The 457889-nt window shown below is 72.4% G+C and carries 377 protein-coding genes, 6 tRNA genes, 14 pseudogenes and 2 riboswitches (2 of these 399 only partly in view); of the genes and pseudogenes, 143 read left to right on the top strand and 254 right to left on the bottom strand.

Translation table 11 applies throughout. The features are described from left to right. Together R4Z62_RS24930 and R4Z62_RS24925 are read left to right on the top strand one after the other, a co-directional pair. Positions 1-907: the 3' portion of an ABC transporter ATP-binding protein gene (locus R4Z62_RS24930; protein ID WP_491520924.1), read on the top strand. Its footprint begins 113 nt before the window's first position; the window shows 907 of its 1020 coding nt (coding positions 114-1020); the start codon falls outside the window, past its left edge; it ends in the stop codon at positions 905-907. Continuing rightward, entirely contained in the window at positions 904-1941 is a 1038-nt protein-coding gene (locus R4Z62_RS24925; RefSeq protein ID WP_064535550.1) for an ABC transporter ATP-binding protein, read from the top strand. The genes R4Z62_RS24930 and R4Z62_RS24925 overlap by 4 nt, the downstream gene beginning before the upstream one ends. 43 nt (positions 1942-1984) lie before the next feature. Here the strand turns inward: R4Z62_RS24925 and R4Z62_RS24920 are convergent, their stop codons facing one another. From R4Z62_RS24920 to rimP, 9 genes are all read right to left on the bottom strand, one after another. Then, entirely contained in the window at positions 1985-2941 is a 957-nt protein-coding gene (locus R4Z62_RS24920; RefSeq protein WP_491520923.1) for a bifunctional riboflavin kinase/FAD synthetase, read from the bottom strand. A 205-nt stretch (positions 2942-3146) separates the two neighbouring features. Next, positions 3147-7157, bottom strand: coding sequence for a trypsin-like peptidase domain-containing protein (locus R4Z62_RS24915; protein ID WP_491520922.1), 4011 nt, complete (start codon positions 7155-7157; stop codon positions 3147-3149). Between the two features lie 320 nt (positions 7158-7477). After that, positions 7478-8383 carry a tRNA pseudouridine(55) synthase TruB gene (gene truB, locus R4Z62_RS24910; RefSeq protein WP_491520921.1) on the bottom strand — a complete coding sequence of 302 codons (906 nt, stop codon included), beginning with the start codon at positions 8381-8383 and terminating at the stop codon, positions 7478-7480. Continuing rightward, the gene (gene rbfA / locus R4Z62_RS24905; RefSeq protein WP_064535546.1) at positions 8380-8841 is read right to left on the bottom strand and encodes a 30S ribosome-binding factor RbfA; all 462 of its coding nucleotides are present in this window, start codon (positions 8839-8841) and stop codon (positions 8380-8382) included. The genes truB and rbfA overlap by 4 nt, the downstream gene beginning before the upstream one ends. 132 nt (positions 8842-8973) lie before the next feature. Beyond that, positions 8974-9270 carry a DUF503 domain-containing protein gene (locus R4Z62_RS24900; protein WP_064535545.1) on the bottom strand — a complete coding sequence of 99 codons (297 nt, stop codon included), beginning with the start codon at positions 9268-9270 and terminating at the stop codon, positions 8974-8976. A 247-nt stretch (positions 9271-9517) separates the two neighbouring features. After that, positions 9518-12604, bottom strand: coding sequence for a translation initiation factor IF-2 (gene infB / locus R4Z62_RS24895; RefSeq protein WP_382847499.1), 3087 nt, complete (start codon positions 12602-12604; stop codon positions 9518-9520). Positions 12605-12754: 150 nt separating this feature from the next. Continuing rightward, a complete protein-coding gene (locus R4Z62_RS24890; RefSeq protein WP_355485244.1) occupies positions 12755-13051 on the bottom strand; it encodes a YlxR family protein in 297 nt (98 codons plus the stop codon). 90 nt (positions 13052-13141) lie between these two features. Continuing rightward, positions 13142-14143: a transcription termination factor NusA gene (nusA, locus tag R4Z62_RS24885; RefSeq protein WP_064535543.1), complete on the bottom strand. Its 1002-nt coding sequence runs from the start codon at positions 14141-14143 to the stop codon at positions 13142-13144. 2 nt (positions 14144-14145) lie between these two features. After that, positions 14146-14700 carry a ribosome maturation factor RimP gene (gene rimP / locus R4Z62_RS24880; RefSeq protein ID WP_491520920.1) on the bottom strand — a complete coding sequence of 185 codons (555 nt, stop codon included), beginning with the start codon at positions 14698-14700 and terminating at the stop codon, positions 14146-14148. A gap of 224 nt (positions 14701-14924) precedes the next feature. On the opposite strand from rimP, the gene R4Z62_RS24875 reads away from it, so the two are divergent. The 4 genes from R4Z62_RS24875 to R4Z62_RS24860 all read left to right on the top strand — a co-directional run bounded on the left by R4Z62_RS24875 (position 14925) and on the right by R4Z62_RS24860 (position 18696). Next, positions 14925-15608 (top strand): hypothetical protein, encoded by a 684-nt coding sequence (locus R4Z62_RS24875; protein ID WP_491520919.1) that lies wholly within the window; start codon positions 14925-14927, stop codon positions 15606-15608. Next, a complete protein-coding gene (locus R4Z62_RS24870; protein WP_491520918.1) occupies positions 15605-16081 on the top strand; it encodes a DUF4439 domain-containing protein in 477 nt (158 codons plus the stop codon). Before R4Z62_RS24875 ends, R4Z62_RS24870 begins: the two co-directional genes overlap by 4 nt. A gap of 141 nt (positions 16082-16222) precedes the next feature. Beyond that, positions 16223-17137 (top strand): aminoglycoside phosphotransferase family protein, encoded by a 915-nt coding sequence (locus tag R4Z62_RS24865; protein WP_491520917.1) that lies wholly within the window; start codon positions 16223-16225, stop codon positions 17135-17137. Between the two features lie 347 nt (positions 17138-17484). Continuing rightward, positions 17485-18696 carry a chloride channel protein gene (locus tag R4Z62_RS24860; RefSeq protein ID WP_491520916.1) on the top strand — a complete coding sequence of 404 codons (1212 nt, stop codon included), beginning with the start codon at positions 17485-17487 and terminating at the stop codon, positions 18694-18696. Between the two features lie 97 nt (positions 18697-18793). Here the strand turns inward: R4Z62_RS24860 and R4Z62_RS24855 are convergent, their stop codons facing one another. From R4Z62_RS24855 to R4Z62_RS24845, 3 genes are all read right to left on the bottom strand, one after another. After that, positions 18794-20497 carry a proline--tRNA ligase gene (locus R4Z62_RS24855; RefSeq protein WP_064535537.1) on the bottom strand — a complete coding sequence of 568 codons (1704 nt, stop codon included), beginning with the start codon at positions 20495-20497 and terminating at the stop codon, positions 18794-18796. A 73-nt stretch (positions 20498-20570) separates the two neighbouring features. Then, complete coding sequence (locus R4Z62_RS24850) at positions 20571-21161, bottom strand: GNAT family N-acetyltransferase (RefSeq protein ID WP_064535536.1); 591 nt, start codon at positions 21159-21161, stop codon at positions 20571-20573. Positions 21162-21288: 127 nt separating this feature from the next. After that, positions 21289-22137 (bottom strand): GNAT family N-acetyltransferase, encoded by an 849-nt coding sequence (locus tag R4Z62_RS24845; RefSeq protein ID WP_064535535.1) that lies wholly within the window; start codon positions 22135-22137, stop codon positions 21289-21291. A gap of 220 nt (positions 22138-22357) precedes the next feature. Between R4Z62_RS24845 and R4Z62_RS24840 the strand changes: the two genes are divergently transcribed. Continuing rightward, the gene (locus tag R4Z62_RS24840) at positions 22358-24220 is read left to right on the top strand and encodes a SpoIIE family protein phosphatase (RefSeq protein WP_382847489.1); all 1863 of its coding nucleotides are present in this window, start codon (positions 22358-22360) and stop codon (positions 24218-24220) included. Positions 24221-24362: 142 nt separating this feature from the next. Here R4Z62_RS24840 and ispG read toward each other — a convergent pair. From ispG to R4Z62_RS24805, 7 genes and pseudogenes are all read right to left on the bottom strand, one after another. After that, positions 24363-25521 (bottom strand): annotated as a pseudogene (gene ispG / locus R4Z62_RS24835) (flavodoxin-dependent (E)-4-hydroxy-3-methylbut-2-enyl-diphosphate synthase). Positions 25522-25691: 170 nt separating this feature from the next. Then, the gene (locus R4Z62_RS24830; RefSeq protein WP_382852595.1) at positions 25692-26984 is read right to left on the bottom strand and encodes a M50 family metallopeptidase; all 1293 of its coding nucleotides are present in this window, start codon (positions 26982-26984) and stop codon (positions 25692-25694) included. Positions 26985-26992: 8 nt separating this feature from the next. Next, the gene (dxr, locus tag R4Z62_RS24825; protein WP_491520915.1) at positions 26993-28252 is read right to left on the bottom strand and encodes a 1-deoxy-D-xylulose-5-phosphate reductoisomerase; all 1260 of its coding nucleotides are present in this window, start codon (positions 28250-28252) and stop codon (positions 26993-26995) included. A gap of 148 nt (positions 28253-28400) precedes the next feature. Then, the gene (locus R4Z62_RS24820) at positions 28401-30341 is read right to left on the bottom strand and encodes an acyl-CoA dehydrogenase family protein (protein ID WP_491520914.1); all 1941 of its coding nucleotides are present in this window, start codon (positions 30339-30341) and stop codon (positions 28401-28403) included. 307 nt (positions 30342-30648) lie between these two features. Then, positions 30649-32094 carry an aldehyde dehydrogenase family protein gene (locus tag R4Z62_RS24815; protein WP_491520913.1) on the bottom strand — a complete coding sequence of 482 codons (1446 nt, stop codon included), beginning with the start codon at positions 32092-32094 and terminating at the stop codon, positions 30649-30651. Between the two features lie 668 nt (positions 32095-32762). Then, positions 32763-34430 (bottom strand): PucR family transcriptional regulator, encoded by a 1668-nt coding sequence (locus R4Z62_RS24810; protein WP_491520912.1) that lies wholly within the window; start codon positions 34428-34430, stop codon positions 32763-32765. A gap of 122 nt (positions 34431-34552) precedes the next feature. Beyond that, on the bottom strand, positions 34553-37141 hold the full coding sequence (locus R4Z62_RS24805; RefSeq protein ID WP_491520911.1) for an ATP/GTP-binding protein: 2589 nt from the start codon (positions 37139-37141) through the stop codon (positions 34553-34555). A gap of 388 nt (positions 37142-37529) precedes the next feature. On the opposite strand from R4Z62_RS24805, the gene gabT reads away from it, so the two are divergent. Together gabT and R4Z62_RS24795 are read left to right on the top strand one after the other, a co-directional pair. Beyond that, positions 37530-38864 (top strand): 4-aminobutyrate--2-oxoglutarate transaminase, encoded by a 1335-nt coding sequence (gabT, locus tag R4Z62_RS24800; RefSeq protein ID WP_064535526.1) that lies wholly within the window; start codon positions 37530-37532, stop codon positions 38862-38864. A gap of 421 nt (positions 38865-39285) precedes the next feature. Further along, the gene (locus R4Z62_RS24795) at positions 39286-39918 is read left to right on the top strand and encodes a phosphatase PAP2 family protein (protein WP_491520910.1); all 633 of its coding nucleotides are present in this window, start codon (positions 39286-39288) and stop codon (positions 39916-39918) included. Here R4Z62_RS24795 and R4Z62_RS24790 read toward each other — a convergent pair. From R4Z62_RS24790 to R4Z62_RS24755, 8 genes are all read right to left on the bottom strand, one after another. Beyond that, entirely contained in the window at positions 39872-41704 is a 1833-nt protein-coding gene (locus tag R4Z62_RS24790; RefSeq protein WP_389473281.1) for a chitinase, read from the bottom strand. The genes R4Z62_RS24795 and R4Z62_RS24790 overlap by 47 nt on opposite strands. 175 nt (positions 41705-41879) lie before the next feature. Continuing rightward, on the bottom strand, positions 41880-42335 hold the full coding sequence (locus R4Z62_RS24785; protein WP_491520909.1) for a bifunctional DNA primase/polymerase: 456 nt from the start codon (positions 42333-42335) through the stop codon (positions 41880-41882). A gap of 145 nt (positions 42336-42480) precedes the next feature. Continuing rightward, positions 42481-43899: an NAD(P)/FAD-dependent oxidoreductase gene (locus tag R4Z62_RS24780; RefSeq protein ID WP_491520908.1), complete on the bottom strand. Its 1419-nt coding sequence runs from the start codon at positions 43897-43899 to the stop codon at positions 42481-42483. 107 nt (positions 43900-44006) lie between these two features. Next, the gene (locus R4Z62_RS24775) at positions 44007-44807 is read right to left on the bottom strand and encodes an ABC transporter permease (protein WP_064535522.1); all 801 of its coding nucleotides are present in this window, start codon (positions 44805-44807) and stop codon (positions 44007-44009) included. Continuing rightward, positions 44808-45737: an ABC transporter permease gene (locus R4Z62_RS24770; protein WP_064535521.1), complete on the bottom strand. Its 930-nt coding sequence runs from the start codon at positions 45735-45737 to the stop codon at positions 44808-44810. After that, the gene (locus tag R4Z62_RS24765; RefSeq protein ID WP_382849171.1) at positions 45737-46903 is read right to left on the bottom strand and encodes an ABC transporter ATP-binding protein; all 1167 of its coding nucleotides are present in this window, start codon (positions 46901-46903) and stop codon (positions 45737-45739) included. Before R4Z62_RS24765 ends, R4Z62_RS24770 begins: the two co-directional genes overlap by 1 nt. A gap of 5 nt (positions 46904-46908) precedes the next feature. Next, positions 46909-48156 carry a polyamine ABC transporter substrate-binding protein gene (locus R4Z62_RS24760; RefSeq protein WP_064535519.1) on the bottom strand — a complete coding sequence of 416 codons (1248 nt, stop codon included), beginning with the start codon at positions 48154-48156 and terminating at the stop codon, positions 46909-46911. A 51-nt stretch (positions 48157-48207) separates the two neighbouring features. Next, entirely contained in the window at positions 48208-49743 is a 1536-nt protein-coding gene (locus R4Z62_RS24755; protein ID WP_491520907.1) for a gamma-aminobutyraldehyde dehydrogenase, read from the bottom strand. Positions 49744-49950: 207 nt separating this feature from the next. On the opposite strand from R4Z62_RS24755, the gene ybiA reads away from it, so the two are divergent. Continuing rightward, positions 49951-50517, top strand: a complete 567-nt coding sequence (gene ybiA / locus R4Z62_RS24750; protein ID WP_491521922.1) for a riboflavin biosynthesis intermediates N-glycosidase — start codon at positions 49951-49953, stop codon at positions 50515-50517. A gap of 124 nt (positions 50518-50641) precedes the next feature. Here the strand turns inward: ybiA and R4Z62_RS24745 are convergent, their stop codons facing one another. Beyond that, entirely contained in the window at positions 50642-51151 is a 510-nt protein-coding gene (locus R4Z62_RS24745; protein ID WP_064535516.1) for a DUF4190 domain-containing protein, read from the bottom strand. Between the two features lie 156 nt (positions 51152-51307). After that, entirely contained in the window at positions 51308-52051 is a 744-nt protein-coding gene (locus R4Z62_RS24740) for a DUF4190 domain-containing protein (protein WP_064535515.1), read from the bottom strand. A 385-nt stretch (positions 52052-52436) separates the two neighbouring features. Here R4Z62_RS24740 and R4Z62_RS24735 point away from each other — a divergent pair, with 385 nt between their 5' ends. Continuing rightward, positions 52437-53486, top strand: a complete 1050-nt coding sequence (locus R4Z62_RS24735; RefSeq protein ID WP_382849179.1) for an adenosine deaminase — start codon at positions 52437-52439, stop codon at positions 53484-53486. 17 nt (positions 53487-53503) lie between these two features. Next, entirely contained in the window at positions 53504-54187 is a 684-nt protein-coding gene (locus R4Z62_RS24730) for a glycerophosphodiester phosphodiesterase (protein ID WP_064535513.1), read from the top strand. A 24-nt stretch (positions 54188-54211) separates the two neighbouring features. On the opposite strand, the gene R4Z62_RS24725 is transcribed toward R4Z62_RS24730, so the two are convergent. The 4 genes from R4Z62_RS24725 to R4Z62_RS24710 all read right to left on the bottom strand — a co-directional run bounded on the left by R4Z62_RS24725 (position 54212) and on the right by R4Z62_RS24710 (position 59936). Further along, the gene (locus R4Z62_RS24725; RefSeq protein ID WP_382849182.1) at positions 54212-55261 is read right to left on the bottom strand and encodes a cytochrome P450; all 1050 of its coding nucleotides are present in this window, start codon (positions 55259-55261) and stop codon (positions 54212-54214) included. Between the two features lie 197 nt (positions 55262-55458). Then, entirely contained in the window at positions 55459-55569 is a 111-nt protein-coding gene (locus R4Z62_RS24720) for a tryptorubin family RiPP precursor (RefSeq protein WP_216826779.1), read from the bottom strand. Between the two features lie 133 nt (positions 55570-55702). Continuing rightward, a complete protein-coding gene (locus R4Z62_RS24715; protein WP_491520906.1) occupies positions 55703-56224 on the bottom strand; it encodes a hypothetical protein in 522 nt (173 codons plus the stop codon). A gap of 112 nt (positions 56225-56336) precedes the next feature. Next, positions 56337-59936, bottom strand: a complete 3600-nt coding sequence (locus tag R4Z62_RS24710; protein ID WP_491521921.1) for an AAA family ATPase — start codon at positions 59934-59936, stop codon at positions 56337-56339. Positions 59937-60214: 278 nt separating this feature from the next. On the opposite strand from R4Z62_RS24710, the gene R4Z62_RS24705 reads away from it, so the two are divergent. The 3 genes from R4Z62_RS24705 to R4Z62_RS24695 all read left to right on the top strand — a co-directional run bounded on the left by R4Z62_RS24705 (position 60215) and on the right by R4Z62_RS24695 (position 63938). Beyond that, positions 60215-60883 (top strand): response regulator transcription factor, encoded by a 669-nt coding sequence (locus tag R4Z62_RS24705; RefSeq protein WP_018568014.1) that lies wholly within the window; start codon positions 60215-60217, stop codon positions 60881-60883. A gap of 221 nt (positions 60884-61104) precedes the next feature. Next, positions 61105-61788, top strand: a complete 684-nt coding sequence (locus tag R4Z62_RS24700) for a Pvc16 family protein (RefSeq protein WP_064535510.1) — start codon at positions 61105-61107, stop codon at positions 61786-61788. Beyond that, entirely contained in the window at positions 61785-63938 is a 2154-nt protein-coding gene (locus R4Z62_RS24695; protein ID WP_491520905.1) for an ATP-binding protein, read from the top strand. The genes R4Z62_RS24700 and R4Z62_RS24695 overlap by 4 nt, the downstream gene beginning before the upstream one ends. A 67-nt stretch (positions 63939-64005) precedes the next feature. Here R4Z62_RS24695 and R4Z62_RS24690 read toward each other — a convergent pair whose 3' ends face one another. Beyond that, the gene (locus R4Z62_RS24690) at positions 64006-65436 is read right to left on the bottom strand and encodes an RICIN domain-containing protein (protein WP_491520904.1); all 1431 of its coding nucleotides are present in this window, start codon (positions 65434-65436) and stop codon (positions 64006-64008) included. Between the two features lie 500 nt (positions 65437-65936). Between R4Z62_RS24690 and R4Z62_RS24685 the strand changes: the two genes are divergently transcribed. The 4 genes from R4Z62_RS24685 (at position 65937) to R4Z62_RS24670 (ending at position 68735) form a co-directional block, all read left to right on the top strand. After that, a complete protein-coding gene (locus tag R4Z62_RS24685; RefSeq protein WP_064535506.1) occupies positions 65937-67550 on the top strand; it encodes a phage tail sheath family protein in 1614 nt (537 codons plus the stop codon). A 65-nt stretch (positions 67551-67615) separates the two neighbouring features. Next, positions 67616-68059, top strand: coding sequence for a phage tail protein (locus R4Z62_RS24680; protein ID WP_064535505.1), 444 nt, complete (start codon positions 67616-67618; stop codon positions 68057-68059). After that, complete coding sequence (locus R4Z62_RS24675; RefSeq protein WP_064535504.1) at positions 68059-68580, top strand: hypothetical protein; 522 nt, start codon at positions 68059-68061, stop codon at positions 68578-68580. The genes R4Z62_RS24680 and R4Z62_RS24675 overlap by 1 nt, the downstream gene beginning before the upstream one ends. Next, the gene (locus R4Z62_RS24670; RefSeq protein WP_018568006.1) at positions 68577-68735 is read left to right on the top strand and encodes a DUF6760 family protein; all 159 of its coding nucleotides are present in this window, start codon (positions 68577-68579) and stop codon (positions 68733-68735) included. The genes R4Z62_RS24675 and R4Z62_RS24670 overlap by 4 nt, the downstream gene beginning before the upstream one ends. Positions 68736-71050: 2315 nt before the next feature. Here R4Z62_RS24670 and R4Z62_RS24665 read toward each other — a convergent pair. Beyond that, a complete protein-coding gene (locus R4Z62_RS24665) occupies positions 71051-71893 on the bottom strand; it encodes a hypothetical protein (RefSeq protein WP_491520903.1) in 843 nt (280 codons plus the stop codon). Positions 71894-72314: 421 nt separating this feature from the next. On the opposite strand from R4Z62_RS24665, the gene R4Z62_RS24660 reads away from it, so the two are divergent. From R4Z62_RS24660 to R4Z62_RS24620, 9 genes are all read left to right on the top strand, one after another. Continuing rightward, positions 72315-72500 (top strand): hypothetical protein, encoded by a 186-nt coding sequence (locus R4Z62_RS24660; protein ID WP_051115867.1) that lies wholly within the window; start codon positions 72315-72317, stop codon positions 72498-72500. 78 nt (positions 72501-72578) lie between these two features. Beyond that, on the top strand, positions 72579-73001 hold the full coding sequence (locus R4Z62_RS24655) for a phage tail protein (RefSeq protein ID WP_064535502.1): 423 nt from the start codon (positions 72579-72581) through the stop codon (positions 72999-73001). 24 nt (positions 73002-73025) lie between these two features. After that, positions 73026-73748: a CIS tube protein gene (locus tag R4Z62_RS24650; protein WP_491520902.1), complete on the top strand. Its 723-nt coding sequence runs from the start codon at positions 73026-73028 to the stop codon at positions 73746-73748. Further along, on the top strand, positions 73748-75652 hold the full coding sequence (locus R4Z62_RS24645; RefSeq protein ID WP_064535500.1) for a VgrG-related protein: 1905 nt from the start codon (positions 73748-73750) through the stop codon (positions 75650-75652). The genes R4Z62_RS24650 and R4Z62_RS24645 overlap by 1 nt, the downstream gene beginning before the upstream one ends. Before the next feature lie 67 nt (positions 75653-75719). Next, entirely contained in the window at positions 75720-76154 is a 435-nt protein-coding gene (locus R4Z62_RS24640) for a GPW/gp25 family protein (RefSeq protein ID WP_026252564.1), read from the top strand. Continuing rightward, positions 76154-78115, top strand: a complete 1962-nt coding sequence (locus R4Z62_RS24635; RefSeq protein WP_381741259.1) for a putative baseplate assembly protein — start codon at positions 76154-76156, stop codon at positions 78113-78115. The genes R4Z62_RS24640 and R4Z62_RS24635 overlap by 1 nt, the downstream gene beginning before the upstream one ends. Continuing rightward, positions 78115-78699 (top strand): phage tail protein, encoded by a 585-nt coding sequence (locus R4Z62_RS24630; protein ID WP_491520901.1) that lies wholly within the window; start codon positions 78115-78117, stop codon positions 78697-78699. The genes R4Z62_RS24635 and R4Z62_RS24630 overlap by 1 nt, the downstream gene beginning before the upstream one ends. Beyond that, positions 78696-80186 (top strand): NADase-type glycan-binding domain-containing protein, encoded by a 1491-nt coding sequence (locus R4Z62_RS24625; protein WP_491520900.1) that lies wholly within the window; start codon positions 78696-78698, stop codon positions 80184-80186. The genes R4Z62_RS24630 and R4Z62_RS24625 overlap by 4 nt, the downstream gene beginning before the upstream one ends. Before the next feature lie 182 nt (positions 80187-80368). Further along, positions 80369-81544, top strand: coding sequence for a hypothetical protein (locus R4Z62_RS24620; RefSeq protein WP_491520899.1), 1176 nt, complete (start codon positions 80369-80371; stop codon positions 81542-81544). 193 nt (positions 81545-81737) lie between these two features. On the opposite strand, the gene R4Z62_RS24615 is transcribed toward R4Z62_RS24620, so the two are convergent. From R4Z62_RS24615 to R4Z62_RS24595, 5 genes and pseudogenes are all read right to left on the bottom strand, one after another. Next, positions 81738-82292, bottom strand: coding sequence for an SMI1/KNR4 family protein (locus R4Z62_RS24615; protein ID WP_491520898.1), 555 nt, complete (start codon positions 82290-82292; stop codon positions 81738-81740). Positions 82293-82531: 239 nt separating this feature from the next. Then, a pseudogene (locus tag R4Z62_RS24610) lies at positions 82532-82935 on the bottom strand (transposase family protein); the annotation flags it as partial. Positions 82936-83149: 214 nt separating this feature from the next. Continuing rightward, positions 83150-83629, bottom strand: a complete 480-nt coding sequence (locus tag R4Z62_RS24605) for an SMI1/KNR4 family protein (protein WP_491520897.1) — start codon at positions 83627-83629, stop codon at positions 83150-83152. 314 nt (positions 83630-83943) lie between these two features. Beyond that, positions 83944-85164 carry an ABC transporter substrate-binding protein gene (locus R4Z62_RS24600; protein WP_064535494.1) on the bottom strand — a complete coding sequence of 407 codons (1221 nt, stop codon included), beginning with the start codon at positions 85162-85164 and terminating at the stop codon, positions 83944-83946. 314 nt (positions 85165-85478) lie between these two features. Beyond that, positions 85479-86918 carry a gamma-aminobutyraldehyde dehydrogenase gene (locus tag R4Z62_RS24595; RefSeq protein WP_064535493.1) on the bottom strand — a complete coding sequence of 480 codons (1440 nt, stop codon included), beginning with the start codon at positions 86916-86918 and terminating at the stop codon, positions 85479-85481. 170 nt (positions 86919-87088) lie between these two features. On the opposite strand from R4Z62_RS24595, the gene R4Z62_RS24590 reads away from it, so the two are divergent. From R4Z62_RS24590 to R4Z62_RS24570, 5 genes are all read left to right on the top strand, one after another. Then, entirely contained in the window at positions 87089-87613 is a 525-nt protein-coding gene (locus R4Z62_RS24590) for an Lrp/AsnC family transcriptional regulator (RefSeq protein ID WP_018567992.1), read from the top strand. Then, a complete protein-coding gene (locus tag R4Z62_RS24585; protein ID WP_064535492.1) occupies positions 87598-88977 on the top strand; it encodes an aspartate aminotransferase family protein in 1380 nt (459 codons plus the stop codon). Before R4Z62_RS24590 ends, R4Z62_RS24585 begins: the two co-directional genes overlap by 16 nt. Positions 88978-89253: 276 nt before the next feature. Continuing rightward, positions 89254-89997 (top strand): ABC transporter ATP-binding protein, encoded by a 744-nt coding sequence (locus tag R4Z62_RS24580; RefSeq protein ID WP_064535491.1) that lies wholly within the window; start codon positions 89254-89256, stop codon positions 89995-89997. Beyond that, positions 89979-91490 carry a hypothetical protein gene (locus R4Z62_RS24575; RefSeq protein WP_491520896.1) on the top strand — a complete coding sequence of 504 codons (1512 nt, stop codon included), beginning with the start codon at positions 89979-89981 and terminating at the stop codon, positions 91488-91490. The genes R4Z62_RS24580 and R4Z62_RS24575 overlap by 19 nt, the downstream gene beginning before the upstream one ends. 154 nt (positions 91491-91644) lie before the next feature. Next, positions 91645-92061: a VOC family protein gene (locus R4Z62_RS24570; RefSeq protein ID WP_355481235.1), complete on the top strand. Its 417-nt coding sequence runs from the start codon at positions 91645-91647 to the stop codon at positions 92059-92061. A gap of 388 nt (positions 92062-92449) precedes the next feature. Here R4Z62_RS24570 and R4Z62_RS24565 read toward each other — a convergent pair whose 3' ends face one another. The 9 genes from R4Z62_RS24565 to rpsB all read right to left on the bottom strand — a co-directional run bounded on the left by R4Z62_RS24565 (position 92450) and on the right by rpsB (position 102755). Then, the gene (locus tag R4Z62_RS24565; protein WP_491520895.1) at positions 92450-93469 is read right to left on the bottom strand and encodes an ABC transporter ATP-binding protein; all 1020 of its coding nucleotides are present in this window, start codon (positions 93467-93469) and stop codon (positions 92450-92452) included. Then, on the bottom strand, positions 93469-95073 hold the full coding sequence (locus tag R4Z62_RS24560; RefSeq protein ID WP_491520894.1) for an ABC transporter permease: 1605 nt from the start codon (positions 95071-95073) through the stop codon (positions 93469-93471). The genes R4Z62_RS24565 and R4Z62_RS24560 overlap by 1 nt, the downstream gene beginning before the upstream one ends. A 71-nt stretch (positions 95074-95144) precedes the next feature. Then, complete coding sequence (locus R4Z62_RS24555; protein ID WP_491520893.1) at positions 95145-96215, bottom strand: thiamine ABC transporter substrate-binding protein; 1071 nt, start codon at positions 96213-96215, stop codon at positions 95145-95147. A 262-nt stretch (positions 96216-96477) separates the two neighbouring features. After that, positions 96478-97584 carry a dual-specificity RNA methyltransferase RlmN gene (gene rlmN, locus R4Z62_RS24550; protein ID WP_382850924.1) on the bottom strand — a complete coding sequence of 369 codons (1107 nt, stop codon included), beginning with the start codon at positions 97582-97584 and terminating at the stop codon, positions 96478-96480. A gap of 145 nt (positions 97585-97729) precedes the next feature. Beyond that, entirely contained in the window at positions 97730-99070 is a 1341-nt protein-coding gene (locus tag R4Z62_RS24545) for a phosphatidate cytidylyltransferase (protein WP_491520892.1), read from the bottom strand. Beyond that, complete coding sequence (gene frr, locus R4Z62_RS24540) at positions 99070-99627, bottom strand: ribosome recycling factor (RefSeq protein ID WP_064537659.1); 558 nt, start codon at positions 99625-99627, stop codon at positions 99070-99072. Before frr ends, R4Z62_RS24545 begins: the two co-directional genes overlap by 1 nt. 232 nt (positions 99628-99859) lie before the next feature. After that, entirely contained in the window at positions 99860-100618 is a 759-nt protein-coding gene (gene pyrH / locus R4Z62_RS24535) for a UMP kinase (protein WP_018567963.1), read from the bottom strand. Positions 100619-100816: 198 nt separating this feature from the next. Then, positions 100817-101653, bottom strand: coding sequence for a translation elongation factor Ts (gene tsf, locus R4Z62_RS24530; RefSeq protein WP_018567962.1), 837 nt, complete (start codon positions 101651-101653; stop codon positions 100817-100819). A 187-nt stretch (positions 101654-101840) separates the two neighbouring features. Further along, a complete protein-coding gene (gene rpsB / locus R4Z62_RS24525; RefSeq protein ID WP_491520891.1) occupies positions 101841-102755 on the bottom strand; it encodes a 30S ribosomal protein S2 in 915 nt (304 codons plus the stop codon). 430 nt (positions 102756-103185) lie between these two features. Here rpsB and R4Z62_RS24520 point away from each other — a divergent pair, with 430 nt between their 5' ends. Continuing rightward, a complete protein-coding gene (locus R4Z62_RS24520) occupies positions 103186-103719 on the top strand; it encodes a peptidoglycan DD-metalloendopeptidase family protein (RefSeq protein WP_491520890.1) in 534 nt (177 codons plus the stop codon). A 111-nt stretch (positions 103720-103830) separates the two neighbouring features. On the opposite strand, the gene R4Z62_RS24515 is transcribed toward R4Z62_RS24520, so the two are convergent. The 17 genes from R4Z62_RS24515 to R4Z62_RS24435 all read right to left on the bottom strand — a co-directional run bounded on the left by R4Z62_RS24515 (position 103831) and on the right by R4Z62_RS24435 (position 117763). Next, a complete protein-coding gene (locus R4Z62_RS24515) occupies positions 103831-104385 on the bottom strand; it encodes a TetR/AcrR family transcriptional regulator (RefSeq protein WP_064535481.1) in 555 nt (184 codons plus the stop codon). A 107-nt stretch (positions 104386-104492) separates the two neighbouring features. Continuing rightward, the gene (gene whiG, locus R4Z62_RS24510; protein WP_355481223.1) at positions 104493-105335 is read right to left on the bottom strand and encodes an RNA polymerase sigma factor WhiG; all 843 of its coding nucleotides are present in this window, start codon (positions 105333-105335) and stop codon (positions 104493-104495) included. Positions 105336-105606: 271 nt separating this feature from the next. After that, positions 105607-106710 (bottom strand): DNA-processing protein DprA, encoded by a 1104-nt coding sequence (dprA, locus tag R4Z62_RS24505; protein ID WP_382850911.1) that lies wholly within the window; start codon positions 106708-106710, stop codon positions 105607-105609. A 638-nt stretch (positions 106711-107348) separates the two neighbouring features. Continuing rightward, positions 107349-108974 carry a YifB family Mg chelatase-like AAA ATPase gene (locus R4Z62_RS24500; protein WP_491520889.1) on the bottom strand — a complete coding sequence of 542 codons (1626 nt, stop codon included), beginning with the start codon at positions 108972-108974 and terminating at the stop codon, positions 107349-107351. Next, positions 108974-109375, bottom strand: a complete 402-nt coding sequence (locus R4Z62_RS24495; protein ID WP_064535477.1) for a YraN family protein — start codon at positions 109373-109375, stop codon at positions 108974-108976. The genes R4Z62_RS24500 and R4Z62_RS24495 overlap by 1 nt, the downstream gene beginning before the upstream one ends. A gap of 168 nt (positions 109376-109543) precedes the next feature. Beyond that, complete coding sequence (locus tag R4Z62_RS24490; RefSeq protein WP_003965949.1) at positions 109544-109852, bottom strand: DUF2469 domain-containing protein; 309 nt, start codon at positions 109850-109852, stop codon at positions 109544-109546. Between the two features lie 56 nt (positions 109853-109908). Then, positions 109909-110454, bottom strand: a complete 546-nt coding sequence (locus R4Z62_RS24485) for an NUDIX hydrolase (RefSeq protein ID WP_382852684.1) — start codon at positions 110452-110454, stop codon at positions 109909-109911. Further along, positions 110444-111220, bottom strand: a complete 777-nt coding sequence (gene lepB / locus R4Z62_RS24480; protein ID WP_064535475.1) for a signal peptidase I — start codon at positions 111218-111220, stop codon at positions 110444-110446. Before lepB (R4Z62_RS24480) ends, R4Z62_RS24485 begins: the two co-directional genes overlap by 11 nt. Before the next feature lie 151 nt (positions 111221-111371). Continuing rightward, on the bottom strand, positions 111372-112247 hold the full coding sequence (gene lepB / locus R4Z62_RS24475) for a signal peptidase I (RefSeq protein ID WP_491520888.1): 876 nt from the start codon (positions 112245-112247) through the stop codon (positions 111372-111374). After that, positions 112222-113376 (bottom strand): signal peptidase I, encoded by a 1155-nt coding sequence (gene lepB, locus R4Z62_RS24470; RefSeq protein ID WP_491520887.1) that lies wholly within the window; start codon positions 113374-113376, stop codon positions 112222-112224. The genes lepB (R4Z62_RS24475) and lepB (R4Z62_RS24470) overlap by 26 nt, the downstream gene beginning before the upstream one ends. After that, on the bottom strand, positions 113369-114100 hold the full coding sequence (lepB, locus tag R4Z62_RS24465; RefSeq protein ID WP_355481214.1) for a signal peptidase I: 732 nt from the start codon (positions 114098-114100) through the stop codon (positions 113369-113371). Before lepB (R4Z62_RS24465) ends, lepB (R4Z62_RS24470) begins: the two co-directional genes overlap by 8 nt. A gap of 45 nt (positions 114101-114145) precedes the next feature. Continuing rightward, complete coding sequence (gene rplS / locus R4Z62_RS24460) at positions 114146-114496, bottom strand: 50S ribosomal protein L19 (protein ID WP_064535471.1); 351 nt, start codon at positions 114494-114496, stop codon at positions 114146-114148. A gap of 134 nt (positions 114497-114630) precedes the next feature. Further along, on the bottom strand, positions 114631-115464 hold the full coding sequence (gene trmD / locus R4Z62_RS24455) for a tRNA (guanosine(37)-N1)-methyltransferase TrmD (protein ID WP_064535470.1): 834 nt from the start codon (positions 115462-115464) through the stop codon (positions 114631-114633). Beyond that, entirely contained in the window at positions 115464-116135 is a 672-nt protein-coding gene (rimM, locus tag R4Z62_RS24450; protein WP_491520886.1) for a ribosome maturation factor RimM, read from the bottom strand. The genes trmD and rimM overlap by 1 nt, the downstream gene beginning before the upstream one ends. 87 nt (positions 116136-116222) lie before the next feature. After that, entirely contained in the window at positions 116223-116462 is a 240-nt protein-coding gene (locus R4Z62_RS24445) for an RNA-binding protein (protein ID WP_003973401.1), read from the bottom strand. Positions 116463-116467: 5 nt separating this feature from the next. Further along, positions 116468-116887, bottom strand: a complete 420-nt coding sequence (gene rpsP, locus R4Z62_RS24440) for a 30S ribosomal protein S16 (RefSeq protein ID WP_064535468.1) — start codon at positions 116885-116887, stop codon at positions 116468-116470. A 276-nt stretch (positions 116888-117163) separates the two neighbouring features. Continuing rightward, positions 117164-117763 (bottom strand): hypothetical protein, encoded by a 600-nt coding sequence (locus tag R4Z62_RS24435; RefSeq protein ID WP_018567945.1) that lies wholly within the window; start codon positions 117761-117763, stop codon positions 117164-117166. A gap of 535 nt (positions 117764-118298) precedes the next feature. Here R4Z62_RS24435 and R4Z62_RS24430 point away from each other — a divergent pair. Next, a complete protein-coding gene (locus R4Z62_RS24430) occupies positions 118299-119168 on the top strand; it encodes a methyltransferase domain-containing protein (RefSeq protein WP_491520885.1) in 870 nt (289 codons plus the stop codon). A gap of 39 nt (positions 119169-119207) precedes the next feature. Here the strand turns inward: R4Z62_RS24430 and ftsH are convergent, their stop codons facing one another. The 6 genes from ftsH to nsdA form a co-directional block, all read right to left on the bottom strand. Further along, the gene (gene ftsH / locus R4Z62_RS24425) at positions 119208-121154 is read right to left on the bottom strand and encodes an ATP-dependent zinc metalloprotease FtsH (protein ID WP_107440689.1); all 1947 of its coding nucleotides are present in this window, start codon (positions 121152-121154) and stop codon (positions 119208-119210) included. A 160-nt stretch (positions 121155-121314) separates the two neighbouring features. Further along, entirely contained in the window at positions 121315-122862 is a 1548-nt protein-coding gene (ffh, locus tag R4Z62_RS24420) for a signal recognition particle protein (protein WP_064535466.1), read from the bottom strand. Positions 122863-122937: 75 nt separating this feature from the next. Further along, positions 122938-125556, bottom strand: coding sequence for a [protein-PII] uridylyltransferase (locus tag R4Z62_RS24415; protein WP_491520884.1), 2619 nt, complete (start codon positions 125554-125556; stop codon positions 122938-122940). A gap of 86 nt (positions 125557-125642) precedes the next feature. Next, on the bottom strand, positions 125643-125981 hold the full coding sequence (locus R4Z62_RS24410) for a P-II family nitrogen regulator (RefSeq protein WP_018567940.1): 339 nt from the start codon (positions 125979-125981) through the stop codon (positions 125643-125645). Further along, positions 125978-127333, bottom strand: coding sequence for an ammonium transporter (locus R4Z62_RS24405; RefSeq protein ID WP_064535464.1), 1356 nt, complete (start codon positions 127331-127333; stop codon positions 125978-125980). The genes R4Z62_RS24410 and R4Z62_RS24405 overlap by 4 nt, the downstream gene beginning before the upstream one ends. Positions 127334-127721: 388 nt before the next feature. Next, a complete protein-coding gene (gene nsdA / locus R4Z62_RS24400; RefSeq protein ID WP_064535463.1) occupies positions 127722-129206 on the bottom strand; it encodes a transcriptional repressor NsdA in 1485 nt (494 codons plus the stop codon). A gap of 447 nt (positions 129207-129653) precedes the next feature. Here nsdA and R4Z62_RS24395 point away from each other — a divergent pair, with 447 nt between their 5' ends. Both R4Z62_RS24395 and R4Z62_RS24390 read left to right on the top strand, forming a co-directional pair. After that, entirely contained in the window at positions 129654-130316 is a 663-nt protein-coding gene (locus R4Z62_RS24395; RefSeq protein ID WP_385499281.1) for a bifunctional DNA primase/polymerase, read from the top strand. A 59-nt stretch (positions 130317-130375) separates the two neighbouring features. Further along, on the top strand, positions 130376-130786 hold the full coding sequence (locus R4Z62_RS24390; RefSeq protein ID WP_064535461.1) for a GNAT family N-acetyltransferase: 411 nt from the start codon (positions 130376-130378) through the stop codon (positions 130784-130786). 113 nt (positions 130787-130899) lie between these two features. Here the strand turns inward: R4Z62_RS24390 and ftsY are convergent, their stop codons facing one another. Further along, complete coding sequence (gene ftsY, locus R4Z62_RS24385) at positions 130900-132114, bottom strand: signal recognition particle-docking protein FtsY (RefSeq protein ID WP_064535460.1); 1215 nt, start codon at positions 132112-132114, stop codon at positions 130900-130902. A 247-nt stretch (positions 132115-132361) separates the two neighbouring features. Here ftsY and R4Z62_RS24380 point away from each other — a divergent pair, with 247 nt between their 5' ends. Then, the gene (locus R4Z62_RS24380) at positions 132362-133828 is read left to right on the top strand and encodes a cytosine permease (protein ID WP_064535459.1); all 1467 of its coding nucleotides are present in this window, start codon (positions 132362-132364) and stop codon (positions 133826-133828) included. Positions 133829-134239: 411 nt separating this feature from the next. On the opposite strand, the pseudogene R4Z62_RS24375 reads toward R4Z62_RS24380, so the two are convergent. From R4Z62_RS24375 to R4Z62_RS24360, 4 genes and pseudogenes are all read right to left on the bottom strand, one after another. Next, positions 134240-135660: pseudogene (locus tag R4Z62_RS24375) on the bottom strand (sugar porter family MFS transporter). A 267-nt stretch (positions 135661-135927) separates the two neighbouring features. Continuing rightward, positions 135928-139500, bottom strand: a complete 3573-nt coding sequence (gene smc / locus R4Z62_RS24370; RefSeq protein WP_491520883.1) for a chromosome segregation protein SMC — start codon at positions 139498-139500, stop codon at positions 135928-135930. A gap of 268 nt (positions 139501-139768) precedes the next feature. Beyond that, on the bottom strand, positions 139769-139972 hold the full coding sequence (locus R4Z62_RS24365) for a hypothetical protein (protein ID WP_018567931.1): 204 nt from the start codon (positions 139970-139972) through the stop codon (positions 139769-139771). Positions 139973-140351: 379 nt separating this feature from the next. Beyond that, positions 140352-140633, bottom strand: a complete 282-nt coding sequence (locus R4Z62_RS24360) for an acylphosphatase (protein ID WP_037888800.1) — start codon at positions 140631-140633, stop codon at positions 140352-140354. Between the two features lie 170 nt (positions 140634-140803). On the opposite strand from R4Z62_RS24360, the gene R4Z62_RS24355 reads away from it, so the two are divergent. Together R4Z62_RS24355 and R4Z62_RS24350 are read left to right on the top strand one after the other, a co-directional pair. Continuing rightward, positions 140804-142015 carry a CAP domain-containing protein gene (locus R4Z62_RS24355; protein WP_491520882.1) on the top strand — a complete coding sequence of 404 codons (1212 nt, stop codon included), beginning with the start codon at positions 140804-140806 and terminating at the stop codon, positions 142013-142015. A 409-nt stretch (positions 142016-142424) separates the two neighbouring features. Then, positions 142425-142820 carry a winged helix-turn-helix transcriptional regulator gene (locus R4Z62_RS24350; protein ID WP_064537657.1) on the top strand — a complete coding sequence of 132 codons (396 nt, stop codon included), beginning with the start codon at positions 142425-142427 and terminating at the stop codon, positions 142818-142820. A gap of 21 nt (positions 142821-142841) precedes the next feature. Here R4Z62_RS24350 and mutM read toward each other — a convergent pair whose 3' ends face one another. The 9 genes from mutM to R4Z62_RS24305 form a co-directional block, all read right to left on the bottom strand. Next, positions 142842-143702 carry a bifunctional DNA-formamidopyrimidine glycosylase/DNA-(apurinic or apyrimidinic site) lyase gene (gene mutM / locus R4Z62_RS24345; protein WP_491520881.1) on the bottom strand — a complete coding sequence of 287 codons (861 nt, stop codon included), beginning with the start codon at positions 143700-143702 and terminating at the stop codon, positions 142842-142844. A 110-nt stretch (positions 143703-143812) separates the two neighbouring features. Then, the gene (gene rnc / locus R4Z62_RS24340; protein ID WP_107440688.1) at positions 143813-144637 is read right to left on the bottom strand and encodes a ribonuclease III; all 825 of its coding nucleotides are present in this window, start codon (positions 144635-144637) and stop codon (positions 143813-143815) included. A 7-nt stretch (positions 144638-144644) separates the two neighbouring features. After that, a complete protein-coding gene (gene rpmF, locus R4Z62_RS24335) occupies positions 144645-144818 on the bottom strand; it encodes a 50S ribosomal protein L32 (RefSeq protein ID WP_003951102.1) in 174 nt (57 codons plus the stop codon). Positions 144819-144820: 2 nt separating this feature from the next. Then, positions 144821-145474 (bottom strand): YceD family protein, encoded by a 654-nt coding sequence (locus R4Z62_RS24330; RefSeq protein ID WP_381741160.1) that lies wholly within the window; start codon positions 145472-145474, stop codon positions 144821-144823. Between the two features lie 158 nt (positions 145475-145632). Next, positions 145633-146754 carry a cell division initiation protein gene (locus R4Z62_RS24325; protein WP_491520880.1) on the bottom strand — a complete coding sequence of 374 codons (1122 nt, stop codon included), beginning with the start codon at positions 146752-146754 and terminating at the stop codon, positions 145633-145635. A gap of 98 nt (positions 146755-146852) precedes the next feature. Further along, complete coding sequence (coaD, locus tag R4Z62_RS24320) at positions 146853-147332, bottom strand: pantetheine-phosphate adenylyltransferase (RefSeq protein ID WP_064535451.1); 480 nt, start codon at positions 147330-147332, stop codon at positions 146853-146855. A gap of 26 nt (positions 147333-147358) precedes the next feature. After that, a complete protein-coding gene (gene rsmD, locus R4Z62_RS24315) occupies positions 147359-147946 on the bottom strand; it encodes a 16S rRNA (guanine(966)-N(2))-methyltransferase RsmD (protein ID WP_491520879.1) in 588 nt (195 codons plus the stop codon). 146 nt (positions 147947-148092) lie between these two features. Continuing rightward, entirely contained in the window at positions 148093-150363 is a 2271-nt protein-coding gene (recG, locus tag R4Z62_RS24310; protein ID WP_491520878.1) for an ATP-dependent DNA helicase RecG, read from the bottom strand. A 106-nt stretch (positions 150364-150469) separates the two neighbouring features. Next, on the bottom strand, positions 150470-152383 hold the full coding sequence (locus R4Z62_RS24305; protein WP_491520877.1) for a DAK2 domain-containing protein: 1914 nt from the start codon (positions 152381-152383) through the stop codon (positions 150470-150472). Positions 152384-152649: 266 nt separating this feature from the next. Here R4Z62_RS24305 and rpmB point away from each other — a divergent pair, with 266 nt between their 5' ends. The 3 genes from rpmB (at position 152650) to R4Z62_RS24290 (ending at position 157255) form a co-directional block, all read left to right on the top strand. After that, complete coding sequence (gene rpmB, locus R4Z62_RS24300) at positions 152650-152835, top strand: 50S ribosomal protein L28 (protein ID WP_003993230.1); 186 nt, start codon at positions 152650-152652, stop codon at positions 152833-152835. 132 nt (positions 152836-152967) lie between these two features. Then, positions 152968-156006, top strand: coding sequence for an AfsR/SARP family transcriptional regulator (locus R4Z62_RS24295; RefSeq protein ID WP_491520876.1), 3039 nt, complete (start codon positions 152968-152970; stop codon positions 156004-156006). A 34-nt stretch (positions 156007-156040) separates the two neighbouring features. After that, complete coding sequence (locus R4Z62_RS24290; RefSeq protein WP_491520875.1) at positions 156041-157255, top strand: FAD-dependent monooxygenase; 1215 nt, start codon at positions 156041-156043, stop codon at positions 157253-157255. Here R4Z62_RS24290 and thiD read toward each other — a convergent pair. Both thiD and R4Z62_RS24280 read right to left on the bottom strand, forming a co-directional pair. Then, a complete protein-coding gene (thiD, locus tag R4Z62_RS24285) occupies positions 157240-158121 on the bottom strand; it encodes a bifunctional hydroxymethylpyrimidine kinase/phosphomethylpyrimidine kinase (RefSeq protein ID WP_491520874.1) in 882 nt (293 codons plus the stop codon). The genes R4Z62_RS24290 and thiD overlap by 16 nt on opposite strands. Then, positions 158118-159083, bottom strand: coding sequence for a thiamine-phosphate kinase (locus R4Z62_RS24280; RefSeq protein ID WP_018567915.1), 966 nt, complete (start codon positions 159081-159083; stop codon positions 158118-158120). The genes thiD and R4Z62_RS24280 overlap by 4 nt, the downstream gene beginning before the upstream one ends. A gap of 218 nt (positions 159084-159301) precedes the next feature. On the opposite strand from R4Z62_RS24280, the gene R4Z62_RS24275 reads away from it, so the two are divergent. Then, a complete protein-coding gene (locus R4Z62_RS24275) occupies positions 159302-159535 on the top strand; it encodes an Lrp/AsnC family transcriptional regulator (RefSeq protein ID WP_018567914.1) in 234 nt (77 codons plus the stop codon). Between the two features lie 20 nt (positions 159536-159555). Beyond that, positions 159556-160041 carry a DUF3515 domain-containing protein gene (locus tag R4Z62_RS24270; protein WP_064535446.1) on the top strand — a complete coding sequence of 162 codons (486 nt, stop codon included), beginning with the start codon at positions 159556-159558 and terminating at the stop codon, positions 160039-160041. A 43-nt stretch (positions 160042-160084) separates the two neighbouring features. Here the strand turns inward: R4Z62_RS24270 and R4Z62_RS24265 are convergent, their stop codons facing one another. Genes R4Z62_RS24265 through R4Z62_RS24255 form a run of 3 tightly spaced genes read right to left on the bottom strand, consistent with a single transcriptional unit; the run spans position 160085 to position 163204 of the window. Continuing rightward, a complete protein-coding gene (locus tag R4Z62_RS24265; RefSeq protein WP_064535445.1) occupies positions 160085-161242 on the bottom strand; it encodes a D-alanine--D-alanine ligase family protein in 1158 nt (385 codons plus the stop codon). A 58-nt stretch (positions 161243-161300) separates the two neighbouring features. Next, the gene (locus tag R4Z62_RS24260) at positions 161301-162320 is read right to left on the bottom strand and encodes an NAD(P)H-dependent glycerol-3-phosphate dehydrogenase (protein WP_491520873.1); all 1020 of its coding nucleotides are present in this window, start codon (positions 162318-162320) and stop codon (positions 161301-161303) included. Continuing rightward, complete coding sequence (locus R4Z62_RS24255) at positions 162317-163204, bottom strand: lysophospholipid acyltransferase family protein (protein WP_491520872.1); 888 nt, start codon at positions 163202-163204, stop codon at positions 162317-162319. The genes R4Z62_RS24260 and R4Z62_RS24255 overlap by 4 nt, the downstream gene beginning before the upstream one ends. A 165-nt stretch (positions 163205-163369) precedes the next feature. Between R4Z62_RS24255 and cofC the strand changes: the two genes are divergently transcribed. Together cofC and R4Z62_RS24245 are read left to right on the top strand one after the other, a co-directional pair. Beyond that, the gene (gene cofC / locus R4Z62_RS24250; RefSeq protein WP_355484409.1) at positions 163370-164005 is read left to right on the top strand and encodes a 2-phospho-L-lactate guanylyltransferase; all 636 of its coding nucleotides are present in this window, start codon (positions 163370-163372) and stop codon (positions 164003-164005) included. A gap of 43 nt (positions 164006-164048) precedes the next feature. Continuing rightward, positions 164049-164252, top strand: coding sequence for a hypothetical protein (locus R4Z62_RS24245; protein ID WP_491520871.1), 204 nt, complete (start codon positions 164049-164051; stop codon positions 164250-164252). A gap of 115 nt (positions 164253-164367) precedes the next feature. On the opposite strand, the gene R4Z62_RS24240 is transcribed toward R4Z62_RS24245, so the two are convergent. From R4Z62_RS24240 to leuC, 4 genes are all read right to left on the bottom strand, one after another. Continuing rightward, the gene (locus tag R4Z62_RS24240; protein ID WP_491520870.1) at positions 164368-165000 is read right to left on the bottom strand and encodes an HU family DNA-binding protein; all 633 of its coding nucleotides are present in this window, start codon (positions 164998-165000) and stop codon (positions 164368-164370) included. Between the two features lie 136 nt (positions 165001-165136). Next, on the bottom strand, positions 165137-165367 hold the full coding sequence (locus R4Z62_RS24235; protein WP_064535439.1) for an SCO5555 family protein: 231 nt from the start codon (positions 165365-165367) through the stop codon (positions 165137-165139). A 254-nt stretch (positions 165368-165621) separates the two neighbouring features. Continuing rightward, complete coding sequence (gene leuD / locus R4Z62_RS24230) at positions 165622-166215, bottom strand: 3-isopropylmalate dehydratase small subunit (protein WP_491520869.1); 594 nt, start codon at positions 166213-166215, stop codon at positions 165622-165624. 6 nt (positions 166216-166221) lie between these two features. Beyond that, positions 166222-167652 (bottom strand): 3-isopropylmalate dehydratase large subunit, encoded by a 1431-nt coding sequence (leuC, locus tag R4Z62_RS24225; protein ID WP_064535437.1) that lies wholly within the window; start codon positions 167650-167652, stop codon positions 166222-166224. A 186-nt stretch (positions 167653-167838) separates the two neighbouring features. On the opposite strand from leuC, the gene ndgR reads away from it, so the two are divergent. Beyond that, a complete protein-coding gene (gene ndgR / locus R4Z62_RS24220) occupies positions 167839-168555 on the top strand; it encodes an IclR family transcriptional regulator NdgR (RefSeq protein WP_018567903.1) in 717 nt (238 codons plus the stop codon). 401 nt (positions 168556-168956) lie between these two features. Here ndgR and R4Z62_RS24215 read toward each other — a convergent pair whose 3' ends face one another. After that, positions 168957-169442, bottom strand: coding sequence for a DUF4188 domain-containing protein (locus tag R4Z62_RS24215; protein WP_173860894.1), 486 nt, complete (start codon positions 169440-169442; stop codon positions 168957-168959). Between the two features lie 108 nt (positions 169443-169550). Between R4Z62_RS24215 and R4Z62_RS24210 the strand changes: the two genes are divergently transcribed. Further along, on the top strand, positions 169551-170213 hold the full coding sequence (locus R4Z62_RS24210; RefSeq protein ID WP_064535436.1) for a MerR family transcriptional regulator: 663 nt from the start codon (positions 169551-169553) through the stop codon (positions 170211-170213). A gap of 59 nt (positions 170214-170272) precedes the next feature. Here the strand turns inward: R4Z62_RS24210 and R4Z62_RS24205 are convergent. The 9 genes from R4Z62_RS24205 to R4Z62_RS24165 form a co-directional block, all read right to left on the bottom strand. After that, a tRNA-Glu gene (locus tag R4Z62_RS24205) sits at positions 170273-170345 on the bottom strand. 44 nt (positions 170346-170389) lie between these two features. Next, a tRNA-Gln gene (locus R4Z62_RS24200) sits at positions 170390-170461 on the bottom strand. Positions 170462-170482: 21 nt separating this feature from the next. Further along, positions 170483-170555: transfer RNA gene (locus R4Z62_RS24195), tRNA-Glu, on the bottom strand. Between the two features lie 62 nt (positions 170556-170617). Continuing rightward, a tRNA-Glu gene (locus tag R4Z62_RS24190) sits at positions 170618-170690 on the bottom strand. Between the two features lie 42 nt (positions 170691-170732). Next, positions 170733-170804, bottom strand: a tRNA-Gln gene (locus R4Z62_RS24185). 91 nt (positions 170805-170895) lie between these two features. Next, on the bottom strand, positions 170896-171630 hold the full coding sequence (locus tag R4Z62_RS24180; protein ID WP_385499334.1) for an HAD family hydrolase: 735 nt from the start codon (positions 171628-171630) through the stop codon (positions 170896-170898). Positions 171631-171721: 91 nt separating this feature from the next. Next, on the bottom strand, positions 171722-173209 hold the full coding sequence (gltX, locus tag R4Z62_RS24175) for a glutamate--tRNA ligase (protein ID WP_079159079.1): 1488 nt from the start codon (positions 173207-173209) through the stop codon (positions 171722-171724). Beyond that, complete coding sequence (locus R4Z62_RS24170; protein WP_064535434.1) at positions 173202-173987, bottom strand: fumarylacetoacetate hydrolase family protein; 786 nt, start codon at positions 173985-173987, stop codon at positions 173202-173204. Before R4Z62_RS24170 ends, gltX begins: the two co-directional genes overlap by 8 nt. A gap of 176 nt (positions 173988-174163) precedes the next feature. Beyond that, positions 174164-174352: a hypothetical protein gene (locus tag R4Z62_RS24165; RefSeq protein ID WP_037888769.1), complete on the bottom strand. Its 189-nt coding sequence runs from the start codon at positions 174350-174352 to the stop codon at positions 174164-174166. A gap of 601 nt (positions 174353-174953) precedes the next feature. Here R4Z62_RS24165 and R4Z62_RS24160 point away from each other — a divergent pair. The 8 genes from R4Z62_RS24160 (at position 174954) to R4Z62_RS24125 (ending at position 185972) form a co-directional block, all read left to right on the top strand. Next, positions 174954-179150 carry a sensor histidine kinase gene (locus R4Z62_RS24160; protein ID WP_491520868.1) on the top strand — a complete coding sequence of 1399 codons (4197 nt, stop codon included), beginning with the start codon at positions 174954-174956 and terminating at the stop codon, positions 179148-179150. A gap of 9 nt (positions 179151-179159) precedes the next feature. After that, a complete protein-coding gene (locus tag R4Z62_RS24155; RefSeq protein WP_003993189.1) occupies positions 179160-179573 on the top strand; it encodes a roadblock/LC7 domain-containing protein in 414 nt (137 codons plus the stop codon). 111 nt (positions 179574-179684) lie between these two features. Continuing rightward, positions 179685-180083 (top strand): DUF742 domain-containing protein, encoded by a 399-nt coding sequence (locus R4Z62_RS24150; RefSeq protein ID WP_009190816.1) that lies wholly within the window; start codon positions 179685-179687, stop codon positions 180081-180083. Beyond that, positions 180064-180639, top strand: a complete 576-nt coding sequence (locus tag R4Z62_RS24145) for a GTP-binding protein (protein WP_037858010.1) — start codon at positions 180064-180066, stop codon at positions 180637-180639. Before R4Z62_RS24150 ends, R4Z62_RS24145 begins: the two co-directional genes overlap by 20 nt. A 440-nt stretch (positions 180640-181079) precedes the next feature. Next, the gene (locus R4Z62_RS24140; RefSeq protein WP_385499343.1) at positions 181080-184304 is read left to right on the top strand and encodes a nitrate- and nitrite sensing domain-containing protein; all 3225 of its coding nucleotides are present in this window, start codon (positions 181080-181082) and stop codon (positions 184302-184304) included. A 10-nt stretch (positions 184305-184314) separates the two neighbouring features. Next, complete coding sequence (locus R4Z62_RS24135) at positions 184315-184728, top strand: roadblock/LC7 domain-containing protein (protein WP_033321188.1); 414 nt, start codon at positions 184315-184317, stop codon at positions 184726-184728. Between the two features lie 97 nt (positions 184729-184825). Continuing rightward, the gene (locus R4Z62_RS24130; RefSeq protein WP_064535431.1) at positions 184826-185401 is read left to right on the top strand and encodes a DUF742 domain-containing protein; all 576 of its coding nucleotides are present in this window, start codon (positions 184826-184828) and stop codon (positions 185399-185401) included. Further along, on the top strand, positions 185382-185972 hold the full coding sequence (locus R4Z62_RS24125) for a GTP-binding protein (RefSeq protein ID WP_026252548.1): 591 nt from the start codon (positions 185382-185384) through the stop codon (positions 185970-185972). The genes R4Z62_RS24130 and R4Z62_RS24125 overlap by 20 nt, the downstream gene beginning before the upstream one ends. 107 nt (positions 185973-186079) lie before the next feature. Here the strand turns inward: R4Z62_RS24125 and R4Z62_RS24120 are convergent, their stop codons facing one another. The 3 genes and pseudogenes from R4Z62_RS24120 to R4Z62_RS24110 form a co-directional block, all read right to left on the bottom strand. Beyond that, positions 186080-186277 carry an acyl-CoA carboxylase epsilon subunit gene (locus R4Z62_RS24120; protein ID WP_018567890.1) on the bottom strand — a complete coding sequence of 66 codons (198 nt, stop codon included), beginning with the start codon at positions 186275-186277 and terminating at the stop codon, positions 186080-186082. Between the two features lie 75 nt (positions 186278-186352). Beyond that, positions 186353-187951: pseudogene (locus tag R4Z62_RS24115) on the bottom strand (acyl-CoA carboxylase subunit beta). Between the two features lie 151 nt (positions 187952-188102). Beyond that, entirely contained in the window at positions 188103-190607 is a 2505-nt protein-coding gene (locus R4Z62_RS24110) for a polysaccharide lyase 8 family protein (RefSeq protein WP_491520867.1), read from the bottom strand. 168 nt (positions 190608-190775) lie between these two features. Here R4Z62_RS24110 and R4Z62_RS24105 point away from each other — a divergent pair, with 168 nt between their 5' ends. Then, positions 190776-191399 carry a YceI family protein gene (locus R4Z62_RS24105; RefSeq protein ID WP_382848210.1) on the top strand — a complete coding sequence of 208 codons (624 nt, stop codon included), beginning with the start codon at positions 190776-190778 and terminating at the stop codon, positions 191397-191399. A gap of 46 nt (positions 191400-191445) precedes the next feature. On the opposite strand, the gene R4Z62_RS24100 is transcribed toward R4Z62_RS24105, so the two are convergent. Next, positions 191446-192990 (bottom strand): hypothetical protein, encoded by a 1545-nt coding sequence (locus R4Z62_RS24100; RefSeq protein ID WP_491520866.1) that lies wholly within the window; start codon positions 192988-192990, stop codon positions 191446-191448. Positions 192991-193122: 132 nt separating this feature from the next. On the opposite strand from R4Z62_RS24100, the gene R4Z62_RS24095 reads away from it, so the two are divergent. Next, complete coding sequence (locus R4Z62_RS24095) at positions 193123-194823, top strand: sigma-70 family RNA polymerase sigma factor (protein WP_491520865.1); 1701 nt, start codon at positions 193123-193125, stop codon at positions 194821-194823. Positions 194824-194833: 10 nt separating this feature from the next. Here R4Z62_RS24095 and R4Z62_RS24090 read toward each other — a convergent pair whose 3' ends face one another. Further along, on the bottom strand, positions 194834-195241 hold the full coding sequence (locus R4Z62_RS24090; protein ID WP_491520864.1) for an ATP-binding protein: 408 nt from the start codon (positions 195239-195241) through the stop codon (positions 194834-194836). 112 nt (positions 195242-195353) lie between these two features. Here R4Z62_RS24090 and R4Z62_RS24085 point away from each other — a divergent pair, with 112 nt between their 5' ends. Together R4Z62_RS24085 and R4Z62_RS24080 are read left to right on the top strand one after the other, a co-directional pair. Next, entirely contained in the window at positions 195354-196175 is an 822-nt protein-coding gene (locus R4Z62_RS24085) for a helix-turn-helix domain-containing protein (protein ID WP_064535424.1), read from the top strand. Beyond that, positions 196172-196411, top strand: a complete 240-nt coding sequence (locus R4Z62_RS24080; RefSeq protein WP_064535423.1) for a DUF397 domain-containing protein — start codon at positions 196172-196174, stop codon at positions 196409-196411. Before R4Z62_RS24085 ends, R4Z62_RS24080 begins: the two co-directional genes overlap by 4 nt. A 1-nt stretch (position 196412) precedes the next feature. Here the strand turns inward: R4Z62_RS24080 and R4Z62_RS24075 are convergent, their stop codons facing one another. Together R4Z62_RS24075 and R4Z62_RS24070 are read right to left on the bottom strand one after the other, a co-directional pair. Further along, a complete protein-coding gene (locus tag R4Z62_RS24075; protein ID WP_491520863.1) occupies positions 196413-197759 on the bottom strand; it encodes a hypothetical protein in 1347 nt (448 codons plus the stop codon). Between the two features lie 90 nt (positions 197760-197849). Beyond that, a complete protein-coding gene (locus R4Z62_RS24070) occupies positions 197850-200873 on the bottom strand; it encodes a glycoside hydrolase family 3 protein (protein WP_491520862.1) in 3024 nt (1007 codons plus the stop codon). 318 nt (positions 200874-201191) lie between these two features. Between R4Z62_RS24070 and R4Z62_RS24065 the strand changes: the two genes are divergently transcribed. Then, on the top strand, positions 201192-201812 hold the full coding sequence (locus tag R4Z62_RS24065; protein ID WP_064535420.1) for a GOLPH3/VPS74 family protein: 621 nt from the start codon (positions 201192-201194) through the stop codon (positions 201810-201812). Positions 201813-201840: 28 nt separating this feature from the next. On the opposite strand, the gene cimA is transcribed toward R4Z62_RS24065, so the two are convergent. The 13 genes from cimA to R4Z62_RS24000 form a co-directional block, all read right to left on the bottom strand. Further along, positions 201841-203445 carry a citramalate synthase gene (cimA, locus tag R4Z62_RS24060; protein WP_491520861.1) on the bottom strand — a complete coding sequence of 535 codons (1605 nt, stop codon included), beginning with the start codon at positions 203443-203445 and terminating at the stop codon, positions 201841-201843. A gap of 282 nt (positions 203446-203727) precedes the next feature. Next, positions 203728-205029, bottom strand: a complete 1302-nt coding sequence (locus R4Z62_RS24055) for an MFS transporter (RefSeq protein WP_064535418.1) — start codon at positions 205027-205029, stop codon at positions 203728-203730. Positions 205030-205091: 62 nt separating this feature from the next. Beyond that, a complete protein-coding gene (locus tag R4Z62_RS24050; protein ID WP_078531239.1) occupies positions 205092-205631 on the bottom strand; it encodes a TetR/AcrR family transcriptional regulator in 540 nt (179 codons plus the stop codon). Between the two features lie 259 nt (positions 205632-205890). After that, a complete protein-coding gene (locus R4Z62_RS24045) occupies positions 205891-206928 on the bottom strand; it encodes an agmatine deiminase family protein (protein ID WP_355479528.1) in 1038 nt (345 codons plus the stop codon). 16 nt (positions 206929-206944) lie between these two features. Then, positions 206945-208669, bottom strand: coding sequence for an urease subunit alpha (locus R4Z62_RS24040; RefSeq protein ID WP_385499389.1), 1725 nt, complete (start codon positions 208667-208669; stop codon positions 206945-206947). Next, complete coding sequence (gene ureA / locus R4Z62_RS24035) at positions 208666-209460, bottom strand: urease subunit gamma (protein ID WP_064535410.1); 795 nt, start codon at positions 209458-209460, stop codon at positions 208666-208668. The genes R4Z62_RS24040 and ureA overlap by 4 nt, the downstream gene beginning before the upstream one ends. 207 nt (positions 209461-209667) lie before the next feature. Further along, the gene (locus R4Z62_RS24030) at positions 209668-210756 is read right to left on the bottom strand and encodes a branched-chain amino acid aminotransferase (RefSeq protein ID WP_064535409.1); all 1089 of its coding nucleotides are present in this window, start codon (positions 210754-210756) and stop codon (positions 209668-209670) included. Between the two features lie 284 nt (positions 210757-211040). Continuing rightward, positions 211041-212084 carry a 3-isopropylmalate dehydrogenase gene (locus R4Z62_RS24025; RefSeq protein ID WP_064535408.1) on the bottom strand — a complete coding sequence of 348 codons (1044 nt, stop codon included), beginning with the start codon at positions 212082-212084 and terminating at the stop codon, positions 211041-211043. An 81-nt stretch (positions 212085-212165) separates the two neighbouring features. Then, positions 212166-212297, bottom strand: coding sequence for a hypothetical protein (locus R4Z62_RS24020; RefSeq protein ID WP_018569343.1), 132 nt, complete (start codon positions 212295-212297; stop codon positions 212166-212168). 327 nt (positions 212298-212624) lie between these two features. Beyond that, entirely contained in the window at positions 212625-213188 is a 564-nt protein-coding gene (locus tag R4Z62_RS24015; protein WP_064535407.1) for a GNAT family N-acetyltransferase, read from the bottom strand. After that, the gene (locus R4Z62_RS24010; RefSeq protein ID WP_237305442.1) at positions 213185-214114 is read right to left on the bottom strand and encodes an alpha/beta fold hydrolase; all 930 of its coding nucleotides are present in this window, start codon (positions 214112-214114) and stop codon (positions 213185-213187) included. Before R4Z62_RS24010 ends, R4Z62_RS24015 begins: the two co-directional genes overlap by 4 nt. Before the next feature lie 94 nt (positions 214115-214208). Next, on the bottom strand, positions 214209-215840 hold the full coding sequence (pruA, locus tag R4Z62_RS24005) for an L-glutamate gamma-semialdehyde dehydrogenase (protein WP_064535405.1): 1632 nt from the start codon (positions 215838-215840) through the stop codon (positions 214209-214211). Positions 215841-216037: 197 nt separating this feature from the next. Beyond that, a complete protein-coding gene (locus R4Z62_RS24000; RefSeq protein WP_064535404.1) occupies positions 216038-216964 on the bottom strand; it encodes a proline dehydrogenase family protein in 927 nt (308 codons plus the stop codon). 162 nt (positions 216965-217126) lie between these two features. Between R4Z62_RS24000 and R4Z62_RS23995 the strand changes: the two genes are divergently transcribed. Beyond that, entirely contained in the window at positions 217127-218347 is a 1221-nt protein-coding gene (locus R4Z62_RS23995) for a PucR family transcriptional regulator (RefSeq protein WP_079159077.1), read from the top strand. A 28-nt stretch (positions 218348-218375) separates the two neighbouring features. Here R4Z62_RS23995 and R4Z62_RS23990 read toward each other — a convergent pair whose 3' ends face one another. Further along, complete coding sequence (locus tag R4Z62_RS23990; RefSeq protein ID WP_064535402.1) at positions 218376-218975, bottom strand: TetR/AcrR family transcriptional regulator; 600 nt, start codon at positions 218973-218975, stop codon at positions 218376-218378. A 111-nt stretch (positions 218976-219086) separates the two neighbouring features. Here R4Z62_RS23990 and R4Z62_RS23985 point away from each other — a divergent pair, with 111 nt between their 5' ends. Continuing rightward, entirely contained in the window at positions 219087-220646 is a 1560-nt protein-coding gene (locus R4Z62_RS23985; RefSeq protein WP_064537653.1) for an MFS transporter, read from the top strand. 119 nt (positions 220647-220765) lie between these two features. Here the strand turns inward: R4Z62_RS23985 and serA are convergent, their stop codons facing one another. The 6 genes from serA to R4Z62_RS23955 form a co-directional block, all read right to left on the bottom strand. Beyond that, positions 220766-222355 (bottom strand): phosphoglycerate dehydrogenase, encoded by a 1590-nt coding sequence (serA, locus tag R4Z62_RS23980; protein ID WP_018569351.1) that lies wholly within the window; start codon positions 222353-222355, stop codon positions 220766-220768. A 286-nt stretch (positions 222356-222641) separates the two neighbouring features. Then, positions 222642-223640, bottom strand: coding sequence for a ketol-acid reductoisomerase (gene ilvC, locus R4Z62_RS23975; protein WP_064535401.1), 999 nt, complete (start codon positions 223638-223640; stop codon positions 222642-222644). Between the two features lie 126 nt (positions 223641-223766). After that, positions 223767-224294 carry an acetolactate synthase small subunit gene (ilvN, locus tag R4Z62_RS23970; protein ID WP_018568644.1) on the bottom strand — a complete coding sequence of 176 codons (528 nt, stop codon included), beginning with the start codon at positions 224292-224294 and terminating at the stop codon, positions 223767-223769. 34 nt (positions 224295-224328) lie between these two features. Beyond that, on the bottom strand, positions 224329-226176 hold the full coding sequence (locus R4Z62_RS23965; protein WP_385499410.1) for an acetolactate synthase large subunit: 1848 nt from the start codon (positions 226174-226176) through the stop codon (positions 224329-224331). Positions 226177-226440: 264 nt separating this feature from the next. Continuing rightward, on the bottom strand, positions 226441-229728 hold the full coding sequence (locus R4Z62_RS23960; protein WP_491520860.1) for a putative bifunctional diguanylate cyclase/phosphodiesterase: 3288 nt from the start codon (positions 229726-229728) through the stop codon (positions 226441-226443). 498 nt (positions 229729-230226) lie between these two features. Further along, entirely contained in the window at positions 230227-231189 is a 963-nt protein-coding gene (locus tag R4Z62_RS23955) for a 2-hydroxyacid dehydrogenase (protein WP_173860892.1), read from the bottom strand. A 77-nt stretch (positions 231190-231266) separates the two neighbouring features. On the opposite strand from R4Z62_RS23955, the gene R4Z62_RS23950 reads away from it, so the two are divergent. Further along, complete coding sequence (locus tag R4Z62_RS23950) at positions 231267-232265, top strand: aldo/keto reductase (RefSeq protein ID WP_079159076.1); 999 nt, start codon at positions 231267-231269, stop codon at positions 232263-232265. Between the two features lie 168 nt (positions 232266-232433). Next, the gene (locus R4Z62_RS23945; RefSeq protein WP_491520859.1) at positions 232434-233594 is read left to right on the top strand and encodes a PQQ-dependent sugar dehydrogenase; all 1161 of its coding nucleotides are present in this window, start codon (positions 232434-232436) and stop codon (positions 233592-233594) included. Between the two features lie 59 nt (positions 233595-233653). Here R4Z62_RS23945 and R4Z62_RS23940 read toward each other — a convergent pair whose 3' ends face one another. The 12 genes from R4Z62_RS23940 to R4Z62_RS23885 all read right to left on the bottom strand — a co-directional run bounded on the left by R4Z62_RS23940 (position 233654) and on the right by R4Z62_RS23885 (position 246025). Further along, positions 233654-233935, bottom strand: a complete 282-nt coding sequence (locus R4Z62_RS23940) for a DUF6191 domain-containing protein (protein WP_491520858.1) — start codon at positions 233933-233935, stop codon at positions 233654-233656. Between the two features lie 34 nt (positions 233936-233969). Further along, positions 233970-237017, bottom strand: a complete 3048-nt coding sequence (locus R4Z62_RS23935) for a helix-turn-helix transcriptional regulator (protein ID WP_491520857.1) — start codon at positions 237015-237017, stop codon at positions 233970-233972. Positions 237018-237151: 134 nt separating this feature from the next. Then, entirely contained in the window at positions 237152-237337 is a 186-nt protein-coding gene (locus R4Z62_RS23930; protein WP_381741060.1) for a hypothetical protein, read from the bottom strand. Between the two features lie 210 nt (positions 237338-237547). Beyond that, entirely contained in the window at positions 237548-238189 is a 642-nt protein-coding gene (locus tag R4Z62_RS23925) for a hypothetical protein (RefSeq protein WP_491520856.1), read from the bottom strand. A gap of 34 nt (positions 238190-238223) precedes the next feature. After that, on the bottom strand, positions 238224-238799 hold the full coding sequence (locus R4Z62_RS23920; protein ID WP_064535392.1) for a GNAT family N-acetyltransferase: 576 nt from the start codon (positions 238797-238799) through the stop codon (positions 238224-238226). After that, positions 238777-241077: an MMPL family transporter gene (locus tag R4Z62_RS23915; RefSeq protein WP_491520855.1), complete on the bottom strand. Its 2301-nt coding sequence runs from the start codon at positions 241075-241077 to the stop codon at positions 238777-238779. Before R4Z62_RS23915 ends, R4Z62_RS23920 begins: the two co-directional genes overlap by 23 nt. A gap of 278 nt (positions 241078-241355) precedes the next feature. Then, complete coding sequence (locus tag R4Z62_RS23910) at positions 241356-241781, bottom strand: hypothetical protein (protein ID WP_491520854.1); 426 nt, start codon at positions 241779-241781, stop codon at positions 241356-241358. Positions 241782-241947: 166 nt separating this feature from the next. Next, the gene (gene gatB, locus R4Z62_RS23905) at positions 241948-243462 is read right to left on the bottom strand and encodes an Asp-tRNA(Asn)/Glu-tRNA(Gln) amidotransferase subunit GatB (protein WP_491520853.1); all 1515 of its coding nucleotides are present in this window, start codon (positions 243460-243462) and stop codon (positions 241948-241950) included. Between the two features lie 16 nt (positions 243463-243478). Beyond that, on the bottom strand, positions 243479-243721 hold the full coding sequence (locus tag R4Z62_RS23900) for a hypothetical protein (protein WP_018568630.1): 243 nt from the start codon (positions 243719-243721) through the stop codon (positions 243479-243481). Next, positions 243718-245211, bottom strand: a complete 1494-nt coding sequence (gatA, locus tag R4Z62_RS23895; RefSeq protein ID WP_491520852.1) for an Asp-tRNA(Asn)/Glu-tRNA(Gln) amidotransferase subunit GatA — start codon at positions 245209-245211, stop codon at positions 243718-243720. Before gatA ends, R4Z62_RS23900 begins: the two co-directional genes overlap by 4 nt. Positions 245212-245217: 6 nt before the next feature. After that, the gene (gene gatC / locus R4Z62_RS23890; RefSeq protein ID WP_006130840.1) at positions 245218-245514 is read right to left on the bottom strand and encodes an Asp-tRNA(Asn)/Glu-tRNA(Gln) amidotransferase subunit GatC; all 297 of its coding nucleotides are present in this window, start codon (positions 245512-245514) and stop codon (positions 245218-245220) included. A gap of 139 nt (positions 245515-245653) precedes the next feature. Further along, the gene (locus tag R4Z62_RS23885; protein ID WP_018568628.1) at positions 245654-246025 is read right to left on the bottom strand and encodes a DUF4267 domain-containing protein; all 372 of its coding nucleotides are present in this window, start codon (positions 246023-246025) and stop codon (positions 245654-245656) included. A gap of 104 nt (positions 246026-246129) precedes the next feature. On the opposite strand from R4Z62_RS23885, the gene R4Z62_RS23880 reads away from it, so the two are divergent. Then, on the top strand, positions 246130-246717 hold the full coding sequence (locus R4Z62_RS23880) for a TetR/AcrR family transcriptional regulator (RefSeq protein WP_491520851.1): 588 nt from the start codon (positions 246130-246132) through the stop codon (positions 246715-246717). A 433-nt stretch (positions 246718-247150) separates the two neighbouring features. Here the strand turns inward: R4Z62_RS23880 and R4Z62_RS23875 are convergent. The 5 genes and pseudogenes from R4Z62_RS23875 to R4Z62_RS23855 form a co-directional block, all read right to left on the bottom strand. Beyond that, positions 247151-249414 (bottom strand): annotated as a pseudogene (locus R4Z62_RS23875) (putative bifunctional diguanylate cyclase/phosphodiesterase). Between the two features lie 260 nt (positions 249415-249674). Continuing rightward, complete coding sequence (ligA, locus tag R4Z62_RS23870) at positions 249675-251870, bottom strand: NAD-dependent DNA ligase LigA (protein ID WP_491520850.1); 2196 nt, start codon at positions 251868-251870, stop codon at positions 249675-249677. 16 nt (positions 251871-251886) lie between these two features. Beyond that, complete coding sequence (locus R4Z62_RS23865) at positions 251887-252894, bottom strand: methionine synthase (protein WP_382847343.1); 1008 nt, start codon at positions 252892-252894, stop codon at positions 251887-251889. Positions 252895-252924: 30 nt separating this feature from the next. After that, positions 252925-253623 carry an SDR family oxidoreductase gene (locus R4Z62_RS23860; RefSeq protein WP_079159075.1) on the bottom strand — a complete coding sequence of 233 codons (699 nt, stop codon included), beginning with the start codon at positions 253621-253623 and terminating at the stop codon, positions 252925-252927. A 15-nt stretch (positions 253624-253638) separates the two neighbouring features. Then, positions 253639-254178 carry an LOG family protein gene (locus tag R4Z62_RS23855; RefSeq protein ID WP_064535382.1) on the bottom strand — a complete coding sequence of 180 codons (540 nt, stop codon included), beginning with the start codon at positions 254176-254178 and terminating at the stop codon, positions 253639-253641. A gap of 76 nt (positions 254179-254254) precedes the next feature. Here R4Z62_RS23855 and R4Z62_RS23850 point away from each other — a divergent pair, with 76 nt between their 5' ends. Together R4Z62_RS23850 and R4Z62_RS23845 are read left to right on the top strand one after the other, a co-directional pair. Further along, on the top strand, positions 254255-254578 hold the full coding sequence (locus R4Z62_RS23850) for a DUF427 domain-containing protein (protein ID WP_355479564.1): 324 nt from the start codon (positions 254255-254257) through the stop codon (positions 254576-254578). A gap of 38 nt (positions 254579-254616) precedes the next feature. Continuing rightward, on the top strand, positions 254617-255396 hold the full coding sequence (locus tag R4Z62_RS23845; protein WP_491520849.1) for an alpha/beta fold hydrolase: 780 nt from the start codon (positions 254617-254619) through the stop codon (positions 255394-255396). A gap of 55 nt (positions 255397-255451) precedes the next feature. On the opposite strand, the gene mnmA is transcribed toward R4Z62_RS23845, so the two are convergent. Further along, positions 255452-256582 carry a tRNA 2-thiouridine(34) synthase MnmA gene (gene mnmA, locus R4Z62_RS23840; protein ID WP_064535379.1) on the bottom strand — a complete coding sequence of 377 codons (1131 nt, stop codon included), beginning with the start codon at positions 256580-256582 and terminating at the stop codon, positions 255452-255454. Positions 256583-256642: 60 nt separating this feature from the next. Between mnmA and R4Z62_RS23835 the strand changes: the two genes are divergently transcribed. Beyond that, on the top strand, positions 256643-257323 hold the full coding sequence (locus R4Z62_RS23835) for an N-acetylmuramoyl-L-alanine amidase (RefSeq protein ID WP_385499444.1): 681 nt from the start codon (positions 256643-256645) through the stop codon (positions 257321-257323). An 18-nt stretch (positions 257324-257341) separates the two neighbouring features. Here the strand turns inward: R4Z62_RS23835 and R4Z62_RS23830 are convergent, their stop codons facing one another. From R4Z62_RS23830 to R4Z62_RS23820, 3 genes are all read right to left on the bottom strand, one after another. Then, positions 257342-258511 carry a cysteine desulfurase family protein gene (locus tag R4Z62_RS23830; protein ID WP_064535377.1) on the bottom strand — a complete coding sequence of 390 codons (1170 nt, stop codon included), beginning with the start codon at positions 258509-258511 and terminating at the stop codon, positions 257342-257344. 92 nt (positions 258512-258603) lie between these two features. After that, entirely contained in the window at positions 258604-258870 is a 267-nt protein-coding gene (locus tag R4Z62_RS23825; protein WP_064535376.1) for a hypothetical protein, read from the bottom strand. Positions 258871-258915: 45 nt separating this feature from the next. Continuing rightward, the gene (locus tag R4Z62_RS23820; protein WP_491520848.1) at positions 258916-259080 is read right to left on the bottom strand and encodes a hypothetical protein; all 165 of its coding nucleotides are present in this window, start codon (positions 259078-259080) and stop codon (positions 258916-258918) included. A 131-nt stretch (positions 259081-259211) separates the two neighbouring features. Here R4Z62_RS23820 and R4Z62_RS23815 point away from each other — a divergent pair, with 131 nt between their 5' ends. After that, entirely contained in the window at positions 259212-259835 is a 624-nt protein-coding gene (locus R4Z62_RS23815; RefSeq protein ID WP_381742780.1) for a TetR family transcriptional regulator, read from the top strand. 163 nt (positions 259836-259998) lie between these two features. Beyond that, positions 259999-260586, top strand: coding sequence for a TIGR03086 family metal-binding protein (locus R4Z62_RS23810; protein WP_381742778.1), 588 nt, complete (start codon positions 259999-260001; stop codon positions 260584-260586). On the opposite strand, the gene R4Z62_RS23805 is transcribed toward R4Z62_RS23810, so the two are convergent. Continuing rightward, positions 260573-261433 carry a thioesterase family protein gene (locus R4Z62_RS23805; protein WP_491520847.1) on the bottom strand — a complete coding sequence of 287 codons (861 nt, stop codon included), beginning with the start codon at positions 261431-261433 and terminating at the stop codon, positions 260573-260575. The two genes, R4Z62_RS23810 and R4Z62_RS23805, sit on opposite strands and share 14 nt — an antisense overlap. A 164-nt stretch (positions 261434-261597) precedes the next feature. Between R4Z62_RS23805 and R4Z62_RS23800 the strand changes: the two genes are divergently transcribed. Further along, positions 261598-262845 (top strand): alpha/beta hydrolase, encoded by a 1248-nt coding sequence (locus R4Z62_RS23800; protein WP_491520846.1) that lies wholly within the window; start codon positions 261598-261600, stop codon positions 262843-262845. Here the strand turns inward: R4Z62_RS23800 and R4Z62_RS23795 are convergent. The 10 genes from R4Z62_RS23795 to R4Z62_RS23750 all read right to left on the bottom strand — a co-directional run bounded on the left by R4Z62_RS23795 (position 262754) and on the right by R4Z62_RS23750 (position 274405). Then, on the bottom strand, positions 262754-263410 hold the full coding sequence (locus R4Z62_RS23795) for a trimeric intracellular cation channel family protein (protein ID WP_064535372.1): 657 nt from the start codon (positions 263408-263410) through the stop codon (positions 262754-262756). The two genes, R4Z62_RS23800 and R4Z62_RS23795, sit on opposite strands and share 92 nt — an antisense overlap. 49 nt (positions 263411-263459) lie before the next feature. Beyond that, complete coding sequence (locus R4Z62_RS23790; RefSeq protein ID WP_064535371.1) at positions 263460-264851, bottom strand: M1 family metallopeptidase; 1392 nt, start codon at positions 264849-264851, stop codon at positions 263460-263462. Positions 264852-264958: 107 nt separating this feature from the next. Beyond that, positions 264959-266368 carry an ABC transporter ATP-binding protein gene (locus tag R4Z62_RS23785; RefSeq protein WP_491520845.1) on the bottom strand — a complete coding sequence of 470 codons (1410 nt, stop codon included), beginning with the start codon at positions 266366-266368 and terminating at the stop codon, positions 264959-264961. Then, a complete protein-coding gene (locus R4Z62_RS23780; protein WP_064535369.1) occupies positions 266365-267462 on the bottom strand; it encodes an ABC transporter ATP-binding protein in 1098 nt (365 codons plus the stop codon). Before R4Z62_RS23780 ends, R4Z62_RS23785 begins: the two co-directional genes overlap by 4 nt. Then, positions 267459-268457, bottom strand: a complete 999-nt coding sequence (locus R4Z62_RS23775) for an ABC transporter permease (protein ID WP_064535368.1) — start codon at positions 268455-268457, stop codon at positions 267459-267461. The genes R4Z62_RS23780 and R4Z62_RS23775 overlap by 4 nt, the downstream gene beginning before the upstream one ends. Before the next feature lie 107 nt (positions 268458-268564). Further along, the gene (locus R4Z62_RS23770) at positions 268565-270352 is read right to left on the bottom strand and encodes an ABC transporter substrate-binding protein (protein ID WP_382847328.1); all 1788 of its coding nucleotides are present in this window, start codon (positions 270350-270352) and stop codon (positions 268565-268567) included. Between the two features lie 68 nt (positions 270353-270420). Continuing rightward, positions 270421-271428: an ABC transporter permease gene (locus tag R4Z62_RS23765; RefSeq protein ID WP_064535366.1), complete on the bottom strand. Its 1008-nt coding sequence runs from the start codon at positions 271426-271428 to the stop codon at positions 270421-270423. A gap of 414 nt (positions 271429-271842) precedes the next feature. Continuing rightward, complete coding sequence (locus R4Z62_RS23760; protein WP_491521920.1) at positions 271843-272634, bottom strand: enhanced serine sensitivity protein SseB C-terminal domain-containing protein; 792 nt, start codon at positions 272632-272634, stop codon at positions 271843-271845. A 227-nt stretch (positions 272635-272861) separates the two neighbouring features. Continuing rightward, a complete protein-coding gene (locus R4Z62_RS23755) occupies positions 272862-273665 on the bottom strand; it encodes an enhanced serine sensitivity protein SseB (RefSeq protein ID WP_382847326.1) in 804 nt (267 codons plus the stop codon). A gap of 41 nt (positions 273666-273706) precedes the next feature. Then, positions 273707-274405 (bottom strand): AAA family ATPase, encoded by a 699-nt coding sequence (locus tag R4Z62_RS23750; RefSeq protein WP_385499467.1) that lies wholly within the window; start codon positions 274403-274405, stop codon positions 273707-273709. Between the two features lie 170 nt (positions 274406-274575). Next, positions 274576-274676, top strand: a riboswitch (glycine riboswitch). Next, positions 274677-274798, top strand: a riboswitch (glycine riboswitch). A gap of 40 nt (positions 274799-274838) precedes the next feature. Between R4Z62_RS23750 and gcvT the strand changes: the two genes are divergently transcribed. The 4 genes from gcvT to R4Z62_RS23730 all read left to right on the top strand — a co-directional run bounded on the left by gcvT (position 274839) and on the right by R4Z62_RS23730 (position 279199). Continuing rightward, positions 274839-275966: a glycine cleavage system aminomethyltransferase GcvT gene (gene gcvT, locus R4Z62_RS23745; RefSeq protein WP_355479584.1), complete on the top strand. Its 1128-nt coding sequence runs from the start codon at positions 274839-274841 to the stop codon at positions 275964-275966. 109 nt (positions 275967-276075) lie between these two features. Beyond that, positions 276076-276453 carry a glycine cleavage system protein GcvH gene (gcvH, locus tag R4Z62_RS23740; RefSeq protein WP_064535362.1) on the top strand — a complete coding sequence of 126 codons (378 nt, stop codon included), beginning with the start codon at positions 276076-276078 and terminating at the stop codon, positions 276451-276453. Positions 276454-276470: 17 nt separating this feature from the next. Next, positions 276471-277733: a serine hydroxymethyltransferase gene (glyA, locus tag R4Z62_RS23735; RefSeq protein ID WP_381742757.1), complete on the top strand. Its 1263-nt coding sequence runs from the start codon at positions 276471-276473 to the stop codon at positions 277731-277733. Between the two features lie 98 nt (positions 277734-277831). Beyond that, positions 277832-279199, top strand: coding sequence for an L-serine ammonia-lyase (locus R4Z62_RS23730; protein WP_385499473.1), 1368 nt, complete (start codon positions 277832-277834; stop codon positions 279197-279199). Between the two features lie 728 nt (positions 279200-279927). On the opposite strand, the gene R4Z62_RS23725 is transcribed toward R4Z62_RS23730, so the two are convergent. Together R4Z62_RS23725 and R4Z62_RS23720 are read right to left on the bottom strand one after the other, a co-directional pair. Further along, entirely contained in the window at positions 279928-280050 is a 123-nt protein-coding gene (locus R4Z62_RS23725) for a hypothetical protein (protein WP_491520844.1), read from the bottom strand. 585 nt (positions 280051-280635) lie between these two features. Beyond that, positions 280636-280953 carry a hypothetical protein gene (locus R4Z62_RS23720; RefSeq protein WP_491520843.1) on the bottom strand — a complete coding sequence of 106 codons (318 nt, stop codon included), beginning with the start codon at positions 280951-280953 and terminating at the stop codon, positions 280636-280638. 150 nt (positions 280954-281103) lie between these two features. Here R4Z62_RS23720 and R4Z62_RS23715 point away from each other — a divergent pair. The 3 genes and pseudogenes from R4Z62_RS23715 to R4Z62_RS23705 form a co-directional block, all read left to right on the top strand. Beyond that, positions 281104-281585 (top strand): annotated as a pseudogene (locus tag R4Z62_RS23715) (transposase); the annotation flags it as partial. Between the two features lie 63 nt (positions 281586-281648). Then, entirely contained in the window at positions 281649-281957 is a 309-nt protein-coding gene (locus R4Z62_RS23710; protein ID WP_491521919.1) for a DUF6112 family protein, read from the top strand. Positions 281958-282229: 272 nt separating this feature from the next. Further along, complete coding sequence (locus tag R4Z62_RS23705) at positions 282230-282493, top strand: hypothetical protein (protein ID WP_491520842.1); 264 nt, start codon at positions 282230-282232, stop codon at positions 282491-282493. Here the strand turns inward: R4Z62_RS23705 and R4Z62_RS23700 are convergent. The 3 genes from R4Z62_RS23700 to R4Z62_RS23690 form a co-directional block, all read right to left on the bottom strand. Then, positions 282485-285994: an NACHT domain-containing protein gene (locus R4Z62_RS23700; protein ID WP_491520841.1), complete on the bottom strand. Its 3510-nt coding sequence runs from the start codon at positions 285992-285994 to the stop codon at positions 282485-282487. The genes R4Z62_RS23705 and R4Z62_RS23700 overlap by 9 nt on opposite strands. A 299-nt stretch (positions 285995-286293) precedes the next feature. Next, positions 286294-287187, bottom strand: coding sequence for a helix-turn-helix domain-containing protein (locus R4Z62_RS23695; protein WP_491520840.1), 894 nt, complete (start codon positions 287185-287187; stop codon positions 286294-286296). Positions 287188-287199: 12 nt separating this feature from the next. Next, a complete protein-coding gene (locus tag R4Z62_RS23690) occupies positions 287200-287382 on the bottom strand; it encodes a hypothetical protein (RefSeq protein WP_491520839.1) in 183 nt (60 codons plus the stop codon). A gap of 670 nt (positions 287383-288052) precedes the next feature. On the opposite strand from R4Z62_RS23690, the gene R4Z62_RS23685 reads away from it, so the two are divergent. Continuing rightward, positions 288053-288988, top strand: coding sequence for a DUF5655 domain-containing protein (locus R4Z62_RS23685; protein ID WP_491520838.1), 936 nt, complete (start codon positions 288053-288055; stop codon positions 288986-288988). Positions 288989-289052: 64 nt separating this feature from the next. Here the strand turns inward: R4Z62_RS23685 and R4Z62_RS23680 are convergent. After that, positions 289053-290118: pseudogene (locus tag R4Z62_RS23680) on the bottom strand (IS630 family transposase). Positions 290119-290420: 302 nt separating this feature from the next. Here R4Z62_RS23680 and R4Z62_RS23675 point away from each other — a divergent pair. From R4Z62_RS23675 to R4Z62_RS23655, 5 genes are all read left to right on the top strand, one after another. After that, on the top strand, positions 290421-291152 hold the full coding sequence (locus R4Z62_RS23675; RefSeq protein ID WP_491520837.1) for a tyrosine-type recombinase/integrase: 732 nt from the start codon (positions 290421-290423) through the stop codon (positions 291150-291152). Between the two features lie 385 nt (positions 291153-291537). Next, on the top strand, positions 291538-291663 hold the full coding sequence (locus R4Z62_RS23670; protein WP_491521970.1) for a hypothetical protein: 126 nt from the start codon (positions 291538-291540) through the stop codon (positions 291661-291663). A gap of 85 nt (positions 291664-291748) precedes the next feature. Beyond that, positions 291749-292003 carry a type II toxin-antitoxin system VapB family antitoxin gene (locus tag R4Z62_RS23665; RefSeq protein WP_491520836.1) on the top strand — a complete coding sequence of 85 codons (255 nt, stop codon included), beginning with the start codon at positions 291749-291751 and terminating at the stop codon, positions 292001-292003. Beyond that, complete coding sequence (locus tag R4Z62_RS23660) at positions 292003-292422, top strand: PIN domain nuclease (protein ID WP_491520835.1); 420 nt, start codon at positions 292003-292005, stop codon at positions 292420-292422. The genes R4Z62_RS23665 and R4Z62_RS23660 overlap by 1 nt, the downstream gene beginning before the upstream one ends. A 208-nt stretch (positions 292423-292630) precedes the next feature. Next, complete coding sequence (locus tag R4Z62_RS23655; RefSeq protein ID WP_064537650.1) at positions 292631-293185, top strand: GH25 family lysozyme; 555 nt, start codon at positions 292631-292633, stop codon at positions 293183-293185. Positions 293186-293194: 9 nt separating this feature from the next. On the opposite strand, the gene R4Z62_RS23650 is transcribed toward R4Z62_RS23655, so the two are convergent. Both R4Z62_RS23650 and R4Z62_RS23645 read right to left on the bottom strand, forming a co-directional pair. After that, entirely contained in the window at positions 293195-293854 is a 660-nt protein-coding gene (locus tag R4Z62_RS23650) for an NADPH-dependent F420 reductase (RefSeq protein ID WP_018568592.1), read from the bottom strand. A gap of 91 nt (positions 293855-293945) precedes the next feature. Beyond that, entirely contained in the window at positions 293946-294698 is a 753-nt protein-coding gene (locus tag R4Z62_RS23645) for a FadR/GntR family transcriptional regulator (RefSeq protein ID WP_491520834.1), read from the bottom strand. A 227-nt stretch (positions 294699-294925) separates the two neighbouring features. Here R4Z62_RS23645 and leuA point away from each other — a divergent pair, with 227 nt between their 5' ends. Further along, positions 294926-296713 carry a 2-isopropylmalate synthase gene (gene leuA, locus R4Z62_RS23640; protein ID WP_491520833.1) on the top strand — a complete coding sequence of 596 codons (1788 nt, stop codon included), beginning with the start codon at positions 294926-294928 and terminating at the stop codon, positions 296711-296713. A gap of 97 nt (positions 296714-296810) precedes the next feature. Here the strand turns inward: leuA and R4Z62_RS23635 are convergent, their stop codons facing one another. The 7 genes from R4Z62_RS23635 to R4Z62_RS23605 all read right to left on the bottom strand — a co-directional run bounded on the left by R4Z62_RS23635 (position 296811) and on the right by R4Z62_RS23605 (position 303860). After that, positions 296811-297023, bottom strand: a complete 213-nt coding sequence (locus tag R4Z62_RS23635) for an EF-hand domain-containing protein (RefSeq protein WP_491520832.1) — start codon at positions 297021-297023, stop codon at positions 296811-296813. A gap of 151 nt (positions 297024-297174) precedes the next feature. Continuing rightward, complete coding sequence (locus R4Z62_RS23630; protein WP_491520831.1) at positions 297175-298452, bottom strand: YncE family protein; 1278 nt, start codon at positions 298450-298452, stop codon at positions 297175-297177. After that, complete coding sequence (locus R4Z62_RS23625) at positions 298452-299267, bottom strand: polysaccharide deacetylase family protein (protein WP_491520830.1); 816 nt, start codon at positions 299265-299267, stop codon at positions 298452-298454. Before R4Z62_RS23625 ends, R4Z62_RS23630 begins: the two co-directional genes overlap by 1 nt. Before the next feature lie 247 nt (positions 299268-299514). Continuing rightward, the gene (locus R4Z62_RS23620) at positions 299515-300018 is read right to left on the bottom strand and encodes an ATP-binding protein (protein WP_382848504.1); all 504 of its coding nucleotides are present in this window, start codon (positions 300016-300018) and stop codon (positions 299515-299517) included. Between the two features lie 259 nt (positions 300019-300277). Further along, positions 300278-301045, bottom strand: coding sequence for an enoyl-CoA hydratase/isomerase family protein (locus R4Z62_RS23615; RefSeq protein WP_491520829.1), 768 nt, complete (start codon positions 301043-301045; stop codon positions 300278-300280). Between the two features lie 112 nt (positions 301046-301157). Next, a complete protein-coding gene (locus tag R4Z62_RS23610; protein WP_491521918.1) occupies positions 301158-302414 on the bottom strand; it encodes a L,D-transpeptidase in 1257 nt (418 codons plus the stop codon). A gap of 222 nt (positions 302415-302636) precedes the next feature. Next, the gene (locus R4Z62_RS23605; protein ID WP_491520828.1) at positions 302637-303860 is read right to left on the bottom strand and encodes a L,D-transpeptidase; all 1224 of its coding nucleotides are present in this window, start codon (positions 303858-303860) and stop codon (positions 302637-302639) included. A gap of 225 nt (positions 303861-304085) precedes the next feature. On the opposite strand from R4Z62_RS23605, the gene glgX reads away from it, so the two are divergent. Beyond that, entirely contained in the window at positions 304086-306491 is a 2406-nt protein-coding gene (glgX, locus tag R4Z62_RS23600; protein ID WP_491520827.1) for a glycogen debranching protein GlgX, read from the top strand. Between the two features lie 42 nt (positions 306492-306533). Here the strand turns inward: glgX and R4Z62_RS23595 are convergent, their stop codons facing one another. From R4Z62_RS23595 to R4Z62_RS23580, 4 genes are read right to left on the bottom strand one after another with little or no spacing between them, the layout of a single operon-like run. After that, positions 306534-307175 (bottom strand): response regulator, encoded by a 642-nt coding sequence (locus tag R4Z62_RS23595; RefSeq protein ID WP_382848500.1) that lies wholly within the window; start codon positions 307173-307175, stop codon positions 306534-306536. Beyond that, positions 307165-308415 carry a sensor histidine kinase gene (locus tag R4Z62_RS23590; protein ID WP_491520826.1) on the bottom strand — a complete coding sequence of 417 codons (1251 nt, stop codon included), beginning with the start codon at positions 308413-308415 and terminating at the stop codon, positions 307165-307167. The genes R4Z62_RS23595 and R4Z62_RS23590 overlap by 11 nt, the downstream gene beginning before the upstream one ends. A gap of 44 nt (positions 308416-308459) precedes the next feature. Then, a complete protein-coding gene (locus tag R4Z62_RS23585) occupies positions 308460-309209 on the bottom strand; it encodes an ABC transporter permease (RefSeq protein ID WP_382848497.1) in 750 nt (249 codons plus the stop codon). Then, positions 309206-310108, bottom strand: coding sequence for an ABC transporter ATP-binding protein (locus R4Z62_RS23580; protein ID WP_491520825.1), 903 nt, complete (start codon positions 310106-310108; stop codon positions 309206-309208). The genes R4Z62_RS23585 and R4Z62_RS23580 overlap by 4 nt, the downstream gene beginning before the upstream one ends. Before the next feature lie 609 nt (positions 310109-310717). Between R4Z62_RS23580 and R4Z62_RS23575 the strand changes: the two genes are divergently transcribed. Both R4Z62_RS23575 and R4Z62_RS23570 read left to right on the top strand, forming a co-directional pair. Next, complete coding sequence (locus tag R4Z62_RS23575; RefSeq protein ID WP_491520824.1) at positions 310718-312736, top strand: ABC transporter ATP-binding protein; 2019 nt, start codon at positions 310718-310720, stop codon at positions 312734-312736. Further along, positions 312733-314634, top strand: a complete 1902-nt coding sequence (locus R4Z62_RS23570; RefSeq protein ID WP_491520823.1) for an ABC transporter ATP-binding protein — start codon at positions 312733-312735, stop codon at positions 314632-314634. The genes R4Z62_RS23575 and R4Z62_RS23570 overlap by 4 nt, the downstream gene beginning before the upstream one ends. A gap of 63 nt (positions 314635-314697) precedes the next feature. Here R4Z62_RS23570 and R4Z62_RS23565 read toward each other — a convergent pair whose 3' ends face one another. Both R4Z62_RS23565 and R4Z62_RS23560 read right to left on the bottom strand, forming a co-directional pair. Beyond that, positions 314698-316254, bottom strand: coding sequence for an alpha/beta hydrolase (locus R4Z62_RS23565; protein ID WP_491520822.1), 1557 nt, complete (start codon positions 316252-316254; stop codon positions 314698-314700). 82 nt (positions 316255-316336) lie between these two features. Then, positions 316337-316729 carry a DUF4190 domain-containing protein gene (locus R4Z62_RS23560; protein WP_355479613.1) on the bottom strand — a complete coding sequence of 131 codons (393 nt, stop codon included), beginning with the start codon at positions 316727-316729 and terminating at the stop codon, positions 316337-316339. 139 nt (positions 316730-316868) lie between these two features. Here R4Z62_RS23560 and R4Z62_RS23555 point away from each other — a divergent pair, with 139 nt between their 5' ends. The 4 genes from R4Z62_RS23555 to R4Z62_RS23540 all read left to right on the top strand — a co-directional run bounded on the left by R4Z62_RS23555 (position 316869) and on the right by R4Z62_RS23540 (position 322563). Next, positions 316869-318152 carry a sensor histidine kinase gene (locus R4Z62_RS23555; protein WP_491520821.1) on the top strand — a complete coding sequence of 428 codons (1284 nt, stop codon included), beginning with the start codon at positions 316869-316871 and terminating at the stop codon, positions 318150-318152. After that, positions 318149-318862 carry a response regulator transcription factor gene (locus R4Z62_RS23550; protein WP_491520820.1) on the top strand — a complete coding sequence of 238 codons (714 nt, stop codon included), beginning with the start codon at positions 318149-318151 and terminating at the stop codon, positions 318860-318862. Before R4Z62_RS23555 ends, R4Z62_RS23550 begins: the two co-directional genes overlap by 4 nt. 84 nt (positions 318863-318946) lie before the next feature. After that, a complete protein-coding gene (locus R4Z62_RS23545) occupies positions 318947-320749 on the top strand; it encodes an ABC transporter transmembrane domain-containing protein (RefSeq protein WP_491520819.1) in 1803 nt (600 codons plus the stop codon). Beyond that, positions 320746-322563 carry an ABC transporter ATP-binding protein gene (locus R4Z62_RS23540; RefSeq protein WP_491520818.1) on the top strand — a complete coding sequence of 606 codons (1818 nt, stop codon included), beginning with the start codon at positions 320746-320748 and terminating at the stop codon, positions 322561-322563. The genes R4Z62_RS23545 and R4Z62_RS23540 overlap by 4 nt, the downstream gene beginning before the upstream one ends. Positions 322564-322698: 135 nt before the next feature. Here the strand turns inward: R4Z62_RS23540 and R4Z62_RS23535 are convergent, their stop codons facing one another. Next, positions 322699-323892, bottom strand: a complete 1194-nt coding sequence (locus tag R4Z62_RS23535) for an FAD-dependent monooxygenase (RefSeq protein ID WP_491520817.1) — start codon at positions 323890-323892, stop codon at positions 322699-322701. A 203-nt stretch (positions 323893-324095) separates the two neighbouring features. On the opposite strand from R4Z62_RS23535, the gene R4Z62_RS23530 reads away from it, so the two are divergent. After that, positions 324096-324641 carry a TetR/AcrR family transcriptional regulator gene (locus tag R4Z62_RS23530; protein ID WP_355479643.1) on the top strand — a complete coding sequence of 182 codons (546 nt, stop codon included), beginning with the start codon at positions 324096-324098 and terminating at the stop codon, positions 324639-324641. A gap of 67 nt (positions 324642-324708) precedes the next feature. After that, on the top strand, positions 324709-325368 hold the full coding sequence (locus R4Z62_RS23525; protein WP_491520816.1) for a maltokinase N-terminal cap-like domain-containing protein: 660 nt from the start codon (positions 324709-324711) through the stop codon (positions 325366-325368). A gap of 83 nt (positions 325369-325451) precedes the next feature. Here the strand turns inward: R4Z62_RS23525 and R4Z62_RS23520 are convergent, their stop codons facing one another. Beyond that, the gene (locus tag R4Z62_RS23520; RefSeq protein ID WP_064535340.1) at positions 325452-325679 is read right to left on the bottom strand and encodes a hypothetical protein; all 228 of its coding nucleotides are present in this window, start codon (positions 325677-325679) and stop codon (positions 325452-325454) included. Positions 325680-325894: 215 nt separating this feature from the next. On the opposite strand from R4Z62_RS23520, the gene R4Z62_RS23515 reads away from it, so the two are divergent. The 4 genes from R4Z62_RS23515 to R4Z62_RS23500 all read left to right on the top strand — a co-directional run bounded on the left by R4Z62_RS23515 (position 325895) and on the right by R4Z62_RS23500 (position 332131). Continuing rightward, positions 325895-327220, top strand: coding sequence for a WD40 repeat domain-containing protein (locus tag R4Z62_RS23515; RefSeq protein WP_491520815.1), 1326 nt, complete (start codon positions 325895-325897; stop codon positions 327218-327220). Between the two features lie 346 nt (positions 327221-327566). Next, entirely contained in the window at positions 327567-329609 is a 2043-nt protein-coding gene (locus tag R4Z62_RS23510; RefSeq protein WP_491520814.1) for a M4 family metallopeptidase, read from the top strand. Positions 329610-329894: 285 nt separating this feature from the next. After that, entirely contained in the window at positions 329895-331535 is a 1641-nt protein-coding gene (locus R4Z62_RS23505; protein ID WP_491520813.1) for a M4 family metallopeptidase, read from the top strand. A 74-nt stretch (positions 331536-331609) separates the two neighbouring features. Next, positions 331610-332131, top strand: coding sequence for a DUF1990 domain-containing protein (locus tag R4Z62_RS23500; RefSeq protein ID WP_355479630.1), 522 nt, complete (start codon positions 331610-331612; stop codon positions 332129-332131). 47 nt (positions 332132-332178) lie between these two features. On the opposite strand, the gene R4Z62_RS23495 is transcribed toward R4Z62_RS23500, so the two are convergent. Further along, positions 332179-334851, bottom strand: a complete 2673-nt coding sequence (locus R4Z62_RS23495) for a glycosyltransferase family 1 protein (protein ID WP_491520812.1) — start codon at positions 334849-334851, stop codon at positions 332179-332181. A 335-nt stretch (positions 334852-335186) separates the two neighbouring features. Here R4Z62_RS23495 and R4Z62_RS23490 point away from each other — a divergent pair, with 335 nt between their 5' ends. From R4Z62_RS23490 to glgB, 4 genes and pseudogenes are all read left to right on the top strand, one after another. After that, positions 335187-337418, top strand: coding sequence for an alpha-1,4-glucan--maltose-1-phosphate maltosyltransferase (locus R4Z62_RS23490; RefSeq protein ID WP_491520811.1), 2232 nt, complete (start codon positions 335187-335189; stop codon positions 337416-337418). Next, positions 337415-339117, top strand: a pseudogene (gene treS, locus R4Z62_RS23485) (maltose alpha-D-glucosyltransferase). The gene R4Z62_RS23490 and the pseudogene treS overlap by 4 nt, the downstream one beginning before the upstream one ends. A 95-nt stretch (positions 339118-339212) precedes the next feature. After that, entirely contained in the window at positions 339213-340613 is a 1401-nt protein-coding gene (locus tag R4Z62_RS23480) for a maltokinase N-terminal cap-like domain-containing protein (RefSeq protein WP_491520810.1), read from the top strand. Between the two features lie 125 nt (positions 340614-340738). Continuing rightward, positions 340739-342924 (top strand): annotated as a pseudogene (gene glgB, locus R4Z62_RS23475) (1,4-alpha-glucan branching enzyme). A gap of 4 nt (positions 342925-342928) precedes the next feature. On the opposite strand, the gene R4Z62_RS23470 reads toward glgB, so the two are convergent. The 5 genes from R4Z62_RS23470 to R4Z62_RS23450 form a co-directional block, all read right to left on the bottom strand. Then, positions 342929-345199, bottom strand: a complete 2271-nt coding sequence (locus tag R4Z62_RS23470; protein ID WP_491520809.1) for a HelD family protein — start codon at positions 345197-345199, stop codon at positions 342929-342931. Between the two features lie 124 nt (positions 345200-345323). After that, a complete protein-coding gene (locus R4Z62_RS23465; RefSeq protein ID WP_389466629.1) occupies positions 345324-345656 on the bottom strand; it encodes a thioredoxin family protein in 333 nt (110 codons plus the stop codon). After that, positions 345656-346084: a MerR family transcriptional regulator gene (locus R4Z62_RS23460; protein ID WP_037891113.1), complete on the bottom strand. Its 429-nt coding sequence runs from the start codon at positions 346082-346084 to the stop codon at positions 345656-345658. The genes R4Z62_RS23465 and R4Z62_RS23460 overlap by 1 nt, the downstream gene beginning before the upstream one ends. Before the next feature lie 93 nt (positions 346085-346177). Continuing rightward, entirely contained in the window at positions 346178-346615 is a 438-nt protein-coding gene (locus R4Z62_RS23455) for an ATP-binding protein (RefSeq protein ID WP_491520808.1), read from the bottom strand. Between the two features lie 203 nt (positions 346616-346818). After that, positions 346819-347559: a GntR family transcriptional regulator gene (locus R4Z62_RS23450; protein WP_491520807.1), complete on the bottom strand. Its 741-nt coding sequence runs from the start codon at positions 347557-347559 to the stop codon at positions 346819-346821. Between the two features lie 79 nt (positions 347560-347638). Between R4Z62_RS23450 and R4Z62_RS23445 the strand changes: the two genes are divergently transcribed. Together R4Z62_RS23445 and R4Z62_RS23440 are read left to right on the top strand one after the other, a co-directional pair. Further along, the gene (locus tag R4Z62_RS23445) at positions 347639-348751 is read left to right on the top strand and encodes a DUF1152 domain-containing protein (RefSeq protein ID WP_491520806.1); all 1113 of its coding nucleotides are present in this window, start codon (positions 347639-347641) and stop codon (positions 348749-348751) included. Beyond that, complete coding sequence (locus R4Z62_RS23440) at positions 348748-349005, top strand: hypothetical protein (RefSeq protein WP_491520805.1); 258 nt, start codon at positions 348748-348750, stop codon at positions 349003-349005. The genes R4Z62_RS23445 and R4Z62_RS23440 overlap by 4 nt, the downstream gene beginning before the upstream one ends. A 25-nt stretch (positions 349006-349030) precedes the next feature. Here the strand turns inward: R4Z62_RS23440 and R4Z62_RS23435 are convergent, their stop codons facing one another. The 4 genes from R4Z62_RS23435 to R4Z62_RS23420 all read right to left on the bottom strand — a co-directional run bounded on the left by R4Z62_RS23435 (position 349031) and on the right by R4Z62_RS23420 (position 352920). Next, a complete protein-coding gene (locus R4Z62_RS23435) occupies positions 349031-349396 on the bottom strand; it encodes a DUF6086 family protein (protein ID WP_491520804.1) in 366 nt (121 codons plus the stop codon). A gap of 37 nt (positions 349397-349433) precedes the next feature. After that, positions 349434-350264, bottom strand: coding sequence for a M55 family metallopeptidase (locus R4Z62_RS23430; RefSeq protein ID WP_491520803.1), 831 nt, complete (start codon positions 350262-350264; stop codon positions 349434-349436). Positions 350265-350301: 37 nt separating this feature from the next. Beyond that, entirely contained in the window at positions 350302-351066 is a 765-nt protein-coding gene (locus R4Z62_RS23425) for a DUF2127 domain-containing protein (RefSeq protein WP_381742700.1), read from the bottom strand. Between the two features lie 168 nt (positions 351067-351234). Continuing rightward, positions 351235-352920, bottom strand: coding sequence for an MFS transporter (locus R4Z62_RS23420; protein WP_491520802.1), 1686 nt, complete (start codon positions 352918-352920; stop codon positions 351235-351237). Between the two features lie 144 nt (positions 352921-353064). On the opposite strand from R4Z62_RS23420, the gene R4Z62_RS23415 reads away from it, so the two are divergent. Beyond that, positions 353065-353682 (top strand): TetR/AcrR family transcriptional regulator, encoded by a 618-nt coding sequence (locus R4Z62_RS23415; RefSeq protein WP_355476713.1) that lies wholly within the window; start codon positions 353065-353067, stop codon positions 353680-353682. 225 nt (positions 353683-353907) lie between these two features. On the opposite strand, the gene R4Z62_RS23410 is transcribed toward R4Z62_RS23415, so the two are convergent. Next, positions 353908-355362 carry a cation:dicarboxylate symporter family transporter gene (locus tag R4Z62_RS23410; RefSeq protein WP_491520801.1) on the bottom strand — a complete coding sequence of 485 codons (1455 nt, stop codon included), beginning with the start codon at positions 355360-355362 and terminating at the stop codon, positions 353908-353910. Between the two features lie 152 nt (positions 355363-355514). Between R4Z62_RS23410 and R4Z62_RS23405 the strand changes: the two genes are divergently transcribed. From R4Z62_RS23405 to R4Z62_RS23395, 3 genes are all read left to right on the top strand, one after another. Then, the gene (locus R4Z62_RS23405) at positions 355515-357299 is read left to right on the top strand and encodes an ATP-binding protein (RefSeq protein ID WP_491520800.1); all 1785 of its coding nucleotides are present in this window, start codon (positions 355515-355517) and stop codon (positions 357297-357299) included. Positions 357300-357433: 134 nt separating this feature from the next. Then, positions 357434-358096, top strand: coding sequence for a response regulator (locus R4Z62_RS23400; RefSeq protein ID WP_064535324.1), 663 nt, complete (start codon positions 357434-357436; stop codon positions 358094-358096). A gap of 127 nt (positions 358097-358223) precedes the next feature. Continuing rightward, complete coding sequence (locus tag R4Z62_RS23395; RefSeq protein WP_491520799.1) at positions 358224-358919, top strand: XRE family transcriptional regulator; 696 nt, start codon at positions 358224-358226, stop codon at positions 358917-358919. Positions 358920-358947: 28 nt separating this feature from the next. On the opposite strand, the gene R4Z62_RS23390 is transcribed toward R4Z62_RS23395, so the two are convergent. Next, positions 358948-359973 (bottom strand): ATP-dependent 6-phosphofructokinase, encoded by a 1026-nt coding sequence (locus R4Z62_RS23390; protein ID WP_064535323.1) that lies wholly within the window; start codon positions 359971-359973, stop codon positions 358948-358950. Between the two features lie 291 nt (positions 359974-360264). Between R4Z62_RS23390 and pta the strand changes: the two genes are divergently transcribed. The 3 genes from pta (at position 360265) to pyk (ending at position 365276) form a co-directional block, all read left to right on the top strand. Next, on the top strand, positions 360265-362382 hold the full coding sequence (gene pta, locus R4Z62_RS23385; protein ID WP_491520798.1) for a phosphate acetyltransferase: 2118 nt from the start codon (positions 360265-360267) through the stop codon (positions 362380-362382). 24 nt (positions 362383-362406) lie between these two features. Continuing rightward, positions 362407-363615, top strand: a complete 1209-nt coding sequence (locus R4Z62_RS23380) for an acetate kinase (RefSeq protein ID WP_355476724.1) — start codon at positions 362407-362409, stop codon at positions 363613-363615. Positions 363616-363845: 230 nt separating this feature from the next. After that, positions 363846-365276, top strand: coding sequence for a pyruvate kinase (gene pyk, locus R4Z62_RS23375; RefSeq protein WP_355476726.1), 1431 nt, complete (start codon positions 363846-363848; stop codon positions 365274-365276). A 105-nt stretch (positions 365277-365381) separates the two neighbouring features. On the opposite strand, the gene R4Z62_RS23370 is transcribed toward pyk, so the two are convergent. The 4 genes from R4Z62_RS23370 to R4Z62_RS23355 all read right to left on the bottom strand — a co-directional run bounded on the left by R4Z62_RS23370 (position 365382) and on the right by R4Z62_RS23355 (position 369790). Further along, entirely contained in the window at positions 365382-366737 is a 1356-nt protein-coding gene (locus R4Z62_RS23370; protein ID WP_491520797.1) for a hypothetical protein, read from the bottom strand. Between the two features lie 94 nt (positions 366738-366831). Beyond that, positions 366832-367359 carry a DUF6114 domain-containing protein gene (locus tag R4Z62_RS23365; RefSeq protein WP_491520796.1) on the bottom strand — a complete coding sequence of 176 codons (528 nt, stop codon included), beginning with the start codon at positions 367357-367359 and terminating at the stop codon, positions 366832-366834. Between the two features lie 111 nt (positions 367360-367470). Then, entirely contained in the window at positions 367471-368142 is a 672-nt protein-coding gene (locus tag R4Z62_RS23360; RefSeq protein ID WP_491520795.1) for a DUF6230 family protein, read from the bottom strand. Between the two features lie 673 nt (positions 368143-368815). Further along, on the bottom strand, positions 368816-369790 hold the full coding sequence (locus R4Z62_RS23355) for a tetratricopeptide repeat protein (RefSeq protein ID WP_491520794.1): 975 nt from the start codon (positions 369788-369790) through the stop codon (positions 368816-368818). 325 nt (positions 369791-370115) lie between these two features. Between R4Z62_RS23355 and R4Z62_RS23350 the strand changes: the two genes are divergently transcribed. Further along, complete coding sequence (locus R4Z62_RS23350) at positions 370116-370754, top strand: TetR/AcrR family transcriptional regulator (RefSeq protein WP_491520793.1); 639 nt, start codon at positions 370116-370118, stop codon at positions 370752-370754. A 49-nt stretch (positions 370755-370803) separates the two neighbouring features. Here R4Z62_RS23350 and icmA read toward each other — a convergent pair whose 3' ends face one another. The 4 genes from icmA to R4Z62_RS23330 form a co-directional block, all read right to left on the bottom strand. Further along, on the bottom strand, positions 370804-372504 hold the full coding sequence (gene icmA, locus R4Z62_RS23345) for a coenzyme B12-dependent isobutyryl-CoA mutase large subunit (RefSeq protein ID WP_491520792.1): 1701 nt from the start codon (positions 372502-372504) through the stop codon (positions 370804-370806). Positions 372505-372585: 81 nt separating this feature from the next. Continuing rightward, positions 372586-372924, bottom strand: a complete 339-nt coding sequence (locus tag R4Z62_RS23340) for a DUF3817 domain-containing protein (protein ID WP_491520791.1) — start codon at positions 372922-372924, stop codon at positions 372586-372588. An 82-nt stretch (positions 372925-373006) separates the two neighbouring features. Then, positions 373007-373480 carry a hypothetical protein gene (locus R4Z62_RS23335; protein WP_491520790.1) on the bottom strand — a complete coding sequence of 158 codons (474 nt, stop codon included), beginning with the start codon at positions 373478-373480 and terminating at the stop codon, positions 373007-373009. A 10-nt stretch (positions 373481-373490) separates the two neighbouring features. Continuing rightward, positions 373491-374591 carry an NsdA family TPR-like regulatory protein gene (locus tag R4Z62_RS23330; protein ID WP_491521917.1) on the bottom strand — a complete coding sequence of 367 codons (1101 nt, stop codon included), beginning with the start codon at positions 374589-374591 and terminating at the stop codon, positions 373491-373493. A gap of 280 nt (positions 374592-374871) precedes the next feature. Between R4Z62_RS23330 and R4Z62_RS23325 the strand changes: the two genes are divergently transcribed. After that, positions 374872-375375 (top strand): ATP-binding protein, encoded by a 504-nt coding sequence (locus tag R4Z62_RS23325; protein ID WP_491520789.1) that lies wholly within the window; start codon positions 374872-374874, stop codon positions 375373-375375. A 28-nt stretch (positions 375376-375403) separates the two neighbouring features. Here the strand turns inward: R4Z62_RS23325 and R4Z62_RS23320 are convergent, their stop codons facing one another. Both R4Z62_RS23320 and R4Z62_RS23315 read right to left on the bottom strand, forming a co-directional pair. Further along, positions 375404-375913 carry a MarR family winged helix-turn-helix transcriptional regulator gene (locus tag R4Z62_RS23320; RefSeq protein WP_018571495.1) on the bottom strand — a complete coding sequence of 170 codons (510 nt, stop codon included), beginning with the start codon at positions 375911-375913 and terminating at the stop codon, positions 375404-375406. A gap of 33 nt (positions 375914-375946) precedes the next feature. Next, a complete protein-coding gene (locus R4Z62_RS23315) occupies positions 375947-377203 on the bottom strand; it encodes an MFS transporter (RefSeq protein ID WP_491520788.1) in 1257 nt (418 codons plus the stop codon). A gap of 85 nt (positions 377204-377288) precedes the next feature. On the opposite strand from R4Z62_RS23315, the gene R4Z62_RS23310 reads away from it, so the two are divergent. Next, positions 377289-378272, top strand: a complete 984-nt coding sequence (locus tag R4Z62_RS23310) for an ArsR/SmtB family transcription factor (protein WP_491520787.1) — start codon at positions 377289-377291, stop codon at positions 378270-378272. A gap of 147 nt (positions 378273-378419) precedes the next feature. On the opposite strand, the gene R4Z62_RS23305 is transcribed toward R4Z62_RS23310, so the two are convergent. After that, the gene (locus tag R4Z62_RS23305; RefSeq protein WP_064535311.1) at positions 378420-378716 is read right to left on the bottom strand and encodes an MTH1187 family thiamine-binding protein; all 297 of its coding nucleotides are present in this window, start codon (positions 378714-378716) and stop codon (positions 378420-378422) included. Further along, positions 378713-379057, bottom strand: a complete 345-nt coding sequence (locus R4Z62_RS23300; RefSeq protein ID WP_018571492.1) for a DUF3817 domain-containing protein — start codon at positions 379055-379057, stop codon at positions 378713-378715. The genes R4Z62_RS23305 and R4Z62_RS23300 overlap by 4 nt, the downstream gene beginning before the upstream one ends. A 225-nt stretch (positions 379058-379282) precedes the next feature. Between R4Z62_RS23300 and R4Z62_RS23295 the strand changes: the two genes are divergently transcribed. The 4 genes from R4Z62_RS23295 to R4Z62_RS23280 all read left to right on the top strand — a co-directional run bounded on the left by R4Z62_RS23295 (position 379283) and on the right by R4Z62_RS23280 (position 381945). Further along, on the top strand, positions 379283-379915 hold the full coding sequence (locus R4Z62_RS23295; protein WP_491521916.1) for an AIM24 family protein: 633 nt from the start codon (positions 379283-379285) through the stop codon (positions 379913-379915). Between the two features lies 1 nt (position 379916). Beyond that, positions 379917-380567 carry an AIM24 family protein gene (locus tag R4Z62_RS23290; RefSeq protein ID WP_491520786.1) on the top strand — a complete coding sequence of 217 codons (651 nt, stop codon included), beginning with the start codon at positions 379917-379919 and terminating at the stop codon, positions 380565-380567. Beyond that, positions 380564-381373 (top strand): AIM24 family protein, encoded by an 810-nt coding sequence (locus R4Z62_RS23285; protein ID WP_037888547.1) that lies wholly within the window; start codon positions 380564-380566, stop codon positions 381371-381373. Before R4Z62_RS23290 ends, R4Z62_RS23285 begins: the two co-directional genes overlap by 4 nt. A 95-nt stretch (positions 381374-381468) precedes the next feature. Beyond that, complete coding sequence (locus tag R4Z62_RS23280; protein WP_018571488.1) at positions 381469-381945, top strand: MarR family winged helix-turn-helix transcriptional regulator; 477 nt, start codon at positions 381469-381471, stop codon at positions 381943-381945. A 668-nt stretch (positions 381946-382613) separates the two neighbouring features. On the opposite strand, the gene meaB is transcribed toward R4Z62_RS23280, so the two are convergent. Together meaB and R4Z62_RS23270 are read right to left on the bottom strand one after the other, a co-directional pair. Continuing rightward, positions 382614-383570 (bottom strand): methylmalonyl Co-A mutase-associated GTPase MeaB, encoded by a 957-nt coding sequence (gene meaB / locus R4Z62_RS23275; RefSeq protein ID WP_491520785.1) that lies wholly within the window; start codon positions 383568-383570, stop codon positions 382614-382616. 144 nt (positions 383571-383714) lie between these two features. Next, a complete protein-coding gene (locus R4Z62_RS23270) occupies positions 383715-384923 on the bottom strand; it encodes an acetyl-CoA C-acetyltransferase (protein WP_107440684.1) in 1209 nt (402 codons plus the stop codon). Positions 384924-385073: 150 nt separating this feature from the next. On the opposite strand from R4Z62_RS23270, the gene mce reads away from it, so the two are divergent. The 7 genes from mce (at position 385074) to R4Z62_RS23235 (ending at position 395031) form a co-directional block, all read left to right on the top strand. Beyond that, positions 385074-385514: a methylmalonyl-CoA epimerase gene (gene mce, locus R4Z62_RS23265; RefSeq protein WP_018571485.1), complete on the top strand. Its 441-nt coding sequence runs from the start codon at positions 385074-385076 to the stop codon at positions 385512-385514. A 209-nt stretch (positions 385515-385723) separates the two neighbouring features. Continuing rightward, positions 385724-389704 (top strand): polarized growth protein Scy, encoded by a 3981-nt coding sequence (scy, locus tag R4Z62_RS23260; protein WP_491520784.1) that lies wholly within the window; start codon positions 385724-385726, stop codon positions 389702-389704. A 206-nt stretch (positions 389705-389910) separates the two neighbouring features. Then, positions 389911-390846 carry a coiled-coil domain-containing protein gene (locus R4Z62_RS23255; RefSeq protein WP_018571483.1) on the top strand — a complete coding sequence of 312 codons (936 nt, stop codon included), beginning with the start codon at positions 389911-389913 and terminating at the stop codon, positions 390844-390846. A gap of 125 nt (positions 390847-390971) precedes the next feature. After that, a complete protein-coding gene (locus tag R4Z62_RS23250; RefSeq protein ID WP_491520783.1) occupies positions 390972-391976 on the top strand; it encodes an ABC transporter ATP-binding protein in 1005 nt (334 codons plus the stop codon). Between the two features lie 3 nt (positions 391977-391979). Next, on the top strand, positions 391980-392750 hold the full coding sequence (locus R4Z62_RS23245; protein ID WP_064535305.1) for an ABC transporter permease: 771 nt from the start codon (positions 391980-391982) through the stop codon (positions 392748-392750). A 155-nt stretch (positions 392751-392905) separates the two neighbouring features. Further along, entirely contained in the window at positions 392906-394150 is a 1245-nt protein-coding gene (locus tag R4Z62_RS23240; protein WP_491520782.1) for an ABC transporter ATP-binding protein, read from the top strand. After that, positions 394147-395031, top strand: a complete 885-nt coding sequence (locus tag R4Z62_RS23235) for an ABC transporter permease (protein WP_064535303.1) — start codon at positions 394147-394149, stop codon at positions 395029-395031. Before R4Z62_RS23240 ends, R4Z62_RS23235 begins: the two co-directional genes overlap by 4 nt. A 27-nt stretch (positions 395032-395058) precedes the next feature. Here R4Z62_RS23235 and R4Z62_RS23230 read toward each other — a convergent pair whose 3' ends face one another. After that, positions 395059-395391 (bottom strand): Rv1322 family protein, encoded by a 333-nt coding sequence (locus R4Z62_RS23230; protein WP_064535302.1) that lies wholly within the window; start codon positions 395389-395391, stop codon positions 395059-395061. Between the two features lie 234 nt (positions 395392-395625). Between R4Z62_RS23230 and R4Z62_RS23225 the strand changes: the two genes are divergently transcribed. Further along, complete coding sequence (locus R4Z62_RS23225; RefSeq protein ID WP_064535301.1) at positions 395626-396654, top strand: LLM class flavin-dependent oxidoreductase; 1029 nt, start codon at positions 395626-395628, stop codon at positions 396652-396654. 182 nt (positions 396655-396836) lie between these two features. On the opposite strand, the gene R4Z62_RS23220 is transcribed toward R4Z62_RS23225, so the two are convergent. After that, positions 396837-397229 (bottom strand): SCO5389 family protein, encoded by a 393-nt coding sequence (locus R4Z62_RS23220; RefSeq protein ID WP_018571476.1) that lies wholly within the window; start codon positions 397227-397229, stop codon positions 396837-396839. 299 nt (positions 397230-397528) lie between these two features. On the opposite strand from R4Z62_RS23220, the gene nucS reads away from it, so the two are divergent. Beyond that, on the top strand, positions 397529-398200 hold the full coding sequence (gene nucS, locus R4Z62_RS23215; RefSeq protein WP_064535300.1) for an endonuclease NucS: 672 nt from the start codon (positions 397529-397531) through the stop codon (positions 398198-398200). A 52-nt stretch (positions 398201-398252) separates the two neighbouring features. Here the strand turns inward: nucS and R4Z62_RS23210 are convergent, their stop codons facing one another. From R4Z62_RS23210 to R4Z62_RS23195, 4 genes are all read right to left on the bottom strand, one after another. Next, positions 398253-400874: an ATP-binding protein gene (locus R4Z62_RS23210; protein WP_355476955.1), complete on the bottom strand. Its 2622-nt coding sequence runs from the start codon at positions 400872-400874 to the stop codon at positions 398253-398255. Positions 400875-401150: 276 nt separating this feature from the next. Next, complete coding sequence (locus R4Z62_RS23205) at positions 401151-401474, bottom strand: STAS domain-containing protein (protein ID WP_018571473.1); 324 nt, start codon at positions 401472-401474, stop codon at positions 401151-401153. Between the two features lie 147 nt (positions 401475-401621). Beyond that, positions 401622-402470: a 3-hydroxyacyl-CoA dehydrogenase family protein gene (locus R4Z62_RS23200; protein ID WP_385494881.1), complete on the bottom strand. Its 849-nt coding sequence runs from the start codon at positions 402468-402470 to the stop codon at positions 401622-401624. A gap of 169 nt (positions 402471-402639) precedes the next feature. Next, complete coding sequence (locus R4Z62_RS23195; protein ID WP_389597675.1) at positions 402640-403281, bottom strand: TetR/AcrR family transcriptional regulator; 642 nt, start codon at positions 403279-403281, stop codon at positions 402640-402642. Between the two features lie 91 nt (positions 403282-403372). On the opposite strand from R4Z62_RS23195, the gene R4Z62_RS23190 reads away from it, so the two are divergent. The 3 genes from R4Z62_RS23190 to R4Z62_RS23180 are packed head-to-tail and all read left to right on the top strand — an operon-like array spanning position 403373 to position 405545. Continuing rightward, positions 403373-404164 (top strand): ABC transporter ATP-binding protein, encoded by a 792-nt coding sequence (locus R4Z62_RS23190; RefSeq protein WP_355476755.1) that lies wholly within the window; start codon positions 403373-403375, stop codon positions 404162-404164. 45 nt (positions 404165-404209) lie between these two features. Continuing rightward, positions 404210-404959 (top strand): ABC transporter permease, encoded by a 750-nt coding sequence (locus R4Z62_RS23185; protein ID WP_064535296.1) that lies wholly within the window; start codon positions 404210-404212, stop codon positions 404957-404959. A gap of 13 nt (positions 404960-404972) precedes the next feature. After that, a complete protein-coding gene (locus R4Z62_RS23180) occupies positions 404973-405545 on the top strand; it encodes a cob(I)yrinic acid a,c-diamide adenosyltransferase (RefSeq protein WP_355476758.1) in 573 nt (190 codons plus the stop codon). On the opposite strand, the gene R4Z62_RS23175 is transcribed toward R4Z62_RS23180, so the two are convergent. Then, positions 405478-406188 carry a hypothetical protein gene (locus R4Z62_RS23175; protein WP_491520781.1) on the bottom strand — a complete coding sequence of 237 codons (711 nt, stop codon included), beginning with the start codon at positions 406186-406188 and terminating at the stop codon, positions 405478-405480. The genes R4Z62_RS23180 and R4Z62_RS23175 overlap by 68 nt on opposite strands. A 149-nt stretch (positions 406189-406337) precedes the next feature. Between R4Z62_RS23175 and R4Z62_RS23170 the strand changes: the two genes are divergently transcribed. From R4Z62_RS23170 to R4Z62_RS23160, 3 genes are all read left to right on the top strand, one after another. Beyond that, positions 406338-407516 carry a sensor histidine kinase gene (locus tag R4Z62_RS23170; RefSeq protein ID WP_491520780.1) on the top strand — a complete coding sequence of 393 codons (1179 nt, stop codon included), beginning with the start codon at positions 406338-406340 and terminating at the stop codon, positions 407514-407516. After that, complete coding sequence (locus tag R4Z62_RS23165; RefSeq protein ID WP_491520779.1) at positions 407513-408154, top strand: response regulator; 642 nt, start codon at positions 407513-407515, stop codon at positions 408152-408154. Before R4Z62_RS23170 ends, R4Z62_RS23165 begins: the two co-directional genes overlap by 4 nt. A 126-nt stretch (positions 408155-408280) precedes the next feature. Next, a complete protein-coding gene (locus R4Z62_RS23160; protein WP_355476764.1) occupies positions 408281-410113 on the top strand; it encodes a glycosyl hydrolase family 18 protein in 1833 nt (610 codons plus the stop codon). A gap of 120 nt (positions 410114-410233) precedes the next feature. Here R4Z62_RS23160 and R4Z62_RS23155 read toward each other — a convergent pair whose 3' ends face one another. The 25 genes and pseudogenes from R4Z62_RS23155 to R4Z62_RS23035 all read right to left on the bottom strand — a co-directional run bounded on the left by R4Z62_RS23155 (position 410234) and on the right by R4Z62_RS23035 (position 437478). Then, positions 410234-410680 carry a DUF2550 domain-containing protein gene (locus R4Z62_RS23155; protein ID WP_018571463.1) on the bottom strand — a complete coding sequence of 149 codons (447 nt, stop codon included), beginning with the start codon at positions 410678-410680 and terminating at the stop codon, positions 410234-410236. 130 nt (positions 410681-410810) lie between these two features. Further along, complete coding sequence (locus R4Z62_RS23150) at positions 410811-411188, bottom strand: F0F1 ATP synthase subunit epsilon (protein WP_018571462.1); 378 nt, start codon at positions 411186-411188, stop codon at positions 410811-410813. Between the two features lie 112 nt (positions 411189-411300). Next, the gene (atpD, locus tag R4Z62_RS23145) at positions 411301-412749 is read right to left on the bottom strand and encodes a F0F1 ATP synthase subunit beta (protein WP_382852061.1); all 1449 of its coding nucleotides are present in this window, start codon (positions 412747-412749) and stop codon (positions 411301-411303) included. After that, complete coding sequence (locus R4Z62_RS23140; protein WP_064535288.1) at positions 412749-413666, bottom strand: F0F1 ATP synthase subunit gamma; 918 nt, start codon at positions 413664-413666, stop codon at positions 412749-412751. Before R4Z62_RS23140 ends, atpD begins: the two co-directional genes overlap by 1 nt. A gap of 21 nt (positions 413667-413687) precedes the next feature. Next, positions 413688-415280 (bottom strand): F0F1 ATP synthase subunit alpha, encoded by a 1593-nt coding sequence (gene atpA, locus R4Z62_RS23135; RefSeq protein WP_064535287.1) that lies wholly within the window; start codon positions 415278-415280, stop codon positions 413688-413690. Positions 415281-415421: 141 nt separating this feature from the next. Beyond that, positions 415422-416243, bottom strand: a complete 822-nt coding sequence (locus R4Z62_RS23130) for a F0F1 ATP synthase subunit delta (protein WP_064535286.1) — start codon at positions 416241-416243, stop codon at positions 415422-415424. Continuing rightward, positions 416240-416803: a F0F1 ATP synthase subunit B gene (locus R4Z62_RS23125; RefSeq protein WP_018571457.1), complete on the bottom strand. Its 564-nt coding sequence runs from the start codon at positions 416801-416803 to the stop codon at positions 416240-416242. Before R4Z62_RS23125 ends, R4Z62_RS23130 begins: the two co-directional genes overlap by 4 nt. A gap of 44 nt (positions 416804-416847) precedes the next feature. Further along, positions 416848-417087, bottom strand: coding sequence for an ATP synthase F0 subunit C (atpE, locus tag R4Z62_RS23120; RefSeq protein WP_018571456.1), 240 nt, complete (start codon positions 417085-417087; stop codon positions 416848-416850). Positions 417088-417164: 77 nt separating this feature from the next. Further along, positions 417165-417983, bottom strand: coding sequence for a F0F1 ATP synthase subunit A (atpB, locus tag R4Z62_RS23115; RefSeq protein ID WP_064535285.1), 819 nt, complete (start codon positions 417981-417983; stop codon positions 417165-417167). Between the two features lie 225 nt (positions 417984-418208). Continuing rightward, the gene (locus R4Z62_RS23110; protein ID WP_064535284.1) at positions 418209-418646 is read right to left on the bottom strand and encodes a Cg1360 family ATP-synthase-associated protein; all 438 of its coding nucleotides are present in this window, start codon (positions 418644-418646) and stop codon (positions 418209-418211) included. Positions 418647-418947: 301 nt separating this feature from the next. Then, positions 418948-420333, bottom strand: a complete 1386-nt coding sequence (locus R4Z62_RS23105; protein WP_491520778.1) for an MraY family glycosyltransferase — start codon at positions 420331-420333, stop codon at positions 418948-418950. Positions 420334-420504: 171 nt separating this feature from the next. Beyond that, entirely contained in the window at positions 420505-421743 is a 1239-nt protein-coding gene (glyA, locus tag R4Z62_RS23100; RefSeq protein WP_491520777.1) for a serine hydroxymethyltransferase, read from the bottom strand. Between the two features lie 151 nt (positions 421744-421894). Then, positions 421895-422556, bottom strand: a pseudogene (locus tag R4Z62_RS23095) (arsenate reductase/protein-tyrosine-phosphatase family protein). An 88-nt stretch (positions 422557-422644) separates the two neighbouring features. Beyond that, positions 422645-423293, bottom strand: a pseudogene (locus tag R4Z62_RS23090) (L-threonylcarbamoyladenylate synthase). A gap of 64 nt (positions 423294-423357) precedes the next feature. Then, positions 423358-424197, bottom strand: coding sequence for a peptide chain release factor N(5)-glutamine methyltransferase (prmC, locus tag R4Z62_RS23085; RefSeq protein ID WP_064535281.1), 840 nt, complete (start codon positions 424195-424197; stop codon positions 423358-423360). A gap of 127 nt (positions 424198-424324) precedes the next feature. Continuing rightward, positions 424325-425401 (bottom strand): peptide chain release factor 1, encoded by a 1077-nt coding sequence (prfA, locus tag R4Z62_RS23080; protein WP_064535280.1) that lies wholly within the window; start codon positions 425399-425401, stop codon positions 424325-424327. 110 nt (positions 425402-425511) lie between these two features. Continuing rightward, entirely contained in the window at positions 425512-425736 is a 225-nt protein-coding gene (gene rpmE, locus R4Z62_RS23075; protein ID WP_018571447.1) for a 50S ribosomal protein L31, read from the bottom strand. Positions 425737-425907: 171 nt separating this feature from the next. Then, a complete protein-coding gene (locus tag R4Z62_RS23070) occupies positions 425908-427053 on the bottom strand; it encodes an LCP family protein (protein WP_491520776.1) in 1146 nt (381 codons plus the stop codon). Positions 427054-427862: 809 nt separating this feature from the next. Then, positions 427863-429890: a transcription termination factor Rho gene (rho, locus tag R4Z62_RS23065; RefSeq protein ID WP_491520775.1), complete on the bottom strand. Its 2028-nt coding sequence runs from the start codon at positions 429888-429890 to the stop codon at positions 427863-427865. Between the two features lie 414 nt (positions 429891-430304). Then, positions 430305-431222 (bottom strand): homoserine kinase, encoded by a 918-nt coding sequence (gene thrB / locus R4Z62_RS23060; protein WP_018571444.1) that lies wholly within the window; start codon positions 431220-431222, stop codon positions 430305-430307. A 468-nt stretch (positions 431223-431690) separates the two neighbouring features. Then, on the bottom strand, positions 431691-432749 hold the full coding sequence (thrC, locus tag R4Z62_RS23055; RefSeq protein WP_064535277.1) for a threonine synthase: 1059 nt from the start codon (positions 432747-432749) through the stop codon (positions 431691-431693). 6 nt (positions 432750-432755) lie between these two features. Continuing rightward, positions 432756-434105, bottom strand: coding sequence for a homoserine dehydrogenase (locus tag R4Z62_RS23050; RefSeq protein WP_355476777.1), 1350 nt, complete (start codon positions 434103-434105; stop codon positions 432756-432758). 173 nt (positions 434106-434278) lie between these two features. Continuing rightward, complete coding sequence (gene lysA, locus R4Z62_RS23045; protein ID WP_491520774.1) at positions 434279-435670, bottom strand: diaminopimelate decarboxylase; 1392 nt, start codon at positions 435668-435670, stop codon at positions 434279-434281. A 36-nt stretch (positions 435671-435706) separates the two neighbouring features. Further along, a complete protein-coding gene (gene nrtL / locus R4Z62_RS23040; protein WP_491520773.1) occupies positions 435707-436813 on the bottom strand; it encodes an ArgS-related anticodon-binding protein NrtL in 1107 nt (368 codons plus the stop codon). 192 nt (positions 436814-437005) lie between these two features. Further along, a pseudogene (locus R4Z62_RS23035) lies at positions 437006-437478 on the bottom strand (response regulator). A 174-nt stretch (positions 437479-437652) separates the two neighbouring features. On the opposite strand from R4Z62_RS23035, the gene R4Z62_RS23030 reads away from it, so the two are divergent. From R4Z62_RS23030 to R4Z62_RS23010, 5 genes and pseudogenes are all read left to right on the top strand, one after another. Next, positions 437653-437724, top strand: a tRNA-Arg gene (locus R4Z62_RS23030). Positions 437725-437914: 190 nt separating this feature from the next. Further along, positions 437915-438229: pseudogene (locus R4Z62_RS23025) on the top strand (ATP-binding protein); the annotation flags it as partial. Next, a complete protein-coding gene (locus tag R4Z62_RS23020; protein ID WP_491521915.1) occupies positions 438229-438606 on the top strand; it encodes a hypothetical protein in 378 nt (125 codons plus the stop codon). The pseudogene R4Z62_RS23025 and the gene R4Z62_RS23020, both read left to right, overlap by 1 nt. A gap of 625 nt (positions 438607-439231) precedes the next feature. After that, positions 439232-441616, top strand: coding sequence for a coiled-coil domain-containing protein (locus R4Z62_RS23015; protein ID WP_491520772.1), 2385 nt, complete (start codon positions 439232-439234; stop codon positions 441614-441616). Between the two features lie 8 nt (positions 441617-441624). Beyond that, entirely contained in the window at positions 441625-442611 is a 987-nt protein-coding gene (locus R4Z62_RS23010; RefSeq protein ID WP_491520771.1) for a hypothetical protein, read from the top strand. A gap of 88 nt (positions 442612-442699) precedes the next feature. Here the strand turns inward: R4Z62_RS23010 and R4Z62_RS23005 are convergent, their stop codons facing one another. From R4Z62_RS23005 to R4Z62_RS22975, 7 genes and pseudogenes are all read right to left on the bottom strand, one after another. Next, positions 442700-443977: a hypothetical protein gene (locus R4Z62_RS23005; RefSeq protein WP_491520770.1), complete on the bottom strand. Its 1278-nt coding sequence runs from the start codon at positions 443975-443977 to the stop codon at positions 442700-442702. A gap of 118 nt (positions 443978-444095) precedes the next feature. Further along, a complete protein-coding gene (locus R4Z62_RS23000) occupies positions 444096-445424 on the bottom strand; it encodes a protein kinase domain-containing protein (RefSeq protein WP_491520769.1) in 1329 nt (442 codons plus the stop codon). A gap of 725 nt (positions 445425-446149) precedes the next feature. Further along, positions 446150-446722, bottom strand: a complete 573-nt coding sequence (locus tag R4Z62_RS22995; RefSeq protein ID WP_491520768.1) for a hypothetical protein — start codon at positions 446720-446722, stop codon at positions 446150-446152. Between the two features lie 77 nt (positions 446723-446799). Next, complete coding sequence (locus tag R4Z62_RS22990) at positions 446800-448035, bottom strand: AAA family ATPase (protein ID WP_491520767.1); 1236 nt, start codon at positions 448033-448035, stop codon at positions 446800-446802. Positions 448036-448162: 127 nt separating this feature from the next. Continuing rightward, positions 448163-448606, bottom strand: coding sequence for an ATP-binding protein (locus tag R4Z62_RS22985; protein ID WP_491520766.1), 444 nt, complete (start codon positions 448604-448606; stop codon positions 448163-448165). Further along, a pseudogene (locus R4Z62_RS22980) lies at positions 448587-450388 on the bottom strand (reverse transcriptase/maturase family protein). The gene R4Z62_RS22985 and the pseudogene R4Z62_RS22980 overlap by 20 nt, the downstream one beginning before the upstream one ends. 524 nt (positions 450389-450912) lie before the next feature. Then, complete coding sequence (locus tag R4Z62_RS22975; RefSeq protein ID WP_491520765.1) at positions 450913-451107, bottom strand: hypothetical protein; 195 nt, start codon at positions 451105-451107, stop codon at positions 450913-450915. A 169-nt stretch (positions 451108-451276) separates the two neighbouring features. Between R4Z62_RS22975 and R4Z62_RS22970 the strand changes: the two genes are divergently transcribed. Both R4Z62_RS22970 and R4Z62_RS22965 read left to right on the top strand, forming a co-directional pair. Next, on the top strand, positions 451277-452164 hold the full coding sequence (locus tag R4Z62_RS22970) for a helix-turn-helix domain-containing protein (protein WP_381742601.1): 888 nt from the start codon (positions 451277-451279) through the stop codon (positions 452162-452164). Further along, the gene (locus R4Z62_RS22965) at positions 452161-452361 is read left to right on the top strand and encodes a DUF397 domain-containing protein (RefSeq protein ID WP_491520764.1); all 201 of its coding nucleotides are present in this window, start codon (positions 452161-452163) and stop codon (positions 452359-452361) included. Before R4Z62_RS22970 ends, R4Z62_RS22965 begins: the two co-directional genes overlap by 4 nt. Positions 452362-452400: 39 nt before the next feature. On the opposite strand, the gene R4Z62_RS22960 is transcribed toward R4Z62_RS22965, so the two are convergent. After that, positions 452401-453654, bottom strand: coding sequence for a hypothetical protein (locus tag R4Z62_RS22960; protein ID WP_491520763.1), 1254 nt, complete (start codon positions 453652-453654; stop codon positions 452401-452403). Between the two features lie 388 nt (positions 453655-454042). Here R4Z62_RS22960 and R4Z62_RS22955 point away from each other — a divergent pair, with 388 nt between their 5' ends. After that, the gene (locus R4Z62_RS22955; RefSeq protein ID WP_491520762.1) at positions 454043-455701 is read left to right on the top strand and encodes a hypothetical protein; all 1659 of its coding nucleotides are present in this window, start codon (positions 454043-454045) and stop codon (positions 455699-455701) included. Positions 455702-455769: 68 nt separating this feature from the next. On the opposite strand, the gene R4Z62_RS22950 is transcribed toward R4Z62_RS22955, so the two are convergent. Next, positions 455770-457889 carry the 3' portion of an ATP-binding protein gene (locus R4Z62_RS22950; RefSeq protein WP_491520761.1) on the bottom strand. It continues 343 nt past the right edge of the window, so only the last 2120 of its 2463 coding nucleotides appear in the window; its start codon lies beyond the right edge, outside the window; the stop codon is at positions 455770-455772.

Below are 457889 nucleotides of genomic sequence, written 5' to 3'. Positions count from 1 at the left end.
GTCGGGCTGCGGCAAGTCCACGCTGGCGCTGGCCCTGCTGCGGCTGCTGCCGGCCGGGGCCCGCACCGGCGGGCGGATCCTGCTGGACGGCGAGGACGTCCTCGCCATGAAGTGGGGCCGGGTACGGGCGGTGCGCTGGGCGGGGGCGTCGATCGTCTTCCAGGGCGCGATGCACTCCCTGAACGCGGTGCACCGCGTCGGCGACCAGATCGCCGAACCGATCCTGCTGCACCGCGGGGCGACCGCGGCCGGTGCCCGCAAGCGGGCCGGTGAGCTGCTGGAACAGGTGGGGCTTCCGGCGGCGCGGGCGTCCGCCTATCCGCACGAGCTGTCCGGCGGGCAGCGCCAGCGCGTCATGATCGCGATGGCGCTCGCCTGCGACCCGCGGCTGATCATCGCCGACGAGCCCACCACCGCGCTGGACGTGATGATCCAGGCCCAGATCCTGCGCCTGATCGAGGAGCTGGTCAGCGAGCAGGACGTGGGCCTGATCATGATCAGTCACGATCTCGCCGTGCTCGCCGACACCTGCGACCGGCTCGCCGTGATGTACGCGGGCCGGGTCGTCGAGGAGGGCCCGGCCCGCCAGGTCTACGAGGACGCCCGGCACCCCTACGGCAAGGCGCTGTCGGGGGCGTTCCCGAGGATCGGCGACCCGGCCTCGCGGTTCGCGCCGCGCGGGCTGCCCGGCGATCCGCCCGACCCGGCGGCCGTGCCGCCCGGGTGCGCGTTCCGCCCGCGCTGCACGGTCGCCCTGGACCGCTGCGCGGCCGAGGACCAGACGCTGCGGGAGGCGGGCGCGGGACGGCGGGCGGCGTGTGTGCACGTGGGGCCGGAGGCGGACACCGGGACGGCCGGGAGCGGGGCGTCCGCGCAGGACGAGGGACTGAGGAGCGGCACCGCATGACGACCACCACATCCCCGCTGCTGAGCGTCGAGGGGCTGCGTGTCGCCTTCCCCGGACGGCACGGCGCGCCGACCGCGCGGGCCGTGGACGGGGTGGACCTCGACATCCGGCGGGGCGAGATCGTGGCGCTGGTCGGCGAGTCCGGCTGCGGCAAGACGACGCTGGCCCGCTCCCTGCTCGGGCTGGTCCAGCCGACCGCGGGCCGGGTCACCTTCGACGGGGCCCCGCTGGCGTACTCCTCGCGCGCCCTGAAGGCGTACCGCAAGCGGGCGCAGCTGGTCCTCCAGGACCCGAGCGGCTCGCTCAACCCGCGGCACACGGTGTACGACGCCGTCGCCGAGGGCCTGCGCATCCACGGACACGCGGGTGACGAGCGGGCCGCGGTCGCCGGGGCCCTGGCCCGCGCCGGGCTGCGGCCTCCCGAGCGCTTCTTCCTGCGCTATCCGCACGAGCTGTCCGGCGGGCAGCGCCAGCGGGTCGTCATCGCGGGCGCGCTGGTCCTGGAGCCGGAACTGCTCGTCGCCGACGAACCGGTGGCCTCCCTCGACGCGTCCGTGCGCGGCGAGATCCTCGCGCTGCTGCTGCGGCTGCGCACCGAACTCGGGCTCTCCGCGCTGGTGGTGACGCACGATCTGGGGCTGGCCTGGAACATCGCCGACCGGGTCGCGGTGATGTACCTCGGCCGGATCGTGGAGACGGGCGCGGTGGAGCAGGTGCTGACGGCGCCCCGGCATCCGTACACCCAGGCGCTGCTGTCCGTCCTGCCGGAGGCGCCGGGCGCCCCGGTCGTCCTCACCGGCGAGCCGCCCGACCCCTCGCGGATCCCCGCGGGCTGCCGGTTCCACGCGCGCTGCCAGATCCTGGCCGGCGGCGAGGCCGAACGCGCGGGGGTCGCCGACGCCTGCCGCGGCCAGGACCTGGAGATCCTGCACGGCGGCGGCACGAACCAGGTCGCCTGCCACTGGGCCCGGACCCGGCCGCAGCAGCAGACGGCGGCGGAAGCCGGGACCGGGACGGCCGTGCCTCCCGGGTGAGGGCTCCGGCGCGCGAGCGCCTGCCGCCCGGGTGCGGAACGGCTCAGACCTGCCGGTCGTCCGCCGCGATGATCTCGCGGCACTTCTTGACGTCCTCGGCCATCGTCTCCAGGAGGGCGTCCAGGGAGTCGAACTTGGCCTGGCCGCGCACGAAGGCGAGGAAGTCCACGGCGACGTGCAGGCCGTACAGGTCGAGGCCGACGCGGTCGATCGCGTACGCCTCGACGGTGCGCTCGGTGCCGTCGAACTGCGGGTTGGTGCCGACGGAGACGGCGGCCGGCATCACCTCGCCCTGGGCGTGCAGATAACCGGCGTAGACGCCGTCGGCGGGGATCGCGGTGTGCGGGAGCGTCTCCACGTTGGCCGTGGGGAAGCCCAGCTCTCGGCCGCGCTGGGCGCCGCGTACGACCACGCCCTCCACGCGGTGCGGGCGGCCGAGGATCTCGCGGGCGCCGCCCACGTCCCCCTCGGCGACCAGGCCCCGGGTCAGGGTGGAGGAGAACGGCTCGCCGCCGCCCGCAGCCCCGGTGACGTACAGGTCGACGACCTCGACCTCGAAGTCGTGGAGCTTGCCCTGCTCGGCGAGGAAGTCCACGGTGCCCGCGGCACGGTGGCCGAAGCGGAAGTTGGGGCCCTCGACGACCGCCTTGGCGTGCAGCTTGTCGACCAGCACCCTGACGACGAAGTCGGCCGCGGACAGCTGCGAGAACGCCGTGGTGAACGGCAGGACGAGCACCGCGTCCACGCCCAGCTCCGCCATCAGCTCGGCGCGGCGGTGGTGGGGGGCGAGCAGCGGCGGGTGGCTGCCGGGGCGCACCACCTCGCTGGGGTGCGGGTCGAAGGTGACGACGACGGAGGGCACGCCCAGCTCGCGGGCGCGGTTCACGGCGTGCTCGATGATGAGCTGATGGCCGCGGTGGACCCCGTCGTAGGACCCGATGGTGACGACGCTGCGCCCCCAGTCCTGGGGGATGTCCTCCAAGCCACGCCAGCGCTGCACTGTGACCGCTCCTCGTCGAACCCGTGTCCTTGTTGGCCGGATGCCGCCCGGATTGCCGTCATCCGGGTCGCCCTGCCGCCTTGTCCGCAGGTCTAAGGGTGCCATGCCCGGCCCGCGCCGCCCGCATCGGCATGGGCCCTGTGACCGGGTGCACGTGAGCGGCGGGCGTGCGCGGCGGCGTGCGCGGCGGCGTGCGCGGCGGCGGTCAGACGGGGACCGGCGGGACGGCCGTCGGCGGCGGGACGGGGGCCGCTGCCCCGGCCGGCTGCTTCTCACGGGTCCTGCGGGCGCCGGGGCCCACCAGGACGGCCCAGTCGTACGGCGCGCCGGTGAGCCAGCCGGCCAGCCGCGCGGCGAAGCCGGGGACCTCGCGGCCCAGCTCCGCGAGGGCCCGGTCGAAGACGGCCGCGCCCTGCGGGGTGCGGACGAGCAGCAGCCCGACCCGGTGGACGAGGAGCCGCAGATCCTCCTCGGCGCCGGGCGCGGCGGCGCGCAGCACCGTGTCCAGCACGCCCGGGTCCGTCTCGCGGGTCAGCAGCAGATCGAGCAGTTCCCGGCGCGGCACGCGGGACGCCGGGGAGCCGGGCGTGGCGAGGACCGCGCCCAGGGCCGAGCGCAGCACGGCGGGGCCGCCCGCGGGGCTGTCCGGACAGTGGGGGCTGTCGGGGCAGTCGGGGCCGCTGGTCTCCAGGAGGGCGGTGAGCAGCGGGAACAGCATCGCGCGGGCGCCCGGCCCCTGGTCGAGGCGCCGGTCGACGTACTCCGCGACGGCGGCGGCGGTGTCCGGCGCCCGCGTCACCGCGTCCCGGACGACGGCGGCGACGCGCCGGGCGAGCACGGGTGTGGTGGCGTCGGCGAGGGTGCGCAGCGCCTGCGCCGCGCCGGGGCCGTGCCGCAGCCGTTCGCCGAAGGCGGCGAGGACCGCCTCGGGGTGGGTCGCCAGCGCGGGGGTGAGCGCGTCGGGCGGCAGGTGGGCGTCACCGGCGGCGAAGTGCCGCAGCGCCTGCGGGAGGTGCCGGGCACGGGTCGCCGGGTCGGCCACGAGCAGGGCCAGGGCGCCGCCGTGCAGGGCGGTGTCGGCGGGACGGGCGAGCACGGCGCGGGCGGCGCCGCTCAGCAGCGCGCGGTCCGAGTCGGCGCGGACGTGGGGCGCGCTGCGCAGTGCCTGTGCCACCGCCGTGGCGCGGCGGTCCGGCTGTTCGTCGTGCGCCCATCGGGCGACGGCCCGGCACAGGAGGGCCGGTTCCTCCTCGGCGAGCGCGGTCAGCAGTTCGGCGGCGCGCGGGTGCGGGCAGTCGGCGAGTGTCTCGGTGAGGTCGTCCGGGTCCGGGTCGCGGTGGGCGTAGAGCAGCGCTTGTGCGGCCGTGGCCACGGTGGCGTGCGGCGCGGCGGGCAGGGGCCGCTCGTCGTCGAACCAGCGGGTCAGATGCGGTCGCACCGTGGCCGGTTCGGCGACGAGGAGCCGGGCGACGGCGTCCAGATAGCGGAGCGGACGAGGGCCGCCCGGGGCGGCAGCGGTACCGGCGCCCTGCGGGGTACCGGACGCCTGCGGGGAACCGGCCGCCGGCCCGGGGCCGGGTGCGGACACCTGAGCCGCCGGGTCGGCGGCGGGCGCCTGCGCGGGGTGGGCGGTGGGGGGCGTCCGCGCCGGGCCGGTGGCGGCTTCCGCCGGTCGGCCGCCGGTGCCCTCCCGCCGTGCGGGATCTTCGCCGGGCCGCCGCGCGGGGTCTGTGGCCGCTTCCCACGCGGGACCGCTGCCGGTCGGGACGGTCCCCCACGCGGGACCGTCGGCGGGGCCGGAGCCGGAGCCGGGCTCCCGCGCCGGGCTGTCGCTCAGGAGGAGGCGGCGGAGCAGGTCGCAGCGGTCGGTGGCCGGCAGATGCAGCGCCGCCCAGAAGCCGGGTCCGAAACCGCTCGGCACCGGGAGGCCGCATTGCCGCCAGACGCCGATCCGGTCGGCGAGCAGCCGCAGCACACCGGCGTACGGCGTGGCGTCCGTGACGCGCCGGAGGACGCCGGCGAGCAGCCGGGACGCCCACCACGAGTGCGGGTCGCCGTCCAGGGCGCACAGCAGCTCCTCCAGCCGGACGGCGAGGCGGCGCGGGCCGTGCTGGCGGGCGAGCAGGAGCAGGGCCTGGACGACCGGGCCGATGCGGTGGTGCGGCACGGGCAGCGGGCGGCGCGGCTCGCCGGGGATGTGCCGCCGGTGCACCAGGACCCGCAGAGCCTCGTCCAGGTCGAGGTGGCCGCCCTGGATCCAGTCGGCCAGCTCCTCGTGGGCGAAGCAGTAGCCGTCACCGGCCGGGACGATCAGGCCCTCGGTGAGGACGGCCGACGCCCAGCCGGTACCGCCGCCGAGGCGCGCGGGGGCGGGCCCCCAGGGGAACACCTCCTCGAACGTGGCCCGGTCCAGTTCCCCCCGGCCGGGGCCGAGGCTGCGCCGGGCGGCCTCGTGCACCTGGCCGGAGACCCGGGCCGCGAGGCGGCGGACGGCGGTGCCGCGCAGGTCGTTCTCGGCGGCCAGCCGGACGGCGACGCGCAGGCACATCAGGTCCAGGTGGGCCGCGAGCACGTCGGCACGGTCGAGGCGGGGGTGGCCGCCGGTGCCGGGCAGCGCCGCCCGTACCTCGGCCAGCAGCCGGAGCGTGAGGGGGTGGCGGGCGTCGGCGTCGGCCAGGGCGCCGTCCGGGATCCGGTGCCGGGCGCGGGCCGTACGCGCCTCCTCGGGGCGCAGGTCCCCGAGCCGCAGGCAGGCCGCGGAGGGATCCGCGGGGCCGTCCGCCGCCGTGACGGCCGCCGCCTCCCAGTACTCGTCCCGGCAGGCGACCACCAGCCGCGCCCCCGTGCCGTGCAGCCAGCGGGCGGTGCTCTCGGTCCACTCGGCGAGCCGGTCCGCCAGGGCGGACGGCATCTCCTCGGGGCCGTCCAGGAGGAGCAGCAGCGGCCGCCCGTGGGCGCGGGCGAGCTGGGCGAGCCGCTCCGGGGTGAGACCGGCGAGACCGGTCGGCAGCGGTGCCCGCGCGGCCGAGACGATGCGGGCCGCCCGCTCCAGCGCCCGGCCGGCCGCGTCCGCCACCGAGGTGTCGGCGCCGTGCAGGTCGGCGCCGCGCAGCCACAGGGTGGGCGCGGGGGCGTCCCCGCGGGCGCGGTGCCCGGCCAGCGCCGCGAGTTCGGTCGTACGGCCGCTGCCGGGCGGCCCCACCAGGCCGAGCACCGCCGGTCCGGTCGCCGGGCCGCGCCCGAACGCGTCCAGCTCCCGGGCCACCGCGGGCCGCTCGACCGGCGGCCCGTACGGGGCGGGCGCCGGGGCGGACGGATGGTCCGGGAGGGCGCCTCGCGGGGCCTCCTGGGCGACGGAGGTGGCCGTCAGTTCCAGCACGCCCGCCAGGTTCAGATCAGGGCCGTAGGCGGGGACGGTGGCCGCGTTGCGGGCGAGCAGTCCGGACAGGGGGCCGTCCGGGCCGTCGCCGGGCGACAGCGGTACCGCGAGGCCGGTGACGCGGGGGCCGGAGCAGAGGGCCGTGCCGAGCACGGCGGCGACGGCGCCGGTCTCCGGGTCCAGCACCGGTCCCCCGGCGGCTCCGCCGCCCGGCCGCAGGGCGTCGCGGCCCGCGGTGCCGATGGCGAGCTCCAGGACGCCGTCCAGGCGGTGGGAGCGGCCGTCGGCGGGGTAGGTGGCGGTGGCCGTGTCCAGGACGCGGGCCTCGCGCCAGCCGCCGGCCGCGATCCGCACATAGCCGCCGGCCCGCACCCGGCCGGGTGCCGCCACCGGCAGCGGCGCGAGGTCCAGGCCCTCGGTCCGGACGAGCGCGAGGTCCAGGCCGGGCAGTTCGGTCACGGCGTCGGCGCCCACGACGTGGGAGCGGCCGTCCGTGCCGTGCGGGTGCAGTACGAGCGCGCTGAGGCCGGCCACGGTCTCGTGGCTGGTGATCACGGTGCCGTGGTGGTCGGCGGCGAAGCCGGTGCCGCGCGGGCGTCCCGCCAGGTCCCTGACGTACACCAGGGAGGCGTCCAGGACGCGGTCGCGCGCCCCGGCGGTGGCCGAGGGCCCGGGAGGGGGCTTCGGAGCGGCGGTCACGGCGGGAGCGGCCCCGGCAGCGGCCCCCGCCACCGGTCCGCGGCGCGGCGCGGGCCGCAGGGCGTGCCTGCCGCCGCGGTGTCCGCCGGGCGCGCCGCCGGACACGGCCTCCGGCCGCGGCTCCCGTGCTGCCGCCATGGTCCGACCTCCCCCGCCCGTGCCGCCGTTCCGCCGTGCAGCCGCGCCCAGTGCCTGTCGCGTCCCCGTCGACATGTCGATCTCGTCCCGGTTCCGCCCTGTCCCCGACGGTAGGCGCGAAACGATCAGCGGGAAAGATCGTGAGGCGAACGCGCCCCCCTGCGCCCCCGCGGTTCACTCCGAGCGCCTGCACGGTCGGGTGAATATCCGGGGGTCGCCGGATACCGGCCGGGAGCGGGGGAAGCGAGCGCCCCCGTGGAGCGGCGGCCGGGGGGACACCCCGTGTCCACCGCTCCACGGGGGCGGAGGCGGGCGGCCGGTCAGGCGAAGACGGCCAGGCTCTTGGCCTTGCCGCGCTCCTCCTCGACCAGCGCGAGGAAGCGTCCCTCGGGGTCGAAGACGGCGACGGGCCCGCCGCCCGCGTACTCCTCGGGCATCTCCAGGCGCACGCCGTTGCCGAGCAGCCGGGCGCGCCGGGCGTCGATGTCCCAGCGCCGGAAGGCGGCGGTGGCCGCGTCGGCGACCGGCATCACGGTCAGCTCCTGCTGGAGCTGGTCGAGCGTCCGGGCGCTGTCCAGCTTGTACGGCCCGACGCGGGTGCGCCGCAGCGCGGTGAGGTGGCCGCCGACCCCGAGGTCGGCGCCCAGGTCGCGGGCGAGGGCGCGGATGTAGGTGCCCGAGGAGCAGACCACCGAGACCACCAGGTCGAGCACCGGGGTGCCGTCCTCGGCGACGGCCTCGCGGACGTCGTACACCGTGAAGGAGGAGACGGTCACCGGCCGGGCGGGGATCTCGAACTCCTCGCCGTCGCGGGCCCGCTTGTAGGACCGCACGCCGTTGATCTTGATGGCGCTGACCTTCGACGGCACCTGCATGATGTCGCCGGTCAGCTTGGCGACGGCGGTGTCGACGGCCTCCCGGGTGACGCGGGAGGCGTCCGCGCAGGAGGTGATCTCCCCCTCGGCGTCGTCGGTGACCGTGTTCTGGCCGAGCCGGACCGTACCCAGGTACTCCTTCTCGGTCAGCGCGAGGTGGCCGAGGAGCTTGGTGGCCCGCTCCACCCCGAGGACGAGGACCCCGGTCGCCATGGGGTCGAGGGTGCCGGCGTGGCCGACGCGGCGGGTCCTGGCGATGCCGCGCATCTTGGCCACGACGTCGTGCGACGTGAAGCCCGACGGCTTGTCGACGATGACAAGGCCGTCGGGCGGGGTGGGCTTGCTGGTCATTCGGTGCTGTCGTCCGTCTCGTCGGTCGCGTCCTCGGACCCGGGCTTGCGGTACGGGTCCGCCTCACCGGCGTAGGCGGCGCCCGCGGAGGCCTCGCGCACCTTCTCGTCGGACTGGCGGGCCCGGTCGAGGAGGCTCTCGATGGTCCGGGCGTTGTCCGGGAGGGCGTCGGCGACGAAGGCCAGGGTCGGGGTGAACTTCACCCCGGCGGCGCGGCCGACCTCGGAGCGCAGGATGCCCTTGGCGCTCTCCAGTCCGGCCGCTGCGGCCTTGCGCTCCTCGTCGTCCCCGTAGACCGTGTAGAAGACCGTCGCCTCCCGCAGGTCGCCCGTGACCCTGGTGTCCGTGATGGTGACGTGCGAGCCGAGCCGCGGGTCCTTGATCCCGCGCTGGAGCTTCTGGGCCACCACCTCTCGGATGAGGTCCGCCAGCCTTTTCGCCCGCGCGTTGTCGGCCACTGGTCCGTCTCCCGTTCCTCTTGTTGCTTCTTGGTGCTTCTTGGTGCTTCTTGCTGCTGCGTTCTGCGGTGTGGTGCGGTGGGGGCGGTCGAGCCCGCCGCCCGCCGGTCCGGACCGGACCGGACCGATCTTCTAGTCGTCGTCCTCGCCGTGGTAGCGCCGTCTGGCGGACAGCAGCTCCACTTCGGGGTGCCCGGCGACCAGCCGCTCGCACCGGTCGAGTACGTCGGTCAGGTGCGCCGCGTCCCCCGAGACCACGGCGAGGCCGATGACGGCCCGCCGGTGGAGGTTCAGGTGGTCCACCTCGGCCGCGCTCACCGCGAACTTCCGCTGGAGCTCGGCGACGATCGGGCGGACGACGGAGCGCTTCTCCTTCAGCGAGTGGACGTCGCCGAGGAGGAGGTCGAAGGACAGAGTCCCCACGTACATGTGTGTCCGGGTTGCCCGCCGGTACGGGATCGATGGTCCTGCCTTCGATACGGGCAGGGACATCAAGAACGGTACCGCGATCCGGCCGGTGGCTCGACGGGGTTTCCCGTCCGCCCCCGCGCCGGGGCCGCGGCCCGGGGCCGCACGGAGCAGGGGCGCACCCCCATGACGGCGGTGCGCCCCTGGCGCGCCGCACCGGCCGGCGGGAACCAGGTCCCGTCGGCCGGTGCGGTGATGCCGTGGGGTGTTACACCCGCGGCTTCTCGCGCATCTCGTACGTCGCGATGACGTCGTCGATCTTGATGTCGTTGAAGTTTCCGAGGTTGATACCGCCCTCGAAGCCTTCGCGGATCTCGGTGACGTCGTCCTTGAAGCGGCGCAGGCCCTCGATGTTGAGGTTCTCCGCGATGACCTTGCCGTCGCGCAGGAGCCGGGCCTTGGTGTTGCGCTTGACCTCGCCGGAACGGATGAGGACACCCGCGATGTTGCCCAGCTTGGAGGAGCGGAAGACCTCGCGGATCTCCGCCGTGCCCAGCTGGACCTCTTCGTACTCCGGCTTGAGCATGCCCTTGAGGGCCGCCTCGATCTCCTCGATCGCCTGGTAGATGACCGAGTAGTACCGGACGTCCACGCCTTCGCGCTCGGCCATCTGCTGCGCACGGCCGACCGCGCGCACGTTGAAGCCGATCACGATGGCGTCGGAGCCCATCGCCAGGTCGATGTCGGACTCCGTGACCGCACCGACGCCGCGGTGCAGGACGCGGATGTCGACCTCTTCGCCGACGTCCAGCTGGAGCAGGGAGGACTCCAGGGCCTCGACCGATCCGGACGCGTCGCCCTTGATGATCAGGTTCAGCTGCTGGACCTCGCCGGCCTTGAGCACCTTGTCCAGGTCCTCCAGGGACACGCGGCGCGTGCGCTTGGCGAACGCGGCGTTGCGCTCGCGGGCGGCGCGCTTCTCCGCGATCTGGCGGGCCGTACGGTCCTCCTCGACCACGATGAAGTTGTCGCCCGCACCCGGGACGTTGGTCAGGCCGAGGACCTGGACCGGCGTCGAGGGACCGGCCTCGGCGACGTTGTTGCCGTTGTCGTCGAGCATGGCGCGCACGCGGCCGTAGGCGTCGCCCACCACCATCGTGTCGCCGACCCGCAGGGTGCCTCGCTGGACGAGGACCGTCGCCACGGCACCGCGGCCGCGGTCGAGACGGGACTCGATCGAGATGCCCTGCGCGTCCTGGTCCGGGTTGGCCCGCAGGTCGAGCGAGGCGTCGGCGGTCAGGATGACCGCTTCCAGCAGGGAGTCGATGTGCAGACCCTGCTTGGCGGAGATGTCGACGAACATGGTGTCGCCGCCGTACTCCTCGGCCACCAGGCCGTACTCGGTCAGCTGACCGCGCACCTTGGTCGGGTCCGCGCCCTCGACGTCGATCTTGTTGACCGCGACGACGATCGGGACGTCGGCCGCCTTGGCGTGGTTGAGCGCCTCGACCGTCTGCGGCATGACGCCGTCGTTGGCCGCGACGACCAGGATCGCGATGTCGGTCGACTTCGCACCACGGGCACGCATGGCGGTGAACGCCTCGTGACCCGGGGTGTCGATGAAGGTGATCGCGCGGTCCTCGCCGTTGACCTCGGTCGCGACCTGGTAGGCACCGATGTGCTGGGTGATGCCGCCGGCCTCGCCCGCGATGACGTTCGTCTTGCGGATGGCGTCGAGCAGCCGGGTCTTGCCGTGGTCGACGTGACCCATGACGGTGACGACCGGCGGACGGACGACCAGGTCCTCCTCGGTGCCCTCGTCCTCGCCGAACTCCAGGTCGAAGGACTCGAGCAGCTCGCGGTCCTCCTCCTCGGGGCTGACGATCTGAACGGTGTAGTTCATCTCGCCGGCGAGGAGCTGCAGCGTCTCGTCCGAGACGGACTGCGTGGCCGTGACCATCTCGCCCAGGTTCATCATGACCGCGACGAGCGACGCCGGGTTGGCGTTGATCTTCTCGGCGAAGTCGGTGAGCGACGCACCGCGCGACAGGCGAATGGACTCGCCGTTGCCGCGAGGCAGCATCACGCCGCCGACCGACGGGGCCTGCATGGCCTCGTACTCCTGGCGCCGCTGCCGCTTCGACTTGCGGCCACGACGCGCCGGACCGCCGGGACGGCCGAAGGCACCCTGTGTGCCACCGCGGCCACCGGGACCGCCGGGACGGCCGCCGAAGCCGGGACGGCCACCGCCGCCGCCGAAGCCGCCGCCACCACCGGGGCCACCGCCACCGGGACGACCGGCGAAGCCGCCGCCGCCACCGGGACGACCGCCGCCGCCACCGCCGGGACGGCCGGCGAAGCCGCCGCCACCGGGACGGCCGGCGCCGCCGGGACGACCCGCACCGCCCGGACCGCGGCCGCCGGGGCCACCGCCGGGACGCGGGCCGGCAGCGGGACGCTGCGGCATCATGCCGGGGTTGGGACGCGGGCCGCCGGGACGGGGACCGCCGGGACCGCCCTGCGGACGCGGCATCGCGCCCGGGGTCGGACGCGGACCGCCCGGGGACTGCGGACGCGGACCGCCGCCCTGGGCGCCGGGCGCCTGCGGACGGGGGCCGCCGCCGGGAGCACCGGGGCCGCCGGGACGCTGGCCCTGCGGCCGGGGCGCCTGCGGGCGCGCCATGCCGGTGGAGCCACCGGAGGTGAAGGGGTTGTTGCCCGGACGCGGACCGGCCGGACGGGCACCGGGGCGTGCGCCCTGGCCGCCGGGGCGCGGGGCGCCCTGGCCGGGACGGGCCTGGCCCTGCCCGGCACCGCCGGGACGGCCGCCACCGGGCTTGGGAGCACCGGGACGCGCGCCACCGGGGCGCGGGCCCTGCGCGGCGGCCGGGGACGGCGCCGGAGCCGACGGCGGAGCGGTGAACTCCGGAGCGGCGGGCGCGGCCGGGGCCGGACGCGGGGCGGGCTTGGGACCCGGCACCGGACGCGGGCCGGGGGCCGGCGCGGGGGCCGAGGGGGCCGCGGGCGTCTGCGCCGCGGCGGGCTTGGGCGCGGCCGGCGGCCTGGGGGCGGCCGGGCGCTCTCCCGCGGGCCTGGCGCCCTGGGAGGTGCCCCCTGCCGGCGCCGGCGAGGGCGCCGCGGGCCTGGGGGCGGCCTTCTTCGGGGCACCCGGCTTGGCGGACCTGCCGCCGCCGCTGCCCTGCTGGAAGGCGTCGGTCAGTTTGCGTACTACGGGCGCCTCGATCGTCGAGGATGCCGATCGGACGAATTCACCGAGTTCCTGGAGCTTGGCCATGACGACCTTGCTCTCCACACCGAACTCCTTGGCGAGTTCGTATACCCGGACCTTAGCCACTTCGCTCCTTTGAGGTCCGGGTTGCGGCCGGACCGTCGCTAGTTCATGGGCGTACTCATCGCGTACTCATCGAGTGCTCATCGCAATCTCGACCTGCTTTCGACTCGCGAGGTACCAGGCCGCACGGCGGGTTCCGTGCGGCTCGTCTTCCTACCGTGTTGCCTGCTCGGCAACTGTTGTCCGCTCGACGTGGTGGCGCAACGCCTTTGTGTCGAGCGCTCCCGGGGCACGCAACGCCCGCGTGAACGCCCGGCGGCGTACCGCCTGGTCGAGACAGACCGGGGCGGGGTGTACGTACGCACCCCGGCCGGGCAGCGTACCGCGAGGATCGGGGACGCACTCGCCCTCGATCGCCACGATGCGCAGCAGATCCGTCTTGGCCGCTCGCTCCCGGCACCCCACACAGGTGCGTTCAGGGCATACTCGGGCCTGCGTCCGGCCAGACACCGCTAAGTCTACCTCCCCGCACGCACCTCACCCCTCGGGGGGAGGATTCGAACGGTTGTTGTCGTGATCCCAGCGCTGTGCGGCCTGGATCTATTCCCCGGCGGTCTGTTCCCCGGCCTGCTCGGTGTCCGGGCGGATGTCGATGCGCCAGCCGGTGAGGCGGGCGGCCAGCCGGGCGTTCTGCCCCTCCTTGCCGATCGCCAGGGACAGCTGGTAGTCCGGCACGGTCACCCGGGCGGAGCGGGCCGCCAGGTCGACGACCTCCACCTTGGAGACCCGGGCCGGGGAGAGCGCGTTCGCCACCATCTCGGCCGGGTCGTCCGACCAGTCGACGATGTCGATCTTCTCGCCGTTCAGCTCGCCCATCACATTGCGCACCCGGCCGCCCATGGGGCCGATGCAGGCGCCCTTGGCGTTCAGACCCGAACGGGTGGACCGCACCGCGATCTTCGTACGGTGGCCGGCCTCGCGGGCGATCGCCGAGATCTCGACCGAGCCGTCCGCGATCTCGGGCACCTCCAGGGCGAAGAGCTTCTTCACCAGATTGGGATGCGTGCGTGAGAGAGTGACGGACGGACCGCGCACGCCCTTGGCCACCCGGACGACGTACGAGCGAAGCCGCATGCCGTGCGGGTACGTCTCGCCGGGTACCTGCTCCTGCACCGGCAGGATGGCCTCCAGCTTGCCGATGTCCACGAGCACGTTCTTCGGGTCGCGGCCCTGCTGGACGACACCGGTGACGATGTCGCCCTCGCGGCCGGCGTACTCGCCGAGCGTCGCGTCGTCCTCGGCGTCGCGCAGCCGCTGGAGGATGACCTGCTTCGCGGTGGTGGCGGCGATCCGGCCGAAGCCGGACGGGGTGTCGTCGAACTCGCGGGCCCGCTGGCCCTCTTCGAGGTCCTCCGGGTCCTCCTTCGCCCACACGGTCACATGCCCGGTCTCCCGGTTGAGCTCCACGCGCGCGTGGCGGCGGCTTCCCTCGGTGCGGTGGTAGGCGATGAGGAGGGCCGACTCGATCGCCTCGACCAGCAGGTCGAAGGAGATCTCCTTCTCCCGCACCAAGCCCCGCAGGGCGCTCATGTCGATGTCCACGGCTACGCCTCCTCCTCTTCCTTCATGTCCTTCTCGGTCCTGCTGTCCGTGCTGCCCGCGCTGTCGCTGCCGCCGGTGCTGTCCTTGCGGTTGAACTCGACCTGCACGCGGGCCCTGGCCACGTCGGCCAGGGCGACCCGGCGGGCCGTGGGCCTGCGGCCCTTGACTCCGGGCACTTCGAGGTCGAGTCCTTCGTCGTCGACGGCGATGATCCGGGCCACCAGCTCGCCGCCCTCGGCCAGCTGGAACTTCACCAGCCGGCCCGTGGCGCGCACATAGTGCCGGGGCTGGGTGAGGAGGCGCTCCGCGCCCGGGGTGCCGACCTCGAGGGTGTACTCCCCCTCGCCCATCACGTCGCTCTCGTCGAGCTTCGCCGAGAGCGCGCGGCTCACATCGGCGATCGCGTCCAGGTCGGCACCGGTCTCGGAGTCGACGACGACGCGCAGCACCCGCTTGCGTCCCACGGAGTCCACGGCGATCTCTTCGAGATCCAGCCCCTGGGAGGTGACGAGCGGTTCCAGCAGCTCCCGCAGCCTCTCGCTCTGGGTGGTGCTCATCCGGGTGACTCCTCGGCCGCGTGTGCTGTTGTGGGACGGTTCGCGTGTCTGGTCAAAGGGTATCCGGTCCCAAGGGGTGTTGCCGTCCACCTGGGCGAGGGTGGTGGCGCTGAGCCGCGCCCGGGACGCGCGCGGGTACGGTGATCACGGGCAGGGCCTGTCCGTCCGCCTGTCCGTCTGTTCGCCCTTCCCGCTTCGTACGTACGCACCCGAGGACGTCTGCCGTGCCGTTCCCCTCACCCTCGCAGGCCCCCTCGGGCCCGCGCAGAAGGAGCCTGCTCGCCTCGGCGGCGGGGGTCGCCCTGCTCGCGGGCTGCTCCGCCGGAGGCGACTCCTCCGGTGACAGCGGCGGCGGTCCGTCGCTCGCCGACCGGGTGCGCGCGGGCGCGGTCCGGGACAGCGAGGACCTGGCACGGCGCTACGACGCCGTGCTCGCCGCGCATCCGGCGCTGGCCGGGCGGCTGGCGCCGCTGCGGGCCGAAGTGGCGCGCCACGCCGCCGCGTTCGGCGGCGCGGGAGCGTCCGCGGCGGCGCCAGCCCCCTCCTCGACGGCGACGGCAGGATCCGGCGACGGCGCGACCCCGCCCGCGTCACCGGCCGCGACGGACGCGGTGCGGGCAGCGGTGGGCGGGGGCGGCGCGGCGGGTACGGCGGGGCCTTCCGGTTCCGCGGGTGCGCCCGCCTCCGGCGGTGCGGCGGCGTCCGGCGGTGCGGCGGCCTCCGCTTCGGCGGGGGTTCCGGCCCGTCCCGGGGACGCGCTCGCCTCGCTCGCCGCGGCGGAGCGCTCGCTCGCCGACCGCCGGACGGACGCGCTGCTCCAGGTGCCCGGCGAGCTGGCGCGGCTGCTGGCCTCGGTGGCGGCGGCCGGGGCGGCGCACGCGTACCTGCTGACCGAGGGGGGCGAGTGAGCAAGGCGACCGAGCAGGAACTGCGGGCGCTCCAGGCGGCGCTGGCCGCGGAGCACGCCGCCGTGTACGGGTACGGCGTGGTGGGCGGCCGGGTCGGCAAGGACCGGCGGGCGGCGGCGCGGGCGGCGTACGACGCCCATCGGGCGCGCCGGGACGCGCTGGTGCGCGAGGTCCGCGGCCTGGGCGGGCAGCCGGTGGCCGCTGCGGCCGCCTACGCGCTGCCGTTCCCGGTGCCCGACGCGGCCACCGCGCTGCGTTTCGCGGCCGAGCTGGAGGACCGGGTGGCCGGGGTCTACGCCGATGCCGTGCGGGCCGCCACCGGGCAGCGGCGGCGGGAGGCGGCGGGTGCGCTGCGCGAGGCGGCGGTCCGGGCGGTGGGCTGGCGCGGGGGGAGCGTAGCCTTCCCTGGTCTCGCCGAACGCGCCGGTGCCGACGGTACGTCGGCGACACCGCCTCCGGCAGCGACGCCGTAGCGCGGCGAGCGGCGGACGGCCGCGTCCGCCCGGGGTACGCGGTGCACGAGGTGCACGAGGTGCACGCGGTGCATGAGCGGGGCGACCCCGTCCGGCCCCGGCACCCGGGCGTCCAGGTCTCCAGGAAGGGAACACTCGCGCATGGCTTTCGAACCGCCTCGGCGTCTGGTCCGGGCGCTCGGCGAGACGTCGCCGGACGGTGACGACTGGCTGGAGCGGCTGCCCGTACTGGCCGAGCGGGCCGCCGCTCTACGCGGGTCGACCGTCGAGCGGGTGCAGGTGCCCGGCGGGCGCAGCAGCCTGGTCGTGCTGGTGCGGCTGGCGGACGGGACGCCCGCCGTGCTGAAGCTGGCCCCGCCCCGGGCCCGGCCCGGCGCCGAGCGGGCCGCGCTCGCGCACTGGGACGGCCGGGGCGCGGTACGGCTGCTGGAGCCGGAGTCGGCCGGGGCGGACGAGGAGGCCGGTGTGCTGCTGCTGGAACGGCTGCACCCGGAGGTGTCGGTGCGGTCGCTGCCGGAGGCGCGGGCCCTGCTGGAGGCGGCGGGCACACTGCGGCGGCTGTGGGTGGAGCCGCCGCGGGGGCATCCCTTCGAGACGGTCGCCGAGCGGACCGGGCGGCAGGCGGACGCGATGCGGGCGAGCGCGGAGCGCGACCCGGACGTGGCGCCGCTGGTCGAGAGCGCGCTCACGGCCCGTACGGAGCTGCTGGCCGCGCCGCCCGGACCGCGGCTGCTGCACGGCACGTTCCGGCAGAGCAAGGTGCTCGCCGGGGACCGGGTGCCGTGGCTGGCCGTGGGGCCCGACCCGGTGGTCGGCGAGCCCGCCTTCGACCTCGCGCGCCTCGTCCGCGACCGGGTGGAGGACCTGATCGCCTCCCCGTCCGGGCCGGCCATCACCCGGCGCCGGATCAAACGCCTGGCGGAGTCCCTGGAGGTGGACCGCGAGCGGCTCACCGGCTGGACCTTGTTCCGCGCCGTGGAGTCCGGCGTCCGGGCCCGCCGCGTCGGCCGCCCCCGGGACGCCGAACTCCTGCTGGAATTCGCCGGCTGGCTCTGATCCCCGGGCACCGCGCCCGTCCCCGGTCGCGGGACGAGGGCCCGGCGCCGCCGATTCCGGCCCGGTGGAGCCGGGAGCGGTACGAGCCCCGGCCCGAGTGCTGGTGGCCGGTTCGCGCGGGCGGCGCGACACACGCGCCAGGCGGCCCTTCGGCCCGCCGGGACGGGAGACGATGCCCGGACAGGGTGCGGCAGCGGCCGGCTGCCCGGGAAGGGCGGGCGATGGACGGCGGACGGGACGACGGCCCAGGTCAAATCAGGTCCGGCGGCGCGGAGACGGCGGGGCAGCCGAACCTTGTCGCGCCCTCGGACGTTCCGGCGCTGTCCGCGCGGTTCTGGGTTCTGGTGGTGGCCACGGGTGTGCTCGCGGGCTTCGCGGGCGCCGCGCTGATGGTGGTGCTGCATGCGGCGGCCCACCTCACGTACTCCTACCGTTCGGGGAGTTTCCTGACCGCGGTCGAGGAGGCCGGCGCGCTGCGTCGTGTGGTGGCGCCGGCCGCCGCGGGGGCGGTGGCCGGGATCGGCTGGTGGCTCCTGCGGTGGTGGACGGGCCCCGGCGGCTCGGAGGTGAGTACGGCGCTGTGGCGGGACGAGGGGCGGCTGCCGCTGCGGCGGAGTCTGGGCACCGCGGTCCTGTCCGTGGTGACCGTCGGCATGGGTGCCTCGCTGGGGCGCGAGGGGGCGCCGCGGCTGGCCGGTGCGGCGCTGGCCTCCCGGCTGTCCGACTGGGCCCGTCTGGACGTCGCGCACCGCCGACTGCTCGCCGCCTGCGGCGCCGGGGCCGGCATGGCGTGTGTGTACGACGTCCCGCTGGGCGGGGCGCTGCTGACGCTGGAGGTGATGCTCGGTGTCCTGTCGCTGCGCCTGGCCCTGCCCGCCCTGGCCACCTGCGGTATCGCCACCGCGGTCTCCTGGACGGTCCTGCCCGCCGGGCCCACCTACCGGCTGCCCGAGGTGAGGCTGTCCACGTCCCTGACCGTGTTCGCCGTGCTGATCGGGCCGCTCGCCGGACTGGTCGCGGTCGGCTGGGTGCGGATGATCCGGATCGCGCACGAGCACCGGCCCGCCGGGTGGGGACCGCTCATCGCGCCGCTGCTGGTCTTCACCGTGGTCGGGGTGCTGGCCGTGCCCTGTCCCGAACTGCTCGGCAACGGCAAGGACATCGTCCAGCTCACGCTCTCGGCGCAGGTCGCCGCGCCCCTTCTCGTGGCCCTGCTCCTCCTCAAACCGCTCGCCACGGCCGGGAGCCTGGGCAGTGGCGCCAGCGGCGGACTGTTCACCCCCACCATCGCCACCGGTGCCCTGCTCGGCTCCCTGGCGGGGCAGGGCTGGGCACACGCATGGCCCGCCCCGGCGGCCGGTTTCGCCCTCATCGGCGCCGCCGCTGTCCTCGCCGCCGCCATGCAGGCTCCGGTCGCCGCCGTCGTCCTGATGCTGGAACTCACCCGCACCGTCGACGCCCTGATGGTCCCCCTGCTCTTCGCCGTCACCGGCGCGATGCTCGTCTCCCGCCGGCTCGACACCCCGTCCATCTACTCCGTACGCCTGCCCGCCCAATGACAGCCCGATGACACCCGCCGCACACCGCTTCGGGCGCGGCCGCCGCCACCACGTCCACGGCCCGCGCCCCGGGGACGGGGCTTGGGCCGTGCGCGGGTCAGGCGGTGAGGCGGGCGAGGGCCTCGTCGACGGTCAGTTCCTCGCGTTCGCCGGTGCGGCGGTCCTTCAGCTCGACGACGCCCTCGGCGGAGCGGCGGCCGGCGACGAGGATCTTGGGGACACCGATCAGTTCCGCGTCGGTGAACTTGACGCCCGGGGAGACCCCGGCGCGGTCGTCCACGAGGACGCGCAGTCCGGCGGCGGCCAGCTTGGCGGAGACGTCCAGGGCCAGGTCGATCTGGAGGGCCTTGCCCGCGGCGACCACGTGCACATCGGCCGGGGCCACCTCGGCGGGCCAGACCAGGCCGTGCTCGTCGGCGTGCTGCTCGGCGAGGGCGGCGACGGCGCGGGAGACGCCGATGCCGTAGGAGCCCATGGTGACGCGGACCGGCTTGCCGTTCTGGCCGAGGACGTCGAGCTTGAGGGCGTCGGTGTACTTGCGGCCGAGCTGGAAGATGTGGCCGATCTCGATGGCGCGGTCCAGCTTCAGGCCGGTGCCGCACCGGGGGCAGGGGTCGCCCTCCTGCACGACGACCACGTCGACGTAGGCGTCGACCTCGAAGTCACGGCCCGCGACGACGTTCTTCGCGTGCGTGTGCTCCTTGTTGGCGCCGGTGATCCAGGCGGTGCCGGGGGCCACGCGCGGGTCGGCGATGTAGGTGGTCTTCTCGCCCAGGCCCTGCGGGCCGACATAGCCGCGCACCAGGTCGGGACGGCCGGTGAAGTCCTCGGCGGTGACCAGTTCGACGGCGGCCGGGGCGAAGTGCGCCTCGACCTTGCCGAGGTCGACCTCGCGGTCCCCGGGCACGCCGACGGCGACGATCTCGCCGTCCACCTTGACCAGCAGGTTCTTCAGGGTGGCGGAGGCGGGGACGCCGAGGGAGGCGGCCAGCGTCTCGATGGTGGGGGTGTCCGGGGTGGGGATCTCCTCCAGCGCGGGCACGCCGGAGCCGTCCACCGGCTTCAGCTCGTACGTGATCGCCTCGGTGTTGGCGGCGAAGTCGCAGTTCGGGCAGTCGGCGAAGGTGTCCTCGCCGGCCTCGGCCGGGGCGAGGAACTCCTCGGACCGGGAGCCGCCCATGGCGCCCGCGGTGGCCGCGCAGATGCGGTAGTCCAGGCCGAGGCGCTCGAAGATGCGCTGGTAGGCCTGGCGGTGCAGGGCGTAGGACTCGGCGAGGCCCTCGTCGGCCGTGTCGAAGGAGTAGGAGTCCTTCATCAGGAACTCGCGCCCGCGCAGGATGCCCGCGCGCGGCCGGGCCTCGTCGCGGTACTTGCTCTGGATCTGGTAGAGGATGACCGGCAGGTCCTTGTAGGAGGACGCCTGGTCCTTCACCAGCAGGGTGAAGATCTCCTCGTGGGTGGGGCCGAGCAGATAGTCGCCGCCCCGGCGGTCCTGGAGGCGGAACAGCTCGGCGCCGTACTCGTCCCAGCGGCCGGTCGCCTCGTACGGCTCCCTCGGCAGCAGCGCGGGCAGCAGCACCTCCTGGGCGCCGATGGCGTCCATCTCCTCACGGACGATCCGCTCGACGTTCGCGAGGACCTTCTTGCCCAGCGGCAGCCAGCTCCAGACGCCCGCGGCGGTGCGGCGGACGTAGCCGGCGCGGACCAGCAGCTTGTGGCTGAGGACCTCGGCGTCGGCCGGGTCGTCGCGCAGCGTCTTGGCCATCAACTGGGACATGCGCTGGACCGGTGCGTTCGCCATCGTTCTCGTACTCCTGCCGGATATCGGTGATGGCTAGGAGGTTAGCCGGGCGGACGGCGGCGGTGGAAATCGGTCAGCGGCCCTGGGGGGTGCGGCGGCGCAGCGGAAGCGGGGCGCCCATCACGGCGTACGGCCGCGGCGCGCTGGGGAAGAGGACCTGGCGGGCCAGGTCGGTGTAGCCGAGGGAGTGGTAGAGGCCGCGGGCCGGGCTGTCGGTGTCGATGGCGGAGAGGATGGAGCGCGGCTCGGCGGCGGTGTCGGTGACGGCGGTGATCAGGGCGCGGCCGACGCCCCGGTTCTGGTGGGCCGGGTGGACGTGCAGTTCGGTGATGACGAAGGAGCCGTCCAGCCAGTCCTCGTGCCCGCGGGCGCGCAGATACGGTTCGACGACGGTGGACCACCAGTGGGTGCGGTCGTTGGGCATGCCGTAGACGAATCCGGCGAGCCGGCCGTCCGCGGTGGTGGCGCCCAGTGCGCGGGCCCCCGGGCAGGTCATGTGGCGCAGCACGATCTGGCGGCGTACGGCGACCTCCTCGGCGCCGAGTCCGAAGGCGACGGCCTGGACGGCGAGCGCCTCGTCGACACGGGCCGCCAGATCGAGGGGGCCGATCACGATGTCGTCTCGGCGGCCGGGGCCGGGGCCGTGACCGGGAATGTGCGCCATGCCGGGGAGACTACCCGGCCGCCGTCCGCCGCCGGAGCCGCGCGGGCGGCTGGGCGGACGGGCGGACGGGCGGACGGGCGGACGGGCGGACGGGCGGACGGGCGGACGGGCGGACGGGCGGACGGGCTCAGAAGAGCACGCTGGTGAACGCGCCGACCTCCTGGAAGCCGACGCGCCGGTAGGTGCGCCGGGCCGGGGCGTTGAAGTCGTTGACGTAGAGGCTCACCACGGGGGCGACGTCCGCCAGCGCGTAGCGCAGCACCGCGGCCATGCCGGGGGCGGCCAGGCCCCGGCCGCGGTACTCGGGGGCGACCCAGACGCCCTGGATCTGGCAGGCCCGGTCGGTGGCGGCGCCGATCTCGGCCTTGAACATGACCTTGCCGTGCTCGTCGAGGCGGGCGAAGGAGCGGCCCGAGCCGACGAGTTCGGCGACCCTGGCCTGGTAGAGGAGTCCGCCGTCGCCGGCCAGCGGGGAGACGCCGACCTCCTCGGTGAACATCGCCACGCAGGCCGGCATGATCGTCTCCATCTCGTCCTTGCGGACGCGGCGGACGTAGGGGTCGGCGGCGATGTCGTCCGGCATCCGGTCGGTGATCATGAGGGGCTGGCGAGCGCGGACCTCGCGGGCCGGGCCCCAGCTCGGTTCGAGGAGCCGCCACAGCTCGGTGGTGGGCTCGCTGGGGCCGACGATGGAGGAGCAGCGGCGGCCGGCCCGCCGGGCGCGGTCGGCGAAGGCGCGCACGGCGCGCGGGGTGGCGCAGATCGGGACCAGGTTGGCGCCCGCGTAACACAGGGACGTGAGCATGCCGTCCTCGTACCAGCCCCACATCTCGCCGCCGAGCCGCCACGGGTCGAGGCCCGCGATCCGCACCCGGGAGGTCACGAAGGCGTTCGCGACCGGCTCGCGGTCGAGGACGGCGAGCGCCGCGTCCAGGTCGCTCGGTTCGAGCACCCGTGAGGTGGTCTGGGTCAACACGTACGGGGCCTCACGCTGGGGTTCCGCTGATCTCCGCACTGTACCTGCCGAATCCTGGCGGCGCCGCCCTCCCGGAAGGGCCGGGCACCGGGCTGTCTGATATGTGGCAGTGTGGGCGGTTATGGGTACCCCTCATGTCGAGCCGGGTTCGGAAAGCGGTGATCACGGTGGCACCACCTCGGACGGCGGTCCGGAGCGGCGAGGGCGAGGGGCTGAGGCCATGAACACGGCGGACGTCGCCCTGGAACCGGACTTCGCGCGCGCGGTCCTGCACGACCTGGGCACCGGCGTCTTCACCATCGACGCCGCGGGGTGCATCACGTCGGTCAACCCGTGGGCGGAGCGGCTGCTGGGCCGCTCGGAGGCGGAACTGCTCGGCCGGGACGCGCACGACGTGCTGCACCGCCGCGCCGACGGCACCGAGATGCCGCGCGGGGAGTGCCGGATGCAGACGCCGCTGGAGGGCGCCCGGCCCGTCGAGGAGGGCTGCGAGGAGTACTTCCTGCGGGCCGACGGCTCGGTCCTGCCGATCATCTGGACCACCACGTCACTGCTGGTGGCGGGCCGCCCCGCGGGTCTTGTGGTGTGCTTCGACGACTTCGGCGCGCACCGGGCGGCCGAGGAGCGGATGGCCGCGCACGCCGCCGCGCTGGAGGCGCTGACCGCCCGGCTGAACCTGCTGGCGGACGTCTCCTCGGTGCTGATGTCCGCTCTGGAGGCGTCCGGGCGGATGCGCCGGCTGCTGCAACTGCTGGTGCCGGAACTGGGCGACTGGGCGGAGGTGGCGCTGTGCTCGGAGCGGTCCGGGCTGCTGGAGCGGGTCGCCGTGCGGTGCCCGGCGCATCCGCGGCGGGCGCGGCGGCTGGAGGGCGCGCTGCCGCCGCTGCCGGTGGACGCGCGGGCGGCGGTGGAGCGGGTGATGAGCGCCGACGAGCCGGTGCTGCTGACCGCCGCCGAACTGCGGGACCCGGGCTCCCCGCTGGCCGCGCTGGCCGTGACGCACGGAAGGCTCTTCGAGCGGCTGGGCGGCCACACGGCCGTCGTGATGCCGCTGTCCGCGCGCCGCAACCACTACGGGATGCTGACGGTGGGCCGCTCCGGTGACTCGCCCGCGCCCACCGCGGCGGAGGTGCGGCTGCTCGCCGACATCGCCCGCCGGCTGGGTCTGGTGCTGGACAACGCCCGGCTCTACCAGGAGCAGCGCAGTGTCTCGGAGACCATGCAGCGCCAGTTGCTCGCCCCGCTCCCCCAGGTGGACCACCTGCGGATGGCCGCGCGCTATCTGCCGGCGCAGAGCGCGATGGAGGTCGGCGGCGACTGGTACGACGCCTTCCTGCTCACCGACGGGGTGATGGCCCTGGTGATCGGGGACGTGGTCGGTCACGACCTCCAGGCCGCCGCGCACATGGCCGAGGTCCGCAACATGCTGCGCGCGCTGGCCTGGGACCATCAGAAGCCGCCCAGTCTGATCATGTGCCGGCTGGACGAGGCGGTCACCAACACCAGTGACGCGCCGATGGCCACGCTGATCTTCGCCCGGATAGAGGGGCCCGAGGGCGGGCCGTGGCGGCTGAACTGGGTCAACGCCGGGCATCCGCCGCCGCTGCTGATCACCCGGGACGGCGAGGCGCGGTTCCTGACGGCGGGGCACGGCCCGCTGATCGGGATGAGCGCCGTCCTGCACCTGGGGCTGAACTGGCCCGACGCGTACGAGGAACTGCCGCCCGAGTCCCTGCTCCTGCTCTACACCGACGGTCTGGTGGAGAGCCGGGACCGGCCGATCGATCTGGGGATGGCCAAGCTCCGCCATCACGCGCAGGTCCTGGCCCGGAGGATGGCCGGGGAGACGGTGGACGACTTCTGCGACGCGCTGCTGGACCGGATCAGGCCCAGCGGCGACGACGCCGCGCTGCTCGCGCTGCATCTGCCGCCGCGCGGTGCGGGAGCCCCGGGCGACCGGGACCCGGCGCCTCCCCCGCAGTCGCCGTACAGCAGTCCGGCGGCGCCGAACCGGGCCGCGCCCGGGTCCCTCCAGGAGGACTCACCGGTGGCGGACCCGACGAGCTGGCTGCGCGAGGAGTGAGCCACTGCGAGGAGTGAGCCACTGCGGGATGTGAGGCCCTACGAGGTGTGCGGCGCCGCGGGGCGCGAGGCCCCGCGCGGTGGGGGATCCGGCGGGGCGTGCGGCCCGGCGGCGTGCCGGGCCGGGTGTCGTCGGCGGCGGGTCAGCCCGCGACGGAGATCTCGGGTTCGCCGGAGGCCACGCCGTCGGCCTCCATCTGCTCGGCCAGCTTCATGGCCTCCTCGATCAGGGTCTCCACGATCTTCGACTCGGGCACCGTCTTGATGACCTCGCCCTTCACGAAGATCTGCCCCTTCCCATTGCCCGACGCCACACCCAGATCCGCCTCACGCGCCTCACCAGGACCGTTCACCACACAGCCCATCACCGCGACCCGCAACGGCACCTCCATACCCGTCAGACCCGCCGTGACCTCCTCCGCCAGCTTGTACACATCCACCTGCGCCCGCCCGCACGACGGACACGACACGATCTCCAGACCCCGCTGCCTCAGATTCAGCGACTCCAGGATCTGGATACCGACCTTCACCTCCTCGGCCGGCGGCGCCGACAGCGACACCCGGATCGTGTCCCCGATCCCCTGCGACAGCAGCGCACCGAACGCCACCGCCGACTTGACCGTCCCCTGGAACGCCGGACCCGCCTCCGTCACCCCCAGATGCAGCGGATAGTCGCACTGCTGCGCCAAACTGCCGGTACGCCTCGATCATCACGACCGGATCGTTGTGCTTCACCGAGATCTTGATGTCCCGGAAACCATGCTCCTCGAACAGCGACGCCTCCCACAGCGCCGACTCCACCAGCGCCTCCGGCGTCGCCTTCCCGTACTTCTGCAGCAACCGCCGGTCCAAAGACCCCGCGTTCACCCCGATCCGGACCGGCGTGCCGTGGTCCTTCGCCGCCTTCGCGATCTCCCGCACCTGATCGTCGAACTTCTTGATGTTCCCCGGATTCACCCGCACCGCCGCACACCCCGCCTCGATCGCGGCGAACACATACTTCGGCTGGAAATGAATGTCCGCGATCACCGGGATCTGCGACTTCCGCGCGATCACCGCCAGCGCGTCCGCGTCATCCTGCGTCGGACACGCCACCCGCACGATCTGGCACCCCGACGCCGTCAGCTCCGCGATCTGCTGCAACGTCGCACCGATGTCCGACGTACGCGTCGTCGTCATCGACTGCACCGACACCGGCGCGTCTCCGCCGACCGCCACGGACCCGACCTGGATCTGCCGGCTCCGGCGGCGCTCGGCGAGCTTGGTCGGAACGGACGGCATGCCGAGAGAAATCGCAGTCATCTGCTGTGCAACCCCAAGTCGTGGATCAAGGTCCGGCCCCGTTCAGCGGCGGGCTCCAGGCTTCGAGATTACGGCACCGCCCCGATCATCGGCACATCCCACCCGGCAAACCCACTCGATGGAAGGCGGCCGGACAGGGTGCCTGCCCGGCCGCCGCGAACAGCGGGTGCCTAGGTGATTTTGACGGGGTTAACGACGTCGGCGATCAGCACCAGGATCGTGAAGCAGATGAAGACGCTGGCCACCACGTAGGCGACCGGCATCAGCTTCGCCACGTCGAACGGGCCCGGGTCCGGGCGGCGCAGCACCTTGGCGAGGTTGCGGCGCAGCGACTCCCACAGGGCACCGGCGATATGGCCGCCGTCCAGCGGGAGCAGCGGGAGCATGTTGAAGAGGAACAGGGAGAGGTTGAAGCCGGCGACCAGCATCATGGCCATGGCCAGCTGCTGGGTGGGCGGGATGTCGAGGGTGAAGATGTCGCCGCCGACGCGGGCCGCGCCGACCACGCCCATCGGGGAGTCGGGCTGGCGGGGGGCGCCGTCGAAGGCCGCGTCCCACAGCGCGGGGATCTTGCCGGGCAGGCTCGCGATGGAGTCGACGGCCTCGCCGAGCCGGTCGCCCATCCAGGTCACGGACTCGCCGAAGTCCTGGCGGACGACGCCGGTGGCGGCGCTGAAGCCGAGGAAGCCCGCGGTGACGTACTTGCCCTGGACGATCTGGCCGTGGGAGTCCTTCTCGGCGACCTGGTTGCTGGCGATCTTCGCGTGCAGGGTGAGGTCCCGGCCGTCGCGGTGGACGACGATCGGCACGTCCTTGCCGGGGGTGGCGCGGATCAGGTCGGAGAGCCGGTCCCAGTCGTCGGTCTTCACGCCGTCGAAGGAGACGATCCGGTCACCGGCCTTCAGGCCCGCCGCCGCGGCCGGCGAGGGGGCGTCGGCCTTGGTGCAGGTGTCGCGGTTCTCGCTCTGCGCGATGACGCACTGCGAGACCGAGCTGACGGCGGTGGTCTGCTGCGAGATGCCGAAGCCCATCAGCACGACGAGGAACAGCGCGACCGCCAGGACGAGGTTCATGAAGGGGCCGGCGAACATGACGATGACCCGCTTCCACGGGGCGCGCGTGTAGAACATGCGCTTCTCGTCGCCGGGCTGAAGCTCCTCGAAGGCGGCCGAGCGGGCGTCCTCGATCATGCCGCGCCAGGGCGAGGTCGAGCGGGCGGTGACCCGGCCGTCGTCGCCCGGCGGGAACATGCCGATCATGCGGATGTAGCCGCCGAACGGGATGGCCTTGATGCCGTACTCCGTCTCGCCCTTCTTGCGCGAGAAGATCGTCGGTCCGAAGCCGACCATGTACTGCGGCACCCGGATGCCGAAGAGCTTGGCCGTGGACAGATGCCCCAGCTCGTGCCACGCGATGGAGACCAGCAGGCCGATCACGAAGACGACTATGCCGAGGATCATCATCAGGGACGTCATGCACGCGCCTCCGCGGTCGCCGATTGCGCTGTCAGTTCCCGGGCGCGGGAGCGGGCCCAGGTCTCCGCTTCGAGGACGTCCGGCACGGTCAGAGTAGTTCCCGTGGCGGGGGTGCCGTGTTCCTCGACCACCTGTGTCACGGTCTCCATGATCCCGTTGAACGGCAGCGCGCCGCGCAGGAACGCGTCGACGCACTCCTCGTTGGCCGCATTGAACACGGCCGGGGCGGTGCCCGCGAGCCGGCCGACGTGCCGGGCGAGGCCGACCGAGGGGAAGGCTTCGGTGTCGAGCGGGAAGAACTCCCAGGTGGAAGCCTTGCTCCAGTCGAAGGCGGGCGCCGCGTCGGGCACCCGTTCGGGCCAGCCGAGGCCGATGGCGATGGGCCCGCGCATGTCGGGGGGCGTCGCCTGGGCGAGCGTGGAGCCGTCGGTGAACTCGACCATCGAGTGGACGTACGACTGCGGGTGCACGACGACCTCGATGTGTTCGAAGGGGATGTCGTACAGCAGATGGGCCTCGATGACCTCCAGACCCTTGTTGACGAGGGTGGCGGAGTTCACCGTGATCACCGGGCCCATCGCCCAGGTGGGGTGGGCGAGGGCGTCCTCGACGGTGACGTGGGCCAGGTCCTCCTTGGTGCGGCCGCGGAAGGGGCCGCCGGACGCGGTGACCACGAGCTTGCGCACCTCGGCCCTGGTGCCGGCCCCGAGGGCCTGGAAGAGGGCGGCGTGCTCGGAGTCCACCGGGATGATCTGCCCCGGCGCGGCGAGCGCCTTGACCAGCGGGCCGCCGACGATGAGCGACTCCTTGTTGGCGAGCGCGAGGGTGCGGCCCGCCTTCAGGGCGGCGAGGGTCGGGGCGAGGCCGATGGAGCCGGTGATGCCGTTGAGGACCGTGTGGCAGTCGGAGGCGGCGAGCTGGGTGGCCGCGTCGGGCCCGGCGAGGATCTCGGGAAGCGGTTCGCCGCCGCCGTACTGCGCGGCCAGCGCCTCGCGCAGGGCCGGTACGACGTCCTCGCGGGCCACGGTCACGGTCCGCGCCCGCAGCCGGAACGCCTGCTCGGCGAGGAGACCGACCCGGCCGCCGTTGGCGGACAGGGCGGTGACCCGGAAGCGGTCCGGGTGGCGCAGCACGAGGTCGATGGCCTGGGTACCGATGGATCCGGTGGACCCGAGGACGACCACGTCCCTGGGTCCGTCGCCTGCGGGGTCGAAGACGAGATGCGGATCGGCGAGAGGGGCTGGACTGTCGCTCATCCCCCCATTGTGGCCGCAACGGCTCCGGCTCAGGACAGCGCGGTCCCGGACACGGCCGGGGGTGGCGGGGAGACGCCCCCGGCGGGGCGGGAGAGCGCCTCGGTGGGCGGGGGACGCGGGGTGCCGGGGAGGGCGGCGGCCGGTGGGGCTAGTGGATCGGCCGGTGGACGTTCTCCCGTCCGCTGGGGCCGGGTTCCGGCTCCGCGATCCAGGGGCCGTCGTCCGAGGGGTCGACGATGCCCTGCTCCAGCCACTCGTAGACACCGCCGAGGACGCCCCTGACGACCGTGCGGTCGATGTCGTCGGTGTTGGTCCACAGCCGGTCGAAGAGTTCGCCGACGCGGACGCGGGACTGGCGGCAGAAGGCGTCGGCGAGCTGGTACGCCTCACGGCCGTGCTCGCCGCGGGTGCGCAGGAGTTCGGCGCGCACGCAGGCGGCGCTCATCGCGAACAGTTCGGCGCCGATGTCGACGACCCGGCCGAGGAAGCCCTGCCTGCTCTCCATCCGGCCCTGCCAGCGGGACATGGCGTAGAAGGTCGCGCGGGCGAGCTTGCGGGCGTGGCGTTCGACGTAGCGCAGATGGCCGGAGAGGTCGATGTGCCCGCGCGGATGGAACTCGGCGTACGAGCCCGGGAGTTGGCCGGGGCCCGCGACGAGCTTCGGCAGCCACCTGGCGTAGAAGACACCGGCGCGCCCGCCCGCGCGCGCCTTGTCCGGCAGGGATTTGGCGGGGTCGATGAGGTCGCCGGCGACCGCGAGGTGCGCGTCGACGGCCTCGCGTGCGATCAGCAGGTGCATGATCTCGGTGGAGCCCTCGAAGATGCGGTTGATGCGCAGGTCGCGCAGCATCTGCTCGGCGGGGACGGCGCGTTCGCCGCGGGCGGCGAGGGAGTCGGCCGTCTCGAAGCCGCGGCCGCCGCGGATCTGCACCAGTTCGTCGGCCATCCGCCAGGCCATCTCGGAGCCGTAGAGCTTGGCGAGGGCGGCCTCGATGCGGATGTCGTTGCGGTCCTCGTCGGCCATCTGGGAGGACAGTTCGAGGACGGCCTCCAGGGCGAAGGTGGTGGCGGCGATGAAGGAGATCTTGGAGCCGACCGCCTCGTGCAGCGCGACCGGCTTGCCCCACTGCTCGCGCACCCCCGACCACTCGCGGGCGATCTTCAGACACCACTTGCCCGCGCCCACGCACATCGCGGGCAGGGAGAGCCGCCCGGTGTTGAGGGTGGTCAGGGCGATCTTCAGGCCCTGGCCTTCCTCGCCGATGCGGTGCGCGGCCGGGACGCGGACCCGGTGGAAGCGGGTGACGCCGTTCTCGATGCCGCGCAGGCCCATGAACGCGTTGCGGTGCTCGACCGTGACGCCCTCGGCGGCGGCCTCGACGACGAAGGCGGTGATGCCGCCCCGGTGGCCCTCGGACCTCGGCACCCGCGCCATGACGACGAGGAGGTCGGCGACGACCCCGTTGGTCGTCCACAGCTTCACGCCGTCCAGCACGTACGCGTCCCCGTCCGGCACGGCCGTGGTCGCCAGCCGGGCCGGGTCGGAGCCGACGTCCGGCTCGGTGAGGAGGAAGGCGGAGATGTCGGTACGGGCGCAGCGCGGCAGGAAGGCGTCCTTCTGCTCCTGGGTGCCGAAGAGTTTCAGCGGCTGCGGTACGCCGATCGACTGATGCGCGGACAGCAGCGCGCCGAGCGCGGAGCTGGCGGAACCGGCCAGGGCGAGCGCCCGGTTGTAGTACACCTGGGTGAGGCCGAGGCCGCCGTACCTGGTGTCGATCTTCATGCCGAGGGCGCCCAGCTCCTTGAGCCCGGTGACGACCTCGTCGGGGATGCGCGCCTCGCGCTCGATGCGGGCGGAGTCGACCCGGGTCTCGCAGAAGTCGCGGAGCCGGGCCAGGAACGCCTCGCCGCGCCGGACGTCGTCGTCGGCCGGGAGCGGGTGCGGGTGGACGAGGTCGAGCCGCAGGCGGCCGAGGAAGAGTTCCTTGGCGAAGCTGGGCTTGCGCCAGTGCTGCTCCCGGGCGGCCTCCGCCACCTGCCGGGCCTCGCGCTCGCTCACGGTGGGGCTGCTGGTCGCTGGTGCGGTCATGGGGCTCACCTCACCGCGAGGACGGGCCTCGCGAACAGGGATCTCGGGGGCGTTCGCCACCGACCGGTACTCCTGGTTCGTGTGTACCCGATGGCGGGCGGGGCCACCACCTCGTGCGGCTGTTCGCGGGGGTGGGCGTGCGGGCGGCTGATCGCGGGGGCGGGCGGGGTGCCGGGCGTCGTCCCGGTACAGGACGACGACGGCCGGAGCCCCCGCACAGTGGGCTCCGGCCGTCGTCGCCGGTGACCGGCCCGGACGGTGTGACCGGTCCGGCCGGTTCGATCTGTTCGACCGCTCCTGACAGGTCCTAGAGGGCCAGGCCGGTCAGGACGAGGACGCGCTCGTAGGTGTAGTCGTCCATGGCGTAGCGCACGCCCTCGCGGCCGACGCCGGACTGCTTGGCGCCGCCGTAGGGCATCTGGTCGGCGCGGTAGGACGGCACGTCGCCGACGACCACGCCGCCCACCTCCAGGGCGCGGTGGGCGCGGAAGGCGGTCTGCACGTCGTGCGTGAACACACCTGCCTGGAGGCCGTACTTGGAGTCGTTGACCGCGGCGAACGCCTCCGCCTCGCCGTGCACCTTCTGCACGGTCAGGACCGGGCCGAAGACCTCCTCGCGGGCGAGGGTGGTATCGGCGGGCACGTCGGTGAGCACGGTCGGCGCGTAGGAGGCGCCGTCGCGCTTGCCGCCGGTGAGCACGGTGGCGCCGGCGTCGGCGGCCTCCCGCACCCAGGACTCCACGCGGCGCGCGGCGTCCTCGCTGACCAGCGGGCCGACGTCCGTCTTCGGGTCGGACGGGTCGCCGGTGACCTGGGCCTCGACGGCGGCGACGACCCGCGGCAGCAGCCGGTCGTAGACGGCGGCGTCGGCGATCACGCGCTGCACCGAGATGCAGGACTGGCCGCCCTGGTAGTTGGAGAAGGTGGCGATGCGGGTCGCCGCCCAGTCCAGGTCCTCGTCGCTCGCCCAGTCGGCGAGGACGACGGCCGCGCCGTTGCCGCCCAGCTCCAGGGTGCAGTGCTTGCGCGGCACCGAGTCCATGATCGCGTAGCCGACCTTCTCGGAGCCGGTGAAGGAGATGACCGGCAGCCGCTCGTCCTGGACCAGGGCGGGCATCCGGTCGTTGGAGACCGGCAGGACCGACCAGGAACCGGCGGGCAGCTCGGTCTCGGCCAGCAGCTCACCGAGGATCAGACCGGACAGCGGGGTGGCCGGGGCCGGCTTGAGGATGATCGGGACACCGGCGGCGATCGCGGGGGCGACCTTGTGGGCGCACAGGTTCAGCGGGAAGTTGAATGGCGCGATGCCGAGGACGACACCCTTGGGGAAGCGGCGGGTGAGCGCGAGGCGGCCCTGACCGCCGCCGTCGGTGTCCAGGCGCTGGGCCTCCCCGCCGTTGAACCGGCGGGCCTCCTCCGCGGCGAACCGGAACACCGACACCGCACGCCCGACCTCGCCGCGCGCCCACTTGACCGGCTTGCCGTTCTCGGCGGAGATCAGCTGCGCGATCTCCTCGGTGCGCTCGGTCAGCCGCTTGCCGACATGGTCGAGCGCGGCGGCGCGTACGTGGGCCGGGGTGCCGGCGAACTCCTCCAGCACGGCGTGCGCGGCGGCCACGGCCTCCTCGACCTGGGCGTCGGTCGGCACGCTGACCTGCCCGACGGTCCGGCCGTCCCACGGGGAGGTGACGTCGAAGGTGTCCTCGCCGGTGGCCTGGCGGCCGGCGAGCCAGAAGGCGGTGGTGGATGTCATTGAACGAATCCCGGCCCTTCCGCGTAGGAGGTGAGTGGTGATGACTGCTTGCGACGACAACGGTAGGGCGGCACCGGCCCGGCGGCGCTTGTCCGGGGTGGAGCAGTGCGCGCGGGGCGTACGCCGGTTTGGCGCAGGTGGTGGGGTGGTGGGAGGTGGCGTGGGCTGGGGGATGGTGGTGAGTCTGGGGGTGCGGGCTTGGGGCGGTGACGGGTGCGGGATGCGGGGCTCGGGAGCGGGCGCCGGGCGCGGGGTGCCGGGAGGGGCAGGGCGGGTGCCGGGTCGAGGGCCGGCGCTCGGCGTCGGGCGCCGGGGACGGGGCGGGGTCCTCGGACGGATGCCGCAGCGCGGGCAGGCGCCACGGGCAGGCAGGCGCACCGGCGCCGACGAGGTGGCCGGGATTCGGGGCTCAGGCGTCGCGCCGAGGCCGGGACGGAGCCTCGGGACGGACGCTGCGCCATGGGCAGGCGCCGCTCCCAGGCTCGTACGCCCGCCCGGAAGGCGGACCGGGGCTCGGCGCCGGCCCCGGGGCGGGGTCTTCGAGGAGCGGCACCGAGCCGTGGGCGAGTGACGGGCTCAGGGGCCCGCGCCCGGCTCAGGTGGCGTCGAGGGCCCGGAACAGTGGCCTCCGGGCAGGTGCCGCGCCCAGGCACATACGCCCAGCGGGGCTATTCCGGGGCTGTTGCCTTGAGGGCGAGCCAGAGTTCCATGCGGACGTCCGGGTCGTCCAGGGAGCGGCCGAGGATCTCCTCGACGCGGCGCATGCGGTAGCGAAGGGTGTGGCGGTGAACGCCGAGGTCGGCGGCGGCCGCGTCCCACTGGCCGTGCCGGGAGAGCCAGGCGCGCAGGCTGGCCACCAGGTCGCCGCGGCCGGTCGCGTCGTGCTCGTACAGCGCGCGCAGCAGCCCGTCCGCGAACGCCCGTACCGCGTCGTCGGCGAGCAGCGGCAGCACGGAGCCCGAGGCCAGTTGCTCGTGCTCGACCAGGACCCGGCCGCGCCGCCGCGCCACGGACAGTGCCTGCTCGGCCTGTTTGAAGGCGGCGGCAGCGGCGATCGGTCCGGCCGGGGCGGACAGGCCCACGACCGGTTCGGCCGCCCCGCCGGCCGGCTGCTCGGGGACCGCGGCGGCCCGCGCCGCCTCCAGCACGCCCGCGTACTCCCCGCAGGCGGTGACGGCCGCGCCGCCGTCGGCGGCCAGCACCACCAGCCGCTCCCCGTCGGGCACCACGAGCACCGCCTCGCCGGAGCGCGCGGCGGCGGCCTCCACCACCTCGGCGAGGGCCGCGAGCGAGTCGCCGCCGGTGCCCAGGGCGGTGGGCACGGCGGCCGGGGCGGCCTTGGCGGGCTGCACGCGCGCGTGCGCGTCGGCGTGCGCCCGCGCGGCGGACGCCGACGCCGCCTCGGCGACGATCGCCCGGAACGGCGCGTCCAGCAGATCGCCGTACAGGTCACCGGCGACGGCCCGCGCGTGGTCGGGCTGCCCGGCGAGCAGCATCCGCAGCACGGCCGCGCCGACGCGCTGCTCGGCGGCGTACAGGGAGCGGGAGCGTTCCGTGGTGAGGGTCAGCAGGGCGATGGCGGAGTGCACGGCGTACCGCTCGGCGGTGCCCAGGGTGGCGGCGGTGCCCACGGCGAGGGCGGCGCGCGGGCGGCGTCCGGTGCCCAGGGAGTGCAGTTCCACGCGGTCCTCGGTCTCGGGCACACCGGCCACGGCGGAGGCGGGCGCGGGCCTGTCGCGCAGCCGTTCGACGTCGGCGGTGAGCCGGGCGGCCCGGCGGACCGCCCACTCGGGTGCGGCGGCGACGACGGCGCCCGAGGCGTCGTAGAGCGCCGCCCAGCCGTCGACCTGGGCGGCCAGCGCGGCGAGCAGCCCCTCGGGGCCGGAGCCGAGCGCCTGCCGCGTCAGTTCGCGCTGGGCGGCGAAGCCCGCCGTGACCGCGCGGTACTGGTCGGCGGCGATGGCCGCGGAGACCGCCTTGCTGATCGCGAGGAAGGGCGTGCGCCGGGGCACCTCCAGCAGGGGCAGCCCCTCCTCCGCGGCGGCCGTCACGAGCGCCTCGGGGATCTCCTCGTAGTTCACACCCACGGCGAAGCCGAGCCCGACCACCCCCGCCTGGACGAGCCGCTTCACGTAGCGGCGCATGGCCTCGGGGTTCTCCGCGTCCAGCTTGAGCGCGGTGATCAGCAGCAGCTCGCCGCCCTCCATGTACGGCACGGGGTCGGCCAGCTCGCTGACGTGCGCCCAGCGGACGGGCACGTCCAGGCCGTCCCCGCCCGCGCGCACGGTCAGCTTGAGCGCGGAGTGGTGGACGAGCGAGGCGAGCGTGGGAGGCATGGGACGACCTTCAGGTCTGCGGAGATCCGGTGAGCGGAACGGCCCAGGGGCCGTCGCCCATGACCTTTTGGCCGCCGCGTATGAACGGCCACTGTCGATTCTGCCTCACCGTACGAGCCGCGTCAGCCGCGCAGGTCCACCAGGAGCGGCGGCGCGTGCTCGCCGGACACCCCGGTCAGCGACAGCACCGCGTGGCCCGGCGGCACCTCGTGGGCCAGCTGCGAGGCGGACCAGCGTTCCCGCTCGACCTGCTTGGTGGTGACCGCGTCGGTGGTCACCGCCCGCCCGGTGACCAGCTTGCGCAGGGCGTGGATGGCCCGGGTCATCGGCTGGTCGGCGAAGACGGTGTGCTTGGCGACCTCCTTCGTCTCCACCCACTCGGTGCCCCAGGCGTGCGCGAACCGGCTGCCGTCCCAGGTGGTGACCCCGGACAGCGCCATCCGGCAGCCCACCGCGCCCAGCAGCGGCCCGTGCAGGGCCTCGGGCACGTCCGCGACCGAGCGGAGCGCGAGGACGACCCCGGCGTTCTGCGAGCGCAGCCTGCCGATGCGGCGCACCGACTCGGGGGTCACGGCGCCGGTCGCGTCGTCGAGGACCAGGCAGGCGAAGTGGGGGCGCCGGGTGTCCCGTACGAGCGCGTGGAACTGGGCCAGGACCAGTCGGGTGATGATCCGGGACGCCTCCTCGTGCCCGCGTTCGGGCAGGTCGATGCGGACCCGCAGCGGATGGTGGGCGACGGCGCGCAGCGAGAACGGCCGGGCTCCGGCGCCCGTTCCGGTGCCCGCTCCCCCGTGGCCGCCGCCGAAGAAGTCGGCGAAGACCGGCCGGTCGAGCAGGGCGAGCCGGTCGGCGAGGGCCGGGCCCGCGTCCGCCGCGCCGCCCGACTGCCGCATCCGGGCGTCCAGCTCGCGGCGCATCACCGCGTGCCGGTCGTCGGCGGCGAGTCCCGCCCGCAGGGCGGCCAGCGCCCCCGGGTCGCCCTCCAGCAGTTCGCGCAGCACCGGCAGGGAGGGGAAGCGGCCGTGCACCGCGCGGTAGGGGCCGAGGAGCTGGGCGAGCGCGGTGGCGGCGCTCTGGGTGCCCACGGCGGCGACGTCGCCGACCAGGGCCTCGGCGAGGAGGGTGGCGGCCTCGTCGGGGTCGTCGGACTCGGCGTACGGGTCGAGGTCGTGCGCGGAGGCGGGGTCGCCGATCCGGACCACCACGTCGTACGCGCCGTCGCGGCCGAGCGGCGTACCGGCGGCGCAGACGGCGACGACCGCGCACCGGCCGGTCAGTGCCCGCAGCGCCAGCCCCTCGGTGAGCGGCTCGACGACGTGCCGGGTCTTGCCGGAGCCGGACGGTCCCACGAGCAGCAGGGAGGTGGCGAGCTGCTCGGCTCCGACGGCGGCGCCGGCTCCGTGGTAGGCGCGCGGGGTCCGCTCCCCGGGCACCCACCGGCCGAGCCGCACCTGTCCCGTGAGCAGGTCGTGGGCGGCGGCGCGGCCCGGCAGGTCGCGCGCGCCGGACGGGTGGGTCCAGGCGGCGGCCCCCTGCCGCAGCACGGTGTCGGTGAAGGCCGCGAGCCCCGCTTCGCGCCGCGCCTCGGCCCAGGCCCTCTCCACCCGGGCGCAGTCGACGTCGTTCATCCGGTCCGCGGCCACCTCGGCGGTGAGCAGCTCGGCGGCCTGGTACTGGCCCGCGTGGCGCAGTTCGGGCCACTGCGAGCGGGGCAGGTCGGCGGGCGGCGGGGCGGTGGGGTCGGCCGCGGCGCGCCGGCGCGCGAGGAGTTCCCGGCCGTACGCCGGCCAGCCGCCGAGGCGGGCGAAGGGCCAGAGGACGAGCAGGGTGATGAGTACGTTCAGCCCGTCCTTGACGACGTCGTGGGTGAACAGTTCGTAGCCGCCGGAGACCAGGGCGACGAGCGAGATCACCGGGTCGACGACCGGCACCCGGTCCCAGCCGACCAGCGGGAAGGCGCCCGGGAAGACCAGGCTCAGCGCGCCGAGCGCGCCCACCGCGGCGTACAGGGCACGCACGGGCTGCGGGCGGCGGCCGATGTAGTGCCGCGCCACCTCGGGCCAGCCGCCGAGCCGGGCCACGGCGTAGACGAGGATGCCGAAGAAGAGACCGTCGTACAGGATCCTGGCCTCCTGCCCCTGCCACCCCTTCGGGGAGACCGTGCCCCCCCACCACCAGTCTTCGGGTGTGAAGAGCTTCAGCGGCGCCGACTCATAGGGCACCGCGCCCTGCCGCCACAGCGACCACACGAGCAGGGCCACGACCAGCGGGATCAGCAGTCCCACGGCGGTGATCGCGGGGAGCCGGCCCCCGGCGGGCTCGCTGCCCTTGGGCGGCCGGTGTCCGAACCGCCAGATGCCGGGCGCGGCGGCGGGCCGGGGGGTGTCGAGCCAGGCGGCGACCGCGGAGCGGGGGCCGGTACCGGGCGCCGCCGCCGCACCCGACACACCGCCCGTAACCGCCGCACCCGGCGCGTACGCCCCTTGCGCGCCCGGCCCCGCCTGCGCGCCCGACCCTGCCTGCGCGCCCGGCCTCGCCTGCGCGCCCGGCGCCGCCGGTGGGCGGGGCGGCATCGGCGGCGCCTGCCGGGGCATGGCCGGGCGCGGTACCGCGCCGGGATGCCGCTGGGGTGCCGGGGCGCCCGGCCCGGGTACCGGGTCCGACCGCTTCGGATGCGTGCCCCGCGCGTCCTGCGTCCCGCCGTCGTCCATCGCCGTCGCTCCCCGACCAGCCGTTCCGTGTGCCGTCACATCAGCGAGTCAATCTAACCCCCGGACAAGGGAGTTCACCGTCCGCACGGCGCGACGCGCGCATCCGGCGCCGACGCCCGCCCCGGCGCCCGCGCCGACACCCTCGCCGGACCCTTTCCCTCCCCGCCCCCTCCTCTATGTCCACCACGGACAACCGCGACCGCCGACAACGCCCACATGGAGCATGCCCGCCCCTCTTCTGCCGTCTTAACCTGCGAGAAAAGAGGGAAAGGCGTCCACGGAACGCCACCCTCGACCAAGCCCGAAGCACAGCACCGAAGCAGAGCTTCAAGCAGAGCTTCGAGCACAGCCCAAGCCCCCAACGCATGATCTCTTCAGGGAGCCCTCTATGACCGCACTTGAGCAGGAGCGCCGCGTCGTCACCGCCATCCCCGGCCCGAAGTCGCAGGAGCTGCAGGCCCGCCGTACCGCCGCGGTCGCGCAGGGCGTGGGCTCCACGCTGCCGGTCTTCGTCACGCGCGCCGGCGGCGGCATCATCGAGGACGTCGACGGCAACCGCATCATCGACTTCGGCTCCGGTATCGCCGTGACCAGCGTCGGCGCCTCCGCCGAGGCCGTCGTACGCCGGGCCTCCGCGCAGCTCGCCGACTTCACCCACACCTGTTTCATGGTCACGCCGTACGAGAGCTACGTGGCCGTGGCCGAGGCGCTGGCCGAGCTGACGCCGGGCGACCACGCGAAGAAGTCGGCCCTGTTCAACAGCGGCGCCGAGGCCGTCGAGAACGCGGTGAAGATCGCCCGCGCCTACACCAGGCGCCAGGCGGTCGTCGTGTTCGACCACGGCTACCACGGCCGGACCAACCTGACCATGGCGCTGACCGCGAAGAACATGCCGTACAAGCACGGCTTCGGTCCCTTCGCGCCCGAGGTCTACCGCGTCCCGGTCGCCTACGGCTACCGCTGGCCGACCGGCCCGGAGAACGCGGGCCCGGAGGCCGCCGCGCAGGCCATCGACCAGATCAGCAAGCAGGTCGGCGCGGACAACGTGGCCGCCATCATCATCGAGCCGGTGCTCGGTGAGGGCGGCTTCATCGAGCCGGCCAAGGGCTTCCTCCCGGCGATCCGCGAGTTCGCCGCCGCCAACGGCATCGTGTTCGTCGCGGACGAGATCCAGTCCGGCTTCTGCCGCACCGGCCAGTGGTTCGCGTGCGAGGACGAGGGCATCGTGCCGGACCTGATCACGACCGCGAAGGGCATCGCGGGCGGCCTTCCGCTGGCCGCCGTCACCGGCCGCGCCGAGATCATGGACGCCGCGCACGCGGGAGGCCTGGGGGGCACCTACGGCGGCAACCCGGTGGCCTGCGCCGGTGCGCTCGGCGCGATCGAGACGATGAAGGAGCTGGACCTCAACGCGCGCGCGCAGCGCATCGAGGAGGTCATGAAGGCCCGGCTCGGCGCGATGCAGGAGAAGTTCGACGTGATCGGCGACGTCCGTGGCCGCGGCGCCATGATCGCCGTCGAGCTGGTCAAGGACCGCGCCACCAAGGAGCCCGCGGCGGAGGTGGCCGCGGCCGTCGCCAAGGCCTGCCACGCCGAGGGCCTGCTGGTCCTGACCTGTGGCACCTACGGCAACGTGCTGCGCTTCCTGCCCCCGCTGGTGATCGGCGAGGACCTGCTGAACGAGGGCCTCGACATCATCGAGCAGGCGTTCGCGCGCATCTGAGCGGCGCATCCGCACAGGTGGGACGGCGGGCGGCAGACCGTGTGAAGAAGGTGTGCGAGGTGGATGGCAGCTCACCGATCCGGCTGTCCCCGGTCCCCGCGCTGCCGTAGGTTCTCTTCCAGATGAGAGATACACCCCGCCCACAGGGGACTGTGGGCGACATCAGGCCGTAGCCTCCCCAGCTTCGACCTGGTCCGTGCCTCGCGCACACCACCGGGGCCCTCGGGCTCCGGGTCTCCTCACCGGTCGGACGGTCGCTCGCCCCAAACCCCCCGGGGCGCGCGACGTTCCGGTCGGACGGCCGCACTCGCATGGACGGCCGTCTTCGAAGGGCCGACGCGGAACCCCCCCTCCGCGCCGGCCCTTCGGCATGTCACGGGTCTGGGAGGCTGTCCCCGTGAGTACGGGTCGAGGGGATCGAGTGAGTCGGACGGCCGGAGTTCCGGTCGCCTGGTGCACGGTGTTCGCGGTGTTCGCGGTGATCACCTGGCAGGTCGTGGCGCACGGCCCCCTGCTGCGGGTGGACCGGTGGGCCAGCCGGGGGCTGGTGCACCCGGACCGGGCCTCGGAGCTGCTCTCGGACCTCGGGAACGTGCAGGTGGCGGTGCCGGTGCTGCTGGTGGTCGCCGGGTACGCGGCGTGGCGGGGGCGCGCCGCCGGGCTGGGGCGCTGGTGGTGGGCGCCGCTGCTGGCGCTGCTGGTGCTGGCCGCGGTCCCGGCGCTGCTGGTGCCGCTCAAGGAGTGGACCGCGCGGCCGGGCACCCCCGCCGTGCCGCCGGGGACGGGGTACTTCCCCTCGGGGCACACGGCGACGGCGGTCGTCGCCTACGGGGGTGCGGTGGTGGTGCTGCGGCCGTGGCTGCGGACCGCGCGGGCCCGGCGACTGGCGGTCGCCGGGGGCGTCGTGCTGGTGCTCGCCGTCTCCTACGGACTGGTCAGGCGCGGCTACCACTGGCCGCTGGACGTGGTCGCCGCCTGGTGCCTGGGGACGGTGCTGCTGGCGGTGCTCAGCCGAAGTACGCGTCGAAGTTCTTCTGGAACTGATAGCCGTTGAAGCGGTCCCAGTTGATCGACCAGGTCATCAGGCCGCGCAGGGCGGGCCAGGTGCCGTGGGTGGCGTAGGAGCCGCAGTTGGTCTTCTTGGTCAGGCAGTCGAGGGTCTTGGTGACCTCGGCGGGGGCGACGTAGCCGTTGCCCGCCTGGGTGGAGGCCGGCATGCCGATGCCGATCTGGTCGGGGCGCAGCGCCGGGAACATGTTGCCGGTGTCGCCGGCGACCGGGAAGCCGGTGAGCAGCATGTCGGTCATGGCGATGTGGAAGTCGGCGCCGCCCATGGAGTGGTACTGGTTGTCCAGGCCCATGATGGAGCCGGAGTTGTAGTCCTGAACGTGCAGCAGGGTCAGGTCGTTGCGCAGGGCGTAGATCACCGGGAGGTAGGCGCCGCAGCGCGGGTCCTGGCCGCCCCACTTGCCGGTGCCGTAGTACTGGTAGCCCATCTGCACGAAGAAGGTCTCCGGGGCCATGGTGAGGACGAACTTGGCGCCGTACTTGGCCTTCAGGGTCTTCACCGCGGAGATCAGGTTGACGATGACCGGCGTCGTCGGGTTCTTGAAGTCGGTGTCACCCGTGTTCAGGGACAGGGAGTGGCCCTCGAAGTCGATGTCGAGGCCGTCGAGGCCGTACTCGTCGATGATCTTCGAGACGGAGGAGACGAAGGTGTCCCGGGCGGCGGCGGTGGTCAGCTGGACCTGGCCGTTCTGGCCGCCGATGGAGATGAGGACCTTCTTGCCGGCGGCCTGCTTGGCCTTGATGGCGGCCTTGAAGTCGGCGTCGCTCTCGACGCCGGGGCACTCGGTGACCGGGCAGCGGTTGAAGCGGATGTCGCCGGAGGTGACCGAGGTGGGTTCGCCGAAGGCCAGGTCGATGATGTCCCAGCTGTCGGGGACGTCGGCCATGCGGGTGTAGCCGGAGCCGTTGGCGAAGCTGGCGTGCAGATAGCCGACGAGGGCGTGGGTGGGCAGGCCGGGGTCGCCGTTGCCGGGGCCGCCCGGGTCGGCGGCGGTGGTCGCGGCGACCGCGGCCGACTTCGTCGACTCGCCCGCGTCGTTCACGGCCGCGACCTGGAAGCTGTACGCGGTGGACGGGTTCAGGCCGGTGACGGTCGCCGTGGTGCCGGTGGCCGTCTGGACCTTGGTGCCGTCGCGGTAGACGGCGTAGCCCGTCGCGCCCGTGGCGGGTGACCAGGACAGGGCCACGCTGGTGGCGGTGACGGCGGTGGTCTTCAGGCCCGCGGGGGTGGCGGGCGGCTGCTGGCCGGGGGTGCCGCCGGGGCCGGTGAGGGAGATGTCGTCGGCGTTGTAGGCGCCGGTGCCGTACCAGCCGTGGGTGTAGATGGTGACCTTGGTGGTGTCGGCGCCGGTGCGGAAGCTCGTGGTGAGCTGCTGCCAGTCGGCGGCGGACTGGGTCCAGGCGTAGGTGTCGGTGGTGCCGGTGCCGCTCGCGCCGAGGTAGACGTAGGAGCCCCGGACGTAACCGGACAGCGTGTACTGGGAGTTCGGCTGGACGGACACCGTCTGGGCGCACTGGGCGTTGTCGCTGCCGGCCGGGGTCGCCTGCAGCGCGGCCGTGCCGCCGTGGACGGGGGTGGCCACCGTCTTGCCGGTGGCCGTACAGGTCCAGCCGTCGAGGCCGGATTCGAAGCCGCCGTTGCGCGCGAGGTCCGCGTCGGCCGCACGGGCGGCCGACGAGAGCGCGGTGACGCCGGGCACGGCCAGGAGGGTGGCCGTGAGTCCGGCGAGCAGCCGGCGCGTCGCTGGTCGGTGTCGTCTGTCGCGTTCCACAAGTGCCTCCGGGCAGGGGGAGTTTGGAGGGTGGAGGAGCGCGCCCAATTTGGTCCAGACCAATTGGGTTGTCAAGACCTCTGACGGCCCGCGGCACTCCGGCGCGCGTGCGCGGGCCCGGCGCGCACCGCTCGCGGCGCCGCGGCGGACCCGGCCGCGCCCGCGCCGCGCCGCCTCACCGGGTGTCGTCCCCCGTCGCCAGATACGCGGCGGCCTCGTGCATCGCCAGCTCCAGCAGCGCCGGGTCGGTGAGGGTGCCCGAGCCGTCCGGCGGGACCAGCCAGCGCAGCGTCCCGGCGGTCCGGCCGGGGTACGGCACGACGATCCAGGTGCCGGCCCCGGCGCTGCGGACGCCGGTGCCGATCCAGCGCGCCGCGGTGCCGGGCGGCACGAGGAAGCCCAGGCGCTGGTCGCCGAAGTCGGCCAGCACCGGGCCGAGCTGGTCGAGCACCCGGCTCAGCACGTCGAGCGTCGGATAGCCGAGTTCACCGGGCAGGAACAGCACGTCCCACGCCTTGCCCGCGGGCAGCAGCGCGACGCCGCGCGGGTTGCGCTCCCACTCCCTGCGGCAGGCCCGGGGGTCCGGTGCGGCCGATGCCAGCCACTCGACCGCCGTCTTCGTCCCGGTCATGGAAAGACCTCCCTCTTCGCCGTGGACGCGGGAAGTCGCGTCCACGAGGGAGAGGGAGGTCCCCATCAGGCATTACGCGGGTTCGGGTCCCTCGTTGGAGTGAACCCGGTCACATTCCCGGAAGGGGGGTCCCGCGGCCGGTGCGTCAGCTGTCGAAGCCGAGGCCCAGCCGGTCCATCGTGCGCAGCCACAGATTGCGGCGGCCGTCGTGGGCGTCCGCGCGCGCCAGCGACCACTTGGTGAGCGCGATACCGGTCCAGGCCAGCGGTTCGGGCGGGAACGGCAGCGGCTTCCTGCGGACCATCTCCAGTTCGGTGCGCTCGGTGCGCTCGCCGGAGAGCAGGTCGAGCATCACCTCGGCGCCGAACCGGGTCGCGCCCACGCCCAGGCCGGTGTACCCGGCCGCGTACGCCACCTTGCCCTGGTGGGCGGTGCCGAAGAACGCCGAGAAGCGCGAGCAGGTGTCGATGGCCCCGCCCCAGGCGTGGGTGAAGCGGACGCCCTCCAGCTGCGGGAAGCAGGTGAAGAAGTGCCCGGCGAGGCGCGCGTAGGTCTCCGGCCGGTCGTCGTACTCGGCGCGCACCCGGCCGCCGTAGGGGTAGACGGCGTCGTAGCCGCCCCACAGGATCCGGTTGTCGGCGGAGAGCCGGAAGTAGTGGAACTGGTTGGCGGAGTCGCCGAGGCCCTGGCGGTTCTTCCAGCCGAGGGGGTCGAGCCGGTCGGCGCTCAGCGGCTCGGTCATCAGGGCGTAGTCGTAGACCGGGACGGTGTACGGGCGCACCCGCCGGACCAGGCTCGGGAACACGTTGGTGCCGAGGGCCACCCGGCGGGCCCGGATCCGGCCGTAGGGGGTGGTGACGCTCATGCCGGCGCCGTAGGGCCTGAGGGTGAGCGCCGGGGTGTGCTCGTGGACGCGGACGCCGAGCCGCAGGCACGCCTGCTTGAGGCCCCAGGCCAGTTTGGCGGGGTGCAGCATGGCGACGCCCCGGCGGTCCCACAGGCCCGCCTCGAAGGTGGGCGAGGCGACCTCGGCGCGCACCGCGTCCCGGTCGAGCAGTTCGATGCCCTCGGCGAGGCCCTTGTCGGTCAGCTCCGCGTGCCAGTCGCGCAGTTCGCGGGCCTGGTACGGCTCGGTGGCCACGTCGATCTCGCCGGTGCGCTCGAACTCGCAGTCGATGCCGTGGCGGGCGATCGTCTCCTCGATGGCGTCGAGGTTGCGCGCGCCCAGCCGCTCCAGCTCGTGGATCTCGTCGGGCCAGCGGGTGAGGCCGTTGGACAGGCCGTGGGTGAGGGAGGCGGCGCAGAAGCCGCCGTTGCGGCCGGAGGCGGCCCAGCCCACCTCGCGGCCCTCCACGAGCACCACGTCGGCGCCGGGGTCGCGCTCCTTGGCGATCAGCGCGGTCCACAGTCCGCTGTAGCCGCCGCCGACGACCAGCAGGTCGCAGGTGGCCGTGCCGGTCAGGGCGGGCTCGGGGCGGGGGCGGCCGGGGTCGTCCAGCCAGTACGGCGCGGGCTGCGCCTCACGGAGCGAATCGGTCCAGCGGGTCATGGCGCTCGGGGCCATGATTTCAACTCCCTACAGAGTCGTTCGGTGGTGCGGGAAAAGCGGGTGGTGCGGTTCTCCCGGGGAATTCAGGAGAGACAGAGAGACAGAGAAACCCCGGGCGGATGTCACGCCTTGCTCCGGGCACGGCGGTTTCCGATGACCATGGAGACCAGCACGAACAGTACGGCGAGGACGAACATGGCCGTGCCGATGACATTGATCTGAACGGGTGTGCCGCGCTGCGCCGAGCCCCAGACGAACATGGGGAAGGTGACGGTGGAGCCCGCGTTGAAATTGGTGATGATGAAATCGTCGAAGGAGAGCGCGAAGGCGAGCAGCGCGCCCGCGGCGATCCCGGGTGCCGCGATGGGCAGGGTGACCCGCCAGAACGTCTGGAACGGACCGGCGTAGAGGTCCTGCGCGGCCTGCTCCAGTCTCGGGTCCATCGACATCACACGGGCCTTGACGGCGGTGACGACGAAGCTGAGGCAGAACATGATGTGGGCGATCAGAATGGTCCAGAAGCCCAGCTGGGCGCCCATGTTGAGGAAGAGGGTGAGCAGCGAGGCGGCCATGACGACCTCGGGCATCGCCATCGGCAGGAAGATCAGCGAGTTGACGGCGCCGCGGGCGCGGAAGCGGTAGCGGACCAGGGCGAAGGCGATCATCGTGCCGAGCGCGGTGGCGCCCAGGGTGGCCCAGACGGCGATCTGGAGGCTGAGCGAGAGCGAGCCGCACATTCCGGCGACGCCGCACGGGTCCTTCCAGGCGTCGGTGGAGAAACGCTGCCATTCGTAGTTGAAGCGGCCCTTGGGTTTGTTGAAGGAGAAGACCGTGACGACGACGTTGGGCAGCAGCAGATAGCCGAGGGTCAGCAGTCCGGCGATGACGACGAGATGGCGCTTGAGCCAGGTGACGAAGGGCATTTAGACGAGATCCTCCGTCCCGGACCTGCGGATGTAGACGGTGACCATGACGAGAATCGCGGCCATGAGGATGAAGGAGAGCGCGGCGGCCGTCGGATAGTCCAGGATCCGCAGGAACTGCGACTGGATGACGTTGCCGACCATCCGGGTGTCGGTCGAGCCGAGCAGGTCGGCGTTGACGTAGTCGCCCGCGGCCGGGATGAAGGTCAGCAGGGTGCCGGAGACCACGCCGGGCATGGAGAGCGGGAAGGTGACCTTGCGGAAGGTGGTGAAGGGCCGCGCGTACAGGTCGCCGGCCGCCTCGTGCAGCCGTCCGTCGATCCGCTCCAGCGAGGTGTACAGCGGCAGGATCATGAACGGCAGGAAGTTGTACGTCAGTCCGCACACCACCGCGAGCGGGGTGGCGAGCACCCGGTCGCCCGAGGTCCAGCCGAGCCAGTTGGTGACGTCCAGGACGTGCAGCGCGTTGAGGGCGCCGACCACCGGGCCGCCGTCGGCGAGGATGGTCTTCCAGGCCAGGGTGCGGATCAGGAAGCTGGTGAAGAACGGCGCGATCACCAGGATCATGATCAGATTGCGCCAGCGGCCCGCGCGGAACGCGATCAGATAGGCCAGCGGATAACCGAGCAGCAGGCACAGGACGGTCGCGGCGGCCGCGTAGAGCACCGAGCGCAGGAACTGCGGCCAGTACTCGGACAGGGCGTCCCAGTAGGTCACGAAGTGCCAGGTGACCTTGTAGCCCTGCTCCAGGGAGCCGGTCTGCACCGAGGTGGACGCCTGGTAGATCATCGGCAGGGCGAAGAAGACGACCAGCCACAGGATGCCGGGCAGCAGCAGCCAGTACGGGGTGAGGCGGCCCCTTCTGCGCGGCGGCTTCGCCTCGGGGGCGGTGGGCGCGAGCGGGGGCGGCGCCTCGGTGACGGCGGTCATCAGGCGGCCTCCTCCTCGACCGGTCCGGCGCCCGCGTCGATGTCCTGGGCGGCGTCGAGACCGAAGGTGTGCGCCGGGTTCCAGTGCAGGACGACCTCGGCGCCGGGGGTCAGGCGCGGGTCGCGGTCGATGTTCTGGGCGTAGACCTCGAAGCCGGAGCAGACCGGGCTGTCGATGACGTACTGCGTGGAGACGCCGATGAAGCTGGAGTCGGCTATGCGGCCGGTGATGCGGTTGCGGCCCTCGGGCACGGCGTCCGCGTCGTCGGCGTGGGTGAGGGAGATCTTCTCCGGGCGGACGCCGGCCAGTACCTTGCCGCCGGGGGCGGCCGGGACCGGGCAGCGCGTGCCGGGCAGGGTGAGCCGCCCGCCGCCGGCCCGGAGGACGATCTCGTCGCCGCTCCTGGAGTCGACCTCGGCCTCGATGAAGTTGGAGGTGCCCAGGAAGTTGGCGACGAACGTGGTGCGCGGGTTCTCGTAGAGGTCGGTGGGCGAGCCGAGCTGTTCGACGCGTCCGGCGTTCATCACGGCGACCGTGTCGGCCATGGTCATGGCCTCCTCCTGGTCGTGGGTGACGTGCACGAAGGTGATGCCGACCTCGGTCTGGATGCGTTTGAGCTCCAACTGCATCTGGCGGCGCAGCTTCAGGTCGAGGGCGCCGAGCGGTTCGTCGAGCAGCAGCACCTTGGGGTGGTTGATCAGCGCGCGGGCCACGGCGACGCGCTGCTGCTGGCCGCCGGAGAGCTGGTGCGGCTTCTTGCGGGCCTGTTCGCCGAGCTGGACCAGGTCGAGCATCTCCTCGACCTGCTTCTTGACGCTCTTGATGCCGCGCCGGCGCAGCCCGAAGGCGACGTTCTCGAAGATGTCCAGGTGCGGGAAGAGGGCGTAGGACTGGAAGACCGTGTTCACCGGGCGTTTGTAGGGCGGCAGATGCGTGACGTCCTGGTCGCCGAGGTGGACGGTGCCCCCGGTGGGCTCCTCCAGGCCGGCGATCATGCGCAGGGTGGTGGTCTTGCCGCAGCCCGAGGCGCCGAGCAGGGCGAAGAAGGAGCCCTGCGGGACAGTCAGGTCGAGCGGCTGCACGGCGGTGAAGGAGCCGTAGCGCTTGCTGATCCGGGTCAGCCGGACGTCCCCGCTGGGGTCCGTCGTCTCTGGTGTCGTCTTCATGGTGGTCACGCCCCTGTGAGCTTCGCGAACTTCTCTTCGTAGGCCGCCTCTTCCTTCTCGCCGAGCGCGCGGAAGGCGTGGGACCTGGCCGCCGTGGCCTTGTCGGGAATGATCAGCGGGTTGTCCGCCGCCGCCTCGTCGATCCTGGCGAGGTAGGGCTTCACGCCGTCGACCGGGGTGACGTAGTTGGCGTAGGCGGCGAGCGCGGCGGCCTGTTCGGGCTCGTAGAAGAAGTCGATCAGGCGCTCGGCGTTGGTCTTGTGGCGGGCCTTGGCGGGGATCAGCATGCAGTCGGTGGAGGTCATGTAGCCGGCCTCGGGGATGAGGTAGCCGACGTCGGGGTTGTCCGCCTTGAGCTGGACGACGTCGCCGCCCCAGGCGAGGCAGGCGGCGAGGTCGCCCTTGGTGAGGTCGGAGGTGTAGTCGTTGCCGGTGAAGCGGCGGATCTGGCCCTTGTCGACGGCCTTCTGGAGGCGGGCGACCGCCGCGTCGTAGTCGTCGGCGGTGACCTTGGCCGGGTCCTTGCCCATGTCCAGCAGCGTCATGCCCATGCTGTCGCGCATCTCTGACAGGAGGCCGACCCGCCCCTTGAGCCCGGCGTTGTCGAGCAGGTCGGAGACCGAGCGGACCTCGATGCCGTCCAGGGCCTTCTTGTTGTAGGCGATGACGGTGGACACGCCCTGCCAGGGGTAGGAGTAGGCGTGCCCCGGGTCCCACTCCGGGCTGCGGAACTGCTCGGCGAGGCGGGCGAAGGCGTGCGGCAGGTTGGCCGGGTCCAGCTTCTGCACCCAGCCCAGGCGGATCACCCGGGCGGCCAGCCAGTCGGTGAGCACGATGATGTCCCGGCCGGTGTCCTGGCCCGCGGCGAGCTGCGGTTTGATCTTGCCGAAGAACTCGTTGTTGTCGTTGATGTCCTCGGTGTACGTGACCTGGATGCCGGTCCGCCGGGTGAACGCCTCCAGCGTCGGATGGTGCTTGCCGCTGTCGTCGACGTCGATGTACTCGGGCCAGTTGGAGAAGTTCACGCTCTTCTCCCGCGCCGAGTGGTCCTCGGTCGCGGTGCCGCCCTGGGTCTTGCCTGCCGCGGGGATCCCGCAGGCGCTCAGCGCCCCGAGTGCGCCGGCCGCGAACACACCGCCCGCGCCGGCGCGCAGCAGCGAACGGCGGCCGAGGACGGCCCCGCCGCCCCGCCGGCCGCGCCCCGCGGGCTCCGGCCGGGCCGGTGTCGGGCGGTCGGGCTCGTACTGCTCCATGCGCGTATGCCCTTTCCGGAGGATCCGGCCCGCTGGCGGGCCGGGGTTCGGCTATCGGTCCCCGAACACGGTGCGGTGCCAGTCCTTGCGCGCCACCGCGGTGTTGTCGAACATGACGTGCTTGAGCTGGGTGTACTCCTCGAAGGAGTAGGCGGACATGTCCTTGCCGAAGCCGGAGGACTTGTAGCCGCCGTGCGGCATCTCGCTGATGATCGGGATGTGGTCGTTGACCCACACGCAGCCCGCCTTGATCTCGCGGGTGGCGCGGTTGGCGCGGTAGACGTCCCGGCTCCAGGCGGAGGCCGCCAGGCCGTACGGGGTGTCGTTGGCCAGCGCGATGCCCTCGTCGTCGGTGTCGAAGGGCAGTACGGCCAGGACCGGGCCGAAGATCTCCGACTGGACGATCTCGCTGTCCTGCGGGGCGTCCGCGATCAGCGTGGGCCGGTAGTAGGCGCCGTCCTTCAGCTCGCCCTGCGGTGCCTCGCCGCCGGTGACCACGCGCGCGTAGGCACGCGCCCGGTCGACGAAACCGGCGACCCGGTCGCGCTGGGCGTGCGAGATCAGCGGGCCCAGGTCGGTCCCGGCGGCGAACGGGTCGCCGAGCCGCACGGTCTCCATGAGGGCGGCCGTGCGCGCCACGAACTCCTCGTAGTGGGCGCGCTGCACGTACGCGCGCGTGGCGGCCGTGCAGTCCTGGCCGGTGTTGATGAGCGCACCGGCGACGGCGCCGTTGACCGCGGCGTCCAGGTCGGCGTCGTCGAAGACGACGAAGGGGGCCTTGCCGCCCAGTTCGAGGTGGAGGCGCTTGACGGTGGCGGTGGCGATCTCGGCGACCCGCCTGCCGACGCCCGTGGAGCCGGTGAAGGAGGTCATGACCACGTCGGGGTGGCCGACCAGGTGCTCGCCGGCCTCCTTGCCGGTGCCGGTGACGATGTTGATGACACCGTCCGGGATGCCCGCGTCGGTGGCGGCCCGCGCGAACATCAGCGAGGTCAGCGGGGTCAGCTCGGCGGGCTTCAGGACGATGGTGTTGCCCGCGGCGACCGCCGGGAGGATCTTCCAGGCGGCCATCTGGAGGGGGTAGTTCCAGGGCGCGATGGAGCCGACGACACCGATGGGCTCGCGGCGCACGTAGGAGGTGTGGTCGCCGGAGTACTCGCCCGCCGACCGGCCCTCCAGGTGCCGGGCGGCGCCCGCGAAGAACGCGGTGTTGTCGATGGTGCCCGGCACGTCGAACTCGCGGGTCAGCTTCAGCGGCTTGCCGCACTGGAGGGACTCGGCGCGGGCGAAGTCCTCGGCGCGCTCGGCGAGCACGGCCGCGAAGCGGTGCAGCGCGTCCGCACGCTCGCCGGGTGCGGCGCCCGCCCAGCGGGGGAAGGCGTCGCGGGCCGCGGCGACCGCGGCGTCGACGTCCTCGGTCCCGGCCAGTGCGTAGGTGAGGACCGCGCCGCCGGTGGCCGGATCCAGCACGGTGTGGGTGCGGCCGGACGTGCCGTGCGCCGGCCGTCCGGCGATGTACTGGGCGCCGTCGGCGAAACGGTCCTGAGCAGGGAATCTGTCCTGCGTGGCGGGGTCCGGGTGGTGCATGTCGCTCTCCTCCGCCGGCGCCGCTGTTCAGCGGCGGACGGCGTAGCTCCGGCTCGATTTGAGTGCCGATCCTGACAGAGCACCGGGTCGCCAACAAGTGATTCCGTAGTTGCCTTTTGGTTACGCGACGGAATCTGTCGACCAGGTGTCGAGTCGGCACGGAAAAGGCGGGACGGAGTGTCAGTGGTGCGTGCCACACTCGCGTGCATGGTGGAGATCGGTTCGCGGGAAGCCCTGGTCAGCGCGGTCCGGACGGGGGCGGGAATCAACTACCTGCACTTCTGGGGACACGGTCCGCGTCCGGACGGCCGTGTCGGTGCGAGCTGCCTCAGCCAGTGGTGGCCGTCGCCGTTCACCGTGGACGGCGTGGCCTACGCGAGCGCCGAGCACTGGATGATGGCGGGCAAGGCGCGGCTCTTCGGTGACGCGGAGGGCGAGCGGCGGGTGCTGGCCGCCGGGCATCCCTCGCAGGCGAAGAAGGCCGGGCGGCTGGTGCGCGGCTTCGACGACGCGATATGGGCGCGGGAGCGCTTCGGGATCGTGGTGGAGGGCAGCGTCCACAAGTTCGCCGCCCATCCCGCGCTGCGGGACTTCCTGCTCGCGACGGGCGACCGGGTGCTGGTGGAGGCGTCCCCGGTGGACCGGGTGTGGGGCATCGGTCTCGCCGCGGGCGACGAGGCGGCGTCCGACCCTGAGCGCTGGCGCGGGCCGAACCTGCTGGGCTTCGCGCTGATGGAGGCGCGGGAGAGGCTGCGGGCGGGGGCCGGCGCCTAGCGCTTCTCGTTCGGATCATGCCGGGCGCGCGCGCAGCGGGCGCCCGGCAGGGCGCGGGCGGGGGCCGGGGCGGGGCGGGGCCGGCCGGTCGTGGCGGCCAGCCCGCGCCGTGCGGCGGATGCCGTCAGAAGGTGCTGGCGCTGCCCATGATGCTGGCGAAGATCAGCAGGCCCAGCAGCGGCAGGACCACCGTGGCGATGATGCCGCAGACCAGGCCGCCCGTGGCGGCGCCCTTGTTGGTGGCCTCCCCGCGGTTGGCCTTGCCCCGCCCGATGGCGCCGAAGATGATCCCGAGGATGCCCAGGATGATCCCGAAGAACCACAGGAAGAACGTCAGGCTGCACACCACGCCGATGATGCCCAGGACCAGACCCGTGGTGCCCATGCCGTTGCTCGGCTGCATGGGCATGCCGTAACCGGGGGCCTGCGGATAGGCCTGCGGGTAGCCCACCGGCGGCGCGGCCGGGTAGCCCGGGGCCGACTGCGGGTAGCCGTAGTTCGGGTTCGACTGCGGGTAGCCGTAGCCCGGCGCGGGCTGCTGCGGGGGCTGGGGCGGCACCACCGGCTGCTGCGGGGGCTGCGGGGGCTGCTGCGGCGGCCCGAAACCATCTGGTGCGGGCTGGGTGTTGGACATGGCTGGATTCCCCTCCGTTGACAGTCAAGGCATCGTAATGCCCTTGATCCACGCGGTGGGCGGGGTCGGCGAAGACCGTCCCGCGCCGGTGCCGGACCCGTCCGGGCGTTCCGACGCGGCCCGGGACCGGGCCGCGTCGTGGCCGGGGATCAGCGGTCAGCGGTCGGCGAGGACCGTAGCGGCCGGCCGGAGGGCGCCGTCGTAGTAGTACGGGTCCGAGTCGTCGGAGTCGTGGACGGCGACCGAGATGCCGATGATCAGCAGGACGATCACCGCGACGCCGAGGACGATGCCGATGACGCCGGTGACGAACCCGGCCTGGGCCTGCCCGCGGTTGTCCGCCTCGCCCCGGTCGGCCCGGCGGCGGCCCTTGACGCCGAAGACCACGGCGAGGATGCCGAGCACCAGCGAGACCACGCCGTAGAGGCAGAACAGGCAGCAGGACAGGATGCCCAGCACCAGGGCCGCGACCCCCATGCCGTTCTGCGGGGCCGGGTGCACACCGGGCCAGCCGTAGCCCGGGTAGCCGGGGTAGGCGGGCTGGGCCGGGTAGCCGGGGTAGCCGCCGGGACCGGCGGCGGGCGCGGGACCGGTGGGCGCGACGGGCGGCGGCGGCACGGGGAAGTCACCGGCGGGCGCGGGCGGCATGTCCGCCGGGCCGCCGTGGCCGGGCGGCGGGAAGGCGGGCGGAACGGCGTCCGCCGGAGCGGGCGGCGTGGGTGGCGGGAAGGCGGGCGGCGGTATCGCCGCCACGGTGGCCTGGTCGTGCACGGGCGGCGCGGGCGCCGGGGGCTGCTCGGCCGCGGGCGGGCGCTTCTCCAGGGAAGGGCCGCTCTCGGGCGGCGCCCACGGGTTGTCGCCGGATCCGGCGTCGCCGCCCGCCCGTCTCGCGTCCGTCATGCTGTCGAGTCCCCCTCGGTCGATCGTCCCGCCATGCTACGGCCTGCCACCGACAGCCGGTCCGGCGGATCATGGCCGCCCCCGCGCGGCACGCACCACACGGCTCCGCAGGTCGGCCCCGCGCCGCGCCCCGGACCTCACACCCCACGCCGCACGCCCCGAGCCCGGCCCCCGGCACGGCCCGCACGGACCACGGCGCGGACCGCCTCCCCCACCGCCTGCCCCACCGCCCCCTCCGCCGGAACCGCGGAACCGCCCCCCGCCCGGGACCGCGGGGCACGCCGTCCGCGCGTCCGCCTACGATGGCCGTGCTCATCGATCAGCCGATCACCCGCACCGCGCCCCGCACCGGAGGCCGCCGGTGCCGTTCCCGGGGAGGGACACCTTGACCGACCAGCGCGCACCCCGCGATCCGCACGCGTTCATCGCCGGACTGCCCAAGGCCGAACTGCATGTGCACCACGTCGGCTCCGCCTCCCCGCGGATCGTCTCGGAACTGGCCGCCCGCCACCCCGACTCCGAGGTGCCCACCGACCCCGAGGCGCTGGCCGACTACTTCACGTTCACGGACTTCGCCCACTTCATCCAGGTCTATCTGTCGGTCGTCGACCTGATCCGCACCCCGGAGGACGTCCGGCTGCTCACCTACGAGGTGGCCCGGGACATGGCCCGCCAGCAGGTGCGGTACGCGGAGCTGACCATCACGCCGTACTCGTCCACCCGTCGGGGCATCGACGAGCGCGCCTTCATGGACGCGATCGAGGACGCCCGCAAGGCGGCCGAGGCCGACTTCGGGACCGTGCTGCGCTGGTGCTTCGACATTCCCGGCGAGGCCGGCCTGGTCTCCGCCGACGAGACGCTGCGCCTGGCCACCGACGACCGGCTGCGGCCCGAGGGGCTGGTGTCGTTCGGTCTCGGCGGGCCGGAGATCGGGGTGCCGCGGCCGCAGTTCAAGCCGTACTTCGACCGGGCCGTCGCCGCCGGGCTGCACTCCGTGCCGCACGCCGGGGAGACCACCGGGCCCGGGACGGTGTGGGACGCGCTGACCGAGCTGCGGGCCGAGCGGATCGGCCACGGCACCAGCGCGGCCCAGGACCCGAAGCTGCTCGCGCATCTGGCCGAGCACCGGATCCCGCTGGAGGTGTGCCCGACCTCCAACATCGCCACCCGGGCGGTGCGCACCCTGGACGAGCACCCGATCAAGGAGTTCGTGCGGGCCGGTGTCCTGGTCACGGTCAACTCCGACGACCCGCCGATGTTCGGCACCGACCTCAACTCCGAGTACGCGGTGGCGGCCCGGCTCCTCGGCCTGGACGAGCGCGGCATCGCGGAGCTGGCCAAGAACGCGGTGCGCGCCTCCTTCCTGGACGAGGCGGGCAAGGCGCGGATCGCCGAGGAGATCGACGCCTACACCGCGCGGTGGCTCGCGCCCTGACCGGGGACAATGGGCCCATGCAGACCGTGACCGCCGTGGCGCACCGCGGCGACCCCTACCGCTTCCGTGAGAACACCCTCGACTCGCTCCGCTCCGCGCTCGCCCGGGGCGCGGACGCGGTCGAGATCGACGTACGGCTGACCCGGGACGGCGTACCCGTGCTGCTGCACGACGAGACGCTCGGACGGCTGTGGGGGCACGACCGCCCGCTGCGGTCGCTGACCGCGGACGAGGTGCGCGACCTGACCGGCGGCGGAGTGCCGCCGCTCGCCGACGCGCTCGCGGCGACGGAGGGCGGCCGGGTGATGATCGACCTGCCGGGCGGCCCGAGCGCGCGGGCGGTGGCGCGGATCGTCGGCGCGGTCCGCGACTGCGGGGCCGAGGACCGGGTGTACTACTGCGCGGGCGCCGAGGCGATGCTCGCGGTGCGCGCGGCCGACCCGTCCGCCGAGATCGCCCTGACCTGGACGTCGCTCGCCCCGCCGCGGGCCGGGGTGCTGGAGGCGGTGCGGCCCAGGTGGCTGAACTACCGCTTCGGTCTGGTGGACCGCGAGCTGGTGGAGCGGGTGCACCGGGACGGCCGCCTGGTGTCCGTGTGGACCCCCGACACCCGCCGCAGCCAGCGCAGACTGCTCGGTGTCGGCGTCGACTCGATCACGACCAACCGCGTCGACCTGCTGTGCGGGCCGCGCGGCCGGTGAGGGGCGCGGCCCGGCCGCGGCGGGTCAGGACGGCTTGACCAGGCGTACGTCCGCCACGCCCAGCAGCCCCAGCAGCGGTACGTGGCCGGTGTGCTGGGCGGGGTCGACGACCAGGCCGGCGCCGCGCACGAGGTCCAGGAGGAGTTCGGCGAGGGGCATGACCATGTGCCGGCCCCAGCAGCGTTCGGAGGAGTGGCCGAAGGGCAGGTAGCCCGGCGTGCTGTCCGGGTCGAGGGTGTCCCAGCGCTCCGGGCGGAAGGCGTCGGGCTCGTCCCACAGGGCGGGGTCGCGGTGCGAGAGCAGCGGCAGCAGCAGGACGTCGTCGCCCGCGCCGATCCGGTCGTCCAGGGCGGGGTACTCCGGTGAGGCGTTGCGCAGGATGTTCCACGAGGGCGGCAGCAGGCGCAGGGACTCGTGGATGATGTTGCGGTTGGACATGCCCTCGGCGAAGGGGAAGCCGAGCCAGAGGGCGTTGGCCACCAGCGTGGAGATGGTGAAGCAGACCGGGGCGGCGGCCCTGCGGTACATGCCCATCGCGTACCGGCGTTCCTGGTAGCCGGCGGCGCCCGCGGCCCGCTCCCCCAGCGCCGTGAGCCGGCCGGTGCCGGGGCGGGGCCAGCCGGGGAGCGCGGCGCCGAGCGCGATGACGGACCAGGTGAGCTTGGTGGTCAGTTCGAGGTTGCGGCTCATCAGCACGCGCAGCCGGTACGGGTCCTGGCCGAGGATCAGGTCGCGCAGGAAGAGGTGACCGGTCAGGGGCCAGGGGCCGGACAGGTCGACGTGCTCGGGCAGCGGCCGCTTCAGGGCCTCGCGCACGTCGCTGCCGATGGTGCGGGTCACCGAGGACGCCTCGGTGCGGGAGATCGACCGGCCGTGCAGCGGCTTGAACGTGGGGCGTTCGGTCTCCGTGGCGCGCCGGGCCGCGAGGATCCGGTCCGCGACCTCGGGTCCGGCGACGCCGACCGTGTCGGGTTCGAGCCGGAAGACGTCCTGGCCCAGGTGGTCGTCGAGGAGGGCGGCCAGCCGGGGGGCGAAGACGGTGGTGCGGGTGCGCGGCACGGACGACAGGGGCATGGGGGTTCTCCGGCGGGAGGGGCGCGGCGGCGGTGCGGACGGAGCAGAAGTGAAGGGGCAGACGAAGGGACCGGCAGGGGCGGGGGCGGGGGTCGCCCCCGCCGGGCGGTGGGGCAGCGCGGTCCGGGCGCGCGGGCACAGGCCGCGCGCGGGACAACGATGTCCCGGTGCCGTCCGGCGGGGACGGGCGGGGCCGGTCAGTACCAGATGTACCAGGCGCTCGCCTTGAGGCTCTTGCGGGCCGAGACCTTGTTGCGGACGGCGAAGAGCAGCTTCATGGCTGACTCCTTCCTGTTGGGGGCTGGCACGTGGTGCTCCGTGGCCGGGATCCGGAGAGCCCGTGAAGATCACGTGCGATGGCTTGGAGAGCATTGCCCAGGATCAGTTACGGATAATCACTCCTGTGGCCACAGGTTCTTCCGCCGCCCTGTCGAGGGGCCGTCAAACAGCCGGAAGCACCGCCGGGTTCGCGCTCAGCGACTCCAGGCGCCGGATGCGCCGGCGCACGTCGTACAGCGGGAGGATCCCGAACACGCCGAAGGACATGTCGATCACCGACCACCACAGCGGGATGCCGCGCAGCGGCCCGCAGACCAGTGCCAGCGGGACGATGCCCACGCACGCGATCATCCCGAACTCCACCACCCAGACGTTGCGCACCGGATCGCGGTAGGGGCCGTAGAAGGCGACCGCGATGACCAGGTGCGCGAAGGCCAGCCAGTCCGTGCCGTACAGCAGGAACGGGTAGTCGGCGTCGGCGGCGTCGAGACCGCGCCGCACCCGCTCGGTCCAGTCCATGAGGGCGGGCAGGTGCTCGGGCACGGACAGCGCGCGCAACAGGCTCTCCAGCCCGTGCAGTTCGTGGACGAGCGGGAAGGCCGTGGCCCCGCTGAGGACCAGGCAGACGACGAAGAGAACCAGCCGGACGCGGATGCCCTTGAGCAGGGCGGCTCTGTCGCTCATGGCAGGAGCGTACGCCGCTGTTGAACGTGTTCAAAAGGAGGGTCGCGCAGAGCCCGGACCCAGGCCGTGGGACGTACCTCCCCGGGCCGCGGCGCGGGACCGCGGCCCGGGGTCACTCCCCCGCCATCGCCTCCCGCAGTTCGCCGCGCCGCCTGATGCCCAGCTTCTTGTAGGTGCTGGTCAGATGGGTCTCCACGGTGCGCCGGGCCAGATGCAGCAGGGCCGCGATCTCCGTGTTCGTCCGTCCGTCGGCGGCCAGTTGGGCGATGCGGCGCTCGCTGCCGGTGAGCGAACCGGAGCCGGTGCGGGCCCCGGCGGTGCGCCGGGCGCCGCCCGCGCGCAGCGCCTGCTCGGTGAGCGTCCACAGCCGGGGCGCGCCCAGGCGTTCGGCGCGTTCGGCGGCCTCGCGCAGACAGGCGCGGGCGCGGACGAGTTCCCCGGCGGCGGTCAGCTGCCGCCCCTGGGCGAGGAGCGCGGAGACCAGTTCCGGCGCGGCGCCGGGCGGCGCCTGCCGCAGCAGATGTACGGCCTCCTCGGCCAGCTCCAGGCCCCGGCGTCCGCCGGTGACCGCGCCCAGCACGCGCAGCGACCGGCCGACCGTGCGCGGGGTGCCCCAGATGCGGGCCAGCCGCAGCTCCTCCTCGGCCAGTTCGAGCGCCTCCAGCGGACTGCCGAGGGCCAGCCTGCACTCGGCGGCGGCCGAGCGCCACGGGGTGACGACGGGACTGATCACCTCGCGGGCCGACTGGCGGCGGCCGCACTCCAGGAAGTCGTGCAGCGCCCCGGCGCTGTCCCCGGCGGCGGCGCGCTGCACGCCCCGGGCGTACAGGAACCGGTTCAGCTCCCAGGAGCCGGGTACGGTCCGCAGGTCGAAGCCGTCCGCCAGGCGGCGTGCCTCGGCCGTGCGGCCCTGCTCGACCAGGGCGAGCAGGATGTGCGCGTGGATGTTGCCGGGCCCGGTGACGTGCACGCCGGGCGGCTCGGCCGGGAGCCGCCCGTGGGTGCCGCGCGCCGCCGCGATGTCGGCGCGGGTGTTGAGCAGCGCCTCGTGCATGGGGTGCAGCAGTCCGGGCCGCTGCCCGGCCAGGCCGCGGTCCACCAGCCGGTCCGCCTCGTCGAGTTCGTCGGCCCACTGGGCGACCGCGGCGGTCGTGCCCAGCAGGAACGGCTCGGTCAGCGGATCGGCGGGCTCGGCGAGCAGTTCGCGCACCCGCCGCATGGCGTCGGCGGCCGAGGTGCGCCCGGCGGTGGCCGCGTGCCGCACGAACAGCGCCCGTACGACGGTGCCGACCGGCTCGGACGAGCGCTCGGCGGTGTCCCGCAGCAGCCGGTACACCTCGCGGCGGACCGTCTGGTCCCGGTCGGACAGCAGCGCGGAGGCGCTGTGCAGGGCGGCCACCAGCTCCGGCCGGTCCGGGAGTTGGCCGACCGCCGTGCAGAGCACCTCCACGGCGGCCCGGGGACGGCCGCTCCCGGCGAGCGCGGTGCCCAGGGCCACGGCGGCGCGCACCCGGTCCTGCGGGCCGCCCGGCAGACCGAACGCCTCGGTGAGCCGGGGGATCCCGGCGGCGGGCTCGTGCGCGGCGCACTCCAGGGAGCCCAGCTCGGTCAGCAGCCGCTGCCGCCGCGCGCCGGGCAGGGGCTCGTCCAGGGCCCGGCGCAGGAACGCCATGGCGTCCTGCGGCCGGCCCTCGCGCAGCGCCAGCGACGCCGCGTCCTGGAGCACCCCCGCCGTCCAGGAGGCGCCGACCGGCCCGGACAGGAGCAGATGCCGGGCCACCGTCTCGGCGGACGCGCCGCGGTGCAGCATGGCCTGGGCCGCCGCCAGGTGGGTGGCCCGCCGCCGTGACTCGGGCACGCCGGTGAGCACCGCGTCCCGCAGCAGGGGATGCGCGTAGCGGGGCCGCCCGCCGGGGCCGGTGCGCAGCAGGCCGAGGCCGGTCATGGCGGTGAGCCAGCCCGTCACCCGGACCGGGTCGGCGCCCGCCAGCTCGGCGAGCAGCGCGGCCGGGCCGTCGGCGGCCCGCGGTCCGGGCACGGCGGCGGGCCGGACACCGGACGCGGCGGCCCCCGGGCCCGGCCGGTCCGCGCCGCCCGCCGCCCCCGGGCGGCTCCGGCCGTCGTCGAGGACGGCGAGGGTCCGCGCCACCTCGGCGGTGCCGGGCCCGGCGCTGTCCAGCCACCACGAGACGGCCGCCTGGTAGGCGCCCGGGTAGAGCGCCGCCGCCGTCTCGGGCACCCACGGGTGCCGCGCCGGGTCGCCGAGGTCGTCCAGGAGGGCGCGCAGCAGCAGCGGGCTGCCCGCGCCCGCCCGTACGCAGCTGTCCACCCAGGTCCGGGTGGCCGCCGGGAACCGGGCACGCACCAGCGCACCCGCCGCCCCGGGCGTGAGCGGGGCGAGGGTGTGGGTGCGGGTCAGCGCGGGCGAGAGGGTGTGGGTGAAGCCCGGCCCGGGGGTGCCGACGTCGTACTGGCTGCGTTCGGTGACGGCCAGCAGGACCGGCAGGGCTAACCGGTCCAGGTGCCGGGCGGTCTCCACCAGCCAGCGGTGGGAGTGGCCGTCCGCGAGGTGGACGTCGTCCACGGCGATCAGCACCGGCGACCGGGCGGCGTACGCGTGCAGGGCGCGGCGCAGCAGTTCGGCCGGCTCGCGCTCGTCCCCGGACGCGCCGGGGCCGCCGGGCGTCCCCGGTCCGCCGGGACCGCCGAGTCCCGGTACGGGGCCGAGGAGTTGGAGCGCGGTGGCGTACGGGACGGTGCTGTCACCGGGGGCGCAGCGGGCGCGCAGCACCCGCATGCCGTGCGCGGCGGCGTCCCGGGCGGCGGCCTCCAGGACCGTGGTGCGGCCGGTGCCGGTGGCGCCGCGCAGCAGCACCAGGCCGCCCGCGCCGGACCGGGCCCGCTCGGCGCCGTTGGCCAGCAGCGCGGCGGCCTCCCGGTGCTCCGGCGGCAGTTCGCACCCCGGCCGGACGGGCTGATCGGCGAAGAGGCGCCCCGAGGGGCGTACGGACGGGCCGTCGGCGGGCCGGTCGGCCGGGTGCCCGGAGGGCGCCGCGCACGGGTGTTCCCCGCCCCGGTCCCCCGTCCGGGCGGCAGGGCGGCCGGGCGGCTGCTCGGACCCGCGGCCGGGGGAGAACTGGTCGGGCACCCGCGCGGAGAGCAGGGCGAACAGGTGCTCCGTCGACTGCGCCGCCGCCCGGTCGGCGGCCCGTCCCGGCACATGACCGGGGGCCGGATCGGACGCGGGCCCGGGAGCACGGCCGGACGCCCGGCCCGAGGCGGGGCCCGAGGCGGGGCCCGACAGGTCGTCAGCCGCCCGGTACCGCGCGCCGTCGCCGGACGTCTGCTCGGGTACGCGGTCGAAGGCGTCGAAGGGACGGCCGGACGGCTGCGCCGGGGACCGGCCGGGCAGCTCCGTCGGGCGGTGGCCGGGCAGCTCCGTGAGGGGTTGGCCGGGCAACTCGGCCGGGGGACGGCCGGGCAGGTTCTCCAGGGTCTTTTCGGGCAGGTGCGCGGGGGGCTGTTCGGGCAGCCGGGCGGACGGGAGGTCAGCCACCCTCGCGGCCGTCCGGTCGGCCGGAGTCCCGCCGCCACCGGTCGCGGGGTCCGCCGGAAGACCGGCGGGGCGGTCGCGCTCCACGAGGCGATCGGTCGGGCGTGCGCGCAGCCGGCCGCACGGACGGTCCCGCCCCGGTCCCGGCACCCCTGCCATCCCTGTCATTCCTGCCTCCTCGCTCGGACATGACGACCTCCGCACACGAGGACGGTCCCCAGGGGCCCTCGGTGACGTGACAAGTCCCACCAAGGCCGACCGGCGGGCCGACGGAACCGGACGGACGGTCACCCTCGTGGTGTACACAAGGCTGTTCTCGTGGTCCGGCTCGTGGTGCTCCACGATTGCGCGGGGCACTCCCCCGGCAGGAGTGTGAACAGCACACGCCCGCCACCGCCCCCACAGAGGTGACGGGCCCGTGCACATAGGGGAAACCGTTGCTCAGCTCATCGCGGACCACGCGCCCCGGCTCGGCCGGTACCGCAGACCGCATCCCGGTCGCCGTGCACGCCACCGACCCGATCCTGCGCGAGGGGGTGCTGAGCCAGCTGCGCCGGTTCCCCGAGGTCGAGTTGCGGGACGAGGCCGGTTCGGGTCCCGGCACGGTGGCCCTGCTCGTGGACGACATGCTCGACGAGGCCGCGCTGACCCGGCTGCGCCGGGTGGTGCGCAGCGAGGGCGCGCGGGCGGTGCTCGTCGTCAGCACGCTGCGCGAGGCCGAACTGCTCGATGTGATCGAGTGCGGAGTGGGCGCCATCGTGTGGCGCCACGAGGCCGGAGCGCACCGACTGGTGCAGGCCGTGCTGGCGGCGGCCCGCGGCGAGGGCGACCTGCCCGCCGATCTGCTCGGCCGGCTCATCGACCAGGTGGGCACCTTGCACCGCAACGCGGCCGGCCGGCCGGGCGCGCCCGGCTCCGGGCTCACACCGCGCGAGGTCGACGTACTGCGCCTGGTCGCCGAGGGGCTCGACACCGGGGAGATCGCCGGCAAGTTGTCCTACTCCGAACGGACCGTCAAGAACGTCATCCACGGGCTGACCACCCGGTTGCATCTGCGCAATCGCGCGCATGCCGTGGCCCATGCCCTGCGGGAAGGCTACATCTGACCGAACAGGCATCCGGGACCGGCCCCCGGGGCAGTCCGCTCTGCCCCGGCCCCGGCCCCGGCACGCCTGCGCCGCGCCCCGCGATGCACGGCAGGATCGGACCCCGGCCGCCGCCGGACCGGGCCGGACCCGGACGGGCCGGAGAACAGGCCCCGGGCGGGACCCGGTGGCGAGGACGCGCGACCGAGCACGAGCGAGCACGGCAGGGCAGGAGCACGACGGTGATCCACGAGGTGGACGAGGTCCTCAAATCCCTGCTCGGAGGCGGCGCGCTGGCCGGTTCCGGCATCGACGTGGTGCTCGACGCGCCCACCCGGGACTGGGCCGCCCGGCGCAACGCGCCCACCATCAACGCGTATCTGTACGACATCCGGGAGGACGTGAACCGCCGTCAGCGCGGCCACGTCCCCGTGTACGACGACCGGGACGTGGTCGTCAAACGGCGTCAGCCGCCGCGCTGGTTCCGGCTGTCGTACCTGGTGACGGCGTGGACCCGGCAGCCGCAGGACGAACACCGGCTGCTGTCGGCGGCGCTGGCCACGCTGATCCCGCGCGAGATGCTCACGCCCGACGAACTCCCCGGCGCGCTGGGCGCCCTCGGCATGTCGGTCCCCGTGTCGGTGGCCGGCACCCAGACCGAGTCCCGCTCGCTGGCCGAGATCTGGTCCGCGCTCGGCGGTGAACTCAAGCCGTCCCTGGACGTGGTGATCACCGCGCCGTTCCCCGCGTACCCCGAGTACGACGCCGGGCCGCCGGTCACCGAGGGCGCCGCCGTCCGCGTCCGCACCCTGGACGACACCCCGACCGGGCCCGAGGAACGCGCCCACCGGCCGCGGCAGGTCGCCGCCGTCCGTGACGCGCGCCGGGCCGCCCGGCGCGCCCGCGGGACGGGCGGCGCGGTATGACCGTGACGGACCCGGCGAACGCGCTCACGGCCGTGGCCCCCGCCGACGCGCTCCTCACCCGGCTGGCAGCGCTGCGCGACCGGGTCGCCCTGCTGGTGGGCCGGCGCTCCGCCGACGACCCCACGGCCGACGACCCGCTGCGCGGCCTGTACCTGTCGCAGGACGCGGTACGGCACCTGCTGCACCCGGCTCCACCGGCGCCGGAGCCCGTGGACGCCCACGGCGACGCCTCCGCCTCGGCGGTCACGGACGGCGTCCCGGACAGCCCCAACAGGCCGAACAGCCCCGGTGTTCTCGGCGGCTGGGACGGCCCCGGGGACCGGGGCGACCGGCTGGCCCGGCTGGCCGCGCGGCTCGGGCTGGGTGAACTGGACACCGCCCTGCTCCTCGTCGCCCTCGCCCCCGACCTGGACCGCTCCTTCGAACCGCTCTACGGCTACCTCAACGACGACGTGAGCCGCCGCCGCGCCACCGTCGCCCTCGCCCTCGACCTGTGCGGTGTCCCCGTCCACTCGGCGTCCGCGCGGGCCCGGCTGCACTCCGGGGCCCCGCTGTCCGCGCTCGGACTGCTCACCGTGGAGGAGCCGGAACGCCCCTTCCTCAGCCGGTCGTTGCGCGTCCCGGACCGGCTGGTGGCCCATCTCCTGGGCGACGACACCCCGGACGCCGCGCTCGCCGGCCATCTGCGCGCGCTGCCCCCGGCGGCACCGGACGCCACCGACAAGGACGACCGGGACGACCGGGACGACAAGGCCGAAGAGGGCGGCGAGGGCACGGAGTTCACCGGCTTCGCCCGGCGGCTGGCCGCCCGCCTGAGCGCCGGTGCGCCGCCCACCGTGTATCTGCGCGAGGGCCGCGAGGGCGAGGCGCTCACCTGCGTCGCCACCGCCCTGCGTACGGCGGGCCTGGCCGCCCTGCACTTCGCCGGGCCCGAGGACCTGGTGCCCGCCCTGCTGCGCGAGGCCCGGCTGAGCGGCTCCGCCGTCGTGATCTCCGCGCTGCCCGAGCACCCCGCCCATTTGGTACGGGAGCTGACCTCGGCCGCCGACGTCCCCGTACTGATCACCGGCGCCCAGCCGTACGACCCGCACTGGTCGGAGCACGGCGCCGCCGACCCGCTCGTCCTGGACGTGCCCGGACACCGGGCCGGGGCGGTGCGCGCCTGGGCGGCGGCGCTGGGCGAGGAGCCCGGCTTCGACCTGGCCGCGACCGTGGCGCCGTACCACCTGGCGGACGACCGGATCGCCCGTGCGGCCCGCGCGGCGAAGGCCCTCGCCGTCTTCGACGGGACGCCGCTGACCGCCGCCCATCTGCGGGTCGCCGCGCGCCGCCAGTCGGCGTCCGGTCTGGAGCGGCACGCGCGCCGGATCCGGCCCGCCGTCGACTGGACCGACCTGGTGCTGCCCGAGCGCCCGCTGACCCAGCTGCACGAACTGGCCCTGCGCGCCCGGCACCGCGACCGGGTCCTCGGAGACTGGCGGCTCAGCGCGGGCGGGGGGCGCGGGCGGGGCGTGCTCGGTCTGTTCGCGGGCGAGTCCGGCACCGGCAAGACGCTCTCGGCGGAGGTCGTCGCCGCCGAACTGGGCCTGGACCTCTATGTCGTCCAGCTGTCCTCGGTGGTCGACAAGTACGTCGGCGAGACGGAGAAGAACCTGGAGCGGATCTTCGCCGAGGCCGACCGCACCGACGCGGTACTGCTCTTCGACGAGGCCGACGCGGTGTTCGGCAAGCGGTCCGAGGTGAAGGACTCGCACGACCGGTACGCCAACATGGAGAGCGCCTATCTGCTCCAGCGCCTCGAATCCTTCGACGGCATCGCCCTGCTCACCACGAACCTGCGCGCCAACATCGACGAGGCGTTCACGCGCCGCCTGGACCTGGTCGTCGACTTCCCGTTCCCCGACCCGCGCCAGCGTCTGGCCCTGTGGCGGCACAGCCTGTCCCACGTGCCGTGCGCCGAGGGCGTGGAACTCGACCGGGTGGCGGGCGACTTCGAGCTGGCGGGCGGTTCGATCCGCAGCGCGGTGGTGACCGCCGCCTATCTCGCCGCCGGCCGGGACGGCCTGGTCACCTCGGCCGACGTTCTGGAGGGCGCCCGCCGCGAGTACCGCAAGGCGGGCCGGCTGCTGCCGGACGAGGGCTCCTGGTAGCTACGCACGGGGAAGGGGGGTGGACCCGCGGGTCCACCCCCCTTCCCCGTATCTGGCTGCCTCTTCGTCACTCGCCGTCCGGCTTCTGCGGCTTGATCAGCCACAGGTGGTCGTCGGTCAGGGAGCAGCGGAAGATCGAGAGCGGGGTGTCGTCGCCGCCGTCACCGCTGCCGAACACGTCGAGGCACATGTTGTCGCTGGCGAAGTTGCGGATCCAGTAGGCCCCGTTGTCCTGCTTGTCCAGCCAGAACAGCTGGTTGTCGGACGTGGTGCCGTCGCAGGTGTACTCCATCATCGGGGACCGCTCCTCGGCGGCCCCGTATCCGGTCAGGTCCATGCAGAACCTGTCCTTGACGTTGCGGATCTGGTAGAGGGGCACGCCGCCGGGACCGCCCTTGGGGTACCGCACCTCGAAGTCCCACAGCTGGTTGTCGTTCGAGGTCCCGTCGCAGCTGTACTCACGCACCGGGCCGGCCGACTCGCCCTTGTCGTAGCCCGGGATGTCCGCGCACTTCTTCGTCGTGGTGTTGTACAGCAGGACGTTCTTGAGAACCGGTCCCTTCGGCTTCTTCTTCTGCGGCGCGCCGCCGCCACCGCCGCTGTCGCCGCTCTTGGCGCCACCGGTCTCCTGGGGCTGGGTCGGCTGCTGCGGCACCGTGGGCTGCGCGGGCGGCGGCGCGGGCGACAGGGCCGGGGCCGCCGTCGGGCTGGGCGCCAGGGTGGTGCCCGCCTCGGCAACCTTCTCCGTGGCCCCGCTGCGCACCGCCGGCTTGTAGGCGATCCAGAGCATCACGAAGGTGACGCTCAGCGCGAGCAGCACCCCGAAGAAGGTGGCGAGCCAGCGGGGCAGGAAGCCGCGCTGGAGGTAGATGCCCTCCACGGGCACCGGCGTCGCCCCGGACCGCTGCACGGCCAGGGTGTAGGGCCGCCGCTCCTTGGGACCGAACCAGATGATCTTCCGCGGCTTGAGGGTGGCCTTGACGAACGCGGCCCGGCCCGGCTCGATCTGCACATTGCTGGGGTGCAGGTCGTAGGAGAGCTGATCGCCGGTGTCGCTGCCGCTGACGGAGGCGGTGACCTTGGTGTTGCCGAGGTTGTCGACGGCGAGGCGGGGGCGGCCGCGGAAGCGGCCCTTGACGGTGGCCGGGACCAGTTCGGCCCGCACCTCCGTGAAGGGCGTGATGGTCAGATTGCCCTCGGGGACGGTGACGGCCTCGGGGTGCTCGGTGGGCGTGATGCGCACCGCGTACGGGTTGGGTCCCGCGGTGGCGTCGGGGGTGCGGGGCGGCGAGAAGGTCAGCTCCACCGTGCCGGTCGTGCCCGGGTAGAGCCGGAGCGTCTGCGGCTCCACGACCGTCCAGGGCGAGAGATCGCCGACGGGCTCGAAGCGGTACTCGTCGACGACGTCACCGGTGTTGCGCAACCGCAGCCGCACGCGTGTGCTGCCACCCGGGTCGACGGTCGCGGAGGCGGGTTCCAGAGAGGTCCAAAGGCTCATCTGTCAGGTCACTGCTCCGGGATCTCGGTGGCGTGGTACTCGACGAGGGCGCCGTCGGCGGACGACACGGCTGCCGCCGGTCTGCGGGAAGGCTCGGTGGGTTCCGGATCCGGGCCGGAGCCCGTGTCCGTGTCCGTGTCCGTGTCCGTGTCCGGGAGAGGCTGGCCCGGCGGTCCGCCGCGCCGTCGCGTCCCGCCGTACGTCTCGCGTCCGTACGGCGACCGCCGTACTCGCACGTCTCGCACGTCACGCACGCGCACCGCGCGCTCCCCTCCGCCGTCGGCGGACACCAGCGTCGCCCGCGCGCGCGGGAGGCCGGAAGGGACATGGGGGCAGTCGCGCGGGCAGCGGGCCGGGCCGTGCGGGCACGCGGGGAAGCCGGGCTGCCCGTCGGGGCAACCGGGGTGCCCGCGAAGAGGTACCCCAGGACGTTTCGGCCGCCGCGCCTCGCGCGTGAGGCTGGATCCCGTTCCTGTCTCGTACCCCGAGGAGAGCAGAGCATGCCGTCCTACCTGTCGCCCGGCGTCTACGTCGAGGAGGTGGCCAGCGGTTCCCGTCCGATCGAAGGGGTGGGCACCTCGGTGGCGGCCTTCGTGGGCCTCGCGCCGGCCGGGCCGCTGAACGAGCCGACCCTGGTGACCAACTGGAGTCAGTACGTCGCGTCCTTCGGCGAGTTCACCGACGGGTACTACCTCGCCCACTCGGTCTACGGGTTCTTCCAGAACGGCGGCACCGCCGCCTACGTCGTGCGGGTCGGCGGTTCCGCCGAGGACGCCTCCGGCGGTGCCGTGAGCCGCAACGGCGCGGTGCCCGCCGCGGTGAGCGGTTCCGCCGCTCCGGCCGCGCTGACCGCCGGTGAGCCGCGCCAGCTCGGCACGTTCACCGTGACCGCCATCGCCTCCGGCGGCAAGGGCGGACTGAGCGTCGAGGTCGCCGACCCCGAGGGCGAGGGCCCCGCCGAGCGCTTCCGGCTCGTCGTCAAGGACGGCGACAAGGCCGTGGAGACCTTCGACGTGACCGCCAAGAAGGGCGGCCGCAACTACGTGGTCACCCAGGTGAAGGAGCGCTCCAAGCTCATCACCGTGGCCGAGGCCGCGCCGGCCGCGCAGCTGGTCCGCCCGGAGAACCAGACGGTGGCCCTCCCGGCTCCGCCGGCCGCTCCGGCCCCGGTCGTGCCCGAGGCCCAGGAGGCCGTCGCGCCCCACCCGGGCCCGGCCCAGTACCTCGGCGACTCGGCCGACCGCACCGGCTTCGGCGGCCTGGAGGCCGTCGACGAGATCTCCATGGTCGCGGTGCCCGACCTGATGGCCGCCTACCAGCGCGGCGCGATCGACCTGGAGGCCGTCAAGGCGGTCCAGCTCGGTCTGATCGCGCACTGCGAGCTGATGGGCGACCGCGTCGCCGTCATCGACCCGCCGCCCGGCCTGAACGCCCGCCAGATCCGGGTGTGGCGCCAGGAGACGGCCGGTTACGACTCCAAGTACGCGGCCCTGTACTACCCGTGGATCAAGACGTTCGACCCGGCCAGCGGCCAGACCCGGCTGATCCCGCCGAGCGGCCACGTCTCCGGTGTCTGGGCGCGCAACGACTCCGAGCGCGGTGTGCACAAGGCGCCCGCCAACGAGGTCGTGCGCGGTGCGGTGGACCTGGAGACCCAGATCACCCGCGGTGAGCAGGACCTGCTCAACCCGATCGGCGTCAACTGCATCCGCGCGTTCCCCGGCCGGGGCATCCGCGTCTGGGGCGCCCGCACCCTCTCCTCCGACCCGGCGTGGCGCTACCTCAACATCCGCAGGTACTTCAACTACCTGGAGGAGTCCATCCTCATCGGCACCCAGTGGGTGGTGTTCGAACCGAACGACCACGCGCTGTGGGCCCGGATCCGGCGGAACATCTCGGCGTTCCTGGTCAACGAGTGGCGCAACGGTGCCCTGTTCGGCCAGCGCCCCGAGGAGGCCTACTACGTCAAGTGTGACGAGGAGACCAACCCTCCGGAGTCGGTGGACGTCGGCCGTGTCATCTGCGAGATCGGCATCGCGCCGGTCAAGCCCGCCGAGTTCGTGATCTTCCGGCTGGCGCAGTTCTCCAGCGGCAGCGGGGAGCTGGAGGAGTAGGACGCGGCACCGCCCGCGCCCCGCCGCCAGCCCGTCTTCCACACCCTTCCAAGGACAGCGAACACATGAGTCTCCAGCCGGGTGACGCCCTCACCTCACATAATTTCGGCCTCCAGATCGACGGCGTCATGGTCGAGTACCTGGCCGAGGTCAGCGGCCTGAGCATCGAGCAGGACGTCATCACCTACCAGCAGAACACGCCCAACGGCCAGAACGTGGTCAAGAACCTGCCGGGTGTGAAGAAGAACGGCACCTGCACGGTCGTCCGCGGTATGACCCAGTCGGCCTCGTTCACCCAGTGGATCAACGAGTCCATCAACGGCCAGATGACCACGGCACGCAAGAACGCCTCGATCATCATGATGGACTTCCAGAACAACCCGGTGAAGCGCTACCACCTGCGCAACGCCTGGTGCAACAAGATCGACGCGAGCACGGTCAAGGCGGGCGAGGCCGCCGCGCTGACCGAGACCGTGACGATCGCGTTCGAAGAACTGGTCATCGAATAATGCGGCGTACGGCCGGCCGGACCGGCGGTGCCGTCGCGTGGGCCGGCCAGGACGCGGCGGAGCCCGCGCCGGAGCCGGCGGCCCAGCAGCCGCCGGACCGGCAGTCCGCCCCGCAGCAGTCCGCCCCGCAGCAGCCCCTGCTCCAGGAGCCGCTGCGCACCGAGTTCCCCTTCCAGTTGCCCCGCGGGTACGTCGACGAGTCCGGCACCGTCCACCGTGACGGTGTGATGCGGCTGTCGACGGCCCGGGACGAACTCGTCCCGCTGCGGGACGTGCGCGTGCAGGAGAACCCGGCGTATCTGTCGGTGGTGCTGCTGGGCCGGGTCATCACCCGGCTCGGCACGCTGCCGCTGGTGCACGACGGGATCGTGGAGAACATGTTCGCCTCGGACCTGGCGTTCCTCCAGGACTTCTACCGGCAGATCAACGCCGAGGGCCACACCAGGGCGGGCGTGCGGTGCCCGCACTGCTCGGAGCCCTTCGAGGTGGAACTCGGCGGGAGCCGCCTGGGGGAATCGTGACGTACGCGACCGACCGGCTTCAGGAGGAGATCGCGTACGTGGCCTACCACTTCCACTGGAGCCTGGAGGAGATCCTGGATCTGGAACACCACGACCGCCGCCGGTACACGGAGGCCATCGCGTCCCTGGTGACGCGGGCCGGAGCGGAGGGCTGACACGTGGGATTCCTGGACCGGCTCGACCGGCGGGACCGGCTGCGCGGCCGGCGTTCCGCCGCGGGCGGCGACGGCGCGGGCAAGGGCGTGCCGAGCGTCACCGCCGCGGCGGACACGGTGGCGCAGGCGGCACCGTCCGCGCCACCGCCGGCCGACAAGGCCCCGGCCGCGCCGGACGCGCGGCCGGCGGTGGCGCCCTCCTGGATCGGACTGCCTGCGATCCAGCGAGCCCTTGGCCCGAACCCGGGCGGCGTGGCCGACTCCGGGTTCGGCGGGCGGCTGCCCACCTGGCAGAACCCGTCGTTCACGGCGACGGTGTCCCACGCCGTCCTGGACGGCCGCACCAGCGCCGTCCTCGGCGGCGGCCCGGCGGCGCACCCGGTCCCGGCCTCTCCGGTGACCGGCCTGGAACGCCCCGCGCCCGCCCTGCCGTCCGCCTCCGCCCCGGGTTCGTCACCCGTGGCACAGCGGGCGCCCGCGGTACCGCTGCGGTTCCTTCCGCCGCGGACGCCGGGCGGGAGGGGCGGGCCGGGTGGACCCGGTACGCCCGGTACGACCGGCGCGTCCGTCGCTTCGCCGGTCGCGTCCGGTGGTGCGGTGCGTGCGGCGGCCGGTTCGCCCGCGCGCGCCACGCCGGGGGGCGTGGCGCGCGGCGGGTCCATGACGGGCGGCGCGGGGCGGCCTGCGGGGGTGCCTGTCGCCACCTCGTCCGCCCGTTCTGCCTCGTCCGCCCCGTCCGCGCTGTCTTCTGGGTCTGCCCCGTCTTCTTTGCCTTCTCCGTCTTCTCCGTCTTCCCCGGCCGGTGGTCCGGTCGTCTCGCCGGCCGTGCCGCCGGTGGGTGCTTCGGGCGCCGGCCCGAGCGCTGCTCCGGTCGGCAACGCGGCCGGTACTCCGACCGGTGCGTCGGTCGGCTCCTCGCCGGGGACACCCGGCGCGTCTCCCGGTGCGGCTTCGGCCGTCCGGGGTGCTCCTGTGCCGGGGCGGTCCGGCAGGTCTCCTTCCCCCTCGGCCGGGGCCTCCACGCCGGGGGGCTCCGGTGCGTCCGCCTCCGGCCCGGCTCCTTCCGCCGCCGTGCCCGCGCCTGCGACTCCCGCCGCCCCGGCGCCCGCCGTGCAGCGGGCCGGTTCGGGCCGTCGGCGGCGGCGCGGCGCGGCGTCCGGACCGGCCGCCGCGAAGGCACCGGCGGCTTCCGGCGCTTCCGCCGCTTCCGCTGCTGCCTCCGGTTCCGCTTCCGCCTCCTCCGGTACGTCCCCGACGCCGTCGGCCGGCGGTGCTACGGCGGTGCAGCGGGCGGGCGACCAGGGAGGACCGGCGGCCACCGCCCCGGCCTCAGCCGCAGCCTCGGTTCCGGCATCCGCGCCCGCCGCTGCCGCGTCCACGCACTCCATTCCCGCCGCCGTGCCCGTGGTGTCGCCGCTGGCTCCGTCCTCCGGACCCGCCACGGCACCGCCCCCCCTGCCCGTCTCCGGTCCCGGGCTGCGTCCCGTCTCCTCGAACGCACCGGCCGGGCCCGGTTCGCTGACCCGGGCGCAGCGGAGCGGCCCGGCGGTCCAGCGGCGCTCGCTCCCCGTCGCCCGGCAGGACCCCGCCCCTTCGGGCAGCGGTGCCCCCGAGGCCCGCAAGGCACCCGCCGGGAACGGTTCGACGGTGTCCGCCCCGCACCCGACCGCGCCCACCGCCGCGCCGAGCCTGAGCGGCGACACGGCACCGGCGGCCGTGCAGCGTTCCGTGTCCTCGTCCTCCCCCGGCGGTACGCCCTCCAGCACCACCGTCCGCGACGCGGCCGGGGCTTCCGCAGGGGCGGCCGGACAGGCTCCCGCGGTGCAGAAGTCGACCGCCTCCCCCGCGCTCCCGCCCGCCACCGGCAGCACCCCCGCCTCCGCACCGGCCCCGAACGGGCCGGGCCGGACCTCGGCGAACGCGGCGCCGAGCACGGCGAACGCCCCGGCCCCGGCGGCGACTCCGTCCACCGGCACGGGCGCGGTCCGGTCACCGGGTTCGGCGCCGGCCTCGGGCCCCGGTCCGGTTTCGGTCGCGCGCAAGGCCACGCCTCCGGGACAGGCTGCGACGCCGTCTCCGAGCCCGGCACCGGCCCCCGGCCCGGCGTCCGCACCGACTCCGGGCCCGGCAGCGGCTTCTGGTTCCGCTTCCACTCACACTCCTGGTTCCGGGCCGCCTTCGGCCGCGGGTGCGCGAACGGCATCCGGCCCGGCATCGGGCTCGTCCTCACCGGTAGCCCCCGCCCCCGCCCAGCAGTCGGCCACCTCCTCGGCGCCGGCCACCCGCGTGTCCCCTCCCCCGCGTCAGGGAGGAACTCAGGGCGTCCAGGGCGCCGTACAGCGCCGCACGTCGCCGTCCCAGAGCGGTCGTACGCCACTGCCGGGTGCCCCCGCGACGGCACCCGCCGCCCCGCAGCGCCCCACCACCGCCTCGCCCGCGACCGCGTCCGCACCGGCACCCACCCGGACCGCCGACACCCCGGCGCCGCACCGGGCGAACGAGACCCGCCCCGCCACCGCTCCCACCCGGAGCAGCGGCACCCCGCACACCCCGTCCGCCGACACCCCCGTACAGCGGAGCGCGACGAGTTCGACGCCGCCGGCCGCCACCGGCCCCACGGCCGCCCCGCAGCCCACCGCGTCCGCCACCGCCCCGCGCCCGGCGGCCACCTCGGGCCAGAACGCCCCGGCGCCCGCGCCGGTCGTCCAGCGGCGCGGCGACAACCGCCGTGCGCCCCGCCCGGGTCTGGGTGCGCCCGTGTCCTCGCGGTCCGCCACTCCGCCGGGCCCACGGCCCCGGACGGACGCACCGGCCGGTACCGAGGCGACGACCCCGGCGCCCCAGGCCCCGGCCGCACCGGCACGGCGTTCACCGCTCGGCGCGCCCATGAGCGCGCTCCCCACGGACTCCGCGCCCGTCAGCAGCGTCCCGAGCGCCCCGCGCACGCCCGCACCGCCCTCGGCCGCCCTCCCCTTCCCGCCCGTACCGCTGCCGACAGCGGAATCACCCCTTCCGGCCTCCGTACCGCCCGCCGTCCAGCGCAGCGTCCGGCACCCGGCCCCGGCCCCGGCCGCGCTGCCGACACCACCGGCCGCCCCCATGCCCGGCCCCGCGTTCGCCGCCGGGCCCGCGCCCGCGGCCCCCGCGGGTGCCCCCACCGGCCGCCCCCTCCCGGTGGCACGCCTCGCGTCCCGCCCCTTCCCGTCTCCCGTACCGGCGCCCGGCGCCACACCTCCCGCCCCGGCATCCGGCCCCGTACCGGCACCGGCACTCGGGCCGATATCCGCACCGATGCCCCCCGCCGCGTCCGCCCCCACCTCCACCACCACGTCCGACCCCGCCCTCCCCCCGCGCTCCCCGTCGTCCAGCGCTTCTGGAAGAAACCCTCGAAGCCGTCGAAGCCACCGACAATGTCGGCCCCCGGCAACTCGGTCACGAGCGCCCATTCCGCCCCGGCGGCTGCCGCCGCCGTCGCGAACACGCTGCCGCACAGGCCGCCGCCGCACCGCGCCGACGGCCCGCCGCCCCCCGTACGCGCCCCCCGCCACCACCGCGGCCGCCGCCTCCGCACCGGAACCGGTGTCGCAGTCGGCGCCCCCGGAGTACAGCGGGGTCCCGGCGGGCGCGTTCGACCCGAGGGAGCTGACCGACTTCCAGCTGGACGAGCTGGTGCACCGGATCATCGGCCGGATCACCCGGCTGATCCGCACCGAACTCCGCATGGACCGCGAACGGATCGGCAGACTCCGCGACCCCCGCCACTGACCGGCGACCGGCGCGCCTCGCGCGGCCACCGGCCGGGAGCGTCCGGCACGACAGCAACGAAAGAAAGGCCCACCCTCGATGTCCCGCCAGGACCCGGGCTCCACCATCTGGTTCACCCTCAGCATCGACGGCGAGAGCCTCGGCTACTTCAACGGCTGCGAGGGGCTGTCGTCCCAGGTGGAGGTCGAGCACCGCCAGGAGGGCGGCAACAACGGCTTCGTCTGGCAGCTGCCGACCCGTGTCACGTTCTCCACGATCCGGCTGACCCGTCCGCTCACCCCCGACACCACCAAGGTCGCCAAGTGGATCTCGTCCGTGCAGACGGGCATCAAGCGGCCCACCGCGCACATCGCGGCGCTGCGCGCGGACGGTTCGGTGGTGGCGCGCTGGGGACTGCTGGAGGTGCTGCCGGTGAGCTGGACCGGTCCGACGCTCGACCCGGCGAGCCCGTCCGTGGCGACGGAGGTCCTGGAGATCGCCCACCACGGATTCACGGACTGAACGGACTGAAGGGCACAGGACGACATGGCCAAAGGCAAGAGCGGCGCGGGCAAGAGCCTGGTGCGGGCCACGCTCGCGATCCACGAGCCCCCCGTGGGTGACAGCACGTCACCCGGTGGCATCATCAAGACGTTCGACTTCGACTTCAACCCCGCGCAGCTGTCGCTGACCCGGCGCGCCGAGTGGAAGGCCACCCCCGCGCAGATCGAACGGGACGGCCCGCTCCCGGAGTTCATGGGCGCGCTGCCGCGGGAGATGAATGTGGAGATCTTCCTGGACTCCTCCGACGAGCCGACGAGCAACACGGTGCTGAAGAAGGTGGAGTCGCTGCTCGACTGCTGCGAGGTGACCAGCGCCAGCCGGGCCGCGAAGAAGCCGTCGCCGCCGTGGGTGGTGTTCGGCTGGGGGTCGTTCTCGACGGCCCGGTTCGCGGCGTACGTCAGCTCGGTGGAGGCCAACTACACGCTGTTCGGGACGACCGGTGTGCCCATCCGGGCCACCTGCCGGCTGCATCTGCACGAGATCCCGAACGCGACGATGGGGCAGAACCCGACCTCCGGCGCGCTCACCGCGCAGCGCGTGCACCGGGTCGTGGCGGGCGACTCGCTCCAGTCGCTGGCCTGGCGCGAGTACGGCAACGCGTCCGCCTGGCGGGCCATCGCCGAGGCCAACGGCATCGACGACCCGGGCATGCTGCCCAACGGCGTGGAACTCGTGCTGCCCGCCGCCGAGGAGGTGCGTTCCTGATGGTGCGTCCCGCGCTCTCCAGTGTCGTCGACGTCAAGATCGGCGGCGCCAAACTGCCCATCGAGTTCTCCCGTGCCCTGGTGGACTGCTCGGTCGACCAGGGCGTCGGGGTGCCGGCCGCGTTCCGGCTGACCTTCCGCGACCCGTACCGCAAGCTGCTCGGCAAGCTGGGCATCACCTTCGGCACCAAGGTGGTGCTGGCGCCGGTCTCCGACGGCAAGGGCGCCGGGGATCCGCTGCTGACCGGCGAGGTCACCGGTCTGGAGGCCGACTACGACGGCACCGGCACCTTCACCGTGATCCGCGGCTACGACCTCGGGCACCGCCTGCTGCGCCAGCGCCGGGTGGCCGCGTACCGCAACCAGAGCGCCTCCGACATCGCCCGCAAGCTGGCCGCCCAGGACGGCGTGCCCGTCGGACGGATCGAGTCGACGCGGACGGTGTACGAGTTCATCAGCCAGTCCAACGTCACCGACTGGGACTTCCTCGCCCGGCTGGCCGACGAGAACGAGATGGTGATGTCGGTCGACGCGGACGGGAAGTTCCAGTTCGCCAAGCCGAAGCCGTCCTCCGGGGCGCCCTCGCCGCACACGGAGGGCGACAAGAGCCCGTTCGTGCTCCAGGCGGGCCACGACATCCTGCGGCTGCGGGCCGCGGTGACCGCCGCCGACCAGGTCGGCAAGGTCGAGTCGCGCGGCTGGGACGTGACGACGAAGAAGAAGCTCACCTCGACCGCGCCCGCGGTCGACAACCCGGCCGTCAGCATCGGCACCACCCCGGGCGCGGCCGCCGGGAAGTTCAAGACGGCCAAGCTGGTCGAGACGGGCACGCCCTACGACAAGCAGAACGAGGTGAAGTTCGCGGCCGACGCGCTGGCCGACGACGTGACCGGGGCGTTCGCCGAGCTGGAGGTCGTCGCGCGCGGAAATCCCAAGCTGCGGCCGGGAGTTCCGGTGGCGCTCTCCGACGTCGGGGTGCCCTTCGAGGGCAAGTACACGGTGACGTCGGTGCGGCACGTGTTCGGCGACGGCAAGCACTACGAGGTGTGGGTGACGGTCAGCGGCCGGCAGTGGCGTTCGCTGTACGGGCTCGCCTCGGGCGGCACGGAGACCGCGCCCCGGCTGCCCAGCGTGGCCAACGCGCTGGTCACCGACGTCAACGACCCGCTGAAGCAGGGCCGGGTGCGGTTGCAGTTCCCGTGGCTGGACGACAGTTACGTCAGCGACTGGACGCGTACGGTGCAGATGGGCGGACTCGGCGGCGGCGGGGTGTTCCCGATGGACGTCAACGACGAGGTGCTGGTCGCCTTCGACCGGGGCGCGCTGGACCATCCGTTCGTCATCGGCGGGCTCTACAACGGGCGGGACAAGCCGACGGCGGTCGGTGACGTGCCGCTGCACGACACCGTGCGCAAGAAGGCCAGCCGGCACACCGTCTCCGACCGGGACGGCAACCGCATGGACCTGCTCAGCCAGAAGACGAGCGGGCGCAAGCAGGGCGTGCGGCTGGTGACCGGCGACAAGCAGCTCACCGTGAACCTGGACCGGACGAACACCGAGATCGTGGTGGACAGCAAGGGCTCGGTCAGCATCAAGGGCAGCCGCTCGGTGAGCGTGGAGGCGGGCACCGATCTGAGGCTGAGCGCCCGGCGCAACCTGTCCATCCACAGCGGCGGCACCCTCGACATCCGCGGCGGCGCCGTGGTCGGCATCAAGGCGGCGGGCGTGCTGTCGGTGGACGCGGGCGCCGCCCTGAACATGAAGGCCGCGGCCGCCGTGAACCTGAGCGCGCTCGCCAGCGTGCAGATCAACGCCGTGGCCAACGTGGGCATCCGGGCCGTCACCGTGCCCATCATGGGCGTCCTGACCTCCAACGGCATGCCGGTGATGGTGATTCCGGCGTGATCGGTGTAAGCGACGCGAAGGGCGCCGAGGGCGCGGGCAGTGTGCGGGGAACGCGGGGGTGGTGGTGATGGCGGAGCAGTTCGTCGGGTCCGGCTGGTCGTTCCCGTTGCGCATCGGGCCCACCGGCGGGATCGCGCTGGTCAGCGGGGAACGCGAGATCGAGGAGGCGATCCGCCTGGTGCTGTCCACGTCACCGGGCGAGCGGCCGATGCGCCCCGACTTCGGCTGCGCCATCCACGACCTGGTGTTCGCCCCGGTCAACGAGCAGACCGCGGGCCGCATCCAGCACGAGGTGTACATCAGCCTGGACCGCTGGGAGCCGCGGATCGAGGTCACCGACGTCGAGGTGACCGCGGGCGGCGACCAGGGCGTCCTCTACATCGACGTGCGCTACGCGATCCGCGGCACCAACAACCCGCGCAGCCTCGTCTTCCCGTTCTACGTCATTCCGTCCCACGACGAGCCGGGGGACACCGCCCCGGCTCCGGAAAGCGATCGCTGATGGCCCTGCCCTCCCCCAACCTCGACGACCGCCGCTTCCAGCAGTTCGTCGACGACGCCAAGCGCTACATCCAGCAGCGCGCCCCGGAGTGGACCGACCACAACGTCTCCGACCCGGGCGTCACCCTGGTCGAGACGGTCGCCCACATGGCCGACCAGATCGTCTACCGGCTCAACCGGGTGCCGGAGAAGAACCACCTGGCCTTCCTCGACCTGGTCGGGATCACCCTGTTCCCGCCGTCGGCGGCCCGGACGGACGTCACGTTCTGGCTGTCCGCGCCGCAGGAGGAGCCGGTGGCGGTGCCGGTCGGCACCGAGGTGGCGACCGTGCGCACCGAGAGCGAGGAGGCGGTGGTCTTCGCCACCGAGCGCGAACTGTCCGTCGTGCCCTGCTCGTTGCGGCACATCCTGGTGCAGCACCAGGGCGAGGCGGCGGTCGACCGCACCCATGACCTGGCCGCCGAGGACAAGGACCTGCTCTGCTTCGCGGAGTCCCCGGACCCGGGCGACTGCATGCTGCTGGGCCTGTCGGCCGCGGTGCCGCACAACGCGCTCGCCCTGGACCTGGACAGCCGGGTCGACGGTGTCGGCGTGGACCCGCGGCAGCCGCCGCTGGTGTGGGAGGCGTGGACGGCGGACGGCTGGCAGCCGTGCGAGGTCGACCGGGACGGCACCGGTGGTCTGAACCGGCCCGGCGAGGTGGTGCTGCACATCCCCGGCGGGCACGTGCTGTCCCGCAACGCCGGCCAGGAGGCGGGCTGGCTGCGCTGCCGGGTCACCGAGCCGCAGCCCGGACAGCCCTTCTACACCACGTCCCCCACGGTGCGCGCCGCCGAGGCGTTCACCATCGGCGGGACCACCGCCACCGTGCACGCCGAGACGGTCTACGACGAGGCGCTCGGCGAGTCCACCGGGCTGCCCGGACAGCGGCTGCGGCTCGCGCACGCGCCGGTCGTCGGGGACGATCCGCCGGTGCTGCTCCAGACCGCCGAGCACGACGGCTGGACGGACTGGCGGGTGGTGCCGAACTTCGCGGCCTCCGGCCCCGGCGACCGGCACATCACCCTGGACGCCGCGACCGGCGAGATCTCCTTCGGCCCGGCGGTGCGCGAACCGGACGGCTCGCTGCGCCAGTACGGGACGGTCGCGCCCAAGGGCTCCCCGATCCGCGCCCGCCGCTACCGCACCGGCGGCGGCCGGGCGGGCAACGTGGCGCGCGGCGCGGTGCAGATCCTGCGCACCTCCATCCCGTACGTCTCCGAGGTCGTCAACCGCGAGGCGGCGCGCGGCGGTGTGGACGGGGAGACCGTGGAGGAGGCGAAGGTCAGGGCGCCGATCACGCTGCGCGCCCAGGAGCGCGCGGTGACGCTGCGGGACTACGAGGAGCTGGCCCGCCGCGCCGCCCCGGAAACGGCGCGGATCACCTGCCTGGAGGGCGAGGAGGGCGAGCACGGGGCGTACGCGGTACGGGTGCTGGTGGTGCCGCAGGCGGTGCCCGACCCGGGCGGCCGGCTGCGCTTCGAGCAGCTCGTGCCCGGCGACGCGCTGCTGGACCGGATCACCCGGCACCTGGACGAACGGCGCCTGATCGGGACCCGGCTGGCGGTCGGTCCGCCGTACTACCAGGGGGTGACCGTGGTGGCCACGGTGCACGCGTTCCGCGGGGTGGACACCGACCGGGTGCGGCGCGAGACGCACGACGCCCTGTACCGGCACCTGGATCCGCTGACCGGCGGGGCGAACGGCACGGGCTGGCCGTTCGGGCGTCCCGTGCAGTCCGGCGAGGTGTTCGCCGTGCTCCAGCGGGTGCCGGGCGTGGAGCTGGTCGACCAGGTGGTCCTGCACGCGGCCGACCCGCTGACCGGCAAGCGCGGCGAGGCCACCGACCGCATCGACCTGTCCGCGCCGTCCCTCGTCTTCTCCTTCGACCACCGGGTGCGTGTGATCGGGGACGGTGCCTGATGCGCGGTTCCATCGACGGTCTGGGGTCGTCGGCGCCGATCGGCATGATGCTGCCCGCGGTCTTCGCCGACGACGATCTCGCGCAGCGGTTCGTCGGCGGTCTCGACGAGGTGATCGCGCCGATCCTGAGCGTCCTCGACTGCCTGGACTCCTACTTCCGGCCGTCGCTCGCCCCGCAGGACTTCACCCAGTGGCTGGCCGGCTGGGTGGGCGCGGAGACGGACGGCACCGAAGCCGAGCCGCTGCTGCGGGCCGCGGTCGCCGCCGCCGCGCATCTGCACCGCATCCGCGGCACCCGGCGCGGTCTCGCCCAGGCGGTACGGCTCGCCTTCGGCGTGGAACCGGAGATCACCGAGAGCGGGGCCGCCGACTGGAGCGCCCGCCCGCTGGGCCCGGTCCCCGGCGAGGTGCGCCCCCGGCTGCACGTGCACGTGCGGCTGCCCGACCCGACCCCCGCGGACCGGCACCGCCTGGACTCCCTGGTCGCCGCCGCCCGCCCCGCCCACATGCCGTACACGGTGCAGGTGTCCGCGGCCGAGTCCGCCGTACCCGCCGAACCCGCCGAAAGGATCCCCGAGAGATGACGACCCCCCAGAACTGCGCCGAATGCGGCACCCGCGCGGAGCCGGGCCAGTCGTTCTGCGACGCCTGCGGGGCGGTCCTGAGCTGGACGGGTCCGGCGGCGTCCCGCGTGCCCGCGCCGGCCGGGCCGGCGGACGCGTTGCGGGGCCGCGCCGAGGACGCGTCCGACGCGGCACCGGCGGCGGCGTCCTCCGGCGGCTCCGGAAGCTCCGGCGGCTCCGGTCACGCTCCGGCGGACACCTCCGTCCGCGACCCCGCTCCGTCCGGACCGTCCGCGGCCCCCGCCGCCCCGGCCCCGGAGGGTGCCGTGGGCACCGCGCCGGAGCCGCGGCCGCTGCCCGCCCAGGGCGCCGCTCCCGGTCCCGAACGGTCCGAGGAGGACGACACGCTCCCGGGTCTGCGCATCATCCCGGACCCGGCGGCAGCGCCGCCCCCGCACGACCCGTACCGCCAGCCGGCCGCGCCCCACGCGCCCCAGGGCGCCCCCTTCGCGGGCGACCCGGAGGCGACCGTCCCGCAGCCGCCGGCCGCGCAGTTCCCCGACGGTGCTCCCATGCCCGGCACCCCCGCGCCCGGTGGCCCCGAGGACCCGGCGGAGCGGGCCCGCCGCCTGCTCATCCCGGTCTCCGACCCGCAGGCCCCACCCGCCCCGGAACCCGCCGTGGCGCCGGTGCTGCCCGGCCGCCCCGTCCCGCAGCGCCCGCAGGCCGTACGCGCCCCGGGCGAGGAACTCGGCCTGGACGGCGGTCTCCCCTGCCCCTGGTGCGGCACCCGGAACCGGCCCGAACGGCACTACTGCACGCGCTGCGCGATGCCCATGGCCGGTGACCGGCAGACCCCGGGGCGGCTGCCCTGGTGGCGGCGGCTGACGCGGGCCGGCGACCGCGAGGCGCCGTGGGCGGGCGACCGTCCCCGGCTGCGCCGCGCCTTCGACCGCGTACTGGCCTGGGTGGGCGCGGCGATCGTGGTGACCCTGCTGATCGTGGCAGCCGTGAACATCCCCAGCGGTGTCCAGGCGACCCGCGACCACTTCGCCAAGCGCGCCCCGGTCGCCCCCGACACCTACCGCGCCTCCCGCTCGTACCCGGGCCACAAGCCCGACCTGGCCTTCGACAAGATCAACAACACCTGGTGGGGTCCGGGCGTCGCCGACTCGGGCAAGGGCCAGTGGGTCGAGGCCCACTTCAACGAGCCGACGCGGCTGCTGAACATCATCATCACGCCGGGCCAGTCCGTCCGCGCCGACCAGCTCTCCAAGTCCGCGCTCCCGCACCGCGTCCAGGCCCTGATCACCACGGCCGACGGCAAGACCACCACCCGCGACCTCGTCCTCGACCAGGGTCCGGGCCCCCAGCCCCGCGCCTTCCGCTTCGGCAAGGTCATCGCCGTCCGCTTCACCATCGAATCCGCCTACCAGCCCAGCCCCGACAAGCAGGTCTCCATCGCCGAGATCGAGTTCCTCGGCCCGTCCCACTCGAACGGAAGCTGACCCGCACCAAGCCCCCGGCCACAACGCACCACACCGCGAACACGGGACCGCCGCTCTTCCCCCGGAGCGGCGGTCCCGGCATGAGCGGCCGACGATCCGCTTTCCTGTGCAACACGATGGACCCGGCCCTCCGGATCAATGTCTAATGACGGCAGTTGTGCACGGGGAGGGGGACGTCTCGGGTGGATACGCCGGAATTAGTCTCGAAAGTCCTGGACATTCTGGCCCAGGGCGCCGGAAGTGCCGCGTCGGCGGCGGGCAGCAGCGCGGCGCAGGCGTTGATCGCGGCACTCCGCGAACGGCTGAGCGGCACAGAGGACGGCCTCGCCGCGCTGGACGCGTTCCTGGGGGACCCGGACGATACGGCGGGCGCGACGGCGGCACGGGCGGTCCTGGAACGGCAGGTGGCCGCCGACCCCGGCTTCGGTCGGCTTCTGGCGGACCTGACACAGGCGGCCGAGCCGTCATCGCAGACGATCACGCACAGCGTGGTGATCAGCGACAGGGCCAGGGTCACCCGCAGCCAGATCTCACTGGGACCGCTGACCGTCAACAACAACGCGCAGGGCCGACTGCTCCTCGCCGTGCTCGCCGTCGCCCTCGTGGCCCTGATCGCCCTGGCCGGATACGGCGGCGCCCGAGTGTTCACCGACAAGGACGAGGGGTCGGGCCCGGTGACCGGCGGCCACGGAGCCTCGAAACCGCCCGCCGCCACATCCACCGCATCCGCCACCACACCCACCGCCCGCCCCTTGCCCCCCACCCAGGCGACAGCCGACGCGATCCTCCCCGACCGAGCAGCCCTGGAGGGAACGGAATTCGAAAGCTCCCCCGACGCCTACTTCCCCGACGGCGAGCGGAGCGACTACCAGGGAACGATCTGCGGCGACTACCCCGAACTGTGCGCGCATCGGGTACATGCCGGGGCCGCGGGCGGCTACGCCCCCAACGACCTCTCGGAACAATCAGGGTGGCACGCCGAACTCCAGGTCCTGGCCCACGAATCCGAGGCGGACGCCGAACGCACCTTTGCCGCCCTGGCGGACACAACCAGGAACGGCACCTCGACCAAGATCAAGCCCGACCCCTCGGCGTACACACCGCCGGAAAACTCCCGCCTCGGCGACGAATTCGCCAGCTACAGGACCCTCTGGGAAGGACAGGACCTAGGGATCATGTGCGTGATCCGCCGCGGACCGTACATCGCCCTGATCACCCAGGAGAAGGACGGCGGCGCAGCGGTCCTGGACAACACCACGCAGACCCGGCTCAACACCCTGATGCTGCGCCGCATGGACGAGGCCCTCTCCGGCACCACACCGCACACGGCGCTGCGCGAGGTCCAGAGCACCTACTGACGTCCACACCACCGCACTCGTCACCCGCGCCGGCCCCTCACGCACGCCATACGGAAGGCCGAGCAGGAACGGTCCATGCCACTTTGGACCCGCAGGCGGATACAGCCGATGTATCGAAGGAGGCCATTTTTTCCTCTTCCAAATATTCGGCGCCGCGCACACTCATCGATTGCCCGACGAATTACGCCGTCGATCAATCGGTGCGGTCACCCAGGCCCAGCACCTGTGGAGAGTCGCTGGGAAAGTTCCTGGGCATGCCCGGTACATCGATGACCCGCCCATAGACGCGAGCCAGGAACTCTACGGCACCGACCGGGAACTCGAACCACTCACCGTTGTCCGTGCGGATGACTACCGGCCATTTCTCCGGGTCCGCAGGGCTCGTCTTCCAGTAGAAGGCGTCCCCCGAATTGGACTCCGCCCAACTGACCAGCCCTCCCGGCCCGGGATAAGGGACGTATTCTTCGGCGTCGCCCATCTCGTACAGATCCTGGAGGATGTCGTCCTCAGTGCGCCCGGATGCCCATAGTGCCTCCTCGCCGGGTACGGGAAGGGACACCATGAGGAAGTCATCGATGACGAGCGCCGGGTACGCCTCCGAGAACGAACGGAAGTCGGAGGGCAAGGCCACCCCCAGGGCCGCCTCAAGGGCAGCCCAGTCCACCTCACGCCTCCCAGACACACGCCACCGCGTCATCGCCGGGAGCGCGGCCTCCAGTTCTTCGAGCCTCAGCATGTCGTCTGCCAATCCGGACTGTTCCGTATCACAACGTTACTGATCCGGTGAACAGGTTCTCGTTCACCCAATCACCGCCCACCCTGTCACCGATGATATGCGTGCGGTCGAAGATGGCCCCTCTACCGCTATCGTCCCTCTTAGCTCCTACGGGCTTGTAGTCGTGCGGGCAGACCAACGCGGTCACCCCTTGGGCACGGCCTACCCCATCCAGCGACTGATACCGGAACCGCGCCGCCTCAGACGTCATCTCACTTGGTGAGCCTGTGGTGGCAGATGAGAGTGCAGTCGATACTGGTGAAGGCCAGGAAGTGCTCGGCTTTGCGCTCGTAGCCTCGGTGCAGGCGGCGGCATCCGGCGAGCCAGGACATCGTGCGCGCAGCGGTCCCGCGATGACGGCCCAGACGGGTCGGGGAATCGATGCCCCTTGCGGGGCGATTCGGCGCCTGATGCTGCGGCTGCGTATCCATCGCCGCAGGTGGTCGTAGTCGTATCCCGCGGCCCGCATGTTCACCGAGTCGATCGCGCAGCGGGACCGGTCCAGCTCGCCACGGGCACCGAGCTCATCGAGAACCAGGCGGTGGAGTTTCGCCCAGACTCTGGCCTTCGACCACTCCGTGAACCGCCGGTGGGCGGTGGCACCCGAGGGCCCGAACGAGCCAAATGAGATGACGTCTGAGGCAGCCGACGCCGTCATAGCGGTGGTCGCTCCTGCCGGCAGTTGTCGTGCGGGCGGTCATGCAGCCGTCGCTGTCTTAGGTGTAGCCGGAGGCGCCGCCGGGGCCGTCAGCGGTGAGGAGGGCGTCGGCCGCGGTGTTCAACGAGCACCTAATGTTGCGCCAACAAGCCGGTGCTGCAACGACGTTCGTTCATGCCACGTACTCGCGGGGTGACATCGAGAGAGGATCGATTGCGTACTTGAGAAGGTCGGCGAAGGTCTCAAAGAAGGAACTGCTGCCTTCGCCGACCCACCACCAGCGCTCCGGCAGGCCGAGCATGAACACTCCCTGCGACACGTCCCTGTTCACCGACACCGGGAAGAGCGTTACGTCCTCGGGTAGACCGACATCCGCCGGGATACCGGTGTCCCTGAGACCGTCCAGGAAACGGAGCGATGCCGCGCCCATGCCGTCTTCTTCCCTCCAGTCCTTGCAGCCGAAGAGAGGCATGGTGAGGTGGAAGCCGTCCAGGCCGTCGGAGAGGGAGAGAAACGTACGATACCCGGCCTCCAGCTGCTGCCCAGCCCTCACCTCCAGCGCGCGCACCTGCTGTGGGCCCGCAGGCGGATACAGGCGAGGTATCGGAAAGAGGCCGACGGGGTCCTCCTCCAAGTATTCAACGACGCGCACACTCATCAATTGACCGATCAACCGAGGGATACCCATGATGTGCTCCTTTCTACGGGCGGCTAATTCGGCAGATGTTGTGAGGACCCTTCGTGACTGTTCCGGTCACGCGCTCCGTGGTGTAGGTGCTGGGGTCCTTGTCCACGCCCGGATAGTAGAAGCCGTTCGGGCGATATCCCACGGCGTATTTCTGGGCGTATGAGCCGACCGCATGTGGAGTGATGATGATCACGGGATATTCGACAGGAAATGCCGGCATCACCGAATCGTGATCGCTCAACCTCAGAACCGCACCGCCCCCGCCCCCGCCTCGCGCCCTACAACCCCACCAGCGTGTTCCACCGCTTGGCGAACTCGACGCGTTCCGTGGAGGTGATGTCGCGGGCGATGGCCAGGCGGCGGCGCATGGTGGTGTCGGGGAAGATGAGGGGGTTCTCGGCGAGGGCGGCGGTGTCCTCGTCGTCGGAGGCGGCGAGGATGTCCTGGGCGGCGGGGACCGGGCAGACATAGTTCACCCAGGCGGCCAGTTCGGCGGCGACCTCGGGCTGGTAGTAGTAGTCGATCAGGCGCTCGGCGTTGGCCTTGTGGTCGGCCAGGTTGGGGATCATCAGGGAGTCCGACCAGAGTTCGGCGCCCTCCTCGGGGACGACGAAGCGGATGTCGGGGTTGTCGGCCTGGAGCTGGATCACGTCGCCGGAGTACGCCTGGCAGGCCAGGACGTCGCCGCTGACGAGGTCCTTGGTGTAGTCGTTGCCGGTGAAGCGGCGTATCTGGCCGCGGGCGAGCTGCCGCTCCACCTGGTCGCAGACCCGGTGGAAGTCGTCCGCCGTCCACGTGCGGATGTCGACGCCGTCGGCCTGCATCAGCAGGGCGAACGCCTCGTCGAGGCCGGAGAGCAGGGTCACCCGGCCCTTGAGGTCGCGCGCCCACAGGTCGGCGACGCGGTGGATGTCCCGGCCGAGCTTGCGGCGGTTGTAGGCGATGCCGGTGATGCCGGACTGGTAGGGCACGGTGAACTTGCGCCCGGGGTCGAAGGCGGGTGAGCGCAGCAGCGGGTCGAGGTGGCGGGCGACGTTCGGCTGCCGGGCGCGGTCCATCTCCTGCACCCAGCCCAGGCGTACGAAGCGCGCGCACATCCAGTCGCTGATGACGACGAGGTCGCGGCCGGGCTTCTGATGGTTCATCAGGGACGGGCTGATCTTGCCGAAGAACTCGTCGTTGTCGTTGATGTCCTCGGCGTAGTGGACGGAGATCCCGGTGCGCTTCTGGAAGGCTTCCAGGGTGGGCCGCCGGTTGGGGTTCTTGTCGTCGGTGTCGATGTAGAGCGGCCAGTTCGACCAGCTCAGCCGCTTGTCGGTGGCGGAGGTGTCGGTGGCGGCGCGGTCGCCGGGGCTGACGTAGGCGGCGGGGACCCCGCATCCGGCGAGCGCCCCGAGCACGGCGGTGCCGCCGAGGGCGCGCAGCAGCGAGCGGCGGGAGGGCGGGGCCGGTGTGCGCGGCGGGGTGCGGAACGGGGGCGTCAGCGGTGTCCGGGGCATCCCCGCAGCATGCCGCCCGCTTCCCCGCCGGACAATCGACGCTCCGTCGAGCCCGGCGGGGGCTTCCCGACACCTTGTCGATCCCGGCGGCGTACGGGAGCACGGCGACGCCGAGGCCGTACGGCCGCACCCCCGCACGAGAGCGCACCGCGGCCCCGGACGGTCCGTCCTCCGTCCGGGGCCGCGGTGCGGGCCAGGGCTACCGGCTGCCGGCTGCCGGCTGCCGGCTGCCGGCTGCCGGCTGCCGGCTGTACGAGTCGTAAGGTCGCGTACGGGTTGTACGGTCGTACGGGTCGTGTACGCGTCGTACGGGCTCAGCCGTCCAGCGACGTCATCACGTGCTTGATGCGCGTGTAGTCCTCGAAGCCGTACGCGGACAGGTCCTTGCCGTAGCCGGACTTCTTGAAGCCGCCGTGCGGCATCTCGGCGACCAGCGGGATGTGGGTGTTGATCCACACACAGCCGAAGTCGAGCTTCTTGGACATCCGCATGGCGCGGCCGTGGTCCTTGGTCCACACGGAGGAGGCGAGCGCGTACTCGACGCCGTTGGCCCACTCGACGGCCTGGTCCTCGTCGGTGAAGGACTGGACGGTGATGACCGGGCCGAAGACCTCCCTCTGGATGATCTCGTCGTCCTGCTTGAGGCCGGAGACGACGGTCGCGGCGTAGAAGTAGCCCTTGTCGCCGACCTGGTGGCCGCCGGCCTCGACCTTGGCGTGGGCGGGCAGCCGCTCGATGAAGCCGGCCACCTGCTTGAGCTGGTTCGGGTTGTTCAGCGGGCCGTACGCCACGTCCTCGTCGTCGGGCCGGCCCGTCTTCGTGTCCTCGGCGGCCTTGGCGAGCGCGGCGACGAACGCGTCGTGGACCGACTCCTGGACCAGCACGCGGGTGGCGGCGGTGCAGTCCTGGCCGGCGTTGAAGTAGCCGGCCTCCGAGATCCCCGCGACGGCCTTGTCGATGTCGACGTCCTCGAAGACCACGACGGGGGCCTTGCCGCCCAGCTCCAGGTGGACGCGCTTGAGGTCCTTGGAGGCGGACTCGGCGACCGACATGCCGGCGCGCACGGAGCCGGTGATGGAGGCCATCGCCGGGGTGTCGTGCTCGACCATGAGGCGGCCGGTGTCGCGGTCGCCGCAGACGACGTTGAAGACGCCCTTGGGCAGGACCGAGCCGATGATGTCGGCGATCAGGACGGTGGAGGCGGGGGTGGTGTCCGACGGCTTGAGCACGACGGTGTTGCCGGCCGCGAGGGCGGGAGCGAACTTCCAGACGGCCATCATCATCGGGTAGTTCCACGGCGCGACCTGCGCGCAGACGCCGATCGGCTCGCGCCGGACGATGGAGGTCAGCCCCTCCATGTACTCGCCGGCCGAGCGGCCCTCCAGCATCCGCGCCGCGCCCGCGAAGAAGCGGATCTGGTCGACCATCGGCGGGATCTCCTCGGAGCGGGTCAGCCCGATGGGCTTGCCCGTGTTCTCCACCTCGGCCGCGATCAGTTCCTCGGCGCGCTCCTCGAAGGCGTCCGCGATCTTCAGCAGCGCCTTCTGCCGCTCGGCCGGGGTGGTGTCGCGCCAGGCCGGGAAGGCCGCGGCGGCGGCCGCCATGGCGGCGTCGACGTCCGCCTGACCGGACAGCGGCGCGGTCGCGTACGCCTCTCCGGTCGCGGGGTTGACCACCTCGGTGGTCCGTCCGTCGGCGGCGTCCCGGAACTCACCGTCGATGTAGTTGCGCAGACGACGCAGCTCGGTGCTCACTGCCGGCCCTCCTGGTGGGGTCAAGGTGTCCATTGGCTGAGACACCCACCCTAGTCCGCCTGCTGACGTTTTCAACACCCCCAACCCGACGACTTCTGCGAAATCCGTATGTCTCGACGTTCCAAACAACGAATTTCATCGATTCGGGCTTGCGGAACTGTCGAGACGTCGTGCACAGTGAGGACGTGGCCAGTCGAAGCGCAGAGCAGAGGGACTCGTCCCGCGAGTCCCGCACCGGGAACGGCACCCCCCAGCTGGACGCCGTCTCCCTCGCCATCATCCAGCAGCTCCAGGAGGACGGCCGCCGTCCCTACGCGGCGATCGGCAAGGCCGTCGGCCTCTCCGAGGCGGCCGTGCGCCAGCGCGTGCAGAAGCTGCTGGACCAGGGCGTCATGCAGATCGTCGCCGTCACGGACCCGCTCACCGTGGGCTTCCGCCGGCAGGCGATGGTCGGTGTCAACGTCGAGGGTGATGTCGAGGCCATCGCGGACGCGCTGACTGACATGTCGGAAGTCGAGTACGTGGTGATGACCGCGGGCTCGTTCGACATCCTCGCCGAGATCGTCTGCGAGGACGACGACCACCTGCTGGACGTCATCAACAAACGCATCCGGGCGCTGCCCGGCGTGCGCTCCACCGAGAGCTTCGTTTATCTGAAGCTCAAGAAGCAGACCTACATGTGGGGAACCCGATAACCGTGAGCAAGGACCTCAGCCGAACCGCGTACGACCACCTGTGGATGCACTTCACCCGCATGTCCTCGTACGAGAACGCCCCCGTGCCGACCATCGTGCGCGGTGAGGGCACCTACATCTACGACGACCAGGGCAAGCGCTACCTGGACGGCCTCGCGGGCCTGTTCGTGGTCCAGGCCGGACACGGCCGCACCGAGCTGGCCGAGACCGCGTTCAAGCAGGCGCAGGAGCTGGCCTTCTTCCCCGTGTGGTCGTACGCCCACCCCAAGGCCGTGGAGCTGGCCGAGCGCCTGGCCGACTACGCGCCGGGCGACCTGAACAAGGTCTTCTTCACCACCGGCGGCGGCGAGGCCGTGGAGACCGCCTGGAAGCTCGCCAAGCAGTACTTCAAGCTGACCGGCAAGCCCACCAAGTACAAGGTCATCTCCCGCGCGGTCGCCTACCACGGCACCCCGCAGGGCGCCCTGTCCATCACCGGCCTGCCGGGCCTGAAGGCCCCCTTCGAGCCGCTGGTGCCGGGCGCGCACAAGGTCCCCAACACCAACATCTACCGCGCCCCGATCTTCGGCGACGACCCGGAGGCGTTCGGCCGCTGGGCCGCCGACCAGATCGAGCAGCAGATCCTCTTCGAGGGCCCGGAGACGGTCGCCGCCGTCTTCCTGGAGCCGGTGCAGAACGCGGGCGGCTGCTTCCCGCCGCCGCCCGGGTACTTCCAGCGGGTGCGCGAGATCTGCGACCAGTACGACGTGCTGCTCGTCTCCGACGAGGTCATCTGCGCCTTCGGCCGCCTGGGCACGATGTTCGCCTGCGACAAGTTCGGCTATGTCCCTGACATGATCACCTGCGCCAAGGGCATGACCTCGGGCTACTCCCCGATCGGCGCCTGCATCATCTCCGACCGCCTGGCCGAGCCGTTCTACAAGGGTGACAACACCTTCCTGCACGGCTACACCTTCGGCGGCCACCCGGTCTCCGCCGCGGTCGGCCTCGCCAACCTCGACCTGTTCGAGCGCGAGGGCCTCAACCAGCACGTGCTGGACAACGAGGGCGCGTTCCTGTCCACCCTCCAGAAGCTGCACGACCTGCCGATCGTCGGCGACGTCCGCGGCAACGGCTTCTTCTACGGCATCGAGCTGGTGAAGGACAAGAACACCAAGGAGTCCTTCAACGACGAGGAGACCGAGCGCGTCCTGTACGGCTTCCTCTCCAAGGCGTTGTACGACAACGGCCTGTACTGCCGGGCCGACGACCGCGGCGACCCGGTCGTCCAGCTCGCACCGCCGCTGATCTCCGATCAGGAGACCTTCGACGAGATCGAGCAGATCCTGCGCGCGGTGCTGACGGAGGCATGGACCAAGCTGTGACCCACGGGTCACGGGTCACCGTGAGCGCCCACTGAGGCGCGTACCTCCGATCAGATGATCATCACAGGCCCCGGTGCCGTCCGTTCGAGTGGGAAACGGCGGCCCGGGGCCGTGTGCTGTCCGGCCTCCCGGCCTCGGCTGCCTAGCGTGACGTGACCGATCGGCTCCGCCTTCGTTCCCCCGTACGGAGGATTCGTACGGAGAACGGGCACGAGGGATCCCCGGACCCGCACGGCACCCCGCGCGGCATTCCTGATCCGAACCGAGGTGTACGCCATGGTGGCCCCGCCGGACAACGACGTGCTCTGGGCACGCGCCCTGCACTACACCCACAAGGACGGCTCCCCCGCCCTCTGCGGCGTCTCGCTCGGCGTGCGCCAGGGCGAGATCCTCGCGGTCGCCGGACCGAGCGGCAGCGGCAAGACCACCCTGCTGCGCTGCCTGTCCGGCACGGTGCGGGTCCGCGAGGGCGAGGTCTGGTTCAACAGCGCCCCCGTGCACACCCTCGGCCCGCTCGCCCGGGAGCGGCTGCGCCGCGACCGCTTCGCCTGGGTCGACCCCGCCCCCGCCCTCGTGCCCGAGCTGAACGTCTGGGAGAACACGGCGCTGCCGCTGATGCTGCGCGGCGGCGGGCGGCGCCGCGCCAAGGTGGCCGCCCTGGAGTGGCTGGAGCGCCTGGACGTCGGCGAGCTGGCCCGGCGGCGCCCGCACCAGCTGCGCCAGGCCGAACGCCAGCGCGTGTGCATCGCCCGCGCCCTCGCCACCGCGCCCACCGTGCTCTTCGCCGACGAGCCGACCGCCCCGCTGCACCGCGCCGACCGCGCCCATGTGCTGCGCACCCTCACCACGGCGGCCCGCTCGCACGGCATCACCGTGGTGCTGGCCACCCACGACGCGGAGACCGCCGCCCTCGCCGACCGCACGGTGGCCCTGCTCGACGGGCGGTGCGTGAAGACCGTGCACCTGCCTCCCGCGGGCGACGCGACGGAAGGCCGGGCGGCGTGCTCGCTCTCCGTCTGACCCGAGTCGCCCGGCCCGCCGTCCAGCTGCGCCGCCTGGCGGTGGTGGCCGCGTCGGCGGGCACCGGCTTCCTGCTGCTGTCGAGCCTGGCCTACGCGCTGGCCCACCCGGAGCACTCCGGCGCCGCGCTGCTGCGGCTCTCCTGGTGCGCGGCACCGCTGGCCGCCACCGTCTACCTGACCGTCGCCGTGGCCCGCACCGACCCGGGCACCCGGCCGCGCACCGCGCTGTCCGCGCTGGGTCTTGGGCCGGGCCGCCTGATGGCCGTCTCGGCGGTCACCAGCGCCGTGTGCTGCACGGTCGGCTGCCTGCTCGCGCTGCTGGCCTTCCTGCATCTGCGCGGCGACCTGACCGGCCTGCCCCTGGACGGCGCCGCCTCCCGCTTCCTGGCCGCGCGCAAGCGGCTGCCGGTGCCGGGGACGCTGACGCTGCTGGCGACCGTCCCGGCCCTGGCGTCGGCGGCGGTGGCCTGGTCCCTGCGCCCGCACGAACCCCGGCCCGCGCCGCGGCCGGAGCGAGCCTCGGCCGCCGGCCCCACGGCCACCGGTTCCACGGCCACCGGTTCCACGGCCACCGGTTCCACGGCCGACGGGACCGCGGCCGACGGTTCCGCGACCGGGAGCGCCGCGACCGGCGGATCGACGGCTGGGGACGCCGCGACCGCCGGGCCGACGGTCGGCGGCCTCGTGTCCAGCGGGTCGACGGTCGGCGGCCTCGCGTCCAGCGGATCGACGGCCGGCGGCCTCGCCTCCAGCGGATCGACGGTCGGCGGCCTCGCGTCCGGCGGGTCGACGGCCGGCGGCCTCGCCTCCAGGGCGGAGCCCGGAGCGGCCCCCGCCCCGGACGCGCCCGAGGACGACAGCGACCCGCACCGGCCGCTCCCGCCGCACCGGCCCCCCACCGGCCTGCCCTGGGGCGTCGCCGTCCTGGCCGTGGGCCTGACGGTCGAGGCCTACGCCGGCCGGAGCCCCTCCTCCCGCACGGCACTGCCCGGCGGACTGAGCGCCGACTCCGCGCCCGTCCTCGTCGGCTGGCTGCTGACCGCGCTCGGCCTCGCCCTGGCCGGACCCGCCCTCACCCACCTGTGCGGGCTGCTCCTCCAGGCGGTGCGCCCCGGCGCCGTACGCCTGCTCGCCGGGCGGGTGCTGATGGAGGAGGCGGGGCGCATCGGGCGCCCGCTGGGCGTCGTGTGCGCCGTGGCCTCCGGCGCGTACGCCGTGAGCGCGCTGTCCGGCGGCGCCGCGCCCTCCCCGGGCCCGCTGACCGCCCTCGGCGCTGCCCTCGTGGCCGGCTGCGCGGTGGCCGTGCTGCTCACCGCCGCCGTGGAGGCCCGGCAGTCGCGGGCCGCCACCATCGCGGCCCTGCGCAGGCTCGGCGCCCCCGGCGCCACGCTCCGCTCCGCCGCCGCGCTGCGCGCCGGGGCGCTGCTGGCCCTGTTCGTGCCCCTGACCCTGCTGATCGCCGCGCTCGCCGCCCTGCCGCTGACCCGCTGACCGGCGGGCGGCAGCGGGCGGGGGGCGGGCCCGGAGGGTTCCACCGAGGAGTCGGGCCCGGAGGGTTCCACCGATGAGTTCCGTGGCGCGCCCCGGTCCACCCTTCCGAACGGCACACACGCAGCGAACACACCCGAGCGGGGAGAGACCCACCATGTCGCACGCCTACCAGCAGATGATCTTCGTGAACCTGGCGACCGAGGACGTGGCCGCGTCCCGGAAGTTCTTCACCGAGCTGGGCTACACCATCAACCCGCGGTTCTCCGGCGACGACTGCGCCTGCGTCGTCATCAGCGACACCATCGTCACCATGCTGCTCGGCAAGAAGCGCTACGCGGACTTCACCGGGAAGGAGATCGCGGACTCCACCCGGACCAGCGAGGTGCTGCTCTGCCTGAGCGCCGAGAGCCGCGAGAAGGTCGACGAGATGATCGACAGGGCGGTCGCCGCCGGCGGCACGGTGAGCGGCGAGACGCAGGACCACGGGCACATGTACGGCCGTTCCTTCGACGATCTGGACGGCCACTCCTGGGAGATCGTGTGGATGGACCCGGCGGCGGTGGAGAGCTGAACCTGCCTGCGGAGCAACGGAGTTAAGGAACAAGCGAAGTAAACATCCTTCCTCCGCTTATCCGTTGACACCCCCAGCGGGGCACTTGCAGACCTGCGCCCCCCTGGGGGTTCCGGGGGCGCTCCCCGCCTCGCCCGGCCGCCCCAACCTCTTGGCCGTCGTCACCGTGTACCGGCAGGACAGCGACGCCGGTGCACAGAAGAGCGGCGAGCAGCCGGTCAAGGGCTCGGCGCGGGGCACCGAGATCACGTTCACCGAGGACTGGCGGCCCGGCTCCGACTCCCCCGCAGACGCAGTCCACCGCACCGGCCCCGGCGCCGACCGCCTCGCTGAGCGCCACCCGCTCCCGTACGCCGCCGCACCGGAGGGGGAAGGCGTCGGCGTACGGTCAGCCCAGCACCACCACGTCGTCCGGGTCGAACGCCACGCCCGTCTCCTCCCCGGTCCCGGGGGCCGCGCGCAGCGGGCAGGCGGCTTCCAGCGGCGGCGCGTCGCGCGGCTGGAGGCGCAGGGCGACATGGGTGCCCTTGAAGGTGCGGGCGGCCACCGTGCAGCGCAGGCCCTCCTCCGCCGGGACGAGGCGGACACCGGCGGGGCGTACGAGGAGGGTCCGGGTGCCCTGGGGCGCGTCCTCGGAGACCGGGACCTTGCCCCACGGGGTGAGGGCGACCGTGCCGTCGACCTTCGCCTCGATCACGTTCTCGAAGCCGAGGAAGCGGGCGACGAAGGCGTCCGCGGGACGCTGCCACACCTCAAGTGGCGTACCGGACTGGGCGATCCGGCCGTCCCGCATCACCACCACCCGGTCGGCGAGCGCGAACGCCTCGCCCTGGTCGTGGGTGACGGCGAGCACGGTGGTGCCCAACCGCCCGAACAGTTCCCGCAGTTCGACGACGAGCCGTTCGCGCAGCGAGCGGTCGAGCTGCCCGAGGGGTTCGTCGAGCATGAGCAGCCGGGGCCGGGGCGCGAGGGCGCGGGCGAGGGCCACGCGCTGCTGCTCACCGCCGGACAGGGCGGCCACCGGACGCGCGCCCGCGCCCGGCAGGCCGACGAGTTCGAGGAGTTCGGCCACCCGGACGGCCTGCTCCTGCCGGGTGGCGCCGTGCATCCGCGGCCCAAAGGCGACGTTCTGGGCCACGTCCCGCTGCGGGAAGAGCTGGTGGTCCTGGAACATCAGGCCGACCTCGCGCCGGTGCACCGGCACCCGCGCCTGGTCGCGGCCGTCGAGCAGCACCTGCCCCGAGTCCAGCGCCTGGAGTCCGGCCACCGCCCGCAGCAGCGTCGACTTGCCGCTGCCGCTGGGGCCGAGCACGCACACGGTCTCGTGCTCCGCGACCGCCAGGTCGACCGCGTCCAGCGCGGCCCGGCCGCCGAAGCGCACGGTGGCACCGCGCAGGTCGAGCAGCATCAGAACTCCCCCGTCCGCTCGCCGCCGCGCAGTCTCTCCAGTACCAGCAACGCCACCGCGCACACCACCATGAGGATCGTCGACAGGGCCATGGCCTGGCCGTAGTTGAGGTCGCCGGGCCGGGAGAGCAGCCGGGCCACGGCCACCGGCAGGGTCGGGTTGTCGGGCCGGGCGATGAACACGGTCGCCCCGAACTCCCCGAGGGAGACCGCGAAGGCGAACCCGGCGGCGATCAGCAGTGCCCGCCGCACCAGCGGCAGGTCCACCTCCCGCCACACCCGCCACGGCGACGCCCCCAGCACGGCCGCCGCCTCGCGCAGCCGTACGTCGACCGCGCGCAGCACCGGCAGCATGGTCCGTACGACGAAGGGCACGCCGACCAGGGCCTGCGCGAGCGGGACCAGGATCCAGGACTGCCTGAGGTCCAGCGGCGGCTTGTCCAGGGCGATCAGGAATCCGAAGCCCACGGTCACCGCCGACACGCCGAGCGGCACCATCAGCAGCGCGTCGAAGCCGCGGACGAGCCGGCCGGCGTCCCGCCGAGTGAGCGCGGCGGCGGCGAGGGAGCCGACGGCGACGGCGATGGCGGTCGCGGCGGCGGCGTAGGACAGGGAGGCGCCGACCGCGTGGACCGGCGCGACCAGGAAGGTGCCGCCGTCCGGGTCGGCCAGCGCGCGGTAGTAGCCGAAGCCGGGTGCGGTGAGCGAGCGCTGCACCAGCACGGCGAGCGGCAGCAGCACGAGCAGCGCGATGCTCGCGAGGACGGCGGCCAGCAGCGTCCACTGCCCGGCACCGCGCGGGCGGCGGGCGGTGCGGGCGGCGTCCACCAGCCGCAGCGCGCTCTCCCGGCGGCGTACGGTCCAGGCGTGCACGGCGAGGATGGCGCCCATGGCGGCGAACTGCACGAGCGTGAGGACGGCGGCCGTGGACAGGTCGAACATCTGCGAGGTCTGCCGGTAGATCTCCACTTCGAGGGTGGAGAAGCCGGGGCCGCCGAGGATCTGCACCACGCCGAAGGAGGTGAAGGTGAACAGGAAGACCATCAGCGCGGCGGCGGCGACGGCGGGTGCCAGGGCGGGCAGGGTGACCTTGCGCCAGGCGGTCAGCGGCGAGGCGCCGAGCATCCGCGCGGCCTCCTCCTGCCGCGGGTCGAGCTGGGCCCACAGGCCGCCCACGGTCCGTACGACGACGGCGTAGTTGAAGAAGACATGGGCGAGGAGGATCGCCCACACGGTGGTGTCCAGGCGCACCCCCCACAGGTCGTCGAGGAGTCCGCCGCGTCCGACGAGGGCGAGGAAGGCGGTGCCGACGACGACCGTGGGCAGCACGAACGGCACGGTGACCACGGCCCGCAGTACATTCCGTCCCGGGAAGTCGTAGCGGGCGAACACATAGGCGCCGGGCAGGGCGATCAGCAGGGTGAGCGCGGTGGAGGCGAGCGCCTGCCAGGTGGTGAACCACAGCACGTGCCGGATGTCGGACCGGCCCAGCACCTCGCCGAACGGGCCCCACTGCCAGGCGCCGCCGGAGTACAGGCCGCGCCGGACGATCGCGGCCACCGGATAGGCGAAGAACAGCGCGAAGAACGCGACGGGCACGGCCATCAGGCCGAGCCGCGCCGCGTTCGCCCGGCGGCGCCGCGCCCGGTCCCCCGCGGCGGGGCCTGCCGCGCGGGCTACTTCACTACGAGGGAGGACCACGTCTTGACCCACTGGTCGCGGTTGGCGGCGATGCGGTCGGGGGCCATGGTCCGGGGGTCCTTGGCCTGCGGACCGTACGCCGTGAAGTCGGCGGGCACGGCGGCTCCCGCGCGCACCGGGTAGACGAACATGTTCAGCGGCATGTCCTGCTGGAACTCCTTGCTGAGCAGGAAGTCGAGGAACGCCTTGCCGCCCTTGGTGTTCCCGGCGTTGCTGAGCAGCCCGGCGTACTCGACCTGCCGGAAGCAGGTGGCGTCCACGACGCCGGTCGGCGCGGTCTTGGGCCTGGGGTCGGCGTAGATGACCTCGGCGGGCGGCGAGGAGGCGTAGGAGACGGCGAGCGGCCGGTCGCCCTTGGCCTTGCGGCCGCCCGCGGAGCCGGAGAACTCCTGGTTGTACGCCTGCTCCCAGCCGTCGACGACCTTGACGCCGTTGTCCTTCAGCTTCTTCCAGTAGTCCTGCCAGCCCTTGTCGCCGTACTGGGCGGCGGTGCCGAGCAGGAAGCCGAGGCCGGGCGAGGAGGTCGCCGCGTTCTCGGTGACCAGGAGGTTCTTGTACTGCGGCTTCAGGAGGTCGTCGAAGGAGGCGGGCGGCGCCAGCTTGTGGTCGGCGAAGTACTTCTTGTCGTAGTTGACGCAGATGTCGCCGGTGTCGACGGGCGTGACGCGGTGCTTGGCCTGGTCGACGCGGTAGCGCCGGTCGACCGTGCCGGAGTCCTTCGGCTCGTACGGCTGGAAGAGGCCGTTGTCGAGGGCGCGGGACAGCAGCGTGTTGTCGACGCCGAAGAAGACGTCGCCCTGCGGGTTGTCCTTGGTGAGGATGGCCTTGTTGACGGCCTGTCCGGCATCGCCGTCCTTGAGGATGCGGACCTTGTACCCGGAGCGCTTCTCGAAGTCCGCGATGACGCTCTTGGACGCGGCCCACGAGTCGTGGCTGACCACGGTCACGGTCGTGGAGTCGGCCGCCTCGCCCCCGGAGGACCCGCACGCGCAGAGGGCGACGAGGCCGAGACCGGCCGCCGCGGCGGCGAACGTCTTGTGGTGCACTGGATTTTCCTCCTGGATGGTGGCCAGGAAGAGACGCGGCCCTGCCCGGTGTCCGCGCGGGACGCGGGACACCGGGCAGGGCGCAACAGCTCGAGTGATGACCGAACTTCCTACCCAGAATGACCTGGGCGAGGTTCAGAGGGTCTGCGGCCGGTGCCGCACTCTCAGCGCTGTGGCGCTCCCCTGTCGGAATATGAAGATGTGTTGTACGGCCTCAGACTACCGCTCGGCTCCCACCCGGCGACCACCCGGCGACGCCCGGCTACCGCTCCGTGGCGGCCAGCTGTCCGCAGGCCCCGTCGATCTCCTGGCCGCGGGTGTCCCGGACCGTCACCGGCACTCCGTGCGCGGCGATGGCCTCGACGAACGCCTTCTCGTCCTCGGGCCGCGAGGCGGTCCACTTGGAGCCCGGCGTCGGGTTGAGCGGGATGAGGTTGACGTGCACCGGCTTGCCCCGGAGCAGCCGGCCGAGCCGGTCGCCGCGCCACGCCTGGTCGTTGATGTCCCGGATCAGCGCGTACTCGATGGACAGCCGGCGGCCGGAACGGGCGGTGTACTCGAACCCGGCGTCCAGCACCTCCCGCACCTTCCACCGCGTGTTGACCGGCACGAGGGTGTCGCGCAGCTCGTCGTCGGGGGCGTGCAGGGAGATCGCGAGCCGGCACTTGAGGCCTTCGTCGGTGAACCGGTTGATCGCCGGGACCAGGCCCACCGTGGACACGGTGATGCCGCGCTGCGACAGCCCGAGCCCGTCCGGCTCCGGGTCGGTCAGGGCGCGGATGGCACCGATCACCCGCTTGTAGTTGGCCAGCGGCTCGCCCATGCCCATGAACACGATGTTGGACAGCCGCGCCGGTCCGCCCGGCACCTCGCCGTCGCGCAGCGCCCGCATGCCGTCCACGATCTGGTGCACGATCTCGGCGGTCGACAGATTGCGGTCGAGACCGGCCTGCCCGGTCGCGCAGAACGGGCAGTTCATCCCGCACCCGGCCTGCGAACTGATGCACATCGTCACCCGGTCCGGGTAGCGCATCAGCACCGACTCGACGAGCGTCCCGTCGAACATCCGCCACAGCGTCTTGCGCGTCGTCCCCTCGTCGGTCGACAGATGCCGCACGACCGTCATCAGCTCCGGCAGCAGCGCCTCGCGCAGCTTCTCCCGCGAGCCGGCCGGGATGTCCGTCCACTGCTCGGGGTCGTGCGCGTACCGCGCGAAGTAGTGCTGCGAGAGCTGCTTGGCACGGAACGGCTTCTCACCGATCGCGGCCACAGCCTCCTTGCGCTCGGCGGGCGAGAGATCGGCAAGATGCCGCGGCGGCTTCTGGGCTCCGCGCGGCGCGACGAAAGTGAGTTCTCCGGGCTTGGGCATGGTGGTACCAGTGTCGCAGATCGACTCGGGTGGGCCGGCCGGTGAGGCGAGCGGAGGGGCGGGAGCGGGCGAGGCCCCTCCCCGGCGGGGAGGGGCCTCGTTCGGGCTGTGCGGCGGCGCGGGGGCCGGGGTCCTGCGTCGTGGGTCAGGTGGAGCCGACGAAGAGGACCATCAGGAGCCAGACCACCGGGGCGGTGGGGAGGAGGGAGTCGAGGCGGTCCATGATGCCGCCGTGGCCCGGCAGGAGGGTGCCCATGTCCTTGATGCCGAGGTCGCGCTTGATCATGGACTCGCCGAGGTCGCCGAGGGTGGCGCTGGCGGCGACCGCGAGGCCCAGGAGCAGGCCCTGCCACCAGGCTCCGTCGTCGATCAGGAACTGCATGCACAGCGCGCCCGCCACCATCGCGAAGGCGACCGCGCCGAGCAGGCCCTCGCGGGTCTTGCCGGGGCTGATGCGCGGGGCGAGCTTGTGCCTGCCGAAGCGCCAGCCGACGGCGTAGGCGCCGGTGTCGCTGACCACGGTGAGGATCAGGAAGGTCAGGACGCGGTACGGCCCGTCGTGCGCGGTGAGCAGCATCGCCACGAAGGTGGCCAGGAACGGTACGTAGAACGCGGCGAAGACGCCCGCCGTGACGTCCTTGAGGTAGCCCTCCGGCGGCTGGGTCATCCGCCACACCAGGACGGCGAGCGCGGTGAGCGCCATCGCCACCCAGGCGCCCTCGGCGTCCCGGACGTACCCGGCGACCACCATCGCGGCGCCGCCGACCGCCAGCGGCACGAGCGGCGCCCTGATGTCCTTGCGCTCCTGGAGCCGTGAGGTCAGCTCCCACAGGCCGACCACGACGGCGACCGCGATGACGCCCACGAAGACGGCCTTGACGACGAACAGCGACGCGACGATCACCACGCCGAGTCCGAGACCGACGCCTATGGCCGCGCCGAGGTCCCGTCCCGCGCTCTTCTTCTGCGGTGCCTGCGGGGCGGGCGCCGGCTGCGGGGCGTCGGGCATGGGCTCCGGATTCTGCGGCGCCGACCCGTGGGCGGGCGGCGTCCGCGGCGTGTCGTAGGGCCGCGGCTGCGGCGCCTCGTACGGCTGCGGATGCGGATGCGGCTGCGGGTGGGACTGCGGCCTGTCGTACGACTGCGGGTGTGCCTGCGGCGGCCGGGCCGGGTCGTACGACTGCGGCTGCTGCGGCTGCTGCTGCTGCGGCTGCGGCTGCGACGGGTCGTACGGCTGCTGCCGCGGCGCCTCGTCGCGGAACAAGGGGCCGCCCGGCATGCGCGCGGCCCCCCGGTCGTCATCCTGGTTTCCGCCGTGTGCGGGCACCTCGGGCACGATGGGCAGGGGGCGGGTGTGCTGAGCGCCCGGCGCATCGTACGCGGGGCCCGCGGGGGTGGCCCCCGGGACGGGGACCTGGCCGGGTGCCCCGTCGGCGGGCCCCCAATACCCGGCTTGCTGCGGCGCTCCCCAGGAAGAGTCGTTCATCAGACCTCGAGCAGCTCCGCTTCCTTGTGCTTGAGCAGCTCGTCCACCTGTGCGACGTACTTCGCGGTGGTGTCGTCGAGCTCCTTCTCCGCACGGCGGCCCTCGTCCTCGCCGACCTCGCCGTCCTTGATCAGCTTGTCGATGGCGTCCTTGGCCTTGCGGCGCACGGAGCGGATGGACACCTTGGCGTCCTCGCCCTTGCCCTTGGCGACCTTGATGTACTCGCGGCGGCGCTCCTCGGTCAGCTCTGGGAACACCACTCGGATGATGTTGCCGTCGTTGCTCGGGTTGACGCCCAGGTCGGAGTCGCGGATCGCCTGCTCGATGTTGCGCAGCGCGGTCTTGTCGAACGGGGTCACGACGGCCATGCGCGGCTCCGGCACGGAGAACGAGGCCAGCTGGTTGATCGGCGTCGGCGCGCCGTAGTAGTCGGCCACGATCTTGTTGAACATCGCCGGGTGCGCACGGCCGGTGCGGATCGCGGCGAAGTCCTCCTTGGCGACCACGACGGCCTTCTCCATCTTCTCCTCGGCCTCGAGGAGGGTCTCTTCGATCACCACTTGCTCCTGCGTGTCTTGAGTAGGCCCGGCTGCGGATCCCGGTCGGGGCCGTCGGCCGGCTGCGTCGCGTCTTCTTCCTGCACGGTTCCCGACCGGCAGGACATTGTCCATCCCCCGGTCCGGCTCCGTCCCGTCCGTCCCCCGGACAGGTGCCGCGCCCCGGACCGTTGCCGGAGGGGGACGAGCGCCGGGGCGGGACGGGCCGCCGGTCCGGGACGGGTGGGCCCGGTCACTCCCGGCCGGGCTGGTCACCCACAAGCGTGCCGATCTTCTCACCCTTGACGGCGCGGGCGATATTGCCCTCCTTCAGGAGCTCGAAGACGACGATCGGGAGCCGGTTGTCGCGGCACAGCGTGATCGCGGTGGCGTCGGCGACCTTCAGGTCCCGGGTGATGACCTCGCCGTAGCCGAGGGCGTCGAACTTCACGGCGTCCGGGTTGGTCTTCGGGTCGGAGTCGTACACCCCGTCCACGCCGTTCTTGCCCATGAGCAGCGCCTCGGCGTCGATCTCCAGGGCGCGCTGGGCGGCGGTGGTGTCGGTGGAGAAGTACGGCATGCCCATACCGGCGCCGAAGATGACCACGCGGCCCTTCTCCAGGTGGCGCACGGCGCGCAGCGGGATGTAGGGCTCGGCGACCTGGCCCATGGTGATGGCGGTCTGGACCCGGGTGTCGATGCCCTCCTTCTCGATGAAGTCCTGGAGGGCGAGGCAGTTCATCACGGTGCCGAGCATGCCCATGTAGTCGGAGCGGGCGCGGTCCATGCCGCGCTGCTGGAGCTCGGCGCCGCGGAAGAAGTTGCCGCCGCCGATGACGACCGCGACCTGCGCGCCGTCCCGGACGACGGCGGCGATCTCACGGGCGATGGCGTGCACCACGTCCGGGTCGACCCCCAGGCCCCCGCCGCCGGAGAAGGCCTCTCCGGACAGCTTCAGCAGAAACCGGCCGGTCACTTTGCCGTCATCGCTCTTCTGGGCCTTGGTGGTCATGAGATCCCGCCTCTGTTACGTGGTGCACATGCGAAGAAGGCCATTGCCGGTGGGGTGGTTCGCATCCCATGCGGCGGCAATGGCCTCCTCGTCAGTTCTGCTGTCGTCCGCCGCGCGCGCGTGCGCGGTGGCAGGCACGCGCGGCGTGGACGACTGCTGTCGACCCTATCCGGGTCCGGCGTCCGGCGCGGTGCGGACTCAGATGCCGACCTTGATGCGCGTGAAGCGCTTCAGGGTGACACCGGCCTCGTCCAGAACCTTCTGGACGGACTTCTTGTTGTCCAGCGCGTAGGGCTGGCCGAGCAGGGTGGCGTCCTTGAAGAAGCCGTTCACCCGACCCTCGACGATCTTGGCGATCGCGGCCTCGGGCTTGCCCTCGGCGCGGGTGGTCTCCTCGGCGATGCGGCGCTCCGACTCGACGACCTCGGCCGGCACGTCCTCCTTGGAGAGGTACTTCGGCGCGAAGGCGGCGATGTGCTGGGCGATGCCCTTGGCGACCTCGGCACTCGGCTTGTCCAGCTCGACGAGGACACCGATCTGCGGGGGCAGGTCGGGCATCGTGCGGTGCATGTACGCGGTCACGAAGCCGTCGGAGAACTGCGCGAAGCGGTCCAGGACGATCTTCTCGCCGAGGTTGGCGTTGGCCTCGTCGACGTACGCCTGGACGGTCTTGCCGGCCTCGATCTCGGAGGCGAGCAGGGCCTCCAGGTCGGCCGGGGAGGTCTTGGCGACGTGCTCGGCGATGGTCGTGGCCACGGCCTGGAACTTGTCACCCTTGGCGACGAAGTCCGTCTCGCACTTCAGCTCGACGAGGACACCGGAGGAGTTGTCGTCGGCGAGGATCGAGACCACGGCGCCGTTCTCGGCGGAGCGGCCCTCGCGCTTGGCGACGCCCTTCTGGCCCTTGATGCGCAGTGCCTCGACGGCCTTCTCGACGTTGCCCTCGGCCTCGTCCAGCGCCTTCTTGCAGTCCATCATGCCGGCGCCCGTGAGCTCACGGAGCTTCTTGACGTCGGCGGCGGTGTAGTTCGCCATGAGTCTGTGAATCTTTCTCGAAGTCTGGAAGATCGAAGATCAGGGGGTCGCGGCCCTTGTACCAGAGTCCACCGACACGCCACCGATCCACGGGTGAACGGCGGGGGCTGCGGGCGCCCCTCCCGTGCCTGCGCGGCACGGGAGGGATATGCCGTCGGCCCCCGCCGTCAACTCTGACGTCGGCAGGTCAGGCCTGCTCGCCCTCGGCCTTGACCTCGGTCTCGGCCTTGACCTCGGCGGCGGCCTCCTCGACGGCCTCGGCGACCGGGGCGTCGGGGGCCGGAGCCTCGGCGGCGGCCTCGACGGCCTCAGCGGACTCGTCCGCCTTCTTCTCGCCCTCGAGCAGGTCGCGCTCCCACTCGGCGAGCGGCTCGCCCGCGGCCTTCTCGCCCTTGTCACCGGCGTTGACGCCGGAACGGGAGATGAGGCCCTCGGCGACGGCGTCGGCGATCACACGGGTCAGCAGGGTGACGGAGCGGATCGCGTCGTCGTTGCCCGGGATCTTGTAGTCGACCTCGTCGGGGTCGCAGTTGGTGTCGAGGATGGCGACGACCGGGATGTTGAGCTTGCGGGCCTCGCCGACCGCGATGTGCTCCTTCTTGGTGTCCACGATCCAGACGGCGCTGGGCACCTTCTGCATCTCGCGGATACCGCCGAGGGTCTTCTCCAGCTTGGCCTTCTCGCGGGAGAGGACCAGCAGCTCCTTCTTGGTGAGGCCGGAGGCGGCCACGTCCTCGAAGTCGATCTGCTCGAGCTCCTTCAGGCGCTGAAGGCGCTTGTAGACGGTCGAGAAGTTGGTGAGCATGCCGCCCAGCCAGCGCTGGTTGACGTAGGGCATGCCGACGCGGGTGGCCTGCTCGGCGATGGCCTCCTGCGCCTGCTTCTTCGTGCCGACGAACATGACCGTGCCGCCGTGGGCCACGGTCTCCTTGACGAACTCGTAGGCGCGGTCGATGTACGACAGCGACTGGAGCAGGTCGATGATGTAGATGCCGTTGCGCTCGGTGAAGATGAAGCGCTTCATCTTCGGGTTCCAGCGACGGGTCTGGTGACCGAAGTGGACGCCGCTCTCCAGCAGCTCCCGCATCGTGACGACGGCCATGGCCGTATCTCCTTGAATTTCTCGGTTGTGCCGCGGGTGCCGGACGGCTCCCGCGCCTGACGCCCGCGGCGCGCCGTGCCACGAAGGACCGAGGGGCGCTGACACCGACCGTTGCCGGCCGGAGTGTCGGGGCGTGCGAAGTCGACCCGGTGACCCGGATCGCCACCAGAAGTGTACGGGACCCGGAAGGTGCCGGGTGACGCCGCTGTCCACAACCGGTGCGTCGTCCACAGACTCCGGCCGGTTCCGGCCGTTCGCGGCAGTGTGGAGGCACCCGGATACGGGCGTGGATGCGGATGCGGATGCGGAGGGCGGTGCGGGTGTGGAGCGGTGGGTGGGCCGGTGGCTCGCGGGGCTGTGTCTGGGGGCGACGGCGGTGCTGTCGGTTCCGGTGGCCTGGGGCGCGGGAAGCACGAGGGACGCGGGGGGCATGAGCGGCGCGGCGGGCGCGGGCACGGGCGCGGGCGCGGGCGCGGAGGCTTCGGCCGATGCGCCGGTGCCCGCGGTGGGCCGGGCGTGGCCGGTGGGGTCACGCCCGCCGGTCCTGCGCGGCTGGGATCCTCCGGCCACGCCCTACGGCCCCGGCCATCGCGGCGTGGACCTGGGCGCGCCGCCGGGCACCGCGGTACACGCGGTGGCGGCCGGTCGCGCCTCCTTCGCCGGGACCGTGGCCGGGCGGGGGGTGGTCTCCGTGGAACTGGCGGGGACGGGCTCCCCTGCCCTGCGCACGACGTACGAGCCGGTACGGGCGTCCGTGCCCGAGGGCGCGGAGGTGGCGGCCGGTGAGGTCATCGGGACGGTGGAGGCGGCGGGGACGGCTTCCCACTGCGGCTCCGGCTGTCTGCACTGGGGCCTGCTCCGGGGCGAGACCTACCTCGATCCCCTGCTGCTCCTGCCGCCCCGGCTGCTGAACGGCGGTCCCGCGCGTCTGCTGCCGGTCCTCGGGGTGCCGCTGCCTCCGTGACGGGCGCGGGAGGGGCGGGAGCTCTTGGGAGGGGCGAGGGGTGGGGTGGGGGGAGGGGGAGGGGGAGGCCCCCCAGGGGAAGAGGGCGGGGGCGGCGAGGCGGTGTGCGGGTCAGCCCCGGACGCCCCGGAGAGCCATCGCCACGGCCGCCTCCGCGACGGCCGAGGGCTCCTCGACCCCCAGCTCGATCCGGCGCACGGCCGCGTCGACCACGCCCTGGAGCAGCATCGCGGCCAGCCGGGGCTGCTCGTGGCCCAGCTCGGCCAGCGCCTCGACGATCATGGCGACCAGTCCGCCGTGCGCGGCCCGGATCTTCTCCCGGGCGCCGGCGTCCAGCTCGCTCGCCGAGATCGCCACGACGGCACGGTGCCGCTGGTCGCCGACGAGGTCCAGCTGGGCGCGGACGTACGCCTCGACCTTGGGCCCGGGGCCGTCCGCGGCGTCCATCGCCGCCGACACCTCCGCGGCCCAGACCGGGAAGTCGGCCTCGCACAGCTCCTCGACCACGGCGGCCCGCGACCGGAAGTACTCGTACACCGACGAGCGCGCGAGCCCCGTCCGCTCGGCCAGCGCGGGGAAGGTCAGCGCCTCCGTACCGCCCTGGGACAGCAGGGTGCGCGCCGCGTCCAGCAGGGCGGCACGCTGCATCGACCGGTGCTCGGCCACGGAGGCCGCTCGAATCCTTGGCACGTCGTCCACTCTACGGACGCGGCGCCCGCGGCGGGAGTCGCACCGGGCGCACACCGCGTCCCGCGCGGTGCGCGCCTACGCGCTCACCGGCCGAAACCCGCCAGTTTCGCGCGCAGCTGGAGGACGGACTTGGTGTGGATCTGGCTGACCCTGCTCTCGGTGACGCCGAGCACATTGCCGATCTCGGCGAGCGTGAGTCCCTCGTAGTAGTACAGGGTGACGACGGTCTTCTCCCGCTCGGGCAGTGTGTTGATCGCGCGGGCCAGGAACCGGCGCAGCTCCCGGTCCTCGGCGACCTCCACCGGGTTGTCGGCGGCGGTGTCCTCCAGCGTGTCCATCAGGCTCAGCCGGTCCCCGCCGTCGCCGCCCACGTGCAGCAGCTCTTCCAGCGCCACCACGTTGGCCAGCGACAACTGACTGAAGACCGCGTGGAGTTCATCGACCGCGATGCCCATCTCGCTGGCCACCTCGCCCTCCGAGGGGGTGCGCCGCAGCCGGGCCTCCAGCGTCGCGTACGCCCGCTCGACGTTGCGTGCCTTCTGCCGCACGGACCGGGGGATCCAGTCCAGTGCCCGCAGTTCGTCGATCATGGCGCCGCGGATCCGGGTGATCGCGTACGTCTCGAACTTGATCTCCCGGTCGATGTCGAACTTCTCGATCGCGTCGATGAGCCCGAACACGCCCGAGGACACGAAGTCGGCCTGTTCCACATTGGGCGGCAGGCCGACGCTCACCCGTCCCGCGACGTACTTCACCAGCGGCGAGTAGTGCAGGATCAGTTGCTCCCGCAGCCTGTCGTCCCCCGTCGCCTTGTACGACCGCCACAGCTCGTCGAGCGTCGAGGGAGCGGGCGGCCGCACGTTGCCACCGTCGCGGGCGGCTGGGGGGATCGCCGCCCGGTCGGACCCGGAGGTGTGCTGGGGCATTCGTCGCCTTGTGCCGTTCTGCCGTGGGATGCGGCTTTCTGGGTGAGCTGTCGGTCTGGGTTCGGTATCGGGTTGTCCGCGTCGGAACCACGTGAGCGTAGCGTGACTGAAGTGTCGCGGTGCGCGAACGACGGGGCACAGCGCGTGCGCAGATACGTTCCGCAAGGCGCTCCACCGGGTCACGCGCGTCACCCTGGGTGATATGGGGAACGCCCAACTGCGGGAATTTACGCAGGCGTAGGCGTTCCCCCGGACGGCCGAACACGCTCGGTCAACAAGGCTCCGGATCTCGTCGTCCGGAGATCACCGCCTGGCGTGTCAACTTCCATCCGTCGCCATGTCGTTCGACGTAACCGAGCGAGCGGAGTTCGTAGAGTCCGGCGACCGCGTCGTCCGGTGTCGTGCGGGCGCCGCGGGCGATCTCGGCCGCGGTCGGTGCGCCGCTCGCGGGCAGTGCGGCGAGGATCTGCCGTGTCTCCGGTGGCAGCAGGTCGCGCGGGAGGACGGGGCCGCGCCGCTCGGGGGCGAGTTCGCCGATGTCGCCGATCAGCTCGGCGACCTCCGCCGCGTCGGTGACCAGCGTCGCGCCGCCGCGCAGCAGTTCGTGGACACCTGCCGACAGGGCACTGGTGGCCGGTCCTGGCACGCCCATGGTGTGCCGGCCCAGGCGCTGTGCGGCCCGTGCGGTGACCAGGGAGCCACTGCGGTAGGCCGCCTCGACGACCACCGTGCCGCGGGTGAGGGCCGCGATGACCCGGTTGCGGACGATGAATCTGCTGGGTGTGGGGTGCTCGCCCGGCGGCAGCTCGCCGATCACCAGGCCCTGCTGGGCGATCCTGGTGAGGAGACCGGTGTGGCCGCGCGGGTAGGGGCGGTCGACGCCGCAGGCCAGCACGGCGACGGTGGCGCCCGCGCCGGCGAGCGTGCCGCGGTGGGCCGCGCCGTCGATTCCGTAGGCTCCGCCGGACACCACCACCCAACCGCGTTCGGTGAGTCCCGCGGCGAGCGTGGCCGCCATGTGCGCGCCGTAGTCGGTGCAGGCGCGGGCGCCGACCAGTGCCACCGACCGCAGCGCCCACATGCGCAGGCTGGGCCGGCCGCGCACCCACAGGCCGGTGGGCCGGGCGTCCCCCAGGTCGTCGAGCTGGGCCGGCCACTCGGTGCCTCCGGGGTGCACGAACCGCACTCCGGTCTCCCGGGCGACGGCGAGGTCCCGCTCGGGGTCGGCCCGGACGGCGCGGGCGCACAGGCCGGCCCAGCGTTTGCCGGACACCCCGGGCAGCGGTGTCGTGCCGTCCCGCAGCCGCCGTGCCACGGTCTGGGCGCCCAGTTCCCGCACCCACCGCCCTCCGGTCGCGTCTCCGGGCTCCAGCACCCGGCTGAGGAAGACCCGTGCGAGGAGTTCCGCGTCTGGCCCTTCCGGTCGGCCCTCTTCCGGTCGGCCGGGGCCCCCGGGCGGAGCCGCCCCGTCCGGCGGCCCCGGCCGATTCGGTGGGTGAGAGTCCTCGTCCTCGGGGGGTGAGTCCCCCGGCGGGCGCGAGCCGCCGGGCGGGGCTGCCTGAGCGGAAGGTCGCGGGTGGGCGGAGGGGCACGGATGAGCGGACGCGGAGGCGTCCGCCGCCGGGACCGATCCGCCGGGCGAGGCCGGGCCACCGTCCGGGGCCGAGCCGTCGGACGGGTCCCGGCCACCGCCCGGGGCCGGACCGCCGGATGAGTCCCTGGCACCGATCGACGCCACTCCCCCGGCCCGAAGCCGGTCCCCCGCCGGCGACCGGTCCCCGGCCGGGGCCGAGCCGTCAGCGGGAGTCGAACGTTCCGGCGAAGGCCGGGCGCCCGCCGGTCCCCCGCGCCGCCCCGGGGCGGTCGTCCGGTGGCCCGGGACGGCCGTCCGATGGCCCGGGACGGCCGTCCGATGGCCCGGGACGGCCGTCCGATGGCCCGGGACGGCCGTCCGATGGCCTGGGGAAGCCGTGCGGTGGTGGCCTGGAGCGGTCACGCGGTGGTCCGGGGTGGTCATGCTGTCGCTCCGAGGGCCATGGGGACGCCGCGGGGTACTCCGGTGCGCAGTTGGAGGGCGAGGGCGACGTCCGTGGCGTCGGGGCGGGCGTGGCCGACGAGGTCGGCGACCGTCCAGGCGACGCGGAGCACGCGGTCGAGTCCGCGTGCCGTGAGGAGGCCGCGCTCCAGGCCGCGTTCGGCCTCGTCCATCGCTCCGGGGGCGGCCTGCCAGCGGCTGCGCAGCTCGCGCCCCGGGACCTCGCTGTTGGTGCGCCAAGGGGTGCCGGTGAGCCGGGCGGCCGTGCGCTCGCGGGCGGCGCGCACCCGGTCGGCCACGGTCGCCGTGGACTCGCCCCGGGCGTCCGGGCGGGCCAGTTCGGCGCGGGTGACCGGGTCCACCTCGACGCGCAGGTCGACCCGGTCGAGCAGGGGTCCGGAGAGTCTGGCCTGGTAGCGGCGGATCGCCGCCGGTGAGCATTCGCAGAGGGTGTCGCGCTGGGAGAAGCGTCCGCAGGGGCACGGGTTGGCGGCGAGGACCATGAGGAACTTCGCCGGGAACCGTACGACACCGGCGCTGCGGGCGATCACCACGTGGCCCGCTTCCAGGGGCTGGCGCAGGGCGTCGAGGGCGTGACCGCTGAACTCGGGGGTCTCGTCCAGAAAGAGCACGCCCCGGTGGGCGAGGGAGACGGCCCCGGGGCGTGCGATGCCGGGACCGCCGCCGACGAGGGCCTGCATGGTGGCGGAGTGGTGCGGGGCGCAGTAGGGGGCGAGGTCGACCAGCGGTTTGCCCGGTGGCAGCAGTCCGGCCACCGAGTGGACGGCGGTGACCTCCAGGGACTCCTGGCGCTGGAGCGGGGGCAGGACGGCGGGCAGGCGCTCGGCGAGCATGGTCTTTCCCGCGCCCGGCGGTCCTTCCAGGAAGAGGTGGTGTCCGCCGGCCGCGGCGACCTCCACGGCCGTGCGGGCGGAGCGCTGGCCGACGACGTCGGCGAGGTCGTGTCCCTGGTCGTGCTGGGCGGCTCCCATGCTGTGCATCCCGGTGGCCGCGCCGGTGCCGGGCATGCGCAGTCGGGCCAGCAGCGGGTCCGGGCGGCCCTGCTCGTCGGGTTCCTCCTGCGGTACGGGTTCGTCGGTGAGGACGGCGATCAGCTGGCGCAGGCTGCGGATGCCGAGCACGGAGATGCCGGGCACGAGGGTGGCCTCGGCGGCGGCGCACTCGGGGACGACCACCTGTTCGTATCCGGCGTCGGCGGCGGCCAGGACCGCGGGGAGGATGCCGCGCACCGGGCGTACCCGGCCGTCCAGGCCCAGTTCGCCGATCATGACGATGTCGGCCAGTACCCGGGGGTCGATCCGCTCGGCGGCGCCGAGCACCGCGCAGGCCACGGCGAGGTCGAAGCCGCTGCCGGCCTTGGGCACCGAGGCGGGGCTGAGTCCCACGGTGAGTTTCTTCTGGGGCCATTCGGCGCCGGAGTTGACGACCGCGGCGCGGACCCGGTCGCGGCTCTCGGTGAGGCTCTTGTCGGGCAGTCCCACCAGGGTGAAGGCGGCGACGCCCGGTTCGAGGTCGGCCTGGACCTCGACGACGACGCCCTCGACCCCGACGAGGGCCACGGAGCACGTACGGGCGAATCCCATCAGGCGGCCCCCCGTACGTGCTCGACGGCGGGTGCGCCGCGCGGGGGCAGCCGGACGCCGACCAGGTCGATGCGGACGCCGCCGGGCGGGGCTCCGCCGTGGGTCTGGATCCAGCGTTCGGCGAGGCCGCGCAGTCGTTCGGCCTTCTCGGGGGTGATCGCGGCCATCGGGTGCTGGAAGGCTCCGGACCTGCGGGTCTTCACCTCGCAGACGACCAGGGTGTCGCCGTCGAGGGCCACGATGTCGATCTCGCCGGTCCTGCCGCAGCGCCAGTTGCGCTCCAGGACCGTCATGCCCGCCTGGGCCAGCCTGCGGGCGGCCAGCCCCTCTCCGTACCTGCCGAGCGCGCTGCGCGCCTGTTGTGTGGTCATGTCGGCACCACCTCCGGCGCCAACGGTCACGGATCAGGACCCACAGAGTGGATCTTGGTGCGCTACTCGCGGATTGTGGACAACTCCGTCACTCCTGCGAGTGAAATCCGGGCGCGTGACACCCGAACCGCGGCGCCCGCCCCCCCCTCGTGGCACCCGCCCGCCGTGTCCTCTCTGGCGACCGCGACCGCGTCCGGCTCAGCCGCCCGGCAGTTCCAGGTCGCTCTTGTTCAGCTCCTCGATGTTCACGTCCTTGAACGTGAGGACGCGCACCTGCTTGACGAACCGGGCCGGCCTGTACATGTCCCACACCCAGGCGTCGGCCATCGACACCTCGAAGAACACCTCGCCCTGGACCGAGTGCACCTGCATCTCGTAGTCGTTCGTGAGGTAGAAGCGCCGCTCGGTCTCGATCACGTATTTGAACAGACCGACGACATCGCGGTACTCCCGGTAGAGCTTCAGCTCCATCTCGGTCTCGTACTTCTCGAGGTCCTCGGCGCTCATGGCATGTTCCCCTTCAGCCGTGCGGTCCCCCCATTGTGCGCCAGTCCCGGGGGCCCCTAGACGATTTCGGTGTCCAGGGTCACGGGCGCGGCCGGGGGACCTTCGTCGAGCAGTGCGCGCAGCAGCCCGGCGAGTCTGGTCGGGTACACGGTCTCATGCGTCCGCTCCAGTTCCCGACACGTCCACCAGCGCGCTCCGGCGACGCTCAGCCGCTCCAGTTCGGTCAGGGCCGTGGCCGCGGTCTCCGTCTGCGTCGTACGGGCCAGGAAGTACCACTCGTCCTGGTCCCAGCGGCGGCCGGCGAACGGGAAGGAGCAGCGGCGGCGCCAGAGCACCGGGCCGAGCCGTACGTCGGTGATGCCGGTCTCCTCGGCGAGTTCGCGCAGGGCGGCCTGTTCGCGGGTCTCGTCGCCCTCCAGGCCGCCGCCGGGCGTGAACCACCAGTCGTCGCTCTCGTCGTCCGGCTCATGGCCGTGCAGGAGCAGGACGCGGTCGTCGGGGTCCAGCAGGACCACCCGCGCCACCTTGCGCAGCCCGCCGTCGTACCCGTCCGCGCCGTGCCCGTCCGCGCCGTGCCCGGTGTCCGTGGTGTCAGCGGGCACGGGCCGGCTCCGTCCGGGTCCGGCCGCGGCCGCCGCCCAGCAGCCTGGCGACCGGGCCGTACGCGCCGCCGGCCAGGACCAGCACGGCACCCGCGACGATCAGGGCGATGATCGTGCGCAGCGGTCCGGGCTGCGAGAGCGCGCCCAGCGCGGCGAACCCGGTGGGGCGTTCCAGCATGCCCTTCATGGGCCAGATCACGGAGTCGACGCGGGCGGTGACGTCGGCGCGGGCGACGGTGCCCTGGGCGGCGTCGGTGAGGTGGGCGGTGGAGTCCAGCGAGCCCTGGCGTTCGTCGCCGAGCAGGAACAGCCGTCCCTCGGGCACCTTCACGGTGGTGAAGCCCGTCAGCTCGGCGGGGCCGCCCTTCAGGTACGGCTCGTCGATCTGCTTGCCGTTGACGGTGAGCCTGCCCCGGGTGCAGCAGGAGACCGTGTCGCCGCCGACGGCGACCACGCGCTTGACCACGGGTGCGTCCGCCACCCAGGTCCTGTCGTGGAAGACGACGACGTCGCCGCGGCGCACCTCGTCGCCGTCGACGCGCTGGGCGAGCACCCGGTCGCCGATGCCGATGGTCGGGGACATCGAGCTGGTGGGCACGGTGTAGGGCCGGTAGACGACGGCCGCCCACGCGAAGCCGCCGAGGAACAGCACCATGCCGAGCGCCACGGCCAGTCCGGACAGCCGCTGTCCGGTCCTGCCGCCCGCCGGTGCCTTGCCGGTGCCGCCGCCGCGCGGGGCCGTACGTGTCGTGCTCTCGCCACCCATGGATCCGCACCCTACCCGGCGGTACCGGCCGCGGGCAGCCCCCTTCGGGGCCCCCGGCAGCGGCTCCACGGGGGCTTCACGCACGGGGTCTTCACGGAAGGACGGCGCGGACGGAACATGTCCGTCCGCGCCGTCTCGGGCCTGTGCGGGTTCAGCGGGCGCCGGTGGCCGTGGTGGGCGTGCCGGTGCCGTTCTCCGCCTTCAGGACGCGCCTGCGGCGCCACACCACCAGCGGCACGGCCGCGGTGAGGGCCACGCCGCCGGGTGCCACGGTCAGCGCGCCGGCCGCCGAGGACTGCTGGCCGATGCCCTTCTGGTCGAAGGTGTCGGGGACGGGCAGGGTGCCCCAGCGGTTGATCGGCCAGGCCCGCACGATGGCGCGGCCCACGACCTCCTTGACCGGGACCATGCCGTGGTTCTTGTCGGCCTGGTTGTAGCGCGAGTCGCGGGAGTTCTGCCGGTGGTCGCCCATGACCCAGATGAAGCCCTTGGGGACCTTGACCTTGAACTGGCCGCCCTGGTCGTCCTGGCTGCACGGCGTGTTGCCGGGGTAGACGTACGACGACTCGTTCAGCGCCTTGCCGTTGACGATCAGGGGGCCGGTGCCGTGGCACTCGACGGTGTCGCCGCCGACGCCGACGACCCGCTTGATCAGGTCCTTCTCCTCGGCCGACGGCATCAGGCCGATCCAGCTGAGCACCGTCTGGAGGGCGTTGGGGCTGGCGGTGGGCTCGCCGGCCAGCCAGTCGTCCGGGTCGTGGAAGACGACGACCTCGCCCCGCTCGGGCTCGGAGCCGAACCACGGGGTGAGCTTGTCGACCAGGACCCGGTCGCCGCGCTGGAGGGTGTCCTGCATCGAGTCCGACGGGATGGAGAACGCCTGGACGAGGAACGTCTTGATCAGGAGCGCCAGCACCAGGGCGATGACGATCAGGATCGGCAGCTCCTTCCAGAAGGAGCGGGGTTTCTTCGCCTCCCCGGTGCCGCCGTCCGCTGTCTGGTCATCGCTCTGGCTGTGCTCCGTCACCGTGCCGTCCTCGGCTGTCGTGCTCTTGTTCCCGGAGGTCACGGTGCCGTCCGCGGCAGGACCCGCCGCGTCCACGGGGTGTCCGCGGTGCTCCTCGCCGTCGCTGCCGGACCGTGCGCCAACCGCCACATCCCCCACGCCAACTCCTCACTCCTCGCCGCAGCCCGCCCCGTGCACGGTGCAGGCCCACCACTCCCATAACGAGCGGGAGTTCCGCAGGGCTCGGGAGTTGAACCGATCTGTTGGGATCGTAGCGGGCAACCCTATGCGAAGGCGGCCCGGCGGCGTCCGACCCGGCCGCCGCGTCGGAGCCCGCGCCGGTCACCTCCGAGAACGTCTCCGGCTCCCTGAGCGTGCGCCAGTGGCCGAACGGCCAGCCGATGACGAGGGCCCTGCCCACCACGGACTTCTCCGAGACCGTACCGCCGTACGCTGTGTCCCGGTGGGCACGCGAGTCGGCCGAGTTGCCCCGGTGGTCGCCCATCACCCACAGGCGTCCCTCGGGGACCGTGATGTCGAAGGGGGTGTCGGAGGGGGCGTTGCCCGGATAGAGGTAGTCGCCCTCGTCCAGGGGAACGCCGTTGACGGTCACCCGGCCCTGCTTGTCGCAGCACTTGACGTGGTCGCCGCCGACCCCGACGACCCGCTTGATCAGGTCCTTCTCGTTGTCGGAGGGCAGCAGGCCGATGAAGGTCAGGGCCTCCTTGACCTGCTTGACGACCACGGGGTCGTGCTTCTTCGCCGTCTCCTCCCCGTCCAGCCAGCCGCCCGGGTCGCGGAAGACGACGACGTCCCCGCGCGCGGGCTTCGCGCCGAACCACGGGGTGAACTTGTCGACCAGGACGCGGTCGCCGATGCGGATCGTCTGCTCCATGGAGCCCGACGGGATCACGAAGGCCTGCACCAGGAAGGTCTTCAGCACCAGCGCTATGAGCACGGCCACGCCGACCAGCAGCGGTATCTCCTGGACCGCGGAACGCCGGCGCCTGCGTCTGACCTTGCGCTGGAGCTTGCGCCGCTCGGCGCGGGTGCGTCCGCCGGCCGGGCCGGAGGGCCGCCGGGTCCCGGCGGGCGGCGGCTCCTCCTCGGCGGCGGCCTGGGCGCCGCGCGGCCTGCCGCGGCTACCCATGGGCCCCGCCCGCGGAGCCGGCGGCGCCCACGCGCGCGTACGCGTCCGGACGGGTGATGCGGGTCCAGTGGCCGAAGGGCCACACGATCCAGTCGGCCCGGCCGATCACGTCCCCGACCGGCACCATGCCGCCGCCCGGGGAACCCAGGTGGTCGCGTGAGTCGCTGGAGTCGTCGCGGTGGTCGCCGAGCAGGAACAGCCTGCCGCCGGGGACCAGGACGTCGAAGGGGACCGTGGAGGGACTGTCACCCGGACGGAGGAAGGCCGACTCGTCGACCGGTGTGCCGTTCACCTCGATCCTGCCCTCCTTGTCACAGCAGACCACATGGTCTCCCCCCACACCCACAACGCGCTTGATGTAGTCGGCGTCACCGAAATAGCCGGAGCCGTCGAACACGACGACATCGCCGCGCCGCGGCTCGGCACCGAACCGGTACGCCACCTTGTTCACGAGGACCCGGTCCCCGACGCCCAGTCCCGGCTCCATCGAGCGGCTGGGGATCTGGAAGGGCTGCGCCACGAACGTGTTGAGGAGCAGCAGGAGGACCAGGCCGAGCAGCGCGGCCAGGGTGAGCCGCCCGCCGGGGACGGCGCCGGTGAACCGCGCCGCCAACGACGAACGCGACCGCTCCTCCGGTCCCTGTGCTTCCGGGGTCCCTTCGGATCCGGCGGCAGTGGGGCGGGAGGAGCGGTCGCGCTCGCTCGGCTGTGCTTCGGTGTCCATCGGGGCGGAATGCTATCCCGCCCGGCCGTGAACCCCGGAAGGCACTCAGTTCTCGCGCTTCTCCTTGATCTTCGCGGCCTTGCCGCGCAGCTCACGGAGGTAGTACAGCTTGGCGCGGCGCACGTCGCCACGGGTGACCAGCTCGATCTTCTCGACGATCGGGGTGTGCACCGGGAAGGTGCGCTCGACGCCGACGGAGAACGAGACCTTGCGGACCGTGAAGGTCTCGCGCACGCCGGAACCCTGGCGGCGGATCACCACACCCTTGAACTGCTGCACACGGGAGCGGTTGCCCTCGATGACGCGGACGTGGACGTTGACGGTGTCACCCGGCCGGAAGGCGGGGATGTCGTCGCGGATCGACGCGGCGTCGACGGTGTCGAGCAGGTGAGACATGTCTCTGCTTTCTTCGCTGATGCCACAGGTCATCAACGGCAACTAGGATTTTCCGAAAGGTCTGCCGGGCGGTCGGGGCGGTCGTCGTGTCCCCCCGTGGCAGGGGCGGCCGCCGGACGGCGCACAGCAGCGGCCTATTCTTCCACGTCGTCGGCCCTGCGCCAAAATCGGCCGTACCGCTCGCCCTCCGGGTCCGGGGCCCAGCCCAGGATGGAGAGCATCTCGCGGTCCTTCTTATCGAACGCCGCGGGCGCGCAGCGTTCGATGAGGTCGGGCCGGTTGGCGGTGGTGCGCCGCAGCGCCTCGTCGCGGCGCCAGCGGGCGATCTTCCCGTGGTGCCCGCTGAGCAGCACGTCGGGGATGTCCCGCCCGCGCCACAGCGGGGGCTTGGTGTAGACGGGCCCCTCCAGGAGGCTCGCCATGGCGCCGGGCGCGAAGGAGTCGTCGCGGTGGGACTCGGCGTTGCCGAGGACGCCCGGCAGCAGACGGGCCACGGCCTCGGTGACGACCAGGACGGCCGCCTCGCCGCCGGCCAGGACGTAGTCGCCGATGGAGACCTCGTAGACGGGTATCCGGGTGGCGTACTCGTCCATGACGCGGCGGTCGATGCCCTCGTAGCGGGCCGGGGTGAAGACCAGCCAGGGGCGCTCGGACAGTTCCACGGCGAGTTCCTGGGTGAACGGCCGTCCGCTGGGGGTCGGCACGATCAGCGCCGGGGCGTGCGCCCCCGACTCGTAGCCGTCGGCGAGGACGGTGTCCAGGGCGTCGCCCCAGGGGTCGGTCTTCATGACCATGCCGGGGCCGCCGCCGTAGGGCGTGTCGTCGACGGTGTTGTGCCGGTCGTACGTCCAGGCGCGCAGGTCGTGCACGTGCACGTTCAGCTGTCCGCGCGCGCGTGCCTTGCCGACCAGGGAGACGTTCAGCGGTTCGAGGTACTCGGGGAAGATCGTGACGACGTCGAGGCGCATCACGAGGCGTCCCCCGGCTTCGCCGGGTCACCGGATCCGTCCGAGCCCTCGGCGGGCTCGGCGGACTCGCCGGACCCGGCGGGCTCGGCGGGCTCGGCGGACTCGCCGGACCCGGCGGGCTCGGCGGGCTCGGCGGCGTCCCGGGCGGAGGCGATCTCGGCGCGGTCGTCGATCAGGCCGGGCGGCGGGGTGATGACGGCCCGCTGCTCCTCCAGGTCGATCTCGGCGACGATCTCCGCCACGAAGGGGATCATGACCTCGGTGCCGTCCGGGCGCTCCACGATGAACAGGTCCTGCGAGGGCAGGTGCGAGATCTCGGTGATCCGGCCGACCTCGGTGCCGTCCTCGGTGACCACGTCCAGGTCGATGAGCTGATGGTCGTAGAACTCGTCCTCGTCCTCGGGCAGCTCGTCCGGGTCCACGTCGGCGATCAGAAGGGTGTTGCGCAGGGCCTCGGCGCCGTCGCGGCCGGTGACGCCGTCGAAGCGCAGGAGCAGCCGTCCGCTGTGGACACGGCCGGCGGCGATGGTCAGCGGTCCGGCGGAGGCGGGGTCGGTGGCGAGTACGGCACCGGGGGCGAGTCTCAGTTCCGGCTCGTCCGTGCGTACCTCCACGGTCACCTCGCCCTTGATGCCGTGGGCACGGCCGATCCGTGCGACTACCAGCTGCACTGTGCTCGATCTCCTGTCATACGACTGCGGGCCGGGGACGGCCCAGTGGCCCTCCCCGGCCCGAGCCGGTTGCGATGCGGTGAAGCGTCAGCGGACGTGGTCCACGTCGACGAGGTCGACCCGGACGCCCCGGCCGCCGATGGCGCCCACGACGGTGCGCAGGGCGCGTGCGGTGCGGCCGTTGCGGCCGATCACCTTGCCGAGGTCGTCGGGGTGGACCCGGACCTCGAGCACACGTCCGCGGCGCAGGTTGCGCGAGGCCACCTGCACATCGTCAGGGTTGTCGACGATGCCCTTCACGAGGTGCTCAAGCGCCTCTTCGAGCATGCTGCTCAGGCCTCGGAGGACTCGGACTCGGCAGCCGCCTCGTCCTTCTTCTCAGCCTTCTTCTTCTGGGTGATGGCCTCACCCTTGCCCGCGTCCTCGCCGCCGAGCGACTCGAACGACGGACGGGCGGCCTTCTCCTGCGGCTGGAGCAGCGGAGCCGGGGCGGGCTCGCCCTTGAACTTCTGCCAGTCGCCGGTCTTCTTCAGGATGGCGAGCACGGGCTCGGTCGGCTGGGCGCCGACGGAGAGCCAGTACGCCACGCGGTCCGCGTCGACCTCGATGCGCGAGGGGTTCTGCACCGGGTGGTACAGACCGATCTCCTCGATGGCCCGGCCGTCACGGCGGGTACGGGAGTCGGCGACGACGATGCGGTAGTGAGGCGAACGGATCTTGCCCAGACGCTTCAGCTTGATCTTGACTGCCACGGGAGTGGGTTCTCCTGATTTTGACGTGGTGGGGCACGGCGGGACGCCGCGTGGGGTTGCGGTACCCGAGTGCCCGACGGACGCGTCAGCCGGAGGAGAGAGGGTTCCTGTGCGGCTGTCGAGTACAGCTAGCCATTGTGCCACACCCCGAGGTGCCCTTCCGGCGCGGGGTGAGCCGCACCGGGGCAGGCCTCAGGGGCACCCGGCGGACGGGTGCCGTGGCGCCGGGGACGCCGGACGGCGGCCGGAGCGCGGCTGCCACGAGCAGCCGCGGTCTCAGCCCGCCGCGCCGACGACCTCCGGGATCCGGAACGGCTTGCCGCAGCCGCCGCACACGATCGGGGCCTGGGCCAGGACCGAGGGGACGACGCGCACATTGCGCCCGCAGTCGCAGACCGCCTTGACGCGGACCCCTCCCCCGGAGGAACCGTGCCGGGCGGCCGGACCGCGGAAGCTGCGGCCGGTGTCGGCGGAGGTGGCCGCCGTGTGCGCCTTCAGGGCGCGCTGGAGGCGCTCGATCGTCGGGCGGTAGCGGCGCTTGGCCTCGGGGCTGAGCGTGACCAGGGAGAAGCCGCTGCTCGGGTGCGGCTCGTCGGGGTGGTCGAGGCCCAGCTCCTCGGCGATCGCCAGGAACCGGCGGTTGTGGTATCGGCCGGCGCGGGAGGTGTCGCGCACCCCGCGCGCCGCGGCGATGCCGTGGACTGCCTCGTGCAGCAGTCGCTCGAAGGAGAGTTCGTGCCCGCACGCGGACGACGACTCCCCGATCAGGGACTCGGGTGCGGCGAGATCGGGCAGCTCGGGGTGGTACCGCTGAATGTCGGCCCACGCCTGTGCCAGCTCCGCGGCGAGAACAGGTGGTGTCTGTGTCGTGCTCACGTAATGACAACGAGCGGGAGGGCCACTGTGTTCCTATTCCGGGGCATCCCAAATAATTTGCACGTACCCGTCAGTTGGCACCGATGCGCCCTGACGAGGGCGGGTGCGCTGATCTGCGGAGAAGCCTCACAGCTCATACCAAGGTGGTGCGTAGCCCCGCGTACGCACCGGGCGCGCGGATCTCCACGCGCGCCGGTGTACAGGTGTTCCCGCGGTGTACAAGAGACGTTTCGGCCGCTTCCGGGACGGGAGCCGTACCTCACTCAGCGTCTGTGACATCGGTGACGTTACCGGGCACGCCGCCACCGCACCGCACCGCCCCACCCCCGGCGCCCGTCACGCCCGGGTGAGCCCCCGGTTTCCGGGATGTGAAATCTCCGGACCCGACCCCCGGAACGGACGAACAGTCCCACCCGACCCCTGGACGCCGTGCGGAGCGGGGAGTTACCTGGCATACGGGAAACGCGGCCGCGCGCCGCACGGGGGCCACGGAACCGGCACAGCGGCAAAGCTCGGCGGATTGGGGCACTCATCCATGACACCTACGCTCGTGCGCCAGCACCCGTCCCGCACGGGGCCCGCGCTCCGGGTGGACCAGCGGGCACGCGCGCGTGACTGGTCCGAGATCCAGGAGCGGATGCTCGTACCGCTCTATGAAGCCGTCCACGAACGACTCGGCGTGGGCCCCGGCACCCGCCTGCTGGCCCTCGGCTGCGGCACCGGGCTCGCCCTGCTCCTGGCGGCGGCCCGGGGCGCGGCAGTCACCGGCACCGACACCCGCCCCGAACACCTGGCCCTGGCCCGCGAACGGCTGCTGCCCGCGGCGCCCGGCGCAGCCGGGGCGGCGGGCACGCGCGCGTGCCCGGACGCCGCCTCCCCCGCGCGGACGACGCCACGGCTCGTCGACGGCCCGCTCGGCGCCCGCGACCACCGGGCCCGGTACACCCTCGTGACCGCCTTCGAACCCCTGGGCTGCCCGGCGGGCGACCCGCCGGAGCCCGCCGCGCCGCTCACCGCGGCCGTCCCGCTCGCCGGGCGCGGCACGCCGGTGGTGCTGGCCGGCTGGGGCCCGCCCGAGCGCTGCGCGGCCACCGACGTCCTGCGCGTGGCCACCCGGCCCGCCGATCCGCTCCCCGTCGTCCGCGACCGCCTGGAGGACGTCGCCCGCGACGCCGGACTGCGCCCGGACGGCTCCGGACGCGTCGCCTGCCCCTTCGGCTACGCCGACCTGGACAGCGCGGTGCGCGGCATGCTCTCCACCGGATGGTTCGACACGGCGATCGCCACGGCCGGGCACGACCAGGTCGGCAAGGAACTCACCGAGGCGCTCCACGCCCACCGGCGGCGGGACGGCACGGTGTGGATGCCCAACGTGTTCCGCTATCTCATCGCCCGGACCCCCTGAGCGATCGTCCGGGCCTGAGTGCCGCCCGGCCCGCCGCCCTCACTCCACCTCCGCCTCCAGGTCCTTCTTCAGACGGGTGACACCGGCCACCCGGTAGGCGTCGGCCTCCTCCAGCGTCTCGTTCTCCAGCAGCGCCGCGGCCAGCGCGTCCAGCTGCGGCCGGTGCTCGCGCAGCTTGCGGCACGCCTCCTCGTAGCACTCGTCGACGATCCGCCGCATCTCCGTGTCGATGGCGTCCAGGGTCTGCGGGGCGGCGGAGAGTCCGTACGCCTGCTGGGCGTCGTTCGGCAGCGCGGACAGTCGGCCCAGGTGCTCGCTCATGCCCCAGCGGGCCACCATCCCGCGCGCGATGTTCGTGACCTGCTCCAGATCGCTCTCCGAGCCGGTCGTGATGACGCCGTACACCACCTGCTCGGCCGCCATGCCCCCGAGCGCGCCGATGATCCGGCCGCGGAGATACTCCTCCGTGTACGCGTACTTGTCCGACTCCGGTGTGGACAGGGTCACGCCCAGCGCACGCCCGCGCGGCACGATGGTGATCTTGCGGACCGGGTCGGCGCCCGGCTGGAGCATGCCCAGCAGCGCGTGCCCGCTCTCGTGGTACGCGGTGCGCCGCCGCTCCTCCTCCGGCATCACCAGGGCGCGTTCCGCGCCGAGCTGCACCTTCTCCAGCGCCTCCGAGAAATCGGCCTGCGTCACCTCGCTCTGCCGCCGCTTCACCGCCAGCAGCGCGGCCTCGTTGGCGAGGTTGGCCAGTTCCGCACCCGTCATGCCCGGCGTCGTGCGCGCCACCCGCGCCAGGTCCACACCGGCGGCCAGCGGGATCTCCCGGGTGTGGATGCGCAGGATGGCCTCCCGGCCTCCGCGGTCCGGCGGCGCGACGCTCACCACCCGGTCGAAGCGGCCCGGCCGGGTCAGCGCCGGGTCCAGGACGTCCGCGCGGTTGGTCGCGGCCAGCACGATCACACCCTCGGAGCCGGAGAAGCCGTCCATCTCGGTCAGGATCTGGTTCAGTGTCTGCTCGCGCTCGTCGTGTCCGCCCATCGACGCGCCGCCGCCGCGCGCCCGGCCGATGGTGTCGATCTCGTCGATGAACACGATGGACGGGGCCACCTTGCGCGCCTCCGCGAACAGCTCCCGCACCCGGGAGGCGCCCACGCCCACGATCATCTCGATGAACTCCGACGCGGACGCGGAGAAGAACGGCACGCCCGCCTCCCCGGCCACCGCCCGCGCCAGCAGCGTCTTGCCCGTGCCCGGCGGCCCGGTCAGCAGCACGCCGCGCGGCATCTTCGCACCCATCCGCCGGTAGTCGTCGGGGTGCTTGAGGAAGTCGACGACGTCGTCCAGCTCACCCTTGACCTCGTCGATGCCCGCCACATCGGCGAACGTCGTGCGCTGGGTGCCCGGCTGGAGCTCCACCGGGCGCGGCGGCGCCTTGCGGCCCAGCAGTCCGCCCGGCCCGCCGAGACCCGAGCCGATCCGCCGCGCGAAGAACACCCACAGCGCGACGATGATCACGATCGGGGCCAGCGACAGCAGCAGATTGGACAGCAGACCGCGCTCCTGCACCACCGGCTGCGCGGTCACCGTCACCTGGTGGCTGCTCAGGCTCTGCCACAGCTTGTCGTCCGCGAAGGCCGGTCGCTGCGTCTTGAACTTCGTGTACGTGCCGCTGCCGTTCGGCTTCGCACGGGCGCTCTTCAACTGCCCCTGGATGGCGTCGCCCTTGGAGTAGATCTTGCTGACATTGCCGGCGTCCACCTGCCGGCTGAACTCCGTGTACGAGATCGTCGGCTCGTTGCCCGTGCTGTAGTAGCTCAGCGCGCCGTAGGCCACCAGGAAGACGACCACCGCGGTGACCAGCAGCCCCCACCACCGGCCGCGCATCCGCCTGCCGCCGGGCCGCCGGGGCGGCTCGTCCGGCGTGCCCTCGGTGCGCCACGGCTGGTCTGGGGCCTTGCGTGGTGGCGCGGCATTGCTCATATCTGGACGTTACGGCACATGGCGGGGCCCGGCACGCGCTGAGGGCGCCCCCGCCGAACGGGAGCGCCCTAGAACGTCGTACAGACCGACCGTCATACGGAAGTGCAGCGCTCCAGCACTCCCGAACGACCGTCGTACGGAATCTCAGCCCATGAACCGCTCAGCCCATGAACTTCTTGAACTCGTCCGGCAGCTCGAAGTCCTGGCCGCCCTGCTGCGGCAGCCCGAGGGCACCGCCCTGGGCCCCGGCGGCACGCCGCGCGGCCTCCTCCTGCTCCTGCTGCCTGCGCTTCATCGGGTTGCCCGAACGCTGCTTGCCCTTGGCCTTCTTCGGCTGCTTCTTGCTGCGGCCGGGGCCGCCGCCCATGCCCGGGATCCCCGGCATGCCCGGCATCCCGCCGCCCTGTGCCATGCGCGACATCATCTTGCGGGCCTCGAAGAACCGCTCCACCAGGTTCTTCACCGCGCTGACCTCGACACCGGAACCCTTGGCGATACGGGCCCGGCGGGAGCCGTTGATGATCGTCGGGTCCTGGCGCTCGCCCGGGGTCATCGACTTGATGATCGCGCCGACGCGGTCGACCTCGCGGTCGTCCAGGTTGTTGATCTGGTCCTTGATCTGCCCCATGCCGGGCAGCATCCCGAGCAGCTTCGAGATGGAGCCCATCTTCCTGACCTGCTCCATCTGGGACAGGAAGTCGTCCAGGGTGAAGTCCTGGCCCTTCTTCGACGCCAGCTTGGAGGCCATCTTCTCGGCCTCTTCCTGACTGAACGTCTTCTCCGCCTGCTCGATCAGGGTGAGCAGGTCACCCATGTCGAGGATGCGGGAGGCCATCCGGTCCGGGTGGAAGGCGTCGAAGTCGTCGAGCTTTTCCCCGTTGGACGCGAACATGATCGGCTTGCCGGTGATCTGCCGGATCGACAGGGCCGCGCCACCGCGGGCGTCGCCGTCGAGCTTGGAGAGCACCACACCGTCGAAGCCGACGCCGTCGCGGAACGCCTCCGCGGTGTTCACGGCGTCCTGGCCGATCATCGCGTCGACGACGAAGAGGATCTCGTCGGGCCGGACCGCGTCCCGGATGTCCGCGGCCTGCTGCATCATCTCCTGGTCGATGCCGAGGCGGCCGGCGGTGTCCACGATCACGATGTCGTGGACCTTGGCCTTGGCGAACTCGATGGAGTCCTCGGCGACCTTGACAGGGTCACCGACGCCGTTGCCCGGCTCGGGCGCGTAGACGGCGACACCGGCGCGCTCGGCGACGATGCTCAGCTGGTTGACCGCGTTGGGCCGCTGGAGGTCGCAGGCGACCAGCAGCGGGGAGTGCCCCTGCTCCTTGAGCCACCGGCCGAGCTTGCCCGCCAGGGTGGTCTTGCCCGCACCCTGGAGACCGGCCAGCATGATCACGGTCGGCGGCTGCTTGGCGAAGCGGAGGCGGCGGGTCTCGCCGCCCAGCACGGTCACCAGCTCGTCGTTGACGATCTTGAGGACCTGCTGGGCCGGGTTCAGCGCCTTGGAGACGTCGGCGCCGAGGGCCCGCTCCTTGACGTTCTTGATGAACGTCCGGACGACGGGCAGGGCCACGTCGGCTTCGAGGAGCGCGATGCGGATCTCGCGCGCGGTGGCGTCGATGTCCGCCTCGGAGAGCCGTCCCTTGCCGCGCAGGTTCTTGAAAGTCGCTGACAGGCGATCGGAGAGAGTGTCGAACACGGCGCTCGCGGTCCTCGGGGTCGGGGATGGCTGAAGGAATCGCCCTCCAGGGTATCCCGGCCGGGCAGAACCGGGTCACGGTCGTGCCCGCAACGCCTCCTCCACCGTCCGTACCGCCGCGGCCGCCTCCTCGTCCGGCAGCGGGGTGCCGGACGGGCCGGTGACGTAGAAGGCGTCCACGGCGTTGGCGCCCAGGGTGCCGGCGTGGGCGCTGCGGACGTGGACCTTCGCGTCCTCCAGGGCACGGCCGATGCGGAAGAGCAGGCCGGGGGCGTCCTGGGCGCGGACCTCGATCACCGTGGCGTGCCGGGAGGCGGCCGGGGCGAGGGTCACCCGGGGCGGGGGTGCCAGCAGGCCCTTGCGGCGCGGCTGGGCGGCGTCCCGTTCGGCGAGGCGCGCCGCGATGTCGAGCGAGCCGTCCAGGGCCCGGACCAGGTCGGCGCGGAGCCGGGCGGCCTGGGGCAGGGAGCCGTACTCGGCGGCGACCCGCCAGTCCAGCAGCAGCACGGCGCGGTCGCCGACGGCGCCGGGCAGGTCGACGGTGCGCAGCTCGGCGGTGCGGACGGTGAGGCGGTGCACGGCGAGCACCCCGGCGGCGGCGGGCAGGACGCCGGGCTGGTCGGGGACGGCGATGAGCAGTTCCACGCCCAGTGGGCCGGCCCCGGCCGGGTCCCCGCCGGTCCCCTCCGAGAGAGGTTCGGTCCGGGCGCGCAGGGCGAGGACGGGGCCGCCGGTGCGCAGGGCCTCGACGGCGAGCCGTTCCTGCTCGGCGGTGGGTTCGGCGGCGGCGGGCCCGGGGGCCTCGGGGGTGTGCCCGGCGAGGTGCGCCGCGGCCCGGCGGACCAGGTCGGCGACGAGGGAACCGCGCCAGGAGGACCAAGCGGCCGGGCCGGTGGCGAGGGCGTCCGCCTCGGTCAGGGCGTGCAGCAGTTCGAGTGTGCCCGGGGTGCCGACGGCGTCGGCGACCGCGCGGATGGTGGCCGGGTCGTCGAGGTCGCGCCGGGTGGCGGTCTCGGCGAGGAGCAGGTGGTGGCGTACGAGGGTGGTGAGGACGGCGGCGTCGGCGGGGTCGAAGCCGATGCGGGCGGCGACGTCGGCGGCGATGGTGGCGCCCGCGGTCGCGTGGTCGCCGGGCCAGCCCTTGCCGATGTCGTGCAGCAGCGCGGCGACGAGGAGGAGGTCGGGGCGGCCGACGCGGCGGGTGAGCGCCGAGGCGCGGACGGCGGTCTCGATCAGATGGCGGTCGACGGTCCAGAGGTGGACGGCGTTGCGCTGCGGGCGGCAGCGCACACGTTCCCAGTCGGGCAGGAGCCGGGTGACTAGCCCTTCCGCCTCCAGTGCCTCCCAGACCCGCACCAGGGGGCGGCCGGAGCCGAGCAGGGTGACGAGCTGCTCGCGGGCCTCGGCGGGCCAGGGCGTGGGCAGGGGGCGCGTGGTGGTGGCGAGACGGCGTGCGGCGTGCGGGGAGAGCGGGAGTCCGGCCTGTGCGGCGGCGGCCGCGGCGCGCAGCGGGAGGACGGGGTCGCGTTCGGGGCGCGCGGTGCGGGCGAGCACCACCTCGCCCTCCTGTTCCACCACCCCTTCGGCGAGCGGGGACCGTTCCGCGGCCGGTCTGCCGCCGCCCAGCAGGGCGCGCAGCCGCGGCCGTACGGCGCGCGCCCTGAGCACGCGCCCCACTTCGCGCCAGGTGACCTCGCTCGCGTACGCGACGACCCCCGCGGCCTCGTACACCTGGCGCAGCAGGGTGTCCGCGTCGAGCAGGCCCAGTTCCGCGGCGACCTGGTCCTGTTCCTGGAGGTCGAGCCGGTCGGTGGCGCGGCCGGTGGTGAGGTGGAGCGCGTCCCGTACGTCGAGGAGGCGGCGGCGGGCGTCGGCGAGGCCCTCGCGCGGGGCGTCGGCGAGCCAGGAGGCGGCGACGGCGCGCAGCGCGGTGGTGTCGCGCAGGCCGCCGTGCGCCTCCTTCAGGTCGGGTTCGAGCAGGTAGCGCAGTTCGCCGTGGCGTTCGGCGCGCGCGGCGCACAGCTCCCGGAGTTCGGGCAGGCGCGCGGGGGCCTGGTTGCGCCAGTCGGCGAGGACGGTGGTGCGCAGCGCCGTGGTGAGGCCGCGGTCGCCCGCGAGGTGGCGGGCGTCCAGGAGGCCGAGGTGGGCCTTGAGGTCGGCGTTCGCGGTGCGGCGGGCCTCGGCGGGGGTGCGTACGGAGTGGTCGAGGGCCAGGCCGAGGTCCCACACCGGGTACCAGAGGCGGTCGGCGAGGGCGGCGACGGCCGCGGGGTCGCGGCCGTCGTGCAGCAGGAGCAGATCGAGGTCGCTGCGCGGGGACAGTTCGCCGCGGCCGTAGCCGCCGACGGCGACGAGGGCCGCGCCCGTGCGGACCCCGGCGGCGGTGAACAGGGAGGTGAGCCAGTCGTCGGTGAGCCGGGCGAGGGCCGTGCGGCGCGGCGGCCCGGACCGTGTCTCCTCCTGGAGGAGGCGCAGCCGGGCCGCCGCGTAGCCGCCGGGGTGCGGGGGCCCGCCTGGTCCGGCAGTCGTGCCCTCTCCCTCGGATTTCCCCCTTCCGTCGGTTCCGGTCGTCCGGCCGGTCGCGCCGCTGGGGCCGCTGAGGCCGCTGAGGCCGCTGAGGCCGCTGAGGCCGCTGGGGTCGCTGGGTTCGCTGGGTTCGCTGGGTTCGCTGGGTTCGCTGCTGCTGCTCGTCACCGGTGACTCCTGTCTCGATCGCCCGCCGGTGCGGCCGGTCCGGAGTGTTCTGCGGAGCGGCCGCACCGGCGGGTCTGCCGAAGCCGTCAGAGCGCGTCGGGGCCGCGTTCGCCGGTGCGGACCCGCACGACGGTGTCGACGGGCAGGGACCAGACCTTCCCGTCGCCGATCTTGCCGGTACGGGCCGCCTTGACGACGGCTTCGATCAGCTGGTCGGCCTCGTCGTCCTCGGCGAGCACCTCGATCCGGATCTTGGGGACCAGGTCGACGGTGTACTCGGCGCCGCGGTAGACCTCGGTGTGCCCGCGCTGGCGGCCGTAGCCGCTGGCCTCGGTGACGGTGAGCCCGTGGACGCCGAAGGACTGGAGGGCTTCCTTGATCTCGTCGAGGCGGTGCGGTTTGACGACGGCGGTGATGAGCTTCATGCGTCCACCTTCTTGTTCGGGGTGCCCGGTCTGCCCTGCGCGGCGGCGGCCAGGGCGGTGACGGCGCCGGCCACACCGCCGCCCGCGCCGCTGAAGTCGTAGGCGGTCTCGGCGTGCTGGGCCTGGTCGATGCCGGAGATCTCCTCGTCCTCGGTGACGCGCATCCCGATCGTCCGGTCGATGAGGAAGGCGAGGACCGCGGAGGCGACCAGAGAATAGGCGAGGACGGCGAAGACTCCGGCGCACTGCTTCCAGAACTGGTCCAGACCGCCGCCGTAGAAGAGGCCCTTGACGTCGGACTGGCCGGTGCCGCTGGCGAAGAGGCCGACCAGGAGGGAGCCGATGATGCCGCCGACCATGTGGACGCCGACGACGTCGAGGGAGTCGTCGTAGCCGAAGCGGTACTTCAGTCCGACCGCCATGGCGCACAGGACACCGGCGATCGCGCCGACGGCGATGGCGCCGAGCGGGGAGACCGCGCCGCCGGAGGGGGTGATGGCGACGAGTCCGGCGACCGCGCCGGAGGCGGCGCCGAGGGTGGTGCAGGCGCCGTGGCGGATCTTCTCGTAGGCCAGCCAGGCGAGCATGGCGGCGGCGGTGGCGATCTGGGTGTTGACGAACATCAGCGGGCCGACGCCGTCGTCGTTGCCGAGCCAGGAGCCCGCGTTGAAGCCGAACCAGCCGAACCACAGCAGTCCCGCGCCCAGCATGACCAGGGGCAGGCTGTGCGGGCGCATCGGGTCCTTCTTGAAGCCGGTCCGCCTGCCGATGACGAGGATCACGCCGAGAGCGGCGGCGCCCGCGTTGATGTGGACGGCGGTGCCGCCGGCGAAGTCGATGACGCCGAGGTCGAAGGCCCAGCCGCCGCTGCCCCAGACCCAGTGGGCGACGGGGAAGTAGACGATCGTCGCCCACAGCACCACGAACAGCGACCAGGCGGTGAACTTCACCCGGTCGGCCAGGGCGCCGCTGATCAGGGCCGGGGTGATGACGGCGAACATCAGCTGGAAGACGGCGAAGACGAAGACCGGGACGGTGTATCCGGGCCACAGGTCCGTCTTGCCGATGCCGCTGAAGCCGACGAAGCCGGAGCTCCAGCCGATGAGGGAGCCCTTGTCGGTGCCGAAGGCGAGGGAGAAGCCGTAGAGCACCCACAGGAGGGTGACGATGCCGAGGCTGACGAAGCTCATCATCAGCATGTTCAGGGTGCTCTTGACGCGGACCATGCCTCCGTAGAAGAAGGCGAGGCCCGGGGTCATCAGCATGACCAGGGCGGAGCAGATCAGCATGAAGCCGGTGTTGGCGGACGACAGCCGGGGTGCGTCCGCCGCAAGCATGATGGCTGGTGCCATCGGCGTCTCCTCGTCGGTTGTACGGCCCCGTGCGGGCGAAGCCTGGAGCGGTCCCGGCAGCGAGTCCGGGGGTGAGGGGTGGGCCGGTTCTGCGCCATGAGATTCGCGCAGCGCGGTTTCGGCGGGTGCCCCTCGTTGTTTCGCCGGGGTGACGAAGGCGCCTGGAGTGTTACGCGTCGGTGAACCGCGGGCGGACGCCGGACCGGCCGCGGACGGCCTTCCGATGACCTGGCTTGGGGGAGCCGAGTCGGGCGGTTCGGGAGGGCCGGCCGCGGCCGGGGTTCCGGGGGCCTCCGGCGCGGTGCCGGGGTCGTCCGAGGTGGTGCGGGGGGGCCGAGTGGTGCGGGGGGACCGTCCGGGGGTGCGAGAGGGGTCCTGCGGGCCGGGCTCAGACCGCCTCGGCGGTCTCGGGCAGTTCGGCGGCGAGCTGCTCGGTCAGGTCGATGACCTCGCCGAGGTCGCCGAAGTCGCGTACGGCGTTGGCGACGGTCTTGCGGATACGGGTGTTGACGCGCTCGGAGCGGACCTTCTTGGCCACGTCCATCGCGTGCGCGGCGTAGCGGGTGCTCTGCTCCGGTTCGCGCTGGAGGAGGTGGACGGTGGCCATGCCGATCAGGTTGAGGGCGTAGGAGCGCTGGTGCTCGTCGTCCGCGGCGAACAACTGGACGGCCTTGTCCATGAGCGGTTCGGCCAGGGACGCGTAGGTGGGGCTGCGGCCGGCGACATAGGCGAGGTCGCGGAAGGAGTGGGAGTTCTCGCCGTACAGCTCGGCCTCGGAGAAGAAGCGGATCCAGTCGGGGTCGGGCTCGTCCCAGTCCTCGACGTCGGCGAAGGTGTCCTCGGCCATCCGCACCGCCCGCTTGCACTTGCCGGGCTGGCCCATGTTGGCGTAGGCGCGGGCCTCCATCGCATACAGCATGGACTGGGTGCGCGGCCCGGCGCAGTCCCGGCTGCCGTACTGGGCGAGGTGGATCAGCTCCAGGGCGTCGTCGGGGCGGCCCAGGTGGATCATCTGGCGGCTCATGCTGGACAGCACGTAGGAGCCGAGCGGTTTGTCGCCGGCCTCCTTGGCGGCGTGCAGGGCGAGCACGAAGTACTTCTGGGCGGTGGGCTGGAGCCCGACGTCGTAGCTCATCCAGCCGGCCAGCTCGGCCAGTTCGGCGGCGACCCGGAACAGCCGCCGGGCGGTGTCCTCCTGCTGGGGCTCCTGGAGGAGGTCCGTCACCTCGTGGAGCTGGCCGACGACGGCCTTGCGGCGCAGGCCGCCGCCGCACTGGGCGTCCCACTTGCGGAACATCACGGTGGTGCTCTCCAGCAGCTCCAGCTCGGGGCGGGAGAGGCGGCCGGGGCGGCGGGCGGCGGCGGCCTGCTCGGGCGGCGCGAGCGGGGCCGGGGGCGCGGGGACCAGCCAGCGCTGGAGCGGCTCGATGAGGGAGGGGCCCGCGCAGAGCGCCAGCGCGCTGCCGAGGAAGCCGCGCCGGGCCAGCATCAGGTCGCTGCGGGAGAACTCGCTGAGCAGGGCGACGGTCTGCGGGCCCGTCCAGGGCAGGTCGACGCCGGTGGCGGAGGGGGTCTGGCGGGCCGTGCGCAGGCCGAGGTCCTCGACGGGGACGACGCAGCCGAAGCGCTCGGAGAAGAGCTCGGACAGGATCCGCGGGATCGGTTCGCGCGGGTTCTCCCCGTCGAGCCAGCGGCGCACCCGCGAGGTGTCGGTGGAGATGTGGTTCGCCCCGAGCTGGCGGGCGCGGCGGTTGACCTGGCGGGCCAGTTCGCCCTTGGACCAGCCGCTGCGCACGAACCACGAGGCGAGCAGCTCGTTGGGGCGCTTGTCCGCGCCCGCCGAGTTCGTCCCGCCACCGCCGTTGCCGCTCACTGGAACGCCCCCAATCCTGAGACCACTTGCCGCCGGGTGCGCCAAGCCCTATCAGAATGCCGGTCGGCGTCGGCCGCCGTCCGGTGCTTGCCACCCTTCGAACGGAATACCGACTTGCCTCCGGCATACCCACGAGCGTGTGTACCCCCAGGACTCGCACACTCACAGTAATCCTACGATCACGGGCGCGGCCATGGGGATTCCAGAAACGCCACCATTCGCCACCCCTTCGAATGAACTCTCGGTGGCCGCGTCGCGATTCACTTGACACGGGACCACCGCGTGCGGGTGGAGCGATGCACCGCCAGGCGCATGCCGCCCCACGCACCACCTCCGTCACATCCGGGCGCCGCCCGGTCCGGGCGCGGCCGGGGAACCGGTGGGAACAGAACGTCACGTTCCGCATCCACTCGTAACCATCGAGGGGACGGGCCCGTTGGAGGGGGTATGGGGTTCACGATCGGCGGCATTCGCGAGATCCGCTCCGGCGCGCGGCGGCGCGGCCGGTCGTTCCGCTCGTCCGAGTGCACCGCGGTGGCCGAGTACACCGGGCTGTGGGGCTGGGACGTGGTGCGGGGCGCGCGGGCCGCGGGCGGCGCCTGCTCGTGCGGCCGGCTCGACTGCCCGGCCCCGGGCGCGCATCCCCTGGAGTTCGCGCCGCCGATCCCGGCCGGGGCGACCCTGGACGAGGTGAGCGCGGCGTGGGCCGAGCTGCCGGGCGCAGCGGTGATGCTGGCGGTCGGGCGCGCGTTCGACGCGATCGAGGTCGCCGAGCCCGTCGGGCGGCGGGCGCTGGCCCGGATGGAGCGCATGGGGCTGCCCCTCGGCCCGGTGACGGCGGCCCCGGACGGCCGGGTCCACTTCTTCGTGGCCCCCGGCGCCGCCGCCGAGCTGCCCGGCCTGCTCTACCGCATGGGCTGGGACGATCCCGCCGGCCTCGACCTGCGTGGCCTGGGTCCGGGTACGTACCTCACGGCCCCGCCCTCCGACCGCGCGGGCCTCGGTCCGGTCCGCTGGCTGCGCTCCCCCGCCCTGGACACGGCCGACCCGCCGGAGGCCCGGCTGCTGCTCGGCACGCTGGCGTACGTGGCGCACCGCTTCCGGGGGTAGCCCGGGGCGGGGCCGCGCTCGCCCGGAGGAGCGGGCGGGCGCGCTCGTACGATCGCGGCATGCCGATCACGGACGAGACAATCACGTACGAGTGGCGCGGTGAGTTCGAGGACGCCGCGCTCGAAGCGCTGCACGCGGAGGGGTTCGGGCATCCCGTCGGGCGGACCGGGTGGCGGGCGCGGCTGCTGCGGCACAGTCTCGGCTGGGTGTGCGCCCGGTCGGAGGGCCGGCTGATCGGTTTCGTCAATGTCGCCTGGGACGGCGGCGAGCACGCGTTCGTGCTGGACACGGTGGTGGCCCGGGAGCACCGGTCGCACGGGGTCGGGGCGGAGCTGGTGGCGACGGCGGCCCGGCGGGCGCGTGCCGCCGGGTGCGCGTGGCTGCATGTCGACTACGAGGCCCGGCTGCGCCCCTTCTACCTCGACGCCTGCGGCTTCCGGGAGACGGCGGCCGGTCTGCTGGCGCTGTGATCCGCGCCGGGCGGCCCCTCCGGTACGGCGGCGGCGCCCGTCCCCACCGGAGTCCGGGGGCGGGCGCCGCTGCCGGGCGCGGGGCGGTCGGCCGACCGCGGTCGCGTCGCCCGTCAGTCGCCGATCAGGGCGTCGACGAACGCCTCCGGCTCGAAGGGCGCCAGGTCGTCCGCGCCCTCACCGAGACCGATCAGCTTGACCGGGACGCCCAGCTCGCGCTGGACCGCGACCACGATGCCGCCCTTGGCGGTGCCGTCGAGCTTGGTGAGCACGATGCCGCTGATGTCGACGACCTCGGCGAAGACCCGGGCCTGGACCAGGCCGTTCTGGCCGGTCGTGGCGTCGAGCACGAGCAGCACCTCGTCCAGCGGGGCGTGCTTCTCGACGACCCGCTTGACCTTGCCCAGCTCGTCCATGAGGCCGGTCTTGGTGTGCAGGCGGCCGGCGGTGTCGATGAGCACCACGTCGGCGCCCAGCTCCTTGCCCTCCTTGACCGCGTCGAAGGCCACGGAGGCGGGGTCGCCGGCCTCCGGGCCGCGCACGGTGTGCGCGCCGACCCGCTCGCCCCAGGTCTGGAGCTGGTCCGCGGCGGCGGCGCGGAAGGTGTCGGCGGCGCCGAGCACCACGCTGCGGCCGTCGGCGACCAGGACGCGGGCGAGCTTGCCGGTGGTGGTGGTCTTGCCGGTGCCGTTGACGCCGACGACCATCACGATGCCGGGGCCGCCGGCGGGCGGCTCGGTCCGCACGGCGCGGTCCAGGTCGCGGCCGACCAGGGTGAGCAGCTCCTCGCGCAGCAGGGCGCGCAGCTCCTCGGGGGTGCGGGTGCCGAGCACGCGGACGCGCTCGCGCAGCCGCTCGACCAGCTCCTGGGTGGGCTGGACGCCGACGTCGGCGGTCAGCAGGGTGTCCTCGATCTCCTCCCAGGTGTCCTCGTCCAGGTGCTCGCGGGACAGCAGGGTGAGCAGGCCCTTGCCCAGGGCGTTCTGCGACCGGGAGAGGCGGGCGCGCAGCCGGACCAGACGGCCGGCGGTGGGCTCCGGGACCTCGATCTCGGGAGCCGGCAGCTCCTCGACGACGGGCGGCTCCTCCACGGCGGTGGGGGCCGAGCCGCCCGGAAGGTCCACCTCCTCGATGGTCCGCCGCGGCTCCTCGCGCGGCGTCTCGGCCTCCTCGCCGACGTGGGGTTCGGCCGGCGGGGCGGCGGTGATGTCGGGCGGGCCGGGCGGTGGCGGGGGCAGCGGTTTGCGGCGCCGGCTTCCGACGACGAGCCCGCCGAGCGCGCCGAGCACCACCACGGCGATGACTACAGCAAGGATGATGGTTTCCATAACGCGTCCAGTATCGGCCATGGGTCCCGGCCACAGGCCGTTTGTGGGTTCCCCCAAGAGACAAACGCCACCTAAAGACGCGAGTAGTATCAAAGTACGATGGTGGAGCGCGGGTCAACACGCGTAGAGTCCCGGACGTCGCCGCCTGCGGACGGCACCCGCCACTCCCCTCCCGAGCACGGAGTGCGCCCCTCCCCCCACACGCACACACAGACACTCCCCCACGAACGAGGCACGGACCTTCCCCATGAGCAAGACCGCCGAGGTCGAAGGCGCCCTGGAAACCCGCGGCATCGAACAGGTGCCCGATCACGAGCGCACCGGCAGGACCCGCGAGCTGTTCCCCACCTGGGTCGGCGCCAACATCAGCGTGCTGCTGCTCACGATGGGCGCGAGCCTCGTCGTGGCGTACCACCTCAATCTGTGGCAGGCGCTCGTCGTGGCCGTCGCCGCGCCCGTCGTCTCCTACGGTCTGGTCGGACTGATCGGCATCTCCGGCAAGCGCGGCGGAGCGCCCGGCATGGCGCTGTCCCGCGCGGTCTTCGGGCAGCGCGGCAACCTGCTGCCCGGTTCGCTGATCTGGGTCGCCCGCTGGGGCTGGGAGACGATCAACGCGGTGACCGGCGCCTACGCGATGCTCAGCATCCTGGACATCGTGTTCGGCCTGACGGCCGACAGCGTGCTGGACCTGGTGACGCTGCTGGCCTTCGTCGTCGCCACCTTCGCGATCTCCGGGCTCGGCATCGGCGCCGTGCAGAAGTGCAACAAGTACGCGACCTACCTCTTCGGCCTCTTCTCCGTGCTGGTGCTGGTCTATCTGATCGTGGACACCGACTGGTCGAAGGTGTTCGCGCACTCCGCGGGCTCCACGGCCGCGGTGATCACCGGCATCGGCATGATCGCGGCGGGCGGCGTCAGCTGGATCCCGACCGCGCCGGACTTCACCCGCTATCTGCCGCGCACCGCCTCCTCCAGGGCGATCGTCGGCACCTCGGTGGGCGGTGCCGGGATCGTCGTCCTGCCGATGGTGCTCATGGGCGCGGTGATGGCGGTCTCCACGCCCGACCTGGCCTCGGCCTCCGACCCGGTCTCCTTCCTCGGCGAGATCCTGCCGACCTGGATCGCGGTGCCGTATCTGCTGATCGCGCTGATCGGCATGCTGCTGATCAACTCGATGTCGATGTACTCGGCGGGCTTCACCGCGCAGACCCTCGGCTTCAAGGTGCCGCGGCACTGGGCGGTCTCGGTCAACGCCGTGATCTCGCTGGCCTTCGGCGGGGTGCTGATGCTGGTGGCGACGAGCTTCATGGGCTCCTTCATCGCCTTCCTGTCGCTGCTCGCGGTGGCCTTCTCCGCGTGGGTGGGCGTCTTCGGCGCGGACATGCTGCGGCGCACCGAGTACGACGGCGCGGCCATGGCCGACACCACGCGCACCAGCGCCTACTGGTACAGGGGCGGCTTCTCCCCCGCCGCTGTCGCCTCCTGGGCGATCGGCCTGGCCGCCGGCCTGATGTTCACCACCTCCGACTGGTTCACCGGCCCGCTGGCCCACAACAACGTCGTCGGCGAGTACGGCCTCGGCTGGGTCGCCACCATCGTGATCTCCGGTCTGCTGTACCTGGCCCTGCCCAAGCCGGCGGTGGTCCCGGCGGCCCAGGCCCCGGCCCCGGCGGGCGCGGAGTCCGCCGGCCGGCGGGAGCGGCAGTCCGCCTAGACCCTTCGGCCGTCAGCCGTCAGCCGTCAGCCAGGTCATGCCCCGCATCGGCTCGTCCCGTCCCCTTCACCGTCCGGAATCGGTGGAGGGGACGTTGTCTTCCCGTCGGCGTCTTCCCGTCGGCCCGGGGGCATCCCGGTGGGGTGGCGTGCACGCGGGGCGGCGGTGTGACGGTCACGGAAGCGTCGTGCGCGCTCCGTGCCCGGAGCCGGGCGCCGCACCCTCCGTACGTCCCGGCCCGTACGCCCCGACGCCCCGCCACCGGCGAAGGCACCGAGCCCCCCGGCCCAGGACGCGACACCGCCGCCCCGGTCCGGCGGAAAGCTGACCGGGGCGGCGGACGGTACGAGGAGACGGCAGCGGGGACTTGGCCCGTCTCCTCGGGATCGGGGGCCTGTCGGGCGGGGCGGCTCAGCCCATCTCCTCCAGGGACTTGCCCTTGGTCTCCTTGACGAACTTCAGCACGAACGGGATGGAGAGCGCGGCGAAGACCGTGTAGATCACGTACGTGCCGGAGAGGTTCCAGTCGGCCAGCGACGGGAAGCTCGCGGTGATGGCCCAGTTGGCGATCCACTGGGCGGAGGCGGCCACGCCCAGGGCGGCGGCGCGGATCCGGTTCGGGAACATCTCGCCGAGGAAGACCCACACGACCACGCCCCAGGACAGGGCGAAGAAGAGGACGAAGACGTGGGCGGCGACCAGGGCCACCCAGCCCTGGGTGGCGGGCAGCTTGCCGTCGACCAGGTGGTAGGAGAAGGCCCATGCCTCCAGGGCGAGTCCGACGACCATGCCGGCCGAGCCGATGAGCGCGAGCGGCTTGCGGCCGATGCGGTCGACGAAGATCATCGCGATCACGGTGCCGATGATGTTGATGATCGACGTGGTGAAGGAGTAGAAGAACGACTGCGTCGGGTCGACGCCGACCGACTGCCACAGCGTCGAGGAGTAGTAGAACGCGACGTTGATGCCGACGAACTGCTGGAAGACCGACAGGCCGATGCCGATCCAGACGATCGGCTTGAAGAAGAAACCGCCGCCGAGCAGGTCCTTGAAGGACGACTTCTCCTCGCGGTGCATGGCGTGCTCGATCTCGGCGATGCGCGCGTCGAAGTCCACGTCCTTGCCCTCGACCTCTTCGAGGATCTCCTTGGCGCGCTCGCGCTTGCCCACGGAGACCAGGAAGCGCGGGGACTCGGGGATGGCGAAGGAGAGCAGGCCGTACAGGACGGCCGGGATCACCCATCACACCGAGCATGACCTGCCATGCCTCCAGGCCCATCAGCTTGCCGCGCTGGTCGCCGCCGGCGGCGTTCAGCAGGCCCCAGTTGACCAGCTGCGAGATGGCGATGCCGACGACGATCGCGGCCTGCTGGAAGGAGCCGAGCCGGCCGCGGTAGGCGGGCGGGGCCACCTCGGCGATGTAGGCGGGGCCGATGACGGAGGCCATGCCGATGGCGAAGCCGCCGATGATGCGCCACAGGGCCAGGTCCCACAGGGCGAAGGGCAGGGCCGAGCCGACGGCGCTGACGGTGAAGAGCCCCGCGGCGATCTGCATGCAGCGGATACGGCCGATGCGGTCGGCGATCCGGCCCGCGGTGGCGGCGCCGATGGCGCAGCCGATCAGCGCGATGGCGATGACCTGGGCCAGCGCGGCGGAGCCGATGTCGTAGCGGCCCCCGGATGGCCTCGACGGCGCCGTTGATCACGGAGCTGTCGTAGCCGAACAGGAACCCGCCCATGGCGGCCGCCGCCGCGATGAAGATGACATGCCCGAGATGATCGGGGTGGGCCGTACCGGCTCCTGGCGTCGGCGCCTGCGCTGTGCTGGTCACGTGTACTCCTCGGGCACACCGGCAACGCTGCCGGGGTGGGGTCAGCCCCTCCAGGTCTTGAGACCTGGAGGCGAAAGCAACGTTGCAGAGACTATGCCTTCAACTCTCGAAGTCAATAGTCGGTCTGTTGTGAAATTGACCGGCCCGCCGGACGATCTGTGTTCAAGCTTTGAAATCAACTGGCGGGACATGCTCCGACTACCCCGAAGTCGCGGCGGCACGCGGCCGCCCGTCCGGGGCCGGACAGCCCGCCGGGGCCGGACAGCTCTAACGCAGCCGCTGGCTGATCACCTTGGAGACGCCGTCGCCCTGCATGGAGACGCCGTAGAGGGCGTCGGCCACCTCCATCGTGCGCTTCTGGTGCGTGATCACGATGAGCTGGGACGCCTCCTGGAGCTCCTGCATGATGCGGATGAGCCGCTGGAGGTTGGTGTCGTCGAGGGCCGCCTCGACCTCGTCCATCACATAGAAGGGGCTGGGCCGGGCCTTGAAGATGGACACCAGCAGCGCCACCGCCGTCAGCGACCGCTCGCCGCCGGAGAGCAGGGAGAGCCGCTTGACCTTCTTGCCCGGCGGGCGCGCCTCGACGTCCACGCCCGTGGTGAGCATGTTGTCCGGGTCGGTCAGCACGAGCCGGCCCTCGCCGCCCGGGAAGAGCCGCCCGAAGACGCCCTCGAACTCGCGTGCGGTGTCCCGGTACGCCTCGGTGAAGACCTGCTCGACCCGCTCGTCGACCTCCTTGACCACCTGGAGCAGGTCGGCGCGGGTCTTCTTCAGGTCCTCCAGCTGCTCGCTGAGGAACTTGTGCCGCTCCTCCAGCGCCGCGAACTCCTCCAGGGCCAGCGGATTGACCTTGCCGAGCTGCTGGTAGGCGCGCTCCGCCGCGCGCAGCCGCTTCTCCTGCTCGGCGCGGACGAAGGGGCGGGGCCGGTTGCGCGGGTGCGCGGGGTCCTCGGGCAGCTCCTCCCCCTCGGCGGGCGGCGAGGGCGGCACCGGCTGGTGCGGCCCGTACTCCGCCGCCAGGCCCGCCGGTTCCACGCCCAGCTCCTCCAGCGCCCTGGCCTCCAGCTGCTCGATGCGCAGCCGCTTCTCGGCGCCGAGCACCTCGCCGCGGTGGACCGAGTCGGTCAGCTTGTCGAGTTCGGCCTTCAGGTCGCGGCCGGCGGCGCGGGCGGCGGTCAGCTCCTGCTCCCGCAGGGCCTTGGCGGCCTCGGCCGCGCTCCGCTCCCGCTCCGCGCGGGTCAGCGAGACCTCGACGTGCGCCAGCAACTGGCGGGCACCGGCCGCGACGGCGGCGGCGACGGCCGCCTCGTGGCGCAGCCGGGCCTGCCGCCGCTCGGCACGCGCGCGTGCCTCGCGTTCGGCGCGGGCGGCCCGGTCCAGGGAGTCGGCCCGGCCGGACAGGGACTTGACGCGTTCCTCGTGCGTACGGACCTGGAGGCGGGCCTCCATCTCGGTCTGCCGGGCGTTGGCGCCGTCCGCGGCGAGGCGGTCGCGCGTGTAGGTGTCGGGTTCCTCCTCGACCGGCCCCTCCTCGGCCACGGCGAGCCGTTCGGCGAGTTCCTCCGCCTCCTGGCGGGCCCGGTCCAGGGCCTCCTGGGCGCGGGCGGCGGCGGCCGTGGACCGCTCGGCCTCCCCGGCGGCCCCGCGTGCCTGGCCGGCGAGCCGGCCGAGCCGCTGGGCGACGGCGGACTTCTCGCGGTCGGCGGCGCGGCGGCGTTCGCCCAGTTCCTCGACGAGCGCGGCGCACTCCTCGCGCCGCTCACCGGCCAGCCGCTCGGCCTCGGCCGACCCGGCGCAGCGCAGTTCGAGGTCGGCGAGGTCGGCCGCGGCCTCGTCCACGGACGCCTGGACTTCGAGCAGGCTGGGCGCCCCGGCCGAGCCTCCCTGCGCGAAGTGCGCCCCGAGCAGATCGCCCTCCGCGGTGACGGCGGTGAGGTGGGGGCGGGCGTGGACGAGGTCCTCGGCGTCCTCCAGGGTGCCGACCACGACGACGCCGCGCAGCAGTCTGCGGACGGCGGGCATGAGGTCGGCAGGGCCGCGCACGAGATCGGCGGCGCGGCGCTGCCCGGCGGGCAGGCCGTCCGTGCCGGGGCCGGGGGCGGTGCCGGGCTCCTCGGGTGCGCCGGTGAGCAGGAGGGCGGCGCGGCCCGCGTCCTGTTTGCGCAGCAGGCGCAGGGCTTCCGCGGCGGCGGCGGGGTTCGTGACCGCGAGGGCGTCGGCGGCGGCGCCGAGGGCCGCCGCGAGCGGGATCTCGTGGCCGGGGGTGATGGTGAGGAGTTCCGCGGCCGGGCCGAGCAGCCCGGTGAGCCGGTCGCGGGCGTCGAGCAGGGCGCCGGTGCCGTCCTTGCGGCGCAGGCCGAGCGCGAGGGCGTCGTGCCGGGCCCGGGTCGCGGCCCGTTCGCGTTCGGCGGCGGTGGCGACCTGGCGGGCGGCCGCGAGCGCGGCGTCGGCGTCGGCCAGCGCGGCCTTCGCGCTGTCGTGGCGGTCGGCGAGTTCGTGGTCCTCGGCGTCGAGGCCGTCGACCTCGGCCTTGAGCGCCTCGTACTCCTCCTGGGCGTGCACGGCGCGTTCCCGGGCCTCGTCGCGGGCGGTGGCCAGGCGGTCGATCTCGGCCTGGGCGGAGGCGGCGCGGGAGCGGGCGGCGTTCACCTGGCCGCTGAGCCGGGCCAGGCCCTCGCGGCGGTCGGCGATGGCGCGGGCGGCGTCCTTCAGGCGGCGTTCCTCGGCGGCGAGTTCGCGTTCGAGCTCGGAGCGGTGGGCGACGGTGTCGTCGAGGGCCCGTTCGGCGGCCTCCAGGGCCGCTTCCAGTTCGGCTTCCTGCTCGCGGACGCGGGCGGCCTCGCGCTCCAGGTCCTCGGGGTCGCGTCCGCGCCGTTCCTCGACGGGCGCGGAGGTCGCGCTCTTGACGCGGGCGTCGGCGAGGGAGACGGTGCCGCGGACGCGTTCGGCGAGCTGGGACAGCTCGTACCAGGTCTGCTGGGCGCGGGTCAGGCGCGGGGTGAGGCGGCGGACCTCGTCCTCCAGGAGCGCTTCGCGCTGGAGGGCCCGGCGGAGTTCGGCCTCGGCGTGCTCCTTGCGCTCCTTCAGCGCGGCCTCGTCGGCGACCTCGGCCCTCAGTGCCTCCTGGAGGCGTACGAGGTCGTCGGCGAGCAGGCGCAGGCGGGCGTCGCGCAGGTCGGCCTGGATGACGGCGGCGCGGCGGGCGACGGCCGCCTGGCGGCCCAGCGGTTTGAGCTGGCGGCGCAGTTCGTCGGTGAGGTCCTGGACGCGGGCGAGGTTGGCCTGCATCGCGTCCAGTTTCCGCAGCGCCTTCTCCTTGCGCTTGCGGTGCTTGAGGACGCCCGCCGCCTCCTCGATGAAGGCCCGGCGGCCCATCGGGTCGGCGTGCAGGACGGAGTCGAGCTGGCCCTGGCCGACGATGACGTGCATCTCGCGGCCGATGCCGGAGTCGGACAGCAGTTCCTGGATGTCCAGCAGCCGGCAGGTGTCGCCGTTGATCTGGTACTCGCTGCCGCCGTTGCGGAACATGATCCGCGTGATGGTGACCTCGGCGTACTCGATCGGCAGGGCGCCGTCGGAGTTGTCGATGGTCAGGGACACCTCGGCGCGGCCCAGCGGCGGGCGGCCGGTGGTGCCGGCGAAGATGACGTCCTCCATCTTGCCGCCGCGCAGCGACTTGGCGCCCTGCTCGCCCATCACCCAGCTGAGCGCGTCCACGACATTGGACTTGCCCGAGCCGTTCGGACCGACGACGCAGGTGATGCCCGGTTCGAACCGGAGCGTGGTCGCCGAGGCGAACGACTTGAAGCCTCGCAGGGTCAGGGCTTTGAGGTGCACGCCGTCGCACTCTACCCGCCGCCGCTATCTCACTTCGTGAACCCTCGCAACCGCGCGGTTTCGCCTCTGTACATCAAGGGCACACCAGACGTTGAAGAGCCTGAAAGGGTGTGTGGGGGCAACGAAAGCGGGGGCTCGGAGCGGGGGCTCGGGGGGAAGGGCGGGGCCGGAAAGAAAGAAGGGACGCCGAAGCGTCCCTTGCAACTTCTGACAACTGAGCGGTTGACACGGGCAGCCCAACCACTGTGTCGCGGTGTCGATGCAGTGATCAGGTGAGCGCAGGCTCCGCCTGGTGTGCGTCGACGCGCTCCATGATCCTGTCGTGAGAAGCGGCAGCCGCCAGCGCGTCGTTCTCCGCCTGGATCCTTACGAGCTCGGATTCCAGGTCCTGGACGCGCTGCTGGAGCCGTCGCATCTCGGCGAGGAGTCGAGGGTCGGAGCCGCCGACGTAACCGAGAAGCGCCTTTGCCATGATGGATGGTCCTCCACACTGAGTGACCGACCGAATCGGTGTGGGTCGTGAGGGATTCGCACCCTTGGTGCTTGGCACTGTTGAGTTTTCACTGCCGTTCTTCCATGCCAAACAGCTGAGGTGCGCGGGCTTTCAGCGTCTCACCAAAAAGTTTGACGGTCAACACGATCACACCCCGTATCGACGGGCGTCCCGGGGGCGCGCGACCGGGGATCGGTGGCGCTGCGGCTCCTGCGGGCCCCGGGGGGCATGGCCGTCATCCTGCCCTGCGCGGCAGGTCACGGCAAGCCTCTCTCGGCAGTCACCTGCCCTTTTCCGCGCGGGCAGATGCCGGTGGCAGTTTCGGGCCGGGCCGGGCGGCGGGCCCGGACGGACCGGCTCAGCGGATCGCGAAGCCGTCGTAGCCCCCGCGCGGTGTGTCCCAGATCTCGGTGACACCGTCGACGCGGCCGGGCGTGTCGCTGCCCTCCAGCCAGTCGAGGAGCTTCTGACAGGCGGTACGGGGCCCCTCGGCGACCACCTGCACCCGCCCGTCGGCGAGATTGAGAGCAAAACCACTCAGTCCGCCGATCTCCAGGGCCGCGGCCCGGGTGAACCAGCGGAACCCGACACCCTGGACATGGCCCCGCACCCAGGCGACCAGCCGTGCTTCCTCACTCATGCCTGCAACCTAGCCGGGCGCCATCCCCCCGGGCAGGCCGGGCCCCCGGACCCATGAGGTACCGTCCCGACCCGATGCATTTCATATGAAACTCACTCGATCGAGTGAGATGGGTTGACCGCGACGGCTCAGGGCGCGCGGCGGCCGCAGGGACGAGGAAGGCCAGCACCATGGGACGGCACCGACACTCGGACGCCGGCCGCTCCGCCACGCACCGCGCCACGCGGGACGGGGGTACGGCGGGGACCGGCAACGCGCCCGGCCCCGAGCGGCCTCCGGTCCCGGACCCGTACGCCGCCGTCGACGCCAGGGCCGAGCGGTACCTCTACGCGACGGACGACGACTACGCACGAGCCACGGGCACCGTGCCGCTCCCGCCCGGCCTTGACGGCACTGCCCCCGCCCCGGCTCCGGACCCGCGGCGCGGCCGCCGCCGTCGCGGGCGGCCCTGGGTCCCGGTGCGGGCCGGGCTGCTCGGGGTCACGGCGGCCCTCGCCCTGGGCACGGTCGCGGTCGCGGCGGGTGTGGTGCCGGGGCTGCACGAGTACCGGCTCGGCGGCGGCAGCACCTCCGGGGCGGACAGGGCGCCCTCGGCGGGAGCCCCGTCCAACGGCGCGAGCGAGCAGGGCGGCACCTGGGGCGGCGCCCTCCCCGGCACCCGCCCGGCGGCCCCCGGACCGGGCCCGGCCCCGAGCCGCGGCACCGACGGCCCGCCCCCGCCGTCCCCGTCCGCTGCCGCACCTTCCTCCCCCGCCACGCCTGCCGCGCCCGCTTCAGCTCCCGCTACCGCCCCCGTCTCCCCCTCCGTCTCGGCCCCGGACACGGCGGCCGCCCCTTCGCGGGCGACCCCGCCGCAGAGGGCCGCCGCACCGCCCGCCACCGCCCCGACGAGCGCCCCCGCCCCCGCCGGGACCACCACCGCTCCCGTCCCGCGCCCGAGCACCCCGCCGCGCGCGGCGGCTCCGGCGCCGCGTCCCACCGAGGTTCCGGTGAAGGTGTCCGCCGAGGCGGCGGCCGAGGCCGAGGTGGTGCGTCTGGTCAACCTGGAGCGGTCGAAGGCGGGATGCGGCGCGGTGGCCGCGAACAGCGCGCTGACCGCGCTGGCCGAGACGTACAGCAGGGCCATGGCCGGCCAGGGCTTCTTCGCCCACACCGACCCCGGCGGCGCGACCCCGTGGGACCGCGCGGCGAAGGCCGGGATCACCGGACTCGGCGCCGAGAACATAGCCCGCGGCCAGTCCGGCCCGGCGGCCGTCATGTCCGCCTGGATGAACAGCCCCGAGCACCGCGCCAACATCCTGAACTGCCGCTTCACCACCCTGGGCGTCGGCGCGCACTTCGGCGCGGGCGGCCCTTGGTGGACGCAGGACTTCGGCTACTGAGCGGTACCCCGCGCGCGAGGGGCGGCCGGGGCCGTCCGTGTTGGAAGGGCGGGGGCTCCGTCGGCGGAGAAGCGGGGCGGCGCGGCGGTGGCGGAGCGAGAGCCCGGTCTGGCGACGGTGCTCGAGGTGTTCGTCGTGCCGGCCGCGATACGGAGCGCGGTCTGACGCTGCTCGACGGCTCTTCGACGACGTACATGCTCCGCGACGACGTCCCCGGGCTGTCCGGGGAGTACGACCGGGCCGGACGCCCTCGCCGCGCGGATCCGGGTGGCCCAGACCTGCGAGGAACCCCCGATCCTCCACAGCGTCTCCCGGGGCTGGTTCGACCGGAGTCCGCTCGGTCCGTGATCCGTGATCCGTGGTGGTCCGCGGGCCGTGGCCGCGTGGGCCGGTCGCGTACGCTCGTGTCATGGGCATCACGCAGGAGCGCACCGCGGAGCAGGACCTGCCGTACGACGTGTTCGCCAAGGCGTGCCCCTCGCGCGGCACGCTGGAGCATGTGACGGGGCGGTGGGGGGCGCTCACCGTGGGGGCGCTGTCCGAGGGGTCGCTGCGGTTCAACGAGTTGCGCCGCCGGGTGGACGGTGTGAGCGAGAAGATGCTGTCGCAGACGCTGCACGCGCTGGAGCGGGACGGGCTGGTGCACCGGGAGGCGCAGCCGACGAGCCCGCCGCGCGTGGACTACGAGCTGACCCCGCTCGGCCGGGAGGTCGCGGGGCGGCTGCTCGCCCTCATCCACTGTGTGGAGGACCGGATGGACGAGGTGCTCGCGGCGCGCGCCGCCTACGACTCCCGCGGCGCCTGACCGTCCGGGATCAGGTGCGGCTCAGGCCCGGCTCCGGGGCGCGGGCTGGCACTTGGGGCAGTAGTAGCTGGAGCGGTTCATCCAGGGGCGCCGGCGCATCGGGGTGGCGCAGCGGCGGCAGGGCAGGCCCTCGCGCCCGTAGGCGTCCAGGGAGCGGTCGAAGTAGCCGGACTCGCCGTTGACGTTGACGTACAGGCTGTCGAAGCTGGTGCCGCCGACGGAGAGGGCCGCGTTCATCACGTCCCGGATGTGGGCGAGGAGTTCCGCTGTGCGGGGGCGGGTGAAGGCGGCGGTGGGGCGCTCGTAGTGGACGCGCGCCCGCCAGAGCGCCTCGTCGGCGTAGATGTTGCCGACTCCGCTGATCAGCGACTGGTCGAGCAGGGCGCGCTTGATGGTGGTGCGCTTGCGGCGCAGCGCCTGGTGGAACGCCTCGTCGTCGAACAGCGGGTCGAGGGGGTCGCGGGCGATGTGCGCGATGACGTCGGGCAGTCCGTCGCTCGTGTTGTCGTGCAGCGAGAGGCCGCCGAAGGTGCGCTGGTCCACGAAGCGCAGTTCGGTGCCGAGGGAGTCGGCGAACCGGACCCGGACGCGCAGGTGCTTCTCGTCGGGCGCCTCTTGCGGCTGTACGAGCAGTTGGCCGCTCATGCCGAGGTGGGCCAGGACGGACTGGTTGGTCTCCTCCAGCGGCAGCCACAGGTACTTGCCGCGCCGGCGGGGCACGGCGATGTGGTGGCCCCTGAGCCGGTGCGCGAAGTCGTCGGCGCCCGCGAGATGGCGGCGTACGGCGCGCGGGTGCAGCACCTCGACGTCGGCCGCGGTGCGGTGGGCGACCCAGCGCTCCAGTCCGCGGCGGACGACCTCGACCTCGGGCAACTCGGGCATCGGGACCCCCGTGCAGGACCGTGGGGACCGTACGGTCCGCTCCGGTGGACGGTCCGAGCGCCCGCCCCGCCGGGGAACCGGTGGGGCGGGCGCTCGGGTGCTGTGCTCTGTCAGGCGGAGGCGGAGGACGCGTCGGCGTCCTGTGCGGCGGCGGCCTCCTCGGCCGCCTTGGCGCGCTCGTCCGCCGCGGCCCGGATGGACCGCCAGGCGGACTCGGCGGCCTGCTGCTCCGCCTCCTTCTTGCTGCGGCCGGTGCCGGTGCCGTACGAGACGCCTCCGACGCGGGCGGCAGCAGTGAAGGTCTTCTCGTGGTCGGGGCCGGTCTCCGTGACCAGGTACTCGGGTACACCGAGCCCTTCGGTCGCGGTCAGCTCCTGGAGCGACGTCTTCCAGTCCAGGCCAGCGCCCAGATTGGAGGACTTCTCGATCAGCGGGTCGAACAGGCGGTGCACCAGTTCGGAGGCCGCTTCGAGGCCCTGGTCGAGATAGACCGCGCCGATCACCGCTTCGAGGGTGTCGGCGAGAATCGACGCCTTGTCCCGGCCGCCCGTGCCCTCTTCACCGCGGCCGAGCCGGATGAAGGAACCCAGGTCGAGCCCGCGGCCCACTTCCGCCAGCGCACGCGAGTTGACCACCGCGGCCCGCAACTTGGCCAGCTGGCCTTCGGGCAGGTCGGGGTGGGTGCGGTACAGCGTGTCCGTGACGACGAGACCGAGGACGGAGTCACCGAGGAACTCCAGCCGCTCGTTCGTCGGCAGGCCGCCGTTCTCGTACGCGTAGGAACGGTGGGTCAGCGCGCGCACCAGAAGGGCGGACTCGAGCCGGTAGCCGAGCCGCCCTTCCAGAAGCGTGTGGGACGAGGCGGTGTTGTCCGATGGGCCACTCCCGCCTGCGCGGGAAGCGTTCTTCTTAGCCGTGGACACGGTGCCTCTCACCAGCCGCTCAGACCTCGAGGACCTGGCGCTTGTTGTAGGTGCCGCAAGACGGGCACGCGATGTGCTGCTGCTTGGGCTCGTGGCAGCGCTCGCACGCAACCAGGGTGGGGACCGCAGCCTTCCACTGCGACCGGCGGTGGCGCGTGTTGCTGCGCGACATCTTCCGCTTCGGAACAGCCACGGCTACTTCTCCTGCTTCTCGTCGGCGCGTGCTGACTGAGGCGCGCCGCCGCTCATCTCGTCCTTCTCGCCGTCCGACGTGGTGCCGGCGAGTCCCTGCAAAGCCGCCCAACGGATGTCGACGGCGTCATGGTGGTGGTCCGGGTCGTCCGCGAGCCGCGCTCCGCACTGGGAGCACAGACCCGGGCAGTCTTCCTGGCACACCGGCTGCATCGGCAGTGCGAGCACCACCGCATCGCGCAGCAGAGGTTCGAGGTCGAAGAGTCCGTCCTCGAGAAGGAGCCTGTCCTCGTCGTCCTCGGCGTCGTCGCCCGGTTCCGCGATCACGCGGCCCCGGTCGTCGGCGTCAGGGTACGAGAACATCTCCTGGAAGTCCGCTTCGAGCTCCAGCCCGACCGGCTCCAGACACCTTACGCACTCCCCCTCGGCCTGTGCACGGGCGGTGCCTGTGACGAGCACACCTTCCATGACCGACTCGAGGCGGAGTTCGAGGGCGACCGGGGCGCCTTCCGGCACTCCGATCACTCCGTGGATACCGAGGTCCCGGGGGGCCGGGATCTCGCGGGTCTGGCGTTGCAGCGCACCAGGACGCCGCCCCAGCTCATGTGTGTCGAACACGAGAGGGTTGCGGTGGTCGAGGCGGGCGTTGTGAGCCATTCCTGCTTTCGGTTTCCGAACTCGGAGGGACGCCGCCCCGGTGGTGCTCCCGGGCAGCGCTGACCGCGCACTTACGCGCGACCGAAGAGCCAGGATACTGGACCTTTCGCTCACGGCCCAATCCGGCCTCCTGGCCGGTCCGCGGACCGGCCGCTCCCTCAGAGGCCGCGGCCCTGCTCGTACGCCCGCAGCTGCTCGGCGCTGATCATGCCGGTGTCGAAGAGGCTGGTCTCGTCGAGCGCGTAGCCCTGCTGCGCGTGGCCCTGCTGCGGCTGCTGGCCTTGGTGGGGCTGCTGGGTCTGGTGGGGCTCGTGCGGCTGCTGGGGCTGGTTCAGGTCGTAGCCGCCGGCCTGCTGCGCGTCGTAGCCCTGGTAGCCGTAGGGGTCGGCCTGCTGCTGGTAGCCGTACGGGTCCTGCTGGGCGGCGTAGGCCGGCTGGTAGCCGCCGTACGGGTCGGGCTGCGCGGTCTGCGGGTAGCCGTAGGCCGGCTGCGGCTCGTAGACCGGCTGCGGCGGCGCGGCCGGGGCCTCGGCGGGCGCGGCGGCGGGGGCGGCCGGGGCCGGGCTGGTCTCCGCGAGACCGGCCAGGTAGTCGGCGTCGCTGGAGTGCTGCACGGTGCCGGTGTCGTCGGCGAGCGCGCCGAGGTCGTCGGTGGCGATCCGGCCGTGCAGCTTCTGCCGGCCGCGGCCGACGGCCTCCAGCGTCTTGGCGAGCACGGCCTCGAAGGCGCCCAGCTTGAGGTCGACGTAGGCGTCGGCGTCCCGGCGCAGGGTCTCCGGGTCGTGGCTGCGCTCGGGGGCGTCCTCGTCCTCGTAGCCGTCCTCGGTCAGGCCGGGGCCGGTGCCGAGCAGCTTCTCCCGGCCGCGGCCGACCGAGCCTAGGGTCTTGGTGAGGACCACCTCGAAGTTGGCGAGCTTGGAGTCGACGTAGTCGTCGGCCTCGGCGCGCACCTCCTCGGCCTCCTGGCGGGCCTCGGTGAGGATCCGGTCGGCCTCGGCCTGGGAGCGGCGGGCCACCTCGGTGTCGGAGATCAGCGAGCCGCGCTCGGCGTGCGCGGACTCGATGATCCGCTCGGCCTCGCGCCGCGCCTCCTCGACCATCTGGTCCCGGTCGCCGATCAGCTCCTGGGCCTGCGCGAGCGAGCCGGGCAGGGCCTGGCGCACCTCTTCGAGCAGGGCGAGCAGGGCGGCGCGGTTGACCACGCAGGACGCCGACATGGGCATGGACCGGGCGCCGGAGACCGTGCTCACGATCTCGTCGAGCTTCTTCTGCACGTCCACGGTGTGCTCGCCACTCTCTACCGATGTGCGGGTAAGGACGGGACGACTGTACGACCACGCGGCGGCCGCCGGACACCGGGTGACGGGACGTCAGGCGCTCAGTCGCGCCGCAGCCGTGCGGTGAGCTGCTCCAAGACCACGTCGGGCACCAGGTGGGCGACGTCGCCGCCCCAGGCCGCGACCTCCTTGACCAGGGAGGACGACAGGAAGCTGTACGTCGGGTTGGTGGGCACGAAGAGGGTCTCGACGCCGGAGAGGCCGTTGTTCATCTGGGCCATCTGGAGTTCGTAGTCGAAGTCGCTGACCGCGCGCAGGCCCTTGACGATGGCCGGGATGTCGCGCTGCTTGCAGAAGTCGACGAGAAGGCCGTGGAAGGACTCGACGCGGACGTTGCCGTAGTCGGCGGTGACCTGGCGGATGAGGTCGATGCGCTCCTCGATCCCGAACAGGCCCTTCTTGGACTGGTTGATCATCACCGCCACGTAGACCTCGTCGTACAGGCGGGAGGCGCGGGCAATGATGTCGAGATGTCCGTTGGTGATCGGGTCGAACGACCCGGGACAGACGGCGCGGCGCACTTGAGATCCCTCGCTCTCCGGTCCGGTCATCGTGCGTCTTCGCACGTAGCGGCGGCGCGACCGTACCAAAACGTTCCCTCGCCGTAACGGCGGGCCCGGATCGCGTCGAAGCCGGGCGGCCAGCCGAACTCGCCGCCCCTGGTGCTGCGCTCCACGGTGACGAGCGCCCGCTCGGCGAGCCACCCCTGCGAACGGAGTGTGAGCAGGATCTCGCGAAGATCGTCGTCGGAGACGGCGTACGGCGGGTCGAGGAAGACCAGGTCGTACGGTCCGGCGGCGGGCGGTGCCTGGACGATCTGCTCCGCCCGGCCCGCGCGCACCTCGGCGCCGGGCAGGCCCAGGGACTTGGCGTTCTCCCGGACGGTGCGCACGGCGCGGGCGTCGGCCTCGACGAGGAGGGCGTGCCCGGCGCCCCGGGACAGCGCCTCCAGGCCGACGGCGCCCGAGCCGGCGTACAGGTCGAGGACCCGCTCGCCGTCGAGGGGGCCGCCCAGGAGGGACTGCCAGGTCGAGAAGAGGCCCTCGCGCGCGCGGTCCGAGGTGGGCCGGGTGCCCTGGCCCGGGGGTACGGCGAGACGGCGTCCACCGGCCCGGCCGGCGATCACGCGGGTCATGTCCTTGGGTCCTTGTCGGTGCTCGGCGGTGCGGGAGGGGCCCGGCGGTGCCGTGCCGGGTGCTGCTTGCTGCTTGCTGCTTGCTGCTTGCTGCTTGCTGCTTGCTGCCCGGTGGTACGGCTCGGACGCGGGCCGTACCCAGTCTGTCAGCCCTTCTCCAGGTACTGCTCCCGCTCGTCGTCCAGCAGGGCGTCCAGGGCCGTGCGCAGTCCGGGCAGCGACTCCAGGGCGGGGTCGGCGGCGACCAGGGCGGCGGCCTCCTCGCGGGCCTCGGCGATGATCTCCTCGTCCTCGATGACGGCGAGCACCCGCAGGCTGGTGCGGGCCCCGGACTGGGCCTGGCCGAGGACGTCGCCCTCGCGGCGCTGTTCGAGGTCGATGCGGGAGAGCTCGAAGCCGTCCAGGGTGGCGGCGACCGCGTTCAGCCGCTGGCGGGCGGGGCTCGCCTCGGGCATCTCGGTGACCAGCAGGCACAGGCCCGGGGCCGAGCCGCGGCCGACCCGGCCGCGCAGCTGGTGCAGCTGGGAGACGCCGAAGCGGTCGGCGTCGGTGATCACCATCACGGTGGCGTTGGGGACGTTGACCCCGACCTCGATGACGGTGGTGGCGACCAGGACGTCGGTATCGCCCGCGGCGAAGCGGCGCATCACCGCGTCCTTGTCGTCGGGCTGCATCCTGCCGTGCAGCACCTCCACCCGCAGCCCCTTCAGGGGGCCCTCGGCGAGCGTGGCGGCCACGTCCAGGACCGCGAGCGGCGGGCGCTTGTCGGCGCCCTCCGGGGTCTCCGCGCCCTCCGCGCCCTCCGCCGTCTTCCCGGCCTTCGCGGACTTCTTCCCGGACCCCTTCCTCGGGTCGTCCTCCTCGTCGCCGATGCGCGGGCAGACGACGTACGCCTGGTGGCCCTCAGCCGCTTCCTCGCGCACCCGCTCCCAGGCGCGCGCGAGGAAGTGCGGTTTGTCGGCGGCCGGGACGACATGGCTGGCGATGGGCGAGCGGCCGGCCGGGAGCTGGTCCAGGACGGAGGTCTCCAGATCGCCGAAGACCGTCATCGCCACCGTGCGCGGAATGGGGGTGGCGGTCATGACCAGCAGGTGCGGGGGCTGCTTGCCCTTGCCGCGCAGGGCGTCGCGCTGCTCGACGCCGAAGCGGTGCTGCTCGTCGACGACCACGAGTCCGAGGTCGTGGAAGCGCACCTTGTCCTCGATCAGCGCATGGGTGCCGATGACCACGCCTGCCTCGCCGGTGGCCAGGTCGAGCAGGGCCCGGCGGCGGGCGGCGGCGCCCATGGAGCCGGTGAGCAGCACCACCTTGGTGGCGTGCTCGGGTCCGCCGAGGGTGCCGCCCTCGGCCAGCTCGCCCATCATCTCGGTGATCGACCGGTGGTGCTGCTGGGCCAGCACCTCGGTGGGGGCGAGCAGGGCGGCCTGCCCGCCCGCGTCGACCACGGCGAGCATGGCGCGCAGCGCCACCATGGTCTTGCCGGAGCCCACCTCGCCCTGGAGCAGGCGGTGCATCGGGTGCTCGGTGGCCAGGTCGGCGAAGATCTCCCCGGAGACCTTGCGCTGGCCCTCGGTGAGGGTGAAGGGCAGCCGGTCGTCGAAGGCGTCGAGGATGCCGCCGGGGCGCGGGCGGCGGGCGACGGCGGGCAACTGGGCGTCGGCGTGGCGGCGGCGGGCCAGGGCGACCTGGAGGACGAACGCCTCGTCCCACTTCAGGCGGGCGCGGGCGTCGGCGATGTCCGCCTTGGTGTGCGGGCGGTGGATCTTGAGCAGGGCCTCGGGGAGGGTGACCAGGCCGCGGCCCGCGCGCAGGGTGTCGGGCAGCGGGTCGACGGCCTCCCGGGCGGTGGGCAGGACGGTCTGGACGGCCTTGCCGATCTTCCAGGACTCCAGCTTGGCGGTGGCCGGGTAGATCGGGATGAGGGCGCCCGCCCAGGACTCGACGGTCTCCTCGGGGTCGTCGGTGTCGCCGGTGAGCAGTTCGTAGGCGGGGTGGGCGAGCTGGAGCCGCCGGTTGAAGACGGAGACCTTGCCCGCGAACAGCGCGCGCGTGCCCGGCAGCAGCTCCTTGTGCGGCTTGTGCACGCCGTTGCCGAAGAAGACGAGCTGGAGGCGGCCGCTGCCGTCGGTGATCGTCACCTCCAGGCGCTGGCCCTTGCCGCGCGGCGCCCGGGAGGAGGCGAAGGAGTGCAGGCGGGCGTCGGCGACCTGGGCGACCACGGTGACGTGCTCGTCCATGGGCAGGTCGGCGAGGTGGGTGAGCTGGCCGCGCTCCTCGTATCTGCGGGGGTAGTGGTGGAGGAGGTCGCCGACGGTGTGCAGGCCGAGGTGCTCGGCCATCACCTTCGCGGTGGCGGGGCCGAGCACCGACTTGAGCGGTTGGCGCAGTGGTTCTGGCAGTGCGGGCACGGGATCCATTGCACACCACGGCACTGACAATCCGCGGACGCGGTGCGGACCGGCGGGTGGCCGGGCGCGCTGTTCCACGCCGGTGAGGCGGCCTGCTTCACGCCGGTGAGGCGGCCTACTCCACGCCGATGAGCAGCAGCGCGCCCTGCCGGCCGCCGCGCAGGACGACCGTGTCGACGGCGAGGTAGGACTCGCGGACGCGGGCCTCCAGGCCGTCGGCGACGGAGTCGGGCAGTTCCTCGCCGAGGACGAGGGTGACCAGTTCGCCGCCGCCCGCGAGCATCCGGTCCAGGACCGCGCGCGCGGTGTCCGCGACGTCCGGGCCGATCACGGCGACGTCGCCGTCGATGAGACCGAGAACGTCGCCGGCCTGGCAGATCCCGGCACTGGTCCAGGAGCGGTGCTCGGCGACCGTGACCTCGCCGTGGCGGGTGGCGCCGGCCGCCGACGTCATGGCGACGACGTCCTCGTCGAAGCGGCGCCCGGGTTCGTGCACCGCGAGGGCGGCGATGCCCTGGACCGCCGAGCGGGTGGGGATGAGGGCGACCCGGACGCCCTCGCCGCGGGCCTGCTCGGCCGCCGCGGCGGCGGTGTCGCGCAGTTCGGCGTCGTTGGGCAGCAGGACCACCTCGCGCGCGTGCGCCCGCCGCACGGCCTCCACCAGTTCGCCGCTGGCGGGCGGCTCACCGGGCCGGGCGAGGACCGTGGTGGCCCCGGCCTCGGTGCACAGCGCGGCCAGGCCCTCGCCGGGCACGACGGCCACCACGGCGCGCTGGGCGCGCTCACGCGGCGGACGTGCGGCGGCCCCGGTGTGCGCGTCTCCGGCGCCGAAGTGGGTGATGCGGATCCGGTGCGGCCGGCCGGCCTCGACGCCCGCCTCCACGGCGGCACCGGCGTCGTCCACGTGCACATGGACGTTCCACAGTCCGTCGCCGCCGACCACCACCAGGGAGTCCCCGAGCGCGTCGAGCCGCCGCCGCAGCCGGGCGACGGACGGGTCGTCGGCCTCCAGAAGGTAGATCACCTCGAAGGCGGGGCCCTGGCCCGGTGCGGCGGCGGGCGCGGAGGACGGCACCGGCGGGGTGTGCGCGCAGGCCGGGGGCGGGGCGGCGGGCGCGGGGACCGCAGGAGGTGCGGGCGTCGCGGGAGCCTCACGGTCCATCGCGTCCGCCACGTCTGACATGTCTGACATGTCTGCTGTATCTGATACGCCCGCCGTGTCCGGCCCGCCCTCGTCCGGCTCATCACGGCCGCACGCGCGCGCGTGCGGCCCGGCCGGACGGTCCCCGGCCCCCTGTGCCTGCCGCCGGGCACCCGCCGGACCCGTGCCCGCCTCCGTCCCCGTCCCCCGGCTCGGCGCGGCGGCGGGTGCCTGCCCGGTGAACGTCTCGACCAGGGCCGCCAGCACGGCCACCAGGCCGCGTCCGCCCGCGTCGACCACCCCGGCGCGTTCCAGGGCGGCGAGCTGGCCCGGGGTCGCCGCCAGGGCCGTACGCGCTCCCTCGTGGGCGGCCCGCGCGACCGCGCCGCAGTCGCCCTCGGTGCCGCAGGCCGCGTCGGCGGCGGCCGAGGCGACCGTCAGGACGGTGCCCTCGACGGGGTGTGCCACGGCCTGGCGGGCCGAGTCGGCGGCGCGGCGCAGGGCGCGGCGCAGTCCGTGGCCGTCGGCGCGCGCCTCCGCGCCGTCGGCGGCCAGCACCTCGGCCATGCCGCGCAGCAGCTGGGCGAGGATCGTCCCGGAGTTGCCGCGCGCCCCGATGAGCGCGCCGTGCGCCATCGCCCGCGCGGCCTCGGCCAGGGAGGGGCCGCCGGGGCCGGCGCCGCCCGCCTCGTGGCCCGCGAACACGGCTTCGACGGCGGCGGCGGCGGACTCCACGGTCAGGTAGAGGTTGGTGCCGGTGTCGCCGTCCGCCACGGGATAGACGTTGATCGCGTCGATCTCCTCGCGCGCCCGTCCCAGGGCACGCAGCGCCAGTCCGCACCAGGTGCGCACCGCCGGCGCGTCGAACGTCTGCGCCACCTGCGCCACCTGCGCCTCCTCAGAGCTGCCGGACCGGACGGCAGCGTAGACCCAGGGGCGGTGTGGACCGGAAGAGGGCCGGGCCGGGCCCCTGGGCAGCCATGGTAGTTTCGTTGTACGGGAGCAGGCGTTGTATGCTGCTCCGGTTGCCCGACCTGGTCGGGCTCTTCCCCCTGGCACCGCCACTCAGATTCAGCGCGCTCACCGAGCCTCCGGACCTGATCCCGGCATGCCGGGATCAACCGTAAGTGCATCTGAAGTCTTTGGAGTGACCCGTGGCTGCCAACTGCGACGTCTGCGGCAAGGGGCCGGGCTTCGGCAACAACATCTCGCACTCGCACCGCCGTACGTCCCGTCGCTGGAACCCGAACATCCAGCGTGTGCGTACCGTGGTCGGCGGGACGCCGAAGCGCGTGAACGCTTGCACCTCGTGCATCAAGGCCGGCAAGGTCTCGCGCTGACGCTCAGCTGAGCGCGCGGCCACTGCCGGTTCGCTGCACTGAGCCGGTCCACCTCTGGTGGGCCGGCTTTTTGCCGTACCCGTTCACCGGTGCCGCCCCCTCGCGCGCCCGCCACCTGCCAGAATCCGGGGAATGCGCTTCGGCATCCTGGGTCCGCTGGACATCCGCACCGACGACGGCACCCCCGTCGACCCCGGCGGCCCGCGCCCCCGGGCGCTGCTCACCCTGCTGCTCCTGGCGGCCGGGCGCACGGTCGGCACGGACCGGCTGACCGACGGGCTCTACGGCGCCGAGCCGCCCGCCGGGGCGGCCAACGCCCTCCAGTCGCAGATCTCGCGGCTGCGCAGGCGCCTGGGCCCGCACCCGCCCGTGGAGGCGACGGCGGCCGGTTACCGGATCGCCGCCGACCCCGACTCCGTCGACGCGCACCGCTTCGCGCGGCTGGCCGAGGAGGGCCGGGCGGCCCTCGCCGCGGGTGATCCCGCTCACGCCGCCGCCGTGCTGCGCGAGGCGCTGGACCTGTGGCGCGGCCCGGCCCTGCCCGATCTGCCGGACGCGCACGCCGAGACGGCCCGCCTCGAAGAACTGCGGGCGGCCGCCGCGCAGGACCGGATCGAGGCGGAACTCGCGCTCGGCGGCGGCTCCGCGCTCGTGCCCGAGCTGCGCGCGCTGCTGGCCCGGCACCCGCTGAGCGAACGGCTGCACGCCCTGCTGATGCGGGCCCTGCACGCGGCCGGGCGGCCCGCCGAGGCCCTCACCGTGTACGAGGAGGCCCGGCGCGCCCTCGCCGACGAGCTGGGCGCCGACCCGTCGCCGGAGCTGGCCGCGCTCCACCTGGAGCTGCTGCGGGGCCGGGAGCCGGGCTCCCGGCCGCCCGCGCTGCCCGCGCAGCTGACCCGGTTCGTCGGCCGGGACGCCGAACTGGCCGCCATCGCCGCGCACCTCGCCGACCCCGGATCCCGCCTGGTCACGCTCACCGGGCCCGGCGGGGCGGGCAAGACCCGGCTCGCCGTCGAGGCGGCCCGGACCCACGGCGGGGCCTGTCTGGTCGAGCTGGCGCCGCTGGCCGACGGCGCCCGGATCCCGTACGCCGTGCTGACGGCCCTCGGGATACGCGAGGGGTTCCGCGCCCCGGCCGCCGATGTCACCGACCGGCTGCTGAGCGCCCTGGAGGACCGGGAACTGCTGCTGGTCCTGGACAACTGCGAGCACCTGGTGGAGGACGCGGCCCGGATCGCCGGGCTGCTGCTGGGCCACTGCCCGGGTGTGCGGATCCTCGCCACCGGCCGGGAGGCGCTCGGCATCACCGGTGAGGTGCTGGTCACGGTGGCGGCGCTGCCGCCGGGACCGGCCGAGCGCCTGTTCCTGGACCGGGCGCGGGCCGTACGGCCGGGCTTCACCGGGCACGCGCGCGTGCCGGACGTCTGCCGCGCCCTGGACGGGCTGCCGCTGGCCATCGAGCTGGCGGCGGCGCGGCTGCGGACGCTGGAACCGGAGGAGCTGGCCGACCGCCTGGACGACCGGTTCGGGCTGCTCTCCCGCGGCGACCGCACCAAGGCACCGCGCCACCGCACGCTGCGGGCCGTCGTGGAGTGGAGCTGGGACCTGCTGGACGCCGGGGAACGGCAGCTGGCCGCGCGGCTCAGCGTGTTCTGCGGCGGCGCCACGGAGGAGGCCGTACGGGCGGTGTGCGCGGTGCCGCACCCGCAGGACCTGCTGGCCTCGCTGGTGGAGAAGTCGTTCCTCGACGTGTCCGGCGGGCGCTACCGGATGCTGGAGACGATCCGCGCGTTCGCCGCCGAGCACGCCGCGGCGGGCGGGGAGCACACCGGGCCGGCCGGGCTGCGGGACGCGCACGCCGCGTACTTCCTGGAGCTGGCCGAGCGGGCGGAGCCCTGTCTGCGCGGCGCCGGGCAGTTGCCCTGGCTGGAGCGGCTGGCGGCCGAGCACGCCGACCTGGACGCGGCGCTGCGGCATCTGACCGGCCGGGACCCGGCGGGCGCGCTGCGTCTGATGGCGCTGCTGTCGTGGTTCTGGCGGCTGCGCGGGCTGCACGGCGAGCAGGTGCCGGCGGCCCGCGCGCTGCTGGCCGCGGTGGGCGGGACGCCGCCGCCGGGCCTGACGGAGGAGTACGTCGTCTGCGCGCTGAACGCGCTCTCCGGTGACGGCGGCGACCCGGTGGCCGACGAGCGGCTGCACGCGCGCGTGGACGGCCTTCTGGACGGCTGCGCGGGTCCGCTCAGGCTGCCGTACCTGCTCGTCCTGTGGTCGGTGGTGGCCGGGCCCCGGCCGGCCGCCACCGAGCGGGCCCTGGCCCACGCGGGCGAGGACCCGTGGACGCGCGCCCTGCTGGACATGGGGCTCGCCTATCAGAAGCAGTTCGCGGGAGAGGCCGACGGGTCGCGGGAGCTGGTCTCCCGGGCGCTGAAGGGCTTCCGGGCGGCGGGCGACCGCTGGGGCATGGCCAACTGCCTGGACCTGCTGGGCCTGCACGCCCAACTGCGCGGGCAGGGCGCACACGCGCTGGAGCTGCTGGACGAGGGTCTCGTGCACGTACGGGAGCTGGCCGCGCCCGAGGAGACCTCCGATCTGCTGCGCAGCCGGGCCACCGTGCTGCTGGGTCTGGATCCGGGCCGCGCGGACGAGGCGGCGGCCGGGTTCGGGCAGGCGCTGGAACTGGCCCGCGGTGCCGGGGCCGCCGACAAGGTGGCGGGCGCGCGGCGCGGCCTGGGCGACGCGGCCCGGCTGTCCGGGGCCACGGCACGCGCGCGCGTGCACTACGAGCAGGCCCTCCAGGAGTGCGCCGCGACCTGGTTCAGCGTCGGCGAAGTCGTGCGGATCCTCATCGGGCTGGGGCGCACGGCCGCCGCCGAGGGACGGGAGGAGGAGGCCCGCGACTGGTTCCGGCAGGCCGCCTCCGCCGCCGCGGACGGTCCCGGCGTCCTCGAACTCGCCGAGGCCGCCGAGGCGCTGGCCCAGGTCGCGCCCTGCCCGGAGCGGGCCGCCGAACTGCTCGGCGCCGGGGCGGGGCTGCGGGGCGCCCGCCCCGAGGGGGACCCCGATGTCGTACGGACCGTGCGGGCGGTGCGGGAGCGGCTGACGCCCGAGGCGTACGCGGCGGCCTTCGAGCGGGGCCTGCGGCTGCGGGCGGCGGCGGTCAGCGGACGGTAGGCGGACGGTCAGCGCCGCCGCCGAGGCTGTGGCCATGACGAACCCGAAGAACGCTCCCGCCCTCGCCCACCTGCACGTGCTCGTCTCCGGTGCCGGTGTCGCCGGTCCGGCCCTCGCCCTGAACCTGCTGCGCCACGGCGCCCGGGTCACCGTCGTGGAGAAGGCGCCCGCCCTGCGCGGCGGCGGCTTCCCCGTGGACTTCCGCGGCCATGTGCACCGCCGGGTGCTCACCGAGATGGGCATCTGGGACGAGATCCACGCCCGCCAGACGCACATGGGCCGGCAGACCGTCGTCGACGCCGACGGCACCGCGCGCGTGGACCTGCCCGCCGAGATGATGAGCGGCGACGTGGAGATCTTCCGCGGCGAGCTGGCGCAGATCATGTACGAGCGCACCCGGGACCGCGCCGAGTACGTCTTCGGCGACTCGATCGCCGCGCTCACCGAGACCGCGGACGGTGTCGAGGCCGCCTTCGAGCAGGGCCCGCCGCGCCGCTTCGACCTGGTCGTCGGCGCGGACGGACTGCACTCGCACACCCGTCGGCTGGTGTTCGGCGACGAGTCGCGCCATCTGCGCTTCCACGACCACTACGTGGCCGGTTTCCCGGTCCCCAACGACCTGGGGCTGTGCCGCCGCGGCCTCGTCTACAGCGAGCCGGGCCGCGCGGTCGCCGTCGGCAACTACGACGGGGACCCGGAGCGCGCCGGTGCCCTGCTGGTCTTCCGGTCCGAGGAGCTGGAGTACGACCGGCGGGACGTGGCCGCGCAGAAGCGGATCCTGGCCGAGCGGTTCGCGGGCATGGGCTGGCGGACTCCGCAGGTGCTGGCGGCGCTCCAGGACACCGACGAGCTGTACTTCGACGCCATCGCCCAGATCCACGTGGACCGGCTGACCCGGGGGCGGGTGGCGCTGATCGGGGACGCCGGGTACGGCGCCACCATGGGCGGCATGGGGACGGGCGTGGCGGTGGTCGGCGCGTATGTGCTGGCCGGTGAACTGGCCCTGGCGGGCGGCGACCACCGGGTGGCGTTTCCCGCGTACGAGCGCCGGATCGAGGGCTTCGCCAAGGGCTGCCAGAAGACTTCCGCCAACGCGGGCCCGTTCTTCGCCCCGCCGACCGAGCGGCGCATCCGCAGCCGGGACCGGATGTACCGGCTGCTCGGCTCGCGGCTGCTGGCCGGCTTCTTCAAGCGGCTCTCGGAGAAGGCGGCCACCGCGATCGACCTGCCCGGCTACCCGGCGGCGTGAGGCTCCCGGAAGGTCCAGGCGTGGTCCACCGGGCCGATCCCGCCGCCGAGCGCGAACCCGGCGGCGATCGCCCCGGTGACATAGGTCTTGGCGGCCGTCACCGCCTCGGGCACGGACCGGCCGAGCGCCAGGTACGAGGCGATGGCGGAGGCGAGGGTGCAGCCGGTGCCGTGGGTGTGCCGGTTGTCGAGGCGCGGGGCGCGCAGCCAGTGCTCGGCGGAGCCGTCGGTGAGCAGGTCCACGGCGTCCCCGGCCAGGTGGCCGCCCTTGATCAGCACCCAGGCGGGGCCGTACTCCAGGACGGCGTGCGCGGCCTCGCGCAGACCGTCCTCGGACGTGACCTCGACGCCGGTCAGTTGGGCCACCTCGTCGAGGTTGGGGGTGGCGACGGTGGCGGTGGGCAGCAGCGCGGTGCGCACCGACTCCAGGGCGGAGGCGGCCAGCAGCGGGTCGCCGTGCTTGGAGACGCCCACCGGGTCGACGACCACCGGGGCAGCGGTCCCGGCGAGCAACGCGGCGACCGCCTCCACCAGTTCCGCCGAGGCCAGCATGCCGGTCTTGACGGCCTGGACGCCGATGTCGTCGACGACGCTGCGGTACTGGGCGCGGACCGCCTCCACGGGCAGTTCCCAGGCGCCCTGCACACCGAGCGAGTTCTGCGCGGTCACCGCGGTGAGCACGCTCATGCCGTGCACGCCGAGGGCGAGCATCGTCTTCAGGTCGGCCTGGATGCCGGCGCCGCCGCCGGAGTCGGACCCGGCGACGGTGAGGACGCGGGGCGGGGCGGGGCGCGGACCGGGCGCGGATGCGGTGCCGGGTGCGGGTGCGGGTGCGGAGCCGGGCGCGGGCGCGGGTGCGGTGCTCATGACTCGATGTCCCCGAAGTGGTCCCAGCCGCCCTTCCTGGTCCAGGGGGCGCCGTCGACCGTGACCTGGGGCAGGGCCGAGGGGTTGAGCACCTCGCCGATCACCTTCCAGCGGGCCGGCAGCTTCACGTCCGGGGGGAAGGTCGCCACGATCGCGTGGTCCTCTCCCCCGGTCAGCACCCACTGGAGCGGGTCGACACCGACGGCCTGCCCGATGTCGTTCATCTGCGAGGGGATGTCGATGGCGCCGGACCGGACGTCGATGCGGACCTTGCTGGCCTCCGCGATGTGCCCGAGGTCGGCGATGAGTCCGTCGCTGACGTCGCACATCGCGGTGGCGCCGAGCCCGGCCGCCGCGGGGCCCGCGTGGTAGGGCGGTTCGGGCCTGCGGTGGGCCTCGACGAAGGCGCGCGGGGAGCGGAAACCGCGGGAGAGCACGGCGAATCCGGCGGCGGACCAGCCCAGCCAGCCGGTGACGGCGACGCGGTCGCCGGGCTGGGCGCCGGCCCGGGTCACCGGTTCGTGGTTGCGCAGATCGCCGAGGGCCGTGATGGACACCATGATCGTGTCGCCGCGGACCACGTCGCCGCCGACCACGGAGGCGCCCGCGACCTGGCACTCGTCGCGCAGCCCGTCCATCATCTCGGTGGGCCAGGTGACCGGCAGTTCGGCGGGGACGACCAGGCCGAGCAGCAGGGCGGTCGGCACGGCGCCCATGGCGGCGATGTCGGCGAGGTTCTGGGCGGCCGCCTTGCGGCCCACGTCGTAGGCCGTGGACCAGTCCCGGCGGAAGTGCCGGCCCTCCAGGAGTATGTCGGTGCTCGCCACGACCCTGCGGTCGGGGGCGGCGACCACCGCGGCGTCGTCGCCGGGTCCGACCCGGACCGCCGGGGTGGTGGTGAGACGGGAGGTGAGCTCCCTGATGAGCCCGAACTCCCCGAGCTCACCAACAGTGCCCTTCATGGCCCTTACGCCCCTTCTGTCCCTGTGCGTTCCTGGTCGCGTCCCCGCTCGCGCGTCCGCGCGGGTCTCGCTACGGTCGAGGTGACCGTCAACCTCAGTCCTACCCGCACCCCGGCGCGCGGGCCACGTCGGTCCCGGGTCTCCCCGCGGCGTTCGGCGACGCGATACCGTGGCGTTCCTTTTCCCCACATGATCCTCGTGGTCGCCCTGGAGGTTCCGTGGTACAGGCGTACATCCTGATCCAGACCGAGGTCGGCAAGGCGTCGACCGTCGCCGAGACGATCGGCCGGCTGCCCGGTGTGATCCAGGCCGAGGACGTGACCGGTCCGTACGACGTCATCGTGCGCGCACAGGCCGACACCGTCGACGCCCTGGGCCGCATGGTGGTCGCCAAGGTGCAGCAAGTGGAGGGCATCACGCGCACCCTGACCTGCCCGGTCGTGCATCTGTAGCCCCCGTCTACCCTGGGCCGGTGAGTTCCTTCCGCCACCGGCACACCGGTCTGCCCGTCGTCCTCGCCGCGTTGATCGCCGCGGCGGGCTGTTCCTCAAGCGACGACAGTGCCACCGCTGCGGTTCCCAGCCCGGACCCGGCGGTCGCGAAGCTGTGCGGGGACCTGGACAGAGCACTGCCGCAGAAGGTGGACGGGCTGAGCCGCACGGACCCCCGGCCCGCGTCGGCGCTCACCGCGGGCTGGGGAAGCCCGGCGATCATACTGCGCTGCGGGGTGCCCCGGCCCGCCGCGATGAACGACCCCGACGCCGACGGCGCCGAGGTCGACGGGGTCGGCTGGCTCCTGGAGAAGCAGGCCGACGGCTCCTTCCGCTTCACCACCACGCTGCGCAGGGCGTACGTGGAGGTCAGCCTGCCCGCGAGCCGCACCGGCCACGGGGCGGCGCCCCTGGTGCACCTCGCCCCGGCCGTGAAGAAGGCGATCCCCGAAGGGATCGCCGACTAGCACCTGTCCTGGGTTCGGCCGCTTGCGGACGCTCCCGCCGCGCTCAGCGCAGGCCGGTGGAGCGGTCCAGGGCCGCCTGGATCAGGCGGTCCACCAGTTCCTCGTAGGAGACGCCGGTGGCCTGCCACATCTTCGGGTACATCGAGATCGGCGTGAAGCCGGGCATGGTGTTGATCTCGTTGATCACGAACTCGCCGTCCTCGCCGAGGAAGAAGTCCGCGCGGACCAGTCCCTCGCAGGAGGCCGCCTCGAACGCCTCGACCGCGAGCCGCCGCACCTCGGCGGTCTGCTCCTCGGTGAGCGGGGCCGGCACGACGCCGGGCGTGGAGTCGATGTACTTGGCCTCGAAGTCGTAGTACGCGTGCTCCTGCGGCGGCGGGATCTCGGCGGGCACGGAGGCGCGCGGGCCGTCCTCGAACTCCAGCACCCCGCACTCGATCTCCCGGCCGCGCACCGCGGCCTCCACGAGCACCTTCGGGTCGTGGCGCCGGGCCTCCTCGACGGCCTCGTCCAGGCCGGAGAGGTCGTCGACCTTGGTGATGCCGATGGAGGAACCGGCGCGGGCGGGCTTCACGAACAGCGGCCAGCCGTGCTCGCCCGCGAAGTCCACGATCTTCTTCCGGGCCGCCGGGGCGTCCCGCTCCCACTCGCGCGGCCGGATCACCACGTACGGGCCGACCTTGAGCCCGAACGAGGTGAACACCCGCTTCATGTACTCCTTGTCCTGGCCGACGGCCGAGGCGAGCACGCCCGAGCCGACATAGGGCACACCGGACAGCTCCAGCAGGCCCTGGAGGGTGCCGTCCTCGCCGTAGGGGCCGTGCAGCACCGGGAAGACGACGTCGACCTCGCCGAGCGCCTTGGGCACCGAACCGGGCTCGCTGTAGACGACTTCGCGGTTGCCGGGGTCGACCGGGAGCACCACACCGCCCTCGCCGGACTCGGCCAGGTCGTCGACGCTGGGCGTACGCCGCTCGGTGATCGCCATGCGGTCCGGGTCGTCCGCGGTCAGGGCCCAGCGGCCGTCGCGGGTGATGCCGATCGGCAGGACCTCGTACTTGCTCCGGTCGATGGCGCGCAGCACCGCACCGGCGGTGACCACGGAGATCCCGTGTTCGGAGCTGCGACCACCGCAGACGACGGCCACCCGCGGCTTGCGCGGCGGCTGCTCAGGGCTCTGGGGGAGGTTCTCGGTGCTCATATCGCGATGAGCGTACCCGCTGGCAGAGCCCCGGGGCAGCGTGGGAAACGCGGGTCGCTCAGCGTCGTTCCGGCTTCGCGCTGCGCGACATCAGCTCCTTGAGGGCGGTCAGCGGGGATTTGCCTTCGTGCACGATGCCGACGACGGTCTCGGTGAGCGGCATGTCGACGCCGTGCCGCCGGGCCAGATCGAGCACCGACCGGCACGACTTGACGCCCTCGGCGGTCTGCCGGGTGACCGCGACGGTCTCCTGGAGCGTCATGCCCTTGCCGAGGTTGGTGCCGAAGGTGTGGTTGCGCGACAGCGGCGAGGAGCAGGTGGCGACCAGGTCGCCGAGCCCGGCGAGACCGGAGAAGGTCAGCGGGTCGGCGCCCAGGGCCATGCCCAGGCGGGTGGTCTCGGCGAGGCCGCGCGTGATGAGCGAGCCCTTGGCGTTGTCGCCGAGCCCCATGCCGTCCGCGATGCCCACGGCCAGGCCGATCACGTTCTTGACGGCGCCGCCCAGTTCGCAGCCGATCACGTCGGTGTTGGTGTACGGCCGGAAGTAGGGCGTGTGGCAGGCGGCCTGGAGGCGCCGGGCGACGGCGTCGTCGGTGCAGGCCACCACGGCGGCGGCGGGCCTGCGGGCGGCGATCTCCCGGGCGAGGTTGGGGCCGGTGACCACGGCGATCCGGTCCGGGCCGACCTTGGTGACGTCCTCGACGACCTCGCTCATGCGCATCGCCGAGCCCAGTTCGATCCCCTTCATCAGGGAGACCAGGACGGTGTCCGGGGCGAGCAGCGGCAGCCACTCGGCGAGATTGGCGCGCAGGGTCTGGGAGGGGATGGCGAGCACGGTGAAGTCGGCGTCGCGGACGGCCTCGGCGGGGTCCGTGGTGGCCCGTACGGCGGCCGGGAGTTCGATGCCGGGCAGGTAGTCCGGATTGGTCCGGGTGGAGTTGACCGCCTCGGCCACCTCGGCGCGGCGGGCCCACAGGGTGACCTCGCAGCCGGCGTCGGCGAGGACCACGGCGAAGGCGGTCCCCCACGATCCGGTGCCGAGGACGGCCGCCCTGACCGGCCGGTCCGGCTTGCTCACGTGCCCTGCCCCTCTTCCTGCACCTGCCGGTGCGCCTCGCCGGACCGGCCGCCGCGCTCGTCCCGGCCGTTCCGGTCGCTCCGGTCGTTCTGGTCGCTCCGGCCGATCCGGTCGCTGCGTTCGCTCCGGGAGCGGGTCCGCTCCTGTGTCTGCCGCTGGGTCCTGCGGCGCTGCTCGATCCGCTCGCGGCGCGGGTCGTAGGGCACGGCGGGGGCCTTCTCGCCGCGGACCAGCTCCAGCTGGCGGGTGACGGCGGCCATGATGACCGCGGTCGCCTCCTTCAGCACCTCCGGGGTCATCTCCCGGTCGTAGAACTCCGAGAGGTCCACCGGCGGTCCGGCCAGCACGCGGTGCGTCTTGCGCGGCAGGATGTCCGGCTTCTTGGCGTAGGGCGGCAGGAGTTCGTTCACGCCCCACTGGGCCACGGGGATCACCGGGCACCTGGTCTGGAGGGCGACCCGGGCGGCGCCGGTCTTGCCGGTCATCGGCCAGCCGTCGGGGTCGCGGGTGAGGGTGCCCTCGGGGTAGAAGGCGACGCACTCGCCGCGCTCCACGGCGTCGATCGCGGCGCGGAAGGCGCTCAGCGCGTCCGTGCTCTCCCGGTACACGGGGATCTGCCCGGTACCGCGCATGGCGGCGCCGATGAATCCCTTCTTGAAAAGCCCGCTCTTGGCGAGGAATCGCGGGACGCGTCCGGTGTTGTACTGGAAGTGGGCGTAGGCGAAGGGGTCGACGTAGGAATTGTGGTTCACCGCCGTGATGAATCCACCCTCGGCCGGCATGTTCTCCATTCCGCGCCAGTCCCGCTTGATCAGAACCATCAGTGGCGGTTTGCAGATCACCGCTGCGAAGCGGTACCAGAAGCCGATTCTGCGGCGGGGCACACGAACACCTTCCTCTTGGTCCCTCTTGGGCTGACATGTGGGCCGGGGGGCCGCACAAGTGTCGCCCCAGGCCGCCGGTCTGTCGAGGGACACCGTACGCCCCGGCCTGCGCGGCACCCGAGGGGCCGGAGAGAATGTCCGCGACGAAGAGAGGGACGAACGCCCGTGCAGTGGACCCTGGTGATCCCCCTGAAACCCCTGGCGCGGGCCAAGAGCAGGCTCTCGGACACCGCTCACGACGGGGTGCGCCCGCAGCTGGCCCTCGCCTTCGCCCAGGACACCGTGGCGGCGGCGCTGGCCTGCGCCGAGGTCGCGGGTGTGGCGGTCGTCACGGACGACGCGCTGGCCGCGCGGGAGCTGGCCGCGCTGGGTGCGCGGATCGTCCCCGACACCCCGCGGGCCGGTCTGAACGCCGCGCTGGCGCACGGTGCGGCGGCCGTACGGGCGGCGGGCGGCGGGCCGGTGGCCGCCCTGAACGCGGATCTCCCGGCGCTGCGGCCGGCGGAACTCGCCCGGGTGCTGAGCGCCGCGGCCCGATTCCCGCGCGCATTCCTCGCGGACGCGGCCGGTATCGGCACCACACTGCTCGCCGTCGGGGCCGACCGGGAATTGCGTCCGGCTTTCGGCACCGGTTCGCGGCTGCGCCACCGGGAATCCGGTGCGGTGGAACTCGGGCCGGACGCGGTGGATTCCGTACGCCAGGACGTGGACACCGGCGACGACCTGCGCGCGGCCCTGGCCCTCGGCGTGGGCCCCCGGACGGCCCGTGCGGCGGCACGGCTGCTGATCCCCGGGCCGTGAGACCGCCGGGCGGGCGCCGGGACCGGGCAGTAGGCTGCTCCCCATGCAGGCCACCGCATACACGTACGACCCCGTGAGCCGCAGCGGGCAGGTGCTCCTGGACGACGGCACACCGGTGCCGTTCGGCGCCCCGGCCTTCGACGCGGGCGGGCTGCGGCTGCTGCGCCCGGGGCAGCGGGTGCGGATCGAGACCGAGGGCGAGGGCGACGCGCGCCGGATCACCCTCGTGACGCTTCAGACGTTCTGACCTCGCCGCACACGCGGACGGCACGCCGCGGGCCGGGCTCCCGTGGGAGCCCGGCCCGGCGCGTGAATACCCGTGGTGCCCGTGATGCCTGCGGTACCTGTGATGCCTGCGGCGCCTACTTGCTGCGGGCGGTCTTCTTCGCGGCGGTCTTGCGGGCGGTCGACTTCTTGGCCGGGGCCTTCTTCGCGGTCGCCTTCTTCGCCGGGGCCTTCTTGGCGGCGGTCTTCTTGGCGGTGCTCGCGGCCGTGGCCTTCTTGGCGGCCGCCGTGGTCTTCTTCGTCGCGGCGGTCGTCGTCTTCTTGGCCGCGGTCGTCTTCGCCGTCGTGGCCTTCTTCGCGGCGGCCTTCTTCGCCGCCGTGGTGGTCTTCTTCGCCGCGGCCTTCTTGCCGACCGCCTTGGCGATGGTGGCGGGCGGGCCGGACAGGCTGCCCTTGGGGGCCTTCTTCACCGCGATGTCGTTCTTCGGCAGCTTCTTGGAGCCGCTCACCAGGTCCTTGAAGCCCTGACCGGCCCGGAAGCGGGGCACGGAGGTCTTCTTGACCCGCACCCGCTCACCCGTCTGCGGGTTGCGGGCGTAGCGGGCCGGGCGGTCCACCTTCTCGAAGGACCCGAAGCCGGTGACCGAGACCCGGTCTCCCGCGACGACCGCGCGGACGATGGCGTCCAGTACCGCGTCGACGGCGTCGGCGGCCTGCTGCCGGCCACCCATCTTGTCGGCAATCGCTTCTACGAGCTGCGCCTTGTTCACGTCTTCCCCTTCGGAGACCTGGCCGGAACGAAAGTGTTCAAGCTTTTTCGCACGTTAGGCAGATATATACCGCAAATCAAACACGAAACGGGCTAATCACCCTTGTGCCGCAACGGACTCGGCGGTCTCGGGCTGTTCAGCCTTCCCCGCCGGGGATTCGGCCCGCGTCGAGATCGGCGGTGAACCGCTCCAGACGCCTTGCCGCACCGGCGAGATCGTGCTTGGCCGCGGCCGTAATGACCAGCAGCTTCCGGGTCAGCGCCATCCGTACGCCCTCCGGGACTTGCAGTGCGCGCACTCTTGCGTGCGCTTCCTTGAGTTGGACCGCGACCGCCGTATAGAGCTCGAGTTGGCCGTCGTTGTCCATGCACAGATTGTGCCATCTGGGGCGAGTTGTCGCCTGCGCAGGGGGCAACTGCCGCCTCCGGAGGGCCTTCTGGCGTGCCGGCCGGTCGGCTTTGTGACTGGCGAGTACCCCGGCAACAACCGTCCTAACCTGGGAAGTTGGCCTCACGCACGGCGGCCCGCCGGGCGGGAAGGATCCGGAAACAGCTGTACCCCCGATCGTGGCGATCGGGGGTACAGCGGCGTTTCGTGGTGGCCGAAACTCGACTTGTCAGGTCACACCTGGAGGGTCCGCGGCTTGAACGACGGACGCTTCGCCTCGTACGCGGCGATGTCGTCCTCGTTCTGGAGGGTGATCGAGATGTCGTCCAGGCCGTTCAGCAGCCGCCAGCGGGAGTTCTCGTCCAGCTCGAAGGAGGCGGTGATCCCCTCGGCGCGCACCTCGCGGGCCTGGAGGTCGACGGTGATCTCGGCGGTGGGGTCCTGCTCCGTGAGCTCCCACAGCGCGTCCACGGTCTGCTGCTCCAGGACCACGGTGAGCAGCCCGTTCTTCAGCGAGTTGCCCCGGAAGATGTCGGCGAAACGGGAGGAGATCACGGTCTTGAAGCCGTAGTTCTGGAGCGCCCAGACGGCGTGCTCGCGGGAGGAGCCGGTGCCGAAGTCCGGGCCGGCGACCAGGACCGTGGCGCCCTGCCGCTCGGGGCGGTTGAGCACGAACTCGGGGTCCTTGCGCCAGGCCTCGAAGAGCCCGTCCTCGAAGCCGTCCCGGGTCACCTTCTTGAGCCAGTGGGCGGGGATGATCTGGTCGGTGTCGACGTTGCCGCGGCGCAGCGGGACGGCCCGGCCGGTGTGCGTGGTGAATGCTTCCATGGCTGATCAGACTCCAGCGGGCGTGCGGACGTCGGCGTCGGACAGGTCGGCCGGGGAGGCCAGGTGGCCCAGGACCGCGGTGGCGGCGGCGACCTGCGGCGACACCAGATGGGTGCGGCCGCCCTTGCCCTGCCTGCCCTCGAAGTTGCGGTTGGAGGTGGAGGCGGAGCGCTCGCCGGGGGCCAGCTGGTCCGGGTTCATGCCCAGGCACATGGAGCAGCCCGCGTGCCGCCATTCGGCGCCGGCCTCCTTGAAGACCACGTCCAGACCCTCGGAGACGGCCTGGAGGCCCACCCGGGCCGAGCCCGGCACGACCAGCATCCGTACGCCCTCGGCGACTTTGCGGCCCCGGACGATGCCGGCGGCGGCGCGCAGGTCCTCGATGCGGCCGTTGGTGCAGGAACCTACGAAGACGGTGTCCACGGCGATGGAGCGCAGCGGCTGCCCGGCGTCCAACCCCATGTACTCCAGGGCCTTTTCGGCGGCCAGGCGCTCCGAGGCGTCTTCGTACGAGGCCGGGTCGGGGACGGCCGCCGAAAGCGGGGCGCCCTGGCCCGGGTTGGTGCCCCAGGTGACGAACGGCGACAGCTCGGCGGCGTCGATGACGACCTCGGCGTCGAACTCGGCGTCGTCGTCCGTGCGCAGCGTCTTCCAGTAGGCGACCGCCGCGTCCCAGTCCGCGCCCTCGGGGGCGTGCGGGCGGCCCTCCAGGTAGGCGAAGGTGGTCTCGTCGGGGGCGATCATGCCCGCGCGGGCGCCGGCCTCGATCGACATGTTGCAGATGGTCATGCGGGCCTCCATCGAGAGCTTCTCGATGGCGGAGCCGCGGTACTCCAGGATGTAGCCCTGGCCGCCGCCGGTGCCGATGCGGGCGATGATCGCCAGAATCAGGTCCTTGGCGGTGACGCCCTCGGGCAGTTCGCCCTCGACGGTGATCGCCATGGTTCTGGGGCGGGCCAGCGGCAGCGTCTGGGTGGCCAGCACGTGCTCCACCTGGGAGGTGCCGATGCCGAACGCGAGGGCGCCGAAGGCGCCGTGCGTGGAGGTGTGCGAGTCGCCGCAGACCACGGTGGTGCCGGGCTGGGTCAGGCCGAGCTGGGGGCCGACCACGTGCACGACGCCCTGCTCGACGTCGCCCAGCGGGTGCAGGCGGACGCCGAAGTCGGCGCAGTTCTTGCGCAGGGTCTCCAGCTGGGCGCGGGAGACCGGGTCCGCGATGGGCTTGTCGATGTCGAGGGTCGGGGTGTTGTGGTCCTCGGTGGCGATGGTCAGGTCGAGCCGGCGCACCCCGCGGCCGCTCTTGCGGAGGCCGTCGAAGGCCTGCGGGCTGGTCACCTCGTGCAGCAGGTGCAGATCGATGAAGAGGAGGTCGGGCTCGCCCTCGGCGCGCCGGACGACGTGGTCGTCCCAGACCTTCTCCGCCAGTGTCCTACCCATCGCTTTCCCTTCGGCCTGGCGCACGGCGCCGGCCCAACTAGAGATCCGAGGTGGCGGCCCCCGCTTTCCCCCTCAGGGCAGCCGCCGCCGGGCCCGCCGGTCCACGGGCCGCTGTGTCTTCCAGGGTGGCGTGTTCCACGGAAAATTGAACTTGCGTTTCACAGAGTGAGACGGGAGTATCGTTTCATGGACAACAGTAGCGGCGTCGGCGTCCTGGACAAGGCAGCCCTTGTCCTTGGCGCCCTGGAGTCCGGTCCGGCCACCCTCGCGGGTCTGGTCGCGGCGACCGGACTGGCACGACCCACGGCCCACCGGCTGGCCGTGGCCCTGGAGCACCACCGCATGGTGGCCCGTGACATGCAGGGCCGTTTCATTCTCGGCCCCCGCCTCGCGGAGCTGGCGGCGGCGGCCGGCGAGGACCGCCTCCTCGCCACCGCGGGCCCGGTCCTCACGCATCTGCGCGACGTCACGGGCGAGAGCGCGCAGCTCTACCGCCGCCAGGGCGACATGCGGATCTGCGTGGCGGCCGCCGAGCGGCTGTCCGGACTGCGGGACACGGTCCCGGTCGGTTCCACGCTGACCATGAAGGCGGGCTCGTCGGCCCAGGTCCTGATGGCCTGGGAGGAGCCGGAGCGGCTGCACCGCGGGCTCCAGGGCGCCCGCTTCACCGCGACCGCCCTCTCGGGTGTACGGCGCCGGGGCTGGGCCCAGTCCATCGGCGAGCGCGAGCCGGGCGTCGCCTCGGTCTCCGCGCCGGTGCGCGGCCCGTCCAACCGCGTGGTCGCCGCGGTCTCCGTCTCCGGTCCCATCGAGCGTCTGACGCGCCACCCGGGCCGGATGCACGCCCAGGCCGTCATCGACGCCGCCGGCCGCCTCTCCGAGGCGCTGCGCCGCACCGGCTGACACCTCCCGCTTTCCGGGTCCCTCGGGCAGGGCCGGCCTCAACGCCGCGGCAGGCCCTCCCCCGGACCCCGCACGACCCGCTCCCGGGCCCGCCCCCGCGGCCCCGGACGCCCCACCAGCCCCACCAGCCCACGGGCCGGTCGGCCCTTCGCCGACCGGCCCTCTCGCTGTCCTCGTCCGGCGCCCCCCGTCCGCGCCCGGCTCCCCTGCCCGGCCACCCCCGTCCCACCGGTCACGGCAGCCTCACCGGCCCCCTCCCGCACCAGCCCCCCTCGGGCCCGGCTCCGGCACCCCGCGACCCGCCCAAGAGCGTCCCGCGACCCGCCCGTGAGCGCCCCGCGACCGCCCCCAAGGGCCGCGCGAGCACCCTCCGGCGTCCTGCGAGCGCCCACGGGCACGCCTCAGACGGTCCGCAGGCGGTCGCCCGCGCGCTCGCCCCGGCGGCCGACCGGGATGACCCCGGTGGCCCGGCCCAGGCCGTACGCGGGCATGTTGATGTAGATCGCCTCGTGGGCGCCCGCCGGGACGACGAAGGTCTCGTGCCAGAAGCCGACCTTGCCGTTCCCCTCGCGCAGCCGGCGGTTGAAGGCGGCCCAGGCCGGGTGGTGGTTGCGGTCCGGCGCCGCGGCGTAGGCGAGGAGCTTCTCCTTGGACTCCCAGTACTGCACGAGGTAGATCTCGCGCGGCCCGCCCATCATGGTCTTGCTGCCGAGGAGCCCGGCCGCCCGGTCCTCCCGCAGCTCCTGGAGCATCGGCCGCATGGCACGGGCCACCGGCCACCAACTGCGCACCGCGGAGAAGTCGTTGATCCTCATCCCGATGAGGAAGACCACCACCTCGTCCTCGCCCTCGGCGGTCATGCGCCCTTCGATCGGCTTGTCGCTCATGAGCGGTTCCCCACTTCCTTCCACCGACCCACTGGATAGCAATGCTATCTATGATTGGATCGTGGCACTCTCCAATATGCAACACCAGCAGGGAAGGTCACGGCACGCATGCGACTGGCGGAGCTGAGCGCACGTAGCGGGGTCTCCCGGGCGACGATCAAGTACTACCTGCGCGAAGGACTGCTGCCGCCCGGCCGCCGGGTCACGGCCACCGAGGCGGAGTACGACGAGGAGCACCTGCGCAAGCTGCGGCTGGTCCGCGCCCTGATCCAGGTGGGGCGGATCCCGGTGAAGTCGGCCCGCGACGTCCTCGCCGTCCTGGCCGACGAGGACCTGGACCGCAACCAGCGCCTGGGCACCGCCGTGTGGGCGCTGCCGCACGGCCCGGCGCCCGACGAGGACGACCCGGCCACCGAGACGGCCCGGCGGACCGCCGGCGCGCTCATGGAGCGGATGGGCTGGGGCTACGCCGACGCGTCCGGCCAGACGCCCGCCGAGGCGCCGGCCGCCCCGGCGTACGCGATGCTGGTCACCGCCATCGCCACGCTCTCCCGCCTCGGCTACCCCTGCGACACCGACGACTTGGAGCCCTACGCCCGCTCGATGGATCGGATCGCCGTGGCGGACCTGGATCTGGTGGAGCGGTACGGGACGCCGGACGAGCAGGTGGAGGCCGCGGTGGCGCTGACCGTGCTGTACGAGCCGGTGGTGCTGAGCCTGCGGCGGCTGGCGGAGAACGAGGAGTCGCGCCGCCGGTTCGACGGCAAGTGAGCCGGGACGGCGCGGACACGACGAAGGGCCCTCCCGAGGGAGGGCCCTTGCCGATCTTGTACCCCCGACCGGATTCGAACCGGCGCTACCGCCTTGAGAGGGCGGCGTGCTAGGCCGCTACACAACGGGGGCCTGGACACTGCAAGCGTTTCATACTGAGCCGCCGCAGGTCCGAGCTGGTCTACCTGGACTCGAACCAAGACTAACTGAACCAGAATCAGTCGTGCTGCCAATTACACCATAGACCAATGATGGTTTAGACCAGTCAGTACCCCCGACCGGATTCGAACCGGCGCTACCGCCTTGAGAGGGCGGCGTGCTAGGCCGCTACACAACGGGGGCCCTAGCGATCCTGCATCGAAGTCGGTGGGAGCTACCCTGGCCGTCCTCGCGGGAAGGATCTGTACCCCCGACCGGATTCGAACCGGCGCTACTGCCTTGAGAGGGCAGCGTGCTAGGCCGCTACACAACGGGGGCTCGCGGATGAGATCCGCGGGTGCAGATTGAAGCATCTGCGAGCTGGCCTACCTGGACTCGAACCAAGACTAACTGAACCAGAATCAGTCGTGCTGCCAATTACACCATAGGCCACTGGAACGCAAGCCCCGATGGGGTTCTTGTTCTAGTAGTGCGCCTCGGGCTTCCGGCCTTCCGGCCCGCTCCCCGCGGCGCAGGAAGAACATTACCTGAAGGTGGACGGGGCTCCAAAACGGGTATCCGCGCCGAGCACCGCGGGGAGTTCGGACAGGGAGGCGATCCGGTGCGCGCCCGGCTGCGCCGGGGCGCCGCCGGGCGCGCCGACGCGGTCGATCCACACGGCCGGCAGCCCGGCGTCGACGGCGCCCCGCGCGTCGATCTCCGGGTGGTCGCCGACGTAGACGACCTGGTGCGGCGGGAGGTCCAGCGCCTCGCAGGCCGCGTGGAAGGCGCCGGCGGCCGGTTTGGACAGCCCCAGCTCGGCCGCGCACAGCACCGCCTCGAAGCGGTCGCGCACCCCGAGGACCCGCAGCTTGCGCTCCTGCACGTGCAGACTGGAGTTGGAGAGCACCGCGTGCCGGTGGCTGGCGGCGAGGGCGTCCAGGGCGGGCAGCACGTCCGGGAAGAGGGCCCAGGCGCCCTCGTAGTGCCCCAGGTAGCGCGCGAACCACGCCTCGGCCTCGGGGTCGGTCAGCTCCGGGCGGTCCAGGAAGACCCGCACCCGGTCCCGGCGCTGCCCCTCGAAGGTCGTCTCCCCCGCCGCGAAGCGCGCCCACTGCGCGTCGGTGATCCGCCGCCAGTGCGCCAGCGCCGCGTCCACGGTGCCGTACCCGTCCATCAGCCGTTCGGCGACCAGGTGCGCCCGCATCCCGGCCCGGTCGGCCGAGGTGTAGTCGAAGAGGGTGTCGTCGACGTCCCACAGGACCGCTCTGATCGCCATGGGACCGACGGTACCGCCGCCGGGCAGCACGCGGGAGGGCAGCACGAAGGGGCGGCACCCGGTCGCTCCGGGTGCCGCCCCTCACACGGGTCTACCGGGCGGCCAGCCGGGCCAGCGCCGCGTCGACGCGGGCCAGCGTCTTCTCCTTGCCCAGGACCTCGAGGGACTCGAAGAGGGGCAGGCCGACCGTGCGGCCGGTCACGGCGACGCGGACGGGCGCCTGGGCCTTGCCGAGCTTGAGGCCGTGCGCCTCGCCGGCGGCCAGGACGGCCTCCTTGAGGGACTCCGCGGAGGACCAGTCGGCCGCGTCCAGCTTCTCGCGGGCCGTGCGCAGCAGGGCGTCCGAGCCCTCCTTCATGGCCTTGGCCCAGCTCGCCTCGTCCAGGACCGGCTCCGGCAGGAAGAGGAAGTCGACGTTGTCGGTGATCTCGGAGAGGACCTTCAGCCGGGTCTGCGCGTGCGGCGCGATCGCCTGCCACTTGTCCTCGTCGAAGTCCTCGGGCGCCCAGGGGGCGACCGGGGCCTTCAGCCAGGGGGCGCAGCGCTCGGTGAAGTCCTTCACGTCGAGCAGGCGGATGTGGTCGGCGTTGATCGCCTCGCACTTCTTGAGGTCGAAGCGCGCCGGGTTGGGGTTGACGTCCTTGACGTCGAAGGCGGCGACCATCTCCTCGATGCCGAAGATGTCCTGGTCGGCGGAGAGCGACCAGCCCAGCAGGGAGAGGTAGTTGAGCAGGCCCTCGGGCAGGAAGCCGCGCTCGCGGTAGAGGTTCAGCGAGGACTGCGGGTCGCGCTTGGAGAGCTTCTTGTTGCCCTCGCCCATGACGTAGGGCAGGTGGCCGAACTCGGGGGTGGTCTTCGCGATGCCCAGCTCGGTGAGCGCCTTGTACAGGGCGATCTGGCGCGGGGTGGAGGAGAGCAGGTCCTCGCCGCGCAGGACGTGGGTGATCTCCATCAGGGCGTCGTCGACCGGGTTGACGAGCGTGTAGAGCGGGGCGCCGTTGGCGCGGACGATGCCGTAGTCCGGGACGTTCTCCGGCAGGTAGGTGATCTCGCCGCGGACCAGGTCGTCGAAGGTGATCGGCTCGTCGGGCATGCGGAAGCGGACGATCGGGGCGCGGCCCTCGGCCTCGTACGCCCGGACCTGCTCGGCGCTCAGGTCGCGGCAGTGGCCGTCGTAGCCGGAGGGCTTGCCGGCGGCGCGGGCGGCCTCGCGGCGGCTGTCCAGCTCCTCCTGGGAGCAGTAGCAGCGGTAGGCGTGGCCGGCGTCCAGGAGCCTGGCGGCGACGTCGGCGTAGATGTCCATGCGCTGCGACTGGCGGTAGGGCGCGTGCGGGCCGCCGACCTCGGGGCCCTCGTCCCAGTCGAAGCCCAGCCAGCGCATCGCGTCGAGCAGCTGCTCGTAGGACTCCTCGGAGTCGCGGGCCGCGTCGGTGTCCTCGATGCGGAAGACCAGGGTGCCCTGGTGGTGCCGGGCGAACGCCCAGTTGAACAGGGCGGTGCGGACCAGGCCCACGTGGGGGTTACCGGTGGGCGAGGGGCAGAAACGGACGCGGACGGGGGAGCCTGATGCGCTAGCCACGCTGGACAACCTTGTTGGTGAGAGTGCCGATGCCTTCGATGGTGACGGCGACGTCGTCGCCGACGCTGAGGGGGCCGACCCCCGCGGGGGTGCCCGTGAGGATCACGTCGCCGGGGAGCAGCGTCATGGCCTCGGAGATGTTGACGATCAGATCCGCGATGGGGTGGATCATCTCGCTGGTGCGGCCGAGCTGGCGCTGTTCGCCGTTGACCGTGAGCTGGACGGTCAGGTCGCCCGCCCGCTCCAGGTCGATGCCGGTCTCCACCCAGGGGCCCAGCGGGCATGAGCCGTCGAAGCCCTTGGCGCGCGCCCACTGCTTCTCGCGGCGCTGGACGTCGCGGGCGGTGATGTCGTTGGCGCAGGTGTAGCCGAAGATCACGTCCTTGACGCGCTCGCGCGGCACCTCGCGGCACATGCGGCCGATGACGACGGCGAGCTCCGCCTCGTGGTGCAGTTCCTGCGTGAAGGAGGGGTACGGGACCGGGTCGCCGGGGCCGGTCACGGAGGTGGACGGCTTGAAGAAGGCGAACGGCGCCTCGGGCACCTCGTTGCCGAGTTCGCCGGCGTGCTCGGCGTAGTTGCGGCCGAAGGCGACGACCTTGCTGGGCAGCACCGGGGGCAGCAGCCGCACCTTGCTCAGCGGCACCTTGGTGCCGGAGAGCTCGAAGTCCGCGAACGGGATGCCCTTGATGATGTCGAGGACGAGCTGGTCCGGCTGGTCGCCCTCGACCGCGCCGAAGGCGACGTTCCCGTCGATGGAGAACCTGGCGATGCGCACGGGTTGCTTGGCCCCTTGACTGAGCTGGCGGGAGTCTGACGCTCCAGGCTAACGCGGCCACCGGCCCGCGCCTCGCGCACCGGTGGCGCGGGTACGCCGAAGGGGCACCCCCTTCGGCGTGGGGTGCCCCTTCGGCGTACGGCCGTGCGAGCGGGTGCGGGCGGTGCCCGCCGGGTCTACTCCGCGACCGCGGCCGCCACCGGCATCTCCATGAGGACGGTGCGCCGCGGGTTGGCGGTCTGCGCGGGGAGGGTCACGGGGTGCTCCGGCGCCTCCGGCGTCTCCAGCGCTTCGGCGTCCTCCAGGTGCGCCAGCGTGGTGCGTCGGGGGTTGGCTATGTTGCGGAACATCATCGTCGTCTTCACGGTGGTAGCAGACCTTGTCGTGGACAGGCGCCTGGAGGGCCTCAGGACCCCCGCGCGGGCGCGGGTGGGCAGTTGCACGCCTTATGTAAAGCGTCAGGCTAAACGCGCGATTCCCGGCCGAGGACGGGAAGAGACCGTGATCTCCATGTGAGTTTGCTCACGGCGTGATCCACAATCCGGACAATTACCGACCGGATCTTGCTCCGCCGAATCGGACATAAGGCCACTGAAGCCACCATTCCGCTCCCGATCATGGCGACTGGGACACCTGTGGCGACCCAGCGGCTCGTAGAGATATGCCCGGTATGCGGGGTACCGCTTTCCACATCTCGTAACTCGGTCCTCACGCGCTGTCACAGAGGTCACGGGCTGGCCCACATGCCTTGTTGGAGATCCTGCACTGTGCTGGAATGCCACGGACCGCCGCGGGATCGAGCCGGCGCGCAGGGGGCGCAACGCAGCGCCGAGTGGGCGGCGAGAAGGGGGAACCAGCGCCGGTCACTCACGACCACCGGGGAGCGTTTTCAGGGCGCTTCCCACGACGCCGACACCGCCTTCCCGCTCGCGTGGGAGGGCGCCTGGTCCAGAGGTTGCGACGCTAGTGCAGGGACGTTTCAAGAGGGATGGCAGCGCTTCGGCGGAGCCGGAGCCGCAGGGCGGGACTGGCCCCAAGGCCGTCGGTTCCACGCCCCCGCACGCCCAGAACCAGGGCCCGGCCCCGTCCGGTGACAGCTCCGCGCGCCCCGGCGCGGGTGCCTCCCCGACCGCGCCGCACCCCGGCGGCCCCGCCCCGGCCGGCAAGTCCGCGAAGTCTGGGAAGTCCGGGAAGTCCGGGAAGAGCGACAGGTCCGCCAAGACCCCGGCCCCCGTCGGGCCCGGCTCGCGCGTGGCCCTGCGCAACTGGCGCATCTCCACCCGCCTGGTGTCGCTGCTGGCCCTCCCCGTGATCGCGGCGACCACCCTCGGCGCACTGCGCATCGACCAGAACCTGGACGACATCCAGCAGCTCGACAACATGAAGCTGCTGACGGACATGACCAAGCAGGCCACCGAACTGGCCGCCGCGCTCCAGGAGGAGCGCGACCAGTCCGCCGGTCCGCTGTCGCACCCCTCCAGCGCCAGCGCCATCACCGTCAAGGGCTTCCGGGACAAGACCGACCGGGCCACCGAGGTCTTCCTGGCCGCCTCCGAGGAGATCGACAGCGCCAGCAAGGGCGGCAACCTCCAGGGCGTGCGCGAGACCCTGGTCGGCCTCGCCAGCGAGCTGAACCACCTCGGTTCCATCCGCAAGACGGCCTACGCGCACGACCGGAACTCGACCCAGACCGTCGAGGCCTACCACCGGCTCATCACCGAGCTGCTCAGCCTCTCCCAGGACATGGCCGAGGCGACCAGCAACCCGGAGATGATCCAGCGCACCCGCGCGCTGTCCGCGTTCTCCTCCGCCAAGGAGTACGCCTCCGTCCAGCGCGCCGTCATCGCCGCCGCGCTGCCCGCGAACAACACCTCCGCGGGCAACCTCGCCGAGAACGACCGGCTGTACGCCCAGTCGGCGCTGGACAGCCAGACCTCCGAGATCAACAGCTTCCGCAACATCTACGGCGACGGCGCGGAAGAGCTGATCAAGCCCATGGAGGAGGGCAACCCGACGATCCAGTCGGCGGACACCTACGCCAAGCGCGCCCTGGACAGCTCCACCGGTCTGGCCCAGCAGAGCAAGCGCTCCTACCGCGACTGGGTGGACGACAGCTCGACGAAGATCGAGCAGATGAAGAAGATCGAGCACACGCTGCTGGAGGAGATGGAGCAGAAGGCCCGCTCGCTGCGCAGTGCCACCGAGCGCGACGCCATCATCTCCGGTGCGCTGATCCTGCTCGTCCTCGGTGTGTCGCTGGTCGGCGCCTTCGTCGTGGCCCGCTCCATGATCCGCTCGCTGCGCCGGCTCCAGGAGACCGCGACCAAGGTCGCCCAGGACCGCCTGCCCGAGCTGGTCAAGCAGCTGTCCGAGTCCGACCCGCAGGACGTCGACACCTCCGTGGAGTCGGTCGGTGTGCACTCCCGGGACGAGATCGGCCAGGTGGCCGCGGCCTTCGACGAGGTGCACCGCGAGGCGGTCCGCCTCGCCGCCGAGCAGGCCCTGCTGCGGGGCAACGTCAACGCGATGTTCACCAACCTCTCGCGCCGCTCCCAGGGCCTGATCCAGCGCCAGCTGTCGCTGATCTCCGAACTGGAGTCCCGCGAGGCCGACCCGGACCAGCTCTCCTCGCTGTTCAAGCTCGACCACCTCGCCACCCGTATGCGCCGCAACGGCGAGAACCTCCTCGTCCTCGCCGGTGAGGAGCCGGGCCGCCGCTGGACCCGCCCGGTCCCGCTGGTCGACGTGCTGCGCGCCGCCGCCTCCGAGGTGGAGCAGTACGAGCGCATCGAGCTGGCCTCGGTGCCGACCACCGAGGTCGCCGGACGCGTCGTCAACGACCTCGTCCACCTGCTCGCCGAGCTGCTGGAGAACGCGACCTCGTTCTCCTCCCCGCAGACCAAGGTCAAGGTCACCGGTCACGCGCTGCCGGACGGCCGGGTCCTGATCGAGATCCACGACACCGGCATCGGCCTCTCCCCCGAGGACCTGGCCGCGATCAACGAGCGGCTGGCCTCGCCGCCCACCGTGGACGTCTCCGTCTCCCGCCGCATGGGCCTCTTCGTGGTCGGCCGGCTGTCGCAGCGGCACGGCATCCGCATCCAGCTGCGCCCCTCCGACTCGGGCGGTACGACGGCCCTCGTCATGCTGCCGGTGGACGTCGCCCAGGGCGGCAAGAAGCCGGCCCCCGGCAAGGCCGGCGGTCCGTCCGTGGGCGGTCCGGCGGCTGCCGCCGCTGCCGCGGGCGCGGCGGCGGCGCGGCGCCAGAGCGGTCAGGCGGGCGGCGGTCCGCTCGGCGCGGGCGCGCCGGGCGGTGCGAACCGGCTCGGCCCCGGCGCCCAGCGCGGCCAGGTCGGCGCGGGCCAGGGTCCGCGGGCGGCGCTGCCCGGCACGGGTGGCCGCCAGGGCGGCCCCGGCGCTGCGGGCGGAGCACGCGGACCGCAGGGCCAGCAAGGTCAGCAGGGCCAGGGCCAGGGCCAGCAGGGTCCCGGACTGCCCCAGCAGGGCCGTCCGGAACCGGCGGGCGCCGGGTCCGGCTTCGGCGGCCGGGCGCAGGGCGCGCCGCAGGGCTTCGGCGACGGACAGCAGGGCGGCGCCCGGCAGGACGTCTTCGGCGGCGGACGCCAGGGCTTCGGCGACGGACAGCAGTCGGGGAACCGGCAGGGCGGCTTCGGCGACGACACCCGCACCGGCGCTCCGCAGGGCTTCGACGACGGCCGTCAGGGCGGCAACCGCCAGGGCTTCGGCGAGGGGCAGCAGAGCGGCAACCGGCAGGACGCCTTCGGCGGGGAGCGGCCGGACGCCTTCGGCGGCGGACGCGGCGTGCTGCCGCCGCGCCGGCCGAACGGCGGCGAGCAGGGCAGGCAGCCGCAGCTGCCGTCGCGCGGTGGTCCGCGCGCGGAGCTGCCGGGCGGCAACCCGCAGCCGCGCACCCCGAGCTGGGGCAACGAGAACGCCGGTCCCGGCGCACCCGACACCCCGCGCGGCCACGACGAGGCGGAGCAGGCGCAGACCTCCCGCATGCCGCGGATCGAGGACCACCGGGGTCCGGCCGCCACGGCCGAGATGCCGGTGCTCCCCGGCCCCGACAGCCGCCAGGGCCCCGGCCCGGCGGACACCGGGACCTACGCCCGCCCCGGCTTCGAGGCGCCGCGCCAGGACGCCGACGGCGGCCGGTCCGCGGGTCAGTTCCCGGACCAGGGCGCCCAGGGCGGGCAGAACCCGGGCGCGTTCGTCCGCTCGGACATCTTCGGCCCGGCGCAGACCCCGCAGAACCCCGCGCAGCAGGGCGGCCCCGGCTTCGGCCAGGGCAACCCTGCGGACACCGGACAGTTCGCGGCGCCGCAGGGCTACGACAACGGCTCCACGGGCCAGTTCGACGCACCGCAGCACTACGACAACGGCTCCACGGGGCAGTTCGCCGCCCCGCAGGGCTACGACACCAGCTCCACCGGCCAGTTCAACGCCCCCCAGGGCTACGACGACGGCTCGACGGGGCAGTTCGCGCAGCCCGGTCACGACGGTTCCGCCACGGGCGGGCACGCGCTGCCGGCCCGTCAGGACCCGTCGTCCACCGGCCAGTTCGAGCGGCCCCAGGCGTCCGGTCCCGCCGACTTCGGCGCTCCGCGTCCGCCGGCCCCGCAGCAGCCCGAGGCGGGCCGCGCGCCCGGCGACGAGTGGGCGCTGCCGCCGGCGGGTCCCGGCGACGGCAGGACGCCGCTGTTCGACACCCTGGAGACCAACTGGTTCCGCGGTGAGCGGCAGCAGCAGGCGGACCAGCAGGCCGCGCCGCAGCAGCCCCAGCAGCCGCAGGCCCCGGAAGCGCCCCCCACCGCCCCGGCTCCCGCCAACCCCCAGCGTCCCGCCACCTCCGCCTGGCGCACCTCGCCGAACGACGAACTCGTCCGGCAGGCCGAGCGCGTCCGGCAGCCGGCGGCGGGCGGCGTCACCACCTCCGGCCTGCCGCGCCGGGTGCCCAGGGCGAACCTCGTCCCGGGCACGGCTCAGCAGCAACAGCACCAGAGCGGTCCGCAGGTCTCGCGTGCGCCCGACGACGTACGCGGCCGGCTGACCAATCTCCGTCGGGGCATCGCACAGGGTCGTCAGGCCGGCACCGGCCAGACGGGCAGCTTCCCGAGCCCCACTCACCAGCAGGAGCGTTAGTTGAGCCCGATGAGCCAGGCGGCACAGAACCTCAACTGGTTGATCACCAACTTCGTGGACAACACCCCGGGGGTGTCCCACACCGTGGTGGTCTCCGCCGACGGACTCCTTCTGGCCATGTCCGAAGGCTTTCCGCGGGACCGCGCGGACCAGCTCGCGGCCGTCGCCTCCGGTCTGACCTCGCTGACCGCCGGTGCCTCGCGCATCTTCGAGGGCGGCAGCGTGGCACAGACGGTCGTGGAGATGGAGCGCGGCTTCCTGTTCCTCATGTCCGTCTCGGACGGGTCGTCCCTCGCGGTACTGGCCCACCCGGAGTGCGACATCGGCCTCGTCGGCTACGAGATGGCGCTGCTCGTCGACCGCGCGGGGGCCGTCCTCACGCCCGACCTGCGCGCTGAACTACAGGGCAGTCTGCTCCACTGACCGGCCCCGGCACCACCCGCGTCACCACATCACCGTCCGGCCGACACAATCCCCCCACCGGCCTCGTCCGACGGCTCGCCCGACCGACTTGCTGTCCCGCCCGGAGGATTCATGACCCCGCCCACCGCCCATCATGATCCGTACGCCGAGCCGTACGGGGACGAGGGCGACCAGCCGCTGGTTCGTCCGTACGCGATGACCGGCGGCCGGACCCGGCCGCGCTACCAGCTCGCCATCGAGGCGCTGATCAGCACCACGGCCGACCCGGCAGCGCTGATGGGACTGCTCCCGGAGCACCAGCGGATCTGCCATCTGTGCCGCGAGGTGAAATCCGTGGCCGAGGTGTCGGCGCTCCTGGCGATGCCGCTGGGCGTGGCGCGGATCCTCGTCGCGGACCTGGCCGAAGCCGGGCTGGTGGCCATCCACCAGCCGGGCGGCGACGAGAACAACGGTGGCGCACCGGATGTGACGCTGCTCGAAAGGGTGCTCAGTGGACTTCGCAAGCTCTGACGGGGGCCGGGCGACCACCTCCGCGAAGATCGTGGTGGCGGGCGGCTTCGGCGTCGGCAAGACGACCTTCGTCGGTGCCGTCTCGGAGATCAACCCGCTGCGTACCGAGGCCGTGATGACGTCCGCGTCGGCGGGCATCGACGACCTCACGCACACCGGGGACAAGACCACCACGACGGTGGCCATGGACTTCGGCCGCATCACGCTCGACCAGGACCTGATCCTGTACCTGTTCGGCACGCCCGGCCAGGACCGGTTCTGGTTCATGTGGGACGACCTGGTGCGCGGCGCCATCGGCGCGGTCGTCCTGGTGGACACCCGGCGCCTGGCCGACTGCTTCCCGGCGGTCGACTACTTCGAGAACAGCGGGCTGCCGTTCGTCATCGCCCTCAACGGCTTCGACGGCCAGCAGCCGTACACGCCGGACGAGGTCCGCGAGGCGCTCCAGATCGGTCCGGACGCGCCGATCATCACCACCGACGCCCGGCACCGCACCGACGCCAAGTCGGCGCTGATCACGCTGGTCGAGCACGCGCTGATGGCCCGGTTGCGGTGACACCGGCAGCACCTTTCGCCTAGCATCCAAGTAGGCAAGGCCGTACGGCAGTTGCCGTAGGCGTACCGGAGCCGGCTGTGTCGTGGGACACGGCCGGCCTCGGCGTTCATAACGTTTCGGCAGAAGAATCGGGTGGTGGCGCAACGCGTCGCGCACATTCGGTGTCGCTGTGCGCACGGGAGCCCCGCTTTTTGGCGCGGCTCGTTCTTTATGACCGTTTTATCTGGGACTTACATCACTCTCAATCGGTGCTTTCCACTGTTTGGAAGAGCGCATGTCGGCGTGCTGGAATGCCTGAACTGCCCCATGACCGACGACGTACCGCTCAGTGAGGACGCGCTGAGCCGTACCGAGTGGTCCTGATGTCCGTCCACGGCGGACGGGGCTCTGAGACACTGCGGCACAACGTAGGTGCCGACCGCCGAGAGGTTGTTGGTCGAGTGAGGCGAAGCAAGAACGGTCCTGAGCCGTCGGCCCGGGGCAACTTCACCCCGCCGCCGCGCGGCGCTGCGCCCACGCATGTGCCCGCGGCCGAGCCTGGCGCCGCACCCGCGCCGGCCGGCGGCCGCCTCTCCCCCCGCAACTGGCGGGTGCCCGCCCGGCTGAACGCGATCCTGCTGATACCCGTGCTGGTCGGCCTGGTCATGGGCGGTTTCCAGGTCAAGAGCTCGATCGACACCTGGCAGGACGCCCAGGACGCCGAGCACACCGCACGTCTGGTGCGCGCCTCCCTCACCTACGCCAACGCCCTGTACAACGAGCGGGACACCACCGCCGCTCCGCTGCTCCAGGGCAAGGGCCAGAAGGACGCGGCCGTCGTCCAGGCCCGCGGCCTCACCGACCGGGCGGCGGACGCCTTCGACCAGGCCGCGAAGAGCATGCCGCACAAGGCCGGCCTGGAGCGCCGCCTGAAGCTGTTCCGGGAGGCCGAGCCGCAGCTGGAGTCGCTGCGCGCCGCCGCCTACACCTCCAGGCTCAACGGCGTGCAGACCGAGGAGGGCTACGTCCAGGTCGCGCACCCGCTGATGGAGTTCGCCAACGAGCTGGGCCTGGGCACCGGCAACATCACCTCCTACGGCCGCACGGTCTACGCGATGTCGCTGACGCAGTCCGCGCTGTCGCTGGAACGTTCCATCGGTATGCACCTGCTGATCGCGCCCGGCCCGGACGGCGGCAACCTGGCCAGCCAGCGCATCGCCCTGTCCTCCTACGCCTATCTGGAGAACATCGCCCTCAAGGAGTACCTCGGCGGCGGCACCCAGGCGGACGCGGACACGCTGGACGCGCAGAACCAGGAGGTCCGGTCCAAGGCGGCGGCGATGGCCGAGGAGGCCAAGGCGAAGGACCCGGACTACGTGGCCCCGCCGTCCGACCCGCAGAAGATGGTCACGGCCCTCGCCACGCTGAAGGGCACCGAGGCGTCCGAGCGCCAGGCGCTGGCGGGCAAGGGCACCACCGCGCAGAACTGGTGGGCCGTGAACACCCTCAAGTTCGACGCGTACCGCAAGATCGAGTCGGACATGGCCGACAACGCGGTGGACGAGGCGTCCGGCATCGCCGCCGACGCCAAGCGGTCGGCGTTCGTCACCGGCGCCGCCGTCGTGGTCGCGCTGCTCGCCGCCTTCCTCCTGGCCGGCCTGGTGGCCCGCCAGATGAGCCGGTCGATGCGCCGGCTGCGCAACGCCGCCTTCGGCATCGCCGAGCAGCGCCTGCCGATGCTGGTCGACCAGCTCTCGCGCAGCGACCCCGGCCGGGTCGACACCCGGGTCGCGCCCATCCCGATCACGTCCACCGACGAGATCGGCGAGGTCGCCCGCGCCTTCGACCAGGTGCACCGCGAGGCGGTCCGGCTCGCCGCCGAGCAGGCCCTGCTGCGGGGCAACATCAACGCGATCTTCACCAACCTCTCGCGCCGCAACCAGTCGCTGATCGAGGGCCAGCTGACCCTGATCACCGACCTGGAGAACAACGAGGCCGACCCGGACCAGCTGGAGAACCTCTTCCGGCTGGACCACCTGGCGACCCGGATGCGCCGCAACGGCGAGAACCTGCTGGTCCTCGCGGGCGAGGAGCCCGGCCGCCGGTGGGACCAGCCGGTCCCGCTGGTCGACGTGCTGCGGGCCGCGTCCTCCGAGGTGGAGCAGTACGAGCGCATCGAGATGTCCGGCGTCCCCGAGGCCGAGATCCACGGCCGCGCGGTCACCGACCTGGTGCACCTGCTGGCCGAGCTGCTGGAGAACGCCACCACCTTCTCCTCGCCGCAGACCAAGGTCCGGGTCACCGCGACCCGGCTGCCCGACGGCCGGATCATGGTGGAGATCCACGACAAGGGCATCGGTCTGACCGCCGAGGACTTCGCGGACATCAACCACAAGCTCGCCAACCCGCCCACCGTGGACGTGGCGATCTCCCAGCGCATGGGCCTGTTCGTGGTCGGCCGGCTCGCGGACCGGCACGGTGTCCGCGTCCAGCTGCGCCCCTCGGGTGAGCAGGCGGGCACCACCTCGCTGGTCATGCTCCCGGACGCCATCACCCACGGCGGCAGCGCCGAACAGGGCGTGGGCGGCGACGAGTTCACCGTTCCGCAGATCATCCCCGAGCAGCAGTTCCAGGAGCAGCGGGGCCAGGGCACGGACGGCCGGCCGCCGCTGCGCACGGCCGCCGAACTCGGCTTCGACGACAGCCGCTACGCCGAGGTCCCCGACGACATCCGGGAACTGGACCCGGTCGGCCGCTCGCTCAAGCGCGAGGAGCGCCACGCCACCCCGGAGTCCCAGCCGCAGGACGGCCCGCCGACCGCCGAGGCGCCCGCCGCCTACCCGCAGGAGCCCACCGGGCAGCAGCAGCCGTACGGCACCGGCCCGGCGCCGTACCCGCAGCAGCAGCCCGGCTACGACCAGCCCGCCGCGTACGCCCCGGACCAGCAGACGTACGAGCAGCAGGGGTACGACCAGCCGCAGCCGTACGAGCAGCAGGCGTACTACGCGCCCGAGGGTGCCCCGACCCGGAACGGCGGCTACCCGGCCGACGCGTACGCCGGGTACCAGGAGCAGCAGGCGTACCCGCAGCAGTCCTACCAGGACGACTGGCCGCAGCCGGACGGCTACCCGAACGGCTGTCCGGAGCAGTACGCTCCACAGGCGGAGGCGGACGCCGCGCGGACCGCCGAGGCGCCCGGGGCCGAGCACGCGGGCTTCGACCTGCCGGAGCCGGACGCGGACGCGGGGGCGGGACACGCACTGACAGACGCCGGACTGCCGCGCCGCGGTTCCACCGCGGGCGCCGCGAACGGCTCGGGGCCCGTGCCCCGCCAGGCGTCGGCCCCGGACGCGGAGAGCAACGGCAACGGCGGTGGCAGCGGCTGGCGTTCGGCGAACGACGAGCGGTGGCAGCAGGCCTCACAGCTCAAGAAGCCCAAGGCGGGCGGGGTCACCTCCTCCGGTCTGCCGCGGCGGGTGCCCAAGGCCAACCTGGTCGAGGGCACCGCGGAATCGACCCCGCAGGGCGGCCCACAGGTCTCCCGCGCCCCCGAGGACGTCCGGGGCAGGTTGAGCAACCTGCGCCAGGGCGTGCAGCGGGGACGCAGCGCGGGCAGTGAAAAGAACGGCCAGGCCACAAGGAATGAACACAGTGGTCCTGACAGCACCTACAACCAGGAGCGTTAGTGTGAGCCCGATGAGCCAGGCGGCACAGAACCTGAACTGGTTGATCACCAACTTCGTGGACAACACCCCCGGGGTGTCCCACACCGTGGTGGTCTCCGCCGACGGACTCCTTCTGGCGATGTCCGAAGGCTTTCCCCGCGACCGTGCCGACCAGCTCGCGGCCGTCGCCTCCGGTCTGACCTCGCTGACCGCCGGTGCCTCGCGCATCTTCGAGGGCGGCAGCGTGAACCAGACGGTTGTGGAGATGGAGCGGGGGTTCCTCTTCATCATGTCCATCTCCGACGGATCGTCCCTTGCCGTCCTCGCCCACCCGGAAGCGGACATCGGTCTCGTCGGGTACGAAATGGCCCTTCTCGTGGACCGCGCGGGTACGGTCCTCACCCCGGATCTCCGTGCGGAGCTCCAGGGAAGCCTTCTCAACTGAAGGACGTACGGTGCGTATCGGTGTCCCGGGGCCGTAAGGTTTCGGGACGCGGCTTCCACTCTGTGGGGTGCCCGGCGCAGTCGGAGGAGGAGTAAGAGTGGCAACACACCCAGGTGGTCCGGCTTCGGGCAACTGGTCGTACGGTCCCGCCCAGGGACACGGCAACGGCCCGGTCGACCCGTACGCCTACCCCTCCGCTCCGCAGCACCGGCAGCCGTACGCCCCGCAGGGCCCCGGCCCTTCGCCGTACGACCAGCCGCCGGCGCCGCGCATCCAGCCCGTGCAGCCGCAGTGGCACTCCCCCGAGCCGATGCCCGCACCGGCGTCGCAGAACAACCCGCTGGTCCGCCCGTACGCCATGACGGGCGGCCGCACCAGGCCGCGTTACCAGCTCGCCATCGAGGCCCTGGTGCACACCACCGCGCAACCGCACCAGATGCAGGGCCAGTTGCCCGAGCATCAGCGGATCTGCCATCTGTGCCGCGAGATCAAGTCGGTGGCCGAGATCTCGGCCCTCCTGACGATTCCTCTCGGCGTGGCCAGGATTCTCGTCGCCGACTTGGCGGAGGCGGGCCTGGTCGCCATCCATCAGCCCGGCGGCGACGAGAACGCCGGCGGCCAGCCAGACGTGACACTGCTCGAAAGGGTGCTCAGTGGACTTCGCAAGCTCTAGCGGAGGGCCGGTTTCTCCAAGTCGCTCCACCACTTCCGCGAAGATCGTGGTGGCGGGCGGCTTCGGCGTGGGCAAGACCACGTTCGTCGGCGCCGTTTCGGAGATCAACCCGCTGCGCACAGAGGCCGTCATGACATCCGCGTCGGCGGGCATCGACGACCTCACCCACACCGGGGACAAGACCACCACGACGGTGGCCATGGACTTCGGCCGCATCACCCTGGACCAGGACCTGATCCTGTACCTGTTCGGCACGCCCGGCCAGGACCGGTTCTGGTTCATGTGGGACGACCTGGTGCGCGGCGCCATCGGCGCGGTCGTCCTGGTCGACACCCGCAGGCTCGCCGACTGCTTCCCGGCGGTCGACTACTTCGAGAACAGCGGACTGCCGTTCGTCATCGCCCTCAACGGCTTCGACGGCCAGCAGCCGTACAACCCGGACGAGGTCCGCGAGGCCCTTCAGATCGGTCCCGACACCCCGATCATCACCACCGACGCCCGCCACCGCGCGGACGCCAAGTCGGCGCTGATCACGCTGGTCGAACACGCGCTGATGGCCCGCCTGCGGTAGCCCGCCCCGGACATGCCGAAGGGCCCCTCCCCGCAAAGGAGAGGGGCCCTTCGGCGATCTTCGGCGGGTCCGGCCCGTCCGGCGGCCCGGAGGCCCGGCAGCCGGTCCTAGCCGCGCCAGCTGTGCGGGGCGTGGAAGCCGTTCTCGCGCTCCAGGCGCCGCCAGCGGGCCTTGTGCCGGTCGTGCCGGGTCAGGGAGGTGTCCGCGGGGCGGGCCGCCGCGCGGGCCAGGAGTATGGCCGTCAGGGCGGCGACTTCCTCGGGCTCTGCGTGGCCCTTCTCGACGCGGATGTCAGGCATGTCCATGGGTGTCAGTCTCCGTGGCTGAGGGGTCCGCGGGGTGACCGCGGTGCGTCCGCCGGGTTACGGCGGTTGCCGCGCCTACTGCGGCGGGTTGCCGTGCTTGCGGGAGGGCAGGTCGGCGTGCTTGGTGTGCAGCATCGCGAGGGACCTGGCCAGCACCTCCCGGGTCTCGGCCGGGTCGATGACGTCGTCGACGAGACCGCGCTCGGCGGCGTAGTACGGGTGCATCAGCTCGGCCTTGTACTCCTTGACCATGCGCGCGCGCATGGCCTCGGGGTCGGGCGCGTCGGCGATCTGGCGGCGGAAGATGACGTTGGCCGCGCCCTCGGCGCCCATCACCGCGATCTCGTTGGTCGGCCAGGCGTACGTCAGGTCGGCGCCGATCGACTGGGAGTCCATCACGATGTACGCACCTCCGTACGCCTTGCGCAGGATCAGCGAGATCCGCGGCACCGTGGCGTTGCAGTAGGCGTACAGCAGCTTCGCACCGTGCCGGATGATCCCGCCGTGCTCCTGGTCGACACCCGGCAGGAAGCCGGGGGGACGTCGAGGAGCGTGATGATCGGGATGTTGAAGGCGTCGCACATCTGCACGAACCGGGCGGCCTTCTCGCTGGCCTCGATGTCCAGCACGCCCGCCAGCACCTGGGGCTGGTTGGCGACGATGCCGACCGCGTGGCCGTCCATCCGGGCGAGCGCGCAGATGATGTTCCGCGCCCAGCGCTCGTGGACCTCCAGGTACTCGCCGTCGTCGACGATCTCCTCGATGACCTTGGTCATGTCGTACGGCCGGTTGCCGTCGAGCGGCACGAGGTCCAGCAGGGCCTCCGCGCGGCGGTCGGCCGGGTCCCCGGTCGGGACCTGCGGCGGGTTCTCGCGGTTGTTCTGCGGGAGGAGGGAGAGGAGGTAGCGGACCTCCGCGATGCAGGTCTCCTCGTCGTCGTAGGCGAAGTGGCACACACCCGACGTCTCGGCGTGCACGTCAGCGCCGCCCAGTCCGTTCTGCGTGATCTCCTCGCCCGTGACCGCCTTGACGACGTCCGGACCCGTGATGAACATCTGGGAGGTCTCACGGACCATGAACACGAAGTCCGTCAGCGCCGGACTGTAGGCCGCACCACCCGCACACGGGGCCCAGCATCACCGAGATCTGCGGGATGACACCCGACGCCTTCGTGTTCCGCTGGAAGATCCCGCCGTACCCGGCCAGCGCCGAGACACCCTCCTGGATCCGCGCGCCCGCACCGTCGTTCAGCGACACCAGCGGCGCACCGGCCGCGATGGCCATGTCCATGATCTTGTGGATCTTCGTCGCATGCGCCTCGCCCAGCGCACCCCCGAAGATCCGGAAGTCGTGCGCGTACACGAAGACCGTACGGCCCTCCACCGTCCCCCAGCCGGTGATCACACCGTCCGTGTACGGCTTCTTCGCCTCCAGACCGAAACCGGACGCCCGGTGCCGGCGCAACTGCTCGACCTCCTGGAACGACCCCGGGTCCACCAGCAGCTCGATCCGCTCCCGCGCCGTCAGCTTGCCCTTCGCATGCTGCGCCGCGGTCGCCTTCTCGCTCGGCCCCGCCACGGCCTGCGCACGGATCCCGTGCAGTTCGGCGACCCGTCCGCGCGCGTCCGTCGGCTCGCCGGTGGGCTCACCCGTCGTCTCTTCCAAAACGGTCATGTAGCGACCTTACGAAGGACACCAAGGAAAGCGAGCCGTCGACTCCGTACAGTCTCCGGCCCGTTTTCCTGGTACCACTGAACAGAACCTCAGCCCTGTGCAGCCTTTCCGACTGCTCACAGGGGATCGGCGTTGTAGAGGTCACACAAAGTCAGGGGACGAGAGCCACCTCACATTCGTGGGTGGCACATGCCTTCCCCGGAGTGACACGCAGACCCAGATGGGGGCCCCGCCCGGTCACCTCGACCGAGTCGTCGGCCCGCAGCACCCGGCGCACCGGGTGGTGCCGGGTGTCCCAGACGATCTCCAGCGGTTCGCCGGTGCGCGGCGGCTCGCTGACACAGAGCCTAGCGGTAGCGGTACGGCGGTCGTGCCGCACCAGCACACCGGCGCCGCCGGACGCGGTCAGCGGTCCCACCGTACCGGCCTGCCAGAACGTGGCGGCGAGCAGCCCCAGCGAGGGCACGGCGACGGCCTGGCGGACGGCGTCGTTGGCGAGGACGGTCGTCCAGTGCCGGTCGGCGGCGCGCGCGGCGACGGTGCGGCGGGAGGCGCCGGGCAGCAGGAGGTAGGTGTAGGAGGCGTCGGCCGGGTCGGTGCCGTGGTCGAGCCAGAGGGTCTGCCAGCGGCGGGTGCGGCGCTCGGGCGAGCTGGTGGTGTTGATGTCGGCCCAGGCGCCGGTGCGGTCCTCGCGCAGGGTGCGCAGCACGGGGCGGCCGGGACCGTGGCCGGAGCCGGAGCCGGGGCCGGGGCCGGGGCCGGGGCCGGGGTCGGGGCCGGGGTCGGGGCCGGGGTCGGGGCCGGGGTCGGGGAACACCCAGCCGCCGTGGCCCTCCAGGTGGGCCCAGCGCGCTCCACGGCCCGCCCCCCGGACGAACGCCTGGGTGCCGCCCTCGCCGAGGTTGCGGTTGTCGACGACGGTCTCGACGGGCACCCCGTCGGCGCAGGTGATCCCGGCGCCCAGGCAGATGACGGCGTCACCGGCGAAGACCCAGGACCTGCGGGCCCGGAGGGTGGAGCCGACCCCCTTCAGATGCTGGCCGATCGCCGCGTACGTGCCGTCCGTGGTGCCGCCGACCCAGCGCGCGTCGGGCCGGGCGGCGCCCCATTCGCCGCCCGCGCGGTCGGGCAGGCGCCGGGTGGAGACGGTGGTACCGGGCAGCCGGTACCAGTCGACGGTGGGCCAGAACCAGTCCGTGTACTGGTCGGTGGGCTCGCCCGCCGCCCACCACTGGAGCATGCCCGCGCCGGTGTGCCAGCCGCGCGGGTTCTCGCCGTTGCCGCACTCGTAGGCGGCGATGCGGTCGCTGCACAGGGAGAGGGCCGCGGTGAAGCGGGGGTGGCGGTGGACGGCCCGGTCCATGGCGGGGAAGAGCCGGTGGCCGAGCGGTTCGGGCGCGGCGGCCACGGGCGAGGCGGCGACCGTGTGCAGCCGGGCCAGGTCGGCGACGTCGAACTGGGGCGCGGTCAGGATCGGGGTGACGGTGTCCCGTTGGATCCAGCCCTTCACCCGCGCGTGCCAGCGCGCGCGCTCGGCGCGGCTCGCGCCGTCGGCGAGCAGGGCGATGGCGGCGATGAGCTGCTGTCCGTGGAAGTGGTCGCCGCGCAGGACGTGCCGGTCGTCGCCGCTGAGCAGGCCGCGGCTGATCGCGCGGCCGTTGACGCTGTCCATCACCAGTCCGTCGTGGATCAGCGGGGCGTAGGCGTGCTCGACGCCGTCCAGGACGTTCTGCCTCAGCGGGTCGGTGACCTCCCAGGCGGATCCGGCCAGCAGGGCGAGGAGCCGGCCGAGCCCGTCGAGCATGACCTGTCCGTACGTGCCCGAGTAGGCGACGTAGGTGTGCTGGACGAAGGAGCCGTCGGCGTAGAGGCCGTCGCCGGTGGTGACGTACGGGAAGACGGGCGAGAGGGCGTCGCGGGCGAGGGCGATCTTCTCCGGGGCGCGGCCGAGGACGCCGCGCAGGGCGACGGAGCGGCACAGGTCGACGCGGTTGGCGCCGGTGGAGGTGCCGGAGTAGTCGTGCAGCAGGGCGTCCGGGACGAAGTGGTCGACGGCGGCGCAGGCGGCGGCGGTCCGCGCGGCGCCGAGCTGTCCGTACAGGGCGGCCGTGAGGTCCATGAGCAGGCGCGGGCTGCCGATCTGCCACTCCCACCAGTTGCCGTAGGGGGCGGTGGCGGGGTGGTAGACGGTGGCGGAGAGGTGGTCGAGGCCGCGCAGCACGTCCGCGAGGAGGGCCGGGTCGCCGGTGGCGCCGGTGCCCGGCTGGACGTACGCCTGGGCCATCGTCCAGAGCCTGCCGTAGCTCGCGGTGATGCCGGAGGGCGGGTCGAAGGGCAGGCCGGGCCAGAGGGAGGCGGGGGCGGGGGCCATGGCGGCGGCGAAGCCGCGGGCGAGCCGGCCGGTGTCGGCGAGCCGCGCGGCGTAGGGCTCGGCGGCCGGGTCGTAGCCGGTGCCGAGCGCGATGCCGAGCCAGCGCAGCCGCAGGGCCTCGTAGGGGTCGGCGGGGTCGGCGGGGTCGGCGGGCGCGGCGGCGGCCCGGCCGGTGAGGGCCGTGGTGCCGGTGGTGGCGGCGAGGAGGGCGGCGGCGAGGAGGCCGCGGCGGGTGGGGCGTACGAAGGCTCCGCGGGCGGGGGTCCCTTGCTGATGCTTCGTCATGGGGCCTGGTTAGCCGCGGGCGGGGGCGGGCGTCAACACTCCCCGCCCAAGAGGTTGAATGTTGAACGGAATGGCGCTACTGTCGCCCTTGTTGGTTCTGGTTGAACATTCAACATCCTCGGCACTCCCCCTCGGTGCCGGGTGACCACCGTCCCCAGGGAGCAGATCATGGGCATCTTCGGCCGCAAGAACGAGACCGAGACCACCACCGCCGCGACCACCGCCGCTCCGGCCGCCGCCGCGGACCCGCGGCTCGCGGCGCTGACCGGCGACTACACGATCGACCCGTCGCACAGCACGCTCGGGTTCGTCGCACGGCACGCCATGGTCACCAACGTGAAGGGCGCCTTCAACGACTTCACCGGCAGCCTGCACCTGGACGGCGCCGACCCGGCGAAGTCGACGGCGACGCTCGACATCGCGATGGACAGCATCGACACGGGCAACGCGGACCGCGACGGGCACCTGAAGAGCGCGGACTTCTTCAAGACCGACGAGTTCCCCGCGATGACCTTCCGCTCCACCGCCGCCGAGTCCCTGGGCGGCGACGACTACCGGATCACCGGCGACCTGAGCATCCTCGGCGTCACCAAGCCGATCAGCATCGACCTGGAGTTCAACGGCGCCGCCAAGGACCCCTTCGGCAACGAGCGCGTCGGCTTCGAGGGCAAGGCCGAGATCCTGCGCTCCGAGTGGGGCCTGACCTGGAACGCGGCCCTGGAGACGGGCGGCGTCCTGGTCTCCGACAAGATCAAGCTCAACTTCGACATCTCGGCGATCAAGCAGTCCTGAACCGGGCGCCCGCCCAGCGGGCCGCCGCCGCCCTTCTCACCGGGCCTCACCCGGCGGCGGCCCCTTCCGGCACCCCGGCCCGGTCGAGCAGTGCGTGCAGCCGGGTGTCGGTCAGCGCCGCGTTGGCCGCCGCGTCCTCGGCGGTGGCCGGGTCCTCCAGGAGCCGCGCGAGCAGGTCCCCGGGCAGCCGGGGGTTGGCGGCCGCCGCCCGGCGGACGGCGGCATCGGGATCGTCCAGCAGCCTCACAGGCGGTTCCTCCAGTGTCGGATCGCCCGCGGCCAGGGCCCGCACCTCTGCGTCCGCGTGGCCGAGCAGGTGCCGCAGGCCGGTGCGCGGCAGCCGGGGCAGCGTGCGCAGGTGGGCCCGCTGCCGGGGCAGGGCGAGGAACGCTTCGAGGAGCAGTTCCGGCGGCGCGGCCGGGTGGTTGCAGGCCAGCAGGTGCCGTACGTCCGGGTCGGGGTCGGCGGCGAGGCGCTCCGCCGCGTCGGCGGGCAGGTCCGGCCGGCTCGCCGCGGCCCGGCGGAGCAGCGGATCACCGGACGCGGCGCAGTCGGCGTACCAACCCGGGTCCGGCTCCCCGAACGACCGGGCGACCACGCCGATCTGATCGGCACCGCAGCCGATGACCCGGTCGAGGGCGTCGCGCTGGGCCCAGGTGCGCGGCAACGGATGCGTCCTGGCCCGCAGCCGCACCCTCTCGTCGGGATCCTCGGCGAGCGCGGCCAGCAGCCCGGGACCGAGGTCGGCGCGCGCGGCCACGTGGACGCGGACCTCCGGGTCGGGGTGGCGGGCCAGCCGCTGGACCGCGAAGGCGGGCGTGTACCGGTTGTGCGCCAGCGACGTGAGGTCCCGTCCGGCCGCCAGACACGCCTCGGCCACCGCCGCCGAGACGGCGCAGCTGTACAGGAGCGTTCTCCGGGGCAGGCAGTCCTGGTCGGGCAGGTCCGCCTGCATGGCCTCGGGATCCTCGTCACGGCGCCTCAAGCGCGCGGCCTCCCGTACGGCGGGGTCGGGGTCGGCGCGGAGGGTCTCCCGCTCGGCGGGGGTGAGCCACTGCCAGTACCCGGCGGCGTACGCGCGCAGCTCGCTCCGGTCGTGGCCGGTCATCCGGTGCGGGAACGACGGGGGGATCTGCCCGGAGAACGCCAGCTCCTGCCTGATCTCGTCCGCCGTGACGAGCGGGTCGTCACCGGGTCCGTCCTCGGCGGTGAGCAGGGTCACCAGCGCGTCGTCGGGAAGCGGGACGACCCGGTCGGAGCGGGGCCGCGGGCCGCCGGCGAGCCGGGCGCGCACCAGCGCGTCCGGGTCATGGGCCAGCCGTCCGCGGTGCACCGGGTCGGCCCGGTGGTTGCGGGCGAACGCGCCCCGGACCTGTGGCGACGGGTGCGCGAGCACCGCCTCCACGACGGCCTGCGGCAGATCGCCGTGCTCGCACAGCGGCTCCCAGGCGGCCCGCACGGCCGACCGCAGCAGGCGGAGCTGGACGCCGGGCCCGGCCGACGGGTTGACGGCGATGCCGCGCAGCCACGCTTCGGCGAGCGGCGAGGAGGACCCGGAAGACGCAGAGGACGCAGAGGACGCGGAGGGCATCGCAGCATCCTCGCGGACGGATTCTCCTCGCGGGCGAACTTTTCTCCGAAGAACTGTTATGCGACCCCGTCTCCCCGGTCTCCCAGGCATCGGACATCATCGACCGACGTCAAGGGACGGGGTAGTTCTCGTATGAGCACACAGCACTCGGTGGACACGGCGGCGCTCGTGGCCGCTGCCCGCGGGGGCGACCCGGCGGCTCAGGACGCCCTGGTCGGCGCCTATCTGCCGCTGGTCTACAACATCGTGGGCCGGGCGCTGAACGGCTCGGTGGACGTCGACGACGTCGTGCAGGACACCATGCTGCGGGCGCTGGACGGGCTGGACGGGCTGCGGGATCCGGGCAGCTTCCGGTCCTGGCTGGTGGCGATCGCCATGAACCGGGTGCGGGCGCACTGGCAGGACCGGCAGGCCGCGCCGTACGCCGTGGAGGACGCGGGCGAGGTCGCCGGTCCCGGCGGTGACTTCGTGGATCTGACCATGCTGCGGCTCCAGTTGTCCGGGCAGCGCCAGGAGACCGCGCGGGCCACCCGCTGGCTGGAGCCCGACGACCGGGCGCTGCTGTCCCTGTGGTGGCTGGAGTGCGCCGGGGAGCTGACCCGCACCGAGGTCGCGGCGGCCCTGAAGCTCTCCCCGGAGCACACGGCGGTCCGCGTCCAGCGGATGAAGGCGCAGTTGGAGGCCGCCCGGGTGGTCGTACGGGCGCTCGACGCCCGGCCGCGCTGCGCCGAACTCAACGACGTGCTGGCCACGGGCTGGGACGGCCACCCCTCCGCGCTCTGGCGCAAGCGCATCGCCCGCCACGCGCGCGCGTGCGCGCACTGCGCCGGGCTGTGGAGCGGTCTGATGCCCGCCGAAGGGCTGCTGGCCGGGCTGGCGCTGGTCCCGGTGCCGGTGGCCCTGCTGCGGCTGGCCGGCCCCGCCATCGACGCCGCGCCCGTGGGCGCGGCCGCTCCCCTCGACCCGGCGGCCGCCACCGTCTCCCTGCCCGCCGTCCCCGGCTCCACCGGCCGGGCCGCCGCCCGGCACCGCGTCTCCGGCGGGCGCTCCCCCGGCGGCCGGGCGGGCGCGCGCGACGCGGCCCGCCGCCGTCGCCGCGTCCGGCGGCGCACGGCCGCCGCCGTGGTGGCCGCCTGTGTGGCGGGCGGCGGCATCTGGTACTTCGGCGGCGGCAGCGGCGAGGACGGTACGACGGCCCGGGGCCCCGCCACGCCCGTCACCGACCTGGCCGCACCCGGCACCCAGCTCGACGGCACCCCGGCCGCCTCCCCCTCGGCCTCGCCGTCCGCCTCCCCGTCCCCGTCCGCGTCCCCCTCGGCCTCCCCCTCCAAGAGCCCCGGCGCCTCCAAGAGCCCGGCGGCACCGAGGAGCAGGACCCCGTCCGCGCCCGCGCACCAGCCCCGGCCGACGCACAGCGCCCCCGCCACCCACGCCCAGCCGCCCGCGCCCCAGGGCGATGTCGCCCAGGTCCTCGCCCTGGTCAACCAGGAGCGCGCCAAGGCCGGTTGCGGCCCCGTCACCGGGGACTCCCAGCTGGACACCGCCGCCCGCGACCACTCCGACGACATGGCCGCGCGCGACTTCTTCGACCACACCAACCCGGACGGCAAGGACCCCGGCGACCGCATCACGGCCGCCGGATACCGCTGGTCCACCTACGGCGAGAACATAGCCAGGGGGCAGCAGACCCCCGCCTCCGTGATGGACTCCTGGATGCACAGCCCCGGCCACCGCGCCAACATCCTCAACTGCTCCTTCAAGAACCTCGGCGTCGGCGTCCACGACGGCCCCGGCGGACCGTGGTGGACCCAGGACTTCGGTACGAGGATGTGAGCGCCGCCGGTCAGCGGGGCGCCGCGAACTCGCACCACACGATCTTGCCGGGCGAGCGCGCGTCCACCCCCCACTTGTCCGCCAGCGCGGCGACCAGCATCAGGCCCCGGCCGCGCTCCGACTCGGCCGAGGCCTCCGGCACACGGACGTCCCCCGTCCCGCTGTCGTGCACCTCCACGCGCAGCGCGCCGCCCGGATGCAGCGCGAGCAGCAGCAGAAAGCCACGGCCGGGCGGTACGCCGTGCAGCAGCGCGTTGGTCGCCAGTTCGCTCACACAGAGCTGTACGTCGTCGGCGCGTACGGGCGCCGCCCACTCGGCGAGGACGGCCTGCGCGAACTGCCGTGCGAGCCGCACCGACCTGCGGTCCCGCCGGTAGAACGCCTTACGGGTCAGGGGGAGTTGAAGTTCCACGTTCACGGGACGAGTGTCACCGTGTGTCACTACTGTGGACCAACGAGTGAAGTCGTAGTTCTGATTACTACGGCCCCACTCCGACCGCTGCGCGTGCACACGGGGGTAAGGAAGACCCATGCAATCGGGGACGAAAAGCAAAAAGAACGGCACCTGGCAGGCCGTGGGATCACTGGTCGCCCACTACCGCAAGCGGGCCCGGATGACCCAGGAGCAATTCGCGGAGGCCGCCAGCATCCACGTCGACACGGTGGGATCCATCGAGCAGGGCCGCCTGGCCCTCCAGCCTGACCGCGCGGAGCAGTTCGACGAGCTGCTGGGCACGGGCGGTGCGTTGGCCGTCCTTGTGGAGCGCCTGCCCGTACGGGACCGGATCGTGCAGTTCGCGCAGGGGCTGGTGGATCACGAGCAGGTGGCGGTGGGCATCCTCTCGTATCAGAGTCTTGCCGTACCAGGACTGCTCCAGACGCGGGACTACTGCCAAGCGGTCTTCGACTACCGCTATCCAGCGCTGGAAAGCGAGACGGCCGAGCAGTGGGTGACCACCCGCATGGACCGACAGTTGATCTGGCAGCGAGCACGTCCGCCCGTGGGGCACTTCGTCATGGAGGAGAGCATCCTGCGGCGGGTCGTGGGCAGTGAGGAGATCATGCGGGAGCAGTACCGCAAGATCCTTGAGTTCACCGAGCCGACCAACATGAGCTTCCAGATCATGCCTGGCAACCGGACTCCGCATGCCTGCCTTGACGGGCCCATGGTGCTGCTGGAGACGCCCGACCACGAGCGTCTTGTCTACTTGGAGGTCCAGCGGGCGAGTTTCCTCGTCGAGGACCCCGACGAGGTGAGCGATTACCACCTTCAGTATGGAATGCTGCGGTCTCAAGCCCTCTCGCCCGACGAGAGCGTGCGCTTCTTGCACGAACTGCTAGGAGAGTCATGAAGACCGCGTGGTTCAAGTCCAGCTACAGCGGAAGTCAGGGAGGTGACTGCCTCGAAGTCTCCTACGACTGGCGCAAGTCCAGCTACAGCAGCGACGAGGGCGGCAACTGCGTCGAGGTCGCCGCCCATACCTCCGCCATCCACATCCGTGACTCCAAGGCCGCCCCCGTCGGCCCCGTCCTGACCGTCTCCCCCGCGAGTTGGGCCGCCTTCGTCGGCCGTACCCGCGAGGTGTAGTTCAGAACCCGCCCCCGAAGTCCCCTCCGCCTCCGCCTCCGCCGCCGTCTCCGAAGCCGCCGCCGAAGTCGCCCGGGTCGAAGTCGGCGCCGGAGACGTCGCCGCCGGTGTAGCCGCCGAAGCCGCCGTCGCCGTAGTCGGCGGCGTAGCTCGGGGTGGACAGCATGCCGCCGAGGACGGTGCCGACGAGGAGGCCGGGGAGGATGCCGCCGCCGAAGTAGCCGCCCGCCCAGGGGCCGTAGGCGGGGCCCGCGTCCCAGTAGGGGCGGCGGCCCTGGTCGGTGTCGACCTGGCGGACCACCGGGTCGCGGCCGTCGGCCAGGCGGGTGGCGTCGGCGGCGCAGACCGGGACCTGGCGCGGTGCGCCGCCGGGCGGGGTCCAGGTGGCGTCGGTGACCGAGGGGCCGTGGCGCGGGTCGAAGAAGCAGGGCGGGCGCCGCTCGGGCAGCGGGCGGTGCTCGCGGCGGGCGGCGAGCAGGGCGAGGGAGAAGCGGCCGTCCTCCAGCGCCCGGGTGACCGCGCGGACGTCCTCCGGTCCGCGGGCGGCGGCCATGGACTGCTTGGCCTGCTCGTAGGCGTCGAGGGCGCGTTCGTAGTCGGCGCGCATGGCGTCGTCCGCGCCGGACTCGGCCGGGTGGAAGTCCAGGCGGTCCAGTTCCTCGCCGAACGCGGTGATGTCCTCGTCGACGACGACCCGCAGCTTCTCCAGGGCGGCGCGCTGCTCGGCCTCGCGGCGGCGGGAGCTGCGCCGGGCCAGGGTGTACGCGCCGACGCCGCCGGCGACCAGGACCGCCGCCACCGTGACCAGGGCGGTGCCCGACATGCCCCCGGAGCGGCCGTCGCCGCCCCAGGAGGCGGGCGCTCTGCCGCGCAGGTTGGCCAGGGCGCGGTCGGTGAAGTCGGTGAGCTGGGTCGCGGTGTCGTCGCCCTGGACGCTGGTGACCAGGTTCCGTACGGCGGTGCGGGGCAGCACGGAGGCGTCGGCGCGGGCGTCGAAGCGGTCGCCGAGGCGGACGGCGTAGGCGCCGGTGACGCCGGTGGCGGTGCGCAGGTCGGCGAAGAGGTTCTGGGTGGGGTAGCCGGCCGGGAGGACGGCGATGAACAGGGGCCGGTCGGCGTCCTTGATCTTGCGGGCGAGCGCGTCGGCGTCGGCGGACCCCAGTTGCGCGGCGGCGGCCGGGTCGACGTAGACGGGGCTCTTGCGCAGCGCCTGGGCGATGGCCGAGACGCTGGTGGCCGCCTCGGCCCGGGGCGCGCTCGTGGCCAGGAAGGACAGGGCGACCAGGAGGGCCGCGAGCAGTGCCGCCCGGAGTCTGCCGGGGGCGCGGGGCGGGGCGACGGCCTTCATGGTTCGAAGCTACCCGAAATATGACAAGCGGGTCGTCCGGGCTGGTGGGGGCGCCCTCCCGTGCACCCCCACCAGCGGTGTGCGGGGCGGTCAGGCCGCCCGGTAGGCGGCCACGAGGCGGTCCACCGCCGCGCCGTAGCGGCCGGTCAGCAGGAGGTGGTCGGCGTCCGCGAAGGGCGCCGCGGCCGCCGCCGTCATCCCGCGTCCGGCGATCCGCTGCTGGACGATCAGCCGGGCCTGGGTGACCAGTTCGCGGCCCGTCCTCGCGGCGTGCGCGTGTTCGGCGACGGTCGCCGCGAGGCCGAGGGCCCGCAGGGTGAGGGCGCCTCCGGCGGGCGCCTTCCTGAGGGTGGTCAGGCCCCAGCCGTAGGGGAACTGCGGATCGTAGGAGGCGTCCCCGACGTTGATCGGAAGCTGCTGCTCCGACCTGGGCCAGGTCACCGGGAGCTGCCCGGTGAAGGGCCGCCTGCCGTAGAGCACGTCCGCGACGCCGTCGCCCTCGGTGCCGGGCAGCCAGGAGGCGACGAGCGCGTCGATGGCGCCGAGCCGGTCGCCGATCAGCTCGGGGCGGCCCGAGACGATCAGCACGGCGCACTCCATGGCCGCGCACACCTTGTCCACGGCGGCCCGGTCGGCGGCCGAGAGCCGCAGGTCGTGGCCGTTGCCGACATCGCCGACGCCCTCGGCGTACGGGGTCTCGCCGACGACGACCACCCCGGCGTCGTAGCCGCCGGTGGGCGCGGAGGCGTCCTTGGAGTAGGTGACGTCCCCGCCGGCGTTCCGCATGCCCTGGAGGATCGTGGTCCCCTTGATGATGTTCCCGGAGGAGCCCTGCCAGCTGATGGTCCAGCCGCCGGTCTGGTTGCCGATGTCGTCGGCGTTGGACCCGGCGACGTAGACCTTCTGGTTCTTCTTCAGCGGGAGCAGGTCCCCGCTGTTCTTCAACAGCACCTGCGAGGCGGCGGCGGCCTGGCGGGCGACGTCGCGGTGGGCGGCGGAGCCGATCGCGGAGGCGTTGCGGGTGTCGGCGTAGGGGTGCTCGAACAGGCCGAGGCGGAACTTCTCGGTCAGGATGCGCGAGACGGCGTCGTCGATCCGCTTCCCGCTGATCCGGCCCGCCTTCACCTCGTCGGTCAGGGCGGCGGTGAACCTGGTGTAGCTGTACGGCACCATCATCATGTCGACGCCCGCGTTCACGGACGCGGTGACCTGCTGCGGGTAGCTGCCGGGGAGCTGGTCGAGGGCGTTGTAGTCGCTGATGACGAAGCCGTCGAAGCCCATGCGGTCCTTGAGCACGCCGTTGATCATGTCGCCGCGCGCGTGCATCCTGACGGCGCCCTTGCCGTCGCCCTCGATGTCGAGGGAGGAGTAGGACGGCATGACGGTGCCGACGCCCCGGTCCACGGCGTCCTGGTAGGGCGCGAGGTGGATGTCCTCCAACTGCTTGCGGGTGACCTCGGTGACGCCCTGGTCCAGGGTGTAGGTGCCGGTGGTGGAGGAGCCGTAGGCGGTGCCGCCGTCGCCGAGGAAGTGCTTGGCGGTGGCCAGCACCTTGTCGTCGCGGTCCAGGTCGCTGCCGTCGGGGCGGCCCTGGAGGCCCTGGATGACCGTCTCCATGGACTTCACCAGGGCCGGGTCCTCGCCGTAGGACTCGTAGGAGCGGCCCCAGCGCTCGTCGCGGGTGACGCACACGCAGGGCGCGAAGTCCCAGGGGACGCCGGTGGCGCGCACCTCGGACGCCGTGACGGCGCCGGTCCGCTCGGCGAGCGCGGGGTCGCGGGTGGCGCCGATGCCGATGTTGTGCGGCATGATCGTGGCACCGGCGAGGTTGTTGTGGCCGTGCACCGCGTCCACGCCGTAGACCAGCGGGATCTGGAAGCGGGTGGCCTGGGCGCGCAACTGGAAGCCGTCGACCATCTTCGCCCAGGCTTCGGGCGTGTTGGGCTCGGGGACCGAGCCGCCGCCGGAGAGCAGCGAGCCGAGGGCGTAGGAGGCGATGTCGCCGGGCGCGGACATGGCGCCGCGCTCGGCCTGGGTCATCTGCCCGGCCTTCTCCGCCAGGGACATCCGGGAGACCAGGTCCGCGACCCGCTTCTTCACCGGCAGGCGGCTGTCCAGGTAGGGCAGCCCGTGCGCGTCCACGACGATCCGCGGTGTCTCGGCGGGGGCCTTGGCGCCGGTGACGGTGAGCTGGAGCGGGATGGTCTCGGCCGCTTCGGCGAAGCGGTCCTTCAGGGTGCTCACGCGGACCGTGCGGGAGGTGCCGGAGGCGGTGCCCGCGGGGAAGGTGAGGGTGCCGGAGACGGGGGTGTAGTCCTTGCCGGGGGTCGCGGTGCCCTCGCCGGTCGTGTAGGCGACGGTGACGGGCTGGTCGAGGGGGACGGCGCCGGTGGTGGCGACGGTGACGCGGACGGCGGCCGTGCCGCCCTCGGTGACCGGGACGACGGCCGCGTCGGTGCTGACGGCGGCGCGCAGCGACTGGTCGGCGCGGCCGTACAGTTCGACGCCGTCCAGCGCGAAGGCGCCCTTGGCGCCGGTGGGCAGGGTGAGGGCGTAGCCCCACATCTGGGTGAGGCCCAGGACGTGGTCGATGCCGCCGACGGGCTGGTAGTCCGTACGGTAGGTGAAGTCGGCGAAGGGCAGTTCGATCTGCTTCCAGCCGGTGAAGTCGTCCGTGAAGGACGTGGTCCACAGCTCGGACGCCTCGCCGTCGGCGCCGCCGTCCTTGATCTCGAAGGGGATCCTGCTGCCGGTGGCGTGGCCCTCCCACCAGAGCCGGATGCCGCGGTGCGCGGACCAGTCGTGGGCGGGGCGGTCGGCCGCGTAGTCGTGGGTGAAGCCGCCGTAGCCGCTGATGTCGTAGGTCCCGGCCAGCACCTTGGCGCCCTCGGGGGCGTCGGGGCGCTCGGCGAGGCGGAGAGCGGGGGCGTCGTCGCTGTCGCCGCCCCAGGTGAAGATGCCCTCGGCGGGCTGGCTCGCGAAGGGCACCTCGCCCTCGAAGCGGTCGACGGGCACGGGAGCGGGGTCGTCCGCGCCGGCGGCGGCACCGGCCGCGCCGAGCGGCAGCAGTGCGGTGAGCAGGGCTGCGGAGGCGAGCAGGGCGGTTCTTCGCATGGACCTTCCCTCGGTATCCGGACTGTTCCAGGGTCTTCCAGGGCTGTTCCGACACGTCGCTGAACGCTCGGCTCGGGACTGGACGCCCGGCTCGGGGCCGAACACCCGGCTCGGGGCCGAACGCTCGGCTCAGGGCTTAGATCACAGCGTGAGTTAAAGGGGGACATGTCATTCCGTCAAGACTTCACGCCCCAACCGGTACACAGGCAACGCACGGGAAAAGAAGGACCGTTGCGCCTTCGGGTCGTGAACACACAGCCTCCGCGGTGACGTATCGTCGGACTACCGTCTTGTCCGACTTGTCACCGGGAGCCCGGCATGAGCACCGCCCGCGATCTGCTGTTCGTCACCCTGGACGTGCCCGGCGGCCATCCGGTCGAGCAGGGGGACCTCTCGCTCGCCCTGGCGGGCGCGGAACTCCTCGATCTGCTGGCCGGCGGGGCGGTGCTGCTGATCGGGGACCGGCTGCGGCCGGGTCCGCGCACGCTGTCCGGCGACCCGCTCCTGGACGAGGCGGCGACCCGCGTCCAGGGCGAGGAGCCGTACGAGAGCGTCGAGGACTGGCTGTGGCGGCGCGGGCGCGGGCTGGCCGAGGGCTACACCGCCGTACTGGAGGCGGAGGGCCAGCTCACCAGCGTCCGGCGGCACCGCTGGCTGCCCAGCCGCCCGGTGGACCGGACCACACCGGCCGACGGCAGCGCCGACCGGCGCTCGGCCGCCGACCGCTGGGCCGCCCGCGAACCGGTCCTCACCGCCCTGGCCGCCACGCTCGGCGTCACGCCGGACACCGGCGACGGCGCTCCCGCCGCCGAGCCCGAGGACGAGACCGCGCTGACCGTGCTGGCCGCCGTGGGCGACGCCGTCACCGAACTGGAGGGCGTCCGCCAGCGGCGGCGGGTGGAGAACGCGGCCTTCGACAACATCTGGCGGGCGCCCTGACCCGCGGGGCCGGGCGCCCGCCCGGCTGCTACGCGGCCGGGTCCACCGCGGCGCGCAGCAGGCCGTAGGTGTAGGCGTCCTCCAGGGCCTGCCAGGAGGCGGCGATGACGTTGTCGGCGACGCCGACCGTGGACCACTCGCCCTTGCCGTCCGAGGTGGAGATCAGCACGCGGGTGGTGGAGGAGGTGCCGTGGCGGCCCTCCAGGATGCGGACCTTGTAGTCGACCAGTTCGAGCGAGCCGAGCTGGGGATAGATCTTCTCCAGGGCGACGCGCAGGGCCCGGTCCAGGGCGTTGACCGGGCCGTTGCCCTCGGCGGTGGCGACGATGCGCTCGCCCTTGGCCCACAGCTTGACGGTGGCCTCGTTGGCGTGGGAGCCGTCGGGGCGGTCCTCGACGATGGCCCGCCAGGACTCCACGTCGAAGTACTTCAGCGGGCTGCCCTGCACCTCCGCGCGCAGCAGCAGCTCGAAGCTGGCGTCGGCGGCCTCGTAGGTGTAGCCCTTCAGCTCGTGTTCCTTGACCCGCTCCACGACCCGGCCGACCAGCTCGCGGTCGCCGCCGAGGTCGATGCCGAGCTCCTTGCCCTTCAGCTCGATGGAGGCGCGCCCGGCCATGTCGGAGACCAGCATGCGCATGGTGTTGCCGACGCGCTCGGGGTCGATGTGCTGGTAGAGGTCGGGGTCGACCTTGATCGCGGAGGCGTGCAGGCCGGCCTTGTGGGCGAAGGCGGACAGGCCGACGTAGGGCTGGTGGGTGGAGGGCGTCAGGTTGACGACCTCGGCGATGGCGTGCGAGATCCGGGTCATCTCGCGCAGCCGCCCCTCGGGGAGCACCTGCTTGCCGTACTTGAGCTCCAGGGCGGCGACGACCGGGAAGAGGTTGGCGTTGCCGACCCGCTCGCCGTAGCCGTTGGCGGTGCACTGCACATGAGTGGCGCCCGCGTCGACGGCGGCCAGGGTGTTGGCGACCGCGCAGCCGGTGTCGTCCTGGGCGTGGATGCCGAGGCGCGCGCCGGTGTCGGCGAGGACGGTGGCGACGACCGCCTGGACCTGGGCGGGCAGCATCCCGCCGTTGGTGTCGCACAGCACGACGACGTCGGCGCCCGCCTCGGCGGCGGCGCGGACGACCGCCTTGGCGTACTCGGGGTTGGCGCGGTAGCCGTCGAAGAAGTGCTCGCAGTCCACGAAGACGCGGCGGCCCTGGGCGCTCAGGTGGGAGACGGTGTCGCGCACCATCTCCAGGTTCTCCTCCAGGGTGGTGCGCAGCGCCAGCTCCACATGCCGGTCGTGCGACTTGGCGACCAGGGTGATCACCTCGGCGCCGGACTCCAGCAGCGCCCTGACCTGCGGGTCCTCGGCGGCCTTGGCACCGGCGCGGCGGGTGGCGCCGAAGGCGACCAGCCGGGCGTTGCGGAAGTCGATCTCGTCCTTGGCGCGGGCGAAGAACTCGGTGTCGCGGGGGTTCGCCCCGGGCCAGCCGCCCTCGATGAAGCCCACGCCGAAGTCGTCCAGGTGGCGGGCGATGGCCAGCTTGTCGGCGACGGTGAGGTTGATGCCCTCCCGCTGGGCGCCGTCGCGCAGGGTGGTGTCGAAGACGTGGAACGAATCGTCCAGCCGGCTGGTTTCGGACATGTCTCAGGGCTCCTGTGTGGGATCTCGGTCGTACCGGAATGACCGGCTCCACCGTCCCCCCAATACTCGCGCGCCGTGCTCCCCGGCTGAAGGTGGGCCGGGAAAACGAAAGACCCCTCGCGGGTGCGAGAGGTCTGCGCGCGGGTCGAGGACGACGATGGCCGCCCGTACCTGGTCGTACGTGGCGGTCACTGCGGACCGGCGCGCCTGCTGCCAATAATCATGGCGAACGAGAGCACGGGGGCAGTCTGGCACAGTCCCGCCCCCGCGCTCACCGCCGTCTCAGGATGCGGGCGCGGGCGTGGACACCTCGGCGTTCTTCACCCGGGTCAGGTCCAGGTCCCGGGTCTCGCGCATGCTGACGTATACCACCAGGGAGACCGCCGCGCAGCCCGCCACGTACCAGAAGAAGCCCGACTCGATCCCGGCGTTCTTGAACCACAGCGCGACGTATTCCGCGGTGCCGCCGAACAGGGCGTTGGCCAGCGCGTAGGGCAGCGCCACGCCGAGGGCGCGCACGCCGGTGGGGAACAGCTCGGCCTTCACACAGGCGTTGATCGAGGTGTAGCCGGTGACCACGACCAGGGCCAGCAGGGACAGGCCCAGCGCGGGCCAGAAGCTGCCCGCGTGCTGGAGCAGGGTCAGGATCGGCACGGTCAGCAGGGTCGAGCCGACCGCGAAGGTGATCAGCAGCGGGCGGCGCCCGATCCGGTCGGAGAGCCGCCCGGCCAGCGGCTGGAGGCAGGCGAAGACGATCAGCGCGGTGAAGGAGACCAGCGTCGCGGTCCGCTTGGGCAGGCCCGCGGAGTTGGACAGGTACTTGGTGAGGTAGGTGGTGTACGTGTAGTACGCCACCGTGCCGCCCATGGTCAGCGCCATCACGAGCAGCGCCTCGCGCCGGTGCCGCCACAGCGCGCGCAGCGTGCCGCGCTCCGCGCCGCCGCTGTCGTCGGCCTCGTACACCTCGGTCTCCAGCATGCTGCGCCGCAGGTAGAAGATGACGGCCGCGCCGAGCGCGCCCACCACGAACGGGATCCGCCAGCCCCAGCTGTGCAGCGCGTCGTCGGACAGGGTCCGCTGGAGCAGGATCTGGAGGCCGAGGCCGACGATCTGGCCCGCGGTCATCGAGACGTACTGGAAGCTGGAGGCGAAGCCGCGGCGGCGCGGGTCGGACGCCTCGGTGAGGTAGGTGGCGCTGGCCGCGTACTCGCCGCCCACCGAAAGACCCTGGAGCAGCCGGGCCAGCAGCAGCACCAGCGCGCCGCCGTACCCGGCGACACCGTAGGTCGGCGCTACGGCGATCAGGACCGCCGAGGCCGACATCAGGGTGACGGTCAGGGTCAGGGCGGCCTTGCGGCCCTGGCGGTCACCGACCCGGCCCAGTAACCAGCCGCCGACCGGCCGCATGAAGAACCCGACCGCGAAGATGCCCGCGGTGTTCATCATCTGCGCGGTCGGATTGCCGTGCGGGAAGAACGCCCCGGCGAAGTAGGTGGCGAAACTGGCGTAGACGAACCAGTCGTACCACTCCACCATGTTTCCGGCCGAGCCGATCCAGATCTTCTTCCACTGCTCTCGTCCCATGCGCTGTGACTGCCCCGCCGGGACCCGGCCGACGCACCCCGCGCGAGCGGCGGGAAGGCTTCCTACGGCGTCAGCGACTCGTCCAGGAACTCCCCCACCAGCCCGAGCACCCGCTCCCGGCCGGTGCCGCGCAGGCCGATCGCCACCTGGAGGGAGAAGCCGTCGAGCAGGGCGCGCAGCCGGGTCGCGAAGCGGTCGGCGTCCACCGGGCGGAACTCGCCGCGCGAGACGCCCTCGGCGACCAGGGCCGCCAGGTCGCGGTGCCAGGCGCCCTCGATGGCGCCCTGCCGGTCCCGGGCGTCCTCGGCGGCGGTCAGCGAGCGGTTCCAGACCTCCAGCCAGAGCGTCCAGTGCGGGTCGTGCCGCCCGTCGGGCACATACAGGGCGACATAGGCGTCCAGCCGCTCCCGGGCCGGGGCGTCCCGCGCCAGCAGCCGCCCGCGCTCGGCCCCGAGCCGGCTCTCGCTCCACTCCAGGGTGCGCAGCAGCAGCTCGTCCTTGGAGCCGAAGTAGTACAGCAGATGGCCACTGCTCATCTGGACCTCGCGGCCCAGCGCCGCCATGGTGAGCTTCTCCAGACCGCGCTCGGCGATCATCTCCATGGCGGCGGCGAGCACCTCCTCGCGCGGCGGCGCGGGCGTACGGCTGCGCGTCACCGCCCCGCCCCCGCATCCACCCGGACGGATCCCGGATTCACCCGGACGGGCTCCGGATCCACCCGGTCAGGCTCCGGGTCCATCCGGACAGAGACCCGGCCGGACGCCGTGTCCGGGGTCCGGACCGGCTCGGCGGGTCGGTGGCCGCGAGCGGCGAAGAGCAGTACATCCACGCGTACGTTCTACCCGACCGCCGTCACGGGCCCTACTTCGGCTGCTGCTGCGTGACGCAGTGGATGCCGCCGCCGCCCGCGAAGATCGTGCGGGCGTCCACCAGGGTGACCGTGCGGTCGGGGAAGAGGCGGCGGAAGACGGCGGCGGCGGCCTCGTCGCGGGGGTCGTCGAAGGCGCACAGGACGACGCCGTCGTTGCACAGGTAGTGGTTGATGTAGGAGTAGTCGGCCCAGTGGCCGTCGGCCTCCAGGACGGTGGGGGCGGTCACCTCGACGACCTCCAGGGGGCGGCCGTGGGCGTCGGTGGCCGCGCGGAGGAGGCCGATGACCTCCTTGGTGACCTCGTGGTCGGGGTGGGCCGGGTCGGGCTGGTGGTGGGCGACGACGACGCCGGGGCGGGCGAAGGCGGCGACGATGTCGACATGGCCGAGGGTGCCGTAGCCGTGCGGCGGGTAGTCGCCGGTCAGGCCGCGCGGCAGCCAGATCGCCTTGCGGGTGCCCAGGTGCGCGTGGATCTCGGCCTCGACCTGCTCCCGGGACCAGTGCGGGTTGCGCTCCGGGCCGAGCTGGACGGTCTCGGTGAGCAGGACGGTGCCCTCGCCGTCGACGTGGATCGCGCCGCCCTCGTTGACCAGCCGTGAGGCGTACGTCCGCGCCCCGGCGAGATCGGCCACGTACGCGCCGATCTTCGCGTCGTGCTCCCAGCGGGCCCAGTCCTGGGCGCCCCAGCCGTTGAACGTCCAGTCCACGGCGGCCAGCCGGCCGGCGCGGTCCTTGAGGAAGGTGGGGCCGATGTCGCGCATCCAGGCGTCGTCGAGGTCGCGTTCGACGGTGTCGACGCCGTCGCCGAGCAGGGCGCGGGCCTCGGCGGACTGGCCGGGGCCGCAGACCACGGTGACCGGCTCGAAACGGCGCACCGCGCGGGCGACCGACGCCCAGGCGATACGGGAGGCGGCCAGTTCCTCCGGGGTGCCGAAGGTCGGGTTGGCGCCCGGCCAGGCCATCCAGGTGCGCTCGTGGGGCGCCCATTCGGCGGGCATGGAGAAGCCGTCGGCGGCGGGGGTGCTCATGTGGGTTCTCGGTTCCTCAGAGGAAGTACAGGCGGTTCAGGGAGACGGAGTCGGCGGGCTCCGAGCGCAGCGGGTCGCCGTCCAGGGTGACCAGACCGGTGCGCTGGTCGACGTCGACCGCTCCGGTACGGGAGTTCAGCCGCAGGTCGGCCGGGCCGATGCCGCGGGTGCCGCGCACGGCGACCCGGCGCCTGCGGGTGGGCATGGTGTCGCCGCCCTGGTCGAGCGCGGCCCGCGCCACGAACGCGACGGAGAGTTCGGCGGGGGTGGCGCCGTGCGCGCCGAACTGCGGTCCCAGCACGAGGGGTTCGCAGGTGTCGGTGACCGCGTTCGGGTCGCCGGTGACGCCGTACGCGGGGAAGCCGGACTTGAGCACGAGCTGCGGTTTGGCGCCGAAGTACTCCGGGCGCCACAGCACGATGTCGGCGAGCTTGCCGGCCTCCAGGGAGCCGACCTCGTGGGAGAGGCCGTGCGCGATGGCCGGGTTGACGGTCAGCTTGGCGATGTAGCGCAGCACGCGGCCGTTGTCGTCGCCGGGACCGTCGCCCTCGGCCGGGCCCAGCTCGGCCTTCATCTTCCCGGCCATCGCGAAGGTGCGGCGCACGGTCTCGCCCGCGCGGCCCATGCCCTGCGCGTCGGAGGAGGTGATGCCGATCGCGCCCAGGTCGTGCAGCACGTCCTCGGCGCCCATGGTGCCCGCGCGGATGCGGTCGCGGGCCATGGCGGCGTCGCCGGGCAGGTCGGTCTTCAGGTCGTGGACGGAGACGATCATGCCGTAGTGCTCGGCGACCGCGTCCCGGCCGAAGGGCAGCGTGGGGTTGGTGGAGGAGCCGATGACATGGGGCACGCCCGCCATCTTCAGCACGTTGGGCACGTGTCCGCCGCCGCAGCCCTCGATGTGGAAGGCGTGGATCGTGCGCCCCTCCAGGACGCGCAGGGTGTCCTCCACCGACAGGCACTCGTTCAGCCCGTCGCTGTGCAGGGCCACCTGCACGTCGTGCTCCTCGGCCACCCGCAGGGCGGTGTCCAGAGCGCGGGTGTGGGCGCCCATGTCCTCGTGCACCTTGAAGCCGCAGGCGCCGCCCTCGGCCAGCGCCTCGACGAGGGGGGCGCCGTGCGAGGACGAACCCCGGCCCAGGAAGCCGATGTTGACCGGCCAGGCGTCGAAGGCGCCGAAGGCGTGCCGCAGCGCCCAGGGCGAGTTGACGCCGACGCCCCACACCGGCCCGAACTCCTGCCCGATGATCGTGGTCACGCCGGAGGCGAGGGACGCCTCCATGATCCGCGGCGACAGCAGGTGCACATGCGTGTCCACCGCTCCGGCGGTCGCGATCAGTCCCTCGCCGGACACGATGGTCGTGCCGGTGCCCACGACGACGTCGACCCCGTCGAGCGTGTCCGGGTTCCCGGCCCGGCCCACGGCGCTGATCCGGCCCTCGCGGATGCCGATGGACACCTTGCGGATGCCCTGCACCGCGTCGATCACGACGACGTTGCTGATGACGACGTCGCAGGTCTCGCGGACGGCCGCGGCCTTGAGGTGCAGTCCGTCGCGGGCGGTCTTGCCGAACCCGGCCAGGAACTCGTCGCCGTAGCGCTGCGCGTCCGACTCCACCCGGATCACCAGACCGGAGTCGCCGAGGCGGACGCGGTCACCGGCGCGGGGTCCGTGGGTGGCGGCGTAGGCGTGCGGATCGACGTGGATCGCCCGGCTCACCTCGCGTCCTTTGGAACGGCTCATCGGGCGTCTCCTTCCGGGGCGTCGGGGGTCGGGGGTGCGGGGGCTCCCGCTCCGGCGGCCTGTGCCTCGGCGGCTTCCGTCCCGGCGACCGCCGCTCCGGCGGCTTCCGTCGCGGACACGCCCAGGTAGCCGCAGGCGGCGGCCCGGCGCAGGGCCTCCTGCCTGGCGCCGGGGGCGTCCAGCGGGCCGTCGACCAGTCCGGCGAAGCCGATGGCGACCCGGGCGCCGCCGATCGGCACGAGGCCGACCTCGGCGCTCTCCCCCGGCCCGAACCGCACCGACGACCCGGCGGGCACCGCGAGCCGCATGCCGTAGGCGGCGGCGCGGTCGAAGTCCAGGCGCGGGTTGGCCTCGAAGAAGTGGAAGTGGGAGGTGACGGAGACCGGGACGGCGGCGGTGTTGGTGACGGTGAGGCGCACGGCCGGCTCCGGGTCGGCGTGCTGCGGTCCGGGCAGCAGCGCGCCCGGGGCCTCCTCCCCCAGGCTGCCGCCCGCCAGCGGGTCGGTGACGATCGCGAGCCGTGAGCCGTCGTCGAAGACGGCCTCCACATGGACCTCGGTGACCACGTCGGCGACGCCGGGCAGCACGTCGTCCGGGCCGAGCACCGTACGGGCGCGCTCGATCGCCTCGGCCAGCCGGGCGCCGTCGCGGGCGGCCTCGCACACCGTGTCGGCGATCAGCGCGGTGGCCTCCGGCACATTGAGCCTGAGGCCGCGGGACCTGCGGGCGCGGGCCAGTTCGGCGGCCCCGAAGAGCAGCAGCCGGTCACGCTCGGTGGGGGTCAGTCGCACGCGGCGGCACCTCCTGGTCTTCCATCGGTTAGAACGCCACTCTAAGTGCGGAGGACCGGAAGGAAAAGGATGTCCGGCCACTATGACCGTTCTCACGCGTCTCGCGCGCGGATCTGTTTGAACAGCGCTCAAACGCGGACGCGCCGAGGGCCGCCGCGGACGGGTGGTGTCCGCGGCGGCCCTCGGCGCGTGCGTGCGGGCGGGTGACTAGCCGAGCCGGTGCATCCAGCCGTGCTTGTCCTCGGTGATGCCGCGCTGGATGTCCAGCAGTGCCCGGCGCAGCCGCATGCTCACCTCGCCGGGCTCGCCGCCCGACTGCTGCCACTGGGCGTTCGCCCGCTTGACCGTGCCGACCGGGGTGATCACGGCCGCCGTGCCGCAGGCGAAGACCTCGGTCAGCGTGCCGTTCTCGGAGTCGCGCTGCCACTGGTCGACGGAGACCCGGGCCTCCTCGGCCTCGTAGCCGAGGTCGCGGGCGACGGCGAGCAGCGAGTCGCGGGTGACGCCCTCCAGGATCGAGCCGCTGAGGGCGGGCGTGACGATCTTGTTCCCGTAGACGAAGTACAGGTTCATGCCGCCCAGTTCCTCGACCCACTTGTGCTCGACGGCGTCGAGGTAGCAGACCTGGTCGCAGCCCTGGGCGGCGGCCTCGGCCTGGGCGAGCAGGGAGGCCGCGTAGTTGCCGCCGGTCTTGGCGTCGCCCATGCCGCCGGGGACGGCGCGGACCCGGTCCTCGGAGGCCCAGATGGAGACGGGCTTCACGCCGCCGGGGAAGTAGGCGCCGGCCGGGGAGGCGATCACGATGAACAGGTACTCGTTGGCGGGCTTGACGCCGAGGCCGACCTCGGTGGCGATCATGAACGGGCGCAGGTACAGGGACTCCTCGCCGCCGTGCGGCGGGACCCAGTCCTTGTCCTGCTGGACCAGGACGTCGCACGCCTCGATGAACGTCTCCACGGGCAGCTCGGGCATGGCGAGCCGGTGCGCGGACGCCTGGAAGCGCCGGGCGTTCTTCTCCGGGCGGAAGGTGGCGACGGAGCCGTCGGGCTGGCGGTACGCCTTCAGCCCCTCGAAGATCTCCTGGGCGTAGTGCAGCACCGTGGTGGCCGGGTCGAGGGGGATCGGCGCGTACGGAACGAGCTGGCCGTCGTGCCAGCCCCGGCCCTCGGTCCACCTGATCGTCACCATGTGGTCGGTGAAGTGGCGGCCGAATCCGGGGTTCGCCATGAGCGCCTCGCGCTCCGCGGCGGCGAGTGGGTGGGCCGAGGGCTTGAGCTCGATCGTGGGCGTCGTCATGAGTGGGTGTCCTTCACCGAGTTGTTGTGACGGGCCGCGCTCACTCCCGCACGGCACGTGGCCGGTGCTAGGACGTCCGAGCATTCCCTCATGTCGCGGCTCCGCGTTCGATTATCGCGCGGCGGCCCTGGCGTGAGAAAACGGGGTGAATGCGGCCCTGGGTCCGATGGTGGCACCCGGCGGCGGACAGGGGGAAGCCGCCGGGCGCGGAGTGCGACCCGGCGGCTTCGAGAGATTCGAGGAGCTGGGGGTCCCACCCAGGTCCTCAAGGCTCTGGGGGAAGGTCAGCCGGCTACTCGTACGGCGAGCGCGTCGCCGATCTCGGCGGTGGTGCGCTCGGGCAGCGAGCCGCGCTCCGCGAGGTCGGCGGAGACGGCGTCCTCGATCCGGGTCGCCTCGGCCTCGTGGCCGAGGTGGCGGAGCAGCAGGGCGACGGAGAGCACCGTGGCGGTGGGGTCGGCCTTGCCCTGGCCCGCGATGTCCGGGGCCGAGCCGTGCACCGGCTCGAACATGGACGGGTAGGCGCCGCTCGGGTTGATGTTGCCCGAGGCGGCGACGCCGATGCCGCCGGAGACGGCCGCGGCGAGGTCGGTGATGATGTCGCCGAAGAGGTTGTCGGTGACGATGACGTCGAACCGCTCGGGCTGGGTGACCAGGTAGATGGTCGCCGCGTCGACGTGGATGTACTCGGTGGTGACCTCGGGGTACTCCTCGGCCACCTGGTTGAAGATGTTCGTCCACAGGTGGCCGGCGAAGGTCAGCACGTTGTTCTTGTGGACCAGGGTGAGCTTCTTGCGCGGGCGGGCCTGGGCGCGGGCGAAGGCGTCGCGGACCACGCGCTCGACCCCGAAGGCCGTGTTCACGGAGACCTCGGTGGCGACCTCGTGCTCGGTGCCCTTGCGGATGGTGCCGCCGTTGCCCGTGTAGGGGCCCTCGGTGCCCTCGCGGACGACGACGAAGTCGATCCGCGGGTCCCCGGCGAGCGGGGTGGCGACGCCGGGCAGCAGCTTGCTCGGCCGCAGGTTGACGTGGTGGTCGAAGGCGAAGCGGAGCTTGAGCAGGAAGCCGCGCTCCAGGACGCCCGAGGGCACCGACGGGTCGCCGATCGCGCCGAGCAGGATCGCGTCGTGGTCCTTGAGGGCGTCGAGGTCGGCGTCGGTGAGGGTCTCACCGGTGGCGTGGTAGCGCCGGGCGCCGAAGTCGTACTCCTTGGTCTCCAGCTTCACGTCCTGCGGGAGCGCGGCGGCGAGGACCTTGAGCCCCTCGGCCACCACTTCCTGGCCGATGCCGTCACCGGGGATCACTGCGAGATCGATGCTGCGAGACATGTCGGCACCCTACCGCTCGTCCCGAGAGCTGACACAGAGCGTCCGGGATGTGGACATGGGGGGGGATCGGGGCGGAACGGCTCAGTGGCCGGTCTCGCCGCCGTTGTCCCGGCGGTCGAGGGCGCGCTGGAGGGCGGCGGCGGCGTTCTTGCGGTCGGACTCGCTCGTACGGGAGGCGTGGCGGACGCGGCGGCGGACGGTCGTCTCGGCCATGGGGGATCGACTCCTTCGGGAATCCTTCGGGACACCCCGCGAGGACGCGCGAGAACGCGGACGAGCACGGGAGTCCCGAAAAAGGGAGCACCACAGAGGTGCGGGACGCCGGAAGGGGCGGGGAGCCGGGCCGCAGGGGTGACCTGCGCGGGGGCCCGGCTCACGACCGCCATTCGCTGGTTCCAGCGAGACGTTCGGCTTCTTCCACGCTAAATGAGGCGGGCGCGCCTGTCTGCATCATTACTCGGACTTCCTACTATCTGAGACGGTGGCATCGCCCGTATGCCGACGCCACCGCCCTGACCTGCGGAAATCCGGGACGGCCGCTCAGAGTACGTCGCCGTCGCGCCAGTCGAAGAGCAGTTCGGCGTCCGGATCGGACGCGGCGGCGGGCACCGGCCACACATAGGTGGACCCCTCCTCCTCGGGCAGCCGCACCGCGCCGTCCGGGCCCAGCGCGCTGATCGTCCCGGCCCAGGCCCGCCAGCCCCGGGCCGCGTAGAGCCGGGCGCCGTCGTCGCTCGCGGACAGCGCGCCGAGGTCGTAGGCGCGGGTGACGGTCTCCTCCACGGCGTCCATGACCAGGCCGCCCAGACCGGTGCGCCGCACGTCGCGGCGTACGGCGACGGCCTCGACGTATCCCGTGCGCAGCCAGCGCCCGCGCAGCCGGACCCGGCGCATGACGACCGAGCCGTGCGCGGCGAGTCCGCGCGCGTCGTGCACCAGGACGTGCAGTCCGCCCAGGCAGTGGTCCCAGTCCTCGGCGCCGAAGTCGCCGTCGAAGGCGTCGTACAGCAGGGAGCGGACCGCGCGCAGCTCGGCCGGGGTGAGGGCGGCCGTGTGGGCGGTGCGCGGCCGCGCGCCGGGACTCCGGCGCTCCGGGGCGCTCACAGCGCCGCCGCCACGGCGTCGCGGAAGGCCGCGGGTTCCTCCACCCAGGGCAGGTGCCCGGCCCCGGGCAGGACCGTGCGCCGCACCCGGGGCAGCGCCGCCGCCAGGGAGTCCACGGCGGCACGGGGGCGGATGTCACGGCCGCCGTCCACGATCACCACGGGCACGTCGAGTCCGCGGCAGGCGGCCGCCAACTCCGGTGTGCCCCAGGCGCGGGCGCGCTCCGCGTTGAGCGCGGCGGCGCAGTTCTCCGCCACCCCGAACCAGGGATCCGCCATGCGCCGGGCGTGCGCGAGGGCGTGTTCCCGGTCGGGGAACTCGACGGACCAGCGCAGCACCGCCGCCTCGCGCCGCTCCTCCTCCGAGCGGGGCTCCCGGCCGGTCAGCTCCCGCCAGCGGGCCAGGCGCGCGGGGTCCTCGGCGAGACGGGCGCGGAAGTTCTCCCGGTAGGCCGGGTGCCAGCCGGTGTCCGGGCCGATGCCCGTACCGGAGACGTACACCAGGGCGGCCACCCGCTCCGGGTGGGCGAGCGCGTAGCCCAGCGCGAGCTGGGCGCCCCAGGAGTGGCCGAGCAGGGTGACGCGCGGGAAGCCGAAGTGCGCGCGCACGGCGTCCAGGTCCGCGACGAACCGCTCACCGGTCCACGGCCCGTCGCAGGGCGCCGAGCGTCCGCAGCCGCGCTGGTCCCAGCGGACCACGTCGGCCCGGTCGGCGAGCAGCGCGGCGACGTCCCCGAACATGTCCCACAGGCCGGGGCCGCCGTGGCACAGCACCAGCGGGGCGGTGCCCCGTCCGGTGCGGGAGGCCCAGAGCCGGACGCCGTCGTCCGCGATCACTTGTCCGATCACCTGTTCGCCGGGCGCCGGTGGCGTCCCGCCGTGCGTACCGTCTGCGCCGTGCGCGCCGTGCGTCCTCGTCGAGGTCATGCGGCCAGTGTGCCGTGCGGACACCCGGACGGGCCGGTCCTTTTTCCGGTACCGGCCCGTCGGCGCGTGCGGGGTGTCACCCGCGGTGCGGGTGTCAGCCCATGTGCGGGTAGGTGTAGTCGGTCGGCGCGATCAGCGCCTCCTTGATGGCGCGGGTCAGGGTCCAGCGCATCAGGTTCTGCGGGGCGCCGGCCTTGTCGTTGGTGCCGGAGGAGCGGCCGCCGCCGAAGGGCTGCTGGCCGACCACGGCGCCGGTCGACTTGTCGTTGATGTAGAAGTTGCCGGCCGCGTAGCGCAGCTTGTCCATCGTGTACGCGGCGGCGGCGCGGTCGCCCGCGATGACCGAGCCGGTGAGGGCGTAGTCGGAGACGGACTCCATCTGGGTCAGCATCTCGTCGTACCGGTCGTCCTCGTAGACGTGCACGGCGAGGATCGGGCCGAAGTACTCGGTCGTGAAGACCTCGTTCTCCGGGTCGGAGCACTCGATGACGGTCGGGCGCACGAAGTAGCCCACCGAGTCGTCGTAGGAGCCGCCCGCGACGATCGTGCAGGACGGGTCCTCCTTGGCCCGGTCGATGGCGGCCTTGTTCTTGGCGAAGGACCGCTCGTCGATGACCGCGCCGATGAAGTTCGACAGGTCGGTGACGTCGCCCATGGTCAGGTAGTCGACCTCGGCCGCGAACTCCTCCTTGAAGCCGGAGTTCCAGATGGAGGCCGGGATGTACGCCCGGGAGGTGGCCGAACACTTCTGGCCCTGGTACTCGAAGGCACCGCGGGTCAGGGCGGTCTTCAGCACCGCGCGGTCGGCCGACGGGTGGGCCACCACGAAGTCCTTGCCGCCGGTCTCGCCGACCAGACGCGGGTAGGAGCGGTACTTCTCGATGTTGTTGCCGACCGTCTTCCACAGGTGCTGGAAGGTCTTGGTGGAGCCGGTGAAGTGGATGCCGGCCAGGTCGCGGTGGTTCAGGGCCACCTCGGAGACCTCCAGGCCGTCACCGGTGAGGAGGTTGATGACGCCCTTGGGCAGGCCCGCCTCCTCCAGGAGCTGCATGAGCAGCACGGCGGCGTGCGTCTGGGTCGGGGACGGCTTCCAGATCACCACGTTGCCCATGAGGGCGGGCGCGGTGGGCAGGTTGGCGGCGATCGCCGAGAAGTTGAACGGCGTGATCGCGTAGACGAAGCCCTCCAGCGGGCGGTGGTCCAGGCGGTTCCACACGCCCGGCGAGTTGGCCGGGGGCTGCTCGGCCAGGATCTGGCGGGCGTAGTGCACGTTGAAGCGCCAGAAGTCGACCAGCTCGCAGGGGCTGTCGATCTCCGCCTGCTGCGCGGTCTTGGACTGGCCGAGCATGGTGGAGGCGGCGATGGTCTCGCGCCAGGGGCCGGCCAGCAGCTCGGCGGCGCGCAGGATGATCGCCGCGCGGTCGTCGAAGGACATCGCGCGCCAGGCGGGGGCCGCCGCGAGCGCCGCGTCCACGGCGTCCTGGGCGTCCTGCCGGGTGGCGTTGGCGTACGTGCCCAGGCGCGCCTTGTGGTTGTGCGGCTGCACGACGTCGAAGCGCTCGCCGCCACCCATCCGCTTCTCGCCGCCGATGGTGCAGGGCAGGTCGACCGGGTTGTCGGCCAGCTCCTTGAGCTTGGCCTCCAGCCGGGCCCGCTCGGGCGAACCGGGGGCGTAGCCGTGCACCGGCTCGTTGACGGGGGTGGGGACCTGGGTCACAGCGTCCATGTGTTCCGTAACTCCTTGACTTGAGCGGTGTTTCGAGCTGTACGGCGGGCGCGGTGGGCTCGCTCAGCCCTTGCTGACCATCGAGCGGACGAAGAAGCGCAGGTCGGCCGGCTTCTCCGCCAGACGGCGCATGCTGTGCCTTCCCGGGGGGCGACCCCCGGACCCCCGGCAGGGGGGTGCGGCACAGCCGTTGCCGGTCAGCCTCGGCTGAGCATGCTCCGCGCGAAGAAGCGCAGGTTGGCCGGCTTCTCCGCCAGACGGCGCATGAAGTAGCCGTACCAGTCCGTGCCGTAGGCGGTGTAGACGCGCATACGGTGGCCCTCGGCGGCCAGGCGCAGGTGCTCGTCGCTGCGGATGCCGTACAGCATCTGAAACTCGTACTCGTCGAGCTTGCGGCCGGCCGTGCGGGCCAGCTCCTGCGCGATGGAGATGAGACGGGGGTCGTGGGACCCGACCATCGGGTACCCGTCGCCGTCCATCAGAGTGCGCAGGATCCGCACGTACGCCTTGTCGATCTCGTGCTTGTCCTGGTAGGCGACCTCGGCGGGCTCCTTGTAGGCGCCCTTCACCAACCGTACGCGAGAACCGCTCGCGGCGAGGCGGCGCGCGTCGGCCTCGGTGCGGAAGAGGTAGGCCTGGATGACACAGCCGGTCTGCGGGAAGTCCTTCCGCAGCTCCTCGTGGATGGCGAACATCGAGTCGAGGGTGGTGTGGTCCTCGGCGTCCAGGGTGACCGTGGTGCCGATCGCGGCGGCGGCCTCGACGACCGGGCGGACGTTGGCGAGGGCCAGCTCGTGGCCGCCGGGGAGGGTCTGCCCGAACATCGTCAGCTTGACGGACATCTCGACGCGCGGGCCCAGGTCCAGGTCCTTGATGTGGTCGACGAGCGCCAGGTAGGCGTCCCGGGCGATGGTCGACTGCTCGGGGGTGGTGATGTCCTCGCCGACCACGTCCATGGTCAGGTCGAGGCCCTTGCCGGTGAGGTCCGCGACGATGGGGACGATGTCGTCCACGGTCTCGCCGGGGATGAAGCGGTCCACGACCTGCTTGGTCACCGGAGCCGCCGAGACGAGACGGCGTATCCGGTCGCTGCGCGACGCGGCGAGAATCACGGGACCCAGCACAGGGCACCTCCACAACAGTGAGCACAAGGCCGCGACCCGACCGATCGGGAACGGCACGGAGAACCACTGTGAAAGTTAGGGATCCGTGTGATCGTCGGCCATCGACAGCTGTCACGCATCCGCGGACCCGATCTCAGACATATGTATGAAGGGTCCGCGGAAATGCGGGAGAATGCCCGGGTGACGGCGGATTACAAGGGCGACTACCAGGAGCTGATCGACGAGATCTCGGAGCTGCTGGGCGCTCCGGCCACCCTGGAGAACCGGAACTTCGAGCTGATCGCCTTCGGCACCTACGACAGCGAGGGCGACCTCGACCCCGCCGCGCTCGACCCGGTGCGCACCCGCTCGATCCTCACCCGCCGCTCCACGGCCGCGGTGCGCCGCTGGTTCGAGGGCTTCGGCATCACCCGCGCCACCGGCCCGGTCCGCATCCCGCCCACCCCGGAGGCGGGCGTCTACCGGGGGCGGATCTGCCTGCCGGTACGCCACCGGGGAGTCGTCCTCGGCTATGTCTGGCTGCTGGTGGACGACCCGGGCCCGGCGGAACCGCAGCTCACCGCGGCCATGCGGGTGACGGGCCGCATCGGGGCGCTGCTCGCCGACGAGGCGCAGCACGGCGCCGACCTCACCCGCGAGCTGCGGGCGGTGCTGACCGCCGAGCGGGGCTGGCCCCGGGACATGGCGGTGGCCGAGCTGCGGACGGCGCTGGGGCCGCGCGCGGAGGGGCCGCACTCGATGGTGTGCGTGGCGCCCTGGCCCTCGGCCGACCCGGACGACGCGCCCTCGGTGCGCACCCTGCCGGGCGCGACGGCCCTGTGCACCGTGCCGTGGGGGGCGGCGGACCAGTGTCTGGCGCTGCTGGTGCGGCTGCGCTCGGCGGACTCCCCGACCCCGGCGGTGTCGGCGGCGACCCGGCTGCTGGAGCAGGCGCCCGGCGGCGGGGCGGGGGGCACGGCGGGCGGTGCGGCGGGCGCGGCGGCCGGGATCGCCGCCGGGCGCACCGGCCTCGCCGAGCTGGGCACGGCGTGGGCGCAGGCGGTGGCGGCGGCCCGCGCAGCGCTCGCGGAGCCCCGGCTCGGTCCGGTGGCGCAGTGGGCGCGCATCGGCCCCTACCGGCTGCTGACCTCGCTGACCGGCGAGGCCGCGCACGACGCGGCGGTGGCGCCGCTCCTCTCCCGGGCCCACCAGGAGCTGGCCCGCACGGCGGAGGTCTATCTGGACTGCGCCGGGCAGGCCGGGCGGACCGCCGCCGAGCTGGGCGTGCACCGCCAGACCCTCTACTACCGGCTGTCCCGGGTGGAGCAGCTCACCGGGCTCGACCTGGACGACGGCGAGGACCGGCTGCTGCTGCACATGGCACTGAAGGCGGCGCGGCTGTAGCCGCGCCCGGCGCTCAGCACGGCGCGGGCTACCGCTGGGCGCTCTGCGCGGCGCCCGCCAGCACCCGGCGCAGGCCCTCGGTGAGCTGGTCGGCGCGGGTGGCGGTGTCCGGGTCGAAGAGCCACTGCACCATGAGGCCCTGGAGGAGGGTCTGGTAGAGGCGGCCCTCGGTGTCGACGGCCTCCTTGTCGAGGTCGGCCTCGGGGACGTCGGTGAACAGGGGCAGGATGCCGGAGCGGCCCTCCTCCTGGGCCTGCGCGAGCAGCTTGCGCACCTCGGGCAGCCGGTCGCCCTGGAGGATCAGCTCCAGGCTGAGCAGCCAGGTGGGGCGGGAGGCCGGCACCGAGCGGATGATCTGCTCCCAGACCTCCTGGAACCGCTCCAGCGACCCGGGGGCCGAGCCGCTCCCGGCCGCCGCCGACCAGGCGGGGCCGCCGCTGCCGCTCATCTCCTCGACGAGGGAGACATAGGCCCTCACCAGCAGCGCGTCCTTCGAGCCGTAGTGGTAGCCGATGGAGGCCAGGTTGGTCCCGGACTCCTTGACGATGTCGCGCGCGGTCGTCCGCACGAACCCCTTCTCCAGCAGGCAGCGCTTCGCGCCGTCGAGCAGATCCTCACGATGTCCCATGCCCTCCAGCCTACCCGTGGATCCATACATCCGTCCTATACGGATGACCTATACGGGCGACCTATACGCTCGTACTAGACAAGCGTTTAAGACGTGTGTACATTCGTGGCCATGACGAACTCGACGAGCACGACGACCCGGGCCGGTCTCGCCGGCCGCCGCGAATGGACCGCCCTCGGCGTGCTGATGCTGCCGCTGCTGCTGGTCTCGATGGATGTCTCGGTCCTCTACTTCGCCATCCCGGCGATCAGCGCGGACCTGGAGCCCACCGGCACCCAGCAGCTGTGGATCTTCGACATCTACGCGTTCGTCCTGGCCGGGCTGCTGATGACGATGGGCTCGCTCGGCGACCGCATCGGCCGCCGCCGACTGCTGCTGATCGGCGCCGCCGCCTTCGGCACCGCCTCCCTGGTCGCCGCCTACGCGAACAGCGCGGAGACCCTGATCGCGGCCCGCGCGGTGCTCGGCATCGGCGGCGCCACCCTGATGCCCTCGACCATGGCGCTGGTGCGCACGATGTTCACCGACCCCGGTCAGCGCGCCAAGGCGATCGGCATCTGGTCCGGTGTGATGACGGCCGGCATCGCGCTCGGCTCGGTGCTCAGCGGCATCCTGGTGCAGTACTTCTGGTGGGGCTCGGTCTTCCTGGTCAACCTGCCCGCGATGGCGCTGCTGCTGGTGCTCGGCCCGATCCTGCTCCCCGAGTCGAAGAACCCCGCCCCCGGCCGGTTCGACCTGATCAGCGTGCCGCTGTCGATGGCCGCCGTGCTCCCCGTGGTCTACGGCCTCAAGGAGATCCCCTCCGAGGGCGTCCACCCGCTCTACGTCGCCTCGATCGCCACCGGCCTGTTCTTCGCGGCCCTGTTCGTGCACCGCCAGCGCACCGCCGCCTCCCCGATGGTCTCGCCCGCCCTCTTCCGCGGCCGGGGCTTCGCCCCCGCCGTCGTCCTCAACCTGATCTCCTCGTTCGCCATGATGGGCTCGGCCTTCTTCACCACGCAGTACCTCCAGTCGGTGCTCGGCAAGAGCGCGATGGAGGCCGCCCTGTGGGCGCTGCTGCCCTCGCTGCCGATCGGCATGGCGGCCCCGGTCGCCACCCAGCTGGTGCAGAAGGGCGTCAACCGGGCCTACGTCGTCACCACCGGCTTCGCCATCGGCGCCGCGGGCTACGGGATGCTGGCCGTGGCCGGTACGGACTCCCTCTGGCTGGTCCTGGCGGCCTGCGCGGTCCTGTCCTCCGGCATCGTGATGGTGATCTCCCAGATGACCGACCTGGCGCTGGGCGCGGCCCCGGCGGAGCAGGCGGGCGCCGCCTCCTCGCTGCTGGAGACCGGCTCGGAGTTCGGCGGGGCGCTGGGCATGGCGACGCTCGGCTCCATCGGCACGGCGATCTACCGCCACGACATCCCGGCCGGTGCCCCCGCCCCGGCCCACGAGACCCTGGGCGGCGCGCTCGCCGTCGCCGGACAGCTCCCCGGCCGGACCGGAGAGGCCCTGGTCACCGCGGCCCGCGAAGCCTTCACCCACGGGATGCAGGGCGCGGCCCTCGCCGGAGCGGCCCTGCTGGTCCTGGCCGGGATCGCGGCCACGGCGACCCTGCGCCGGGTGAGCGTCCGGGCCGAGGCGGTCGAGGAGACCGAGCAGGCGCAGCCCGAGAAGGTGCTCGCCTGAGCGCCGGGCGGCACGCGAAAGGCGCCGGGTGAGCTGGGAACTCCAGCTCACCCGGCGCCTTCCGGTGCCTCTCGTGAGTCTCGCCGTCGCCCGGCCGGGCCGCCCCGGCCTCCGGCGCGTCAGACCAGGTTCACGGAACGGGCCGAGGTGGCCCCGATCTCCGCCGAGACCTCCGCGAGCACCCCGGCCGGAACCGTGTCGTCCACGGTCAGCACGGCCAGCGCCTCGCCGCCCACGCCCGCGCGGGCCACCTGCATACCGGCGATGTTGATGCCCGCCTCGCCGATGACCCGGCCCACCGTGCCGACGACACCGGGACGGTCCTCGTAGCGCAGGACGACCATGTGGTCGGCGAGCGCGAGGTCGACGTCGTACTCGCCGACGGCGACGATCTTCTGCACGTGCTTGGGTCCGGCCAGGGTGCCGGAGACCGACACCTCCTCGCCGTCGGCGAGGGTGCCGCGCACCGTGACCACGTTGCGGTGGTCGGCGGACTCGCTGCTCGTGGTCAGGCGGACCTCGACACCGCGCTCCTGCGCGAACAGCGGCGCGTTGACGTAGGAGACCGTCTCGTCGACGACGTCCTCGAAGACGCCCTTGAGCGCGGACAGCTCCAGGACCTTCACGTCGTGCTGGGTGATCTCGCCGTAGACCTCGACGTCGAGGCGGACGGCGACCTCACCGGCGAGCGCCGTGAAGATGCGGCCCAGGCGCTCGGCGAGCGGGAGGCCCGGCTTGACGTCCTCGGCGATGACGCCGCCCTGCACGTTGACCGCGTCCGGCACCAGCTCACCGGCGAGGGCGAGGCGCACCGACCTGGCGACGGCGATGCCCGCCTTCTCCTGCGCCTCGTCCGTGGAGGCGCCCAGGTGCGGGGTGCAGACGACCTGGTCGAACTCGAAGAGCGGGGAGTCGGTGCACGGCTCCTTGGCGTACACGTCCAGGCCCGCGCCGGCGACCCGGCCCTCCTTCAGCGCCGAGTACAGCGCCTCCTCGTCGACGATGCCGCCGCGCGCGGCGTTGACGATGCGCACGGTCGGTTTGACCTTGTGCAGCGCGTCCTCGCCGATCAGGCCGAGCGTCTCGGGGGTCTTGGGCAGGTGGACGGTGATGAAGTCGGAGACCTCCAGCAGCTCGTCCAGCGTCAGCACCTTGACGCCCATCTGCGCGGCCCGCGCGGGCTGCACGTACGGGTCGTAGGCGACGACCTTCATGCCGAAGGCGGACATGCGCTGGGCGACCAGGGCGCCGATGCGGCCGAGGCCGACGACGCCGAGGGTCTTCTCGGCCAGCTCGACGCCGGTGTACTTGCTGCGCTTCCACTCGCTGTTCTTCAGCGCGGCGTTGGCCTGCGGGATGTTGCGGGCGGTGGCGAGGAGCAGGCCGCAGGCCAGTTCGGCGGCGGTCACGATGTTGGAGGTCGGGGCGTTGACGACCATCACGCCGGCCTTGGTGGCGGCGGAGACGTCCACGTTGTCCAGGCCGACACCGGCGCGGGCGACGACCTTGAGCTTGCGGGCGGCGGCGACGGCCTCGGCGTCGACCTTGGTGGCCGAGCGGATCAGGATCGCGTCGACGTCGGCGATGGCGGGGAGCAGTTCGGCCCGGTCGGCGCCGTTGCAGTGCCGGATCTCGAAGTCCGGACCGAGTGCGTCGACGGTCGCGGGCGACAGCTCTTCAGCGATGAGTACGACAGGTTTCGAGCTCACGTGAGTCCTCACAAATCCAATGCGTGCGGACGGCCGTCCCGACGGCCGCAGGCGGTGGAGTGGGCGGGATGCTAGCCGCGTGGAAGACGCACGACGCTGTGGGCCTGACGCGTTGTTGTGCAGCAGTGTAGTGGCGTCGCGTGCGTCGTATTACGCCGCTGCGGAAGGATCACCCGTCCGTGGCTGGACGGGGTGGACAACGCCGCCGGTCCGCCGTGGGAGACGGCGCCGCCCCGGGTGCGGCGAAGGGGCCGGAGCACCGGCTCCGACCCCTCGGCCCTGAGGCTTACGCCTCCTCGTCGACCCAGCTCATGAGCTTGCGCAGCTCCTTGCCGGTGGTCTCCAGCAGGTGCTCGGAGTCCTGCTTCTTGTACTCGTTGTACCGCTTGAGGCCGCCGTGGTACTCGTCCATCCAGTTCTTGGCGAAGGTGCCGTCCTGGATCTCGGCGAGGACCTTCTTCATCTCGGCCTTGGTGGCGTCGGTGATGATGCGCGGGCCGGTGACGTAGTCGCCCCACTCGGCGGTCTCGGAGATCGACCAGCGCATCTTCTCCAGGCCGCCCTCGTACATGAGGTCGACGATCAGCTTCAGCTCGTGCAGGCACTCGAAGTAGGCGATCTCCGGCTGGTAGCCCGCCTCGACCAGCGTCTCGAAACCGGCCTTGACCAGCGCGGCGGTGCCGCCGCACAGCACGGCCTGCTCGCCGAAGAGGTCGGTCTCGGTCTCCTCGGTGAAGGTGGTCTTGATGACGCCGGCGCGGGTGCCGCCGATGCCCTTGGCGTAGGACAGGGCCAGCGCGAAGGCGTTGCCGGAGGCGTCCTGCTCGACGGCCACGATGCACGGGACGCCGCGGCCCTCCTCGTACTGGCGGCGCACCAGGTGGCCGGGGCCCTTGGGGGCGACCATGCAGACGTCGACACCGGCCGGGGGCTTGATGAAGCCGTAGCGGATGTTCAGGCCGTGCCCGAAGAACAGCGCGTCGCCGTCCTTCAGGTTCGGCGCGATGTGCTCCTCGTAGACCTGGGCCTGGATCGGGTCCGGCACCAGGATCATGATGACGTCGGCCTCGGCCGCGGCCTCGGACGGGCTCACCACGCGCAGGCCCTGCTCCTCGGCCTTCGCCTTCGACTTGGACCCCTCGTGCAGACCCACCCGCACGTCGACACCCGAGTCGCGCAGCGACAGGGCATGGGCGTGACCCTGGCTGCCGTAACCGATGACCGCGACCTTGCGGCCCTGGATGATGGACAGGTCGGCGTCGGCGTCGTAGAACAGCTCGGCCACTGGGTTCTCTCCTTGGTGTGCGGGTTGTGCGTCCCACCGTATGCCGGTGAGGGGGCGGGAAGTTTGCGGGTCTCGGCATACGGGCGGCGGTGTCGCCCGCGCGCCCGTACGCGTCGCCGTGTGTCGTTACGCCGATCGGTCGAGGGCGCGCAGCGACCGGTCCGTGATCGAACGGGCGCCGCGGCCGATCGCGATGGTGCCGGACTGCACCAGCTCCTTGATGCCGTACTGCTCCAGCATCTTGAGCATGGCGGTCAGCTTGTCGCTGGATCCGGTGGCCTCGATGGTCACGGCCTCCGGGGAGACGTCGACCGTCTTGGCGCGGAAGAGCTGGACGATCTCGGTGATCTGGGAGCGCGTCTCGTTGTCGGCGCGCACCTTCACCAGGACGAGTTCGCGCTGCACGGCCGAACCGGGTTCCAGTTCGACGATCTTCAGCACGTTGACGAGCTTGTTGAGCTGCTTGGTCACCTGCTCCAGCGGCAGGTCCTCCACACCGACCACGATGGTGATGCGGGAGATGTCGGGGTGCTCGGTGACGCCGACCGCGAGCGAGTCGATGTTGAAGCCGCGGCGGGAGAACAGGGCGGCGATCCGGGCGAGGATACCGGGGGTGTTCTCGACCAGGACCGAGAGCGTGTGCTTGGTGGACATGACGGGCGTACCTTCCTGAAGTCCCGGACGGCTCTCAGTCGTCGTCGCTGTCGCCGAAGTCGGGGCGGACGTCCCGGGCGGCCATGATCTCGTCGTTGGAGGTGCCGGCGGCGACCATCGGCCAGACCATCGCGTCCTCGTGGACGATGAAGTCGACGACGACCGGGCGGTCGTTGACCGCGTTGGCCTCCTCGATGACCTTGTCCAGGTCCTCGGGGCGCTCGCAGCGGATCGCGTAGCAGCCCATGGCCTCCGACAGCTTCACGAAGTCGGGGACGCGGGTGCCGCGGGCGTCCGGGTTGACGTCGTCCGGGCCCGAGTGCAGGACCGTGTTGGAGTAGCGCTGGTTGTAGAAGAGGGTCTGCCACTGGCGGACCATCCCGAGGGCGCCGTTGTTGATGACGGCGACCTTGATCGGGATGTTGTTCAGGGCGCAGGTGGTCAGCTCCTGGTTGGTCATCTGGAAGCAGCCGTCGCCGTCGATCGCCCAGACGGTCCGCTCGGGCCTGCCCGCCTTGGCGCCCATGGCGGCCGGGACGGCGTAGCCCATGGTCCCGGCGCCGCCGGAGTTCAGCCAGGTGGCGGGCTGCTCGTACTGGACGAAGTGCGCGGCCCACATCTGGTGCTGGCCGACGCCCGCCGCGAAGATGGTGCCCTCGGGGGCGAGCTGCCCGATCCGCTCGATGACCGCCTGCGGGGACAGCGAGCCGTCCGCGGGCTGGTCGTAGCCGAGCGGGTAGGTCTCGCGCCAGCGGCTGAGGTCGTTCCACCAGGCGGTGTAGTCGCCGCGGTGGCCCTCGGCGTGCTCCTTCTGGACGGCCTGGACCAGGTCGGCGATGACCTCGCGGGCGTCGCCGACGATCGGCACGTCGGCCTCGCGGTTCTTGCCGATCTCGGCGGGGTCGATGTCGGCGTGGACGATCTTGGCGTGCGGGGCGAAGCTGTCCAGCTTGCCGGTGACGCGGTCGTCGAAGCGGGCTCCGAGGGCGACGATCAGGTCGGCCTTCTGCAGCGCGGTGACGGCGGTGACCGCACCGTGCATGCCCGGCATCCCCACGTGCAGCGGGTGGCTGTCGGGGAATGCGCCGAGCGCCATCAGGGTGGTGGTGACGGGCGCTCCGGTCAGTTCGGCCAGCACCTTCAGCTCGGCGGTGGCCCCGGCCTTCAGGACGCCGCCGCCGACGTAGAGGACCGGCCGCTTGGCGGCGGTGATGAGCTTGGCGGCCTCGCGGATCTGCTTGGCGTGCGGCTTGGTGACGGGCCGGTAGCCGGGCAGGTCCGTGACGGGCGGCCAGGAGAAGGTGGTCTGCGCCTGGAGGATGTCCTTGGGGATGTCGACCAGGACCGGGCCGGGGCGGCCGGTGGAGGCGATGTGGAACGCCTCCGCGATCGTCCTCGGGATGTCCTCCGCCCGGGTGACCAGGAAGCTGTGCTTGGTGATCGGCATCGTGATGCCGACGATGTCCGCCTCCTGGAAGGCGTCGGTGCCGATCGCCTTGGAGACGACCTGGCCGGTGATGGCGACCAGCGGCACCGAGTCCATGTTGGCGTCGGCGATCGGGGTCACCAGGTTGGTGGCGCCGGGGCCCGAAGTGGCCATGCAGACTCCGACCTTGCCGGTCGCCTGGGCGTAGCCGGTGGCCGCGTGGCCCGCGCCCTGTTCGTGCCTCACCAGCACGTGGCGCACCCGGCTGGAGTCCATCATCGGGTCGTACGCGGGAAGGATCGTGCCACCGGGAATGCCGAATACGGTGTCGACCCCGACCTCCTCGAGAGAGCGGATGAGGGACTTCGCACCCGTGACGTGCTCGGGCGCGGACTGGTGTCCTCCGGATCGGGGCCGCGGCTGCGGATGGTGGGCCCCGGTGGCCTGCTCGGTCATCGGCATTCTCTTCTCGATGCTGAGGTTCTGCGAGGGTTCGGGTGTCGGCTTTCGCCAGGTTCGCACGGTCTGGGACCGCGGTGCGGCAGGTGTCCGTGCAACAAAAAACCCCTCGTGCCGTGAGGCAAGCGAGGGGAGCGCGCCGGTGAGGGTCGCTGGGGTCCGCGGAGTCATCCGCTGGGTCCCAGCTCAGCCGACGCGCTGTCCAAGTACGAGAATTCGGGTGCGCATGGAAATGACCCTCCCCCCGGCACGCATCCACTGTCAAGTGGGTGGGACGGGAGTCTCATCATGTGGGCGAAGGCTCGCCCCGCCGCCGAAGACGACCGGCAGCTGACCGGCGCGGATGCCCGCCCCGCCGGCGCCCGCGAAGGCCGGTTCGACCGCTCCGTGGTGCACCGGGTAGTGGCCGGAAGCGAGCGCCCGGCGCAGCCGGTACTCGTCCAGCGGGCCGGAGAACGCCATGCCCTGGCCGTGGGTGCAGCCCATCGCGCGCAGCGCGGCCGCCTGCTCGGGCAGGTCCACTCCGTCGGCCACCGACTGGAGACCCAGGTCGCCCGCCATCCGCAGCAGCCCGCCGGTGATCTTGTGCAGCCGGGCCGACTCGACGACCCCCTCGACCAGGGAGCGGTCGAGCTTGAGCACGTCGACGGGGAGGCGGCGCAGGGCCATGAGGGCGCCGTGACCGCTGCCGAAGCCGTCCAGGGCGATGCGTACGCCGATCCGGCTGAGGGCGGACAGACGGCGCTCCAGCTCGTCCGGCGACACCCGCGGGTCGGTGTCGGCCAGCTCGACCACGAGCGACCCGGAGGGCAGCCCGTACCGGCTCAGCAGGGCCTCGACGGTGCCCGGCGGCATGGAGCGGTCCACCAGGCGGCGCGCTCCGACGCGGACCACCACCGACACGTTCAGGCCGGTCCTGGCGCGCTCGGCGGCCTGCTCCACGGCCTCCTCCAGCATCCAGCGGCCCAGCTCGGCCGTCCGGTCGCTGTCCTCGGAGACCCGCAGGAACTCGGCGGGCGTGAACAGCACCCCCTGGGAGGAGCGCCAGCGCGCCTGGGCGGCCACCGAGGTGATCCGGCCGGTGGCCAGGCACACCACCGGCTGGTGCAGCAGCGTGAACTCGCCGTCGTGCAGCGCGGACCTGAGCCGGGTGGCCAGTTCCGCCTTGCGGACGACGTCCTGCTGCATCTGCGGCCTGTACAGCTCGACACGGCCCTTTCCGGCCGCCTTGGCGCGGTACATGGCGAGGTCGGCGTTGCGCAGCAGCTCGCCCGCGCCGAGGCCCGGCTCGGCGAAGGCGACGCCGATGGAGGCGGCCACGCGGACATCGTTGCCGTCGATGAGGTAGGGCTGCGAGAGGGTGACGCGCAGGCGGTCGGCCAGTTCCAGGATGTGCCCCTCGCGGGCGGTGCGGTCGCGGGTGCCGTCGCCGACGATGAGCGCGGCGAACTCGTCGCCGCCGAGCCGGGAGGCGGTGTCCCCGTGGCGGACCGCGTCGTGGAGTCTGCGGGCGGCCTGGACGAGCAGCGCGTCCCCGGCCTGGTGCCCGATGGTGTCGTTGACGGCCTTGAAGCCGTCGAGGTCGATGAAGAGCACGGCGGTGCCCCGGTCGGTGGAGCGGCGGCCGGACAGCGCCTGCTGCACGCGCCGGGTGAACAGCGCCCGGTTCGGCAGGTCGGTGAGCGGGTCGTGCTCGGCGTTGTGCTGGAGCTGCGCCTGGAGGCGCACCCGCTCGGTGACGTCCCGGCTGTTGAAGATGAGGCCGCCGTGGTGACGGTTGATGGTCGACTCGACGTTGAGCCAGCCTCCCCCGCTCCCGTCCTCGCCGGAGCGGGAGGCGCCCCCGCCGGAGCGGAACCGGCACTCGATGCGGGTGGTGGGCTCCTCGTGCGGGCTGGCGGCGAGGAAGCGGCGCACCTCGTGGACCACGCAGCCGAGGTCCTCCGGGTGGATGAGACCGGCGAGCTCGGTGCCGACCAGTTCCTCGGCGGGGCGGCCGTACACCCCGGCGGCGGCCGGGGAGACGTATCTGAGGATGCCGTTGGGCGCGGCGATCATGATGACGTCGCTGGAGCCCTGCACCAGGGAGCGGAAGTGGTTCTCCTTCTGGGCCAGCTCCTGGGTGAGGGCGATGTTGTCGAGCAGCATGATGCCCTGGCGCACGACGAGGGCGAGCACCACGGCACCGGCGGTGATCAGCACCACCCGGTCGACGCTGTGGCCGTTCAGCACGTTGTACAGCACGCCCAGCGTGCACACGGCGGCGGCGAGGTAGGGCGTCAGGGCCGCGAGGGAGCCGGCGATGGGCCGGGTGGCCGGATACCGCTCGGTGGCGGTCTCCGGGACGGGCGGCCGGACGGCCGGGCGCGGGGGCGCCTGGCGCTGGCCGGGCACCCGCTCGGACGCCGTGCGCGTGTGCCCCTCGGTCTCGGGGGCGTCGCCCGCGGGGGCGTGCCCGTCGGCCTCGGGCAGCTGTCCGTCGGCCACGCGCGCGTGGCCGGCCGACGGGTACGCCGTGCCGCCCCGGCCGGCCGGTCCGGGTGAGGACGGGCCCGGCACGGCAATCTCGTACGCGCGCGGGACGGTGGTCTCGTGGGCGTGCGGTGCGGCCGTCTCGTGGTCGGTGGTGCGGTGGTCCGCGGTGGGCCGGGCGGTGGCGCCGAGGCCGGTGCCAGGGCGGTCCGCGGTGCGGTGGTCCGCGGTGTGCGGGCCCACCCAGGGGGCGTACGCCAGCAGCAGTGAGCCCGCGAACCAGCCCGCGTCGAGCAACTGCCCGGAGCGGTAGCTGTGGTGCATCAGCGGCGAGGTGAACAGGGCGTCGCTCAGCACGGTCAGGGCAAGGCCGCCGATCGCGGTGTTCACCGCGGTGCGGTTGAGCGGTGAGCGCCGGAAGTGCAGCGCCAGCACCATGCTGACCAGGACGATGTCCAGCAGCGGATAGGCCAGGGAGAGCGCGGTGTGCGCGACGCTCGGGCCGTCGAATCTGGCCGCCTGGGCGAGCGCGAGGCTCCAGGAGAGGGTGAGCAGCGAGCCGCCGATCAGCCAGGCGTCCAGCACCAGGCAGACCCAGCCGGCCCTGGTCACCGGGCGCTTGGCGAGCACCAGCAGCCCGACGATCGCGGGCGGTGCGAAGCACAGGAAGAACAGGTCCGCGTAGCTGGGGCTGGGCACCGGCTCGGCGAGGACGACCTCGTACCACCCCCAGATGCCGTTGCCCAGGGAGGCCATCGCCGAGGAGAGGGCGAACAGCAGCCAGGCGGAGCGGAAGCGGACGCGCTGGCCCCGGGCGAACAGGGCGCACGAGACGGCGGCGGTGCCGGCCGCCGCGGACAGCCCGAAGTCGCCCATGATCAGCGCGGCCTGGCGGGAGCCCCAGTCGCAGGCGGAGCCGACGGCGTATCCGGCGCACACCAGTGCGAGGGTCAGCTGGGACGCGAGCCGGAGCCGGCCGCCCGGTGCCGGCGGCGGTCCGGCGGGCCGGACGGGCGGCGGGGGCGGGACGCGGCGCGCCGTGTCGGGAGCGGTGACCGCGGAGACGGGCGGGCTCACCGGAGCCACCCGGTCCGCACCGCCGCTTCTCCGGCGCCCCTCGGCCGCGGACGGGCCGGGTGCGGACGCCTTCGGCGGCCACCGGTCCCGTCCCCGCGGCTCCCGCCGTACCGGTCACCGCCGCCGACGCCGTACCGGTGGCCGCCGCGGCCGTCATCTCGGCTGCCGCCGCCGTCGCCGCGGCCGTCACCGAGGCCGCCGCCGCGCCCTTCGCCGTGCGGGCCGCTGTCGTACGCGGCCGTGTGCCAGGGCCTCCGGTGGCGGCTCCGCCGCGTCGGATCGTTCGTCTCGTTCGTCCATAGGCCGTGCATCGCCCGTCGCCCCCCTCACAGTCCGAAATGTCCATCCCCGGCGCCGAATGTGCACGGCGCAGCCCCTGTCGGGGACGATACACCAGTCTCGTCACTCAGGGACATAGCTCCTCTACGCTCCGTGACGACCAGCGCATATGCGAATACGCCCCGCGTCCGGAGGGTCGCGGACGGTGCCCGGAGCGGGCTATACGCCTGCCGCGCCCGTCGTCAGCACCACGTTCGCGAGCGGCTCATGGTTCACGAACCGGTGCAATTGCCCCGTCAGCAGCCGCTCGGCACGCGGCCGGAACGCCGAGGTGGGTCCGCCGACATGAGGACTGATGAGCACCCCCGGAGCCTGCCACAGGGGGTGGCCGGCCGGCAGCGGCTCGGGGTCGGTGACATCGAGGGCGGCGGTGATCCGGCCGCGCTCCAGCTCGGCGAGGAGCGCCCCGGTGTCGACCACGCCGCCGCGTGCCACGTTCACCAGGAGCGCGCCGTCCTTCATCCGCGCCAGGAACTCCGCGTCCACCAGGCCGCGCGTGGTCTCGTTCAGCGGCGTGGACAGGATGACCACGTCGGCGTCGGGCAGCAGGGCGGGCAGGTCGGTGAGCGGGTGCACCGGACCGCGCGGCGTCGTGCGCGCGGAGCGCGCCACCCGCGCCACGCGCGCCACCTCGAAGGGCACCAGCCGGTCCTCGATGGCGGCGCCGATGGCCCCGTAGCCCACGACGAGGACGCTCCGGTCGGCGAGCGCCGGGTGGAAGCCCCCGCCCCACCGGCCGCGGTCCTGGTCCCGCACGAAACCGGGGACACCGCGCAGGGAGGCGAGGACGAGCGTCAGGGCCAGCTCCGCCGTGCTCGCCTCGTGCACCCCGCGCGCGTTGCACAGCAGCACGCCCGGCGGGAGGCGCCGCAGACCGGGCTCGACGGCGTCGGTGCCCGCGGACAGGGTCTGCACGACCCGCAGCGCGCGCATCCGCTCCAGCGGGCGGATGCCGGTGCCGGCGGGACGCATGTACGGCACGACGTAGAACACGCAGTCGGCCGGGTCGCCGGGGAACTCCTGCCCGCCGTCGTCGCCGCCGTCCCAGAAGAGGTAGTTCGGCCCCTTCGGGAGCCCTTCGATCTCCTCCGGCGGAAGCGGCAGCCATATGTCAGCAGTCATGGTCAGGAGGCTATGCCAGGGGCGCGCGCACGCAGAGGTTAGGTTGGTCCACCGAGCAGAGGGAGGGTTACGGCGAGGTGGAGCGCAGGACGATCGGCGCGGCGGCACTCGCGGTGGGGGCCGTAGGACTTGGCTGCATGCCGATGAGCTGGGCCTACAGCACGTCCCGGCAGCGGGGGGAGGAGTCGCTGCGGGCCGCGCACCGGGCGCTGGACCTGGGCTCGTCGCTGCTGGACACCGCCGACATGTACGGCCCGTTCACCAATGAGCTGCTGCTGGGCCGGGTGCTGAAGGAGCGGCGCTCCGACGCCTTCGTCTCGACCAAGGTCGGGCTGCTGGTGGGCGAGCAGCACATCGTGGCCAACGGCCGCCCCGGCTACGTGAGACGGGCCTGCGACGCGTCGCTGCGGCGGTTGCAGACGGAGGTGATCGACCTCTACCAGCTGCACCGGGCCGATCCGGAGGTGCCGGTGGAGGAGACCTGGGGGGCGATGGCGGAGCTGGTGCGGGCCGGGAAGGTGCGGGCGCTCGGGCTGAGCGCGGTGGGGGCGCGCGGCGGGCGCCGGTCCCGGGGGCGGCTGCATGACGGAACGATCCGGCAACTGGAGCGGGTGCAGCAGGTGTTCCCGGTGAGCGCGGTGCAGGCCGAACTGTCGGTGTGGTCGCCCGACGCGCTGGAGTCGCTGCTGCCGTGGTGCACCGCGCGGGGCGTGGGCCTGCTGGCCGCGATGCCGCTCGGCAACGGCTTCCTGACCGGCACGCTCACCCCCGGCGAGGGGTTCGAACCGGACGACCTGCGGGCCCGCCACCCCCGCTTCACCGCCGAGATGATGGCCGCCAACCAGCCGGTCGTCGCCGGTCTGCGCCGGGTGGCCGCCCGGCACGGCGACGGCGTCACCCCGGCCCAGGTGGCCCTGGCCTGGGTGCTCGCCCAGGGCCCGCACGTGATCCCCGTGCCGGGCGCCAAGCGGGAGCGCTGGGTCACGGAGAACGCCGCCGCCGCGGACCTCCGCCTGACCGCCCGGGACCTCGCGGACCTGGGCGCGCTGCCCGCGGCACGGGGGTCGTGGGACTGAGCGGGAGCCGGTCGCCCACGGAACCGGGATCCCGGGACGCGGGATCCCGGGACGCGGGATCCCGGGACGCGGACGCCTGCCGGGGCGGGATCCGGCCGATCGGCGGCCCGGCCCGGGTACGGGGGTGTATGAGATGAGGGGGACCGCCGCCGCGTCGAAGGGACAGGCATGAACGTGCGGGCTGGAGCTGTGACCGGGGCGCTGGCCGCCGCCCTGCTGCTGGCGGCCGGGTGCTCGTCCGCGCCGCCGCCGCCCGGGGACCGCGGCACACCGCCCGGCACGGCCGCCGCCAGCCCCTCGCCGGGCCGGACCGCCGGGGAGAGCACCCCGCCGGCCAAGGGCACCGTCACCGTGCTGCGCACCGTCGCCGAGGGCCTGGACTCACCGTGGGGCCTGGCCCCGCTGCCGGACGGCGGGCTGCTCGTCTCCTCCCGCGACCGGGCCACCCTCACCCGCGTGGACGAGCGGACGGGCCGTACGACGGAACTGGGCACCGTCTCCGGGGTGGCACCGCAGGGCGAGGGCGGCCTCCTCGGCATCGCCCTCTCCCCCGGCTTCGCCTCCGACCACATGGTCTACGCGTACTTCACCTCCGCCTCCGACAACCGCATCGTCCGGATGCTGTACGACCCGAAGAAGCCCCCCAAGGAGCAGCTCGGCGCGCCCGAAACGGTGTTCAGGGGCATCCCCAAGGGGTTCGTGCACAACGGCGGCCGGATCGCCTTCGGCCCCGACGGCATGCTGTACGCGGGCACCGGCGAGAGCGGGGAACGCGGCCTGGCCCAGGACACCAGGTCGCTGGGCGGCAAGATCCTGCGGCTGACCCCCGAGGGCGAACCGGCCCCCGGCAACCCCTTCCCGGACTCCCCCGTGTACTCCTACGGCCACCGCAATGTGCAGGGCCTGGCCTGGGACAGCAGGCAGCGGCTGTTCGCGTCCGAGTTCGGCCAGGACACCTGGGACGAGCTGAACGCGATCGTGCCCGGCGGCGACTACGGCTGGCCGAAAGCGGAGGGGAGGTCCGGCGACCGCAGGTACCGCGACCCGGTCGCCCAGTGGCACACCGACCAGGCGTCCCCCAGCGGCATCGCCTACGCCGGCGGCTCGATCTGGATGGCGGGGCTCAAAGGCGAGCGGCTGTGGCGGATCCCGCTGCGCGGCACGGCCGCCTCGGCGGCCCCCCAGTCCTTCCTGACCGGTGAGTACGGCCGGCTGCGCACGGTCGCTCCGGCGGGCGACGGCAGGCTGTGGCTGGTCACCAGCAACACCGACGGGCGCGGCAGCCCGAAGAAGGGCGACGACCGGATCCTGGAGATCCGGGTGACGTGACGCGGGGGGGGGAGGGAGGAGGTCGGGCGGGCGGGGCACGGGCCGCGCGCGCCCGGCCGCTACCCGGCGCCCTCTCCGGCCTCTCCGCCCTCCCCGGCTTCCTCGGCCTCCCCGCCCTCCCCGGCTTCCCCGGCCTGCTCGGCTTCCTCGGCCTCCCCGGCCTGCTCGGCTTCGGCCGCGGGTCCGGGCGGGCGGACGACGACCTTCCCGGAGGCGAGGTCTATCGGTCCCCGCCCGGTGTCGTTGTCCCCGATGTCCTCCCGGCTCAGCTCCAGCCGCTTCTGCTCGTCGTGGGTGTGCTTGCGGCCCGGTGCGAACAGTTCCTCGAAGGCGTTGAACACGGCCCCTCCCTCCCGGTCGCCTCCACCGTACGTCTCAGCCGGGCGTGGGGGCGGTGAGCGGGTCGCCGGGGAAGAGCTCCAGCCGGTGCGCCACCGCCGCCGCCTCGCCCCGGCCGGAGACGCCGAGCTTCGCCAGGATGTTCGATACGTGCACGCTGGCCGTCTTGGGTGAGATGAACAGCTCCTCGGCTATCTGGCGGTTGGTGCGGCCCCGGGCGACCAGGCGCAGCACGTCGCGCTCCCGCTGGGTGAGGCCCAGGGCCTCGGCGGGATCCTCGGGCGGCCCAGGCGGCGGGGCACAGGTCAGGGAGAGGCGGGCGCGCTGGGCGAGCAGGGCCGCGGAGTCGGCCAGCGGCCGGGCCCGCAGATGCTCGGCGACCGCGTGGGACAGGCGGAGCAGTTCCGTGGCGCGCTCGCGCCCGTCCTCGCCCCCGGTGAGCAGCGCCTCGGCCAGGCGCAGCCGGACCCTGGCCAGTTCGTAGGGGCGCTCCAGGGTCTCGAAGGCGGCGACGACCGGCGCCCAGTCCTCGGGGTCCGCGCTCCCCTCGGCGTACGCGAGCTCGGCGTGCACCCAGCGCTCGTACGCCTGCCAGACGGGCACGTTGACGGTCAGTGCCCCGGCGGCCCGGCGGATGCGGGCGAGGGCGGCGGCGCGTCCCTCCTCGGTGGCGGGCAGCCCGGCCGTGCGGGTCTCCACGGTGGCGGCGCTCAGCAGCAGCGGCCAGGCGTAACGCTGGGTGCCGGGCGGGAAGCCGTCCTTCAGGGCGCGTCCGGCTTCGGCGCGGGCGTCCAGCAGGCGGCCCTCGCCCGCCGCGACGCCGATGGCGATGCGGACCAGGGGCAGGGTGTGCTGCGGGGCGCAGTCATGGGTACCGAAGTAGGCCCGGCCGTCCGCCAGATGGGCGGCGGCCTTGGCCAGCTCGCCGCGGGCGAGGGCGAGTTCGGCGCGGATGCGGGCGTGGAAGGCGCGCGGTTTGGCGCTCTGCCCGACCCGCCGCGAGCGGCAGGCCGCTTCGGCCGACTCCTCCCAGCGGCCCAGGGTGAACAGCGACTCGGCGAGATTGCCCCAGACGTACGCCTCGTGGTCGAACCGGCCGAAGCGTTGGGTGTACTCGATGCCCTGCTCCAGCAGGGGCACGGCCTCGCGGGAGCGGCCCACGGACTCCAGCTCGGAGGGCAGGTTGACGTAGGAGCGGCCGGCCACGGAGGCGATGCCGTCCGCCACCGTGCGCCGGTTGACCTCGCGCATCTCGGCGAGTCCGGCGTCCACGTCGCCCGCCTCGACCCGCAGGCCGCCCAGGGTGAGGCGGGCGGTCATCTCGATCTCCTGGGCGCCGACCATGCGCGCGTACTCCACGGCCCGCTCGGCGGCCGAGAAGGCGTCGGGGCCGGGCTCATGGATCATGGACCAGTTGGCGACGTTGGCCAGGACCTCGGCGTGCACCTCGGAGGGCGGCAGGCCGCGCACCAGGTCCTGGGCGCGGGCCAGTTCCTGCCAGCCGTCGCCCTGGGCCTTCGCCTGGACCAGGCGGGAGCGCTGGATCCAGAACCAGGCGGCGCGCAGCGGGTCGTGGTCGTCGTCCAGATGGCGCAGCGCCCGCTTGATGATCTTCATGGCGCGGTCCCGCTCCCCGCACAGGCGGCCCGCGACGGCGGCCTCGGCCATCAGGTCCAGATAGCGCAGCGGGGTGGTGGCCGGATCGCAGCCGCACGGGGGGTAGACCTCGGTGTAGTCCACCGGGCGCAGCCGGGCGCGCACCTCCGCGGGGGCGGTGTCCCACAGCTCCATCGCCCGCTCCAGGAGGCGCAGTTGCTCGCTGTAGGCGTGCCGGGCGCGGGCGGTGACGGAGGCGTCGAGGACGGCGGGCAGCGCCTTGGCCGGGTCGTGGGCGTGGTACCAGTAGCTGGCCAGCCGCAGGACGCGCTGGTCGGCGGGGACGAGGGAGGCGTCGGCCTCCAGGGCTTCGGCGTAGCGGCGGTTGAGGCGGGAGCGCTCGCCGGGCAGCAGGTCGTCGCCGACGGCCTCGCGGACCAGGGCGTGCCGGAAGCGGTAGGCGTCGCCGGTGGGGGCGGCGGTGAGGATGTGGGCGTTCACCGCGGCGCGCAGCGCCTCGATGAGGTCGTCCTCGGCGAGCCGGGCCACGGCGGCGAGCAGCCGGTACTCGACGGTGGAGCCGCCCTCGGCGGCGATCCGGACGACCCGCTGGGCGTCCTCGGGCAGGGCCTCGACGCGGACGAGGAGCAGATCGCGCAGGGAGTCGCTGAGGTCGGCGCAGCGCTCGCTGGCGCAGACGGCCAGTTCCTCGACGAAGAAGGCGTTGCCGTCGGAGCGTTCGAAGATGCGGTCGATCTGCGCGGGGTCGGGTTCGGTGGCGAGGATGCCGGCGATCTGGCGGCCGACCTCCTGCCGGGTGAAGCGCTCCAGTTCGATGCGGCGGACCGTGCGCAGCCGGTCGAGCTCGGCGAGCAGGGGGCGCAGCGGGTGGCGGCGGTGGATGTCGTCGGAGCGATAGGTGGCCAGGACGACCAGCCGGCCGGTGCGCAGGGTGCGGAAGAGATAGCTGAGCAGGTGCCGGGTGGAGGCGTCGGCCCAGTGCAGGTCCTCCAGGACGAGGAGGACGGTGTGGCCGGCGCCGATCTGCTCCAGCAGACGGGCGGTGAGCTCGAAGAGGCGGGCCGTGCCCTCCTCGTCGGGCCGGCCGGTGCCGCGCGCGGCGGGCTGCTCGGCCAGTTCGGGCAGGAGCCGGGCCAGGTCCTCCTCCTGGCCCGCGCTCGCGGCGGCGAGCGCGTCGGGCAGTTCGCGGCGCAGGGCGCGCAGCGCGGTGGAGAAGGCGGCGAAGGGCAGCCCGTCGGCGCCCATCTCCACACAGCCGCCGAGCGCGACGACCGCGCCCCCGCGGGCGGCGGCCGCCGCGAACTCCTCGACGAGCCGGGTCTTGCCGACGCCGGCCTCGCCGCCGATCAACAGGGCCTGCGGCTCCCCCGCCCCGGCCCTGGCGAGCGCCTCGTGCAGTGTGTCCGATTCGTGCTCGCGGCCCACGAACACCGGACTGACAGACCTGGTCTCCACGGGTCCGAGCATCGCACGGGGGTGTGACAGCGCGGGAGCGGATTTCGGCGCGGGAGCGGATCCCGGGGTGCCGCCCGGCGGCGGGCGCCGGCCCGGTTCCGGCCGCCCCGGGACCGGCCGGCCGGGCGCCCGCCGCGCCGGGACGGTCATGCGGCGCGGGTGAACCGGTGCCGCCCGGGGCCGCCGCTATGCGACTCGGCCTCCGGTGCCTCGCGGGAGGCTGTACGGCGGGCGGCGCGGCGCCCGCGCAGCGCCTCGGCGGCCAGCCGCTCCTGCTCGGCCAGGCGGCGCAGTTCGGCGGAGCGCAGCTCGTGGAGTTCGTAGGCGAACATGGTCTCTCCCCTGGTGAAGTGGTGTCCGGCACCTCTTCTCGCGGTGCCGGAGACCACTTTCGCCGTCCAGGGGACCGGCCCGCATCGGGCGAGTTCCGCATCTTCGGCGGCGCCCGGGGCCTTAGAGGCACCCGGGGGGCCTCAGAGCCGCCCTAAGGTACCCGAGGCGGTTCTGAGGACGGGTCAGACGGGTCGGACGGGTCGGACGGGTCAGGCCGAGGGCAGCCCGAGCAGGACGTCGGTGTACTTCAGGACGGCCAGTAGCAGCCCGAGGACGCCGAGCGCGGCTCCCGCCCAGGCGACCGACTTGATCCAGGGCGCCTGCGGCTCGCCCGGCGCCCCGAACGCGGGCCGGGCGAGCACCACGACGCCGACGACCAGGGCGAGCAGCGCGAACAGCCCGCCCCACAGCGCGGTGGTGTGCCAGGCGTCGCCGTAGACCTCCTTGATCTGCGTCGCGACGCTGGCGGTGGTGGAGGTCCGCAGCTGGCCGGTCAGCTGCTCGCGCGCACCGGCGACAGTGCCGAGCCAGCTGCCGCTGAGCGACACCAGACCGAGCGCCGCGGCCACGACGGCGGCCGCGCCCTGCCCCACTCCGGCCGGGCGGGGCGCGGCCGGTCCGGCGGCCTCCGTGTCCGCCTCGGCCTCCGCCTCGGCATCGGCGGTCTCGGCGGCGGTGGCGGCCCCGGTCTCGGCGGTCTCCGCGTCGGAGGCGGTCCCGGCGGCGGTGGCCGGCGTGTCCTCCGTCGCCGGTGCCCCGGCGGTGGCCGCCGCCGAGTCGTCGGCGGCCGCCCCGTCCTTCGTGTCGGCGCCGGTGGTGGTGCTGGTCTCGTCTGCGGTCCTGGTTCCCATGCGGGCACCGTACGGACGCAGTCTGAGAGGTCCCTTAACGGTCGCCGCCGCTGTCCACGCGCGCGCGTGCCGCGCGCCACTCGGGGGCGAGCACCGCCCAGATCTCGGTGTCCTGGCGTACGCCCCGGTAGGGGTAGTGCTCGCGCAGCACGCCCTCGCGGGTCAGGCCGAGGCGCCGGGCGACGTTGACGCTGGGCTCGTTGGCCGAGGACACGTGCCACTCCACGCGGTGCATGTCCCGCTCGTCAAACGCCCAGTCGATGAGAATGCGGGCGCCCCGGGTGACCAGGCCCTTGCCGGTCCCGGCGGGCTCCAGCCAGCAGCCGATCTCGCAGACGCCGGTCTCCGCGTCGAAGACCCGGAACAGCAGCCCGCCCACCAGCCGGTCCGCCAGCCACAGCCCGTGCAGGAAGCCGGTGTCGGCGGCGCGCTTGTCCGCGTACGACCGCAGGACGGCGCGGGCGGCGTCCACATCGGTGGCGTGCGCGCCGAACGGGATGTGCCGGGTGATGAACTCCCGCCCGCGGTCGAGGTGCGCGAGGAACTCCTCGGCGTGCCAGGGCTCCAGGGGCCGCAGTTCCGCGCCGTCACCCAGGGATATCGCGTACATCCGGTTGCTGCTCCTTCACGAGTTCCGCCATGTTCGCCAGGCCCGCCATGTCCGGCGTGACGTCGCCGAGCCTCTCATGGGCGGCCCGGCACTCCGGCGGCTCGATGCTGATGCGGGGCAGGACACGGTCCAGGCGGCGCGGCAGCCACCAGTTGGCGCGCCCGAGGAGGTGCATCAGCGCGGGCACGAGCAGGGTGCGCAGGACGAACGCGTCCAGCGCCACGGCGGCGGCGAGCGCGATGCCGAACATGGCGATCACCCGGTCGCCGCCGAGCACGAAGGCGAGGAAGACGGAGATCATGATGACCGCGGCGGAGTTGATCACCCGGCTGGTCTCGGCCAGCCCGACCCGGACCGCGCGCCGGTTGTCACCGGTCTCCAGCCACTCCTCGTACATCCGGCTGACCAGGAAGACCTGGTAGTCCATGGAGAGCCCGAAGAGCACCGAGACCATGATCACGGGCAGGAACGGCTCGATGGGCCCGGCCCGGCCGAGGCCGAGGAACTCGCTGCCCCAGCCCCACTGGAAGATCGTGACGACGACGCCGAAGGAGGCGGCGACGGCGGCGACGTTCATGGCGGCGGCCTTGAGCGGGATGCCCACCGACCGGAAGGCGAGCAGCAGCAGGACGCAGCCGAGGCCGACGACCACGCCGACGAACAGCGGCAGCCGGCCGACGATCACCCCGGCGAAGTCGTCGTACCCGGCGGTCACCCCGCCGACGTGCACATCGAGCGAGGTGCCGGTCTCGGCGCGCGGCAGCACCCGTTCGCGCAGCCGGTCGACGAGGTCGCTGGTGCGCTGCGACTGGGGCGCCGAGTCGGGGACGACGCTCAGGGTGGCGGTGGTGCCGCCGGTGTTGTAGGTCACCGGGGTGACGGCGGCGACGCCGTCGGTGGCGCGCAGGGTGGTGCCCAGGTTGTCCAGGGCGAGCCGGTCGGCGGCGCCGTCGACGCGGGTGACCAGGGTGAGCGGGCCGTTGACGCCGGGCCCGAAGCCGTCGGCGATCAGGTCGTAGGCCCGCCGGGTGGTCGAGGAGGCCGGGTCGTTGCCCTGGTCGGAGGTGCCCAGGTGCAGGAAGAGCGTGGGCAGGGCGAGCACGGTGACCACGGCGAGGGCGAGGGCGCCCAGCAGCTTGGGCCGGCGCTCCACGAAGGCCGACCAGCGGGCGGCGAACCCGGTGGGCAGTTCGGGCTGCGGTCCGTGCTCGGCGAGCCGGCGGCGCTCGCGGCGGCTGAGGGCGCGCGGTCCGATGAAGGACAGCAGGGCGGGCAGCAGGGTCACCGAGGCCGCGACGGTGAGGACGACGGTGGAGGCGGCGGCGAGGGCGACGCCGTTGAGGAAGCCGAGCCGCAGGATCAGCATGCCCAGCAGCGCGATGCAGACGGTGGCGCCGGCGAAGACAACGGCCCGGCCGGTGGTGGCGACGGCGTTCGTGGCGGCCTCGGTGACGCCGAGTCCGCGTTTGAGGCCGCGCCGGTGGCGGGTGACGATGAACAGCGCGTAGTCGATGCCGACGCCGAGGCCGATGAGCATGCCGAGCATGGGCGCGAAGTCGGCCACCGTCATGGCGTGGCCGAGCAGCCCGATGGCAGCGTGGGCGGTGCCGACGCTGACCAGCGCGGTGGCGATGGGCAGCAGGGAGGCGGCGGGCGAGCCGAAGGCGAGCAGCAGCACCACACCGGCCACGGCGACGCCCAGGATCTCCGCCAGGTGCCCGCCGGAGGACTGGGTGGCGCCGACGGCACTGCCGCCCAGCTCCACCTGGAGTCCGTCGCCCTGTGCCTCCTTGGCGGTGTGCACGACGGCCTTCGCCTGGGCCTCGGTGATGTCCTGGGCCGGGCGGGTGAAGGTCACCGTCGCGTACGCGGTGCGGCCGTCCCGGCTGATCCGGTCCGTGCTCTGGCCGCCCTGGCCGCCCTGGCCGCCCTGGCCGCCCTGGGCGTTCTGGCCCTTGTACGGGCTGGTCACGGAGACCACCTCGGGCAGCGCCTCGATGCGGTCCAGGGCCCGGGTCATCGTCTGCTCGACGTCGGCGGCGCGCACGGTGCCGTCCTCGGTGTGCCAGACGACGGTGTCGCTGTCCCCGCCGAGGCCGGGGAAGCCCTGGCGCAGCAGCTGGGTGGCGCGGCCCGAGTCGGTGCCGGGGACCTCGTAGTCGTTGGAGTACGCCGGGCCGGCGACGGCGGCGGCGACCGAGACCCCGCCGAGGGCCAGCAGCCAGAGCAGGACGGTGACGAGGCGGTACCGGACACACCAGCGCGCGAGGGCTGCCACGAAACGTGCTCCCAGAGGACTGTATGGGGATCTTTGACCGGGAACAGTCGTCCATGAACGGAACGGCCCGCAAAGAACGCATGAGCAAGGTGAAAACACTCTTGCAGGCGAATGTGATCGTTTAGCGCATTCGTGGCGTTACTCACAGGAATGCGGCCCTGTTCACCCGCGATCGGGTGAACCGGCTGCCGGTCCGCTCACACAGCGGGAGGGACCGTCACGGAAGCGTGGTCGCGGGGCTCGTAGGTCTCGTAGGGCTCGCGGGGCTCGCGGGGCGGTCAGCCGGGCTGGTCGCCGAGGGCCATCATCATGACCCCGGCGACCAGGAGCCACAGGGCCCGCCGGGTGCGGCCGCGCTGCCCGAGGACGGCCGCGCAGGCGCAGACGGCGGCCCCGGCGGCGTAGGCGGCCGGTACGCGGGCGGTGGACGCGTCGGCGAGCCGCAGCAGGGCGGCGGCGCAACCGGCGAGCGCCAGCAGGGCACCGGCCCCGGCCGCCGTCCAGCGGGCGCGGCGGGCGACGGTGACGCCTTCCGGGTGGCCGTCGTCCTCGTCCCGGTCGTCCCCGGCCGGATCGTCTCCGGTCAGACCGTTTCCGGTCACATCGTTTCCGGTCGGAACGCCCCTGGTCGGATCGTCGTCCAGGAGGGCGGTCGGTGCCGGGGATATCGCGGCGGGCGTCTCGGAGGCGGCGCGTCCACTCATGGCGGGCGAGCGTAGCGGCCCGGTGCGGCGGCCCGGACAGGGGGGTGGTGCGGACGGAAAGCGGAGGCACAGGCACCGCGGGGACGGACGGCGACACACACCAAGGGGGGATGCATCGGGTGCGATGCATCCCCCCTTGGTGGCGACTCGGGCGACCTCGGGCGGCTCAGCCCTCGCTGACGCCGAGCTTCTCCAGGATCAGTTCCTTGACGCGGGCCGCGTCCGCCTGGCCGCGCGTGGCCTTCATGACCGCGCCGACCAGCGCACCGGCCGCCGCCACCTTGCCGCCGCGGATCTTGTCCGCGACGCCCGGGTTGCCGGCGATGGCCTCGTCGACGGCGGCGGTCAGCGCGCCCTCGTCGGAGACGACCTTGAGGCCGCGCTTGTCGACGACCTCGTCCGGGGTGCCCTCGCCCGCGAGGACGCCCTCGATGACCTGGCGGGCGAGCTTGTCGTTCAGATCGCCGGAGGTCACCAGCTCGGTGACCCGGGCGACCTGCTGCGGCGTGATCGCCAGCTCGTCCAGGGAGCTGCCGGACTCGTTGGCGCTGCGCGCCAGCTCGCCCATCCACCACTTGCGGGCGGAGGTGGCGTCGGACCCGGCGTCGATGGTGGCGACGATCAGGTCCAGCGCACCGGCGTTGAGGATGGCCTGCATGTCGGTGGCCGTGATGCCCCACTCCGCCAGAAGGCGGGTGCGGCGGGCCAGCGGCGGCTCGGGCAGGGCGGCCCGGATCTGCTCCACCCACTCACGGGCGGGGGCCACCGGGACCAGGTCGGGCTCCGGGAAGTACCGGTAGTCCTCGGCCTCCTCCTTGATGCGGCCCGAGGTGGTGGAACCGGTGTCCTCGTGGAAGTGGCGGGTCTCCTGGACGATGGTGCCGCCGGAGGAGAGCACCGCGGCGTGCCGCTGGATCTCGAACCGGGCGGCGCGCTCGACGGAGCGCAGCGAGTTCACGTTCTTGGTCTCGCTGCGGGTGCCGAACTTGTCGGCGTCCTTGGGCATCAGCGACAGGTTCACGTCGCAGCGCATCTGGCCCATCTCCATGCGGGCCTCGGAGACACCCAGGGCACGGATGACCTCGCGCAGCTCGCGCACGTAGGCCTTGGCGACCTCCGGGGCGCGCTCGCCGGCCCCGACGATCGGCTTGGTGACGATCTCGATGAGCGGGATGCCGGCGCGGTTGTAGTCGAGCAGGGAGTGGGACGCGCCGTGGATGCGGCCGGTGGCACCGCCGACGTGCGTCGACTTGCCGGTGTCCTCCTCCATGTGGGCGCGCTCGATCTCCACGCGGAAGGTCTCGCCGTCCTCCAGCTGCACGTCGAGGTAGCCGTCGAAGGCGATCGGCTCGTCGTACTGGGAGGTCTGGAAGTTCTTCGGCATGTCCGGATAGAAGTAGTTCTTCCGGGCGAAGCGGCACCATTCGGCGATCGAGCAGTTCAGCGCGAGGCCGATCTTGATCGCGGACTCGACGCCGGTCGCGTTGACGACCGGGAGCGCGCCGGGCATGCCGAGGCAGACCGGGCAGGTCTGGGAGTTCGGCTCGGCGCCGAGCGCCGTCGAACAGCCGCAGAACATCTTCGTCTTGGTGCCGAGTTCGACATGGACCTCAAGGCCCATGACGGGGTCGTACGACGCCAGCGCGTCCTCGTACGACACCAGGTCGGTCGTGGTGGTCACGGTGAAAACTTCCCTCTCAGCCCAGCAGGACGTCGTCGTCGCCCAGCCGCTTCAGCTCGCGGTAGAGGATGGCGAGGCCGGTGACGATGGCCGCGGCGGACACGGCGGCGTCGATCAGACGCAGCGTGTCGCTCTCCGAGCGGGCCTTTCTGGCCTGCTTGATGACGCCGACGGCGCCGAACGCGGTCGTCGCCATGGACAGGTACGTACCGGACTTGGACTTCTTGAAGCCCTTGGCCTTGGACAGGGCATTGCTCACAGCGACGGAGCCTCCTCGAGCAGCGGGTGTCCCCACTTTTCCACGAACGCGGCCTCGACGGCGGCGCCCACCTTGTAGAGACGGTCGTCCTTCATCACCGGGGCGATGATCTGCAGGCCGACCGGGAGGTCGTCCTCCGGGGCCAGACCGCAGGGCAGGGACATGGCCGCGTTGCCCGCCAGGTTGGTGGGGATGGTGCACAGATCGGCCAGGTACATCGCCATCGGGTCGTCGGCGCGCTCGCCGATCGCGAAGGCGGTGGTCGGGGTCGTCGGGGAGACGATCACGTCGACCTGCTCGAACGCCGCGTCGAAGTCCTGCTTGATCAGCGTGCGGACCTTCTGGGCGCTGCCGTAGTACGCGTCGTAGTAGCCGGAGCTGAGCGCGTAGGTGCCGAGCATGACGCGGCGCTTGACCTCGGGGCCGAAGCCCGCCTCACGGGTGAGGGAGGTGACGTCCTCCGCCGAACGGGTGCCGTCGTCGCCGGTGCGCAGGCCGTAGCGCAGGCCGTCGAAGCGGGCCAGGTTGGAGGAGCACTCCGAGGGCGCGATCAGGTAGTACGCCGAGAGGGCCAGGTCGAAGGACGGGCAGTCCAGCTCGACGATCTCGGCGCCCAGCTCCCTGAGCATCTCGACGGACTCGTCGAAGCGCTGGATGACGCCGGCCTGGTAGCCCTCGCCGCGGAACTGCTTGACCACGCCGACGCGCATGCCCGCCACGCTGCCGTTGCGCGCGGCCTCGACGACCGGCGGGACCGGCGCGTCGATGGAGGTGGAGTCCATCGGGTCGTGCCCGGCGATCACCTCGTGCAGCAGGGCCGCGTCCAGGACCGTGCGGGCGCAGGGGCCGCCCTGGTCCAGCGAGGAGGAGAACGCCACCATGCCGTAGCGGGAGACCGCGCCGTAGGTCGGCTTGACGCCGACCGTGCCGGTGACGGCGGCCGGCTGGCGGATGGAGCCGCCGGTGTCGGTGCCGATGGCCAGCGTCGCCTGGTAGGAGGCGAGCGCGGCCGAGGAGCCGCCGCCGGAGCCGCCGGGGATCCGGGTGAGGTCCCAGGGGTTGCCGGTGGGGCCGTAGGCGCTGTTCTCGGTGGAGGAGCCCATGGCGAACTCGTCCATGTTGGTCTTGCCGAGGATGACGACGCCGGCGTCCTTGAGGCGCTTGGTGAGCGTCGCGTCGTACGGCGGGATCCAGCCTTCGAGGATCTTGGAACCGACGGTGGTCGGCACGCCCTCGGTGGTGAAGATGTCCTTGAGCGCGAGGGGGACGCCGGCCAGCGGGCCGAGCTTCTCCCCGCGCTCGCGCTTCTCGTCCACGGCGCGGGCCTGGGCGAGGGCGCCCTCGCGGTCGACGTGCAGGAAGGCGTGCACCTTCTCGTCGACGGCGTCGATCCGGGCCAGGTGCGCCTCGGTCACCTCGACGGCCGTGAGCTCGCCGGAGGCGATCCTCGCGGCGGTCTCGGCGGCGGTGAGCTTGATGATGTCCGTCATGACTGCTTACTCCTCCCCCAGGATCTGCGGCACCTTGAAACGCTGCTGCTCCTGGGCCGGGGCGCCGGACAGCGCCTGCTCGGGGGTGAGCGACGGACGGACCTCGTCCGCGCGCATGACGTTCGTCAGCGGCAGCGGGTGGGAGGTCGGCGGTACGTCTTGGTCGGCGACCTCACTGACGCGGGCCACCGCGCCGATGATGTCGTCCAGCTGTCCCGCGAAGTGGTCGAGCTCTTCGGGCTTCAGCTCCAGACGCGCCAGCCGGGCGAGGTGGGCGACCTCCTCGCGCGTGATGCCAGGCATGCAGCGTTCCTCTGGGGTGAGTGTGTGGTTCGGGCAAACCGGCTTGGACAAGTCGGTTCGGGCAAGTCGGTTTGGCCCAATCCTATGGGGCCGGGGCGGGTGCCCGTACAGCGGTTTCCCCCGGGGCGCCCGGGGCGCGTCACAGGGCGAAGAGCAGTCCGGCGCCGATCAGCACGACGACCGCCGTGGCGAAGTGGATCCCGAAGGCGACGGCCTTCGTGCCGCCGTGGCGCAGGACTATCAGGGTGTCGCCGAGCGGCACGAGGGCCACGCAGAGCAGGAACCACGCCTCGGCCCCGGCGCCCGCGAAGGCCAGCAGCGCCAGGCCCACGACGCCGAGGGTGCCGTCCCTGAGGCCCTTGATCGTCAGATAGGCGCCGGCGTCGCCGGACGGGTCGGCGGGGACGCCGTAGCCGGCGGCGGCCGGGCCGGGCTGGAACAGGAAGCGGTAGCCGAGGAACACGCAGAACAGGTCGAGCACGACGGCCAGGGTGTACGCGGTGACGGTCACGTCTCTTCTCCCGAATCTCCCGAGCTGGCACCTAGCGGTGCTAGCGATGGGAGCGAAGCTAGCAGAGCGTCGACAGATTGGCTAGCGTCGCTAGAATGGAGTGCATGACCATCCAGAAGCGCCGGGAGCGCGAACGAGCGGACCGCGAACGGCTGATCGTGACGGCCGCGCGGGAACTGGCCGAGGCGGAGGGGTGGGACGCGGTCACCACCCGCCGGCTCGCCGCCGAGATCGAGTACAGCCAGCCGGTCCTCTACAGCCACTTCAAGGGCAAGGGCGCGATCATGGCGGCGGTCGCGGTGCAGGGCTGCGCGGAACTCGCCGTCGAGCTGCGCGCGGCGCGTACGGCGGCCTCGGGCGTACGCCAGGCGCTCACCGCGGTGGGCGAGACGTACACCGCCTTCGCCCGGCGGCGGCCCGCGCTCTACGACGCGATCTTCACCCACGAGACCGAGCTGCCGTTCGCCACTCCCGAGGCTCCGGCGGCCCTCCACGAGGCGTTCGGCGAACTGCTCGCGGCGGTCGCCCCCGTAGCGGCCGAGGGCGACGATCCCGCACTCCTCACGGAGACGTACTGGGCCGGTCTGCACGGCCTGGTCACCCTGATGCGCAGCGGCCGCCTCCCGGAACCCGCCCACGAACAGCGCCTCGCCCTCCTGACCAGCCACTTCGCACCACCGGACACGGCCTGACCCGGCCTGCGGGCCGGGCGTCCGGCCACGGCGGGCGGGCGCCGGGGCCACTCGTCGTCCGCCGACGGGGCCGGGCGACCGGCACCGCCGCCGCAGACGGGTTGTCGTCCGCGGACAACGACCCGCCGGGCCGGAGGACATTCATCCGTCGCCGCCAGCGCAGCCGCGGCCGGACGGCTTCAGGCACCCGACGAGGCATCGCCTTCTCACGGCTCCCCGCACCGCACCGGACCGAACCGGACCGGACCGACCGGATATCGCCCTGCGGAGAGCACGCGACGGGGAGCGTGGCGTGACGCGGGCCTACGCCCCCGCCCTGCCCCCGCGTCCGCGCGCCGCGCGGGCCGGGTGCGGGCCGGGTGCGGACCGCGCCGCCGTCAGACCCGGTGCGCCGCCCTCCGACCGCGACGGGAGCGACGGCCCGCCCCCGGGTTCACTCGTCCGTCGCCACCGCGGGCAGGGCCGCCGCCGGGCGGATCCAGCCTCGGGAGCCGCGGGCGCGGAGCCAGGCCGTGGTCTCCTCGGGGGGCATCGCGGCGGCGACCAGCCAGCCCTGTACGGCGTCGCAGCGCAGGTCGCGCAGCCGCTCCCAGGTCTCGTCGTCCTCGACGCCCTCGGCGACGACGAGGAGGCCGAGGGAGTGGGCGAGGTCGACGGTGCAGCGCACGATCTCGGCGTCCTCGGTGTCCACCGCGAGGCGGGCCACGAACGAGCGGTCGATCTTCAGCTCGCTCACCGGCAGCCGACGCAGATGCACCAGCGAGGAGTAGCCGGTGCCGAAGTCGTCCAGGGACATCTTCACGCCGTGCGCGGTCAGGCCCGCCAGGGTGTCGGCGGCCCGCTGCGGGTCCTCCAGGAGGACATGCTCGGTGATCTCCAGCTGGAGGGCGCCCGCCGGGACGCCGTGCCGGGCGAGGCGGGCGGCCACCGAACCGGCGAAGCCGGGGGTGTGCACATCGCGCGGGGAGACATTGACGGCCACCGGCACGAACAGGCCCTGCGCGCGCCACGCGGCGACCTGCCCGAGGGCGGTCTCCAGCACGTACTCCGTCAGATGGGGCATCAGCCCGGAGGACTCGGCGATGGCTATGAACTCGTCCGGCGGCACCTTGCCGCGCTCGGGATGCACCCAGCGCACCAGCGCCTCCAGTCCGGCCACCTGGCCGTCGAAGCGCACCTTGGGCTGGTAGTGCAGCTGCACCTCGTGGGCGTCCAGGGCACGGCGCAGGTCGCCCAGGAGCCCGAGCCGGTCGGGGGGTGTTGGAGTCCCGCTTGGACTCGTACGCCTCCACGCCGGTGCGGTCCCGCTTGGCCTGGTACATCGCCACGTCCGCCCGGCGCAGCATGCCCTCGGCGTCCAGGGCGTGGTCGGGGAAGACGGCGACCCCGGCGCTGGCCTCCAGGACGAGGGTGAGCCCGTCGAGGTCGAGGGGCGAGCTGAGCGTGGTGACCAGGCCGCGCGATACGGGTCGCCGAGGTCGTGGAGTCGGCGACGGGCAGTAACACGGCGAACTCGTCCCCGCCGAGCCGCGCGGCCTCCGCCCCGCGCGGCAGCGCCTGCCGCAGCCGGTCGGCGATCTGGAGCAGCAGCCGGTCCCCGGCGAGGTGCCCGAGGGTGTCGTTGACCGAGCGGAAGCGGTCGAGGTCGATCAGCATCAGCGCGGCGCGGGCGCCGATGCGCTCGGCGTCGTCCAGGGCGGTCCAGATGCGCTCCAGCAGCCACTGCCGGTTGGGCAGCCCGGTCAGCGGGTCGCGCAACTGCTCCTCGGCGCGGGCGCGGGCGATCCACAGGGTGGAGTCCAGGGCGATGAGCGGGATGGCGAACAGCGGCAGCAGAACCGGTTCGGCGACGGCGACGACACAGACCAGCGGCGCGATGCCGAGCAGCGCCACCGCGACCAGGCCCTGTCTGACGAGCGCGGTGCGGGCCACGGTGGGCACCGGGTCGGTGCGCGGGGAGTGCAGGTACCAGAGCAGGACGCGGGTCACCGCCAGGTAGACGGCGGCGACGAGCACCACCTGGAGGGCGGTGTACACGGTCCAGGTGCCCGGGTCCCAGGGGTGCTCCACGGTCGGCACCCGGCCGAAGGCACCGAGCAGCAGGGCGGCGGCGGCGATGCCGAGGATGTCCACGGAGCCGTGCAGCACGCCGGGGCGCCAGCGGTGGCGCCGGGCCACCCCGACCAGGACGACGACGGTGAGGCTGACCAGTCCGGCCGGCACCCAGCCGTAGAGCAGCAGCACGGCGAGGGTGAGGGCGGCGCCGGAGCCGGTGCCGCCCCACCAGCGGGCCCGGCCGAGCATGACCAGGTGGCCGACGATGACGCCGGTGAGCACGGCCAGCGACCAGCCGGCCGTGCCGGACGGGAAGAGGGCGTGACCCGCGGTGAACGCGCCGTAGAAACCGGCGCCGAGGGTGAGGGCGGCGGCCGAGGCGACCACCGCGGGCAGGGCCGGCCGGGACGGCTGTGTGCCGGTGCCGGTGCCGGGCAGTCCCGACAGGTGCTCACCGGGCGGGCGGACGGGCGGGCGCACCTCCGTGACCGCGTACGGGCGGGCGGCGCGGCCCGGGTGCCCCGGCGGTGCGGTGCGCCGGTCCGGGCGCGAACGCTGTCCCGTCCGCCTCCCCCGTCCGCGCCACGCACCGGTCATCCGGCGCAGCCGTGAGTGCGGGGAGGCGCTCTCGGTCGGTTCCATTCCCGTCCCTCTCACAGCCGGCGGTGCCCACGCCACGCGGCCCGATGCCCGACGTCCCCTGGGCACAGCCGCGCTGGAAAACCCTTCCACGTACTCGTCAGGAGCACGGGGATGCCCCGGCCGCAACTGGGCACGGCGGGCGCACTCCTCAACAGTAGGCCGCGGAAGGCTTCCTCGGGCAGCGGTCGCGGACGGTTGCCCGAATGCGCCCCGGCCACCCGTATGCATCTGATATGCGCCGATCGGAGGGCCTTCAACCGCTACTCTTCGGTCGGTAGAGCGACTTCGGCCGCCGCTTCCGGGCCCTGTTCCAGGAGAATTCCGAAACCTTCCTCGTTCAGCACCGGAACCTTCGCCTGCATCGCCTTGTCGTATTTCGAACCGGGGTTGTCGCCCACCACGACGAACGACGTCTTCTTCGACACCGAACCGGTCACCTTGGCGCCCCGGCTCTGGAGCGCGTCCTTGGCTCCGTCCCTGGTGAAGTGTTCGAGGGTGCCGGTGACCACGACCGTCAGGCCCTCCAGCGGACGCGGCCCCTCGTCGGCGCCGGAGGACGCGTCCTCCAACGGCACACCGGCCGCCTTCCACTTGCGCACGATCTCGCGGTGCCAGTCCTCGGTGAACCACTCCTTGACGGCCGCCGCGATGATCGGGCCGACGCCGTCGATATTGGCCAGTTCCTCCTCGGTGGCCTGCTCGATCCGGTCCAGGGAACGGAACTCGCGCGCGAGTGCCTGCGCGGCGACCGGGCCCACATGGCGGATGGAAAGCCCGTTCAGGAAGCGGGCCAGCGGGCGGTCCTTGGCCGCCGCGATGTTCTCCAGCAGCGCCAGGGTGTTCTTCTTCGGCTCGCCCTTCTGGTTGGCGAAGACGGTGACGACCTTCTCCTCGCCGGTCTTCGGGTCCCGCTTGGGCAGACCGCTGTCCGGGTCGAGCACATGGGCCTTGATGGGCAGCAGCTTCTCCACCGTCAGGTCGAACAGGTCACCCTCGTCGGCCAGCGGCGGATCGGCCGGTTCCAGCGGGTGGGTGAGCGCGGCGGCGGCGACCTCGCCGAAGTGCTCGATGTCCAGGCACTGCCGGCCCGCCAGATACGAGACCCGCTCGCGCAACTGCGCCGGGCACGTACGGGCGTTGGGGCAGCGCAGGTCGATGTCGCCCTCCTTCATGGCCCGCAGCGGCGTACCGCACTCGGGGCACTCGGCGGGCATGACGAACTCCCGCTCGCCGCCGTCGCGCAGGTCGACGACCGGGCCGAGGATCTCCGGGATGACGTCACCGGCCTTGCGCAGCACCACGGTGTCCCCGATGAGGACGCCCTTGGCCTTGACCACGTCCTGGTTGTGCAGAGTGGCGAACTCGACCTCCGAGCCGGCCACCGTGACCGGCTCGACCTGCGCGTACGGCGTGACCCGGCCGGTGCGTCCGACGCCCACCTTGATGTCGAGGAGCTTGGTGTTGACCTCCTCGGGCGCGTACTTGTACGCGATGGCCCAGCGGGGCGCGCGGGCCGTGGAGCCGAGGCGGCCCTGGAGGCGGATCTCGTCGAGCTTGATGACGGCGCCGTCGATCTCGTGCGCCACGGAGTGCCGGTGCTCGCCGTAGTACGCGATGAACTCGCGCACGCCCGCGAGGTCGTCCACCACCCTGTTGTGCGGGGAGGTGGGCAGGCCCCAGCCGTGCAGCAGCTCGTACGCCTGGGAGAGGCGGTTCAGGCCCTCGTAGCCCTCCAGGGCGCCGATGCCGTGGACCACCATGTGCAGCGGGCGGGTGGCGGTGACGCGCGGGTCCTTCTGGCGCAGCGAACCGGCCGCCGCGTTGCGCGGGTTGGCGAAGGGCTTGTCGCCGGCCTCGACCAGCCGGGCGTTCAGCTCCTCGAACTTCTCCATCGGGAAGAAGACCTCGCCGCGGATCTCCACGAGGCCGGGCACCTTCTCGCCGTGCAGCCGGTCGGGGATCTCCGCGATGGTGCGCACATTGGGGGTGATGTCCTCGCCGGTGCGGCCGTCGCCGCGGGTGGCCGCACGGGTCAGCCGGCCGTGCTCGTACGTCAGATTGACCGCGAGGCCGTCGACCTTCAGCTCGCACAGGAAGTGGTACTCCTGCTCGCCCAGCTCGCGGGCGATGCGGTCGGCCCAGGCGGCGAGGTCGTCGTCGTTGAACGTGTTGTCCAGGGAGAGCATCCGCTCGCGGTGCTCGACGGCGGTGAACTCCGTGGCGTACGAACCCGCCACCTTCTGGGTGGGCGAGTCGGGCGTGCGCAGCTCCGGGTAGGTGTCCTCCAGTGCCTCCAGAGAGCGCAGCAGCCGGTCGAAGTCGGCGTCGCTGACGACGGGGGCGTCCTTCACGTAGTACCGGAAGCGGTGCTCCTCGACCTGCTCCGCGAGCCGGGCGTGCTCCTCCCGCGCCTCGGCGGGCACCGCTGTCTCCGCTTGCTGCTTGTCGCCGGCCACCGTGTTGTCCTCCCGATTACTCTGGGTTGTCCGCGAGGGATCTCGCCGCCCGGACGCAGTGGGCGAGCGCCTGGCGTGCGTACGCGGGGGAAGCTCCCGCGAGTCCGCACGCCGGGGTGAGGGTGACCGACCGGGCGAGCAGCTCCGGTCGCAGCCCCAGCCTGCGCCACAGCGTTCTGACACCCATGACGCTACCGGCAGGGTCTGACAACGGGCCGTCCGTGGTGGGGACGACACCGGCGAAGAGCCGGGTGCCGCCCTCCACCGCCTCTCCGATGGCCTCGTCGTCACGCTCGGTGAGGAGCGAGAGGTCGAAGGAGACGCCCGCGGCACCGGTCCGGCGCAGCAGCGCGAAGGGCACGTCGGGCGCGCAGGAGTGGACGACGACGGGGCCGCCGGAGTGCGCGCCGAGGACGTCGCGCAGACCGGCCTCCACGATCTGCCGGTCGACGGCCCGGTGGGTGCGGTAGCCGCTCGCGGTGCGCACCTGGCCGCGCAGCACGGCGGTCAGGGACGGCTCGTCCAGCTGGAGGACGAGGCGGGCGCCGGGCACCCGCCGCCGGACCTCCGCCAGGTGCAGCCGCAGCCCCTCGGCGAGCGAGGCGGTCAGGTCCCGGCAGGCGCCCGGGTCGGACAGGACCGCCTCGCCGTTCCTCAGCTCCAGCGCCGCGGCGAGCGTCCACGGCCCGGCCGCCTGGACCTTCAGCGCGCCCTCGTGGCCCTGGGTGTACTCCTCCAGGGCGTCCAGGTCCTCGACCAGCCAGCTCCTGGCCCGCCGGGTGTCGCGGCCCGGCCGGTCGCCCAGGCGCCAGCCGCTGGGCTCCACGCGCGCGTACATCTCGACGAGCATCCCGGCGGTGCGTCCGATCATGTCGGCGCCGGGCCCGCGCGCGGGCAGTTCGGGCAGGAAGGGGAAGTCCTCGAAGGTCCCGGTGACGGTCTTGACGGCCTCACGGGCGTCCCCGCCGGGCATCGACCCGAGGCCGGTGGCCGGGGCGAAGCCGAACTCGCTGTTTTCGCTCACCGCAGCAGCGTACGGAACGCCGCGGCGCGCTCAGTGCCCCGGCCGCACCGTGAGGTCGGTGACCTCCGCGTCCCGGGGCAGGTCGAGGGCCGTGAGGACGCTCGTCGCCACCGACTCGGGGTCGATCCAGCGGGCCGGGTCGTACTCCCTGCCCTCCTGCCGGTGCACCTTGACCTGCATGGGGCTCGCGGTGCGGCCCGGGTACACGGAGGTGACGCGGACGCCGTTGCCGTGCTCCTCCTGGCGCAGGGCGTCGGCGAGCGCCTTCAGACCGTGCTTGGAGGCGGCGTACGCGGCCCAGTCGGCGTGCGCGGCCAGGCCCGCGCCGGAGTTGACGAAGACGACGTGGCCGCGGGCGGCGCGCAGCTGCGGCAGGAAGTGGCGGGTCAGCTCGGCGGGGGCGACCAGGTTGACGTTCAGCTGGTGGTGCCAGGCCCTGGGGGTCAGCTCGCCGACCGGGCCGAGGTCGACGACGCCCGCGACGTGCAGCAGGGAGTCGACCCGGTCGGGCAGGCTCTGGTGCGAGAACGCCCAGCTGAGCCGGTCCGGGTCGGCCAGGTCGCCGACGAGGGTGCGGGCGCCGGGGAACCCGGCCGCCAGTTCCTTGGCGCGGCCCGCGTCGCGCGCGTGCAGCACGAGGTCGTCCCCGCGCGCGTGCAGGCGGCGGGCGAGGGCCGCGCCGATGCCAGAACCGGCCCCGGTGATCACATGTGTAGCCATGCCCGCCATGCTCGCACCCGCGCGTCAGCGGCCGCTCAGCGACTCCTCCAGGTACGTGAGCGCCCCTGCGGGCTCCTCGGCGAAGAACGCCAGCTCGGCCAGCGGGCGGGGCAGGAAGCCCTCCTCCTCCATCCGGCGGAACTGCTCGCGCAGACCGTCGTAGAAGCCGGCCGTGTTGAGCAGCACCACGGGCTTGTCGGTGCGGCCGTGCTTCTTCAGCTCCAGGATCTCGGTGGCCTCGTCCAGGGTGCCGGTGCCGCCCACCATGACGACGACGGCGTCGGCCTTCTCCAGGAGGAGCTTCTTGCGCTCGGCGAGGTCGCCCGCGATCACCATCTCGTCGGCGCCGGGCCGGGCCTTGGCCGAGAGGAAGTCGACCGACACGCCGATCAGCCGTCCGCCCGCCTCCTGCACGCCGTCCGCGACGACCTTCATCAGGCCGGTGTCCGAGCCGCCCCACACCAGGCTGTGCCCGCCCTTGCCGAGCAGCCGGGCGAAGTCCCGGGCGGGGCGTGTGTAGCGGTCGTCGAGGTCGGCGGCGGAGAGGAAGACGCAGATGTTCATGCGCCTCACGGTACGCGGCGCCCGGCCGCCTTCGGCACACGGGAAGAAGCCCGCGCGCGCGAGCGCTGTTCCCGGTATGACACAAGGACACACGATCACCGTCGAGCAGGGCGACGAGCAGGTGCGCGTGGTGCGCGCGGGTCAGGTCCTGGCGGAGAGCCGGCGGCCCCTGGTGCTGCGCGAGACCGGCTGTCCCCCGCGCTACTACCTGCCCGCCGAGGACGTACGCCTCGACCTGCTGACCCCTTCGGACACGCGCACGCACTGCCCCTTCAAGGGCGACGCGTCCTACTGGTCGCTGCCGGACGCGCCGGACCTGGTGTGGGCCTACCCCGACCCGAAACCGGAGGTCGCGGCGATCAAGGACCACCTCTGCTTCTACGACACCGAAGTGTTGTAGCCCGGCGAGCCGCCGCGCGCGTGGCAGTCTGCACAGCCATGGACAAGAAGACCCTCTCCCGTGACGGCACCCCGATCGCCTTTCGGCTCACCGGCAGCGGGCCGGTGGCCGTACTGGTCAGCGGGGCGATGTCGACGGGCGCCACGGTCGCGCCGCTGGCGGCGGCGCTGGCACCGGGGTGCACCGCGGTGGTGTACGACCGGCGGGGCCGCGGGGAGAGCGGCGACACGCCGCCGTACGCGGTGGAGCGCGAGGTGGAGGACCTGGCGGCCGTGGTGGAGGCGGCGGGCGGCGAGGCGGCGCTCTACGGCGTCTCCTCGGGCGCCGTGCTGGCGCTTCGGGCGGCCGCCGCCGGGGTGCCGGTGCGACGGGTGGCGGTGTACGAGCCGCCGTTCGAGGTGCGCCAGGACCACGGCGACGAGCGCGCCCGGTACTCCGCCGAGCTGGACCGGGCGCTGGCCGAGGGGCGGCGCGGGGACGCGGTGGAGCTGTTCCTGCGGGTGACCGGGCTGGCCGAGAAGATGATCGTCAACGCCCGCCACTCCCCCATGTGGCCGGGTCTGGAGGCGGTCGCGCCCACCCTCGCGTACGACGACGCCGTCATGGGCGACGGCACCGTGCCGGAGGCGCTGCTGGCGTCGGTCGCCGTGCCGGTGCTGGCGATGGCGGGCGGCGCGAGCCCCGGCCCGATGCGCGAGGCGGCCCGCCGGGTCGCGCAGGCGGTGCCCGACGGCGCGTACGGCGTCCTGGAGGGCCAGACGCACGCGGTGGAGCCGGAGGTGCTGGCGCCGGTGCTCAGGGAGTTCTACGGGGCGTAGGGCGCCCTCCCGGCCGCCGCCGGGGTCGTACTGCGACCGGACGTCGGGCCGGTCGTCAGAGCGCGTCCGCCGTCGCCCGCCGGGTGGAGGCGATCGTCGCCGAGCCGACGACGCGGGTGCCGTCGTACAGCACGATCGCCTGGCCGGGGGCGACGCCGCGCACGGGCTCGGCGAAGGACACCTCCAGGGTGCCGTCGACGAGTTCGGCGCTCACCTCGGTCTCGTCGCCGTGGGCGCGCAACTGGGCGGTGTAGGTGCCGGGGCCGACGGGGGCGGTGCCGCACCAGCGGGGGCGGACGGCGGTGAGGGCGTCGACGTCGAGAGCGGCGGCGGGGCCGACCGTGACGGTGTTGGTCACCGGCGAGATGTCCAGGACGTAGCGCGGCTTGCCGTCGGGGGCCGGGGTGCCGATCCGCAGGCCCTTGCGCTGGCCGATGGTGAAGCCGTAGGCGCCCTCGTGGCTGCCGACGACCGCGCCGGACTCGTCGACGATGTCGCCCTCGGCGCGGCCCAGGCGCTTCGCCAGGAAGCCCTGGGTGTCGCCGTCCGCGATGAAGCAGATGTCGTGGGAGTCGGGCTTCTTGGCGACGGCCAGGCCCCGGCGCTCGGCCTCGGCGCGGATCTCGTCCTTGGTGGTGACGGTGTCGCCGAGCGGGAAGAGCGCGTGCGCGAGCTGCCGCTCGTCCAGGACGCCGAGGACGTAGGACTGGTCCTTGGCCAGGTCGGAGGCGCGGTGCAGTTCGCGGGAGCCGTCCTCGCGCCGGACCACCTTCGCGTAGTGGCCGGTGCAGACCGCGTCGAAGCCGAGGGCGAGGGCCTTGTCCAGCAGCGCGGCGAACTTGATCTTCTCGTTGCAGCGCAGGCACGGGTTGGGGGTGCGGCCGGCCTCGTACTCGGCGACGAAGTCCTCCACGACGTCCTCGCGGAAGCGCTCGGCGAGGTCCCACACGTAGAAGGGGATGCCGATGACGTCGGCGGCGCGGCGGGCGTCGCGCGAGTCCTCGATGGTGCAGCAGCCCCGCGCGCCCGTGCGGAAGGACTGCGGGTTCGCGGAGAGCGCGAGGTGGACGCCGGTGACGTCGTGGCCTGCTTCCGCGGCGCGGGCCGCGGCGACGGCGGAGTCCACGCCGCCGGACATGGCGGCGAGGACGCGGAGGGGGCGGGGGCGCTGCGGGGTCTCAGTCATAGCCCCTCCAGGGTACGGGGGCGCGGGAACCGGGGCCGCCGGATATCCGTTGGAGGTCGCATGGCGACGGAGAAGGCCCGGCAGGGCGGCGGGGACGGCGGCGCGGGGCGGTGGCCGGCCCGCCGCGCGGTGCTGGTCGGCGGGGCGGCGGCCGCCGTGGGCGGGGCGGTGCTGTGGCGCGGGGAGCTGTCCCGGCTGTGGTGGCGGCTGCCGGGCGACCAGCGGCCCCGGGTGGCGGGCGCGGTGGACTTCGCCGGTGCGCGCTGGGTGGCGGCCTCGCCGGCGAACTACCGGCGCGCGGACCGGCCGGACGACTACACGGTGGACCGGGTGGTCGTCCATGTGACGCAGGGCAGTTACGCGAGCGCGGTGAAGGCGTTCGAGGATCCGGGGCACCAGGCCGCCGCGCACTACATCGTGCGCGCGGACGGGCGGGTGACGCAGATGATCCGGGAGCTGGACGTGGCCTTCCACGCGGGCAACCGGGAGTACAACGAGCGCAGTGTCGGGATAGAGCACGAGGGGTTCGTGGAGAGGGCCGCGTCCTTCACGGACGCGATGTACGCCGCCTCGGCGCGGCTGACGGCGCGGATCTGCGCGCGGTACGCGATACCCGTGGACCGCGCGCACATCATCGGGCATGTGGAGGTGCCGGGCGCCGACCACACGGACCCGGGTCCGCACTGGGACTGGGACCGCTATCTGCGGCTGGTGCTGCGGGAGCGGACCGCGCGCACCTGAGTCCTCGCGCGGGCGCCCTCAGCTCAGGCCCGCCGCCCGTGCCCGCTCCACCGCCGGGCCGATGGCGCGGGCGACGGCCTCCACGTCGGCCTCGGTGGAGGTGTGGCCGAGGGAGAAGCGCAGGGTGCCGCGGGCCAGGTCGGGGTCGGCGCCGGTGGCGAGCAGGACATGGCTGGGCTGGGCGACGCCCGCGGTGCAGGCGGAGCCGGTGGAGCACTCGATGCCCTGGGCGTCCAGCAGGAGCAGCAGCGAGTCGCCCTCGCAGCCGGGGAAGGTGAAGTGGGCGTTGGCCGGGAGCCGTCCCCCGGGCGCCGGGTCGCCGCCGAGGATCGCGTCCGGGACGGCGGCGCGAACCGCGGTGACCAGGTCGTCGCGCAGGGCGCCGATCTCGCGGGCGAACCACTCGCGCTGCCCGGCGGCGAGCCGGCCGGCCACGGCGAAGGAGGCGACGGCGGGCACGTCGAGGGTGCCGGAGCGGACGTGGCGCTCCTGGCCGCCGCCGTGCAGCACGGGCACGGGGGTGTACTCGCGGCCCAGCAGCAGCGCGCCGATGCCGTAGGGGCCGCCGATCTTGTGGCCGGACACGGTCATCGCGGCGAGCCCGGAGGCGGCGAAGTCGACCGGGACCTGGCCGAACGCCTGGACGGCGTCCGCGTGCAGCGGTACGCCGAACTCGGCGGCCGCCTCGGCCAGTTCGCGGACCGGCAGGACGGTGCCGATCTCGTTGTTGGCCCACATCACGGTGGCCAGGGCCACGTCGCCGGGGTCGCGGGCGATGGCCTCGCGCAGGGCTTCGGGGTGGACGCGGCCGTAGGAGTCGACCGGGAGGTACTCGACGGTGGCGCCCTCGTGCTCGCCGAGCCAGTGGACGGCGTCGAGGACGGCGTGGTGCTCGACGGGGCTGGCCAGGACGCGGGTGCGGGCGGGGTCGGCGGCGCGGCGGGCCCAGTACAGGCCCTTGACGGCGAGGTTGTCGGCCTCGGTGCCGCCGGAGGTGTAGACGACCTCGCTGGGGCGGGCGCCGAGTGCTTCGGCGAGGATCTCGCGGGACTCCTCGACCGTGCGGCGGGCCCTGCGGCCGGACGCGTGGAGGGAGGAGGCGTTGCCGGTGAGGCCCAGCGCGGCGGTGAGTGCCTCCGCCGCCTCCGGGAGCATGGGGGTGGTCGCGGCGTGGTCGAGGTAAGCCATGGTGGGCCTGATTCTACGGGGCGCCCGCGGGCGCCCCCCGGCCACGGTCGCGCCGCGGCGCGGTCCTGCCGGGCCGCCGGTGTCCGGGCCGCTCAGAAGCTCCAGGACAGGGTGTGGTCCAGCTGGGCGAAGGAGAGCAGGACGACCAGGTCGGCGATGCCGAGGGTCAGTCCGAGCAGGGCGCGGCCGCGGCGGGCGGTGCCGCGCCACAGGGCGACGGCGGCCAGGACGACGGCGATGGGGCCGAGGACGACGTTGAGGACGAGCAGTCCGATCAGGCCGAGGACGAAGGACGCGACGGCCATGCCGTCGGCGTCGCGGGCGAGCCGGCGGCTCGTGGCCGGTGCGGTGAGCTGCATGGCGGATGCCTCCTGCGGTGGTGCGGTCGGGCGGGCCGGACGGCGTCAGAGGGAGGTGCCGCGGCGGCGGGCGTGGCGCTCGCGGAGCGCGAAGACGGCGAGCCAGGCGGCGATGACGGTGGCGGCGACGGCGGTGAAGCCGAGCGGGAGGTGGGCGACGGTGCCCAGGGTCACGCCGAACAGCAGCAGGGCGGCGGCGAGGAACAGCACGGGATCGGATCCCCCTTCGGCGCCGGCCGGGGTCCCCCGGCGGACGCTTGCGGTAACAGTTGTTCACTGACTACCCAGTCTAGCGCCGCTCTCGCTTGGAAATTACGGAGAACAGTTGTTAACTGTATGGCATGAGTCACACGCTCGGCGCCCGGCAGGCCCAGAAGCAGAAGACCCGCCGGGCCCTGCTGGACGCGGCGCTGGCCCTGCTGGAGGAGCAGAGCCTGAGCAGCCTGGGCCTGCGCGAGGTCACCCGCGCCGTGGGCGTGGCGCCGACCGCGTTCTACCGGCACTTCCGCTCCACCGCCGACCTCGGTGTCGCCCTGGTCGAGGAGGCGCTCGGCGGGCTGCACCCGATGATCCGGACCACCGTCTCCACGGCGGACGGCAGCGAGGAACGCATCACCCGCGCCGTGGAACTGATCGCCCGTCATGTGGCGGAGCAGCCCTCGCACGTCCGCTTCATCGCCCGCGAGCGGCACGGCGGGGTGCAGCCGGTGCGCGAGGCGATACGCGACCAACTGGCCCGCTTCGCCCGCGAGGTGAAGGACGAGCTGGCCAAGGACCCGCAGGCGGAGGGCTGGAGCGACGACGACCTGCTCATGCTCGCGCATCTGTACGTCGACCAGATGCTGATCACCGCCTCGCTCTTCCTGGAGGCCCCCGACTCCCCCGCGGAACGCGACCGGGTCGCCCGCCTCGCCACCCGCCGGCTGCGGCTGATCAGCATCGGCCGCCGGCACTGGCTGGAGTGAGCGGGGCCGCTGTGCCCGCTGCGCCCGCTGTGCCCGCTGCACCCGCTGTGCCCGCCGGGGCGGCCGTGTCCGCTCTCCGCTGAAGCCGGGAGGAAGTCCGGGGCCGGCGGCCAGGGTGGGGGCGTACCGACGAAGTGATCACACCCGCCGGAAGGAAGCGCTCATGAACACCGCCGACCCCCGTGCCGCCTACGCCCGCGCCACCGAGCAGGCCGCCGCGCTGATCAGGGCCGTACGCCCGGAGCAGCTCACGGACCCGACGCCGTGCACCGAGTTCGACGTCCGTGCGCTGCTGGGCCACATCGTGGGCGGCACCCTGCGGATCGCGGTCGCCGGGGAGGGCGGGGACGGGCTCTCCGTCGACCCCTCCGCCGTGGTCGTCGCCGACGACGACTGGTCCGGCGCCTACGAGGAGGCGCGCGGCCGGGCCGTGAAGGCGTGGGAGCCCGAGGAGCGGCTGACCGCGCCGGTGCGGGTGCCGTGGGGCGAGGTGCCGGGGCAGGCGGCGCTGGCCGGCTATCTGATGGAGCTGGTGGGGCACACCTGGGACCTCAACGAGGCCGTCGGCCGCCCCCTGGCGCTGGACCCCGCGCTCTCCGAGGCCGCGCTCGACGCCGCCCGCCGGGTGCTGCCGGAGTCCGGGCGCGGGGACGGCGTCCCGTTCGCCGACGCCCGTCCGGTGGCCGAGGGCGCCGACGTGCACGAGCGGCTCGCGGCCTGGCTGGGCCGCACCCCGGTCAGCCGAGCCTGACCCGGGCGAGCTGCCGGGACTGCGCCACCAGCCGCCCGGCCTCGTCCCAGACCTCGGCGTCCTCCTCCAGGAAGCCCCCGGCCAGGTTGCGGGTGGTGATGGACACCCGCAGCGGGCCCGGGGCCGGGCGGCAGCGGATGTGCACGGTCAGCTCGACGGTCGGGACCCAGCCCTTGAGCCCCAGCTCGAAGGCGGTGGGCGGCAGCGCGTCCACCGCGAGCAGCAGGGAGAGCGGGTCGGCGTCGCGGCCGTCGGCCAGGCCGAACCAGGCGCGCATCTCGCCCCGGCCGCTCGGCGCGCCGAGCGCCCAGCCCAGGGTGGCGGGGTCCAGCTTGAGCATCAGCCGGTCGGCGATGGCGGAGCTGCCGTCGACCGGGGCGGGCCCGTCCTCGGGGCCGAAGCACTGCGCGGCGGGCGGCAGGGCGGGCGGCTCGGCCGTGGTGCGCACGTCGTCGGGGAGCGCGTCCAGGTCGCCGTAGGAGGCCAGGACGCGGATGCGCTCCACCTCGGTGCCGTCCTCCTCCTGCTGGAAGAGCGAGGCCTGGCCGGTGGAGAGGGTGCGGCCGGTGCGGGCCACCTCGGTGCGCACCACGGCGGGGCCGGGCCGGGAGGCCGTCAGGTAGTGCGCGGAGACGGTGAAGGGGTCGCTGTGCGGCAGGGCGTCCGCGAGCGCGCGGCCGAGGACGGCCAGCAGATAGCCGCCGTTGACGGCGTTGATGATCGTCCAGCCGGCGGAGAGGTCGATGTCGTAGACGCCGGGGGCGCGCCGGACGACGGCGGTGTCCCGGTCGAACTCGCTGTCGCCGATCGTGGCCCGCACGGCCGGGGCGGAGGCTGCATCTGGCATACCGGAACGGTACAACAGCAAACTACTAAGCGGTAGCTTTCAGTCTGACGGCCGGATGACAGCTGTGTGACGGATGGTGTCCGCTGCGTGAGTGTCGGCAATTTCTCGGTAAGTGTCCGCACTCGTCCGTAAACCCGGGGCCCCGGTTTTCCCTCTACGGGGACATGAGCCTCACCGGGACTCCGTTCCTGTACACCACCGTCGCCCTCGCCGTGATCGCCCTGGTCCTGCCGTTCGTCCTGTGGACCCGCACCCGGGGCCCCAAGGTGCTGCGCGCCACCCTGCGGGGGCTGATGCTGCTGTTCGCCCAGGCGACCGCCGTCACGCTGGTCTTCGTCCTGGTGAACAACAGCAACAACCTCTACGACAACTGGGGTGACCTGCTCGGCACCGGCAACCATGTGCAGCAGGCCGCCGACCTCGGCGCGGACGGCACCGGCGGGGTCGCCTACCGCAAGCTGCCCAAGGTCCGCCAGACGTTCTCCCCGGCCGACGGGCCGTCCATGGACGCGGCCGGCGGGGTCCGGGTCACCCAGCTCAAGGGCCGGGTCTCCGGGGTGGACGCCGAGGTCTACGTCTGGCTGCCGCCGCAGTACGACGACCCGGCGTACCGGGACAAGAAGTTCCCGGTGGTGGAACTGCTGTCCGGCTACCCCGGCTCGGCCAAGGCGTGGTTCGGCTCACTGCACGTGCACGAGCAGCTCGAACCGCTGATGCGCTCCGGCCAGGTCGCCCCGTTCATCCTGGTCTCCCCGCGCACCAACGTGATAGCCAAGGCGGACACCGGCTGCGCCAACATCCCGGGCACCGTGAACGCCGACACCTGGCTGAGCATCGACGTACCGAAGATGATCACGGACAACTTCCGGGCCCAGGGCGCGCCCGACGGCTGGTCCGCCGCGGGCTACTCGGCCGGCGCGCACTGCGCGGCCAAGCTCGCCGTCGCCCACCCCGACCGCTACCGGGCCGCGATCAGCCTGTCCGGCTACAACGACCCGATCGGCGAGAAGCACTCGCTGGCCGCCACGACCCCCGCCCTGCGCCGGGCCAACAACCCCTACCTGCTGCTGAAGGAGGCCCGCACCCCGCCGCGCGTCTCGCTGTACGTCTCCGGCGAGTCCGGCGACGGCTACGAGGCCGGCACCGCCCTGGCCCAGGTGGCGAAGGCCCCCACCAAGGTGCGCGTGGTCTTCCTGCCGCGCAGCGCGGGCGGGCACAGCATGGCGCTGTGGCGGCCCCAGGTGCCCACCGCGTTCCGCTGGCTGACCGCTGAGCTGCGCCACGAGGCGCCCGGCGGCCACGGGTCCGCCGGCGCCCCGGCTACTCCTCCCGGACGGTCGAACGCCGGTTCCACGCCCGCGGAGCTCGCCAGTGGTACTTCATCGCGAGCAGGCGGAGCGCGAAAGCCGTGACCACCGCGAGCCCGCTGGTGAACGGGTTCAGCGCGTCGTAGTGGATGCACAGCACCACCATGGTGGAGCCGACGATCGCCGGGACCGCGTACAGGTCGCGGTCCCAGCGCAGCAGTGAGGGCACCTCGTTGGCGAGCACGTCACGCAGCACACCGCCGCCCACGGCGGTGGCCAGGCCCAGGGTGGCCGACGAGGTGAGGCCGAGCCCGTAGTCGTACGCCTTGACCGTGCCCGAGACACAGAACAGGCCGAGGCCGGCCGCGTCGAAGACGTACACCGCCCGCTGGATGCGCTCCACGTGCGGATGCAGGAAGAAGACCACGAGCGTGGCGAGCAGCGGCGTCAGGAAGTAGCCGAGGTCGGTGAAGGCGGCCGGGGGCACGGCCCCGATGACGATGTCGCGGAACAGCCCTCCGCCCAGCGCGGTGACCTCGGCGAGCACGGCGATGCCGAAGACGTCGAAGTTCTTGCGGACGGCCAGCAGCGCGCCGGAGATGGCGAACACGAAGATGCCGATGACGTCCACCGTGTGCTGGACGGAGGGGCTGAACAGTTGCTGAAGCACCCCACATTCTTACTCGGGGCGCGGCCGGGTCCGGACCGGACGCGGGGCCCTACAGGGCGGGCTTGCCCGGGGTGGAGAGCCAGGCGCGGAAGAAGTCGCCGAGCCGCTGCCCCGAGACCTTCTCCGCGAGCCGCACGAAGTCGGCGGTCTCGGCGTTGCCGTAGCGGTGCTGGGACGTCCAGGCGGGCAGCAGCCGGAAGAACGCCTTGTCACCGATGCGTTCGCGCAGCGCCTGGAGGGTCATGGCGCCCCGGTCGTAGACCGCGCCGTCGAACATGGTGTCGCGCTGCGGGTCGGCGATCCTCAGCTGCCAGAAGGAGTCGTCGGCCGGGATGGCGTCGTACTCGGCGCGGAAGGAGTCGTGTGCCGAGCGGGTGCCCTTGTGCTCGCTCCACAGCCACTGCGCGTAGCTGGCGAAGCCCTCGTTGAGCCAGATGTCCTTCCAGTGCTTCACCGACACCGAGTCACCGAACCACTGGTGGGCCAGCTCGTGCACGATCGTCGTCTCGTTGCGCACGGCCGAGTAGGCGGGCTTGCTCTGCACCTCCAGCGAGAACCCGGCCTGCGGCATGTCGTCGACGATCGCGCCGGTCTCCTCGAAGGGGTACGGCCCGAAGACCCGCGACCAGTAGTCGGTGGCGGCGGCGGTCACCGCGTACACGTCGACCTTGTTGCTGTCCTTCAGCTTCGGGTCGATGGCCACGTACATCGGGATGCCGCCGGGCGTCCGGCCGGTGCGCACGTCGAACTTCCCGATGGTGGCGGTCGCCAGATAGCTCGCCATCGGCCGGCTCTCGCGCCAGTGCGTGTACGTCGAGCCGCCCCTGTCGTACGTGGAGACGAGGCGGCCGTTGGACACCCCGGTCAGGCCCTTGGGCGCCTTGATCCGGATGTCGTAGGTGGCCTTGTCCGAAGGGTGGTCGCTGGAAGGGAACCAGGTGGAGGCGGCGTTGGGCTCGCACGCCACGAAGACGCCGTCGGCGGTCTTCATCCAGCCGTACTGGGAGCCGAACACGATGGGGCCGCTGAGCGGCTCGGGTATGCCGCCGTAGGTGACGGACACCGTGAAGGTGCGGTTCTGGCGCAGCACACCGCGCGGGGTGACGCGCAGTTCGTCGCCGTCCCGGCTGAACCGGGCGGCTCTGCCGTTCACCTCGACCCGGGTGACCTCCAGTTTCTGCAGGTCCAGGTCGAAGGAGGACAGGTTCTCGGTGGCGCGCGCGGTGAGCGTGGTGCGGCCGTCGAGGCGGTCGGTGTCCGGGTTGTACGCGATGTCGAGGTCGTAGTGGCGGGCGTCGAAGCCGCCGTTGCCCAGCCGGGGGAAGTAGGGGTCGCCGATGCCGGGGGCGCCGTGGGTGGGGGCGGAGGATGCGGCGACGGCGAGGAAGGAGGCCGCCGCGGTCGCGACGGCCCCCAGCCGTGCCGAACGGGAGAGTGCCATGAATCGTCCCTTCGCGCGTGGACCGGTTGATCACACGGACTGGGACGACTCTGCGCTCTCCCGTTCGGTCATGAGCATGACTTTGCCAAGTCGTCACGCCTCGGGCGTCACGCCTCGGGCGTCACGCCTCCCTCACCGGCCGGCTTGCGGCCCTCGGCACCGGTGTCCTGCGAGGCAGCGGGCTCGTCGGAGGCGACGGAGGCGGCAGCCTCCGGCGTCTCGGCGGACTCGGCGGCTTCCGCCGTCTTGGCGGACTTCGCGGGCTCGGCCGCTTCATCCGCCTCGGCGGGTCCGGCGGACTCGGCGGGTGCGGTCGGCTTCGCGGGCTCGGTCGGCTTCGTGGGCTCCGCGACCTCCGCCGCCACCGCCGCCGAGGTCTCGGCGGACTTGGCCAGCGCCTCCTCGGACACCAGCTCGGCCGCCTCCTTCGCGGCCGACAGCAGCACGGTGTCCTGCGGTGCCTGGTCCTCGAAGTTCTCCGGGTGGTGGCAGGCCACCCGCTGACCGGGCTTCAGCTCCACCAGCGCGGGCTCGGTGGTCCGGCAGATCTCCGTCGCCTTCCAGCAGCGGGTGTGGAACCGGCAGCCGCTCGGCGGGGAGATCGGCGAGGGCACGTCGCCCTGGAGCAGGATGCGCTCGCTCTTGGCGTTCTTGCGGCGCGGGTCCGGGATCGGCACCGCCGACATCAGCGCCTTGGTGTACGGGTGCATCGGCGCCCGGTACAGCGAGTCCCGGTCGGCCAGCTCGACGACCTTGCCCAGGTACATCACCGCGATCCGGTCCGACACGTGGCGGACCACCGACAGGTCGTGCGCGATGATCACGTACGTCAGGCCCAGCTCCTGCTGGAGGTCGTCCAGCAGGTTGACGACCTGCGCCTGGATCGACACGTCCAGCGCGGAGACCGGCTCGTCGGCCACCACCAGCTTCGGCTTGAGCGCGAGCGCGCGGGCGATGCCGATGCGCTGGCGCTGGCCGCCGGAGAACTCGTGCGGGTAGCGGTTGTAGTGCTCGGGGCTGAGCCCGACCACCGACAGCAGCCGCTGCACCTCCTTCTTGACGCCGCCCTCGGGCTCGACGCCCTGGAGCCGGAAGGGGGCGCCGACGATGCTGCCGATGGTGTGCCGGGGGTTCAGCGACGAGTACGGGTCCTGGAAGATCATCTGCACATCGCGGCGCAGCGGGCGCATCCCGCCGACCCCGAGGTGGGTGATGTCCTTGCCCTCGAACTCGACGCGGCCCGCGGTGGGTTCGAGCAGCCGCGTGATCAGCCGGCCCATCGTCGACTTGCCGCAGCCGGACTCGCCCACGACGCCGAGGGTCTCGCCGGAGCGCACCTCGAAGTCGATGCCGTCCACGGCGCGCACCGCCCCGACCTCGCGCTGGAGCAGGCCCTTCCTGATGGGGAAGTGCTTCTGCAGCCCGCTCACCCGCAGCAGGACCTCACCGGGGGCGGTCTTCTCGGTGGCCACCGCGGTGCCCTTGGCGTTCTTGGCGTTCTCGGCGTTCTCGCTCACAGCTTCGGCGCAATCTCTTCGGTCCAGATCCGCTGCCGCTGCTCCTGCGACATGTGGCAGGCGGCCCAGTGCTTGCCGCCGACCTCGGTCAGCTCGGGGCGCACCGTGCGGGTCACATTGTCCTTGGGGACGTCGGCGTACGGGCAGCGCGGGTTGAAGGCACAGCCGGAGGGGACGTTGATCAGGGAGGGCGGGGACCCCTTGACGGGGATGAGCCGTTCCTGCTGCTCGCGGTCCAGACGCGGCATCGAGCCGAGCAGTCCCCAGGTGTAGGGGTGGCGGGGCTCGTAGAAGACCTCCTCGGCCGGGCCGCGCTCCACGCACCGGCCGCCGTACATCACCAGGATGTCGTCGGCGAGTTCGGCGACGACGCCCAGGTCGTGGGTGATGACGATGACCGCGGAGCCGAACTCCTTCTGCAGGTCCCGGATGAGGTCGAGGATCTGCGCCTGCACGGTGACGTCCAGGGCGGTGGTCGGCTCGTCCGCGATGAGCAGCTCGGGGTTGTTCACCAGCGACATCGCGATCATCGCGCGCTGGCGCATCCCGCCGGAGAACTCGTGCGGGTAGCTGTCCACCCGCTTGTCCGGCTGCGGGATGCCCACCCGGTCGAGCATCTCGACCGCTCGCCTGCGGGCGGTCTTCTTGTCGACGTCGTGGTGGATGCGGTACGCCTCCACGATCTGCTGGCCGATCGTGAAGTACGGGTGCAGCGCGGACAGCGGGTCCTGGAAGATCATCGCCATCTCGCGGCCGCGCAGCTTGCGCACGTGGTCGGGGTCGGCGGAGAGCAGTTCCGTGCCGTCCAGCCAGATCTCGCCCGAGATCCGCGCCTTGCGCTTGCCGTACTGGCCGGCGGTGTGCAGGCCCATGATGCCCAGCGAGGTCACCGACTTGCCGGAGCCGGACTCGCCCACGATGCCGAGGGTCTTGCCCTTCTCCAGCTGGAAGCTGAGCCCGTCGACGGACTTGACCAGGCCGTCGTCGGTGGGGAAGTGCACCTTGAGGTCGCGCACCTCGAGGAAGGCGGTCGGGGCGGCCGAGGCCGCGGTGGGCTCGCCCACCGCCGCGCCGGTCTTGCTGAGTTCGGTCATGCCAGCCTCACTCGGGGGTCGATCACGGCGTACAGGACGTCCACCACGAGGTTGGCTACGAGCACCGCGAGGGAGGTGATCAGGGTGACGCCCAGGATGATGGGCAGGTCCTGGTTCTTGATGCCGTTGAGCACCGCCTGGCCGAGGCCGGGCAGGCTGAACGTGGTCTCGGTCAGGATCGCGCCGCCGATCAGGGCGCCGAGGTCCATGCCGAGCATGGTCAGGATCGGGGTCAGCGTCGAGCGCATGGCGTGCTTGCCGATGACGGTCTGCTCGCGCAGGCCCTTGGCGCGGGCGGTGCGGATGTAGTCCTCGCCGAGGATCTCCAGCATCGTGGCCCGGGTGATGCGCGCGTACATGGCCGCGTAGAGGAAGGCCAGGGTGATCCAGGGCAGGATCATGCCGCCGAGCCAGCCGGTGAAGCTGTCGCCGATGGGCACGTACTGGCCGTCGATCCAGCCGAGGCCGTAGCTGAAGACGGCCAGGGAGAGCAGACCGGTGAAGTAGATCGGCAGCGAGACGCCGCTCAGGGCGACCACCATCGCGCCGCGGTCCCAGATGCTGCCCCGCTTGAGGGCGGAGAGCACACCGGCGGCGACACCGAAGACCAGCCACAGCACCGCGGCGCCGAGCGCGAGCCCCAGGGTCACCGGGAAGCGGTCGGTGAGCACCGGCCAGATGGCCTGCTCGCTCTTGAAGGAGTAGCCGAAGCACGGGGCGGCGCAGTGGGTGACGTCGCCGCCGCCCACATAGGTGCGGCCCGCGAAGATCCCCTGGAAGAAGTGCCAGACCTGGGTGTAGACCGGGGCACCCAGGTCGAGCTTCTGCCGGACACCCTCGACGGCGGCCGGGTCGGCCTGTTTGCCCACGAAGCTCAGGGCGATGTCGACGCCCGCCCACTTGGGGACGAGGAAGAAGATGCTGAAGACCACCACGATGATGACCACCAGCATCACTGCGGCGGCGAACAGCCGCCTGATGAGGTAAGCGAGCACAGCTTACGGCCCGCCGCGGACCGCGGGCCCGGAGGTCTTCCGGAGCCCGCGGTCACGCCGCGCCGGCCTTCACCTGCCTTTCGTGCGGTACGGCGGGTGTGCCGGGTCTACTTCGAGGAGGACAGGCCGAGGTTGACGAAGTCGTAGTACCCGCTGTACGCGTTCGTCGTGTACACGTTCGCCAGTCGCGAGGAGCGCCAGTTCAGGAGCTTCTCGAAGACGAAGGGCAGGTAGTAGCCGCCCTCCATGACCTTGTGGTTGATCTGGGTGGCGGTCTCCGCCTTCTTCGCCTCGTCCAGCGTGGTGCCGTACTGGTCGAAGAGGCCGTCGATCGTCTTGTCCTTGATCAGGGCGTAGTTGTTGTTGCCGCTCTGGAGGATGTAGCGGCTGTCCCACAGCGGCACGCCGTAGCCCTGGACCGTCGGGAAGTCCGGGCCCCAGCCCATGATGATGATGCCGAAGCCCTTCTTCTCCACGTTGGAGGGGCTGCCGATGATGCCGGCGGTCTGCGAGCCGTCGTACTGGTAGATCTCGGCGTTGATGCCGACCTTCTTCAGCGACGCCTGGAGCGACTGGGCGGTGGCCACCTCGACCGGCTTGTTGTTGCGGACCGCGATGGTGGTCTTGAAGCCGTTCGGCTGGTTGCAGGCCTTCAGCTCTTCCTTGGCCTTGGCGATGTTGCCGTTCTTGCCGGCCCCGGCCAGCTCGTACGGGTCGTACTTCTGGCCCTCGCCACCGGCGACGGACGGCGGGAGCATGTTGGTGCCGATGTCACCGCCGGCCACCGGGCCGCCGCGGGCGGTCTGGAGCGAGACGTGGTCGGCGCCGTAGATCACGGCCTTGCGGCAGTGCTCGTTGTCGAACGGCTTGACGCTCTGTGGGAAGACCGCGTAGCGGATGAAGCCGGAGACCGGGTTGTCCAGGTTGCCCTTGTGCTGCTTCAGGGCGATCTGGCGGCCCTGCGGCGACAGACCCGTCTGGCTCAGGTCCAGGTCGTAGTCGCCGTTGATCAGGCGCTGGTCCAGGTCGTTGGCGTTGGTGAAGAGCTTGATCGACACCTTGTCCGGGTACGCCTTGCGGACCGGGTCCGAGGACGCCTTCCAGTTGGTGTTGCGCACCAGCACGAGGCTCTTGCCCGGGTCGTAGGACTCGAACTTGTACGGGCCGGAGGAGAACGGGTGCAGGCCGTACTTCGACTTGGTGTCCTTGTCCTGGCGGACCGGGGAGGCCGAGGTCAGCGCCAGCATCTGGACGAAGTCGGAGTTCGCCGTGGGCAGGTGGAAGACGATCGTCTTGTCGTCCGGCGTGTCGATCGCCTTCAGGCCCAGGTGGTCGGCGGCCTTGTCCTTGTACGGGCCCGGGTAGGTCTTCTTCGGGTCCAGCGCCTGCTGGAGGTAGATCGGACCGCCGGACAGGACGTCCTGCGCCCAGACGCGCTCGATGCCGTACTTGATGTCCTTGGAGGTGATCGGCTTGCCGTCCTCCCAGGTGGACCCGTCGCGCAGCGTGAACGTGTAGGTCTTGCCGCCGTCGGTGACCTTGCCGGTGTCCGTGGCGAGGTCCGGGGTGAGCTTGGCGCCGTCGGCGCCCGGGGCGGTCGAGTAGGTCAGCAGCTGGCGGCTGTAGTAGCGCGAGAAGTCCCACATGAAGCCGTAGTAACCGCGTGTGGTGTCCCACGAGTCGGCGTCCTGGGTGCCGGCGAACTTCAGCTCGCCGCCCTTCTTGACCTTCGACGCGTTGACGACCTTGTTGTTCGCCGCGTCAAAGCCGGCGGCGCCGCTCTTCGAGCCGCCGTCGTCGCCGCCGCCGCACGCCGCCGTGGTCAGCAGTCCTGCGACCACGGCCGCAGCGGCCAGTGCCTTCTTGCGCCGCCCTGAGGTGCGTTGGGTAGTCACGATCTCGGTTCCTCCGGAATTGATGAGAGACCCCGTGCATGCGCCACGGGTCGCTTGGATACGGCGGTTCAGCGGGAGCCCTTGGGATCCAGCGCGTCCCGCACGCCGTCGCCGAAGAGGTTGAAGGCGAGGACGGTGATGAAGATCGCCACGCCGGGGATCACCATGTACATGGGGTCCGAGTCGTAGTAGTCGATCGCGCTCGACAGCATCTGTCCCCAGGAGGCCGTCGGAGGCTTGACGCCCACGCCCAGGAAGCTGAGGGCCGCCTCGGTGAGGATGTTCGTCGGGATCATCATCGTCGTGTACACGATGATGGGGGCGACGAGGTTGGGCAGCAGCTCCTTGAACAGGATGTAGAACCGTCCGGCACCCAGCGAGCGCGCCGCCTCGACGTACTCGCGCTCCCGGAGCGAGAGTGTCTGGCCGCGCACCACCCGGCCGATGTAGGGCCAGCCGAAGAAGCCGATGACCAGCACCATCACGAACACGCGCACACTCGAACCGGTCAGCCCCAGCATGTCGTTCGGCATGACCGAGACCAGCGCGATGATGAAGAGCAGCTGCGGGAAGGCCAGCAGGCCGTCCATGACCCGGCTGACGACCGCGTCCACCCAGCCGCCGAAGAAGCCGGCCAGGATGCCGAGGACCGTGCCGAGCACGACGGCGACCAGCGCCGACAGGAAGCCGACCAGGAGCGAGATCTGCGCGCCGTAGAGGATGCGGGCGAAGATGTCGCGGCCGTTGACCGGCTCGACACCCAGCAGATGGTCGCCGCTGATGCCGCCGAGGGAGCCCGTGGGCGTGCCGAACAGCGGGTCGATCAGGTCCTCGTGGTAGAGGTCCGGGTCCTGTCCGATCAGCTTGGCGAGCGCGGGTGCGAGCACCGCGACCACGATGAGCAGGAGCACGACGACGCCGCCCGTCAGGGCGAGCTTGTCCCGCTTCAGGCGCTCCCAGGCGATCCGCCCCAGGGACCGGCCCTGGACGGCCTTGGCGCCCGGGGCGGCCACCGCCGCCTCGTCGGCCGCGCTCGGGGCCGCTTCGGCGGTCGGCTCGTGCAATGGTGCCGTCATTAGGCAGGGACCCCTCTCAACCGGCGGTAGCCGGCCCGCACTTGCCGCTGTGGCGGCATCGTCAGTCCGTCGTACACAGAGGCGAACGCCCCTTGTTGCGGGAGTCTTCAACGGGCGGGCGATCTGTTGCCAGACTTGACGGTGAAAGGATGCGCAAACGTGATGCGGGTAGAGGGGTTCCGTTATCCGGACGTTGGGTAACGGGGGGCGGACGCGGGCCAGTTGGGGTTTTCCTCCGCAGAACCGGACCTTCCGACCTCATCTACGCGCGAAGAGGATCACAGGGCGTGCCGGCCGACCGGGGCGGTACGCGTGGTTCCGGTTGTGGTGTCCGGTTCCGGTTCCGGTCGCGGCGGCCGGGCCCGGCGGGCCGCCGGTGACGGTCCCAGCCGCGGTTCCGGCCGCCGTTCCGGATCAGTGTCCGCCGGCCGGCGGGTAACCGTAGCCGCCGGCGGCGGCCTGCCCGGCGCCGCCGTGCGCCTCGCGGTCGTAGAAGGGCCGCGCGTTGGCGCGCAGCCACATCACCACCGGGTCGTACTCGTCGGACATCACCACGGTCGAGACCGGCAGCCCGTCCGGGACGGCCGCCATGGACTGCTGCATCATCGAGCGCACCGAGTCGACGGCGGCCGGCGAGGTGTCGTAGACGTCCAGGCCGATGGCCAGATACGGGGACCCGACGGCGGGCTGCACCCAGGTGCGGCGCAGCGAGCGCAGCGCGGGCGTGTGGTGGGCGGCCTGGGTGAGCAGCGCGTAGAACTGCGGGATCTCCAGGGCCGGTTCGGACAGTCTGAGCGGTCCGGCGGGCTGGCGGTCCAGGCCGGAGGCGATCCGGCGCAGATCCAGCCAGGGGATGCCGACGCCGCCGCCCGGGGCGTGCGGATTGAGCCAGAGGCCGAAGTGGTCGGGGTAGAGGGTGCGGGCGACGTCCAGCCCGTCCACCACCTCGTAGGAGCGCATCCAGCCGCTGGCCGACAGCTCCTGGGCGGAGGTGACGCAGGGCGCGTAGCCGTGGCCGCCGACCTCCATGTGGCCGTACTGGGCGTCGGGGGCGCCGGCCTGGCCGTGCCAGAGCAGCATCCAGACCTGGCCGGTGGACGGGGTCGCGAGGGTGCGCAGCAGCGCTTCGTAGGCGTCGTACCGCCCGGGTGTCACCTGGCGGAGCATCTGCTCGACATGCCCGGCCGCGGTGTCGCTGGCGCTCACCATTTACCGCCCCTCCGTGTTGCCCTCGACCGGGCTGTGCGTCCAGCTTAAAGCCGCCCGCCGGCCCGGTCCGTGCCGCGGTCACGCGCGCGGGCGGCGCCGGTCCGTGCCGCCGGCGTCCGCGCGCCCCCCTGCCGCCTCGGCGCCCGTGCCCGCAGACCTCGGTGTCCGGGCCCGCAGACCTCAGTGCCCGTGCCCGTAGACCTCAGTGTCCGTGCCCGCAGACCTCAGTGCCCGTGCCCGTAGAAGGGCCTGACCTTCTCCCGCAGCCATACGGCCACCGGGTCGTCCGTGACGTCCAGGAGGATCAGGTTGACCGGCCAGGCCGGGGGCGCCGCCGCCAGGGCGCGGCCCAGGGCGTCGAGCGGGCGGGCCCGCGCCTCGTCGTCCGCCGAGGCCAGCTCGACGCCGACGAACAGGACCGGGTCGGCGGTCTCGACGGCGGCCAGGCAGCGGCGGGCGGTGCGCACCACGCCGGTGGCGTCGAACTCGGCGGAGGCGGCGGACAGGAAGTCCACCGGGTCGTCCTGCCAGTCGGGTTCGTAGAGCCGGACCCGGCCGCCGGCGGCGGGGCCGTCCAGCGCGGTGCGGCCGGCCCGGCACAGTTCGGCCACGGCGGGCGGCGGCAGCGGCATTCCGGCCACGCCGTCCGGGTTGAGCGCGATGCCGACCTGCGCGGGCAGCCCGCGGGCGAACTCCACGGCGGGCGCGACGGTGTACGCCATGTGCGCTCCGACGACCCGGCGGAACTGCTCCTCGGAGCTGAAGACCGGTACGTACGCCTGGCCGTCGATCTCCAGGGTGGGCAGGTCGAGCGGGCCGCTGTCCGGGCCGCCGCCGTTCGGCAGCGGCACCCAGAGGAAGCTGCGGCCGAGCACCTCGATGACGCGGCCGCCGGCCGTCGGGATGCCGAGGGCCGCGGAGAGCACCTCCTCCAGCTCGTTGCCGGGCCACCCGCCGTGCGGGTGGGGGTGCGCCTGTGCCGGGAAGTTCCCCGGAATGTCCGCGGAGAAGTCCGCCGGGAAGTCCATCTGTCTACCGCCTGCCGGAAACCACTGGTGTGACCGGAAGGTTATCGGGTGCCGGGGCCGGGCCGGCCGGTGAAGGCGATCCGGCGCAGCCCGGCCGCCGCCGCGCGGTCCAGCAGCACCGCCGAGTCGCAGCCCCCGGGCAGTTCGCCGCGCTCCACCGCGGCCAGCAGCCGGGCGACGGACCTGCGGTGGCGGCCGAAGGCGTAGCGCGAGACCCGGCGGCCGCGCTCGCGCTGGCCGGCGAGCGCCGCATCGGGGGCGACGTCCAGCAGGACCAGGTGGAGGGCGCCGCCGCGGCGGCGGGCGGCGCGGGCCAGCCAGCCGCGCACCCAGCGCTGGGTACCGCAGTCGTGGACCACGACCCCCTCGCCGCCGCGCAGGGCGCGGCGCAGCGCGGCGTAGTGGGCGAGGCGGACCAGCGGCCGGTAGAGCGCGTAGGGCAGGCGGTGCGCCAGGCGGGCGTCCCAGCGGTCGCGGGTGTCCTGCGAGTCGATCCGGGGGCCGTGCGCGGCGCGGCGCATCAGCGTGGACTTGCCGCCGCCGGGCAGTCCGGTGACCACGACCACGTCGCGCGGTCCGAAGAGCAGGGCGCGCGGGGCGCGGCCGGCACGCTCGCGCAGGTCGCGGACCAAGGGGGCCGGGGGCCCGTCGCACCGCTCGCGGGCCGGGGCCCCCGGCTGTCCCGGCAGGGCGGGGGCCCGGGTGGTCGCGTACGCCGGCGCGGTCCTGTTCACCGTCATCGTCCTCCCCGGGGCGGTGACGGTTCACCTTCCCCTTGAGTGTAAAGAGAAGGTAATGGACGGTGTCTGCCGTTTCCGTGCGCGTTCTGCCACAGCACGGTTACAGATCCGGCCTGCCGCGAGGTGTCCCGGCATGCAATGATGTGCGCGCCAACTGCATACCGGCCGTTTGAATCCGCGCGGGAGAGTCCCCGGCAGCGTGTCTGCCCGGGGCGCCGAAGGAGCAAGTCCCTCCCTTGAATCTCTCAGGCACCGTTACCGCGCGGGCGAGGCACATCTGAAAAGCGGGCCGCCCGCCCTGCCGCGGCGGCCCCACCCAAGGTGCAAGCCGTGTCCGTCCGTCCTGCGGCGGTCATGGCGAACCTCTCAGGTTCCGATGACAGATGGGGAGGACACGCCCCGTCCTCGCCCGCCATGCCTGGGAGACCGACCGATGAGCAGTTCCGTGTCCCGTCCGCTCCGTCACACCGCCCTCGACGCGGTGCACCGCTCGCTCGGTGCCACGATGACCGACTTCGCCGGCTGGGACATGCCGCTGCGCTACGGCTCCGAGCGCGACGAGCATGTCGCCGTGCGCACCCGGGCCGGTCTGTTCGACCTGTCCCACATGGGCGAGATCACCGTGACCGGCCCCCAGGCCGCCGCCCTGCTGAACTTCGCGCTGGTCGGCAACATCGCCTCGGTCGGCGTCGGACGCGCCCGCTACACCATGATCTGCCGCGCGGACGGCGGCATCCTGGACGACCTGATCGTCTACCGGCTCGCCGACACCGAGTACATGGTGGTGGCCAACGCCTCCAACGCCCAGGTGGTGCTGGACGCGCTCACCGAGCGGGCGGCGGGCTTCGAGGCCGAGGTCCGCGACGACCGGGACGCCTACGCGCTGCTCGCGATCCAGGGCCCGGAGTCCTCCGGCATCCTGAAGTCCCTCACCGACGCCGACCTGGACGGCCTGAAGTACTACGCGGGCCTGCCCGGCACGGTCGCCGACGTGCCCGCGCTGATCGCGCGCACCGGCTACACCGGCGAGGACGGCTTCGAGCTGTTCGTGAAGCCGGAGCACGCCGTGGAGCTGTGGCAGGCGCTGACCAAGGCCGGCGCGGGCGCGGGCCTGGTGGCCTGCGGTCTGTCCTGCCGCGACACGCTGCGCCTGGAGGCGGGCATGCCGCTGTACGGGCACGAGCTGACCACCGGCCTGACCCCGTTCGACGCGGGTCTGGGCCGGGTGGTGAAGTTCGAGAAGGAGGGCGACTTCGTCGGCCGCGAGGCGCTGGTGGCCGCCGCCGGGCGGGCCGAGCAGGCCCCGCCGCGCGTCCTGGTCGGCCTGGTCGCCGAGGGCCGCCGGGTGCCGCGCGCCGGGTACTCCGTGGTGTCCGGCGGCGAGGTGATCGGCGAGGTCACCTCCGGCGCCCCCTCCCCCACCCTGGGCAAGCCGATCGCCATGGCCTACGTCGACGCCGCGCACGCCGCGCCGGGCACGGCCGGGGTCGGCGTGGACATCCGGGGCACCCACGAGCCGTTCGAGGTCGTGGCGCTGCCCTTCTACAAGCGGCAGAAGTGACACCGTCGAGCCACGGCCGACGGTGATCCGGGTCACCCGGCCCGCCTCACGCATGCCCCGCGCACTCCCTCATTCACCACCACTGACCCGCGTACAGGAGAATTCAGGCATGAACAACCCCCAGCAGCTGCGCTACAGCAAGGAGCACGAGTGGCTGTCGCCCGCCGAGGACGGCGTCGCGACGGTCGGCATCACGGAGTTCGCGGCCAACGCGCTCGGCGATGTCGTCTACGCCGACCTCCCGGCGGTGGGCACCACCGTGACCGCGGGCGAGACCTGCGGCGAACTGGAGTCGACCAAGTCGGTCTCCGACCTGTACTCCCCGGTCAGCGGTGAGATCACCGAGACCAACCAGGACGTGGTGGACGACCCGTCGCTGGTGAACTCCGCCCCCTTCGAGGGCGGCTGGCTGTTCAAGGTCCGCCTCTCGGAGGAGCCGGCGGACCTGCTCTCCGCCGACGAGTACACCGCGCAGAACGCCGGCTGAGGGGCGGAGGGACACCGATGAGCGTTCTCGACACCCCCCTGCACGAGCTGGACCCGGACGTGGCCGCCGCGGTCGACGCCGAGCTGCGCCGCCAGCAGTCCACGCTGGAGATGATCGCCTCGGAGAACTTCGCTCCGGTCGCGGTCATGGAGGCGCAGGGCTCGGTCCTCACCAACAAGTACGCCGAGGGCTACCCGGGCCGCCGCTACTACGGCGGCTGCGAGCACGTCGACGTGGTCGAGCAGATCGCGATCGACCGGGTCAAGGCGCTGTTCGGCGCCGAGCACGCCAACGTGCAGCCGCACTCGGGCGCCCAGGCCAACGCGGCGGCGATGTTCGCGCTGCTCAAGCCGGGCGACACGATCATGGGTCTGAACCTCGCGCACGGCGGGCACCTGACCCACGGAATGAAGATCAACTTCTCCGGCAAGCTCTACGACGTCGTCGCCTACCACGTGGGCGAGGACGGCCAGGTCGACATGGCCGAGGTGGAGAAGCTGGCCAAGGAGTCCAAGCCGAAGCTGATCGTGGCCGGCTGGTCGGCGTACCCGCGGCAGCTGGACTTCGCCGCGTTCCGCCGGATCGCGGACGAGGTCGGCGCGTACCTGATGGTCGACATGGCGCACTTCGCCGGTCTGGTCGCGGCGGGCCTGCACCCCAACCCGGTGCCGCACGCCCATGTGGTGACCACCACCACCCACAAGACGCTGGGCGGCCCGCGCGGCGGTGTGATCCTCTCCACGGCCGAGCTCGCCAAGAAGATCAACTCCGCGGTCTTCCCCGGTCAGCAGGGCGGCCCGCTGGAGCATGTGATCGCCGCCAAGGCGGTCGCCTTCAAGGTCGCCGCGGGCGAGGACTTCAAGGAGCGCCAGCGGCGTACCCTGGAGGGCGCCCGAATCCTGGCCGAGCGCCTGGTGCAGGAGGACGCCAGGGCGGTGGGCGTGGACGTGCTGTCCGGCGGCACCGACGTGCACCTGGTCCTGGTGGACCTGCGCCACTCGGAGCTGGACGGCCAGCAGGCCGAGGACCGCCTCCACGAGGTCGGGATCACCGTCAACCGCAACGCGGTCCCGAACGACCCGCGGCCGCCGATGGTCACCTCCGGCCTCCGGATCGGCACCCCGGCCCTGGCGACCCGCGGCTTCACGGCCGAGGACTTCACCGAGGTCGCGGACGTGATCGCCGAGGCGCTGAAGCCGTCCTACGACGCCGAGGCGCTCAAGGCCCGGGTGAAGGCCCTGGCCGACAAGCACCCGCTGTACCCGGGTCTGGACAAGTAAGACACCCCGAGGGGCACCGCGCACCGGCCGGCGACCCCGGCACGGCACCGCGCGGTGTCCCGCCCCTCGCACCACCCCCCGCATTGAGGAGTCCCCCCGTGGCCATCTCGGTCTTCGACCTGTTCTCGATCGGCATCGGCCCGTCCAGCTCCCACACGGTCGGCCCGATGCGCGCGGCCCGCATGTTCGCCCGCCGGCTGCGGAGCGAGGGGGTCCTGGAGCCGGTCGCCTCGCTGCGCGCCGAGCTGTACGGCTCCCTCGGCGCCACCGGCCACGGCCACGGCACCCCCAAGGCGGTGCTCCTCGGTCTGGAGGGCGACTCGCCGCGCACGGTGGACGTGGAGAGCGCCGACGACCGGGTCGCGCGGATCAAGGAGTCCGGCCGGCTGAACGTGCTCGGCGAGCACGAGATCGCGTTCTCCTTCGACGACGACATGGTCCTGCACCGCCGCAAGGCCCTCCCCTACCACGCCAACGGCATGACCCTGTGGGCGTACGACGCCTCGGGCACCGAGCTGCTCACCAAGACGTACTACTCGGTGGGCGGCGGCTTCGTCGTGGACGAGGACGCGGTGGGCGCCGACCGCATCAAGCTGGACGACACGGTCCTGAAGTACCCCTTCCGCACGGGCGACGAGCTGCTGCGCCTGGCCCGCGAGACCGGTCTGTCGATCTCCGCGCTGATGCTGGAGAACGAGCGTGCCTGGCGCACCGAGGACGAGATCCGCGCGGGTCTGCTGGAGATATGGCGGGTGATGCAGGCGTGCGTGACGCGCGGCATGAGCCGCGAGGGCATCCTGCCCGGCGGCCTGAAGGTGCGCCGCCGCGCGGCCGTCACCGCCCGCCAGCTGCGCGCCGAGGGCGACCCGGCCGCCCGCGCCATGGAGTGGATCACCCTGTACGCGATGGCGGTGAACGAGGAGAACGCGGCCGGCGGCCGGGTGGTCACCGCCCCCACCAACGGCGCGGCCGGCATCATCCCCGCCGTCCTGCACTACTACCTGAACTTCATCCCGGGCGCCGACGAGGAGGGCGTGGTCCGCTTCCTGCTGGCGGCCGGCGCGATCGGCATGCTCTTCAAGGAGAACGCCTCCATCTCCGGCGCCGAGGTCGGCTGCCAGGGCGAGGTCGGCTCGGCCTGCTCGATGGCGGCGGGCGCGCTCGCCGAGGTGATGGGCGGCACGCCCGAGCAGGTGGAGAACGCCGCCGAGATCGGCATGGAGCACAACCTCGGCCTGACCTGCGACCCGGTCGGCGGCCTGGTCCAGATCCCGTGCATCGAGCGCAACGGCATGGCCGCCGTCAAGGCCGTCACCGCCGCCCGCATGGCCCTGCGCGGCGACGGCTCCCACAAGGTCTCCCTCGACAAGGTCATCAAGACCATGAAGGACACCGGCGCGGACATGTCGGTCAAGTACAAGGAGACGGCGCGGGGCGGGCTGGCGGTGAACATCATCGAGTGCTGAGGTATAGGCCCTGACCAGCGCGTTTCTATCTTTCAGCGCTGTCGGGGCCTTTCCTGCTTACACGGCGGAAAATCCCTGGAAACGCCCTGGGACAGACGTGAAAGTCCCTGAAAAGTCCCTGGGGTTGTCCCCGCTGAACTCTTCATCCACGCTGGGCACGGGTCGTCTCAGGGCCGCCCGGGGCGGGCCCTGAGAACCGTCTCGGCGGCGGAACGGAACCACGTACGTCCGTAGCGAGATCTGCGCATCACGAGTTGCGATCGCCCGTTCCGCTCTGGTGTTCCTCAAACTGCACCGCGTCGGCAAGAGGCGTGCGCGAGGCTCCAGCCGCGTTCGGGGCACCGGAGACCGATGCACTGGCGGCTCCCTCGTCAGACCGCCCGGTCTCAGTTCCAGTGGTGCGCAGAGCTTCGCGCCCGACCAGATTCGCGTGCGAAGCCCCATGAGCAACGGCGTTGTGCTGCCGGTTCGGAAACGTCAAGGAGCGCTCTTCGGCACAGGGCGCCGGGTGGTACTGCATCACCGCCTCTTGGTGCGGGTCCCAGAATCACCGCCTCTTGGTGCGGGTCCCAGACCCATATCCACGACGTGCGCACAGGATGGGCAGTTCGTAGACCGGCTCGGCGTACGGGCTGATCTCTTCCCCTGTTGAGTCTTGCGTGGCTGCAAATGTCACGAACCATGTGGAACTACTAGCGGGGCCCGTCATGCCGAGTGAGGCCTGGACGTCATTCCTGTGCGGAGGTAGTCAACTCCATCATTGCCTGATAGTAGGTCTCGCCGTCAATTTCACCGTCCTGATATTGGCGCATGAGCTCGTCGACTTCGGCTTTTAGTTCTGCCCGGTCCATCCTTGTCTCCCGATATGTTGGATTCGGCGGCATCCTAAGTCAGACAACTCACCTTCGACGTGGCCGCCCGGCTTGGTGGGGTTGGAGTTTAGATCGGCGTGGACTCGGGGCTATGAGTCCATTTCGTCCTCGGCCTCGCACCAATGATCTCCGCTGTGCTCTGGCTCCAGGCGGCAGCGCACCCCTCCCAACTTGCGTCGGCCGTACGGAAAGTACAGGGCGTCGCACCAATTGTCGGAATCGGCCACGTGCAATCCCTCCTCTCGCTGGCGCCTGATGGACGCCGGCATCCTGCTCGCCATCTGAAGGATGTGTCATCCGTCCGCTGAGTACGGCCTCGGAGTCGGTCGGGAGATCTGGAGACCGGATCCTTCCTCACGATCATTCCACAGCTGGAGCACTTCAGTTGGTTGGTCGTGTATGGCGGGAGCGGGTACGGGGCCTGGCGGGGCATCGCCACCCGGTTCGACAAGACACCCGAGAGCTACGTTGCCAGCCTCCACCTCCGCGCCTCGATGATCTGGATCAAGGAGCTCACCAAGACCACCCCTTGATCACGACCAAATACGCTCCCTAACTTGATCTTTAACCTGTTGGCGGTTCCGCGTCCCAGCGGAAAGAGGCACGGTCCTGGTCGATGTGGAGGAGGAAGTTGCCAACAGGCCCTGTCGGCGACACCAGGGTTAGGGCACTTTCGATGCGATCGTATGCGTCGTCGAGCCGTTCGAACTCTTCAGCCTCGAGGATGGCGTTGAGCTCGTCGAACCAGGGCCTGAACTGGCTGAAGGCAGGCTCAGGGAAGAAGCGTCCACGCTGCCAAGGCATGCCTGCCTCATCGACGGTGATCGTGCCGACGCGAGTACCGCCGTGCAGGAGCTGCCACTCGCTGTCGGGACCGGTCATTCTGCTCCTTCCCTGATTTTTGGTCTCGGAGTCCGAACGACCCGTCGTACTTGATCACTCGGATTAGTAACCGCCGTACGTGCGGGCGGCCTTCGGCCGAGCATGTGATCCGACCAAGGAAAGCACAAGCTCAGCGCGAAGGCCGTGGGGATGAGTCTGTCGCATCACGCTGTCCGGCAGGATCCGTTCGCGGGACTGTCACGCTTCCGGGGTGAGTTCTACTCCTGTCTGACCCGGCGTGCGGACGCACTGTTCGAACTCGCGGACGCCGTGTTGTGCGCGGATGGTCCGGTGCGGTCGTTGGTGGAACTGTCACTGGTCGGTGAACACCGTCGCGGGCACGGCGCGCACTACGATGCCCTGTCCGCGGGCCGGGTCGATGTGGCCCGACTGCGACGGGGGCCGTGGCCGCGATGCCTCTGCCGCGGGCGGCGGACGGCCGGCTGGTCCTGGCCGCCGACCTGACCTGCTGGCTGCGGCCCAGCACCCACACCTCACCGCAGCGGATCCTGTGCCACACCTACGGGCGAGGCAAGGATCAGCACATTCCCGTGCCCGGCTGGCCGTACTCGGTGATCTGCGCGCTGGAGACGGGCCGCAGCTCCTGGACGGCGCCACTGGACGCACTACGCCCTTTCGCCTCTCCTTCCTCGCGCCGTTCGTCGGCGCGCCCATCATCACACTGGAGATCACACATGTATCTGGCTGACCAGGCCATCCAGCTCGCGTACGACCCCGGGATCAAGCCCAACGAGGGCGGTCTGCCGGGTCTGTCCGTCCTCAAGCAGGTCATGGGCAGTATCAACCTCTTCGGCATCGTCGCGGTGGTGGGCGCGCTCGCCGTCAGTGCGGGCGTGTGGGCCTGGGGGCATCACTCCGGCGGCCACCAGGCCGAGGCCAACGGGAAGAAGGGCGTGCTCGTGAGCGCGGGCGCGGCTCTGCTGCTCGGCGCGGCGAACGGTGTGGTCGCGTTCTTCAGCACGCTGGGTTCGCAGGTCCGCTGATGACGATGCGCCCCTCGAACCCCAGCGACGCATCGCGCGTCCGCCGCTGAGCGCTGCTGGGCACCGCTGTTCTGGTGGTGCTCGTGGCCCTAGCGGGCCGCGCCGCCTATCTCACCCGTGACATCAGGGACTCCCCCGCCACGACGCCCTCGGCGGGAACGCCCACCACGCCGACCGCAACGTCACCGTCCATAGACGGTCCGCAGACCCCTGCCGCGGTCGTGAGTACCGGGCGGTCGGTTTTGCCTGTTCCCCCGGTCACGCACGATCCGGTGGCGTTCGGCAAGGCGGCTGCGCAGGCGCTGTGGTCGTACGACACCCGGGCGTCCTCCCAGCGTGAGCTGCTGGAAGCGCTGCACGGGTGGCTGACCCCGGAGGCCAAGACCGTGAGGGTTCGTGCCGAAGACTGGTCCTGTCGGCATCGTGACTCGCAAGGCGAGGTGGTCAGACCTCTGCTCTGCCGCGGTCGTCGCAGTTTGCCGGCTCGTGCGTTTCGGCTGACGATCACGCCCGGCGGTGATCTGACGTCATTCTGAGATCTCAACGCGAGGCCGGGTATGGCTGCACTCGCAATCCCTCACCTCTGCTGGAACCACTGTTCCGCAGTTCAGGCAAGTCCACTGCTGAGCGGGAACGTTTAGAGCTTCCTTGAGCACGGGCAGTTCGGGCGTGGGAATGTCGGTGAGGCCGCGGGCGGTCTGTTCACGGACGAGGAGATCGGGGTCGCAGAGCAGCGGGTGAGCGTCACGGTGTCGCAGGCTGTCGGCGAGGGTTGCGGCGCGAGCGTGTGCTGCTCCGGCGCGGACGAGGGCGTCGTCGTCGGGGAGAGAAAGATCGGGCCAGTGGCGGGCGAGGAACTGGGCTGTGCGCAAACGGATGCGCGGGCTGAGGGCGGGCAGTCCCGTCACCAGGTGTGTGCCTAGGCAGCTGGGAAGTTGGGCGGTCTCAGCCAGTGTCAAGGCGAGAGTGACGAGCCAGGTGTTGCCGTGCCGCAGGGTCTGGAGGAGCAAGTCGTCATCGATGGCTACGGCGGCGTGTGCGGATGCGGGTGCGCGGGTGCTGGGTTGGTAGAGGAGGCTCCAGTCGGTCTTCTCTGTGTTCTCCTCGTTGAGGCTGCGCAGTTGGGCGCTGATGAGGGTGCTCTCGTAGCCGCAGGCTTTGATGGTGAGGCGGAGAAGGCGTCGGGTCAGTTCCGGCTGGTGTCGTACCGCTGCCGCCGAGATTTTCAATGCCCCGACGGTTCTCATTCCGAGGACGCCGATGAACGCGGCTGCCTCGTCGAGGTGCCAGGCCTGTGCCGGCGCGAGCGTGACGGGTTTTTCGTCGAGGCTGGTCAGAAAATCGAAGAGCGCTGTCATGTCAAAAGCCGACTTGGCCAGCCACGTGAGTGTATCCGAGCTGCCGAGCTGTCGGATGGCCTTAAGAGTGACCGTGTGGCCCAGTCTTGGAAGCTCCACCTCCAGCCACTCCAGTGTGTCCAGGGTGATGTTGGTGGCGATGTCCGCGACGGACGAGACGGTCTCCGGCCGTCGAGGTACCAGATAGGTGACAGCGGCGCGTATGAGCTCGTCGGAGCCGTGGACGCGCCCCGGATCCTCCTCGGCGTCATCGTCGCCGAGACATTCCAGGGCAGTCTGGAGAACGTCGAGTTCATCGTCTGTGAGTTCTCTGCCGTTGCGGTGGGCCTGCTGCTCTAGGCACAGAGCCGTGACGACGGCTTCCAGCCGGGGACTCAGCGCGGCCGCAGCAGCGGACAGCTGTTCCCTCTGTGAGGTGTCGAGGTCCTCGCTGGCCAGACGGATGATGAACTCGGCACGCGGGGATTTGCCCTCGCTCAGATCGATGACGTGCTCAGAGGAAGCTGGCGGATAGCGGTCGGGGAAGGTGGTCAGGCGGTCCAGCTGGGCCTGTCGGTAGGTGTGCAGGGCCGCCTCCGGGAAGACGGCTCCGTCCTTGATCGCGGCGTGGACCAGATCGAGCATTTCGCCGCCCTGGTCGAGAGCAAGGGTGATGAGGGCATCGGCGGCCAGCGAGGACAGGCTCGCGGCCAGCCGCGCGGACTCCGGCCGTTCGACGGCAGCCTGATCCACCCACTGGCTCAGGGCTGCTGCGTTCCGCACGGCCCAGCGTGCCTCCCCGATCTCGGCGAACAGGCGGGTGCGGGCCGTAAGGATGCCCTGGGGAACGTCGGAGATGAATACGCCGGCGGTGGCATCCCAGTGCTCCAGGATGGGCCGTGCGGCGGCAGCGGCTGTACCTGCTGCCTTGCCCCAGTGATGCTGGAGCCGGTCGCTGACCGCGCTATGGGCGTGTTGCCATGGGGTGCTGCCGTGGGCGGCCACCAGCCGGGCGATGTCGTCAAAGCAGTCGAGGAGAACATCGGCGGTCAGTTCGGGGGCGGTGTCCGGCACGGTCAGGGTGGTTCGGCGCATCTCCCACTGGCGGACGCTGCTGTCGATCACCTCCTGCAGCAGGCCGGCGCGTCCCGAGGGGACAGCTCGCACCGGTCGCTGGGCGATGAGCAACACCATCAGTGTGGCCATCAGCGGAATTCGCCACAGGTCGGGTTCGGCGTGCCGGGAGTGTGCAATACGCGCTCTGCGCTCCGCCTTCCACCCGGCGTCCACTGCTTCATCACCCAGCTGCTCGGCCACGGCGGCCAGGAGCCGGTCGAGGGTGTCGGCCAGATGCCAGGGGTCCTGCAGCCGGTATACGGGCAGCCGTAGCAGCCCGGCAGAGTCGAGGCAGGAGTGCCGGGACGTGACCAGGACGTCCAGGTCCGCAGGTAGCCGACCGATGAGGTCGGCGACGGCCTCCACGACCGGATCCCGGTGCCCCAGGGTCTCGTCGAGCGCATCCAGGACCAGGAGGGCCTGGCCCTGTTCGACGCGGGCAAGCAGCGCTTCGGTCAGCAGAGGCTGGGCGTCGCCGAGCGCGGCGCTGATGAGGTCACGAACCTCCAGCCTGTAGGGGCCGGTGGCGGGCAGGCGCGGGATGAGGTCGCGGAGGCGCAGCCATACTGGGACGGGGGCACGGTCGTTCGCGGCCCAGCGCGCTGCGATCAGACGGGACGCCACGGTCTTTCCCGCACCCGGGCGACCCACCAGAAACAGCCGCCCCTGGCGGCGTACCGCGTCGATAAGCCTGTCATCCTTGTTCTCGCGACCGGGCGATGTTGCGCGAAGGTTTTTCGTCATGCCCGGCACGGTCATCGACGTGAGTCCCAGCCCGAGGTCGGCGAGAGGCAGGACGTCCTGCATCTGCGCCCATTGTGCGCGGTAGCGCTTGATGGCCTGCTCGCGGGCTTCCAGCCGGGCCGCGGCAGAACCGGAGGCATCGGCGGTGAGCGGCAGGTGGGCGTCTGTGAGCCAACTCCGCCAGATTCCCTGATCGGAGGAGGAACGCTGCTCGGCCTGGGTGCGGGCTGCGGCACGCAGGGCGCGGAAGGCAGCCTGCCCGTGTCCCGCGGAAACGACGGCCGCGTTCAGACACGCGGAGCCGAGCGCCTCGCCAGGGCCGTTGTCCCGGGCATCCACGACGAGAATCGCGGCTGCATCCAGAAGGCGTTGTGTACCCGAGGCGTCGAGACCGTGCCCGGCGGCCAGTCCCTGCAGCTCCTCAAGGTCTGCGGTAGAGGCCGGGGAGGCTCCGTGGCGTCGGGACACCAGGGCATCAGCCAGGCTCTGATAGGTCGCCCTGCTCCGGGCGACGACGAGAAGCAACTCGTCACCCGGCTTGCACTCGCCGGAGGCGACAGCACGGCACCACTGGTCAACCGTGTCCTGGAACGCCTTGCGCTCGGCTTTGAGTTTCGCCTGTATGAACGCGCGCGTGCCATCGTGGAAGTCGACCACGACGTCGTCGACGTGGAAGTCGGCCTCCATCCGCAGCAGAACCGGAGGCGCATCGGAGCGCAACCACGGGACCGGCTCCCCCAGCAGCCCATAGGCGGCAAGCAGAGCCGCTACTCCGGCCCGGTGGCTGGCGCCCGCTTCGTTGCTCGCCCCGCCGAGCGCGCCGCGCTTCGCTGTCCGCATGAACCGCATCCCTCCCGGAACCGAGTCCCTTCGCCCGGCTTCGCCCAGGACCGACTGGTTCTTCGCGTTGATGCTAAGCCGGACCAAGGACAGACGATGCCGGAGAGGCCCGGCGCCTCCATGACGGCTACCCACCGGAGCACGCCTCATCGGAGCTGCTGGCGCTCATCTACCTGCGCTGGCGGGGCGGCCGATGCTGATACCGAGAGGCATCGGGCGCCCCTGTCAATATCCCACAAGCGGGCTCCTCGGTGAGCACCTCTCAGGGCGACAACTGGATGGCTATCCGAAACTGCTTGTCAACGACGCGCTGCACGGCGGCGCGGCTTCGACTTTCCCGCTTTCCGCCTTTTGCCCAGGAAAGGTCGCGGCTCCGGCTCCGGAGCACGCAAGGACAGGGCGGGGAGGACATCGAGACTGAACTGCCCGAAGGTATTGGTCTTGCCCCAAAGGGGCATCCTCCTCAGATCCTCTTCGTACTCCACGAAGTCCTGGCGGTAGCGGCGGCGGACCTTCTCGGCCGCATCCGTGGTCGCCTCGCCCAACTCATTCCAGGGAACCAGCTCTCGATCCTGCCGAGCCCACCTGTTCATCACCAGGTGATGACGCTGTTCTCGGTGCCACACCCGGCGCCACGCCCCCACCCACGCCTTTTCCTCCGCCTCGGGGACCTCACAGACCTCAAGGAAGGAGCGGAGCTGATCGATGGTGAGCATGGTGGCGCCGTGGAGCATGCGGTGCAGAGTGCTGTGCGGCAGACGGTTGAGTCCCGCCCGCACCTCCATCTCCGCCAGGGGCATGGAGCCCGCGCGATAGTAGAGATGGCGGAGCCCGGCGAGGAGGTCGGCGGAGTTGCCCACCAAATGCGCCTTCGGCACAGTCTTCCCGCCCCGATGGGGATTGGGGCGCTCCAGTGCGCGGGCGTCGCGCCAATATTTGCGAGCCACACTTGCGCTGGCCCCACACGCCTCGGCGTACGCCTCCACAACGGGCAACCGCGGTATAGCCTCACCCGACGCCGCACGGCGCAAGGTGGAAGCGGAGAAGTCGGCAGAGCGCAACTCGGTGCACCTATCCGCGAGCTGGTTATAGGTGAGCCCCGCCTCCGTACGCCATCGGCGCAGGTGCGCAGCAAGCATGAGGTGGCCAGGGTTGGCGCTGCTATCCGGCAACGGCTTCTCGGGACGTCCCATCGCTGCCTCCCCTCAAACCAGGTGGAGAGCGCTCAGGTGGACGCGGCGAGTGAAGCGGAGCGTGGCGATGGCGCCCACGCTGATGACTACTGCCCCGGCTACGAGCTGGAGGACCGTGGTGAGGTCCAGGGACTGCCCTTCCGGGCCGTGGGAGGCGTACAGGGCAGCCGTGGTGAGGACGATAACAATCACCACCACCGCCTCCGTACCGCGCAGGCGGTGAGGTGCGGGCGGCGTGGCGGGATGGGCAGCATGACGAGAGCGGCTCATTGGCAAATCCCCCTCAAGGGTCGTATCGAGGACCGACTGCTTCGCGGCGTCGACAGGATGCGGACTCCTTCGTCACCGAGGGGCGGTGGTAGACGCCCGTTGGTGTGATCAGTAATCCTGCCTCATGAGTTGGGGACGATGGGGAGTTGATTCAGTGGCATCCCGCCCCCTAGGTTCTGTGCCCCGCTGGCTAGCTCACGCTGCAACTCTGCACCGCCCTGACCTGCTGTTTTCACTATCTGGCCAGATTTACCTTGTCAACGGGGTTGGGGTTGAGTCAGCTGTGTCCCTCTTCGGCTTGCTCCCAAGCCCGCACCGGTGCGACGCTTCCTAGACCGGCGTACGGGACGTGATCGTCTCAATTCCCCTCATGCGGACTCCTTCGAAAGCTTCGTGAGGCTCAGGTCGGTGTGGCAACGGATCGTGTGTGGTAGCACGCCGGGCCATCTGTGAGGGCCGGGCCGTTGAGGTCCGGCCCTCACGCGATTTGCAGGATGGATATGCCCAAATCGAAGCTGCCAGCCAGCCTGCGAGCGGAATATCCAGGGCGTCCGTTCGATTGGCTTCCTTGCAGAGATCGTGGGAGGGGGCGCTGGTGGCCGAGCTGATGGTGTTCCGGCAGGACGTGGACGGACGGGACGTCGAGCTGGCCGGTTCGACGGTGGCGCTGGAGGTGGAGCTGCAGCGGCGGGTCGAGGCCGGCCTGGAGCAGATGCTGGGCGTCCGTTTCCTGGCCTCGGAGTATCCGACCGGGCCTTGGCACCGGGGGCGGATCGACACCTTGGGGCTCGATGAGAACGGCAGCCCGGTGGTGATCGAGTTCAAGAAGGGCTCGGACAGCGGGGTGATGTCCCAAGCGGTCTCCTACCTGTCCTGGTTGGAGTCGGCGCACCACGAGTTCGAGGCGCTCGTGCGGAGGGTGCTGGGGGTGGAGGCCGCTGAGTCCGTCGACTGGCGTCGTCCGCGGATGATCTGCATCGCGGCGGGCTTCTCGCATCACGACCGGGTGGCGGTGCAGAGGTTGCCCGAGCGGATCGACCTGGTGTGCTACCGGATCTTCGACGGTGGTCTGCTGGGTCTGCTTCTCGTGGACTCCGCGACCGGCTTCCCGAGCGCTGCCTCGTCTCGCCAGGGTCGGGAGCGGGCACTCGTGGTGGACAGCGTGCCGACGGCATCGGCGGTCTCTCCGCCTTCGGGTGGCGGAGCGGTGCCGGAGTGCCTGCGGGACCTGTACGCGGAACTGGACGAGGCGCTCACGGCGTGGGGCGAGGTGGAGGTGGCGTCGCTGCGGCACTACATCGCCTACCGGCGGTTGGTGAACGTGGCGTCGGTGATCTTCCGTCCGAAGCACGAGGCGATCCTGGTGTACCTCAGACTCGATCCGGACTCGGTCGAGTTGGAGGAGGGCTTCAGCCGGGACATGCGCGGTATCGGGCACCTCGGGACCGGCGACCTGGAGGTCCGCGTCGTCTCGGCAGCCGACTTGGAGAAGGCGGCGCCGCTGATCCGGCGGGCGTTCGAGGCGGCCTGACGTAACAGGAGGGGCGGCTGGTGCATCGGTTACTGAACTTGAACCCGTGATGTCGCGCGGTTGGTCAGGTGGGTCTGATGGTCAGGCCGGTCTCTGCCAGGCAGCCGTCTATGAGTTCGCTGCGGTACTGGATGTGTCGTAGGCCGCGTCGGATGCGCTGGACGAGGTGGTCGGGGGTGTGGAAGGCGACGTTGGAGAGCCATCCCCGCCGCAGCAGGGACCAAATCCCTTCGACCGGGTTGAGGTCGGGTGCGTAGGTCGGCAGGTAGTGGATGGTCAGCCAGTCCCGGGCTTCGGCGAACTCCCGCAGGCCGGCTGCTTTGTGGACGTTGAGGTTGTCCCAGACGAGCACGATCGGGCCGCCGAGCTGCCGGTGGGCGGCGATCAGCAGGTCCCGGTAGTCGCGCCAGGAGAAGCTCTTGCGCCCGTCGCGCCGGCCGTCGTCCCGGCGGGGCCGGTAGATCAGCCGGGACCGGTGACCGGGTTTGTAGCAGGTCAGCGCGGCGATGGATATCCGCCTGCGGGACCGGCCCCGCACCCGCACCACCGGGGTCCGGCCGCGCTGCGACCAGGTCGTGGCTGCGGCGGAGTCATGGAGGAACCGGCCTCATCCTCGAAGACGAGCCAGGCCCCACTCACCGCCGCGAGTCTTCCGCGCAGGGCCACACCTCCTTGATCCACCCGGCCACCGCCTCGTCGTCCCGCTCCATCGCCCGCCGGGCCGGGACCTGGCAGGACCAGCCATTGCGCACCAACAACTTCCGCACACCCTGGATGGTGTAGTTCAGGTGGAAGCGCCGGCCGATCACCGTCCTGATCCGCGCAAGCGTCCATCGCTGGTCCTCCCAGCCGTGCGTGGCCGGCCCCTTGGCCAGCTCCGCCTCCAGTTGCGCGAACTGCTTCTCGCTCAGCCTCGGCAGCGACGCTGGCCCCTGCGACCGCAGAGCCCGCGGACCTCCCTCGTCCCACGTCCGCCGCCATCGCTGCACCGAACGGACGCTGACCCGCAGGTCCCTGGCGATCACAGAGCTCGCCTCACCCCGGGCGAACCGTTCCGCCGCCTCGAGCCGTAACCCCTCACGGAACTGCTGACGCTCGGCGGTCAGTCCGCCCCCTTGTGGATAACGCATGCGCCGGTGATACCGCACCGACGACCAGTCGTCAGCCCCTACGACAACACGAGTTCAAGCTCAGTAGCACCGACCAGCTCATGATCACGCACCACTGGAGGGCCCCGTCATGGCGGGTTACATAGAAGACCGATGGCTGAAGAAGCGCCCCGACAAGCTGACCGGGAAACGGGTGCGGACCGCGATCTACGGCACCGGGAAGCGCTACCGGGTAAAGGGGATTCCCGGCATCCAGGACCGGTCGTTCCACACGAGCGAGGACGCGAAGCAGTGGCTCGCCAGCGCCAAGGTGGACTCCAGCCGTGGCGAGTTCGTCGATCCCCGCAAGGGGGGAGATCCTTCTCACCGATTACATCGTCGAGTACTGGTGGGCGGGGCGCTCCGACGAGCCCTCGACGGCGGACCCGATGCACAGCCGCATCTGGAACCACATCATCCCCTTGGTGGGCGACTACGCCCTGCGTGAGATCGACGCTTCCGCTCTACGGACCTTCAAGGCAGCACTGCTCACAAGGGTCGAGGAGTCGACGGCAGAGGTGATCTGGGGACACCTGTCCTCGATCCTCGGCAGTGCCGTCGACGACCAGCGTCTGCTGCGCAACCCGATGAAGATGAAGAACAGCGTCAAGCCCCCACGAGCGATCGACAGCAAGGCCAAGGCGTGGTCACGTGAGGTCGTCGACGCCGTCCGCGCGGAGCTGCAGGAGCGTTACCAGATCGCTGTCGATCTCGGCATCGGCCTCGGGCTGCGTCAAGGTGAAGCGTTCGGTCTCGCCGAGGAGGACTTCGACTTCGCGGCCGGTGTCGTTCACGTCCGGCGCCAGCTCAGGTGGGACATCAAGGGGCGCCCTTACTTCTCGCTCCCCAAGGGGCGCAAGATCCGCGAGGTCCCGCTGCCGGCCAACCTGGCGGTGAGAGCGCGCTCTCACTTTCGCCGGTTCCCGTCGACTTCCTGCACGCTGCCGTGGCGGAACCCGGAGGCCCCATCACCGCGCTCGAAGAGCGTCAGCGGAAGCCGATCACGGTCGACCTGATCCTCACTTCGTCGCACGGCAACCGCATCTACTACCGCACCTGGAACGACCGCAGCTGGAAGCGTGCGCTCGCCGCCGCCGGGCCGATCAAGCCAGTGGGCGAGAAGGTGCGGCACGACGGCAACCGAGTCCGCCGGGCCCCGCGCTATGCCGCCCCACGCGAGGACATGTTCCACGCCCTCCGCCACACTTATGCGAGCATGCAGCTGGAGGCTGGCGAGTCGGTCGTCAGCCTGTCCAAGTGGCTCGAGCACTCGACACCGAAGGTCACACTCGACCACTACGCTCACTTCATGCCCGGTGCGGGGCAGCGAGGGCTCGCCGCGATGGACGCATGGCTGCGGGATCCCTCCCGGCCGAAAGCCCCTGAGAAGTCCCTACAGGCGTGGATCGCCCCTCAGACACCTCGAACATCCAGGTCAAGAACATAGCGCGCCAGGGGGCGAATATGTCGGTGAAGTACAAGGAGACGGCGCGGGGCGGGCTGGCGGTGAACATCATCGAGTACTGAGCCCTCCCCTCGAAGCGAAACGATATCGAGCATCACGAAACAGCGGTATCATTTCCAGCGCTGGGGCTCTCCGAAAGGGACAATCATGACCAGAACAGTCATCGACCTCGACGAGGACATGGTTGCCGAGGCCATGCGGATCTTCGGTACCAGGACCAAGGCCAAGGCCGTTCGCCTCGCCATGGAGGACGCGGTGAAGCGGCACCTGCGGCAGGAGTTCTTCGACGCCATGGACGCTGGAGAGCTGGACTTCAGCGAGATCGTCGAGTCGACCGGCCCCCGCAACGCCGACGGTTCCCTCAAGGGCGGCAGCGGTCGCGACGGAGGGCGCGCCGCCTGATGAAGGGCCGCTACCTGATCGACAAGTCCGCGCTGGCCCGCTGGACTAAACCGAACGTCAAGGAAGTCCTCAGGCCACTGCACGAGCGCTATCTGCTCGCGGTGTGCAGCCCGACCGAGTACGAGATGATCCACTCGGCACGCGACAGCGCGGAGGCCACGCGCATCAGCACATGGCTCCATGCCTTCGACTACCTGCCCACCGGCGACGACGCCTTCGGCCGCGCCCTGGAGATCCAGCGCCACGCCCTCAACGCGGGCTTTCACCGGGCGCTGTCGCTCCCGGACCTGCTGATCGCCGCCACGGCTGAGACCAACCGCCGGACCGTCCTCCACTACGACGGCGACTTCGACATGATCTCCGCCCTCACGGGCCAGCCCACCGAATGGGTCGTCCCGCCCGGCAGCGCCGATCGGTGATTCGCTCGCCGTTCGTGACGACCCCACGGTGCGGCACGGTCGCGCCGCGGAAGGCGGTATACGGCGCGTGCGCCGTGTTCGGGGGTGTGTGCGCCGTGTGCTCTGGTTTGGGCTGATGTTCGAACGCCGTGGAGGGATCGACCGTACCGAAGTGGGGCAGAACTCAACCGACGGCCCCTCCCCCCACGGTTCGTTCAGGGAGTTCCGCATGCTGCAAGGCATCGACGTGAGCGCGTACCAGTCCTCCACCTACGGCACGAGCGGCCTCTCCTTCGTCTTCATCAAGGCGACAGAGGGCCGTACGTACGTCAATTCCAGGCTCACCGCCCAGACCAAGCACGGGCGCGACGCCCATCTGGTCGTCGGCTTCTACCACTTCCTGTGGCCCGGCAACATCGCGGCCCAGGCCGAGTACTTCGTCTCGCACGCCCCGGAGCAGCGGGGCGACATCCTCGCCGTCGACTGGGAGACCACCGGCGAGGGCACCCACGCCTCCAACGCGGAGAAGGACTCCTTCATCCGCAAGGTGAAGCAACTGCGCCCGCACAACCGGGTGCTGCTCTACACCAACCGCCACTTCTGGCTGAGCGTCGACACCACCTCCTACGCGGGGGACGGGCTGTGGGTCGCCGACTACGTCTCCGCCGGCCACCCCCGCATCAAGGCCAAGTGGCGCTTCCACCAGTACACGGACGATCCCCACGACAAGAACGTGGCGAACTTCTCCAGTGCGTCGGCGCTGCGGGAGTGGGCCAAGGCATGAGACCGGGGGTCAGGCGCGGAAGTCCGCCGGGCGCTCGGGCGAGGCCGCGGCCAGCGCCTCGGTGACCGCGTCCACGCCCTCGCGCAGGCCGTAGACCGGGGTGCCGGGCTGCTGGCGCCAGGAGTCGTCGAGGGTGCCGGAGTCGACCGTGTCGAAGCCCAGTTCCCCGATCAGCGCCCGTACCTTCGCCTTGGCCGCCGGGTCGTCGCCGGCCACCGGCAGCGCGAGGCGGCCGGGGTCGCCGGCCGGGCGGTGCCGGTCCAGCAGGTCCTGGGCGTAGGTGCCGTTGAACGCCTTCACCACGGGGTGGCCGAGGTGGCGCTCGGTCCAGCGGCTCTCGGTCAGCCCCTCGTCCTCGATCGCGGCGATCCGGCCGTCGCGCTGCGGGTAGTAGTTGTTGGTGTCGATCACGACCGCGCCGTCCGCCGCCTCCTTCAGCAGTCCGGCCGGCAGGTCCGGGACCGCCTTCAGGGGGACGGTGACCACGACGACCTCGGCGCCGCGCGCCGCCTCCTCGGCCCGCACGGGCCGCGCGCCGGTCTCCTCGGCCAGCGCGGTGAGGGTCTGCGGGCCGCGCGAGTTCGCCACGGCGACGTCGTGTCCGAGGGCGGTGAGCCGCCGGGTGAGGTTGCCGCCGATGTTGCCCGCTCCGATGATGCCGATCTTCATCTCAGTTCGCCTCGCTCTTCCGGGGAGACCCCGGAGGCCGGTGTGGATGTCGGTGCCGTGCAAGCGATCTCCAACCGAGGGACGGCGCGGGCTATTCCGGGGCCGGCTCCGTCTCCCCGGCTGCCCCTGCTCCCCCGGCCTCCCCTGCTCCGCCGGTCCGCTCGCGCAGCAGGCCGAGGGTGGCCTCCAGGTCGGCGCGGAGCACGGCCGCCGCCGTGTCCGCGTCGCCCGCCGCGACGGCGACGACGAGGTCGTGATGGGTGTCGGCGCCGGTGTTGGGGTCGTGCACGCGCAGCCCGGTCAGCTCCAGCAGGGTGACGAGGCCGGAGCGCAGTACGGGGACGAACTCCTCGAACAGCGCGGTCAGGACGGGGTTGTGGGCGGCGGCGACCACCCCGCGGTGCAGCGCGATGTCGGCGTCCACGAAGGCCGCGTCGCCCTTCGCCGCCGCCGTGCGCCGGCCCTCCAGGGCGGCCTCCAGCGCGGCCAGGTCCTCGGGCGTGCGGCGCCTGGCCGCCAGGCGGGCCGCCTGCACCTCGACGCCCATGCGGACCTCGTAGACATCGGTGACCGCGGAGCGGCGCAGCCGGGCCGGCCAGTCCTCGGCGGGTTCGGTCGCGATCACGAAGACGCCCGCGCCGTGCCGGGGCCGCACCAGTCCGGCACCGGCGAGCGCGCGCAGCGCCTCGCGGACGGTGGAGCGGCCGACGCCCAGGTCCCTGGCCAGGGTGGTCTCACCGGGCAGCTTGGTGCCGACGGGCCACTTTCCGGCGGCGATCTGCGCACGCAGCCGCTCCGCGGCCTGTTCGACCAGCGGGCTGGGGCGGAGGGCGCCTGGGACCATCGGGTTCTCCCACGGGTTGAGGGGGCCGGCGCCGGGGTGCGCCGGTCCGGGGGCTCCGGCGAATTATCACTTGTCTGAGGAGCAGAGGAGTCGCTAGCGTACCGCCATGACGTTCCGCGCTCCGCTTCTTCTCGGCTGCCGCGGCGGGGTCTGACGCGACCGGCGCCCCGCCGCGGGGCGCCGTGCCGCCGGTCACCGTCCGACCCGCCGAAGGGCATCAGCAGACGATGACCACCACCCCGAGCACCACCACCGCGCACCCCGCCGCCCCGTACGGGAGACCGCTGTGGAATCCGCAGCGTCCCGGGCCCATGCCCTACCACCGCTACCGCCCCTTCCAGGAGCGGGTGCGCGTGCCCGTCCCGGCAGAGGGCCGCGGCTGGCCGTCCGCCCGGATCGAGCGCGCGCCGCTGTGGGTCCCGGTCGACCTGCGCGACGGCAACCAGGCGCTGGCCGAGCCGATGGACACCCCGCGCAAGCGCCGCTTCTTCGATCTGCTGGTGCGGCTGGGGTTCAAGGAGATCGAGGTCGGCTACCCGTCGGCGAGCCGCACCGACTTCGACTTCGTCCGGCACCTGGTGACCAGCGGGGCCGTGCCCGACGACGTCACGCCGGTCGTCTTCACCCCGGCCCGCCGGGACCTGATCGACCGCACCTTCGAGGCGGTGGCGGGGCTGCCGCGGGCCGTCGTCCACCTGTACATGGCGACCTCGCCCGTCTGGCGCGAGGTGGTGCTCGGGCGGGACCGGGACGGGGTGCGCGCGAGCGTACGGGACGCGGCGGCGCACATGGCCCGGCGCGCGGACGCCCTGCCCGGCGGCGCGCACCTCCGCTTCCAGTTCTCCCCGGAGACCTTCAACCTCACCGAGCCGGACTACGTCCTCGAACTGTGCGACGGGCTCACCGAGCTGTGGGACGCGAGCCCGGACCGGCCGGTCACGCACAACCTCCCCGCCACGGTGGAGATCGCCACCCCGAACGTCTACGCGGACCAGATCGAGTACGTGCACCGCCATCTGTCCCGCCGGGACGCGGTGATCCTCTCGGTGCACCCGCACAACGACCGCGGCACCGGCGTCGCCTGCGCCGAACTCGCCGTGCTGGCGGGCGCGCAGCGGGTCGAGGGCTGCCTGTTCGGCAACGGCGAGCGCACCGGGAACGTGGACCTGGTGACCCTGGCGCTCAATCTGTACGCGCAGGGCGTCGACCCGATGGTCGACTTCAGCGACATCGACGCGGTACGGGCGACGGTGGAGCACTGCAACCGGCTGCCGGTGCATCCGCGCCACCCCTACGCTGGCGACCTCGTCCACACCGCGTTCTCCGGCACCCACCAGGACGCGATCAGCAAGGGCCTGGACGCGCACGCCCGGCGTGCCGCCGAGACGGGCACCGCGCCGGAGCTGGCGCCGTGGTCGGTGCCGTATCTGCCGATCGACCCGGCCGACGTGGGCCGGTCCTACGAGGCGGTGATCCGGGTCAACTCCCAGTCGGGCAAGGGCGGGGTGGCGTATCTGCTGCGCGCGCACGCGGGTCTGGACCTGCCGCGGCGGATGCGGCCGGAGGTGTCGCGGGCGGTCCAGGAGGCCACGGACGGCAGCGGGCGTGAGGCGACACCGAAGGAGTTGTACGAGCTGTTCCGCACGACGTACCTGGCGGTGGACGGGCCGGTGCGGCTGGACGCCTGGTCGGTGCACCGGGAGCCGTCCGGGGCGCACCGCTTCGTCTGCTCGCTGGGCCACGGCGACCGCACCGGCGACCACGAGGGCACCGGGGACGGACCGGTGAGCGCCTTCGTGGACGCGCTCGCCGGGGCCGGACTCGCCGTGGCCGTGCTCGACTTCGCCGAGCACCGGTCGGCGGCGCCCGGCGAGGAGGGCGGCGCCGAGGTGACGACCGCGTACGCCGAGTGCCGGGTGAACGGCACGACGGCCTGGGGCGCCGGCCGGGACGCCTCGTCGCTGACGGCCGCCGTGCACGCGGTGCTGGCCGCCGTGAACCGGGCCGCGCGATGACGGCCACGCGGTGACGGGCGCGGGGTGAGGTGACGCGGGGCGGGGTGACGCGAAGGGGCGCCCGGCGGTGGTCCGCCGGGCGCCCCTTCCGTACGGGTCACTTGTTCAGGAAAGCCCAGAACTCGTCGAAGAACAGGACCTTGTCGCCGTCGAGGTCCCGGGTCTTGATGATCGCCTCCGCCACCGACTCGGTGACGTTCCAGTCGCCTCCCTGCGCGAGGGCGGTCTTGAACTCGGCGGCGGTGACGAACCCGTCGCCGTCCGCGTCCAAACGGTTGAACTGCTCGCGTGCCTCGTCGATGTCCGCCACCGATCCGCCCCTCTGTGTCGCTTCGCGTCTGCTGTACGGCCGGATACGGCCGAATGCCGTACCGGCCGCTGCCGTACTGACGCAGGTCAGATTAACGGTCCGGCCGGATCCGCGATGCCGCCGCCACCCGCGGGGGACACCGGGGGCGGGGTCAGCGGAAGACGCCCGTGTGGCCGAGGGAGTAGCGGCCGGGCTGCGGATAGACGGCGAGGCCGTGCGGACCGCTGCCGACCTTGATGCGGGCCAGCTGCCTGCCGGTGCGGGTGTCGATGGCGTACACCTCGGAGTTGTAGCGGCCCGACAGCCAGAGCACCTTGCCGTCGGCGGAGACGCCGCCCATGTCGGGGCTGCCGCCGTGCGGCAGGCGCCACTTGGCGGTGAGCTTGTCCTTGGCGAAGTCGAAGACGGAGACGGTGCCCTCGCCGCGGTTGGAGACGTACATCACCCGGGAGTCGCGGCTGACGTAGAGGCCGTGGGCGCCCTTGCCGGTGTGCAGGAACGCGGGCTTGGCGAAGGTGTCGCCGTCCAGGATCCACAGCCCGTCGGCGACCATGTCGGCGATGTAGAACTTCTTGCCGTCGGGCGAGATCTTCACGTCCTGCGGCATGGCGCCGTGGACGTCCAGTTTCTGGTGCGCGACGACCTTCATGGCCGCGGTGTCGACCTTGAGCAGTTCGCCGCTGAACTCGCAGGAGACGATGAAGTAGCGGCCGTTCGGGGAGAAGTCGGCGTGGTTGACGCCACCGCAGGCGACCGGGACGGACTTCACCACCTTCATGGTGTGCGCGTCGCGGAAGACGAGCCGGCGGTCCTTGGAGGCCATCACCACGGCGTACTTGCCGTCCGGGGTGAAGTACAGGTTGTACGGGTCGTGCACGTCGACCGGTCTGCCCGCCTTGCCCGTGCGCGGGTCGATGGGGGTCAGGGAGTTGCCGAGGTCGTTGTTGACCCACAGCGTCTTCAGGTCCCAGGACGGCACGACGTGCTGCGGCTGGCGGCCGACCGGGATGGTCTCGATGACCTTGTACGTCTTCGGGTCGATGACGGTGACCGTGTTCGAGTTGGTGTTGGGCACATAGACGCGCGAGGGGAAGTGCGCGACGGCCGGGGAGAGCCGGTTCGCGCGGTCGGCGGCGTAGACGTCCTTGGGGTCGAGGACCGGCGGCATGCCGGGCAGGGCGTCGGCCGCCACCTGTTCGGGCCGCTGGGCGGGCGCCCGGCTGGCCAGGGCCTCGTCGGTGCGGTGGTCCGGGCCGCCGCTGCCGCAGGCGGCCAGCGCCGCGAGGGCCGCGCAGGACGCCCCGGCGGCGAGCAGCCGGGTGACGCGCGGGAGGCGGGAGGCACGGGGGGAGCGGGGGGAGCGGGGGGAGCGGGGGGAACGGGGGGAACGGGCGGGGCCGTGGAGGGAAGGGGCGGGGCGAGGGGGCATCAGCTCAGCAGCTCCGTGGTGGTGACCGCGTGGAGGCCGCGGCGGTCGAGTTCGTCGAGGAGGGCGGGCAGGGCGGTGGCCGTGCCGGGGTAACCGAAGTGCAGGCTCACCACGGACCCGGGGCGGACGCCCGCCAGTACGGTGCGGGTGACGGCTGCGGCGCCGGGCGAGGTGTAGTCGAGCGAGTCGATGTCGTAGGAGAGCACGTGCGGGTAGCCGGCGGCGCGCGCCAGCCGGGCCACCAGCGGGGAGGCGGTGACGGCGCGCGAGGGCCGGAACCAGGTGCCGATCGAGCCGGTGAGCCGCTTGAGGCGGTCGGCGCAGCCGGTGATCTCGGCGCGCGCCTCGGCCTCGGGCATGTCGTTGACGGACAGGTGGCGCTGGGTGTGGTTGCCGAGGTCGTGGCCGCCGTCGAGGATCCGGCGGGCCATCTCCGGGTGCGCGTCCAGCCAGGTGCCGACGGCGAGCACGGTCACCCGGGCGCCGTGCCGTTCGGCGGTGGTGAGCAGGGTGCGGGCGAGGGCCGGGTCACCCTGGCCGTGGAAGGTGAGGGCCACCCGGGGCCGGTCGCGCGGTCCGTGGCCGATCTGCGCGGGCTGCCCGGGGAAGGCGCGCGGGGCGGGGGCGGGCGCGGGCGACGCGGAGGGGTGCGCCGCGCCGCGCTCGGCGGGGCCGGACGCGTGGCGGGAGGCGGCGGACACGGCGGGGTGCGGGGCGGTACCGGGCGCGCATCCGGCGGCGAACGCGCCCCCCGCGACAAGCCCGGCACCGGCCCGCAGCACGCCACGACGGTCGGTGGTGGTCACCCGCACCATTTAAGGGGCGCAAAGTAAGAAAACGGGCGATTCACACGGATGCCCGGCGGGCGCGGGGGTGGTGAACGGACGTCAGGCCGATCGGGGCGGCGCGCGCCGGTCGGGCCCAGCGGGTGCGCGTCGGACGGATTCGGCGGGCGCGCGCCGAGCGAGCCCAGCGGGATGTGTACCGGACGTGCCCCGTCAGAGGGGCGCGTCGCGCCCGGTCGGCGGGTGGGTGGGTGGGTGGGTGGGTGGTGCGTGGCTGTCAGCGGTCTGCGGCGCGTATTTCGAACCAGGTGGTCTTGCCGCGGGGCAGCAGGTCGACGCCCCAGCGGTCGGACAGTTTGTCGACCAGGGTCAGGCCGCGGCCGCTGACGTCGAGGTCCTGGACGGGCATGAGGCAGGGCAGGCCGCGGGAGGGGTCGCGCACCTCGACGCGGATCCTGCCGGTGCGGCGGCGGACGCTCAGGCCGAAGACGCGGGCCCCGGTGTGCCGTACGGCGTTGCCCACGAGTTCGGAGACGAGCAGCACCGCGTCCTCGGCCAGTTTCGGGGACATACCCCAGCGCAGGACGACGATCTGGACGAGCCGGCGGGCGATGGCCGCCGACTCGGGGCGGGACGGCAGCCGGACGTCCTCCTCGCTCGGGTCGCCGTACAACTCCAGTGCGGCCAGGGCGCGTTCGTCCGCGACCGCGGGAGACCAGCGCGCCACGGCCGCCGTGTGTTCCGGTCCCCGCGGCTGTTCGATGCCCTCCAGCCCCGCCATGCCCCCATCATGGCCGCCCCCGGCGCCCACCGTGGCCGTTCCCCGGGAATGCGCCCCCCGCACGCCCCCTCCGGTCCGTCTTCGCGCGGCATATGCCGAGGGCGCTCGGGGCCGGGGCGGACCGGCCGGCCTGCGGGGACGCTCCGGGCGGCGGCACCGTCGCGGGGGCGGCGGCGCCACGCGCCCGGAACCGGCGCGGGCGGGCCTGGACGCCCCTTCGAGCGATCCGCGAGCGGACGTCAGGTCCAGGCCCCCGGGGTCAGAGGAACTTCGCCTTCCCCGGCCCCTCCTCCACGAAGCTGCGCATGCCGCGCTCGCGGTCCTCCGTGGCGAAGAGGCCCGCGAACCAGGTGCGTTCGACGGCGAGACCGGTGTCCAGGTCGGTCTCCAGACCGGTGTCGACGGCCTCCTTGGCGGCGCGCAGCGCGATCGCCGGGCCCTGGGCGAGCCGCGCCGCCCAGGCGTGCGCCGCCTCGTAGACCTCGGCAGCCGGCACCACCCGGTCCACCAGGCCGAGCGTGAGGGCCTCGTCGGCCCTGACCTGGCGGCCGGTGAAGATGAGGTCCTTGGCCCGGGAGGGCCCGATCAGCCGGGCCAGCCGCTGGGTGCCGCCCGCGCCCGGGATCAGTCCGAGCAGGATCTCCGGCTGGCCGAGCTTGGCGTTGTCGGCGGCGATGCGGTAGTCGGCGCACAGCGCCAGTTCGCAGCCGCCGCCCAGCGCGTAGCCGGTGACCGCGGCGACCACCGGCTTGGGGATGCGGGCCACGGCGGTGAAGGAGTCCTGGAGGGCGCGGGCCCGCGACACCATCGCCGCGTGGTCCATCACCTGCATCTCCTTGATGTCCGCGCCGGCCGCGAACACCTTCTCGCCGCCGTAGATGACCACCGCGCGGACGTCCGCGCGGGCGGTGGCCTCCTCGGCGAGTTCCTTCAGCCGGTCCTGCGTGGCGACGTCGAGCGCGTTCATGGGCGGGCGGTCCAGGCGCAGCGTGCCGACGCCCTCGGCGACTTCCAGAGATACGGTCATGCCCCGCAGGTTAGCGGTCGTTCACGCACGGGTCAGCCCCGGTGTGCGCGGCGGCACACCGGGGCCGGGGGACGGATCCGCGCTCCCCGTCAGGGGCGCGGGCGGCGGTCCGCTACGACTTCCACCTCTGCCACGGCATGTTCCAGCCGTTGTAGCCGTTGTCCGGGGCCACGGTCTTCTCGTGGGCGTTCTCGACCTCGACCACGTCGCCGATCATCGAGTGGTTGAAGAACCAGGCGGCGGGCGTGGAGCTGTCCCCGCCGCCGCGCACGTCGCGCAGGCCGATGCAGCCGTGGCTGGAGTTGTAGTTGCCGAAGGCGTCGCCGCCCCAGTAGTTGCCGTGCGCGAAGGTGCCCGAGGTGGTCAGGCGGATGGCGTGCGGGACGTCCTTGATGTCGTACTCGCCGCCGTAGCCGACGGTCTCGCCGTTCATCCGGGTGACCGAGAGCTTCTCGCTGATGACCATCCGGCCGTTCCAGGTGTCGTAGCCGGGCTTGCCGGTGGTGACCGGGAGGGTCTTCACGGTCTTGCCGTCCTGGGTGACCTTCATCGTGTGCTTCTTGGCGTCCACGACGGACACCTGGTTGCGGCCGATGGTGAAGGAAATGGTCTTGGACTGCTTGCCGTAGACGCCGGGGCGGCCCTCCACGCCGTCCAGGCTGAGCTTGACGGTGACCTTGGTGCCGGACTTCCAGTACTGCTCGGGGCGGAAGTCGAGCCGGTCGTTGCCGAACCAGTGGCCCTCGACGTCGACGGCCGGCTCGGTCTTGACCTCGATGGCCTTCTCGACGGCCTCCGGGTGCGTGATGCCCCGGGTGAAGTTGACGGAGAACGGCATCCCGACCCCGACGGTGGAGCCGTCCTCGGGGGTGAAGTTGCCGATGAAGGTGTTCTTCGGCGTCAGGGTGGTGAAGCTGCTGTCCTGGGCCGCCTGCCGGCCCTCGGCGTCCTTGGCGACGGCGTGGACCGTGTACTTGGTCGAGGCGGCCAGATGGGTCGACGGCGTCCAGGTGGTGCCGCCGGATATCTTCCCCGCTATCTCGGCGCCCTTGGCGTCCTTGACGACGACCTGGGTGAGCGTCCCCTTGCTCACGCCGACCTTCAGCGCGCCGCTGGTGTCGACGGACGTCGAACCGTCCTTGGGCGCGACGCTGAGCACCGCCTGCGACTGCTTGCTCTCGGCGGCGGCACCGGCGTCCTTGCCCGTGCCCGCGCCGTTCACGTCGGAGTCACCGCCGCCGCAGGCCGTGACCGCGAGGAGCAGCGCGCCGGAGACCAGCGCCAGCGCTCCCGTGCTCCCCCGTCGTCCCCCTCGGCCCGGTCGCCGGCCCGTCCCCGCCGACGCCCCCGTAATAGGCCGCACGTTCACCTTCGTCTCCTCCCCCGGGCCGGTCAGGCCCGAGCCCCAGCGCCTACCGCGCACATCGGCGCATAGTAACCACAAGGTCATGAGCAGATCGTCAGCCGAATGTCACTGTTCCGTTCCAGGTTCAACAGCCTCCGGACACGGCGGCGGGGAAGGGGTCCGCCGGGCCCGGCGCGAGGTGCCGCGCACGCCGCCGGTCTGTCGTCAACCGGCCCTGGCGGAAGGTCACTTGAGCGCGCTGCCCGCCGTCCAGTGCGCCCAGTCCATGTTCCAGCCGCCCAGACCGTTGCTCGCGGCAACCGTCTTGTCGTCGCTGTGGACGACCTCCACCACGTCCCCGACGAGGCTGCGGTCGAAGAACCAGCCCGCCGGGGTGTCGGAGCCGCCGCCCTTGACGTCCTTCAGGCCGACGCAGCCGTGGGAGACGTTCGCGCGGCCGAACGGGTCCGGCACCGACCAGTAGTTGCCGTGCAGGAACGTACCGGAGTCGGTGAGCCGCATGGCGTGCGGGACGTCGGCGATGTCGTACTCGCCGCCGAAGCCCACCGTCCGGCCGTTCATCCGGGTGACGTCCAGCATCTCCATCACCACCATCCTGCCGTTGTAGGTGGGGTGGTCCGGCGCCCCGGCCGTGACGGGCACGGTGGCCAGCAGGGCGCCGTCGCGGCGCACCTGCATGGTGTGCGCCGCCGCGTCGACCAGGGAGGTCTGGCTGCGGCCGACCGTGAACGAGAAGGACTTGTGCTGGATCCCGTAGACCCCGCGGGCCGCCCGGACGTCGCGCAGCCGCAGGGCGACGGTGACCTGGGTGCCGGGCTTCCAGTAGCGCTCGGGGCGGAAGTCCAGACGGCTGCCGCCGAACCAGTGCGGACGGATCTCCACGGGCGGCCGCGCGGTGACCCGGACGGCGCGCTGGACGGCGGCCCGGTCGGTGATCTCCCGGCTGAAGGCCAGCGAGACGATCATGCCGGTGCCGACGACGGCGCGGTTCTCGGGGGTGACGTAGGCGAGGAGGCGTTCGTCGGGGACGTAGGTGGTGAAGGCGGTGCGCCGGGCGGAGCGCCGGCCGTCGCCGTCGACGGCCACCGCGTCGACCGTGTACCCGGCGGCGAGGGCGAGCGTGTCGTCGTCGGGCCGCCAGGTCCGGCGGTCGCCGGAGAGGTGTCCGGGCACCGGGGTGTCCTGCCCGTCCCGGGACCGCACGACCCTGACGGACTCCAGGCGCCCCCCGGCGGCCCGTACCCGCAGCCGGGTGCCGGGCCGGACGCCCCGGGTGCCGTCGTCCGGCGAGACGTGGACCGTGTCCGTGCGCTCGGGGGGTCGGCCCGAGACTCCCCGGGGAGCGTCCGAGGTGCAGCCGGCGGCCCCGGCCGCGAGCAGTGCCGCCCATGTCAGTACGGCGGCCAGCGCGGCCCCCGCGCGCCGTGCGCGCCCTTGTACGTGCCTCACGCGCTGCCCAACGACCGGCCCGCTCCGGGGAAACGTGAGTGCGAGCCGCGCGCTGGGCAGAACAGTGGGGAGAGTGCCGCCGCCCGGCAGCCACGCCGGACGGAGCCACGGAAGGAACGGAGCCGCACGGGCCGCAGGAGCCGCACAAGGCGTAGAAGGCGTAGAAGGCGTAGAAGGCGCAGAAACCGCACGAGCCGCATCAGCCGAGAACGAGGGGCCGACCTGGTGTCCAGCGCAGCCGGGCAGGAGGCGGTGGCGGACGGGCACGCCACCGGGAACGGGCACACCGCCGGGAGCGCACCCGCCGACCGCGACGGGCGCGCCCCCGCGAGCGGGCGCGCCGGTGACGGCACCGGAACCCGCGACGACGGGCGCGGTGCCGAGGCGTGCGCCGCCGACGTGGGCGGTGGCGGCGCACGAACCGGTGCGGGGGCGGGTCCGGCCGTCGCCGTGAGCGGAGGACGGCGGGCCGGTCCGCCGTCCGCCGGACCCGTGTGGCCGGGCGGCCCGGCCCCGCTGGGCGCCCGCTTCCGGATCGGCCCGGACGGCGTCGCCGGGACCAACTTCGCGCTGTGGGCGGGTGGCGCCGAGGCCGTGGACGTCTGCCTCTTCGACGAGGACGGCCGGGAGACCCGCGCCCGTCTGCCCGAGCTGACGCACGAGATCTGGCACGGCTTCGTCCCCGGCGTGCGGCCCGGCCGCCGCTACGGCTTCCGGGTGCACGGCCGCTGGGACCCCTGGACCGGCGCCCGCTGGAACCCGGCGAAGCTGCTGCTCGACCCGTACGCGCGCGCGGTGGACGGTGAGTTCGGGCTGCCGCCGGAGGTCTACGGGCACGTCCGGGACTGGCCGGACCAGCAGGTCGCCGACACCGTGCGCGACGACCGCGACTCGGCGCCCTTCGTCCCCAAGGGCGTGGTGGTCGCGGACGACGGCGACCGGCCGGGCGACCACCGCCCCGGCACTCCGTGGGCGGACACGGTCCTCTACGAGCTGCATGTGCGCGGCTTCACCAGGCTGCACCCGGACATCCCCCCGGAGCTGCGCGGCACCTACGCCGGTCTCGCCCACCCGGCGGCGATCGCGCACCTGGTGAAGCTGGGCGTGACGGCGGTGGAGCTGCTGCCGGTGCACCAGTTCGCCCACGAGGACCATCTGCTCGCCCGTGGCCTGCGCAACCACTGGGGCTACAACTCGATCGGCTACTTCGCCCCGCACGGCGGCTACTCCGCCTCGGGCACCGCGGGCCAGCAGGTCGGCGAGTTCAAGCGGATGGTGCGCTCCCTGCACGCGGCCGGCATCGAAGTCATCCTCGACGTGGTCTACAACCACACCGCCGAGTCCGGCCAGTACGGTCCGACGCTGTCCCTGAAGGGCGTCGACAACCAGCGCTCCTACCGCCTCGCCCCGGACGCCCGCCGGTACGCCGACTTCACCGGCTGCGGCAACACCCTGGACACCACGCAGCCGCACGTGCTGCGCCTGATCACCGACTCGCTGCGGCACTGGGTGACCGAGATGGGCGTGGACGGCTTCCGCTTCGACCTGGCCGCCGCGCTGGCCCGCTCCGCGCACGGCGTCGACATGCGCTCGCCCTTCCTCGCCGCCCTCGCCCAGGACCCGGTGCTGCGCGAGGTCAAGCTGATCGCCGAGCCGTGGGACATCGGCTCCGGCGGCTACCAGGTGGGGGCGTTCCCGCCGCCGTGGGCGGAGTGGAACGACCGCTACCGCGACGCCGTACGGGACTTCTGGCGCCACGCCCTGCCGGACGTACGGGAGATGGGCTACCGGCTGTCCGGCTCCAGCGACCTGTACGCCTGGGGCGGGCGCGGCCCCTGCGCCTCGGTCAACTTCGTCACCGCGCACGACGGTTTCACCCTGCGCGACCTGGTCTCCTACGACCGCAAGCACAACGAGGCCAACGGCGAGGGCAACCGGGACGGCACGGACGACAACCGCTCCTGGAACTGCGGGGCGGAGGGCGAGAGCGACGACGAGGGGATCCGGGCGCTGCGCCGCAGACAACTGCGCAACCTGCTGGCCACGCTGCTGCTGTCCACGGGCGTGCCGATGCTGGTGGCGGGCGACGAGCTGGGCCGCACCCAGCGCGGCAACAACAACGCGTACTGCCAGGACAACGAGACCGGCTGGCTGGACTGGACGCTCCTGGACGATCCGGGCTGGCGGGCGCTGTCCGAGCTGACCGCCCGGCTGATCGCGCTGCGCCGCGCGCACCCGGTGCTGCGCCGCCGGACGTTCTTCTCCGGGCGCGCGCAGGCGCCGGACGGGCTGCGGGACGTGGCCTGGTTCACCGCGGGCGGCACCGAGATGACGGAGGGCGACTGGTACGCGCCCGCCGCCACACTGGGCATGTATCTGTCCGGCCGGGACATCCCGGGCGGCGACGAGCGGGGCGAGCCGGTGCGCGACGACAGCTTCCTCCTCGTCCTGCACGCCGGTCCGGGCCCGGCGGAGTTCACGCCGCCGGGGCCGCCGTGGGCCGAGCGCTACGAGGTGGTCGTGGACACCGGCGGCGAGGAGCAGGCCGAGGCTCCCGGCCGGGTCCTGCGGGCGGGGGCGCCGGTCACCGTGCCGGGGCGCACGGTGCTGCTGCTCCGGGTCGCCGCCTGAGAAGGCCGGGGCTGCCGGGGCGGCCGGGGCTGCCGGGGCGGGTCAGCCCAGGATCCCCCGGTCGTAGGCGACCGCGACGGCCGCCGCCCGGTCCTTGACACCGAGCTTGGCGTACAGGTGGGTGAGGTGGGTCTTGACGGTGGCCTCGCTGATGAACAGCTCGCGCGCGATCTCCCGGTTGGAGGTGCCCCGGGCGACCAGCACCAGCACCTCGCGCTCGCGCGCCGACAGCGGTTCGCTGCCCGCGGCGGGGGCGCGGACCGCGGAGACCAGCCGGGAGGCGACGGCCGGGGAGAGCACCGAACGGCCCTCGGCGGCGGCCCGGACGGCGGCGAGCAGGTCGTCGCGCGGGGCGTCCTTGAGCAGATAGCCCGTGGCGCCCGCCTCGATCGCGGGCAGGGTGTCGGAGTCGGTGTCGTACGTCGTCAGCACGAGCACCTTGGCGCGGGCGCCGCGACGGGTCAGCTCCCGGATGGCGTCGACGCCGGAACCGCCCGGCATCCGCAGGTCCATGAGGACGACGTCCGGGTCGAGCGCGGCGGCCTTCTCCACCGCCTCCGCACCGCCCGTCGCCTCGCCGAGCACGGTGAATCCGGGGGTGGCCTCGAACATGCCGCGCAGACCGTCCCGTACGACCGGGTGGTCGTCGACGATCAGCAGCGAGATGGGGGTGTCATCGGTCATCGCCCACCAACGGTACGCGAGCCGAGACGGCCGTGCCGTGGCCCGGTTCCGACTCGATGGTGAGGGAGCCCGCGATGCGTTCGGCGCGGGCCCGCATGCCGTCCAGGCCGAAACCGCCGGCCCGGGTGCGGGCGGGCACGGCGAGCGGGTCGAAGCCGCGGCCGTCGTCGCGTACGTCGAGGGAGATCTCGTCGCCCATGTAGGACAGGGTGACGCCGACCCGGGTGGCGCGGGCGTGCCGGGCCGCGTTGGACAGGGACTCCTGGGCGATGCGCAGCAGCGTCGCCGAGACCTCGTCGTGCACCTGCTCGCTGGTGCCGGTCAGGGTGAAGTCGGCCCGGCAGCCGGTGCGTTCGCCCCACTCGGCGACGGTGTCGCGCAGCGCCTCGGGCAGTCCGGCGTCGGCGAGGGCGACCGGGGCGAGGTTGTGCACCGAGCGGCGGGCCTCGCCCAGGCTGTGCCGGGCCAGTTCCATGGCGCGCTCCACGTGCGCGCGGGCGGCGGCCCGGTCGGTGGTGTTCGTCACCACCCGCAGCTGGGCGATGATGCCGGTCAGCCCCTGCGCGAGGGTGTCGTGGATCTCGGCGGCCAGCCGGCGGCGTTCGTCGGCGACGCCCGCCTCGCGGGCCTGCACGAGGAGCTGGGCGTGCAGCGCGGCGTTCTCGTCGAGGGCCTGCTGGAGGGCGGCGTTGGTGCGTTCCAGCTCGGCGATGGTGGACGCCTGGGCCCGGCTCCGGGCCTCCTCCTGCTCGGCGAACCGGGTGAAGACCGCGACCAGGGCGATGTTCGCGCCGAGCACGACGAGGAAGCCCAGCCACAGGATCGTGCCGTGCGGCGGCATGCCCCCGATCTCGCTGCCGGCCATGGTGACGGCGGTCAGGCACAGGCCGGGCAGCACGAGCCTGGGCGGCAGTTGCCGGGCGGCGGTGTAGTAGCCGGCCACGGCGTAGAAGGCGAAGAACGGGTTGAGCCAGGTCAGGACGAAGCCGAGCGCCCAGCGCACGAAGTACAGGCAGGCGCTGACCCGCCCCGGCTCCGGCCGGGTCCGCGACCAGCGCCGCCAGCCCACCTGGAGGGCCAGCGCGACACCGGTCAGGACCAGGGCCAGCCAGATCTCCGTCCGGCTCATGCCGATCCCGGCCGCCGCGCCCGCCGAGGTCAGCACGGCCACGCCGAGCAGCGCGTACGGCCCCCATCCGTCGAAGGTCGCGCGCGGCTGCTTCCACTCGGCACTCGTCATGCGCCCAGTGTCCGGTACGGCGCCGGACGGGGCGGGGCCGCCGGTCATTCCCAGCGGAACCAGCGGGCGGCACCGGCGGTGAGCAGCACCGTCCAGGCGACGAGCACGGCCAGGTGCGTCCAGCCCGGCCAGTGTCCGGCGGCGGCCTGGTCCAGGGCCTGGGCCGCCGCGCCGAAGGGGGTGTAACCGACGGAGCGGGCGAGCACGTGGGGCATGGCCCGCACCGGCACCCACAGTCCCGCGCAGAACATCATCGGGAAGAGCACCGCGCTGCCCACCGCACCGGCGATCTTCGTGGTGCGCGAGAGCGCGGAGATGACCGAGCCGAGCGCGAGGGCGACCGCGACGGCCAGCAGCAGGGCGAGCGCGTAGCCGAAGGGCTGCTCGGGCAGGCGGACGCCGAAGGCGATCCGGCCCACGAGCAGGGCGAGCACCGCCGAGCACAGGGCCGCGCCCGCGAAGACCACCATGTGCGCGGTGAGCAGCACCACGGGCCGGACCGGGGTGGCCGACATCCGGCGCAGGATGCCGCGCTCGCGGTAGCCGGTGAGGACCTGGGGCATGGCCTGGAGCCCGCCGAGGATCAGCCCGAGCAGCACCGCGACCGGTACGTAGGTGTCGACGAGCCGCAGCCCGCCGAGCGAGTCGTCGTGCTCCCGGAAGGACGGGATGGAGCCGAGGATGCCCAGCAGCAGGGTGGGGAACAGCAGGATCCAGAAGATCGCGCCGGGTTCCCGGCGGAACAGCCGGGCCTCGGTGCGCAGTACGGCGGGGTCGAAAGCGGCGGAACTCATGCGGCGGCCTCCGTCAGGTCGAGGAACGCGTCGTCGAGCGTGGCGTCGCTGACGCGGAGCTGGTGGGCGGTGATGTGGTGGCGGGCGAGCAGCGTGATGACGGCGTTGACGGTGGCGTCGGTGCCGGACAGCGTGATCCGTCCGTCCTTGAACGCCACCGAGGCCAGTTCGGGCAGCGCGTTCAGGTCACCCTCGTCCACCGGCGCGGACGGGGTGAAGCTGATGACGGTGGCGCCCGCCGAGCGCCGGATCAGCCCCTGCGGGGTGTCCAGGGCGGCGACCCGGCCCTGGTCGATCACGGCGATCCGGTCGCACAGCCGCTGCGCCTCCTCCATGAAGTGCGTGACGAGCAGCACGGTGACGCCGCTCGCCCGGACGTCCTCGATGAGCTGCCAGGTGTCGCGCCGGGCGCGCGGGTCGAGCCCGGTGGTCAGCTCGTCCAGGACGACGACCCGGGGGTTGCCGATGAGGGCCAGCGCGATGAACAGCCGCTGCTTCTGGCCGCCGGACAGCTTGGCGAAGCGGGTGGTGAGCTTCGGGGCGAGCCCCAGCCGCTCGGCGAGCGGGCGCCAGTCGGCGGGGTGCGGATAGAAGGAGGCGTACAGCTCCAGCGCCTCGCGGACGGTCAGCTTGGCCTGGAGCTCGCTCTGCTGGAGCTGGGCGCCCAGCACCCGGGCGACCTGCTTGCGTTCGGCCACCGGGTCGAGTCCGGTGACCCGGACCCGGCCGGAGTCGGGGACACGCAGCCCCTCGACGCACTCGACGGTGGTGGTCTTTCCGGCGCCGTTGGGACCGAGGACGCCGAAGATCTCACCCTCCTCGACGGCGAAGGAGACGCCGTCGACGACGGCCCGGCCGCCGTAGGACTTGCGCAGTTCGCTGACTTCGATGATGGACATGGCACCAGCGTCGCGGCGCACGGGACCCGCGCACATCGCCCGACGCGCTCGAAGCCGCATCAGCCGATCGGTTGACGGGACGCCGCGATGGGTTGATACGGCGCTACGACCACCCGGCCCCGGGACCGGCCCCGACCGGAGGGGCGGCCGGACCCGATGGGCCGAGGACCGGAGGGAAAGGCAGAACCAGCGGAACCGGGACCCAGCCCGGACGGCAGGAGCGGCGGGCCGAGGGGCTGAATCCCGGGCGAGCGGGCCCGGCAGGCCCGGGGCCGGACGGGCGCGCGCGAACGGGGCCGGATCCGGGCGGGCAGGTCCCGGGGACTCGGACGGGGCAGCGGACCCGGAGGGGTCCGATCCGGCCGGGCGGGGTCGGGACCCGGCAAGCGGGCCCGGAGGGGGCGGAACCCGGCAGGCGGACCCGGAGGGGTCGGGTCCCGGCGGGCGGCGCCGGAGGGGGCGGGTCCGGGTGGGGGATTCGGCGGGATCGGGGGCGGTTCGGGCGGGTGGGTCCGGGGGAGCGTGCGCAGGTCGTAGGACCGGCGGCGGAGCGCGGCTCGGCCAAAACTCGGTGGGCGTTGTCAGTGCCGGTCCGTAGTCTCCGAGGTGATGACCACGACACCCGCCCCCGCAGAGGTCAGCTCCGACCGTCCCGCCGATCCGTCCGATCCCTCCGGACCCGCCGGACCCGCCGGACCCGCCGGTCCTTCCGGGCTCCCGGGGCCCGGGGAGCGGTCCGCCGTCCGTACGCTGCTGCGGCTGTGGCCGTTCGTGCGCCCGGTGCGCGCCCGGCTGTCCGTCGCCGCGGGCGTCGCGATCGTCGCCTCCTGTGTGGGGCTGGTGATCCCGCTCGTGCTGAAGTGGCTGGTGGACGGGCCGGTCGCCGACGGGGACCGGGGCGGGGTGTGGCTCGGGGCGCTGTACCTGCTGCTGCTCGGCGTGGCCGAGGCGCTGCTGTTCGGGCTGCGGCGGTGGCTGGTGGCGCGCCCGCTGTCGCGGGTCGAGGCGCGGATGCGGGCCGCTCTCTACGAGCGGCTCCAGCGGCTGCCGATCGCCTTCCACGACCGGTGGGCGTCGGGCCAGTTGCTCTCCCGGGGCACGACCGACCTGATGCTGCTGCGCCAGTTCCTCGCCTTCCCCCTGACGTTCCTGCTCGTCAACGGCGTGACGATCCTGGTGGGCGTGGTCATCATGCTGCTCCAGGAGTGGTCGCTGGGCCTGGTGATGCTGGCCCCGGCCGTGCCGCTGGTCGTGCTGAGCGCGCTCTTCGAGAGGCGGTACGCGCGGGTGGCGCGGCGGGCGCAGGACCAGGTCGGTGACCTGACGACGGTGGTCGAGGAGAGCGTGCTCGGCATCCGCGTCATCAAGGGGTTCGGCCGGCACCGCAGCCAGGCGCGCGCGTTCCGCGAGCTGTCGGCCACCCTGCGCGGCACCGAGCTGAGCAAGGCGCGGCTGCTGGCGACGATCTGGGCCGTCATCATGACCCTGCCCGAGGTGGCCATCGGCGCCACGCTGGTGGTGGGCGCCGTCCAGGTCTCGGACGGCTCGCTGTCGGCGGGCACCCTGGTCGCCTTCCTGTCCACGGCCCTCGCGCTGCGCTGGCCGGTGGAGTCGATCGGCTTCCTGCTCGCGATGAGCCAGGAGGCGGCGACCGCCACGGAACGCTACTTCGAGGTGCTGGACGAGCGGCCGGAGTCCGCCGGGCCCGCCCTGCCGCCCGCGGACGGCACCGCGGACGACACCGCCGACAACGGCACGCGCGCAGGCGGCCTGCGCTTCGAGGACGTCCGCTTCCGCTACCCGGACGCGCCGCCCGGCTCCCCGCCGCTGCTGGACCGCGTCGACCTGCACATCCGCCCCGGTGAGTCGATGGCCCTGGTCGGTGCGACCGGAAGCGGCAAGACCACGCTGACCGCGCTCGTCCCCCGGCTGCACGAGGTGACCTCCGGCCGGATCACCCTGGACGGCACGGACATCCGCGCGCTGGACCGGGAGACGCTGCGCACCCTCGTCTCCGTCGCCTTCGAGGAACCCACGCTCTTCTCCGCGAGCGTCGCGGAGAACGTCCTCATGGGCGCCGAGGGCGGCACGGACGCGCCGGGCGGCGACGAGCTGGACCGCGCCCTGGCCGTGGCGCAGGCCGACTTCGTGCACGCGCTGCCGCGGGGCACCGCCACCCAGGTCGGCGAGCAGGGCCTGAGCCTGTCCGGCGGCCAGCGCCAGCGCCTCGCGCTGGCACGGGCGGTCGTGGGCCGGCCGCGCTTCCTGATCCTGGACGACCCGCTGTCCGCGCTCGACGTGCACACCGAGGCCGCCGTTGAGGCGGCGCTGCGCCAGGTGCTCACCGGCACCACCGCCCTGATCGTGGCGCACCGCCCCTCCACGGTGCTGCTGGCCGACCGTGTCGCCCTGCTGTCCGGCGGCCGGATCAAGGCCGTGGGCACCCATCAGGAACTGCTGCGCACCGACGCCGAGTACGCGCGTCTGATGGCGGGCGGACGGCCCCCCGCCTCCCCCGGCGAACCGAGCGGACACGACACCGCGAACCAGCACACAGTCCAGCACACGGACCGGCACACGAATCAGCACACGGATCAGCACACGGCCCAGGAGGACGACGAGCGATGACGGCCCCGACGACGTCCGTCCCGGCCGCCGGGGGCCCCGGGGACCCCAGGGACCCCGGGGACCTGCCGCAGGCCGACGGCACCGGCGCCCCCGCCGCGCCCGGCCCCGGCGACTCCTTCGACAAGGACGTGCTGCCCGCTCCCCCGGGTGCCACCGGCGCCCTGCTGCGCTCGCTGCTGGCGCCCATGAAGGCCCGGGTGGCCGTCACCACACTGGTGCTGCTGCTCCAGCAGGCGGCCGTGCAGGCGGGCCCGCTGCTGGTGGCGTACGCCATCGACACGGCCGTACCGGCGTTCCGCGCCCACGACCACGGGCCGCTCATGGCGGTGGCCGCGGGCTATCTGCTGTGCGCGCTCGCCTCGGGCGGCCTCCAGTGGGTGTTCATCGTGGCCGCCGCCCGGGTCAACCAGGACGTGCTGCTGGACCTGCGCGGCCGTATCTTCCGGCACGCGCAGGCGCTCAGCGTGGACTTCCACGAGCGCTACACCTCCGGGCGGCTCATCTCCCGGTCCACCACGGACGTGGAGTCGCTGCGCGAACTGCTCGACGAGGGCCTCCAGGAGCTGATCACGGTCGTCCTGTCCTTCGTGTCCATCGCGGCGCTGCTGCTCTGGCTCGACCTCGGGCTCGGCGCGGTCGCGGTGGCCTCGTTCGTGCCGCTGTACCTGCTGGTGCGGCTCTACCAGCGGCGCGCCGGCCGGGTGTACCGGGAACGGTCCACGGCGATCGCGGCGGTCATCGTGAAGTTCGTGGAGACGATGAACGGCATCCGGCCGGTGCGGGCGTTCCGCCGGGAGGCGGCCAACGACGCCGCGTTCGCCGGTCTCAACCGGCGCCACGAACGGGCCAACGGCGACGCTCTCCTGGAGATGGCCCGCTATGTCGTCGGCTCCCGCCTGGTGGCGAACACCGCGGTCGCGCTGATCGTGCTGTGGGGTGCCTGGCGGGTGGCGGACGGCTCGCTGGCGCTGGGGGTGCTGGCGGCGGCCGTGCTGTACCTGCGGCGGCTGTACGACCCGATCGACCGCCTGGGCATGTTCCTCAACTCCTACCAGTCGGCGGCGGCCTCCCTGGAGAAGATCGCGGGTCTGCTCGCGCAGACCCCGTCGGTGCCGGAGCCGTCCGCGCCCCGGCGGCTGCCGCCCCCGAAATCGGCGCTGCCGGGCCGCGAGGTGGTCTTCGACGGGGTCAGCTTCGCCTACCGCACCGGCGGCGAGGTGCTGCCCCGCTTCGACCTGACGCTCCCGGCCGGGCAGACCGTCGCCGTGGTCGGCTCCACGGGCGCGGGCAAGTCGACCCTGGCCAAGCTGCTGGCCCGCTTCTACGACCCGACCGAGGGCCGGGTGCTGCTGGACGGGACGGACCTGCGCGAGCTGGTCGTGCCCGAACTGCGGCGCGGGGTGGTGATGGTGACGCAGGAGGCGTTCCTGTTCTCCGGGACGGTCGCCGAGAACATCGCCCTGGGCCGCCCCGAGGCGAGCCGCGAGGAGGTCGAGCGGGCCGCGAAGGCGATCGGCGCCCACGACTTCATCAGCGCCCTGCCCGACGGCTACGACACGGACGTACGCAAGCGCGGCGGCCGCATCTCCGCCGGGCAGCGCCAACTGGTGTCCTTCGCACGGGCGTTGCTGGCCGATCCGGCGGTGCTGATCCTGGACGAGGCGACCAGTTCGCTGGACGTGCCCGGCGAGCAGGCCGTGCAGCGCGCGATGGCCACGGTCCTGCGCGGGCGTACCGCCGTGGTGATCGCCCACCGGCTGTCCACGGTGGAGATCGCCGACCGGGTCCTGGTGATGGAGCACGGCCGGATCGTGGAGGACGGCCCGCCGTCCGCGCTCGTCGCGGGCACCGGCCGGTTCGCCCGCCTGCACCGGGCCTGGCGGGACAGCCTGGCCTGAGCGGGCGGGCGAGTGGGCGAGCGGACGCGCGGGGAGGGTGCCCTGCTGTTCCTGCTCCCCGTTCTACTTCCCGGCGGGCGTCCGGCAGGTCAGGTCACCGGCCGGGAGCCTGCCCGTGGTCAGGTAGGCCGTGGCGGTCCGGTCCGCGCAGGAGCCGCCGAGGCCGTAGACGCCGTGCCCCTCGCCGCCCTCGACCGTGACCATGTGGGAGCCGTGCAGCGCGCGGTGCATGTTCCGGGCGCCGGGAAGCGGCGTCTGGGAGTCCCACTCGTTCTGGAGGATCAGGGCGGCGACGCCGTTGTCCACCGTCGTGCCGGGCTCGCTGCCCTGCTCCCAGAAGGCGCACGGCTTGATGGTGGAGGCGATGTCGCCGTAGAGCGGGTAGCGCGCCTTGTCGCGGATCGCGTCGCGGCGGTAGCGCTCGGGGTCGCGCGGCCACGAGGTGCGGGTGTCGGCGCAGATGAAGGCCCAGGCGCTCGCGGCCTCGTTGTCGGCGGGGACGGTCCCGGCGGACACCGAGGGGGCCGGGTCCGGGGTGGGCGCGGCCGTGCCGGAGGGGGCGGGCGGCGCCTCGCCCCGGGCCGCCTTCACCAGTTCGGCGACCTTCTCGGCGGCGACGCGGACATGGACGAACGCGGGACGCAGCTCGGAGCGGATGCCGTCGCCGGTCAGGAGCCGCCCGCCGGAGTCGACGGGGTCGCGGTCGGCCCGGCGGACCAGGTCCCAGAAGCTCTGCCGGACCGCGGCCGGGGTGGCGCCCAGGTGGTAGGTGGCGTCCCGGCCGGCGGTCCACGCGCACCACCGGGTGAAGGCGGCCTCGGCGCCCCTCGCCATCTCCTGGAAGGTGCCCCGCCAGATCAGCGTGGGGTCGGCCGCGCTGTCCAGCACGAACCGGTCGGCCCGCCGGGGGAACAGCTGCGCGTAGACGGCGCCGAGGTAGGTGCCGTAGGAGTAGCCCAGGTAGGAGATCTTCTTCTCGCCGAGCACGGCACGGACGACGTCCATGTCGCGGGCGACGTTGCGGGTGGTGAGGTGCGGCAGCAGGCCGCCCGCGGCCGAGCGGCACTTGTCGGCGACCATACGGGCCCACCGCACGTCCTTGGCGAACGTCGCGTCCCGGTAGGGGCGTTCGTCGTTCTGCTCGTCCTCGGTGAGACCGCAGCCGACGGGTGTGCTCCGCCCGACACCCCGCGGGTCGAACCCGATGAGGTCGTAGCGCTGCCGCACGTCCTGGGGCAGGTCCAGCTCGGGGGCGACCGGCAGGTCCAGGCCCGAGCCGCCGGGGCCGCCGGGGTTGAGCAGCAGGACGCCGCGGCGCTGCTTGGGGTCGCCCGCCGCCAGCCGGGATATCGCGAGGTCGATCGTCCGGCCGCCCGGATCGGCGTAGTCGAGGGGCACCTTGACGGTCGCGCACCGGAAGGCGGCCGGCTGGTGGGCGTCGCAGCGCCGCCAGTGGGGCCGCTGCGCGGTGTAGGGGCGCAGGGCGTCCGGCGAGGGGGACGTCTGCGGCGTGGCCGTCCGGGGTGCGGCGGCGGCCGTCACGGGCGGCAGCGCGCTCAGGAGGGCCGTCGCGGCGGTGGCGGCCAGCAGGGCGGCCGTCCGCCGTGGGGTGTGGGTCATCGTGCTCGTCCTTGCCGGGCGGAGTCGGCCGTACGGCTCGTCCGCCCTCGTCTGTGTGGGGGGCCGGTGGGCCGGGCTCCGGTCAGTGCCCGCCGAGCTGGTCGCGGACGCACTGCGTGTACTGGTGGAAGCTGTCGGGCCGGTAGCACTTCTGGGTGTGGTCGGCGTACCAGACCACGAGGACGGCGACCAGGACGGACACCACGACGGCGACGGCCGAGGTCACCAGGCCGGTGACGGCCATGCCCCGGCCGGTGCCGGTCCGTCCGGCCGTCCGCAGCGCGACGGCGCCCAGGACCAGTCCGACGATCCCGAGCGGGCCGCCGATGACGACGACCGACGTGGTCAGCGCGGCGACGCCCAGCACCATGGCGGTGACGGTCAGGCCGTTGCCGCCCCTCCCGCCGGTCCCGGCCCGCGCGTCCGGCCCGGGGCCTGCGGGGTGGTGCGGTGTCCTCGTCGCGTACGTGTCCATCGGTCGTCCTCCGGTCGGCTGGGTCAGGGCACGATCCTGTCCTCGAAGGCCGGGGCCGCACATCGCGAAGAAGCGGGAAACGGTTCTCCCCCGATCGGGGGAGAACGCCGGTGACCTGGGCAGTCATACTGGCCGCACCATGACCAGGGGAATCCGGCCGCTGCTGCGCGGCTCCACGTACACGGGCGCGCTGTTCGCATGCTGCGGCGCGCTGGCGAGCATCGCGCTGCTGCCGTTCGTCGCCCTGCTGTCGCCCCTCTGGCGCTTCGCCCCCTACGGGGCGCAGATCGTGCTGGACCTGCTGGTCTGGGCGGTGCTCATCGGCGCGGCCGGGCTGGCCCGCACCACCCGGCGGATGCTCATCGCCTGCGCCCGCCGGGTGCTGCGGGTGCCGCTGCCCGACCCGGCGGCCGTGCGCCGTCCGGCGGCCGCCCCTGACGGCGGGACCGCTCCCGCGGCCCCGGCCCCGGCGTCGGGTGCCGACCGCTGGCGGACCCCGCTGTGGCTGCTGCTGCACGTGGCGCTGGGCTGGGCGGGCGCGCTGGTGGGCGGCGTGCTGATCGTCGCCGGGCTGATCCTGCCGGGCAACTGGCTCGGCGCCGACGGCGGTCTCGTCCTGTTCGGCCGGTCGGTGCGGGTGACGGGCGGCTGGGGCAGTTGGGTGGCGGCGCTCGGCTGCCTGCTGCTGGCGGCGACGGTGTGCGCGGTGGTGACCGGCACCCTGCGCCGGGCGGCGCCCAGGCTGCTGGGGCCGTCGGCGGCCGAGCGGCTCGCGCTGGCCGCCGAGCGGGAGCTGCGGCTGGCCGAACGCAACCGGCTGGCCCAGGAACTGCACGACTCCATCGGGCACACGCTGACGGCGACGACCATCCAGGCGGCGGTGGCGGGCGAGGTGCTCGGCGCCGACCCGGCGGCGGCGCGGGCCGCGCTGCGCAGCATCGAGGAGTCGGCGCGCGCCGCGCTGGAGGACCTGGACTACGTCCTGGGCGTGCTGCGCGAGCAGGAGGCGGGCACGGCGCCGGTGCGCACCCTGGCCGATCTGCCCGAGCTGCTGGACCGGCTGCGGCACGCGGGGGCGGTGGTGGAACCGGAGCTGTCGGGCGCCCTCACGCAGGTGCGCGGGACGCTCTCCCGGGCGGCGTACCGCATCGTCCAGGAGGGGCTGACGAACGCGCTGCGGCACGGGGCGGGCGGTCCGGTCGCGGTCCGGGTGGCGGCCGGTGCGGACGTACTGGAACTCGACGTGGTGAACCGCACCGGGTCGGGTGCCGGACCGGGCGCGGGGGCCTTCCCGGCGTCCGGGCGCGGGCTGTCCGGGCTGGCCGAGCGCGTACGGCTGCTGCACGGCGAGTTCCGGGCCGGCCCGGAGGGACCGGACCACTGGCGGCTGGCGGTACGGCTGCCGGTACGGTGGCCGGCATGACCGGTTCCGGCGCGGACGCGCACGCCCCGACCGGCCCCGGCGCCGGATCCGCCGCCGCGCCCGTCACCCTGCTGATCGCGGACGACGACGAGGTGACCCGCAGCGGTCTGCGCACGCTGCTCGCGGCGCAGCCGGGTCTTGCCGTGACCGGGGAGGCGGCCGACGGCGTCGAGGCGGTCGAGCGGGCGCGGCTGCTGCGGCCGGACGTGGTGCTGATGGATGTGCGGATGCCGCGCCTCGACGGCATCGAGGCCACCCGGCGGCTGCTGGCGGAGCCCGCTCCGCCGAAGGTCGTGGTGATCACCACCTTCGAGAACGACGGCCATGTCACCGCCGCGCTGGGCGCGGGGGCCGCCGGTTTCGTCCTCAAGCGGTATCCGGTCGGGCGGATCGCGGAGGCGGTGCGGGTGGTGGCGGCGGGCGAGGCGATCCTCTTCCCGGCCGCGCTGCGCCGGATGGTCGCGGCCCGCCCGCTGGGCTCCGCCGAGGCGCTGCCGCGGGCGGCCCTGACCGGGCGGGAGGAGGAGGTGCTGCGGCTGATGGCCACCGGGCTGTCCAACCCGGAGATCGCGCGGGCGCTGACGGTGAGCCAGGAGACGGCGAAGACCCACGTGGGCAACGTGCTCACCAAACTCGGCGCGCAGAACCGGACCCACGCGGTGGTGATCGCCTACGAGTCCGGTCTGGTGGTGCCCGGCTTCACCGGCTGACCCGGCCTCACCGGCCGGTGCGCGCCGGACACGGCAGGAGACAGGCGAGACAGGCAAGGCAGGCGGGACAGGGAGGGGGCGCCAGTGATCGACGCCTACGCGGACCCGGGCACGCCCGACAGCCGGGGCGGGTGGTGGTATCTGTGGTGGCTGGTGACCCGGCAGCCGGGGCGTTCGCTCGCCGGGGCGCTGCTGGCGAGTGTGTGGATGGTGCTGCTGGCGGCGACGCCGTACCTGATGTCCCGGGCGGTCGACGACGGGCTCCAGCGCGGGGACATGGGGGCGCTGGCCCTGTGGTCGGGCGCGCTGTTCGCGGTCGGGGCGGTCAACGCCTGGCTGAGCATCCTGCGGCACCGCACGATGACCCGGGTGCGCATGGACGCCAACTTCCGCACCGTCAAGGTCGTTGTCGGCCAGGTGGTGCGGCTGGGCGCGGCGCTGCCGCACCGGGCGGGCACCGGGGAGGTGGTCACCATCGGCGTCGGCGACGTGCAGACCATCAGCCAGAGCCTGACCGTGGTCGGTCCCGGGGTCGGCGCGGTCGTCGTCTACGCGGCGGTGGCGGGGCTGCTGCTGTCGGTGTCCGTGCCGCTGGCCGCCGTGGTGCTGCTGGGGGCGCCGCTGACCGCGCTGCTGGTGGGGCCGCTGACCCGGCGGCTGCAACGTGCCGAGGGCGAGTACCGGGAGCGGCAGGGCGTGCTGACCGCGCGCATCGGCGACCTCGCGGGCGGGCTGCGGGTGCTGGGCGGCCTGGGCGGCAAGGCACTGTTCGCGGACGCCTTCCGGCACGACTCGCGGCGGCTGCGCGAGCAGGGCTACCGGGTGGGCGCGGTGACAAGCTGGCTCCAGGCGCTCGGCGCGGGGCTGCCGGTGCTGTTCCTGGCCGTGGTGACCTGGCTGGCGGCCCGGCTGGCCGCCCGCGGCGAGATCACCGTGGGCGAACTGGTGTCGGTGTACGGCTATGTGGCGGTCCTGGTGACCCCGGTGTCGTTCTTCGTCGAGGCGGGCTACCAGCTGAACCGGGGTGTGGTGGCCGCGCGCCGGGTCGTACGGCTGCTGCGGCTGGAGCCGCAGGAGGACACGGGCACCCTGCCCCCGCCGCCGCGGCCCGCGGAGCTGTACGACCCGGAGTCGGACGTCCGGGTGCGGCCGGGCCGGCTGACCGCGCTGGTCTGCGCGAGCCCCGCCGACGCGGCGGCGGTCGTGGACCGGCTCGGCCGCTACACGCCGTCGGCGGCGACCTGGGACGGGACCCCTCTGGACGCGTACGCGCTCGCCGGGGTGCGCGAGCGCGTCCTGGTCGCCGACAACGAGGCCGACCTGTTCGCGGGTCCGCTGCGGGAGGTGGTGTGCGGCGCCCGGGAACTCCGGCGGGTCCGGGAACCCGGGGACCCCCGGGAACACGCTCCGCGGGAGATCGCGCGGGCGCTGCACGCGGCCGCCGCCGAGGACATCGTGCAGGGGCTCGACGACGGCCTGGAGACGGCCGTGGCCGCCCAGGGCCGCAGCCTGTCCGGCGGCCAGCGCCAGCGGATACGGCTGGCGCGGGCGCTGCTGGCCGATCCTGAGGTGCTGCTCGCCGTGGAACCCACCTCGGCGCTGGACGCGCACACCGAGGCGGCGGTGGCGGCCCGGCTGCGGGAGACGCGCGCCGGGCGGACGACCCTCGTCACCACCACCTCCCCGCTGGTCCTGGACCACGCGGACACCGTGCTGCACCTGGTCGAGGGCAAGGTCGCGGCGACGGGCTCGCACCGCGCGCTCCTCGCCCGCGAACCGGGCTACCGGGCGCTGGTGGCACGCGACACGGAAGGGGACACGGAAGGGGACACGCAACCGGACGCCGAACCGCCCGTCGCGGGCACCTCGCGGGAGGCCGCGCGATGACGGCGGACGGTACCGAGGGCCAGGGCCAGGGCCGGCTGCCGGTCGCCGGGCGCGCGCGGGTCCGGCGGGCCGCGCTGCGTCTGGTCGCGGCGGACGGGCGGGCGTTCACCGGCGTCCTCGTCCTGAACGTGCTGGCAGCGGCGGCGGGGCTCGCCGGGCCGTGGCTGCTCGGCCGGATCATCGACCAGGTGCGCTCCGGCGGCGGGGCGCACGGCGTGGACCTGCTGGCCGCGGGGCTCCTGGCCGCCGCGCTGGCGCAGCTCCTGCTGGCGCGCTGGGCCCGGTACGCGGGCCACCGCTTCGGCGAACGCACCCTGGCGCGGGTGCGCGAGGAGTTCGTGGACCGGGCGCTGGCCCTGCCCGCCGCGGTGGTCGAGCGGGCCGGCACCGGCGATCTGACCACCCGCGGCACCGCCGACGTGGCCGCCGTGGGCACCACCTTGCGCACCGTGGGCCCCGAACTGCTGGTCAGCACCGTGCAGGCGGTGTTCGTGCTGGCCGCCGTGTTCCTGCTGAACCCGCTGCTCGGGGCGATCGGCCTGCTGACGCTGGCGCCGGTCGGGTGCGCGCTGCGCTGGTACCTGCGCCGGGCCAGGGACGGCTATCTGCGCGAGGGCGCGGCCGGCTCCGAGGTCGCCGAGGTGCTGGCGGAGACGGCCCGGGGAGCCCGTACCGTCGAGGCGTTCGGGCTGGCCGGGCGGCGGATCGCGGCGAGCCGCGACGCGCTGGAGGAGTCCCGGCGCGCCCGGTTCCACACGCTGTTCCTGCGCAGCGTGTTCTTCCCGGCCGTCGAGGTGTCCTATGTGCTGCCCGTGGCCGGGGTGCTGCTGGCCGGCGGGGCGCTGCACGCGCACGGCGCGGTGACGGTGGGCGCGGTGGTGGCCGCCGCCCTGTATCTGCGGCAGTTCACGGAGCCGCTGGACCAGATCCTGATGCATGTCGAGCTGCTCCAGAGCAGCGGCGCCTCCTTCGCCCGGGTGGAGGGCCTGGCGGAGGCCCCGCGCCCGGTCCCGGCGACCGCCGACGCACCGGCGGACGACCGTATCGACGTGGCCGGGGCCCGGTACGCGTACGAGCGCGGCGGCGAGGTGCTGCGCGGCGTCGACCTGTCGGTGCGGCCCGGGGAGCGGCTGGCCCTGGTGGGGCCGTCCGGGGCGGGCAAGACGACGCTGGCCAGGCTGCTGGCGGGCGTGGACGCGCCGACCGCGGGCTCGGTGACGGTGGGCGGGGTGCCGGTCGCCGCGCTGGAACCGGAGACACTGCGCCGCCAGGTCGTCCTGGTCACCCAGGAGCACCATGTGTTCCTGGGCAGCGTCCGGGACAATCTGCGGATCGCCGAACCGGAGGCGACGGACGGGCAGTTGTGGGCGGCGCTGGCCGCGGTGGGCGCCGACTCCTGGGTGCGGGAGCTGCCGGACGGCCTGGACACCGAGCTGGGCTCGGGCGCGCGGCCCGTCGACGGCTCCCGGGCCCAGCAACTCGCCCTGGCCCGGGTCGTGCTGGCCGATCCGCACACCCTGATCCTGGACGAGGCCACCGCGCTGCTCGACCCGGCCACGGCCCGCCACACCGAGCGCGCGCTGGCCGCCGTGCTGCGCGGCCGTACGGTCATCGCCGTCGCGCACCGGCTGCACACCGCCCATGACGCCGACCGGGTGGCCGTGCTGGAGGACGGCCTGCTGACCGAACTGGGCACCCATGACGAGCTGGTGGCGTCGGGCGGCGCGTACGCGGCCCTGTGGCACACGTGGCACGGGGACACGGAACCGGGTGGGGAGGCGGAACCGGGTGGGGACGCGGACGCGCGGTCCTAGGTCCGCGGTCGTCGCATTCCCACCGCCTTCCCGTCGCCTTCCCGCCGTCCGCCCGGAGGGCACCGCCCGGAGGGCAGGGCGGGCGCGGGAGTGCCGAAAGCGCCGCGCGGCACGGGACCGCGGGCGCCGGGACGGTCAGGGCAGCGCGGGCGGGGTCCAGTCGGCGTGCCGGAGGACGGCCCGCATCGTGACGGTGTCGGGGGCCAGCCGGAGGGCGGTGTTGCGCAGGGCGACGGCCGCCGGGCGGGCCAGCCGCTGCCCCATCCGGCCGGCCCGGCGGGCGGCGCGGGCCACGGCCTGGCTGCGCGGGCGGCGCTCGGCGTCGTAACGGGCCAGCGCCCGCGCGGTGGACGGCTCCGCGGCGAGCGCGGCGGCGAGGGTGACCGCGTCCTCCAGGGCCTGGCAGGCGCCCTGGCCGAGGTGCGGGGTCATGGCGTGGGCGGCGTCGCCGAGCAGGGCGACGCGGCCCGCGGTGAAGGCGGGCAACGGCACCGTGAGTTCGTGGATGTCGTGGTGCAGTACGGCCTCGGGCCGGGTGGCGGCCAGCAGCGCCGGGACGGGCTCGTGCCAGTCGGCGAAGCGGCGGCGCAGCGCGGCGAGCGGGTCGGCGGGGCGCACACCGGGCGGCGCGTCGAGCACCGCGTGCCATTCCGCGCGGCCGTCGCGGAAGGCGATGTGCCCGAACTCGGCCCCCCTGCCCCAGGTGAGCGCGAAGTCGGTGCGCAGCTCCACCGGGTGCGCGGTGACGGCGCGCAGCACGGTCGAGCCGCTGTAGGCGGGCCCGGGGTGGTCCGGGAAGAGCCGGCGGCGCAGCCGGCTGCCCACGCCGTCGGCGGCGACGACCAGATCGGCGTCGAGCACGTCTCCCGTGCCGGTGGCGGTGGCGCTTTCGCCGCCGGTCCCGTCCAGGAGCACCCGCACCCGCCCGCCGTCGCTGTCGTCGACGGACCGCACCTCGGCGCCGGTGCGCAGGCACCCCTCGGGCAGGGCGGCGCGCAGGGCGCGGTGCAGGTCGGCGCGCGGGATGCCGACGATGGGCGTGCCCAGCCGGCGTTCGAGGACGGTGCCGTCCATCCGGGCCAGCCAGCGGCCGCCGGGGGCGCGGGTGCCGCCGGTGTACTGGGGCCGGGCGGCGGCGCGTACGGCCTCGCCCGCGCCGAGGGCGTCCAGGGCGCGCATGCCGTTGGCGTGCAGGGAGATGCCCGCGCCCACATCGGCGAGGACCGGGGCGCGTTCGGCGACCACCACCTCCCAGCCGACCGCGCGCAGGCCGATCGCCGCGGCCAGCCCGCCGATGCCGCCGCCCACCACCACCGCGGTGCCGCCCATGACGGTTCCCCTCTCCCGTGGCGCACGCCCGTCGCCGGGCTTCTACATCTGTAGAAGAAGCGTACTCCCGCCCTCTACAGGTGTAGAAATAGGGGGTGCCCGAGCCCACCGACCAGCCAGCCGACCACCCCGCGGCCCACCCCACCGGCCGCCCTCTCCCCCGTACCGACCGGCGCACCGCCCTCGCCGACGCGGCCGTCGGCGTGCTGGCCGCCCACGGCATGCGCGGCCTCACCCACCGCGCCGTGGACCGCGCGGCCGGACTGCCGTCCGGCACCACCTCCGCGTACTACCGCACGCGCCGCGCCCTGCTCACCGCCCTGGTCCGGCGCCTGGTCGCCCTCGACCAGGCGGAGCTGGAGGAGGCGGCGCGGCGGGCGCCGGTGCCGCGCGACGCGGCGGACCTGGTAGCGGGCCTCGCCGCTCTCACCGCGCAGCGCCTGACGGGCGAGGGGCGGCAGCGCTCGCTGGCCCGCTACGCGTGCGCGATCGAGAGCGTGCACCACCCCGAACTCCGCGAGATCCTCACCCCGCGCGAGAACACGGCACGGGAGGCCGTACGCGCCGTCCTGACCGCGCACGGCGTCCCGGAGGCGGCCGCGGAGGCCCGTACGGTCACCCTGCTGACCTGCGTGGACGGCCTGGTCTTCGACCGGCTGGTGCACGGCGGGCAGGTGTCGCCCGCGGAGCTGCGGGGCCTGGTGGCCGGTGCGCTGCGGACGGAAACGGCGGACGGCGCGGGCCGTTGATGCGAGGCTGGGGAAGATCGCGCACCCAGGGCCCGTCCCTCGACCCCGACGCAGGAGAATCCCCGGCATGGCCGTCATCCACCGCACCACCCTTGAGCCCACCAAGCTCGAACTGCTCACCGCCTGGCTGCCCTCGCGCCCGTGGTACGGCGGCGCCCCGCGGCCGGAGCTGAGCAACGCGGGCGGTTTCCGCCTGGACGACCCGAGCGGCGAGGTCGGCATCGAGTTCCTCGTCGTCAACGACACCTCCGGCCCGAGCCCGGCCGCCTATCTGGTGCCCCTCACCTACCGCGGCGCCCCGCTCGACGGCGCCGGACACGCGCTGGTCGGCACCATGGAGCACGGGGTGCTGGGCAGGCGCTGGGCCTACGACGGCTGCCACGACCCGGTGCTGGCCGCCCGGCTGGCCGCGCTGATCGAGGGCACGGCCCAGGCGCAGGCACAGCGCGTCAGCGACACCCCGGACCACGAGATCGTCCGCTCGTACACGGGCACGGCCCCGGCCGCCGCCGTCTTCCCGACGGTCACCGACACCCCGGAGGCCACCGAACTGACCGCGCCCGAGGGCACCGTGCTCCGGCTGGTCCGCGCCCTGAGCCCGGCCCCGGACGGCGCCCCGGTCCGCCCGCCGACGGCCGCCGGCCATGTCGCCGGCCCCTGGCGGCAGCCGGACGGCACCCGCGTCCGGGGGCTGTTCGCGGTCCTGCACACCGGCGCCGACGACTGACCGCGCCCGAAGCACCACGTGCGAGCGCCCGTCGGCGGAACCGGCGGGCGCTCGTGCGTGCGGGAGGGGCGGAGCCCGCCCTGTCACCGGATGAGGCCGCGCAGCACGGGCACGCTCGCGCCGGAACTGGTCAGTCCGGCGATGACCGCGGCGGCCACCGGGGCGCCGGTGCGGGCGGTGAGGAAGCCCATGACGAGTCCGATGACGACCGCCGCGAGCAGGACGACGGTGGTGTGCAGGGAGAGGAACGGCGGGGCCGGGGGCTCCTGAGGGGAGGAACCGGCGGGCTGGGGTGTCCGAGTCGTGGTCATGCTCCGACTGTGCCGCCCACCGGGCCTTCGGCGCGGCGGACCGAACAAGCCCGGAGAAGCCCGGTCGGCGGGCCCGCGCCGCCGTACGGCGGCGGAGCGCGGCGTACGCGCAGCACCGTCCCGCGCCGTTCGGAAATGTTCCGCCGGATTCGGTGCCGTACGGCCCGGCTCCTCTAACCTGGCTCGTCACGACGCGATGTCGGGGGACGGCGGTCATGGAACACACACATGAGGCGCACGCGGACAGGGGCCACGAGCCGCACGCGGCCAGGCGTCACGAGCCGCACGCGGCCGGGGACACGGGCACCCGCGCGGCCCCGGGCACGGACACCGTCGAGGAACTGCTGCGCGAGCAGTCCCGGCTGCTGCGGGAGCTGAAGGTGCGGGCGGGCGATCCGTCCCTGCGGACCATCGAGAAGCGGGCCGCGAAGCTCTTCGCCGACGAGCGCGCCTCCCTGCCGCCCGCCACGCAGAGCACCCTGTTCAACGGCGGCTACACCGGGCTGAACAAGCTGGTCTGGCTCGTCCGGGCGCTGATGTCCTGGGACCGGTACGGCAAGGAGTGCGCGCCGCCGGCCTACGGGGCGGCCGAACTGGATCCGTGGCACGAGCGGTGGGTGGCCCTCACCCAGGCGCGGGCGGCCCGCAGAAGCCACCGCGCCGCGAGCGCCCGTACGGCCGCCACCGCGGGCCCCGCGGGCCCCGCGGGCCCCGTGGACCCGCCGCCGCCCCACACGCACCCCGCCGACCCCGGGCCACCCGACGCCCCCGGGCCTCCCGTCTCGCCCCGGCCGCCCGCCGGCGCCCAGCCCCGGGGCAACCACGAACCGCCGCCCACGGCCGCCCCCGCCGGGACCGCACCCCCGCCCGGCCCTCCGGCCCCGGAGACCGGCCGCTCTCCCGCCCCGAGTGCCGGATGCCTCGCCACGCGGGCCGTCGCGCACGCCGTCGGGCGGGGCCATCCCATGGCCCTGCCCCCGCTGGGGGCGAGCGATCTGGTCGTCGCGGTGGCGTTCTCCCCCGGCGGAGCCCTGCTGGCCACCAGCAGCCGGGACGGCTGGGTGAGCCTGTGGGATCCGGTCACGCACGTGTTGGCGGCCAGGCTGCCGACCGGCCGTCAGGACGCCACGACCGCGCTGGCGTTCTCGCCCGACGGCCGCCTCCTGGCCGCCGGGGGCCCCGGCACGCTGGTCCGGCTGTGGGACCCGGCCACGCGCGCGGTGACCGGGCCGCCGCTCACCGGGCGCCACGGGACGGTCCGCGCGGTGGCCTTCTCACCGGACGGCGCCCTGCTGGCCGGGGCCTGCGAGGACGGCGCGGTGCGGCTGTGGGACCCGGTCGCCCGCGAGCCGGTGGGCGAGCCCCTGACCGGGCACCGGGACGATGTGCACGCGCTGGCGTTCTCCCCCGACGGCACCCTTCTCGCCACCGGGGCCGGTGACCGGACCGTCCGGTTGTGGATGACTCCGGTGGCGGCCCGCCGTATGACCGGGGACGGACCGGCCCCGAGCGGCCCGGCCCGCACCGCCGGTCCCTCCTGAGGCGGTGATCGGCCCAGGTCGGGCCCGTCCGGGCCCGGCCCTCTCCCGCCGTGCCGTCCGCCCGGCGTCCGATCCGTATACCGAACATGAACTTCCGGACAACGAACGTTTTCCAGCCAACTTGATGACGCGCTCCTGACAAGCCACGGCCGCTCCTGCCAATCTTCCCCTCGGCCGTTCACCGTCACCCCACAGCACCCCCCACTTCTTCACGACGGCGACGCGGCCGGCACCTCGCACGTCGCACCTGGTTCCGCGTTCCACGCAGTTCTGCCCGGACGGCTCACCGCGCGTCCGGACCTCCCCCCTGGCCGCGCGACCCGTGGCCACGCAGAAGGAGTCAGTGTTGAGTAGCAGCAGCTCTCGCAGACGCACCTCCCACATCACCCACCGCCGGGCCGCGGGCATCGCCCTGGCCGGTGTCGCCGCGCTCGTCGCCACCGCCGTCCAGTCCGGCGCCGCGAGTGCCGCGCCGGCGCCGCACGCGGTCAAGCTCGCCCCGGCGCACGTCGCCGTGAAGCTCACCGCCTCGCAGCGCGCCGAGCTGATCCGGGACGCGGACGGCGCCAAGGCCCGCACCGCCAAGGACCTGGGCCTGGGCGCCCAGGAGCAGCTGGCCGTCAAGGACGTCGTCAAGGACGCCGACGGCACGGTCCACACCCGCTACGAGCGCACCTACGCGGGCCTGCCGGTTCTCGGCGGCGACCTGATCGTCGACAGCGCGGCCTCGGGGAAGACCGAGCGGGTGCTCAAGGCGACGAACGCGGCGGTGAAGGTCGCGAGCCTCACCCCGAAGGTGGCGAAGGCGACCGTCGAGCAGCACGCGGTGCAGCAGGCCAAGGCGCTGGGCAGCAGCAAGGCGTCGGTGGACCAGTCCTCCCGCAAGGTGATCTGGGCGGCCACCGGCAAGCCGGTGCTGGCCTACGAGACGGTGATCGGCGGCTTCCAGGACGACGGCACCCCGAACCAGCTGCACGTCATCACCGACGCGAGCACGGGCAAGGAGCTGTTCCGGTACCAGGGCATCGAGACCGGTGTCGGCAACACCCAGTACAGCGGCCAGGTCTCGCTGACGACGACCCAGTCCGGCTCGACGTACACCCTGAACGACGGGGCGCGCGGCGGCCACAAGACGTACAACCTGAACCACGGTTCGTCCGGCACCGGCACGCTGTTCTCCCAGTCCAACGACACCTGGGGCAACGGCACGACGTCGAACGCGGCCACCGCCGCCGCCGACGCCCACTACGGCGCCGCGATGACGTGGGACTTCTACAAGGACACCTTCGGCCGCAACGGCATCAAGAACAACGGCCAGGCCGCGTACTCCCGCGTCCACTACGGCAACGCGTACGTGAACGCGTTCTGGGACGACAGCTGCTTCTGCATGACGTACGGCGACGGCTCGGGCAACAACGACCCGCTGACCGAACTGGACGTCGCCGGGCACGAGATGAGCCACGGCGTCACCTCCAACACGGCCGGCCTCAACTACAGCGGCGAGTCGGGCGGCCTGAACGAGGCGACCTCCGACATCTTCGGCACCGGCGTCGAGTGGTACGCCAACAACGCCACCGACAAGGGCGACTACCTCCTCGGCGAGAAGATCGACATCAACGGCGACGGCACCCCGCTGCGCTACATGGACAAGCCCAGCAAGGACGGCGCCTCCGCCGACTCCTGGTACTCGGGCGTGGGCAACAAGGACGTGCACTACTCGTCCGGCATCGCCAACCACTTCTTCTACCTGCTGAGCGAGGGCAGCGGCGCCAAGACGATCAACGGCGTCAACTACGACTCGCCCACCGCGGACGGGCTGCCGGTCACCGGCATCGGCCGGGACAAGGCCCTCCAGATCTGGTATCGGGCGCTGACCACCAAGTTCACCTCGACCACCAACTACGCCTCGGCCCGCACCGGTACGCTCGCGGCGGCCGGTGAGCTGTACGGCACCTCCAGCACCGAGTACAAGGCCGTGCAGGACGCCTGGGCGGGCGTCGCGGTCGGTGCGCGCCCCGGCGGCGGCGACCCGCCCGGAGGCGGCTCCTCGTTCGAGAGCACCGCGGACGTGAACATCCCGGACTACGGTTCGGCGGTCACCTCGTCCATCACGGTCTCCGGGCGCACCGGCAACGCGCCGTCCAACCTCCAGGTCTCGGTGGACATCGTGCACTCCTGGAGCGGTGACCTCCAGATCGACCTGGTCGCCCCGAACGGCGCCACGGCCCGGCTGAAGAGCAGCGGCTACGACCCGACCCCGGACGTGCACCAGACCTACACGGTCAACGCGTCCTCGGTGGCGGCCAACGGCACCTGGAAGCTGCGCGTCCAGGACAAGGGCCCCGGCGACACCGGGTACATCGACGGCTGGAAGCTGACCTTCCCGTAAAGCCGGGCGAGGCGCCGCCCGGTGGGGGACCTCGGTCCCCCGCCGGGCCCCGACTCCCCGAGGGCAGGGCGCCGCCGGCGGCGAGGAAGCACCCGGGGCGGCGCCCGTTCACATGGTCGAAACACGAATCGGACAGTCATTTTTCGGCCAACATCACCTCGGGGTCCTGACATGTACGCGCCCTTGATGTCACTCTCTCTGCACCCGCCGCACGAGCACAGCAACCGACCTTCCGTCCGGCCGGCACCCCCACGCCGACCGGGCTCCCCCACATAAGGAGCTTGTGTGACCCCCCGCCTCATGCGTCACAAGCGCACCACGCTGGCCGTCGCCACCGCCGTCGCCGCCGGAGCCCTGCTCAGCACCGCCGTGACCACCAGCGCCTCGGCGCAGTCCCCGGTCACCCCGGCCGCGGCCCCCACCGCGCTCACCGCCTCCGCCCGTACCGCCCTGCTCCAGCAGGCGCAGGCCGACGCGTCCGGCACCGCCCGGCAGATAGGTCTCGGCGCCCAGGAGAAGCTGGTCGTCAAGGATGTCGTCAAGGACGCCGACGGCACGGTCCACACCCGCTACGAGCGCACCTACGCGGGCCTGCCGGTCCTCGGCGGCGACCTGATCGTGCACACCGCGAAGTCTGGTGCCACCGAAGGCGTCACCAAGGCCAACAACGCGGCCATCAAGGTCGCCTCGCTCACGCCGAAGGTCGCCGCGGCCAAGGCCGAGCAGCAGGCCGTGGGCCTCGCCAAGGACGCCGGTTCGGCGCAGACCACCGCAGACCAGGCCCCGCGCAAGGTGATCTGGGCGGGCAACGGCACGCCCGTCCTCGCCTACGAGACGGTCGTCGGCGGCCTCCAGGACGACGGCACCCCGAACCAGCTGCACGTCATCACCGACGCCGCCACCGGCAAGAAGCTCTACGAGTACCAGGGCATCGAGACCGGCACCGGCAAGACGCTGTACTCGGGCCAGGTGACCCTGACCACCACCAAGTCCGGCTCCACGTACCAGCTGACCGACGGCTCGCGCGGCGGTCACAAGACGTACAACCTGGCCCGCAAGACGTCCGGCACCGGCACGCTCTTCACCGACGCCGACGACGTGTGGGGCACCGGCGCCGCCTCCAGCTCCACCTCCGACCAGACGGCCGCGGCCGACGCCGCCTACGGCGCCCAGGAGACCTGGGACTTCTACAAGAGCACCTTCGGCCGCAACGGCATCAAGAACAACGGCCAGGGCGCCTACTCCCGCGTCCACTACGGCAGCAACTACGTCAACGCCTTCTGGGACGACAGCTGCTTCTGCATGACGTACGGCGACGGCTCGGGCAACACCCACCCGCTGACCGCGCTGGACGTCGCGGGACACGAGATGAGCCACGGTGTCACCTCCAACACCGCGGGACTCAACTACACCGGTGAGTCCGGCGGTCTGAACGAGGCGACCTCCGACATCTTCGGCACCGGCGTCGAGTGGTTCGCCAACAACTCCGCCGACAAGGGCGACTACCTGATCGGCGAGAAGATCAACATCAACGGGGACGGCTCCCCGCTGCGCTACATGGACAAGCCCAGCAAGGACGGCGCCTCGGCGGACTACTGGTCCTCCACCGTCGGCAACAAGGACGTGCACTACTCCTCCGGCGTCGCCAACCACTTCTTCTACCTGCTGAGCGAGGGCAGCGGCGCGAAGACGGTCAACGGCGTCAGCTACAACTCGCCGACGTCCAACGGCGCCAAGGTCACCGGCATCGGCCGGGACAAGGCCCTCCAGATCTGGTACAAGGCGCTCACCACGTACATGACGTCGACCACCAACTACAAGGCCGCCCGCACGGCGACCCTGAACGCGGCGTCGGCCCTGTACGGCGCCTCCAGCACCGAGTACAAGGCGGTCGGAGCCGCCTGGTCCGGGGTCAACGTCAACTGACCCACCGGCCGCACGACACCACGGGCGGAACCCGGGACGCGCGTCTCCCGGGTTCCGCCCTACCCTTGGATCCCATGGCTCCCCAGGACTTCACCTACGAGGAGGTCGGTGCGACCCGCGAACAGGGCCACTGCCCGCCCGGCTTCCGCCCGCTGCACGTGCGCACCCGCATCGGCGAGGGCGAGGAGGTGTTCCGGCGGGCCGCCGAGGCCGTGTTCACCTGGGAGCTGCACCGCGCCGCCGGAGTGGGCATCGACACCACCGCCGAGCGCGCCGCCCCCGGCGCCGAGGTCACCGTCACCCTCGCCGGGCTGATCAAGGCCCCCTGCCGGGTGGTCTGGACCACCGAGGAACCGCGCCGGGCCGGATGGGCGTACGGCACCCTGCCCGGCCACCCCGAGAGCGGCGAGGAGTCCTTCGTCGTCGACCGCACCGGCGACGGCACGGTCTGGCTGACCGTGACCGCCTTCAGCCGCCCCGCCAGGTGGTACGCCCGCGCGGGCGGCCCGGCCACCCGCGGCTTCCAGCACGCCTACGCCCGCCGCTGCGGCACCGTGCTGCGCCGCCTGTGCGCCGGCCTGGAGGACGGCACCTGACCGCCTGACCACCGGCCCGCCCGCCGGCCCGTTCCGCCCGCGCCGTTTCAGCGCAGCAGCACCCCCGCCCCGTCGCCGCCCGCGTCCTGCGGCGGCACCGTGACCAGGCCGAGTTCGGCGGGCGAGGCGAGCAGGCGGTGGTCCGGGAGGATCCGGACGGTGTAGCCGTAGGGGCCGGTGCGGTCGAGCGAGAGCGGGCCCTCGAAGACCCAGCGGCCGTCCGCGTCGGGGGCGCCCGCCGGTTTCAGCGCGACCACGGACGGGTCCGTGATCCGGTCCTCCTCGTCGACCCGTCCGGACACCGCCTGCACCTGCACGTCCTCGGGGCCGAGGGGCCCGAGACCGACCCGCACCCGCAGCCCCAGGGTCGCGCCCAGCTCCGCGGTGGCCGTGGACGCGGACCGCCCGGTGCGCTCGGCCGGCGGGCAGGACGTCTCCACATGGTCGACGCTCACCTCGTGCCAGCCCGCCCGCACCCGCGCCTTCCAGGCCGCCAGCTCACGCGCCGCCGAGGCGTCCAGGGCGCGGTGCGCGTGCGCGGCCGGGGTGTACAGCCGCTCGACGTACTCCCGGACCATGCGTCCGGCCAGCACCTTCGGTCCCAGCAGGGTCAGCGTCCTGCGGACCATCTCGATCCAGCGGTCGGGCAGCCCGGCCCGGCCGCGCTCGTAGAAGCGGGGCGCGATGCGCCGCTCCAGCAGCTCGTACAGCGCGGCGGCCTCGACCTCGTCGCGGTGATCGGCCTCCGCCCCCGCCGTCGCGGGCAGCGGCGAGCCGCCGTCCGCGGTCGGAACGGCCCAGCCGAAGTCGCTCTGATACCACTCGTCCCACCAGCCGTCCAGCACCGACAGGTTGAGGCAGCCGTTGAGCGCGGCTTTCATCCCGGAGGTGCCGCACGCCTCCAGCGGGCGCAGCGGATTGTTCAGCCAGACGTCGCAGCCGTGGTACAGCTTCTGCGCCATCGCCATGCCGTAGTCCGGCAGGAACACGATCCGGTGCCGCACCCGCGGGTCGTCGGCGAAGCGCACCAGCTCCTGGATGAGCCGCTTGCCACCGTCGTCCGCCGGGTGCGCCTTGCCCGCGACCACGATCTGCACCGGCCGCTCGGGGTGCAGCAGCAGGTCCATCAGCCGGTCCCGGTCGCGCAGCATCAGCGTGAGCCGCTTGTACGAGGGGACCCGGCGCGCGAAGCCGATGGTCAGCACCTCGGGATCCAGCACGCCGTCGACCCAGCCCAGCTCGGCCGGGCCCGCGCCGCGCTGCCGCCAGGCCGCCGCCACCCGGTGGCGCACCTCGCTCACCAGTTGCTCGCGCAGCTCGCGGCGCAGCTCCCAGATGTCCTCGTCGGGGATGTCGGCCACCGAGTCCCAGCGGTCGGAGCCGCCCACGGACAGCGCGTCCTCGGCCCGCTGGGCGCCGATCTGCCGGGCGCCGAGCCGGAACACCTCGGGCGCCACCCAGGTCGGGGCGTGCACCCCGTTGGTGACCGAGGTGATCGGCACCTCCTCGGGCCCGAAGCCCGGCCAGAGACCGGCGAACATCTCCCGGCTGACCTGCCCGTGCAGCAGGGACACCCCGTTGGCGCGCTGGGCGAGCCTGAGCCCCATCACCGCCATGTTGAACAGGTTCGGCTCGCCGCCCGGGTAGGTCTCCATGCCCAGCCCGAGGACGCGTTCGACGTCGATGCGGGGCAGCTCGGCGTCGGGCCCGAAGTGCCGGGCGACCAGCTCCCGGTCGAAGCGGTCGATGCCGGCCGGGACGGGCGTGTGGGTGGTGAAGACCGTGCCCGCGCGCACCGCCTCCAGGGCCGCGTCGAAGTCCAGGCCCTGGTCGCCCAGCTCCGCGATCCGCTCCAGGCCGAGGAAGCCCGCGTGTCCCTCGTTGGTGTGGAACACCTCCGGCCCGGGATGCCCGGTGAGCCGGCAGTACGTCCGCACCGCACGCACCCCTCCTATACCCAGCAGCATCTCCTGGAGCAGACGGTGCTCGCTGCCCCCTCCGTACAGCCGGTCGGTCACCTGGCGCTCGCCGAGGTCGTTCTCCTCGACGTCGGAGTCGAGGAGGAGCAGCGGGATCCGGCCAACCTGGGCCAGCCAGATCCGGGCGTGCAGGGCCCTGCCGCGGGGCAGGGCGAGCGAGACCCTGGCAGGGCCGCCGTCGGCCTCGCGCAGCTGCGTGACGGGCAGCTCGTTGGGGTCCAGGACCGGGTAGTGCTCCTGCTGCCAGCCGTCCCGGGACAGGGACTGCCGGAAGTATCCGTGCCGGTACAGCAGCCCGACCCCGATCAGGGGTACGCCCAGGTCACTGGCGGCCTTGAGGTGGTCGCCCGCGAGGATGCCGAGGCCGCCGGAGTACTGCGGCAGGGCCGCGGTGATGCCGAACTCGGGGGAGAAGTAGGCGATGCCGGCGGGCAGTCCCGCGGGCTGCGCCTGGTACCAGCGCTCGCCGGTCAGGTAGTCGCGCAGGTCGTCGGCGGCGGCGGTCAGGCGGCGCAGGAAGCGCCGGTCGGCGGCCAGCTCCGCCAGCCGGGCCGGGGGCACACAGCCCAGCAGGCGGACCGGGTCGCCGCCGCAGGAGGCCCAGTGCTCCGGGTCGGCGGACTGGAAGAGGTCGCGCGTCTCCGCATGCCATGACCAGCGCAGATTGCGGGCCAGCTCGCTGAGCGGTCGTAGGGGTTCGGGGAGAACGGGACGGACGGTGAACCGACGGATCGCCTTCACATTCCACCTCGGCGCGTTCGCTGATGGACGCACGGCACGGTGCGCTTCGCCGCCAGGACGCACGGCACTGTGCGCCCCGTCACACAGCACCGTACCGGTGACCGTACGGATGCCGCCGCGCTCGGCGCCGCCGGGTGGCTCAAGACAAGGCCAACTTTGTGTGTGGACATACGCGCGGGTAGTTAACAAAGTCCCGGATTGCTCACCCGAAGGGGGTGGGAAGGCTCCTGCGGTACGCCCAAACTCTTCCGGTACACCCGGAAGACGGACCCCGCAGGACCCACCTCCCCCACGCACATCCGCCCACACCCTCGTTGATGCGGACAGGAGCGGTCATGCCCAGCAGGCAGCACCCGGCACCATCCCCGGCAGGCGGCAGGAAAGGCACCCGGCGCCCCCGCGCGGCGGGCCCGCCCGCCCCCGAGGAACAGACGGCTCAGGCGGCCCGGACGGCCCAGGCGGCTCAAGCGGCCTCGGAGGATCCGGCCGTCCCGGCCGTCCCGGAGGAGGCCGCGCCCCCGCCACCGGCCGCGTCGAAGGACGCACCGGAGATCACACCGGAGACCGCGCCCGAAGTCGCGCCCACCGCCGTCGGACGGATTCCCGTCCTCGACGTGCGGCCGGTCGTCCAGCACGGCCGCAGGCCCGCCAAGGCGGTGACCGGGGAGTCCTTCCAGGTCACCGCCACCGTGTTCGGCGAGGGGCACGACGCGGTCGCGGCGAACGTAGTGCTGTGCGATCCGGCGGGCCGGCCGGGGCCGTGGACGCCGATGCGCGAGCTGGCCCCGGGCACCGACCGCTGGGGCGCCGAGGTCACCCCGACCGCGACCGGCCGCTGGACCTACCACGTCGAGGCATGGGCCGACCCCGTCACCACCTGGCGGCGGCACGCCCGCATCAAGGTCCCGGCCGGGATCGACACCGAGCTGGTGCTGGAGGAGGGCGCGCTGCTGTACGGGCGGGCCGCCGCCGGGGTGCCGAAGGGGCCGGAGCGGGACACCGTGCTGGCCGCCGAGGAGGCGCTGCGGGACACCCGGCGCCCGGCCGCGTCCCGGCTGTCGGCGGCGTTGACGCCACAGGTGGACGCGGTCCTGGCCCGCCATCCCCTGCGCGACCTGGTCACCGCCTCCCAGCCGCTCCCGCTCCAGGTCGAACGCGAACGCGCCCTCTACAGCGCCTGGTACGAGTTCTTCCCCCGCTCCGAAGGCACCCCCGACCAGCCCCACGGCACCCTGCGCACCGCCGAACGCCGCCTGCCCGCCATCGCCGCCATGGGCTTCGACGTCGTCTACCTCCCCCCCATCCACCCCATCGGCACCACCCACCGCAAAGGCCCCGACAACACCCTCACCGCCGGCCCCCACGACGTCGGCGTCCCCTGGGCCATCGGCTCACCCGAAGGCGGCCACGACACCGTCCACCCCCGCCTGGGCACCCTCGACGACTTCGATCACTTCACCGCCCGCGCCCGCGAACTCGGCCTCGAAGTCGCCCTCGACCTCGCCCTCCAGTGCTCCCCCGACCACCCCTGGGTCCACAAACACCCCCAGTGGTTCCACCACCGCCCCGACGGCACCATCGCCCACGCCGAGAACCCCCCCAAGAAATACCAGGACATCTACCCCCTGGCCTTCGACACCGACATGGACGGCCTCGTCACCGAGACCGTCCGCATCGTCCGCCACTGGATGCACCACGGCGTCCGCATCTTCCGCGTCGACAACCCCCACACCAAACCCGTCGTCTTCTGGGAACGCGTCCTCGGCGACATCAACACCACCGACCCCGACGTCATCTTCCTCGCCGAGGCCTTCACCCGCCCCGCGATGATGCACACCCTCGCCCAGATCGGCTTCCAGCAGTCCTACACCTACTTCACCTGGCGCACCACGAAACAGGAACTCACCGACTACCTCACCGAACTGTCGGGCGAGGCCGCCGCCTACATGCGCCCCAACCTCTTCCCCAACACCCCCGACATCCTCCACGCCTACCTCCAGCACGGCGGCCGCCCCGCCTTCGAGGTCCGCGCCGTCCTCGCCGCCACCCTCTCCCCCTCCTGGGGCATCTACAGCGGCTACGAACTCTGCGAGAACACCCCCCTCACACAGGGCGGCGAGGAATACCTCCACTCCGAGAAATACCAGCTCAGACCACGCGACTGGGACACCGCCGAACGCGAGGGCCGCACCATCACCCCCCTCATCACCCGCCTCAACGACATCCGGCGCCGCAGTCCGGCCCTGCACCAGCTGCGCGACCTGCACTTCCACCACGTGGACAAGGACGAGGTGATCGCCTACTCCAAGCGGAGCGGATCGAACACGGTTCTGGTGGTCGCCAACCTCGATCCGCACCACACCCAGGAGGCCACGGTCTCGTTGGACATGCCGCAACTCGGCCTGGAATGGCACGAGTCGGTGCCGGTGCGCGACGAGCTGACCGGCGAGACCTATCACTGGGGCAGGGCCAACTATGTGCGACTGGAGCCGGGGCATCGGCCCGCGCACGTGCTCACCGTCCTGCGACCGTCCACCCCGCAGATCGGAGGGTCACCCACAACATGATCGTCAACGAGCCCGTTCCGGACACCTTCGAGGACACTCCCGCCCAGGACCGCGACCCGGAGTGGTTCAAGCGCGCCGTCTTCTACGAGGTCCTGGTCCGCTCCTTCCAGGACAGCAACGGCGACGGCATCGGCGACCTGAAGGGCCTGACCGCCAAACTGGACTACCTCCAGTGGCTCGGCGTGGACTGCCTCTGGCTCCCGCCGTTCTTCAAGTCACCGCTGAGAGACGGCGGTTACGACGTCTCCGACTACACCGCCGTGCTGCCCGACTTCGGCGACCTCGCCGACTTCGTCGAGTTCGTCGACGCCGCCCACCAGCGCGGCATGCGCGTCATCATCGACTTCGTCATGAACCACACCAGCGACCAGCACCCCTGGTTCCAGGAGTCCAGAAGGGATCCCGACGGACCGTACGGCGACTACTACGTCTGGGCCGACGACGACAAGCAGTACCAGGGTGCCCGCCATCATCTTCGTGGACACCGAGGCGTCCAACTGGACGTACGACCCGGTACGCAAGCAGTACTACTGGCACCGCTTCTTCTCGCACCAGCCCGATCTGAACTACGAGAACCCGGCCGTGCAGGAGGAGATGATCTCGGCGCTGAAGTTCTGGCTGGATCTCGGCATCGACGGATTCCGCCTCGACGCGGTGCCCTACCTGTACCAGCGGGAGGGCACCAACTGCGAGAACCTCCCGGCCACGCACGCCTTCCTCAAGCGGGTGCGCAAGGAGATCGACAGCCAGTACCCGGACACGGTGCTGCTGGCCCGAGGCGAACCAGTGGCCGGAGGACGTGGTCGACTACTTCGGCGACTACAGCGCCGGCGGCGACGAGTGCCACATGGCGTTCCACTTCCCGGTGATGCCGAGGATCTTCATGGCGGTGCGGCGCGAGAGCCGCTACCCGGTCTCGGAGATCCTGGCGAAGACCCCGGCGATCCCCGCGCACTGCCAGTGGGGGATCTTCCTGCGCAACCACGACGAGCTGACCCTGGAGATGGTCACCGACGAGGAACGCGACTACATGTGGGCCGAGTACGCCAAGGACCCCCGCATGCGCGCCAACATCGGCATCCGCCGCCGCCTCGCCCCCCTCCTCGACAACGACCGCAACCAGATCGAACTCTTCACCGCCCTGCTCCTGTCCCTGCCCGGCAGCCCGATCCTCTACTACGGCGACGAGATCGGCATGGGCGACAACATCTGGCTCGGCGACCGCGACGCCGTACGCACCCCCATGCAGTGGACCCCCGACCGCAACGCCGGCTTCTCCTCCAGCGACCCCGGCCGCCTCTACCTCCCCACGATCATGGACCCCGTCTACGGCTACCAGGTCACCAACGTCGAGGCATCCATGTCCTCCCCCTCCTCGCTGCTGCACTGGACCCGCCGCATGATCGAGATCCGCAAGCAGAACCCCGCCTTCGGACTCGGCACCTACACCGAACTCACCTCCTCCAACCCCGCCGTCCTCGCCTTCCTCCGCGAATATGACGACGACCTGGTCCTGTGCGTGCACAACTTCTCCCGCTTCGCCCAGCCGACGGAGGTCGACCTGAGCGCCTTCCTGGGGCGGCACCCGGTCGAGCTGTTCGGCGGGGTGCGCTTCCCGGCCGTCGGCGAGCTGCCGTATCTGCTGACCCTGGCGGGACACGGCTTCTACTGGTTCCGGCTGCGCGAGGAGGCTGTCTAGCACGCGCACGCGCGGGGCGGTTTCCGCCGCCCCGCACGCGGGCACGCGTGAGTCACACTCGACCAGCGATTGGACGCGACGCCATGTCGGAAGCCATGTCGCAAGCCGTCACACGCTCTGTCACCGCCGGCAGCGCCGGCCTCCTCGCGTCCCTGGACCCGCTGCTGCGCGAGTGGCTGCCCCGGCAGCGCTGGTTCGCGGGCAAGGGCCGCCCGGTCACCGGATTCTCCCTGGTCACGGCCACCGAGCTGCTCCCGCTCGACGGCAGGCTCGGCCTCTACCACCTGCTGGTCCGCGCCCACCAGCCGCCCTCCCCCGCCCCCGGCGGCGTCCCGCACCCCGGCGACTGCTACCAGCTCCTCATAGGCGTGCGCGAGGCGCTGCCCCCCAGACTGGCGCCCGCGCTCATCGGCCATGTCCACGACGGCCCGCTCGCCGGGCGCACCGTGTACGAGGCGCTGTACGACCCCCGGCCCGCCGAGGTGATCCTGGAGGCCCTGCGCACCCGGGCCCGCATCGGCGGGCTGCGCTGTGAGCGGCGCGCGGAGATACGCGCCGACCTGGTCCCGCGCGTGGTCACCGCCGAGCAGTCCAACTCGTCGGTGGTCTACGGGGACGCCTTCATCCTGAAGCTGTTCCGCCGGGTGCTGCCCGGGGTGAACCCCGATCTGGAACTGCCGCTCGCGCTGGCCCGCGAGGGCTGCCCGCGCGTCCCGGCGCCCACCGCGTGGATGACCACCGACGTCGGGGAGGACTCGTACGTCCTCGGGGTGCTCCAGCCCTTCGTGCGGGGCGCCACGGACGGCTGGGAGCTGGCACTGCGCGAGCTGGCCAAGGGCGAGGACTTCACCGCCGAGGCGCGGGCGCTGGGCCGCGCCACGGCCGAGGTGCACGGGGCGCTGGCCCGCGCGCTGCCCACGGTCAGCCTGGCCCGGCTCCAGCTCACCGCGCTGGTCGACGCCATGGCCGAACGCCTGGAGGCGGCGGCCCAGGCGGTCCCGGCGCTGCGGCCCCACGCCCCGGGGCTGCACACCGCCTACGAAGCGCTGGCCGACCTGGCGGCCGAGGGCCACACCTGGACCGCCCAGCGCATCCACGGCGACCTGCACCTGGGGCAGTGCCTGCGCTCCCCGGCCGGCCGGTGGTCGCTGATCGACTTCGAGGGCGAGCCGGCCAGACCGCTGGCCGAGCGGCGGATGGCCCAGCCCGTGGTCCGGGACGTCGCGGGGATGCTGCGCTCCTTCGACTACGCGGCGCACTCGGCGGGCGGCCCGCCGGCCCCGCGCTGGGCGGCGGCCTGCCGTGCCGCGTACTGCGCCGGGTACGCGGAGGGCGGCGGCCGCGACCCGCGCACGGACCCGGTGCTGCTGCGGGCCTGCGAGACCGACAAGGCGGTCTACGAGGTCGTCTACGAGGCCCGGCACCGCCCCGACTGGCTGCCGGTGCCGCTCGCGGCGGTGCGCCGCCTGGCCTCGGACCCCGGCTCCGCCGCCTGACCCGCCCGCCGCGCCCCGCCCGGCCCGGCCCCGCCGCTCTCTTCGAGGAGGCCCCGCACGTGACTGCCCGTCCCCCCGCCCGTGGTCCGGTCCCGCAGCAGCAGCCCGGGGCGCCCGCGCGGGCGGTGTCCGCCGCCCTCGGCACCGAGGACCGCGAGCGGCTGCTCGCCGGCACCCACCACGATCCGCACTCCGTGCTCGGCGCGCACCCCGTGCCCGGGGGCGTCGCGGTGCGGGCGCTGCGCCCGTACGCGCTCGGCGTCGCCGTCCTGGCCGGTGACCTCCAGCTGGAGCTGACCCACGACGGGCAGGGCTTCTTCTCGGGGCTGCTGCCGCTGCGGGAGGTGCCGGAGTACCGGTTGGAGGTGGCGTACGAGGGGTCCGTGGTGCGCGCCGAGGACCCGTACCGCTTCCTGCCCGCGCTCGGCGAGCTGGACCTGCATCTGATCGGCGAGGGGCGGCACGAGGAGCTGTGGCGGGCGCTCGGCGCCGAGCCGATGACCCACCAGGGCGTCGAGGGCACCCGGTTCACGGTGTGGGCGCCCGACGCGCGGGGCGTGCGGGTGGCCGGCGGCTTCGACTTCTGGGACGGCACCGCGTACCCGATGCGGTCGCTGGGCGGCACCGGGGTGTGGGAGCTGTTCGTGCCCGGTGTCGGGGAGGGCGAACTGTACAAGTTCGAGATCACCCGGCCGGACGGGACGCGGACGCTGCGCGCCGATCCGCTGGCGCGGCGCACCGAGGTCCCGCCGGCCACCTCCTCCGTCGTGCACGCCTCGCACTACGAGTGGGGCGACGCTCAGTGGCTGGCGCAGCGCGGCGAACGGCCCGCGCACGAGGCGCCGTTCTCGGTGTACGAGCTGCACCTGCCGTCCTGGCGACCCGGCCTGACGTACCGTCAACTGGCGGACCAACTGCCCACGTACGTCGCGGACCTGGGCTTCACGCACGTGGAGCTGATGCCGGTCGCCGAGCATCCCTTCGGCGGCTCCTGGGGCTACCAGGTCACCGGTTTCTACGCGCCCACCGCGCGGCTGGGCACGCCGGACGACTTCAGGTATCTGGTGGACGCGCTGCACCGGGCGGGCATCGGCGTCATCGTGGACTGGGTGCCCGCGCACTTCCCGCGCGACGCGTGGGCGCTGGCCGAGTTCGACGGGCGCCCGCTGTACGAGCACTCCGACCCGCTGCGGGCCGCCCATCCCGACTGGGGCACCCTGGAGTTCGACTTCGGCCGCCGCGAGGTGCGCAACTTCCTCGTCGCCAACGCGGTGTACTGGTGCGAGGAGTTCCACATCGACGGGCTGCGGGTGGACGCGGTCGCCTCGATGCTCTACCTCGACTACTCACGCGAGCCGGGGCAGTGGACGCCCAACGAGCACGGCGGCCGGGAGAACCTGGACGCGGTGGCGTTCCTCCAGGAGATGAACGCCACCGTGTACCGCAGGGTGCCCGGTGTGGTGACCGTCGCCGAGGAGTCCACCGCCTGGGACGGCGTCACCCGGGCCACGCACCACCGCGGTCCGTCCGGCTTCGGCGGCCTGGGCTTCGGGCTGAAGTGGAACATGGGCTGGATGCACGACTCGCTCCAGTACATGAGCCACGACCCCGTGCACCGCGCCCACCACCACGGGGAGATGACCTTCTCCATGGTGTACGCCTACAGCGAGAACTACGTGCTGCCCCTCTCCCACGACGAGGTGGTGCACGGCAAGAAGTCGCTGGTGTCCAAGATGCCGGGCGACTGGTGGCGGCAGCGGGCCGACCTGCGCGCCTACCTCGCCTTCATGTGGTCCCATCCCGGCAAGCAACTCCTCTTCATGGGCCAGGAGTTCGCCCAGGGCACCGAGTGGTCCGAGGAGCGCGGCCCGGACTGGTGGCTGCTCGACCCGTCCTACGGCGCCGCCGCCGACCACCGGGGCGTGCTGGACCTGGTCCGCGACCTCAACTCCCGCTACCGCGCGACCCCGGCCCTGTGGGAGCGGGGACGCCCACCCCGACGGCTTCGAGTGGATCACCGGCGACGCGGCCGACGACAACGTGCTCGCCTTCCTGCGCCGCCGCCGACGGCACCCCGCTGCTCGCCGTGTCGAACTTCTCCCCGGTCGTCCGCCACGACTACCGCCTCGGCGTCCCCGCCGAGGTGCCCGCCTGGCGCGAGACCCTCAACACCGACGCCACCCGCTACGGCGGCAGCGGCGTCACCCACCCGGACCCGCTCACCCCTTCCCCCACCCCCTGGCACGGCCGCCCGGCATCCGTCCGCCTCACCCTGCCACCTCTGGCGACGGTGTGGCTGAGCCCGGCGTGAGTGCTCATCCGGCGGCGTCCGCCAGCGCCCGCGGCAGCGCGCCGGTGTGCAGCACCCCCAGCCGCTGGGTCGCGCGGGTCAGGGCCACGTACAGGTCGCTGGTGCCGTAGCGGCCGGGCTCGACGACCAGGACGGAGTCGAACTCCAGGCCCTTGGCCTGGCGCGGGTCGAGGAGGACGACCGTGCGGGTCAGGTCGGGCTCCGCGCCCGCGGTGACGCCGTCCAGCCGGGCGGCCAGGCGGCGGTGCAGGTCGCGCGGGGCGATCACGGCGAGCCGGCCCTCGTCCGGGGTGAGTTCGGCGACGGCCTTCGCCACCGCGCCGGGCAGGTCGCCGGTGGCGCGCACCCAGGGGCGTACGCCGGTGGAGCGCACCGAGCTGGGCGGGGTGAACTCCGGGTTCTCGGCGCGTACCACGGCCGCCGCCAGGTCCATGATCTCGGCGGGCGTACGGTAGTTGACGCCCAGCCGGGTGTGCTCCCAGCGGTCCTCGACATACGGCCGCAGGATGTCCGCCCAGGAGCCGACACCGGCCGCCTCCGCGGTCTGCGCGGGGTCGCCGACGAGGGTCATCGAGCGGGTCGGGCTGCGCCGCATCAGCAGCCGCCAGGCCATCGGGGACAGCTCCTGCGCCTCGTCGACGATGATGTGCCCGAACGCCCAGGTGCGGTCGGCCGCCGCGCGCTCGGCGGCGCTGCGGTGGTCGTCCTCCTCCTGCCGCTCGGCGAACCGCTCGGCGTCGATGATGTCGTGCGCGGACAGGACCTCGGAGTCCTCCTCGTCCTTGTCGTCGAACTCGTAGGTCCGCGAGGCGTAGGAGACGTCCAGCACGCCCTGCGCGTACGCCACCTGGTTCTCTCGCTCGCGTTCGGCGCGGGCGCGGGCCACCCGGTCGTCCTCGCCGAGCAGTTCGGCGGCCTCGTCGAGCAGCGGTACGTCCGCGACGGTCCAGGCGCGGGTGACCGGGCGGCGGATCGCGGCGGCGTCCTCGTCGCGGACGTAGCCCTCCGGCGCGGCGAGGAAGTCCGCGACCAGGCGGCGCGGGGTGAGTCGGGGCCACAGCCGGTCGATGGCCGACCAGACCTCCGGGTTCTCGGCGAGTTCGTCGCGGATCTGGGTGATGTCGCTGGCGTCGAGCAGATTCGAGCCGTCGTAGGGGTCGGTGCCGATGCGCTCGGCGACCATGTCGGTGAGCGTGTTGAGGATGTGGCCCTCGAAGTGCTCGCGCGCCGCGTTGTGCGGCAGCTTCGCGGCGCGGGTGCGCTCGCGGGCCACCCGCACCAGGCCGTCGTCGAGCATCAGGACCTCGCGGTCGTGCTCGATGGCGAGCACCGGGTCGGGCAGCGCCTGCCGGTCGCGTACGACGGCGGCGAGCACACCGGCCATGTCGGCGCGGCCCTTGACGGCCGCCGCCTCGGGCGTGTCGGTCGCCGTCGCCCGCACCCCGGGGAACAGCTCGCCCACGGTCGCCAGCAGCACACCGGTCTCGCCGAGCGAGGGCAGCACCTCGCCGATGTAGCCGAGGAACGCCGGGTTGGGGCCCACGATCAGCACGGCCCGCCGGGCGAGCAGTTCCCGGTGCTCGTAGAGCAGATAAGCGGCCCGGTGCAGCGCCACGGCGGTCTTGCCGGTGCCGGGGCCGCCCTCGACGACCAGCACACCGCGGTGCGGGGCGCGGATGATGCGGTCCTGGTCGGCCTGGATGGTGCGCACGATGTCGCCCATCCGGCCGGTGCGCGCGGAGTCGAGCGCGGCGAGCAGCACCGCGTCGCCGGTCGGGTCCTCGTACCCGGTGCGGGTGGCGTCGCCCAGGTCGAGGATCTCGTCGTGCAGGGCGGTGACCCGGCGGCCCTCGGTGGTCAGGTGCCGACGGCGGCGCAGGCCCATCGGGGTGTGGCCGGTGGCCAGGTAGAAGGGCCGCGCCACGTCCGCCCGCCAGTCGATCAGGACCGGGGTGCGTTCGGTGTCGTCCGCGCGCAGCCCGATCCGGCCGATGTGGTGGGTGGCACCGTCGGTCAGGTCGATCCGGCCGAAGCAGAGCGAGCCGTCCACGGCGTTCAGCGCGGCGAGCAGCCCGGAGCGCTCGGCGACCAGGATGTCCCGCTCCAGCCGGGCCTGGAGGGGCGTGTTGCCCTGGGCGAGGGCGTCCGCGACGCCGGCCTCGGTGTCACCGCGCAGCGCGTCGACGAGCCGGTACAGCCCGTCGATGAATTCCTGTTCCCGACGCAATTCCTCGTCAGAAAAGCCGGTGTTTGACAATTCAGCTCCCGCCCGCATATACTGTGGTCACTGCACTTCTCCGCGACCACATTCTTCATGAAGTCGCGAACCACCGAATATACGCAAAGAAATCCCCCGGGCGCAATTGCCCAGGGGATTTCCTGTTGCCCGCGCACTCCTGTCAGAGCACGTCGGCCAGCTCCTCCAGCAGCCGCCGCTTCGGCCGCGCGCCCACCATCGACCGCACCGGCTCCCCGCCCCGGAAGACCATGAGCGTCGGCGTGCCCAGCACCCCGTACCGGATCGTCGTCTCCGGACTGCGGTCCACGTCCAGCTGGACGATCTTCAGCCGGTCGCCCTCCTCGGCGGCGACGGCCCCCAGCACCGGTGCCAGCTGCCGGCACGGCCCGCACCACTCGGCCGTGAACTGCACCAGCACCGGCAGCTCCGCCCCCAGCACCCGCTCCCCGAAGTCCGCGTCGGTCACTTCCTCCACACCCGCCACCTGCTTGATCACCGCTCGTGCCCTCCCAGCTCGCACAACGGCTCCGGACCCCCCGGAACCAGCGCATCGGCGGCCAGCCCGTCCCGCGCCCGCTCGGCCCGCGCCAACTGCGCCCCGACCTGAGCCCGCACCGCCGTCAGCTCACCGATCAGCGCGTCCAGCTCGGCCAGCTTGCGCCGGTAGACCACCAGCGACGCCGGACACGCGTCCCCCTCCGGATGCCCGGCCCGCAGACACTCCACGAACGGCCGCGTCTCCTCCAGCTCGAACCCGAAGTCCCGCAACGTCCTGATCTGCCGCAACAGCTCCAGATCACGCTCGTCGTACGTCCGATACCCCTGCGCGTCCCGCCGCGCGGGCAGCAGCCCCCGCGACTCGTAGTACCGCAACGCCCGCGCCGTGGTCCCGGCCCGCTCGGCCAGCTCACCGATTCGCATGTCCCCGACGGTACGGCTTGACGTCTGCGTCAAGGCAAGAGAGGCCGCCCGGTGGACGGCTGGTCCCACGGCGGTGGACGCGGGGCACGCCCGTCACGTCGTCCAGGCGTCGGTCATCACGAAGGAGACGACCGTCCCGCCGAATCGGCTCGGGCCGGAGTGCCAGGAGTCGGCGATGGAGTCGACCAGGAGCAGACCGCGTCCGTGCGCGTCGTCGGTGTCGGGCCGGCGAAGGCGCACGCTCGCCGGGAACCCCGGACTGTGCACCTCCACCCGCAGCGAGGTCTTCTCCTTGAACCACTCCACCCGTACGAGCCACTCCTCGTCCGACCGCCCGTAGAGGATCGCGTTGGTCACCAACTCGGAGATCATCAGCGTGCAGTCCTCGACCGAGCAGAGCGGGTTGTACGGGGCGATGAACTTGCGGAACCAGTGCCGGGCCCGGGGGACGGAGCCCGGAGTCGGCTGCAACGCCATCGCCCCGAGCCGCGGAGACTCTTCGCCGGGGTACCGGTCGATCACGAATGTCACGGGCCCTCACTCCTTGCCACTGCCGTCGCCCTGCGAAGCGGCACCGTTCGACGAGGCGCGATCCCGGTCGCCGCCCCTGGGTGAAGGCCGCCGCCACACGCGAACGACTCGCCCACCCTCTCCAGTAAGTGGCCCTAGCCACTTACTAGCTGGTGGCATTAGCCACTTGAGGCCGCAAGCCGTTCACGCGAAGTGACCCACGATCAGGTGAGGGGATACCCCTGCTCGAACGCCCAGCGGTGCGGCGGATAGGTCGCCTCGGAGAACTCCAGGGCCCGGTCCTGCACGTCATAGACCACGTGATGGACCACCAGTACGGCTGACCCGGGGCCCAGTTCGAGGTCCGCCGCCTCCTCGCCGGTGGCGCTCCGGGCGCACATCCGGTCCTCGGCGTAGCTGCCCGTGCGCCCGGTCATCGCCTCCACGTACATCAGCGTGCCTTCCTGGATGCGTTCGGGCTCCAGAAGTCTCGGCGCGCGCCGGCCGATGTCGGACGCGAACCACGAGGTGGACAAGGTGATGGGACCGTCCTGGTCGTTGGTCACCCGCCGCCGCTGGACCACCCGGCCGCCCCTCGCCAGCCCCAGCGCCTCCGCGACATGGGCGGGCGCGTCCGCCCAGCCGGCCGAGGTGATCACTGCGTACTCGCCGGGCGTGTAGATCTTCCCGGTCTGCCGGGCGCGTCCGTACAGCTCCCTTGCCCGCCGGTTGACTTCGAGGCTGCGCACGTACGTGCCCGAGCCCTGGCGCTTCTCGACCAGCCCCTGATGGCTCAGCGCCTCCAGCGACCGGGCCGCCGTGGGCCGGGACACCTTCCAGTCGGCAGCCAACTGGCGTTCCGAAGGAACCTCGTCCCCCGCACGCAGGTCACCCCGAAGAATCTGATCGCGGATGTAGTGCGCGATCTGGAGATACTTCGGCTGAGCCTCCTCGATCTGCGGCATCTGCCCTCCTCGTAAAGTGGCTATGGCCTCTAGCCACTATAGGGTGAACGACCCACCTCCCAGCCCGTACCGTTGCCCCATGACGAGACTCATCGTCGCGGCAGGGGGCGGAGGCGACGCGGTGGCCGCCGCGATGCTCCACGCCGCCCTGTACGGCGCCGACGAGCGGGCGGTGATCCTCACCTACGCCTGGGACCGCCTCCTGGTCGACCCCCTCCCCGGGCCGCGCGGCCCCCACGACTTCACGGGCCTCGAACCCCTCACCCGCTCCGTCCTCTCGGTACCGCACCATGCCCGGCCGATCCCCCCGGCAGGCTCCACCCTCCCCCGACTCGCAGCAGAACTCCCCCACACCCTCGCCCTGCTCGACCCGCACCACGGCGCCGAGGGCATCACCCGACAGCTCGAAGAACTGGTGGACCGCCTGACCCCCAGGTCCGTCGACCTGCTCGACGTCGGCGGAGACATCCTCGCCCGCGGCGATGAACCCACACTCAGAAGCCCCCTCGCCGACGCCCTCACCCTCGCCGCCTGCGCCCAGACAAACACCCCGGTACGACTGCTGATCGCAGGCCCGGGACTGGACGGCGAGATCCCACCCGACGACCTGCGCCCCCTCCTCGGCCCCCACGTCCACACCTTCACCACGGCGGACACGGCCTCGATCGCCGCCGTCCTGGACTGGCACCCCTCAGAAGCCACAGCCATGCTCACCGCCACGGCCCGCGGAATCCGCGGCACCTGCGAAGTACGCGACGCCGGCCTCCCCGTACCCCTCACCGACGAAGGACCCACGGTCCACCAAGTCGACCTGGACAACGCCCTCGACCGCAACACCCTGGCCCGCTCCGTCATGACGACCACCACACTGACCGAAGCCGAGGCGTACAGCCGCGAGATCTGCGGCTTCTCCGAGATCGACTACGAACGCGACAAGGCAGCACGCCTCAAGGAGCAGCCACTGGCCCCTCTGGAAACGGGCATCGCACTGGCCCGACTCGACACGTTCGAGCGCGAAGCCAGGAGCCGGGGAATCACCCACACAACCTTCCGCCGCATCACGGAGGCTTTGGGAGTACCCGGCGACCAGCGTGAACACCTGCGCGCTGTGCTCACCGAGAACCGGCCAGATCAGTACACAGCGCCTCTGTGGTGGCTGTCGTCGGCAGAAAGCGAGCAGCAGGCACGATGAGCGCCTTCAGAAGCGACCCCGACATGGAGGTCCGCGACGTCACCGGCACCGGAGCGGAAGTCGATATCGCACTGAACCTGATCAACGGCAACATCAGGCTGTCGATCCTCTGGGCGCAGGAGATCCAGTTGTCCGCCGACGACGCCGAGCAGGTGGCGAGAGCCCTCCAGCGGGCCGCGGCAGAATCCCGGAGCAGGGCGAAGGCGGAAACTCCGGACCCCCCGGAGACTCAGGCAGGTTCGCCGACAGTCTGAGTCACAGCCGGAAGAACGTCTCCGATCAGCGAGGCATACGCCGTCCCAGCTCACGTGCCTTCTCTCGCAGCCCCGCAGCGTCGGATCCGAGCCGTGGCCGGTCCGCCCCGATGCCCGCGCGCTCGGCGAGAACCAGCACAGTGGCGGTGAACCCTTCGCAGGGCGCGAGCACTACGGCATGGTTCCTTTCCCGGTGCAGCGCCAGCAGGGCGTCGACGAAGACCTCGAAGGCGGCCGGGTCGATCTCGCACTCGTCGTTCTCCATGGGCCCGATGCCCGAGGGGAGTTCCAGTTCCGCCTCGAAGAGCGCCACTTGGCGGCGGAACAGGCCGGAAGCCTTGTTGGAGGGGTTCCACAGGGTCTCGCCGCCCATGTCGAAGTACTGGCTCATCGGAGATCACCCCCGTGGTCCCGGGTCGCGGCGGCCGTCAGCAGTACGGCGCCTGGTTGGTCAGCGAGGACGCCACTCGCATCCATACGCCGAACTGCCGGTACAGGGCGGGCAGCGTGCCCTGGGTCTCGACGGTCCGGGAGTCCGGGGAGGTGACTGACGGGATGCCCAGGAGTGTCGAGGCCACGGATGCCGACTGCCAGCGGACCGTGAGGGTGGCGGGCGTGGTGGGAGCCGGGGGCGGCGGCGGGGGTGCCGCGAGAGCGGTCGCGGTCGCTTCCTCGATGGCCGCGTGGGCCTCGTCGGTGGGGCGGAGTTCCACCGCGAACCGGTCCCGGGCGTATTTCACGGCCACGGTCGGCACCGAGGCGTCCCACTCCGTCAGCTCCCGGCAGGCCTGGTCGTCCCCGGTGAGCAGGGCGACCGGTACGCCGACGGCGGCGGCGGTGGCGTGCGCCAGGCCGATCTCACCGACGGGGCGGCCGTCCAGCCACATGTCCTCGATCTCGTGCCCCATGAAGCTGTGGCTGAGCACACCGAGGGCGCCCGCGCGGGCGTGGTAGCCGACGCAGATCATGGCGTCGTGGTCGGGGCGCAGCCCTTCCAGCATGCCCATGGTCTTGGGCTTGCCGCGGATGAGGCGAGCCGCCGGGTGGAGCGACTCGGGGAGCAGGTTGCGCATCGGGCCGTGCGCGTCGTTGACGGTGATCTCGGTGGCGCCGGCCGCGACGGCACCGCGTACGACCGCGTTGACGTCCCCGGCCATCAGCAGCCTGCCGCGCTCGTAGTCCCGGCCGCCGGGCTGGACGTCCTCGGCGTCCACCAGCCCGGTGACGCCCTCCATGTCCGCGCTGATGTGGATCCGCACCGTCCCGTCCTCCCAGGTCGCGTCCGTTCGCCTTCGCTCAGACCAGCACCCCCGCCGAGTGCTCGACCTCCAGCAGGGACGCGCTGTGGCGTTCCTCGTCGAAGGCTCGGCGGCCGCCGCGGAGGCCGAAGAGGCGTTTGGTGAGGGCGATGTAGAGGACGGCGAGGATGTTGAGGGTGAGGGTGGTGATCTTCACGGCGCTGATGTGCTCGGTGAGTTCGTAGATCTCCAGGGGGAGGAAGGCGGCGGTGGCGACCACCGTGAGGTATTCGGCCCAGCGTTTGGCGTACCAGAGGCCGACGGCCTCGATGATCTCGATGAGGGCGTAGGCGAGCAGGAGTCCGGCGACCAGGAGCAGGGTGGAGTGCTTGTAGCCGAAGGTCTTCTGGATGGTGCCGACGACCGGTGAATGGTCGAGGTCGTAGTGGAAGTGTCTGAAGACGGGGCGGAACACGTCCAGGTACTCGTTGAAGAGGCGGCGTACCGCGTCCTGGCTGTTGCTAAATTTCCAGACGGCGACCGCGACGAGGACGATGAAGACGCCGCGCACGACCCGTTCCAGGGCCAGGAAACGCAGGATGAACAGGTCCCGCAGCACCTTGCCGCGCGGCACCAGCGGGGCGTCGGCGGCCGGGCCCGCGCCGTGCGGCTCGCCGAGGACGAAGTCGCCGCAGCGCAGGCAGCGCCAGACCTCGCCGAGCGGGGTGTCGGCGTGCAGCCGGATGCGCAGCCGGGGGTCGTCCGGCGCGTAGGTCACATGGCCCTTGCGCGCGCAGGTGCGCCGGTCCCAGTCGATCGCCATCCCCCGTTGCCCTCCATCTGCGTCTGTGTCCGCGGCTGCGGCTCTGTCTGTATCTGCCGCTGTGTGCCGACCGCCCGCTCACGCGGGTGCGCCGTGCCGTGCCGGAGGGTGATCCGGCACGGCACGGCACGGTAGTGCATCCCGGTGAGAGACGCCGACGGGGGCGTTTCAGTTCGGGGCGCCGACCTCGGGGTTCTCCGCCTCCGTCTGCTCCGCCGCGGCCGGATCCTGGTCGCGGTGGGTGCCGCGGGGCAGCAGCAGGGCCACCGCGAGGGTGCCCGCGCCGAGGATGACGGCGCCGATCAGGCTGGTGTGGGAGACGGCGTCGGCGAAGGAGGAGCCGACCGCGTCCTTCATCTGCCGGGCGCCCTCGACGAGCTGTTGCGCCTGGGCCTTGAGCTGGGCGGCCTGCTGCGGGTCGGCGGTGTGGGCGGCGCGTTCGGCGAGCTGCTGGGCCTTGTCGCCGATGCCCTGGGCGACGGCGTAGCCGGCGCCGACCGAGTCCTGGGCGGTGGCCAGGGTGTCCGCCGGGAGCATACTGCCCGTGGTCGCGTCGGCGAGGTGGCCGGAGTACGAGGTGGACAGCAGCGAGCCGAGGATGGCGATGCCGAGCGAGCCGCCGAGTTCCAGCGAGGTGTCGTTGACGGCGCCGCCGACGCCGAGTTCGGACTCGGGGAAGGCGCCCATGATGGCGTCGGTGCAGGGCGAGAGGGCGAGGCCGATGGCCAGGCCGAGCACGATCAGCGGGGCCACGAAGTCGCCGTAGGAGGAGGTGCCGTCGACCCGGGTGAGCAGGGCGAGGGCGACGGTGCCGCCGACCATGCCCGCGGTGACCGTCCACTTCATGCCGACGCGCGGGGTGAGGTAGCCGGTGAGGGCGGAGCCGGCGAAGACCGCTCCGGCCAGCGGCAGCATGCGCACACCGGTGGCGAGGGCGTCGTAGCCGAGGACGAACTGGAGGTGCTGGGTGAGGTAGTAGAAGGCGCCGAAGACGGCCAGGAAGAACAGGGCGACGGCGAGGTTGGAGCCCGCGAAGCGGCGGCCGGTGAAGCGGCGTACGTCCAGGATGGGGCGCGGGTGGCGCAGCTCCCACAGGACGAAGGCCACCAGGCCCGCGCCCGCGACGACGGCGGCGGTGACCGCCTTGGCGTCCCAGCCGAAGTGCGGCCCCTCGATGATCATGTAGACCAGCGCGCCGATCCACAGCACGGAGAGCGCTCCGCCGACGTAGTCGATGCGGTCGTGGTGCCCGGCCCGGGACGGCGGGACGAGGACGAAGGCCGCGACCAGGGCGACGGCGGCGATGGGCACGTTGATCAGGAACGTCGAGGCCCAGCCGTGGTTCTTCAGCAGCGCTCCGGCGACGACCGGTCCGGCCGCGATGGCGAGTCCGGCGGTGGCGGTCCACAGGGTGATGGCCTTGGCGCGCTCGGCGCGCGGGAAGGTCGCGGCCAGCAGGGAGAGCGTGGCGGGCATGATCAGCGCCGCGCCGACGCCCATGACCGCGCGGGCCGCGATGACGGTGGCGGCGCTGTCGGCCAGTGAGCCGAAGACGGCGCCGCCGCCGAAGACGACGAGGCCGAGGACGAGCGCGCCGCGGCGGCTGTACTTGTCGCCGATCGCGCCGAGCAGCAGCATCAGGGCCGCGTACGGGACGGTGTAGCCGTCGATCACCCATTGCAGGTCGGCGCCGGACAGGCCCAGGTCGCGGGTCATGTCGGGGGCGGCGACCGTGAGGGCGGTGTTGGCCATCACGATGATCAGCAGGCTCAGGCAGAGCACCAGGAGCGCCCACCAGCGCCGGGCGTAGGGGCGGTCCGTCGGTCCGACCGGTTCGGTCATGACGAGTCGCATGGCAGGGGTCGCCTTCCTCGGGTGCGCGACGAGACGTGCACGACGAGACGTGCACGACAACTACTTGCACAGAGCTGTGCAGTTGCACAACGATGTGCAATGTACGTCGTTGCACAGAGCTGTGCAAGTCGCGAGGAGGGCACAATGTCAGCCATGACCACGGGTAACACCACGCGCGCCGACGCCAATCGACGCCGCATCCTCGACGTCGCCCTCGCCGAGCTGCTGCGCGACCCCGACGCGTCCATGGACCAGATCGCGCGCGCCGCGGGGGTGGTACGGCGCACGGTGTACGGGCACTTCCCCAGCCGCGAGGCGCTGATCAGCACGCTCGTCGACGACGCCGTGCAGACGCTGGCGGACGCGCACGCCGCCGGACGCGCGGGCGCCGCCGACCCGGCGGAGGCGCTGGCGCGTTCCGTGCTGGGGATCTGGCCCATCGCCGACCGCTACCGGCTGCTGGTGGCGCTCGCCCAGCGCACGGTCACCATGCAGGGCATCCGCGAGCGCCTGACGCCCGTGCGCGCCAGTTGCGCGGAGGTCCTCCAGAACGGTCTCGACGAGGGCGTCTTCAGCTCGCCGCTGCCCGCCGCCGCCCTCGCCTACGTCCACGAACAGGTGATGTTCGCGCTGATGGAGGCGGTGAACGACGGTCTGCTCGCGGCGCCCGACGCGGGGCGTTCGGCGGCCGTCACCGTCCTCACCTCGGCGGGGATGCCGGCCGCGGGGGCGGGGGCGCTGGTGGCCCGGCTGAGCGGCTGAACGGCCGGCCTCCCAGGGGGAGGTGGCGGGGTCCGGCCCCGGGCGCGCGAAAAGCCGAGCGGCCGGGCCCGACGGGGGAGAGGGGCTCGGCCGCTCGGCGGCTCTCGGGTGGCCGGACGCCCGGCCCGGGTTCAGGCAGAGCCGGGCGTCCGGAGCAGGGGACGTACGGGGGACGTACGGGGGGGCGTACGGAGGGAGCGGAGGGCGTACGAGGGCGTCAGTGCCTCATGCCTTGGCGAGTTCCTTCCCGCCGTCCTCGCGCTGCTCGGGCAGTCCGGAACCGGCCGCGGCCGTACCGGAGTGGCCGGAGTCGCCGGAGTCATCGGAGTCGCCGGAGTCGCCGGAGTCGTCGAGCAGCGTCCGCTCGTCGAAGGGCAGGTCCCCCGCGAGCACCCGCCGCACCCGGTCCTGGTCGACCTCGCCGGTCCAGGTGCCGATCAGCAGGGTGGCGACGGCGTTGCCCGCGAAGTTGGTGAGGGCGCGGGCCTCGCTCATGAAGCGGTCGATGCCGACGATGAGGCCGACGCCGTCCACCAGGGCGGGCTTGTGAGACTGGAGGGCACCGGCGAGCGTGGCCAGACCGGCGCCGGTGACGCCCGCCGCGCCCTTGGAGGCGATCATCATGAACAGCAGCAGGGTGATCTGCTGGCCGAGGGAGAGCGGCTGGTCCATGGCGTCCGCGATGAACAGCGAGGCCATGGTCAGGTAGATCATGGTGCCGTCGAGGTTGAAGGAGTAGCCGGTCGGCACGGTGATGCCGACGACCGGGCGGCTCACGCCCAGGTGCTCCATCTTGGCGATCAGCCGGGGCAGCGCGGACTCCGACGAGGACGTGGACAGGATGAGCAGGAACTCCCGGCCCAGGTACTTCAGCAGCTGGAAGATGTTGACCCCGGCCACCAGCCGCGTCATGGCGCCGAGCACCACGATCACGAAGAGCAGACAGGTGACGTAGAAGCCGAACATGATCGTGGCGAGCGCCTTCAGGGCGTCGACGCCCGTCTCGCCCACGACGGCGGCCATGGCGCCGAAGGCACCGATGGGCGCGGCCCACATGATCATGGCGAGGATGCGGAAGACCAGCCGCTGGATGTGCTCCACCCCGCGCAGCACCGGCTCGCCCTTGCGGCCCATGGCCTGGAGCGCGAACCCGACGAGCAGCGCGACCAGCAGGGTCTGGAGCACCTCACCTTCGGTGAAGGACGACACCAGCGTGGTCGGGATGATCCCGAGCACGAAGTCGACCGGGCCCTCCTTGGCGGCGTCCGCCTGGGCGTGGCCGACGCCCTTGACGGCCTCGGTGAGGTGCATGCCGCTGCCCGGGTGGACCAGGTTGCCGATCACCAGGCCGATGGCCAGCGCGACGAACGACATGGCGATGAAGTAGCCGAGGGCGAGGCCGCCCACCTTGCCGACCTTGGCCGCCTTGCGCACCGAACCGACGCCCAGCACGATCGTGCAGAAGATGATCGGGGAGATCATCATCTTGATCAGGTTCACGAAGCCGGTGCCCAGCGGCTTCAGTTCCTTGGCGGTGCCTGGCGCGGCGAACCCGACGGCGACACCGAGGACCACCGCGGCGATGACCGCCAGGTAGAGATAGTGGGTGCGGTCCCGCTTGGCTGCGGGGCCGGGCCCTGCTGCGGGCGCGGCAGGTGCCGTATCGGCTGTGCTGGTCACGGCGGCCCTCCTTGACGACGTCATCGGCATCACCGGCGTGCGGCTCACGTCCGGGGGAATTCGGGGATGCGGCGACTATCTCCTCTCGTGTGAGGGCGGTCACCCTTCCGTTCATTTAGTTCACGCCATGGCTCGGAGGCAGACTGAACGGCATGCGCCTGACCGTCCTCCCGAGACCTCGCAGCCTGGCGGGCCAGCTCTTCGCCATGCAGGCCGTGCTGCTGGCGCTCGTCGTGGCCGGATATGCGCTGTTCGCCTTCGTCAGCGACCGCGGCCAGGCCGAGAGCGCGGCCCGCCGGCAGACCACGGCGGTGGCCCGCTCCATCGCCGACTCCCCCTCGGTACGGTCCGCGATCGGCACCGCGGACCCCACCGCGCTGCTCCAGCCGTACGCGCTGAGGGTGCAGCGGGACACGGGCGTCGACTTCGTGACGATCATGACGCCGCAGGGCATCCGCTGGACCCACCCGGAGCCCGGCGAGATCGGCCGCCCCTTCCTCGGCAACATCTCCCGCGCCCGGCACGGCGAGTCCTTCACCGAGACGTACACCGGCACCCTGGGCCCCTCCGTCCGCGCGGTCACCCCCGTCGAGGACGCCGACGGGCGCGTCGTCGGGCTGGTCAGCGCCGGGATCAAGGTGGAGGCGATCAGCCGGCGGGTGCGGGAGCAGGTCACGGCGCTGTTCGGGGTCGCGGCGGGCATCCTCGCGCTGGGCGCGGTCGCCACGTACGTCATCAACGCGCGGCTGCGCCGGCACACCCACGGGATGAACGCGGACGAGCTGAGCCGGATGCACGACTACCACCAGGCGGCGCTGCACGCGGTGCGCGAGGGGCTGCTGATGCTGGACGCGCACTACCGGGTGGCCCTCATCAACGACGGCGGCCGGGAACTGCTCGGGGTGGGCGGCGCCAGCGGCGAGGCGGAGGTGGTGGGCCGCTCGGTGGCCGGGCTCGGGCTGCCCGCTCCGCTGACCGGGGCCCTGCTGGCGTCCGAGCCGCGGGTGGACGAGGTGCACCTCACGGACTCACGGGTCCTGGTGGTGAACACCTCCCCGGTCTCCGGCGGCGAGCGCCGGGGCACGGTGGTCACCCTGCGCGATGTCACCGAGCTCCAGTCGCTGATGGGCGAGCTGGACTCGGAGCGCGGTTTCACCCAGGCGCTGCGCTCGCAGGCGCACGAGGCGGCGAACCGGCTGCACACGGTGGTGTCGCTGATCGAGCTGTGCCGCGCCGAGGAGGCGGTGGAGTTCGCCACGGCGGAGCTGGAGCTGGCCCAGGCCCTGACCGACCAGGTGGTCGCCGCGGTCGGTGAACCGGTGCTGGCCGCGCTGCTGCTCGGCAAGACCGCGCAGGCCAACGAGCGGGGCGTGGAGCTGATGGTGTCCGAGGACAGCGGTCTGGACGACGGACTGCTGCCCGCCGCCCTGCCCTCCCGCGATCTGGCGACGATCCTCGGCAACCTCATCGACAACGCGGTGGACGCGGCCCAGGGCGGTGCGCGGGCCCGGGTGACGGTGACGGTGAGAGCAGAGGGCGGGAAGCGCGGGGAGAGCGGAGAGGGCGGCGAGGGCGGCGAGGGCGGCGAGCTGCTGCTGCGGGTCGCCGACAGCGGTCCGGGCGTCGACCCCGACCACACGGACCTGGTCTTCCAGCGCGGCTACTCGACCAAGCCGACCGGTCCCGGCGGCCGGGGGCTCGGGCTCGCGCTGGCCCGGCAGGCGGTGCAGCGGCACCGGGGCACGCTGACGGTGGCGGCGGCCGCGGAGGGCGGCGCCGCGTTCGCGGCCCGGCTCCCGCTGAGCGGGCCCGCCGGTCCGGCCGGTCCCGCCACCGACGGCGTGCCCGGGGCCCGTACGGACGACAGCGCCGACCGGACACCGGCCGGGCAGGCGACACGATCACAGCGAGCGGGACAGGCGGGACGCGGGGCATGACGGACGACGGCACCGGCAGACGAGCCCGGGGACACGGGCATCCGCGGGGACGACCGGGCGGGCCCGGCGGCCCGGACGCGACAGGCGGGCCGGAAGGGCCGGGCGGTCCGCCGCCGGCGCAGCCGCCCATCCGGGTGCTGGTCGTGGAGGACGACCCGGTCGCGGCGGACGCCCATGTCCTGTACGTGGGCCGGGTGCCGGGCTTCACCGCCGTCGGCAAGGCGCACACCGGCGCCGAGGCCCGCCGGGCGCTGGAACGCACGCCGGTGGACCTGCTCCTCCTGGATCTGCACCTGCCGGACGTGCACGGCCTCCAGCTCGCCCGCTCGCTGCGGGCCGCCGGCCACCACGCGGACGTGATCGCGGTGACCTCGGCCCGGGACCTGGCGGTGGTGCGGGAGGGCGTCTCGCTCGGCGTGGTGCAGTACGTCCTGAAGCCGTTCACCTTCGCCACGCTGCGGGACCGGCTGGTCCGCTACGCGGAGTTCCGTGCGGCGGCCGGTGAGGCGGGCGGCCAGGAGGAGGTCGACCGGGCGCTCGCCGCGCTGCGCGCGCCCGGCCCGGCGGCGCTGCCCAAGGGCCTGAGCGCCCCGACCCTGCAACGGGTGACGGGCGCGCTGCGCGACGCCGGGGAGGGCCTGACGGCGGCCGGTCTCGCCGAGGCGGTCGGCATCTCGCGGATCACGGCCCGCCGCTATCTGGAGCATCTGGTGGACGCCGGCCGCGCCGCCCGGCGTCCGCTGTACGGACAGGTGGGCCGCCCGGAGCTGGTGTACCGGTGGGTGCCGGGCCGGTGAGCCGCGCCGGGGCGCCGCGCCGGCCGTCCCGGAGGAACCGGGACCGGGCGCCCGTAGGTTCGTACAACCCGTGATCCTGTGGGAACGGCCCGTGGTCAGCGGCCCCGCGGGCTCCTACGGTGTGGCCGTGCACCGACCACCGCCCGCCCTCCCCTTCGACGCCCCCGCCGCCCGCCGGATCCGCGCCGCCCTCGGCATGGGCCCCGAGCACGTCGCCCACGGCATGCGGGTCTCCTACGGGCTGCCGTACGTCACCCCCGACCTGGTGATCGCCTGGGAACGCGGGTCCGCCGCGCCCTCGGGACCCGAGCTTGCGGCGCTGGCCGGGGCGCTGTGGTGCGCGCCGGGTGATCTGATCGCGCGCCCGCGCACGCTGCGCGAGCACCGCATCGCCCGGGGGCTGCGGCCGGAGGACGTGGCCCGTGCCGTGGGTCTCGAACTCCCCCGCTATCTGCGGATGGAGGAGCGCGAGGAGTGGCGCGGCACCGAGCGGCAGACGGCGGCGCTGGCCGGGGCGCTCGCCCTGGACCTGCCCGACTTCATGGCCGTCACCGGGCGCGAGGAGCACCTGGCCGAGCTGCTGCGCAGCGCCGTCGGCACCCGCTGGCAGGGGTACGTGCGCCCGGTGGCCAAGGTGGTGCCGCTCGAGCGGCCGCTCCTGGAACAGGCCCTCCAGGCCCTGCACCAGGACTACCAGGGGCAGATGGTCGCCTCGCTCAGCTGGGCCGCGGGCAGCGCGGCCGGGGAGGCGGGCGACGCCGGCCGGGACTTCCTCGACCGGATCGTGGAACACTTCTGGACCCGGGTGGAGGCGGCTCCGTAGCCGCCCCCTCCACGGGTCCCGCCGGGTCCTAGAAGACCGACTCGGCCTCGTCCATGCGGTCCTTCGGCACCGTCTTCAGTTCGGTGACGGCCTCGGCGAGCGGGACCATCACGATGTCGGTGCCGCGCAGCGAGGTCATGCGGCCGAAGTGGCCCTGGTGCGCCGCCTCCACCGCGTGCCAGCCGAAGCGGGTGGCGAGGACGCGGTCGTAGGCGGTGGGGACGCCGCCGCGCTGGACGTGGCCGAGGATGACCGGCTTGGCCTCCTTGCCGAGCCGCTTCTCCAGCTCGTACGCCAGGGCCGTGCCGATGCCCTGGAAGCGCTCGTGGCCGAACTTGTCGATCGCGCCCTTGCCGTAGTCCATGCTGCCCTCGGCGGGGTGGGCGCCCTCGGCGACGCAGATCACGGCGAACTTCTTGCCGCGGGCGAAGCGCTCCTCGACCATCTTGACCAGGTCGGCCGGGTCGAAGGGGCGCTCGGGCAGGCAGATGCCGTGGGCGCCGGCGGCCATGCCGGACTCCAGGGCGATCCAGCCCGCGTGCCGGCCCATGACCTCGACGACCATGACCCGCTGGTGGGACTCGGCGGTGGTCTTCAGGCGGTCCATCGCCTCGGTGGCGACGCCGACGGCGGTGTCGAAGCCGAAGGTGCGGTCGGTGGAGGAGATGTCGTTGTCGATGGTCTTGGGCACGCCCACCACCGGCAGCCCGGCGTCGGACAGCATCCGCGCGGCGGTCAGGGTGCCCTCGCCGCCGATCGGGATGAGCGCGTCGATGCCGAAGCGGTGGATCATGTCGGAGGCGTTCTCGCAGGCTTCGCGGAGCCGGTCGCGCTCCAGCCGGGAGGAGCCGAGGATGGTGCCGCCGCGGGCGAGGATGCCGCTGACGGCGTTGAGGTCCAGCTCGCGGTAGCGCCCGTCGAGCAGGCCCGCGTAGCCGTCCTCGAAGCCGATGACCTCGTCGCCGTAGGCCGTGACCGCTCGGTGCACCACCGACCGGATCACCGCGTTCAGCCCCGGACAGTCGCCGCCTGCCGTGAGAACTCCGATACGCATCGTGCTGTGTCTCCTGCCCACTGTTGACACCGGTGATCCGGTCCGATTGTTTCATGTTCCGCGGGTGGCTTCGTCTTGGCCGGGGGCCTGTCCACTTGACGGGCGCCTTATCTACCGGCAGGGGTATTGTCAAGAGGGTTCCGCTCACCTCGGTGGGCGATTTTTGTCCCCGAGCGGCCCGGACGCCCCCGCGGAGGTCCAGGCGGACTCAGGGAGCCCGGGAAGCTCAGCAAGCCCACGAAGCTCAGCAAGCCCAGCAAGCTCAGGAACCCAAAGAAACGGAGTGCCCGCGTGACCCGCAGCGTGTACGTGACCGGCATCGACCGCGGCGACGGCCGCCAGGTCGTCGAGCTGGGTGTCATGGAGCTGCTGACCCGGCAGGTCGACCGGGTGGGCGTCTTCCGCCCGCTCGTCCACGACGGTCCGGACCGGCTCTTCGAACTGCTGCGCTCCCGCTACCGGCTGACCCAGGACCCGGCGACGGTCTACGGCATGGGCTACCAGGAGGCGTCCGCCCTCCAGGCCGAGCAGGGCACCGACGAGCTGGTCTCCACGCTCGTCGACCGCTTCCACCGGGTGGCCCGCGACTACGACGTCGTCCTCGTTCTCGGCACCGACTTCGCCGACACCCAGCTCCCGGACGAGCTGTCCCTCAACGCCCGGTTCGCCAACGAGTTCGGCGCCTCGGTGCTGCCCGTCGTCGGCGGCCGCAAGCAGAGCGCCGAGTCCGTGCTCGCCGAGACCCGCAACGCCTACCGCGCCTACGACGGCCTGGGCTGCGACGTGCTGGCCATGGTCACCAACCGGGTGGCCCGCGAGGACCGCGACGAGATAGCCGGGCGGCTGGCCGGCCGCCTGCCCGTGCCCTGCTTCGTGGTGCCCGACGAACCGGCCCTGTCCGCGCCGACCGTCGCGCAGATCACCCACGTCCTGGACGGCAGGATCCTGCTCGGCGACGAGTCGGGGCTCGCCCGCGACGCGCTCGACTTCGTCTTCGGCGGCGCCATGCTGCCCAACCTGCTCAAGGCGCTCACCCCCGGCTGCCTGGTCGTCACGCCCGGGGACCGCGCCGACCTGGTCGTCGGCTCGCTCGCCGCGCACAGCGCCGGCACCCCGCCCATCGCCGGTGTGCTGCTCACGCTGAACGAGGAGCCCGGCGAGGAGATCCTCACCCTGGCCGCCCGGCTCGCGCCCGGCACCCCGGTCGTCTCGGTCTCCGGCAACAGCTTCCCCACCGCCGAACGCCTGTTCTCCCTGGAGGGCAAGCTGAACGCGGCCACCCCGCGCAAGGCGGAGACCGCCCTCGGCCTGTTCGAGCGGTACGTGGACACCGCCGACCTCAGCAAGCGGGTCTCCGCGCCCAGCAGCGACCGGCTCACCCCGATGATGTTCGAGCACAAGCTCCTCGAACAGGCCCGCTCCGACCTGCGCCGGGTCGTGCTGCCCGAGGGCACCGAGGAACGCGTGCTGCACGCCGCGGAGGTGCTGCTGCGCCGCGGGGTGTGCGAGCTGACCCTGCTCGGCCCGGTGGAGACGATCCGCAAGAAGGCCGCCGACCTCGGCATCGACCTCGGCTCCACCCAGCTCATCGACCCGGCCGTCTCCGAGCTGCGCGACGCCTTCGCCGAGCAGTACGCCCGGCTGCGCGCCCACAAGGGCGTCACGGTCGAGCTGGCGTACGACGTGGTCTCCGACGTGAACTACTTCGGCACGCTGATGGTCCAGCAGGGCCTGGCCGACGGCATGGTCTCCGGCTCCGTGCACTCCACGGCCGCGACCATCCGGCCCGCCTTCGAGATCATCAAGACAAAGCCCGAGGCGTCGATCGTCTCCTCGGTGTTCTTCATGTGCCTGGCCGACAAGGTGCTCGTCTACGGCGACTGCGCGGTCAACCCCGACCCGGACGCCGAGCAGCTCGCCGACATCGCCGTGCAGTCGGCGGCCACCGCCGCCCAGTTCGGCGTGGAGCCGCGGATCGCCATGCTGTCGTACTCCACCGGCACCTCCGGCAGCGGCGCCGACGTCGACAAGGTGCGCGAGGCGACCGACCTGGTCCGGCTGCGCCGCCCGGACCTGATGATCGAGGGGCCCATCCAGTACGACGCGGCCGTGGAGCCCTCGGTGGCCGCGACCAAGCTGCCCGGCTCGGAGGTCGCCGGGCAGGCCAGCGTGCTGGTCTTCCCCGACCTGAACACCGGCAACAACACCTACAAGGCCGTGCAGCGCTCGGCCGGCGCCATCGCGGTCGGCCCGGTCCTGCAGGGACTGCGCAAGCCGGTCAACGACCTGTCCCGCGGCGCCCTCGTCCAAGACATCGTCAACACCGTCGCCATCACCGCGATCCAGGCCCAGGACCAGGCCCAGGACCAGGCCCGGACGCCCGCCGCACCCGCCGCACCCGCCCGCTGACGTCCGAGAGAGAACCCCTGCCCCGTGAACGCGACCCGTGTCCTCGTCCTCAACTCCGGCTCCTCGTCCCTGAAGTACCAGCTGCTCGACATGCGCGACGCGAGCCGGCTCGCCACGGGTCTGGTCGAGCGCATCGGCGAGCAGACCTCCCGGCTCAAGCACACCTGCCCGGCCACCGGCGAGACCCGCGAGCAGAACGGCCCGATCGCCGACCACGACGCCGCCCTCAAGGCCGTCGCCGGGGAACTGGCCCGCGACGGCCTCGGCCTGGACTCCCCCGAACTGGCCGCGATCGGGCACCGCGTGGTGCACGGCGGCATGTTCTTCACCGAGCCGACCGTCATCGACGACGCGGTGCTCACCGAGATCGAGCGGCTGATCCCGGTGGCGCCGCTGCACAACCCCGCCAACCTCACCGGTATCCGCACCGCGCGGGCCCTGCGCCCCGACCTGCCGCAGGTCGCCGTCTTCGACACGGCCTTCCACACCACGATGCCGGAGTCCGCCGCCCGCTACGCCATCGAGACCAAGCTCGCCGACCGCTACCGGGTGCGGCGCTACGGCTTCCACGGCACCTCGCACGCCTATGTCTCGCGCCGGACGGCCGAGCTGCTGGGCCGCTCCCCCGAGGACGTCAACGTGATCGTGCTGCACCTGGGCAACGGGGCGTCCGCCTCGGCGGTGCGGGCCGGGCGGTGCGTGGACACCTCCATGGGGCTCACCCCGCTGGAGGGCCTGGTGATGGGAACCCGTTCGGGCGACCTGGACCCGGCGGTCATCTTCCATTTGCAGCGCGTCGGCGGAATGTCCATGGACGAGATCGACACTCTCCTCAACAAGAGGAGCGGTCTGTTCGGCCTGTGCGGTGACAACGACATGCGGGAGATACGGCGCCGGATGGACGAGGGCGACGAGCAGGCGCGGCTCGCGTTCGAGATCTACATCCACCGGCTGAAGAAGTACATCGGCGCCTATTACGCGGTACTCGGCTCGGTGGACGCCGTCGCCTTCACCGCCGGGGTCGGGGAGAACGCCGGCTTCGTGCGCGCGGCGGCGGTGGCGGGCCTGGAGGGGCTGGGCCTGGAGGTGGACGGCGCGCGGAACGCCGTGCGCGGCGGCGAGGCGCGGCTGATCTCCCCGGACGGTGCGCGGGTCGCGGTGGCCGTGGTGCCGACGGACGAGGAAATGGAGATCGCCGCGCAGACGTACGCACTCGTCGGAAAGCACGAGTAGGGCACGGGCAAGGACCGAACGACGGAAGACAATCAAGGACAAGCGAGGACGAAGCAAGGGACAAACGAAGGGCAAGCGAAGGGCAAGCGAAGGGCACGCTAAGGACAACCGAATTCGACGGGCACTTCCACCGGCACTTCCACCGGCACTCGACTGAGCGCGGACCCGCCCACTTGTATATTCCGCCAGACGGAATATTCCGCAGCGAAACAAACCGTTAGGATCGCCCCATGCGCCGTTCGAAAATCGTCTGTACCCTCGGCCCCGCGGTCGACTCCCACGAGCAGCTCGTCTCGCTGATCGAAGCCGGCATGAACGTGGCCCGCTTCAACTTCAGCCACGGCACCCACGCCGAGCACCAGGGCCGGTACGACCGGGTCCGTGCCGCGGCCAAGGAGACCGGCCGGGCCATCGCGGTCCTCGCCGACCTCCAGGGCCCGAAGATCCGGCTGGAGACCTTCGCCGAGGGCCCGGTCGAGCTGGAGCGCGGTGACGAGTTCACCATCACGACCGAGGACGTCGCGGGCGACAAGCAGATCTGCGGCACGACGTACAAGGGGCTGCCGGGTGACGTCTCGCGCGGCGACCAGGTCCTGATCAACGACGGCAACGTCGAGCTGAAGGTCCTGGACGTCGAGGGTCCGCGGGTGAGGACGATCGTCATCGAGGGCGGTGTCATCTCCGACCACAAGGGCATCAACCTGCCCGGCGCGGCCGTGAACGTGCCGGCGCTGTCCGAGAAGGACATCGAGGACCTGCGGTTCGCGCTGCGCATGGGCTGCGACATGGTGGCGCTGTCCTTCGTCCGGGACGCCAAGGACGTCGCCGACGTCCACCGCGTCATGGACGAGGAGGGCCACCGCGTCCCCGTCATCGCCAAGGTGGAGAAGCCGCAGGCGGTGGAGAACATGGAGGACGTCGTGATGGCGTTCGACGGTGTGATGGTCGCCCGCGGCGACCTCGCCGTCGAGTACCCGCTCGAAAAGGTCCCCATGGTGCAGAAGCGCCTGATCGAGCTGTGCCGGCGCAACGCCAAGCCGGTGATCGTGGCGACCCAGATGATGGAGTCGATGATCACCAACTCCCGGCCGACCCGCGCCGAGGCCTCCGACGTGGCCAACGCGATCCTGGACGGCGCCGACGCGGTGATGCTGTCCGCCGAGTCGAGCGTGGGCGCGTACCCGATCGAGACCGTCAAGACGATGTCGAAGATCGTCGCGGCGGCCGAGGAGGAGCTGCTGTCCAAGGGCCTCCAGCCGCTGGTGCCGGGCAAGAAGCCGCGCACGCAGGGCGGTTCGGTGGCCCGTGCCGCCGCCGAGATCGCCGACTTCCTCGGCGGCAAGGGCCTGGTGGCCTTCACCCAGTCCGGCGACACGGCCCGCCGGCTGTCCCGCTACCGCGCCACGCAGCCGATCCTGGCCTTCACCACCGACGAGTCCACCCGCAACCAGTTGGCGCTCAGCTGGGGCGTGGAGTCGCACGTGGTGCCGTTCGTCAACAGCACCGACGAGATGGTCGACCTGGTCGACCAGGAGCTGATCAAGCTCAAGCGGTTCAACGCGGGTGACGTCGTGATCATCACCGCGGGCTCCCCGCCCGGCGTCCCCGGCACCACCAACATGGTGCGCGTCCACCACCTGGGCGGCGGCGAGCGCGACTGACGTCCGCCCGCACGGACCGTCGTACGCACCGAGGGCGCCCCCGCCGGGAACGGCGGGGGCGCCCTCGGGTGTCGCGGCTCCCCGGACCGGTCGGTGGTGTACGGATCAGTCGGTGGTGTACAGGTGCATGCCCGGGATGGTGAGGGTGCCGCCGAACTGGGCGGCCTGGACGACGTGCACCTTGGTGAAGTAGATCAGCGGGATGTCCAGCGGCGGTGGGTTGTCCGGACTGAACGTCACCGGGAGCAGGCCGAGCAGGTTGCCGGACAGGCTCTCGGTGTACATGATCGTGTCACCGTCGCGGATCTTGGACGTCGATCCCTTGGCCGCCTGCACGTGGTACGTCTTGCCGGCGTCCTTGTCCTTCACCGTCTGGTGCAGGTCACCGATGTCGGTGCCGCTCGAAATCACGTACTTCAGCACCTTCTTGACGGTGCCGTTGGCCGTCCGGACCTCGACGACGCCCTTGTAGCTGGCGCCCTTCAGCAGCAGGGAACTGGCGTCCAGGTACCACGGGTCGTCCGCCAGCGGCATCTTGTTGTCGACGCCGCCCTGGTCGTCGGTGGCCGCGGCGGGGCAGTCCGCCGGGGCGGGGCTCTCGCTCGCGCCCGCGCTCGTGGACGGGTCCGGCGAGGAGGTGGCGTCCTCGGCCTTGTCCTTCGCTTCGTCCGCCTTGTCCTTGGCCTCCTGCGCCTTGTCCTCGGCGTCCTTGACGGCGTCGTCCGCGTCCCCGGCCGCCCCGGAGGCCGCGTCGGTGACACCCTTCACAGTGTCGCCGACCGTGTCGGTGACCTTCTTGGTGGTGTCCTCGACCGTGTCCGACGCGGCCTTGCCGAGGCCCTTCCCGTCCAGGTCCTTCTTCGCGGCGTCCGCCGAGGAGGTGGCGGTCGGGGACGGAGAGGCGGCCGGGGACTGCTTCTTGCCGCCGGTCAGGATGTCGCCGAGCACGTCACCGATGGTGCCGAGCAGACCGCCGTTCTTGGCCGGTGCCGAGGGGGACGACGAGGTGGTGGCCGGTGCCTGGGGCGCGCCCTTGTCGTCGGAACCTGAATCCGGCGAAGAGTGCGTGCCCGTGGCGGGCTGCTTCTCGGTGTCCTCGGTTCCGGCCGGGCCGGTGGAGGAGGTGGTGGACGGGGCGGGCGTACGGCCCTGTGCGGCGCCGTCCTTGCCGTCCCCCTCATCCGTACTCTTGTCGCCCTTGGCGTCCTTGTCCTTCGCGGAGTCGGTGGCACTCGCGGAGTCCGAAGGCTCGGGCGAGGAGCCGTCCTTGGACTTCTCCAGCGCCTCCACGCACTTCTTGTACTCCTCGGGCGACATCGGCGTCGTCTCGGACGAGGAAGCGGTCGTACCCGACTTGGGATGGTTGTTGTTGTCGGCCAGGGCGAGCGAGGAGGTGAAGCCCATCCCCACGAGGACCGCCGTGGGCATCGCCACGGTGGCTATCGCCTTGCCGGCCGGCATGTGGAACCTGGTGAACAGCGGCTTCTTGGGTGCCGCGTGGCGCGGCCCGGTTCTCGCACGGGACTCTTCCACATCAGCCCCGTGGTTCACCTCGTCAGCCGGCACTGTGCCTCCCGTTCGCCCCGTTGGCCGGGCTCGTTCCTGACAGGTCGTTCGACTCGTCCACCGCGTCCGCCGGGCCGGGCTCTCCGGGCTTCCCGGTGCTTTCGTCGTCCTGCCGCGCGGGCGGCTCGCCCGGTGCCCAGGCCACGGCCATCGCGCCGCCGATGAGGGCGAACAGGAAGCCCATGAGGAAGCCGCCGAAGTTGGACACGGGGATGGACACCAGCCCGAGCAGGATCGACGCGATGCCCGCGAAGACCCGGATGTGCTTCTGGAACCAGAGGCTGATGCCCAGGACCACGAGCAGCACACCGATGATCAGAGAGCCCGCGCCCGCGGTGGTGGACATCGCCAGCGTCAGATGACCGACCCGGAGATGGGCGTACGGGAAGTACATGATCGGCAAGCCGCCGAGCAGGACGAACAGCCCCGCCCAGAACGGCCGGGTGCCCCGCCAGGCGCGGAACTGCAGCCTCCGGCGAGTGAACTGGCCGGGCATGGCGGAAGTCTCGGCGCTCATGGAAAACAGCTCCCTGGTGCAGCGTTGCTGTGGGTGGTGGTGCGGTGGAGGTGTGGGGGCGGAATCGCGGCCGGGCGGGGGGCGTCGGGCCCCCCGCCCGTCACCGGGTGCCTAGTCGCACTCGGCGTCCTTCTTGTCCACCGACAGCGACATGTGCAGCTTGGGCAGCGTGAAGGTGCCGGCGGTGGTCGCCCACGCCGTCTGCTTCACGCCGTACAGATCCGCCCTCTCCGCCTGCTGGGCGAAGCCGTACCGGTTGGCCTGTTCCTTGCCGCCCTTCATGCCGATGCCCTGGCCACCCTTGTCGGGGTCGCCGGTGTCACCGGCGGCCACACCGATGTCGATGTTGTGGAACTCGGCGTTGGCCTTGAGGTCCGAGACATCGATGAACAGGTTCTTGGCCGAGACCTGCTGCTTCTCGTCGCTGCTGTCACCCGCCTCCAGTCGCAGGGTGACGGAGCCGAGCCCCGGCAGACCGATCGGGGTGGTGACCGACTGGCAGAGCTTCTTGATCCTGGCGTCCCTGAACGACGACACCGCCACCGGGCGCGTGGCCTTGCCACCCGAGAGCGTGTAGCCGGAGTCGATCGCCCCGTACTGGGTGAAGCCGTTGCCGTGGAGTTCATCGGCCGAGACCATGAACTCCTGCCCCGACACACTGAAGGAAGCTGCCAGCGCGCCCTGGGCCAGGGCCACGCCTATCGCCGCCGTCGCGGCCACGCTGGGCACCATCACCACAGCGAACCGCTTCCATCTGGTCCCGCCACGCACCTGGGACTCCATATTTCCTCCTTCTCGGACGTACATCTCCTGGCCTCGGCTCACCCCGTCTCGACGGGACGGCCGGGCAGGGATGGGAGAAGTGCTACGTCCTCGGGAAGGAGAGCGCCCGCGCTCGGTGGCGCGAACCGCGCCCGAATCACCGGCGATCACCCCCGAGCGACAACCACTGGTCGCGCCTGACACGCATCACGCACAACCTTGCTGGACAGGCTTCGCCGGACGGCGAAGACCCCCCTGCCCAAGGATCGGCGCCACTGTCGCCGGCCCTGCTCGGTGGGGACCCAGACATCCCGCGACCCGGTTGGCTGCCGGGGTGCGGGAATGGACCGAGCGTCGCCGATCGTGGTCCATTCCGGCCGCCCGCACAAGGGGGTTCGTTACTCGCTAGTAACGGCTGGATAACCGGAGTTCGACACACCGGCCGCGCACGGCGACACACGGTCGCAACAATGGGCAGAACAAAGCAGTTGATGCCCGGACGGAACCGGGCAGACCAACACCCCGCCCTTACTTGCAGTAACAGCGGCCGCGATTGCCAAGTTTTGGCAAAGCGCGGCCGCTGTGGCGGGCCCCCGGCAGTTCTTTCACCCGGGCATCACACGCCCTGGCGTTTGACGGCCGCCGGATGCGGGGAACCGGAACAGACCGGGCGAACCGTCAGCTCGTCAGCCCGTCAGAACAGCGCCCGCGCCAGCGCCCTGCGCGCCGCCGCGACCCGCGGGTCCTCCGCCCCGACGACCTCGAACAGCTCCAGCAGTCTCAGCCGCGCCGCGTCCCGGTCCTCACCGGCGGTGCACCGCACCGTGTCGATGAGCCGGCCGAACGCGTCCTCGACATGACCGCCCACCAGATCCAGGTCGGCGGCGGCGATCTGGGCCGGCACGTCCGACGGCTTCTCGGCCGCCTCCTGACGGACCCTCTGCGGGTCCAGGTCCTGCACACGCTGGAGCAACTCCGCCTGCGCGAGACCCAGTCTGGCCTCCGGGTGACCGGGGTCATCGGCCAGGACGTTCTTGTACGCCTGGGCCGCGCCGCCGAGGTCGCCCGCGTCCAGCGCCTGCGCCGCCGCGTTCAGCAGCGACTCGTGCGGGCCTGCGGCCGGAGCCTGCTGGGGGGCCTGGCCGCCCGGCTCGGCCTCCGGGTCGACGGTGAGACCGGTCAGACCGAAGCGCTGCTCGGCGACCTGCACCAGCTGGTCCAGCGTCTGACGGATCTGCGTCTCGTCCGCCGCCCCCTGGAAGAGGGGCAGGGCCTGACCGGCGACCACCGCGAAGACCGCGGGGATCCCCTGGATGCCGAACTGCTGCATCAGCATCTGGTTGGCGTCGACATCGATCTTGGCGAGGAGGAAGCGCCCGGCGTACTCGACGGCCAGCCGCTCCAGGACCGGGCTCAGCTGCTTGCAGGGCTGGCACCACTCGGCCCAGAAGTCGATGACGACCGGTACCTCTGCGGAGCGCTGGAGGACATCGCGTTCGAAGCCGGCCTCGTCGACGTCGATGACGAGGTCGGCGGGCGACACCGCCCCCACCCCGCCCTCGCGGGCGGCCTGGGCGCGCGCCTGCTCCGCCTTCGCCTTGGCCTCCTGGGCCGCCTTCACCGCGGCGAGGTCGACGACTCCGCTCATGGACATGTTCCGTGGCTGCATGCGTCTATCCTCCCCCGTTCCGCGTGCCGGAGTGAAAACCGCTGACCGGACCGGACCGCGCCGGGCGCCTGGTCCCCACCGGGCGCCGGGTTCCGCGGTCCGTACCGCGTGTCGTACGTGCGTGGTTGACGAGCGTGCTGGATGCGTGATGCTGCTGTGTGGTTGTCGCTCGCGCGGGTGCGTCCGCGCTTTCGCTACGACCCGTAGCGTAATGGCACGGGGTGCCTCCGCGGAACCGTCTCCTCGTGATCTCCCTCACGGCCGCACAGGAACCGCTCGAATCCCGTACGGACATGGTCAGGGGACGCACGGTTATGGTCAGGGGATGCAGAGCCGCACGCCGCCCCTCCGCGCCGGCCGCCCGCGCAGCGCCGCGGCGGACACGGCGATCCTGGCCGCCACCCGGGCGGCCCTGGTGGAGCTGGGCTGGTCGAAGCTCACGCTGGGCGACGTGGCCATGCGCGCCGGGGTCGCCAAGACCACGCTGTACCGCCGCTGGGCGGGGAAGAACGAACTGGTCGTCGACGCCGTCGCCGAACTCTTCGACGAACTGCGGCTGCCCGACCTCGGCAGCCTCGCGGCCGACATCGAGGGCGTGGTCCTCCAGTTCGCGGCGATCCTGGCCCGCCCCGAGGCCAAGAGCGGCCTGATGGCCGTCGTCGCCGAGTCCACCCGCGACGACGCCCTGCGCGAACGCATCCGCGGCTCGATCGTGGAGCGTCAGAAGCGGCTCGTCCTGGAGGGCCGCACCCGGGCGCAGGAGCGCGGCGAACTCCCCCCGGAGACGGACCCGGCGGAGGCCGCCCGCACCGCCGACCTGATCTTCGACATCGTCGCGGGCGCGGTCGTCCACCGCACCCTGGTCAGCGCGGAGCCCGCCGACGAGGAATGGGTGCGGAGCTTCACGGGCGTACTCCTCCTCGGGCTGGGCTCCGCCTCGCAGGTGCCCCCGGCGGCCCCGTAGCCGCCGGTCCGCACTCCTGCCGCAGTCACCGGAGTCAGGCGGGCGGCTCTCAGAAGCCCGCCGGCTCCGTGTACACCCCCCACTCCTCGCGCAGCACCCCGCAGATCTCCCCGAGCGTCGCCTCGGCGCGCACCGCGGACAGCATCGACTCGATCATGTTGGCGCCCGAGCGCGCGGCCTCCAGCATGGCGTCCAGCGAGGCGCGCACCGCCGCGTCGTCCCGTGCGCCCTTGCGCGCCCCGAGCGCGCGCACCTGCTCGCGCTCCACCTCGTGGCTGACGCGCAGGATCTCCAGGTCGCCGGTGACGGACCCGGTGGCCGTGTTGACGCCGACGACCCGCTTGTCCCCCTTCTCCAGCGCCTGCTGGTAGCGGAACGCGGACTCGGCGATCTCACCGGTGAACCAGCCGTCCTCGATGCCGCGCAGGATGCCGGAGGTCACCGGTCCGATCGGGTGCTGCCCGTCCGGGTGCGCGCGCAGCCCGCGCTCCTTGATCTGGTCGAAGATCTTCTCGGCGTCCGCCTCGATCCGGTCCGTCAGCTGCTCGACGTACCAGGAACCGCCCAGCGGGTCGGCGACGTTGGCGACGCCGGTCTCCTCCATCAGCACCTGCTGGGTGCGCAGCGCGATCTCGGCGGCCTGTTCGCTGGGCAGCGCCAGGGTCTCGTCCAGGGCGTTGGTGTGCAGCGAGTTGGTGCCGCCGAGCACCGCGGCGAGCGCCTCCACGGCGGTGCGCACGACGTTGTTGTACGGCTGCTGGGCGGTGAGCGAGACACCGGCGGTCTGCGTGTGGAAGCGCAGCCACTGCGCCTTGTCGGTGCCCGCGCCGTACACGTCCCGCATCCAGCGCGCCCAGATGCGGCGGGCGGCGCGGAACTTGGCGATCTCCTCGAAGAAGTCGACGTGCGCGTCGAAGAAGAAGGACAGGCCGGGCGCGAAGACGTCCACGTCCAGGCCGCGGCTCAGGCCCAGCTCGACGTAGCCGAAGCCGTCCGCGAGCGTGTACGCCAGCTCCTGCGCCGCCGTGGCCCCGGCCTCGCGGATGTGGTAGCCGGAGACGGACAGCGGCTTGTAGGCGGGGATCTTGGTCGCGCAGTGCTCCATCAGGTCGCCGATGAGGCGCAGGTGCGGCTCGGGCTGGAAGAGCCACTCCTTCTGGGCGATGTACTCCTTGAAGATGTCCGTCTGGAGCGTGCCGTTGAGGACGGCGGGGTCCACGCCCTGGCGTTCCGCGGCGACCAGGTACATGCAGAAGACGGGCACGGCGGGCCCGCTGATCGTCATCGAGGTGGTGACGTCGCCGAGCGGGATGTCCCGGAACAGGACCTCCATGTCGGCGGCGGAGTCGATGGCCACCCCGCAGTGGCCGACCTCGCCCAGGGAGCGCGGGTCGTCGGAGTCGCGGCCCATCAGGGTGGGCATGTCGAAGGCGACCGAGAGCCCGCCGCCGCCCGCGGCGAGGATCATCTTGTAGCGCTCGTTGGTCTGCTCGGCGTTGCCGAAGCCGGCGAACTGGCGGATGGTCCAGGTCCGCCCGCGGTAGCCGGTCGGGTACAGCCCGCGGGTGAAGGGGTACTCGCCGGGCCAGCCGATCCGCTCGAAGCCCTCGTACTCGTCGCCCGCGCGGGGCCCGTACACCGGCTCCACGGGGTCTCCGGAGAGCGTGGTGAAGTCCGCGTCGCGCTTGCGTGCGGCGTCGTACCGGGCCTGCCAGCGTCGGCGGCCCTCTGCGATGGCGTCAGCGTCCATGCTTCAAATTTACTAGGACGTCCTAGTAAATGTCGACGGCTGACCGCCGTACGCGTGCGGTACGGCGGCGCGGCGGTGCGGTTACGCCTCGGCGGCGGCCGGTACGGGGGCCGTGACCTTGGCCTCCAGCTCGCGGCTGATCCGGCGCTCGACGAAGAAGGCGGCGGTGGGGATCGTGCCTGCCAGGAGCACCCACAGCTGGCGCCCGACCGGCAGTTTCGCCTTGGAGCCCAGGTCGAAGGCGACGACCAGGTAGAGCACGTACAGCCAGCCGTGCGCGATGCCGATGACGGTGGTGAACTTCGCCGCCCCGTCGAGCTGGAAACCGTACTTGGCGATCACGCCGAGGGTCAGCAGGACCAGCAGCACGCCGGTGACGTAGGCCATGACGCGGTAGCGGGTCAGCACGCTTTTCTTCATGGAGTCGAGCGTAACGGCCCGTTCCGGGAGATCTTGGGCCGGGTGGGCCCGGCGTGACCCTCGCGCCGGGGCACGGTAGTGATCAGCGGGTGGCCCCCCGCGGCCACAGGATCCGGACCGGAGTACCCCTCCGCTCGGCGTACGAGACCACGTCCGCGGTACCGCCGAGCCCTCTGGCGGGCCGGCCGTCCCACACGGCGAGGAGCTCCTCGGACCGGTCCACCAGGATTTCCGATCCTGCCATGTGCGCCTCGGACGTCGACTCCGTCATGCCGGTCTCGTGAACGCAGGACGCCCGGCCCAGGAGGGTGTCGTAGGCCGCGTGATGCCACTGAGGGAGGGCATTGCGGTAGTCGGCCGCCGGAACGACCACCTCGAGTCGCCCGCCGCGCCTCACCACGGCTTCGGCGAACCAGGCGTCGGGGCCGTCCGCGATGCACGAAACGCCGACGAGATCAGCGACGTCGTAGGCGCCCACCGCCGCATCGAGCAACACCCGCACGCGCCTTTCCACGTCCGCGCCGAGTCCGCGATGACCGGTGATCCCCACCCACATGCCCGCTCCTTCACAGATAGACGCCGTGCAACCGCTCATCCACATCGCGCACCACCTTGGGCGGTGCACTGGTCGTGAGGGTACGGCGCAGGGCCCGGACGCGTTCCACGATGCGGCCGGACTTGTACGTCAGCCCGGTGTCGAGGGCCCGCTGGGCGAGGGCGAACGCCGACTCCACGCGTCCACCGGCGAGGTGCCCGGCGGCGATGTCGAGCACCAGCAGTGCGCGCTGCTTCGCGTGACCAGTGGCCAGGGCTTCGGCATCGTCCGAAAGCACCCAGCCCGCCAGACCGAGTCGTGCCCCGCAGGTCACGCGGCACGCAGCCACCTTCTCCGGGCCGAACGCGAACACCCAGGGCCAGGGGGGCGGGTCCTCGGGCAGCGCCTCGGCTGCCGCACGGCTCTCGGTCAGCGCCCTGTCCGCCGCCCGACGGTCACCACCGACGGCATGGGCCAGGGCTTCCACGGACGACAGCCATGCCTCCGCGACCGGAGGTCGACAGTCGCCGAGCGCTCGCCATGCCCGTCCGGTCACATTCAGGGCTTCGGTGCCGTTCCCCGAGTGTGCCTCGAACTGAGCCAGACTGCCGACCTGGTAGGCCGTGAGAAGCCGGTCTCCGGACGATCGCGCCGCCTTGACGGCCGAGCCGTACCAGGTGCGCGCCGACCCGTTGTCGCCCATGTCCCAGGCCAGCCATCCGGCGAGGCTCGCCACCTCGCTGCCCACCGCGGCGAGGCGGCTGCGGTCCGTGTCACCTGCTGCGTTGGTGATGCCCTGGATCAGCCTCATGTGTGATTTCACGGCCTCGGAGAGATCACGGGACGGCGTGGAGCCGTCGAGCCTCCGGTACGCAGATGTGGACAACCTCAGCGCTGCGGCCTGCTCGCTCCCCGGACCGGCTTTGTCGGGCGATGCGGCAGCCAGTACCGGCGTCGCCGCTGTCGCCGCGACACCGCCGAGGAATTGTCGTCGGTCCACGTTGTCATCACCGTTCGCATTCCCCTGGGGGCGCCTGTCCGCGAGCCCCACCAGTGCCGGTGGAATGCCCAGGTGCGCAGCAGCAGCCGCCAGGATGTCCGTGCTGTAGGTACGCGCTCCGCGCTTCTCCAGCCGGGAGACCGCCGACTGTGAAAGACCGATCGCCCCGCCCAGTTGCGTCCCCGGTCCGGGAGGCCTCCCGGACCGCTGTCATCTGCTACATCGCGGCACCCCCACGTTACGAGTCCCCACAGCGCCGAGCCCCTGCTCGTACCCGCTCGGCTCATACCCGTATGCGAGCGCCGCATCTGTGATGGTGCCACAGCGGTGAGTAACCGTTGACTGGCTGCCAGGACAGCAACGAGCCCCTGCGGGCCGTTCTGAACCTGGTGATCGCCCTCCGCTCTCAGGGGTGACCACCCCACCCACCCAACCGCCCAAGCGTGAGGCCACGATGACCAGTGTGACGACAGGACGATCAGCACCCGCCGCTCCCCAGTTGCATGCCCATGGGACCGGATATCCGGGTGATGACGTTTCCCTCGCCCTCCTGCCCGAGAGCGCGGCCATGACACGCCGGGCGACACGGACCACGATGAGGTGCTGGGGCCTGCCCGAGGACCTGACGGCTGATGCCGAACTGGTCGCTTGCGAACTGGTCACCAACGCGGTTCGCCATGCCCGCCTGCGCAATGCCCGCGAACCCGGTCATTGCCGCATGTCTTTGGAACGCCCTGCTCCGGACGCGGTTCTGATCGGGGTCTCCGACCGTTCCGTGATCCGTCCGGCGAAGTGCGCGCCGGACGAGAATGACACCGGTGGCCGCGGTCTGATGCTTGTCGAGTCCCTCGCTGCGGACTGGGGCGTGATCCGACGCCCGGTCGGCAAGACGGTCTGGGCCCTGTTGAAGACCTGAGACGGGCCTCGCGGGGTCGGCGGCCCTCTCAGCCCTCGTCGAAGTCGTGCGCCGCCACCCGCAGCGGCCGCAGCATCGCGAAGATCTCCGCGCACTCCTCGGCGTCGTACGCGCCCAGGCCGAAGTCCATCGCCATCAGGTCGCGGGTGGCGGCGTCGACGGCCTCGCGGCCCTTGTCTGTGATGACGGCGAGGGTGCCGCGGCCGTCGTTGGGGTTGGGGCGCTTGGCCACCAGGCCGGACCTGACCAGGCGGTCCACCGTGTTGGTCACGGAGGTGGGATGCACCATCAGCCGCTCGCCGATCTTGGACATCGGCAGCTCGCCGGCCTTGGAGAAGGTGAGCAGCACCAGGGCCTCGTAGCGCGCGAACGTCAGTCCGTACGGCTTGACCACGGCGTCGACCTCGGCCAGCAGGATCTGGTGGGCGCGCATGATGGACGTGATCGCCGCCATGGACGGCACGCTTCCCCAGCGCTGCTTCCAGAGCTCGTCGGCGCGGGCGATGGGGTCGAACGGGAGACTGAGGGGCTTCGGCACGGCATCAGACCCTACCCGCCGGTCATATCGTGGTCAGCCCCGTCTCGCCTTTCGGTCGCCCGGTGCTCGCCCGGCGGTCGTCCGGCGCTCCCCCGGTGTCCGCGCGGACGTCCGCCGGGCGGCGCCCGCCAGCAGGACGCAGCAGACGGTGCCCAGGACCCCGGCGCCCGCGACGGTGACCCGTGCGCCGGCGAACTCGGCCGCGACGCCCGCCAGGGCCATGCCCACGCCCTGGAGGGTCATCAGACCGGCGGTGAGCAGGGTCATCGCCCGGCCGCGCAGCTCCTCGGGCACGGCGGCGACGAACCACTGGTCCAGGCCCAGGGTGTAGGCCGATCCGGCGCCGGAGACCAGCAGCAGGAGCAGCGAGAGGGGCAGGCCCGGGTGGAGGGCGTAGCCGAGGTACGGCAGCAGGGCGAGGCTCACCAGCGGCAGGGCGACGCGTTCGCGGGCGGCGGGCGACAGCCGGGAGCCGGCGTACAGCTCGCCCGCCACGGTGCCCACGGGCAGCGCGCACATCAGCAGGCCGAGCCCGGTGGACCCGGTGCCGAGCGCGGCGGCGTACGGGGCGGCCAGGGCCTCGGGCACCACGGCGAACATCGGCGGCACCCAGAACAGCAGCAGCAGGACGCGCGTCCTGCGGTCGGCGAGCACCTGCCGGGCGCCGCGCAGCGAGTCGCCGACCAGGGCGCCGCCGCTGCCGCCGCGCGCGGGCCGGGGGCGGGTGCCGAGGCGGAGCAGGGCGGCGGAGGCCAGGAAGGTGGCCACGGTGATCAGCAGGGCGTGCCGGGGGCTGACCACGGTGAGCAGCAGCCCGCCGAGCCCGTAGCCGACGAGCAGCGCGCTCTGCGAGACGATCCGCAGCAGGGAGCGGCCGAGGACGAACAGGTCGCCGTCGCCGAGGATGTCGGCGAGCGTGGCCATGCGGGTGCCCTGGAAGACCGGTGAGACCAGGGCGAGGGCGCATCGGAGCGCGAGCAGGACGCCGATGTGCGCCCCGGGCGCGACCATGCCCGCCACGCACGCCGCGCACACCAGGTCGCAGACGACCAGCACCCGGCGGGCCGGGAAGCGGTCGGCGAGCCCGGCCAGGAGGGTGCCGCCGACGACGTACGGGAGGAAGCCGAGCGCGAAGGTGAGGGCGCTGAGCAGGGGCGAGGCGGTGAGGTCGTAGACGAGGACGGAGAGGGCGATCTCGCTGACGATCACGCCGAGCAGGGAGAGGGCGTGGGCGGCGAAGACGGCCCGGAACTCGGGGACGGCGAAGACCTGGGTGTAGCGCTGCTGCATGGACGGCAGCGTGCGGCCGCCCGGCCGTGCGCCCTAGTGTTTCGGCGACAGCCGAATCTTCCAGGGGAGGGCGGGGTGGTGCCGGGTGCCGTTCCGGCTGCGTTTCGGTGACGACGATCTGCTGCGGTGCCGCTTCGCGCTGTCGCCGCTGTGGGAGACGCAGGAGGCGGTGCGCACGCTGGGGCGCCCGGACCGGCTGGGTTACCACCCGCACTGGCTGCGGAGCATCGGGGAGGCGGCGCGGGGTCTTGACCTGGGCCTGCTGCGACTGGTGATGCCGCGCCGGGGGCACAGCCCGGATTTCCTGGGGCCGCCGCCGCTGGGCCCGGCCGCGACGTTCGAGGAGGAGATCGCGGCGGTGCGGGCGGCCGATCCGGTGGCGGCCCGGGAGGATCTGGCGCGCTCCCTGGCGGACACGCCGGGTGCGCCGCGCTCGCGGGGCGGGCAGGCGCTGCTGGCCGATCCGGCGCGCGCGGTGCGGGAGCTGGCCGATCTGCTGGAGGCCGCCTGGCATGTGCTGGTGGAGCCGGAGTGGCCGCGGCTGCGGGCGCTGCTGGAGGCCGACATCGCCTTCCACTCGCGGCGGCTGGCCGAGGTGGGCCTGGAGGCGCTGCTGCCGGAGCTGGACCGGCGGCTGTCCTGGGACGGGCGGACGCTGACCGTGGACTGGCACGGCGAGTACGGGCGCGAACTGGGCGGCCAGGGTCTGGTGCTGATGCCGAGCGTGTTCTCGTGGCCGGACGTGATCAGCGGCTTCGAGCCGCCGTGGCAGCCGACGCTGGTCTATCCGGCCCGCGGCCTCGCGGGGCTGTGGACGGAGCCGGGTGCCGCCGGCGCGCAGGCGCTGGTACGGCTGCTGGGGCGCGGACGGGCCGCGGTGCTGGCCGCGCTGGCCGACCCGGCGACGACATCGGACCTGGCGCACCGGCTGCGGCTGGCCCCCTCGTCGGTGTCCGCGCATCTGGCGGTGCTGCGGGACGCGGGGCTGCTGACCTCGCGGCGCTATGGGCACCGGGTGCTGTACGAGCGGACACCGCTGGGGATGGCGCTGGCGGCGTCCGGAGGGTGAGGGTCCGGGCCGCCCGGCGGTGGGCGTCCGGGGCCGCGGGGGTGCGCGTCCGGGGCCGCCCCAGGGTGCGTGTCCGGGGGCTGAGGCGTGCGCGGGCGCGCGGTCGGACCGCCGGGTGCGCGCCCGCGCAGGCGGAGCCGGTTCGGGCTACTCCCCCGCCAGGTGCCGTTCGACCGTCTCCACCTTGGCGGTGAGGCCGTCGGTGACGCCGGGGCGGATGTCGGCCTTGAGGACGAGGGAGACGCGCGGGGCGCGAGCCTCCACCGCGGCCACGGCGCGCCGGACCACGTCCATGACCTCGTCCCACTCGCCCTCGACGGAGGTGAACATGGCGTCGGTGCGGTTCGGCAGGCCGGACTCGCGCACGACCCGGACGGCGTCGGCGACGTACTCGCCCACGTCCTCGCCGACGCCCAGCGGGGTGACGGAGAAGGCGACGATCACGCGTTCACCACTCCCTCGCGGCGGGCGCGGGAGGCGATGACCGCGTCCTCGGCCTCGCGCTTGAGCTTGCGCTCGGCGAAGAAGCCGCCGGTGGGCAGGACCGAGAGCACGAAGTAGAGGGCGGCGGTCTTCAGCGGCCACTTGGTGCGGTTCCAGGCGTCGGCCCAGAAGAGCACGTAGAGGACGAAGAGGATGCCGTGGATCGCGCCCATCGCGGGGACCGCGTTGAAGTCGGTGGTCCGCTTCAGGACCGAGCAGACCAGCAGGAGCAGGAAGCTGACCGCCTCGGGGGCGGAGACCAGGCGGAGGCGTCGGAGGGCGGTGGCGGTCTTGATGTCCACGGGTCACCTTCGGGGGGATTCGGCGGGATGCGGCGGAAGACGGCCGGGAGCTGCGGCCGGGTTTGTGAACGCAGGCACAAAGTTCCGTCCATTGTGGCAAACCGCCGGGGGTGGTCGGCCCCTAGGGGTGGAGGTCGGGGATTTCTCCACCCGGAGCGGGGGGCGATCTCCGTCCGTGGGTGCTGTCGTCGGCGGGCCGTTCGCCGCTACCTTCACTCCGTGGCGATGTTCCGACTGCAAGGCAGCAAGGTGCTCGCCGTCGACATGACCGGGGATGCCGTGAAGGCGAAGAACGGCTCGATGGTCGCGTACGACGGTCAGATGGCCTTCAAGAAGCTGACGGGTGGCGGTGAGGGGCTGCGGGGGATGGTGACGCGGCGGATCACCGGTGAGCAGATGACGGTGATGGAGGTGCGGGGGCAGGGGACCTGCTGGTTCGCGGACCGGGCGTCCGAGATCAATCTCGTCCGCCTCCAGGGGGAGAAGCTGTATGTCGAGTCGAGCAATCTGCTGGCGACGGACGCGGGACTGAGGACGGGCACGACGTTCACCGGGCTGCGCGGCGCCTCGCAGGGCAACGGGCTGTTCACGACCACCGTCGAGGGCAGCGGCCAGGCGGCGATCATGTCGGACGGCCCCGCCGTGGTGCTCCGGGTGAGCGCGCAGTACCCGCTGACCGTCGACCCGGGCGCCTATATCGCGCACCAGGGAGATCTGCGGCAGACGTTCCAGTCCGGGGTGACCTTCCGCACATTCCTCGGGGAGGGCGGCGGCGAGGCGTTCCAGATCCGCTTCGAGGGGGACGGCCTGGTCTACGTCCAGCCGAGCGAGCGGAACACGATCGCGGGGGACGCGTGAGATGACCTTCCGGGAGATCAACTCGAAGATGGTCGAGGCCACGCTGGTGCCGGGGCAGCGGCTGTTCAGTCAGCGGGGCGCGATGCTGGCGTACCGGGGCGACGTGTCGTTCACCCCGAACATCCAGGGCGGTCAGGGCGGGGTGATGTCCATGATCGGGCGCCGCGTCGCGGGCGAGGCCACCCCCCTGATGACGGTGGAGGGCAGCGGCACGGTCTTCTTCGGGCACGGCGGCCACCACATCCAGGTGATCGGGCTGTCCGGCGACACGCTGTACGTGGAGGCCGACCGCCTGCTCGCCTTCGAGGGCACGCTCCAGCAGGGCACGATGTTCATGGGCTCGCAGGGCGGGATCATGGGCATGGTGCGCGGCCAGGTGACCGGCCAGGGACTGTTCACGACCACCCTCAAGGGGTACGGCGCGGTGGCGGTGATGGCGCACGGCGGGGTGCTGGAGATCCCGGTCACCCCGCAGCGGCCCGTCCATGTCGACCCGCAGGCCTACGTCGCCCACCACGGCGACGTCCGCAACAAGCTGTCGACCGCGCTGGGCTGGCGGGACATGGTGGGCCGGGGTTCGGGCGAGGCGTTCCAGCTGGAGCTGAGCGGCAGCGGCATGGTCTACGTCCAGGCGTCGGAGGAGAAGCTGTGAGCGCGTACGGAACGCCCGGCGCCGGGCCCGTGGTGTACGACCCGATGACGCTGCCGGCCGACGACAACGTCAACCACTACACCTTCTGTGTGGAGCTGAAGGGAAGCCAGTGGTTCCTCCAGAAGGGAAAGATGATCGCCTATTACGGGGCGATCGAGTTCAACGGCTTTGGACACGGGCGTCTGGACCGGCTGTTGCGCACCTCGTTCCATTCGCCTCTGCACGCCGCGGACTGGGTGGTGGCGGAGGGTTCGGGGAAGATGCTCCTCGCCGACCGGGCCTTCGATGTGAACTCGTACGACCTGGAGGACGGCAACCTGACCATTCGCTCGGGCAACTTGCTTGCTTTTGAGCCAAGTCTCGCGCTGAAGCAGTCGATCGTTCCGGGCTTCCTCACGCTGATCGGAACCGGAAAATTCGTGGCCGCGTCGAACGGCCCGGTGGTCTTCATGGAACCGCCGATCCGGGTGGACCCGCAGGCGCTGGTCGGCTGGGCCGACTGCCCCTCCCCGTGCCATCACTACGACCACGGCTATCTGACGGGCGTACTGGGCGGCCTACGTGCGATGACAGGGCTCGGCGGGGCCTCCGGCGAGGAGCACCAGTTCGAGTTCGTCGGGGCCGGTACGGTGCTGCTCCAGTCGTCGGAGGCCCTGATGGCGGAGCAGGCTGTGGGGGCGCCCCCGGCCGAGCCCGGGGTGCCCGGCGGGACCGGTCCGGCCGGTCATGGACAGCAGGGACAGCAGGCGGGCGCACCGCGCCTTCCCGGACAGCTGGGAGACCTCCAGCGTCGCTTCGGGCTGTGAGCGGTAGTCTGCGGAGTGTGACGGCTCGAACGCGTGCGCGCCGTCATGCGACCCCCCATTAGTTCGCCTTTCAACTTCTTAGGTAGACTTCATTCATGGAGACCGACACGGCCACGCGCTGGCTGACCAATGCGGAGCAGTGCGCCTGGCGCACCCACCTGGAGGTCAACAGGCTGTTGACGTACCAGCTCGAAAGAGACCTCCAGCCCTTCGGTCTGACGTTGAACGACTACGAGATCCTGGTGAATCTCTCCGAGTCGGAGGACGTGCGGATGCGGATGAGCGACCTCGCCTCCGCCACCCTCCAGTCCAAGAGCCGCCTCTCGCACCAGATCACCCGCATGGAGAACGCGAACCTGGTGCGCCGCGAGAACTGCGAGTCCGACCGGCGCGGGCTGTTCGCCGTCCTCACCGAGCACGGCATGGAGACCATGCAGAAGGTCGCCCCGCACCATGTGGCGTCCGTGCGGCGGCACTTCATCGATCTGCTGGACCCGGAGGCCCTGACGGAGCTGAGCAAGGCGCTCAAGCCCATCGCGGAGCACCTGCGCGGCCAGCGGGGCCGCCCGTAACCGGGGCGGGGCCCGCGCTCCGGCCCTGCCCGGCCCGCAGCCCTGACCCGGCCCGCGCTCCCGGCCCCGGGGCCCCGTACGCGAACCGGCACCCGGGGCCGGCGCCGCCCGACGGCTCGCGATCGGGCCCCGGCAGGCAGCTGCCGCGCCGCCCACCCGCCTGACGGTCACGGACCGGCGCGGGGCGCCGGAGACCGGGACGCTCCGGTCCGGTCCGCCGCACCGGAGCGGTCCGGGCGGGCCCGCCTCGCCGGATCCAGGGCACTGCCCCGTCCCGCCGGACCGGGGCCGACACAGCCAGGGGCGGCGCGCCGGTCCCGAGGCCGTGCAGGACGAGCACGCCGTGCCGGGCCCGCGGACCGTGCGGCGTGGCGCGGCCGCCGTACCGGGTTCGGTCCCGGCGCAGGCCGGCCCGGCGGCCCGGAAGAGGCCCGCGCCCGGCCCGGCGGGTGCGATCCACCGCACCGGAGCGGTCCGGGCGGGCCCGGTCTGCCAGGCAAGGAGCGCGCGAAGGCGGCTTCGCCCGCCAGGCGCGGACCCGTATGAGGACGGCCCCACTCTTCCTGGCGGGCGCGCACCCGGAGTGCGCGGAGGCGGGCCCCGTCCCGCGGCCGTAGGCCGTGGACCAGGCTCTCCCGCCGGGCCGGGCCCTACCCCTGGGCCGGGCCCTACCCCTGGGTCAGGCCCGCGACCAGTTCGTCCGCCGCGCGGTACGGGTCGAGGTCGCCGATGACGATGCGTTCGGCGAGGGCGCTGAGGCGGCGGTCGCCGTGCAGGTCGCCGATGCGTTCGCGCAGGGCCGTGACGGCGATCGTCTCGACCTCGCGGGCCGCGCGGGCACGACGCCGCTCGGCGAGGACGCCGCGCTCCTCCATCCACGCCCGGTGCTTCTCCAGGGCCTCGACGACCTCGTCGACGCCCTCGCCGCGGGCGGCCACCGTCTTGACGATGGGCGGCCGCCAGTCGCCGGGGCCGCGGGCCTCGCCCAGGCCCAGCATGTGGTTCAGCTCGCGGGCGGTGGCGTCCGCGCCGTCCCGGTCGGCCTTGTTGACGACGTAGACGTCGCCGATCTCCAGGATCCCGGCCTTGGCCGCCTGGATGCCGTCGCCCATCCCGGGCGCCAGCAGCACCACGCTGGTGTCCGCCTGGGAGGCGATCTCGACCTCCGACTGGCCGACGCCGACCGTCTCCACCAGGACCACGTCGCAGCCGGCCGCGTCCAGCACCCGGATCGCCTGCGGCGCGGCCCAGGCCAGGCCGCCCAGATGGCCGCGGGTCGCCATCGAGCGGATGTACACACCGGGGTCCGAGGCGTGCTCCGACATGCGGACCCGGTCGCCGAGCAGCGCGCCGCCGGAGAACGGGGAGGACGGGTCGACGGCGAGCACGCCGACCCGCCGGCCCTGCTTGCGGTAGGCCGTCACCAGCGCCGAGGTGGAGGTCGACTTGCCGACCCCGGGCGAGCCGGTCAGACCGACCACATAGGCGTTGCCGGTCAGCGGCGCGAGCGCCGCCATGACCTCCCTGAGCTGCGGTGACGCCCCCTCCACCAGGGAGATCAGCCGGGCCACGGCCCGCGGCCGGCCGTCCCTGGCCTGGGCCACCAGAGAGGAGACGTCCTGCATCACAGCTCCGTTCACGTGTTCCGCGCCGATCTCACGAACGTACGCGGAGGATCGGTCGGGGGGATACCCCGGACACCCCGCTCACCGGGGGTCCGGGTCCGGCCGCGCACCGGGCCGGGGCGGCCCTCAGGCGCCGGGCGGCCCTCAGGCCCCGGGCACCTTGACGATCAGCGCGTCGCCCTGGCCGCCGCCGCCGCACAGCGCCGCCGCGCCCACGCCGCCGCCGCGGCGCTTGAGCTCCAGCGCCAGGTGCAGCACGAGACGGGCGCCGGACATCCCGATCGGGTGACCGAGGGCGATGGCGCCGCCGTTCACGTTCACCCTTTCCGTGGACACGCCGAGGTCCTTCATTGACTGCACGGCCACCGCGGCGAACGCCTCGTTGATCTCGATCAGATCGAGGTCGGAGACCTCCAGGCCCTCCTTGCGCAGGGCGTGCAGGATCGCGTTGGACGGCTGGGACTGGAGGGAGTTGTCCGGACCGGCCACATTGCCGTGGGCGCCGATCTCGGCGATCCACTCCAGGCCCAGTTCCTCGGCCTTGGCCCTGCTCATCACGACCACGGCGGCGGCGCCGTCGGAGATCTGCGAGGAGGAACCGGCGGTGATCGTGCCGTCCTTGGCGAAGGCGGGGCGCAGCCGGGCCAGCGACTCGGCGGTGGTGTCGCCGCGGATGCCCTCGTCCTTGCTGAAGAGCACCGGGTCGCCCTTGCGCTGCGGGATCTCCACGGGGGTGATCTCGGCCTCGAAGACGCCGTTCTTCTGGGCGGCGGCGGCGCGCTGGTGGGACAGGGCGGCGATCTCGTCCTGCTCGGCGCGGCCGATGCCCAGGCGGGTGTTGTGCTTCTCGGTCGACTCGCCCATCGGGATGGTCTCCCAGGGGTCGGTCAGACCGTCGTGGGCCATCGCGTCGAGCATCTCCACCGCGCCGTACTTGAAGCCCTCGCGGGACTTGGGCAGCAGGTGGGGGGCGTTGGTCATGGACTCCTGGCCGCCGGCCACGACGATGTCGAACTCGCCCGCGCGGATGAGCTGGTCGGCCAGCGCGATGGCGTCCAGGCCCGAGAGGCACACCTTGTTGACGGTGAGCGCGGGCACGCTCATCGGGATGCCCGCCTTCACCGCGGCCTGCCGGGCGGGGATCTGGCCCGCGCCGGCCTGGAGCACCTGGCCCATGATCACGTACTGGACCTGGTCACCCCCGATGCCCGCGCGGTCCAGGGCCGCCTTGATCGCGAACGCGCCCAGATCCGCGCCGGAGAACGACTTGAGCGAGCCGAGCAGCCGGCCCATGGGCGTACGGGCGCCCGCGACGATCACCGAACCGGTCGTACCGGAGTTTCCAGAAGCCATGAGCTGCGATTCCCCTTACCGGCCTGCACAGCCGAGGAGTGAACGAGGGTTTACTTCGAATGTACTGAGCGGCGGTCGGCCGCGTCATCGGGCCGTCGGTGTGATCGCGCGCACGTTGCGTAACCATCCGATCGGCGCTGCACTGAGTCCATGCTGACGCGAATCGACCACATCGGGATCGCCTGCCACGACCTCGACGCGACCGTCGAGTTCTACCGGGCGACGTACGGCTTCGAGGTGTTCCACACCGAGGTCAACGACGAGCAGGGCGTGCGCGAGGCCATGCTCAAGATCAACGAGACGTCCGACGGCGGCGCCTCCTACCTCCAGCTCCTGGAACCGACCCGCGAGGACTCCGCCGTCGGGAAGTGGCTCGCGAAGAACGGCGAGGGCGTGCACCACATCGCCTTCGGCACCGCGGACGTCGACGCGGACGCCGCCGGTATCCGCGACAAGGGCGTGCGGGTCCTCTACGAGGAGCCGCGACGCGGCTCCATGGGGTCACGGATCACCTTCCTGCACCCCAAGGACTGCCATGGCGTCCTCACAGAACTCGTCACTTCGGCGCCCGTTGGGACGGCCGAGCACTGACCGACGTACATAAGGGCCGGTAGGGTTGGGGGCGATCGTCCGCTCAGCGGGCCGATCGCTTTCCGGGGTCCACGTTTCGGGGGACGGACGACGGGGCAGCAGCCCATGCTCCGCCGTTGATCTGACACCATTCCCCGGGGGCCCCGTCCGGCGGATGGACGGAGCTCGTTTGGACAGGCTTGCGACCAGGGGACGGATGGGACCGCGCAGTGCGGGGCTACGAACGCCAGGAGCGAGAGCCGGCGGCTGACGTCGACCACCTCTCTCGGTTCGAGGCCGAGATGGATCGGCTGAAGACCGAGCGGGAGAAGGCGATCCAGCACGCCGAGGACCTCGGCTACCAGGTCGAGGTGCTGCGCGCCAAGCTGCACGAGGCGCGCCGCACCATCATGACCCGGCCCGCCTACGACAGCGCCGACATCGGTTACCAGGCCGAGCAGTTGCTGCGGCAGGCGCAGGTGCAGGCCGAGCAGATCCGCGCCGACGCCGAGCGCGAGCTGAGCCAGGCGCGGGCGCAGACCCAGCGCATCCTCCAGGAGCACGCCGAGGAGGCCGCCAGGCTCCAGGCGGAGCTGCACCAGGAGGCGGTGAACCGGCGCCAGCAGCTCGACCAGGAGCTGGCCGAGCGCCGCCAGACCGTCGAGTCCCACGTCAACGAGAACGTGGCCTGGGCCGAGCAGTTGCGCGCCCGTACGGAGCAGCAGGCCCGCCGGCTGCTGGACGAGTCCCGCGCCGAGGCCGAGCAGGCGATGTCCGCCGCGCGCGCCGAGGCCGAGCGGCTGACCGCCGAGGCCCGGCAGCGGCTGCGCGCCGAGGCCGAGTCGGCGCGCGCGGAGGCCGAGCAGCTGCTGCGCCGGGCCCGCGCCGACGCCGAGCGGATGCTGGGCGCCGCCTCCAGCCAGGCGCAGGAGGCCACCGACCACGCCGAGCGGCTGCGCAGCAGCACGGCGAGCGAGTCGGAGGCCGCCCGCCGCCAGGCCACCGAGCTGAGCCGGGCCGCCGAGCAGCGGATGACGGAGGCCGAGGAGGCGCTGCGCAAGGCGCAGACCGAGGCCGAGAAGCTGGTCACCGAGGCCAAGGAGAGCGCGGCCAGGACGCTGGCCGGCGCCGAGTCGGCCAACGAGCAGCGCACGCGCACCGCCAAGGAGCAGGTCGCCCGGCTGGTCGAGGAGGCCACCAAGGAGGCCGAGTCCACCCGGTCCGAGGCCGAGCAGCTGGTGGCCGACGCCCGCGCCGAGGCGGAGAAGATCCTCGCCGAGGCCGCGGAGAAGGCCCGTACGGCCACCGCCGAGGAGACCGCCACCCAGCTGTCCAAGGCGGCGAAGACCGCCGAGGAGGTGCTGGACAAGGCGTCCGAGAACGCCAAGCGGACCACCAGGGCGGCCGCCGAGGAGGCCGAGCGGATCCGCGGCGAGGCGGAGGCCGAGGCGGACCGGCTGCGCGCCGAGGCGCACGACATCGCCGAGGAGCTCAAGGGCGCGGCGAAGGACGACACCAAGGAGTACCGCGCCAAGACCGTCGAGCTCCAGGAGGAGGCGCGGCGGCTGCGCGGCGAGGCCGAGCAGCTGCGTTCCGACGCGGTCGCCGAGGGCGAGAAGATCCGCGCCGAGGCCCGGCGCGAGGCCGTGGCGCAGATCGAGGAGGCGGCGAAGTCCGCCGAGGAGCTGCTCGCCAAGGCCAAGGCGGACGCCGACGAGCTGCGCGCCGGCGCGAGCGCGGACAGCGAGAAGGTCCGCACCGAGGCCATCGAGCGCGCCACGGTGCTGCGCCGGCAGGCCGAGGAGACGCTGGAGCGCGCCCGCGCGGAGGCCGAGCGGCTGCGCGCGGAGGCCGACGAGCACGCGGAGTCGGTGAAGGCGGACGCCGAGCGGGCCGCGACCGGGCTGCGCGAGGAGACCGAGCGGGCGCTCGCGGCCCGGCAGGCCGAGGCCACCGAGGAGCTGACCCGGCTGCACACCGAGGCCGAGGAGCGCCACGCCGCCGCCGAGCAGGCGCTCACCGACGCCCGCGCGGAGGGCGAGCGGCTGCGCCGGGAGGCCGCCGAGGAGGCCGAGCGGCTGCGCACCGAGGCGGCCGAGCGGATCCGGGCGCTGCGCGAGCAGGCCGAGACGGAGGCCGAGCGGCTGCGCGACGAGGCCGCGGCGGACGCGTCCGCGTCCCGCGCCGAGGGCGAGAACGTGGCCGTGCGGCTGCGTTCGGAGGCCGCGGCGGAGGCCGAGCGGCTGAAGGCGGAGGCCCAGGACACCGCGGACCGGGTCCGCGCCGAGGCACAGGCCGCCGCCGAGCGGCTGGGCGCGGAGGCGTCCGAGGCGCTGGCCGCCGCGCAGGAGGAGTCCGCCCGGCGCCGCCGCGAGGCCGAGGAACTGCTCGGTTCGGCCCGCCAGGAGGCCGACCAGGAGCGGGAGCGGGCGCGCGAGCAGACCGAGGAACTGCTGGCGTCGGCGCGCCGCCGGGTGGAGGAGGCGCAGGCCGAGGCCACCCGTCTGGTGGAGGAGGCCGACCGGCGGGCCACCGAGATGATGTCGGCCGCCGAGACGCACGCGCAGCAGGTACGGGACTCCGTGGCCGGGCTGCACGAGCAGGCGCAGGAGGAGATCACCGGGCTGCGTTCGGCCGCCGAGCACGCGGCGGACCGTACGCGCCGGGAGGCCGAGGAGGAGGCGGACCGGGTCCGCGCCGACGCCTACGCCGAGCGGGAGCGGGCCAGCGAGGACGCGGCCCGGCTGCGGCGCGAGGCGGGCGAGGAGACGGAGGCCGCCAAGGCGCTCGCCGAGCGCACGGTGTCCGAGGCCATCGCGGAGGCCGAGCGGGTCCGCGCGGATGTCTCCGAGCACGCGCAGCGGGTGCGTACCGAGGCGTCGGACACGATCGCGCAGGCCGAGCAGGACGCCACGCGCACGCGTGCGGACGCCCGGGACGACGCGAACCGGATCCGTTCGGACGCGGCGACGCAGGCGGACACGCTGATCTCCGAGGCGCGCGCGGAGGCCGAGCGGCTCCAGACGGAGACGATCGCCGAGGCCGAGCGGCTGCGTACGGAGACGATCGCCGAGACGGACCAGTTGCGGGCCGGCACGGTCGCCGAGGCCGACCGGCTGCGCACGGAGACGGCGGCCGAGGCCGAGCGGGTGCGCACCGAGGCGCTGGCCGAGGCCGACCGGGTGCGGGCCGAGTCCGTCGCCAAGGCGGAGAAGCTGATCTCGGACGCCACCGGGGACGCGGAGCGGCTGCGGGCCGAGGCCGCCGAGACGGTGGGCTCCGCGCAGTCGCGGGCCGAGCGGATCCGTACCGATTCCGAGCGGGTGAAGGCGGAGGCGGCGGCGGAGGCCGAGCGGCTGGTGACGGCCGCCCGCGAGGAGGCCGAGCGGACCCTGGACGAGGCCCGCAAGGACGCCAACAAGCGGCGTTCGGAGGCGGCCGAGCAGGTCGACAAGCTCATCAACGAGACCACGGCGGAGGCCGACAAGCTGCTCACCGAGGCACAGGCGAGCGCGGTCAAGTCCAAGGCGGACGCGGAGGCGCAGGCCGACACGATGGTGGGCGCGGCCCGCCAGGAGGCCGAGCGGATCCTGTCCGAGGCGACGGTCCAGGGCAACAGCGCGGTGGAGAAGGCCCGTACGGACGCGGACGAGCTGCTGGTCGGGGCCCGCCGGGACGCCACCCAGATCCGGGAGCGCGCCGAGGAGCTGCGGACGCGCCTCACCTCGGAGATCGAGGAGCTGCACGAGCGGGCCCGCCGGGAGGCGGCCGACACGATGAAGTCGGCCGGGGACCGCTGCGACGCGCTGATCAAGGCGGCCGAGGAGCAGTTGGCGAAGGCGCAGGCGAAGGCCAAGGAGATCGTCTCGGACGCCAACTCCGAGGCGGGCAAGGTGCGTATCGCCGCGGTCAAGAAGGCCGAGGGGCTGCTCAAGGAGGCCGAGCAGAAGAAGGCCAAGCTCTCCAAGGAGGCCGAGGAGCTGAAGGCCGAGGCGGTCCGGGAGGCGCGGCGCACGGTCGAGGAGGGCAAGCGCGAGCTGGAGACCCTGGTGCGCAGGCGCGAGGACATCAACGCCGAGATCTCCCGGGTGCAGGACGTGCTGGAGGCGCTGGAGTCCTTCGAGGCGCCGGGGTCCGGGAAGGACGCCGGGGTCCGGGCGGGCGCGACGGTCGGAGCACCCCGTTCCGGGGAGAAGTCGTCAGAGGGGTAGTCAGAAGGTTAGCCTTTAGGGTGAATTCGGGGCCTCACGGGGGAGCTTCCGAAGGCTGCGCCGTGGTAATTGGCAAGCGCTGCGGCGGTCAGCCACTCAAAAGAGGTGTCATTCTCCAGATCAAACACGTATCCGCTCGATGACACACCGCTTCGGCCCCTAGGATTCGACCTATCACCTCACCGGTCTCATTCGACAGGAACCCCATGAGCGACACTTCCCCCTACGGCTTCGAGCATGTGCGGCGTGGGTACGACCGCGCTCAGGTGGACGATTACATCGCCAAGCTGGTCTCCGACCACGACAGGGCTCTCTCCCGTGTCACCACACTGGAGAAGCGCATCGAGGAGCTCCACCTAGAGACGCAGAACGCCCAGGCCCAGATCACCGACGCCGAGCCGTCGTACGCCGGTCTGGGCGCGCGCGTCGAGAAGATCCTCCGCCTCGCCGAGGAGGAGGCCAAGGATCTGCGCGAGGAGGCACGGCGCGCGGCCGAGCAGCACCGCGAGCTGGCCGAGTCGGCGGCCCAGCAGGTCCGCAACGACGCCGAGTCCTTCGCCTCCGAGCGCAAGGCCAAGGCCGAGGACGAGGGCGTCCGGATCGTCGAGAAGGCCAAGAGCGACGCCTCGCAGCTGCGCAGCGAGGCGCAGAAGGACGCGCAGTCCAAGCGCGAGGAGGCGGACGCCCTCTTCGAGGAGACCCGCGCCAAGGCCGCGCAGGCCGCCGCCGACTTCGAGACGAACCTCGCCAAGCGCCGCGAGCAGTCCGAGCGCGACCTGGCGTCGCGTCAGCAGAAGGCGGAGAAGCGCCTCGCGGAGATCGAGCACCGCGCGGAGCAGCTGCGTCTGGAGGCGGAGAAGCTGCGCACCGACGCCGAGCGCCGGGCCCGGCAGACCGTGGAGACGGCGCAGCGCCAGGCCGAGGACATCGTGGCCGACGCCAACGCCAAGGCGGACCGGATCCGTTCGGAGTCCGAGCGCGAGCTCGCGGCGCTGACCAACCGCCGCGACTCGATCAACGCCCAGCTGACGAACGTCCGCGAGATGCTGGCGACGCTGACCGGTGCCGCGGTGGCCGCGGCGGGCACCCCCGCCGAGGACGAGCCGGTCTCCCGCGGGGTCCCCGCCCAGCAGACCCGGTAGGCACAGAGGCAGACCCGGTGGACCGGGGCGGCGGCTCGGCCGCCCTCCGTCGCGGGGCCGGTCGCCGTCGAGCCCCCCGTCGCCTTCCGGTGGCGGGGGGCTCGGCGCGCCCTTAGCGTGGCCGCATGATCGAACTGGCGGGGCTGACCAAGCGCTACGGCGAGAAGGTGGCGGTCGACGACCTCACGTTCACGGTGCGGCCGGGCACCGTCACCGGTTTCCTGGGGCCCAACGGGGCCGGGAAGTCGACGACCATGCGGATGATCCTGGGTCTCGATCACCCCACCGGCGGAGACGTGCGCATCGACGGCCGGCACTACCACGAGCTGAAGGACCCGCTGACGTACATCGGCGCCCTGCTGGACGCCAAGGCCGTGCACGGCGGGCGCAGCGCCTACCACCATCTGCTGTGCCTGGCGCAGAGCAACGGCATCCCCGAGCGCCGGGTGCACGAGGTGCTGGAGACGGTGGGTCTGGCGGCGGTGGCCAGGAAGAAGGCGAAGGGGTTCTCGCTCGGCATGAGCCAGCGCCTGGGCATCGCGGGCGCGCTGCTGGGCGATCCGCGGATCCTGATGTTCGACGAGCCGGTCAACGGGCTGGACCCGGAGGGCATCCACTGGATCCGCTCTCTGATGCGGTCGCTGGCCACCGAGGGCCGTACGGTCTTCGTCTCCTCGCACCTGATGAGCGAGATGGCGCTGACCGCCGACCACCTCGTGGTCATCGGGCAGGGGCGGCTGCTGGCGGACACCTCCATGGCGGACTTCATCGCGCGCAACTCGCGCTCCCACGTCCGGGTCCGCACCCCCGACCGGGAACGGCTGCTGGACGCGCTGCACCGGGCCGGGATCCAGGCCGTGCAGGGCGGTGACGGGGCGCTGGAGGTGGACGGCGGCCGGTCGGAGGAGATCGGTGAGCTGGCCGCCCGCCACCAGGTGGTGCTGCACGAGCTGAGCAGCCGGCAGTCCTCGCTGGAGGAGGCGTTCATGCGGCTGACCGCCTCGTCGGTGGAGTACCACGCGCACGCGGAGCCGGCCGAGCGGCCGTGGGGCGCGGACTGGAGCACGCGGACCGGGCCGCCGCCCGAGGGGACCGTACGGGACGCGGCGCCGACGACGGTGGAGGGCTGAGACATGGCGGCGACCCAGGTGATCCGCTCGGAGTGGACGAAGATCCGGTCGGTGGCGTCGACGGTGTGGACGCTGTCCCTCGCCGTGGTCGTCACCCTCGCGCTCGGCATGCTGATCTCGGCACTCTCGCGCAACGAGTTCGGGAACATGCCCGCGCGGGAGCGGCTCTCCTTCGACCCGACCTTCGTCAGCTTCGCGGGCATGACCATCGGACAGCTCGCGATGATCGTGTTCGGGGTGCTGGTGGTGTCCAACGAGTACAGCACCGGCATGATCCGCACCTCACTGGCCGCGGTGCCGCGGCGCGGGGCGTTCCTGGCGAGCAAGGTGGCCGTCGCCGCGGCCCTGGCGCTGCTGGTCGGCATGGCCACCAGCTTCGCCGCGTTCTTCCTCGGGCAGGCGATGCTCGGCCCGCTGCGGACCTCGATCACCGCGCCCGGTGTGCTGGGCGCGGTCATCGGCGGCGGCCTCTACATGACGCTGATCGCGGTGTTCTCGATGGCGGTCGCGGTGATGCTGCGCTCCCCGCTGCTGTCGCTGGGCATCCTGATGCCGTTCTTCTTCCTGATCTCCAACATCCTGGGCAATGTCTCGGCGACGAAGAAGGTCGGCCAGTACCTGCCGGACCAGGCGGGCAGCCGCATCCTGCGGGTCCTCCCCCGGGTCGGCGACGACACCCCCTACGGTCCCTGGGGCGGTCTCGGCATCATGGCGCTGTGGGTGATCGCGGCGCTCGCGGCCGGCTACGCGCTGCTGCGCAGGCGGGACGCCTGAGGACGGAACACCGCAGATCCTGACGTACCGGGCCGCCCTGGCTTTACCTTCTTTTGGCCGGAACCGTCAGCGCCCGGATAAGCTCCTAAGCCTTACGGGGACGTGTGCCCCGCTGTCCTGAACCTGGGGCAGCAACCTTCCGATGGGACCGGAGCATGATCGAGGCAGTCGGCCTGACCAAGCGCTACGGCGCCAAGACCGCCGTATCCAACCTCTCCTTCCAGGTACGGCCCGGTGCCGTCACCGGCTTCCTCGGGCCGAACGGCTCGGGCAAGTCGACGACCATGCGGATGATCCTCGGCCTGGACAACCCGACCGCGGGCTCGGTGACGATCGGCGGCTATCCCTACCGGCGGCTGCCCAACGCTCCGCGCCAGGTGGGCGCCCTGCTGGACGCCAAGGCGGTGCACGGCGGCCGGACCGCCCGCAACCACCTGCTGTCGCTGGCGCAGCTGTCGGGCATCCCGGCCCGCCGGGTGGACGAGGTGCTGGGCGTGGTCGGTCTCCAGGAGGTGGCCCGCCGACGCTCCAAGGGCTTCTCGCTCGGCATGGGGCAGCGGCTCGGCATCGCGGCGGCGCTGCTGGGCGATCCACAGGTGCTGCTCTTCGACGAGCCGGTCAACGGCCTCGACCCGGAGGGCATCCTCTGGGTGCGCAATCTGATGAAGTCGCTGGCCGCCGAGGGCCGGACGGTGTTCGTCTCCTCGCATCTGATGAGCGAGATGGCGCTGACCGCGGACCATCTGATCGTCATCGGGCGTGGGCAGCTCCTCGCCGACATGAGTGTGACGGACTTCATCTCCGCGAACTCCGCCGACTTCGCCCGGGTCCGTGTCCCCGACGCCGAGCCGCGGCAGCGGGAGAAGCTGTCGTCCGCGCTGACCGGCGCGGGCGGGCAGGTGCTGCCCGAGCAGGACGGCGCGCTGCGGGTGACGGGGCTGGCGCTGTCCCGCATCAGCGACCTCGCGCACGAGGCCGGCGTCCGGCTTTGGGAGCTGTCCCCGCACCAGGCCTCCCTGGAGGAGGCGTACATGCGGATGACGCAGTCGGTGGTCGACTACCGCTCGACGACCGACGCCAAGTCCGGTCTGATGCAGCCCCTGCCGCCCGGCGCGCAGCCGCCGGTGCCGGTGCCGGGCCAGGGCCAGCCCGGCTGGTACGCCCCGCCGCCGCCCCAGGCGCAGCCCGCCGCGGGCCCCTACGGCGGCCCGCCCCGGCCGTACGCGGGCGCGGGGGCGCCGAACCCGTACGCGGGTGCGGCCCAGGCCCCGGCCCCGCCCGCCACGGCACCGGCCGCCGCACCGGCACCGGCACCCGCACCGGCTCCCGCACCCGCACCCGCACCCGCACCCGCACCCGCACCCGCAGCAGACGTCACCCAGTCCGAGGACGCCCGATGAGCACGCCGCAGACTCCGATGCCGCCGACTCCGCAGCCCGCCTGGCAGGCGGGGGCACCCTCCGCACCGTCCGTCCAGCCCGGTTACACCTCGCCGATCCCGGTCGTGCGGACGCATCTGGGGCACGCGCTCGCCTCGGAGTGGACGAAGATCAAGTCGGTGCGCTCCACGATGTGGACGCTGGGTGTGTTCATCGTGCTGGTGGTCGGCGTCGGGCTGCTGGTCGGCGCGGTCGTCGCGCACTCCTCCGCGGACATGTCCGGCGACGACAACGTACTGACGCTGGGCTTCATCGGGGTGCTCCTGGGCAGCATCTGCATCATCACGCTCGGCGTGCTGACCACCGCCTCCGAGTACGGCACCGGCATGATCCGCACCACCATGACCGCCTGCCCCAGCCGGGGCCGGGTGCTGGTGGCGAAGGCCCTGGTGTTCTTCCTGCTCTCCTTCGTCATCACGCTGGTGTGCACCGCGCTGGTCGCGGTCGCCCAGACGGCGATGCTGGACGGCAGCGGCGCGCGCCGGCCGACCGGCGGGGAGTGGTTCAAGGCCACGGTCGGCGTCAGCTTCTACCTGGCGCTGCTGGGGCTGGTCTCGCTGCTCATCGGCTCGGTGCTGCGGCACTCGGCGGGCGGCATCACCATCATGATCGGGGTGGTGCTGGCGCCGCTGGTCATCGCGCTGTTCATGTTCACGCGCTCGCTGGAGTCGGTGCGCAACGCGCTGTTCGAGTACTCCATCCCGAACCAGCTCGGCGTCTTCTACTCCAGCTCGCTGAGCGATTCCGGCCCGGCGGGCTGGGATCCGCTGTGGATCATCCTCGGGGTGACCGCCGTGGTCGGCGCCGGCGCCTGGGCGCTGCTGCGGGAGCGGGACGTGTAGCAAGCCCGTACGGGATCCCTCTGGGCCTCAGAACCTCGGCGCGTCCCGGGACCGCCGCACCCGCGTGGTGCGGCGGTCCTTCGCGTTCCAGCAGGCCTTGTGCCAGTGGCGGCGGTCGTCCACGCCCGCGTACTCGGGCCAGGCGACCACGTGCGGGACGCCGGGGCCGATCAGCTGGTCGCACCCCGGGCAGCGGTAGGTCTTGCCGGCCGTGCCGGCGCCCGCGACATGGCGTACGCACCACTCCTCGCCCTGCCAGCTCTCGGTGGACTGCCAGCCCCCGTAGCGGCTCGCCGCGTCGTCCTCGGCGCTCCGGCCCGGGGAGCCAGGACCTTTGGGACGGTTGCGACGCGGGGACACGGGACACCTCACCGGGTTCTGCGAAGGGAACGGGATGACTCCAGCGTACGCGGCGCCGCCGAGCGGACACGCAAAGAACCGGATTGCCCGCCGAACCGCCCAAGTCGCTCTCCGGAACGGTCAATTCCGCAGACAATCCGGAAATCCCTCCGCCAAGCCGTGTCCTGGGCACGTGTCGGACGGTTATGCCGCGTGGGGGAGCTCCGCGTCGGAGCCGAGGAAGCAGGAAGAGCGATGCGCGTAGGAAGTTTCGTGTTGGCGGCCCAGTTCCCCGGGCAGGGCCAGGGGGAGGCGCTGCACCGCGCGGTCCGCACCGCCGAGGTCGCCGAGGAGGCCGGCCTGGACGCGGTCTGGCTCGCCGAGCACCACTTCGTACCGTACGGGACGTGCCCGTCGGCCATCACCCTGGCCGCGCTGCTGCTCGGCCGCACCCGTCGGCTGCGCGTCGGGACCGCGGTGAGCGTGCTGCCCACCGTCCATCCGGTCGCGCTCGGCGAGCAGGCCGCGCTGCTGCATCTGACGAGCGGCGGGCGGTTCTCGCTGGGCGTGGGCCGCGGCGGGCCCTGGGTGGACCTGGAGGTCTTCGGGGCGGGCCTCGCGGCGTACGAGTCGGGGTTCCCGGAGTCGCTGGACCTGCTGCTGCGCTGGCTGCGCGAGCCGTCGGTGGCGGCCGACGGGGAGCGGTTCGCCTTCCGGGAGGTGGCCGTGGTGCCCCGGCCGGACGAGGCGCTGACCGAGACCCCGGGGCCCGAGGTCGTCGTCGCCTGCACCTCCCCGGCGAGCGTGCGGCTGGCCGCCGAGCGCGGGCTGCCGATGCTGCTCGGGATGCACGCGGGCGACGAGGAGAAGGCGGAGATGGTCGCGCTGTGGCGGCGCTGCGCGCGGGCCGCCGGGCGTCCGGAGGAGCGGATCGCGGACGCGGGCCATGTCTCGGCGGGCGTCTGCCACATCGCGGACCGCGACGCCGACGCCGCGGAGACCCTGCTGAAGGCCATGCCGGGATGGCTGAAACAGGGACTGGACGCGCATGTGACCGTGGACGGCCGCAGCCGCCGGATGCGTGATCCGCTGGCCTACACGGAGATGCTCTGCGCCCTGCACCCGGTGGGCAGCCCGCAGCGGTGCGCCGACCGTCTGGCGGCGACCGCCGAGCGCACCGGCATCTCCCGCTTCGCCCTGCTCGTCGAGGGCTCCGGCGAGCTGGCCGCGACCGAGGAGACCGTACGCCGGCTGGGCGCCGAGGTGCTCCCCCGGCTGCGCTGAACCGGACGTGCCGGACCGGCCGGGCCGGATCAGCGGCGGACCGGACGTGCCGGACCGGCCGCACGGGGTCGGCGGCGGACCGGCCGGGCCGGACCGGCGGCGGGCCGCCGCCGGAGGGCCTGCCGCCCCGGCCTCCATGATTCTCCCGCGGGCGGGGCGGCAAGCCGACGACCACTGCCCCCTCAGCAGTCCCTGAACTCCGGCGACTGGTTGAGCACCTGGCTGCGCACCGAAGTGAACCGGGCCAGCCGCTCATCGACCGAGCCGTCCAGCGGGAACACCGCCACGCGGTGGCAGTTCTGGAAGGCCAGCCGCACACCGAAGTGCCGCTGCAGCGCGCCGCGTATCGCGTCGCTCGCGAGTGCACGCAGCAGCTGGCCGCGTGCCTGCTCGTCCGGCGGAGGCGTCTGGTTGTCGGCGAAGTCTCCGCCGTCGACCTTCAGCTGGGCCACCAGGGAGCTGATCATCTCCCACGCATAGGGCAGGGAGGTCCGGACGCAGTCGACGAAGGCAGCTTCGTCGACCTCGCCTCGCTCGGCCTGTTCGAGTAGGGCCGGTGAGACGTCGAGCGACATGGGTTCTCCTCTCGCACCCCCGACCAGCAGGGGTTGCCGGACAGATGAGGGAGTTCGTGATACCGAACACGGTGAGTACACACATCGCGACCTCCCGTTCCTACGGTAGGCAACGAAACGAGGGCTTACCAGGCGAATGCGCGTACCCGCCGGTCGAGTTGGGAACACAATCGGCCACAAGTGAACACGGGTGATCCAGGGAAAAATGGGGCGGTTCCGCGCGGGGCGGCCACCGGGCGCGAGCGGAGCAGGACGGGCGAATCGCGTACGGCGCCGTGTGTCGAGTAGCGTTGCCGACCATGCGTCTCGTCATCGCCCGGTGCTCCGTCGACTACGCGGGCCGGCTCACCGCCCACCTTCCCTCGGCACCCCGTCTGATCCTGGTCAAGGCCGACGGCAGCGTCTCGATCCACGCGGACGACCGCGCCTACAAGCCCCTGAACTGGATGTCGCCGCCGTGCGCCCTCAAGGAGGGCGCGGGCGAGGAGGAAGGGGTCTGGACCGTCGTCAACAAGGCGGGCGAGAAGCTCATCATCACGATGGAGGAGATCCTCCACGACTCCTCGCACGAACTCGGCGTCGATCCCGGGCTGATCAAGGACGGCGTGGAAGCACACCTCCAGGAGCTCCTCGCGGACCGCATCGACACCCTCGGCGAGGGCTACACGCTGATCCGGCGTGAATACATGACGGCGATCGGCCCGGTGGACATCCTGTGCCGGGACGGCGAGGGGCAGACCGTCGCGATCGAGATCAAGCGGCGCGGCGAGATCGACGGGGTCGAGCAACTCACGCGCTATCTGGAGCTGTTGAACCGCGACCCGCACCTGGCTCCGGTGCGCGGCATCTTCGCCGCCCAGGAGATCAAGCCCCAGGCCCGCGTCCTCGCCACCGACCGCGGCATCGGCTGCCAGATCCTGGACTACGACGCCCTGCGCGGTATCGAGGACGACAAGCTGCGGCTGTTCTGACCCCCGCGGGCCCGGGGCACGCGCCCCGGGCCGTCGCCCCGGCTCGGACGGCTCAGACCGTCCCGGCGTCCGGACCGGCGGTGCCGCCGTCGCCGCCCTCGCCGCTCTCGGGCGCCGTCGCGGAACTGCTCGCCGTGGCCGGGGCCGACAGGCTGCTGGTGACGGTGCTGGACGGGCTGGTGGTGTCCGTGCCCGTCGGCGCCGGAGAGGTGGACTGCGACGGCGGGGGCGTCGAGTGGGACGGGGTCGAACTCTGCGACGGCGACGTGCTCTCCGAGGGCGGCTGACCGGCTGTGCCGGACGGCTTCGGCGTACCGCCGCCACCCGTGCTGCCGCCCGTCCCCGTCCCCTTGGTGGAGCTGGAGCCCGGAGAAGGCTTGCCCGAGGCGCCCGGAGGCACCGGGTCGTCCGAGGTGCCGGGGGTGCCGTCGGGTCCCGGGTCCGTGGGCCGCCCGCTGGGCGCGACGGTCGCCGAGGCACCCCCGGTGTCCGGGGCGCCCCCGTCACCGCCGCTGCCGCTGCCGCCGTCCTGCGGGCTGTCGGCGGCCGGGTCGCCGTCGCCGGCGTCCTGGCTCGCGGACGGGTTGCCGCCGACCTTCCCTGAGGGATCGTCGGTGTCCTTGTGGGAGGTGGCCCCCAGCGTCACCACCGTGCCGAGGACGGCCGCGAGGAGCGCGCCCGCGCCCGCCGCCACCAGGTTGCGCCGGGCGAAGCCCTTCAGCCCGGCGCGGTGCCTGGCCGGGGCGTGGGAGGGCGGCACGGACGGTCCGTGGGGGACGGTCGGCGCACCGCTGTCCGAGGGCTGGTAGGTGACCAGCGTGCCGGACGTCTCCTCGGCGGGCGGCCGCAGCGCCGGGAAGGGCGCGGGAACACCGCTGGGCGGCGACACCGGCTCCTCCGGGAGGTACGGCGTGCCCTCCCCCGGGCCGAGGGCGGCCATCGCGCCGAGCCCCGGCGCGGTGCCCGAGCGGTCCGCGACCAGGGCGAGCGCACGGCGTCCGGCGACGGTGCCGCGCCGGTCGGAGAGCGCGCCGCGCAGGCCGATGGAGGCCTCCAGCTCGGCGCGGGCCCGGTCCAGCAGGCCGCCGCAGAGCGCGAGGATGCCCAGCTCGTGGTGGAAGTACGCCTGCTCGGCGACCTGTCCGGCGAGCCGGGACGCCTCGGTGCCGAAGCGCAGCGCGCGTTCCCAGGCGCTCCAGCCGAGTCCGGCGGCGAACGCGGGCGCCGCGGCGCGGGCGAGGTGGACGGCGGTGCTCTCCTCGCCCTCGGCGGGCGGCGCGGTGAGCGGTACGAGCACGGCGAGGGCGGCGAGCACGGCGTCCGCCTCGGCGGTGACCCGCTCGGGCGTCACCGAGGGGTGCGCGGCCCACCAGGCGTAGTGCCGGGCGGCGCTGTCGGCCCGCTCGGCCGCGTCGTCGCCGTATCCGGCGGCCTCCAGCTGGGTGAGGACGCCGGCGGCGAGCCGGTGGCGGGAGCCGACCGGGGAGACCAGGCCGCAGCTCGCCAGTTCGCCGAGGGCGGCGTCGGCGTGGGTGTCGCCGATCAGGGCGGGCAGATGGGCCTGGTGGGGCACCTCGCCGCCGAGCGCGACGGCGAAGCGCAGGGTGGCGCGGGCCGAGTCGCTGAGCCGGGAGGCGAGCAGCGGGGCGGGCGCGGCGGCCTCGCCGAGCGAGGGCAGGGGCACGTCGTCGCCGTCGCCGCCCTCGAAGGGGGCGTCCTCGGGCGGGGTGTCGGCGAAGACGCCGAACTCCTCCACGGCGCTGGTGCCGGCCCGCAGCCGGTCGCGCTGGCGCAGCAGGGCGCCGGCCTGGACGAAGCGCAGCGGCAGGCCCTCGGACTCGAACCAGAGGTCGCCGGCCCAGTTGGCCTCCTCCTCGGTGAGGATCCGGCCGGCGCCGCGCTCGATGAGTTCGACGCCGCCGGCCCGGTCGAGGCCGCCGAGGAAGACCTCTTCGACGGCGGAGTCGGCCGAGGGCGCGGGCACGTCCGGGGTGGCGGCGATCAGGAAGGCGCACTCGGGTGTCGCGTCGAGGAGTTCGTCGAGCGCGGTGCCGCCGAACTCGATGTCGTCCAGGACGACGACGGCGCCGATCTCGCGCAGGTGCTCCAGGAGTTCGTCGCGGTCCGGCCGGTGCAGCGGGGCGTGCCGTACGGCGTGGAAGAGCTCGTGCAGCAGGTCGCCCGCGGTGCGGCGGTGGCCGTTGAGCCGGACGACGCCGTCCGGGGCGAGCCCGGCGCAGTCCTGGGCGACCAGGTCGAGGAGGCTGGTGCGGCCGGAGCCGCCGGGGCCGGTGAGGCGTACGGAGCGGCCGCGGGCCAGCAGCCGGACCAGCCGCTCGCGCTCCTCCTGGCGTTCCAGGAGGGGTTCGGGCGAGGGCGCGGGACCGGACGGGACGGGCGGCTTCGCCGCGCGGTCGGCCTCGGTGCGTTCGGCGGCCGTGCGCGGGCGCGGGCGGCCGGGTACGTCGGCGGGCGGGCAGACCTCGATCTCGCTGCCGTCGACGGGGTTCACGGTGAGCAGGAAGTCGCCGGTGACCAGGCGCACGGTACGGGCCGGTGCGGCGGCGGGCGGCGGGAAGTCGGCGGCGCGGGACGTGCCGGGATGGCGCCGGCCGGGCGTGTGGCCGTCGCCGTCCTGGCCCATGTCCTCGGGCTCCCGGGTGTTCGGGTCCATGGGTTCCATTGCGTGCAAGCTCCCCAGAGGCGTCGTGTGCTGCTGGTCCAGCCCTCCCGGCCGTGTGCCGCACTGCGCGCTGTCGCTCTGGTCCGGGCCCGCTCGAGGGTGGCGAGGCAGCGGGCGACCGAACCCTAAACCTTCGCACAGTATCGCCGACAGGGCGGGGTACCGCGGAGCCCGAGAGGTCACGGTCTCGTGAGGATTGGGGCCGACGTCACGTTCCGTGCCGTCCGGCCGGGCCCCGTCCGCGGCCGGTCCGCCGCCCGCGGGAGGTCACACGCGGGGCAGGGACTCCACGCCGATGCCGCCCTCGATGGCGAGGATGCGGTGCAGCCGGGTGGCGACCAGCAGGCGCTGCATCTGGGCCGGTACGCCGCGCAGGACCAGGCGCCGGCCGCAGCGGCCCGCGCGCCGGTGCGCGCCCATGATCACACCGAGTCCGGTGGCGTCCCAGGAGTCGAGCCCGGACAGGTCGAGGACCAGGTCGCCGACACCGTCGTCCACGGCCGAGTGCAGGGCCGTACGGGCGTCCGCCGCGCTGCGGACGTCGAGCCGGCCCCCGACGACCACCTCGGTGTGGTCGCCCCTGATGTACATATGCGCTCCCCGTGAATGCGGTGGCGTGCTCCGTGTGACGGTGACTGTGCAACGTCTGACTGCGTGTGTGGCGATGCGGTTGCTGTCTGTGGGCGAACCGATACCGAATTCACCCCGAAGGGTGATACGGCTGCCCCCGGAGCGGTCTCAGTGCTTGTAGAAGCCCTGCCCGCTCTTGCGCCCGATGTCACCGGCGTCAACCATCCGGCGCATCAGTTCCGGCGCGGCGAACTTCTCGTCCTGGGTCTCGGTGTAGATGTTGCCCGCGGCGTGCAGCAGGATGTCGACGCCGGTGAGGTCGGCGGTGGCGAGCGGGCCCATGGCGTGGCCGAAGCCCAGCTTGCAGGCCAGGTCGATGTCCTCGGCGGTGGCGACGCCCGACTCGTAGAGCTTGGCCGCCTCGACGACGAGGGCGGTGATGAGACGGGTGGTCACGAAGCCGGCCACGTCGCGGTTGACGACGATGCAGGTCTTGCCGACCGACTCGGCGAACTCCCGCGCGGTGGCGAGGGCTTCGTCGCTGGTCTTGTGGCCGCGGACGAGTTCGACGAGGCGCATCATCGGCACCGGGGAGAAGAAGTGCACGCCGACGACCCGTTCGGGGCGCTCCGTGACGGCCGCGATCTTGGTGATCGGGATGGCGGAGGTGTTGGAGGCGAGGACGGTGTCCTCGCGGACCAGCTTGTCGAGGGTGCGGAAGATCTCGTGCTTGACGTCGAGCTTCTCGAAGACGGCCTCGACGACGACGTCGGCGTCCGCTGCGGCGTCCAGGTCGGTGGTGGTGGTGATCCGGCCGAGGGCGGCCTCGGCGTCCTCGGCGGCCAGCTTGCCCTTGCCCACGAACTTGTCGTACGACGCCTTGATGCCGTCGGTGCCACGCGTGAGCGCCTCGTCGGTGACGTCCCGCAGGACGACGTCCCAGCCCGCCTGCGCGGAGACCTGGGCGATGCCGGACCCCATGAGACCGGCTCCGATGACGGCGAGCTTGCGTGCCACTGAGACTCCCCTGGTGAACGACTGCGCAGGCGCCTGCGCGCGGCTGAAGGACGGCTTTCACGCTCTTTGCGTCTATGCCTCTCGGCGGACACTAGCGCCCGCGCGGCGCTGTGTGACCGGTAAGTAACGCGCGTCACGTCTCAATTGACGGACATCACACCGGCAGGGGTCACTGGGCGCCCCGGACGGCGTAGTTGAGCACCTTCTCGCTCAACACGTCCTCGATCTCGTCGAGGAGGTCCAGCACCTCGCGGGACACCTCCCGGGGGGCGCGGCCCGCGAGCATCTCGCGGCCGACGGCCGCCATCACGGTGGCGTGCACCCAGCCGATCTGACCGGACATCAGGCCGGGCAGCGGGTCGTCCGCAGGGGCTCCGGTCTCCTCGCGCAGGGCCTGTTCCAGGGTGGCCTGCACCTCCTGGCCGACCGCCCAGAGCCGGGAGCGCAGCGCGGGCGCGTCCTCGATCACCCGCATGAAGGGGGCGTACCCGGTGAAGAGGCCGATGCGCGGCGAGACCGCCTCGACCTCCGCGCGCAGTTCGCGCAGCACGGCCCGCGCGGCCGACTCCCCCTCGTCCCGGCCGCGCACCCAGCGGGCCAGCCGGTCGGTCACCCCGGCGGCGCGGTCGAGGAAGAGGTCCTCCTTGGCGGGGAAGTAGTTGTAGACGGTGTTGACGGAGACGTTCGCCGCCTCGGCGATCTCGGCGACCGTGACGGCGTCGAAGCCGCGCTCCAGGAACAGCCCCGTGGCCACGTCCGAGATGTACTGCCTGGTCTGCCGCTTCTTCCGCTCCCTGAGCCCCTCTGCCATGGCCGGATCCTATCCTCCCCGGAGCCGTTCTTGGTGGACCTGAAATTTTGGTGGCGTTGCAAAATTTCAGAGACCCTGTTTTTCTGGAGGCATGCCACCAGCAGTCATCAGCGCGGCCGGACTGGCCCGCACCTTCCAGACCAAGCGCGGCCCGGTCGAGGCCGTGCGCGGAATCGACCTCACCGTCCGGCAGGGCGAGATCCTCGGCTTCCTCGGGCCCAACGGCGCGGGCAAGACGACCACCCTGCGGATGCTCACCACCCTGCTCGCGCCGACCGGCGGCACCGCCGTCGTCGCGGGCCACGACCTGGCCACCGACCCGGCCGGGGTCCGGCTCGCCTGCGGCTATGTCGCGCAGTCCGGCGGGGTCGACGGCCAGATCACCGTGCGGGAGGAGCTGGTCACCCAGGGCCGGATGTACCGCCTGCCCAAGGCACGGGCCGTCGAGCGGACCGCGGAACTGGCCCGCGACCTGGACCTCACCGAACTGCTCGACCGCAAGACCTCCGCGCTCTCCGGTGGCCAGCGCCGCCGGCTCGACATCGCGATGGCCCTCACCCACCGCCCGCGCGTGCTCTTCCTCGACGAGCCGACCACCGGCCTGGACCCGGGCAGCCGCGCCGACCTGTGGGACCTGGTCCGGCGGCTGCGCGACGAGCACGGCACGACCGTCTTCCTGACCACCCACTACCTCGACGAGGCGGACGCCCTCTCCGACCGGCTGGTCGTCGTCGACGGGGGCCGGGTCGTCGCGGAGGGCACACCGAGCGCGCTCAAGCTGGAGTACGGCGGTTCGATCGACGCCTCGCTCCAGGACACCTTCCTCGCCGTCACCGGCCGCAGCCCCGCCCCGGCCGCAGGCACCGCCCCCGTCGCCGTCTGACCGCCCGGCCCCCGACGGCCCACGCACCCACCCAGGACATCCCTCATGCTGCTCCACGACACGGCCCTCGTCTACGGCCGCTATCTGCGCCAGTCCCTGCGCTCCCGCTTCGCGCTCCTCTTCGGCGTCCTCACCCCGCTGCTCTACCTGCTCTTCTTCGGACCGCTGCTCACCGGGCTGCCGCTGGGCGGCGGCGGCAGCTCCTGGCAGGTGCTCGTCCCCGGACTGCTGCTCCAACTGGGGCTGTTCGGCGCCCTGTTCGCCGGATTCATGATCATCATCGAGAAGGGGCAGGGGGTGGTGGAGCGGATGCGGGTGACCCCGGTCAGCCGGCTCGCGCTGCTGCTCGGCCGGGTGCTGCGGGACACCACCGTCTTCCTCTTCCAGGCCGTGCTGCTGGTGCTGGCCGCGCTGGTGATGGGCCTGCGGGCGCCGCTGGCCGGCGTCCTGATCGGCTTCGGCTTCGTCGCCCTGCTCACCGTCGCGCTCGCCTCGCTGTCCTACGCGGTGGCGATGAAGGTCAGCACCCCGCAGCAGTTCGGCCCGCTGATCAACGCCGTGTCCATGCCGTCGATGCTGCTGTCCGGCCTGATGCTCCCGATGAGCCTGGCCCCCGCCTGGCTGGACGTCCTCTCGCACTTCGTCCCGTTCCGCTATCTGGTGGACGCGGTGCGCGACGCCTACGTCGGCGAGTACACCGGTGCGCACATGCTGTACGGGGTCCTGGTGGCCGTGGGCTTCGCCGCGCTGTCCGTGACGGCGGGCACTCGGGTGTTCCGTACCGCCGGGGCGTAACTACGCTGGCGTCATGGTCAATCTGACGCGCATCTACACCAGGACCGGCGACCAGGGCACCACCGCCCTCGGCGACATGAGCCGGACCGCCAAGACCGACCTGCGGATCTCGGCGTACGCCGACGCCAACGAGGCGAACGCCGTGATCGGCACCGCCCTCGCGCTCGGCGCCCTGGACGCCCCCGTGGCCGAGGTGCTCACCCGGGTGCAGAACGACCTGTTCGACGTGGGCGCCGACCTGTCCACCCCGGTCGTGGAGAACCCGCAGTACCCGCCGCTGCGGGTCGAGCAGTTCTACATCGACCGGCTGGAGGAGGACTGCGACCGCTTCAACGCGGAGCTGGACAAGCTCCGCTCCTTCATCCTGCCCGGCGGCACCCCCGGCGCGGCCCTGCTGCACCAGGCGTGCACGGTGGTCCGCCGGGCCGAGCGGTCCACCTGGGCCGCGCTGGAGGTGCACGGCGAGACGATGAACCCGCTCACCGCGACCTACCTCAACCGCCTCTCCGACCTGCTGTTCATTCTCGCCCGGACGGCGAACAAGGAGACCGGTGACGTGCTGTGGGTGCCGGGTGGCGAGCGCTGAGGGAGCCGGTCCCCTCCCCTGCCGGGGACTCACCCTTCGAGGGCTCCCCCTCCGAGGGCTCCCCCTCCGGGGACTCCCCCGGCACCGCCTCCGGGGTCTTCGGGCCCTTCTTCGGGCCCTTCTTCGGGAAGACCAGGTAGGTCAGGGCGATCAGGCCGTGGATCACGAGGATCCGCAGCACGGTCGTCTGCCAGGCGCGCAGCGGATCGGTGCCCGCGCCGTCGCCGACGTACCGGATCGCCGCCTGGAGCAGGGCGAGGGCGACCGCCGAGGCGAGCAGGGTGCGCAGCCACAGCCGCCCCTCGTGGCGGGCGCGCGCCAGACCGTACCGGGGCGGCTTCGGCGGCCGGGGCGCGCCGCCGAGGCGGTGGGCGGCGTGGCCGTCGAGCCAGCGGACCGTGGAGTGCCCGTAGGCGACGGTGAAGCCGATGTACAGCGCGGCCAGACCGTGCTCCCAGCCCGGCTCGGCGCCGTTTTTGAGGTCGACGGCGGTGACGGCGAACAGCACCACCTCCAGCAGCGGCTCGGCCAGCAGCAGTGCCACACTCAGCCGGCGCCGCTTCAGCAGGTAGCGGACGGCCAGGCCCGCGGCCAGCAGGACCCAGAAGCCGGCCTCGCAGGCGACGATCAGTCCGACGATCACGATTGCTCCTCTCACTCCCCACCAGCGTCGCCGCCTGCCGGGGCCCGTGCGTCGTCGGCGGTGACGAGGTGCGACTGCATCCTTCGATGTACGCGCGGACCGTTCCGCGGGACCAGGCGCCCGGCCGCCGGGCCGTGTTGGATGGACGCATGGCCCTCGGACCCGCCCGCCCGCACCGCGACGACCTCGCGATCGCGCTGGCCGGGCTGCTCGGCGGACTGCTGCTGTGGGGCCTGGGCCTGGGCGTGCGCACCCCGGGCGACCCGCTCGTGCTGTGGGCCGGGCGCCTGCCGGTGCTGCTGCCGCTGGCGGTGACCGCGGGCTGCGAGGTGCTGCGCCGCACCCGCCCGCGCACGGCCCTGCTGACCGGCACCGCCGCGGTGGCCTGCGACACGGTCACCCAGGGCAGCCTGGCCACCCTGGTGATGTTCACCGACCTCGTGTACGCGGGCGTGCTCTACTCCGCCGCGGCCTGGGCCCGGCGGGTGCTGTGGATCACCGGTCTGGTCACGGTGGCCGCCACGCTGGTGCCGCTCGCGGTGTGGCGGGTCCCCGAGGCCCTGCTGATCGGGGTCGTCACCGGCATCGTGACGTTCGGCCCGGCCGCCACCGGCTGGAGCGTGCGCAATCACCGGGAGGCGGCCGAGGCCGCCCGGCTGCGCGCCGAGCAGACCGCGCTGCTCGCCGAGACGGACCGCGTCCAGGCGGTCGCGGCCGAGCGGGCGCGGATGGCGCGGGAGCTGCACGACATGGTCGCGGGGCATCTGTCGGCCATCGCCATCCACTCCACCGCCGCGCTCTCCCTGGACGACCCGGCCACCAGCCGGGACGCCCTCGCCGTCATCCGGGAGAACAGCGTCGACGGGCTCACGGAGATGCGGCGGCTCATCGGGCTGCTGCGCGAGGGCCCGGACGGGGACGCCCCGGCGGCGGTCCCCACCCTGGACGGCCTCGCCGCGCTGGTCGCCTCCGCCCGCGCCGGCGGTCTGGACGTCGCCCTCGGCGCCGGCCACGGGAAGGTGCCCGCCCCGGTGGAACTGGCCGCGTACCGGATCGTGCAGGAGTCGCTGACCAACGCGCTCAAACACGGCGGCGAGGGGCCCGTGCGGGTGAGCGTCCGGGAGCGGGACGACGCCCTGCGCATCGAGGTCAGCAGCCCGTACACCGGCCGGGAGGCCCCGCGCGCGCCGGGTTCGGGCACCGGTCTGATCGGGATGCGGGAGCGGGCCGTGCTGCTGGGCGGCACGTTCGGCGCCGGCCCGGAGGACGAGCGGTGGACCGTGCGGGCCGTGCTGCCGCTGTCCGGGTCCCAAGGAGGCTCCGCGTGATCCGTGTCGTCGTCGCCGAGGACCAGTCCGCCGTACGGGCCGGGCTCGTGCTGATCCTGCGCAGCGCGCCCGACATCGAGGTGGTGGGCGAGGCGGCGGACGGCGAGCGGGCGGTCGAGCTGGCCCGGGAGCTGCGGCCCGACCTGGTGCTGATGGATGTGCAGATGCCGCGCCTCGACGGGGTGTCGGCGACCGCGCTGGTGACCGGCGAGGGGCTGGCGGACGTGCTGGTGCTGACCACCTTCGACCTCGACGCGTATGTGTTCGGGGCGCTGCGGGCCGGGGCCGCCGCGTTCCTGCTGAAGGACACCGAGGCGCGGGACCTGCTGACCGCGGTGCGGACGGTGGCACGCGGCGAGGGGCTGATCGCGCCGGCGGTCACCCGGCGGCTGATCGCCGAGTTCGCGGCGCGGGCGCCGGCCGGGCCGACCGAGCCTCCGGCGGCGCTGGAGTCGCTGACGCGCCGGGAGCGCGAGGTGCTCTCGTGTCTCGGGGAGGGGCTGTCCAACGCCGAGATCGCGCTGCGCCTCTCGATGGCGGAGGCGACGGTGAAGACGCACGTCAGCCGTCTGCTGGGCAAGCTCGGGCTGCGGAGTCGGGTTCAAGCCGCCGTTCTCGCGCAGGAGTTGGGTATCTAGTCGAACCGGCGGTGCATTGGTCCAGACCTATTGACCTCTGGTCCAGACCTTTCTACTCTCGCAGCACCGCGGGGCGTGAAGGCTCAGTCATGCCCCTGACATTCTTCCCCCGACAAGGAGGCGCGCATGCGCTTCAGACACAGAGCCGCGGCGGGGTTCGCGACCCTCGTGCTCCCCCTCGCCGGAATCGTCGGCCTCTCGGGCCACGCCCAGGCGTCCGCCGAGGCGGCGCCCACGGCCACCGCCACCTTCACCAAGACCGGTGACTGGGGCAACGGCTTCGGCGGCAACTGGACCGTCAAGAACACCGGCGCCTCGGCGATCAGCTCCTGGACCGTGGAGTGGGACTTCCCGTCCGACACCAAGGTCGGCTCCGCCTGGGACGCCACGGTCACCAACTCCGGCAACCACTGGACCGCCAAGAACGTCGGCTGGAACGGCGCCATCGCCCCCGGGGCGTCGGTCTCCTTCGGCTTCAACGGCACCGGCCCCGGCTCCCCCTCCAACTGCACGCTCAACGGCGGCAGCTGCGACGGCGGCCCCAGCGTCCCGGGCGACAACCCGCCCTCGGCGCCGGGCACCCCCACCGCCTCCGGGGTCACCGACACCTCGGTGAAGCTCTCCTGGGGCGCCGCCACCGACGACAAGGGCGTCAAGAACTACGACGTCCTGCGCGACGGCAAGAAGGTCGCCACCGTCACGACCACGTCCTACACGGACAACGGTCTGACCGCGGGCACCGACTACTCCTACAGCGTCCAGGCCCGTGACACCGCCGACCAGACCGGTCCGGTCAGCGCCCCGGTCGCCGTGCACACCACCGGAGGCGGCGGCGGCACCCCGCCCACCGGCGACAAGGTCAAGCTCGGCTACTTCACCGAGTGGGGCATCTACGGGCGCAACTACAACGTCAAGAACCTGGTGACGTCCGGCTCCGCGTCCAAGATCACGCACATCAACTACGCCTTCGGCAACGTCACCGGCGGCAAGTGCGCGATCGGCGACTCCTACGCCGACTACGACAAGGCGTTCACCGCCGACCAGTCGGTCAGCGGCGTCGCCGACAACTGGGACCAGCCGCTGCGCGGCAACTTCAACCAGCTGCGCCAGCTGAAGGCCAAGTACCCGAACATCAAGGTGCTCTACTCCTTCGGCGGCTGGACCTGGTCCGGCGGCTTCGGTGACGCGGCCAAGAACCCGGCCGCCTTCGCCCAGTCCTGCTACGACCTGGTGCACGACCCGCGCTGGTCCGATGTCTTCGACGGCATCGACATCGACTGGGAGTACCCGAACGCCTGCGGTCTGACCTGTGACACCAGCGGCCCGGCCGCCCTGAAGAACCTGGTGTCGGCACTGCGCGCCAAGTTCGGCAAGGAACTGGTCACCGCCGCCGTCACCGCGGACGGCTCGGACGGCGGCAAGATCGACGCCGCCGACTACGCCGGCGCCTCGCAGTACCTCGACTGGTACAACGTGATGACGTACGACTTCTTCGGCGCCTGGGACGCGAAGGGCCCGACGGCTCCGCACTCCCCGCTCACCTCGTACTCGGGCATCCCGAAGGACGGCTTCAACACCGCCGACGCGATCGCCAAGTTCAAGGCCCAGGGCGTGCCCGCGAAGAAGCTGCTGCTCGGCATCGGCTTCTACGGCCGCGGCTGGACCGGTGTCACCCAGGACGCCCCGGGCGGCACGGCGACCGGAGCGGCGCCCGGCACCTACGAGGCCGGCATCGAGGACTACAAGGTCCTCAAGACCAGCTGCCCGACCACCGGCACCATCGCCGGTACGGCCTACGCCCACTGCGGCAGCAACTGGTGGTCGTACGACACCCCGGCGACCATCAAGTCGAAGATGGCCTGGGCCAACAGCCAGGGCCTCGGCGGCGCCTTCTTCTGGGAGTTCAGCGGTGACACCAGCAACGGTGAACTGGTGAGCGCCCTCAGCAGCGGCCTGTAGGCACAAGCCCGCAGCCCCTGTGACACACCGAAGCTCCCCCCGGACGGCGGACCGGGGGGAGCTTCTTCATGCCTGCCTCTTCGCGGGGGACCCCCATCCAGCGGGGCCCTGAACGTCGCTCTACGCGACGTTCACCCTCTGGCCGGGCGGGGCCGCCTCCAGCCAGGCCAGGAAGCCGGTGAGCGCGTCCTCACTCATGGCCAGTTCGACCCGGGTGCCCTGGTGCAGACAGGTGAGGATCACCGCGTCGGACAGCAGGGCGAGTTCCTCCTCGCCCTCGGGCCGCCGGCGGCCGGCCACCTCGATGGACGCCCGCTCCAGCGTGCGCCGCGGGCGGGGCGCGTAGGAGAAGACCCGGTACCACTCCACGCGGTCGCCGTTGTAGCGGGCCACACCGTAGCTCCAGCCCTTGCCACTGGTGTCGGGCTCCTCCGGCACGTCCCAGCGCAGAGAGCAGTCGAAGGTGCCGCCGGAGCGCTGGATCAGTCTGCGCCGCAGACCGAAGACGAACAGTCCCACCACCACGAGCGCGACCACGACCGAGCACACAGTCAGAGCGAGGACCATCGGCACCGACCTCCTCGTCTCCTAGGTAATGGAACGGAAAAAACACCCGCATCCACCTCAGCCGCGGCCGGTCCCGGATTGCTCCGGTACCGGCCGCGGCTGAGTGGTGTCATCACATGGTGTCGCTGGTTCAGCGCACCGCCGTCGCCGCTCGCAGGCGGACGTCCGCGCGGCGCTCGGCGGTGGCATCGCCCTCCGCCTTCGCGCGCTCGAGCTCCCGCTCCACGCGCTGGACGTCGATCTCGTCGGACAGCTCGGCGATCTCAGCCAGCAGCGACAGCTTGTTGTCGGCGAACGAGACGAAACCGCCGTGCACCGCGGCGACGACCGTCGCGCCTTCACTCGTACGAATGGTCACCGGGCCCGACTCCAGCACACCGAGCAGCGGCTGGTGACCGGGCATGACGCCGATGTCGCCGGACGTGGTGCGCGCGACGACCAGGGTGGCCTCGCCGGACCAGACCTGACGGTCGGCGGCGACCAGCTCGACATGCAGCTCAGCAGCCAAGGGTGGCTCCTCGGGTCACCACCCGGTGGGATCACCGGGTGTTGGAAACAAGTCTAGTGGGCGTGCGTGAGGGGGCGGGACGCGCCCGCCCCCTCACACGAACTCAACGAGTTCAGGAGACGCCCAGCTCCTTGGCGTTCTTCTTCAGGTCCTCGATACCACCGCACATGAAGAAGGCCTGCTCCGGGAAGTGGTCGTACTCGCCGTCGCAGATCGCGTTGAAGGCCGCGATCGACTCGTCCAGCGGGACGTCCGACCCGTCGACGCCGGTGAACTGCTTGGCGACGTGGGTGTTCTGGGACAGGAAGCGCTCCACGCGGCGGGCGCGCTGGACGACGAGCTTGTCCTCTTCGCCCAGCTCGTCGATACCGAGGATCGCGATGATGTCCTGGAGGTCCTTGTACTTCTGCAGGATGTTCTTCACGCGCATCGCGGCGTTGTAGTGGTCCGCCGCGATGTACCGCGGGTCGAGGATGCGGGACGTCGAGTCCAGCGGGTCCACGGCCGGGTAGATGCCCTTCTCGGAGATCGGACGGGAGAGCACCGTCGTCGCGTCGAGGTGGGCGAAGGTGGTGGCCGGGGCCGGGTCGGTCAGGTCGTCCGCGGGGACGTAGATCGCCTGCATCGAGGTGATCGAGTGACCGCGGGTCGAGGTGATGCGCTCCTGGAGGAGGCCCATCTCGTCGGCCAGGTTCGGCTGGTAGCCCACCGCGGACGGCATGCGGCCGAGCAGCGTGGAGACCTCGGAACCGGCCTGCGTGAAGCGGAAGATGTTGTCGATGAAGAACAGCACGTCCTGCTTCTGGACGTCACGGAAGTACTCGGCCATGGTCAGGCCGGCCAGCGCGACGCGCAGACGGGTGCCCGGGGGCTCGTCCATCTGACCGAAGACCAGCGCGGTCTTGTCGATGACGCCCGAGTCGCTCATCTCGTCGATGAGGTCGTTGCCCTCACGGGTGCGCTCGCCGACACCGGCGAACACGGAGACACCGTCGTGGTTGTTGGCGACACGGTAGATCATCTCCTGGATGAGCACCGTCTTGCCGACACCGGCACCACCGAACAGACCGATCTTGCCGCCCTTGACGTACGGGGTCAGCAGGTCGATGACCTTGACGCCGGTCTCGAACATCTCGGTCTTCGACTCGAGCTCGTCGAAGCGCGGGGCCTTGCGGTGGATGGACCAGCGCTCGCCCGTGTACTGCTCGTCGACGTTCAGCACCTCACCGAGGGTGTTGAACACCTTGCCCTTGGTGAAGTCGCCGACCGGGACGGTGATGCCGTCGCCGGTGTCGGTGACCGGGGCCTGGCGGACCAGGCCGTCGGTGGGCTGCATGGAGATCGTGCGGACCAGGCCGTCACCCAGGTGCTGGGCGACCTCCAGGGTCAGGATCTTCTTCTCGCCCGCGTTCGCCGGGTCGGAGACCTCGACGTGCAGGGCGTTGTAGATGTCCGGCATCGCGTCGACGGGGAACTCCACGTCGACGACCGGGCCGATGACCCGCGCGACGCGGCCGGTGGCCACGCCCGCCGCAGCGGTCGGCTCAACAGTGGTGGTCATTAGTTGTCACTCCCCGCGGTCGCGTCGGCCAGGGCGCTCGCGCCACCGACGATCTCGCTGATTTCCTGGGTGATTTCGGCCTGGCGGGCCGCGTTGGCAAGACGGGAGAGCGTGTTGATCAGCTCGCCCGCGTTGTCGGTGGCCGACTTCATCGCGCGCCGCGTGGCGGCGTGCTTGGAAGCGGCCGACTGGAGCAGCGCGTTGTAGATCCGGCTCTCCACGTAGCGCGGCAGCAGGGCGTCGAGGACGTCCTCCGCCGAGGGCTCGAAGTCGTAGAGCGGCAGGATCTCGCCCTTGGGCGCCGCCTCGGCCGCGACCTCGTCGAGGCGCAGCGGAAGCAGCCGGGGGCCGACCGCCGTCTGCGTCATCATCGAGACGAACTCGGTGTAGACGATGTGGAGTTCGTCCACACCACCGTCGGCCGTGTCCTTCTCGATCGCCTCGATCAGCGGCGCCGCCACCGTCTTGGCGTCCGCGTAGGACGGCTCGTCGGTGAAGCCCGTGAACGACTGCGCGATGGTGCGCTCGCGGAAGTTGTAGTGAGCGACACCGCGGCGGCCGACGATGTACGTGACGACCTGCTTGCCCTCGCGCTCCAGGCGCTCGGTGAGCTGCTCCGCCGCCTTGATGGCGTTGGAGTTGAAGGCGCCGGCCAGACCGCGGTCGCTGGTCAGCAGCAGGACCGCGGCACGGGCCGGGTTCTCCGCCTCCGTGGTCAGCGGGTGCCTGGTGTTCGAACCGGTGCCGACCGCCGTGACCGCGCGGGTCAGTTCCTGCGCGTACGGCGTGGAGGCGGCCACCTTGCGCTGCGCCTTGACGACGCGCGAGGCGGCGATCATCTCCATCGCCTTGGTGATCTTCTTGGTCGCGGTGACGGATCGGATGCGACGCTTGTAGACCCGGAGCTGGGCTCCCATGAGTCAGGTCCCTTCCTTACGTCACTTGGCGGCAGCGGCCGGAGTGTCGTCGCCGAGCAGCTTGCCGTCCGAGGTCTCGAACTGCTTCTTGAACTCGGCGACGGCGTCGTCGATCGCCTGGATCGTGTCGTTCGACATCTTGGCGCCCTCCTTGATGGAGGTCATCAGGCCCTGCTCCTTGCGGTGCAGGTACTCCAGCAGCTCCTTCTCGAAGCGGCTGATGTCGGCGACGGGGACGTCGTCCATACGGCCGTTGGTGCCGGCCCACACGGAGACGACCTGGTCCTCGGTGGCCATCGGCTGGTACTGGTTCTGCTTCAGCAGCTCGACCATGCGCTGACCGCGCTCCAGCTGGGCCTTGGAGGCCGCGTCCAGGTCGGAACCGAAGGCGGCGAACGCCTCCAGCTCACGGAACTGGGCGAGGTCCACGCGCAGTCGGCCGGAGACCTGGCGCATCGCCTTGTGCTGGGCGGAGCCACCGACTCGGGAGACGGAGATACCGACGTTCAGCGCGGGCCGCTGGCCGGCGTTGAACAGGTCGGACTCCAGGAAGCACTGGCCGTCGGTGATGGAGATGACGTTGGTCGGGATGAACGCCGAGACGTCGTTGGCCTTGGTCTCGACGATCGGCAGACCGGTCATCGAACCGGCGCCCATGTCGTCGGAGAGCTTGGCGCAGCGCTCCAGCAGACGGGAGTGCAGGTAGAAGACGTCACCCGGGTAGGCCTCGCGGCCCGGCGGGCGGCGCAGCAGCAGGGAGACGGCACGGTAGGCGTCGGCCTGCTTCGACAGGTCGTCGAAGATGATCAGGACGTGCTTGCCCTGGTACATCCAGTGCTGGCCGATGGCGGAGCCGGTGTAGGGCGCCAGGTACTTGAAGCCGGCCGGGTCGGAGGCCGGGGCCGCGACGATGGTCGTGTACTCCAGCGCGCCGTTCTCCTCCAGCGCGCGGCGGACCGACGCGATGGTGGAGCCCTTCTGGCCGATGGCGACGTAGATGCAGCGAACCTGCTTGTTCGGGTCGCCGGTGCGCCAGTTGTCGCGCTGGTTGATGATCGTGTCGACGGCCAGGGCGGTCTTGCCGGTCTGGCGGTCGCCGATGATCAGCTGGCGCTGGCCGCGGCCGATCGGGGTCATCGCGTCGACGGCCTTGTAGCCCGTCTCCATCGGCTCGTGCACCGACTTGCGCTGCATGACCGTGGGGGCCTGCAGTTCGAGGGCGCGGCGGCCTTCGGTCTCGATCTCGCCGAGGCCGTCGATCGGGGTGCCGAGGGGGTCGACCACGCGGCCGAGGTAGCCCTCGCCCACGGCGACCGACAGGACCTCGCCGGTGCGGGTGACCGGCTGGCCCTCCTCGATGCCGCTGAACTCACCGAGGACGATGGCACCGATCTCGCGCTCCTCGAGGTTGAGGGCGAGGCCGAGGGTGCCGTCCTCGAACTTCAGCAGCTCGTTGGCCATGGCCGAGGGCAGGCCCTCGACCTTCGCGATGCCGTCGCCGGCAAGGGTGACCGTACCGACCTCCTCGCGCGAGGCCGCGTCCGGCTTGTACGACTGGACGAAGTTCTCCAGCGCGTCCCGGATCTCCTCCGGCCGGATCGTGAGCTCCGCCATCTGGGTTCCCTGCTCTCCTTGTTGGGCCCGAAGTTTCACTTGGGGGGTGTGCCACGAGTTCGGGACTCCCCCCGATAAGAGGTGAATCCTCTGCACGGCCCAACCAGGGCCGTCGTGTACGTCTTGCGTGTTGCGGTGCTGCTAGCTCGCCATGCGGCGGGCGGCGTCCTCCAGCCGGTCCGCGAGCGAGCCGTTGATGATCTCGTCGCCGACCTGCACCCGGATTCCGCCGACCAGCTCGGGGTCCACGTCGAGGTTCAGGTGCATCTGGCGGCCGTAGAGGCGGCCGAGGGCGGCGCCGAGGCGCTGCTTCTGGCCGTCGCTCAGCGGGACCGCCGAGGTGACGACGGCGACCATGCGGTCGCGCCGCTCCGCGGCGAGCTTGGACAGGGACTCGAGGCCCGCTTCCAGGCTACGTCCCCGCGGGGCGCTCACCAGGCGCGTGACCAGACGCTCGGTGACCGGCTTCGCCCGGCCGCCGAGCAGCCGGTGCAGCAGCTCGGTCTTGGCCGAGGGGCCCGCGGCCCGGTCGGTCAGCGCGGCGCGCAGTTCGGTGCTGGAGGAGACGATCCGGCCGAACCGGAACAGCTCGTCCTCCACGTCGTCCAGCGTGCCGCCCCGCTGCGCGGTGGTGAGGTCGGCGATGTCCGCCAGCTCCTCCAGCGCGTCGACCAGGTCCCGCGACTGCGACCAGCGCGAGCGCACCATGCCGGACACCAGATCCACGGTCGCGCCGCCGACCTGGCCGCCGAGCAGGCGCTGGACCAGCGCGGCCTTGGCGTCCGCGGACTGCGCCGGGTCGGTGAGGGCCCGGCGCAGGCCGACCTCGCGGTGGAGCAGCGCGGTGACCGCGGCCAGCTCGTCGGCGAGGCGCACGGAGTCGGCGGACGTGGAGTCCGTCAGCGCGTCGAGACGCTCACGCGCGGCGCTCAGAGCCTCACGGCTCGCTCCGTGCGCTGTCATCGAGCCGCCTCGGCCGTGGAAGCGGCCTCGTCGAGCCCGTCGAGGAAGCGGTCGATCACGCGGCTCTGCCGGGCGTGGTCCTCGAGGGACTCGCCGACGAGCTTGCCGGCCAGCTCGGTGGCGAGCTTGCCGACGTCCTGGCGGAGCACGGAAGCGGCGGCCTTGCGGTCGGCCTCGATCTGGGCGTGGCCGGCGGCGACGATCTCCTCGCGCTGGCGCTGGCCCTCGGCCCGCATCTCGGCGATGAGCGCGGCACCCTGCTCCTGCGCCTCCTGGCGCAGGCGCGCGGCTTCGTGCCGGGCCTCGGCGAGCTGGGCCTTGTACTGCTCGAGGACGCTCTGGGCCTCGACCTTCATGGCCTCGGCCTCTTCGATACCGCCTTCGATCGCCGCGCGGCGCTCCTCCAGAACCTTGTTGATGTTCGGCAGGAGCTTCTTCCCGAGGAAGAAGAAGACGATGGCGAAGGTGACGAGGCCGATGACCAGCTCGGGGCCGGGCGGGATGAGAGGGTTCTGCTGCTCCTCCGCCGCCAGCTGCACCAGCTGCTGTGTCAGCTGCATGTCATCAGTGCCTTTCCCTAATGGGGTGGGTCGTCCGCCGCGGTTTACTTGTAGGTGTAAACGAACGGCATGACGATGCCGATGAGGGCGAGCGCCTCACAGAAGGCGAAGCCCAGGATCTGGTTGGCACGGATCAGACCGGCGGCCTCGGGCTGGCGGGCGAGCGCCTGGGTGCCGTTGCCGAAGATGATGCCGATGCCGATGCCGGGACCGATGGCGGCGAGGCCGTAGCCGACGGAGGCGATGGAGCCGGTGACGGCGGCAAGGGTCTCAGTGGCAGCCATGCTGATTCTTCCTTCTCTTTCAAGGACCGGTGGGGGTTGGCCACCGGACGTCTGTGACGGGGGCGGTGCGGGGTGGCTCAGTGGTGCTCGGCGAGAGCGCCCTGAACGTAGGAGCAGGCCAGGAGGACGAAGACATACGCCTGGACGGCCTGGACGAAGAGCTCGAACAGGATCATGACCATCGCCATGACGAACGAGACGGCGCCGGCCGCGATCAGCCAGCTGTTCATCAGGTACCAGCTGGCGACGGTGAACATCACGAGCAGCAGGTGGCCGGCGAACATGTTGGCGAACAGTCGCACCGCGTGGGTGAACGGGCGGACCAGGACGTTCGAGAAGAACTCGATGACCACGACGAGCGGCAGCACCGGGCCGAGCGACTTGTCGTAGCCGGTGAGGTTCTTGAAGCCGCCGGCGAAGCCGTGCTTCTTGAAGGTCAGGACCATCCAGGTCACGTACACGCACAGGGCGAGGGCGGCCGGGTAGGCGATGATCGACGTCACCGGGAACTGGGCGACCGGGATGATCGACCACAGGTTCATGATCCAGATGAAGAAGAACAGCGAGACCATGAAGGGCACGTACTTCTCGCCCTCGCGCTTGCCGAGCGTCTCGTAGACGATGCCGCGGCGCACGAAGTCGTAGCCGGCCTCACCGACCATCTGGAGCTTGCCGGGCACCACCTTGGCCTTACTGAAGGCCGCCCAGAAGAAGCCGACCACCACGAGCGAGGTGATGATGGCGAGCAGCATCGGCTTGTCGAAGTCGTAGCCGCCGACCGAGAACATCGGCTTGAAGAGGAAGGAGTGGAGGCCCGGCGACGGAAAGCCGCAGCCGTTGTCGGCGAAGACGCGGCAACTCCAGTCGAAGGCGAGCGTGGTCTGTTCAGCACTCACCGCGGGCTCCTTCAGCGTGGCGCATGGGTACGGCAACCTCGTTGTGTCGGCGCGGCGGGCAGCCGCGGGTCGGCACCGGACTGGTGTGACGGATGTGGTGGCGGCCGGCGGGCATCGAGCCCCGCGATCGAGCAGGCGTCAGCTCAGATGCCCGCGCCCGCGATGCCGCAGTTGGCACCGGACGATAGCAGGAGATCTCACACGCCTTTATCCCGGGCCTACCCCTCACGACGAAGACCCGGTCTTCTCGGACTTCTCGCTCTTCTCGGAGTCCGGTTCGACGTAGAAGATCTTGGCCTTCATGTGCGCGCGCGCCTGTGCGGCCATCCATACGACGGTCGCGACGACGAGCGAGAACGCGAACGCCTTCGCATTGAACAGCGAGGTGCCCTTGAAGAGGGCCAAGAAGATCAAGAGCAGCAGCAGTTGGGCGACATAGAGCATGAGGCCCATGGCCTGGAAGAGCTGCGGAAGCGTTTTCGCCGTCCACTGGAGCACATGGAGACCGATCCCCATGTAGAGGATGGCGAGCACCACCCCGACAAGCGCCCCGATCGCGCCCTTGCCTCCGGCGACCGCACCACTGACCGCCACAGCGACCACACCGACGGCGGCGGTGGGCACGGCGGTGTGCAGTAGGTTCCGGACGTCATTGGACGGCATGGCGGCAACTCCGCTTTCACAGGGGGGCAGGGTGTCGTCATGGACGAGCGTAGTCCCCGGTCCGAGAGAGGAACCTCATCGCCAAGGGGCCCATGCATCCGGGTCCTTCGGCTCTGTCCGGGGTTCTCGTGAACGGTATCACAAACTATTTGATGCGGTCTTTACCAAGTAGGTGTGCTGGCTGTCACACATGAGAGTGACACCGCCCGTCTGTGCAAAATCCAGGGCGATGTGTCTGGTATTAAGCCGCTTTGGTCACCCATGAACAGGCAACGCTTTAGTCAGATTCTTACCTTGGGCGTCAGCGTGACGTTCCGGCATTGCGTCCGTCGAGAACACGCGATCGGGGTCCCACGGCGGTCGCTCCGTTGACCCGGGCCGCCGTGGCACCGACCGGCGCCGGACGTACGGGCGCCTCCTGCGCACCGGAGGACGCGTGCGCCCCACCGGTCGCGGCCGCCTCGGCGGCGGAGGCGGACGCCTCCGTGCGCGCCTCCGCGGCCGGGGCCTGGACCGCCGCCCGGCGGCGGTAGCGCGGCGGCACGAACTGCTCGGCCCAGCGCGGGGCGCGCGGCGTGAACCGCGGCAGCAGCAGGAGCACCAGCCCGAAGAAGCTGAGCAGCACGATGCCCAGCACGATCCACATGGAGGCCGAGTTGACCGAGTAGCCGAGCGCCCCGAAGCCGATCAGCGCCGCCCAGAAGTACATGATCAGCACGGCCCGGCTGTGCGAGTGGCCGATCTGGAGCAGCCGGTGGTGCAGATGGCCGCGGTCCGCGGCGAACGGCGACTGCCCGCGCCAGGTGCGGCGCACCACCGCGAAGACGAAGTCGGAGGCCGGGATCGCGATGATGGTCAGCGGCATCAGCAGCGGGATGTAGACCGGCACCATCTGGTGCACCGCGTTGCGCTCGGACCCCGAGAACAGTTTCATCACGTCCGGGTCGACCTGCCCGGTCACCGAGATCGCGCCGGCCGCGAGCACCAGGCCGATCAGCATCGAGCCCGAGTCGCCCATGAAGATCCGCGCCGGGTGCATGTTGTGCGGCAGGAATCCCAGGCACATGCCCATCAGCACGGCCGCGAACAGGGTGGCCGGGGCGGCGGCCTCGATGCCGTACGAGTACCAGATCCGGTAGGCGTACATGAAGAACGCGGCGGCGGCGATGCACACCATGCCGGCCGCCAGACCGTCCAGGCCGTCGACGAAGTTGACCGCGTTGATGGTGATGACGACCAGCGCCACCGTCAGCAGGGTGCCCTGCCACTGGGTCAGCGCGACCGTGCCGACACCCGGGACCGGCAGCCACAGGATCGTCAGACCCTGCATGACCATCACACCGGCGGCGATCATCTGGCCGCCCAGCTTGATCAGGGCGTCGATCTCGAACTTGTCGTCCAGGACACCGATCAGCCAGATCAGCGCGGCCCCGGAGAGCAGCGCGCGCGGCTCGTTCGACTTCTCGAAGACCTCGTTGAGGTTGGTGAGGTGGTCGGCGACCAGCAGTCCGGCGCACATCCCGAAGAACATCGCGATACCGCCGAGCCGCGGAGTGGGTTCCCGGTGCACGTCACGCGCCCGGATCTCCGGCATCGCCCCCGCCACGATCGCGAACTTGCGCACCGGCCCGGTCAGCAGGTACGTCACCGCGGCCGTGATGCAGAGCGTCAGCAGGTATTCACGCACAGGCTTCCCCACAGGTCTCGCTGGCCATCTCAGCCTCACACCCTAGCGACGCGAGCATATGTATGGGGACTTCCGGGTAGCGACGTTGGTTGCACTCCCGCCGCAGCGCGGGCCCGGACCCGCTCCTCGCGCCTACCCGGCACCGGCCCGCCCAGGCCGCTTCCGCCCGGTTCAGGACGGATACGGCGGGAACGCGGCGGTCAGCGCGCGCACGTCGTCCCGGGCCCGCGCCGCGTCCAGCTCACCGCGCAGCACCTTGCCCAGCAGCACCGCGATCCGCGCCATCTCCTCCTCCCGCATGCCCTGGGTGGTCACCGCGGCCGTGCCCAGGCGCAGCCCGCGGGCACCGGAGTGCGGCAGCGCGCAGCAGTCCAGGACCATCCCGGCGGCGGCCAGGCGCCCGCGCGCGGTGCGCCCCTCGATGCCGAGCGGCGCCGGGTCCATGGTGATCAGATGGGTGTCGGTGCCGCCGGTGGTCACGGCCAGGCCCTCCGCCGCCAGGTACGCGGCCAGCACCCGCGCGTTGGCGACCACCTGGTGGGCGTAGGCCGCGAATTCCGGCCGCGCCGCCTCGCCGAACGCCACCGCCTTCGCCGCGACGGTGTGCATCTGGGCGCCGCCCTGGGTGAACGGGAACACCGCCCGGTCCACCCGCTCCGCCAGCTCGCTCCCGCACAGGATCATCCCGCCGCGCGGCCCGCGCAGCACCTTGTGCGTGGTGGCGCACACCACGTCGGCGTACGGCACCGGGCTGGGCGCCGCTCCCCCGGCCACCAGGCCGATCGGGTGCGCGGCGTCGGCGATCAGATAGGCGCCCACCTCGTCGGCGACCTCGCGGAAGAACGCGTGGTCGATGTGGCGCGGGTAGGCGATCGAGCCGCACACGATCGCCTTGGGGCGGTGCGTACGGGCCAGGGCGCGCACCTGCTCGTGGTCGATGAGGCCGCTCTCGGCGTCGACGCCGTAGCCGACGAAGTCGAACCAGCGGCCGGAGAAGTTCGCGGGCGAGCCGTGGGTGAGGTGCCCGCCGTCCGGCAGGCCGAGGGCGAGCACGGTGTCGCCGGGCCGCAGCAGCGCCGCGTAGGCGGCCAGCACGGCGGAGGAGCCCGAGTGCGGCTGGACGTTGGCGTGCTCGGCGCCGAACAGCGCCTTGGCGCGCTCGATCGCGAGCCGTTCGGCGGCGTCCACGATCTCGCAGCCGCCGTGGTGGCGGGCGCCCGGGTAGCCCTCGGCGTACTTGTTGGCGAGCGGCGAGCCGAGCGCGGCGAGCACCGCGGGCGAGGTGAAGTTCTCCGCCGCGATCAGCTGGAGCGTGGTGGACTGCCGGGCCAGCTCGCCCAGCACGAGGTCGGCCGCCTGCGGGTCCTGCCGCCGCAGGACATCGGTCTCCAGGGCGGGCATGACCGGCATGGCGGACTCCGGGCGGTCGACGGTGACGTACGTCCAGTGCGTACGTCCAATGTAGGCCCGCCGGGGCCGCTGCGCGCGGCCGCTGAGCCGTCGCGGGGACGGCCGGGGCCCGGGGGCGCCGTCGGGCCCCGGCCGGGGCCCGTGCGGCCCGTCAGGCCCGCGCGGCGACCCCCGTCAGCGCCGTCACGACCGGGTCCAGCGCCTCGTGTATCTCGTCGCCGATCGAGCGGAAGAACGGCAGCGGGGCGCCATAGGGGTCGTAGACCTCGTCGGCCTCCACGCTCGGCGCCAGCAGCCAGCCGCGCAGCGCGGCGGCGGCCCGCACCAGCGCGCGGGCGCGCTCGACCACGCCGTCCTCCAGCGGCGGCAGCGTGGCCGGGTCGATCGCCTTCACCAGGCGGGTGAACTCCTTGAGCGTGAAGGTGCGCAGCCCGGCCGAGTGCCCCATGGAGATGACCTGCGCCCGGTGGTCGCGGGTCGCGGTGAGCACCAGGTCGGCGCGGATCACATGCTCGTCCAGCAGTTCCCGGCCGGTGAAGCCGGAGGCGTCCGCGCCGAAGTCGGCCAGCACCGTCTCGGCGTTGGTCTCCATCGGGGCGCCCTCGTGGCCCCAGGTGCCCGCGCTCTCCACGATCAGCCCGCGCCGCCGGCCGCCTCGCCCAGCCGGTCCGCCACGAAATGCCGGGTCAGCCGCTCGGTGATGGGCGAGCGGCACACGTTGCCGGTGCTGACGTGGAGGATGCGGAAGGTGTCGGGGGCCGGTTCCGGCCGCGCCGGGAACCCCGCCTCGTCCGCCACGCCTATGCCACGCATGGGGGTCCCCCCTGTGCGCGGGGACGGCCCCGTCCGGACACGGCCGGGGCCGGGACGGGCACCGGGGGCTCGGGGAAGCGGGGGGCCGTCAATTCGCCACCTCGAGGTCGGGTACCACCTTGCGCAGCTCCTCGGCCGACAGCGCGCCCGCGCGCAGCAGCACGGGCACCTCGCGGCTGACGTCGACGATGGACGACGGCACATTGCCGGGGGGTGGGGCCGCCGTCCAGGTAGACGGAGACGGAGTCGCCGAGCATCTCCTGCGCGGCGTCGCAGGTCTCCGGCGCGGGGTGGCCGGTGAGGTTCGCCGAGGAGACGGCCATCGGGCCGAACTCGGTGAGCAGTTCGATGGCGACCGGGTGCAGCGGCATGCGCACGGCGACCGTGCCCCGGGTGTCGCCCAGGTCCCACTGGAGGGACGGCTGGTGCCGGGCGATGAGCGTGAGGGCGCCGGGCCAGAACGCGTCCACCAGCTCCCAGGCCATCTCCGAGAAGTCCGTGACCAGGCCGTGCAGCGTGTTCGGGGAGCCGATGAGCACGGGCGTGGGCATGGCGCGGCCGCGGCCCTTGGCGGCGAGCAGGTCGCTGACGCCCTCGGAGGAGAACGCGTCGGCGCCGATGCCGTAGACCGTGTCGGTCGGCAGCACCACGAGTTCGCCCCGGCGGACGGCGGACGCGGCCTCGCGCAGACCCGTCGCGCGGTCGGTCGCGTCGTTGGTGTCGTATCGCCGTGCCATTGTCAGCGGGCCTCCTCGTACACGTACTGCTGGTCTGGCGTCCTGGGGGTGGGCTGCGCGCGGCTCATGGCAGCGCCTTGCGGGCGGTGGCGAACCTCGGCCGGTTGTTGAGGTCGGGGTGGTCGGCGGCGTCGGCCCAGCCCCGCTCCTCGGTGAAGATCCACGGCACCTGCCCGCCCTGGGTGTCGGCGTGCTCGATCACGACGACCCCGCCGGGACGCAGCAGCCGGTGCGCGGTGCGCTCGATGCCGCGGATCAGGTCGAGACCGTCCTCACCGGAGAACAACGCCAGCTCGGGGTCGTAGTCGCGGGCCTCGGGGGCGACGTACTCCCATTCGGTGAGCGGGATGTACGGCGGGTTGGAGATGACCAGGTCGACCTGGCCGTCCAGGTCGGGGAAGGCGGCCAGGGCGTCGCCCTGGCGCAGGTCGACGCGGGAGCCCCGCACGTTCTTGCGGGTCCAGGTCAGCGCGTCCTCGCTCAGCTCCACGGCGTGCACGCGCGAGCGCGGCACCTCCTGGGCGAGCGCCAGCGCGATGGCGCCCGAGCCGGTGCACAGGTCGACGATGCACGGCTCGACCACGTCCATGGCCCGTACCGCGTCTATCGCCCAGCCGACCACGGACTCGGTCTCCGGCCTCGGCACGAAGACACCGGGGCCCACCTGGAGCTCCAGATAGCGGAAGTAGGCGCGTCCGGTGATGTGCTGGAGCGGCTCGCGCTGCTCGCGCCGGGCGACGACCTCCCAGTACCGGGCGTCGAAGTCGGCGTCCCGCACGGTGTGCAGCTGGCCGCGCTTGACGCCGTGCACGAACGCGGCGAGCTCCTCGGCGTCGTTGCGCGGCGAGGGCACACCGGCGTCGGCCAGCCGCTGGGTGGCCTGCGCCACCTCCGCGAGCAGCACGCTGCGGGGGCCTGGGGGTCGCCCCCCGGATTCTTGCTGCACGCTGGTCCTCCGTGCTTGGTGGTTCGTCCGTACGTCCGTACGTCCCTGCCGTGGTGCTCCGGGCGCCGCCGCGGCCGGGTGTGCCTCAGGCGGCCGCGAGCTTGGCGGCCGAGTCCGCGTCGACGCAGGCCTGGATCACCGCGGCCAGGTCGCCGTCGAGGACCTGGTCCAGGTTGTACGCCTTGAAGCCGACCCGGTGGTCCGAGATGCGGTTCTCCGGGAAGTTGTAGGTGCGGATCTTCTCGGAGCGGTCGACGGTGCGGACCTGGCTGCGGCGGGCGTCCGCGGCCTCCCGCTCCGCCTCCTCCTGCGCCGCGGCGAGCAGCCTGGAGCGCAGGATACGCATCGCCTGCTCCTTGTTCTGGAGCTGGCTCTTCTCGTTCTGGCAGGAGGCGACGACCCCGGTGGGCAGGTGCGTGATGCGCACCGCGGAGTCGGTCGTGTTGACGGACTGGCCACCCGGCCCCGAGGAGCGGTAGACGTCGATGCGCAGGTCGTTCGGGTTGATCTCGACGTCGACCTCCTCGGCCTCGGGGGTCACCAGGACACCCGCCGCGGAGGTGTGGATACGGCCCTGGGACTCGGTGGCCGGCACCCGCTGCACCCGGTGCACACCGCCCTCGTACTTCAGCCGGGCCCACACGCCCTGGCCGGGCTCGGTGGCGCCCTGGCCGCCCTTGGTCTTCACCGCGACCTGGACGTCCTTGTAGCCGCCCAGCTCGGACTCGGTGGCGTCGATGATCTCGGTCTTCCAGCCGACGCGCTCGGCGTAGCGCAGGTACATGCGCAGCAGGTCGCCGGCGAACAGCGCCGACTCGTCGCCGCCCGCGCCGGCCTTGATCTCCAGGATGACGTCCTTGTCGTCGCTGGGGTCGCGCGGCACGAGCAGCAGGCGCAGCTTCTCGGTCAGTGCCTCGCGCTGCTTGTCCAGCTCCTTGACCTCGGCGGCGAAGTCCGGGTCGTCGGCGGCCAGTTCGCGCGCGGTCTCGATGTCGTCGCCGGTCTGCTTCCAGGAGCGGTACGTGGCGACGATGGGCGTCAGCTCGGCGTAACGCTTGTTGAGCTTGCGCGCGTTCGCCTGGTCGGCGTGGACCGACGGGTCGGCGAGCTTCTTCTCCAGGTCGGCGTGCTCGACGACGAGCTCCTCGACGGCCTCGAACATCTTGGGCTCCTGCTACTGCGTGGGGAGGGGAAGGGCGGGCGACCAAAAACGCCGGTCCCGGGCGCGCCCCGGTGAGGGGGTGCGGCCGTGGACCGGCGGATTGGGGCTCGCTACTTCTTGGAGCCGGCGGCAGCCTTGCCGAAGCGGGCCTCGAAGCGGGCCACACGGCCACCGGTGTCGAGGATCTTCTGCTTGCCCGTGTAGAACGGGTGGCACTCGGAGCAGACCTCGGCCCGGATGGTGCCGGAGTCGATGGTGCTGCGGGTCGTGAACGACGCGCCGCAGGTGCAGCTGACCTGCGTCTCGACGTACTCGGGGTGGATGTCGCGCTTCAAGGTGTCTCCTATGTTCGGGAGGGCGCCGGGTCGCCGCCGCGGGGTGCGGGGGGCGTGAACCGGAGCCGACGTACCAGTCTGCCAGGACTGGTGCCATCTCCCCAAACCGGGGGGTGCGGCCATTTGTTCCCGGCGGCGGGGGCGGCTCGCCCCTGGCCGCGGGGGCGGTCCTCAGGAGCCGCTGACGACGCCCTTGGCCTCGCCGGTCGCCGTGCCCTCGGTGGCCGCGCGGGGGATCGGCCGGTCGGCCTTGAGGGCCGTCCAGACCTGCTGGGCCTTGCTCTCCTCGATGAGCACGCGGTTGGGGTCGGCCGGGTCGTACCGCACCGGCATGGTGACCATCGCCATACGGCTGGAGCTGATGCCCTTGAGGCCGTCGGCGAAGGAGATCAGCGAGTTCACCGAGCCGAGGTCGGAGTCGGCGGTGACCGCCTTGGTCGCGGTGTCGGCGAGGTCGTAGAGCTTCTTGGGGCTGGTGAACACCCCGACGTGCTTGACCTGGTCGATCAGCGCCTTCACGAACGCCTGCTGGAGCTGGATGCGGCCCAGGTCGGAGCCGTCGCCGACGCCGTGCCGGGTGCGGACCAGACCGAGCGCCTGCCGCCCGTCGAGGGTGTGGGTGCCCGCGGTGAGCTTCAGGTGGCTGTTGGGGTCGTCGATGGCCTTCGTGGTGGTGACCCGGACCCCGCCGAGGTCGTCGATGAGCTTCTGGAAGCCGCTGAAGTCGACCTCCAGGTAGTGGTCCATCCGCAGCCCGGTCAGCGACTCCACGGTCTTCACCGCGCAGGCGGAGCCGCCGGTGCCGTACGACTCGTTGAACATCGCACGGTGTGCGGCCGGGTGCGTGGTGCCCCGGGTGTCGGTGCATTCGGGACGGTCCACGAGGGTGTCGCGGGGTATGGAGACCACGCTGGCCCGCTTGTGGCCCTCGTACACGTGCACGATCATCGCGGTGTCCGAGCGGGCGCTGCCGTCGTCCGTACCGCCGCCCAGCTTCTTGTTGCCGCCCGCGCGGGTGTCCGAGCCGAGGACCAGGATGTTCTCCGAGCCGTTGTCGGCCTTGGAGGGCCGGTCGGCGCCGAGGGCCTGGTTGATGTCGACCGTCTTCAGGTTGCCGTTGAGCTTGAGGTACAGATAGCCGGCTCCGGTGCCGCCGAGCACCACGATCCCCGCGGTGGTCCAGGCCACGACCAGCAGCCCCCTGCGGCGCCCCGCGGGCGGCTTGCGGCGGCGGCCTCCGGCGCCCTTGCGGCGGGGGCTGTCGGTCCCGGGCCTCTTCCCCGGTATACCGGGGCCCGGCGTGCTCTGGGCGGACATGTGCTCCTCAGCTCTCGTCTCGGGTCGGTTACCCCTCGTCGCCAGGGTCAGGCCCGGCCCGGCCGAATGCGCCCGTACCGCACCATCGTCGCTCTTCCCGGTCAGACGAGGTAACCGGGGCAAAGGTTGCACCTGAACCTGTGGGGAAGGTCTCGGGGCGGGGCTTCGGGAGAGGGCTGTCTGCGGAGTGAAGGTCCTCTGGGGAGGGGCGCTGGACGGGGCTCGGGCAGTGCGGTTCTTGTCCTGAGGGGGGTGTCGCATGGTCGGGGCGCGGGGGTGCGGGGCGACCTGATCGCGCGGTGCGGCACGGCTGGGACTCGCTGCGCGGCACGGCCCGGTGTCGCGGAGGACGGTACGCCCGGGGGTCGCGGGGTGCGGGGCGGCCAGGGCTCGTGGGACGGTGCAGCCGGGTGTCGCGGGGCGGCGGCCGAGGGTCGCGGAGCGCGAGACGCCCGACCCCAGGCTGTGCCCGGCTGCCGTGACCATGGCCGGCACCTCGGGCCCCGGCCATGGTCCGTACACCCGGCCCGCGCACCTGGCTCCCGGCCCGCGCGCGTGGCCGGGGCCACCGGTCGAATCCGAGGGCTTCGCCACGGGCGGGCGGGGCCGCTGTGCGCCCGTACCAGAAGCCACGGCGCGGCAGCCGGGGTGCCGCCCCAGCCCCGGAAGGCCGGGCGCAGCCCGGAAAGCGGAGCGCAGCCCGGAAAGCCGGGCGCAGCCCCGAGGGCGGCCCCGGTCCGTCGCGACGCGGCGAAGGGCCGCCCCCTTGCGGGGAGCGGCCCTTCGTCGTCGGTCGCGGCGGACGCGGATCAGTCGCCGTTGCCGGGGGTCGGCGTCGTCTTCTGGATCTGCATCAGGAACTCGACGTTCGACTTGGTCTGCTTCATCTTGTCGAGGAGCAGCTCGATCGCCTGCTGCTGGTCGAGCGCGTGCAGCACCCGGCGCAGCTTCCAGACGATGCCCAGCTCCTCGGAGTTCAGCAGGATCTCCTCCTTGCGGGTGCCGGACGCGTCCACGTCCACCGCCGGGAAGATGCGCTTGTCGGCGAGCTTCCGGTCGAGCTTGAGCTCCATGTTGCCGGTGCCCTTGAACTCCTCGAAGATCACCTCGTCCATGCGGGACCCGGTGTCCACCAGCGCGGTCGCGAGGATGGTCAGCGAACCGCCGTCCTCGATGTTGCGCGCGGCGCCGAAGAAGCGCTTGGGCGGGTACAGCGCGGTCGAGTCGACACCACCGGAGAGGATGCGGCCCGACGCCGGGGCGGCGAGGTTGTACGCACGGCCCAGGCGGGTGATCGAGTCCAGCAGGACGACCACGTCGTGGCCCAGCTCCACCAGGCGCTTGGCGCGCTCGATGGCCAGCTCGGCGACCGTGGTGTGGTCCTCGGCCGGGCGGTCGAAGGTCGAGGAGATGACCTCGCCCTTCACCGACCGCTGCATGTCGGTGACCTCTTCCGGACGCTCGTCGACGAGGACGACCATCAGGTGGCACTCGGGGTTGTTGTGCGTGATCGCGTTGGCGACCGCCTGCATGATCATGGTCTTGCCGGTCTTCGGCGGGGCCACGATCAGACCGCGCTGGCCCTTGCCGATCGGCGACACCAGGTCGATGATCCGGGTCGTCAGCACGCCCGCCTCGGTCTCCAGGCGGAGCCGGTCCTGCGGGTAGAGCGGGGTCAGCTTGTTGAACTCCGGGCGGCCGCGGCCGTGTTCGGGCGCCATGCCGTTGACGGAGTCGAGGCGGACCAGCGCGTTGAACTTCTCGCGGCGCTCGCCGTCCTTGGGCTGGCGCACGGCACCGGTGACGTGGTCGCCCTTGCGCAGGCCGTTCTTGCGGACCTGGGCGAGGGAGACATACACGTCGTTCGGGCCGGGCAGATAGCCGGAGGTCCGGATGAACGCGTAGTTGTCGAGGATGTCCAGGATGCCCGCGACCGGGATCAGGACGTCGTCCTCGGCGATCTGCGGCTCCTGCACGTCGTCGCGCCCGCGACGGCCACGGCGGTCGCGGTAGCGGCCACGGCGGCCGCGACGGCCGCCCTCGAAGTCGTCGTCGTCCTGCGGGCCGTTGTTCCGGTCCTGACGGTCCTGGCGGTCCTGCCGGTCCTGGCGGCCGCCGCCCTGCTGCTGGCCCTGCTGACGCTGGCCCTGCTGGTCGTCGCCCTTGCGCCGGTCACGGTCACGGTCGCGGTCGCGGTCACGACCGCGCTCGCGGCGGTCGCGGCGGCGGTTCTCGCCGCCCTCGCCCGCGTCGCCCTTGGCGTCGCCCTGCTGGCCCTGGGCCTGCTGCGACTGCTGGGCGGAGGCGTCGGCCTTGGCGTCGGCCTTCGGCTCGCTCTTCGCCTCGGCGGTGACCGTCTCCGGGCTGCCCGCCTCGGCGGTCGCACGGCGCCTACGCCGCTCAGCGGGGGCGTCATCGCTGGCGGGCTGGCCAGGAATCTCGATCTGCTGCTGCGCCACGGCCTTCTCGGCGGGCGCCTCGGCGGCCTTCTTGCCCGCGGCGGCGCTGTCGTCGCCCGTACGGGTGCGGGAGGTCGCGCGGCGCTTCGGCTTGGTCTCGGTGGCCTCACCGGCGGCGGGCGCGGCCTTCGCGGGGGCGCCCCCCTGGGCCTGCGCCTCCTTGATGACCTCGATCAGCTGGCTCTTGCGCATCCGCGCGGTGCCCCTGATGCCGAGGCCCGAGGCGACCTGCTGAAGCTCGGCCAGCACCATGCCCTCGAGGCCGGTGCCACGGCGACGCCGGGAGCCGGCACCGGTGGCAGGCGCGGAGGCGTCCGTGGCGGGCGCGGCAGCGGTCTCCTCGACACGTGCGCCCATCAGATCGGTGGTGTCGCTCACGAAGGGTCCTTCCCTGGAGCGGACGTCGGCCTGTCTGGCTCGGCGACCGGTTGTGCTGTCCGGCTTCGGTCCTTGCTGTGTGGACCGTGCCGGGGCGGTGGTCCGCCAAAGCGGCGGAAGAGATATCAGATGAGTGGCGCTGCCGCGACAGGACGTGGCACCTGGTGTCACGGCGTCACGTGGCGTGGTAGCACCGTTTCCGGAGCGTGCCCTGTGGACCGCTCAGCGTCCGCGTACGGCGTACTGCCCGGGTACGGCGTACGGAACACAGAGTGGCTTGGGGAGCTCCCGGAAGAAGGTTGGTCCCGAACGGGGACACGAAGCACCTCGCCATGGTGGGGTCGGGTGCAGACTTGAGATTAACACTACCGGATCCAACAAACATTCCCCCTCTCCACATCCGGCAATCGCGTGTCAGCCCGCCAGCGGGAGCACACAGGCGCCGGTCAGGTCGAGACTCAGCCGGTTGGCGGCCCAGCCGGTGCCCGCCAGGCGTTCCACCTTGTCGGCGGTGTCCACGTCGGCCATCGCCATCACCGTGGGCCCGGCGCCGGAGATGACCGCGGGGACGCCGTCCCCGCGCAGCCGCTCCACCAGCGCCGTGCTCTCCGGCATGGCCGGCGCGCGGTACTCCTGGTGGAGGCGGTCCTCGGTGGCGGGCAGCAGCAGCTCGGGGCGCCGGGTCAGGGCCTCCACGAGCAGGGCGGCACGGCCCGCGTTGACGGCCGCGTCGACATGCGGCACGGTGCGCGGCAGCAGGCCGCGCGCGGTCTCGGTCAGGACGGGTTTCGCGGGCACGAAAACCACCGGAACGATGGAATCGGAGGGCTCCATCCTGATCGCGCGGGCGGCGCCGGACTCCATCCAGGACAGCGTGAACCCGCCGAGCAGACAGGCCGCCACATTGTCCGGGTGGCCCTCGATCTCGGTGGCCAGCTCCAGCAGCGCCGCGTTGTCGAGGCGGGCCTCGCCGCCTATGGTCACGGCGCGGGCGGCGACGATGCCGGCGCAGATGGCGGCGGAGGAGGAGCCCAGGCCGCGGCCGTGCGGGATGCGGTTGGCGCAGACGATCTCCAGGCCGCGCGGCTGCCCGCCGAGCACGTCGAAGGCGGTGCGCAGCGACCGTACGAGCAGGTGTTTCTCGTCCCGGGGCAGGGTCTCGCCGCCCTCACCCGCGATGTCGATGTGCAGCCCGGAGTCGGCCACCCGCACCACGACGTCGTCGTAGAGCCCCAGCGCGAGGCCGAGGGCGTCGAAGCCCGGCCCGAGGTTGGCGCTGGTGGCGGGGACGCGCACCCGGACGGCGGCGGCGCGGAACGCTGGACCGGCCATCGCTCGTTGACTCTCCTTGAGCTGCGTGCTGGTCGAGTGACATTCGACCGCGTTTCGACGGACACGAGACGGACACGGGACGGACCCGAAGGGACCCCCGGGGCCGCGGGGAACGGCACGGCACCGCGTCATGCGAGGGCATATGCGGTGGGCGGGTTCCTCACAGCCTATCGAAGGAAGGTTCAGTGGCGACATAGGGCGCACAGGAGGCGCACGATGCGTGTCGCGAGCCTTCCCGTGCCCCCTGCCAGGGGCTCCCGGGTGAGGACGCGCCGGGAGGTCACGGGGTTGCGCGGCCCGGCAGAGGCGGGCGTCGCCCGCGCGGGCGCCCGAGGGCGGCCGGGCGGACCCGCGCACGTACCGCGCGCACCTCCCCCGCGAGCCCCGCGTGCCGCCCGCGCGGCGCGTACGCCGCGCGGGCCGCCCGACACCACCTCCGGGGGCCGGGCAACGGGACGTCCCCGAGGGTCAGGCGAGGCCCAGCCGCTCGGCGGCCGTGGCCGCGTCGACCGGGACGGTGACCGGCTGCGGGGCGCCGGCGACGGCCCAGTCCGGGTCCTTGAGCCCGTTGCCGGTGACCGTGCAGACGATCCGCTGCCCCGGGTCCACCTTGCCCTGCTCGGCGGCCTTCAGCAGACCGGCGACGGACGCGGCGGACGCGGGCTCCACGAAGACGCCCTCCTGCGCGGCCAACAGCCGGTAGGCGCGCAGGATCTCACGGTCCGTCACCTCGTCGATGGCGCCGCCGGACTCGTCGCGCGCGGCCAGCGCGTACGACCAGGAGGCCGGGTTGCCGATCCGGATGGCGGTGGCGATCGTGGAGGGGTCCTTGACGACCTCGCCGCGCACGATCGGCGCGCTGCCGGACGCCTGGAAGCCCCACATGCGCGGGGTCCTCGTCGAGACCTTGTCGGCGGCGTACTCCCGGTAGCCCTTCCAGTACGCGGTGATGTTGCCCGCGTTGCCGACCGGCAGGACATGGATGTCGGGGGCGTCGCCGAGCATGTCGACGATCTCGAAGGCGGCGGTCTTCTGCCCCTCGATACGTACCGGGTTGACCGAATTGACCAGCGCCACCGGGTAGTTGTCGCTCAGCTCGCGGGCCAGCGTCAGACAGTCGTCGAAGTTCCCGTCGACCTGGAGGATCTGGGCGCCGTGCACCAGCGCCTGGCCCATCTTGCCGAGCGCGATCTTGCCCTGGGGCACGAGCACGGCGGAGACCATCTTGGCCCGCACCGCGTACGCGGCGGCGGAGGCGGAGGTGTTGCCGGTGGAGGCGCAGATGACCGCCTTGGCGCCCTCCTCCTTCGCCTTGGAGATGGCCATGGTCATGCCGCGGTCCTTGAAGGACCCGGTCGGGTTCGCGCCCTCGACCTTGAGGTGCACCTCGCAGCCGGTGCGCTCGGAGAGCACCTGCGCGGGCACGAGCGGCGTACCGCCCTCACGGAGCGTCACGACGGGCGTGCTGTCGGACACCGGCAGCCGGTCCCGGTACTCCTCGATGATTCCGCGCCACTGGTGGGTCATTGCTGGTTACTCTCCTTCAACCCGCATGATGCTGGCGACGCCCCGCACGGTGTCGAGGCTGCGCAGCGCCGCGACGGTGCCGGTGAGGGCGGCATCGGACGCTCGATGGGTGACGACGACGAGGGACGCCTCGCCGCCCTCCCGTCGCCCACCACCGCCCTGAACGACGGCGACCGCGTCGCCGCTGCCTTGATTTCTGCCCTGCTGCCGGACGGTGTCGATCGACACCCCGTGCTCGGCGAACACGGTGGCGACCTGGGCGAGGACGCCCGGTTTGTCGGCGACGTCCAGGCTGATGTGGTACCGCGTGACGACCTCGCCCATGGGCGAGACGGGCAGCGCGGCGTACGCGGACTCGCCGGGCCCGGTGGCCCCGCCGCGCAGGTTGCGGCAGACGGCGACGAGGTCGCCGAGGACCGCGGAGGCGGTGGGCGCGCCGCCCGCGCCGGGCCCGTAGAACATCAGCTGCCCGGCGGCCTCCGACTCGACGAACACCGCGTTGTACGCGCCGCGCACCGAGGCCAGCGGGTGGCTGAGCGGGATCATCGCGGGGTGCACGCGCGCGGTGACGGAGGCTCCGTCGGCCGCCCGCTCGCAGATGGCGAGCAGCTTGATGGTGCAGCCCATCTCCTTGGCGGAGGCGAAGTCGGCGGCGGTGACCTCGGTCATGCCCTCGCGGTACACGTCGTCGAGCCGTACGCGCGTGTGGAAGGCGATCCCGGCGAGGATGGCGGCCTTGGCCGCGGCGTCGAAGCCCTCGACGTCGGCGGTCGGGTCGGCCTCCGCGTAGCCGAGCGCGGTCGCCTCGTCCAGGGCCTCCTGGTAGCCGGCGCCGGTCGAGTCCATCTTGTCGAGGATGAAGTTCGTGGTGCCGTTGACGATGCCGAGCACCCGGTTGACCTTGTCCCCGGCGAGGGACTCGCGCAGCGGGCGGATCAGCGGGATGGCGCCGGCGACGGCGGCCTCGTAGTACAGGTCGCGGCCGTGCGTCTCGGCGGCGGCGTGCAGGGCGGCGCCGTCCTGGGCGAGGAGGGCCTTGTTCGCGGAGACGACGGAGGCGCCGTGCTCGAACGCGGTGGTGATCAGGGAGCGGGCGGGCTCGATCCCGCCGATGACCTCGATGACCACGTCGATGTCGCCGCGTTTGACGAGGGCGGTGGCGTCGGTGGTGATGAGGGCGGGGTCGATGCCCTCGCGCACCTTGGAGGGGCGCCGGACGGCGACCCCGGCCAGCTCCACCGGGGCCCCGATCCGGGCCGCGAGGTCGTCGGCGTGCGTCGTCATGATGCGCGCCACCTCTGAGCCGACAACCCCACAGCCCAGCAGCGCCACCTTCAGCGGACGCGTACGCATCATCCGACCTCGTTTCCTCATACCGTCTACGGTTGGACCAGTCTCACTCACCGGACCGGAGTTTCTGCCATTTGTCCGGATCGTGAGACGTATATTTCATTTTCGCGCGGCCGGACGACGGAGATCTTCCGGCGCCTTCCCCGGCCGACGGAACTCGGGGCACCCGCGCGGGCGCCTCATCCGACGTCGAGGCGGAGGAGGTCGTCCTCCGTCTCCCGGCGGACGATGACCCGCGCCGCGCCGTCCCCGACGGCGACGACCGGCGGGCGCAGGGCGTGGTTGTAGTTGCTGGCCATCGAGCGGCAGTACGCGCCGGTGGCGGGCACGGCGATCAGGTCGCCGGGCGCGAGGTCAGCCGGCAGGAACGCGTCCTTGACCACGATGTCCCCGCTCTCGCAGTGCTTGCCGACGACCCGGACCAGCAGGGGCTCGGCGTCGCTCGTCCGCGACACGAGGGCGACGCTGTACTCGGCGTCGTACAGCGCCGTACGGATGTTGTCGGACATGCCGCCGTCGACGGACACATAGGTGCGCAGCCCCTCCAGCGGCTTGATCGTGCCGACCTCGTAGAGGGTGAAGGCGGTCGGGCCGACGATGGCGCGGCCCGGCTCGACGGAGATCCGGGGCGTGCGCAGCCGCGCGGCCTCGCACTCGCGGGTGACGATCTCGGTGAGCGCCTTGGCGATCTCGTGCGGCTCGCGCGGGTCGTCGTCGCTGGTGTACGCGATGCCGAGGCCGCCGCCGAGGTCGATCTCGGGCAGCTCCACCCCGTGCTCGTCGCGGATCTCCCGGAGCAGCCCGACCACGCGGTGCGCGGCGACCTCGAAGCCGGACATGTCGAAGATCTGCGAGCCGATGTGGCTGTGGATGCCGATCAGTTCGAGCCCGTCGAGCTTCAGCGCCCGCCGCACCGCCTCGGCGGCCTGCCCCCCGGCGAGCGGGATGCCGAACTTCTGGTCCTCGTGCGCGGTGGCGATGAACTCGTGGGTGTGCGCCTCGACACCCACGGTGACCCGGATCTGCACCCGCTGCCGCCTGCCCAGCGACTGCGCGATGTGCGCGACCCGCGCGATCTCCTGGAACGAGTCGAGCACGATCCGCCCGACCCCGGCGCCCACGGCCCGCTCGATCTCCGCCGCGGACTTGTTGTTCCCGTGGAAGGCGATCCGGTCCGCCGGCATCCCCGCCGACAGGGCGGTGGCCAGTTCGGTGCCGGAGCAGACGTCCAGGTTCAGCCCCTCCTCCGCCAGCCAGCGCACGACGGCCCGCGACAGGAACGCCTTCCCGGCGTAGAACACGTCGGCGTCCTGCCCGAAGGCGGTGCGCCAGGCGCGCGCCCGCGCCCGGAAGTCGGCCTCGTCGAGTACGTAGGCGGGCGTGCCGAACTCCTCGGCGAGCCGGGTGACGGACACCCCGCCGACGGTCACCGCCCCGTCCGCGTCCCGCATGACGGTCTGCGCCCAGACCTTGGGGTCGAGGCTGTTGAGATCGGCCGGCGGGGCGGCGTAGTGCCCCTCGGACAGGACATCGGCGTGACGGGGCCCGGCGGGGTGTGCGGAACGGCTCATGTCGGTCAGTTCTCTCTGGCTTCTCTGACTACTCACTCAGAGGTGATCGGGTGCGTCGATGCCGAGCAGGGACAGGCCACCGGCCAGCACCGTCCCGGCGGCTTCGGCGAGGGCGAGCCGGGCACGGTGGGCGGCCGAGGGTTTCTCCTCCCCGACCGGCAGCACCGTCGGCAGCAGCGGCCACAGCCCGTCGGCGACGGCCACGAGCTGCCGGGCCAGCCGGTCCGGGGCACGGTGCGCGGCGGCCTGGGCTAGGACGCGGGGGTGGTCGGCGAGGGCGGTGAGGAGGGAGTCCGCCGTGCGGGTGCGGCCGGTGATGTCGGTGTGTCCGGTGGTGTCGGTGTGTCCGGTGATGTCGGTGTGTCCGGGTTCGGGGGCGAAGCCGAGGTCGGCTGCGTTGCGCAGGAGGGCGCGGGTGCGGGCGTGGGCGTAACGCACCCGGAAGAGCGGGTTGCTCTCGCGCTGCGCGAGGTGCTCGTCCCCGACCCGGACCCGGTCGCGCCCGGCAGGATACAACAGCGCCCAGCGCCCGGCGTCGTGCCCGAGCGAGAGGAGCGCGTCGCGGTCGGCGGGGGCGACGGGGAGGGGCCGTACGTCGATGACGCGGTCGTCGGCGCCCGGGACGGGAACGCGCCGATCGCCCTGGCCCTCCCCCTCGTCCGCGATCTCGATGCGGGCCTGGCTCCCCTGGGCCGCCAGCAGCCGGACCAGCACCTCACCGACGACGAGGGCACGCGGCTCGGCGGCGCACCGCAGCAGGACACGGGAGGAACGGGTGCTCTCCCCCTCCCCGTACCTGTACGACGGACCGCTGCGGAGGATGTCGGACACGAGGCGGACGGAGGCGGCCCCGGCCCGGTCCTCGCGGAGGCTGATGTTGAGGAACCCGGGCCCGGTCACGGAGACGTCCCGGATGCCGTCGACGAGGACGAGCCGGTCGCGCAGCACTCCGGCGACGCGCAGGGCGCTCTGTCCGGCGGGCCGGGCGAGCTGGAGCGCGACGGTGGTGGCGTAGTCCCCGCACCCGCCCGGCCCCGGCGGCTTGACGACAACCCGCTCCGGGACGCTCACGCTCAGCTCCCCCGCGTCGACAGCACGACGCACCGCGTGCAACACGGTGCGGGAGAGCTCGACGGGGGTCACGGGACAAGCGTAGGGGAGGAAGGGGGTGGGTAGGCGAGCCGGTTTGCGCGGGGTATCGCGATGTGGACGCCGGAATGGTCATGCGGGGCGGAAGGGGGACGAAGTGCCCCGCTTCCAGCTCAAGGGGCGGACGGCGAGGACCGCACGGTCGGGAGCTGAACGACGGCGCGCCCCCTGCTCCTCGTCCTCGTCCTAACTACGCCGACGCCCGGCACGCTCGGCGTCCCCGTCCGCGCCGCCGCCGGGCCCGGCCCCCTCGTCCCCGGCACTGCCGGGCTGCTGCCCTCTCCCGCGCCCATGGACCAACTGGAGCACGACCCGCACGAGTTCGGACGGCTCGAAGGGCTTGGAGAGGAAGGCATCGACACCGGCGTCGACTCCGGCCTCGACCTCACCCCGGGAGCAGGCGCTGACGATGGCGAGCGGAAGGTCACGGGGCGGGGGTCGGCGCGGAGCCGCGCGGCGGTCGTGAGCCCGTCGAGCCGGGGCATGACGACATCGAGCGTGATCACATCGGGCCGCACCTGATGGACGACATCCAGACACTCGGCACCGTCGGCCGCGGTCACGACCTCGAGACCCTCTAGCTCGAGATTGACCCTGATCAGCTGCCGGATGACCTTGTTGTCGTCCACAACAAGCACCCGGCCGGAAGCCCCTGGCACAACTCGAGAGTAGGTCGCCCCCGGCCACCGCGTCCGGGTTTTCCCCACTTCCACCCCGTCCGGGGGACCCCCCACTCCCAGGTGGACGCCCCCGCCCCCACCAAAACGTTCATGACCACCCCCCTGGAGCTGGTAGTGTTCTACCCGTCGCCGCGCAGGAAGCGCAGCCGACACGCCCCCGTAGCTCAGGGGATAGAGCAACGGCCTCCGGAGCCGTGTGCGCAGGTTCGAATCCTGCCGGGGGCACCCAGTATGAGGTGCCTGAAGACCCCGACATCAGTGGAGACGCTGAGGTTGGGGTTTTCGCGTTTGTGCAGGCGTGTGCGGCCTGGAGCGGCCGTATGCCTGGGTCCGGGGACGGGATCTTGGGGCATCGCCGCAGGTGAGGTCCATGGAAGGGCGAGGCTGCCACCGGCGCCAGGCACCGCCGCCTTGAGCCGAGGACGCCGAGCTGATCGTGAGCGAGCTGAGCGCGAACGCGATCCTCCACACGGCCAGCGACCAAGCGTACGGCAGCTTCCACCTGGCCGTCGCGGTCTCGGCGCAGGTGGTAGCCCTATCGGTCACGGACGACGGAGGCGCCAGCACAGCGCCCAAGGTCGAGCACCGGGACCAGGAGGCCGAGCACGGCCGGGGACTGGGCATGGTCAGCGCGATCGCTCACCGAGTCGTCGTCCATGACAGCGACCAGGGGCACACGGTCATCGCGGAGCTGTACGCGGACGCACGGTGGAGAGGCCGCCTGTGCTGATGAAGCCACCACAGTGGGGCTACTGGTGCGAATGCTGGACCGAGGACCTGGCCGATGGCTGGCAACCGGCACTGCTGGCAGCGTTCGACGCCTACTCGGCACCGCAGGCGGACCGTTGGGTGGCGGTCACGCTGCGAACGATCTCACCGGCCCCGGACGCGGACGCGTCCGACGAGGCTTGGGAGTGGCTGTACGAGGGCCGCATCGAAACCCGACGAGCTCTACTGCGATCCGAGTCGTGCACGGTGTCAGTGACCCACGCCAGCACGTGGATCACGTGGACGATCCGTCCGGTGCTCTTCCTGCCACTCATGCACCGACAAGGCGCCGAACTCCCGGCCTGCGCGCAGGCCTTCAAGCCCCATCCAACAGAGTGAGTTAGAACTTTCTCTACTAGTTCTAGTTAAAGGCGGCTCCCTCCGCTCACCGCTCGCGGCCCGGCCCCCGGCCGGGCCTGCGCTCCTGTCTCCGCCCCGCTCAGCCCGGCCGGCGCCCGAGCCGCGCTCATAGCAATCAGCCGCCTGATGCAAGAGAAGGGAGACGCTGTGGCTGGGGCGGTCGGCTCCACGGCTTTAGCCACCTCCCCGGTCCGGGCCCCGCGTCGAGCAAGACCAGGGGGCTACTCGTGCACATTGCGGTCAGGTCCAAAGCCTGCCCGAGTTGCCAGCCAGCGTACGGCCCCCTGGCCATGCTCGACCCCAGACCGGGCAGGACACCGGCCAAACCCGCTCCGCCTTAAGTAGGCTTACCTACGCCGCAACTGTGGCAGCATCAGGTCTGATGGATATGGCCTGTCGCGACAGACAGGGGGGACTGCAGTGTCAGATGTCGGCCAACAAATGATGACAGTGGTTCGAGAAATAGACTCAGCGATTCGAGCGCCTGGGAACTCCCGCTCGACTGCCGACCAGAGCACCGCGCACGGGGTAGATCTTTCACTTTTGACCCTGCTCGCATCAGAACCGTTCGGCCCTCACTTGGTCCTCGAAAGGTTGATCGCAGATGCACATCAGGATTGAAGCTGAAACCCGCCGCGGCCTCCGCATCATCGGCGAGATTCCCAGCATTCCACTCTGTAGAATCGAAGGCTACAACGGCATCGGTAAAACAAACGCCATTAAGCTTCTCAGGCTGTGCACGGGAGACCAACCCTTTACAGGCAACGATCATTCCTGGAGAACCTTCCGAAATCAGCTGAAGAGCGCGCGGGTTTCAGTTACCGACCTGCACGGGGCGCAGACATTGGAGTGGGCACTCGATCCAAGTCGCTGGCCTCAAGTTGCCGAACCACTAGGCGATCTAATCGGTGAGATTAGAATCGACGGACGATCCGCTCGACCACGAGACATCACGACCCTTCTGAGCGTGCACCATGTCATGGCCGCCGATACGCCCGTAAGCGTCCTATCCGAAAGACTCAGCAGTGCACAAAAGCGAATCCAGGAGTGGGACGCCGAAGTTGGAAGGCAGCGCCAAGAAGAGATAGAGCTCGCCCTGGGAGACCTGCAAAACAAGATCACTGATTGTGCACCATCACAGTTGTCACGCGAGCTCACAATTACATCCGAGGCCGAGAAAATCGCGATTAGCCTGGCCAGTCAACTGAAGCTCGCACGTGAACGCGTCGAGCGGCTGGATAGAGCCGTCGAGATCTCCGCGCAGCTCACGCAGGTTCGAGGACGCGGACCTGAAATGGATGAAAAAATTGAAGAGCTAGCGGCCCACCTTGCTGATCTCGATCAACAGCGCCAAAAGCTCGATAGGCAGATCAAAAATGCGAGCGCTCAAAAGCACCAGAACGAGAAAGCCGAGAACGAGTTCGAGAACGCCCAAAGACATCTAGTTCGTCGAGACAAGGCGCTGCGAACCATACAAAGCCATCTCCAGAACCTCGCGGCAGCTGTAGGAGTGGAGCCGACTGAGGATGCTCTCGCAGCAGCACGCCGTGACACCAGTCAGCATCTGAATAGACTGCTCGAGCGACAGCCTCGCGTTAACGCCACTCCGATGTTGTTGGGTCTGATCAGCAGCCTAACTTCCAGCTTGGAGAACGCAGAGCAAGCAGAGCATCTAGGCAACGAGCTCCTGATCTCTTCTAGTCAAGGGGGCACTGATTGGACTGTCACTGCTTTGAGGGAGGCGCTTCAGCACCATGAGGCTGTCCTCCGCGAAGAAGCACCTTCAGCTGACGCCGAACAGTTGACGCAGGAGATCGAGGAAACGCGAGGCCGGCTCGGAGCAATCGCGCAAACAGAAGCTGCATTGCGAGAAGTGGAAGCCGCCCAGACAGCCCTCGAAAAGGCCGAGGGCCGCCTACTAAAGGCGACGAAGGGGCTCCCTGAGCAAACAGCGCGCAACCTTGAAGACCTGATGTCAAACCGCGCAAGACTGGACCAAGAGGCTCGTACTGTTCAAGCAGATCACGCCAGGCTGGCTCATGCCCGAGAACTACTCGGTGGTGGAAAAACCGAGGATGCTCTAGCGGCGGAATTGGTGCAGCTATGCCGCGAAGCCAATGTAGAGGTTGCGCGCCTTAGAAAGCATCGTGAGAAAGAGCAGGCTGAGTTCGAGGAGCTGACTCGCCGAGAAGCCCAGGCCGCCCAGCAAGCCGCTCTTGCTCACCGCAATTCCGGGAACCGCATTTCCAGGGTCACAACGACTGCGCGCTTCCTGAGTCAGAATCCTGAACTTTCTTGGCTAAGGAGGGCATTCCCGCAGATCTCCTCCCTGCCCGGGCTCAACATTGCCGACCAAGCGCAAGCGTTGACACAGGTGGCCTCTGCAATCGACAAGGCTCGTGACTCCCTAGGGTCCACCTATTCATCACTGCGCGGAATGGAAACAGCACTCGGGCGACTGGAGTCGCGCATTCGCCAAAACAGCGGAGAAACGGGCACCGAGACTGCGTCCGATAGGGCAGCCAAGCGCTGGCTAGCGGATGAGGTTCGCCAGTGGTTCGAGAGCGAAGTCGTAAGAACGGCGCTGTTCAACGGAGGTACCAACGTCGAGTTGGATCCCGACAGTCTGCAGCTTTCATGGACCGCTGCGGACGGGCAGACTAACGAACGCCCACTCGCGGCATTCTCCAGTGGAGAGCAAGCGTTCGCCTACACGCAGGCGCAGGTCGCTCGTCTGGACCGGGACGATAACGCCGCTACCAACCGGCTTATCGCCCTCGATGAGTTTGGCTCATTCATTGACGCCAAAAACATGTCAGCCCTAGCCTCGTATCTTCGGGGACGGCAGGCACAAGCACCCCACGATCAAGTCCTAGTGGTCCTTCCGCTTGAAGTTTCTCCGGCGATAGCGTCATCAAACGGAACTACGAACGAGCGAGTTAACGCGCTTAGACAGCGCGGATACTTCGCAGAGGCCTTTCAACTATGAGTACGAGCGTGCAGCGAGTGTTCGGGGTTCCCGCCATCTTGACGGGTGACGAGTGCGTAGCGCTGATTCGCGACCTCACTCAACTCTGGCACCTTTCGTATGACAAGGCGCCGGGCGCATTGGAAGCCGACCTAGCCATGTGTAAACGCTTTTTCGACCCTGTTGCACGTGGCCATTCCCTGCGTGATCGATTGGGCAAGCTTCCACCCACCCCAGCTGACTTGTTGCGTCGCACCGGCCAGTACGGGGAACCGCTGGTAACTCAAGTGGGCGACAATGTATCGCTCGTGGGTATCGAGGCGCGACTCATGTTGGAATTGCTGGAGGAGCAGTACGCGGATGATGACCACCTGGTGCTGACGCTGGCTGACATCGAATCAGCAGAACGCCGTGCTATGGAACTCTACAGGGCATGGTCGATGGCGCGGCTAAACCAGGTAGTCGCCCTCAGAAGAGGGCAAGGAAGCGAAGTAATGCAGGCGATCGCTGTAGGGGTCGTAATCGCACTTCTCGTCAACAGGTCGGATACTGAGGATAGGGCCGTAGTCAGGTGGCATCACTCGACAGCGGATGGTCAACAGGTGGACAGTGCCATCTTCGCCGGAGCTGAGGCATTCGCTGCTGAAGTGTCCCGGAACCGAAGCAGCCGCGCTGCCGGAGAGCAACGCCTTAAAGGCGGCTACGCTCTTAGTGAGGCGCGTCGGCGTTTGGCTAACCAGCTCGTCGTAGCCCCTAACGGAAAAGATGGCGGCGAGCTCCTGTATATCCCCGCTCGACACAGGACGGAAGTTATCGCGTTCCTTGGTCGAGATCTCGCCAGGCGCCCGAGGCTTACACAGGCTGTCCTTGCCTCAGCTTTTGATGCACTGGTGAGTGCCTATCGCGGCGCCGCTGGCCAGCTAGCTCATCGCGGCATGGTCTTTGAGCGATCTACGGACACTCGCTCCCTTAAGGAAGAACTACTACGAGAGTTCTCAACGGCGCAGCATCCATAAATTTGTGATTCTGCACCTTGATTGTAAGGCTGGCGCTCTTCCTCGCGGGCTCATAAGAGCTTGTGTTCGAGGAAGACGCCGGACCCTTTCAATCACGGCGAAGCAATACCAGCCGCTCTGCGAGTTGCACATTATGCCGGGTGGCATTGCTTGCCCATCGCTGTCCCCGGTGACGAAGGATTACATCCTCCTTCAGGGTGAACCCTTGACATTTCGCCAGCTTGGCAATCAATCCGGGCGTGTCAACGTAGACCCCATATGGCGCGCTGTCACCAACTAGCAAGACCGCGGGTGCTCCCGAGGTCAGCACCGTGAAAAGATTTTCCATAATTCGTGCGATCGCTACAAAGTAGTCGGGAACTACACGATCATACTCTTTTCCCCTCGATCGATTTCCTCTTTCTTTCTGGAGTCGATCGGCAATTTCACTGATCTCGGTTCCGACCGTCCCGTACGCCTGCAAAAGGGTCCTGGCATCGCTTGCTGCGCCTACGCTGCTCTGCTGAGTGGTAGCCGTAAGCATGTCAGAACGCACCTCGGCACACATTTGCGACCAGCTGGTAACGTCACCCCAGAAGTAGAGTTCCAACCGCGTCGCGTCAGCGTAATCGAAATTGTTTAGATACGGCGGTGAGGTGACACACCCGTGCGCAGTGCCATGCCCCAGTTCACTCCAGTTCATAGCCTCCCGGGAGTCGCCCTGTCTTACTCGGCATGCTGGCGAGGAAGAATAGTCGGCCTCAAACTCCCGAATATCCTCGACCATCCACCCGATACGCTGAAGGAAGCGAGTCAAGGGGTCGGCGAATGTCGGCTGCCGTTGACTTCCGGGTCTTTGGTATGGCCAACCGACACGCACTGATGCAACATCTCTTAGTGTCGCTAGCAACGCCCATTTCAAATGCAAGTGCCACTCATGCGCTTGCATTGCTCGAATCAAATCGCGCAAGCTCACCAAAGTGGCGAGCGTTTCGGGATCAAAACTGCGAAGTGTCAGGTCGGCTTCGCCGCTGATGTCAATGTCTGCCCTCGTCGTTATAGCTTGTAGCGTGAGCTCGCGGGCAGTCGCAAGGAGCCCATTCGGGTCCTCTGAGGTGCGATCGAGTTTCAGAGCTGCAAGCTCCGCTATGAGCGGATGGGCCTCAACTCCGTAGAAGGCGTGACCAGCTCGCCTAGCCGCGGTACCTGCAACGCCTGACCCGGTGAAGGGATCAACTACAAGTCCTGCGGTGGGCAGCCGCAACTGCTGCAGGAGCAGGGAGGCATAGTCGGACGCGAAGCCTGCTGGGTAGCGAAACCAGCGATCGAACGGCTCACTTCGGCTGGTGCCGTGCCGGCGTCCTCGTCCTGAGCTGGGCTCAAACACTGGTGACTCTTCCTGGGGGACCGGGCCCTCCGGCATCGGCCTGTGGTTATCGCTCATCAACACTCGCCCATTGGACCACGGTGATAGCCGTCACCACCACGGTGATGCGGGATCGGATTCAGCTGGCGCCGAGGATGGTGGCCAGCACGACACTGCGCGCTCGCCAACCAGGCTCTCTGTAGTACTCCACGACGTCCTGTCGCGCGCCCAAGACCGGTGCGAGCGCACGGTCAGCCGGTGCCTGGAGGTCGCCCAACCACTCTAGAGTCCGTCTGCGTTGGTCTTGATCCTGCCAGTGGAGTTCGGCAGCGAAGAAGTCTGGCGCGAGATCTTGGGCGTGTCCGAGGTTGTTGTTAGCGACCAACGCCTGGAGGACCGTGAGCAGGAAGGCCAGCGGTGTACTTATGTACTCCCTATCTCGATCACCCCAGGAGCCAGCAACAAGGTGCTTTGCCAGAACACCTGCCAACAAAGCGGCTCGCTCGGGGTCAGAGTGGCACCAAGCACGTGTAGGCCCAGTGGATATCTGCGCGAAGTAATCGAAATACAGGCTAGCGTCGTCTTGATGAGCGTCAACCAGTCGGACTAGCGCCTCTAGGCTTCCCTCCTGTGCGAGCGTGATCCCTTCCACCAGCCTGCGGGCCTTCGTTAGTACAGGCTCATCACGGTCGTTAAGTACCACCTGTACCATGTCCCGCAACTCAGACATGGTCTGCGTCCTCAACGAAGTCTCTTGCCGCGTACATGCGTTGACAAATAGTCGCCAATGCAGGAACTCGCCGTCAGGGAGCAGCCGCACTCCGCTTGCAGGAGACGTCCCGGTGAGGTACCAAGCAGCAACGCGTCCGAGACTGTACACATCCGCCGCTGGCGTGGCTTTACGGGGGTCCACACTCAGTTCAGGGGCATCGAATCCTGGCGTGCCCATCCCCTGGCCGGTGCGGGTGAGAATTCGGGAAGCCTCTTCAGGCGGACGACGAACCATGCCCCAATCCGCTACCACCCACCGGTATCTTGCCCCGCTGTCGCCAGAGAGAGCAAGGATATTTTGCGGAGAGATATCACGATGAACCAGCCCGAGTTGATGAGCCACATCCAGGGCTTCACCGATAGCAAGGAGGATGGACGCCAGCTCCTCTTCGTCCGGCCCTTGGCGAAGGTCTTTGAGATTGCCGACCGCGCGAGGCATCGTGTACCACGTGAAGCCTGGATCGTGATCCAGAATCGGCATGATATTGGGGTGGGCTAGCCGCTTCTGGTCCTGAATCTCCCGCTTGATCCTGTCCTGAGCATCCTGGCGGTTGTAGGCGCGTTTGAGCGCTACCTCTTCGCCCGTTTCCTTGTGCACGGCAGGGAATACCTGGGCATAGCTCCCGTGCCCCAGTGTTCGAGCATCGAGACGATACCGCTCCTGTGCCTTGATGCTGCTGTCCGACGCACCTGCCATGGGACCCATCCCCCCTCAGCCGGGTCAACTAGGCGCATATTACTTGACCTTGGCAGGAGTGACTGTTCGTCTGGCCTCTTGTCCCCAACCCGCGGTCACTGGATGCAAGGGTGAGGTCGCCTAGGCTAGAGGGTGTGCTACGGCTGACGAAGTAAGGAGTCGCGGCAGCCACGGCACAAGAACCGTCCCTGAGGCGCACGCCGAAGCGGTCGTGCCAGCCAGATGACTGGTACACGAGTTGACGCCAGGGTTCCCACCGAGCGCTGCATCGGCGTATGTGTTCGTGCTGATTCTGCGGCTTGTACTGTCGGGTGGAGGGCGTAAGGCTTCGCAGTCTGGCCCCAACGAGTCTTCCCATGGGAGCTGAAGGGCCGTGGACGACCCGTGGACCGGCAACATCTCAGGGGTGGCTAACGTTACTGTGACCAGCAACATTCGACGGTTCTCGCAGCCCCTCCGGAGCCGCGTGGGCAGGTTCGAATCCTGCCGGGGGCACCCAGTATGAGGTGCCTGAAGACCCCGACATCTGTGAGAGCATGAAGTTGGGGTCTTCGCGTTTGTGTAGGCGGTGCCGCCCCGTGCGGGTGCATGTCGGGGGCTGTGGTCCAGGCCGTGGACGGGATCTTCAGGTATCACCGCAGGTATGGCAGGCCCGCCCCCGGCCTGACGACGATTGGGTTTCGGCCGATGGGCAGAGCGCACAGGCTCTGAGAGCCCGCCGGATGTCACGCCCAGTCGGCGAGGTCTCGGACGAAGTCGCTGTACGAGTCGTTCCGGCCTTCCGGGGCGGTGATCAGGCCGTGGGTGAGGGCCTCGCAGGCGACGAGGGGGCCGTCGCTCTCGCGGAAGGTGGGTGAACCGAGTCGTCGCTTGAGTTCTTCCTTGGGTTCCTTGATTCGCCCTGAGTCCTTTCCCCGCAGTTGTGCGGGGACCTTCCACTTCGGGCGCACGCGGGGGAAGGCGTCGGGGAAGAGGAGCAGCCAGCCTTCCGATTCCCAGGCGGCGAGCGCGAGCGCGGTGTGGAGGCCGGCGCACTGGCGAGCGAGTTCGTCCGCGACCGCCGCGCGCACCCTGCCGTAGTCCGAGTCGGTGAAGCCGTCCAGATCCTCGTGGACGGCGAACCCCACGAGCTGCGCCTTGCGCTGAACCGCCTTGGCGCGAGCCTTCCCTACGAGCACCTTCACCGCCGCGGCCAGATCAGGGCCGGACTTCCTCCGCAGCCGCACAGGGTCGTTGATGCGGACCAGCTTGGCCGTCGCACCGAGATCGGGCCGGTGCGCACGTATCAGGGCCGCCATGATCTCGCAGTCGTTCTGATCCTCACCGGCGAGAACGATGACGCGCCCCTGAGAGTTTGTGCGCCGGCCTCCCCCACTCACAGTTCACCTCCGGTGAGGTCGCCGCCGAGCACGCCCGAGAACCACAGCTCACCGAGCGGCTGGTCCCCCGATTCCTCGACGATCTCCTCCACCTCCCTCACCGTCAGGGCGGGGATGATCGACGCCCCCTCCTCGTCCCGGTCGCAGACCACGAACTCGTCGGGGCGGAGCCGGTTCACGAGAGCGGGCGAGTGGGTGGCGACGATGAACTGGGTACGGCCTGAGGCTTCCCGCAGCCGCTGCACGACCAGCTCCAGTGCCTGCGGGTGCAGCCCGTGGTCGATCTCCTCGATGCAGGTGAAGGCGGGCGGACGGGGATCGTAGAGGAGGACGAGCAGACCGAGCAGGCGGACGGTCCCGTAGGAGGCGTCGGCCAGTGGTGTCAGGCGGCGCAGGCCACGTTCGCGCAGGACGACGGTCAGCTGATCGCTCGAACCGCCCACTTCCTCAAACTCGATGTTCTCCAGCTGTGGAAGGACCTGACGGGCGTCCTCGACGAGGTTCTCCCAGATCTCCTCCCGTCCGCTGAGGTGGATCAGGAACGCAGCGAGGTTCTCGGCGTGCGGAGCCAGTGTGGCGAGGTCGGCGACACGCAGTCGCGTGGGCATGCGCGCCGCGGCCACATCCACGTCGAAGACCCGGAAGGAGGAGAGGCGGTCCGCGACGCGGGTCACCTCGTCACCGCCGTCCGCGGGACCGAGTCTGGGCAGTGTCGACAGGCCGCTGCTCAGCCTGCGAATGCCGAAGCTGCCGCTGTCCTGCTCCTTGCCGGCCCGTCTGTCGAGCACACGCGCCTCTTCGCCGGAGATGGTGATCCGCCGTCCCCTCCCCTGCTTCCGCTCGAACTGGAAGCTTTCCTCCCGGGAAAGCGCGTAGGCCGCCCGAGCCCTGTCCCGGTTCGACGGAAGGGACCGGCGCCGGATCGTGAGGCTGTACTCGTCGGGCGCGTTGAGAGTGGAATTGCTGGTCCAGGTGGCCTTCAAATGGACGCGCATGAATGTCGGAGGTTTCGCCCCGCCCCAGAAGGCGACCTCGTCGAACCCTCCTCTGCTGTCGAGCGCGGGCTGGAGGTCCGTACGAATGATGTCGGCCAGGAAGTCGAAGACCTTCAGCACGTTCGACTTGCCCACACCGTTCGGTCCCACCAGCACCGTCAGCGGACCGAGTGGGACGGTCACATCGCGCAGGCTTCGGAAGTTCTCGACGTGCAGTTCGAGGAGGCGGCTGGGCATGAGAGGAACCTATCGGGTGGGCGACCGGAGCGACCGCGTATTCGGCACGGAACGGAGAGTAGACCGACCGCCTGACATCGCAGTACCGCCGCCACACGCCCAGGTAGCCGGGGTACGACAGAGACCGTCATGGAGAGGGTCGTCCCGGCGCGGGACGGCGTACGGAGTGGGTCGGCTCGATCTCCGCCCACACCGTCTTGCCGCCCGGTGGGTATGGCTCAACGCCCCAGCGGTCCGCGAGGGACTCGACCAGGAGGAGGCCCCGGCCCGACTCCGCCTCAGCCGACGGCTCTTCGGGGTACGGCGGCGTGGCGGGGAGCCGTTCGCCGCGCGCGTCGGTGATCTCGATACGGACACCGCCGGATCCGGGCGTGCGGGTGAGGGTGACCCGGAAGTCACGGCCCCGGACGCGGCCGTGGAAGAGTACCGGTAGGCCACAGGCGAGGTGGCTGCCGCGGCAGCTCCTTTTCCTGTGGCCCCCGGCCCGAACCCGCCGTGCACCTTTCGGTGCAGCGGGCTCTCCAGCGATTACTGCGTGATCCTGGGCCCGGTTATGCGTGGATGTTTTCATGGCAGGGCGGACAGACCACCAGGGTTCTGCGTCGCTTCTTGACCATTAGCTGCATCCACGGAGGCTGCTCTTTCCGCGCCTGGAGCTCTGCAAGGTGGCGAACTTGGTGGACTTGCACGGCTGTTCGCTTGTTGCAGAGTTCGCACCGTCCTTTGCGGAGCCGGTCGATGAGCTGGCTTCCGCGCGGGCGGCTGCGGGGAGTGAATTGAGTAGGCGGAAGGTCGTCAATGACGGCTTTCCGCTGCCGGATCAGGGGAATACCACCGAACCGTGCGATCAGCGGTTTCCTGCCCTCACGTTTGATCCTGGCCTCAAAACATCTGCGTGGTCCGACGGGTGTCCGGATGGTTGTTTTGTACTTGTTGGCCATCGCGGTCACCCGTGACCGATGCCTGGCGGCCAGGGTCTTGAGCATGGAGGTCAGCATGACCCCCTTGAGCCGGTCGAGTTTCCAGACATCGCCGGCCAGCAGGTAGTACTGAACGATGCCCCGGTACTGCGCTCCGTAAATGCCGATGATGTCGAAGGGTGTGCAACTCGTCAGCGGGAGCAGGTGTGTGGGTTTGCCACGGTGGAGGAACGGGGCGCATTTGGCCTTGATCACACCTTTGGGTACGCGGAGTTGGATCTTCCCGTTGATGGAGCGGAGACCGCGATTGATGCGGCCGCCCCTGGAGACCTTTTCATCTGCGTGCTGGACGGTGATCTCGTAGCCGAGGAAGCGGGCCGCTTGGGTGCGGCCATGGGTGATCAGCGTTTTGCCCTGGTTGAGTTCCAGCTTGAGGTCGTCGCGGAGGAATGCGGCCAGGCGCTGTTTGATCGTCTCGGCTTCGGCCTTGGGTCCGATGAACCCGAGGAGATGATCGTCCGCGTAGCGGATGTAGCGTAGCCGCCGGTAGCCGGGATCATGCGGATCACCGACCGGATGGGGCGCAACTCCTTTCGCCATTGGCGGACTTGAGCGGACTCGGTATTCTCCTTCCTGTAGGCGAGTCGCTTCCGGGCAGTGCCGATTGCGTTCTCCAGCTCCTTATAGGCCGGATTCTTGCGGCGAGCTGCTCCTCGGGTGAATTCCGGGATGAGAACTGTCTCGACGAATGTGTCCAACCGGTCCATGTAGATGTTGGACAGGAGTGGGGAGAGCACACCGCCTTGCGGGGAGCCCGACAGGGTGGCGTGCCATCTCCAGTCCTCCAGGTATCCCGCCTTCAGCATCTGTCGGATGAGGCGGAGGAACCGGTTATCGTGGATCTTCTCCGATAGAATGGCCAGCAGAATCTCATGATCCAGCGAGCCGAAGCAGTCGGAGATGTCTCCTTCGATGAACCAGGTTGTCCCGGTCCAGTTGTATGTCACTTCGGACAGTGCCGTGTGACAGCCCCGGCCGGGGCGGAAACCGTGAGAGCGGCTGGAGAAACGCGGCTCGTAATACGTTTCCAGAAGAAGGCGTATCACTTCACCGACGAGTTTGTCCGACCAGGACGGCAGGCCGAGCGGGCGCGTCTTTCCGTTGGATTTCGGAATGTGGACGCGCCGCACCGGGCGGAAGCGATAGCGCTCATGACGCATGGCTTCGATGATGTGTCCGATCTTGGCTTCGGACATGCCGTCAGCGGTTTCCCCGCAGACTCCGGGTGTCATCGCGCCGTGGTTGGCGTAGATGCGCCCGTAGGCCAGTAGATACAGGCTTGGATTGAACAACTGTCGATACAGTTCATCACACGGCAGGCTTCGCCTGCCGCGTTCACGCAGGACATCAAGCACCGTTTCGGCGTTCTGCATTACGCATACCTCCCAGCATCGTGATGTCCGAATCACCTGGCCCCCTTCGCCCTGTGGACGGCTTTCCCGTCCTCCTTGGCAGGTCGTTACTCCTACGACTACTACGGGGCCTCCGTCACCTTGAGGCTCGCGCCTTTTAGGTGATCCCATGTTCGTCTCTGTTGTACGTGTCTAGCGCGAGTTAGGCGCCCCACTCATCCCCTTGAATTCCCTCACTGGGAATCATTCCGCGACCCGAAGGGTGCGATGGATACGCAGTTACTCCACCGCAGGGTGCGGCGCCGGTGTCACGTGTGGCTTTCCGGCGGATGCAGTCCATTTCATCCTTTGGAGATTGGAGTTCAGGCAGTACAGCTTTCGCCATATCGCGCGGGTCCCTCAGTGCCTCGCTTCCACACGTGAACACGAGCACTGATTTCCTGGCATGCTGCTGTCCCCTTCACCTTTCGGTTCCAAGTAAGCCATCAGACCCAGAAACCTCCCTTCAGTTCCTCCCGGTTGAACCGGGGATACAACAGAGCGCCTCATGGCGCACCGGCGTTGGCCGCGAGTTCGGCGGTGATCTGCACCGCCCGTTCGGCCACCCCGGGTGACACCTTCCAGGCGGTCAGCCGTTCGGCGACGAGCAGGCGGGCAAGGCGGGCGCCCCGAGGGGTGGAGGACAGCTGCTGGGCGAACGCCCCTGCGGTGCGGGGCTGGTGGGGGGAGGTCGTGTGCATGGGGCCAGCGTGACGAGGGTGCGAGGTCCCGTTCCAGAGGCGAGGCCCGTACGCTGCGTCAGCGTACGGGCACTTTCGGTGGACGGTACGGGTCCGTACGCGTCACTCTGAGCACCGCCGATCGCTTGAACGACGGTCGGAGTACGGGCGCGTCAGGAGGTGGCCGCGGATGGCAGAGGGCGTCGAGGGCGTAGCGGATGAGGCGGACAGCGCGGAGGGCGCGGATGCGGCGGACGAGCAGGGGCGTGAACCCGATCCGTCCGACAGTCTGCGGACCTTCGGAGCCGTAGTCCAGGCCCTGCGGGAACACGCAGGGCTCAGCAGGGCCGAGTTCGGGGAGATCGTCCGGTTCTCCAAACACACGGTGGAGTCGGTTGAGTTGGGCCGGCGGATGCCGGACGAGACGTTCGTCGACCGGGGGGACGCGGCCCTGGGGAACACCGGGGCGCTGCGGAGGTCCGCGCCGTTCCTGACCCGCGCCGAAGCCGGTCTCGCCGTGTGGTTCCGGCGGTGGGCACGGCTGGAGAAGGTGGCGGTGAGCCTGTGCACGTACGAGTGCAGGCTGGTGCCGGGGCTGTTGCAGTCGGAGGCGTACGCCCGAGCTGTGTTCGAGGGCACCATCCCGCTGCTGACCGACCGGAAGCTGGAGGAGCAGCTCACCGCGCGGCAGAAGCGCCAGAAGATGCTGCGGGAGCGGCCAACCGTGCCGTTCAGCTTCATCGTGGAGGAGCATGTCTTCCGGCGCCGGTTCGGTGACGCAGAGGAGATGCGGGAGCTGCTGGACCACGTGCTGGAGGCCAGTGCTCCGCGCAATGTGACGCTACAGGTCGTACCGGTGGACGCGGGGTTGCATGCCTGCCTGGATGGGCCGGTGCGGCTCCTGGAGACTCAGGATGGGCGGCGGCTCGGATACTCCGAAGGGCAGCAGAACGGGCGACTGATCACCGACCCGAAAGAGATGCGCCTCCTCCACCAGCGCTATGACACACTGCGCTCACAGGCCCTCAACCCCAAGGAGTCCCGGGGTCTGTTGGAGCGTCTGCGAGGAGAGCTATGAGCACGTCCGAACTCGCCTGGTTCAAGTCCAGCTACAGCGGCAGCCAGGGCGACGACTGCGTCGAGGTCGCCGTCACCCCGTGCGCCGTCCACATCCGGGACTCCAAGGACGTGGGGCGCCGGCCCTTCGCGGTCGGCTGCGAAGGGTGGGCGCGGTTCGTGGCGTTCACGGTGGAGGAGTTCCAGGCGGGCAGGTGAGGTGGTGCCCGGAATCGGTCGGCGGTCGGCGTCGGCCGGTCAGCGCTCCGGGGCGCTTTCCGCCTCGGCCGCGTCCGTCTGCCCGCGGAGGCGGCGGGCTCGTTCGGCGAGCTTGTCCTTGACCGAACCGGCCCGGTCGAGGGTCTCGCTGCCGAAGTTTCTGGCGGCGTCCACGCCCTTCGCTCCGGTCTCCAGCGCCTTGTCCCTCGCCTCGGCCGCCGCGGCCGCCCACCGTCTGGTCTCGGACGGCTGACGATCGGACTCGATCCCGAGCACCCCGTGGAAATCGTCGACGCCGGTCACGACCTCGTTGGCCGACCGGACCACGGCCGGGGACTTGGCCGGATGCAGCAGCACCTTGGCATTGGCCTCGTCGGCGGCCGCGTTCATCCGGGCCACCAGGCGCTCGGTGCTCCGTGAGATGAGCGCTCGCCGGTTCCGCCGGGCGATCCGGATCCCTTCGCGATGCCGGTCCAGCTCCTCCGGAGCCGCGTCCAGCACCCGGTCGAGTTCGAGTACGGCTATCGCGTCCTGGAGCTGGAAGCAACGAGCGAGGACGGTGAGCCACTGCTTGGCCTTGGACTCGGCTTCCTCGGCCGCTGCGGCGAGTTCACCGATCTTGGCCTTGTGCTCCATCTTCTCCGCGAGCGCGTCGAGCCGGCGGAGCGCGTACACCTGGACGGTCGCGATCGTCTCCGGCGTGGCCTGCACCTTCGACCACGTGATGTCGGAGACCCGGCCCACCTCGTTCCGGATCGACATGGCCTCGTCGATCACCAGCTCCGCACCGGTCATCTTCGCCAGCTCGGCGTCCTGCTGGGCACGGAGCACGTCGTCGAGTTTCTCGTCGATCTTGGCGAGGTACTCGGTGATTTCGTCCATGGCCTGCCGCATCGCGAGCTGGGCCATGACCGCCGCGACATTGGCCAGCTGTGCCGGGTTGCCCCGCAGGGGACCCGGTCCCTTCGCGAACTCGACGAATCCCTTGCTCTGGCCCTTGGGTCCCTTCAGCACCCCTGTGCTGAGACCGGTCCTGGCGCTCTTCCTCAGCCCGAGCTCGTCGACACGCTGCGCGGACTCCTTGGTGAGCTTCACCCAGCGGCCCGAGTGGGCGGCCAGGTCGGAACCCGCCTGCGCGACTCCGGCCGCGTCACCGAGGACGGACCGGAACGGGCGCGTTCGCAGGGCCTGCGAAGGCAGTCCCTCGGCGACCAGGAAGCGTTCGACCGTCGCCTCGTCCCCGACAACCGCCAGGTCGTCGCCGTCCCTGATCAGCTGGATCTCGTCATCCATGGTCACTCCGTGAGGTGTCGGACAGCCCGGGCTCTGCCGCGATTCCCGGTCCGGGCCGTGCAGGCACGGGCGGGCGTCAGGCTAGCGAGTCATGGAGGACCGTGGCCCCGGGGGGCGGAATGCGGAATGAGGCCAATGAGGCCAGGGGGGCCGGGCGATTCGCTACCGTGTATCGCGAGTTCACCGAGTCCGACTGTTACAAGGCTCACCCAAAGGATTGCTAAGCAGCTTGAAATCGGATAATAGCCGCGAGCCGCGAGCCGCGAGCCGCGAGCCGCGAGCCGCGAGCCGCGAGCCGCGAGCCGCGAGCTGTTTCGGCGGTCGGCCGATTCGGGTGCCGGTGGGGCGGGACGCCCCTCGCTGGAGCACCTTTCACGGTGAGCGCACGGTGGTCGTCGCGGCCCGGACGGTCACCTCGACGGTGCGGGTCCTGGAGACGCTGCCCTCGCTCCTGCGCGACGACCACCGGGTGACCGTCGTCTTCGCCTACGATCCCTCCTCCGCCTTCAACGACGGAGTCCTCGACCTCCTCCAGGCCGAGGGGTGCCGGGTCATGCCCTGGGAGCAGCTGGGGGACATCGAGCCCGATCTGATCCTTTCCGCGAGCGAGAACATCGATGTGCCGGACGGCGACTGCCCGGTGCTGGTGCTGCCGCACGGTGTCGGCTTCCAGAAGCTGGTGCCGGACTCGCGGAGCCCGGAGAGCAGGCTCTCCGGGGTGGTGCCGGACTCGCTGCTGGAATCGGGGCGTGCCTGGCTGGCGGTCTCGCATCCGGCGCAGGAGCGGCAGTTGCTCGCCGCCCGCCCCGAAACCGCTGGGCGCACACTGCTGGTCGGCGATCCGTGCTTCGACGAACTCGTGGGCAGCCGCCCGCGCAGAGGGGCGTACCGGGAGGCGCTCGGTGTCGACGAGCACCAGCGCCTGGTCGTGATCAGCTCCACCTGGGGTCCCACGTCGTTGCTGGGCCGTCACCCGGAGCTGCTTCCGCGTCTCCTCGCCCGGCTGCCCGCCGACGAGTACCGGGTCGGCGCGATCACCCACCCCAACATATGGTCGGCGCACGGTGCCTGGCAGCTCCGTACTCTTCAGTCCGCCGCGCTGGAGGCGGGTCTGCTGCTGATGCCGACCGTCCACGCCTGGCGGCCCGCGCTCGTCGCCGCGGACGTGCTCCTGGGCGACCACGGCTCGGTGACGCTGTACGGGGCCTCGGCCGGTACGCCGCTGCTGCTGGCCGCGTTCGGCGACGACGCCGTACCCGGAACCGCCGCGCACGAGATGGCGGCCCTCGCACCCCGGCTCGATCTCCGTGGTGATCTGCTCCGGCAGGTGGAGGACGCCGTGGACCGGCACACACCGGGGAGGTACGACGGCCTCGCCCGGCAGGCGTTCGCCGACCCGGGGCATGCCGTCGCCCGGCTCCGCTCCGCTCTCTACCGGCTTCTGGAACTTCCCGAGCCGTCCTCCCCGCCGCCGTCCCCGACGATGCTGCCGATACCGCGGTCACCCGCCTCACCGGTCACCTCGTGGCACGTGATCACCGATGTCACCGGAGCCGGAGGCGGAGGCGGGGCCGGCGGGGTTCCGACGGTCACCGTGCGCCGCTTCCCGGCCTCCGTGGCCGCGTACGGCGAACCACGTACGGACGGGCCTGCCTCTTTCACACACCTGGCGTGCGGGGACGACGAGCGGGACCACCGGCTGGCCGAGAGCGCCTCCGTGCTCGTGCGGCGCGGCCCCGCCCCGACCTCGGTAGCGGCACTGACCTGGATCGAGGAAACACTCGCCCGGCTGCCGGGCAGCCTCCTCGCGGTGTCGGCCGTACGCGGGGGCTGCTGTCTGGCCGGGCTCAGGGACGGCAGGACCGTGGAGGTGGCGGTCACCGGGCCAGTGCTCGATCCGGGACTGCACGCCGCGCTGGTGTACGGCCTGCTCCGGGTGGGTCATCCGCTGGACGGAGCCGAGGTGACGCTGCGGACCGGTGGGAGCCGGGAGGAGGACGCCGTCCTGCGTCTCCGTCCCGCGCGTGCCGGTGCTCCGCCGGCCTGACGGCGGCGGGACCGTCCCACCCCGCGCGCCGCGCCGGGGCCGGGAGTCCCGGCCGCGCCGGGGCCGGCTCAGCCGCCGAGGTTCTCCAGGCGCAGCCGCAGACCCTCCGCCAGCCCGCTGCCCGCCGCCTCGTGGATCTCGGCGGCCCGGCTCAGCCAGGCGCGGACCAGGTCCTCGCGGCCGCCCGTCCGGCCGGCGATGTCGGCGAGGTGCACCAGGGCCTGCGCCTCGTAGTGCGCGGCCCCCACCTCCCCCAGGGCCCGTGCGGCCTCACGCAGTTCACGGACCGCCTCCCCGGTGTCGCCGAGGTGATCGTGCACGACACCGATCGCCAGGGTCACCCGGGCCGCCATACGCAGGTCGGGTTCCTCTCGGTTCTCCAGCTCACCACGTGCCCTCCGCAGCGTGGCCAGGGCCTCCTCGTGATCTCCCTGGGCGTCCTGCGCGCACCCGAGGAAGTACGCGGCGATGGCAGCTCCGCGCGTCTCACCGGCGAGTTCGTTGAGTTCGAGGGAGCGCCGGTACGCCTCTGCGGCGCGGGTCGGCTCGAAGAGGTCCCTGTACCGTCCCAGGAACTCCTGGACGGAGGCGCGCAGAACAGGGTGGCCGGAAGCGTCGGCCAGGGCCACGGCCCGCTCCAGTTCCGCTCCCGCGCGGTCGTTCTCACCGAGGTCGAGCAACGGGCGCGAGAGCAGGCTGCGCAGCCGTGCCTCGGCCGCCGTGGCCTGCGCGACCTGCCCCGCCGTGTCCGCCGTCGCGGTGGCGGCCGCGGCGGCCTCGGCGCCGAGTTCCAGCGATTCCTTCCAGGCCCCTGAGTAGCGGCGGTACAGGAAGAGGACCGTGAAGACCTCGGCCAACTGCCAGGCCAGCGTGTGCAGTCCTTGGCGTACCGCCGCGCGCAGTACCGCGAGGACCGCTGAGCGCTCGGTGTCCAGCCACTCCAGCGGAGCCGGGCCGTCCGCGGCGGCGAAGGGATCCACGGCGGTGCGCAGCAGACCGGGCAGATCGACGATCCGCAGCCGGTCCCGCCGGAGCGCGCGGTCGGCGCACGCGGTGAGAACGAGGTAGTGGGTGCCCACCCGTTCGACGAGGGCCCGCTGCTCGGTCTCCGCCTCCTCCTGTGCCGCGCACTCGCGCGCGTGCAGCCGGACGAGGCCGTGCATGCGGAAGCGCCCGTCGCCGACGGCCTCCACCAGGCTCGCCTTGGCGAGACGGCGCAGCAGGCGGGTCGCGTCGCTGGTGGCGATGCCCGCGGCGACGGCGGCCACACCGCTGTCGAAGACACGGGACGGCAGCCATCCGAGCAGGCGGTAGAGCCGGGCCGCGTCCGGCGGCAGCAACCGGTAGGAGGGGCCGAGAACAGCGGACACCGACAACTCATCTCCGTCCAGTGCCAGGCCGGCGAGCCGCCCGGCCTCGTCGTCCAGTTCGGCGGCCAGTGCGGTCATGGTCAGGCCCTCGTCGGCGGCCAGCCGCGCCGCGGCGATCTGCAGGGCCACCGGCAGACCGCCGCACAGTGCCACGAGACGTTTCGCGGCGTCCGGTTCGGCTTCGGTCGCCTCCGCGCCGCACCGGTCCCTCAGCAGCGCCAGACCGCCATGCTCGTCCAGCGGCCTGACATAGATCAACCGTGCCCCGTCCAGGGCGAGTTCACCCAGCCGGTGCCGACTGGTGACCAGGACGGCGCTGCCCGGGCCCTTGGGGATCAGGGCGCGGACCTGTGCGGGCTGGCTGACGTCGTCCAGCACCAGCAGGAGGCGCAGATCGGCCGAACGCGACCGGAAGAGGTTCGTCCGTTCCGCGAGCGAGCCCGGAATGCCGTCGTCGCCGCCCGGCAGCGATCTCAGGCACATGGCGAGGGCTTCCGAGACGTCCGCGCCCGCGGCGGTCTCCGGCGCGGCCCTGTCCCGCAGTGCCGCGAAGTCGACGTACAGCTGCCCGTCGGGGAAGGTGTCCCGGACCCGTGCCGCCCACTGCCAGGCCATGGTCGTCTTGCCGACGCCGGGAAGTCCGTCCAGTACGCCGATGTCGACGGAGCCGGGGCGGGAGCCGACGGCCGCCCGAGCGCCGAGAGCCTCGTCGAGCACGGCCAGCTCCGCCGTCCGGTTGCTGAACGGCACTGTCACGGCCGGGACTTGATCGGGTCTGGCGGAGGAGGCGCCCGCGCGATCCGGTGCCGGCGGGACCT

This window comes from Streptomyces sp. PL-25, from assembly GCF_058344915.1.
Note: the sequence above shows the minus strand (reverse complement) of the source record. Positions and strands in the feature narration are given on the sequence as shown.

What these genes read in the sequence shown, in the direction of transcription:
- R4Z62_RS24655 (WP_064535502.1), top strand. Translation starts at nt 72,579, where the DNA reads ATGTCCCGCCAGGACCCGGGCTCCACCATCTGGTTCACCCTCAGCATC.
- lepB (WP_491520887.1), bottom strand. Translation starts at nt 113,376, where the DNA reads ATGGGTAGCCGCGGCAGGCCGCGCGGCGCCCAGGCCGCCGCCGAGGAG.
- R4Z62_RS24840 (WP_382847489.1), top strand. Translation starts at nt 22,358, where the DNA reads ATGAACACGGCGGACGTCGCCCTGGAACCGGACTTCGCGCGCGCGGTC.
- thiD (WP_491520874.1), bottom strand. Translation starts at nt 158,121, where the DNA reads ATGAGCACCGCACCCGCGCCCGCGCCCGGCTCCGCACCCGCACCCGCA.
- R4Z62_RS23535 (WP_491520817.1), bottom strand. Translation starts at nt 323,892, where the DNA reads ATGGGCGGCACCGCGGTGGTGGTGGGCGGCGGCATCGGCGGGCTGGCC.
- R4Z62_RS23995 (WP_079159077.1), top strand. Translation starts at nt 217,127, where the DNA reads ATGCGGGAGAATGCCCGGGTGACGGCGGATTACAAGGGCGACTACCAG.
- R4Z62_RS23755 (WP_382847326.1), bottom strand. Translation starts at nt 273,665, where the DNA reads ATGGACTTCCCGGCGGACTTCTCCGCGGACATTCCGGGGAACTTCCCG.
- R4Z62_RS24740 (WP_064535515.1), bottom strand. Translation starts at nt 52,051, where the DNA reads ATGACGGACGCGAGACGGGCGGGCGGCGACGCCGGATCCGGCGACAAC.
- R4Z62_RS23445 (WP_491520806.1), top strand. Translation starts at nt 347,639, where the DNA reads ATGACGAGACTCATCGTCGCGGCAGGGGGCGGAGGCGACGCGGTGGCC.
- R4Z62_RS23985 (WP_064537653.1), top strand. Translation starts at nt 219,087, where the DNA reads ATGACGAACTCGACGAGCACGACGACCCGGGCCGGTCTCGCCGGCCGC.
- R4Z62_RS24280 (WP_018567915.1), bottom strand. Translation starts at nt 159,083, where the DNA reads ATGAAGGGCACTGTTGGTGAGCTCGGGGAGTTCGGGCTCATCAGGGAG.
- lysA (WP_491520774.1), bottom strand. Translation starts at nt 435,670, where the DNA reads ATGAGCCGTTCCGCACACCCCGCCGGGCCCCGTCACGCCGATGTCCTG.
- R4Z62_RS23750 (WP_385499467.1), bottom strand. Translation starts at nt 274,405, where the DNA reads ATGACGGTGAACAGGACCGCGCCGGCGTACGCGACCACCCGGGCCCCC.
- gatA (WP_491520852.1), bottom strand. Translation starts at nt 245,211, where the DNA reads ATGACGGACATCATCAAGCTCACCGCCGCCGAGACCGCCGCGAGGATC.
- pruA (WP_064535405.1), bottom strand. Translation starts at nt 215,840, where the DNA reads ATGGACGCTGTGACCCAGGTCCCCACCCCCGTCAACGAGCCGGTGCAC.
- R4Z62_RS23245 (WP_064535305.1), top strand. Translation starts at nt 391,980, where the DNA reads ATGGCGGCGACCCAGGTGATCCGCTCGGAGTGGACGAAGATCCGGTCG.
- R4Z62_RS24030 (WP_064535409.1), bottom strand. Translation starts at nt 210,756, where the DNA reads ATGACGACGCCCACGATCGAGCTCAAGCCCTCGGCCCACCCACTCGCC.
- R4Z62_RS23790 (WP_064535371.1), bottom strand. Translation starts at nt 264,851, where the DNA reads ATGGCACTCTCCCGTTCGGCACGGCTGGGGGCCGTCGCGACCGCGGCG.
- R4Z62_RS23050 (WP_355476777.1), bottom strand. Translation starts at nt 434,105, where the DNA reads ATGATGCGTACGCGTCCGCTGAAGGTGGCGCTGCTGGGCTGTGGGGTT.
- R4Z62_RS24770 (WP_064535521.1), bottom strand. Translation starts at nt 45,737, where the DNA reads ATGACCGCCGTCACCGAGGCGCCGCCCCCGCTCGCGCCCACCGCCCCC.
- R4Z62_RS23645 (WP_491520834.1), bottom strand. Translation starts at nt 294,698, where the DNA reads ATGGTCCCAGGCGCCCTCCGCCCCAGCCCGCTGGTCGAACAGGCCGCG.
- R4Z62_RS23660 (WP_491520835.1), top strand. Translation starts at nt 292,003, where the DNA reads ATGAAGGGCCGCTACCTGATCGACAAGTCCGCGCTGGCCCGCTGGACT.
- R4Z62_RS23965 (WP_385499410.1), bottom strand. Translation starts at nt 226,176, where the DNA reads ATGACCGAGCAGGCCACCGGGGCCCACCATCCGCAGCCGCGGCCCCGA.
- R4Z62_RS23130 (WP_064535286.1), bottom strand. Translation starts at nt 416,243, where the DNA reads ATGACAGCGCACGGAGCGAGCCGTGAGGCTCTGAGCGCCGCGCGTGAG.
- R4Z62_RS23930 (WP_381741060.1), bottom strand. Translation starts at nt 237,337, where the DNA reads ATGTTCGCCTACGAACTCCACGAGCTGCGCTCCGCCGAACTGCGCCGC.
- R4Z62_RS24490 (WP_003965949.1), bottom strand. Translation starts at nt 109,852, where the DNA reads ATGAGCGCCGAGGACCTCGAGAAGTACGAGACCGAGATGGAGCTGAAG.
- R4Z62_RS24690 (WP_491520904.1), bottom strand. Translation starts at nt 65,436, where the DNA reads ATGAGCCTTTGGACCTCTCTGGAACCCGCCTCCGCGACCGTCGACCCG.
- rplS (WP_064535471.1), bottom strand. Translation starts at nt 114,496, where the DNA reads ATGTCTCACCTGCTCGACACCGTCGACGCCGCGTCGATCCGCGACGAC.
- R4Z62_RS24780 (WP_491520908.1), bottom strand. Translation starts at nt 43,899, where the DNA reads ATGGCCCCGAGCGCCATGACCCGCTGGACCGATTCGCTCCGTGAGGCG.
- meaB (WP_491520785.1), bottom strand. Translation starts at nt 383,570, where the DNA reads ATGCAGGACGTCTCCTCTCTGGTGGCCCAGGCCAGGGACGGCCGGCCG.
- R4Z62_RS23205 (WP_018571473.1), bottom strand. Translation starts at nt 401,474, where the DNA reads ATGTACATCAGGGGCGACCACACCGAGGTGGTCGTCGGGGGCCGGCTC.
- R4Z62_RS23765 (WP_064535366.1), bottom strand. Translation starts at nt 271,428, where the DNA reads ATGACGGCACCATTGCACGAGCCGACCGCCGAAGCGGCCCCGAGCGCG.
- R4Z62_RS24245 (WP_491520871.1), top strand. Translation starts at nt 164,049, where the DNA reads ATGCAGGCCACCGCATACACGTACGACCCCGTGAGCCGCAGCGGGCAG.
- R4Z62_RS24365 (WP_018567931.1), bottom strand. Translation starts at nt 139,972, where the DNA reads ATGGCAAAGGCGCTTCTCGGTTACGTCGGCGGCTCCGACCCTCGACTC.
- R4Z62_RS24685 (WP_064535506.1), top strand. Translation starts at nt 65,937, where the DNA reads ATGCCGTCCTACCTGTCGCCCGGCGTCTACGTCGAGGAGGTGGCCAGC.
- R4Z62_RS23725 (WP_491520844.1), bottom strand. Translation starts at nt 280,050, where the DNA reads ATGGACCGGGCAGAACTAAAAGCCGAAGTCGACGAGCTCATGCGCCAA.
- R4Z62_RS23350 (WP_491520793.1), top strand. Translation starts at nt 370,116, where the DNA reads ATGCAGAGCCGCACGCCGCCCCTCCGCGCCGGCCGCCCGCGCAGCGCC.
- R4Z62_RS24580 (WP_064535491.1), top strand. Translation starts at nt 89,254, where the DNA reads ATGGTGGCCCCGCCGGACAACGACGTGCTCTGGGCACGCGCCCTGCAC.
- R4Z62_RS24565 (WP_491520895.1), bottom strand. Translation starts at nt 93,469, where the DNA reads ATGCTGCTCGACCTGCGCGGTGCCACCGTGCGCTTCGGCGGCCGGGCC.
- glyA (WP_491520777.1), bottom strand. Translation starts at nt 421,743, where the DNA reads ATGCCGGTCATGCCCGCCCTGGAGACCGATGTCCTGCGGCGGCAGGAC.
- R4Z62_RS24730 (WP_064535513.1), top strand. Translation starts at nt 53,504, where the DNA reads ATGCAGACCGTGACCGCCGTGGCGCACCGCGGCGACCCCTACCGCTTC.
- R4Z62_RS23815 (WP_381742780.1), top strand. Translation starts at nt 259,212, where the DNA reads ATGAGTCACACGCTCGGCGCCCGGCAGGCCCAGAAGCAGAAGACCCGC.
- R4Z62_RS24215 (WP_173860894.1), bottom strand. Translation starts at nt 169,442, where the DNA reads ATGAGCGACAAGCCGATCGAAGGGCGCATGACCGCCGAGGGCGAGGAC.
- gcvH (WP_064535362.1), top strand. Translation starts at nt 276,076, where the DNA reads ATGAACAACCCCCAGCAGCTGCGCTACAGCAAGGAGCACGAGTGGCTG.
- R4Z62_RS23225 (WP_064535301.1), top strand. Translation starts at nt 395,626, where the DNA reads ATGCGCGTAGGAAGTTTCGTGTTGGCGGCCCAGTTCCCCGGGCAGGGC.
- R4Z62_RS23720 (WP_491520843.1), bottom strand. Translation starts at nt 280,953, where the DNA reads ATGACCGGTCCCGACAGCGAGTGGCAGCTCCTGCACGGCGGTACTCGC.
- R4Z62_RS24410 (WP_018567940.1), bottom strand. Translation starts at nt 125,981, where the DNA reads ATGAAGCTCATCACCGCCGTCGTCAAACCGCACCGCCTCGACGAGATC.
- R4Z62_RS23990 (WP_064535402.1), bottom strand. Translation starts at nt 218,975, where the DNA reads ATGGGACATCGTGAGGATCTGCTCGACGGCGCGAAGCGCTGCCTGCTG.
- R4Z62_RS24430 (WP_491520885.1), top strand. Translation starts at nt 118,299, where the DNA reads ATGACACCTACGCTCGTGCGCCAGCACCCGTCCCGCACGGGGCCCGCG.
- atpD (WP_382852061.1), bottom strand. Translation starts at nt 412,749, where the DNA reads ATGACCACCACTGTTGAGCCGACCGCTGCGGCGGGCGTGGCCACCGGC.
- mce (WP_018571485.1), top strand. Translation starts at nt 385,074, where the DNA reads ATGCTGACGCGAATCGACCACATCGGGATCGCCTGCCACGACCTCGAC.
- R4Z62_RS23290 (WP_491520786.1), top strand. Translation starts at nt 379,917, where the DNA reads ATGACCTTCCGGGAGATCAACTCGAAGATGGTCGAGGCCACGCTGGTG.
- R4Z62_RS24635 (WP_381741259.1), top strand. Translation starts at nt 76,154, where the DNA reads ATGGCCCTGCCCTCCCCCAACCTCGACGACCGCCGCTTCCAGCAGTTC.
- R4Z62_RS24395 (WP_385499281.1), top strand. Translation starts at nt 129,654, where the DNA reads ATGGGGTTCACGATCGGCGGCATTCGCGAGATCCGCTCCGGCGCGCGG.
- R4Z62_RS24010 (WP_237305442.1), bottom strand. Translation starts at nt 214,114, where the DNA reads ATGACCTCGACGAGGACGCACGGCGCGCACGGCGCAGACGGTACGCAC.
- R4Z62_RS23250 (WP_491520783.1), top strand. Translation starts at nt 390,972, where the DNA reads ATGATCGAACTGGCGGGGCTGACCAAGCGCTACGGCGAGAAGGTGGCG.
- R4Z62_RS24085 (WP_064535424.1), top strand. Translation starts at nt 195,354, where the DNA reads ATGCAATCGGGGACGAAAAGCAAAAAGAACGGCACCTGGCAGGCCGTG.
- atpA (WP_064535287.1), bottom strand. Translation starts at nt 415,280, where the DNA reads ATGGCGGAGCTCACGATCCGGCCGGAGGAGATCCGGGACGCGCTGGAG.
- R4Z62_RS23880 (WP_491520851.1), top strand. Translation starts at nt 246,130, where the DNA reads ATGACCATCCAGAAGCGCCGGGAGCGCGAACGAGCGGACCGCGAACGG.
- R4Z62_RS23470 (WP_491520809.1), bottom strand. Translation starts at nt 345,199, where the DNA reads ATGCGGGCGGGAGCTGAATTGTCAAACACCGGCTTTTCTGACGAGGAA.
- rsmD (WP_491520879.1), bottom strand. Translation starts at nt 147,946, where the DNA reads ATGACCCGCGTGATCGCCGGCCGGGCCGGTGGACGCCGTCTCGCCGTA.
- rlmN (WP_382850924.1), bottom strand. Translation starts at nt 97,584, where the DNA reads ATGCCCAAGCCCGGAGAACTCACTTTCGTCGCGCCGCGCGGAGCCCAG.
- icmA (WP_491520792.1), bottom strand. Translation starts at nt 372,504, where the DNA reads ATGGACGCTGACGCCATCGCAGAGGGCCGCCGACGCTGGCAGGCCCGG.
- thrB (WP_018571444.1), bottom strand. Translation starts at nt 431,222, where the DNA reads ATGGCCGGTCCAGCGTTCCGCGCCGCCGCCGTCCGGGTGCGCGTCCCC.
- R4Z62_RS23020 (WP_491521915.1), top strand. Translation starts at nt 438,229, where the DNA reads ATGAAGCCACCACAGTGGGGCTACTGGTGCGAATGCTGGACCGAGGAC.
- R4Z62_RS24925 (WP_064535550.1), top strand. Translation starts at nt 904, where the DNA reads ATGACGACCACCACATCCCCGCTGCTGAGCGTCGAGGGGCTGCGTGTC.
- R4Z62_RS23925 (WP_491520856.1), bottom strand. Translation starts at nt 238,189, where the DNA reads ATGGGAACCAGGACCGCAGACGAGACCAGCACCACCACCGGCGCCGAC.
- R4Z62_RS22970 (WP_381742601.1), top strand. Translation starts at nt 451,277, where the DNA reads ATGGCAGAGGGCGTCGAGGGCGTAGCGGATGAGGCGGACAGCGCGGAG.
- glyA (WP_381742757.1), top strand. Translation starts at nt 276,471, where the DNA reads ATGAGCGTTCTCGACACCCCCCTGCACGAGCTGGACCCGGACGTGGCC.
- R4Z62_RS24650 (WP_491520902.1), top strand. Translation starts at nt 73,026, where the DNA reads ATGGCCAAAGGCAAGAGCGGCGCGGGCAAGAGCCTGGTGCGGGCCACG.
- R4Z62_RS24445 (WP_003973401.1), bottom strand. Translation starts at nt 116,462, where the DNA reads ATGCTCGAAGAGGCGCTTGAGCACCTCGTGAAGGGCATCGTCGACAAC.
- trmD (WP_064535470.1), bottom strand. Translation starts at nt 115,464, where the DNA reads ATGCGCCTCGACGTCGTCACGATCTTCCCCGAGTACCTCGAACCGCTG.
- leuA (WP_491520833.1), top strand. Translation starts at nt 294,926, where the DNA reads ATGACCACCACCCCGAGCACCACCACCGCGCACCCCGCCGCCCCGTAC.
- R4Z62_RS22960 (WP_491520763.1), bottom strand. Translation starts at nt 453,654, where the DNA reads ATGGATGACGAGATCCAGCTGATCAGGGACGGCGACGACCTGGCGGTT.
- R4Z62_RS24760 (WP_064535519.1), bottom strand. Translation starts at nt 48,156, where the DNA reads ATGGAGCAGTACGAGCCCGACCGCCCGACACCGGCCCGGCCGGAGCCC.
- R4Z62_RS23210 (WP_355476955.1), bottom strand. Translation starts at nt 400,874, where the DNA reads ATGGACCCGAACACCCGGGAGCCCGAGGACATGGGCCAGGACGGCGAC.
- R4Z62_RS23700 (WP_491520841.1), bottom strand. Translation starts at nt 285,994, where the DNA reads ATGCGGACAGCGAAGCGCGGCGCGCTCGGCGGGGCGAGCAACGAAGCG.
- R4Z62_RS23825 (WP_064535376.1), bottom strand. Translation starts at nt 258,870, where the DNA reads ATGCAGCTCACCGCACCGGCCACGAGCCGCCGGCTCGCCCGCGACGCC.
- ilvN (WP_018568644.1), bottom strand. Translation starts at nt 224,294, where the DNA reads ATGTCCACCAAGCACACGCTCTCGGTCCTGGTCGAGAACACCCCCGGT.
- R4Z62_RS24290 (WP_491520875.1), top strand. Translation starts at nt 156,041, where the DNA reads ATGACGAACCCGAAGAACGCTCCCGCCCTCGCCCACCTGCACGTGCTC.
- R4Z62_RS23110 (WP_064535284.1), bottom strand. Translation starts at nt 418,646, where the DNA reads ATGCCGTCCAATGACGTCCGGAACCTACTGCACACCGCCGTGCCCACC.
- R4Z62_RS23195 (WP_389597675.1), bottom strand. Translation starts at nt 403,281, where the DNA reads ATGGCAGAGGGGCTCAGGGAGCGGAAGAAGCGGCAGACCAGGCAGTAC.
- ybiA (WP_491521922.1), top strand. Translation starts at nt 49,951, where the DNA reads ATGGTGGAGATCGGTTCGCGGGAAGCCCTGGTCAGCGCGGTCCGGACG.
- R4Z62_RS23625 (WP_491520830.1), bottom strand. Translation starts at nt 299,267, where the DNA reads ATGGTGCGGGTGACCACCACCGACCGTCGTGGCGTGCTGCGGGCCGGT.
- R4Z62_RS23935 (WP_491520857.1), bottom strand. Translation starts at nt 237,017, where the DNA reads ATGCTCGGACCCGTGGAGACCAGGTCTGTCAGTCCGGTGTTCGTGGGC.
- R4Z62_RS24390 (WP_064535461.1), top strand. Translation starts at nt 130,376, where the DNA reads ATGCCGATCACGGACGAGACAATCACGTACGAGTGGCGCGGTGAGTTC.
- R4Z62_RS24545 (WP_491520892.1), bottom strand. Translation starts at nt 99,070, where the DNA reads ATGAACGACTCTTCCTGGGGAGCGCCGCAGCAAGCCGGGTATTGGGGG.
- R4Z62_RS23315 (WP_491520788.1), bottom strand. Translation starts at nt 377,203, where the DNA reads ATGCAGCAGCGCTACACCCAGGTCTTCGCCGTCCCCGAGTTCCGGGCC.
- R4Z62_RS24680 (WP_064535505.1), top strand. Translation starts at nt 67,616, where the DNA reads ATGAGTCTCCAGCCGGGTGACGCCCTCACCTCACATAATTTCGGCCTC.
- R4Z62_RS23955 (WP_173860892.1), bottom strand. Translation starts at nt 231,189, where the DNA reads ATGACTGCTGACATATGGCTGCCGCTTCCGCCGGAGGAGATCGAAGGG.
- R4Z62_RS24045 (WP_355479528.1), bottom strand. Translation starts at nt 206,928, where the DNA reads ATGAGCACCCCCGCCGCCGACGGCTTCTCCATGCCCGCCGAATGGGCG.
- R4Z62_RS23665 (WP_491520836.1), top strand. Translation starts at nt 291,749, where the DNA reads ATGACCAGAACAGTCATCGACCTCGACGAGGACATGGTTGCCGAGGCC.
- R4Z62_RS23580 (WP_491520825.1), bottom strand. Translation starts at nt 310,108, where the DNA reads ATGTCCATCATCGAAGTCAGCGAACTGCGCAAGTCCTACGGCGGCCGG.
- R4Z62_RS23810 (WP_381742778.1), top strand. Translation starts at nt 259,999, where the DNA reads ATGAACACCGCCGACCCCCGTGCCGCCTACGCCCGCGCCACCGAGCAG.
- R4Z62_RS23295 (WP_491521916.1), top strand. Translation starts at nt 379,283, where the DNA reads ATGTTCCGACTGCAAGGCAGCAAGGTGCTCGCCGTCGACATGACCGGG.
- R4Z62_RS24675 (WP_064535504.1), top strand. Translation starts at nt 68,059, where the DNA reads ATGCGGCGTACGGCCGGCCGGACCGGCGGTGCCGTCGCGTGGGCCGGC.
- R4Z62_RS24110 (WP_491520867.1), bottom strand. Translation starts at nt 190,607, where the DNA reads ATGACGAAGCATCAGCAAGGGACCCCCGCCCGCGGAGCCTTCGTACGC.
- pyk (WP_355476726.1), top strand. Translation starts at nt 363,846, where the DNA reads ATGCGCCGTTCGAAAATCGTCTGTACCCTCGGCCCCGCGGTCGACTCC.
- R4Z62_RS24625 (WP_491520900.1), top strand. Translation starts at nt 78,696, where the DNA reads ATGACGACCCCCCAGAACTGCGCCGAATGCGGCACCCGCGCGGAGCCG.
- R4Z62_RS23155 (WP_018571463.1), bottom strand. Translation starts at nt 410,680, where the DNA reads ATGGTCCTCGCTCTGACTGTGTGCTCGGTCGTGGTCGCGCTCGTGGTG.
- R4Z62_RS24135 (WP_033321188.1), top strand. Translation starts at nt 184,315, where the DNA reads ATGAGCCAGGCGGCACAGAACCTGAACTGGTTGATCACCAACTTCGTG.
- R4Z62_RS24710 (WP_491521921.1), bottom strand. Translation starts at nt 59,936, where the DNA reads ATGGCAGGGGTGCCGGGACCGGGGCGGGACCGTCCGTGCGGCCGGCTG.
- R4Z62_RS23910 (WP_491520854.1), bottom strand. Translation starts at nt 241,781, where the DNA reads ATGAGTGGACGCGCCGCCTCCGAGACGCCCGCCGCGATATCCCCGGCA.
- R4Z62_RS23480 (WP_491520810.1), top strand. Translation starts at nt 339,213, where the DNA reads ATGTCGCAAGCCGTCACACGCTCTGTCACCGCCGGCAGCGCCGGCCTC.
- R4Z62_RS23555 (WP_491520821.1), top strand. Translation starts at nt 316,869, where the DNA reads ATGACCAGGGGAATCCGGCCGCTGCTGCGCGGCTCCACGTACACGGGC.
- R4Z62_RS23550 (WP_491520820.1), top strand. Translation starts at nt 318,149, where the DNA reads ATGACCGGTTCCGGCGCGGACGCGCACGCCCCGACCGGCCCCGGCGCC.
- R4Z62_RS24630 (WP_491520901.1), top strand. Translation starts at nt 78,115, where the DNA reads ATGCGCGGTTCCATCGACGGTCTGGGGTCGTCGGCGCCGATCGGCATG.
- R4Z62_RS22975 (WP_491520765.1), bottom strand. Translation starts at nt 451,107, where the DNA reads ATGCACACGACCTCCCCCCACCAGCCCCGCACCGCAGGGGCGTTCGCC.
- R4Z62_RS23655 (WP_064537650.1), top strand. Translation starts at nt 292,631, where the DNA reads ATGCTGCAAGGCATCGACGTGAGCGCGTACCAGTCCTCCACCTACGGC.
- R4Z62_RS23340 (WP_491520791.1), bottom strand. Translation starts at nt 372,924, where the DNA reads ATGAAGAAAAGCGTGCTGACCCGCTACCGCGTCATGGCCTACGTCACC.
- R4Z62_RS23070 (WP_491520776.1), bottom strand. Translation starts at nt 427,053, where the DNA reads ATGTCCGCCCAGAGCACGCCGGGCCCCGGTATACCGGGGAAGAGGCCC.
- R4Z62_RS23835 (WP_385499444.1), top strand. Translation starts at nt 256,643, where the DNA reads ATGGCGACGGAGAAGGCCCGGCAGGGCGGCGGGGACGGCGGCGCGGGG.
- R4Z62_RS23170 (WP_491520780.1), top strand. Translation starts at nt 406,338, where the DNA reads ATGGCCCTCGGACCCGCCCGCCCGCACCGCGACGACCTCGCGATCGCG.
- R4Z62_RS23420 (WP_491520802.1), bottom strand. Translation starts at nt 352,920, where the DNA reads ATGCGACTCGTCATGACCGAACCGGTCGGACCGACGGACCGCCCCTAC.
- R4Z62_RS24715 (WP_491520906.1), bottom strand. Translation starts at nt 56,224, where the DNA reads ATGAGCGACAGAGCCGCCCTGCTCAAGGGCATCCGCGTCCGGCTGGTT.
- R4Z62_RS23520 (WP_064535340.1), bottom strand. Translation starts at nt 325,679, where the DNA reads ATGACCACGACTCGGACACCCCAGCCCGCCGGTTCCTCCCCTCAGGAG.
- ftsY (WP_064535460.1), bottom strand. Translation starts at nt 132,114, where the DNA reads ATGGAAACCATCATCCTTGCTGTAGTCATCGCCGTGGTGGTGCTCGGC.
- R4Z62_RS23125 (WP_018571457.1), bottom strand. Translation starts at nt 416,803, where the DNA reads ATGCAGCTGACACAGCAGCTGGTGCAGCTGGCGGCGGAGGAGCAGCAG.
- R4Z62_RS22995 (WP_491520768.1), bottom strand. Translation starts at nt 446,722, where the DNA reads ATGGCGGCCCTGATACGTGCGCACCGGCCCGATCTCGGTGCGACGGCC.
- R4Z62_RS23515 (WP_491520815.1), top strand. Translation starts at nt 325,895, where the DNA reads ATGGAACACACACATGAGGCGCACGCGGACAGGGGCCACGAGCCGCAC.
- R4Z62_RS23220 (WP_018571476.1), bottom strand. Translation starts at nt 397,229, where the DNA reads ATGTCGCTCGACGTCTCACCGGCCCTACTCGAACAGGCCGAGCGAGGC.
- ndgR (WP_018567903.1), top strand. Translation starts at nt 167,839, where the DNA reads ATGGACAACAGTAGCGGCGTCGGCGTCCTGGACAAGGCAGCCCTTGTC.
- R4Z62_RS24065 (WP_064535420.1), top strand. Translation starts at nt 201,192, where the DNA reads ATGAGCACCGCCCGCGATCTGCTGTTCGTCACCCTGGACGTGCCCGGC.
- R4Z62_RS24745 (WP_064535516.1), bottom strand. Translation starts at nt 51,151, where the DNA reads ATGTCCAACACCCAGCCCGCACCAGATGGTTTCGGGCCGCCGCAGCAG.
- R4Z62_RS24640 (WP_026252564.1), top strand. Translation starts at nt 75,720, where the DNA reads ATGGCGGAGCAGTTCGTCGGGTCCGGCTGGTCGTTCCCGTTGCGCATC.
- R4Z62_RS23595 (WP_382848500.1), bottom strand. Translation starts at nt 307,175, where the DNA reads ATGACCGATGACACCCCCATCTCGCTGCTGATCGTCGACGACCACCCG.
- R4Z62_RS24900 (WP_064535545.1), bottom strand. Translation starts at nt 9,270, where the DNA reads ATGTACGTGGGGACTCTGTCCTTCGACCTCCTCCTCGGCGACGTCCAC.
- pyrH (WP_018567963.1), bottom strand. Translation starts at nt 100,618, where the DNA reads ATGACCACCAAGGCCCAGAAGAGCGATGACGGCAAAGTGACCGGCCGG.
- R4Z62_RS24355 (WP_491520882.1), top strand. Translation starts at nt 140,804, where the DNA reads ATGGGACGGCACCGACACTCGGACGCCGGCCGCTCCGCCACGCACCGC.
- R4Z62_RS23805 (WP_491520847.1), bottom strand. Translation starts at nt 261,433, where the DNA reads ATGCCAGATGCAGCCTCCGCCCCGGCCGTGCGGGCCACGATCGGCGAC.
- R4Z62_RS23190 (WP_355476755.1), top strand. Translation starts at nt 403,373, where the DNA reads ATGCCACCAGCAGTCATCAGCGCGGCCGGACTGGCCCGCACCTTCCAG.
- R4Z62_RS24265 (WP_064535445.1), bottom strand. Translation starts at nt 161,242, where the DNA reads ATGAGCACCGAGAACCTCCCCCAGAGCCCTGAGCAGCCGCCGCGCAAG.
- R4Z62_RS23450 (WP_491520807.1), bottom strand. Translation starts at nt 347,559, where the DNA reads ATGCCGCAGATCGAGGAGGCTCAGCCGAAGTATCTCCAGATCGCGCAC.
- R4Z62_RS24075 (WP_491520863.1), bottom strand. Translation starts at nt 197,759, where the DNA reads ATGAAGGCCGTCGCCCCGCCCCGCGCCCCCGGCAGACTCCGGGCGGCA.
- R4Z62_RS23860 (WP_079159075.1), bottom strand. Translation starts at nt 253,623, where the DNA reads ATGGCGGGCATGGCTACACATGTGATCACCGGGGCCGGTTCTGGCATC.
- R4Z62_RS24855 (WP_064535537.1), bottom strand. Translation starts at nt 20,497, where the DNA reads ATGGCGAACGCACCGGTCCAGCGCATGTCCCAGTTGATGGCCAAGACG.
- R4Z62_RS23015 (WP_491520772.1), top strand. Translation starts at nt 439,232, where the DNA reads ATGCACATCAGGATTGAAGCTGAAACCCGCCGCGGCCTCCGCATCATC.
- R4Z62_RS24235 (WP_064535439.1), bottom strand. Translation starts at nt 165,367, where the DNA reads ATGGACAACGACGGCCAACTCGAGCTCTATACGGCGGTCGCGGTCCAA.
- R4Z62_RS24500 (WP_491520889.1), bottom strand. Translation starts at nt 108,974, where the DNA reads ATGGGATTCGCCCGTACGTGCTCCGTGGCCCTCGTCGGGGTCGAGGGC.
- lepB (WP_064535475.1), bottom strand. Translation starts at nt 111,220, where the DNA reads ATGGGTGGCGAGAGCACGACACGTACGGCCCCGCGCGGCGGCGGCACC.
- thrC (WP_064535277.1), bottom strand. Translation starts at nt 432,749, where the DNA reads ATGACCCACCAGTGGCGCGGAATCATCGAGGAGTACCGGGACCGGCTG.
- R4Z62_RS24805 (WP_491520911.1), bottom strand. Translation starts at nt 37,141, where the DNA reads ATGGACGACGGCGGGACGCAGGACGCGCGGGGCACGCATCCGAAGCGG.
- gabT (WP_064535526.1), top strand. Translation starts at nt 37,530, where the DNA reads ATGACCGCACTTGAGCAGGAGCGCCGCGTCGTCACCGCCATCCCCGGC.
- R4Z62_RS24560 (WP_491520894.1), bottom strand. Translation starts at nt 95,073, where the DNA reads ATGGCCGTGCCCGTCGCGTTCTTCGCGCTGTTCTTCGCCTATCCGGTG.
- R4Z62_RS24820 (WP_491520914.1), bottom strand. Translation starts at nt 30,341, where the DNA reads ATGACCGCACCAGCGACCAGCAGCCCCACCGTGAGCGAGCGCGAGGCC.
- R4Z62_RS24180 (WP_385499334.1), bottom strand. Translation starts at nt 171,630, where the DNA reads ATGGCGATCAGAGCGGTCCTGTGGGACGTCGACGACACCCTCTTCGAC.
- R4Z62_RS24020 (WP_018569343.1), bottom strand. Translation starts at nt 212,297, where the DNA reads ATGGCCGAGACGACCGTCCGCCGCCGCGTCCGCCACGCCTCCCGTACG.
- mnmA (WP_064535379.1), bottom strand. Translation starts at nt 256,582, where the DNA reads ATGACTGAGACCCCGCAGCGCCCCCGCCCCCTCCGCGTCCTCGCCGCC.
- recG (WP_491520878.1), bottom strand. Translation starts at nt 150,363, where the DNA reads ATGGATCCCGTGCCCGCACTGCCAGAACCACTGCGCCAACCGCTCAAG.
- R4Z62_RS23255 (WP_018571483.1), top strand. Translation starts at nt 389,911, where the DNA reads ATGAGCGACACTTCCCCCTACGGCTTCGAGCATGTGCGGCGTGGGTAC.
- R4Z62_RS23360 (WP_491520795.1), bottom strand. Translation starts at nt 368,142, where the DNA reads ATGGAGTCCCAGGTGCGTGGCGGGACCAGATGGAAGCGGTTCGCTGTG.
- R4Z62_RS24755 (WP_491520907.1), bottom strand. Translation starts at nt 49,743, where the DNA reads ATGCACCACCCGGACCCCGCCACGCAGGACAGATTCCCTGCTCAGGAC.
- R4Z62_RS24055 (WP_064535418.1), bottom strand. Translation starts at nt 205,029, where the DNA reads ATGGGACGAGAGCAGTGGAAGAAGATCTGGATCGGCTCGGCCGGAAAC.
- leuD (WP_491520869.1), bottom strand. Translation starts at nt 166,215, where the DNA reads ATGGAAGCATTCACCACGCACACCGGCCGGGCCGTCCCGCTGCGCCGC.
- R4Z62_RS24070 (WP_491520862.1), bottom strand. Translation starts at nt 200,873, where the DNA reads ATGCGAAGAACCGCCCTGCTCGCCTCCGCAGCCCTGCTCACCGCACTG.
- R4Z62_RS23415 (WP_355476713.1), top strand. Translation starts at nt 353,065, where the DNA reads ATGTCAGCCATGACCACGGGTAACACCACGCGCGCCGACGCCAATCGA.
- rpsB (WP_491520891.1), bottom strand. Translation starts at nt 102,755, where the DNA reads ATGGCCGTCGTCACGATGCGGGAGCTGCTGGAGAGCGGCGTCCACTTC.
- R4Z62_RS24915 (WP_491520922.1), bottom strand. Translation starts at nt 7,157, where the DNA reads ATGGCGGCAGCACGGGAGCCGCGGCCGGAGGCCGTGTCCGGCGGCGCG.
- R4Z62_RS24100 (WP_491520866.1), bottom strand. Translation starts at nt 192,990, where the DNA reads ATGCCCTCCGCGTCCTCTGCGTCCTCTGCGTCTTCCGGGTCCTCCTCG.
- R4Z62_RS23335 (WP_491520790.1), bottom strand. Translation starts at nt 373,480, where the DNA reads ATGTGGGTGGGGATCACCGGTCATCGCGGACTCGGCGCGGACGTGGAA.
- R4Z62_RS23185 (WP_064535296.1), top strand. Translation starts at nt 404,210, where the DNA reads ATGCTGCTCCACGACACGGCCCTCGTCTACGGCCGCTATCTGCGCCAG.
- lepB (WP_355481214.1), bottom strand. Translation starts at nt 114,100, where the DNA reads ATGGACACCGAAGCACAGCCGAGCGAGCGCGACCGCTCCTCCCGCCCC.
- R4Z62_RS23460 (WP_037891113.1), bottom strand. Translation starts at nt 346,084, where the DNA reads ATGCGAATCGGTGAGCTGGCCGAGCGGGCCGGGACCACGGCGCGGGCG.
- R4Z62_RS23830 (WP_064535377.1), bottom strand. Translation starts at nt 258,511, where the DNA reads ATGGCTTACCTCGACCACGCCGCGACCACCCCCATGCTCCCGGAGGCG.
- R4Z62_RS23850 (WP_355479564.1), top strand. Translation starts at nt 254,255, where the DNA reads ATGACACAAGGACACACGATCACCGTCGAGCAGGGCGACGAGCAGGTG.
- R4Z62_RS24380 (WP_064535459.1), top strand. Translation starts at nt 132,362, where the DNA reads ATGAGCAAGACCGCCGAGGTCGAAGGCGCCCTGGAAACCCGCGGCATC.
- R4Z62_RS24025 (WP_064535408.1), bottom strand. Translation starts at nt 212,084, where the DNA reads ATGTCTCGCAGCATCGATCTCGCAGTGATCCCCGGTGACGGCATCGGC.
- R4Z62_RS23440 (WP_491520805.1), top strand. Translation starts at nt 348,748, where the DNA reads ATGAGCGCCTTCAGAAGCGACCCCGACATGGAGGTCCGCGACGTCACC.
- tsf (WP_018567962.1), bottom strand. Translation starts at nt 101,653, where the DNA reads ATGGCGAACTACACCGCCGCCGACGTCAAGAAGCTCCGTGAGCTCACG.
- R4Z62_RS23780 (WP_064535369.1), bottom strand. Translation starts at nt 267,462, where the DNA reads ATGACCGAACTCAGCAAGACCGGCGCGGCGGTGGGCGAGCCCACCGCG.
- R4Z62_RS24695 (WP_491520905.1), top strand. Translation starts at nt 61,785, where the DNA reads ATGACCGTGACGGACCCGGCGAACGCGCTCACGGCCGTGGCCCCCGCC.
- R4Z62_RS24150 (WP_009190816.1), top strand. Translation starts at nt 179,685, where the DNA reads ATGACCCCGCCCACCGCCCATCATGATCCGTACGCCGAGCCGTACGGG.
- R4Z62_RS23525 (WP_491520816.1), top strand. Translation starts at nt 324,709, where the DNA reads ATGGCCGTCATCCACCGCACCACCCTTGAGCCCACCAAGCTCGAACTG.
- cimA (WP_491520861.1), bottom strand. Translation starts at nt 203,445, where the DNA reads ATGTCCGAAACCAGCCGGCTGGACGATTCGTTCCACGTCTTCGACACC.
- R4Z62_RS23570 (WP_491520823.1), top strand. Translation starts at nt 312,733, where the DNA reads ATGACGGCCCCGACGACGTCCGTCCCGGCCGCCGGGGGCCCCGGGGAC.
- R4Z62_RS24645 (WP_064535500.1), top strand. Translation starts at nt 73,748, where the DNA reads ATGGTGCGTCCCGCGCTCTCCAGTGTCGTCGACGTCAAGATCGGCGGC.
- mutM (WP_491520881.1), bottom strand. Translation starts at nt 143,702, where the DNA reads ATGCCCGAGTTGCCCGAGGTCGAGGTCGTCCGCCGCGGACTGGAGCGC.
- R4Z62_RS24330 (WP_381741160.1), bottom strand. Translation starts at nt 145,474, where the DNA reads ATGGCTCACAACGCCCGCCTCGACCACCGCAACCCTCTCGTGTTCGAC.
- R4Z62_RS24785 (WP_491520909.1), bottom strand. Translation starts at nt 42,335, where the DNA reads ATGACCGGGACGAAGACGGCGGTCGAGTGGCTGGCATCGGCCGCACCG.
- R4Z62_RS23560 (WP_355479613.1), bottom strand. Translation starts at nt 316,729, where the DNA reads ATGGACACGTACGCGACGAGGACACCGCACCACCCCGCAGGCCCCGGG.
- R4Z62_RS23920 (WP_064535392.1), bottom strand. Translation starts at nt 238,799, where the DNA reads ATGTACGCGATATCCCTGGGTGACGGCGCGGAACTGCGGCCCCTGGAG.
- R4Z62_RS23355 (WP_491520794.1), bottom strand. Translation starts at nt 369,790, where the DNA reads ATGCAGCCACGGAACATGTCCATGAGCGGAGTCGTCGACCTCGCCGCG.
- R4Z62_RS23435 (WP_491520804.1), bottom strand. Translation starts at nt 349,396, where the DNA reads ATGAGCCAGTACTTCGACATGGGCGGCGAGACCCTGTGGAACCCCTCC.
- R4Z62_RS24725 (WP_382849182.1), bottom strand. Translation starts at nt 55,261, where the DNA reads ATGCCCCTGTCGTCCGTGCCGCGCACCCGCACCACCGTCTTCGCCCCC.
- R4Z62_RS23620 (WP_382848504.1), bottom strand. Translation starts at nt 300,018, where the DNA reads ATGGCGGGGCTGGAGGGCATCGAACAGCCGCGGGGACCGGAACACACG.
- R4Z62_RS24830 (WP_382852595.1), bottom strand. Translation starts at nt 26,984, where the DNA reads ATGATGATCCTCGGCATAGTCGTCTTCGTGATCGGCCTGCTGGTCTCC.
- nucS (WP_064535300.1), top strand. Translation starts at nt 397,529, where the DNA reads ATGCGTCTCGTCATCGCCCGGTGCTCCGTCGACTACGCGGGCCGGCTC.
- R4Z62_RS24865 (WP_491520917.1), top strand. Translation starts at nt 16,223, where the DNA reads ATGGCTTTCGAACCGCCTCGGCGTCTGGTCCGGGCGCTCGGCGAGACG.
- gatC (WP_006130840.1), bottom strand. Translation starts at nt 245,514, where the DNA reads ATGCCTGGCATCACGCGCGAGGAGGTCGCCCACCTCGCCCGGCTGGCG.
- prfA (WP_064535280.1), bottom strand. Translation starts at nt 425,401, where the DNA reads ATGTTCGAGGCCGTCGAGGAGCTCGTCGTCGAGCACGCCGACCTGGAG.
- R4Z62_RS23160 (WP_355476764.1), top strand. Translation starts at nt 408,281, where the DNA reads ATGCGCTTCAGACACAGAGCCGCGGCGGGGTTCGCGACCCTCGTGCTC.
- R4Z62_RS24105 (WP_382848210.1), top strand. Translation starts at nt 190,776, where the DNA reads ATGGGCATCTTCGGCCGCAAGAACGAGACCGAGACCACCACCGCCGCG.
- R4Z62_RS24765 (WP_382849171.1), bottom strand. Translation starts at nt 46,903, where the DNA reads ATGAAGACGACACCAGAGACGACGGACCCCAGCGGGGACGTCCGGCTG.
- R4Z62_RS23180 (WP_355476758.1), top strand. Translation starts at nt 404,973, where the DNA reads ATGGTCAATCTGACGCGCATCTACACCAGGACCGGCGACCAGGGCACC.
- R4Z62_RS24295 (WP_491520876.1), top strand. Translation starts at nt 152,968, where the DNA reads ATGCGCTTCGGCATCCTGGGTCCGCTGGACATCCGCACCGACGACGGC.
- R4Z62_RS23845 (WP_491520849.1), top strand. Translation starts at nt 254,617, where the DNA reads ATGGACAAGAAGACCCTCTCCCGTGACGGCACCCCGATCGCCTTTCGG.
- R4Z62_RS22985 (WP_491520766.1), bottom strand. Translation starts at nt 448,606, where the DNA reads ATGAAAACATCCACGCATAACCGGGCCCAGGATCACGCAGTAATCGCT.
- R4Z62_RS23565 (WP_491520822.1), bottom strand. Translation starts at nt 316,254, where the DNA reads ATGACCCACACCCCACGGCGGACGGCCGCCCTGCTGGCCGCCACCGCC.
- R4Z62_RS24775 (WP_064535522.1), bottom strand. Translation starts at nt 44,807, where the DNA reads ATGCCCTTCGTCACCTGGCTCAAGCGCCATCTCGTCGTCATCGCCGGA.
- R4Z62_RS24050 (WP_078531239.1), bottom strand. Translation starts at nt 205,631, where the DNA reads ATGGAGATGATCGCCGAGCGCGGTCTGGAGAAGCTCACCATGGCGGCG.
- R4Z62_RS23575 (WP_491520824.1), top strand. Translation starts at nt 310,718, where the DNA reads ATGACCACGACACCCGCCCCCGCAGAGGTCAGCTCCGACCGTCCCGCC.
- R4Z62_RS23855 (WP_064535382.1), bottom strand. Translation starts at nt 254,178, where the DNA reads ATGAACATCTGCGTCTTCCTCTCCGCCGCCGACCTCGACGACCGCTAC.
- R4Z62_RS23710 (WP_491521919.1), top strand. Translation starts at nt 281,649, where the DNA reads ATGTATCTGGCTGACCAGGCCATCCAGCTCGCGTACGACCCCGGGATC.
- R4Z62_RS24810 (WP_491520912.1), bottom strand. Translation starts at nt 34,430, where the DNA reads ATGCCTCCCACGCTCGCCTCGCTCGTCCACCACTCCGCGCTCAAGCTG.
- R4Z62_RS23615 (WP_491520829.1), bottom strand. Translation starts at nt 301,045, where the DNA reads ATGACCGTATCTCTGGAAGTCGCCGAGGGCGTCGGCACGCTGCGCCTG.
- R4Z62_RS23540 (WP_491520818.1), top strand. Translation starts at nt 320,746, where the DNA reads ATGACGGCGGACGGTACCGAGGGCCAGGGCCAGGGCCGGCTGCCGGTC.
- R4Z62_RS23650 (WP_018568592.1), bottom strand. Translation starts at nt 293,854, where the DNA reads ATGAAGATCGGCATCATCGGAGCGGGCAACATCGGCGGCAACCTCACC.
- R4Z62_RS23490 (WP_491520811.1), top strand. Translation starts at nt 335,187, where the DNA reads ATGCCCAGCAGGCAGCACCCGGCACCATCCCCGGCAGGCGGCAGGAAA.
- R4Z62_RS24350 (WP_064537657.1), top strand. Translation starts at nt 142,425, where the DNA reads ATGGGCATCACGCAGGAGCGCACCGCGGAGCAGGACCTGCCGTACGAC.
- R4Z62_RS24210 (WP_064535436.1), top strand. Translation starts at nt 169,551, where the DNA reads ATGCGACTGGCGGAGCTGAGCGCACGTAGCGGGGTCTCCCGGGCGACG.
- gcvT (WP_355479584.1), top strand. Translation starts at nt 274,839, where the DNA reads ATGAGCAGTTCCGTGTCCCGTCCGCTCCGTCACACCGCCCTCGACGCG.
- R4Z62_RS23585 (WP_382848497.1), bottom strand. Translation starts at nt 309,209, where the DNA reads ATGAGTTCCGCCGCTTTCGACCCCGCCGTACTGCGCACCGAGGCCCGG.
- R4Z62_RS23390 (WP_064535323.1), bottom strand. Translation starts at nt 359,973, where the DNA reads ATGCGTATCGGAGTTCTCACGGCAGGCGGCGACTGTCCGGGGCTGAAC.
- R4Z62_RS24155 (WP_003993189.1), top strand. Translation starts at nt 179,160, where the DNA reads ATGAGCCAGGCGGCACAGAACCTCAACTGGTTGATCACCAACTTCGTG.
- R4Z62_RS22990 (WP_491520767.1), bottom strand. Translation starts at nt 448,035, where the DNA reads ATGCCCAGCCGCCTCCTCGAACTGCACGTCGAGAACTTCCGAAGCCTG.
- R4Z62_RS23425 (WP_381742700.1), bottom strand. Translation starts at nt 351,066, where the DNA reads ATGGCGATCGACTGGGACCGGCGCACCTGCGCGCGCAAGGGCCATGTG.
- R4Z62_RS23945 (WP_491520859.1), top strand. Translation starts at nt 232,434, where the DNA reads ATGAACGTGCGGGCTGGAGCTGTGACCGGGGCGCTGGCCGCCGCCCTG.
- R4Z62_RS24080 (WP_064535423.1), top strand. Translation starts at nt 196,172, where the DNA reads ATGAAGACCGCGTGGTTCAAGTCCAGCTACAGCGGAAGTCAGGGAGGT.
- R4Z62_RS24600 (WP_064535494.1), bottom strand. Translation starts at nt 85,164, where the DNA reads ATGCCCCGGACACCGCTGACGCCCCCGTTCCGCACCCCGCCGCGCACA.
- R4Z62_RS24360 (WP_037888800.1), bottom strand. Translation starts at nt 140,633, where the DNA reads ATGAGTGAGGAAGCACGGCTGGTCGCCTGGGTGCGGGGCCATGTCCAG.
- R4Z62_RS22965 (WP_491520764.1), top strand. Translation starts at nt 452,161, where the DNA reads ATGAGCACGTCCGAACTCGCCTGGTTCAAGTCCAGCTACAGCGGCAGC.
- R4Z62_RS23240 (WP_491520782.1), top strand. Translation starts at nt 392,906, where the DNA reads ATGATCGAGGCAGTCGGCCTGACCAAGCGCTACGGCGCCAAGACCGCC.
- R4Z62_RS24815 (WP_491520913.1), bottom strand. Translation starts at nt 32,094, where the DNA reads ATGACATCCACCACCGCCTTCTGGCTCGCCGGCCGCCAGGCCACCGGC.
- R4Z62_RS24405 (WP_064535464.1), bottom strand. Translation starts at nt 127,333, where the DNA reads ATGGCACCAGCCATCATGCTTGCGGCGGACGCACCCCGGCTGTCGTCC.
- ftsH (WP_107440689.1), bottom strand. Translation starts at nt 121,154, where the DNA reads ATGAGCAATGCCGCGCCACCACGCAAGGCCCCAGACCAGCCGTGGCGC.
- R4Z62_RS24095 (WP_491520865.1), top strand. Translation starts at nt 193,123, where the DNA reads ATGAGCACACAGCACTCGGTGGACACGGCGGCGCTCGTGGCCGCTGCC.
- R4Z62_RS23140 (WP_064535288.1), bottom strand. Translation starts at nt 413,666, where the DNA reads ATGGGAGCCCAGCTCCGGGTCTACAAGCGTCGCATCCGATCCGTCACC.
- R4Z62_RS24120 (WP_018567890.1), bottom strand. Translation starts at nt 186,277, where the DNA reads ATGGACATGCCTGACATCCGCGTCGAGAAGGGCCACGCAGAGCCCGAG.
- R4Z62_RS23365 (WP_491520796.1), bottom strand. Translation starts at nt 367,359, where the DNA reads ATGAGCGCCGAGACTTCCGCCATGCCCGGCCAGTTCACTCGCCGGAGG.
- R4Z62_RS23270 (WP_107440684.1), bottom strand. Translation starts at nt 384,923, where the DNA reads ATGGCTTCTGGAAACTCCGGTACGACCGGTTCGGTGATCGTCGCGGGC.
- R4Z62_RS23590 (WP_491520826.1), bottom strand. Translation starts at nt 308,415, where the DNA reads ATGACGAGTGCCGAGTGGAAGCAGCCGCGCGCGACCTTCGACGGATGG.
- whiG (WP_355481223.1), bottom strand. Translation starts at nt 105,335, where the DNA reads ATGCCCCAGCACACCTCCGGGTCCGACCGGGCGGCGATCCCCCCAGCC.
- dxr (WP_491520915.1), bottom strand. Translation starts at nt 28,252, where the DNA reads ATGAGCGACAGTCCAGCCCCTCTCGCCGATCCGCATCTCGTCTTCGAC.
- R4Z62_RS24570 (WP_355481235.1), top strand. Translation starts at nt 91,645, where the DNA reads ATGTCGCACGCCTACCAGCAGATGATCTTCGTGAACCTGGCGACCGAG.
- R4Z62_RS23500 (WP_355479630.1), top strand. Translation starts at nt 331,610, where the DNA reads ATGGCTCCCCAGGACTTCACCTACGAGGAGGTCGGTGCGACCCGCGAA.
- R4Z62_RS23235 (WP_064535303.1), top strand. Translation starts at nt 394,147, where the DNA reads ATGAGCACGCCGCAGACTCCGATGCCGCCGACTCCGCAGCCCGCCTGG.
- R4Z62_RS23695 (WP_491520840.1), bottom strand. Translation starts at nt 287,187, where the DNA reads ATGGGACGTCCCGAGAAGCCGTTGCCGGATAGCAGCGCCAACCCTGGC.
- truB (WP_491520921.1), bottom strand. Translation starts at nt 8,383, where the DNA reads ATGACCAGCAAGCCCACCCCGCCCGACGGCCTTGTCATCGTCGACAAG.
- R4Z62_RS24850 (WP_064535536.1), bottom strand. Translation starts at nt 21,161, where the DNA reads ATGGCGCACATTCCCGGTCACGGCCCCGGCCCCGGCCGCCGAGACGAC.
- R4Z62_RS24040 (WP_385499389.1), bottom strand. Translation starts at nt 208,669, where the DNA reads ATGAGCCGTTCCAAAGGACGCGAGGTGAGCCGGGCGATCCACGTCGAT.
- R4Z62_RS23370 (WP_491520797.1), bottom strand. Translation starts at nt 366,737, where the DNA reads ATGCCGGCCGGCAAGGCGATAGCCACCGTGGCGATGCCCACGGCGGTC.
- atpE (WP_018571456.1), bottom strand. Translation starts at nt 417,087, where the DNA reads ATGGCTGCCACTGAGACCCTTGCCGCCGTCACCGGCTCCATCGCCTCC.
- R4Z62_RS23405 (WP_491520800.1), top strand. Translation starts at nt 355,515, where the DNA reads ATGCGCCTGACCGTCCTCCCGAGACCTCGCAGCCTGGCGGGCCAGCTC.
- R4Z62_RS23280 (WP_018571488.1), top strand. Translation starts at nt 381,469, where the DNA reads ATGGAGACCGACACGGCCACGCGCTGGCTGACCAATGCGGAGCAGTGC.
- R4Z62_RS23000 (WP_491520769.1), bottom strand. Translation starts at nt 445,424, where the DNA reads ATGGCAGGTGCGTCGGACAGCAGCATCAAGGCACAGGAGCGGTATCGT.
- leuC (WP_064535437.1), bottom strand. Translation starts at nt 167,652, where the DNA reads ATGGGTAGGACACTGGCGGAGAAGGTCTGGGACGACCACGTCGTCCGG.
- rimP (WP_491520920.1), bottom strand. Translation starts at nt 14,700, where the DNA reads ATGAGCACCACCCAGAGCGAGAGGCTGCGGGAGCTGCTGGAACCGCTC.
- R4Z62_RS23800 (WP_491520846.1), top strand. Translation starts at nt 261,598, where the DNA reads ATGAGCCTCACCGGGACTCCGTTCCTGTACACCACCGTCGCCCTCGCC.
- R4Z62_RS24520 (WP_491520890.1), top strand. Translation starts at nt 103,186, where the DNA reads ATGAGCGGCGCGGCGGGCGCGGGCACGGGCGCGGGCGCGGGCGCGGAG.
- R4Z62_RS23630 (WP_491520831.1), bottom strand. Translation starts at nt 298,452, where the DNA reads ATGCCCCCTCGCCCCGCCCCTTCCCTCCACGGCCCCGCCCGTTCCCCC.